The organism is Thiohalobacter thiocyanaticus, assembly GCF_003932505.1.
GTDB lineage: Bacteria > Pseudomonadota > Gammaproteobacteria > Thiohalobacterales > Thiohalobacteraceae > Thiohalobacter > Thiohalobacter thiocyanaticus.
In genome coordinates this window covers 169,892-631,264 of sequence record NZ_QZMU01000001.1, presented here as the reverse complement: position 1 = coordinate 631,264, position 461,373 = coordinate 169,892, and the positions used below count along the sequence as shown (strand labels likewise).

The window sequence follows — 461,373 nt, the reverse complement described above, 5'->3', positions numbered from 1 at the left end:
TCGCCGAAGTCGCGAAGATGCTCACCCTGCTGCTGGATCACGATTACGTCCAGATTGCCGAGATCGACGAGCGGCCGGTGGCCTTCATCGTGGCCCTGCCCAACATCAACGAGGCCATCCGCGACCTGAACGGGCGGGTCCTGCCCCTGGGCTGGGCCCGGCTGCTGTGGCGGCTCAAGGTCCGGCGGCCCCGCACCACCCGGGTGGCCCTGATGGGGGTGCGCCGGGAGCATCAGTTCTCGCGGCTGGGCCCGACCCTGGCCTTTCTGGTGATCGACGCGGTGCGCGAGGCCATGATCAAACGGGGGGTTCAGACAGTTGAGATGGGGTGGATCCTGGAGGATAATGCCGGTATGCGGCATATCATCGAAGCGATCGGCAGCCGGATCTACAAGCGTTACCGGGTCTATCAGAAGTCGTTGTGAGCCGGGCGTGGACAATCACCCCTCAGATCCCCTGAAGGCACAGGACCCAACGGCCGGACCGGCCGCCTCACCGCGTTTCACCTGTGTGATCCTGGCCGGCGAGCGTAGCCGGCGCGATGCCCTGCGCGAGCATTCCGGGGTGGCCTGCCGGGCCCTGCTGCGTATCAGCAGCGTGCCGATGATCCACCGGGTCATCAGCGCCCTGCGCGGTGCGGACAGTGTGGGCAGCATCCGCCTCAGCGGGCCGGATTCGGGCTGCGTGCAGAGCGACGCCGGGCTTGCCCGCGAGATCGACCAGCAGCGGCTGGCCTGGTCGCCGCCGGAGGCCTCGCCCAGCACCAGCGCCTACCGCATGCTCTCGGAGATGCCCGACGCGAATCCCGTACTGATCACCACGGCCGATCATCCCCTGCTGACCAGCGAGATCGTCGACCGCTTCTGTCGTGACAGCGTGGCTGCGCAGTGTGACGTGCTCGTCGGACTGGCGCCCTATGAACTGGTCAAATCACGCTATCCGGACCTGAAGAAGACCGTGCTGCGGTTCCGCGACGGCAACTATTGCGGCTGCAACCTGTTCGCCTTCATGACACCGGAGGGCCGCCGCGCTGCCGATTTCTGGCGCCGGATCGAGAACCAGCGCAAGAAGCCGCTGCTGGTGATCGGTCTGCTCGGCTGGTGGGCTGTGATCCGCTACCGGCTGGGCCTGCTGACCCTGGATGCGGCGTTGTCGCGCCTGTCCCGGCATCTGGGCCTGCGCCTCGGCGCGGTGATCCTGCCCTATGCCAACGCCGCCGTGGATGTGGACTCGGTGGCCGACTATGACCTGGTGCAGCGTTATGCCGGCACCGGAACCGAGATGGACCCCAACGGGGAACAGCGGCTGGCCAGCCAGCCCTGACTGCAGCGAGACAGCGATCATGACCGCGACCGACAGCCGACTCCTCAACTTCCAGGCGGTGGAAGACACCCCCCTGCAGACTGACCCCTTCAGTTTCATGGTCGCCGAGGACGTGATACCGGCGGGGGAACTGGAACGGGTCAATGCCGACTATCCGCGGATCGACATCCCGGCCAACTTCAATCCCGAGGACCTGGAGTTCGGCCCGGCCTTTGCCCAGGTGCTGCGTGAGCTGGACAGTCCCGAGTTCGAACAGCTGATCGAGCGCAAGTTCGGGGTGAATCTCGGCCGCACGGTCAAGACCATCACGGTGCGCAAGTATTCCGAAATGAGCGATGGCAACATCCACACCGATCACTGGAGCAAGGTGATCACGGTGCTGCTGTACTTCAACCCGGAATGGCATCAGGAGGGCGGCAAGCTGCGGCTGCTGCGCAGCAAGAGCGATATCGAGGATTACGCCGCTGAGGTCACGCCCATCGGCGGCACGCTGCTGGCCTTCAAGCGCAGCGGCAACAGCTATCATGGCTACAAGCGCTTCGACGGCGAGCGCCGCATGGTGCAGGTCAACTGGGTGCGTTCCGGTCCGGTGGCGCGTCAGGCCCAGCGCCTGGCCCGCATGGGGACGCACACCGGCAAGCGCATCCTGCGTCTGGCCCAGGGGCTGCGCGGGGCCGCCAAATAACAAAGGACTGCAGGCCGGAATAAGGGCCGGCAGGACCGTTTCCGGCAGCGGTCTGGCAGGATGCCGGGAACGCGCGCGCTTATCCCGGCCTACGCCCGCTTATAGCCGAACACCGGGTCCAGGTGCTGCTCCACCATCGCGTCGACCGCCAGGAGCTGTTCATCCGTGAAGTAGTCGCGATAACCGCCCACCTTGCCGCGCCGCACCTTGAAGGAATCCGGATTGTTCTCGTCACCCGGCTTCACCCGCTGGCCGCTGGCGCGCATCCCCTGTTTCTCCGCCTCGCGCTTTTTCATGTTGTCATAGGCGGCGTATTCCACCGCCGCCGTGACCTCGTCGGCGCTGCCGGGCGTGCCGGTGAAATCGAACACCCTGCGCATTACCGCGCCCGGGTCGCTGCGCATGTCCTCGTAACGGATCAGGAGCAGATCATCGCCCAGCATCGGCATGGCCGCGGCCCAGCCGTTGAAATAATCCACGATGCGTGGGATGCCGCATTTTTCATTGCTGACGAAGTCGAATACATCGATCTCGGCGCCGTGCGGGGGGTAGTCGTTGAGCAGCTTCTTGCGCGGCAGCATGCGGTAGCGCCACTGGAAGAACTGGGAGACGGCCACATCGCGCGGGTCGCGCACCAGCAGCACCACCTGTTTGCCGCGGAAATGCTCCAGGTTGTCCCAGTTGCGCAGGTAATCGCGCATGTAGTTGTTATGGCTGAACAGCACCTTCGGCGCGGCGTGGTTGAGCCGGTTGAAATTGTCGAATTCCAGCATGTGGTCCGTCGGCAGGTTGAAGCGCAGCTGGTAGAAACGCGACAGCATCACCCGGAACCAGGTGCGCCCGCTCTTGCCCCAGGACATCAGCACCCAGTCGGCCTCCTGCAGCTTGCGGTATTCCTCCCTGCCGCGCAGGCGCCGCTCGAGCGCGATGCGTTTTTCCAGCGGCAGGAAAAAGAGTGAGGCGAGGGCCAGGTGACGCGAGGCTACGGCCCCCATTTCTTTATAGGACATGTCGAACATAAAAAGGCGCGGTCTTGTATGCTGGGCGGGCGGTTTCACCCTGGTGACAGGGCGCGTATGATAGCACAGTTTCCCATACGGACCGATCCGGCTTGACGATGCAAACAGGTGTCTGGGTGCTGCTGGGCAGGAAGGCCGGCGACAACAATCAGGTGCTGGCACTGGCCGAGGCGCTGGGCTGGCCGTATCAGGAAAAGCACATCCAGGCACGCGGCTGGGAGTTGCTGCCGCATCTGCTCCTGGGTACGACCCTGGCCGGGATCGATCGCCGCCGCTCCAGTCCGCTGGCGCCGCCCTGGCCGGATCTGATCATCAGCGCCGGTCGGCGCAACGAGCCGGTTGCGCGCTGGATCCGCCGCCGGTCCGGCAACCGCAGCCGACTGGTCCATATCGGCCGGCCCTGGGCGCCGCCGGACTGCTACGATCTGATCGTCACCACCCCGCAGTACTTCCTCCCCGAGCAGGACAACATCCTGCACAACAACCTTCCGCTGCACCGCGTGCAGCGCGAGCGGGTCGCGGCCGCGGCGCAGCGGCTGGCACCCGAACTGGCCGACCTGCCGCGTCCCTTCACCACGGTGCTGATCGGCGGCGACAGCGGACCTTTCGTGTTCACCCGGGACAAGGGCCGGCGGCTGGCCGAGGGCGTGAACCGGCTGGTGGCGCAGACCGGCGGCACGGTGCTGGTCACCGACAGCCGGCGCACCCCGCCGGCGGCCGCACAGGCCTTCCGTGATGCGCTTGCAGTGCCATCAGCCGCCTGGTGGTGGGATGAGGACAACACAGGTCGGGACAATCCCTATCATGCCTACCTGGGCCTGGCTGAACGCTTCGTGGTGACCGGCGAGAGCATGTCCATGCTGGCCGAGGCCGCGGCCATGGGTCGACCGCTGTATCTGTTCGACCCGGCCGACCCGCCGGGTGCCTGGTGGCGCCATCCCCACAACCTCCGTTACAAACCGCTCAGCCATCGCCTGGCCATACGGCTGGCGCCGGTGCGTATGCGCCGTGACGTGGGGCGTATCCAACAGGCGCTGGTCGATGCCGGCCGGGCGCACTGGCTGGATGAAGCGCCGGCGCTGATTCAGCAGGGCGAGCAGTGGTATCAGACAGTGGAGGAGGATTCAGGCGCCGAGCTGGAACGCACGGCGCAGCGGGTTCGGGCGCTGCTGGAAGGTTTTTAGCGGCGTAGGTCGGATTAGCCCGCGAGGGCGTAATCCGACACTGACCGCGAGGACGTCGGGTTACGCTGCGCTAACCCGACCTACGAGGCTGCGCGGGTTTTGCTTGTACCTTGTCTCTCGTCTCTTGTATCTGCCCGTCACGCCGCCTGCTGCGCGCTCAACGGATGCGCCGGCGCCGGCGGCAGATCCTGGGTGTGCTCCAGTACCTCGAAGGCGTCGTGGCGCACATGGCTGCGTTCCATCTCTTCGCGCAGGAAGGCCTCGCTGATCCTGCCCTCGTTGATGCATTCCTTGAGCAGGCCGAAGAAGAAACGCTCCTGATTCTGGTCGGGATGGGCCTTGTACTTGCCCATGAGACCGTACTCGCCGAACAGGTGACGCCGGGCCCGCAGCAGCCAGGCGGCCGGCGGGAACAGGCGGAAGCGCTCCGACGGCCGCCAGTCCACCGGCAGGCCGGTCTTCCAGGGCTGGGTCTTGCGCCGGGTGGTGTGCAGCATCCTGGTCGCCGGCGAGAAGGTGTCGAAGTCGTTCCATTCCTTCTCGAAGAAGCCGATGCTCTCGGGGTCTTCGTTCTTCAGGCAGATCCAGGGCTGGTAGTCATAGCCGGCGTCGAACATGGCGTTGAACTGATCCTCCGGCTTCCAGTGCGTGAGGCGGCTGTTCTCGAGCAGCATCACGCTGCTGGCATAGCAGCGGTCGATGAAGCCCTTGGGGCCGGAGCGCATGCGGCACATGATGGCTTTGTCCTGCATGTCGCGGGTGAGCAGTTCCCAGATGTCGGTGCAGGCGAAGATGTCGGGATCGATGACCACGGCCCGGCCCTGGTAGCCCATCAGCTGCGGCGGCATGAAACGGGTGGGGGTGAAGGACTGCAGGTCGTCATTCAGCCACACCCGCTTGACCCCGTCGCGCATGTAGTACTGGCCTTCGCGCGCCCGGAAGAAGGGATAGTCACGGGTGTCCATGACGTGCACGTCGAATTCGTCATTGTGGGAGGAGTAACGGCGCAGCGCGTGTTCGGCGACAATGGCGCCGACGATCTGCTTGTGATTGGTCTGGATGAATACCCCGTAGTTCTTCATGATTCTCAATACCCTGCGTGTTACGTGGCGCAACTATACCCCATCCCACGGGGGCGAGTCATGGCGCAGATCAAATTTGTCATTGCGAACGCAGCGCGGCAATCTCCTAATGCAGAATCAGCCGGTTAGAGATTATTCGCTACGCTCACCCCTTCGGGGCCGCCCTGCGGGCGTTCTGCGCTCGCAAGCTCGCTTGTGCCGCGGCGCCAGGCGCCTCGCAATGACGGAAAACCCGAATCAGGTCGGACTTTCTTGACGAGGCTCAAGACCGTCAGCGAAAGACACCGCGCCGGTACAGCTGCCAGCCCCAGCTCCAGACATGGATCAGCGGCCGGCGGCGGACCCGCGCCGGAACCTCGACTGTCTGGCCCGAATGGCGGGAGAGCTTCCAGGCCAGGTAGTTCCAGTACGCCCTCGAACGCGTGACAGGCCCTGACCAGCCGGGTCCAGGGACAGCAGCTCTGCCCCTGCCAAAGGGCAGGCAGCAATTGCCAGCGGCCAGGCGACGGGCCGGGGCGTACGTGTGAGCTGTATTGTATGCCTCGGCGTCGTCTTGGTCGGCAGCAGGGTGAATGCAGTAGGAAAGACGACAGGAAGGGACAGAGTTATGACGGTATAGAAAGCCGGTAAATGCCGGGCCAGGGTTTCTCCGGCCCGGCCCCTGCGCTCCTCGCGCAGCTCGACCGTGGCATTAGCTAAGTGGCCACCGGGGCGCCTTTCCCCACAGGCTGGTCAGGATGCCTCGGCGGCAGGGCGGGAACCGGGAGCGGCGAGCAGGGTATCGGCGGCCCTGCAGGAAATCGCGTGCAGGCGGCGCGCGCACAACTGCGGTGTGCGGCTGTTTGAAAAGCTTTCCACCGGCTGGGCGACAGCGCCCCCCACATAACATAGGATTCGAATCGGGCGCGGCCGGTGCCGCGGTTCGAGCGCGGCCAGGGACTGAGCAGGCGTACTTGCAGCGCACCGTGCGGTCATCCACCGGGGCTTCGAGGTAATAGACATTGGGCGGCAGCAGCCGGATGCCGAGACGGCGCTGGAGGCGGGGTTCGGCCCGAGCATAGTCATCGACCAGGGCGTACAGGTCGACCACGCCTTCCAGCAGGTCGGCGCTGCGCAGGCAGGAACCGTACAGCACCACCGCCTGCAGCGCGTCGCCAAAGCGTGTCTGCAGAGCGTTCAGCAGTGCATGCAGCGGCGGCGAATCGGCCGCATCGGGGCCGGCGGGTTCGGGGTAGGCGGGCTGTGTTCTTATGGCGGTCATGCCGGGATTCATTATGCCCCAGAAAACTCTGATTATCCCCTTCCCGTCATTCCCGCGCAGGCGGGAATCCATAAACCACCGCGGTTATTGGATCCCCGCCTGCGCGGGGATGACGATGTGTTTCGGTGTCGTGGTCAATATTTCAGACTGTTGAGCCGCGTAGGTCGGATTAGCGCAGCGTAACCCGACACCGCGGCGGCAAACCACGTCGGGTTACGCCCTGCCGGGCTAACCCGACCTACGTGGTTCACGAAATACGCAGCGGTCAACAGGTGGGTCATGTCAGCCGCAGAAATCGGAACGGGCCCCGGGCAGTGACCGTGACCGGCCCGCATGACCGGCCGGCGGCAAGCAGCTCGCCGTCCAGATTGAGCTGACCGTCGAAATCGAGCTCGAAGTGCGCCGTGCGAAAGCTCTCATACCCATTGCCGGGGCTTGCATGCCGGTTCGGTCGGCCGCGCAGGATGGAGGCGAAGGTGCGCGGGAAGTGTGCCGCGCCGGCCCGGATGGTGGTCAGCCCCAGGGCGCCGTCGCCCTGGCCCCAGAAGGGCCGGATACCGAGAAACAGTCGCTCCAGGGTGCTGGCCGCCAGGATCAGCATGGGGGTTTCCTCGCGCGCGGCCGGCGCGGCGGTGTCGCTACCCGCCAGGCTCAGGCGCACCCGCGTCGGCTGATAGAAGCGCGGGTCGCGCCGCGCCAGCCCCCACAGGGTACGCGCCAGCGTCAGGCCCAGGCTGATCTCGCCGCCCAGGCCGCGCGCATGCACCCTGCTGTGGGCATATTGCGTGGCCTGCATGATGGCGCCGGTGCCGAGAAACATGCCGTAATGGATGTTGCCATCGGCCAGGCCCTCCACTTGCATGATATGGCGCTCTGCCGCCGGCGCATCCAGCGGGCAGCCGCGGTCCAGCCAGCGGAAGAAGCGCCGCCAGGCCCGGCGCGGGCTGCCGGCTGCCCCGATGTCGCCCGCGCTCATGTTGGCGGTACCGCCGGGCAGTACGATGAGCGCGGGCCAGCGCTCGGCCGGCCAGTGCTGCACGAGCAGGCCCAGCATACAGGCCAGGGTGCCGTCGCCGCCGTTGATGGCCAGTACCTGCGTGTCGGTGCCGGCCAGTCGCCGGATCAGCGCCCGGGCCTCGGCGGGCGAGCCGGTGACATGCTGTTCCAGCAGCGGATAGCGGGCGAGACGCTGCTGCAGTCGGTCGAAGGCCTTGCGGTTGTGGCCGCTGGCCGGGTTGCTGATCAGGACCGTCCGTGCCGGCTTCATTCGCTCAGCCGCGCCGCTTCCAGCCGGATCTCACCGGGACCGAGCCGCGGGGCGTCGCCGCGCAGGGCCAGCGGCAGCCGGGTGGCGGGATCGAGCAGCAGGGTCAGGGGCGGGCGCAGGCCCAGCAGTTCGAAACCGTTTTCGGGGTCGCCGATGGGCGTGGTCTCCAGGCGGATCACCAGGGCCTCGATCCGGTTCCGGATCTGTTGACTGCCTGTGTCCGTGTCCAGTCGGTACTCGGCAGCGACCGGTTCACGGCCGGTGACCGTCAGTGTGACCCGGAAGAAGTCGTGATCGGTGTGGACGAAGAAGGCCTTGCTGTCACCGCTCGCCTGCAGGGGTGCGGCACTGGCCAGGGGCAGCAGCAGCGTGGGCGAGATCAGTCCGGCGTTTTCCGGGATGGCGTCCGGCAGCCGCAGCCGCCCCGAACTGGATACGGGCCAGTCGCGGGCCAGGGCCAGGGCGCTGCGGGCGCCGTCGCGGGTCCAGTCCGGCTGCGACGCGATGTCGGCGGCAGTGAGATCGCTCTCCCGGCGTTCACGCAGGATGCCGCGATCTTCGTAGCGGTAGCACTTGGCCCGGCTGTCACTGCGGCCGAAGCCGACCCGGCAGCGCTGTACCAGGGTGCCGGCGGGATCGTACCAGGCGGACAGGCGCTCCAGGTTCTGCCGTCCCACCCGGTTGTCGGCCAGCAGCACCAGCAATGGGCCGCCGGCGTTCACCTGGCCGGCCGGTTCGCCGGCCGCCGCCTCATGCAGCCGGATGCGGGAGACGGCCGAGCCCAGAAGATTGGAGGCGCTCAGTGTCACCGCCTGCCAGCCCACGACCGGCAGCGCAGTCGCCGGCGAGTGCGCGACGGGCTCGCCGCCGGCCATGGCCGGCGCCTGGCTTGCCGCGGCCAGGAGTAGTGCGGCAAGCCATCCCAACGCACGGGGGTTTCGATATGTCGCAGAAGTGTTCAATTTCATGTTATGAAGCCGGGAGCAGTCCTTCGATACGTTCGAGGATACGCTGCAGATCCTGTTCTGTCTGTTGACCGGCGCGGTCATGGCTGCCGGCCGCGCCGGTTTCATTGTGGTTTTCCCCCGCCCAGCGGGCCAGTCCCTGGTCGACCAGCATCTGGTGAAAACGGGGAAAGTGCCGGGTCTGCTGCAGCAGCCGCAGGTGGTACAGGGCGCGGGCCGTCGCGATCCGGGCCTGCTCCCGGGGGTTGGCATCGCGCGGCGGCTGGAACAGCCAGGCGGCGAGCCGCCGGCGGGCATTGTCGATCCCGCCGAACCAGCCGGTGGGCAGGGGCAGGATCTCCAGGGGCAGGCCCAGTCGGGCCACCTCCACCTGCATGGAGATGCTGTCGCCGGTCACCACGAAGCGATCGCCCAGGGCCAGCAGACCGGCGTAGGGGTTATCGCCCTCGGGCCGGTTCCAGTCATAGACCCGCACCGTTGCGGGCAGACCCTGCCGCAGCCGCTGCATGAAGGGCTTCGGGGTGCGGCGCGAGCCGACCAGCCAGGGGGTGCCGCCGGCGGCCAGCACCTGATCGATGCGCGCGCGCAGGCGCCGCACCACGTCGGCGTTGTAGACGAAGGGATTGGTCGGCCCGCCGATCAGAAAGACCACCAGCGGCCGGGGCAGATCGACGAAGGCCGCCTGCCACTGGGCGCGGCCGGCCTCGAGCCGGTCCGGGTCGAGCTGCATCAGCGGCAGGCCGATGTGCAGCACATTGGGGAAGGGGGCGGGCAGGGTCTCGGCACTGGTGATGATCAGATCGAAGTGCGACATCCAGCCCGAGGGCTTGCCCACCAGCACGATGCGCGTGCGGCCGCCGGACTGCTTTTTGATCCAGAGGGCGGCATTCGCCGGGCGGCGGCCGCTGGTCAGGATGAGATCGGGCCAGGGTGGCTCCAGGGCGTCGGACCGTTCGGGGTCCAGGTGATACAGGGTGGGGCCGACGCGCGGCTTGCCGAACACGTATCTGGGCCGCATCTCCAGATGGCGGAGTTCGGATTCCCAGCCGTGCTGCCGGGCCAGGGCCTCGGCGATGACCTCGACCTGGCCGTTGTCCCCGCGCTTGTCGCCGAGGACCCGCCAGATGCGCGGCGCCTGCCGGGTCAAGGGTTGGCCGCGGCCGGTGCCGCCGGGGCGTCCTCCTGCGGCCGGTCCAGGCCGAACAGCGTCTGCAGCCGGGGCGAGAGTTCGCTGCGCACCAGCTGCTCCAGTTCCCGGGCCTGTGCCTCGGTGAAGTAGTCGCGGTAGCCGCCGACCTTGGCCCGGCGCACCTTGAAGCTCTCGGGGTCGGAAGCGTTGCGCAGGGTCAGACCGCCGGAGCGGAAGAAGCCCTCGCTCTCCAGCTTGCGCAGGTTGTCGAAAGAGGCGAATTCCACCGCCTCATTGAGCTCAGCGTCGCTGAAGCTATCGCCCATCAGCCCGGTGATCTGGCGCAGGACCTCGGCGGGCTCGCTGCGCAGGGCCTCGTAGGAGGTGAGCAGGGTGTGATCCAGGTTGTCCAGGGCCGCGTCCCAGTAATTGAGGAAGCGGATCAGCGAGGACAGGCCGATGTCGCTGTCGCGCACGAATTCCCACATCCCGATGTTGTGACGGTCCACCGGGTGTGCGAGCTCGGCGTTGATCAGTTCCTGCTTGTGCCCGGACTGGCGCTTGGTGAACTGGAAGTACCAGGATACGGCGATGTCCAGCGGATTGCGCGCCAGCAGCACCACCGGTTTGTGCCTGAGTTCGGAGTCCGCTGCGCCCGGCTGCAGTTTGTCGCCCACCGCACGTTCGTAGCTGTACCAGCCGTTGGTGGCGGCGAAGCGGGGGATGGCCGGGTTGGCGTCGGCCAGCGCGGGATAGCGGGCGAAATCCTCCTCGGGGATCCCGTGGCGCCGGCTGTAGAGGCGGGTGAGCATGACCTTCAGCCAGGTGTTGCCGCTCTTGGGGTGGGCGATGATGATCAGCGAGGAGCGCCGGGCGATGTCCACTTCCAGCGCCCCCAGCCGGGCCTTGCGCCGGGCCACCCGCAGGCGCCGGGGCAGCAGGGCCGTGGAGGTGATGATGGCGGCCTTGCGGAGATTGTCGCTGCCAATGCGGCGCAGGGGGTTGGTGAAGCTCATGCTGTTGTTCCGGATGAAAAAATGCTGGCCCCGGGTGGGGATGAAGGTGGTCGGGAATTATACGCGTTTTTGCCGCCCCCGGCCAAAAGCGCCACGCCCGCTTCCTCGTTATCCCCGCGCAGGCGGGGATCCAGCAGCCTCGGCGGTTCATGGATTCCCGCCTGCGCGGGAATGACGGTGTCTTCCCGGTGTTGTCGGCAATCCTTCGGCCGCGGGGCAGGTGCAGCTTGGTTTCGGGGGGGCGGACCGATAAAATGAGCGGATTATGACTGTCCCCAGCGAGGAACCCGGCATGGAGCATTGTGTATTCATCCAGGCCAACGACAAGCAGCAACTCGGCGCCCTGGTGGCGCAGTACGCCCTGCGGCGCAATTCGAAGCACAACGACCGCTTCGATATCCGCATCATGCACTACGACGACTTCCCCATCCTGCGCGAGCACGAGGGGCAGATGTACCTGCGCGACGGCGAGTGGCGGCGCTGGGTGCGGGACGATCTGCAGTCCTTCACCCCGACCCGCTTCCTGCCACCGCAGCTGATGAACTACCAGGGCCGCTCCATCGTCATCGATCCGGACATCTTCGCCCTGGCTGATATCTGGGAGCTGTTCTCCCGCGACATGCAGGGCAAGGCCGTCATGTGCCGGCCCAAGTCCGGCAACAAGGGCAAGCGCGGCTGTCTGGCCACCAGCGTCATGCTGATGGACAACGCCAAACTCACGCACTGGAAGTTCGAGGAGCAGTTTCACGCCATGTTCGAGGGCATCCGCGACTACATGCCCTGGGTGTGCCTGAAATACGAGGATGCCGAGACCATCGGGCTGTTCGAGCCGGAATGGAACGACTTCGACCACCTCGATGAGAACACCCGGATGCTGCACAACACCAAGCGCAAGACCCAGCCCTGGAAGACCGGTCTGCCGGTGGATTTCCGCGCCGCCGATTCCTTCCGCCTGTTCCCGCCCAAGCACTGGTTCCGCCGCGCGCGCCGGGCGCTGTTCGGCGACTACGGCCTGGCCGGACGCTACCGGGCGCACCCGGACCCGAACCAGGAGGCCTTCTTCTTCGGCCTGGTGCGCGAATGCCTCGACCAGGGCGTGATCACGGAAGACCTGCTGCGCGAGGAAATGGCGAAGAACCACCTGCGCCACGATGCGCTGGAACTGCTGGACCGGACCCCGCCGCTGGCCCGTGCGGGCAATCTCTGATCTGACCTGAAGGGTGGGGTACCCATAACGAGCCCGAAGGGGTTCTATGGGAGTAGCATGGCAATCTCATACCGGAGAATCAGCCGGTTGGAGATTATTCGCTACGCTCACCCCTTCGCACCCATAGGGCATAAAGGGCCGCCCTGCGCACCCAAAGGGCATAAAGGCGTTCTGCGCTCGCAAGCTCGCTTGTGCCGCGTCACTTCGTTCCTCGCAATGACGGCTAACTTAGGTGACATTCCCCTCTGAGTCTGCTTTCCCGACCCGGAATATGAAATCCCGCCCTGTGCTGCGTCGCGCCGGAAGCGGGCGATTGACAGCCAGTCACTGGCATGCGAATATTATTGATAATGATTTTTATTCAGTTAAAAGGGGTCGTACAATGAAGCGATTTGCATCCAGCCTGCTCGTGGCCACTCTCGGCCTGTCTCTGCCTGTTCTGGCCGACGACCGTCCAGGCCATTACGAGGGTGAGCCGGCGGAGACGCTGGAACAGGCCGTGGCGAATTTCTCCGAATACAACGCCCGTCTGGAAGCAATTCTGGCCAGGGGGGAACTGAGTTCCGGTGACCTGCACGAGGTGCACCGGATTACGTACACCCTGGAGAATGCCCTGCACAGACTCGAGGAAGAGCTGGAAGAACTGGCGGAGGTGCTGGAGGAGGTGCATGTGGCCTCGGAGAGCGCCGATGCCGCAACCGTCATGTCCCGCGGCAGGCAGTATCTGGAGACCTCGCGGCAGGTTATCGAGTGAGCGAACCGGCCTTCTCAGCCGACCGGCTCTGAGGCCCGATAGCCATAGACCGGGTCGAGCGTGCCTTCCATCAGGGCATCGATCTCCCGGATCTGGTCGTCCTCGAAGTAATCCCGGTAGCCGCCGACCTTGGCGCGGCGTACCTTGTAGCTGTCGGGATTGTTGCGGTCGCGCGGGACCATGCGCCCGCCGCTCAGACGGAAGCTGTGCGAGGACTCCATCTTCTTCATGTTCTCGTAGGAGGCGTAGTCCACAGCCTCCTGGATCTGCTCGGGACTGGCCGGAATCTCCAGGAACTGCGCCACCCGGCTGAGCGCCTGGTGCGGGTCGGCGCGCATGTCCTCGTAGCGGACCAGGCAGAACTCCCTGATCTTGTCCATCTCGCGCGCCCACAGATTCATGAAGTCCATCACCTTGGGCAGGCCGGCGCCTTTATGCAACACGAAGTCGTATACCGACATCTCGGCCCCGTGCGGGGGGTACTCGTTCAGCGCCTTCTTCTCCGGACGCATGCGGTGCTGCCATTGAAAGAACTGTGATACGGCTACATCGCGCGGATCACGCACCAGCAGCACCACCTTCTTGCCGTAGAAATCCACCTTGGAGTCGGTGTGACCGGTGAAGTCGCCGATGTAGTTGTCGTGGGTGAAGAAGATGCGCGGAATGGCCCGCTGCATGTTGTGGAAGTTGTCGAAACCGATCAGGGCGCTCTCGGGCAGCCCGTAGAGCTGCTGGTAAAGGCGCGAGACCATCACCCGCAGCCAGGTGCGGCCGCTCTTGCCGAAGGAGACCACCACCGCATCGGCCTGTTTGAGCTTGCGATACTGTTCCCGGCCGCGCAGCCGGCGCTCCGCCTGGATGCGTTGCTCGGCATCGGCCCCGGTCAGATCGAGGCGGAGCTTGAGCAGGCGCCGGCTGGTTTTCTTCCAGATGGTCTTGGTGGCCTGGGGCAGCGAGGCGCGCAGAGCTGCGAAGGTGCTGGTCATGGATTCCGGGAACACGTTGATCGAAGAATAGGCCATTTTACCCGAGCCGGCAGGGGATTGCATGGAGCAGGGAGGTCTCCCGGCATGGCGGAATCCGTGTGATGGATCCGGGCAAGTGGTCCGATCCGGTCGCCTCGGGTAGAATTCGCTCCCATTCAATCGCTCTGCCCGTTGCGATCGGGCGCTAATCCGGCGGGTGTCTGCTTGAGTTCGATTCTTCCTGTAAGTTCTTCCGCATCGGCCGATTGGACTGACCGGCTCGGGCTTGCGGGACTGGGCATGTTCGCCTTCGGCGGTTTCGTCAACCAGGGTCTGCTGTACTCCGGGCTGGTACTCATGCTGCTGACTCTGCTCGGCCGGGGCAGTGAGTTCCGGGCCCGTGCCAGGGGTCTGCCCTTCGTCTGGGTGTCACTGGTGCTGACCGCCTATATCCTTGTGAGCTGGTTGCGGGCGTACCTGTACAGCAGTGGTGAGTGGCGGCCCGAAGTCCTGGAATCTGGCGCCGATCTGCTGCTGACCGGTGGGGCATTTTCCCTGGTTGTGGCCTACTGGATCGGTGGCGATGAACGGCGCATCCGCGGGGTGCTGGGTCTGGGGCTGGCCGGCCTGGTGCTCGCTCTGGCCTTCGGCTTTGACTGGTCGCAACTGGATTCGGTCATGGACGGTCAGCGGCACTTGTTCGGGATGGGCAACGGTGCAGCTCTGTATGCCGCGACGGGGCTGACCGGCCTGCTGATCCTGTTGTTCACGGGTCGTCTCCGGCAGATGTGGCTGGTGCCGCGTGTTTGATTCTGCTGGTTTTCCTGGCGCTGGTTGTGCTCTGGACCCAGACCCGCGCTGTCTGGTTGGCGTGTGCATTGGTGCTGCCCGTGGTCCTGCTGGCGCTGGTTGTACACTCGCTGCAGCACCCGAGATCAGGGAAGGTGTTGATGATTATCCTGGCCGGGACAGCCGTGTTGGCTGCTGCTGTTCTTTTGAATGGTGGGATAATCGAAAAGCGGCTTATGACAGATGTGGAGAGAGTGGTATCTCTGCTGACGACGGAGAATGTCGAGGGACTGGATGCCACCGGCCTGCGTTCCCGGATGCCGCTGTGGGCGGAGGCGTGGGAACGCATCGAGGCTCGACCTCTGACCGGCTGGGGCGCCGGGACCAGCGAGATGTTGATCGTATCCTCGGGCGTGAAGCCCCCCCAATCGCACTTTCACAATTTGTATCTGCAGTTGCTGGCCGAGATCGGCGTAGTGGGTCTGTGCCTGTTTCTGCTGTGGGTCGGATTGGCCCTGAAAACTGCGTCGACCGCCTGCGGGCCGCGTACGCGGGATTTTTCCCTGCTGCTCTTCCTGCTCGCCGCCATTGCACTGTTCCTGCTGGCCGGCATGTTCCAGATCCGTCATGACGACGAACGCGGGCACTTCTTTCTGATTCTGTTCGGGGCGCTCGCCGTCAGCCGGGCCATGGTTGCAGGATCAGACCCTGACCGGGACGGGGAGCAGACTCAGTAGCCGTAGCCAGGGTTGAGGGTGGCGCCGACCAGTTCGTCGATCCGGCGGATTTCATCCTTGCTGAAATAGTCCCGGTAGCCGCCGACCTTGGCCCGCCGGGCCTTGAAGGAGTCCGGGTTATCGGGATCCGTGGCGCAGATGCGGCTGTCACCGGTCTCGCCCGAGAGTTCGCGCTGCTTCATTTTTTCGAACTCCGCATAAGCGACGATGTCCTCGATTTCCTCCTGCTGCGGGTCGGTGCCCAGTATCCGCAGGATCTTTTCGAGCTCCGATGCCGTATCCGCTCGCAGGTCCTCATATCGGAACAGGTGCAGGTTTTCCATCCGTCCGATGTACCCATGCCAGCGGTTCATGAAGGCAATGATGGCGGGCAGCCCGAACTCGCTCTGCATGATGAAGTTGTAGATGGAGATGTTATCGAGCGGCAGGAAGTAGAGCTTCCGGTTGTGATCGCTCATCCGGTATTTCCAGTCGAAATAGAAGGAGACGGCCACATCGCGCGGGTCGCGCACCAGCAGGATCACGGGGGCCGTGCGGTAGAGTTCCTCGTTGTTCCAGTTCCCTGTGTAATGGCCCAGTTGCCGGTCATGGGTGAAGAAAATCACGGGCACCCGGGGTTCCAGCCGGTGCAGGCGGTCGAAGTTGAGCAGTTTTCTCTCCGGCAGCCGGTAACGCTGCTGGTAGAACCGGCTCAGCATGACTCGCAGCCAGGTCCGTCCGCTCTTTTCGTGCGACACGATCACGGCATCGGACAGTAATAGCTTGCCGTAGTCTTCCTTGCCGCGCAGGCGACGTTCAGTTTCGAGTCTCTGTTTCGATGAGAGAGGAAAGCAGGGCAGCAGTTTCTTTCTGGTGAACTTGGTAAAGGTAAGAGAAGCCGGTTTCATTTTGTTTTTCAAGATACATCAATCCGTGTGTTAGTCAGGCCGGGTATGCAGACCTGAGCGACATCGGCAAATCGGACAGGCTCGCATGCAGCCGAAACCGTTATCGTCAAACCAGGCGTTCAGTGGTGTGGTAAACCGTCTTGCGGTTCTTTCCGAAACCGAATTTCTTGCGGCGACCGGTCTTTGCGGACATTACCAGGCGATACGCAATGTCGGTGTGGCGCATGGCGACCGCATGCACCAGCCCCGCCCACCATTCCGGGGGGTGAACCGTGCAGTGGACATTCTGCCCGTTGGGCAGGGATTTGACTGCCGGGTAACAGGCGACGTTGGCGTAGACGAATTTGCGTGCATAGGAAAACATTTCATCGATCACCCAGGGCACATCCGGCTCTGTGATATGTTCAAGCACATCGGTACATATCACGCCGTCATACGGCTGGTCGGGGAGTTGGCTGAAGGGTTCGTAGCCGGGATCATAACAGCGGATCTCGTCGACGCCCCAGTAATCCTGAATGCTGCCCACCTCCAGGGTCTTGTTCAATTTGATATTGCGCTGCTTGTAACCCAGGCCCTTGCCGGCACCATAGTCCAGTATGGACCTGGCACCTGTATGCTCGATCATCTCCTTGATGCCAGGAGCATGCTCGATCAGCATCTTGCCCGGGAAAGTGTCCTCGGCGGATTTGCCGGCCGATTGCTCACCCTGTTCGTGCAGGGTCTCGTACATCCTGACCATATCGAGGTATTCAGGACTGGGGTGGCTCCGGTTGTACATGGGGTTACCCCGCTGCAAGGATGAAATGACGATGGGGAGCCGATAACTGGCGGCCGGATGAGCTGACTGCCCTGATAACCGGTAAGGCCGGCTGCAGGTTGCTGATAGGCCGGAATTTCTGCCTCCGCGGCAACCGGCATGGGCTTCACGCTCAGCCGCCAAAGTATACTCAGCCCGCTTTGCCAGGGTCAACGCCGGGCCGGCTGGATCTGCCTTCAGACCCAGCCGGCCCGGTAGGGCCGGCCAGGGCTGCACTGCTGTCCTGAACCGGGATTTCGACCTCGCCCGTGACGGCATGAGCCGGTATCATGGGAACATAATCTGGTCGCAGCCGACGGGCCGGTTGCTCCGACGGCGCCAGAATAATAAGTGATGCGGCCTTGCATATTCCGATAATACGGGTGTTGGCGGCCCGGCAGATCAAAGCACGGACAAGATGGATTCACGCGAATACGGACTGGTCATGGCCCGGCACCTGTTGGCGGTCGATGATCTGCATTACGGATTGTGGGACGGTCTGGATGTCACGGTCGCCAATCTGCCGCTGGCACTGCAACGCTATACGGATCTGATCCTGGAGGCCCTGCCGCCCGCCGCCGTGGCGTCCCGGCTGCTGGACATCGGCTGCGGCACCGGCAACATGCTGGTCCAACTGCGCGGAAAGGGCTACCGGGCCGATGGTGTTATCCCCTCGGCCGCACTGGCCGCCATGGTGCGCCGGCGCCTGGAAGAGGCGGGGCAGAATAATGCCCGGGTCTATGAATCGAGCTTCGAGGCGCTGGATGTCGACTCCCAGTTCGGGGCCTATGACGTGGCTTTGTTCAGTGAGAGCTTTCAGTACATTAAGCTGGATGACGTGTTTCAACGCCTTGATCGGCTGCTGCCCCCGGGTGGTCGGGTCATTATCAGCGACTTCTTCAAGACTGCGGCCGCCGGGGACGGCACGCCGGCAAGCCGCAGCTTCGGCGGCGGACACACCCTGGCCGACTTTTACATCACCCTCGCGGCATCCCCTTTCGAAATCCTGCATGACGAGGACATCACAGCGCGCGTCAGCCCCACCATCGGCCTGCTCGACGAGGTGCTCACCCAGCGTATTATCCCGGCGGTGGAGACCACCGGGGTCTATCTGCACGGCCGCTATCCGTGGGGGACGCGGCTACTGGGCTGGCTGCTGCGCAAGCGCTGGGAGAAGCTGCGGTTCAAATATCTTTCCGGATACCGCACCCGCGAGGTATTCGAGCGCTACAAGAATTACCGTCTGCTGGTGCTGCAGAAACCTGCCTGACCCGCGTATCGCCGCCGGCTATTGGAGCGGATTGGGATGGGCCCGGCTGCCGAGTAGCTGCCCGTCCAGTTCGTCGCCGTAGTGACACTGGTGCGCGTGGTAGGCCGCGTCGGTCTCCTGCAGATCGCCTTCATGCCGGGGATCCTGCGGCCGCTCGCGGCTGTTGATGAAGGTGGCGACGTCCCAGGCCTGCTGCACACTGAGTGATTCCGGCCTGCCCAGCGGCATATTGGCATGGATGAAGGCGGCCGCGGTGTTGATCCGGTGCATGCCCGCGCCCCAGTTGTATGAGTCCCGGCCCCACAGCGGCGGGAATGCATAGGCGCCCTCGGCCTTGCGGCCCTGGCCGTCGTCGCCGTGACAGAAGGCGCACTGGGCCTCGAACACCTGCCGCCCGCGGCCGATGTCGGGGGCGCTGGGAGGCGTGTCGAGCTTTGGATAACCCCGGCCTGCGAGCGCCACGCCGACCGGTGCTCCCCTGGCCAGCCAGTAATGGTAGCTCAGGAGGGCGGACAGCTCGCGGCTGCCGGAGGGCGGCGGTGCACCGTTCATGCTGTAGCGGAAGCAGCCCTGGATGCGATCCGTCAGGGTGTTAACGCGGTCGTTCTTGCTGCGGTAGGCCGGATACATGGTGTAGGCGGCCCATAAGGGCGCGGAGTCGGCGCGGCGGCCGGCATCAATATGGCAGTTGACGCAGTTCAGGCCGTTGCCGACGAACCTGCCGCGCAGCTGCTGTGTGTTCACGAACAGGTCGCGGCCGTAGCGCACCATCTCGCCGAAGGGGCCGTCCGGCAGTTCGGATTCGGCCGGGGGGGTGAAGCCGGGTGCGCTGTTCGGAGTGTCCGGCAGCTCCTCCTGGTCGTCGTCCGCCTGTCCGGCCTGGAGCGCGGTGCTGCACAGCACCAGGGCAGCGATCAGGTGAAGGGGTCGATTCATTGCTCGGCTCCCGGCTCGGGTTTGACGGCAGGCTGGGCGGCGAAGTACTCCGATACCGCCTGAATCTGGGTCTGGGTCAGGCGTTCGGCCACGACGCGCATCAGGTCGTTGACGTCGTTGTGGCGGGTGCCCTTGCGCCAGGCCTCGAGCTGGGACTGGATGTAGCCGGCGTGCTGGCCGGCCAGGGCGGGGAAATAGGGATCCACGCCGCGGCCCCCCGGTCCGTGGCAGCTCACGCAGGCCGGGATGGTGTTGTCCCAGTCGCCGCGCAGGGCCAGCGTCCGGCCGGCGTCCGGCGGGGTGCCTTCCGCATTGGCCGAGGGGGCCTTGCCGGCGTAGTAGGCGGCGACGTCAAGCAGTTGCTGTTGCGCCAGCGCGGCGGCGATCGGCTGCATGATCGGGTTGCGCCGCGTGCCCCGGCGGTAGTCCTGCAGCTGCTTGATAAGGTACTTGTCACTCAGGCCGGTCAGGCGCGGGAAGCCCGCCGCGGGATTGCCTTTGCCGTCGGCGCCGTGACAGCTCACGCAGGCCGTGGCGCCCTGATCGTTGCCTTGCATGACGATGCGTTTGCCTGCCTCCGCATCGCCCAGTGCCAGCGCGGGCATCGGAATCAGACTGAGCAGGAGGAGGGTGGTGATGCGTCTGGACATGGCATGATGATTCCGTGCTGCTGCAGATCGATGATACCCGGCCCGGTTCGGGTTGAACGCATAGTATAGATGCTGAATACTGGTTGGGCGATGCAGTCACCCGAATTCCGGTTCATCCAATCCCGAAACCGGCAGACGCCTGAATGATGCGAATCTCCCTGCAACTTCACCGGCTGTGGCGCCGCCTGCCCGCGGTTGTCGCTGTGTGTGCCGGCCTGTCCGCATGGTGGCTGCCACCGGTCTCCGCCCGGGAGACGCCTGCGCATGCCGTGGCCCTCATGTATCACCGCTTCGGTGAAGCGGCCCATCCCGCCACCAGCATCACCCTGGCGCAGTTCGAGGCCCAGCTGGCGTATCTGGCGGATGAGGGATTTCGGGTCTGGCCGCTGACCCGTATCCTGCGCCGGCTCCGGGAGGGCGGGGAAATGCCCGACAGGGTGGTGGCGATCACCATTGACGATGCCTACCGCTCGGTCTACGAACAGGCCTTTCCACGGCTGCGCGAGCGCGGCTGGCCCTTCACCGTCTTCGTCAGTACCGACGCGGTGGATGAGAGGCTGCCCGATTACATGAGCTGGGAACAGCTGCGTGAAATGCAGCGAGCCGGCGTGGAATTCGCCAACCACAGTACCAGTCACGGCCATCTATGGCTGCGTGAGGCCGGCGAGGAGCGCAGTGCCTGGGCGCAACGGGTGCGCCGCGATATCGAGCGGGCCCAGACCCGGTTGCAGCAGGAACTGGGTACGGACACCAATACCGCTCCCGCCCTGTTCGCCTATCCCTATGGCGAGTTCGACGCGCGGCTGGCCGCGCTGGTGCGCGAGCTCGGCTATGTCGGCATCGGCCAGCACTCGGGGGCGGTTGGTGCGATGAGTGATTACACTGCCCTGCCGCGCTATCCTATGGCCGAGGCCTTTGCGGATAGGGAGGCCTTTGCGCGCAAGGCGCTGAGTCTGCCGCTGCCGGTCAGTGAGGCACAGCCCGGCGACCCCCTGGTCAGGGAACAGAATCCGCCGGTACTGGAACTGACCCTGGCGCCGGGTGGCTACGTGGCGGACGGGTTCGACTGCTACGCCTCCGGCCAGGGTCGGGCCGAGGTGCAGCGTCTGGAAGATCGGCCGCCGCGCTATCGAGTCAGGGCCCGCGAGCCCCTGCCCATGGGACGGGCGCGCTACAACTGCACCGCCCCGGCGGCCGGGAGCGGGCGCTGGTACTGGTACAGCCAGCCCTGGATCATTGCGCCAGGTGTAATTGACCCGGACGGTTGAGATCGTTACTGCGGATCATGCCACGGATCTCGGTAACATAATCGACACCGCGTTCCGAATAGCGCTCCAGTGCGCCGGCAAGGACCAGCGGATCAAGGGGCTCGCCCCGGGCGCGCATGGCCGCGCGCTGGCGGCGCAACGCCCCATAGGCATGGCCGATGTTCAGGTTGTGAAGATAATCGCGCACGGCGCGCTGCAGACTGGGGTAGGCGCGGACATAATGCCGGGCGTCCACGTTGCGCTCGCCCGGTGTGAGGCCGGCGGAGGCTTCATAGGTCCAGATGCCGAACAGATTGTTGGCCTCGACAGCAAAGCGCGACGTCCCCCAGCCGCTTTCATTGGCGGCCTGGGCCAGTACCAGTGCCGGCGGAATGATATCGACCCGGCGCAACAGGGTCGTCCGCGTGGCAGGCGCATCCAGGGCGCCCTCGGCCCCGTACTGTCGGGCGAGCCGCTGCAGCCGCCGGCCTTCGGAACCGGTCAGTGTCTCGAGCCGGTTCAATGCATCGTGGGCGAACCGCCGGCGTTCGCGCAGCCGCGCGTTTTCCGCCAGCACCAGCGGGAGCAGGGTACGGAAGAAGAGCGATTTTTTCTGATCCACGTCGAGCGTGTCGAGGTCAGGCGGCAGTGACAGGATGCCGAGCGGCGGCACTTTTCCCTGCGGCGGCCAGCGATAGTCGTGGTGGTCAAACAGACGCTGCAACTGCGCCGCCTGGTCCGCCCTGATCGGTCTGAGTTCGTGGGGTTTGCGCAGCAGTTCCACCAGTCCCTGAAGTGCCAGGATCAGTGCCATCAGTACGATCAATACCCGGACGGGAGGCGGTATGAGCGTTCGGGAAACGGAAGCCATGGCGGTCATGCTGAATACGTCGGGTGTTGCGGAAGCCGCCGGCGATTGTCCCTGAAGCGCGTGATTTCCACAATCGGCCGGGCAGGCGGTGCCGCCGTCCTGATGAAAAACCGGCTTTATCTGAAGGTTGAAGGGCCATTGACCGGCTGGTAGATTGCCAAGCCGTTTGTCTGCGTTCCAAGGGATCATCACCATGACCACGCCGATTGCCGAGGATATCATCCAGTCGCTGCGCGACGCCCTGGACCGGCACCCCGTCTATGCCGCCATACAGGGGGTGGAGGAGTTGCGCACCTTCATGGAACACCATGTCTATTCGGTCTGGGATTTCATGTCGGTGGCCAAGCATCTCCAGGCCGTGGTGGCGCCCGCCGGCTTTCCCTGGGTGCCGGTGGGCGACGGCGATGTCCGCCGCTTCATCAATGAGATGGTGCTCGGCGAGGAATGCGACGAAGCCATGCCCGGCACCGGCGCCGGCTATACCAGCCATTTCGAGCTTTATTGCCAGGCCATGGAGGAGATCGGCGCCGATACCGGGCCGGTGCTCGCCTTCGTGGACACCGTGCGCCGGCAGGGCGTGGATGCGGCCCTGGCGCTGTCCACGGTGCCTTCCCCCGCGCGTGCCTTCACCACCACCACCTTCGGATTCCTGACTTCCGGCAGGCCGCATGAGGCTGCAGCTGCCCTGGCCCTGGGTCGCGAGCACATCATCCCCGACATGTTCCGTGCCATTCTCGAGCGTTCCGGCATCGGTTGGCAGGACGCCCCCACCTTCCACTATTATCTGGAACGCCATATCCATCTGGACGAGGGTTCCCACGGCCCCCTGTCCCTGCGCCTGCTGAACGGCCTGTGCCGCAATGACAGGGAACGGGAGGAAGCGGTGGCCGCCGCACGGGAGGCCGTGCAGGCGCGGCTGATATTCTGGGACGGCGTGCTGGCCGCGCTGGGGCGCGACCCTGCCCGACTGCAGCGGGCCTGAACGTTCCGGCCGCGGGTTCACTGCGGTGGCTGTGCGGTCACCGGACGGCCTGATTCCTGAATGAATTACCTCAGTTGCAGGAGGGGGGGGGTACCCCGCGGATCGGCATGCCGTAATATATATGGTTGACAATATATATGTTAATCCATATATTCCCTCCCATGGAACTTGATCCCGATGCCTTCTTCGCCGCCCTGGCCCATCCGCTGCGCCTGCGCGCCCTGTTGCTGCTGCAGGGGGAGGGCGAATTGTGCGTGTGCGAGCTCACCCATGCGCTGGATGTCTCCCAGCCCATGATCTCCCGTCACCTGGCCCAGTTGCGTCAGGCCGGGGTGGTGAGCGACCGGCGCCAGGGGCAGTGGGTGTATTACCGGCTGCACGCGGCCCTGCCCGACTGGGCCCGGCAGGTGCTGGCGGCGACGCTGGCAGGCGTGGACAGGCAGGCTCCCTACGCCAACGACAGCGCGGCACTTACCAATATGCCCAACCGTCCGGGCGCCGCCTGCTGCGCCTGAATCCCTATTCCTGACTTTCCTTTTCTTACAGGAGTCTTTCATGAACCTGTTATTTCTCTGCACCGGCAATTCCTGTCGTTCCCAGATGGCGGAGGGCTGGGCCAGGCAGCTCGCGCCCGCGAGCTGGCATATCGGTTCGGCCGGCATCGAGGCTCATGGCAAGAACCCGCGTGCCATCGCGGTGATGGCCGAGGCGGGCGCGGATATCTCGGACCAGGAATCCACCCGCGTGACCGATGCCATGCTGGCGGCGGCCGATCTGGTGGTCACTGTCTGCGGCCATGCCGACGAACACTGCCCGGTACTGCCGCCGGGCACGCGCAAGGAACACTGGCCGCTGGAGGATCCGGCCAAGGCCACCGGCACGGAAGAGGAGATCCTCGCCGTGTTCAGCGCCACGCGGGATGACATCCGCCAGCGGGTAAGCGGGCTGCTGCAGCGGCTGCAGCAGGAACAGCAGCAACAGTGAGGGGGCGTGCATGAGCAGGGATGTAGGTCGGATTAGCGCAGCGTAATCCGACGGCCCGCGGCATATTGGGTTACGGCGCTGCGCGCCTGACCCAACCTGCATCCACTGTATCGCCACCTGTATATCCGTCATTCCGGCGCAGGCCGGAATCTATTAACCACCGCGGTTTCTGGATTCCGGCCTGCGCCGGAATGACGGGAAAATGGGTGGGTAACGTTATCCGAAGTGTTCGCGACGATACGTACGAACGAGGAGTTTTCCATGAGCACCCAGTGCGAGACCACCGCAAAACGCGCCGCCGGCGCCGCCATGGGCTTTTTCGAACGCTACCTGACCCTGTGGGTGTTCCTGTGCATCATCGCCGGCATCGGGCTGGGGCACTTCTTCCAGGGTACCTTCCAAACCATCGGCGGCATGGAGGTCGCGCAGGTCAATCTGCCGGTGGCGGTGCTGATCTGGCTGATGATCATTCCCATGCTGCTCAAGATCGACCTGCGCGCATTGAAGGACGTGCGCAAGCACGCGCGCGGCGTGGGCGTGACCCTGTTCGTGAACTGGGCCGTCAAGCCCTTCTCCATGGCGCTGCTGGGGTGGCTGTTCATCGGCTGGCTGTTCCGGCCCTGGCTGCCGGCGGAGCAGATCGACTCCTACATCGCCGGACTCATCATCCTGGCCGCCGCGCCCTGTACGGCCATGGTGTTCGTCTGGAGCCACCTGACCGAGGGCGAGCCGCACTTCACCCTGACCCAGGTGGCGCTGAACGACGTCATCATGATCTTCGCCTTCGCCCCCATCGTGGGTCTGCTGCTGGGCCTGTCGGCCATCACCGTGCCCTGGGCGACCCTGCTGCTGTCGGTGCTGCTCTACATCGTGGTGCCGCTGATCATTGCCAACCTGTGGCGGCGCTGGCTGCTCAATCACGAACAGGGCTACCTGCGGCTGCAGCGGGTACTGGACCGGATGCACCCGGTCTCGCTGGCCGCGCTGCTGGCCACCCTGGTGCTGCTGTTCGGGTTTCAGGGCGAGCAGATCATTGTCCAGCCCCTGATCATCGCCCTGCTGGCCGTGCCCATCCTGATCCAGGTGCTGTTCAACTCGGGGCTCGCCTATCTGCTCAACCGGGCGGTGAAGTCCCCGCACTGCGTGGCCGGCCCCTCGGCGCTGATCGGCGCCAGCAACTTCTTCGAGCTGGCCGTGGCCACCGCCATCGTGCTGTTCGGCTTCGAGTCGGGCGCGGCCCTGGCCACAGTGGTGGGCGTGCTGATCGAGGTGCCGGTGATGCTGCTGGCGGTGCACGTGGTCAACCGCAGCCGGGACTGGTACGAGCGCCGCGCCGGGGTGCCGGGCTATGCTGAATGCTGCCCCGAGGATCAGCATCTGCACGATGAGGGAAGGGCGCACTGATGTTCGATGCCCTGGCCGATCTGATCGTCTACCAGTGGCTCGGTCTTGCCGCCGACAGCCATGCCGGCGCGGCGCTGCATTTCTTCGTCATGGACACGGCGAAGATCTTCGTCATGCTGGTGTTCATCATCTATGTGATGGGCCTGCTGCGGGCACTGCTGTCCCCGGAGAAGGTGCGCGACTATGTGCGCGGCAAGCCCCGATGGCTGGCGCGCTCCTCGGCAGTGACGCTGGGCGCGGTCACACCCTTCTGCTCCTGCTCCTCGGTGCCCTTGTTCATCGGTTTCGTCGAGGCCGGCATCCCGCTGGGCGTGACCTTCTCCTTTCTCATCGCCAGCCCCATGATCAATGAGGTGGCGGTGGTGATCCTGCTCGGCATCCTCGGCTGGGAGCTGACGCTGATGTATGTCGCCGCCGGCCTCACCGTGGCCTATGTCGGCGGCGCGATCATGGAGCGCTTCAGACCCGAGCGCTGGGTGGCGGAATATGTCTGGAAGATCCAGATGGGGCAGATGGCGCAGGCCGAGCCCGACACCTCCCTGGCCGGCCGCCACCGCTATGCCTGGGGCGAGGTGAGGGAGATCGTGGGCCGGTTATGGAAGTGGGTGGTCGCCGGCATTGCCGTCGGAGCCTTGTTCCACGGCTATGTGCCCGAGGGCTGGGTGACCGAACACCTCGGCGGGCGGGACAACTGGCTGGCCGTGCCCGGCGCGGTGCTGCTGGGGATCCCGCTCTATTCCAACGCCACCGGCGTCATTCCCGTGGCCGAGGCCATGCTCGGCAAGGGTGTGGCCATTGGCACCACCCTGGCCTTCATGATGAGCATCGCCGCCCTGTCGCTGCCCGAGATGATCATCCTGCGCAAGGTCATCAAATGGCCGGCCCTGGCCCTGTATGCCGGCGTACTGGCCATCGCCTTCATGCTGGTGGGGTGGGGCTTCAACCTGTTCGGCTGACTTCAAGGAGTATCGACAATGACCGACCAACCGCAACTGCATCCTTCCATCGTCGCCATGGTCTCGCTGGCCTCCGGCATCGCCGCCGGGCACCCGGACATGGGTCAGTGTCAGCTGGAACGCCTGCGCAAGGCCGGGGTGCCGCAGCACCAGATCGACGCCGTGATCGAGATCGCCCGCCACATCCGCGATGAGGCCGCGCAGAAGCTCGACGCCGCCTTCGACGAAACGGCGGCTTCTGCCGCCAAGCCGAAGGTCGACAAGGGTCGGGCGGCGGCCGGGTCCGGCTGCTGCACGCCGACCGCCAGCGGCCAGTCCTGCTGCTGATAACTGTTCAAGAGGTAAAGGTGATGAAGAACATCAAGGTACTGGGCACTGGGTGCGCCAACTGCAAACGCACCCTGGCGCTGATCGAGGAGGCCGTCAGGGCCAGAGGCGTCGAGGTCGAACTGGAGAAGGTCGAGGATCTCGGCGCCATTATGAGCTATGGTGTCATGTCCACCCCCGGCGTGGTGGTCGACGGCCAGGTGGTGCATGCCGGCGGCGTGCCGGATCGCAGGAAAATCGAGGAATGGCTGGCGGCCGATTGATTCCGGCACCTATAGTTCTAATTGATGCAGTTTTACTGGTCTATAACCAGAGAGGGAGAGATTATGCCAGGTGCGGGTGAAGGTATGCCAACGGGCTTTTTCGTGTTCGGCCCCATCATGTGGATTATATTCGCGTTGATCATCATTGTCCCATTCTGGGCGATCTTCTCGAAGGCCGGGTATTCAAAGTGGCTGAGCCTTTTGATGGTGATCCCGATCGTGAATCTCATTGCGCTCTATTTTCTGGCGTTTTCCGCCTGGCCCAGCCTTCGCAAGCGTGACTGAATGAGCATGGCGCAAGGCGGGTTTGCCGCAGTGCGTCTCCTTCGGCACCGGCGTGAGGAACGTATGTGAATCTGATTTCAGCCAGCGGACTGGTCAAGACCTGTCGCGCGGGAGACGTCGATGTCCCGACGGTGCGCGGCTCACCTCTCAAGGGGGCCGCTCACTCATTGCATTCGCTGCGTGTTGTCTCGGCCGGCTGCGCCGGCCTCGGCTCGAACCTCCGACCTCCTGGTTCGTGGCCGATCAAAGTGAACCAAATAGTCTTATATCAATCGGTGATGGACCGGCTGTCTGCTACGCACAATATATAAGTAATAGAAATTGCGTATAAGCTCGTTTTCGCGTATCGCGCCTGATACACACTCCTCAAATCGTGTTTTACAGCCAAAGTTGATTTCAGCCATCCCGCTGCAACTCAAACTGACGCATCTCGCCGGGATTCAACTGATGTACGGCTGTCCGGATTCCGATGCTGATCGGCTGCTCGGCAGAGGGTTCAGTGCTGATGCGTAAGTGGGTCGGTGTCATGTGTAATGCCAGCTGATGGCCCCGGTAGCGGATTTTCAGGTTGAGGCTTTTCAATCCCTCCGGCAGGCTGGGGTTGAGCCAGAGCACGTTGCCCCGGGTCTCGATGCCGGTGAAGCAGCGCTGGACGAGGTCCACAGTGCCGGCCATGGCGCCGGTGTGGATGCCCTCCTGGGTGGTGCCGCCCTGGATGTCAGCGACATCGCTTTCCAGCGCCTCCATGAACAGCGGCCAGCAGCCAGGACGGTTGGACCGTGCCAGTACCCAGGAATGCACCACGCGGCTAAGGGTGGAACCGTGGGAGGTGCGCTGCATATAGTAATCGATGTTGCGGGGGATGGTCTCGTATTCGAAGGGGTAGTCCAGGCGCTCGAACAGTTCAGAGAGTTCTTCCGAGGAGAACAGGTAGAACAGCATCAGCACATCGGCCTGCTTGGAGACCTGGTAGCGGTTCGGTGTGTCCTCTTCCGCCTCGAGGATGCGATCCAGACGCTGAATGTCGCCGTAGCGTTTGCGGTAGCCTTCCCAGTCGAATTCCTCCAGTGTCTCGTAGCCGTCGAACTGGCTGATAATGCCCTTGCCGTGGAAGGGTATGTACATGCTGCGGCTGACCTCATCCCAGTGAGTCAGTTCCTCCCTTGATAGATCCAGGCTCTGGCACAGCTCGGTCAGACGCTGGCCCGGCAGGATGTCCCACAGTTCCAGCGCCCGGGACAGCACCCATACCGCCATGAGGTTGGTATAGGCGTTGTTGTCGAGGCCGGGCTGCTCGGCGCCCGGGTAGCTGTCGTGGTGTTCGTCCGGTCCCATTACCCCCAGGATCTCGTAGCGTTTTCGCTGGTTGTTGTAGGTGGCGACGCCAGCCCAGAAACGCGCTATCTCCAGGATCATTTCCGCGCCGTAGAAGGAAAGGAATTCCACGTCGCGGGTGGCCTGGTAGTACTGCCAGGTGTTATAGGCCACTGCGGCATTGATATGGCGCTGCAGGTGCGAGTTGTCCGGAATCCAGTTGCCCGACTCCGGGTTGAGATGCAGGCGCTGGCTCTCCTCGCGCCCGTTGCTGCCGCTCTGCCAGGGAAACATGGCGCCGCGACAGCCGGCGGCCCGGGCGGCACGGCGAGCCTCACCCAGGCGGCGATAGCGGTAGCGCAGCAGGGCGCGGGTGATTTCCGGCATACGCAGATTGAACAGTGGAAACACGAACAGCTCATCCCAGAAGATGTGGCCGCGGTAGGCCTCACCGTGCAGGCCGCGTGCCGGGACGCCGACATCGAGATCCATGACATGGGGCGAGGTCGTCTGCAGCAGGTGGAACAGGTGCAGCCGCAGTATCCGTTCTGTGCGCTCCCCGGTCCCGGCCGTCTCGTGCTCGAGGTCGAAGTCGAAGTGCTGCCAGAGCTGTTGCCACACCAGGGCATGCCGCTCTGCCAGCCGGGAAAAGGGGGCGGCATCGGCGACGGCCTTCCGTGCTTCCAGCCCGGGTGCGCTGATGGCACGGTCGCGCGAGGTGTAGAGGGCGCTGATCTTTTCGATCCGCAGTGGCTGCGCCGGCTCGATTTCGAGCCGGTAGTGATGGGCGACATAGCCGTCTTCCCGGCGGCAGTCGGGTTCGACTTCGACGAGGGAGCCATTGCGCCACAGCCGGGTGGTCGCTGCCAGCGCGATGCGGATGTGCGACTGGTTGGTTTCCATCTCCAGCAGCTGGCTGCCGTCGGCCCCGGTGTCGGCTGTGAGCGGCGCGAGGTGGTGGTGGTTGAGGTCCCGGTAGCGCGCCACCCCCGCATTGACCACGCAGCCGTTCAGGGCGCTGCAGACCTCGATCGCGCCCGACCAGTCCTCGGCCCGGATCAGCACCAGTTGTGCGCCCAGGTGCGGGGCGGCCATGGATGCCAGCCGATGCTGTTCGATGCGGGTATGCCGCCCCGATGGATCGCGAAAGCGCAGCGAGCGCAGCAGGATACCCTGTGCCAGGTCGAGTTCCTGATGGTAGGACAGGACTTCAACCGCGTCGATATCGAACCAGTCGCCTCCCTCGATGCGAAAGCCGAGAGTGAGCCAGTTGGGTGCATTGACCAGGCTCTCGTTTTCAATCGTCCTGCCGGAGATTTCGGTCTGCAACCGGTTATAACAGCCCGCGATATAGGTGCCGGGGTAGTGGGTGGCGTCGGCGCGCGACTCCGCGGCTGCGCCGCGGGTGGCGAAATAGCCGTTGCCGACCGTGCACAGGGCCTCGCGCAGGGGTTCGGCCTGCGGGTCCCAGGCGTCATAGACGAGTTTCCAACCGTTCATGATGCCGACCTCTCGAGCCGTTCGGCGATGTGGTTGAGCAGAGTTTCCACGGCAGCGGGGTCATCGAGCCGGTAGTCAGCGTGCGTGGACGGGTTGTCCTGTGTGACCAGGATGCCGATGCCGTCGTCTTTCAGCGCCCGGAAGGCATCCTCGTCGGTGACGTCGTCGCCGATGTAGAGCGGCAGGTATCCGTGTCGGTCCAGGCCCAGTGTGCGCATCATCCAGCGCAGGGCTCTGCCCTTGTCCCAGTCGATGTCCGGCTGCAGTTCGAAGATCTTCTTGCCCTGTGTCAGCCGCAGGCCGGGGTGGGCGTTGCGGATCGCTTCGACGGCCTGTCCGATTCTGGGCACAGCGTCCTCGGACACCCGGCGATAATGAGTGGCGATGGAGAAGCGCTTGCGTTCAATCTGGCAACCCGGGATATCGGCGAGTCCCGCCGTCAGCGCCCGTTCCGCGGCGTCGAGTATGGGGAGGTAATCGGTCCCCTTCTGGTACTGGAAGTGCTGGCCTGCCGGTCCGGCGATGTCGAAGCCGTGGCTGCCGGCATACCAGAGGGTATCGAGGCCGACGCGCTCACGCACGTCATCGAGGTCCCGGCCGCTGATCACGGCCAGCTTGCACAGGCCGGTCAGACGCTGCAGGGTCAGGCGCAGGGTCTCGCCCAGGTCGGCATCCTCGGGACGGGAGACGATCGGGGTCAGAGTGCCGTCATAGTCCAGGAACAGCGCCGGTTCCCGGTCGTTGCCGGGGAGGATTTCGTCCAGGCAATCGAGCGCGGATGGCAGCCGGCGTGCCGGCCGGGTGGCTTCGGCGCCGGTTGCGAGTCGCAGCTCGCCGAGATCGGCGATGACCAGATCCGCGCCGCCTTCCCGCAGGGCCTGGTGTTGATCGTCGCGGTTGACGCCGATCACCCGGCCGTAGCCGGCGGCGTGGGCCGCCTGGACGCCCGCCACTGCATCCTCGAAGCCGATTGCGCGCGCCGGGTCGCAGTCGAGCCGGCGGCAGGCTTGCAGAAACATGTCCGGTGCCGGTTTGCCCGCCAGATCGGAGTGCTGCAGGTCGGTTCCATCGATGCGGACATCGAACAGGTCGGCAATGCCGGCGGACTCCAGCACAGCCTGACAGTTGCGGCTGGAGGAGATCACGGCGGTGCGCAGGCCGGCGTCGCGCAGGGCGCGGATCAGCTCGATGCTGGTGTCGAATACCTCGACGCCCCCGGCTTCGAGTCGCTGCAGAAATAGCCGGTTCTTGCGATTGCCGAGGCCGCACACCGTCTCTGCGTCGGGCGCATCGTGGGGGCTGCCGTACGGCAACTCGATGCCGCGGGCTTCGAGGAAGCTGCGCACGCCCTCGTAGCGGGGCTTGCCATCCACGTACCTGCGGTAGTCGGACTCGATGTCGAAGGGCTGAAAGGTGTCATCCGCAGGTGTGTGCTGCTTGAGATATTCGTCGAACAGGGCTTTCCACGCCGCTGCATGCAGCCGGGCCGTACGTGTGATGACACCGTCGAGATCGAACACGGCGGCATCGAAATCCCCGGCTGACAGCGACTTGTCGGGAGCGGTGTGATTCATGTCATGTACTAGCCCTGGTTGCTGCCTGTCGTGATCGCTTCAAAGCCGGTCACCACATCCAGCAGCTCGGAGGTGATGGCATTCTGGCGGGCGCGGCGGAAGGACAGGGTCACCTCCTCCAGTCGCTCGTCCAGGTTACGCTCCGCTGATTGCATGGCGGCCAGCCGGCTCGCGTGCTCGCTTGCCTGGGATTCGGCGCAGGCACGGAAGATGGAAACGAACAGGTACTGATGCAGCAGTCGGCTGAGCAGAACCTCACGCTCCATGCTGAAGGCGGGCAGACTGCGCGAGGGCCAGGGCGCGGCGCGGAGGCGGTGGAAACGGCGCAGGTCAATGGGTAACAGCTCGATTTCGGTAGGCCGATATCCCCTGCCGCTGGAATGGCGGTTGTAGAACAGATGGACAGAGTGCACACCGGCCTGCTCGCGCCATGCGTCCACCTGCAGCAGGATCTCTTCCACGGCTGCCGTGATCCGGGCGGCCGAGCCGGGGGCCGGGAAGTCCGCCTCGATCTTCTGGCCCTGTTGTTCCAGACTCGCGACCACACGGGCGCCGACGGCGAGGATCAGCCGGTCTTCCCGTGGGGCGGGCTTCGTGTCCATGTGCTCCAGCGTACAGCTGGCGATGTCCTCGTTGAAACGACCGCAGAGACCATGATCGGAACCGAACACGATCGCAGCCGATCGCTGTGCCGATCGCTTCTGTCCAGCGGCGGGGGCGGGCGGCTCCATTTCCCTGAACACGGCCTGCAGACCCTGCTCGATGGTTCGGTAGTAGCCGGACAGGGCGGTGACCGCCTGTTCGTATTGCCGGATGCTCGCCGCAGAGAGCGCCTTCATGGTGCGCACCACGGTGCGCAGTTCGTCCAGGCTGTCCAGCTGCCGGTGCAGGCGTTCGAGGGATTCCATGGGACTTATGCCTCCTGCTTGTCGCGCATTTCGGCGAGCTGGTCGCGGGCCAGGTCCAGCACCTGCTGCCACTGGGAATCATCCAGCGCCTCGCCGGCGTCCAGGCGTTCGCACAGCTGCGGGAATTCCTGCACGATCCGACGCTGGATCGCCGCCTCGACCTCGTCGATCCGCTCCAGCGGCAGCTCGTCGAACAGACCGGCGTTGACGGCCTTGAGTACGGCCATCTGTTCGCTGGCGCGCAGCGGGTGGTGCTCGCGTTGTTTGAGAATCTCGCGCACGCGGCGACCGTGTTCGATGGTCGCGCGGGTGTCTTCGTCCAGGCGGGTGGCGAAGCGGGCGAAGGTTTCCAGTTCCTCGAACTGGGAGTACGACAGGCGCAGATCGCCGGCCACGCTGCGATAGGCCGGGTACTGGGTCTTGCCGCCGACCCTGGACACCGACTTGCCCACGTCGATGGCCGGCAGCACGCCCTTGTGGAACAGGACCGGCGACAGATAGATCTGGCCATCGGTGATGGAGATGAGGTTGGTCGGGATATAGGCCGAGATGTCCTGCGCCTGGGTCTCGACAATGGGCAGCGCCGTCAGCGAGCCGCCGCCGCGGTCGCCGTTGAGATGGGTCGCGCGCTCCAGCATGCGCGAGTGGATATAGAAGATATCGCCCGGGTAGGCCTCCCGGCCCGGCGGCCGGCGCAGCAGCAGGGACAGCTCTCGGTAGGCGCGGGCATGCCGGGTGAGGTCGTCGTAGACGATGAGGGTGTCCCGGCCCTGCTCCATGAAATATTCGGCCATGGTGGTGGCCGCGTAGGGCGTGATGAAGCGCAGCCCCGGCACATCCTCGTCCGAAGCCACGACCACGATGGTGTGTTGCAGGGCCTCGTTCCGGCGCAGCGTGTCCACCACCCGGGCGACCGCCGTGCCGCGCTGGCCGATGGCGCAGTAGATACAGATGACGTCCTTGTCACGTTGATTGATGATGGTGTCGACGGCCACCGAGGTCTTGCCGGTCTGGCGGTCGCCGACAATGAGTTCACGCTGGCCGCGGCCGATGGGGATGAGGGCGTCGATCGTCTTGATGCCGGTCTCCAGCGGCACGGTGACCGGCTCCCGATCGATGATGGCGGGGGCGGGACGCTCGATCGGGCGCCGCTCGCTGAAGCGCAGCGCCTTGCCGTGATCGAGCACCCGGCCGGTGGCGTCGAGCACCCGGCCCAGCAGGGCGTCGCCGACCGGCGTGTCCACCTCGCGGCCGGTGGCATAGACCTCGGTGCCCGCTGCCAGCCTGGCGTTGTCATCGAGCAGCATGATGCCGACTTCGTCCGGTTCCAGATTGATGGCAACCCCGAGCACACCGCCGGCGAACCGGACCAGTTCCTCCGAGGTCACGCCCGGCAGGCCCCTGATGCGGGCGATGCCGCCGCCCACCTGTGTCACCGTCCCGATCTCCCGCAGCCGGAGTTCCGGCCGGATGTCTGCATTCGCCGCGTCCACCCTGGCCACGATGTCCTCGAGCAGCGCCTGCAACATGCGCTCAGTCCTCTTCCCGGGTCGATTCGGCGGGACTGAAGGCGGTCTCGACCCGCTCCTCCAGTTCCTCCATGTAATCCGCCAGGTTCCAGCCCAGCCGCCGCCCGCCGCGGGCGAGCTGGATGCCGCCCAGCAGTTCCGGGGAACGGCGGTACTCGACCTCGACCTGCTCGGCGAGCTGTTCGTGGATGGCGCGGGTCAGCCGGCTGCGCAGGCCGGAGTCCAGCTCGAAGGCGCTGGCGATGCGCACCGGTTCGGCGGTCTGCGCCAGCGCCTTGCGGCTGTCCGCATCCAGCGATTTCAGCCGCTCGATGAAGGTGTGAACGATGCGCTCCTCCAGCTCGGCGTCCGCCAGATCGCGCAGGCCCTTCCGGGCGATGGCCTGGATCGCCTCTGCCGCTGCATGGCGCAGATTGGCCAGGAACTCCTCCTTCTCGGCATTGGCCTGCTGCTGCCAGTGCCGGCGGGTTCCGGCGACTTCCGCGCGTGCGTCTTCCAGCATCTGCTTTTTCTCCCGCGCGGCATCCTCCCGCGCCTGGTTCAGGATCTCGTCGCGGCGCCGGTCGAGGGACTCGCTCTTTTTCTCGAACTGTCTGGCCCTGTCCTCGGCGGCCTGTTCGCGTTCCTGTGCCTCGTTCAGCCGGTTGCTGACGCGCTGCTCGCGGCGATCCATGGCGCGAATGACCGGCTGGTACAGGAACCGCTTCAACAACCAGACCAGGATCAGGAAATTGACGATCTGCGCCGAGACCGTGACCCAGTCGATCGTCATCGAATCAGCCCCCCGCGGCCGCGGTGACATGTTCCCAGAACGGATTGGCGAAGATCAGGATCATGGCCACCACGAAACAGTAGATGGCGGTTGACTCGATCATGGCCAGGCCGACGAACAGGGTGCGGGTGATGGTGCCGGACTCGTCCGGCTGCTGGGCGATCGCACTCAGGGCCTGGGCCACGGCCCGGCCTTCGCCCAGCGCGGGGCCGATCGAGCCGATGGCGATGGTCAGGCCGGCGGTGATCACCGAGATCATGCCGATGACGGAGATGTTATCCATGTTGTTCTCCCTGTGGTTCCGATGCGGATTGCGGTGGATTGCCGCTGCCCCGGTTCCCTTGCCGGACCGAGGTGGCGGAGGCGATGTAGACCATGGCCAGGACGGCGAAGATGTAGGCCTGGATCATTCCGGTCAGCAGCCCCAGCAGCTGCATCACGACCGGAAAGAAGTAAGGGGTGAGACTGAGCAGAATGGCGACGATGACCGTGCCGCTCATGATGTTGCCGTACAGGCGTACCGCCAGGGCGATGGTGCGCGAGATCTCGCCGATGACATTGAAGGGCAGCATCAGCCAGGTCGGCCTGATGTAATGCCGCAGGTAGGTCAGCGGGCCCTCGTAGACGATGCCGTACAACGGGACCGCGACGAATACGCAGATGGCCAGTGCCGTGGTGGTGGACAGCGAGCCGGTCGGCGCCATATAGCCGGGCACCACGTTGAGCAGGTTGGCCATGGCGATGAGCAGGAACAGGCTGCCCACGAAGGGCAGGTACCGTCCCGGCTCCTGGTGGCTGATCTGCCGGATCTGGTCGCGCATGCCGGTGACCAGAACCTCCAGCAGGTTCTGCCAGCGCGAGAAGTTCGTGCCGGTGGACAGGCGCCGTGTCACCAGCCACGAGATCAGGGTCAGCAGCGCCATGACGCCCCAGGTGAAGACGATGGTGGCATTGAGGGAGAACCAACCCCACTGCCAGAAGACGACGCTGTCGGGGCTGATGGTCATGCATCCGACTCCCTGTTGAGGTGATGCAGCGCCAGACGCCGGACCAGCAGCAGTCGCGGCAGGGTGAAGCCGAGCGCGGCGGCCAATACCGGCTGCCAGTCGCCGTTGCGGGCGATGAAATAGAACCCCGCAAGCACCAGGCCCAGCCGGAGCAGCAGGCTGCCCAGCAGGCGCAGCCCCGGCCGTGGGGCCCGTGGCAGGCCGGCGATCGTGAGCCACAGGCCCCAGAAGAACACCAGGCCGAGAAGGATGCCGGCGGCAAACGCGAAGATCAGCTGCAGCAGTTCGCTCATTGTCCGGACCTCCCCTTGTGCGTGCTGGAGGACGGAATGTCCCCGGCCCGGATCAGGGTCCAGCGAGTGATGACCGGGCCGATGAGTTCGAAGATCACGGTGGAACCGAGGATCACCGGCAGGATCGTGTCGCGGATTTCGGGAAAGCGCTGACCGGCGAGCAGCGTCATCCCGATGGCCACACCGGCCTGCGGTAACAGGGCCAGCCCGATCCAGTTACGCACGCCGGGCTCTATCCCGATGAAACGTCCCCCCAGGCGTGCACCAATGACCAGACCGGCGGTGCGCAGCCCGATGTAGGCAGCCGCAAGTGCGCCGGCCTGAAGCAGGGCGTCGAGATGCAGGGCGGCGCCGGCAAGCAGAAAGAACAGGATCATGAACGGCCACTCGAAGCCCTTGATGGCGCGAAAGGGCCGGTCGTGATGGTGGGCCACGTTGGCGACCATCGCCCCCATGATCATGGCGGTCAGGATATAGGAGACATTCAGCCATTCGGCGAGGCCGGCGCCCAGCATGACCAGTCCGAGGGCCTCGGCCTGGGTCGGTTCGCCGGGACGGACGCGCCCCGTGATATAGGCCATGGGCAGACCCAGGGCCAACCCCAGGATCAGCGCACCGCCGATCTCCCAGCCTCCGTGCAGCACGCTGTCCACCGCACCCTGTTGACCTGTCTGGGCCTGGGCGATGGCCAGCAGCAGACTGAACAGCAGCAGGCCCCAGGCATCGTCGATGGCCACAATGCCCAGCAGGGTGTCAGTGAATCTGCCGCTGGCGCGGTACTCGTGCACGACATCCACGGTCGCGGCCGGCGCGCTGGCGGGGGCGATGCCCGCAAGCAGCAGCGCAATCTCTACAGAGACGCCGAACAGGAGCAACAGGCTGAATACCAGCAGCGCGGTGACGAGCACCTCCCCGAGGGACAGCGCAAGCACCGGGCGGCCGAGTTCGGCGAGACCCGCGCGGGTCATCTTCTGGCCGAGCAGAAAGCCGATCATGGCCAGGGCGATGTCGGTGAGCACCGGGAACCAGTCGTCGGTGAAATCGGGCAGCCAGTCGAGAAGGGAAGGCCCGATTGCGAATCCCGACAGCAACAGCAGGGTCACGCGCGGCAAGGGGGAGTGCCGGCCGATCAGATCGGCGACCAGTCCCAGCAGAAACAGCCCGCCGAAGGTGATGAGCACCTGTTCAACCAGACTGATCTCAGTCACGCTCACTCTCCTGCTTGATCCAGTACCAGGCGTTCAGACAGCCCAGAGCCACGCCGATGATGAGCAGGGTCAGAGTCCAGGAGGGCAGTCCCGGCCAGAGCGTGTCCAGCCACAGTCCCACGGCGATGCCGAGCAGGGTGGGGATGGCAACCGACCATCCCACCAGCCCGAACATGCCCAGCCCGAACCAGGCCGTGCGCCGGCTTTCCCGACGGGCGCGCAGCTTGCGTTCGGCGCGCCGGCCCACCTCGTCGCTGAGCGGTTCCCGGCGGTGGTCGCGTTGGTGTGGTGGCGGCGCGTCAGCCATGGAAGCGCTCCTGCAGCTCACGGAAACCGCGCAGGGTGCCGGCCTCCAGCCGGGCCAGGGCCGTGCGGGTTCGGCGCTCGTGTTCGTCGAGTTCGAGAAAACGCGCTTCGACCAGCGCCTGCAGCCGGCCCAGATCTGTCCCGCGCACGCCGTCGAAGGCCGAGACGAAGACATCTCGTCCGCACTTGACCAGTACCCCTTCATCCAGGGCAGCAAACCGCTCCTCCTCCGTCGGGGTGAAAAAGCTGAGTACACCCGGCACCAGGGCGGCGACGAAATCGACGTGCCGCGGCAGCAGGCAGAAGGCGCCGTTTTCAGCCTCGGCGATCACCTTGACCACCTTTGTATCCACCAGCACCTCGGTCGGCAGCAGCACCTGCAGGCGCAGATCCGACACGGTCGCCTGCTCACTCATTACGCTCTCCCTTGACTTCGATTTCGTCGATGGGGCCGATCATGTACAGGGCCTTCTCGTTCACCCCGGCGAATTCGCCGTCGAGGATGCGCTCGCAGCCCTCAAGGGTCTGCTCCAGGGCAACGAGCCTGCCCGGCTTGCCGGTGAACTGCTCGGTGGCGAAGAAGGGCTGGGTCAGAAAGCGCTCCAGTCGGCGCGCCTTGCTGACTGTGGCGCGGTCCTCGCGCGAAAGCTCCTCCATGCCCAGCATGGAGATGATGTCCTTGAGATCCTCGTATTCGGCCAGGGTGCTGCGTACCGCCTGGGCGGCGCGGTAATGACGCTGTCCCACCACGGTGGGCGTGAGCATCTTGGAGTCGGTCTGCAGGGGATCGACGGCCGGGTACAGGCCCTGGCTGGCGCGCTTGCGGGACAGCACGATGGAGGCGGACAGGTGGGCGAAGATATGGGTGGCCGAGGGATCGGTCAGGTCGTCGGCGGGGACATACACCGCCTGTACCGAGGTGATGCTGCCGCTGCGCGAGCTGCAGATGCGTTCCTCCAGCGCGGCAAGCTCCGTGGCCAGGGTGGGCTGATAGCCCACCCGCGAGGGGATGCGTCCCATGAGGCCCGAGACTTCGGTGCCGGACTGGACAAAGCGGAACACATTGTCGATGAGCAGCAGCACGTCGCGTTTGACCACGTCGCGGAAATATTCGGCGATGGTCAGGGCCGCGTGGCCCACGCGAAAGCGCGCCCCCGGCGGCTCGTTCATCTGCCCGTAGATCAGCACCGCCTTCTCCAGCACCCCGGAATCCTGCATGGCGCGGTACATCTCCTCGGCCTCGCGCATGCGCTCGCCGATGCCGCAGAACAGGCTGATGCCCTTGTACTGCTCGGCCATGTTGTTGATGAGTTCGTTGATCAGCACGGTCTTGCCCACGCCCGCGCCGCCGAACATGCCCGACTTGCCGCCGCGCTCCAGCGGCGCCAGCAGATCGATGGCCTTGATGCCGGTTTCGAACACCTCGTTGCCGGTGGCGCGGTCGGCCAGCGGCAGCAGCGGACGGTGGATGGGCCAGTGCTCGGAGGCTTCAATCGCCGCCCCGCCATCAACCGGCGCACCGAACACATCGAGCATGCGCCCCAGCAGGGCCTCGCCCACGGGCATCATCAGGGTGGCACCGGTATGCCTCACCGGCATCCCCCGGCCCAGGCGGCGGGTGGAGTTCAGGGCGATGCAGCGCACCGTGCCGGTGTCCAGGTGGCTCTGCACCTCCAGCACGACCCGCTCGTCAACGCCGGTGCGCAGCTCGTCCCGGCGTGGCGGCAGGGGCGGCGGGAAGCGGACATCGATCACGTTGCCGCGTACGGCAACGATGTTGCCTGACTGGCTGTTTCCGGTGTCGGAAGCCATCATCTCTGACCGCCATGTTTCGATCTGGCCCATGATATGAGCCGGGCAAAGATGCGTGACTGCAACCGGTCACCGGCATGGAATTGTCGCGTCTGTCCGTTTTGTTGCTGCCTGACTGAAAATAGCATTCTTTGCGCGGATCGGTTGCCGCAAGGGGAAGTGTCCGTCAATCCCGCACCCGGAATCTGTCGTCCAGTGTTTCCAGTTTTTTCATGATGCCGGTGTATTCCAGCTCGCTCATGGGCAGCATCGCCGCGCCGAAGAAGCCCTGGCGGCGCATGTCTATCGCCTTGTCGGCGACATGCCCGCGGACGGTATTCCAGAACGGGTTGGAAAAGACATCCACCGGCTCGGTGAGTTTGCCGTCATGCATGGCGAAAGCCGCGCAGCTGACCACGGGCGGACCGTCGAAATAGCTGATTCCGGAGTTCAGCTGCACCGGCATCAGCGGCATCTGGTGCGAGCCGCGCATGCAGCCGGCCACATAGGGGCCGATGGCATAGGGCTCGAGGATCTCGCCGGTGGCGGGGAAGTCCTTCTGGACCCGCACCAGCATCACGGGATCGTCCTTGCCGGTGTACTTGCCGGCGATGTTGTGCAGGCGCGAGGTGGAGACCGCCGCGGCCTGCTCGCCGCTGCCGCGCGACCACACCGATTCGACCACATAGCGTTCGGTATCGCGCAGCAGGGTGGCGATATCGTAGAGATCTTCCGGGGCGTTGAGTTCGATGACCCGGTCGGCCTCGGTGTAATTCACGTCCATGATCACGAATCTGAACCCTGCCGCCAGGCCGGGGGAGAGCATGAGCCCCGGCGTGTTCATGGGATCGGCAAAGGCGAGGTAGAGAGGCAGGTTATAGGCGCCGGGATCGGTCTTGTCCGCGGCGAAGAACAGAAACGGCTCGTTGGGGCGCTCGTCGAATTCCAGCTCGGCCACGGCCGGCCCCATGCCGCGCACATTGCCGGAAAAGGCCTCCTTGAGCAGATCCTGGCCGGCGCCGTACAGGCCCTCGGCCTTTGCCGCCTCGGTGCCGGCGAGGAAGGCGTCCCAGGCCAGCTTGTGGATCTTCTCGTCGCCCGGACCACGTTCATGGGTCATCAGGATGGCGATATCGTCGCCGGTATAGCTCAGGTAATAATCGAGCAGCAGGCCCTCACTCTGGTCGTTCACATGATTGTGGACGGAGTCCATCAGGCGCTCGGAGGGACAGATGTGTCCGCCGATCGAGCCGATGTCCGCCTTGATCACACTCAGTGTCAATTTCATAGCGCGGTCTCCTGCAGGGAGTAGCCAGTGGATCAGGTAATTCAAGCGTAGCACAAGATTTTTACCGTCCGGGCTGACGCGGAAGGGCGATTCAGAAGTGCTGTAATGCCGGAGATATCATCGGCATGACAATCCCTGTCGGCGATGTGCAGTAACAGCCGGATTCGATTCTGATACCTGGCGCAGGCCATGTCGGTCTGTTCTGTTCCGTAATGCCTGCTACGCTTCCGGATACGGGCAGGAGGGAGGAGGAGACGCCTGATCCACGGCACTGCAAACGAGGGGCAGCCATGATCGAGTTCGAACCCGGCCAACTCCAGGAAGGCGATGCCCTTGTGATTGTCGATGTGCAGAAGGACTTTCTTCCCGGCGGCAGTCTGGCGGTCAGCGAGGGCGACGCCGTTGTCCCGGTGCTGAACCGTTATATCGGGGAGTTTCACCAGCGGGGACTGCCGGTCTACGCGACCCGCGACTGGCATCCGCCGGATCATTGTTCGTTCCGGGAGCAGGGCGGCATCTGGCCGCCGCACTGCATCGCCGGCACCGAGGGCGCGGAATACGCCCCGGGGTTGCGGCTGCCCGCCACCGCCGTCACCATCTCCAAGGCGACGACTCCGGAGAAGGATGCCTATTCCGGGTTCGATGACACCGACCTGGCCGCGCGTCTGCACGCGGTCGGTGTGAAGCGGGTGTTCGTGGGCGGGCTGGCCACCGACTACTGCGTGCTCAATACTGTTCGGGACGCCCTGAATGAAGGGTTCGGCGTGATGCTGCTGCGCGATGCGGTCCGGGCGGTGGATGTGCAGCCCGGTGACGGCGATCGCGCTGAACGGGAAATGGAATCGCTTGGTGCCAGGCCGGTCAAGCTCGGTGCCCGATGACCATGATGCGAGGTGCAGCAATGATGGAACCCATGCGCGGCACATTGCTCACGGATCTCTATCAGCTGACCATGCTGCAGAGCTATGTCGATCACGGCATGACGGAGACCGCCGTGTTCGAACTGTTCGTCCGCAAGCTGCCCGGGCCGCGCGGTTTTCTGGTCGCGGCCGGCCTGGAGCAGGCGTTGCAGTTTCTGGAAGCCCTGCAGCTCAGTCCCGAGGAGCACGACTGGCTCGCGGCCAGCGGCAGGTTCAGCCGCGAACTGCTGGACTGTCTGGCGGGGCTGCGTTTCACCGGCGATGTGCATGCCATGCCGGAGGGGACGGTGTTCTTCGCTGATGAACCCATTCTGCGCGTCACCGCGCCCCTGCCCCAGGCGCAGCTGGTCGAAAGCCGGCTGATCAACCTGCTGCATTACCAGACCCTGATCGCGTCCAAGGCCGTGCGTTGTGTGCTGGTGGCGCCGGACAGGACACTGGTGGATTTCGGGCTGCGCCGTGCCCACGGTGCCGAGGCCGGCCTGCTGGCGGCCCGGGCCAGCTATCTTGCCGGTTTCGCGGGCACAGCGACAGTATTGGCCGACATGCAGTTCGGCATTCCCAGCTTCGGCACCATGGCTCACTCCTACATCGAGGCCCATGACGTCGAGGAGGCGGCATTTGCCCATTTCGCCCGCTCCTGTCCGGAGAATGTGGTCCTGCTGATCGACACCTATGATACAGAGGCGGCTGCCCACAAGGTGGTGGAACTGGCCCCCGGGCTGCGCGAGGAAGGCATCGGGATCCGGTCCGTGCGCATCGACAGCGGCGATCTGGTCGCGCATGCCAAACAGGTGCGCGCCATCCTCGACGCGGGCGGATTGCGGGAGGTGGGTATCTTCAGCAGCGGCAGTCTGGATGAATACGCGCTGCGGGAGCTGCTGGACGCCGGCGCCCCGATTGACGGTTTCGGCATCGGCACCCATCTGGATACCTCCAACGATGCCCCCTATCTGGACTGCGCCTACAAGCTGGAGGAATATGCCGGCCGGGCCCGGCGCAAGCGTTCCGAGAACAAGGCCACCTGGCCGGGGCGCAAGCAGGTCTATCGCCAGTATGACGCCGGGGGTCGGATGCAGCGGGATATCCTGACCCGGGAAGGGGACGTGCAAGAGGGGCAGCCGTTGCTGCAGCCGGTGATGCAGGACGGCCGGCGCCTGCATTCTCCCGAGTCGCTGAAGACGCTGCGCACGCGCAGCGCGAAGGAACTGGAACGCCTGCCGGCGCATCTGCGGCAGCTGCGGAGCGAACCCGCCTATCCGGTGATGATCGCGGATGCGCTCAAGGCCCTGGCCGGCGAGGTGGACGAACGGCTGGAGGTCATGAACTAGAAACACTGCCGAATGGGCGGCAACGCCGCGGCGGGGTATTACAGACCGTAGGTTGGGCTGAGCGCAGCGAAGCCCAACAATCCCGCGGCCTGCTGTTGGGCTTCACGTTGTTCAGCCCAACCTGCGCACTGAGAAAGCACTTTAGTATTAGGCAATATCATATTGAAGGACCATTAGTGATGAAACTGCCGATTGAAAACCGCCGGGTTGCAGGTGACCAGCTGGCCGAGGCATTGGCCGACTACCGGGGACGCAGCGATGTCATCGTACTGGCGCTGCCGCGCGGCGGGGTGCCGGTGGCCTACCAGATCGCCCGTACTCTCGGCGTGGCGTTGGATATCGTCCTGGTGCGCAAGCTGGGCACGCCGGGACAGCGCGAACTCGCCATGGGGGCGCTGGCCAGCGGTGGCGCACGGGTGCTCAACGAGGACATCGTGGCCGGCCTGGACATCAGCGACGAAGTGATCGAGCAGACTGTGGCCGAGGAACAGCGTGAGCTGGAGCGGCGGGAACAGGCCTATCGCGGCGACCGCCCGCGGCCGGATATCGCGGGCCGGGCCGTCATTCTGGTCGATGACGGCCTGGCGACGGGCGCGACCATGCGGGCGGCGGTGGCGGCGCTGCGCTCGCAGCAGCCGGCCCGCCTCGTGGCGGCGGTGCCGGTTGCACCGGCGCAGACCATTGCCGGCCTGCGCCGGGAGGTGGACGAGGTGATCTGCCTCGAAACCCCCGAGCCCTTCATGGCGATCGGCCAGTGGTACCGGGATTTCGGTCAGGTCAGCGACACGGAGGTCCGCACCCTGCTGCAGTCCGCCTGGCAGGCCCAGGCCCAGACCCAGGACCGCAGCGGCGCGGGGTGATGTCATGGAGGGTTTGAAACAGATTGAGGTACCCGTTGCGCAGTGGCCGGAATTCTGCGAGACATTCGACCGCGCGCATCACGGCTGGCTGGTCACGGTGACAGATATCGCCACGGCCCGACTGGATCCGCCGCCATCGCAGCCGGAGCGCGAAGGCAAGACGATCAGTCGGGAGCAGCCGCTGCGCCGGGTCACGCTCGCCCGACGCAGAGAGGCAATGGAGCTGGTGATCGAGGTCGGAGAAGGTGAGGAGGCAATCACCGTCCCGGCCGGTCCGGTCATGAAGCTGTTCCGCCTGCGGGTCAACGATCAGCATCAGGGGCTGCGTATCGATACGGCCAATGGCAGAAGCACCCTGATCTGGTTTCGCACCCCGGCGCTGCCGGAAGCGCTGGATGGACTCGCCCCAGAGGAGCTGTGAGGAAGGCGACATGGAAGAGGAAATTCAACCCGATGAAATCGAGATCCCGGTCGGCCGAGCGGTGCTGCAGGGGGACCTCGGCATTCCCGCCGCGGCAACCGGCATCGTGGTCTTCGCCCACGGCAGCGGCAGCAGCCGCTTCAGTCCGCGCAACCGCTGGATGGCGCAGCAGCTGAACGCGGCCGGGCTGGCGACCCTGCTGTTCGATCTGCTCACGGCCGAGGAACAGGTCATCGACGAGCAGACGCGTGAGTTGCGCTTCGATATCGGCCTGCTGAGTGACCGCCTCGCTGAGGTCGTGGACTGGGCAAGCGGCCAGGCCATCACTCGCGGTCTTGCGCTCGGCCTCTTCGGGGCCAGCACCGGCGCCGCCGCCGCCCTGAATGCGGCGGCCGACCGCCCGCAGGTGGTCCGGGCCGTGGTGTCACGCGGCGGCCGGCCGGATCTGGCGCTGGACAATCTGCCGCGGTTACAGGCCCCGACACTGCTGATCGTCGGCGGCCTGGATCATGCCGTGATCGAAATGAATCGCGAGGCCGCTGCCCGGCTGCACGGTGAATGCCGACTGGAGATCGTGCCGGGCGCGACCCATCTGTTCGAGGAGCCCGGTAAGCTGGAGGCGGTGGCCGGACTGGCGCGGGACTGGTTCGGCCGCCACCTCGGCGCGCACCGGGCCTGAATGTCGACCATGCCGGATCCCGCGTCGCTTGCCCTGTTCTCCCTCAATGCCGGCTGCGAGTTCGCCGGGCGGGTGGCGGCGGCGCTGGGGACATCTCTTGGCGCGCACGAGGAGCGGGAGTTCGAGGACGGCGAGCACAAGACCCGGCCGCTGGAGAGTGTGCGTGGGCGTGATGTCTATGTAATCCAGTCACTGTACGGCGATGCCGAACAGTCGGTCAACGACCGGCTGGTGCGCCTGCTGTTCTTCCTCGGTGCCCTGCGCGATGCCGCTGCGGCGCGGGTCACGGCCGTGGTCCCCTATTTATGTTATGCCCGCAAGGACCGCAAGACCAAGTCCAGGGACCCGGTTACCAGCCGCTACGTGGCGGCCCTGTTCGAGGCGGTCGGAGTGGACGGCGTCATGACCATGGACGTGCACAATCTGGCGGCCTTCCAGAACGCGTTCCGCATCCGCACCGACCATCTGGAGGCCCGGCCGCTGTTCCTGGATCACTTCTCCCGCCATCTGGAGGCCGATGCGCCGGTGGTGGTGATGTCGCCGGATGTGGGCGGCATCAAGCGGGCCGAGCTGTTCCGCCTGGCGTTGGAGCAGCGTCTGGAGCGCCCGGTGGAGGGGGCCTTCATGGAGAAGCGGCGCAGCGCCGGGGTGGTGAGCGGCCGGATGCTGGTGGGCGAGGTCGCCGACCGTCAGGTGATTCTGCTCGATGACCTGATCAGCAGCGGCGGGACCCTGGCGCGGGCGGCGCAGGCATGCATCGACCAGGGCGCGGCGCGGGTATGGGCGACGGCCACCCACGGCGTGTTCACCGGCGCCGCCGACCGCGTGCTGGCCACCCCTGCCATCGAAGATCTGGTCGTGACCGATACCCTGCCGCTGCTGCGACTGGAGTCGGCGGCCGTCCATGCCAGGCTGACCCGGCTCGACAGCGCACCCCTGTTCGCCGAGGCCATCCGGCGGATGCACAGCGGCGGGTCGCTGGTGCGGCTGCTCGCCGGGGAGTGAAAGCGGAACCGCCGGCGCACGGCTTCCCTGCGACGCAGTGCAGGTCCGGCTACCCCGAGCCGATGTCGGTCGGGCTCCCGCATCCCAACTTTAACTACACGGCCATTACGGGTGTGGCAGACAGCTGTTAACACGAACATGAATAACAACACGGACAGCGACCCGCATTTCGGATCGGACCAGCCGCCGGTTTACCGCCAGCACGCGCAGGAGGTGCTGGACCGCCTCGACGTCGAGCCGGGAAAGGGGCTCGGTGCGCAGGCAGCCTCCGAGCGGCTGGCCACATCGGGCCCGAACCGCCTGCGTGAGATGGAGCAGATCCCGGCGTGGCGGATCCTGCTCGACCAGTTCACCAGTCCGGTGGTCGTCCTGCTGCTGATCGCGGCGATCCTGGCGGCGCTGTTTGCCCGCCTGGTGGAGGCGGTGGCGATATCCGCCGCTCTGCTCATCAATGCCGTGATCGGCTTCGTTACCGAGTGGCGCGCCCGGGAGTCGATAGAATCCCTCAAGCGCATGGGTCGGATGCAGGCCCGGGTGCGGCGTGACGGCCGGATCGATGAGATTCCCGCGGATGAACTGGTGCCCGGCGACATCGTTCTGCTGCAGGAGGGGGAGATGGTGCCCGCGGACCTGCGGCTTATAGAGACGGAGAACCTGGAGTGCAACGAAGCCGCGCTCACCGGTGAGTCGGTCCCGGTGGCCAAGGCGACGGATCCGGTGGACGAGGTTCCCCTGGCCGAGCGCAGCAGCATGGTATACAGCGGCACGGCCGTCACCCGCGGCGAAGCGGAAGGGGTGACCGTCGCCACCGGCATGGACACCGAGATCGGCCGCATCTCGGCCCTGGTGGAGTCGGCACAGACAGGCGCAACGCCGCTGGAGCGCCGGCTCGAACGGCTGGCCAGGCGGCTGATCTACCTGGTCGTTGTCATCGGCGTGGCCGTAGCCGCTTCCGGCATCGTGGCCGGCAAGGAGCTGTTTCTCATGGTGGAGACGGCCATCGTCCTGGCCATCGCTGCGGTCCCCGAAGGTCTGCCCATCGTCTCGACCGTGGCGCTGGGACGCGGCATGTGGCGCATGGCGCGGCGCAATGCCCTGATCAAGCACCTGGCGGCGGTGGAAACCCTGGGCGCGACCACCGTGATCCTGTCCGACAAGACCGGGACCCTGACCGAGAACCGCATGGTCCTGCGCCGGCTTGCACTGCCCACGGGCGATGTGGAGCTGTCGCGCGCGGACGGGCGGGCGGAGTTCCGTGACGGGGAGACGGTGCTGGATCCGGCCCGGCGGGAGGATCTCATGGCGGTGCTCAAAGCCGGCATGCTGTGCTCGAACGCGGTGCAGGAGGAGGGGCAGGCGCGGGGCGATCCCACCGAAGTGGCGCTGCTCGATGCGGGGCTGGCCGCGGACCTTGAGCCGGACGCGCTGCGGGAGGATTTTCCGGAGCAGCGTGAAGAGAGCTTCGATCCCGAGACCCGGCAGATGGCGACCTACCACAGCGCCGATGAGGCCGTGCTGGTGCAGGTCAAGGGTGCCCCCGAGGCGGTGCTTGCTGCCTGCACCCGGGTGCGCAACGAAGGGGGTGAGCTCATGGCTCTGGACGAGACCGGCCGTGAGCGATGGCGCGAGCGCAACCAGCAGTTGGCCGCCGACGGCCTGCGGGTGCTGGCGCTGGCGGAGAAGCGCGTTGCCGACACCAATGCGCCGCCATACCGGGAACTGATCCTGCTGGGTCTGGTGGGACTGTACGATCCGCCGCGGCGGACGGTCGCGGCGGCCATTGCCCGCTGCCGCGAGGCCGGTATTCGCGTGATCATGGTCACCGGCGACCACCCGGCGACGGCGGGCAACATCGCGTACGCCGTGGGCATCGTCGACTCGCCGCGGCCCGAGGTGCTGATGGGCGAGGAGCTGTCGCCGGCGGAGAGGGCGGTGTCCGCCAGGGAGCGCATCGGTCGGACCAGCGTGTTCGCCCGCGTGGAGCCGGAACAGAAGCTGCGCCTGGTGGAGGGATTTCAGCAGCAGGGTGAGGTGGTGGCCATGACCGGCGACGGCGTCAACGATGCGCCAGCATTGACACAGGCCGATATCGGCATCGCGATGGGGCGGCGCGGCACCGAGGTGGCCCGGGAAACCAGCGACATCGTGCTGGTCGACGATGCCTTCGAAAGCATCGTCGCGGCGATCGAGCAGGGGCGGATAATCTTCGACAATATCCGCAAGTTCGTGGTCTATCTGCTGTCGGGCAACCTGGGTCAGATCCTCGGCGTCTCGGCGGCGGCGCTGGTCAACGCGCCGCTGCCCTTGCTGCCATTGCAGATCCTGTTTCTGAATCTGTTGCTGGATGTATTCCCCGCGCTGGCACTGGGCGTGGGGCGGGGCAGCCGCGCGGTCATGCGGCGCCCGCCGCGGGATCCACGCGAGCCGATCCTGACTTCAGGGCACTGGTGGGCGATCGCCGGCTTCGGCCTGTTGATGGCCGTCGCGCTGCTGACGGTGTTTGCCTATGCGCTGCAGGTGCTGGAGTTGGATGTGGAACAGGCCGTGACCCTGGCCTTTCTGACCTACGGTTTCGCCCGGCTGTGGCACAGCTTCAACATGCGTTCACTGGATATGGGAGTGTTCCGCAACGACATCACCGGCAATCCCTGGGTCTGGTGCGCCATCGCGCTGTGCGGTCTGCTGCTGGTCGGCGCCCTGTACACGCCCCGGGTTGCAGAAGTACTCAGGGTGGCGCCGCCTGCCCCCGGGCACTGGCCGGTTATTCTCGGCTCCAGTCTCATTCCCCTGGTTCTCGGTCAGACGGCCGCGAGCCTACTGCGCAGGCGTGACCCGGCAGCATGACCCCAATCATTGCAAAAACCCTGTCTGTAGGAGCGGCCTCGGCCGCGAACATTCGCGGGCAAAGCCCGCTCCTACACATGCCTGGCAGGAGTTCACCACCGGTGCAATCCAGCATTGTGGCTCAGATTCTCACCGGCTCCTGTCGGTATAAGGCCGGTTCTTTTGCCGGGAGAATTTTTTACAACTGTCAGGTAAAAAACAGTTCCCTCTCACCCGTTTGCGCGGGAGAGGGGATAATGGCTTGTTATAGGCAACGGCTGTATTGCTCGGCCAGATCCAGATAGCCCCGTGTCTTTTCGATCCAGCGGGGATGCTCCGAGTCGCCGTGATCCTGCAGGTGTGCGAATGCCAGCCGTGCCCTGAGCGTGGCGCGGCAGGACTTGTGGAAGGCGATCAGGGAGGCGGGCGGCGTATCGCCGGTGATGTCGTCATAGGTGGCGAAGAGGAGCGGGCCGATGAAGGCGGCGCCGGCGTATTCGCACTCCATGGCCAGGAAGGCGAGTTCATCGGCCGGGTCGAGCAGCCGGAAGGCGCGGTTGAACTCCAGACAATCAATGAACACAGGGGTGGGGGTGAGGCAGACATGCTCCGGACGCAGGTCGCCGTGGGCCTCGATGATGCGCCGTTCCCGGCAGCGGGCCTCGAGCAGTTCGGCTGCCTGATCCAGGAAGCCGAACTGGGCGTCCGTGAGCGCCTCGATCCGTGCCCGGGGCAGGTGGGCGTCACCTGTGAGGAGTTCGCGCCGGTTGATCTCGATGTCCCGGCGCAGGCGCTGCCGATAGTCCGCGAAGCGCATCGGCACCGGCGCGGCCCGACGGTAGAAATCCGCCAGCACCCGGGTGATGCGGTGGACATCATCGTCCTCGACCGTCCCCGCCCGGATGGCGTGATCGAGCATGCGCCCGGCCGGCAGGCGCCGCATCCGCACCAGCCATTCCACCGGTTCACCGTCGACGTCGAGCTGGAGTTGTCCGGCGCGATTCTGTCGCAGGGCCTGGACGCCCAGGTAGACGTCGGGTGCCAGCCGCCGGTTCAGCCGCACCTCCTCCAGGGAGTCCCGGTGGCGGGCTTCCAGGGTGCTGAAGTCGAGAAAGCTGAAGCGCACCGGCTTCTTGAGCTTGTAGACCTCACGGTCGGTCATGAATACCCAGGACATGTGGGTCTGAATGACCTCCACCCCACTCGGGCAGACGGGGTGGCAGTAATTGCGCGGCTGGCTCAGAAAGGCGACCTTGGCGTCGAGGTCGATATCGATAGTGTGCTCCCGCGGAGAGTGATCGGATGGCATGAATGGATGATTTTTCTCGACCGACAATCCCTTTATAGAAGATGCAGGCGCAGCTGTCAGGGCGGGCGTGGGCTAATAGCGGGGATTCATGAAGGGGCGCATGCACTGCGCCGGATTCCGGTCTATGCTGGGATTGCTCACGCCCGGGCCTTTACCGCATGGCCTGAGTGGTCGACAGACTGCCCGGCTATATGCAACGGAAAACACCGCTATGAATTCAAGAGATTATCGTGTCTGGCCAGGACTGCCCTATCCCCTCGGCGCCACCTGGGACGGGGCCGGCACTAACTTCGCCATATTCTCGTCGCATGCGGAGAAGGTGGAGCTGTGCCTGTTCGACGCCAGCGGGAAACAGGAACTGGCCCGGATCGCGCTGCCTGAATACACCCACGAGGTCTGGCATGGTTACCTGCCGGATGTGTGCGCGGGCCAGCGCTATGGCTATCGCGTCTACGGTCCGTACGATCCGGCCGCCGGACACCGATTCAACCATCACAAGCTGCTGCTGGATCCCTATGCCAGGGCATTGTCCGGAAACCTGCAATGGCATGCGGCCCTGTTCGGCTACGAACTCGGTCACAAGGAGGCCGATCTGTCCTTCGACAGCCGTGACAGCGCCGCCTTCATGCCGAAATGCGTGGTGATAGATCCGTCCTACACCTGGGGCGGGCAGCCGCCGCCGGTGACGCCCTGGCATGAACTCATGATCTATGAGATGCACGTGCGGGGCTTCACCATGCAGCATCCCGAGGTGATGGAGTCCGTTCGGGGTACCTTCGAGGGCCTGTGTTCGCCGGCGATCATAGACTATCTCACCCGGCTTGGCGTGACGGCCGTGGAGCTGCTGCCGGTACATGCCTTCGTTCACAACCATAATCTGGTCGAAGCGGGGTTGCGCAATTACTGGGGTTATAACTCGCTGTGCTTCTTTTCGCCCCATTCCGATTATCTCAGTCAGGGCAATATCGATGAGTTCAAGACCTTCGTGCAGCTGATGCACGATGCCGGCATCGAGGTGCTGCTGGATGTGGTGTACAACCACACGGCGGAAGGCAACCATCTCGGGCCGACCCTGTCGCTGCGCGGTATCGACAACCAGAGCTATTACTACCTGATGGAGGACGATCCGCGTTATTACAACGACTTTACCGGGACCGGCAATGCGCTGGAGCTGCGGCATGCCAATGTGCTGCGCATGGTGACCGATTCGCTGCGCTACTGGGTGGAGGAGATGGGCGTGGACGGTTTCCGCTTCGATCTGGCGACGACGCTGGCGAGAGTCAACGGTGAGTACAGCGAGCAGGCCAATTTTCTGGACGCCGTGGCCCAGGATCCGCTGCTGTCTACGGTCAAGCTCATCGCCGAACCCTGGGATACGGGCGAGGGCGGCTACCAGGTCGGGAACTTTCCACCGCCCTGGGCGGAGTGGAATGACCGTTACCGTGACTGCCTGCGCCGTTTCTGGCGCGGTGACCCGGGGCAGCTCCCGGAACTGGCCTCACGGTTGTCGGGTTCCAGTGATATCTACGAACGCCGCGGACGCCGGCCCTGGGCCAGTGTGAATTATGTGACCACGCACGACGGCTTCACGCTGCAGGATCTCGTCAGCTACGACCACAAGCACAATGAGGCGAACCTCGAGGACAACCGCGACGGCATGGATGAGAATCTGAGCTGGAACGGCGGCGTCGAGGGACCGACTGACGACGACGCGATCAACCGGCTGAGGCGGCGCCAGCGGCGGAATCTACTGGCGTCGCTGCTGATCTCCCAGGGCCTGCCCCTGATCTTGGCCGGCGATGAGATCGGAAATACCCAGCACGGCAACAACAACGCCTATTGCCAGGACAACGAGGTTGCCTGGCTCGACTGGGAGGGCCTGAGCGGGCCGGACCAGGATCTGCTCGAATTCGTCCGCCGCCTCATTCAACTGCGCCGGGACCATCTGGTATTTCATCGCTCACGCTTCTTTCACGGCCGGAGTGTGCCCGGGACCGAAACCCGGGATATCGCCTGGTTGCGTCCGGATGGTGAGTCGATGACGGACGCCGACTGGCAGGACGGCGAAAGGCGCACGCTGGCCTTCATGCTGAGCGGCGAGGCCGGACATTACCACCTCACCGAACGCGGTGCCCCCGAATATGACGATACCTTCTACGTCATACTCAATGCCTCGGACCAGGCGGTGGAGTGCAGGACGCCGTCGCCGCCGAAGGATTGCGCCGGATGGCGGGTGCTGGTGGATACCTCGCTGGAGAAGGCGACCCGGAATGTGCGCAGGCTGGACAGTGACGGCGGCTTTCGCATCAAGCCGAGGTCGCTGCTGCTGACGGTCGCCGTCTCCGGCAGCTGATCCGCCCCGGTGTCATGCGTTCGTAAGGAGGGCGACGGGTAAATGGGCGAACAGCTCGGCCACTTCCAGCCCGTGGTCCGATCCGTCATGTCCGGCCTTCAGGTTCTGCCCGGTGAGTCGGTCCTGGAAGCTGTCCGCGCCGATGTCGGGCAATGCCAGGCGGGTGTGTTCCCAGACGGCCTCGCCGACGGGTTGCGGCGAGTCTTCCCCGACCAGGTCGGCGAACCCGCGTGCCGCGGCGGCGATGACGATTCTGCCCTCAAGGCGGCGGGCGAATGCGACCAGGTTCTCGGCGTGCGGGCCTGATGGCGTCAGGGGCAGGTACTCGCCCTCGCTGAACAATGCCGGCTCGCTGCGTCTCAGGCCGAGTGCCTGCCAGATGACATAGAGCTTGAGCCGGCCTTCGTCATCCAGGGTCTCCAGCAGTTGCTGCGTCAGTCGCAGCTTCTGCTCTGCGCTGCGGCTGTCCCGTTCGAGCTGTTCCAGCAGGGTGCGCCGTTGCGTGTAATCGACCGGCCGGCGGTTGTCCGGGTCCACCAGATTGAATGCCCACAACTCGTTGCCCTGATAGATATCGGGGCAGCCGGGCATGGTGAATTTGAGCAGGACCTGCGACAGGCTGTTGTACAGCCCCAGGCGCGCGACGCGCTGCTGCAGGGGAAGAAAGTCGCGCAGAAAGGCATTGTGTTGCGGACGCCGCAGCAGCGCCCGGATGAATTCCGATACCGCAGTCTCGTATTCCAGATTCGGGTTGATCCAGGAGGTGTTTTCCTTGGCCTCGCGCATTGCCTTGAGCATATAGGCATCGATGCGTTCATGCAGCTGCGCCAGTTCCTCTGCATCCGGCGGATGGGGCGGCCACACACCGATCAGGGTCTGATAGAGCAGGTACTCATCGTTGCGGGAAGGGGCCGGGGTCCCGTTTGTCTGGCGTTTCCTGCGCCGGTTGATGCGCGACCAGCGGCCGAGGTGTCGGCGCCATTCGCCGGGCAGCTCGGACAGCACATTGATGCGGGCGCGGACATCCTCGCCCCGTTTGCTGTCATGCGTTGATGTCGCCGTCAGCGAGTGGGGCGTTTCGGCCTGCCGCCGCGCATTCTCGTGGTGGAATGCGGCCGGCGTCACGCCGAAGCCGCGGGGGTCGAACCCGACATCGTTCATGGATACCAGCCGGTTATAGACGTAGAAGGCCGTATCCTCCATGCCCTTGGCCATTACCGGTGCGCAATACTGCTGGAACCGCAGTACGAAGCTCACTATCAGATGCCGTACATGGGGGTTATCCTCTTCCGCCGGCGCCTGCAGCAGAATGTCGTGTATGAAGCCGAATACCTGGCTGTCACTGGCCTGGCTGCGTCGCCTGGCCTGGGCGACGGCCCAGTCGATATACCTGCGGTCCTGTTCGCTGATGCCGTCGGCAGTGATATAGGTCCGGTATACCGGGAAGCAGGCCAGGATTTCCGTCAGTGCGTCCCGCAGGCCATGATAGGTGAAGTCCCGGGTGTGCCTGTCGGCCTCGGCAATACGGCTGAGCCGGTTGGCCAGCACGGTGAGTTCGCTGGACAGCGTGGTGTTGAGGATGCGTTGCTTGCACTGGTACAGGATCTCATCGAAGTCTCCGGAACGGCCGCTGAAACGGCTATACAGGCGGGTCAGATCGCGCTCGGCATCGGGGCGGATGAAGAGCCCATTGAGCAGGTGCGCGGCCTCGTAGCCGGTGGTGCCGCTGACCGGCCAGTCGTCCGGCAGCGACTCATGCGGGGCCAGGATCTTTTCCACCAGCAGGGGATGGTCGGTGTTGTCCCAGCCGGTGCAGACCTGCGAGCGCAGCTGCCGGCAATAGGCGGCGGGCTCCGAGAGTCCATCCAGATGGTCAATCCGCAGACCGTCCACCCGGCCCTGCTCAATCAGCTTGCGGACCAGGCTGTGGGTGGCGGCGAAGGCCGCGGGGTTCTGCATGCACAGCCCGGCGAGATCATTGATATCGAAGAACCGACGATAGTTGATCTCGTCACTCGCCACCTGCCAGTAGGCGGGGCGGTAGGCCTGGGCATCGAGCAGGCGATGCAGGGCGTCGAAGCTGTCGGGCCGACCCGGCTGGCCGTTCATTTCGGCGACGCACTGGCGCAGGTGATCGGCGACGTCGGGGTGGTTGCTGCACAGCCCGGACAGACGCTGCCTGCAATCTCTGCCTCCATGCGCGCGTGAGCGGCGCGCCTCGGGCGCCAGGTCGCTGCGCATGGGCAGTGTCCGACATTTCTCAACCAGGTCCCGATAGGTCCGCAGTGATTCGGGCCGGTCCGCCAGTGCCTGTTCCAGCCGATCGGGGTGGAAATCGAGGATGTCCGGCCAGGTGCGCGGATCGACTGGCAGGCAGTGTTCATAATAATGAATGGTGAAGCCGTCCCCATCGGAATTCAGTTGCAGCTGCAATTCGCCGGCCTCCAGCACGCTGCCGTAGTGATCGCCCAGCAATGGCAGCAGCAGTCTGTTGTTCAGCTCCGGCTTGCTCGGGTGCCAGTCGATGTCGAAATACTCGGCATACTCCGACGCCTCCCCGTGTTCCAGCACATCCAGCCACCAGGCATTGTCACAGCCGCCGACCCCCATATGATTGGGCACGATATCCATGATCAGTCCCATTTGATGGCTGTGCAGCCGATCGACCAGCATTGCGAAATCCGTTGCATCGCCGATCTCGGGATTGAAGGCCTGGTGATCGACAATGTCGTAGCCATGCGGACTGCCGCTGCGCGCCTTGAGATAGGGCGAGGCATACAGATGGCTGATGCCCAATCGGTGCAGATAATCGACGCAGTCGCCGGCGGCGGCGAAGGTGAAGCCGCTGTTGAACTGCAGACGGTAGCTGGCGCTCAGGGGTGCCGGCCGGGTCATGCAGGCTCTCCCGGCCTGTCCAGGTAGGCCAACAGGGATGCCGCCGGCAGGGATGTCCCGGTGGCGGCTGTGGCTGCCTCGGGGTGCGTTGCGTACAGGAGGCGTCCGGGCGGCGGGGCGATTGCGCTGAGTGACTGACTGTCCAGATTGAACAGCAGGTTGAGCCGTGCATTCCGCAGTTGCCAGCCAACCGCCAGCGCGCAGGGGCCCAGGCGGGTGCAATCCGCCCGTTGGGGGGCGCGCTGATCCAGGCGGGGGATGATTGCGTCACGCCGCAGCGCCAGGAGCTGCCGGTGCCGTTCGTACCAGGCTCGGGCGCTGTCCGTCTGTGCCGCCTCCCAGTCGAGACGACTGTTGTTGAAGGTGTCATCGGCGAGCGGGTCGGGGATGCGCTCCCGTGCCGCCGGATCGCCAAAGCCCGGGAAATCGGCGAACTCCTCGCGCCGCCCCCTGACCACAGCCTCGGCCAGATCGGGGCCGAAGTCGCAGAAGAACTGAAACGGCCGGGGGCTGGCCCATTCCTGACCCATGAACAGCAGGGGCGGCGAGGGCTGCAACAGCAGCAGGGCGGTGGCGACATGCAGCTGCTCCGCGTCGGTCAGCTGACCGATGCGCTCGCCCAGGGCGCGATTGCCGATCTGGTCGTGATTCTGGAGAAAGGCGACGAAGGCGGTTGCCGGCAGCCCGCCGCTGGCCTCGCCGCGCGGCCGGTTGCCGCGATAGGGGGAGGGTTCCCCCTGGTAGGCAAAGCCTTCGGTCAGACAGCGCTGCAGATGGGAAAGCGGATCATCGGCATAATCCTTGTAATAACCGTGTACTTCCCGGGTGAGGAGCACATGCAGGACATGGTGAAAATCGTCATTCCACTGGGCCCGATAGAGGGGGGCTTCCGGACCGTTGTCCGGCCGCAGGTAGCGGGCGCTGTTGTTGTCGTTTTCCAGCACCAGATGGATGTGGCGCTCCCTGCCGGGGCCGGCCTGCACCCGCGCGGCGAGCTCGGTGAGGATGTCCGGGTCGGAATCGTCCAGGATGGCATGCACCGCGTCCAGGCGCAGCCCGTCGAAACGGTATTCCTCCAGCCAGTAGAGGGCGTTGTGGATGAAGAATTCCCTGATCCAGCGGGAGCCTGCGCCGTCGAAGTTGATCGCATCGCCCCAGGGGGTGTGGTGGCGATCGGTGAAAAAGGCCGGGGCATACTGAGACAGGTAATTGCCTTCCGGACCGAAATGGTTGTACACCACGTCCAGGAACACCATCAGTCCACGCGCATGGGCGGCCTGGACGAGGCCCCGGAGGTCGTCGGGCCGACCATAGGCGGCTTCCACGGCAAAGGGGTAGACTCCGTCATAGCCCCAGCCCCGACGGCCCGGGAATGCGGCCACGGGCATCAATTCAACGGCGGTGATGCCGAGTTCGGCCAGATAGTCGAGCTTCCCCCGCGCCGCGGCGAATGTCCCCTCCGGGGTGAAGGTGCCGGGATGAAGCTCGTATAACACCACTTCCTGCCACGGACGACCGCGCCAGTCGTCATCCCGCCAGTCCCAGTCCCGGGGATCGATCACTTCACTGGGACCGTGCACGCCTTCCGGTTGATGGCGGCTGGCGGGATCCGGCACGGGTTGCCCGCCATCGATGCGGTATTGATAACGCGATCCCGTGTGCGCCGCGTGGGTCGAGATGCTGAACCAGCCGTCCGCCCGGGGGTGCAGTTCAAATGGGTTATCCCCGGCAGCGTCATCAAGCAGCAGCTCCACCCGCTCCGCCGCCGGCGCCCACAGGGCGAAGCGGACACTGCCGTCGTCCCCGATCCCGGCACCGAACGGCATTTGGTGGCAATGCGGAGTTGGTCCGACCTCAGCCAAGTTCGATGCGATCGCCGGCGTTATTCATCAGCGCCACCATCAGGGTGAGGTATTCGCGCAGATGCCGGGTGATCAGAAAGTTCTCGAGCACCAGGGACCGCGCCTTTTCCCCCATTTCCTGCAGCTTTTCGGGCTGGTGCAGCAGATAGCGGATGCGCAGGGCAGCGCCCTCTGGCGTATTGACCAGAAAGCCGGTGTGATGATCAATCACCTGCAGCCGAATGCCCCCGACATCGCCCCCGATCACCGCCTTGCCTTTCCACATGCCTTCGGTGACGGTGAGACCGAAGCCTTCCCGGAGCGATTTCTGGATCACCAGGTCGGCGGCCCGCTGCAGGGCGTTGACGGTGCGATGGGCGTCGGCCGGCAGGAGCAGAATGTGGATGTTCGGATCGTCACTGGCGGCGGCGCGCACTTCTTCCAGCACGGTTGCGCCCTCGGGGTCGTCCGTGGCCCCGCCGCCGGCCAGTACCAACTGCAGGTGCGGGCTGAATTCCCTGGCCAGCTGGTAGGCGCGGATCACGCCCAACGGATCCTTGAACCGGTCGAAACGCGATATCTGCACCAGCATCGGTCGCTCCGGATCGAGCTGGTGTTCCTCGAGTACAGCATCGATCTCGGCCTGTTCGAGTTCCACGTTCTTGTCGGTGAGGGGATCGATACTGGGCGGAATCAGGTACTTCGGATGCGGCAGCTCCTGGGCGAAGGCCGCCAGGGAGAAGACGCTGGCGTCATACCCGGCGATCCGCTCGCGCAGGTATCTCCAGACCGGACGGTAGGGATGGCTGGCATCGATGTGGCAGCGCCAGATCCACTTTCCCCTGCGACCGGGGCAATGCTGCAGCAGCGCCGCCGGCTGGGGGTCATGGATGAACACGAAATCCGCCTGTTCCAGGGTGGGCCGCAGGGCCTCGGCGTTGTCCGCGTTGGTTTTTGCATAGACATCAAGCAATTGCTGGCTGATCGGAATCCGATGCCCCTGCAGGGCATTGTGCATGCCCTTGGTGCAGGTGTAGAAATCGCCTTCGCCGCTGATGATCTCCCAGTCGGTGTCGATGCCGAGTTCCCGCATCAGGGGCACCATCTTGGTGAGTATCTCGGCTACCCCGCCGCCGGAACGGGTCGAATTGACATGTACGACCTTCATGCCCTGCATCGGTTCGGCCAGCTGGTGCAACTGGGCGATGACATCGCTGCCGGTGACAGCGGCATAGTCGTCCAGCATGCTCATTGGCCGTTACCGCCGAAATAACCGGAAAACAGCTCGCCCAGCTCGTCCCGCAACTCGCTGAGGCTGCCGAAGTAGGGGTCCACGCCCGCCAGTTGTGACTGCAGCTCGCTGTAGGATTCGCCGTAGCCTGACAGCCAGTCACTGAAATCGTCACGTCGATCCGGGGTGCGCCGGCGGGCATCGATGAAATGATAGAAAACACTGCTGGGCGACAATTCCGGCATGACCTCGGCGAGCTCCTCCGGCCGCTCCAGTTCGCGATGGGTGTGGAAAACCACGATCTGGGAACAGACGAATTCGAACTGGACGGTCGCCCGGGACCAGCTCAGATGCTCGGCCTCATCCAGGCGGTTGTCGATCTGCTCGAGGATTTCCTGACGCAGGGCTTCCAGGTCGCTGAATCCGGTCGGATCCAGGACGGCCAGCCGCTCCGCCAGCACGGTATCGTGAATCCCGTGCCGGACCCAGGCGGCAAAGTCGTTATGGTATTCGCGCTCTTCGAAGCGGGATGCCAGCAATCCGCCCCAGAAGTGGTGATACAGGCTGGCGGTATCGATTTCCTCCAGCCGGTTGCGCAGTTCCTGCAACAGCCGCACCTTCCTGCCGGTGGCAAGTGTCACCAGGGCGCAGTCCTTGACAGTGAAAGTCGGTGCAGATGCGCGGTCGTCAGAATCGGTACTGCCCATCCAGGGTGACTCCTGTTAAAGGGTGTTTGAGGCCATGGGGCGACATGGCTGGCCTGCTGTTGAGTATAGCAACTGGCACGCAGATGCAATGCCGCTGTCGGAATGTCAATTCATTGTCATCCCGGGATGAGAGCTTCCCCTGTAGTGCGAACCCGGAAATTCATCGGTCTGATCAAACCGGACGCGATATAGTCGACGTGATTGACTTGAGTCAATAAAGGTCGGTCCTGGGTACCGGCTTGTTTACTACAATTCCGGGTTGCAACCGTGTCTTGATGGAGTGAAGACGATGGAGCACAGGTTTGGGACAAGAGAGGCTGTTCACCTCCATGCGCGTCCAATTCAGTGCATTTCCCCGGCTGGTTGTTACCTGCAATGTCTGTTGCCAGGGACTGAATCTCCCATTGACCCGCCCGAACTCCAGCCGATGCGCATTGAGTGCTACGCGCCTCGCAATGACGAATAAATCAGGGAACCTGTGGTTCATTCGTCATTGCGAGCCTGGGTGCTGGCGGTGTTGAGGTCGACGCCGGCGCCATGACGGCGCCGGCCGTCGACAACCGGAGTAAGAATGAACATTACGCGCCAATTGCGCCATCTCGGCCAGAGCCTGTGGCTCGACAACATCACCCGCGGCCTGTTGACTGACGGTACCCTCGAGCACTATATCCAGGAGTTTGACGTGACGGGCCTGACCTCCAACCCGACAATCTTCGACAAGGCTATTCAGAACAGCGATACCTATGACGGTGACATCCGTGGCAGGGCAGGTGCCGTCAGCTCGGATGAGGCCCTGTTCTTCGAACTGGCACTGGCGGACCTGACCCGCGCCGCCGACCTGTTCCGCCCAGTGCACGACACCAGCGGCGGGATCGATGGCTGGGTCTCGCTGGAGGTGTCGCCTTCGCTGGCAGATGACACCGCCGGCACCGTGCAGGCGGCCAGGGCACTTTACGGGCAGGCGGGGCGGACCAACCTGTTCATCAAGATCCCCGGTACCCGTGCCGGGATCCCTGCCGTCGAGGAGACGATCTTCGCCGGCGTGCCGGTCAATGTCACGCTGCTGTTCTCCCGCGAGCACTACCTCGCCGCCGCCGAGGCGTACCTGCGCGGGATAGAGCGGCGGCTGGCCGCAGGCCGCGACCCCGCGGTGGGGTGTGTGGCCTCACTGTTCGTCAGCCGCTGGGACGTCGCCGTCCAGGATAAAGTGCCGGCGGTGCTGAAGAACCGCCTCGGGATCGCCATCGCCCAACGCACCTACCAGGCCTATCGCGAGCTGCTGGCCTCAACCCGCTGGCAGACATTGAATGACGCCGGCGCCCGGCCGCAGCGTCTGTTGTGGGCCAGCACCGGCACCAAGGATCCCGAAGCGCCCGACACCCTGTACCTCGAGGCGCTGGCCGCGTCGCAAACCATCAACACTGTGCCCGAGCAGACCCTGCTCGCCTTCGCCGAGCACGGCCGGCTGAGCGGTGAGTTGCCGGTCGAGGGCGGCGACGCCAATGCGCTGCTCGCCGAGTTCGCGCAGACCGGCGTCGATATCGATATCCTGGCGGAGCGGCTGCAGCACGATGGTGTGCAGGCCTTCGCGGCATCATGGCAGGCCTTACTGCGACGCATCGCCTCGAAGCGCGGCGACGGCTGAAGGACATTGTCCATGATAGGCGTTGGTTAACTGCAGGAAATACAGACAAACATTTTGACGTTGATCAATCATGGCGCGGGCGAAAATTTCCTCGCTGAACTAGACTGGGATGGGAGATCGCTACAGTTCATTGTTGATGCCGTAGCCCTGTTCGATAAGCAATGTGTCTGAAGTCCGACGGATGATTCCTGAATCGCCGGATGTCATGCCAGCGCGTGTCAGTATGCAAAATATTGTTTATCAGGGAAGACCTTTATAGCTGGAGGAAGGTGCTCATGGAACATAGATCAGGCGTAAGACAGGATGTGAACCTCAACGTCAAGGTTTATCTCGAATCACTGCCTCCTCTGTTAGCCGTCAGCCGCGATATAAGCAAACGGGGCATGAATCTTCCCCTGACTCATCCCGCACTGGACCCGATGCGGGTTGTGAGTGTGTCGGTATGTGATGTCAATGGAGAACAATGTCTGGAGACAAAAGCAATGGTTATTCATGCCACGGAGAATGGGGGGACAGGGCTTTTGCTGGGAGACGACATGCCGACGAGGTTCCTGGATATGCGGGAATGCTTAGCAGAGCAGACGAGTAAGGCATATTAGATTCCGGAGTTCACGCGAAGGATTCATCCCGCAGGGTCGTGATTCATATCAGACTCTCTCCTGGCTGGTTTGAACCAGCCGGGGCTTCCATGAAAGGTGGCGGCCATGCCGGAGCTTCCCGATGTCGAAACTGAACGCCGCTATCTTGCGGCCACAGCCCTGCATCGGCGTATAACACGGGTGCACGCTGATCAGGATCTGCTCGAAGGAACCACGCCGGCCGCTATGGGGCGGGTGCTGCATGACCGCCGGTTTGAGACCACGCATCGCCACGGCAAGTTTCTCTTTGCCGCTTCCGACGGCCCCTGGTGGCTGGTGCTTCACTTCGGGATGACCGGCGGACTGGTCTTTTTCAAGGCTGGCGGCGCGGTTTCGCCGCCGCGTCATATCCGCCTGCTGTTCGAATTCGACAATGATTATCGCCTTGCCTATGACTGCCAGCGCAAACTGGGGCTTATTGCATTGTGCCGCGATCCGGCGACATTCGTCAGCGATCGCGGACTGGGGCCCGATGCCCTGGATTCGCGCCTGGACCTCGATGCCTTCGAGGAAGCAAGGGTGGGGCGGCGCTTGCCGGTCAAGGCATGGCTTATGGATCAGCAGGCCATCGCCGGCATCGGCAACGTCTACAGCGACGAAATCCTGTTCCATGCCCGTATTCATCCGGCATGCCGCATCAATGCGTTGGATCCTGAGACGGTGCAGCGCCTGTTTCAACTGATGAAGAAGATTCTGGAACAATGCGTGAAAGCACGGGCCGAGCCCGATCGCATGCCGGTATCCTTTCTTCTGCCCCACCGTACACCCGACGGATGCTGCCCTCGTTGTGGCGTGGCCCTGGCGAGGCAACGTATCAGCGGGCGTATGGCCTACTTCTGTCCCCAATGCCAGGCCGAATCCGGGGACTGAGCGGCAATGTGGTCCTGGCCTTGTTGCCTGCTACCTCTGCAGGACCGGTCGGATCCATGCCGGAGGGAACCATGAACGACGAGACATTGCTCAGCGATATCTCCCGCGACATCTGGGATACCAAGTACCGCTACCGGGAGGGAACGCAGATCCGTGACCACACCCTGGAGGATACCTGGCGACGCGTGGCCCGGGCCCTGGCGGCGGTGGAACCGCATGATCGCGCGACCTGGGAGGCGCGCTTTTTCGATCAGCTGCGGGATTTCCGCTTCCTGCCCGGCGGGCGCATTCTCGCCGGCGCCGGTACCGGCCGGCGTGTGACGCTGTACAACTGCTTTGTGATGGGGCGCATCGAGGATTCGATGGACGGCATCTTCGACGCGCTCAAGGAGGGCGCGCTCACCATGCAGCAGGGCGGCGGCGTGGGCTATGACTTCTCCACCCTGCGTCCGGCCGGTAACCGCGCCTGGCATGTCGGCGGAATTGCCTCGGGGCCGGTCTCCTTCATGCGTGTCTGGGACAGCGCCTGCGCGACCCTGTTGTCCACCGGCGCGCGTCGCGGCGCCATGATGGCGACCCTGCGCTGTGATCACCCCGATGTCGAAGCTTTCATTGATGCCAAGCAGGACCCGCGCGAACTGCGTCACTTCAACCTGTCGATCCAGATCACAGACGCCTTCATGGAAGCGGTAAGAAGTGATGCGGACTGGCCGCTGGTGTTCCCCGACCGGCACCTGGAGCGCGGAGACGGGCCGGTGGAGCTTCGGACCTGGCCGGGGGAGGACGGCCAGGTGCCGTGCCGGGTGCTGCGGGTGGTGCGGGCGCGCTCATTGTGGAACCAAATCCTGCGTGCCAGCTACGACTATGCCGAGCCCGGGGTGCTGTTCGTGGACCGGGTCAATGAACTCAACAACCTGTGGTACCGGGAGCATATCACCGCAACCAATCCCTGCGGCGAGATTCCGTTGCCGCCCTACGGGGCCTGCGACCTGGGTTCGCTCAACCTGACCCGCTTCGTACAGGCGCCATTCACCCCCCAGGCGCAACTGGACGAGGAGGCGCTCGAGGCGGCGGCGGGGCTTGCCGTGCGCATGCTTGACAATGTCACCGACGTGTCCGGATTCCCGCTGGAGCATCAGCGTGAGCAGGCGCAGGCCACGCGGCGCGTGGGCCTGGGCGTGACCGGCCTTGCCGATCTGCTCATCATGCTGGGCGTGCGCTACGGCAGTGAGGCGTCCTATCACCTCGCGGCTTCGGTCATGGAGCGGGTGTGCCATGCCGCCTACCGCGCCTCGGTTGAACTGGCCCGGGAAAAGGGGAGCTTCCCCGCCTTCGACCGCGATTGCCTCCTGGAAGGGAGGTTTGTCGCCTCGCTACCATCGACATTGCGTGATGCCATCGCGCGCCACGGGCTGCGCAACAGTCACCTCACCGCCATCGCGCCCACCGGCACCATCAGTCTGCTGGCCAACAACGTCTCCAGCGGTCTGGAGCCGGTATTCGAAGCGCATTTCACGCGTCGGGTGCATCAGGAGGAGGGTGATGACGTCGAGCGCGAGGTGGAGGACTATGCCTGCCGACTGTGGCGCGAACGGGGCAACGACGGTTTCCCGCCGGCGTTTGTCGACGCCCATGATCTGGACCCCGAGGCCCATCTGCGCATGCAGGCGGCGCTGCAGCCCTTTGTCGACAACGCCATTTCCAAGACCATCAACATCCCGGAGGACTTCGATTTCGCCTCCTACGGTTCTGTCTATGAACGAGCCTTTGATCTGGGGCTGAAAGGCTGCACCACCTTTCGCCCCAATCCGGTGACCGGTTCGGTGTTGGCCGAGATCCGGCCCCCGGCGGGCACGGTGCACTGCTGTGGTCTGGAGCGTGAACCGGATTAGCGAGTGATGAAGAAGCTTTGTGGGATACAGCGCCACATTGAAGTCACCGTGGACGGGAACGTATGCCGCGGCTGTATTGTCGCATTGTCTATACTCGGGTAAATCATTTATTGGAGTAATCCGACATGACCCTGTCCATCAAGGAGTTGTCCACCGCGAATGAGATGGTACGGGAACTGCTGGAGCAGCTTGAACTCGATGCCTACCTGTTCGAGGTGGAGCCGGCCAACGACCACTGGCAGGTGCGTGTGGAATGCCCCGTGGCGGAAGGCTGGCAGACAGTAACCCTGCATGTGGATAAAACGCGCCTCTCCGACTGCCGCCGGGATGTGGCCGTGCGGGAAGCGTTGCTGTGGAAATGGCGTACCGCGCTCGCCGCCTGTACACCGTCCCCGCCTTCCTCCTCAACCTGATACGGGAGTGGAAGCACTGTTTCCTCAGGCCTTGGTAATCAGGGCATCCTCAGGGTCGGGTCCGTAGCTGTTGCTCGTGACGCTGTTCCTGACGGATGATCCTGGACAGTGCGCCCAATTCCTCGGAAAGCAGTTCGATCAGGTCGTCTACACTGAGGATGCCGGCCAGCGTGCCCTGTGTATCCACCACCGGTACGCGACGCACACCGCGGGAACGCATGTAATTGCAGTGTATCCCAGAGACCGTCGGCTTCCCGCACGGTGATCAGCTCATAGCTCATGATGTCCGAGACGGCGACGGCGTTCATGTCCAGATTGGGAGCCACCACCTCCAGCACGAGATCGCGGTCCGTTATGATTCCCACCGGTTGGAGCTGTCCGTCCTTGTTTTCCACCACCACAACATCACCCACGTGATGTTGTCGCATGAGCTGTGCCGCTTCGATCACGGAACTTTCCTGAGTGGTGACGACTACCTCACGATTGCAGAAATCGCCGACTGCCATAATACCCCCCTTCGGATGGGTTTCCGGCGTTGTGTATACCATTGTGCTGATTCGATTTATGACAAGCCCGGATGGTTCTGCGACTATCATCTGCGCCACCAGCGTTTAAAACCTTTTCTACAGTATAGATAATCCGGCGTTTTTAGCGACGCCAAGTGACGGAGAGTCCAGCTTCCTGTTGCGTTTTCCTGGTCTGATATCAGGTTGACGGAAAGTCGGTGTCAGGAAAGTCAGGCTCTCACACGTTTCTATTACCAGCTAAATTTATGAATGCAGAACAAAACTTGTCTTGCTTGCATGACAAACTACCAGGTAAATGGCCAGATGGTCGGTTGAATGTCACGAGAACAATGAATCAACAAGTTGCGTAGGTAGCGAAGAGTACAGAAGGGAAGCGAGGGAAGAGCGAATTTCGTAACTTATTGATTATTAAAGATGGCGCGCCCGGAAGGATTCGAACCTCCGACCGCCTGGTTCGTAGCCAGGTACTCTATCCAGCTGAGCTACGGGCGCGTGGAAGCCGGGAATTATCCGGAAAAACGCGACCGAGTGCAAGCCGGGCGCAGGGGAAAATTCAGCCGGGGCGGGGTGCCCGAGAGGGAGGGGACTCCCGGCCCCGGCCGGCGGGCCTCAGTGGGCGCGGCTGAAGGTGTATTCGTCGCCGCTGCGCTTAACCTGGATACCGGCACGGTCGATCCGGACCTCTTCGCCGTCCTCGATGTCCTTGAGTTCGCCGGCACAGGCGACCACGCCCGGGCGGGTCACGCCGCAGTGGACGATGCCCAGTTTGTCGTGCTGGGCGGGTTTCAGGGTCAGGGTGTCTTGTTCGGACATGTGACGTACCTCCTTGCTCGTTGGTGCCTCGAAGCAGGCATGTCTTTACGGGGATCAATACTCTAAAATGCACGCACGCAGCTGGCCAGTTCCCCTGGGTGAAACGCGGTTTTGGCCATGGACCGGCAGGCGGGGCAGTCGAGGCCGTTATGCAACTCATTGATTTAAAAACAGCGAGAGACTGACCTCTTGAAAACCTTCACCTGCGCCTGCGGCAACCGTCTGCATTTCGAGAACAACCGCTGCCTGGTGTGCGAGCGTACCCTGGGATTTCTCCCCGGTCTTCAGGTCCTGAGTGCGCTGGAGCCGGCCGCGGAAGGCGGCTGGCGGGCGCTGGCCGATGGCGGCCATTACCACCAGTGCGTCAACTACAGCCGTTATAACGTCTGCAACTGGATGGTGCCGGCGCAAACGGGGAAAAAATTCTGCGTTTCCTGCCAGCTCAACCGCATCATCCCCAATCTCAGTGTCCGCAGGAACCTGACCCTGTGGGCACGCATCGAAACCGCCAAGCGGCGCCTGCTGTATACCCTGATCCAGCTTGGTCTGCCCATCGTGGATCGAGGAGCGGATCCGAAACGCGGACTGGCCTTCGAGTTCATGGAGGACCCACAGCAGGAGGATGAGTTCAGCAATGCCGTCACGCCTCAGCAGCAGGTCATCACCGGGCACAGGACGGGCATCATCACCATTAACATCATGGAAGCCAGCTCCAGCGAGCGGGAGCGCATGCGCGAGAAGATGAACGAGCGTTACCGCACCCTGCTGGGGCATTTCCGTCACGAAATCGGTCATTACTATTGGGAGCGGCTGGTCAGGCCCAGCGCCTGGTTGGAGGAGTTTCACGCCCTGTTCGGCGACGAGCAGCGCAAGTATCAGGCCGCGCTGCAACGCTATTACAACGCGGGTCCGCCGCCCGACTGGCAGAAGCACTATGTCAGTGCCTATGCCAGTGCCCACCCTTGGGAGGACTGGGCCGAGAGTTGGGCGCATTACCTGCACATGACCGATACCCTGGAGACGGCCGAGGACTACGGCTTTCGCATGAGTACCGGTCAGGGCGAGCGTTTCGAGAAATTGATGACGGACTGGTCGGAACTGAGCGTGGCGCTGAACGATCTCAACCGGAGCATGGGGCTGGGAGATGCCTATCCTTTCGTGCTGTCAGGCAGGGCGGTGGAGAAGCTGCATTTCATTCACCGGCTGATTCAGGAGAGGGGGCAGCCGTAGTGGCCGTATGGCAGTTTCGCCTCTAAGGAGCTCTGATTAATTACCTTGCCGTCATTCCCGCGAAAGCGGGAATCCAGATGTTCCAGAGGCATGGATGCCCGCCTGCGCGGGCATGACGAATGAATCAGAGGTTCCTTCTCAACCCTGCTTATTTGTTCTCTTCCCAGTCGAACCGCGGCAAGCGGTTGAAGGCGCGCTTGAGCCCTTCGTTCCAGCGTTTCTGCAGGGTCTTGTAGAAGGGGGAAGCGAGCTTGAGGCTCATGTGTCGTGGTTCCTCCAGGCTGTCGGCGGCGTAGATCGCCAGTTCCATCGGCGGGCCGACGGAGATGTTGCTGCGCATGGTCGAATCCAGCGAGACCAGCGCGCAGCGGGCTGCGTCCTCCGGGCTGGTGTCCTGGGTGATGATGCGGTCCAGGATGGGCTTGCCGTACTTGTTCTCGCCGATCTGCAGGTAGGGCGTCTCTGACGAGGCGCTGATGTAGTTGCCCTGCGGGTAGACCAGGTAGATTTCCGGTTCCCGCCCGGCGATCTGCCCGCCCACGATGAATCTCGCCTCGACGCTGATATTGGATTTCTCCACCGCCTTTTCGTGCAGCCGCTGCTCCCGCTGGACCAGCTTGCCCACATAGTGTGCGATTTCGTACAGATGCTTGGCCTGCCGCAGGTTGAATTCGGCGTCATCGCCTTCTTCAAGGTCCTTGTTGATCAGGTTGACCGCCGCCTGGGTGGTGGCGAGGCTGCCGGCACTGAGCAGGATGCACACGCGATCGCCCGGCCAGACGAAGCGGTGCATCTTGCCGTAGGTGGTGACATAGTCCACGCCTGCGTTGGTGCGCGAGTCGGAGGCGAAGACCAGTCCCTTGTTCACTTTTATCGCAAGGCAGTAAGTCACGTGTGCATTCCTGGTACAGGGTATGGAAGAGGGGCTTCAGCCGGATTATCAACCACAATCAGACAGGCTTGCAATCGCTGTCTCGAGCGGGTTAATGTGGATCGAAATTTCAGCCTGAACAGCAGGATACCATGGCGATACGCTGGGGAAGTTACAAGGTCAAGGGACTCTATGACGAGCTGATCCGGGCCAGTGGCCGGCCGCGCCCCGCCGCCCAGGCGCTGTGCCAGTATCTGCGCGACCTCAAGGACGAGGATATCGAGGAATACAAGGCCGCCGCCGAGCTCGCCATCCATGTCATGGGTATCACCTTTACCGTATACACGGAAGAGGAGGGTTCCATCGACCGGGCCTGGCCCTTCGACATCATCCCGCGGGTCATAGACAAGACAGAATGGCAACAGGTCGAGGCCGGGCTCAAGCAGCGGGTGCAGGCGCTGAACCTGTTCATCGACGATCTCTACCACAAGCAGCGCATTGTCAGGGACAAGGTCTTTCCCGGTGAGCTGCTGGACGATTCCAAGAATTTCCGCGAGCAGTGTATCGGCATCCAGCCGCCGCACGGCATCTGGGCGCACATCTGCGGCTCGGACCTGGTGCGCGACAAGGATGGCGCCTTTTACGTGCTGGAGGACAATCTGCGCGTGCCGTCGGGCGTGTCCTACATGCTGGAAAACCGGCTGGTGATGAAGCGGATCTTCCCCGAGCTGTTCGAGCAGTACAGCATCCTGCCGGTCGATGATTATCCCTCCCAGCTCTATGACACCCTGGCTTCGCTCTCGCCCCGGCCGGGCGATGCGCCGGAGATCGTGGTGCTCACGCCGGGGGTGTTCAACTCCGCCTATTTCGAACATGCCTACCTGGCCCAGCAGATGGGTGCCGAGCTGGTCGAGGGCCGCGACCTGGTGGTGGACAAGGACGACTGTGTCTATATGCGCACCATCGAGGGCCTCTCAAGGGTGGACGTGATCTACCGCCGCATCGATGACCTGTTTCTCGACCCCGAGGCCTTCGATCCCGATTCCATGCTGGGCGTGCCGGGCCTGATGCGGGCCTGGAAGGCGGGCAAGGTGGCCCTGGCCAATGCCCCCGGCGCAGGCGTGGCCGACGACAAGGTGGTCTATGCCTTCGTCCCGGAGATCATCCGCTACTACCTGGGCGAGGATCCGCTGCTGCCCAACGTGCCGACCTACAAGTGCATCAACAAGGACGAGCGCGACCATGTCATCGCCAACCTGGACAAGCTGGTGGTCAAGCCGGCGAACGAGTCCGGCGGCTATGGCATGCTGATCGGGCCCCAGGCCAGTAATGAGGAACGCGAGAAGTTCGCCCGCCTGATCCGGCGCGACCCGCGCAATTACATTGCCCAGCCCATGCTCACACTTTCCACCGCGCCGACCCTGGTCGGCAACCGGGTCGAGCCGCGCCACCTGGATCTGCGGCCCTTCATCCTCAGCGGCCAGGAGACCCATGTCACCACCGGTGGCCTGACCCGGGTCGCGTTGAAGAAGGGCTCCACCGTGGTCAACTCCTCCCAGGGCGGCGGCAGCAAGGACACCTGGATCGTCGACATGGAGGCGTCCTCATGACCATGCTCTCCCGCGTCGCCGAGAACATCTACTGGATGGCGCGTTACATCGAGCGGGCCGAGAACACCGCCCGCCTGATCAATGTCAACACCAATCTGCTGTTGGATCTTCCCAAACGGGTACGGCTTGGATGGGAGCCGATCATCGAGATCATGGGCACGCGCGAGCTGTTCTTCGCGCACTACCATGAGGCCGACGAGCGCAGTGTCATCCGCTTCCTCATCGCCAATACCAGCAATCCCAGTTCGATCCTGACGTCGCTCGGTCAGGCGCGGGAAAACGCCCGTACCATCCGCGACATCATCCCGCGCGAAGCCTGGGAGCAGGTCAATCAGCTCTATCTCGGTGCCCGGGCCGATGCCAATCAGTCGCTGGCTCAGCGCAATCGTTACGATTACCTGCGTCGTATCATTCTGGGCGCCCAGACCATCACCGGCCAGCTGGCCGGCACCATGACCCATGACGAGGGCTATGACTTTCTGCGCATGGGGCGCAACCTGGAACGCGCCGACATGACCACCCGCATCATTGACGTGCGCTCGGCCACCCTGCTGCCGGATCTGCACGAGGATCTGACACCGTTCGAGAACATCCAGTGGATGTCGGTGCTGAAATCGCTTACCGCCTACCAGATGTACCGGCGCACCATGCGCATCCGGGTGCGGCGTCCCGATGTGCTGCGTTTTCTGCTGCAGGAACGGCGTTTCCCGCGCGCCTTCTATCACACCACCTGCGAGGTGGAAAACTGCCTGATTGGCATGCCGCACAACGAAAAGCCGCTCAAGGCGCTCGGCACGCTGCAGCGCAAGGTGCTGCGGGTGAAACCCGAGAAGCTGGCGCAGGATGAACTGCATGGCCTGATCGACGAGCTGCAGCTGGGGCTGGCAAAGGTGCACCAGCGGATCGTCGAAGTGTATTTCTGAGTGAGGCAGGTCGGGTTAGCGCTGCGTAACCCGACATGAATTCTGATCCGGCCTGCAGGTGGTGTGGTGTCAGCCCACGTTCAGGATCCCCTCCGCCCATTCCAGCACCCGCAGTACCCGCGGGGTGAGCAGCCGCTGCGCCTGCCCGATCGTGACCCAGCGGTATTCGTGGTGCTCGGGCCGGCCAAGCTCGGGGTTGACGCCCAGGGCGATATGCCCGGTGTCGGTACGGGCGAGGTAATAGCGGGCAATCTTCAGCGGCCGGCTGTAGGGACGGGTCTCGATCCAGGCTTCGCCCCAATCGAAACACAGATCCCGGATCCCGCTTTCCTCCTCCACCTCGCGGATGGCCGCGGCCAGCGGGGTCTCCTCCGGCTCTAGCTTGCCCTTGGGGAAGTCCCAGTAGTTGTAGGCCCGCAGCAGCAGATAGAGCCGCTGTTCCCGGGCTTTGCGGACCACGACCACGCCGGCGGAGAGATAGGGCTTCATCGGGCATCCTTGCGGTGTTGACTCAAGAGCGCCACGGAATACACGGAAAATATGATTGTAAGAAACTGAAGAGGCTCCGCCTGACCTGAGGGTCGTCATTCCGGCGCAGGCCGGAATCCATTGACCTCGGCGGCTTCTGGATTCCGGCCTGCGCCGGAATGACGGGGAATCTCAAACAGTCCTCCGACTTGGCATCGATAGCGTCCGTGCTTTCCGTGTATTCCGTGGCGCTCTCCCAGTTTTACACCAGCAGCCGCCGTCGCACCAGCACCACGGCCAGGTAGTAGCTGATCAGGGTGTAGGCCACCAGCACCGACAGATGCAGGCCGACGTCGGTCACGGCCTGGCCGGCGACCAGCGGCCGGGTCAGGGCCACGGCATGGGTCAGGGGCAGGGCCTGCACGATGTACTGCATCAGCTCGGGCAGGCTGTCGATGGGGTAGAAGACGCCGCACAGCAGCATCATGGGCGTGACCACCAGCACGAAGTAGTAATTGAAGAAATCGTAGTTGGAGGCCAGGGCGCTCATGATGATGGCCGGCCCGGCGAAGCACAGGCCGGTGAGAAACACCACCGGCAGGGCCAGCAGGGCCTGCCAGCCGGCGACCACGCCTAGGGCGGTGGCCACGGCCAGGATGGCGATGCCGCTGAACAGAGCCTTGGTGCCGCACCAGAGCATCTCGCCGGCCAGGATGTCGTCGATCTCCAGCGGCGTGGCCAGCAGCGCCTCATAGGTTCGCTGCGGCACCATGCGGGTGAACACCGAGTACATGCCCTCGAAGCTGGCGGTGGTCATGGCCGAGGAGGCGATGATGCCGGAGGCGAGGAAGGTCAGGTAGGGCATGTCCGACATCTGGCCGATGAAGATGCCCAGCCCGTAGCCGAAGCCGAGCAGGTACAGCAGCGGTTCACCGAAGTTCATGGCCACGGCCGGACCGAGCAGTTTGCGCCAGACGCGCAGGTTGCGCCTGAGCACGGTCAGGGCATCGCGGCGCAGGCGAGGCAGGCGAAGATCGAGCATCAGTCCCGCAGCTCCCGGCCGGTGAGTTTGAGAAAGACGTCCTCCAGCCCCGCGGGCCGGTGCATGAAGGTCAGCTCAGGGTCCGACTGCAGTCGCTGCATCAGGCCACGCGAATCCCCGGTGTAGCAGTACAGACTGGTGCCCATCTGCTCGATGCGGCAATCCGGCGTGGGCTGCAGCCGCTCCAGCAGTTCGGCGCGGCCGCGGATCTCGATGACCTCGGGTTCGACATGGCGCTGTATCAGCTGCGCCGGCGTGCCCTGATCCAGAATGCGGCCCTGGTCCATGATCACCAGTTCGTCGCACAGACGCTCGGCCTCTTCCATGTAGTGGGTGGTGAGCACCAGGGTGGTGCCGCGCCGGCGCAGTTCCATCAGCCGGCCCCAGATGATGTGCCGGGCCTGGGGGTCGAGGCCGGTTGTCGGCTCGTCCAGGATCACCAGTTCGGGCTCATTGATGAGCGCGCGGGCAATGGTCAGGCGCCGCTTCATGCCACCGGACAGGGTTTCGGTTTTCGACCGGCGGCGGTCGGTCAGGGCGGCGAATTCCAGCAGCCGTTCGATACGCGTTTCCGTCTCGTTGCCGCGCAGACCGAAGTAGCTGGCGTAGACCTGCAGGTTTTCCTGCACACTGAAATCCGGGTCCAGGTTGTCGGCCTGGGGCACGATTCCGACCCGGCGTCGCACCTCGCGTGCCGCCGCGGGCAGGGGCAGATCGAAGACCGTCAGTTCGCCCGCGCTCATGGGGGTGAGGCCCATCAGCATGCGCAGGGTGGTGGTCTTGCCGGCGCCGTTGGGTCCGAGAAAGCCGAAGCACTTGCCGCGCGGGATGCTGAAGTCGATGCCGTCGACCGCGCGGTGCTGGTCATAGACCTTGCTCAGGCCGCGGGCGCGGACCAGCGGGGCGGCCGGCATGTCGGGCTGGGGACGGCTCATCCTGTGGGTTTCTCTGCCTGGAATGAAGCCCTGCGAGCATACAGAATCCACCGCAACGGTGAAAGCCGTGGCAGCACGGAGCGGCGGCGGCGTGATAACCTCATGCCTGTCCACTCTCCCTGCATTCGAGGTGTCCATGCCATCCACACTGCGCAAGGTGCTGCTCAGCCTGTGTATCCTGCTCCTGCTGGGGCTGGCGCACGGCGGCTGGCTGGATGCGGCCGGGCGCGAGTACACCGAGGCCGGGTTCAAGCGGGCGCTGGTGACCTTCGGCATTGCCCGCGGGCTCAACGGCGTGATCTCGGTCGCCCAGGGCACCGAGGTGGCCTTCCAGCCGGCCGGGGTCGGGGTGAACTTCGCGCCGGGGCAGATCCTCGACCCGGTCAATGATCTGATCGAGCGTTTCTCCTGGGTGATGCTGGTCAGCTCGACCTCGCTCGGCCTGCAGCGGGTGCTGCTGGACATGACCGCCTGGGACGGCTCTACCTGGCTGGTCACACTGCTGGGCGGACTGGCGCTGATCTTCCTGTGGTGGCGTCCGCGCCGGGCCGGCGACTGGCCGCGCCGGCTGCTGCAGCTTGCCCTGTTGCTGCTGGTGGTGCGCTTCACGATCCCGATGATCGCCCTGGCCGGCGAGGGGATGTACGGCCTGTTCCTGCAGCAGCGCTATGCCGTCTCCACGGCTGAACTCGAGCAGAGCACCGAACGCATCGGACGCATCAACGAGGCCACTCGCCAGCGGCTGGAGCAGGAAGGCTCCCCCGGTCTGCTGGATCAGGCCCGCCGGGCCTATGATTCGATGGTCGGCTCGCTGGATCTGGAGGCGCGGACGGCGGAGCTGCGTGCCACCGTCACCCGGGTCAGCGAGCACACCATCGACCTGATCGTGGTGTTCGTGCTGCAGACGGTCATTCTGCCGCTGCTGTTCCTGTGGCTGCTGGTGAAACTGGCCAGGGGAGTCGGCAACTGGCTGTGGCCGGCATGAATCTCATGTTTCCGTATAACGGACATCGGTGATGTAATAGCGCCGCGGTCCCTGCGGGGTTTGCACCTCCACCTCGTCGTCCAGGGTCTTTTTCAGCAGGGCCCGGGCCATGGGCGAGTCGATGCTGATCCAGCCCCGGGCCGGGTCGAACTCGTCGCCGCCGACGATGCGGTAGGTATGTTCGCTGCCGGCTTCGTCCTCCAGCCTGACCCAGGCACCGAAGAAGATGCGCGTCGGATCGCTCGGCACCTGCCCCGCCACCCGCAGCTCGGGCAGACGTTTCTGCAGGTAGCGTATGCGTCGGTCAATCCCGGCCAGTTCCTTCTTGCGATAGATGTACTCGGCGTTCTCCGAGCGGTCGCCCTCGGCCGCGGCGGCCGACAAGGCTTTCGTCACCTCGGCGCGCCGTTGCCACAGCCCCTTGAGTTCGTCCTGCAGGCGGGCGAAGCCGTCGGGGGTGATGTAGGGCGTGCCTTTGGGCTGGGGCGGGCGATAGCGGGGCATGTCGGGCAGTGAGGCGTGAAGGTGAGGCGATTGTAGCGGCTGTGGTCGGGGCTGTAACCCGGTCCGCTCTCCGGTACAATGACCAGACATGAACCAGCCTGAAGTTGCACAATCCCTGTCCCTGGACGGTTCCATCGGCGAGGGCGGCGGTCAGGTGCTGCGCACCGCACTGTCGCTGTCACTGTGCCTCCAGCGGCCGTTTCACATCGACAACATCCGCATCGGCCGTGATCGCCCCGGGCTGCAGCCGCAGCACCTGGCCGCGGTGCGGGCCGCCGCCGCGATCAGCGATGCCGAGGTCGAGGGCGCCGGCCCCGGCTCGACCTCGCTGAGCTTCGCCCCCGGGCCGGTGCGGGCGGGGGTATATCGTTTCGATATCGGCACGGCCGGCAGCACCGGCCTGCTGCTGCAGACCCTGCTACCGGCGCTGATGCTGGGCGAGGACGAATCCACCCTGACGCTCGACGGCGGCACCCACAACCCGCGCGCGCCCACCTTCGAATACCTCAACCAGGCCTTTCTGCCCATGATCAACCGCATGGGGCCACAGGTCCAGGCTGAGTTGATCCGTCCCGGCTTCCATCCCGAGGGCGGCGGCCGCATCCGGGTGCATATCCGCCCGGCCGTGCATCTGTGGCCCCTGCAGATCCCGCGCCGCGGCAAGGTGCTGACCCTGGATGCCCAGGCGCTGGTGGCCAAGCTGCCGCTGGAGATCGCCGAGCGGGAACTGGCGGTGATCCAGGCCGGCCTGGCGGTGCATGCGGGCGGGCTGCAGGCGCACCGGACGGAGGACTGTATCAGCACCGGCAATGCAGTCTGGGTGAGTGTCTACAGTGAACACATCACCGAGGTGTTCAGCGCGCTGGGCGAAAAAGGGGTACCGGCCGAGGAGGTCGCCCAGGGCCTGGTGGATGCGGTCCGGGCCTACCTGGACGAAGATGTGCCGGTCGGCCCCTGGCTGGCCGATCAGCTGTTGCTGCCCATGGCCCTGGCCGGGCAGGGCGGCTTCCGGACCATCCAGCCCGGCTCCCATACCCGTACCCAGATCGAGGTTATTGCCGCCTTCACCGGCCGGCGTTTCCAGGTCCGTACGGCGGACCATGGCCACGTCTTCATCACTCTGGAGTGACATCAGCGGCTGTGATATACATGCAGCTCACTGATGTTGGTCAATGACGTATGAACGAGGAGGTCATATGGCAGGTACCTACACACTCAAGGCGGATCCACTGCTGCATCGTAACGAAGACACCGGTTACTGTATCGGCTGGCGCTACAAGTACAAGTTCGAGAAAGGCGCGCTCGACGGTGAGATGACCTACGGCGAGGCCAAGAAGAAGGCGGCCGAACTGCAGGCCAAGGAGCCGGACAAGGTGTTCTTCCCCGAGATCATCCGGGAGTGAGCACGACTGAAACCGTACCGACGCCGCCTACGGGCGGCGTTTTTTTGTCGAACAGGCCGGGATAAAGGCAGTGTTCCCGGCATAGAGTGCAGTCGCTCCCGGGACTGCTTCGCGTTATCCTGTGGGGACAGGAGGTGCAAGATGTTCAATGCCAGTGCTATTGCTGTATTGAAGGCAGGCGATCCGGAAATTCCCCCCGGCTTTCCGCCGGAAGAACCGCCCGGTGAAGTCCCGCCCGGATTTCCCCCGGATCGGCCGCCGGAAGAGCCGCCGCCCGGCGAGGCCCCCGAGATTCCGCCCGACTCCCCGCCCGAGGTCCCGCCACCGCCACCGGCGGCCTGAGCCGCGCGGCGCAGTTCATGGATAGTTATGCCGAACGCTTTGACGGCGTACGCCGTCTGTATGGCGAGGCCGCCTTCGCCCGCATCCCCGAGCTGCATCTGTGCGTGGTGGGACTGGGCGGCGTCGGTTCCTGGGCCGTGGAGGCGCTGGCCCGCACCGGCGTGGGCCGGCTGACCCTGATCGATCACGACGACATCAGTCCTTCCAACGTCAACCGCCAGCTGCACAGTCTGAGCGACACCCTGGGCAGGTCCAAGGTGGAGGTGATGATCGAACGGGTGAAGCAGATCAACCCCTGGTGCGAAGTGGATGCGGTCGATGATTTTCTCACCAGCCGCAACCTGTGGGAGCTGCTGCCGCTGGGTTATGATCATGTCATCGATGCCATCGACAGTATCCGCTTCAAGGCGGATATGATCTACTTCTGTAAACGCAACCGGATCCCCATCATCACCACTGGCGGTGCCGGCGGGCTGACCGATCCCACCGCCATCAGGATCACCGATCTCACCCGGACCTGGAACGACGCGCTCGCTGCCAAGGTGCGTTCGCGGCTGCGCGCCAACTACAACTGGACCCGCAACCCGACGCGCCGCTTCGGTATCGAATGCGTCTTCTCCACCGAGCAGCCGGTTTATCCCAAACCGGACGGGAGCGTGTGCCCGGCCAAGCCGGGCATCCATGGCGTACACCTGGACTGCACATTCGGCTATGGTTCCTCCGTGGCCGTGACCGCCGGCTTCGGATTCACCGCCGCGGCGCGGGCGCTGGAGCGCGCATTGAAGAACGCCGGTGTGACCGGCGCGGTCGGAGCTGCGCCGGCTGCGGCCGGCGACTGATCCGGTGGCGGTGATCTGGCGAGCGCGGCGCGCCGGCGTCGACTACGAGGTGCGCAGCGCCGGGCGCACCCGTCGGCTCTACACCAACGGCGTGCTGCATACCCAGTACAACCCGCGCCAGCCGGTGACCGGCAGCGTGTGGGATCTGCTGGTGCTGCCCGCCCTGCTGCAGCCGCAGCGGCGGTTCGAACGGGTGCTGGTACTGGGCGTGGGCGGCGGTGCGGTGATCAATCTCCTGCGCCGCCATGCAGGCTTCGATGCCCTGGTGGGGGTGGAGCTCGAAAACCTGCACCTGCAGCTGGCGCGGCGCTTCTTCGACCTGCAGGGGCCGGGCATCGAACTGATCCGGGCCGATGCCCGCGACTGGCTGCTGGATTATGACGGCGAGGCCTTCGACCTGATCATCGACGACCTGTTCACCGAGGTCGACGGGGAACCGGCCCGGGCGATCACGGCCAGCCCGGCCTGGCTGCGGCTGCTGGATTCGCACCTGACGCGGCGTGGAATGCTGGTGATGAACTTTCCCGGACGGCGTGACCTGCATGAATGCGGTTTCAGTGCCGTGCCGGGGTTGCGGGCCCGCTATCGCGTCGCCTTCGAACTGACCCATCCGCGGCTGGAAAACCGCATCGGCGCCTGGCTGAAATTCCCCGCCGACAGCCGCGATCTCAGGCGCACGCTGAAAATCCTGCCCGAACTGGATCCGGCGCGCAGCCGGCTGGAGTACCGTATACGCCGGTTGTGAATGACGTCATTGCGAGCACCCAAAGGGCATAAACGCAGCGCGGCAATCTCCTGATGCCGAATCAACCGGACAGAGATTGCCGCGGCGCCACGCGCCTCGCAATGACGTGGGTAGCTCTGTTGTTCGGGCGTTCCCTAGTGATATTTCTCGGTGGTGATATGCCCGGGATCGCGCTTGCGGTGGCGCTTCAGGCCGCGGCCTTCCAGCAGCTGCTGGGTATCCTGGATCATGTCCGAGTTGCCGCACAGCATAACGTGGGCGTTGTCGGGTTTGAGTTCCAGCCCGATGCGCTGTTCCAGCTCGCCGGATTCCAGCGCGGCGGGGATGCGCACATTGAGCGCGCCCGGATGCATGGCCCGGGTGACGATCGGGATGAAGTCCAGCTGATTGCCGTGCTGCTCCAGCAGCCGGGTGATGGCGTCCTGGTAGGCCAGATCGTCGGGCGTGCGCACCGAGTGACACAGCACCACGCGTTCGAAGCGCGACCAGGGCTCGTCAGTCTTGAGAATGGACAGGAAGGGGCCCAGGGCGGTGCCGGTGGCCAGCAGCCACAGGTGACGGTGCTCGGGCAGCTGGTCCAGGGTCATCATGCCATTGACGGCGGAGTTAACCAGGAACTCGTCGCCCCTGTTCAGCTCGGCCAGGCGCGGCGACAGGGGGCCTTCCGGCACGATGTTGAAATAGATCTCGTGGGTCGATTCGTGCGGGGCGTTGACCAGCGAATAGGGCCGGCCTACGCGCTCGCCGTCGATGTCCAGTCCGACACGGACGAACTGTCCGGCCTTGAATTCCGGCAGGGGGGCGTCAAAGCGCAGCGAATAGAGTTCATCGCTCCACTGCACCTTTTCCCGTAATGTCGCCTTCAGCCAGTCGGCCATTGCTCACCTCGCGTTTGTTTCAATGCAACTTTATAGGGTCTGTCCGATGAAGACTCAACCCTGGAAAGACCGGGTATTTCCGGCCAATCACCCATTATACGGGACCGGCGGTCGCTCTGCAGGTTCAGGTCGGGTCAGCCCGCAAGGCGTAATTCCGCCTGCGTTACTGCAGGCGTGGCTCAGCGGCTTATTCCCTTGATCTCGTCCCAGCCGCCCAGGGCACGGGCGCGCGAGGCCTTGAGATCGACCACCGGTGCCGGGTAGTTGTCTCCGAGCCGTATGTCGGCCTCGGCCAGGACCTCGGTCGGCGCCTCCCAGGGTCGGGCCAGCCACTTGTCCGGGAGCCGCGCCAGTTCCGGCAGCCAGCGGCGCAGGTAGCGGCCGTGCGGGTCGAATTTCTGCGCCTGGGTCACGGGATTGAAGATGCGGAAGAAGGGCGCGGCGTCGGCGCCGCAGCCGGCGGTCCATTGCCAGCCCAGTGTATTGTTAGCGAGATCGGCGTCGACCAGGGTATCCCAGAACCAGCGCGCGCCCTCACGCCAGTGGATGCCCAGATTCTTGCTCAGGTAGGAGGCGGCCACCATGCGCACCCGGTTGTGCATCCAGCCGGTGTGCCAGAGTTCGCGCATTCCTGCGTCGACCAGCGGAATGCCGGTGCGGCCCCGTTGCCAGGCGCGCAGTGTCTCGGGAGCGTTACTCCAGGGAAAATGTTCGAAGCGGCGGTCCAGCGGCTTGTCGGTGGTCTCGGGAAAGTGATACAGCAGGTGATGGGCGAACTCACGCCAGGCCAGCTGGCGCAGAAACTGTTCACCGGCCCTGACCAGGCCGGCGCTGCGGTGTCCCGCCCTGTGCTGCATGAGCTGCGCCAGCACCTGGCGCGGTCCCAGTTCGCCGAAATGCAGGTGCGGCGACAGGCGTGAGGTACCCTCATCATCCGGTCGGTCACGCGCTTCGGGATATTGGATCAGACGGGTTTCCAGCAGGGATCTGAGCCGCTTGCCCGCCCCGGCCTCGCCCGGCTGCCATTCGTTGCGCAGACCCGCGTCCCAGTCGTATTCCGGCAGCAGTCCGAGTTCTTCGAGCGACAGGCCGTGCCCGTTCCCGCGGGGCACACCGGGCAGCGCCGACGGACGCCGCTGCGGTACGATCGCCTCCAGCCGCGGCTGCAGGCTGCGCCAGAAGGGAGTGAAGACGCGGTAGGGTTTGCCCTGTTGATTGAAGTGATCCCAGGGTTCGACCAGCAGCGCGGCGTTGGAACTGTGGCAGGTGATGCCACGCTGCTTAAGGCCGGCCTCGATGTCCCGGTCACGGGTGAGGGCTGCGGGCTCAAAGCGCCGGTTCCAGTAGACGGCCGTGGCACCGCTGGTTGCGGCCAGTGTTTCCAGACACTCGTCGGCCCTGCCCTGCAGCAGGTGCAGCCGGCTGCCGCGCTCGCGCAGAGCGGCGTCGAGCGCGGCCAGACTGTGATGCAGCCACCAGCGGCTGGCCGCGCCGGGTGTCCAGGGATCGGGGTCGGTTTCCAGGATGTAGACCGGCAACAGCTTGCCCGCATCACGGCAGGCGGCCTGCAGGGCCGGGTTGTCGGTCAGCCGCAGGTCCTGGCGAAACCAGAGGATAGCCGTGTCAGTGGAGGGTGATGCCGGCATCCCGCAGTTGCTCCAGGGCTTCCTCTGCCACTTCCACCACTCCCGGATCACTGTCCTGCAGCCTGGCCTCGAGATAGGGCACTGCCTCGGGGCTTGCGCTCATGCCCAGGTAATGACTCGCATCGTTGCGCACCAGCGCCTGTTCGTGCCGGGTGAGTTCTCCCAGATCGGCCACGCCGGCCTGCAGGGCCGGGCTTCCGGCCAGGTCCTCCATCACCGCGCCGATACCGAGCCGGATCTGCAGTTCGGCCTCGGGGTCGGCCAGCGGCACCAGCAGACCCTTGAACGCGGACGGGTCACGACGGATATGATCCACTACCTGCTGCAGTTTCCCCTCTTTCCACAATTCCTGGAAATACTCGGCCAGCCCCTCCGTGCTGCCAGCGCGCTCGGCCCACTGCTTCAATTCCGCCGGCGAACGCAGGCCTTCCAGCACGAACGGTCCGAGTCGCACCCAGGGCACGGCGCGGATGCCCAGTTCCCCGGCCAGGTCGGGGCGCTGTTCCAGGTTGATCACTTCCAGGCGGCCGATGCGGCCTTGCTTGATCAGATCACTCAGCCCCTGCAGCACGGTCGGGCAGTGCGGGCAGCGGCTGCCCAGCACCATCAGGGCATCGGGCGGTGTGGCGGTCTCGTTCATGGGTCTGTCCTTCTGGCTGAGTAAGGCCACATTACACCAGGGAAAATGGCGATGACAGCCGCGACCCCATGATTACCGTGTGGGAATGGTGGCCAGTGCCGGGTGTTTGCGGCAGACTCTGAATACCTGCAAGCGCAGGGGAGAGCGATCATGTCCTGGCTGAACCGAAAGACCGCATTGCCCACGCCGGAAGCGGCGCTGCCCGGGCGTGAGGAAAGCATGCCCGGTGCCCCGAAGCGACACCCATGTCCCCCAACTGTACCCACTGGTCCCCGCCCCCTTTTCCGGAGGGCATGGAGCAGCCCCCCTGTTCGGCCTGGCCCCTTTGTCCCTGGGGGGCCGAGAAGGCTTTCTGGAACTGGACGGGGGGATTCCACCGCCGTGGGGTGTTTATGCCGGTGGTACAACGGCCCAACCCCACCTAGCGAGGAAGTCTGCAACCGGCATGACCGGGCACAACGAAGGTGTGGCTGGTGGTGGTTCGATCACGCGCCGCATCGAGTACGGCGAGTTTGTTGCGCCGGTTCCTGGGCCAACGATCCGACCCCAGGGCATGGCGTCGGGCAACGATATCGGCCCACCCAGTACCGCCTCCCGGCATCTACACTTACGGCGAGGCGCCAGCAGCAACTGGCCGAAGGGCCGGTCCACGCCGAAGCCTAAATAGGGCGGCACTGCAGGCGCGCCCGTCACGAACGGGAAATTCACGACCCGAGATCCTGCCAGGCGCCCGACCTTTTAATTATGCTGAGGATTTTCATTCAGCAGTTTATCTGCCGAAGAACCCCGGTTTGGCTACTGCGGCCCACGGCCGGCACCGGCGTGGCCGGTCCCCGAAGTGTCGTCGGAAGGCAATCGGCCGCCTGACCCGCGCTGGCCCTGGCCCGGCCACGAGCAATTCGCGCCAGCGAACCAGGCTCGCCCCGCGAATCCCGCCCGGGCCGGTCCTATGACCGAACGCCCGAGTGTTGAAATTGGGGCTGGTGATGGCCGATTTCGTCGACATCGATCATGCCAGAAACTGAGGACCGTGGACAGCTTCACCGATCCCCTGCAGGCGCACTCGCCCACGTGGACGGCCTGGAGGCCGAGGGGTATCGCGGCCTACGTCATCCCAACGAGAAACATGTTCTGGGCCGCCTTGGTTTCTGTCCAATGCGCTGGGGCGGGGGGAGCTGGTCAGGTTTCGCGGAGCAGGACGCCGACCGGGCCCCCGGGAGATACCTGGCCACGCCGCATCGACGGGGGTGAGTACGAACAGGCCCTGGAACGGCCGCCGGGTGAATCCCGCGAAGCCGGCCTGCCCCCGCGGCCTGCGGGGGCCGCCAGGCTGCCGACCGGTGTTTTCCCGGCCAACCCCCTGCTGTTGATTGTCCTTCAAGTTCTGGGGCTCGTCGGCGTGAATCCTTCCCAGCCCGCGGCCGTTCGCTGTAGCCGGTGCCGGGAACGGCGCAGGCGCTGGCGGCATGACCGGGAAGCAGAGGGGGAAGTGAGCCCCTGCCCCGAGCCCGGTTGGGCGCCCGTACCGTTCAGGGGGGCGGGTGTCGGCAACGGCCGCCGCCCTGCCCGGGTCGCGGCCGCGCAGCAAGCCGCCAGTCAGCCCGTCGGGGCGGTCACCCGGCCGTGAGCAGTAGTTTTCGCACATTGTAGTTCTGCACACTCCCAATTTCACCAGCTGCACGCCCTGGCCTCGCTCACACCGGCACCAGCAAGCAGCTGGTGCCCGCCGCGTTTCGAGCCCTCGGAAATTCCCATCCTCCAGCAGCCAGGAAGGTAGCCCCGCCGCGCCCCTTGAGTCAGCAAGTACGACCAAGACCGCAAGCCCCGTTGTCGCAAGTCTGCGGGTCCACGCCCGTTGATACGACACAGCTCCGCCTGCCCTGCCGCGGCCCCAGCCAGGTCATCAGCGCAACCCGGCCCTGGTTTCCCGCATCGAGGTCAGGGCCCCAGGAGTTTTTCCGGCGCCCGGTCGTTGACGACAACCGGGAGACCCGCGAACAAACCAGCAGATTGGCCCCAGTTTCCCTCGTCCCTTTTCTTGCGGGCCGATTTCACTGAGAAAGTCCTGCAGCCAGCCGGGGTGACGAATCAGCGACAGAATGCCAGCCACGTACGCGGATGTGCTTTGGCTGCATGATGAAGTCCGCGCCGAGGGCCGCCGGGAGATGCGCACTAGAGCGGCGTTCGGTTCGGTGTCCGGCCACGGTGGGGAACAGCCGCTCGCCTGACGTCCCGTGGCGGTTTGGATCAGGGAGCGACAGATTGTTTGCTGTCGTCCATCGGTGGCAGCCCGATGATTGCCGCCCCGGCCCTCTCGATGCCGGCGGCAACCAGGGTCCCCGGCCTCCGGTGCCGCGGCCGATTGACACTGCCCCTCGGGCCGGCCTGGGTCGCCCGGGGGCGGGCCTCGACGAACGCGGGGTCTTCCAACGCCCCTCGACGTTGAGTTTCGCGGCCCGCAGTGCCCTTGCCGAAGCGGCCGTTAGCCGCACAGTAATCCATTTCCACCTGTGCGGAGTGATGGAAGATCCTTTGAGTGGCGCCATTGTGGATGCTGGTTGATTCCCAATTCGTAGATCAGATACAATGCTGGGTGGAGTGGAACAGCCAGCCGAACGGTTTCAGCGAAAGGTTTTCGGTAGGGATTGATGATTGAAATTCGGTGCCGAAGGAGGCCATGTTTTGTTTTTTCTCCATGGCCCCCGGGTCTGGGGGCGCGCAGAATGAACCGCTTGTCGGCGTGGCAGTTTTGCTGGTGATGGCCGATGCGCAATTGACCCGGTCGTTCCCCGGTGGACGGCCCCGATCACGCCCCGCGGGCAAGTCACGGGTTGGCGGCAAGTCCTGCTGCCCCGCCAGGGGTTTTCGATCGTGCATCACCGCGCAGGCCGGGGAACATAGAACCGCATATCCTGCAGCTGCCAGGCATCGATACGCCGGCTGTCGTGTCGAGTTAACGCACTGGCGCCGAAATGCCGGCGGGGCAGTCCAGTTCCCTGACCAGCAGGACTGCCGGTTGTCCGCATAAGCCGGCAGACCATGTAGAAGGGGCTTGCGCAGCCTGTCTGGACGCCTGTGTTTGAAACCCGCGAAATTCCAGCACCCGGCGGAAGCTGTGATTCCGTGATGATGGTGAGCCAGCGAACCGATGCCGTACAGCCAGCTGAAAGTCACGTTTTTGATAGTAGATGGTCAGGGTGGCCCAGGCGCGCTGTGCCGTGGTGAAGGGATAAGGGATTTCACCAAAGCCGATGGTCGAGCCCATGTAGCTGACGAAATAGAAGGCATGGAAGAAATCCATGTGCCAGACATTGCCCGCGTCGTCCCGGCCGGGAATCAGGGTGAAGCCGAGTACGGATACCGCATAGGCCGTGATGATGGCGATCAGCGGCCGGCGCATGCGCCGGAAGACGAGAAAGATGATCTCCTGCATGGCGCTGCCTTCAGCGGCGCAGCATGACGGTCTCGATGATCAGGATCACCACCGAGGCGAAGTTGGCCACCAGTGCGCCGCCGGACAGCCCCACGATATCGGCCATGATCTGAGGCGTCAGCCCGACCATGCTGACCTGCTCCGCATACCACCAGACCAGGGCGGCACCGATCAGCTGCAGGTCGGCCACCAGACTGGTGGCGAGCAGCACGGCGCCGATGTGAGTGCGGTCGCCGAATTTGAGGACGGTGGCGATCAGGCTGACGGTCAGGGCGCCGAACAGCTCGTATTTGTTGTGGTGCAGGGGATTGGATATCTCGCCCATGACGAAGCCGAAATTCAGGGTCAGGGCGAGCAGGATGAAGAAGGCGAATACGACTTTTTCGAGGTTCATCACGGTCTCCGGAAGGGGCGGTTAAATTGGTGTGATGGGTCCGGGCGTCAGGGTCGGAATCAAATGTATTTGTTTTGTCACGGATTATCAATTCGTTAGTTATCGCATTGCGAATGCGGACGGCCTTGGTTATTGTAGCTGGAAGAAAAATAACCAAGCCGGCGGAGGCGTGGCCTGACCGCCGGAGGAACAGCCCGGGAACAGTCTTATGACCATCCACTCCGTCCTCGTTGTCGACGACTCGCCCTCGGCCCGGCTGGTGCTCTCCAAGCAGCTGCGCAGCCTGGGCTATGCCGTGGACCAGGCGGAATCCGGCGAGCAGGCACTGGATCGGCTGGCCACACAGCGGCCGGATGCCGTTTTCATCGATCACGACCTGCGCGGGATCAGCGGTTTCGAAACCGCGCTGGAGATCGCCAGCATGCCGGCGACGGCCGGCATCCCGGTGGTGATGATGACCAGCAATGGGAACGGGGATTTCGAGGCCCGTGCCCGGGCCCACGGTGCCGTCGCCGTGATGGCCAAGGGACCGGACGCCGGCCGTCTGGCCCGGCTGCTGGATGAGCTGCAGCAGGGCGCGGCCGGGACCGCGGCAGCGCCGGCAGGGAGAGCCGCGGACACCCGCCCGGATGCCGCCACGGTCACGCGCATCGGCGAGGAACTCAGCCGTGACATCCGCGAGCATCTGCAACTGGCCGTGACCTCGGCCTGGATCGATGCCGAGCAGGGTGTGATCGAGGACATTCCCCGGCTGGTCCAGCGGCTGCGACCGGCGGTGGAGCAGGCACTGGAGGCGCTGATCGACGAGTTGGTGCAGGAGCGCCTGGAACTGCAGCTGCGCGGGGTGATGGAAGACTACACCCGCGAGCTCACCCGCAGTATGGATGGCGCCTTTGCCCGCCTGCGCCGTGGCGAGCGCGGCGTGCCACCGCCGTCCCCGTCACGGTTGGCCGGCACCGGCAAGGGGCCCTCACGCCCGGCCTGAGCCCGCCCCGGTCCGCGCCGATCCGGGTTACAATGGAGCCGATGCGGCATTCCCTGTATATCAGTGCGATAAATCGATCCGGCCACCACCGGCCGGCGCCTGCGTTGCCCGATCCGGGAGGCTGTTGAGCAATGGCGATCCGTTATGCCAGTCCCTTCAAAGGCCGGGGCGCCGGCAGCAATCCCGACAACCGCTTCGAACAGCACAGCCGGGAGCGGATCGATGACGGCTGGGACAGCCTGGCCGCGACCGGGACCGCGCCGCGGACCAGCCTGGCGGTCGATACCAGCCGCAGCGTGATCAGCTACAACCAGTCCCCCGATGTGCCCTTCGACCGATCCATCAACCCGTACCGGGGCTGCGAGCATGGCTGCGTCTATTGCTTCGCCCGGCCCACCCATGCCTGGCTGGGGCTGTCGCCGGGGCTGGATTTCGAGACCCGCCTGTATCACAAGCCCGATGCCCCCGAACTGCTGCGCCGGGAGCTGGGCCGGCGCGGCTATACGGCCGCCCCCATCGCCCTCGGGATCAACACCGATGCCTACCAGCCGGTCGAGCGCCGGCTGGGCCTGACCCGGCGCATCCTGGAGGTGCTGGCCGAGACCCGGCACCCGCTGACCATCGTCACCAAGTCCGCCCTGGTCGAGCGCGATCTGGATATCCTTGCCCCTCTGGCCGCCGACAACCTGTGCCGGGTCGCGATATCACTGACCACACTGGACAGCAACCTCAGCCGGCGGCTGGAGCCGCGTGCCGCCGCCCCGCACCGGCGGCTGGAAACGGTAAGTCGCCTGAGCGAGGCCGGGGTGCCGGTCAGTTTGCTGGTCGCGCCCCTTATCCCGGTGCTGACCGACGTCGAGCTGGAAAGCCTGCTGGAGGCGGCCCATGCGGCGGGAGCCCGGGATGCCGGCTATGTCCTGCTGCGCCTGCCGCACGAGGTCAAGGGCCTGTTCGCCGACTGGCTGCAGATGCACGAACCGCTCAAGGCCGAACACGTGCTGAACCGGGTGCGCGACTGCTGCGGCGGGCGCGACTATGACGCCACCTTCGGCCGGCGCATGCGCGGCACCGGGATCTTCGCCGACCTGCTTGCCCAGCGGTTCAAACAGGCTTATCGGCGGCTGGGCTTTCCCGGGACGCCACCGCTGGAGTGCAGCCTGTTCCGGCCGCCCCGGGAGGATACGCCGCAGCTGGGGCTGTTCGACTGAACAAAGGAGAAACGCATGTCCAACCGCATCAAGGTCATCCCCAATGGTCCGCTGATCCTGTACGGCGATATCGAGCTGCAGGACGCGCAGGGCGAGGTGCTGGAACGCAGTGCCGAGATCGGCCTGTGCCGCTGCGGGTTGTCCCAGCGCAAACCCTGGTGCGACGGCACCCACAAGCAGTCGGCGTTCAGTGACGATGCCTGCTTCGAGGACGACCGGGCGCAGGCTCTGGATGGAAAGGAAGGGCGGCTGACGGTCCAGGCCCGCACCAATGCGATGTATATCGCCGCCGGGCCCATGACCCTCGAGGGTGCGCAGGGCAGTGTCACCACCCGCACCCGGGCCGCGCTGTGCCGCTGCGGTCAGTCGGCGCGCAAGCCCTTCTGCGATGTCAGCCACAAGGCCTGCGGCTTCCGGGCCGACTGAGTCGAGATCATGTTGAAGGGGTACTAGTGTTTCCGCTCAAGGACGACAATCCGGCCGAGCTGCCGCCCATCATTACGGTGGCCCTGATCGCGGCCTGCGTGCTGGTGTTCTTCTGGCAGCTGTCGCTGGGCCAGGCCCAGCAGGCGGCCGTGTTCGCGTTCGGGACGGTGCCGGCGGTACTGTTCGGCCTGGCCGAACTGCCGCCGGAGCTTCAGTTGATTCCGGCCGAGCTGACCCTGTTCACCAGCATGTTCATGCACGGCGGCTGGATGCACATCATCGGCAACATGCTCTACCTGTGGATCTTCGGCAACAATGTCGAGGATGCCATGGGCCATGTGCGTTTCATTGTCTTCTATCTGGTCTGCGGGCTGGTCGCGGTACTGGCTCATGCGCTGCCCGGTCCGGAGTCCACCGTGCCCATGATCGGCGCCAGCGGCGCCATCTCCGGGGTGCTCGGAGCCTACCTGCTGTTATATCCGCACGCCCGGGTGCTGGTGGCAATCCCCTTCGGTTTCATCATCCAGACCTTCTACCTGCCGGCGGTCGCGGTGCTGGGTCTGTGGTTCGTCATCCAGCTGCTGAGTTCGGCCACCACGGCGGGCGAGGGCGGCGGGGTGGCCTGGGGTGCGCATATCGGCGGCTTCGTGGCCGGCATGCTGCTGGTGCCCCTGTTCAAGCAGCGTGGCGTCCCCCTGTGGCAGCGGCCCGGCCGGTGACTTATGCCTGACTCCCCTTTCAGCATCGATCCGGCACTGGAGGAGAAGCTGATTCACCGCCTCGGCCGCGCTCATGCCCGCCAGCGGCTGGGACTGGAGCAGGACTACGAGGCGCGGGTGTTCGGGCAGGGGAGGAATTTCTTCCATCTGGAAAACTGGTCCTCGGCGCCCGGTCTGATCCGCCAGTTGCTGCGGCTCAGCCTGTTGTACGGGCGTGGCCGCCGTAACGCACGCCGCATCCGGCTGCGCCACAACAGGATTCCGGTCACCGGGCTGCCCGCCGCCTGCGACGGGCTGCGCATCCTGCAGATTTCCGATCCGCATCTGGACATGGCCGAGGACATGCCCCCGGTGCTGATCGAGGCGGTGCGCGAGCTGGAATATGACCTGTGCGTACTGACGGGCGACTTCCGTGCCCGTACCCACGGCCCCTGCGAGGGCGCACTGGAGGGGCTGGCGCGGCTGCGGGCGCACCTGGCCTCGCCGGTCTACGCCATTCTCGGCAATCACGACAGTGTGCGCATGGTGCCGGGGATCGAGGCGCTCGACATCCGCCTGCTGCTCAACGAGTCGCTGCGGTTCGAACGCGGCAACGGCGGGATCCATCTGGTCGGGATCGACGATCCGCACTACTACCGGGCCGACAATCTGGAAAAAGCCGTGGCCGGGGTGCCGGAAGGGGCCGTTTCCATTCTGCTGGCGCATTCCCCCGAGATTTACCGCCACGCCAGTTACCTGGGTTTCGACCTGATGCTGTGCGGCCACACCCATGGCGGACAGATCTGTCTGCCCGGCGGCAGGCCGCTGTTGTGCAATGCCCGCGCACCGCGTGCCCTGTGCCGCGGTGCCTGGCGCTACAACGGCATGCAGGGTTATACCTCGGTGGGTTCCGGTGCCTGCGTGGTGGATGTTCGGCTGAACTGTCCGCCCGAGGTGACTGTCCACACCCTGACCCGGGCGTAGGTCGGATCATGTCGGGTTACGCTGCGCCAACCCGACCTGCCCACTCCTCACTCCTCACTCCTCACTCCTCACTAATACGGCCGCTTACGGATGCGCAGCCGGTAGAGCAGTTTCGACAACAGCAGTTCGAGTACGAGAAAGGCCACGACCAGCCCGATAAGGGTCAGCCCATCCAGTTCCCGCCAGTAACTCACCAGCAGCAGCGGCAGCAGGACCTCGGGGATCTGGTCCAGCCCCAGGGCCTGGCTGCTCGGCGGTCGCCCGAGCCGGCGCTTGAGAAAACTCGACAGGCTGTCGCCGGCCATGGCGCCGGCGGCGATCAGTCCGCCCAGCCAGGCGGTTTCCCCCAGCGCCAGGGCGGCGACGGGGGTCAGCAGCAAAGCGCTGAGGACGCCGCGCAGGGTCTTGGATTTGCCCAGCAGTCGCTGGCCGTCGGATAGCACCAGGCCGCCGTCGAGTGGCCAGCCAAGGCGCCGGTCCAGCAGTCGCTGGGCCAGGATTGGCGCGCCGTTGGCCACTATCAGCAGCAGCAGCAGGATAAGGGGGTGGGGAAGGATCAAGGCTTTTATAATTTAAGTTATTGTAAACACATTTAAATTCAAGTCCGCTAACAGATTGTCGCTAACGGAGTAGGGATATTTGCCGGCGCCGCCGCCTCGGGGTGGGCGGGAGCGCAGGTCTGGGCGATCTTAGCCAGACCGGGCCGGGGCGACAAGCCACGTCCGTTTCCAGACCGGGAGGTGGGCCGTCACCGGATAACCTGTAGTGAAGAGTAGGCAGCAGTTGAGGGTGAGGTTATGAGTGAGCGGCATTTCCGGATAGTACTGGGCCTGTGGCTGGTGGGTGCCCTGTACCTGAACTCGGTTCCGCTGGTGCAGGCGTTGCTGGTGCTGCTGCTGTTCGAGGGGATCACCAACCTGCGGATACCACGCCTGCTCACCCGACTGCGCCCCGTGGCCGCCGATGTCGAGATACAGCCGGCTGCGGCTCGGTTCAGTTTCGAGGCCGAGCGCATGCTGCGGCTGATTGTGGCCGCATTGGTGGCTTTGCCGATGCTGGAGTCGGCCCAAGCGCTCTGGTGGCTGCCCTGGGTGGTGGGCTTTGCCCTTATCGGCGCCGGTCTGAGCGGCATCTGTCCCATGGTCATGGCACTGCGCCGGGTCGGTCTCAGATGAACAGTCCGCAGAATCTGACCTCGCCGCTGTCCAGCAAGGTCACCGTCATCGTCTTCTGGGGACTGGTGGTGATCGGGCTGGTCTTCGCGGGTCTGTTTCTGCACGACAAGGAATCCGCCACCCGCGAATGGCGCGAACTGCTCAGCGACAGCCTGGCCCACCGGCTGGAAGCACTGCAGGTCGGGGAGGACGGCCTGAAGCCCGCCAAGTTGAATGCCCTGTTCAATCCGGGTCAGGGGATCTATCCGCCGCTGTATTTCGAGGCGGCTGAGGCGGGTGGACTGAATGTCTGGATCGATCAGGGAACCGGCAGCGGGGGCGAGCTCCAGGTCCATCGTCGCCGGCTGTATCTGCACAATGCCTCCGGTGGAGCCGACACGACGGAACTGCGCCTGCACTTTCCCGATCTGGCTGCGGTGGTGCACCAGGAGCGCAGCCGGCTGCTGCTGGGGCTGGGCGTGATACTGCTGCTGCTGGGGGTCGGTCTCAAGCTGGTCCTGGAACGCATGCTGACCCGGCCCATGACCCGGATGGCGGAGTCGGCCCGGGCCATCTCGGCCGGGGATACCAGTGTCAGCTTCGACGAGTCGCGTCATGACGAGCTGGGTTATCTCGGCGGCTTCGTCAACGAGGCCATCCGCCGGCTGATCGCCTCAGAAAACGAGGCCCGGCGTTCGCGTGAGCTGGCCGAGGTCACGCTGCATTCCATCGCCGACGCCGTGGTGACCACGGATGAGCAGGGGCGGATCACCTACATGAATCCCGCGGCGCGGAAGTTGACCGGCATTGCTCCCGGCTACGGCGAGCAGCAACCGATCGGTGAGGTGATGCGACTGGCGCACGAAGACGACGGCACCTTTATCGCGGATCCGGTCAGCCAGTGCATCGATACCAACCAGGTCGTCGACATGCAGCAGCACTGTGTGCTGATCCGGCGCGACGGCATGCCAGTGCCGGTCGACCCCGCCGTCGCGCCCATCCGCGACCACGACGGCCGGGTTCGCGGCGCGGTCATGATCATGCATGACATGAGCGAGGCGCGCGCCCTGCAGCACGAACTGAGCTATCAGGCCAGTCACGATCCCCTGACCGGTCTGTACAATCGGCGCGAACTGGATCATGAACTGCAACGGCTGCTGGAACGCTCGACCCGGGATGGTCATGAACATACCCTGTGTTATCTCGACCTGGATCAGTTCAAGGTCGTCAACGATACCTGCGGGCATGCCGCCGGCGACCTGCTGCTGCGTAATCTGACCGCGCGGCTGGAGGGGGCCATGCGCAAGTCAGACGTACTGGCCCGGCTGGGCGGGGACGAGTTCGGACTGCTGCTGTATCACTGCCCGCTGGAACTGGCGCTGCAGACGGCCGAGAAGGTCCGCACCCTGGTCAACGAATTCCGCTTTGTCTGGGAGGGGCGTTCCTTCCAGATCGGGGTGAGCATCGGTCTGGCCCCGGTGCAGGCAGGGGTCTCCAGTGCCGCCGAAGTACTGGCCGCGGCCGATATGGCCTGTTACGCCGCCAAGGAGGACGGGCGCAATCGCATCCATGTCTATCGCCCGGATGACGAGGAACTGCACCGGCGCAAGGAGGAAATGCACATGATCGCCGCCGTGCGCCGGGCCCTGGAGGAAGACGGGCTGGAACTGTTTGCCCAGCCCATCCTGCCGGTCGCCAGCGGCTCTGAGCTGAAGCGTTACGAAATCCTGGTGCGCATGCGCGACGGGCAGGGAGGACATATTCCACCGGGGGCCTTCCTGCCGGCGCTGGAACGGTACCAGCTCATGGCCGCGCTGGATCGCTGGGTGGTCCGTGAAGCGGTGGATGTCCTGCAGACGCAGTTGCAGGCAGGGCGGCGGCTGGCGCTGTCGATCAACCTGTCCGGCCAGTCCATCAATGAGGATGCCTTTCTCGATTTCCTCAGTGAGCAGGTCGCCCGCCTGGAGGGCGAGAGCTCGCTGTTGTGCTTCGAGATCACCGAGACCGCGGTGGTGAACAACCTGGATCGCGCGCTGCGGTTGATCGAGACGCTGCGGGCACAGGGCTGCAAGTTCGCATTGGATGATTTCGGTACCGGGGTGAGTACCTTCTCCTACCTGAAGAACCTGCCGGTGAATTATGTCAAGATAGACGGGGCCTTCATCAGCAATATCCTGTCGAGCGAGGTCGACCAGGCCATGGTCAGGGCCATTGTGGATGTGGCGCGAGTGATCGGCATGCGTACCATCGCCGAGTTCGTCGAAAGCGAGGCCGTGCATGAACGGCTGCGGGAACTGGGCGTGGATTACGGCCAGGGCTACTGGTACGGTCGACCCGGGCCTGTGCAGACGCTGTTTGCGCCGGCCGGCCGCGCGGGAGGGTTCGACCGATGACACAAAATTAGAATGTAACGGGCCGTGCGGCTGGATGTTTATTGAGGTTTCCTACGGGACAACATACTGAAACGCACGGAATGGGAAGCAGGGATGAACAGTGAGCCTGTGACGGCACTACAACTGGAACGGATCCGGCCTTCCGATCTGCCCGCCCCGCCGCGCGAGGCGCTGCAGGTGGTGCAGGCGTGCAGCGATCCGGCCATCGACAATCCGCAGCTGGCCGAGCTGATCGAGCGTCTGCCCAAGCTGAGCGCCGAGCTGCTGCGTCTGTCCAACTCCTCCTTCTTCGCCCTGCGCAGCCAGGTCAAGAGCATTGCCCATGCCGTCTCCCTCCTGGGGCATCGCAACCTGCGCAACCTGTCACTGTGCCTGGCCATGCGCGATGCGGTACGCGAGGACGCCATCCCGGGGCTGGACCTGGCGGCTTTCTGGGAGGATGCCCTGCGCCGCGGCGTCGCCGCCCGGCTGCTGGCCGCCGAGGTGGGCCTGGACGGCGACGAGGCCTTCACGGTCGGGTTGCTGCAGGACTTCGGTCTGCTCATCGGTTTCTATCTGCGTCCGGACCGCAGCCATGAATGGGCCTGTCTGCGTCCGCTCGATCCCGATGCAAGACTCCAGGCCGAACGCACCCTGTTCGGGATGACCCATGCCCAGATCGGCCAGGAACTTGCCCGGCAGTGGGCACTGCCCGATGACCTGGCCGAGGTCATCGGTCTGCATCATGCGCCGGTGATGACGGATCTGGAACCGCATGTGCAGTCGCTGTGCCGGCTGGCGCAGAGCGCCGACTGGCTGGCCGCGGTCTATACCGCCGATGACAGCCGTGGTGTCATCCGCCGCTGCCGCGAGCTGCTGCTGGCCGGCTGGGGGCTGGATACCGCCGCCACCGATGCCCTGCTCGAACGCATCAATCAGGTCATGGCCGAGGCCGCCCAGGCCATGAACCTGCCGATCGAACACCAGACCGGCCTGGGCGAAATCATGCGCGCGGCCAATCTGCGCCTGGCCGAGGACAATCTCAGCTTCCAGGAAATGACCCTGGAGCTGGAACGCGCCCTGGACGAGCGCAACCGCTTCGCCGTGGAGCTGGAGCGGGAACTGACCCTGGCCCGCGAGGTGCAGTGCAGCCTGATGCCCCGGCGCGAGGTGCCACGGGGTCAGGTTATCGGCGTCAATCACTCCGCCCGCCGGTTATCCGGCGATTTCTATGACTATTTCCCGACACGCAACGAGCAGGTGTACTTCGCCATTGCCGATGTTTCCGGCAAGGGGATGAACGCCGCCCTGCTGATGGCCAAGGCCAGCAGCCTGTTCCACTGCCTGGGCAAGGTGGTGCTGGACCCCTCCGTGCTGCTGGCCACGCTCAACCGGGAGATCGCCGAAAGCACCATCCGCGGCATGTTCGTGACCATGATCATCGGCATTTACGATGTTCACAGTGGGCAGGGAAAACTGGCCAATGCCGGGCATCTGCCGGCCCTGCAGGCCGGGCCCGACGGGGCGCTGCGCGAATTTCCGGCCCAGGCCCCGCCGCTGGGGGTGCTGCCGGAGGGAAGGTTTCCCGCGGTGGAATTCGATCTCACTGCCGGCGAGCTGTATCTGTTCACCGACGGCCTGATCGAGGCCGAGGTCCAGGGCGCGCCGCTGGAACTTGAGGGCCTGGCCGCGCTGATCCGGCGCGAGCGCCATCTGGAACTGGAACAGCGTTTGCATCGGATCATGGGCGCGGTCATCCCTGCCAGCGGCAGTCCGCGTGACGATCTGACCCTGCTGGCCGTGGATCTGACGACATCAGAATGAATGAAGCGACCCGATTGCTGCGGATCGAGTTCGACGCCCTGCCCGAGCGGCTGCAGCTGCTGCGCTGTCTGCTGCGGGACCTGGCCGCGGGCGCCGGCTTCGCCCCGGAGCAGCGCGATGCCGTGGTGCTGGCGGTCAATGAGGCCTGCGCCAATGTCATCCAGCATGCCTACGCCGGGCGCGAGCCGGGGCCGGTGGTGCTGGAGGCCTACGCGCTGGAGGCGGGACTGGCGTTCGAGCTGACCGACTGGGGGCAGGGCGTGGCAATCGAGCAATTGCAGCCGCGGCCGCTGGAACAGCTGCGCCCGGGCGGGCTCGGGATGCACTTCATGCAGTGCGTCCTGGACGGCATGGAATACCGGCCCTCACCCGAGGGCAACCGCATGTGTATGCGGGTATACAGGGAATGTGGACAGGAAAGATGACGCACGCCGAGGTGAATCTGGACAAGGGCTATGCCGTGGTTTCGCTGCAGGGCGAGATCGACCTGTACAGTTCGCCGCAGGCGCGCGAGCTGATCCTCGGTTGTCTGGAGGAGGGCAAGCCCACACTGGTGGATCTGTCCGCCGTAAGCTACATCGACAGCTCCGGCGTGGCCAGCCTGGTCGAGGGCCTGCAGAAGGCGCGTGCGAACGGCCTGGCCTTTGCCCTGATCGGTGTCAGCGAGGCGGCCATGAATGTGCTGCGGCTGGCGCGGCTGGATACGGTGTTCAGCATCTACTCCGGCATCGACGCCTGTCCGGCGGTGTAGTTGGGATGTTGGTGGAAAATGTCAGTCCTGTAGGTCGGATTAGCCCGAAGGGCGTAATCCGACGCCGGTCCGTGTCGGGTTACGCTGCGCTAACCCGACCTACGCTTTCTTCCGTCATTGCGAGCGAAGCGCGGCAATCTCGTAATGCGGAATCAGCCGGTAGGAGATTGCCGCGGCGCTGCGCGCCTCGCAATGACGTGTTCATGAGAGATCTGTTGTGTATGCCCTGACCGAAAACCTGGGCCGGCGCGTAGCGCGCGGCATCGACGAGTTCGGCTATGCCGCCCTGCTGCTGGCCGAGAGCCTGTACTGGCTGGTGGCGGGGGTGCTGCGCGGCCAGCCGGTGCGGCTGCGCGCCGTGGTCACCGAGATGATGCGGATCGGCGTGGCGGCCATTCCCATCGTCGCCATCCTGGCCTTTGCCAACGGGGTGATGATGGCCCTGCAGGGCGTCTACACCCTCAAGGACTTCGGCGCCGAGTCCCAGGTCATCCCGGGCCTGGCGCTGTCGATCACGCGCGAGTTCGGCGCCCTGATCGTTGGCATCGTGGTGGCGGGGCGCTCGGGTTCTGCCATCGCCGCGCGCATCGGTTCGATGCAGATGTCGCAGGAGATCGACGCCCTGCGGGTGCTGGGGGTGAACCCGGTGCGCTACCTGGTCGCGCCCATCCTGCTGGCGATGCTGGTGATGGTGCCGGCGCTGACCATCCTGGCCAACCTCATGGCCCTGACCGGCGGCGGGCTGCTGTGCGTGCTCAAGCTGCACTTCAGCCTGGCCAGTTACTGGGAGGCCGTGATCGCCTACCTGGAGGTGGCCGATGTCATGCAGGGCCTGGTCAAGAGCCTGGTGTTCGCCGTGCTGATCGCGCTGGTGGGCTGCACCAACGGCTTCATGGCACGGGGCGGGGCGGATGGCATCGGCCATTCGACCACCCGCTCGGTGGTTCTGTGCATCGCCGCCATCGTCATTGCCGACATGCTCTTCACCCTGTTTCTGAGCCGCTGACATGGGAGCGGCGGCGATGTCGGGCACACGCGAACGCATCGAACCGGGGCAGCCGGTGGTCGAGGTGGAGGGGCTCGGTGCCCGCTACGGTGAGCAGACCGTGCTGGAGGATATCGACCTGACCATCCGCGCCGGCGAGATTCACGTGATCATGGGCGGCAGTGGCTCGGGCAAATCCACCCTGCTGCGCCACCTGCTGGGTCTGAATCAACCGGTGGCCGGGCAGGTGCGCCTGTTCGGTCAGGACATCGCCCGGCTCGGCGAGCGCGAGATGCTGGCCCTGCGCCGTCGCATCGGCGTGTCCTTCCAGGGCGGGGCCCTGTTCAGTTCCATGACGGTAGAGGACAACGTCGCCTTTCCGCTGCGCGAACACACCCGGCTGGACGAGAACACCATCCGCATCATGACCCGCATGAAGCTGGAGGTGGTCAACCTGGCCGGCTTCGAGGATCTGCTGCCCAACCAGCTCTCAGGCGGCATGGTCAAGCGCGCGGCGCTGGCCCGGGCCATCGTCATGGACCCGGAGCTGCTGTTCTTCGACGAGCCCTCGGCCGGACTGGACCCGGTGGTCTCGGCCGAACTCGACGAGCTGATCATCCGCCTGCGCGACATCATGAAGATCACCGTCGTGGTGGTCACGCATGAGCTGGAGAGTGCGTTCAAGATCGCCGACCGCATCACGGTGCTGGATCGCGGCCGGATTCTCATGACCGATACCACCGGGGCGGTGCGTGCCACCGCCCACACCCGGGTCCAGGCCCTGCTGCAGCGCCGTCCCGAGGCGCTGCAGCTGGACGCCGAGGATTATCTGCAACGACTGACCAGATCTTAGGATGCCGGTTGATAAAGAATGCGTAGAGACAATATCAATTATTTCCTGGTGGGGTTGTTCACCCTGATCAGCCTGGCGGTGCTGCTGGCGGCGCTGTACAAGATCACCGGCCGGGTCGGCCAGGCCGAGCCCTATCATGTCCATTTCGACAACATCGCCGGGCTGGGCAAGGGCACCCATGTCACCTACGAGGGCTACCAGGTCGGTTATGTCGAGCGGCTGGTGCCGGAGCAGACCGGACAGGGTACCCGCTACCGGGTGGAGCTCCTGATCCGCCGCGACTGGCAGATCCCCGAAGACAGCCAGGCCCGGATCCATGCCACCGGCCTGCTGGGCGATACCGTGATCGAGATCGCGGAGGGAGCGAGCACCCGCTACCTGGAACCGGGCGCGGCCATCGCCGGCGCCCCGGCGGAGGATGTGTTCGCCGTGCTCAACCAGGTGGCCGCCGAGGTCGGCGGGCTGACCCGCGACAGCCTGCGGCCGCTGCTGGACAATCTGAACACCCAGGTCAGCGGCATCGGCGGCGAGGTGCAGGCCCGGCTGCCGGACATCCTCGGCGGGCTGGAGTCCATGGTCGGCCGGCTGGACAACAGCGCCGCGCGGCTGGAATCCATGCTGGATGAGGAGACCGAGACGCGGGTGGACAGCATCCTGGTCAACGTCGATGATATGAGCCGCGACCTGGCCGGACTGAGTCGCGGCCTGCAGGCCTCGCAGCAGGCGCTGGATGCGCTGCTCGATGATGCCCACGCGATGGTGCGCGACAACGATGCCGATGTGCGGCGCAGCGTGGTGGGCCTGCGCCGTTCGGTGGAGGCCTCGGCCCGCGCCATCGATGCCATCTTGCACGACCTGCGCCAGGCCAGCCGCAACATGAACGAGTTCAGCCGCCAGATCCGCGGCAATCCGGGCCTGCTGATCCGGGGTCGGCCGCAGACGGACGAGGAGTAGGGATGCGCAGCATAGTTACAGTGTTCAGTCTGGTTATGGCGCTGCTGGCCGGTGGCTGCGCCGGTCCCGCCGCCGTGCCCGAGGACAGTTACTACAGACTGGCCCGGGCCGAACCCGCATCCCGCCTGAACCGGCCGTTGCTGACCGGCGGCCTGGTGGTCGCCGTGGTGGAGACGCCGGCTCTGTACCAGGACCGTGCCATCGTCTATCGCACGGCTGAGCAGCCGCTGCAGCTGCGGCGCCATCACTATCATTACTGGAGCGAGAGCCCGCCGCGGTTGTTGCAGGCCTATCTGGTCGACTATCTCACGGCCACCGGCCTGGCTGACCGGGTGCTGGAGGAGGACTATGCCGGCGCGGCACGGTACCGGCTGCATACCCGGCTCGAGCGCTTCGACCAGATCCGGGGAGCGCAGGGCGCCGGCGTGGAGGTGGCACTGGCGTTCGAACTGCACGACCGCGACACGGGCGAGCGCCTGGCCGTGAGCGAGCTGAGCCGGACCCTGTCCGTCGATACGGGAGATGCTTCCATGCACACCACGGTGGAACTGTTTCACAGCGCATTGGAACAGATGAGTGCGGAGTGGCTGCAGCGGCTGGCCGACGCGCGCCCCTGAGCACGGCATGCCAGAAAACCACTGATTAACCTGGCAGTTGCATAAAAAATCACTTCCGATCACGCGAAGTTCTGTATTTTCAGGGTGAAGCTTGCGTGACAGTCCAGTGGCTGGAGTTCAGCAGACAGCCAGGGCTTGTTTTCCGTCATTCCGGCGAAGGCCGGAATCCAGATACCGCCGTGGTCCCTGGATCCCGGCCTTCGCCGGGATGACGATGGCGGCTATGACAACCGCAATATATGCACTGATTGGGTTACTAATGAGAACGTAAGTTAGATGACACTCAGGGCTTCAAGCCGCGTCTGCATCAAGGCGCGGTGCGCCGGGAATGGCCTGGCCCTTGCCAAGCGCCGCAACGCCGAGGCGGACGCGGCTTGAAGCCCCTAACGATCTGATTTTACGAAGGACAGGCCGTTGTGTGCTCACGTAGGCCTGTGTTATCGAAGCTTGCTGTAGGAGTGCTACAGCGGCGCTTCGCTGCCTTGGCCTACGTGAGCGCACAACGGCTGAGTGTCGTCTAACTTACGTTCTCATTAGTAATTCAAATAATCCTGCCATTCCCTCAATGACGAGTTAATCAGAGACGCCTCGGTCAATTATGCTGCAGACCATCCTGGAGATGTTCGTGATCGTCGCCCTGGGTGTGGTGGTGCGCCACATCGGGCTGGGCGGCCTGCCGCCGGAGCAACTGCGCCGCGGCATCACTGATGTGGTGTTCTACGTTCTGCTGCCGGCGCTGGTGCTGCTGACCCTGTGGCAGGCCGAGCTGGGCTGGTCCACCTTCAAGATCTCGGCCCTGGCGATCACCGGTGTGGTCTCGGCGCTGGCGCTGAGCCGCCTGTTGTGCCGGCTGTGCGGCCTGTCGCGCCGCAAGAGCGCGGCCCTGATGCTGGCTGCCGCCTTTCCCAATGTCACCTACCTCGGCCTGCCGGTGCTGGAAAACACCTTCGGTCCCCAGGCCCGCAGCATCGCCATCCAGTATGACCTGTTCGCCTGCACACCACTGCTGCTGACGCTCGGTATCCTGGTTGCCCAGCGCTACGGCGACCGCGGTCCCGACACCGGCATATTCACCCGCCTGCTGAAGGTGCCGCCCTTGTGGGCGGCGCTGATCGCGGTGGGGCTGAATCTCGCCGCCGTGCCGGTCCCGGCCATGCTCGACTCGGTGCTCGCCAGCCTGGCCAGCGCGGTGGTGCCGCTGATGCTGCTGGCCCTGGGCATGGGCCTGTTCTGGCCCGCCCGCGGCCAGTTGGAGGTCGTCGCCCTGGCCAATCCGGTGATCATCCAGCTGCTGCTGATGCCGCTGCTGGTCTGGGGTGGGGCGGGGCTGCTCGGTCTGGAGGGCTGGGTACGCACCGCCGTGGTGCTGGAGGCGGCCATGCCGAGCATGGTCATCGGCATCGTCCTGTGCGACCGCTACGGCCTGGACAGTGCCCTCTATGCCATGACTGTGACTGTTTCGACACTTTTGAGCCTGGTAACCCTGCCCCTGTGGTATCAGTGGGTGTCGTCCGGGTTCTGACGCCGCCGCCGCACCCCTCCTGCTTGACCGGGGAACGATTCTTTCCTTGAATAACTGTTAGAGCACCGGCATCTTGTCAGTATGAAAATGCGGGTCGTAGCATCTTTGGAGCCGTTTCAGCAGCCATGGTCAGCGTGAGTCAGTCGAGCATTCAGGCACCGCCGGGGCGGGAGGATCCCGACCTGGCGCAGTACCGTGCTGCCCTGGCGCAGGGTTTCGGCGAGGCCCAGCAGGCGCTGGTCGAACAGGCCGTGGATTTTGCCGCCCGCGCCCATGCCGGCCAGCGCCGGGCCTCGGGCGAGCCTTACCTGACCCATGTGCTGGCCGTGGCCGAGATCGTGCATCAGCTGGGACTGGACCATGAATCCGTCTGCGCGGCCATCCTGCACGACGCGGTCGAGGACACCCCGGTTACGCTGGTCGAGGTGCATAGCGGTTTCGGCCCGGACATCGCCCGCCTGGTCGACGGCGTGACCAAGATGGGGCAGATCAGCCGCTACCGCGATGCCGCGCAGAAGGCGCAGGAACATGCCGAAAGCCTGCGCAAGCTGCTGCTGGCCATGGCCGAGGATATCCGCGTCATCCTGATCAAGCTGGCTGACCGCCTGCACAACATGCGCACCCTGCGGCATCTGGATGCGCCGAGTCAGCGGCGCATCGCCCGCGAGACGCTGGAACTCTATGCGCCGCTGGCCAACCGCCTCGGCATCGGCCAGATCAAGTGGGAGCTGGAAGATCTTTCCCTGCGCTACCTGGAACCGGAAGTCTACAAGGATATCGCCACCTATCTGGACGAACGTCGCCTGGATCGGGAACGCTATATCGATCATGTGGTATCCAGCATCCGCAACGAGCTGCAGGCCGCCGGCGTCGCGGGCGATGTCAGCGGCCGGGTCAAGCACATCTACAGTATCTGGCGCAAAATGCAGCGCAAGAACGTCGGCTTCCACGAGATCTTCGATGTACGTGCCGTGCGTATCCTGGTCGAGCAGGTGGCGGACTGCTATGCCGCGCTCGGCGTGGTGCACAGTCTCTGGCACCATATCCCGCGCGAGTTCGACGACTACATCGCCAATCCCAAGGAGAACAATTACCGTTCCCTGCATACGGCGGTGGTCGGTCCCGGCGGGCGCACGCTCGAGATCCAGATCCGTACCCGCGAGATGCATGAGCATGCCGAACTCGGGGTGGCCGCGCACTGGCGCTACAAGGAAGGCGGGCGTTTCGACCAGAGCTTCGAGCAGAAGATCGCCTGGCTGCGTCAGCTCATCGAATGGCGCGACGAGGAATCCACCGCCAGCGACTTCGTCGACCGCTTCAAGTCCGAGACCGGCGACCGGGTCTATGTGCTCACCCCTCAGGGTCAGGTGGTCGACCTGCCGCAGGGGGCCACGCCGCTGGACTTCGCCTATCACATCCACACCGAGATCGGGCATCGCTGCCGCGGGGCTAAGATCGACGGCCAGATCGTGCCGCTGACCTACGAGCTGCACAACGGCGAGCAGGTTGAGATCCTCACCACCCGCAACGGCACCCCCAGCCGCGACTGGCTCAGCCCGCACCTGGGCTACCTCAAGTCCTCGCGGGCGCGGGCCAAGGTACGCCACTGGTTCCATCAGCAGGACCGGGACAAGAACCTCGCCGCCGGGCGCACGGCGCTGGAACGCGAGCTGGACCGACTGGGCCTGGACAACATGAACTGGGAGGAGCTGGCCAGGCGTTTGCGTTTCGACAATCTGCAGGACCTGCTGGTGGCCATCGGCAAGGGCGATGTGGGCAGCACCCAGATCGTCAGCGCGGCCAATGAGCTCTTTACCCGGGAGGAAGCCGCCATTCCGCTCAGTCGCCCCAGCAACCGCGGCGACGAAGGCGGCGACGTGCGCATCCTCGGCGTGGGCAATCTGCTCACCCACATGGCCCGTTGCTGCCACCCGGTGCCACAGGATCCGATCGTGGGCTACATCACCCGCGGCCGGGGTGTGACCATCCACCGTCGTGACTGCCCCAACGTGCTGCGCCTGTACCAGAAGGAGCATGAACGCCTGATCGAGGTCAGCTGGGGCGGCACCCAGCAGCGGGTCTATCCGGTCGATATCCAGATCCTGGCCTACGACCGGTCCGGGCTGCTGCGCGACATCACCTCGGTGCTGGCCACCGAGAAGATCAACGTGCTCGGGGTCAATACCGTCACCGACAAGCACGACCATGCCGCCAATATGAAATTAAGCATTGAAATCAGTGATCTGGAAGAGCTCAGCCGGGTTCTCACCCGGATCGGCCAGCTGCCCAACGTGATCGGGGCCCGCCGCCAGCTGCAGCACTGAATCGCCTGTCCCGAGGGTCAAGGCCTCTCCGCTCGCGCCGTTATAGAAACAAATGGCAGTCCCTGTCAGGGCTGTGAAACAAAGACGGCATACGAGCGAAATCATGAGTGAGCGAGCCTACCGATTCATCCTCGGTACGACACTGATCGTGCTGTTGTATCTGCAGGCACCCATTCCGATCTATATCTACATGGGTGTGCTGCTGTTCGAGGGTGTGACCAACTGGCGTATTCCCATCATCGTGTCCCGGCTGCGCTACGGTGCCGACTACCACGATCCGTTCATGGGTCATTGTCCGCGCTTCGGCTTCGATGCCGAGCGGATGCTGCGGCTGATCGTGTTCGTGCTGCTGCTGATCAGTTATATCGGCCTGCCCGAAGTCGCCTGGTTCTTTCCCTGGTTCATCGGTTTCATGCTGTTCATGGCCGGCATGACCAATATCTGTCCCATGGTGATGGGGCTGCGCTGGCTGGGGTTTCGTTAGTTGTATCAGGAGTGGATTCCGTTACCCGAAACGCCGGTTCGGGATGCGCTGCGAATACATCCATGTACGCTCGACGGCCGCGTCCATGCGGCCGACGATCCCGAACTGGCGTTTCGGGTAACCTGCAAACCTGCTGCTCAGGATGGAACGCCGGATGGTGAATGAAGTCATTGTCTCTGACGACTGGACCCGCAACTGGCAGGCCAGCATCGCGGTCAAGATCACCGCCCTGGTGATGTGGGTGATCATCGTGGCGGTGTTCATCGTCGCGACCTGGCTGCTGCGTGACATGGAATCCCGCCTGCAGGCGGACTTCGAGGCCGGGGCCGACCGCATCGCCTACCAGGTGGCCAGTCTGGTCGAGGCCGGCGCGGCCGGCGAGACTGCCGACCTGACCGCGCGCATGGCCGAATTGCAGCAGGGCAGCGGTTTCTCCGCCATCGGGCTGAGTCTCGGCCAGCAGGATTTCCTGGTCGGTGATGCCGACGGACAGGATGTGATCGAGCGCCACCTGCCCACGGCGCTGGCCCCGGGCCAGGACATCGACCTCGAGGTCTTCCACCCGAACCTCGACGAGCTGGTTGCGCAGCGTCGCAACCAGCTGGTGATCGGCATATTCGCCACCCTGCTGGTGTTCGGCCTGTTTCTGACCTGGTCCATCCGCACCATCGTGCACCGCCCCCTGCAGCAGCTGGTCAGTGCCACCCGCGCCGTCTCCGAGGGCCGCCGGGAGGTGCGCCTGGATATCTCGCGCGAGGACGAGTTCGGTTATCTGTCGAGGTTCTTCAACCAGATGCTGGACCGGTTGATGGCGCAGCAGCGCGAACTGGAGCAGGCCGCGGAAGAGGCGCGTTCGGTCAGCCGCGCCAAGAGTGCCTTTCTGGCCAACATGAGTCATGAACTGCGCACGCCGCTGAACGCCATCATCGGCTACAGCGAAATGCTGGAGGAGGAGGCCGGGGATATCGGGGCCAGGGAACTCACCCCCGATCTACACAAGATCAACTCCGCCGGCCGGCACCTGCTGTCCCTGATCAACGACGTGCTGGACCTGTCCAAGATCGAGGCGGGCAAGATCGAGATCAATCCGGTCATGTTCCAGCTCCGGGATCTGGTCAGCGACGTGGTTGACAACATCCAGCCGATGATGTTGCGCAACAACAACCATCTCCAGGTCGAGGTCCCCGACCCCCCCGGCCGGATGTTCTCGGACGAGACCAAGCTGCGCCAGGTGCTGATGAACCTGCTCAGCAACGCGGCCAAGTTCACCGAGGACGGCAAGGTCCGGCTGCAGCTCTCCCGGCGTCGGGAGAGGGGCGAGGACTGGGTACAGTTCGTAGTCGAGGATACCGGTATCGGCATCGCACCGGAGAAACTCGGCCGCCTGTTCCAGGAATTCTCGCAGGTCGACTCCTCCAGCACCCGCAAGTACGGGGGCACCGGCCTGGGCCTGGCGATCAGCCGCCGCTTCTGTGAAAAGCTGGGCGGACGCATCGAGGTCGACAGTGAACCGGGCAGCGGCAGCCGCTTCACCATCCACCTGCCGGCCGATTTCGGCCAGCTGCTTCCGGAGCCGGCCTCCCGGACGACGGTGCCGGCGACCCGTGACCGGGTTGGGGATACCGCTGGCCCGGGGAACGCGGGCAAGGCGCTCATTGTGGATGACAATGCCTCCAGCCGTGACCTGATCAGCCGGACCCTGCAAGCCGAAGGGATCGAGGTCATCGAGGCCCGTGACGGCCGGGAGGCGATCGCGCTGCTGGAGTCGCAGCGCCCGCACCTGATCTGCACCGATCTCATCCTCCCCAACATGAACGGCTTTGACTTCATCAAATGGTTGCGCGCCAATCCCCTGACCACGGAGCTGCCGCTGGTGGTCGTCTCGGCCATGGACATCAATCCGGCCGACCGCCGGGAGCTGGAACTGCAGCGTGCGCGGATCGTGCCCAAGGGGGTCAACCTCAGACAGCAGCTGGTGTCGCTGCTGCAGGAACTGGTCAATGGCGAGACTGCTGCTGGTTGAAGACAATGAGATGAACCGCGACATGCTCAGCCGCCGCCTGACCCGGCGCGGTCATGAGGTGCTGACGGCGGTCAGCGGTCATACCGGGGTGGCGCTGGCGGGAACGGAACAACCGGAACTGATCCTGATGGACCTGAGTCTGCCTGACCTCGATGGCTGGGAGGCGACCCGGGTCCTGAAAGGTGAGGACCGCACGGCCCATATCCCCATCGTGGTGCTGACCGCGCATGCCATGGCCGAGGATCGGGAGCGGGCCTTCGCCGCCGGCTGCGACGACTATGACACCAAGCCGGTGGATTTCGCCCGCCTGATGGAAAAGATCGAGCGGCTGCTGCAACCCGCCTGATCCCATCGCTCATGCCGCGTGTAGCAGCGGTGACCGTGCCCGGACTTCAGAGACGGTAGGTCTGCGCGATGCCCTCGGCGGTCAGTATCCCTTCCACCCGTTTCAGACCCGGTGCGGCATAACGCGTCACCAGCAGGGCCTCGGCTCCCGTCGCCTGCATTCTGGCATGGGCTTCCTGCAGGCTGGCCTGGCGGTCGACCCCGGTCGTCTGCAGACGGGTGCCCGGAATATCCATGAGGTCGAACTCCGTTGCTTCGGCGTCCCGGGCAACGGCCTGCACCAGATCCACGGCGGCCAGCAGCACATCGGCCTGTTCCGGCTCCCGGATCACGATCCACTGAAGATTGTCCTTGAGCTCCTCATCGAGCCGGGTGCGCTCGACCCGGCGTGGCAGTACGGTAAAGGCGGTCTGCATCGCGGCCGTCACCCCGACGCGTCGCAGCGACTGCTTGACCGGATCATTGCGGTAATCCATGCCCAGGTTGCGCAGCATGGTATGGAAGGCCGACTCACGCTGAGTGAACAGGCCGGCCGTGATGGTGGCGGAGACGACCGCGAGCATGCCGGGCAGGATGACGTCGGGTGATCGGGTCAGTTCCAGGATGGCGATCAGTCCCGCCAGCGGCGCCTGGAGGATCGCCGCCATCATCGCACCCATGCCGACCAGGACATAGAGGCCGAGGGAGTCCGGGGCACTGATTCCCGCATCCATGCCGAGCATGCCGAGCAGGCCGCCGCCCGCCGCACCGATCACCAGGGACGGACCGATCATGCCGCCGGGGATGCCGGCGCCGATGGTGAAGGTCGTGGCCAGCAGTTTCAGGATCAGGATCGATGTCAGTAACGTCAGGCCGTGGTGGCCATTGAAGGTGTCCGTGATGGTCTGGTCCCCGATGCCCATTACCTGGGGCACGACCATGCCCGCCAGACCGACGGCGCCGCCGGCGAGACTGAAGCGCAGCCAGACGGGCAGGGGGGCGTGCAGGCGGGTGAACAGTTGCAGCAGGACCAGGAAGGCCGCACCGATCATGCCGATCAGAATACCCACTATCATGATATACGGCAGCTCCGACAGGGAACCGAGGCTGATGGCCGGTACGCTGAAGGCGATCTGGTCTCCGAATACCAGGCGGCTGAGCATGGTGGCGCTGACGGTGGCGAGGATGACCGGGGTGAAGCCGGCAACGGTATATTCCAGCATCAGTACCTCCATGGCGAAGGCCACGCCGGCCAGCGGCGTGTTGAAGGAGGCCGCAATGCCGGCCGCGACCCCGCAGGCGGCGGTGACGCGCAGACTGTTGTTGGGCAGTTGCAGCCACTGGGCCGGCAGGTTGCTGCTGGCCGCGCCCAGGTGGGCACTGGGGCCCTCGCGCCCGATCGACTGACCGCTGATGATGGCGACCGCCCCGCCCAGAAACTGGGACAGGGCGTTGCGCCAGGGCATGCGCCCCTGGTGGTACTCGAGGCGTTCCAGCACGTGCAGGATGCCGACCCGGCGCGTGTCCTCGGACAGCCACTGAAACAGCAGGCCCAGACCGAGGCCGCCGAGCAGGGCGAGGTAGAGGCGGTGACTCGCAGCCAGCCCGGCGAAATGCCCGGCCCGGCCCGCGAGCAGTCCGGACTGAAGCCATTCGGCAAGCAGGCGGAAGGCGATGATGGTAAGACCTGCCAGCACCCCGGCGAGGATGCCGAGCAGCGCCAGCTGCGGAACGGCATCCGGACGCGCGACACTCAATCGGTAACGTTCAAGCTGTTTGCTGAGGATCGCTCGCATGCAGGCATTATGGCCGGGAAGTCCCGCAGGCGGAACCGGGCATGGAAGGGGTGGAATATGGCGTCCCCGGCAGGATTCGAACCTGCGACCTACGCCTTAGGAGGGCGTCGCTCTATCCAGCTGAGCTACGGAGACAGGGCCGCCATTGTAACGGGGATCAGACCCGGACCCAAGTCAGTCGCTGCCGCGGCTGCGGCGGCGGATCATTTCGCGTTCCAGCTGGGTGACGAACTTGCGCAGCCGGCTCCTGTCGCTGGAGGAGAGTTTGCAGAAGCGCCCCCCCATACGCAGGACCTGGTGCTGCTCGTCCGGCAGGGCGAAGCGTACCTCCAGATCGGCCTGCAGGGACTGGGGATCCTCCGGCAGCTGGATCCGGCAGTCGGGGATGATCAGGCCCTTGCGGATCTCCTGTCCCGTCTCCAGCCGCGCGCCCAGCCCCCCCATGGATACATCGCACAGCTGGCCGTCGAGGAGGGTTTCCTCGCCGAGCGGCAGCAGCACGCTGAGGCCCATGTCCATCGCCACGTGCACGCGGTAGTCGGCGCGGCGCTGCATGTAGTGGATGCAATCCGGTAGCCCGGCCTGGTAGAAGCCAACGCCCTGTCGGTTCCGGGCCGGACGGATGGACAGGTTGAAGTTCATCTCCACGCCGTCGTGCTGGCCGAAGACCCGCAGCCTGCCGGTTTCCAGTGCCTTGCGGTGGGCGTGCTCATCGTTGAGTTCGTCAAGGAGCAGGTAGCCGCGCTGGGGGTTGAGATTGAGCAGCAGGCTGTTGAAGGAACGTTCGACGCCGGGGATCCTTACCCGCAGCAGTATCCTGTTCTCATGCAACCGGCGCAGCAGCGCGATGACCTGCGGCGGATGGGTGATCTTTTCGCTTTGGGAACGGTAGTGTTCCTGTTGCTCGATTGCGTCCGCCATGGAGGGTGTCCGGCCCGTGTACTGGGTTCAGTTCATGATACGTCAGTGGACGGTCCAGTCAATTCAGGCCTTGGCCAGCGGGCGGGTGCCGGTGTCTCCGGTATCGGTGTGGCCGCTGGCGGCGTAGGTGGACGGGGCGGGTGACTGGCCGCGCAGCACGGCCAGCGCGGAGCGGGTGTGGCGGCGGTGGGTCTCGATGGCTGCGCCATTATGGCGGTTGCGTTCCTGGCACTGCTGCAGCGATTCCAGTAGCGTCTGCCAGCGTCCGGTCAGCACACCGGTGCTGTCGCACCAGGCGATGCAGGCCTCGATGCCGTCACGGTCGTGGCCATAGCCGGCGTGGCCGAGCAGTTCGGCCAGGCGTCGTTCCATGCCTTCGATATCCTGCATGCGTTCGGCCTTGGCGACGGCGGCCTGTTCCAGGGCGGCAGTGTCCTGCGTCTGCAGGGCCTGGAATTCGGCGTCCAGGATGGCGTTCAGCGCGGCGAGCGTGTGCTGCTCACGCTCGATCAGCGCTGTCAGGGTCGATCTGCACTCTGCTGCCTGCATGACCTAGAGCGCGCCCTCGAACTGCATCATCTTTTCGGCGATGCGGTTGGCGTCGATTTCGTAACTGCCGTTGGCGAGGGCGCTCTGATGGTGTTGACGCGGTTGCTGTCCACCTCGGGCAGATCGGCGATACGGCTCTCCAGATCCCGCAGCTGCTGGGCCTGGGGGGTGAGGCTGACGGTGTCGCGGCTGGACGCCGGATTGCCCTGGCTCTCGGCGGTCTTGTTCTCCGCCGTGGCCTGGCCGCCCTGGGATGCGTGGCCGGCCCCGACATTGCCGATCTGAGAACCGGATATATTGTTGATTTCAGTTGCCATTATGGCCTCCTGCGTGCTGTTTTCTCAGGTTGATTCGGGTCTGACTGAAAATCGTATCGTCAAAACATTCAATAACTTTAGCGTGATTTTTGGCCGCTGCCACTAAAGCGTCACTTTTACGACGCCGCGGGAGACCACCCAGCCCTCGATCACCCGTTTGCTGTTCAGGGCCTTGACGCGGATGCGCTCGCCCCTGGTGCCATCGCTCATGGCTTCACCGCGCATCCGCACCTGGAACCGGTCACTGCCGGTGAGCAGAGTGACCCGGTCGCCGCGATTGATCAGCCGCGGGGCGGTGAGCATGTTCGGAGTGATCACCGTGCCGGCCGGAATGGCGCGCCCGGCCAGCATGCCCTGCAGTTTGTCGGTGCCCTCGAAATAGCCGTAGCTCAGTCCGGACAGTTCCCGTTCGACCACCCTGAGCTGGGCCTCGCCGAGTGACTCGCCCCGCAGCACGGGCTCGGTGGCGACCACGACCTGACCGAAAACATCAATGCTGCCAGAGACATAGATTTTCCACTCGGCCGGGCCGGGGCAACGCACCCCGACACTGGTGTTGCCATTGAGCCGGGCGCCGGTGGGCATGAAGGCCTCCAGCGGCTGGTCACAGGGCTTGAGCCGCAGCCGCTGATCCAGGTTGCCGATGCTGACCTCGATCTTGCCGCTATGGGTGGCGGCAGCCTGGTCGGCGAGAAACCGCTGTGCGGTGTCCAGGATGCTCTGGTGGGACTGGAAGCCGGCCGCCACAGCGCCCGCTGCCTGGCCCAGTCCCAGTCCGATCAACAGTATCCGGCAAAGCCTTTTCACCCGTCTCTCTCCCACATGTTCGAAGTCGTTCGGCCAGAACGATGCAATTGCTGTGCCGGAAGCGGGACGGGTTCAAGAAAGGGTGCCAGCGGGCCGCTACAGGGCCAGAACAGGAAGCCGCCCCTATCGAAGGAGACCAAACAGATGAGCACCGTACTGGCCAGCGTTGACCAGCGCACCCAGCTTGCCGGACACAACCGCCTGGAAGTTCTGATGTTTACCCTCGATGGGCGGCAGCGCTTCGGGATCAATGTCTTCAAAATCCAGGAGGTCATCCAGTGCCCGCCGCTGACCCAGGTGCCGCAGTCCCACCGGGTGGTGCGGGGCGTGGCCCACCTGCGCGGCAAGACCATTCCGGTACTGGATCTGGGGATGGCCATCGGGCGGCCGCCGCTGCAGGATCCGCGCGAGGCCTTCGTCATCGTCACCGAATTCAATCGTTCCACCCAGGGCTTTCTGGTGCGGATGGTCGATCGCATCGTCAACATGAACTGGGAACAGATCCTGCCGCCGCCCAATGGAGCCGGCAAGGACAGCTATCTGACCGCCGTGACCCGGGTCGATGACGTGCTGGTCGAGATCATCGATGTGGAGAAGGTGCTCGCCGAGGTCATCGGCATGGACGACAGCATCTCCGAGGAGGTTCTGGCCGAGGCCGGCGCGGTCGAGCATGAGTGCCGGCCGCATATCCTGGTGGCGGACGATTCCATGGTCGCGCGCAACCAGATCAAGCGCACCCTGGATCAGCTCAATATTGACGCTACCCTGGTCAGCGACGGCAGGAAGGCGCTGGAGCAGCTGCAGCAGTGGGCCGAGCACGATCCGGACCGGCTGCGGGACCTGGCCATGGTCATCTCGGATGTGGAAATGCCCGAGATGGACGGCTATACCCTGACGACACGGATCCGTACCGCGCCGGAGCTGGCGGGCCTTTACGTACTGCTGCACACCTCGCTCAGCGGGGTGTTCAACCACGCCATGGTGGAGAAGGTGGGTGCCGATGAGTTCATCGCCAAGTTCAAGCCCGACCTGCTGGCCACCTCGGTGCTCAAGCAGGTCAACCAGACCCGGCAGGAAGTGGACGGGGCCGCCGTCGGCTGAACGGCCGGTCTGCCGAACTGACAACCTGCTGCGGGCGCTGCATGCAGCCGGACGCGGCAGCCGCCTGACAAGGAAATCCGCTTGAACACTGTCAAAATCCCCTCCCAGGATTTCGATGCCTTCCGCGCCTTTCTGGAGGAGAGCTCGGGCATCGTGCTCGGCGAGAACAAGCACTACCTGGTGCTGAGCCGTCTGGGCCGGCTCATGCGCGAGGCCAGGATCGACAGCCTCGGCGAGCTGGTCGAACAGATGCGCAAGCCCTTCAGCCGCGGGCTGAAGGAGCAGGTCATCGAGGCGATGACCACCAACGAGACCTTCTGGTTCCGCGACACCTTTCCCTTCGACATCCTCAGACAGACCATCCTGCCGGATATGGCCGCGCGTCGGGTGCGGGTGCCGCGGATCTGGTCGGCGGCCTGTTCCAGCGGGCAGGAGGCCTACTCGATCAGCATGACGGTCCAGGAGTTCATGGCCGAGAATCCCGGCAAGCTGGGCGAGGCCGAGATCCTGGGCACCGATATCGCCCCCACGGTGATCCGGGAGGCGCAGGCCGGGCGGTATGACGGCCTGGCGGTGGTCCGCGGCCTGTCCGAGGAACGCAAGCAGAAGTACTTCGCCCAGCAGGGTCTGCACTGGGTGGTGAAGGACGAGATCAAGCGCCGGGTGCGCTTCACCCTGGCCAACCTGCTGCAGAGCTATACCACGCTGGGCCGCTTCGACATCATTTTCTGCCGCAATGTGCTGATCTATTTCTCCACCGAGTCCAAGCGCGACATCATTGCCCGGATGGCGCGCAGCCTGAATCCCGGCGGCTATCTGTTTCTCGGCTCCTCCGAGTCCATTACCCAGCACTCGGACGCCTTCGAGCTGGTGCGCGCCCCGCGCGGCTCGGTCTACCGGCTCAAGGAAGGCCTGGACCAGGGGCGTCTGGCCGGGCGCTGAACCTTTCACGATCGGTGGGCGCGTTGCCTTGACTGAAAACCGGATTAACGCAGAGGCGCGAAGGCGCAGAGGCCGCAGAAATTAATGGTACTTACTACACCGTCATCCCCGCGTCGGCGGGGATCCAGGGCTTGACCGCGCTGCCGGATACTGGATTACTCGCTACGCTCGCCCTTCGGGCCGCCCTGCGGACGTTCAACGCGCTTCGCGCTTTTTTCCCGCCTTCGCGGGAATGACGGATTGACTGAAATCCGGCTAATGTTTTTCTCTGCCTCCTCTGCGCCTTCGCGCCTCTGCGTTGAAACTCACGCCCCCGAATTGCACCGCCCTTTGCCACCCGGCGGCGGAATCTTGCCGCCCGGCCTTGCCGCGGCCGCCCTTCCGAAAACGAAATCCCTGTAAAAACAAGCCTCCCGCCGATGCTGGCACAGGCATTGCTACGACATGGCCCGAACGAACTAAAGTTTGAGGTTGCCATGCCGATATCGCTCGATTCCCTGCTGGGGCCAATGCCGGAAGCGCTCAATCTGCGCGCCCGGCGCAACGAGCTGCTGGCCTCCAACATTGCCAACGCCGACACGCCCAATTACAAGGCGCGCGACATCGATTTCCGTGCCGTCATGCGCAATGCCGGCGATGAACAGCTCAAGCTCGCTTCCACCCGGCCCGGTCACATAGCCACCACAACCGACAACTACGGCGGCATACCCCTGAAATACCGGGTGCCGGCCCAGCCGTCCATGGACGGCAATACCGTGGACATGCAGGCGGAGCAGGCGGAATTCTCCAAGAACAGCGTCATGTATCAGACCACGCTGGAATTCCTCGGCCGCAAGTTCAGCGGCATCAAGTCCACGCTGAGAGGTGAATGATCATGTCCCTGTTCAAGGTCTTTGATATTGCCGGTTCGGGGATGAGCGCCCAGAACACCCGGCTCAACACCACCGCCAGCAATCTGGCCAATGCTGAAACCGTCAGCCCGACGGAAGAGGGTGCCTACCGTGCCCGTCAGCCGGTCTTCGCCGCCATGATGAAAAGCCTCTACAACGCCGGCCCCGAGTCGGTGGGCGTACAGGTGCGCGGCGTGGTGGAAAGCGATGCGCCGGTACAGATGCGCTACGCGCCCGACAATCCCATGGCCAACGAGGACGGCTATGTCTACCAGTCCAATGTCAACATGGTCGACGAGATGGTGAACATGATCTCCGCCTCGCGCAGTTACCAGAACAACGTGGAAGTGATCAATACCTCGAAACAGCTGTTGCTCGCCACCCTGAGAATGGGCGAGTAAGACTGCTACCCAGGGAGTCAACCGATGAATGATATATCCAGTCTGCAGGACATCTACGCCGGCGCCGGCCTGCGTACCAGCGAGGAGGCCAGCAGGGCCGAATCCAAGGTGAAGAACGAACTCGGCCAGGAGGACTTCCTGGACCTGATGGTCGCGCAGCTGCGTAACCAGGATCCAATGAAACCGATGGAGGACGGCGAGTTCCTGACCCAGATGGCCCAGTTCAGCACCTCCACCGGCATCCAGGAACTCAAGGATTCGTTCAAGAGTTTCAGTGAATCCATGCAATCCGGCCAGACGCTGCAGGCCGCCAGCCTGGTCGGCCGTTCGGTGCTGGCCCCGACCGGCGTTGGCCGCCTGGAGGAGGGCGGCAGCCTCAGCGGCAGTATCGATCTGCCCGAGAGCAGCAGCGATGTGGAGGTGCGCATCTTCAATCAGGCCGGTGAACTGGTACGCAGCATCGGGCTGGGTCAGCAGGCCGCCGGTACGGTGCCCTTCAAATGGGAGGGGATGGATGACCAGGGCCAGCCCCTGCCTGCGGGAGACTACCTGGTTGAGGCCTCGGCCAATACCGGAAATGGCGCCGAGGCCGTCGAGACCCTGATCGCCACCGAGGTGGAAAACGTCACGCTCAATCGCTCCGGCGGTCTGCTGCTCGGCCTGAACGGCGGCAGAACCCTGGAGTTATCCGAAGTCCGCCAGATTCAGTAAAGGAGAATCGGTCATGCCTTTCAGTATCGCGCTCAGTGGGTTGAATGCCGCGTCCAAGGACCTCGAGGTCACCGGCAACAATATCGCCAACTCCAGCACCAACGGTTTCAAGTCCTCCCGCACCGAATTCGCGGATGTCTTCGCGGTCAGTACGGGCGGCGTCAGCTCGACCGCCATCGGCAGCGGCGTGCGCCTGGCCAACGTGGCCCAGGAATTCGGTCAGGGCAACATCGATTTCACCAGCAGCAACCTGGATCTGGCCATCAACGGCGAGGGCTTTTTCGTGCTCTCCGACGGCGGCAGCCAGGTCTATTCGCGTGCCGGTGCCTACAACATCGACCGCAACGGCTATGTGGTGAATTCCACCGGTCAGCGGTTGCAGGTATTCGATCCCATCGGCAACTCGAGTGATACCTTCAATACGGGCTCGCTGAACGATCTGCAGGTTTCCCAGACCGAGGGCGCTCCGCGGGCGACCTCGAGCATCGGGCTGAACATGAACCTGGACTCCAGCGACCCGGCGATACCGTCCGGCGTGACACCCCTGGATCCCACGGATGCCACCACCTACAACTTCTCGACCTCCTTCTCGGTGTTCGACTCCCAGGGGGTGGAGCATTCGGCCACCACCTATTTCCAGAAGCAGGCGAACAACCAGTGGGATGCAAGACTCTACCTCAATGGCACCGACCCGGGAGATGTGGTTCAGGTCGGCGGTAGCGATACCTTCAGCTTCGAGTTCGATAACAACGGCCAGCTGATCTCCAATTCGGGCACGCCTGCCCTGAACGGTACCGAGGTGATTTTCGATGCCAAGAACCCCGGGACCGGTGCGGCAGACCTGAATATGACCATGGACCTGGCCGATCTGGTCCAGTTCGGCGGCGACTACACCGTGAACTCCCTCAGCCAGGACGGTTTCGCCAAGGGCAAGCTGAGTGGTTTGAGCATCAGTGACGAGGGCGTCATTTCGGCCCGCTTCACCAATGGCCAGTCCAACGCGCTGGGCAAGGTGGCGCTGGCGAGCTTTCCCAACCCGACCGAATTGCGTCAGGTCGGTGATACCAACTGGGCCGAGACCTTCTCCTCCGGCCAGCCGCTGGTCGGCGAGCCCGGCAGCGGCAGTCTGGGCGCGATCCAGTCCGGGGCGCTGGAGTCCTCGAACGTCGACATCGCCGCCGAGCTGATCAAGCTGATCACCGCTCAGCGCAACTTCCAGGCCAACTCCCAGGTGATCAGCACCGCCGACACCATCACCCAGACCATCATCAATATCCGTTAAAGGTAAACGACGATGGATAAGCTGCTCTATGTCGCCGCCAGCGGGGCCCGCCAGGTCATGGATGCCCAGGCGGTCAACGCCAACAATCTGGCCAACGCCACCACCACCGGTTTTCAGGCCGACCTGGCGGCGGCCCGCGCCCATGCGCTGGAGGGGCAGGTCTTTCCCAGCCGGGTCTATGCCGAATCCCAGCCGGGCGGAACGGATTTCGCCAAGGGCGCGATCCAACCGACCGGACGCGACCTGGATGTGGCGGTCGACGGTCAGGGCTGGATCGCGGTGCAGGCGCCGGATGGCGGTGAGGCCTACACCCGTGCCGGCAATCTGCGCATCTCCCCGACCGGCATGCTGGAGACCGGCGCCGGTCACCCGGTAATGGGCGAGGGCGGTCCGATGCTGCTGCCCGATGCACAGAAGGTGGAGATCGCCCCCGACGGCACCGTGTCCATGCTGCCGGTGGGGCAGGATGCCACAGTGCTGGCGGTGATCGGCCGCGTCAAGGTGGTCAACCCCGATCCCACCCAGCTGCAGAAGGACGAGAATGGTCTGCTGCGTATGCGTGACGGCGGCCAGGCCCCGGCCTCGAACGAGGTGAAGCTGGTCAGCGGTGCACTGGAGAACAGCAACGTGAACATGGTCGATGCCATGACCACCATGATCGGTCTGTCACGGCAGTTTGAGGCCAACATCAAGCTGATGGAAACCGCCCGGGAAAACGACTCGGCTTCCGCGCAGCTGATGCGGATCAGTTAAAGAGGATTCAGTTATGAACAAGGCAATGTGGGTTGCGATGACCGGGCTCGAGGCACAGCAGACCCGGATGAACAATATCTCGAACAACCTGGCCAATGTGAACACGACCGGTTTCAAGCGCGACCGCGCGGTGTTCGAGGACCTGCTGTACCAGAACATCCGCCAGGCCGGCGCCCAGTCCTCGCAGGACACCCAGCTGCCTTCGGGCCTGATGCTGGGTACCGGCGTGCGCACCGTTGCCACCCAGAAGCTGCACACCCAGGGCAATGTGGTGCAGACCAACAACTCCTTCGACGTGGCCGTTCAGGGCCGGGGCTATCTGCAGGTGCTGATGCCCGACGGCAGTCTGTCCTATACGCGTGACGGCTCGCTGATGAAGAACAGCGACGGCCAGCTGGTGACCTCCAGCGGCTATCCGATCCAGCCGGCGATCACCATCGATGAAGACGCCCAGAGCGTGACCATCAGCTCCGACGGCGTGGTCAGCGTACAGCTTGCGGGGCAGGCGCAGCCGACCCAGGCCGGAACCATCCAGCTGGCGGACTTCGTCAATGCCACCGGCCTGCAGCCGATCGGCCAGAACCTGTTCATCGAGACCGCCTCCAGCGGTGCCCCCACGATCAACAACCCCGGCACCAACGGCACCGGCACCCTGATCCAGGGCTCGCTCGAAACCTCGAACGTCAACATCGTCGAGGAACTGGTGAACATGATCGAGACCCAGCGTGCCTACGAGATGAACTCCAAGACCATCTCCTCGGTGGACCGCATGCTGCAGTACGTGAATCAGAACCTGTAAGGCCTGGAGACGGAGCCGCGTGATGAAAACCTTCTACAGAATCGCAGTGCTGGGCGGCCTGTTGCTGAGCCTGCTCGCCGGCGGCTGCGCTACCCACCCGGGACCGCGCGGCGACTACCGGCCGGTGGTGCCGCAGCCGCAGACACCGCCGCCGCAGACGCAGGGTACCATCTACCATTCCGGCACGGCCATGTACCTGTTCGAGGACATCAAGGCGCGGCGTGTCGGTGACATCATCACCATCGTGCTGGAGGAACGCACCCAGGCCAGCAAGAATGCCAAGACCGAGACCGACAAGGAAACCTCGCTGGAATCGCAGACGCCCACGGCGCTGGGGGACACCTTCGGCAGGCTCGGCGCCTCGGTTGACAACAGTACCGAGTTCGACGGCGAGGGCAAGAGCAGTCAGAGCAACAGCCTGACCGGCAACATCAGCGTCACCGTGATCGACGTGCACCCCAACGGCAATCTGGTTGTGCGCGGCGAGAAGTGGCTGACCCTGAACCAGGGTGATGAATATATCCAGATCTCCGGCATCGTGCGTCCAGTCGACGTGCGTCCGGACAATACGGTGCCCTCGACCCGGGTGGCGGATGCGCGCATCGCCTACAGCGGTCAGGGCTTTGTGGCGGATTCCAACACCATGGGCTGGTTCGCCCAGTTCTTCAACAGTGTCTTCTGGCCGTTCTAATCCAATAGTCGCTTTGCGACACGTTTGCCCCCTCTCCCGCGAGCGGGAGAGGGTTGGGGTGAGGGAATAAAGCTCATGATTCGATCCTTCGGAAAAGCCATGTTCAACGCCAATCGCCTGGGATTTGTCTTTACCCTGCTGATGAGCCTGCTCATTACCGTCCCCGCCGCCGCCGAGCGCGTCAAGGACATCGCCACCGTGGCCGGTGTACGCGACAACCAGCTGGTCGGCTATGGCATCGTGGTCGGGCTGGACGGCACCGGCGACAAGACCCCTTTCACCGTGCAGAGTGTGAAAAGCATGCTGGCGCAGTTCGGGGTCAAGGTTCCGGACGATCAACGCATCACGCTCAAGAACGCCGCTGCCGTGACCCTGAGCGCGGACCTGCCGCCCTTTTCCAAGAAGGGGCAGAAGATCGACATCACCGTTTCCTCCATCGGCGATGCCACCAGCCTGCGCGGCGGCACCCTGCTGATGTCGCCCATGCGCGGCGCCGACGGCCAGGTCTATGCCGTTGCCCAGGGCAACCTGGTGGTGGGCGGACTCAGCGCCGGCGGTGACGACGGCTCGCGCATCACGGTCAATGTGCCCAGCGTGGGCCGCATCCCCAACGGAGCCACGGTGGAGCGCGAGGTACTCAGCCCCTTCATGGAAGGCGACAGCCTCACGCTCAATCTGCACACGCCCGATTTCACCACGGCCAACCGTTTGGCGAAATCCATCAACGACCTGATCGGTCCACGCTCGGCCCAGCCGGTGGATGCCGGGGCAGTCAGCGTGAGTGCACCGCGCGACCGTTCCCAGCGGGTGGCATTCGTGTCCCTGCTGGAGAACCTGGAGGTCAGGCCGGGTGAGGCGCCGGCGCGGGTGATCGTCAACTCGCGCACCGGCACTGTGGTCATCGGTCAGCATGTGCGGGTGATGCCGGCGGCGGTGGCCCACGGCAATCTCACCGTGACCATTACCGAGGATCCGCAGGTCAGCCAGCCCGCACCGCTGTCGCAGGGCGAGACCGTGCTCACGCCATCCACCAGTGTCGCCGTGGAGGAGGAGGACAACCGCATGTTCCTGTTCGAGCCCGGCGTGACGCTGAACGACATCGTGGTGGCGGTCAACCGCGTGGGCGCCGCGCCCAGCGACCTGGTCGCCATCCTGGAAGCCCTGAAACAGGCCGGTGCCCTGCGCGCCGAGCTGGTGGTGCTGTAAAGGAAATACCATGGGTGATCATGACCACGTCGTAGGATGGGTGAAGCGAAGCGACACCATCGAAGCCGTTCCAACCCGATGGGTTACGGCGCCATGCGCCTTCACCCATCCTGCGGGGTGACGCGATGAACACGGTCTCCGATGCCAATGCCTTCATGGACCTGCAGGGCCTGGCTGCGCTGAAGAGCCGCGCCGCGCAGTCCGGTGGCCGTGACATCGACACCCTGCGCCAGGTGGCGGGACAGTTCGAGTCCCTGTTCGTGCAGATGCTGCTCAAGAACATGCGCGCCACCAGCTTCGACGAGGAAGGTCTGCTCAATAATGACCAGATCAAGTTCTATCAGCAGATGTTCGATCAGCAGATCGCGGTCGAAGCCACGAAGGGCAGGGGACTGGGCATCGCCGACATGCTGGTGCGCCAGTTGGGCGGCGCGCCTGACTCGGCCGGCGAGGCGGGACAGGCTGTCCCCCAGGTGCCGCCGGTGACGCGCGAGAGCCTGTTCGGTCCGCAGGCGGCGCGCCCGGCACAGACGCGGCCGGAAGCTGCGCCGGCCGTCGGATCGGCCGAGGCGGTTGCTGGCGGTACGGAACTGGGTGAACCCGGCAACCCGCGCGAATTCATCCAGGCAGCCTGGCCGCACGCCCAGCGCGCCGCTGCCGCCCTGGATGTGCCGGCGGAGGGGATCCTGGCGCAGGCCGCGCTGGAAACCGGCTGGGGCCGGCACGTCATGCAGCAGCCCGACGGGCGCAGCAGCCACAATCTGTTCGGCATCAAGGCCGATGCCCGTTGGTCGGGTGAGCAGGTGACCAGACCGACGCTGGAATTCCGCGACGGGGTCATGCAGCAGGAGCGGGCGGCCTTCCGGGCCTACGGCTCGCTGGCAGAGGGTTTTGACGATTATGCCCGCTTCCTGCAGCAACAGCCGCGTTATCGCGAGGCCCTGCAGGCCGATTCGGCCGAGGGCTTCGCGGCCGCCCTGCAGCAGGCGGGTTACGCCACCGATCCGGATTATGCCCGCAAGATCAGCGCAATCATGAACCGTTCCGATTTCCGCCAGCAGGTGACCGCGCTCAAGCAGACCGATACGGGGCCGTTAGTCTCTGCAGGGGAGCCGGCCGGCACAACATCCGCGCCCTCGCGCGCGCAGGAGGGTTAATCCATGGCCAGCGGGATTCTCGGTACGGCCTCGTCGGCGCTGCTTTCCTTTCAGCGGGCGCTGGCCACCACCGGCCATAACATCGCCAACGTCAACACCGACGGCTTCAGCCGCCAGCGGGTGGATCTCAGTACGCAGACGCCGAACAATTCAGGTGCCGGATTCATCGGTAACGGGGTGCAGGTCGACGGTGTGCAGCGCAGCTATGACGATTTCCTGGAACGCGAACTGCGCTCCAGTATCGGCGCGCGCGACAGTTCCAGAACCTACGCCGAGTTCGCCTCGGTGGTGGACAACCTGCTGGCGGATCCGAACTCCGGGCTGTCGCCCGCGCTGCAGAACTTCTTCGATTCCATCCAGCAGGTGGCCGACGACCCCACCGCCGTCCCGGCCCGTGAGCTGATGTTGAGCGAGGCCCAGTCGCTGGCGTCCAGCTTCCATCACATCGACGGCGAGCTGGACGGCCTGCGCGATCGCATCGGCATCGAATTCCGCAACCAGGTGGACGAGATCAACGACCTGGCCGGTTCCATCGCCAGTCTGAACGAGGACATTGCACTGGCCTTCGGGTCCGGTACGGGACAGCCTCCCAACGATCTGTTGGACCAGCGCGACCAGCTGGTCCTCACGCTTTCCGAGAAGGTCGGCGTGACCACCCTGGAGCAGTCCGATCACACCCTCAATGTCTATATCGGCAACGGCCAGCCGCTGGTGGTGGGGCAGAAGGCCGGCAGCCTGAGTGTGGAACGCAACAGCCTGGACAGCCAGCAGCTGGACATCGGCTTTTCCTTTGGCGGTTCCGGTTCCGGCTCCAGTCTGATCACGGACAAGATCAGCGGCGGCAGCGGGGCGGGATCATCGGGTTTCGCAACGAGGTGCTGGATCCGGCCCAGAACCGTCTGGGTCAGGTCGCCGTGTCCCTGGCCGAGACCTTCAATGCCCAGCATCGCAGCGGTCAGGATCTGGACGGGACGCCCGGCACCAGCCTGCCCGACTTCTTCGGCGTGACCGATCCGAACGACCAGGTGTTCTCCAGCCTGAGCAATGCCGGCTCGTCCAGCCTGAATGTTGCCTTCGACAGCGCCAATATCGACCAGCTCACCGCCGATGAATTCAGCCTGAGCTACGACGGCGCGAACTGGACCCTGCGCAACCTGACCAGTGGGGCGACGGACACGGTCACGCCGGGCACGACCTTTTCCAAATATGGCCTGGATATCGATCTCACGGTCAGCGGCACCGCAGTGGCCGGTGACAAATTCCTGCTGCGTCCGACCCGCCAGGGCGGCGACGATATCGCCGCGAATATCACCAATCCGCGCGAAATCGCCGCGGCCGCGCCTGTGCGCATCGACGGCCAGACCAGCGGTACCGGTATCCCGACCAACACGGGTAGCGGGAAATTCTCCTCCGGTACCGTGACGGGGTCACTGCCGTCACTGCCAATAACGCTGACCTATGACGACACGACCAACACCTTCAGCGACGGCGGTGCCATTTCCTTCGGTTATGATCCGACCACCCAGTCCGGGGCGACCTTCACCAGCGCCGACACCGGTATCAGCGGACTGGAATTCACCATCTCGGGCTCACCGGACAACAACGACCAGTTCGTGATCAGTGCCAACGGCGGAGGTGGGGGTGACAACCGCAACGCCCTGGCCCTGGCCGGTCTGCAGACAGACAAGACCATGAACAACGCCACGGCCAGCTTCCAGGACAGCTACGGCCAGATGATCGCCGACGTCGGGGTCAAGACCCGCCGGGCCCAGACCCTGGCCACCACCCAGGGTAATCTGGCCGACCAGGCCCAGGCCCGGCATGATGCCGTCTCCGCCGTCAACCTGGACGAAGAGGCCGCTGAAATGATGCGCTGGCAGCAGGCCTATCAGGCCGCGGCCCAGGTGGTCACCATCTCCGATACCATCTTCCAGACGCTGTTGCAGGCGACAGGCAGGTAAACACATGCGCATCTCGACTTCACAGCTTTATCAGCAGGGGCTCAATGCCATTCAGGACCAGCAGACCCAGCTGGCCCGGGTCAGCAACCAGCTGGGCACCGGCCGGCGCATCGTCTCGCCGGCCGACGACCCGGCGGCCAGTGCGGCCATCGTCGGGCTCAACGAGGATCTGCAGCGCCTGGAGCGCTTCCAGACCAATGCCGATCGGGCCGAATCGCGTCTCGGGCTGACCGAGACCACGCTCGATTCCGGCATCAGCGCCCTGCAGCGGCTGCGCGAACTGACCATTACCGGTCTCAACGGCAGCCAGAGTGCCCAGAGCCGGGCCGACATCGCCGCCGAGGGCCGTCAGCTGCTGGACCAGATGCTGGCACTGGCCAATACCCGGGACGCCAACGGCGAGTACATCTTCGGCGGTTTCCAGAGCCAGTCCGAGCCCTTCAGTCAGACCGCCGGCGTGGTCAGCTACAGCGGTGACCAGGGCCAGCGTTTCATCGCCGTGAGCGAGAACCGCCAGATCGCGGTGACCGACTCCGGTTCCGATATCTTCATGGCCGCACCGGCTGACAGCAATGAGAGTGTCTTCACGGTGATGTCCGATTTCATCACCGCCATGGAAAACAACCAGCCGCAGGATCTCGACTCGCCCCCCAGGACGGCGCATATCCTGGACGACATCGATGCGGTCATTGACAATATGAGCGCGGCCCGCAGCTCCATCGGTGCCCGCCAGCGGGCGCTGGACCTGCAACGCAATCAGAATGCCGACGCCATCCTGCGCATGGAACAGACCCGTTCCGGGCTGCAGGACCTGGACTATGCCGAGGCCGCCACCAATCTAAACCGCCACACCGCGGCACTTGAGGCCGCACAGCTGAGCTTCTCCCGCATCCAGAACCTGTCGCTGTTCAACTTCCTGCGGTAATTGAAGAGCGCCACGGAAAACACGGAAAACACGGACGAAAATAAAGAAACCTCCGATTGATTCGTCATTGCGAGGAGCGTAGCGACGTGGCAATCTCCAACCGATTGATACTACTGTACGAGATTGCCACGCTTCGTTTATGCCCTCTGGGTACTCGCAATGACAGCCGGCGTGGCGTCGGGTTACGCGATGCGGGTAATCCGAACTACAGGCTGAATCGCTTCATAAATCATCTTTCCGTGTTTTCCGTGTATTCCGTGGCGCTCTTGATCTGTTAAAGCCCGCCCAGCCGCCGACCGATAGCCATGCAGGCCCGTAAAAGGTCCCTCATGGCCCCGGAACCCAACAACACAGTCCTGCTGATCGAGGAGTCGCCCACCCTGCGTTATGCGCTGGAGCGGCTGCTGCGTGGTAGTGGCTTCGCCGTCAGCGCCGTGGAGTCCTTCACCGCCGGGCTGGAGCGATTGGCAACCGCGCCGGGCGGTGCTGGCATTGCGGTAGCGGTGATCGGCTGGCCGGTGCATACCCGGCCGGAGGCCGACGAACTCTTCACGCTGCTGGAAGAACCGGGGCTGGCGGCCCTGCCGGTCCTGATCATGGTCAATGACCCCGAACCCGCCACCCGGGCCTGGGTGGTGCGCCGCTCCCACACCGCCATGCTCGACTGGCGCCTGCACACCGAGGCGGTGGCGACCATCAACACACTCAGGTCCGCGCGCGAGGCGGGCGAGGGCGACCTGGAACCGCCGCTGGCCGACCAGGGCGGGACGCGGGTCCTGTTCGTGGACGACTCACCCAGCGTGCGCGCCTATTACCGGCGGCTGCTGAGCGGACAGAGGTATCGCCTGGAGATGGCCGCCAATGTCGACGAGGGCTTCGACAAGGCCCGCAGTCAGCCTTTCGACATCGCCATCATCGACTACTTCATGCCGGGGGAGAACGGCGACGTGCTGTGCCGCTGGCTGCGTGACGACCCGGCCACCCGCCATGTCACCACGGCCATTTTCACCAGCACCTACCTGGACCAGGTGATCCAGGACTCACTCAACGCCGGTGCGGCCGAATGCATGTTCAAGGACGAGCACGATGCCCTGTTCCTGGCCCGGGTGGCGGCGATGAGCCGCAGCGTGGCCGGGCGCAAGTCCATCGACGCCGAGCGCCAGCGATTGCAGAGTATCCTCAACTCGGTGGGCGAGGGCGTCTACGGGGTCGACGCCGAGGGCCGCATCACCTTCGTCAATCCGGCCGCGCGCCTGATCCTGGGTTATGACGAGAACCGCGAGCTGCTCGGCCAGTCCGCCCATGAACTGTTTCACTACGCCGATCAGGACGGCAAACCCATCGCGCCGCTGAGCGGCCTGCTGCAGTCGAGCTACGGTGGCCGCCAGATCCTGCGCAGCTGGGAGACCTGCTTCTGGACCCGCGAGGGCAGCTCGGTGCCGATCGAATGCACCGTTTATCCCCTGTATATGGGCCGCGAGCAGCAGGGCTCGGTGGTCGCCTTCCGCGACATCTCCGAGCGCAAGAGCCTGGAGGAACGACTGCTGTGGCAGGCCACCCACGACGCGCTAACCGAACTGTTCAACCGGCGCTATTTCGAGGAGCAACTGGAGGCGGAATGCCAGTGGCAGCAACGCCAGAAGACCACCAGCGCCCTGCTGTACCTGGATCTGGACCACTTCAAGTACATCAACGACACCGAGGGGCATGCGGCCGGGGACGCACTGCTCATCCAGGTGGGACAGCGTCTGCTCGAGCGCCTGCGCCGCACCGACACCCTGGCCCGGCTGGGTGGGGACGAGTTCGCCATCCTCCTGCGCAACATCGAACCGGCGGAGCTGCATGCGGCCAGCGAGGCCTTCCGCGGCGCGGTCTCGGAGCAGGATTTCAGTTACCACGGCAAGTCGTTCAAGGTGCGCGCCAGCATCGGTGCCGCCGTCATCGATGCCGCCACCCCCTCGCCGGGCGAGGCCCTGGCCGAGGCCGATATCGCCTGCCATGTGGCCAAGCAGCAGGGCGGCAACCGCAGTCATGTCTATGACCCGCATGACCGGCACAAGGATCTGATGGACCGCGAGCTGGGCTGGTCCAACCGGCTGCGCGAGGCCCTGCGCGGCGACGATTTCCTGCTCCACTACCAGCCCATCCTGCCGCTGGGCGGGTTCAGTGCGGCACGGTTCGACGAACTCCCGGACGGCAATCTGTGGAACTGGTTCGTCGGCCAGCCGGCCGCCTGCAGTGTCTGTTTCGAGGTACTGCTGCGGCTGCGCGGGCCGCACGGCGAGGCCATCGCGCCGGACAACTTCATCCCCACGGCGGAACGCTTCTACCTGATGCCCGAGATCGACGAATGGGTGCTGCGCCACGCCCTGCTCAAGCTGGCCGAGCTCAACCGGGTGTTCCGCAAGGCCTGTTTCTCCATCAATGTCTCCGGCCATACCCTGTGCAACCGCGACTGGCCGACCCGGGTCCAGCGGCTGATCGGCGAGCACGGCGTGGAGCCCGGCTGTGTCACCTTCGAGGTCACCGAGACCGCCGCCATCTGCGACATGGGCGCGGCCCGGCGTGCCATCGACCGTATCCGTGACCTGGGCTGTCGCTTCTCGCTGGATGATTTCGGCACCGGCTTCAGCTCCTTCTCCCAGATGAAGCAGCTGCCGGTGGACTACATCAAGATCGACGGCATGTTCGTCCAGGCCATGGCCACGGACCCCATCGACCAGGCCATGGTCACCTCCATGAACGACATCGCCCACTGCCTGGGTCGGGAGACCGTGGCCGAGTACGTCAACACCCGCGAGATCCTGCAGCTGCTCATCGCCTGCGGCGTCGACCACGCCCAGGGCCACTACATCGCCCGCCCGCTCGAGGACCCGGCGGCGGTGGGGGATGAGTAAGGATCAGGAGCGCCACGGAATACACGGAAAGCACGGAAATTCCCGATACCAATACTTCAATGCGTAGGTCGGGTTAGCCCGGCAGGGCGTAACCCGACGACAACCGGGGGCGATGTCGGGTTACGCTGCGCTAACCCGACCTACGGTCTTTGACCACATTATTCCTTTCCGTGCTTTCCGTGTATTCTGTGGCGCTTTTATAAGAAAAACAGTAGGTTTCGTGGATTTCCCGGCCATCCCCCCGCAGCGTCAAAAAACCCTAAAGATTCGTCTTCCCCGCCCGCTATGCCTGTTGGGAGCGGTGAATATTTCGAGGCTCGAAGTATATCCGCTAGTCAACAACCGAATCCCCGTGGCCACATTGATGCCACCCGGGACAAGGAGATCGAATCATGGCACTTATCGTCAATACCAACATCGCCTCGCTGAACGCCCAGCGTAATCTGACCAATTCCCAGAGCTCGCAGGCCAGCGCCCTGGAGCGCCTGTCCTCCGGCCTGCGCATCAACAGTGCCAAGGACGACGCGGCAGGGCTCGCCATCTCCGAGCGCTTTTCCACCCAGATCCGCGGCCTGACCCAGGCGGCGCGCAACGCCAATGACGGCATCTCCCTGGCCCAGACCGCCGAGGGTGCCCTGGGCGGCCTCACCGAGAGCCTGCAGCGTATCCGCGAGCTGGCCATTCAGTCCGCCAACGCCACCAACAGTGACTCCGACCGTGCCGCCCTGCAGGGCGAGGTCGCCGAACTGGTGGAGGAAATCAACCGCGTGGCCCAGACCACCACCTTCAACGGCGTGAACCTGCTCGACGGCAGCTTCTCCTCCCAGGTGTTCCAGGTCGGCGCCAACGCCAACCAGACCGTGTCGATCGACTCCATCGCCAATGCCAGCACTTCGGTCCTGGGCGAGACCGACATCAGCAGCTACGCCGAGGTGACCACCGGCAGCTCCACCGGTCCTGTCCTCGCCGGCCTGTCCGGGATGAGCATCAACGGCGTGGCCGTGGCCGATACCAGCCGCGATGCTGCCGCTGTTGCGGATTCCATCAACGCGGCCAGTATCGACGGAGTAACGGCAACCGCGACCAACAGCCAGGATATCGCGTTCGACGATCTCATTGCTGACGGCGATGCCGGCGACGGTTATTCGCTTTCGATCGACGGCAATGACCTGTACACCGATGAGCAGGGTGCTGTGACCGCGCAGAACGTCGCCGATGCCATCGATGCCCTGGAGGGGTATACCGCCACGAACAATGCCGGCACCCTCACCATCGCCAAGGCCGATGGCAGCAACTTCGATATCACCCAGACCATTACCGACGCTGACAACACTACCGCCCAGACGGGTACGGGTTTCGCCTCGACCGGCACCCAGTACGGCGGTGTCGAAATCGCCAGCACCAGTTCCGAGGGTATCCAGTTCACCGGCCAGGCCGCCTCGGATGTCCAGGCTGATTTCGCCGCTACCGGCGCCGGTGCCGCCACCACCAACACCTACGTGGTGTCGCAGATGGATATCTCCACCGCCGACGGGGCCCAGACCGCCATCCAGATCGCCGATACGGCACTGGACGAGATCAACAGTGCCCGCGCCGAACTGGGTGCCGTGCAGAACCGCTTCGAGGCAGTGGTCAGCAACATCTCGGTGACCAACGAGAACCTGACGGCATCCCGCTCGCGCATCCTGGATGCGGACTTCGCCGCCGAAACCGCCGAGCTGACCCGCAGCCAGATCCTGCAGCAGGCCGGTGTCTCGGCTCTGGCCCAGGCCAACAGCCTGCCGCAGCTGGCCCTGTCGCTGCTGCAGTAAGGGCAATGAACCCGCCCGGGGGCCGGGAACCCCCGGGCGGAGTTTTCAACCCGGCTTCAGAGGCATGCTGATATGAATACCGAATTGAGCATGGTGACGTCCCTGAACACCGCGCGCCCAGAGATCGCCACGGTGCGCAAGCCCGCTGTCGCCCAGGAACCGGGCGTGGCCTCCGGCCAGGCCTTGCCGCCGGCAGACAGCATGAGGCAAGGGGCCGCCGTCGCGGAGCAGGGGAACGAGCCCGAACGCGCCATGAAGGATACCGGCGATCTGCAACAGGCCGTGACCCGCATGAATGATTTTGTCCAGAACCTGCAGCGCGATCTGCGCTTCGAGGTTGATGACGAACTGGGACGGACAGTGATTTCCGTCGTGGATTCAGAAACAAAGGAAGTGATTCGCCAGATCCCACCGGAGACCGTGATCGAGCGCGCCCGGCGCCTGCAGGCGCAGGAGGACGCCGCCGAGGGTCTGTTGTTCCGGGAACAGGCCTGAAGCTGGCCTGTTTATTGCTAAATGGATATAGCCACGGAAAACACGGAAAGCACGGAAAGAAATAATGTGGCGTATATCGTAGGTCGGGTTAGCGCAGCGTAACCCGACATAGAGTCAGGCTGGCGTCGGGTTACGCCCTGCCGGGCTAACCCGACCTACTTCAAATGTCCGTGTTTTCCGTGGCCATGATCTAGGCAACTAACGAGACGGCAGATGGCAGGCAGCATCACATCAACCGGACTGGGCTCCGGCCTGGATATCGAAAACCTGGTCAGCCAGCTGGTTACCGCCGAGGGGCGGCCCACCCGCCAGCGGCTGGACCGCAACGAGGCCGAGCTTCAGGCCCGCATCAGTGCCTACGGTGCGCTCAAGGGCGCCTTCAGTTCCTTCCAGACCAGCCTGAACTCGCTGACCAGCGTGTCCGGCTTCCAGAGCAAGTCCGCAAGCTCCAGTGACAAGGAGGTGGCGACTGTCACCAGCAGCAATGCCGCAGCCGCCGGCAGTTATGACCTGGAGGTGTTCGAGCTGGCGAAGGCCCAGCGCCTGGTGAGCGATCCCGCCGCCGGCGCCGACTTCACCGCCCTGGACGAGGTGGTGGGTACCGGCAGCCTGTCCTTTTCCTTCGGCACGGTCGGTTATGACGACAATACCGACAGCGTGACCGGCTTCACCCAGGACCCCGACAAGGCCGTGCGCACGGTGGACATCACCGACGGCAGCCTGACCGGCATCCGTGATGCGGTCAATGCCGCCGATATCGGAGTCAAGGCCTCGATCGTCTTCGACGGGACGAATTATCGCCTGGGCTTTGCCGCCGAGGATACCGGTGCGGCTAATGCCATGCAGATCAGCGTCAGCGATGACGACGGCAACGCTACCGATGCCGCCGGTCTGTCGCGGCTGAACTTCAATGAAACGACGAATTTCATGGTCCAGAACCAGGCCGCCCAGGATGCCAGTGCCACGCTCAATGGCGTTGCCATCAGCAGCGCGAGCAATACTCTGGACGAGGCGGTCGAGGGCCTGAGTTTCAACCTCCTGGCCGCGGGCACGACCAGCGTGACGGTCGAGAGCGACCCCGGCGCCATCACCAAGAATGTCGAGGCCTTCGTCAAGGGCTATAACCAGCTTTCATCGACGATGAAACAGTTGAGCGCCTACGATCCCGAAACCGGCCGGGCCGGCATCCTCAATGGTGATGCCTCCCTGCGCGGGCTGGAATCCCGGCTCAATCGCGTTCTGGGCACGCCGCTGGAAGGCGCCGACAGCAACTACCAGATATTGGCGCAGATCGGGATCACCCGTAACGCACGGGACGGGAGCCTGGAGCTGGATAAAGGCGAACTCGAGGCCGCGATCCAGGACAACCCCGAGGCCGTGACCGGCCTGTTCGCCGCCTTCGGGCAGGCCGCCGATGCCCAGGTCGGCTACTTGGGCGCCAGCGAGGACACCCGGCCGGGCGACTATGCCGTGGACATCACCCAGCTGGCCACCCGGGGCCAGCTGAGCGGCGCCCAGGCCGCCAATCTGACCATTACCGCCGGCAGCAACGATACCCTCAACATGAAGGTCGACGGCATCAGTGCCAGCATCACGCTTGCCGCCGGTACCTATACAGCGGCGGAACTGGCCGCCCAGATCCAGTCCCGGCTCAACGGCAGCCAGGACTTCCAGGACAATGATGTGGCCGTGCAGGTCAGCGAGAGCGGCGGGGTGTTGAGCCTGACGTCCGAACGCTACGGCTCGGCCTCGAGGGTGGAAGTGACGGGCGGCAACGCCGCCACCGGCCTGTTCGGTGCCACGCCCGCAAGTACAGATGGCCTGGATGTAGCAGGCACCATCGGCGGTGTGGCGGCCACCGGTTCCGGCCGCACCCTGACCGGCAGCGGGGATGCCGCCGGGCTGAAGCTGGAGATCACCGGCGGGAGCACCGGGGATCGCGGCACGGTCAACTTCACCCGCGGTTTTGCCGATCAACTGAATACCCTGGTGACCGGGCTGCTGGATGACGACAACGGGATGTTCGACCCTCTGACCGAAAGCCTGCGGGAGCGGCTTTCCCGCATCGAGGATGAGCGTCAGGACCTGACTCGCCGGCTGGAAAACCTCGAGGAACGGTACCGGGCCGAATTCAATGCCATGGACCGCATTCTGGGGCAGCTGCAGGGCACCAGTGATTTTCTCACCCGACAGCTGGAAACCATCCCGGTGATCGGACAGAACAACCGCAACAGATAGTGCATGAACCCCCGGGACGGACAGCGGCCCGTCCCTTGTGACCACGCCTCGCCGGAGAGACAAACCGGCAGGCAAAACTGGTAAAAACGGAGTGACATCCATGAGCTACACCGGCACCCATGCAGGACTTCAGCAGTATCGCCAGGTCAACACCCAGGCCCGGATCGAGTCGGCCAGCCCTCATCGGCTGATCCAGATGCTGATGCAGGGTGCCCTGGACCGGATCGCTACCGCCCGCGGCGCGATGGAGCGCGGCGAGATCGCCGCCAAGGGCGAGCAGATCAGCTGGGCCATCTCCATCGTCGGCGGCCTGCGCAGCAGCCTCGATCTGGAAGCCGGCGGCGAGCTGGCCGGCAATCTGCATGATCTCTACGACTACATGGAGCGCCAGCTGCTGCAGGCCAATATCCGCAACGAAGTGGCCCTGCTCGACGAGGTCAGCGGGCTGATCCGGGAGATCAAATCCGCCTGGGACGCCGTCGGCGACCAGCCGCCGCAGGCAGTGGGCGGCTGAGAAGAGCAAGAGCGCCACGGACTACACGGAAAACACGGACATGATATTGGCATTGCCGTGGCGCAATGCGCCCGGCAATGAATCTACATCAGGGCATCCTGACGCTGGTCGATATGACCATGAGTTTCACCTGACTTAATTCTGTGTTTTCCGTGTATTCCGTGGCGCTCTTAAAGAGGTTTAAGCAATGGAACACGAACTGGAACAACTGCTGACGCTGACGGAAACGCTTCATGCCCGGGCCGAGGCCGGGGACTGGGAGGCGGTCGAGCAGAATGGTACCCGGCAGCGGCGGCGGCTGGAGGGCTGGTTCGCGGCCCATGCCGCCACCGGGCTGACGCAGCCGCAGCGGCAACTGCTGGAACAGATCCTCGATTTGAATCGCCGGGTGGGGGAACTGGCGCAGCGCAACCGGGACCGCCTCGGCGCCGACCTGCACGACCTCAGGCGCGGCCGCAGCGGTGCGGCTGCCTACGCCGCCAATTCTTAAAGAGCGCCACGGAATACACGGAAAACACGGAATGTTTGTATGTCATCGCCGTGGCGCTGCACATCAAGCGTACTTTGTCTTTACCCTCCAGCGCCGGGCGATGCAAAAGACTTTGTATTAATATTTTCCGTGTTTTCCGTGTATTCCGTGGCGCTCTTGATCTTTCTTCTCCCGTCGGAATTTTGACATTTCTCCCAAAGGGTGTTTTACTAGCCCGGAATTGCCGGAAAGGGGTCCGGTAAAGACTGACAAAGCCTGGTGCGTCGCTACGCCGTGAAACCACGCAACCAGGCGCAATAAGCGGTTCGGGAGGAATCATCTCATGTCTGCTGATGGCAAGGTCCTCGTTATAGAAGCCGATGCCGAGCGTCGCCAGGATCTCAAGGCGGTGCTCAAGTTCATTGAACACGAACCCGTCATGGTCGAGGATTGCGACCACTGGACGGAGGCCGTGGACGATGCCAGCGATCTGCTGGCGGTACTGGTAGGTAAATGCAAGTCGGACAATGTCTTGGAGAAACTCCTTAAGAGCATACATGACTTCGACGAGCACCTGCCGATCTTCCTGCTGGCAGAGAAGGGCAGGGAGCCGACCGTGGCCATCGACGCCGGCTCCTGCATCCTGGGCCGGATCGAGCTGCCCGCCCGCTACACCCAACTCACCAACGCCATGCACCAGGCCGAGATCTACCGCGAGTCGCGCACCGAGGCCGGGCGCCAGCGGCCGGTGGACCTGTTCCGCAGCCTGGTCGGCAGTAGCCGTGCCATTCAGCAGGTACGCAAGCACATCCAGCAGGTGGCCGACTCCGATGCCAATGTTCTGATCCTGGGCGAGTCCGGCACCGGCAAGGAGGTCGTGGCCCGCAACATCCATTACTATTCCGGCCGCCGCGACGAGGCCTTCGTGCCCATTAACTGCGGCGCCATCCCGCCCGACCTGCTGGAATCCGAGCTGTTCGGCCATGAGAAGGGCACCTTCACCGGTGCCATCAGCGCCCGCCAGGGCCGCTTCGAAATGGCCGAGGGCGGGACCCTGTTCCTGGACGAGATCGGCGACATGAGCCTGCCGATGCAGGTCAAGCTGCTGCGGGTGCTGCAGGAGCGCACCTTCGAGCGGGTCGGCAGCAACAAGCCGATCGATGCGAACGTGCGGGTGATCGCCGCCACTCACCGCAACCTGGAAGAGAACATCAAGGACGGCAGCTTCCGCGAGGATCTGTTCTACCGTCTCAACGTCTTCCCCATCGAGATGCCGCCCCTGCGCGAGCGGGTGGAGGACATCCCGCTGCTGGTCAACGAGCTGATCCGCCGCATCGAGCACGAAAAGCGCGGCTCGGTGCGCCTGACCTCCGGCGCCGTCATGGCCCTGTGCCAGTACAACTGGCTGGGCAATGTGCGCGAGCTGGCCAACCTGATCGAACGCATGGCCATCCTGCACCCCTTCGGCGTGGTGGACGTGGGCGATCTGCCCGAGAAGTTCCAGACCGAGGCCGCGTTGAGCAGCGTGCGCGAACAGCAGGAATCCGGCCAGCAGCCGGCCTTCAGCGACGAACTGGTGCTGACCCCGCCGCCGATCGAGTACCAGGAACCGCGCCTGCCGCGCAGCGGCATCGATCTGAAGGAACACCTGAGCAACCTGGAGCAGTCCTTCATCAAGCAGGCCCTGGACGATGCCGGCGGCGTGGTCGCCCACGCCGCCAAGCGCCTGGGCATGCGCCGCACCACCCTGGTCGAGAAGCTGCGCAAGTACGGCCTGCAGCGCGGCGAGGTGGCGTCCTGAATTTATAAAGATCAAGATCAGGAGCGCTACGGAATACACGGAAAGCACGGAAGTTATTCATTGAAATAATCCTTGGCAGCTCGGATTAATCCGTCATGCCGGCGAAGGCCGGCACCCATGTATCCGAATACCTCTGGATCCCGGCCTTCGCCGGGATGACGAAAGAGGTAACCAGGGCCTGCCCAGATCAATGCCAGGCGCGGAGCGCCACGGCGATGACATACAAATTTTCCGTGCTTTCCGTGTATTCCGTGGCGCTCTTTTCAATGGTTTTACCGCCGCTGTTTTGACGCCCTTCTTTTTCAGCCTTTCTAACTTACTGAATAAAAACAACTAGTCATTTCAGGCATGCATGTTGCAATCGCTTCGGCACAACGTCGAACGGACAGCACATGGCCGCAGCATCCACACAACCCGACCCGCAACAGCTCCAGGAGGCCTTCCAGGCCTTCAACCGCATGTCGTCGGCGCTGGAGCACAGCTACCGTGAGCTGGAACAGCAGGTGGCTGGACTGAACCGCGAACTGGCCGCCAGCCGCTCCGAGCGGCTGCAACTGGCCGACCGGCTGGAGACCCTGATCGATGCCCTGCCGGGCGGAGTGCTGGTGCTGGACGCCGACGGCCGCATCAGCGAATGCAATCCCATGGCGCAGGCACTGCTGGGCGATGACCTGGTGGGTACGGACTGGGACAGTGTTCGCCGGCGTTGCTTCGATACCGCCGGCAGCGACGGCCACGACATCCGCCTGCACGACGGGCGCTGGATCCGTATCTCCGACCGGCCGCTGGATGCCGCCGCCGGCCGTATCCTGCTGATCAACGAAATCACCGAGACCCGCCGCCTGACCGAGGCGCTCAATCGCCAGCAGCGGCTGTCGGCCATGGGCGAGATGCTGGCAGGGCTGGCGCACCAGCTGCGCACCCCGCTGTCTGCCGCCCTGCTGTATGCCTCGCAGCTGACCGGGATGGATGGCGCCGATACCCGGCCGCAACTGCTGGGTGGCCGGATTGTCGAGCGCCTGCGACACCTGGAACGCATGGTCAACGATATGCTGGTCTTCGCCCGCGGCGGCCAGGGCGGGGAGGCCGGGGCCATCCCGCTCGGACACCTGCTGGCCGCGTTGGAACAGACACTGGAGCCGCAGCTGGCCCCGGTCGACTGGCACTGCGACTGCGACGATCCCGAGGTGCCGGTCCAGGGCGACGAGACCGCACTGGTGGGGGCCCTGTCCAACCTGGTCATCAATGCCCTGCAGGCCGCGGTGCAGATACCTGTTATCCGGGTGAAGGCCGAAAGCCTGGCCGATGGCGCGGTGCTGATCCGCATCAGCGACAACGGCCCGGGCATTCCCGCCGAGCTGCGCGAACACATCTTCGAACCCTTCTTCACCACCCGCTCCGGCGGCACCGGACTGGGTCTGGCCGTGGTCAGGGCCACTGTCGAGGCCCACCGCGGCGAGATCAGCGTCCAGTCCGAAGCCGGTTCCGGTACCACCTTCAGCCTGCGTCTGCCGCCGGCGCCGCTGGCCGGCGCCCTGCCCAGCACCGCGGCCGGTGCGGACGACAACACCCAAGGAGTCCAAGCATGAATGAAGCCACGGTAATGATCGTCGAGGATGATCCCGCCCTGCGCGACGCCCTGTGCGACACCCTGGCGGTGGCCGGCTACCGGGCCGCGCCGGTCGGTGACGGCCGGGCGGCGCTGGAACTGCTGGAGCGCGAATCCGTGGGGATGGTCGTCAGCGACGTGAACATGCCGGAGCTGGACGGCCAGCAGCTGCTGGAGCGGATCCGCGGCAGCCAGCCGGCTCTGCCGGTGGTGCTGATGACGGCCTATGGCACGGTGCAGAAGGCGGTCGAGGCCATGCGCGCCGGTGCTGCGGATTATCTGCTCAAGCCCTTCGATGCCGCGGCCCTGGTGGAACTGGTGCGGCGCTATCTGCCCGAGGCTGCCCGGCCCGACGACGGCGTGGTGGCCCAGGAGGCACGCACCCGCGAACTGCTCGGCCTGGCCGAGCGGGTGGCCAATACCGACGCCACCGTGATGATCACCGGCGAGTCCGGCACCGGCAAGGAGGTCTTCGCCCGCTACGTGCACGAACAGTCACCGCGCCGTGACGGCCCCTTCGTCGCCATCAACTGCGCGGCCATCCCCGAGAACATGCTGGAAGCGGTGCTGTTCGGTTACGAGAAGGGCGCCTTTACCGGCGCCTACCAGGCCCGCCCGGGCAAGTTCGAACAGGCCCGCGGCGGCACCCTGCTGCTGGACGAGATCTCGGAGATGGACCTGGGCCTGCAGGCCAAGCTGCTGCGGGTGCTGCAGGAGCGCGAGGTCGAACGCCTCGGCGGCAAGCACCCCATCGAGCTCGACGTGCGGGTGCTGGCCACCTCCAACCGGGTCATGCGTGAGGAGGTCGCCGCCGGTCGCTTCCGCGAGGACCTGTTCTACCGGCTCAACGTCTTTCCCCTGCACCTGCTGCCGCTGCGCGAGCGGCCGCGCGACATCCTGCCCATCGCCCAGCGCCTGCTGGAGCGTCACACCCCGGCCGGCCGGAGTGTGCCGACACTGTGCCCGGACGCGGAGCAGCAGCTGCTGGCCTATCAGTGGCCGGGCAATGTGCGCGAGCTGGAAAACGTGCTGCAGCGCGCCATCATCCTGATGCGCGGCGACTGCATCGAGGCCGCAGAGCTGCACTTCGAGGCCGAGCAGATGACCGTCTCGGCCGGTATCCAGGCACCGCCGGGGACGGAGCGTCAGACCGCCGCCGCGGCCGCGCCGGTCGCTGCCGAGGAGGACCTGAAGGAGGAACTGCGCAACCGCGAGCACCGGCTGATCATCGAGGCGCTGGAGGCTGCCGGCAGCCGCAAGGCCGCCGCCGAGCAGTTGGGCATCAGTCCGCGCACCCTGCGCTACAAACTGGCCCGGATGCGGGATGCCGGCATCCCCATCCCGGGTTGAAGCTGGCCCGGTTTCTGCATCATTCCGGGCCCGATGCCGGGAAAATTGAACCTTGCGATCCGTTGCGGAGTAACAGGACATGAGTGAGATCGACGTCAACCAGCTGCTCAACCAGATGCGGGTCATGGCCCAGGCCAGCCAGGCCGGTGCGACCGGTGGCGCCGAGGCCGCGGCCGGGCCGGAGGCCGCCGAAGGCGGGCAGGGCGTGGACTTTTCCGCCATGCTCAAACAGTCCATCGACACCGTGAACCAGTATCAGCAGACCTCGGGCGACATGTCGAAGGCCTTCGTGACCGGCGACCCCAACACAAACCTGAGCGACGTCATGATCGCCATGCAGAAGGCCAGCGTGTCCTTCGAGGCCATGACGCAAGTGCGTAACAAGCTGGTCGAGGCCTACCAGCAGATCATGAACCTGAGTGGCTGATTTAAATTTGATTCGTTATTGCGAGGCGCGTAGCGCCGCGGCAATCTCCAACCGGCAGAGCCCGAATTACGAGATTGCCACGCTGCGCTCGCAATGACGGAACCCCGAACCTGACAACAGAGCGACGACGACAATGGCATTGGTACCCGCTGCATCGAATTCCGGCTTCGCCGGCCTGCCCGCCTGGCGCCAGATGGCCTTCATGGTGGTGCTGGCCGCGGGCGTGGCGGTCGGGGTCGCCGCCTTCTTCTGGTTGCGCACCCCGACCTATACCGTGCTCTACAGCAATCTGGCTGAGCGTGATGTCACCCAGGTGATGGATGCCCTGCAGCAGAACGGCATCCCGCACAAGCTCGACCAGGGCAGCGGCGCGCTGATGGTGCCCGCCGGCGAGGTGCACAATGCGCGCCTCAAGCTGGCCGCCGAAGGCCTGCCCGAATCCGGCGTGGCCGGTTTCGAGCTGCTCAAGGAGGATCAGGGTTTCGGTACCAGCCAGTTCATCGAGAACGCCCGCTACCAGCACGCCCTGGAAGGCGAGCTTTCCCGCACCGTGGCCGCGTTGCGCAACGTCAAGGAGGCACGGGTGCATCTGGCCCTGCCCAAGCGCAGCGTGTTCGTGCGCCGCCAGGAGCCGCCCACCGCTTCGGTGGTGGTGCACATGTATTCCGGCCGCAGCCTGAACGAGGGCCAGGTCGCTTCGGTGGTGCACCTGGTCGCTTCCAGTGTGCCGCACCTGAATCCCGACAATGTCACCGTGGTCGACCAGAACGGCAATCTGCTCAACTCCCAGCAGTCCTCGGAGTTCGGCATGACCAGTACCCAGTTCTCCTATAACCGGAAACTGGAGGAAACCTACACCAAGCGCATCCTCAGCCTGCTCGAACCGATGGTGGGCAACAACGGGGTGCGCGCCCAGGTGGCCGCGGAGCTGGACTTCAGCCAGACCGAGCGCACCGAGGAGACCTACAACCCGGACCTGCCGGCACTGCGCAGCGAGCAGGTCAGCGAGGAGCAGATGGGCGCGGGCGGGGCCGCTGCCGGCGTGCCCGGCACCCTGGCCAATACGCCGCCGGGGCCGCAGGCCGAGGGCGCGGGGCTGACTCAGTCCAACAGCAGCCGGCGCAGCACCCGCAATTACGAGCTGGACAAGACCATCAGTCACACCAGGCTGGCCACCGGCACCATCCGCCAGCTGTCCATTGCCGTGGTGATCGACGACAAGCGGGTGCCGGGTCCGGACGGCTCGGCCACAAGCGAGCCCTGGAGCCAGGAGGAACTGGACAAGTTCACCACCCTGGTGCGCGAGGCGGTGGGCTTCGATGCCCGCCGCGGCGACAGCGTGCAGGTGATCAACGCCGCCTTCCAGCAGGCGCCGGCGCCCGAGCCCCTGCCCGAGCCCTCGCTGTGGGAGCAGGCCTGGGTGTGGGATGCGCTCAAGCAGACCGCCGGCGTCCTGGTGGTGCTGATCTTCTTCTTCGGTGTGCTGCGCCCGATCATGCGCAGCCTGGCCGACCGCGGCCGCCATGATCAGCAGGGCATGGTGCCGGCGATGGAGGGCGCGGATATGAACAACCCCGAGGCCCTGGCGGCCGCGGCCGGGCAGGGCGCACTGCCGCGGCCGGCCCAGGCCTACGAGGAGCAGATGGGTAACGCCCGCAATCTGGTCTCGCAGGATCCCAAGCGGGTGGCACAGGTGGTCAAGAACTGGGTGAAGGACGATGGCTGACAATACACCGGCCAGGCTCAACGGCGCCGAGCGCGCCGCGATCTTTCTGATGTCGCTGGGCGAGGAGAACGCCTCGCAGGTGCTCAAGCACATGGGCCCCAAGGAGGTCCAGCGCGTCGGCGCGGCCATGGCGACCATGACCAATGTCTCGCGCGAGCAGGTCGAGCACGTGCTGGGCGATTTCATGGAGACCTACGACAACCAGACCAACCTGGGCGTGGGCTCGGAGGAGTACATCCGCAAGGTGCTGGTCGACGCCCTCGGCGAGGACAAGGCCGGGACCATGGTCGACCGCATCCTGCTCGGCCACAATACCAAGGGACTGGAGGCGCTGAAGTGGATGGATGCGCGTGCCGTGGCCGAACTGATCCGGCTGGAGCATCCGCAGATCATGGCCATCGTGCTGTCCTACCTGGATTCGGACCACGCCGCCGAGGTGGTGGGATTCCTGCCCGAGCGCATGCGGGTGGACGTGCTGCTGCGCATCGCCACCTTGGACGGCATTCAGCCGGCCGCGCTGCAGGAGCTGGACGAAATCATGGAGCGCCAGTTCAGCGGCAACCAGAACAGCATCCAGTCCTCCGGCGTCGGCGGCGTGAAGTCCACCGCCGATATCCTCAATTTCATCGACAGCTCGATGGAGGCCGAGATCATGGACATGATCAAGGACGCCGACGCCGAGTTGGGCCAGCAGATCCAGGACCTGATGTTCGTCTTCGACAACCTGGTCGATGTCGACGACATGGGCGTGCAGGCGCTGCTGCGCGAGGTCTCCTCCGAGACGCTGATCTCGCGCTCAAGGGTGCCGACGAAGGGGTCAAGGAGAAGATCTTCAAGAACATGTCCAAGCGCGCCTCCGAGATGCTGCGCGACGACCTGGAGGCCAAGGGCCCGGTGCGCGTCAGCGAAGTCGAGACCGCGCAGAAGGAAATCCTCGCCATCGCCCGGCGCATGGCCGAGGCCGGCGACATCACCCTCGGCGGCAAGGGGGCGGAGGAATATGTGTGATGAGCCTGACATCCCGGTTCAGGAATTTTACGTCATTGCGAGGCGCGCAGCGCCGCGGCAATCTCGTAATGCAGAGGCATCCGGTTACAGATTGCCGCGCTTCGCCCATAGAATCCCTACGGGCTTCATTATGGGTACCCCACCCTTCGGGTCTGGGCATCGCAATGACGAAGTGGATACTATGACAGGCGTCAGCTCATGAACACAAAGGTCATTCCCAGCGAACAACTCCACGGGATCGACGACTGGACCCTGCCGGATATCTCCGATCCGCAGGCCCGCGACGATGCCGCCAGCCACATGACCGCACGCCAGCTCGAGGAGCTGCAGCGCGAGGCGCGGGCCGAGGGCTTCGCGCAGGGCCGCAGGGAAGGCCTGGCCGCCGGGCAGAAGGAAATCCGCGCCCGGGTGCATGAACTCAATCACCTGATGCAGACCCTGGCCCGGCCCCTGGAGCAGCTGGACGAGACGGTGGAGCAGGAGTTGGTCGACCTGGTGGTGCTGATCGCCCGCCAGCTGATCCGGCGCGAACTCAGGACCGAGCCGGGCGAGATCCTGGCGGTGATCCGCGAGGCCATGGCGCTGCTGCCGCTGGCGGCGACCAACGTGCGCCTGCTGCTGCATCCCGAGGATGCCGAACTGGTGCGCACCAACCTGTCAATGAACAGCGAGGAACAGGCCTGGAAGGTGGTCGAGGACCCGGTGATCGCCCGCGGCGGCTGCAAGGTGATCTCGGATACCTCCCAGATCGACGCCACGGTGGAGAACCGGCTCAATGCCGTGATCTCCCGCCTGCTGGGCGGCGAACGCGCCGACGACGCGGAGCAGTGACATGAGCGTGGCCAGCCTCGATCCCAACCGCAACCCGCTGTGGCAGCAGCGCCTGGGCCGCTACGGCGAACGTCTGGCCGAACCGGTGCCGCTGGTGGTCGAGGGCCGGTTGACCCGCATGGTGGGGCTCACCCTTGAGGCGGTCGGCTGCCAGACCGCCATCGGCGGACGCTGTCTGATCGTCAACCCTGACGGCAGCGAGATCGAGGCCGAAGTGGTCGGCTTCGCCGGCGAGAAACTCTATCTCATGCCCATCGGTGACCTGCAGGGCCTGGCGCCCAATGCCCGGGTGATCCCGACCAACCGCGCCTGCGAGGCACCGGTGGGTCCGCATCTGCTCGGGCGGGTGCTGGACGGCGCCGGCCGGCCGCTGGACGGGCGGGGCCCGCTGCAGGCCGAGGAACGTACACCCATCACCGGGCGGCTGATCAACCCGCTGGGGGCGCGCGCCCATCCGCGAGCCGCTGGACGTGGGCGTGCGCTCCATCAACTCCCTGCTTACCGTCGGCCGCGGCCAGCGCATGGGCCTGTTCGCCGGTTCCGGAGTGGGCAAGAGCGTGCTGCTGAGCATGATGACGCGCTACACATGCCGATGTCATCGTGGTGGGGCTGATCGGCGAACGCGGTCGCGAGGTGGTGGAATTCGTGCAGAACAACCTGGGCGAGGAGGGCCTGGCCCGCTCGGTGGTGGTGGCCACGCCGGCCGACACCTCGCCGCTGATGCGCATGCACGGCGCCATGCTCGCCACCAGCATCGCCGAGTACTACCGTGATCAGGGCATGCAGGTACTGTTGCTGATGGACTCGCTGACCCGTTTCGCCCAGGCCCAGCGCGAGATCGCCCTGGCCATCGGCGAGCCGCCGGCCACCAAGGGTTATCCGCCCTCGGTGTTCGCCAAGCTGCCGCAGCTGGTCGAGCGCGCCGGCAACGGCAGGCCCGGCGGCGGCTCCATAACAGCGTTTTACACTGTGCTGGCCGAGGGCGATGACCAGAATGACCCCATCGCCGACGCCGCCCGCGCCATCCTCGACGGCCACATCGTGCTGTCGCGCGAGCTGGGCGAGTCAGGCCATTATCCGGCCATCGACATCGAGGCCTCGATCAGCCGCGCCATGACCGAGATCACCGACGATACCCACATGCAGACGGCGCGCCGCTTCAAGCAGCTCTATTCCACCTATCAGCGCAACCGCGATCTGATCAATGTCGGTGCCTACCAGAAGGGCTCCGATCCGCGGGTGGACGAGGCGATTCACTACCAGCCGCGGCTGATGCAGTTCCTGCGTCAGGGCATGAACGAGCGCGTCTCGCTGGTGGAGAGCCTGGATGATCTGGAGCAGCTGCTGGGCAAGGCCCTGGCCACGACCCAGTAGCTTCCTGGTGCAGGATGGGTAAAGCGTAGCGTAACCCATCGCCTGGCCGCGCAGCGATGGGTTACGCTACGCTTTACCCATCCTGCATGAATCACAAACAACGAATAAGATTCGATGACCCGCTCCAAACGCATCAAACCGGTCGTGGACGTGGCCGAACGCCGGGAACAGGAACAGGCCCGGCGGCTCGGTGCCGCCCAGCGCGAACTGGAACAGCAGCGCCAGCAGCTGGATCAGCTGATCCAGTACCGGGACGAATATGCCCGCCAGTTCGAGAATGCCGGCAACACCGGACTGTCGGTGGCACGCCTGCAGGATTATCGCGTCTTTCTCGCCCGCCTCAACCAGGCCATCGATCAGCAGCGTCAGCGCATCAGTCAGAGCGAGCAGGCCTGTGAACAGCAGCGCCAGCACTGGCTGGCCTCGCGCACCCGCGCCCAGGCCCTGGACAAGGTGGCCGACCGTTACCGCGAGGAAGAGAACCAGGCGCAGGAGCGCCGGGACCAGACCGAGAGCGACGAGTTCGCCCTGCAGCGGCATCAGCGCAACAAGGACAGGGACCGGTCCTGAAGTTCAAGAGCGCCACGGAATACACGGAAAGCACGGAAGTTTTGTTTGTCATCGCCAGGGCGCTGCGCGCCCGGCGATGAAACCAAAGCTTCTGGGTTGAAACCTTTCCGTGTATTCCGTGGCGCTCTTGATTCTTACCGGTTGGCACGCTGCTTGCTCCATGGAGGGTGCAAGGTTTGATTAACCAAGGAGACCGAACATGGCCGAACTGCCGGTAAGCCCCGTCAAGGTTCAGCCCGTCCCTGCCAAGGCCTCCGGCCAGGGCCCGGCGAGGCAGTCGGAAAGTGCTGATTCCGATAGCAAATCCCCGAGTTTTTCCAGCGAGCTGAACAAGCGTATGGACAGCGACAAGGCCGGCGGTGAAAGCCGCACAGCCGAGGCCCGGCAAGGCCGGGCGGCAAATGGGGGCCAGCCGGGGGAGGCCGGGACGGGCAAGACCTTGCCGGCCGAAGGCGGCGCCGATCAGGCCCGCGCCGAGGCCGCCGAGGCGCAGCAGGCCCGGGAGGAGGCCGGACTGGCGGCCCTGCTGAATACCGACGGCGCGGACGGCGATGCCGACAGTCTAGAGCAGACCGAGGTCTCACCGCTGGCGCTGGCCCAGATGCTGCTCGATGCCGCGCCCGGCAGATCAGGCGAGGCCGCCGCCTCGGGTCAGGCGCTGAAGGCCGATACAGCCCGGCAGCTGCCGGATACCGCCCGGATGCTGACCCAGGGCGGCAGCCAGCCTCCGCTCGCTCAGGCTGTCCAGGATAGCCTGCAGGATGGCGAGCTGTCGGCGGATCTGTTCCGCCAGTTCATGGCCCGCGGCGGTGAGCAGCGCGCCGAGACCGCTGCCGCCCAGCTGGCCCAGCTGGCCGCGCGCAATCCGGATGCCGCCGGCCTACAGCGGCTGGCCTCCACCGAGGCGATGTTCAGCCACGCCACGCCCGGACAGGGCATGGCGCAGACCGCCCAGCCCAATCCCGCCGGCAGCCAGCCGGCCCTGCCCACCACCCAGATCCCGCTGCCCATGCAGCATCCGCAGTGGGGTGATGCCCTGAGCGAGAAGGTGATGTGGATGACCAACCAGAAACTGCAGGGTGCGGAGATCAAACTCAATCCGCCGCAGCTCGGTCCGATCGAGGTGCGCGTATCACTGAACAATGATTCGGGCCAGTCGCAGGCGCAGGTCAACTTCACCGCTCAGCACGCACTGACACGCGATGCGCTGGAATCCGCGCTGCCGCGGCTGCGTGAGATGTTCAATGCCAATGGCGTCGATCTGGTCGATGTGAACGTCTCCGACCGTTCCTTCGCCGAACAGGACCGGGATACGGCCCAGGCGCAACAGCAGCAGTTCATGGCCGGTCTGGGTGAAACCGTCGATGGCGAGGAGGGGCTGCAGGGAGTGTCGGCAAAGATTACACAATTGCCTGATGGCATGCTTGATCTGTTCGCCTAACTTTTTGTTGCAGAATGCATTTGGTTGTCGGAAGGCCGACAGTGTGCACAATGGAATAAATGGCTAACTTACGCGTACTCATAATAAGAACAGCCTGGAAAGACAGGACGATGGCCGGAGGCAGAAGGCAGCGTAACAAAACCGCGAATACGCATACCATCCCGAATGAACAAGCCGGTACCCGGGAACGCGAACTTCGCAAGGACTTCTACTATGTGCTGCAGATGGACAGCGCAGAGTCGGAAGTGCTCGCCCGTTATCAGACCCTGCTGAGCCAGGGCGCGGCACAGTTCGCCGAATCCTACTACAACTATCTGTTCGACAATCCCAGCATCGCCGACGTTCTGTACAGCTATGAGAACGACGGCGGCGATGTCGGCGACCTGGTGCGCAGCCAGCTCAATCAGCTGCTGCGCATCATCGGGCCGCTGGAGGACGGGGATCTCATCCGCATCGGTCACCTGCACCAGCAGCGCGGCGTCAAGCCGGTCTGGCTGATCGGCGCCTACCGGCTCTATCTCAATCACCTGCTGAAACTGATCGGCGAGATGCCCGGCCTGAAACCGGACGAGCGCAGTGCCCTGGAGAACGCGTTGGTCAAACGCGTATTCCTGTTCATGGGCCTGATGATCGAAGGCCACCTCGACCGGCTGCAGCAGTCGCACGCGGTTGACCTGACCCAGCACAACGGCGAGCTCGAGCGCATGCAGCAGCTGCTGTCCAATATCCCGCAGCTGATCTGGTCCTATGACGTGCCCGGCGCCTGCCTGCAATACCTCAACCCGCCGGCCAGGGTCCTGTGCAACGGCAAGGGCGAGGGCCCGATCCCCTGCCTCATGGCCATCCACGAAGACGACCGCGCCAAGGCCGAGGCCGCCTGGCAGCAGGCCATGGACGGCCAGCCGGCCGAGGCCGAGGTGCGGCTGCAGGGGCGTGGCAACTCACAGGCCTGGCACCGGCTCAGCCTGTACCCCTTCCGCCAGCGCCGCCGGGTGGTGCGCATCGACGCCATCCTGGACGACATCACCCGTCAGCACGAAAACCTGGAGCGGCTGGAGCACCTGGCCACCACTGACGAGCTGACCGAGCTGGCCAACCGCACCCTGTGGCAGGATCGGGTCAATCAGGCCCTGGCGCAGGCGCGGCGCGATGAACGCCAGTCGGTGGTGCTGATGCTGCTGGATCTGGACCACTTCAAGGTGCTCAACGACACCCTGGGCCACCAGGCCGGCGATGACCTGCTGTGCCAGGTGGCTCAACGCCTGTGCGGCGTGCTGCGCGACTCCGATACCCTGGCCCGGCTGGGCGGGGACGAGTTCGGCGTGCTGATGCCGGCGGTCGAGGATCCGGTCCGGGCCGGCGAACAGGTGGCGGGCAAGATCCTGGAATGCTTCAGGGCGCCCTACAGCCACGGTGGCGAGCACCTGTACTTCAGCACCTCCATCGGCATCGCCCACGCCCCGCAGCACGGCAGTGATGCCGATACGCTGCTCAGTCATGCCGATATCGCCATGTATCAGGCCAAGCGCAACGAGCTGGGCTTTGCCTTCTACGAACCGGGTGTGGCGGCCGCCTCGACGGCGCAGCTGCAGTTCTCCACCCAGCTGCGTCATGCCCTGGAGCGCAACGAGTTCGAGCTGCATTACCAGCCCAAGGTCGACATCGCCTCGCATCAACTGTGCGGTGCCGAGGCCCTGCTGCGCTGGCGGCATCCGCAGCAGGGCCTGGTGCCGCCGGGCGGCTTCCTGGCGATGGCCGAGCAGATCGGCCTGATGGCACCCATCACCAACTGGGTGCTGGTCACCGCCCTGCGCCAGTGCAAGGCCTGGCAGGAGGCCGGCATCCACATCCCGGTCTCGGTCAACCTTTCCACCCGCACCTTCCAGACCCCGCGGCTGCTGGAGCGCATTGAATGGGCGCTGCAGGAGGCCGGCGTCCCCGGCGACTGCCTGGAAGTGGAAGTCACGGAACAGACCCTGATGAAGGACCTGGACCAGGGCGCCGAACTGCTGCGCAAGCTGCATGATCTCGGCGTGCACGTGGCCATCGACGATTTCGGCACCGGCTATTCCTCCCTCTCGCGGCTGCGCCACCTGCCGCTCAATACCCTCAAGATCGACCGCTCCTTCCTGAGCGAGCGCGCCTCGCGCGAAGACGACCCCGTCATCGTGCGCTCCATCATCGACCTCGGCCACAACCTGGGCCTGCAGGTACTGGGCGAAGGCGTGGAGAACGACACCGCCTGGAACCTGCTCGAATCCCTCGGCTGCGACGCCGTGCAGGGCTATCACGTCAGCCAGCCGCTGCCGGATCAGCGCTTCTCCAGCTGGATTCAGGATGGCGGCTGGTCCAATCGGGTTCAGTGACACCCACCACACGAAATTGTCCGGCTGCTTTCTGCCCATCAACAATGTGATTAAACGGAAATCCGGCCATTCAGCCGGAAACACATCAGTTATGAAATGGCGAGCGCTGGTATTCGGGAAGAGGAGAGTCAGTTATCGGCACATAGCGGCCTTTCGCGACCAGGCTATGGGAATCAGCCTATCATCAATGTGTCGCTGAATTAGCCGCTTGGAAGGTGGAATTGGCGGCTTATCACGATTCGGACGAAGTGAGCTAATCAATCGTATCCTATTGATATATATGTATGTTTATATGAATGTGCCCAGCAAGATGCACCAGAATACACGTCATCGTGAGTATTACATGATGGGCCGAATCCTCACTATTTAAAATAATACATTTTCCGTCTAACATAGAGTTATGGTGATAACTTGCATGCTGATTTCTACCAGGGTTTCAATCTGGAGGGCTAATAATCAACTCTGCCTATACTGTGGCGATCCGATTAAGTACCGTGATCTCGAAATTGACCACCTTATTCCTGATTCAACAAGTGAAATTGAGCTTGCTCGGTTAATTGGTGTCCTAGGGCTGCCCAAAGAATTCAGCTTGAATGGCGCAATTAATCTTGTTCCGTCTCATCATGACTGCAATAGAAAAAAGCGAGCCACTCAGTTCAATGAAGCAACGCTCCGGTACTACCTGGGGATTTGGGGCGAGAAACAAGTAAAGATTATAGAGGAAAAGAGCAAGTTCGAGCGCTCGGCTGAGCGAGACGATATTTTGGCCAAGCTTACGCGCCAAGTAGAAGCAGGCGCCATATCTCGAGAAGAGGTCGAAGGTTTGCTTAAGTCAATACGAACTCCCGATGAGCGTACTGCGCTATCACCACTGGTCCTTTCTTTTAGCAGGTTGTGCAACGATCTCAAAGTTGCTGAGATGGCTCAGAGTGAATTAATAGATAAGCTGCGCATCACCTTTCAGCGGCCATTGATTCTAGCAGAACCATACACTTTTACCGGGGAGTCTTTATCTGTTCGATTGGCCATCTGGAATTTTGATATCGACAGGCTTGATCCAGTAGATTTGAGCGATTGGGAGTTACTTGATGTTGAACCCGCGTATAAACTCTACGGCGATAATTCTGCTGAGGCTCTGGGAGACGCTATTAACGATACTTACAATATTTTTTATGCAGAAAAATATGGCTGTCCAAAATGCGGGGGAAAGGTTGTGATGTCTGGTAGTGCCAGTGAGTCAGGTGAGTTTGCGATAGGAGCCTGCCAACAATGTGGCTGGGAAGACTACGATTCTTGAGAAACGCCCTAACAAGGCGCCGCAGCCCGACTGATCCTGCCCCGAAATAATTGACACCTCTTTGAACTGAGCTATCAAAGAGGTGGAACATGAAAAGGAAAGAAAAGCACACATTCTATAATTTTCAATTCAAGCATACGGCGGTTACGATCACCAATCACCCAAATATACAGTCCATCGACGTTGCCGAGGCACTGAGCATCCACCCCATTATGCTCTACCGGTGGCGCCAGGAGATGCGGGAGGGGAAATTGGACAATAATGATCAGGAGGCGCGTTCTCGGGACAAACTTCTCCAAGCTGAGAAAAAGATCAAGAAGTTAGAGAAGGAATTGCGGCAGGTCAGGGATGAAAACGCAGTGCTAGAAGGCAGAGAGGGTATTCCCGGGAAAAAAGTAGATGCCTTCCGGTTCATCGAGCAGCATGTCAAACGAAGCTCCGTAGCTGCTCTGTGCCGGAAGTTGGGTGTTACCCGTGGCGGGTTCTATGCTTGGCGCAATCGAGGTCAATGCCAACGCCGTGTGGAAGACGAGGCACTGCTTGAACAGATCATCCAGGTGCACCGTAAGAGCCAGGGCCGCTACGGTTATCCCAGGGTGCACCAGGCGCTGCGCCAGAATGATATTTTATGTGGGCGTAACCGCGTCGCTCGGCTCATGCGCGAAAATGGTATTGCCGCCAAGATGGCGCGTCGCTTTCGGCGGCACCGTCACCGGCACCACCTGTTTCGGGATAGCACCAACTTGTTGCTGGACCGGGAACCGACAACGGGTGCGAACCAGGTCTGGGTAGGAGATATCACATTTATCAGCGTAGATGGGAAGTGGTCATATCTGAGCACGGTAATGGATCGGCATACGCGCCAGATTATCGGTTGGAGCTTTGCAAAGGACCGGTCTGCCGCCCTGGTTCGAGAGGCGCTCCTGATGGCAGTGCAAGCCCATGCACCGACAGCTGATACCATATTTCATTCGGATCAAGGCTGCGAGTACGCCTCAAAGGAATATCGTCGGGTGCTTGAATCATTTGGGTTGCGGGTGAGCATGAGCCGAAAAGGACACTGCTGGGACAACGCCTATATGGAATCATTTTTTCATACTCTGAAGACAGAGATGATCTACTTCCAGAAATTCAAAACCCTGGAAGAAGCGACGGCCTACATTATCGATTACGTTCGTTTTTATAATAGCGAGCGTTTACACTCTGGCCTGAACTACAGAACTCCCGACTGGGCAGCAAGCGAAGCAGCATGACGGGTGTCAATTATACTGGGGTAATATCAGACGCAGCTATGCTGCGCGGCTGTACTTAAACGTTGAGTGTCTAAAAATATAAGTCTACTAGCGCCCCAAAGCTGGCACTCAGAAACCATGGTTTATCTACACAATCCAGAAAAAATTGCCAATTCCGGGGGGGGGGGAGGTATATGAACATAATGTCAGTATTACCAATGCGCATTGCTATCATTTTACTTCTGGCGATGTTCTCTTTATCCGGTTGTTCTGGAAAATATGAAGCAGAACTCGATAAGCTGGTAGAAACGTACAATAAAGTCAAAAAACCCATCAATATTGATGAGCTGACGAGCAGATCACTCAGGCAGAACTATGTCAACATCAAAAACATGGATCAAGCCAATATCTGGCTAAGGCATGATGCCAGTCATTTTAACACAGCAATCGCACAATCCCTTGAAAAGGAAAAAAAGGAGAAAGAATCCCCGCTGAATTCGGTCAAATTGGAAGGCACTATTCTGAAACAGCAGGCCATTATGGTTAGCGTACTGTTGGAGGAATTTTACGATAAGAATGTGAAAGTAAAGGTGACGGGAAATCTGGATATTTATGCAGTACCGACCATCAAGAGTGGAAATGTTGTCTTTACAATCGTCGCTTCTGATTTGTCCCTTAAACGTCTACACCTCGTGGATAAGGACTTCACTGCTGAAAATGACCCACTCACTGTCGCATTGGTTGATGAAACCATTAACGCACTACTGCCATACCTCAGTAATCTGATACCCGAAGCTAATGTATTCGATAAATCATTCCGCCTGGCCGATATCAATCCCGCAGACTTATTTGAAGGTATAAGATGCATGAAGCCATCTGGCGAACCAAGACGGGTGGTTGCAGACGTAGTGCAAAGCGCCGTCGTCGTCAGCCCGTCTGGGATTGATGTTATTGCATTTGCCGCATCAAGATTGATACAGCCTGAAGACACTCAAGTGAATTTGATAAGTGCTCAACACAGCACACGTCCCATACCGACAGCGGTGCTTATTGCCGAAGAGGTGGCAGCATTAAAAGCGCGTTCCTTCGATGCAAATGATTCTAAGGTGCAAGACGCCTTCAAACAGCCCAACTATGCCATTGCTGGAGACTTCTTAATCGAATCTGCCTTTAATCTCCTCGGTGATAACCTCGATTACAGTGTTGCGGGCACACCCTGCGTTGAGCCCATACCGATCGATACAAAAATCGAAGCATCCAAGGTATCGGAAAACTGTAAGCGGATAGCCAACTGCCGTGATGCTAACAGCAATAGGTTAACATGCGACAGTGCTGACAACTGTAAAAATGGACTGCATTGCCCCACGGGATGTAAATGGCATCAGCTTGATTGTCATGCTAGAAAAGCGGCCTGCGAGACACAGAAGTCTGCCAGGATACTCGCATGCTATACAGTCAAAGGCGTGAGTAAAGGTGTATGCGAAACAATAAAAACCGTAGCTAACACTGCATGTGCGGCTGTGAATGCAGAAGAATTGCTTAATTACCCCGTAGATTGTGGAATAGGCGCCACACTCGGTGCAGACAATATGGGGCATCTAACCGGAACGCTTGAGGCTTCACCTAAGGAATCGATAATAACCATAGAACGAGTGGTAACGACATCCAGTCTGGATAACCTCCAAGCTGTAGTTAAGGCAAATTTAGCTACCCAGATAGCAGGCAATGTAAAATTAACCCCAACCGGCCCATTGGGCAGCATGCTCACGTGCACACTCCCCACAGTCATAAACGTGAAACATGACGCCACGTTCGATGGCTATGTAGTGTTAAATGCGTCCATGACAGGTATTGAAGTGAATGATGATAACGTCTCAACGCACCATTACAAGCTACATGAAGCCAAGCTTAAAGTAAAACTGGATAAATCCATACTGGAAGGGCTTTTGCTGCGTAATCCACACTTTATCGAGGCTTGTCCTGGTGCCACATTGATTGGCCTGATAGATTCTGCAACAGGCGGGGATAGTGGTAAAAACACGATGGAACTTAAGATCGACGCAACGATATTCGATGTCGAAGTACAGCCGATAATCTGGAAATACCGTGACATTGATTATCGTGTGCCAGTAGTGATTGGCCGTATGAAACCAAGCGAAAATTAGCAGCATATATCAAACTTTGCACGTGAGTATTACTTCCGCCATCAATTCTTCTAAAAGGATTGCATCGATTGAATATAGGCGCGCAGGTTATGGTATTCCTCATAGAATGGCCGGTATCATCTATTCAAAATATTATGCGTTATCATAGTCAGAACACAACAAGTAATTGAAGCGGACGTAATAAACACGCAGCTTAGCATGCGCGTTAATTTCGCTTCTGATCACGATGCCACCATCCTGTGAAAGGTGATGATGTCACCGGCGCAGGGTCAAGAGGCTGGGCTGGCCCGGGGCGGCATTCGGCACATAGCGGAATTCTGGCTAAAGGATTGGCTAAATGGTAAAAATACTCCTTATCAGTCATATTGAAAATCTATGATGTGGCTAGATTCTACTAAACCTAATATTTCAGAGTAAAACAATAAATTTACAATCACCTGCTTATGATAAAAATAACATACAAATCCATGCTACTCGTATTTTGTATTTCTACACTATTTTCTTCATGCGGGTGTCAGAGAGATGATCTGCGTACTATTTCTATATACGAAGACTTCAGAAAGAACGTGGTGCTAGATGAATTAGAAAGAAAAAATATACCGTTTGAACTAAATGACGAGCAAATATGGTTTTCCGAGAAAAATCGAAATCATGTTGAAGCCATATTTGATTATGCAATGTCTTTGAAGTCTTTCAGTTTTTCGAAACCAGATGACAAAGATGAGTTTATTAAGAAACTTCGAGACAATCAGATTCGATTTAATCAAGTTTTTAATGATTCGTTGTATAAGGTATTTGTAGAAAATAAAGACTTCGAAACAGCTAGTCGCATTTTCAAGCAATCATTTGAATAGCTGTTGCTATTTGTTGGTAGCGAAACGAGCACTGAAGAGTTGATCCATACTCCCGTTCCATCCATCTACATAGGAGGAACGGCTATGGAAATGCTCACTTACAGTCCGCAGCCAGCTCCCTGGAATAAGGGCAAACTCGTAGGTCAGAAGGCTCCTCTGAAAATCAGGGACATCTGGGCGATTCGCATCCGGCTGCAAATATCGCAGCGATACCGCGATCTGGCACTATTCAACTTGGCGATCGACAGTAAATTGCGGGGCTGTGATCTGGTTCGCCTGCGCGTCCGGGATGTCTCGCACGGTGGCCACATAGCCGCCCGAGCGATTATCATGCAGCAGAAGACCCAGCAGCCGGTCCGATTCGAGATTACCGAAGTCACGAGGGACGCCCTGAGCAGATGGATTGCCGTGCGAGGGCTGAGGACGGATGATTTCCTGTTTCCCAGCCGTCGCCGAGGCTCCCCGCACATTACGACGCGCCAATATGCTCGGATAGTCCACTCTTGGATCGCGGAGATCGGGCTGGACCCGACCGACTACGGGACTCACTCGCTGAGGCGGACCAAGGTCACACCGATTTACCGGCGGACCAGGAACCTCAGAGCGATACAGCTTCTGCTGGGGCACACTAAGCTGGAGAGCACGGTCCGATATCTCGGTATCGAGGTGGACGACGCGCTTGAGATGGCGGAGCAGACCGAGGTCTAGTGGGCCCTACCGCTGGAGACGACCGCCTCGTCGGCGGTCGTTTTCCGGCACAAAACGGACCTCTGCGGCCGACCCGATGCGTATTCCGCATATCATCATTACATCACTGAATTGTGTGGACTGCCTTCGGCAGCCTATTACGATACGAAACTACCCAAACCATGCTGCGCGATGCTACTGATCACCATGATTAATTAGTAGAATATTGCGGATTGGATGCGTTACGATATGCCAAATTGGGAATACTGAATGATAGGCAGAATCCGCACTATTACTAGTAATATGTTTTCCATATAAGAGAGTGTCAGGTTCTTATGGAATCAGATATGGGCCAATATTGGACCGTATTAATCAGCATAGCGACTGGAGCGGCGGGCTACTTGTTAGTCACGTTTTGGTTGCAGCCGATTTTGCGGTACCGATCTATTAAGTACCGAATAATTTCCGATTTGTTCTTTTATGCCAATGCGGTTAATGCTGATGGTCTGAATGAAGAAATGAGGGAGAGAATGAATCAGCGGATTCAGGCGGATCGAAGAAACTCATCGGATCTTGAAGCTTGTTATCCCATTTTGCCGTGCTGGTACAAATGGTATCTCAATAGGATGGGGGAGAATATAGAGAAAGCCGCTGAGGAACTTCTTCGGCTATCAAATACTTTCGACGATATGAAAGCTGGGGGCTCTGTAGATAGAATTAAGAAATATCTCCGAATCAATACTGAGCGAATATGAATCTATCAATAACATCAGAAAAACGTTCGCTATCGCTCACTGAGGGCCACCGTGTCATGGTCACCGTGTCAGGTCTTGCAATACGACAAACGAATGTTTGATTGCAAGACCTGACCCCGTTTACGGACCTGACCCGTTTACGCCGTTTACGCCGTTTACGTTTATGTATGTGTTTTCACTAGGCCCCACAAGTTTCACGATAGCCATATAGACTTACATCATGTCCATTACAAAAATACTGTTAATTTATTCGTTGTTGGTACTCGTATCAGGTTGCAACCCTAAGAGCGAGGAAAACAAACAATCTAATGACTCTAATTTGAGCCCTGAACAAATTGCATGTGTACAGAAGGTGTTTCAAATACAGGTTGAGCAAGAAGAGAAATTTGTATCGCTCAGTGTTCAAGCAATGCAAGAAAACAAATCTGACATTCCGTTACAAATCTTAGAGCGGCGGAGCAACGAAAAACTTTGCATGTTGGAGCTCCAATGTTACGGGACTCAAGAGCCTATGGTTCAGGGCTTAATATTCGGAGAGTGCTTAAAAAGAATGGAGCAAGAGAGTAATGGCTAATAAGCACATCAAGGCGCCCTTCGGGCTGGGGCGCTCCGCTTCGCTGCGCGCCCCTTATGTTTGCCGTTATGCGCTTTAAATGGATGCGCAGGGGAGATAGATAATTGAAGAAAATAATCATAACCGCACTTTTGTCAATATGTGTATTCCACGAACCTGTTTCAGCCGAGATGATTATTGATTTGTCCTGCGATGTTTCTGGCTTAAAGATAAATGGAGAAACATCAAAAAGCGGCTTTATCGAGAAAATATATGTAAATCATTCAGTAAGCGAAGATGGCTGGGGAATAAGCAAGAGTGAAATAACCTCAGATGGAAAAAAGATAGAATCAACATTAATTGATCTTAAAAAGGACTACGCAGTTTTATCCTATTCAGCAACAGTAGGTAGCGGCTTTAACAAAACTCTCTTAGTTTTCAACTATGTGTTGGATTTACAAGCTATGGAGCTGACGAGAACCATCACAAGCCTTCCTAAAGGCATGGAAGAACGAACAACTGGAAAATGTAAATAGAGTGCGCACGTATCTTTGTTGGTCATTCAGAGTTCGTAAGACGCATAACAAGTAAATTAATTACGCGCCTATCAGTGACGGGCACGCAAAAACCGTGAGCCGGTTATTGAGGCGTTACTTCCGCTTCTGGTCGAAATCTGGCGTCCTTCCCGCCAAGGTAAGTTAAACGGTTCACTGTGATTTGAGCCGGATTGCATTATGCAGCAGCTGCGAGCAGAGGCGTCCGGCTGGTACATTACATCGTGATACTCCCTCGTCCCGAAAGTCATGTCCTTGAACGTCCAGGTTGATCGGGGTTTTTCCACGATGGCCCGTAGGAGCGGAGGCCGGGTAAAGCTTGGCAGTCAATCCCTTTCTGTTCTATTTAAAGGCAGGGTCCCCATGCCTTGTTTCCGCCCGGCGGGCATTGAGACCTCGGAAATCTGTTCTAGACTCAGGGAAGGTTGATCTGACGGGAGCAGTGTTATGGAAAAAGGGATTGGTAACAACTGAGAATCCTTCTCGCTATCGCTATCAGTTGTCACCGACTCCTTTTCACTCCCTTTTTCACTCACGCCACCAGCTAAGCCACACAAAAGCGCCTTAGCTGTAATATGAAATGAGGAACCCTGAAATGATTGATAAAAAATCAAGCGATGATCAATATAGAGATTCTATAGAATCAATGGATGTCAGTGTTGATACTGATATTGGTAGCCAGAGTCGCACACAGCGGGAAGAGGAATTAAAACGCTGGGATGAAGACCAGGCGCGGCGCCTGGCCAGCGAGCAGGGTGTGGAGCTAGGCGAAGACCACTTTAAGGTCATTCATTTATTACGCGACTACTACCTGGAAAACGGTTTAGCTGAAAGCGGCCGTGAGCTCGAAGAAATGCTTGATAATGAATTTTCCAGCCAGGGCGGGGTTAAATATCTGCATAAGTTGTTCCCGGAAGGCCCGGTTACTCAGGGTATGCGTTTTGCCGGCCTGCCAGTTCCTGCGTATAGTGAGGATGAAGGATTCGGTACTGCCCGTTAGTCTTTTTCACCAGACCTGACTCCTTTCCACTGAGGGGGTGCAGGGAGAGATTTTCCCCTGCGTGCCCGTCCGGTAGGGCGGGTCGGCGCGAATTAGCCTCATTGAAATCTGCGTTGCTGGGCTTTGTATGTCTGCTTTATAAAGACTCGGCAAAATTGCCTCAGGTCTTCTGTAGGGCGGTGGCAGGGGATTTAGGTAACCGAATAAACTTTCGTCTCACTCCGCTTCTGGTCGAAAAGCCGCCAGTCATTTTTCTGAATCACAGCCTATAGTATTTGCACGGGGAATCCTGGCTTAATTATTTCGTGCCTGAATGCATGGATTCACACTTTCGTGAGAATGACGAGAGTGCATACTAATCAGTATTGGCCTGGGGTATAACCTTCTCTCAACCTACCCGTCACGCATGGCTGAAGGGATCGGTGCCAGGCGAGAATGATTGCGCTTTGTTGCCGACCAAATCTTCAGCTTTGATTTATTTTAATATTTATAATCAGTTGCATGAATTCTGTCCGTGAGTAGGACTATATCTTACAGGCAGTTACGCCTGATTTTCCGCCTTGAACAGTCGTTCCCCGGCATGAAAGTAATCCTGAAAGCAGTATGTTGACATGTGTCGCTGACAGCGGCGTTTGCCACGCCGGGTAGGAAGCCTCGCCTGAGGCAGTTTGGAAGCGCTTACAATGGGATGCTCGAGGACCGACAGCGACGCATCCGGGAGGGAACAGCCATGCATGTAAAAACGCGTCGAGTCCATATGGGTTGCGGTGAATCGCTGATATCGCGTCACATCTGTCTGTTGCGGCCGCGCACCCCACGCGCTCGCAAGGAGTCAGCAGGCCGTGCCGATAATCCGGTGCCCCTGTTTCTCACAAGTCCGCATCGAAAATAGACTGGTTGTCCCGCGAGGAAAAAGGGTTGGTGAGGAAGGGTACCAACTTAGCCGTCATTGCGAGCATAGCGTGGCAATCGCATACTGCAGGATCAACTGGTTTGGAGATTGCCGCGTCACTTTGTTCCTCGCAATGACGAGGCTTATTTGGCTTAAGGTAAGTGCCATTCGAGTCGGCGACAACTCAAAGAAGAAATGATTTTCTTTTGTCACCGGCTCCTTATTATTTGTCGCTTACTAAATCTGAGCTGACCTGAAGCGTCAGTGTGAGTTTGCCGGCGAAGTGCGCATCCACTTCAATTTTTCCGGCAGATTCCCTTATCCCCGCTCCCGCGATTTCACCGCGATTGATCAGGCTGACCGTTGCCCTGTCCGCGGGGTAATCCAGCCGGAAACTCATACGCATCGGGTAATAGCCATCCAGAAACCGCCGGTAGAAGGGGCCGTGTCTGAGGTGGTACTCGCCTTCGTGTGCGCCCTCGGTCATGCGTTTGCTCAGGCTCAGGCACAGCCGGGCACCGCGCTGGATGTCCTGTAGCTGGACCGAGTGGCCGTCCACCCGGGCCCGACCGATGTTGCTGTGGCTGCGGATGCGGATGCGGTCGATCCGGCCCGGTCGGTAGACGATTTCCAGGTTCGGCACCGGGTCGAGGTTCTCGTGACACTGTTCGACCCGGACCCGGCCGCTGGCAAGGGAGTCGGCGCTGATGCGCAGCCGGTTGACGAGGCGGTACAGATCCTTCGGGGGCGGAGTGTGGATCAGCGCCAGGGTGTCGTCGTAGGGGGTGACGGCGTCGGTTTCATCCTCCAGCAACCAGGCGTCGTCGTTGGGTGGGGCACCGGCCGGGGAGGGGAGCAGCAATAACAGTAATGCCGTCAGCTGGAACAGGCAGGACAGTGGTGTCAGCGGCTGGCTGAATTGCGGTAACACGTTCACAACCTCGCGGTGTCATGGGCTGGGCTGAACAACTTCAGGCTTGACAGGGATGCATCGGCAATTCCCGGGACAGAATACCCTTAATTCCTAGCACACCGAGACAATGCTTGTAGTATTAAAATACTGTCCCCGAATTTCCCTTGGTCTGGCCGGTGCGCAGACTGAACTGCACGACGGGACACCGCCGGGTTAGAATGGCCGCGATTGTAGGCATGACACGAATTTTGAAACACAGAGGCAGGACCGATGGGAAATTCTTTCGGCGATCAGTTTCTCAGGGCCGGGCTGGTAGACAAGTCCCGGCTCGAGAAGGCAAAAAAGTCCAAGCGCAAGCAGCAGAAGCTGAAACAGAAGCAAAAGGTCGAGGTGGTCGACGAGTCCGCCAAGGCCGCCGAGGCGGCACGCAAGGCCGCGGCGGAGGCGGCGGAGCGCGATCGTGAACTCAACCGCCAGCAGCAGGCGGCGGCCGAGGCTCGGGCGATCCAGGCCCAGGTCCGCCAGCTGGTGGAACAGAACCGGCTGACGGATGCCGGAGGCGATGTCGTCTACAACTTTCAGGACGGCACCGCGATCAGAAGTCTTCATGTCGCGGAGAGCATCCGCGACAGGCTGGCGCGCGGTCAGCTGGCCATCGTCCGGTTCGATGCAGGCTATGCAATGGTAACCGCGGAGGTGGCGGAGAAAATCGGACAGCGCGATGCGGCTTGTATCGTCAGTCAGGCTGACAGCCGGCCGGAAGCCGGAGAGGGTGAGGACGACCCCTACGCGGACTACAAGGTGCCAGATGACCTGATGTGGTAGCCGCGCAAGTCCACGCCCGCAACCGGCCACCTGCATACCTGTTCCTGATGTCCAAGGGAGCGCATGCGGAAAGGGCATACTGTCGTCGCAGACAGACAGTTGAACAGGCTTTTCGATCAGGCAGTTATCCATTCTGTGCCGGTGGGCTGTCGTCGCATGGCGATAATCTGCGGTAGCTGCAAATGGGTAGGCACTCTCCTGGGGTGGTGTAGTTGTTTGAGGTTACAGGATAAATACGAGTGGCGTACCGATCTGGTACAAGGCCTGCAATGAAGAGGATAAAACAGATTGCCAAGCGGCGATTCCTTGCCGACAAGCCGACGTCATCGGGATTGATAGCGGCAACGTCAAGCTGTTGATCATGGTCTGTCCCGCGGCTGGCATCGAGTACAGCTTCAAGCCGGGGGCCATTCAAGGTGGTGGGCCATGCGGGCTCCTGGTTATTCCTCCTATGGAAAACAAAGATGAACAAGGAATTACTGGTCCGGCACGGCACGGCATTCACGCTTAATCCGGACTCCGCTCCGATGTTTCCCAGCCATGCCCATCAGGCCGCCGTCGACCGCCTGATCGCCGGTTTGCGCCTGGGTAGTAGGTTGCAGTATCTCAGCGGTGCGCCCGGCAGCGGCAAGAGTACTGTATTGCTGCATTTCCTGAAGACAATGCAGTCACTGAGGGGCGTCTATATCGCGCTTGTCAGCGCCGGCGACATGGTCCGCCGCGTCCTCATGGAACTCGACCTGGTCGTGCCCAGGAACCTCGATCGGAGCCCCGACGCGCTGTTCCGGGAACTTCGGGTACAGATGGCCGCCAAAAGCAATCCAATCCTGCTGATCGATAAGGTGGAGAATCTTCCGATAGCGGATTTGAAGAGCCTCAATCTGCTTTCAGACAAGCTCTCACTTCCGGTGATACTGGCCGGCAACTGCGACTTTGCCCGTGTGGCGCAGGACTTCGACACCGACAAATCATTTGTGAGCGGGCGGATCCACCGGCTCGACGCCCTGGATGGCGAGGAGACTGCGCAATATATCCGCAGCCGGCTCGAGTATTCCGGGCTCGACGAGCCGTTTATACCGGAAGACGTACTACAGCGGATTTACCGGTACAGCAAAGGCAACCCGAGGCTCATCAATCTGATCTGCAACAAGGCCCTCATTCTTGTCGGCCTCAGGGATCTGCCCCGAGTGACGTCGGAAGTGGTGGACGAAGTCGTGCGCAATCGCCGTGCCGGCGGTACTTTTCCCCTGGCGGGCGATATCGAGGTGGACGGGGGGCGGATCGCCGCAGCCGAAGACAGCCATGACCGCGGCAACTTCCGGCCTTCCTGTTCCGGGCCTGTGATACCTGGCGTGCTCCCGGCCGGGGCGGATGATACGGCCAGCGAAGCCCCGCAGGTCCGGGCCGGCACTGGAAACGATCCAAATGCCGGTAGGGTTGTTCCGACGAAATCCACGGCAGTCTCTGGCAGTACAGGGCACTGGCGCCCTGGCTGGCTCGGCTTCGGGCTGGCAACCTGCGTTACGGTGATCGTTCTGCTCAATTCGCCTGACCTCGATCGGCCACGGAGCCTGGGGGGCGAATCCACGCAGACGGTTGCACAACCGGGAGAGACCGGTTGGAACGGCGCGGCGGTGGCTCTGGCGCTGGTGCAGCAGGAGACGCTGAACGATGCAATGGTCTTTGATGCCCGGGGCATCGGTACCGTTGTACTGACGGAACCGCCCGAGGCGAAAGGGGCAGCGGCGCCCGCGGTCACTACGGACCCGGCGGCAGGCGAGAGCCGGCAGGCGGAACCCGCCGCCACCCGAAAGCGTATCCAGGAAGATACCGATCGCCCGCAGTCGCCCACAACCGAGACCCCCGCTGTGAGCGAGGGGTTAAGCAAGCACAGGCAACCTCATGCGTCTGCACACCAGCATAGGGAGGAGGCCGGCGAAGCGACGGGGTCGCGGCCCGATACCGCGTCCGGTGGGGCGAGCCGTAAGTCACACGGGTCAGATGTGGCCGGCTCGCGGGATGAGGCCTACGCCGCCAGCGAGTCCGGCGGGGTGAGTCCTAAGCCGCAGGGCCCAGATGCTACCGACTCGCGGGCTGAGGTCTCCGCCACCGCTGGGACCGGGATGCCCGACGATGGCGAGGATCTGCCGCCGGTGATCGAGCGTGGCATTCAGGCCCGGCCCACTGATGTTCCTCCCCGGTTGTCGTCCAACTAGGGAACCTCTGATTAATTAAAACCCCGTCATTGCGAGCGAAGCGTGGCAATCTCGTAGTGTGAAATCAACCAGTTGGAGATTGCCGCGTCGCTTCGCTCCTCGCAATGACGTAATTAATCAGAGGTTACCTAGTATTTCCACGAACGGTATGCCGGTTCCCGGCACAGGCAGCATCCGGGAATCCAGGCTGCTGTTCCCGCCTGTTCCTTGCCGATCTTTTATCAATCCCCAGTTCCACACTTGACAACCCCTGGACTTGGCAAAGCCATACCCAGGCACGCATCCTGCGCCCACTGGCCCGGTGCCGGGAAACCGGCTGGCGGTTCGCCGGGAAAGCGTCAATCCGCTGTCGATGTGATTTTTAATCTTTCTATCCAGCTGAATATAAAGAATAAATAAATTCCCCTGCCCGTGGCACAGGACTTGCTTATGCCTGTGCAGACACTCACGGGCACAAGGTACGGGCATGGCTGAGGAAGATCTCGATCTGGATGTGGACACCACGGAGACGGCGTCGGGCGGGGGCCTGAAAATCGTCATCATCGCCGTTGTCGTGGTCCTGTTGCTCTCCAGCGCACTGCTGGCCGGGCTCTATTTCACCGGCGTGCTGGGGGGTGGTGCGGGGCAGGGCGGCGATCAGGCTGCCGGCGCGGACGGCGCGCCCTCCGCACAGGCCAGCGCCCCTGCCAGCGGCGGGCCGATCATCTACCAGCCGCTGGAGCCGCCGTTCGTGGTCAATTTCGGGCGTGAGGCCGATGTGCGCTTCATGCAGATCACCATCCAGGTCGCCGACCGCGACCCCCAGGTGATCGAGCGGATCAAGGAACACTCGCCGGCCATCCGTAACGGCCTGGTGATGCTGTTCAGCAGCCAGGACCCGGAACTGCTCAATACCCGTGAGGGCAAGGAGCAGCTGCGTCAGGACGCCTTGAACGAGGTGCGCAGCGTGCTCGAGCGGATGACCGGACAGGGACGGCTGGAAGATCTCTACTTCACCAGCTTTGTCATGCAATAGGGGTAGTGCGTGAACGATCTGCTCTCACAGGAAGAAATCGACGCGCTCCTGCACGGAGTCGGCAGCGGCGACATCGAGACCGAGGCCGATGACGGCGGCGGCGACGGGGAAGCGCAGAACTACGACTTCACCAGCCAGGACCGCATCGTCCGCGGGCGCATGCCCACGCTGGAGATGATCAACGAGCGTTTCGCCCGTTATTTCCGCATTTCGCTGTTCAACATGCTGCGCCGTCAGGGCGAGATCTCGGTCGGCGGCGTGCAGATGCTCAAGTTCGGCGAGTACATCCACAGCCTGTTCGTGCCGACCAGCCTGAACCTGGTCAAGATCAATCCGCTGCGCGGCACCGCCCTGTTCGTGTTCGACCCCAAGCTGGTGTTCAGCGCGGTGGACAACTACTTCGGCGGCGACGGCCGCTTTCACACCAAGATCGAGGGCCGCGAGTTCACGCCCACCGAGCAGCGTGTGATCCAGCGCATGCTGGACCGGGCCTTCGAGGATCTGTTTCAGGCCTGGCGGCCCGTGCTGCCGGTGGAGTTCGAATACCTCAACCACGAGGTCAATCCGCAGTTCGCCAACATCGTCAGCCCCACCGAGGTGGTGGTGGTCTCCACCTTCCACATCGAGCTGGAAGGCGGCGGCGGGGCCCTGCATATAACGCTGCCGTACTCCATGGTCGAGCCCATTCGCGACCTGCTCGACGCCGGCGTGCAGAGTGACCGCAGCGACGTGGACGAGCGCTGGCGCATCGCGATCAAGGAAGAGATGAAGGACGCCGAGGTGGAGCTGTCCTCGCAGCTGGCCGAGACCACCATCACCTTCCGCGAGCTGATGGAGATGCAGCCCGGGGACGTGATTCCCATCGACATGCCGGAAACCATTCTGCTGCGCTCGGAGGAGATCCCGCTGTTCCGCGGCCGCCTGGGCAGCACCAACGGCAACAAGGCCGTGAAGATACTCGACAAGGTGAACCAGACGGCGATGGTTCCCCTGAACAACGTGATAGACAAGAGCTGAGTGCGTGACGGGAGACAGCAATGAGTGACGATCAGGAAAACATCGACCAGGAAAACGTCGATCAGGGCGCGATGGCCGATGAATGGGCCGCCGCGCTGGCCGAGCAGGACGACGACGGCGGTCAGCCCCAGGAGCAGGTGAAGAAACCCGAGCTGGATCAGTTCGAGAGCGGCGCGGTGCCGGCCGGCAACGAGGACGCGAACCTGGACCTGATCCTGGACATCCCGGTGAACATCGCCATGGAGATCGGGCGGACCAAGATCAGCATCCGCAACCTGCTGCAGCTCAACCAGGGCTCGGTGGTGGAGCTGGACCGCCTGGCCGGCGAGCCCATGGATGTGCTGGTCAACGGCACCCTGGTGGCCCACGGCGAGGTGGTGGTGGTCAACGAGAAATTCGGTATCCGCCTGACCGACGTGGTCAGCCCGGCGGAACGGGTAAAGAAGCTCAAGTGAAAATGAATTCCGTGCGCGTGCTCTCATTCCTGTTGCTGTTGTGCCCGCCGGCGCTGTGGGCGGACGACAGCCAGAAGGCCGCCGAGGGGCTGAACGATCCCATGGCCTGGTCCAACCTTCTGCAGGTGCTGCTGGGGCTGATTGCCGTCATCGCCCTGATGCTGGTCTTCGCCTGGCTGATGCGGCGCATGTCCGGCGTGCAGGGCGGTACCGCCGGCGCCCTGCGGGTGCTCGGCGGCATGTCCATGGGCGCGCGCGAGAAGGTGGTGCTGATCCAGGTGGGCGAGACCCAGCTGGTGCTCGGGGTCGCCCCCGGCCGGGTGCAGACCCTGCACGTGCTGGAGAAGAACATCGAGCCTCCGACGGGGGAGGGCGCGGGCATGAACAGCTTCGCCCGTAACCTGCAGCAGGCACTCAGCCGGGGCCGTGTGTCATGAAACTGCGCGCTCTGATCAGCCTGCTCCTGTTGCTGCTGCCGGCGGTCTCGCTGGCCGAGCCGGGCATCGCCGCCTTCCAGATGGAGAGCAATCCGGACGGCAGTGAGACCTATTCCATCAGCATCCAGGTGCTCGCCATCATGACGGCGATCACCTTCCTGCCGGCGGCGCTGATGATGATGACCTCCTTCACCCGCATCCTGATCGTGCTGTCCATCCTGCGCCAGGCGCTGGGCACCATGCAGACGCCCTCGACCCAGATCCTGATCGGCCTGTCACTGTTCCTGACCTTCTTCATCATGGTGCCTGTGTTCGACGAGGTCTATGTCGAGGCGGTGCAGCCTTATCTCAATGAAGAGATGGCGCCGGGCGAGGCGCTGGAGCGGGCCGCGCAGCCCTTCCATGCCTTCATGCTGGCGCAGACGCGCGAGTCGGATCTGGAGACCTTCTCCGACATCGCCCGCGCCGAGCCGGTCGAGCGCGCCGAGGACGTGCCCTTCTCGCTGCTGCTGCCGTCGTTCGTCACCAGTGAGTTGAAAACGGCATTCCAGATCGGCTTTCTGATCATGATTCCCTTCCTGGTCATCGACTTGGTCATCGCCAGCCTGCTGATGTCCATGGGCATGATGATGCTCTCGCCCATGATCATCTCGCTGCCGTTCAAGATCATGCTGTTCGTACTGGTCGACGGCTGGTCGCTGATCATGGGCACGCTTGCCTCCAGTTTCTACATCGCCAGCTAGGAGTCGGACATGACGCCGGATACCGTAATCACCGTCGGGCAACAGGCCATGTACATCACCGTCCTGCTGGCCGGTCCGCTGCTGATCGCTTCCCTGATGGTGGGTCTGGTCATCGCCATGTTCCAGGCCGCCACCCAGATCAACGAAATGACCCTGACCTTCATCCCCAAGCTGGCCGCAATCGTGGTGGTGCTGCTGCTCGCCGGTCCCTGGCTGCTGCGCAGCCTGCTCGATTTCACCACCAACCTCTACCACAGCATCCCGGCGCTGATCGGCTGACATCCCGAGCCATGGCCACGCCCCTGCTCTTCACCACCAGTCAGATCGCCGGATGGATCGGCGAATTCGTCTGGCCCTTCATGCGCATCGGCGCGATGCTGATGGTGATGCCGGTGTTCGGCGGCCGGCTGGTGCCGGCGCGGGTGCGGGTGCTGATGGCGGTGGTACTGGCCGCGGTCATGCTGCCGGTGATCCCGCCGGTGCCGGCGGTCGACCCGCTCAGCGCCGAGGCGGTGGCCATCGCCGTGCAGCAGCTGCTGATCGGGCTGGTCATGGGCTTCATGCTGCAGCTGGTATTCAGCGCCCTGGTCATCGGGGGCCATGCCATCGCCATGAGCATGGGCCTGGGCTTCGCCTCCATGGTGGATCCCCAGAACGGGGTGAACGTGCCCGTCATCGGCCAGTATTACGTCACCCTGGCCACGCTGCTGTTCCTAGCCCTGGATGGGCACCTGGTCCTGATCAGCGTGCTGGCCGAGAGCTTTCACCAGCTGCCGATCGCCGCCCACGGCCTGTCGCGCGACGTCTTCTGGACCCTGGCCAACTGGGGCACCCGGATGTTCGCCGGCGGTATCCTGATCGCCGTGCCGGCGCTGATCGCACTGATGCTGACCAACATCGCCTTCGGCGTGGTCTCGCGCGCTGCGCCGCAGCTCAACGTCTTCGGTGTGGGTTTCCCCGTCACCCTGACCTTCGGCTTCGTGGTCATCTATCTGACCCTGTCCAATCTGCTGCCGCAGTTCCAGACACTGCTCACCGATGCCTTCACGCTGCTGTCGAGTCTGGAGGCGGGCTGATGGCCGAGAACGAGAATGGTCAGGAACGCACTGAAGAGCCCACCACCAAACGGCTTGACGATGCCCGCCGCAAGGGCCAGATCCCGCGGTCGCGGGAACTCAACACCCTGATCATGCTCACGCTCGGCGCGCTGACCTTTATGGTCATCGGCGAGACCATGATCAACCAGTTCTCCGAGCTGATGCATACGGGTCTGGCCTTCGAGCGGCGCGACGTGTTCAACACCGAGGCCATGTTCCAGGCCATGGATGTGGCGCTCGGGACCGGCCTGACCATCGTGCTGCCCTTCCTGGTGGTCACTGTGGTGGCGGCGATCGCCTCCTCCATCGCGCTGGGCGGGCTGTCCTTCAGCCTGCAGGCGATGGCGCCCAAGCCGGAGAAGCTCAACCCCATCAAGGGAATGGGACGCCTGCTCGGGGTCAAGGGCCTGGTCGAGCTGGGCAAGGCCCTGGGCAAGCTGATCCTGGTCACCATCGTGGCGCTTATCCTGTTCCACACCTTCTTCGACGACATGCTCTACCTGGGCCGGCAGACGCCCAAGCAGGCCATGACCAACGGCGGCGAGATACTGCTGTGGTGCTTCCTGTTCCTGAGCCTGGGGTTGATCTTCGTTGCCGCCATCGACGTGCCCTTCCAGCTGTGGGACCACAGGCGCCAGCTCAAGATGACCAAGCAGGAGGTCAAGGATGAGATGAAGGACACCGAGGGCAAGCCCGAGGTGAAGCGGCGCATCAAGCAGGCCCAGTACGAGATCGCTTCGCGGCGCATGATGGAGGCCGTGCCTGAGGCCGACGTGGTCATCACCAACCCGACCCATTTCGCCGTGGCGCTGAAATACGACGATGCGGCCATGCGCGCCCCGCGGGTGGTGGCCAAGGGCCGGGGCGTCATTGCTGCCGAGATCCGCAAGCGGGCGCTGGACAGCAACGTGGCCCTGTTCCAGGCGCCGCCGCTGGCGCGCGCGCTGTATTTCAGCACCGACCTGGATCAGGAGATCCCGGCCGGCCTCTATTACGCCGTGGCCCAGGTGCTGGCCTATGTGTTCCAGCTGCGCACCGCCACCAGCTATGGCGGTGCGACGCCACCCGATCCCGGCGACATCGAGGTGCCTGACGAGTATTACCACCCGCCGGCGGAGTGATCCGGTATTCCCCTCTCCCCGAGGGGAGAGGGGAATAAAAAGTGGTAAAGAAGGTTGCATAGCCTGATACCAGCGACTGAAAACAGACACAGCGAGACGATATGGAACAGGTACTCAATACCCTGAAGGAAATGGTCCGCAACGGCCTGGGGGCGCCCGTCCTGCTGGTGCTGATGCTGGCCATGGTGGTGGTGCCGCTGCCGCCGCTGGGGCTGGACATGCTGTTCACCTTCAACATCTCGCTGTCGCTGATCGTGCTGATGGTCACCGTCTATGCCATGCGGCCGCTGGATTTCGGCATCTTCCCGACCGTCCTTCTGATCGCCACCCTGATGCGGCTGGCGCTGAACATCGCCTCCACCCGGGTGGTGCTGCTGGAAGGGCATACCGGCACCGACGCCGCCGGCAAGGTCATCGAGGCCTTCGGCGAGTTCGTCATCGGCGGCAACTATGCCGTCGGCCTGGTGGTGTTCGCCATCCTGGTGATCATCAATTTCGTGGTGGTGACCAAGGGTGCCGGGCGCGTCTCCGAGGTCAGCGCCCGCTTCACCCTGGATGCCATGCCCGGCAAGCAGATGGCCATCGACGCCGATCTCAACGCCGGCCTGATCAGCCAGGACGAGGCCCGGCGCAAGCGCGAGGACATCACTTCCGAGGCCGATTTCTACGGCTCCATGGACGGTGCCAGCAAGTTCGTGCGCGGCGATGCCATTGCCGGCATCCTGATCCTGTTCATCAATATCCTGGGCGGGCTGGGCATCGGCATGCTGCAGCACGGCATGGCCTTCGGCGATGCCATGCGCAACTACACCCTGCTGACCATCGGCGACGGCCTGGTCGCGCAGATCCCCTCGCTGGTGCTCTCCACCGCCACCGCCATCATCGTCACCCGGGTCAACAGCTCCCAGAACATGAGCAACCAGGTGCTCAGCCAGCTGTTCGAGAACCCGGCCTCGCTGGGCGTGACCTCCGGCGTGATCGGACTGCTGGGCCTGGTGCCGGGCATGCCCAATTTCGCCTTCCTGACCCTGGCCGCCATCGGCGGCGCGGCCACCTGGTGGCTGAGCCAGCGCCGGCGTCAGCCGGTGGCCGAGGAGGCCCCGACCGAGGAACCGGAGACCCCGTCGGAGCAGCGCGACCTGAGCTGGGACGACGTCGCCCCGGTGGATATCATCGGCCTCGAGGTCGGCTATCGCCTGATCCCGCTGGTGGACCGCAATCAGGGCGGTCAGCTGATGGACCGCATCAAGGGCGTGCGCAAGAAGCTCTCGCAGGAACTGGGTTTCCTGATCCAGCCGGTGCACATCCGCGACAACCTGGATCTGGGCCCGGGCGCCTACCGCATCACGCTGAACGGGGTGCCGGTGGGCGAGGGCGATATCCAGCCCGAACGCGAACTGGCCATCAACCCGGGTCAGGTCTACGGCAGCGTACCCGGCACCGCCACCACCGAACCCGCCTTCGGCCTGGAGGCGGTCTGGATCGATCCCGATCAGCACGACAATGCCCAGACCCTGGGTTACACCGTGGTCGACGCCAGCACCGTGGTGGCCACCCATCTGAGCAGTCTGCTGCAGCAGCACGCCAGCGAACTGCTCGGCCACGAGGAGGTCCAGCAGCTGCTCGATACCCTGGCCCGCAACTCGCCCAAGCTGGTCGAGGACCTGGTGCCCAAGACCCTGCCGCTGGGCACGGTGGTGAAGGTGCTGCAGAACCTGCTCGAAGAACGCATCCCCATCCGCGACATGCGCAGCATCGCCGAGACACTGGCGGAGCATGCCGGCCGCACTCAGGATGCGCAAAATTTGACGGCGTCGGTACGGGTCGCCCTGGGCCGTTCCATTGTCCAGCATATCAATGGATTGCAGCATGAACTTCCAGTCATTGCTCTGGACCCGTCGCTGGAACAGATATTGCTACAGTCCCTTCAGGGCCCACCAGGAAGGGGGCGCCGGCTTCGAGCCGGGACTGGCGGAACACCTGCACCAGACCCTGGCCAACCGGACCCAGCAGCAGGAGATGAACGGTCAGCCGGCCGTCCTGCTGGTGGCCCCGCCGGTCCGCAACTGGCTGGCGCGGCTGTTCCGGCACAGCATCCCCGGCCTGCATGTACTGGCCTATGACGAGGTGCCGGACAACAAGCAGATCAAGGTGGTCGCCACCGTGGGCCAGGCCCCGGCGGGACTGCAGCAGCAGGCGGCGCCGGCCTGAACCGGGCCGGCCTGACGAACTAGAGCGGGCGTGAGGACACAGACATGAAGATAAAACGATTCTTCGCTCAGGACATGCGGCAGGCGATCCGCAAGGTGCGCGATGAGCTGGGCGCCGATGCCGTGATCCTGTCCAACCGCAAGCTGGAGCGGGGGATCGAGATCATCGCTGCCATCGACTATGACGAATCGCTGGTCGCGAACAGTGCCGGCCCGGCCGCTGCCGCCGAGGCGGACGCACCACGCGAGGCCGCCGCCGAGGGCGCCGGGACCTATGATGCCCGTGCCCGTTACAGCGAAGCCCAGGCCGGCGAGACACCGGCACCGGTGGCCGGACCGGCTCCGACCCGCCCGGCCGTGCAGGCGGGCGCCGAATCCCGCCCCCAGGCCCGCAACCCCCTGGCCGACATCGAATGGGACCACGATCCGGCCATCATCGAGATGCGGCGCGAGATCCAGGAGATGCGCGGCCTGCTGGAGAACCAGCTGGCCCATCTGGCCTGGGGCGAGCTCAACCGCCGGCGCCCGGCCGAGGCCGCCGTCCTGCGCCGGCTGAGCGCGCTGGGCCTGCCCTCGAATCTGTGCGCCGAGTTGGCCGAGGCTGCCGGCGAGAGCCGCGACCCGGAACAGGGCTGGCGCCGCGCGCTCGGTCTGCTGGCGCAGCGTCTGCCGGTGACCGACGATGACATCCTCAGCCAGGGCGGCATCGTCGCCCTGGTCGGCTCCACCGGCGTGGGCAAGACCACCACCGTGGCCAAGCTCGCCGCCCGCTATGCCCTGCGTCACGGGCCGCGCAGCGTGGCTTTGGTGACCACTGACAGCTACCGCATCGGCGCTCACGAGCAGCTGTTCACCTACGGCCGCATCCTCGGCGTGCCGGTACAGGTCGCCGCCGATCACAACGAGCTGCACACCACCCTGCAGAGCCTGCGTGACAAGCGCCTGGTGCTGATCGATACCGCCGGCATGAGCCAGCGTGACCTGCGCCTGAGTGAGCAGTTCACCACCCTGCGCGAGGCCGGCATGCCGATCCGCAGCTATCTGGTGATGTCGGCCACCACCCAGGCCGAGGTGCTGGAGGAAGCGGTCCGCGCCTTCAATCAGGGCCGGCTGGACGGCTGCATCCTGACCAAGGTCGATGAGGCCGCCGGCCTTGGCGGCGCGATATCTGTTATAGCCGGGCATCAGCTGCCGCTCGCCTACGTCGGCGACGGCCAGCGCGTGCCCGAGGATCTACACCCCGCACGGGCCCAGAACCTGGTCAACCGTGCCATCTCTCTCCAACAACAAGCCGGACAGGAAACCCATGACGATACCCTTGCAGAACGTTTCGGCGCACTGGCAGCCAACGGCCGTGTCTAGAATGGATCAGGCGGCAGGACTGCGCAGCATGGCCCAGCCCAAACCGGTTCGCGTCATTGCCGTCACCAGCGGCAAGGGCGGCGTGGGCAAGACCAATGTCTCGGTCAACCTGGCCGTGGCGCTGGCCGACAGCGGCCGCAATGTCATGCTTATGGACGCCGATCTGGGCCTGGCCAATGTCGATGTCATGCTCGGCCTGCACCCCGAATACGACCTCTCTCACGTCATCGACGGCAGCCGCACGCTGGAGGAGGTCATCGTGCCGGGGCCGGGCGGGCTGCAGATCGTGCCCGCCGCCAGCGGCACCCAGCAGATGGCCCAGCTCAGCCCGGCCGAGCACGCCGGCGTGATCCGTGCCTTCAGCGAACTGAGCCAGCCGCTGGATACCCTGATCGTGGATACCGCCGCCGGTATCGCCGACAGCGTGGTCAGCTTCGTGCGCGCCTCGCAGGAAGTGATCGTGGTGGTGTGCGACGAGCCGGCCTCCATCACCGACGCCTATGCCCTGATTAAGGTGCTCAACCGCGACCACGGTGCCCAGCGCTTCCGGGTGCTGGCCAACATGGCCCACAGTGCCCAGGAGGGCCGGGACCTGTTCAACAAGATCTCGCGCGTGACCGAGCGCTACCTCGATGTCACCCTCGATTTCATGGGCGCGGTGCCCTATGACGATTATCTGCGCAAGGCCATCAAGCGCCAGAAGCCGGTGGTGGACGCCTACCCGCGTTCGCGTGCCGCGATGGCCTTCAAGAATCTCGCCCAGAAGGCTGACAACTGGCCGATCCCGACCGGGGCGGCCGGCCATCTGGAGTTCTTTGTGGAACGATTGATCACCTCCAGCAGTGGACAGATGGAGGTCCTGCCATGAATGGAGCAGCCATGTACGCAACGACACAGGAACGTGGACAGGACGAGCTGGTCAACCAGCACGCGCCCCTGGTCAAACGGATCGCCTATCACCTCATGAGCCGGCTGCCGCCCAGCGTGCAGGCCGACGACCTGATCCAGGCCGGCATGATCGGCCTGCTGGAGGCGGCCAAGAACTACGACCCCTCCCAGGGTGCGAGCTTCGAGACCTATGCCGGCATCCGCATCCGCGGGGCCATGCTCGACGAGATCCGCCGCACCGACTGGACCCCGCGTTCGGTGCACCGCAAGGCGCGCCAGGTGGCCGAGGCGGTGCGCGAGATCGAGAACGCCGTGGGCCGGGATGCGCGCGACCACGAGGTGGCCGAGGCGCTGGGCATCGGCCTGGATGAATATCACCGCATCCTGCAGGACGCCACCGGCGCACGCATGTTCAGCTTCGAGGACCCGGGCGCGCTCGGTGACGAGCAGGAGGCCAGCAAACTGGAGCAGCCCAATGAGCCGCTGGATAACCTGCAGCACGAGGACTTTCAGGGCGCGCTGGCCGAGGCCATCGCCGGCCTGCCGGAGCGCGAGCGCCTGGTGATGTCGCTGTACTACGACGAGGAACTGAACCTGCGCGAGATCGGCGAGGTGCTCGGGGTATCGGAGTCGCGCGTGTGCCAGATCCACGGCCAGGCCCTGATCCGGCTGCGCGCGCGCATGGGTGAGTGGGTCGCGAGCTGACGGGCGCGGCGCGCCCGTCATTGCGAGCAAAGCGCGGCAATCCCTTAACGCAGCATGAGCCGTTTGGAGATTGCCGCGGCGCTTCGCGCCTCGCAATGACGAGAGTAACTAAGCAAATCGCCGTACCGGCCGCTATGGCCAGCAGGATGAAAACGGACTGAATGTCGCGGCGATTGCGGCCGCCGGCAGGCACTGGACGACTATCGGGAGGTCGTGTTGGACAAGAACATGAAGATCTTGATCGTGGACGATTTTTCCACGATGCGACGGATCATCAAGAACCTGCTTCGGGATCTTGGCTACAACAATACCCACGAAGCGGATGATGGCACCACCGGACTGCCCATGCTGCAGTCGGGCGATTACGAGTTCCTGATCACCGACTGGAACATGCCGGGCATGACCGGCATCGACCTGCTCAAGGCCGTGCGTGCCGACCCCAAGCTTGCCAGCCTCCCGGTGCTGATGGTCACGGCCGAGGCCAAGAAGGAGCAGATCGTCGAGGCCGCCCAGGCCGGCGTGAACGGCTATATCGTCAAGCCCTTCACCGCCGTGACTCTCAAGGAGAAGATCGAGAAGATCTTCGAGCGTCTCGGCACATCGGCCTGAGCAGAACCGGCGGGGGATATTAATGACAGAACAAAACATGATGGCCGACCCGGACACCATCGCCATGGCGCGCGAGCTGGTCAGCGAGCTGGAGGCCGGCAACGAGCTGGCGGTCAACGACCTGCTGGATACCCTGTCGCGCAAACGCGAGCAGGGCCTGTTCGTGGAACTGGGCAAGCTCACCCGCGAGCTGCACGAGGCGCTGAACAACTTTCACCTCGACTCGCGCATCGCCACCCTGACCGAATCCGACATTCCCGATGCCAAGGAGCGGCTCAACCATGTCATCAGCATGACCGAGGAGTCGGCGCACAAGACACTGAATGCCGTCGACCAGAGTCTGCCCATCGCCGGGGAACTGGAGCAGCGGGCCACCGAGCTGCACGACAAGTGGAGCCGGTTCCGGCAGAAGAACATGGAGCTGGAGGAGTTCCGCGCCCTGGTGCCGGAGATCGACAGCTTCCTGGAACTGACCACGCGCCACGCCGGCACGCTCAACACCAATCTCTCGGAAGTGATGATGGCGCAGGGTTTTCAGGATCTGACCGGGCAGATCATCCGCCGGGTGATCAACCTGGTCACGGAGGTGGAGGACAATCTGGTCCATCTGGTGCGCATCTCCGGACAGCATTTCAAGGACACCGTTGCCGAGGCGGAGTCCGCGGACAAGGACATGTCCAGGGGCTACGGTCCGCAGGTGCCCGGCGTGGACGCCGGCACGGAGGTGGTCAACAGCCAGGACGACGTGGATGAACTGCTCTCCAGTCTGGGCTTTTGAGCCGAGAGTGCAGGGACAGGAAGGCTGAAGGAATACTGCTATGAGTCTCGATCCCAACGACGACATACTCCAGGACTTCCTGGTCGAGGCCGGCGAACTGCTGGAGCAGCTCAACGAGCAGCTGGTCCAGCTCGAGCGCAGCCCGCAGGACAAGGATCTGCTCAACGCGGTGTTCCGCAGTTTCCACACCATCAAGGGCGGGGCCAGTTTCCTCGGCCTGGATAACCTGGTCACCATCTGTCACACCTCCGAGGATGTGTTCAACATCCTGCGCAACGGCGAGCGCGTCGCCGACGCCACCCTGATGGACGCTGTCCTCAGGGCCGTGGACGTGGTCAACGGCATGTTCGCCGAGATCCAGGGCGGCGAGGAGCCGGGTGCGGCCGACCCGGAACTGGTCACGCTGCTCAACTCCTATGCCAAGCCCCAGTCCGAGGACGCCGCGCCGTCAGCCGCGTCCGCGCCCCAGGCCCCTCCAGCCGCGGGCGGCGATGCCACGGACGACGAGTTCGAGAGCATGCTCAATGCAGCGCAGGGCGGCGGCAACGCCGATCAGGCCGCCGGGGCGCCGGCCGCCGGCGGCGACGAGATCACCGACGACGAATTCGAGGCCCTGCTGGATCAGCTCCACGGGGCCACGGGCGCCCCGGGCCGGGATGCCGCGGCGGCGGACACACCGCCGCCCGCCGACAACGCCGGCGCGGGCGGGCCCGCGGCCGGGGGTGGCGGCGAGCTGATCACCGACGACGAATTCGAGGCCCTGCTGGATCAGCTCCACGGCAAGGGCGCGGCGCCGGCCGGCGACGGCGACACCGCCGTGGCCAGCGCACCGGCCGCCGCCCGGGCGGCGGCGAAGCCGGAGGCAGCCGCGCCCGCGGCCGAGGCGAAGGCGGCACCGGCCAAGACCCCCGCGCCTCAGGCCGAGACCTCGGTGCGCGTGGACACCCGGCGTCTGGACGAGATCATGAACCTGGTCGGCGAACTGGTGCTGGTGCGCAACCGCCTGGCCACGCTCAAGCAGAACCTGGGTCAGGACAAGACCGCCAGCAACGAGGAGATCAGCAAGGCCGTGGCCAACCTGGACGTGGTCACCGCCGACCTGCAGACCTCGGTGATGAAGACCCGGATGCAGCCGATCAAGAAGGTGTTCGGCCGCTTCCCGCGCGTGGTGCGCGATCTGGCCCGGGCCATGGACAAGGAAATCAACCTGGAGATGCAGGGCGAGGAAACCGACCTGGACAAGAACCTGGTCGAGGCCCTGGCCGACCCGCTGGTGCACCTGGTACGCAACGCCGTCGACCACGGCATCGAATCGCCCGAGGAACGGGTGGCTGCCGGCAAGCCGCGCGCCGGCACCGTGATCCTGGCCGCCGAGCAGGAGGGCGATCACATCCTGCTGTCCATCGAGGACGACGGCAAGGGCATGGACCCGGACGCGCTGCGGCGCAAGGCGGTGGAGAAGGGGCTGATGGACGAGGAGGCCGCCGCCCGCCTGGACGATCACGATGCCTACAACCTGATCTTCGCCCCCGGCTTCTCCACCAAGACCGAGATCTCCGACATCTCCGGCCGCGGCGTGGGCATGGATGTGGTCAAGACCCGCATCGGCCAGCTCAACGGCAGCGTGGAGATCGACTCGCGCCTGGGTCGCGGCTCGCGTCTGAGTATCCGGGTGCCGCTTACGCTGGCCATCATGCCCACCCTGATGGTGGTGCTGGGCAACCAGCCCTTCGCCCTGCCGCTGGCCAGCGTGATCGAGATCTTCGACCTGGACATCAGGCAGACCAACGTGGTCGACGGTCAGCTGGTGGTGCGCATGCGCGAGAAGGCCATCCCGCTGTTCTATCTGCGCACCTGGCTGGTCAAGGACTGCTACAGCCTGAGCGATGAGGAAAAGACCCGGGGCCATGTGGTGCTGGTCAGTGTCGGCAGCCAGCGGGTCGGTTTCGTGGTCGATGAGCTGATCGGCCAGGAAGAGGTGGTGATCAAGCCGCTCACGGCCATGCTCAACGGCATGCCGGGTTTTGCCGGCGCCACCATTACCGGCGACGGCCGCATCGCCCTGATCCTGGATGTGCCCAGCCTGATGCGCAAGTACGCGCGCCATATCTGAGCCCGGCCGGGCAACCCGCACAAGGAACACACAACGTGTCTCTCGCCAACAAGGAAAATACGGCCTCCCGTCTCCGCGTCCTGGTGGTGGACGACTCGGGCTTTTTCCGCCGCCGCATTGTCGAGATCCTGGAGGGGGACGCCAAGCTCGAGGTCGTCGGCACCGCCGCCAACGGCCAGGAGGCCGTGCGCCAGGTGCTGGCGCTCAAGCCTGACGTGGTCACCATGGACATCGAGATGCCGGTCATGGACGGCATCACCGCGGTGCGCCGCATCATGGCGCTGCGTCCCACCGCCGTCCTGATGTTCTCCTCGCTGACCTACGAAGGCGCCCAGGCGACCCTGAATGCGCTGGAAGCCGGCGCGCTGGATTTCCTGCCCAAACGCTTCGACGAGTTCTCCCGGGACAAGGAAGAGGCCAAGCGCACCCTGCGCAACCGGGTGCGTGCCATCGGCCTGGAGGGCCTGCGTATGCAACAGGCCCCGGCCGCCCGGCCGGCGCCGGCGCCGGCGCCGGCGCCGGCGCGGATGCAGCCGCCGGTGCGGCGCGGCGACTTCCGTCTGGTGGCGATCGGCAGCTCCACCGGCGGACCGGTCGCGTTGCAGCAGGTGTTGAGCGGATTGCCGGCCGGCTTTGCCGTACCGATTCTGCTCATTCAGCACATGCCGGCCAGTTTCACCCCGGCCTTTGCCGAACGGCTCAACCAGCAGTGCCGGATCCAGGTCAAGGAGGCCGAGGACGGCGAGGCGCTGCAACCGGGTGTGGCCTATCTCGCGCCGGGCGGTCGCCAGCTGGCGGTGGAAAGCCAGGGTGCGCGCGTGATCCTGCGGGTGTATGACGATCCGGCCCAGCATTACCGGCCGTGCGTGGACCAGGCCTTCAGTTCCGTGGCCGCCGCCTTCCATGCCAGGGTGCTGGCCATCGTGCTTACCGGCATGGGCGCCGACGGGCGCGAAGGGGCGCGCAAGCTCAAGCAGGGCGGGGCGAGCGTCTGGGTGCAGGACGAAGCCAGCTGCGTCATCTACGGCATGCCGGGGGCGGTCGCCGAGGCCGGCCTGGCCGACGAGGTCCTGCCGCTGGGCCAGATCGGCGCGCATCTTGCAAGTTCCGTATAAGGCAGGGGGCGGCCCTGCACCATCGTCATCCCGGCGCAGGCCGGGATCCAGAAACCGCGGTGGTCAATGGATTCCGGCCTGCGCCGGAATGACGGAAGAATTCAAAGGTCGGATGACCGTCGGGGCGATATTGCCGAAATTCCTGTAACCAGAAACCTGAGCAATGAAAAAGATCTGGGCCGTCGCCAATCAGAAGGGCGGGGTGGGCAAGACCACCACCGCCGTCACCCTGGCCGGGCAACTGTCCGCCGAGGGCGAACGGGTATTGCTCATCGACCTGGATCCGCACGGCTCCCTGACCACCTATTTCGGGCATGACCCGGATGCCATCGAACTGTCGGTCTACACCCTGTTCAAGGACCGTGCCGATAAACGTGCGCAACCGCGCTACGACCAGGTGCTGGTCGCGACCGCCTTCGACAATCTCTCCCTGCTGCCGGCTTCCACCGCCCTGGCCACGCTCGACCGCCAGCTCGGGGCCGAGGAGGGCATGGGCCTGGTCATCGCCCGCACCCTGCAGGACCTGGCGGATCGCTTCGATTACGTGTTCATGGACTGCCCGCCCATGCTGGGCGTGCTGATGGTGAACGCCCTGGCCGCCTGCGACCAGCTGCTCATCCCGGTGCAGTGCGAGTTCCTGGCGCTGAAGGGTCTGGAACGGATGCTGCACACCCTGGAGATGATCGCCCGCGCCCGCGGCGACAGCCCGGCGCACCTGATCGTGCCGACCATGTACGACCGTCGCACGCGCGCCTCCGGCGAGGCGCTGGATGTGCTGCGCCAGCGTTATCCCGACCGCCTGTGGCAGGAGGTGATCCCGGTCGACACCCAGTTCCGCGAGGCCAGCAAGACCGGCAAGCCGTTGTCGCTGTCCCAGCGCAGCGCCCGCGGTGCCCGTGCCTATGCCCGGCTGCTCGATTTTCTGCTGCAGCGTGCGAGCGCGGATGAGGCGGCAGGCGAACCCACCCCAAGGCAGGACCAGGCATGGGCATGAAGGAATCCTCATCCACCCGGGTCCAGACCCGCAGTGTCGAAGACAACCTGGTCATGCTCGACCAGCAGCTCGCACTCGGCGCCTATCTGAACGCACTGCTCACCCCGGCGCCCGAGGCCGCACCGGTGTCCGAACCCGAGCCTCCGCCCGCGCCCGCGGAGACCGCGCCGGAACCGGTCCCGGTCGTCGCACCGGCACCGGCGCCGCCCGTGGTCGAGCCGACGCCTGCGCCTGCACCCGAACCCGAGCCCGTACCGGAGCTGGCCGGGGCGGTGCAGCCCGACTGGGCCGAGGGCGAGTTCCAGTGCCTGCTGTTCCAGGTCGCCGGTCTCACCCTGGCCGTGCCGCTGGCCCGGCTCAGCGGTGTGGCGCCCTGGGACGATGAGGCCGTGACCGAAATGCCCAATCACAGCACCTGGTTCCTGGGGCTGCGCGAGCACCAGGGGCTGCGCGCGCGGCTGGTCGATGTGGCCGCCGTGGTGCTGCCGGCGGACAAGTATGCCGGATTGGCGCCGGCCGACAGCCGCCGGCTGGGCAAGGTGGTGATGATCGACAACAACCGCTGGGGCCTGGCCTGCGACGAGGTCGGCGAGGTGATCACCCTGAGCCGGGACGATGTGAAGTGGCGTACCGAAATGGGCCGGCGGCCCTGGCTGGCCGGGACCGTGATCGAGCACATGTGCGCCCTGCTGGACACCGACGCCCTGGCCCGGATGCTGGCCGGGGCAGGGCCGGAAACGGGCGAGTGACGGGTGCTGGCACGATAAATGCAAATTCAAGTTATGGGTCAATCGTGACGACTGAAGATTGACAGCCCCGGTTCCGGCCGGGGGGAACCCGAATCAGAGGCGAACCATGAACCAGGCTGCACAGAGCGTTGACGAGAAGCATTTCCAGTGTGTGACCTTCCGCCTGGCGGACGAGGTCTACGGCATCAATGTGATGCTGGTTCAGGAGGTCCTGCGCTGGACCGAGATCGCACCGGTGCCCGGCGCCCCGGACTATGTGCTGGGCATCATCAACCTGCGCGGCAACGTGGTGACGGTGATCGACACCCGGCTGCGGCTGGGTCTGCCCCCGCGCGAGCCGGACGACTCCTCACGCATCGTGATCATCGAGGCCGAGCGCCAGGTGGTCGGCATCCTGGTCGATTCCGTCGCCGAGGTAATGGATCTGAACAGTTCCGAAATCGATTCCGCCCCCAACGTGGGCAATGACGAAAGCTCCAAGTACATCCAGGGCGTGGCCAGCCGTGACGGCAACCTGCTCATCCTGATCGATCTCAACAAGCTGCTGACCGATGAGGAATGGATGGAGCTGATGGCCTTGTAACTGAAACCTGCATATCTCACCGGGCGGCCAACGGCTGATGCGCGGTGTGGTGCAACCTGGGATGGAGTCAGGCGTGATGAGGCAAGGACAAGCGATAACAGGAGGAGGCCGCCGTTGGCCTATCGCGGTTCAGACTTGTCTTCGCGCCCGTGGACTTGCTCTTCAGTCAAGAGGTAGTGGTGACTACCTCTTTCCTTCCAGAGCTGCGTCTACGAACACGAATCCTGCGCCTGCTCCCGCGATCCCGGCAAGATATGCAGGTTAAGGTGATCACCGATGGCGGACATTGGAAAGGTTCCATCTCCGTCACCGTTCGACCGGGTGCAGCCCGGGGAGCGGATCAAGGACCGTGACGGTTCGGGCAAACGCCGCGACAAGGACGAAAACCGTTCACGGGACAAACAGGACAGGCGCCGCGACGGCGACGACGGACACCGGATAGACGAGTACGCATGAACATCGAAATCATCGGCATCGGCATCGGCATTCTGGCACTGCTCTGGGCGGTCTCCCTGATCGGACTGCTGCGTGCCCAGCGGCGTCAGCGCCGCGAGCTGCAGGCTCTGCAGGAGCGGCTGACCGGGCGCGAAGCCGACCTTGATGCCCTGCGCGGCGATCTGACCGCCCTGACCCGGGCCTCGGTGGGGGCGGGTGATCACCTGGTGCAGGTCGAACACCGGGTGCGCCGGCTCAGTGAGCGCCAGAATCAGACCGAGATGCGTGCCGTCGGCGACCGACCCTACCAGCAGGCCATACAGCTGGTCCAGGGCGGCGCCGACGCCGAGGAACTGGTCAGGCAGTGCGGCCTGACCCGCGGCGAGGCCGATCTCATCGTGATGATGCACGGTGCGGCCAGGGCGAGTTGATCTTGAGACGCAATCCAGCAGGATTCCCATGGCCGTCCTTCCGGGCGGCCTTTTTGATTCCGGGCAGTAAAAACCGCTCTGGTCGTGAGGCCTGGATTCCCTCAGCCGGCCCTTCTGTCACTGTAGTCCTGATTTCATTCCGCTGACTCTGGCATGCCTCCAATCCTTCACAAACTGATCTGGCCGGGGCGCAGTCCCGGCAGGATTGCCTTCTTCTACATCGCCGGCGTCAGTCTGTGGATATATCTTTCCACCTATCTGCTTCAGGTCAGCAGCGGCGAGAGCCTGTTGCGCGAGTTCGAGCTGACCAAGGGGCTGGGGTTCGCCGCGTTGACCGGGCTGTTGCTTTACGTGCTACTCCGAACCTGGGGTCAGCAGGACAGTGCCGGGACATGGGCCGAGGCGGGCGCGACCAGTGCCCGATTCCGGACCCGTCTGCACCGGATCTTTCTGGGGTTCACCGCCCTGGTGGTGCTGCTGACACTGCTGGGCTATTTCATATTCACGCATGAACGTCAGCATCTGGAACAGCAGACCTATAACAAGCTGCAGGCGATCGCCGAGCTGAAATCGGAGCAGGTCGGGAACTGGCTGGAAGAACGCTATAGCGATGCGCAGACCCTTGCCGGGGACGGCATTTTTGTGCGTCAGGCAGCGGCGCTTGCAGCCGGGGACGAGGCGGTACATGCGTCGCTGAGCGAGCGATTGAGCGCTTTCCGCGAGGCCTATGGCTACGAAGGCGTCATGATCATCGGTCCGGACGGCTCTGAGCTCCTGAGCCAGGGTATACGTCATGTCATGCCGGAACTCGACCCTGCAGCAGCGGGGGCGGCGGTCCCGGTGCGCGACAGCCGGGTCGGCCATACCCGGTTTTTCAGGGACGCGCACGGGCAGCTGCATATGGATCTCATCATGTCGCTCCCCGGTAGAGAGGGTATTGGTGCCCATGCCGGCTTCATCCTCATCCACAGCAGCCCGGAGGACTTCCTGTTCCCGTACATCCGGAGCTGGCCGTCGGAACGCAAGAGCGGTCGCAGTCTGCTGGTGCAGCAGGATGGCAGGCTGGTGCAGTCTCTCGGTAGCAAATATGCCGCAGACGAGAGTTATGAATCCATCGAGTATCCCCTGGAGCTGCCCGACCGGCCTGGCTCCATGGCAAGGGGCGACGAGGATTCCGGGACCTTCCAGGGCAGGGACTACCGCGGTATACAGGTTCTGGCGGCTTATGACCAGGTGCCCAATATAGACTGGAAGATCCTGGTCAAGATCGACCGGTGGGAAGTGCTCGCTCCCCTGTACTCGCTGATGCGCTGGGTGGGCCTGATCAGTCTGTTTGCCCTGTCGGTGCTGGCTTTCAGTCTGCTTGTCCTGTGGCGCCAGCAGGAACGCATGTATGTTCTTTCGATGCAGGCGGAGCAACACAAGAACGAGGCGGTTCGAGAGGCGGCCGAGAAGGCCCTGGAGCAAAGCGAGTCCCGCCTGCGCACGCTGGTGCGCACCATCCCGGATCTGGTCTGGCTCAAGGATACCGAAGGTGTCTATCTGTTGTGCAACTCCATGTTCGAGAAATTCTTCGGGGCCACGGAAAAGGCGATCCGGGGCCATACCGATTATGACTTCGTCAGTCAGTCCCAGGCGGATTTTTTCCAGGAGCAAGATCAAAGGGCAATGCACGCCGGCGAGCCACTCATGAACGAGGAGTGGCTGAGATTCAACTCAGGTGGGTACTACGGCTTGTTCGAAACCGTCAAGACCCCGATGCGTGATTCCCGGGGCAATCTGATCGGTGTTCTGGGTATCGCGCGTGATGTCACCCGGCGCAAGCAGGCCGAGGATGAGCTCAGGCTGGCCGCCATGGTGTTCGAGCAGAGCCGCGAGGGAATTATCATCACTGACGCGGAAGACAGGATCATCAAGATCAACAAGGCCTTTACCGAGATCACCGGTTACACCGAAACCGAGGCGCTGGGTCAGCATCCGAATATCCTGTCATCCGGTCGCCATGACAAGGCGTTTTACCGCAGGCTCTGGCAGGCGGTGGAAAATCAGGGCTACTGGCAGGGCGAAATATGGAATCGGCGCAAGGATGGGAAGATCTATCCCCAGTGGCTGAGCATCGTCAGAACCTATGACGCCAACCCTAAGGTCAGGGGCCATATTGCCATCTTCGAGGATATCACCCAGCGCAAGCAGGATGAAGAACGTATCAACTGGCTTGCGCACTTCGATGCTCTGACCGGGCTTCCGAACCGTACCCTGCTTCTGGACAGGGTACGGAGTGCCATCGCTCGGGCGCGTCGCTACAAACACGGAATCGCCGTGCTTTACTGCGATCTGGACCACTTCAAGAATGTGAATGATGCACTGGGGCACAGTGTCGGTGACGGGCTGCTGAAGGAGGTGGCGGCCCGGCTACCGCGCCTGGTGCGGGAGCAGGATACGGTCTCGCGGCAGGGGGGCGACGAATTCATCGTGCTGCTGCCGGATACCGACAGCAATGGTGCGGCCCATGTCTGCAGGAAGATCATGTCGGAGATCAGCGAGCCCTGCAGCATTTCCGGTTTCGAGCTGAATATTTCGTTCTCGATCGGGGTCAGCATTTATCCCGATGACGGCGATGACTTCGATACCCTGGCAAAGCATGCCGATATCGCCATGTACCAGGCCAAGCAGATGGGGCGCAACGGGTATTGCTTCTTCACGCCGGAGCTACAGGGAATGACGGCGCGCACGCTGAAACTCGAAACCGATATCCAGCGGGCTCTGGATCACGACGAATTCCTGCTCCACTACCAGCCGCAGGTGTGTATCGCCACCGGCCGTCTGTCCGGGTTCGAGGCCCTGCTGCGCTGGCAGCATCCCGAATTCGGCATGATTTCACCCGCCGAGTTCATACCCATTGCCGAACGCAGCGGTCAGATTGTGCGTATTGGCGAATGGGTGGCCCGCACTGCGGCAATCCGGCTCAGAGGCTGGCTGGATGCGGGGCTGGAGCCGGTGAAGATGGCGGTCAATCTCTCGGTTCCCCAGCTGCAGCAGGCACGGTTGTTCGAAACCATGGAAACCATCCTGGACGAGACCGGACTGGCGCCTGAGCTGCTCGAGCTGGAAGTGACTGAAAGCATGCTGATGGAAGACCCCGAGAAGAGCGTCGCTGCCCTGCGTCGGCTCAGCCAGTACGGGGTGAAGGTTGCCATCGATGATTTCGGAACGGGCTATTCGTCGCTGGCCTATCTGAAACGGCTGCCGGTGAATTATCTCAAGATCGACAGGGAATTCATCCGCGATATTCCCGCTGATCCCGATGATGCGACCATTGCGCGTTCCATCATCAGTCTCGGGCACAGCCTGGGCCTGCAGATCATCGCCGAGGGCGTCGAGACCCAGGCGCAGCTCGAATTTCTGCGCGTGGAAGGGTGTGATCACATGCAGGGGTTTCTGTTCAGCCGGCCGCTGCCAGAGGCAGAGATGTTCGACTTGCTGGTCGGCATGGGCTGTCTGAAACAGGATGACGCGGGTTAGACCGCCAGTGCGGTTCAGGTCGACGCGTCGTCGAGTTTGAACAGCTGCCAACCGGGATGCCGGCCGCGGTAAGTGCGTTTGAGGGCATAACCGCCGTGCAGCTTGCCGCCCTCCAGCCAGACCTTCACCAGGCCTTCCTGCACCGACTCGCGCATCGAGCGCCGTTCGTCGCCATCGGCGCGCAGGTTGCGGTAATGGCCGGTGTCCCACACCAGTACGGTACTGTCGCTGTCTTCGGGTTCCGGCAGCGGGCCGCGAAAGGCGCTCAGGTCCAGCGGACTGTTACCGGTCTCGATGGCCAGACGGCGGTCGTCCGGCTCGGTGGACATGCCCTTGGGCACTGCCCAGGAGACCATGACATCACCGATCTCCAGCCGCAGGTCGTAGTGCCAGGGGCTGCCGGGATGGCGCTGGACGATGAAGCGGTGCGGGGCGGAGATGTCCCGGCCGGGGTCGGTCTTGAGCGGCTTGTGCCTCATGCGGCGATCCCCGTCAGTGAGTCAAGCGGCTGCATGCCGGGGCATGCGCGAGAGGGCGGATTCTTTCATTCCCGCTCCGCCTTGTCCAGTGTCCTGCGCCGCCGGTGTGCGTCAGCCATGACCATGCTGCGTTTCGGTTCCGGCGTCGGGCAGGCGCTTGAGCAGCGCTGCACAGAAGGCGTCGAGATCATCCGGTTTGCGCGAGCTGATGAGGTTGCCGTCCTCGACCACGGCTTCATCCACCCAGCGGGCACCGGCATTGATCAGATCGGTTTTCACCGACGGCCAGGAGGTCAGGGTGAGGCCGCGCACGACATCGGCCTCGATCAGCAGCTGCGGCCCGTGACAGATGGCCGCGACGGGTCTGCCGCTGTTGAAGAAGTGCCTGACGAAATCGACGGCATGCCTGTCCATGCGCAGCCGGTCGGGGCCGAAACCGCCGGGGATGACCAGAGCGTCGTAGTTGTCCGGATCGGCCTCGGCGGTGCCGAGATCAGGTGTGGTTTCGGAACGGCCGCGCTTGCCCCTGACCGTCTGGCCGGCGCTGGAGCCAATGACATCGACCGTGTGGCCCGCCGTCTGCAGGCGTTCCATCGGTACGCTGAATTCGGAATCCTCGTAGCCGTCTCCGACGATGATCGCGATATGTGACATAGCAGTCTCCCGCAGCGATTGGTTCGAGTGAGGTGATGTTCCGACAACTATAGAAAAGCCGCAGGATTCTGCGTCCATGCCCCCTCGCCATTCCGGGTTTTGCCGTCTGGGAATACGGCATGGTCAGGCTGCGGACCTCGCCAGGCCGGGGTTGGTCTCCTATGCTCAAGCATGTTTACCCATGCAGCCGTGACGGGCTGCGGCATCAGGAGAGAGGCATTGACGACCTATATTCTCGGACTGGTCCTGTTCTTCGGCGTCCATTCGATCGCCATTGTCGCGCCCCGCTGGCGTGACCGCATGGCCGCGCGGCTGGGACGGCTGCCCTGGATGGCGGTGTATTCCCTGATCGCGATCGTCGGGCTGGTACTGATCATTCAGGGCTACGTGAGCGTGCGGCAGTATCCCACCATACTCTATACCCCGCCCGACTGGCTGCAGCCGGTGGCGCTGCTGCTGCTGGTGTTCGTGTTTCCGCTGCTGCTGGCGGCCTATCTGCCGGGACGAATACAGCAGACGCTCGGGCATCCCATGCTGGTGGCGACCAAGCTGTGGGCGCTGGCCCACCTGCTGGTCAACGGGACCCTGGCCGGCGTGATGCTGTTCGGGATCTTTCTGCTCTGGGCCGTGGCCGATCGCATTTCGCTCAAGTATCGACAGGGACCGCCGGTGCCGCGTCTGCCGGCATCACGCTGGAATGATGTCCTGGTGGTGATCGGCGGCCTGGGGCTGTATGCGCTGTTTGTGCTGTGGGCGCACCGCTGGCTATTCGGCGTCTCCCCCCTGGGCTGACCCGGGAGCGGAACACGCATCGGTCGGGGTCCGGCCGCTGATGTAATAGGCGAAGGCGATGATCTCGGCCACGGCCAGATACAGCGCCGGCGGGATCTCCTCGCCCAGTTCCAGCTTCGACAGCAGTTCCACCATGGGGGCGTTCTCCTGCAGCGGTACTTCGTGCTCGCGTGCCAGCGCAATGATCTGCTCGGCCAGCTCGCCGCTGCCCTTGGCAGTGACCCGCGGGGCCCGCTCGCCGTCGTATTGCAGTGCCACGGCGAGTTCCGGGGCGCGCCTGTTCTTGTCCGCGCTCATGCCCGGTCGTCCAGGATGGGGCCGGTCGGGGCGGATGCCGGCGGCTCGCGCAGCCGGCCGCGCTTCACGTCCAGTTCATTGACCACCAGCCCCGACTGTTCCAGCCGGGCGCGCAGCCGCGGCAGATGCTCGGTCAGCCGGCGCAGGGGCTCGCCCTGTTCGCTGAGAAAGCGGGTGCTGATGTCGCGCTCGCCGTTCAGGCTGACCCGCGCCTGCACCGGTCCCAGACCGGGCAGGTCGAAGGCCAGCAGGACGGTCCAGCCCGGGCGCCCGCCGGTTGCGTCCTCGCCGCCGCGGCCGCCCTCGCGGCGGATGCGCAGGCTCCAGACATCGATGGCGTCCTCGCCGCGGCGTACCGGCAGCTCCACCAGCCATTCCGGGAGCTGCTGGCGTTCCTGTGGCAGGGAGGCGAGCTGATTGAGCTTTACCCGGGACAGGGCGGATTCCACCTGCTGCAGCAGACCTCCGCGCTGCAGCAGTTGCGTCAGGTCCAGCTTCAGTCGGCCCTCAATGGCGGCCTGGGGGCGCGGCGGCATGCCGGGACGCAGGACCGCCAGGCTGTCCAGGGCGGGCAGCGGCAGCGTCCTGCCGGCTGCTGCCGCGGCGGCCGGCGGTGCTGTCTGCGGCAGCGGGGGCGCGGCCGTTGGCGTGGTGCCGGTTGCAGGTGCCCGGGTCGCGCCGGCCGGGCCGGCGGCCTGGCGCAGCTGGGCCGCCAGTTCAGCAGCCCCGCCTTGAAATCGCCCTGTACCGCTGTCTGGGCCGTTTGCGCCGATGACTGTGTGCCGCCAGTGGCGCCGGCGGCGGCCCGGGCCAGCTTGCCTTCCAGGAACAGACCGCTGTTGGTCAGCGACTGCTGCAGTCCCCGGGGTGTGCTCACCCGGCCGGGATCGGGAAGCTGCTGGACGAAGCTGCGCACCAGCTGCGTGAGCTGGGGAGTGCTTCGGCTGGCCTCGGGCAGGGCAGCGAGCTGATTCAGTACCGACAGGGGCTGGGGCAGGGGACGTTGGGCCGGCAGGATCTGACGCAGGGCCTGACTGACGGTGTCCTGGCGCAGGGTATTGAGCAGGCGCAGCACCGGCAGATCCCGGCTCAGGCTGACCACCTCCAGGCGCAGGGGCTGCCCCGGGGTGAGCTGCAGACTGCCGGTGCGGGCCTGGACCAGCTGCCGCCCGATCTGCAGCGGCGTCTGGCCCTGGCTGGATTCGCGCACCACCAGCCCCTGCAGCACCTGGCCCACGCGCCAGGTGGCGGTGGTGGCGCCGCCCTTCGCCCCGGTTGGGGACGGGGGCAGAGGCGGGATTCCGGGACCGGTGGGTTGCATAAGGTCGATTCCTTGAAGCCTGTCTCAATATATCGGCCGGCTGCCCGCTAAATTGGGGAGCAGGCCCTGGAACAGAGAGTAAGCCTCCCCACATGACAGCGTCCACCGACCAGTTCTGGTTCACCCGCCGCGCCGGACAGGTGCGGGGCCCCTATCCCGGCGCCGAAATCACCCGTTATATCCTGCTTGGCCGGCTGCAGGAGGCCGACGAAATCAGCCGCGATCGCCATGACTGGCGGCGCCTGGCGGATCACCCCGAACTGATTCCCGAGGGGATGCGGGAACCGGACAGCGAGACCGGGCGCCGTCGGCTGGCCGCCGCCCGGCGCCGGGCCGATGAGCGCCGCGGCATCGACCGCCGCCCCCGCCGCCTGGCCCCGCCCCGGATCGAGCGCCGCAACGGCCAACGCCGGCGCGTCATGCCGCTCACACATCCGCAGGCCGGGGCCGTGCGCCGGCCGCTGGCTACTGCGGCCCTGATGTTCGGTCTGACCGGGCTGGCGCTGCTGCTGGTTTGAGCCGCCGGCGGGCGGGTTGGTAAGATAGGATTACAAGAGCGCCACGGAAAACACGGAAAGCACGGACAAAACCCTGACTATGGGCATTGTCATTGCCAGGCGCGAAGCGCCATGGCAATGACAATAAAATTTCCGTGTTTTCCGTGTTTTCCGTGGCGCATTTGATTCTATTCACTAACCAACCCGACACTCATGGACAAGACCCCCAATCCCCAGGGCAAGGGCTTGGTGCCGGTGCTCGAGAGCCTGGCCGCGAGCCGGGCGTCGATCGCCGCGGTGCCGCCCAAGACCATCGATCAGATCTCCAGCGAGCTGTTCACTTCCCTGTTCGTGCTGCAGAGCGATTTCAAGTTCAGGCCCGTGGTCGGGCGCAGCTACTGGCTGTACCGCAAGGGCGAGCGCTTCTGGCTGTCCCTGCTGGCCCCGCACGAATGGTCGGCGGCCGCCCATGGCCAGGTGATCGGCGAATGCAGCCTGCATGAGGACATCACCTGGACCCTGACCCTGGACGCGGCCGCGGCCCGGGACACGGCGCTGCTGGAACTGATCGAAGCCAGAAAACAGGCCTTCGAGCGCCGGCTGGAGGCCGCGGCAGCGGTCGATGAGACCCTGCCGGTGTTCGACGAGTCGCTGCCTTTCTATCAGCGGGTGTTCGCGTCCGCGCTGGCGCATTCGCTGCGCGTGTCCATGCAGAAGAGCGGCATCGAGGGCCTGAGCTACGACGAGGCTCGCGGGCTGCTGGCCGCGCCGGAGACCGACGCCCCGGATTGACATTCCGGACTGGTCGGTCCAGTATCTAACCCATGCCTGCCGGAAGACCTCTCGAATTCGATCCCGATACCGCCCTGGAAGCGGCCATGCAGCTGTTCTGGCGCCAGGGCTACGAAGCCACCTCGCTGCAGGAACTGCTGGATGAGATGCGCTTGTCCAAAAGCAGTTTCTACCAGGCCTTCGGCAGCAAGCATGCGTTGTTCGGACGCTGCATCGATCGCTACCGTGACAGCCTGGCGAGCGGCATGCAGCAACAGCTGGAGGCCGCGCCGCGGGCCTGGGATTTCATTGCCGGCATACTCAACTCGGTGGCCGGGGAGACGCAGGGCGAGGATGCCCGCCGCGGCTGTCTGGTCATGAACACCGCCAGCGAGTTCGGCCAGAGCGATGCCGAGGTGGCCGCGCGGGTCAAGGCCGGCGCCGCGCGCTTTCGCAAGGTCTTCCTGCAGGCCGTCAAGCGGGCGCAGGCCGAGGGCGACATCCCCACCGAGCGGGATCCCGGCCTGCTGGCCGACTATCTGGTCACCAACATGAGCGGTCTGCGCACCCTGACCAAGGCCGGGGCCAGCGCGGCCGCGATCCGGCGTATCGCCGGCGTGACCCTGTCAGCCCTGCGCTGAAAAAAATTTTCACTAAATATGGACTGAAAGGTCCATATTAAATAGAGCCAATGAGGAGATCAGCCATGAGCTATGCCATCCACGACAAGCAGTCCGCCCCCGAAGCCTCCCGTGAGGTCCTGGAACAGGCCGAGCAGGCCTACGGCTTCGTGCCCAACCTGTTCGGGGTGCTGGCCGAATCGCCGGCCGCGCTGCGGGCCTATACGGCCGTCACCGATATCCTCCAGCACGCCGGTCTGAATCCGGTCGAACAGCAGGTGGTCATGCTCACGGTCAGCGCTGACAATGGCTGCACCTACTGCGTCGGTGCGCATTCGGGCCTGGCGCAGATGGTGAAAATGGATCCGGCGGTCCTGGAGGCCCTGCGCGAGCAGCGCGAGCTGCCGGATGCGAAGCTGGAGGTGCTGCGTCGCTTCACCCTGGCCGTCCTGTCACACCGCGGCTGGGTCCCGGAGGCGGAGCTGCAAACCTTCCATGAGGCCGGCTATGGTCAGCGTGAAGTCCTGGATGTGATTACCATCGTCGCGCTCAAGACCCTCAGCAACTACACCAACCACATCGCCGGCACGCCGCTGGATCAGGCCTTTGCCGGCCTGGAATGGGAGCCGGCCCGGGCCACCGGCTGAACCGGTTGCCCGGTAGCGGGTTCACTGGAAGGACTCGGTGGTGTAGCGGCTGATCCGGATCCGGTCCGACCAGTAATCGGCCGGCAGGCCGGCCTTGCGCTTGAGTTCGGCCAGGAAATCGGCCGGCTCCGGCAGAGATTCCCACACCGTCGGCAGGAAGGTGGCGCGCTGGCCCTTCTCCTCCAGGATCAGACCGTCCACGCCAGGGCGCACCTGGCGCAGCAGGTCGGCCTCGTCCCTGAACTGCAGGGCCTGCGCCGGTCCGATGATGGACAGCTCCAGGTCCAGTTCCGGGTATTCGCCCCGCATCAGCGGCGGGAAGCGCGGATCGTGGAAGGCCGCTGCAAAGGCATGGTGACTGACTTCCTCCACCAGCGGTCGCCGCGCCTCCAGGCTGCCGATGCAGCCGCGCAGCTGTCCCGCGCGATGCAGGGTGACGAAGGCCGCCCCCGGCTCGCGCAGAGCCGGGTCGAAGGTCTCCGGATCCACCGGCAGCGGCCGGCCATGATCCAGGCCGTGGCGGATGGAGGCCCGGGCCAGGTCCAGCAGGGCACGGCGCTGCTCCTGCGTGAAGCGCGAATCAGTCGATGGCATAGGCCCCGTATCCGACCACCCGGTCGCGGGGTCCGGCGGTGTCGCCGGAATTGCGCAGATCCAGGGTATGAGCGTGCAGCCCGCGCGCGCGGGCAGCCTGCAACAGGCCGCCGACCGGGGTGCGGCCGCAGGCGTGGTCGTAATCGATCCGCTCCGGGGCCAGCGCCTCGATGGCCACCGACGTGGCCCGGTCCAGGGCGCGGGCGGTGTCGTAGTCGTGGTAATGACTCAGATCCGAGCTGATCACGATCAGGGTTTCCTCCCCGCCCCAGAGATGATCCAGCACCTCGCGCACTTCGGCGTAGCTGGCATCCCCCACCACCAGCGGTATCAGCCGGAACTCGCCCAGCACCTCCTGCAGGAAGGGCAGTTGCACCTCCAGGCTGTGTTCCAGGGCGTGGGCGTCATCACGGACCTGCACCTGGGGGAAATCGCGCAGCCCGGCGATGGCCTCGGTGTCCACAGGGATGTCGCCCAGCGGCGTGCGGAAGGCCTCGCTGGACGGCGCGGCCAGGCCGTGGAAGGGGACCCGGTGGGAGGGGCCCAGCAGCACCACCCGGCGGATATGGTCGCGCGCCCTGCCCAGACGGCCATAGACGCTGGCCGCCACCGGTCCCGAATACACATAGCCGGCATGCGGGGCGATGATCGCCTTGGGGGGCGGCTCCGTCGGGCTTTCCGCCGCCGCCAGCAGGTCCCGGACCTGCCGGCGCAGCACAGCCGGGTCGTCGGGATAAAACATTCCCGCAACAGCGGGTTGGCGAATCTGGCTCATGACGTTCACCTCCCTGCACCGGACCGGCAACGGCTGCAGAGTTGCATTCTCTAGCTACGGGCACTATCTCTAGATAATAGTAGGAACGAACGGCAGTATGGCGCAAGGATTGACAATGATGGAGCAGGCCGGGGACGGAGTCGTGAAAACCCAGTACTGGCACCGACTGGAGGACGGCCGGGTGCAGTGCGACCTGTGCCCGCGCTACTGCAAGCTCAAGGAAGGCCAGCGCGGCCTGTGTTTCGTACGGGCCAACCAGGGCGGCGAGGTGGTGCTCACCACCTATGGCCGCTCCAGTGGCTACTGCATCGACCCGATCGAGAAGAAACCGCTGAACCATTTCCTGCCCGGCACCCCGGTGCTGTCCTTCGGCACCGCCGGCTGCAATCTGGCCTGCAAGTTCTGCCAGAACTGGGATATCAGCAAGTCGCGCGAGATCGACACCCTGGCCGACCAGGCCAGCCCCGAGACCATTGCCCGGGCGGCGGAGGAACTGGGCTGCCGCAGCGTGGCCTATACCTACAACGATCCGGTGATCTTCCATGAATACGCCATCGACGTGGCCCGGGCCTGCCATGAGCGCGGTATCAAATCGGTGGCCGTGACCGCCGGCTATGTCACCGCCGAGCCGCGCAAGGAATTCTATCGCTACATGGATGCCGCCAATGTGGACCTGAAGGGCTTCACCGAGGCGTTCTACTGGAAGATTACCGGCGGTCACCTGCAGCCGGTGCTGGATACCCTGCTGTATCTCAAGCAGGAGACGGATGTCTGGTTCGAACTGACCACCCTGCTGATCCCGGAGCACAACGACTCGGATCAGGAACTCGACGAGATGACCCGCTGGGTGGTGGAGAACCTGGGGCCTGAGGTGCCCATGCACTTCACCGCCTTCCACCCGGACTGGAAGATGCAGGATGTGCCGTCCACGCCGCAGGCGACATTGAGCCGGGCACGCCGGATCGCGATGAACAACGGCGTGCGGTACGCCTATACCGGCAATGTCCACGACAGGGAAGGCGAGAGCACCTACTGCCACAGCTGCAGCAACCGGCTGATCGGGCGCGACTGGTATGTGCTGAGCGACTGGAACATCACCCCCGAGGGCAAGTGCAACAAGTGCGGCACAAAGGTCGCGGGTGTGTTCGAGGCCGAGCCCGGCCACTGGGGCGCGCGGCGCCAGCCGGTGCGCCTGGCCGATTACGCCTGATTTCCGGTGGCGTAGGATGGGTGGAGGCGCATCGCGCCGTAACCCATCATCATGCCGGCCATGATGAGTTACGCTTCGCTTCACCCATCCTGCAGAGAGGCTGCAGTGTGTAGGCCGGGATAAGCGCAGCGTTCCCGGTAATGTGACAACACTTAGAGATGCCCGCGCAATCCCACCGATACCACGGCGTAGGTGACGATCGCCATCCCCGCCGTGGCCACCCAGGCCTGGCGGCGCCATCCGAACAGATACAGCATCGTGACGATGGTCCAACCGATCAACAGCGGCCAGTAGCGGACCTCACCCGTGAACATGCGCCGGTCCTTTCCGCTCGGTCTGGTGGAGTATCATCGGTTCTCTCCGCGTAACAGTTCGCACATCAGCCCTTCCCTTGGGATTTCCAGCGCCTGGCGGTAGATGCCGGTCAGCTCGCTGATCACCTTGCCGTATTTGACCCGGCTTTCCATCCGCACCGGCAGGTGCCGGTCGTCGTCGGTCAGCCAGAGGTGCATCTCGCCGCTGCGCTTGAAGATGCCATCGCTCTGCAGCCGGGGATGGATCTTCACCGTCGGTGTATCCTCGCCGAGCAGGGTATCCAGCCGTTCCCGTCCGAGTACCTCCACGCTCAGAATGTAATGCCTGTCCTTGTCGACCACCGGCAGGCGGTAGGTCTCGCCGGCTTCCAGCGGCAGGCTACGGGTGGTGAAAAAGGCCGAAACCATGTCCAGGGTGTCCGGCGCGACCGGGTAGGTGATGGTCTTCTGTTCCAGATGGTCGGTCATCCGCACCGTGCCCGGCCATGGGAAATCCAGCGTCAGGTCATTACGGTGGCGTCCCTCCTGCTGCCTGAAGCGATACCCCAGCGGCCGCAGGCCGCGGTCGGTACGCCGGGCCTCGGCCCGGATCAGATCCCGCACCTCGTAGACCAGGTCGACGGCGGCGTTGGAGCAGGCCTCGAGCCGGAACCGTGCCCGCCCCGGCGCGGGGCTGCGGGCCTCGAGGATGGCCATGCCGGCCGGCACGAACAGCCAGTGAATGCTGAAGTGCAGGCGTTCGTAGTCCCCGTCCCAGCCGCGGGCCTCTGCGCGGACGGTCATGGTGCCCAGGCAGCACAGCAGCAGACAGAGGAGCGCCGGTTTCATGCGATGATTCCGGGTTGAGTGAGTGAAATCAAAAGCGCCACGGAATACACGGAAAGCACGGAAAATAATATATGCCGTTAGATGGTGATAGACAGTTTATCCGTCATTCCGGCGCAGGCCGGAATCCATAAGCCGCTGTGATCTCTGGATTCCGGCCTGCGCCGGAATGACGGGAAAGAACGAGCTTAGTTCAACCTGGGTTTCATTGAATATAATTTGTCCGTGCTTTCCGTGTATTCCGTGGCGCTCTTCAATACCTACTCCCGCACCAGGATCAGCCCCGCCAGTGGCGGCAGGGTCAGTTCGATGGAATACGGATGTCCCATCCAGGGCGTGGGTTCGGCCGTCACTCCATCCTCACCGAGGTTGCTGCCACCGTAATAGGCAGAATCGGAGTTCATCCTCACCCGGTACCAGCCCGGCCCGGGCACGCCGAGGCGGTAGCGCTCGCGCACGATCGGAGTGAAGCTCAGCACCACGACGACGAAATCCTCGCCCGCGCGGCGCTGGTAGCTGATCACCGACTGGGCGGCGTCGTGGCAGTCGATCCAGTCGAAGCCATCGGCGCTGAACTCGTGCGCATGCAGCGCCGGCAGCTCGCGGTACAGATGGTTGAGGTCGCGCACCAGCGCCTGCACTCCGGCGTGCGGGGGATGCTCGAGGGCGACCCATTCCAGCTCGGCGTCGAAGTTCCATTCCGAGCGCTGGCCGAATTCCTGGCCCATGAACAGCAGCTTCTTGCCGGGATAGCTCCACATGTAGGTGTAGAGCAGGCGCAGGTTGGCGAACTGCTGCCACTCGTCGCCGGGCAGCTTGTGCAGCATGGAAGACTTGCCGTGGACGACCTCGTCGTGGGAGAAGGGCAGGACGAAGTTCTCGGTGAAGGCGTAGAGCAGGCCGAAGGTGAGCTGGTCGTGGTGGAAGTGGCGGTGGACGGGATCCTTGCTCATGTAGAGCAGGGTGTCGTGCATCCAGCCCATGTTCCATTTCATGGAGAAGCCCAGGCCGCCCACCCAGACCGGACGCGTTACCTGCGGCCAGGCGGTGGACTCCTCGGCGATCATCAGGGTGCCCGGATGCTGGCCGTGGGTGACCTGGTTGAGTTCGCGCAGAAATTCGATGGCCTCCAGGTTCTCGTTGCCGCCGTAGATGTTGGGCAGCCAGTCGCCTTCCTCGCGGGAATAGTTCAGGTACAGCATGGAGGCCACGGCGTCGACCCGCAGGCCGTCGATATGGAATTCCTCCAGCCAGTACACGGCATTGGCCAGCAGGAAGTTCTTCACCTCGTTGCGACCGTAGTTGAAGATGTAGGTGCCCCAGTCGCGGTGCTCGCCGCGGCGTGGGTCGGCGTGCTCATACAGCGGGCTGCCGTCGAAACGGGCCAGGGCGAAGGCGTCCCGGGGAAAGTGGCCGGGCGCCCAGTCCAGGAGCACCCCGATGCCGGCCTGATGGCAGCGGTCGACGAAGGCCCGGAAGCCGTCCGGGTCGCCGAAACGGCTGGTGGGCGCGAAATAGCCGGTGGTCTGGTAGCCCCAGGAGGCATCCAGCGGATGTTCGGTCACCGGCAGCAGCTCGATATGGGTGAAGCCCTGCCCGGCCACGTAGGGGATCAGGCGTTGGGCGAGCTCGGCGTAGCTGAGGAAGCCCCCGTCGGCGTCACGCTGCCAGGAGGCCAGGTGGACCTCGTAGATGGCCATGGGGGCGCGCTGCCAGTCGGTCTGCCGGCGGCGCTGCATCCAGTCCGCGTCGTCCCAGCTGTAACTGCTGTCGTCCAGGGCCCGGGTGGCGGTGCCGGGGCGCAGTTCGAAGGCCTGGCCATAGGGGTCGGTCTTGAGATGGATGCCGCCGTGTTCGCGGTTGCGGATTTCATATTTATAGAGTATTCCCGGCGTCAGGTCGGGGATGAACAGCTCCCAGACGCCGCTGCCGCCGCGTACCTGCATGGGATGGCGCCGGCCGTCCCAGCGGTTGAAGTCGCCCGCCACGCTGACCCGCTCGGCATTGGGCGCCCAGACGGCAAAGCGGATGCCCCGGATGCCGTCGACCTCGTGCGGGTGGGCGCCGAGGAATCGGTAGGCGTGCCAGTGCCGGCCCTCGCCGAACAGGTGCAGATCGAGATCCCCCAGCTGGGGGGCGAAGCAGTAAGGGTCGTAGGCCTGGTGCTCGCGGCCGTCCGCGTCCTGCCAGGCGAGGCGGTAATAGGCGGGCAGACTGTCGGCCGGGCCGCGCCAGAGGTAAAAGCCCTCCGGCGCCAGCGGCTGCATCGGGGCATCGGCCTCGACCAGGCGCACGGCCGTCGCACCGGGCAGCCAGGCCAGGACGCGGGTGTTACCGCCCTCGCCGTGACGGCCCAGCACGGCGAAGGGGTCGTGATGCCGGGCCTGGGCGATGCGGGTCAGCTCGGCGGCGGATGGAAGCCCTTCGGCGTTTGTGATATCGATGGTCTTCACCTGCGACTACACTTTGAGTCAGTGACGTGGGTCACGGGATGACGGATGCCATTATTCCCGTTTGCGTTCGATGTTAACATGGAACCGCACAAATCGGGGTATGCCGTAGCCGGGCGGACGGGACCGCCCGAGTGGCCGCACCGCCGGCCACAGCGGCACAGGATGAATAACAAGGAGAGACTATGTATACCGCGCCAACGCGTCGTTTTGTCAGCCGTCTGACGCGCAACACCCTGGCCCTGATCCTGGCCGGCGGTCGCGGATCGCGGCTGAAGCACCTCACCCTGTGGCGGGCCAAGCCCTCCGTGCCCTTCGGCGGCAAGTTCCGCATCATCGACTTTCCGCTGTCCAACTGCATGAACTCGGGCATCCGCAGTGTCGGGGTGCTGACCCAGTACAAGGCCCATTCCCTGATCCAGCACATCTACCGCGGCTGGAATTTCCTGCGCGGCGAGTTCGGGGAATTCGTCGAGCTGCTGCCGGCCCAGCAGCGCATCGAGACCTCCTGGTATCAGGGTACGGCGGATGCCGTCTACCAGAACCTCGATATCCTGCGCGCCCATTCCCCGGATTATGTCCTGACTCTGGCCGGGGATCATGTCTACAAGATGGACTATGGCCCCATGATCGCCGAGCACGTCGAGCGCAAGGCGGACATGACCGTGGGCTGCCTGGAGGTGAGCCTGGAGGAGGCCAGGGCCTTCGGTGTGATGTCCATCGACGAGGCCGGCTGGATCAAGAACTTCAGCGAGAAGCCGGAGCAGCCCGATGCCATCCCCGATCAGCCCGGCCGGGCCCTGGCCTCGATGGGCATCTATGTCTTCAATACCCAGTTCCTGTACGAACAGCTGATCCGGGATGCCGATGACGACGGCTCCGAGCACGATTTCGGCAAGAACATCATCCCCTACGTCATCGACAGGTACCGGGTGCTGGCCTATCCCTTCCGTGACCCCACCAGCGGCAAACAGGGCTACTGGCGCGATGTGGGTACGGTGGATGCCTTCTGGGAGTCCAATCTGGAGCTGTGCGGCGTCACCCCGGAGCTGAATCTCTATGACGAGGACTGGCCCATCTGGACCTATCAGGAACAGCTGCCGCCGGCCAAGTTCGTGTTCGACGACGAGGACCGGCGCGGCATGGCGGTCGATTCCATGGTCTCCGGCGGCTGCATCATCTCCGGCGCGAAGGTGCGTCACTCGCTGCTGTTCTCCAATGTCAAGGTTCACACCGGCGCGGTACTGCAGGATGCCGTGGTGCTGCCCGACGTGGATGTGGGCAAGGGGGCGCGTATCACGCGGGCGGTGGTGGACAAGGGCTGCGTCATTCCCCCGGGCATGGTCATCGGGGAAGATCCGACGGTCGATGCCGAACGTTTCTACGTCTCACCCAGGGGCGTGATCCTGGTTACTCCCGACATGCTCGGGCAGGAGCTGCATCATGTCAGATAAGACGCCGATCAATGTGGTCATCTGCTGGCACATGCACCAGCCCCAGTATCACGATCTCGGCAGCGGCCGCTATTTCCAGCCCTGGACCTATCTGCATGCCATCAAGGATTATGTCGATATGGTGGCGCACCTGGAGCAGGTGCCCGAGGCCCGTGCCGTGGTCAATTTCGCCCCCATTCTGCTGGAGCAGCTCGACGATTACCGCCGCCAGGTTGCTGAGTTCAACGCCGGTACGGCCATGACCATCAGTGATCCGCTGCTCGAGGCCCTGGGCAGCACTGTGCTGCCGGCCGACGAGGATGCCCGGATGCAGCTCATCCATTCCTGTCTGCGGGCCAACCAGGAGCGCCTGATCAACCGCTTTCCGGCCTACCAGTTGCTGGCGAGGGTGGCCCGCTGGATGCTCAAGCACCCGGCTGCGCTGTGTTATCTCGATGACCAGTTCCTGATCGATCTGCTGGTCTGGTATCACCTGGCCTGGACCGGGGAGACGATCCGGCGCGAGGATCCGCGTATCCAGCGACTGCAGGACAAGGCCCATCACTTCAGCCTGCAGGACCGGCGCGAGCTGATGCAGGTGATCGGCGAAATCCTCGACGGTCTGCTGCCGCGTTACCGCGCCCTGGCCGAGTCCGGGCGGCTGGAGCTGGCCTTCAGCCCCTACGCCCACCCCATCGTGCCTCTGCTGCTGGATATCGAATCCGCCCGCCAGGCCATGCCCGAGGCCCCGCTGCCCGACGGTCAGGGCTACCCCGGCGGCGAGGCGCGCGCCGTCTGGCACATCCGCAAGGGCAGGGCGGTGTTCGAGCGCTTCTTCGGCTTCACCCCGGCCGGCTGCTGGCCCTCGGAAGGCGGCGTGAGCGATGCCACCCTGCGGCTGCTGGAACAGGAGGGCATCCGCTGGACCGCGACCGGCGAGTCGGTGCTGCACAACAGCCTGCAGCAGGATGAGGCGCACCGCGATGACACTCGCGAAACCGCCCTGTTTCAGCCCTGGCACCTCCCCGGCAGCGAGCTGGCCTGTTTCTTCCGTGACGACGGCCTGTCGGACGCCGTCGGCTTCAACTATTCCGACTGGCATGCCGACGACGCCGTCGCCAACCTGATCCATCACCTCGAGAACATCGCCGCTGCCTCGCCGGAACCGCAGCGCCATGTGGTGAGCATCATCCTCGATGGCGAGAACGCCTGGGAATACTATCCAGAGAACGGCTATTACTTCCTGCAGGCCCTGTACCAGCAGCTCGCTGACCATCCCGCGATCAACCTGACGACCTTCTCCGACTGCCTCGACCATGACGTCGAGGTGAACGAACTGCAGTCACTGGTCGCCGGCAGCTGGGTCTATGGCAGCTTCTCCACCTGGATCGGCGACCCGGACAAGAACCGCGGCTGGAACATGCTGATCGAAGCCAAGGAGGCGGTCGACCAGGTACTGGCGGCCGGCGGCCTGAGCCCGGAACAGCAGGAACGGATCGAACTGCAGCTGGCCATCTGCGAGGGCTCGGACTGGTTCTGGTGGTTCGGAGATTACAACCCCTCCGATTCGGTGGAGGATTTCGACTCCCTGTTCCGGCTGCAGCTGGCCAATCTGTATCAGCTGCTGGGGCAGGCGCCGCCGGAGTACCTGGCCCATGCCTTCTCCTTCGGTGCCCGGGGCGAGGGTCCGGCACGCGGCGGTGTCATGCGCCAGGGCAGGAGCGGTCATGGCTGATCAGGCATGAGCCGGCCGCAGCATCCCATCGAGGTCCGCCGCCGGGCCGGCGTGCTGCTGCATCCGACCTCGCTGCCCGGCGGCAGCGGTGCGGGAAACCTGGGCCATGCGGCTTTTCATTTCATCGACTTCATGGCCGATTGCGGTCTGTCCGTGTGGCAGGTGCTGCCGCTGGGGCCGACACACGAGGATCGATCGCCCTACCAGACCACCTCGGTGCATGCCGGTTCGCCGGAGTTGATCAGCCTGGATCTGCTGCAGGAATGGGGCTGGCTGGAGATGCCGCCGGCGCCCGATCCCGCCGATCCGGATGCCTGGCACCTGGAGTGTCTGCGCCGGGCGCGGTCACGCTTCCAGCGCCATGCCAGCGCGGCCGACCAGGCCGCATTGCGCGAATTCATTGATTCGCACGCGGCCTGGCTGCCCGATTTCGCCTGCTATCAGGCAATTAAAGATACCCGGGACGGCGAGGCCTGGGTCGACTGGCCGGCGCCGCTGCGCGATCGCGAGCCGCAGGCGCTGGAGGCCTTCCGCGCCGGGCACGGGGAGGCCATCGAACAGGTCATGTTCGAGCAGTTCGTCTTCTTCCGCCAGTGGCATGACCTGCGCCGCTACGCCAACGAGCGGGACATCCTGCTGTTCGGTGACATCCCCATCTTCGTCGCCCACGACAGTGCCGATGTCTGGGCCAACCGCGAGGGTTTCCTGTTGCAGGAGGACGGTCATCCGCAGGTGGTGGCCGGGGTGCCGCCGGATTATTTCTCCGAGACCGGCCAGCGCTGGGGCAATCCGCTCTACGACTGGGAGCAGATGTCGCGCAGTGGCTACAGCTGGTGGTGGGAACGCATCCATACCCAGCGCGACCTGTTCGATCTGATCCGGATCGACCACTTCCGCGGTTTCGAGGCCTACTGGGAGATCCCGGCTGCGGCCGAAACCGCCATTGCGGGCCGCTGGGTGAAGGGACCGGGCGCGGCCTTCTTCGAGCAGATGCTGACGCGCTTCGGTGATCTGCCGCTGGTGGCCGAGGACCTGGGTACCATCGACGAAGCCGTGGAGCAGCTGCGCGATGCCTTTCATCTGCCGGGGATGAAGATACTGCAGTTCGCCTTCGGCAGCGGCGCGGACAATCCCTATCTGCCGCACAACCATGTACCGCTCAGCCTGGTCTATACCGGCACCCATGACAATGACACCACGCTGGGCTGGTACCAGTCCCTGGATGCGGCCGCGCGCGAGCACCTGGTGGCCTATCTGGGGCAGGAGGCCACGGACATGCCCCGGGCCCTGAACCGGACCGCGATGGCCTCGGTGGCCTGGTTGAGTGTTGTCCCCCTGCAGGACTGGCTGGGTCTGGATGGCAGCCATCGCATGAACCAGCCCGGCGTGCGCGGGGGCAACTGGCAGTGGCGGTTCGAATGGGACTGGATCGACGCGGATCTGCCGGGGCGCATCCGCGAACTGCTCGAGCTCTACGGGCGTGCCTAGCGAGAGATACAAGATGCAGGATACAAGATACAAGTAGAGCACTTCCGGCTTGTATCCTGCCACTTGTATCTTGTATCAGCTCCCGACAACCGCGTACTCAAATATTCCTTCACAGGCTCCGGTCGAGCCTGCCCCGAACGCTACAACCAGATCATCCTCCCCACCTCGAACGGATGGCTGAGCAGCCAGTGCGAGGGATAGAGCCGGATCTTGTAGAACTGCAGACCGGCCAGGGGCGGTTTGAAGTTCAGGCTGAACACGGATTCACCCTGCTGGTTGGTGCCGGCCGGTTCGAACTCGAAGCAGGCGTAGGAGCTGAACTCACCGTGCTCGTCCTCGGTACCCACTACGCATTCCACCTTGATGTCGATAGGTGCCAGGCCGTTGAGGTTGACCGCCACCTTGATGTCGCAGGCCTCGCCCGAGGGGACGGCCTCGGGCATGGCATCCACGCGGTGCGCAGTGACCTTGTCCCAGCGTTCCAGGATCTTCCGCTTCCAGGCGGCCAGGTCGCGGGCGCCCTTGAAGTCATCCTCTGACAGCTTGCGACAATGGCGCGCTGCCGGGGCGTAGAAATCGCGCACATAGTCCATCACCATGCGCTGGGAGCTGAACTGCGGCATGATGGACTTGATCGAGGCCTTGGACATGCGCACCCAGCCCTCGGAATAGCCGTGGCCGTTGCGTGCGTAGTACAGCGGAATCACCTGATGCTCGAGCAGATCGAGCAATTCGTTGCTCTCCTCCTGATCACGGTAGGCGGCATCGTATTGTGGGCCGTGCGGCATGATGGCCCAGCCGTTCTCGCCGTTGTAGCCTTCGCCCCACCAGCCGTCGAGCACACTGAGATTGATCACGCCGTTGATGCCCGCCTTCTGCCCCGAGGTGCCGCTGGCCTCCATCGGGTATTCGGGGGTGTTCAGCCACACGTCCACACCGGTGACCAGCTTGCGGGCCAGTGCCATGTCGTAACCCTCGACCATGACGATGCGTCCGGCGAACTCCGGCCGGCGCGAGAATTCGTTGATCACCTGGATCAGGTGCTGGCCCGGCTGGTCGTTGGGATGCGCCTTGCCGGCGAACAGCAGGATCACCGGGCGTTTGGGATCGTTGAGCAGACGCGCCAGCCGTTCGGGATCCGCGAACAGCAGGGTGGCGCGCTTGTAGGTGGCGAAGCGCCGGGCGAAGCCGATGGTCAGAAAGTCCGTCTCCTGCGGCAGCAGATGCTGGGTCAGGCGGTCGATCTGGGCGTCGGACAGGCCATTGCGCTTGTGCTGGATGGTCACCCGCCGGCGCACGTCGGTCATCAGGTCCGACTTCATGCTCTGGCGCAGGCTCCAGAAACTGTGGTCGGGGATGGCGTCGATCCGCTCCCAGTAGTCCTCGTTGAGCAGCTCGTTGCGCCAGCCGCGGCCGAAGCGCATGTCGTAGAGGTTGGCCCAGTCGCTGGCCAGGAAGGTGGGCACATGCACACCGTTGGTGACATAGCGTACCGGGCTTTCCGATGGCGGCACCTGGGGCCAGATGTAGCTCTCCATCTGCGAGGCCACGCCGCCGTGGATGCGGCTCACGCCGTTGTGAAAACGCGAGCCGCGCAGGGCCAGCGCCGTCTGGTTGAAGCCGTGGTGATTGTTGGGGCTGTCGCCGAGGGCGAGGAATTCGTCCATGCCCAGGCCCAGGTCCTTCACATAGTCGCCGAAATAGCTCTTCATCAACTGGTGATCGAAGATGTCGTGCCCGGCCGGTACCGGGGTGTGGGTTGTGAACACGGTGCCGGCGGCGACCTGCTCCAGCGCGCTGTGGAAGTCCATGCCTTTCTGGCGGATCATTTCGCGGCAGCGTTCCAGCACCTGGAAGGCGGCGTGGCCCTCGTTGATGTGCCATACCGTGGGGTGCAGCTCCAGGGCGCGCAGGGCGCGCACGCCGCCGATACCCAGCACAATCTCCTGCTGGATGCGGGTGGTGATGTCACCGCCGTAGAGCTGATAGGTGATGGCACGGTCTGCCTCCTGGTTCTCGGGCAGGTCGGAATCCAGCAGGTAGAGGGTGATGTGACCGGCCTTGGCCTCCCACACCTTGAGCATGACGCGTCGTCCGGGCAGGTCGACGAACACATGCAGTTCCTGGGCACTGACCAGGGCCGGACTCAGCGGCAGGTTATCGAACCGGGCGGGGGCATAGTGGGCAATCTGGTTGCCGTGGGCGTCGATGGTCTGGTTGAAGTAACCCTGGCGGTAGAGCATGCCCACGGCGACGAAGGGCACGCCCAGATCGCTGGCCGCCTTGCAGTGATCGCCGGCCAGGATGCCCAGGCCGCCGGAGTAGATGGGCATACTTTCGTGCAGCCCGAATTCGGCGCAGAAGTAGGCCACCAGTTCGTTCTGTTCGGGGTCCAGATGTTGGCGGATCTCCTTGCGCGGTGCCTCGCTGTTGTAACTGTCGTAGGCCGACAGGGTGCGGGCATAGTCCTCCATGTAGACCCGGTCCTCGGCGGCGGCGTCCAGGCGCTCCTGGGCTACCCGGCGCAGGAACAGTTTCGGATTGTGACCGCAGTCTTCCCACAGCTGCGGATCCAGCCGGTAGAACAGGCCGCGCACCGGCCGGTCCCAGCTGTAGAAGAGGTCGTCGGCCAGTTCCTGCAGACGTGCCAGGCGCTTGGGCAGGGTGGGTTGGACTTCGATCGAATAGCGTGTTCCGGCCATGGTTTGGTATCAGTTCCTGGGTGTCGGGATCAACAGGCCCTGAGTGGCGCGTGAGCGCGCCGCTCCGGTGACGATTATTGTGTAATTGCAGTAACTATGCCAGATCAGCATCGGGTCAGCCGTGGCATCGGGAAAGTGGTGCCGGGAGAGAGACTCGAACTCTCACAGTGTTGCCACCGGGGGATTTTGAGTCCCCTGCGTCTACCAATTCCGCCATCCCGGCAGGGCGTCCGGCGCGGGCCGGAGTGGCGTAGTATACGGTATACGGCGGTCGGGACAACCGGGGCGGGAACGCCGGGCTGTGATACCATGCCGCGCCATGCAACGCAGTGATTTTCACTACCTTCTTCCCGAGCACCTGATCGCCCAGATGCCGCTGGCCCGGCGCGACGCCAGCCGCATGCTCACGGTCGACGGCGCCAGCGGTGACTGGCGGGACGCGCGCTTTGCCGAACTGCCCGACTACCTGCGCCCCGGGGACCTGCTGGTGATCAATGACACCCGGGTGATCCCGGCCCGCCTGCACGGCCTCAAGGCCAGCGGCGGCCGGGTGGAGGTACTGATCGAGCGGGTGCTGGATGCACGCACCGCCCTGGCCCATGTGCGCGCCAGCAAATCGCCGAAGCCGGGGGCGCGGCTGTATCTGGAGGAGGTGCTGGAGGTCGAGGTGGCGGGACGCGAAGGTGAGCTGTTCCGGCTGTGCTTTCCACCTGAGCGCACGGTGACGGAATGGCTGGAAGCGCACGGTCATGTGCCGCTGCCGCCCTACATTCAGCGTCCCGACCAGGCCGAGGACCGCGAGCGTTACCAGACCCTGTTTGCGCGGGTGCCGGGGGCGGTGGCCGCGCCCACCGCCGGGCTGCACTTCGATGCAGCCATGCTGGAACGGCTGGCCGGGGCCGGGGTGGAGACGGCCCGGGTCACGCTGCATGTGGGCGCGGGCACCTTCCAGCCGGTGCGGGTGGATGACCTGAATGCCCACCGGATGCATGCCGAATACGTGGAAGTGGGTGAAGCGGCAGTGGCCCGGATCGAGGCCACGCGCGCGCGCGGCGGCCGGGTGCTGGCCGTGGGCACCACGGTGGTGCGCAGCCTGGAGGCTGCCGCCGCGGACGGCGCGCTGCGGCCCTTCGCCGGCGAGACAAGGCTGTTCATCACCCCGGGCTATGAATTCCGGGTGGTGGACCTGCTGCTGACCAACTTCCACCTGCCTGAGTCGACCCTGCTGATGCTGGTGTGCGCCTTCGCCGGCTGTGAACCCGTCATGCAGGCCTACCGCCATGCGGTGGAGGCGGAATACCGCTTCTTCAGCTACGGCGACGCCATGCTGCTCAGCCGCGCCGGGCTGGCGCTGGAGCATTTCAAAAGATGAACCACGAAGGACACAGAGAAGAACAACCCCGTCATTGCGAGCGGAAGCGAAGCAATCTCTTTCCGCAGCGAGGAACGCCGAACGAGATTGCCACGGCACTTCGTGTCTCGCAATGACGGATGAATCAGGAATCTTCTCTTCGTGCCTTCGTGCCTTCGTGCCCTTTGTGGTGAATATTTTCATGACCCGAATCAGGCAACCCGATGCAGTTTGAACTGATCGCAACCGACGGCCATGCCCGCCGCGGCCGGCTGAGCTTCGACCGTGGTACGGTGGAGACCCCGGCCTTCATGCCGGTGGGCACCTACGGTACGGTCAAGGCGATGACCCCGGAGGAAGTGCGCGACACCGGTGCCGGGATCATCCTCGGCAACACTTTTCACCTGATGCTGCGCCCGGGCACGGAGATCATCCGCAGCCACGGCGACCTGCACGATTTCATGCACTGGGACGGGCCGATCCTGACCGACTCGGGCGGCTTCCAGGTGTTCAGCCTGGGTGATATGCGCAGGATCACCGAGCAGGGCGTTCACTTCCAGTCGCCGGTCGACGGCAGCAGGGTGTTCCTGGGGCCCGAGGAATCCATGCGGGTGCAGCGCGAGCTGGGCGCCGACATCGTCATGATCTTCGATGAGTGCACGCCTTATCCGGCCGATGCGGACCAGGCACGGGCGTCGATGGAACTGTCCCTGCGCTGGGCCGAGCGTTCGCGCATTGCCCATGGTGACAACCCCGCGGCCCTGTTCGGCATCGTCCAGGGCGGCATGTACCCGGAACTGCGCGCGACCTCGCTCTCCGGGCTGGAGGCCATCGGGTTCGACGGCTATGCCATCGGCGGCCTGTCGGTGGGTGAGACCGAGGCCGAGCGCATCCGCATCCTGGACGCGCTGGCTCCGATCCTGCCAGGCGAGCGGCCACGTTACCTGATGGGGGTGGGCCGGCCGGAGGACATCGTCGAGGCGGTCCGGCGCGGGGTGGACATGTTCGACTGCGTGCTGCCCACTCGCAACGCCCGCAACGGCTACCTGTTCACCCACCGCGGCACGGTCAAGATCCGCAACAGCGCCAGCCGCCGCGACACCGGCCCGCTGGACCCGGACTGCGACTGCTACACCTGCCGCAACTACAGCCGCGCCTACCTGCACCATCTGGACCGGTGCAACGAGATCCTCGGCAGCCGCCTGAACACCATTCATAATCTGTATTATTATCAGACACTCATGCGCGGCCTGCGGGCGGCCGTCGCGGCCGGCGGGCTGGAGGCCTTCGTGGCCGATTTCTACGCCAGGCGCGACCAGGCCCCGCCATCTGTGGCATAATGCGCGCGGCCTTTATCACCCTCGGCCCCCCGCGGGGGTCAATTGCCGATTCACAACCGCAATAGGGATTTACAGATGGAAACTCTGCTCGATTTCTTCATCAGCCCGGCCTGGGCCCAGGATGCTCCGGCCGCGGGCCAGCCCGACCCCCTGATGAGCTTTCTGCCGCTTATCCTGATCTTCGTCGTGTTCTGGTTCCTGCTCATCCGTCCGCAGCAGAAGAAGGTCAAGGAGCACAAGGCCATGGTCGAGGCCCTGGGCAAGGGCGACGAAGTGGTCACCAACGGCGGCGTGCTGGGCAAGATCACCGAGGTGGGCGACAACTTCGTCACTGTGAAGATCGCCGACAATGTCGAGATCAAGATCCAGCGCCACGCCGTGGCCTCACTGATGCCCAAGGGCACCTTCAAGGACGCCTGAGCCCGGCCGTGCAGCGGCTGGAAACACCAATAATATAACTGCGTCGCAGTCCCGAGGATGGTCCCGTTCCATGATTAACCGCTATCCGTTCTGGAAGTATCTGCTGATACTGGTCATCGTTCTGGTGGGTGTGATCTACGCCCTGCCCAATCTCTATGGCGAGGACCCCGCCATCCAGGTTTCCGCCAGCCGGGGCGAGCAGGTGGACGCGGCCATCGCCGACCAGGTGCGCACCACGCTGAAAACCGAGGGGATCGAGCCCAAGGCCGTCGAACTGCAGGACGAGCGGTTGCTGGTGCGTTTCAATCGCACCGAGGAGCAGCTCGAAGGGGCCGATCTGGTGCAGGCGGCGCTGGGCGGCGATTTCGTGGTGGCGCTCAATCTGGCCAGTGCCGAACCCGACTGGCTGACGGCGCTGAACGCCAAACCCATGTACCTGGGCCTGGATCTGCGCGGCGGCGTGCACTTCCTGCTGGAAGTGGACATGGAGGCCGCCGTCGCCCAGGCCGAGCAGCGTTACGTGGACGACTTCCGCGGCTACCTGCGCCAGCTCGACGATCCCATCCGCTACATCACCATCGGCCGCAAGGACGGGGCCATCGTCGCCCAGTTCCGCTCGCCCGAGGATCAGCAGGCGGCGCTGAAGGCACTCGAGGACGAGTTCGGCGATCTGGAATTCAACGCCGAGGCGAGTGGCGACAATCACCATGTGGTCGCCCGCATCCCCGAGGCGGAACTGCGCCAGATCCGCAACTTCGCCCTGCAGCAGAACATCACCACCCTGCGCAACCGTGTCAACGAGCTGGGCGTGGCCGAACCGGTCATCCAGCAGCAGGGCGACCGGCGCATCGTGGTGCAGCTTCCGGGCGTGCAGGACACGGCGCGGGCCAAGGAGATCCTGGGTGCGACCGCCACCCTGGAATTCCGGCTGGTGGATGAGAAGAACGATCCCTACGAAGCCGCCGAAACCGGCCGCGCGCCCATCGGCACCGAGCTGCATCAGACCCGCGACGGCCAGCCGGTGCTGCTGGAGCGACGGGTGATCGTCACCGGCGACCGCATCACCAACGCCTCCTCCGGCTTCGATCAGGACACCGGAGGCTCGGCCGTGTTCATCAACCTGGACGGCGCCGGCGCCAGCCAGATGCAGGACGCAACCCGGGACAACATCGGCCGGCCGATGGCGGTGCTGTTCATCGAGAACAAGGTCGAGACCCGCGAGATCGACGGTGAACTGGTCAAGGAAAAGCGCACCATCAAGGAAGTGATCAACATCGCGACCATCCGCGACCAGCTCAGCCGGCGCTTCCAGATCACCGGCCTGGACAGCACCAACGAGGCCCGCGACCTGGCCCTGCTGCTGCGTGCCGGCGCCCTGGCCGCGCCCATCGAGATCATCGAGGAACGCACGGTCGGTCCCAGCATGGGCCGCGAGAACGTCGAGCAGGGCCAGCTGTCGGTGCTCATCGGCTTCATCGGCGTGCTGATCTTCATGGCGATCTACTACAAGGCCTTCGGCCTGGTGGCCAACCTGGCGCTCACCATGAATCTGGTGCTGATCGTCGCCGTGCTGTCCATGCTGCAGGCCACCCTGACCCTGCCGGGTATTGCCGGCATCGTGCTCACCGTGGGCATGGCGGTGGACGCCAATGTGCTCATCTTCGAGCGCATCCGCGAGGAGATCCGCAACGGCAACAGCCCGCAGGCCAGCATCCACTCCGGTTACGAGAAGGCCTTCTCCACCATCGCCGACGCCAACATCACCACCCTGATCGCGGCCATCGTGCTGTTCAGCTTCGGCACCGGCCCGGTCAAGGGCTTCGCCGTGACCCTGTCCATCGGCATCGTGACTTCCATGTTCACGGCCATCATGGGCACCCGGGCGCTGGTCAACCTGGTCTACGGCGGCCGCCGGCTGCAGAAACTCTCCATATAAGGCATTGCCATGCGACTGTTGAGCGGACAGACAAACATTGACTTCATGGGCAAGCGCAAGCTGGCCTTCGCCTTCTCGCTGCTGCTGATCCTGGTTGCCATCGGTTCGCTGGCCACCCGCGGGCTGAATTTCGGCATCGACTTCACCGGCGGCACCCTGATCGAGGTCGGTTATCCTCAGCCCCAGGAACTGGAGTCGATCCGTACCGCGCTGCAGGACGACGGATTCGAGGCCGCCCAGGTGCAGTACTTCGGCTCCTCGCGCGAGGTGCTGATCCGGCTCGCCCCGCGGGCCGAGAGTCAGGCCGAGCTGAGCAGCCGGCTGCTGACGCTGCTGCGCGAGCACAATGCGGGAGTGGAGATGCGCCGGGTGGAATTCGTCGGCGCCCAGGTCGGCGAGGAGCTGACCGAAAAGGGTGGGCTGGCCATGCTCTATGCCCTGATCGGCATCCTGGTCTATGTCACCCTGCGCTTCGAGTACCGCCTCTCGGTGGGCGCGGTGGCCGCATTGATCCATGACGTGACCATCACCCTCGGCTTGTTCTCGGTCACGCAGATGGAATTCGATCTGACCGTACTGGCCGCGCTGCTGGCCATTATCGGCTACTCGCTCAACGACACCATCGTGGTGTTCGACCGCATCCGCGAGAATTTCCGCAAGATCCGCAAGCAGAGCCCGGCCGGGGTGATGAACGCCTCCATCAACCAGACCCTGTCGCGCACCCTGATGACCTCCCTGACCACCCTGCTGGTGGTGGTCGCCCTGTTCGTGCTGGGCGGTGAGGTGATTCACTCCTTCGCCTTCGCCCTGCTGGTGGGCATCCTGGTCGGAACCTATTCCTCCATCTATGTCGCCAGCAATGTCGCCCTGCAGCTCGGGGTGAGCAAGCAGGACCTGATGCCGGTCAAGAAGGAAGGCCCCCAGGTTGACGACCAGCCGTAGGGCCTTGTGTTATAAAAAAGCATACAAGATAGCCACGGAATACACGGAAAGCACGGACAAAAAATTTTTTGTTTTCCGGCGCTGCGCGTAGCGCGTGCGCCGGCAAGCAATCGTCCGTGTTTTCCGTGTATTCCGTGGCTATTTTTTTCAGGCCGCGACGTGCAGTTCCCGCCTGGCCGAGGCGATCACACCGAAGCCCGAACGCAGCAGAAAGATCACCAGCACCAGCGCCACCAGGGTGTCCGGCCAGCCCGAGCCGGTCAGCCAGACCCCGCCCGCGGCGGCGAATACCGACAGGTTGGATACAATGTCGTTGCGCGAGCATTCCCACACCGAACTCATGTTCACGTCCTCGTGACGGTGCCGCCAGAGCAGATACAGGCACAGGCTGTTGGCCGCGAGTGCCAGCAGGCTGAAGATGCCCATGACCTCGAACAGGGGCAGACTTGGGACGAATGCGCGATAGATGACCTGGGCCAGAACCACGCCGGCCGCGAGCACGATCAGCCAGCCCTTGAACAGAGCCACTCGCGCCTTGGCCATCGCCCCGCGGCTGACGGCATACAGGCTCAGCCCGTAGGTGAGGGCATCACCCAGGTTGTCCAGACTGTCGGCCAGCAGCGCTGATGAGCCGCCATACAGGGCGGCGCCCGCAATCACCAGGAACAGGGTAGCATTGATGCCGAGCACGATCCGCAGCGTGCGGCGCTGCCGTGTCTGTCGGGCATCCAGGGAACAATCGTTGTCGCAGCAGCCACTCATCGTGCGGGACGGTCAGGGAAGCGGCAGGCGCGCCTGCCAGCCATCGCCGCAGGCTGACAGAAGAGCGGGGCTGTTGCAATCCGTCCCCGGGACGAAGCCGGCGACTCAGCGCGCCTTGCGTACTTCGTCCATGGGGTCGTGCTCGTCCAGACTGGGCAGTATCCTGCTGCACAGGGTGCTGCTGCGATTCTGGCACTTGTCGTCGTCGGCACCGCGGATGGTCAGCGCGGCCCAGACCGAGGCCAGTGTCCACAGACCCAGTCCGAGCAGGGCGGTCTGGCCGCCGGTGCCCTCGGCCGGGCCGCCCCAGATCAGGCCGTAGAGGATGCCGACGATACCGGCCAGCCAGAACACCCCGATGGGGGCGGCACAGCAGCCGGCGCAGCCGTAGCGGCAGGCGGCAAAGGGTGGGGTGAGCAGCACCAGCAGAGTCTTCTTCATTGTGTCCCCTCGCGTTGCGTGGATTTATTGTGTCGTTTCGCGACCGTGCCGCGGAAACTGCATCCACTTGCAACCTGTATAACACAAAAACCCCGCATGCGAAACGGGATTACAAATCAAGAGGTTATCGTAACGAGAAGGACGGCCCGGGTGCTTTGCGGTGGGTCAGGCGGTGCGGCGAAAGGGCAGAACGCGGGCCGGGGCCGCCTGCGGGGCCGGCGCGGGGATGTCAGTCACGGGCTGCCCGGGCGGCTCGATGGACAGGATTTCCATGCCGCAGTCGGCGAACGCCAGCGCCTCGGTACTGTAGATCTCCTCCATGCCGGCCAGCATGTCGCGCAGGGTCAGTTCCAGTTCCAGGCCGTCGGGATCGGTATGGTAGCGGGGTGAGACTTTCATCGCGGGCGGTTTCCGTTGTCTGCGGGGCTTGTCCCTCAGATCGGCCCGGGCGGGCGGAACTTGAATGTTTCAAGAGCGCCACGGAATACACGGAAAGCACGGACATTATTGTGTCCAAGGCTGAACCCTCTTAAATGCTTTTTCGTCATTCCGGCGAAGGCCGGAATCCAGAAACCGCCGTGGTCAATGGATTCCGGCCTTCGCCGGAATGACGGGCATCAAGTCAGGCGGAGCCGCTATTTGCTTCTGCCATAATATTTTTCCGTGCTTTCCGTGTATTCCGTGGCGCTCTTAAGCTCTTGTGCTCCCGGCCTCAGCCCATCTCCGGGGTCAGGTGGGGCCGGAGCTTCTTGACGATGGCGGCGAAGACCTTCGGATTGCCCGCGACCACATTACCGCTCTGCATGAATTTATGCCCGCCGGTGAAGTCGCCGACGATGCCGCCGGCTTCCTGGATCAGCAGCACGCCGGCGGCCATGTCCCAGGGGTTGAGCTTCAGCTCCCAGAAACCGTCCAGGCGTCCGGCGGCGACATAGGCCAGATCCAGCGCGGCCGAACCGGGACGGCGGATACCGGAGGTCTCCAGCAGCAGGTCGCGGAACATGCCCAGATAGGCCTCCAGGTGTTCGTGGGTCTTGAACGGGAAACCCGTGCCGAGCAGGGCGCCTTCCAGGCCCTTGCGCTGGGCCACGCGCAGGCGGCGGTTGTTGAGCTGCGCACCGTTGCCGCGGCTGGCGGTGAACAGCTCCTGGCGCAGAGGGTCGTAGACCACGCCCTGTTCCAGCCGGCCCTTGTGGGACAGGGCGATGGATACCGAAAACTGGGGAAAGCCGTGCAGGAAATTGGTGGTGCCGTCCAGCGGGTCGATGATCCACTGGTACTCATCGCTGCTGCCGGCCTGGATGCCGGACTCCTCGGCCAGGATGCCGTGGTCGGGATAGGCCTTGCGCAGGATGCGGATGATGGCGTCCTCGGCCCTGCGGTCGACCTCGGAGACATAGTCGTTGCGTTCCTTGCTGGCGACGTTGAGCTCATCCAGCCGATCGACGTAGCGAACAATAATGTCACCGGCGGCGCGCGCGGCGCGCGTCGCGATGTTGAGCATGGGATGCATAACGGCCGGGCCTGTTGCGTGCGGTTTCGATGTGGCGGCACAGGATACCAGATTTTTACCGCAACTGCCCGAGCGCCTCGCCCATGCGCAGGTGGCGGCCGGGCGGCAGCTCGGCGGTCCAGTCGATGCGCCCGGGCGGGAACAGCAGGATGACGGTCGAGCCCATGTTGAAGCGGCCCATCTCGGCCCCACGCGCCAGCTGCACCGGCGGGCTGTCGGGAGCGGGCTCGACCCGTATGCGATGGCCGTGCGGCGGGGTGACCACGCCGGCCCAGACGGTCTCGATGCAGGCCACGAACAGGGCGCCCACCAGGATCATGGCCATGGGCCCGGCCGGGGTGTCGAACAGGCAGACCAGGCGTTCGTTGCGGGCGAACAGGCGCGGCACGCTGCGCACCGTGTAGGGGGCGACGCTGAACAGCCGGCCCGGGACATAGATGGTCTTCTCCAGCCGGCCCGCCAGCGGCATGTGGATGCGGTGATAGTCGCGCGGCGACAGGTACAGGGTGGCGAAGTCGCCGTCGGCGAAGGTCCGGGCCAGTTCGACATCGCCGCCCAGCAGGGTCTCCAGGGTGAAGCGCCGGCCCTTGGCCTGCAGCAGCCGGTTGACCTCGATGTGTCCGGCCTGGCTGACGGTGCCGTCGACCGGCGAGACCAGGGTGGATTCACTGCCCGCCAGCGGCCGGGCGTCGGGACGCAGGGCCCGGGTGAAGAAGGCGTTGAAGCTGGGGTAGGCGTGCGGGTCGGGCTGGACCGCGTCACGGATGTCGATGCGGAAGTGATACCGCATGCGGTCGATGATCAGGTTCTTCACCCAGGGCGTGCGTACCCGCGTCAGACGCAGCATCAGCCGTGAGAGGGCGTGATGCGGCAGCAGATACTGGGGCAGTGCGCGCAGGTGGTCCCAGGCGCCGGCCCGGCGGTCGATGTTCCCGGCCATCAGTGGTGGTGGTGATGCGAGTGGCCGGCATCACCGTCCGTGGGCAGACGGACCGGGACACTGACCTGCAGGCGGTTGCCGGCGGCATCCTGCAGGGTCAGTTCCACCTTGTCGCCGGGCTGCAGGGGCGCGGCCGGGTTGAACAGCATCAGGTGATAGCCGCCCGGTGCCAGTTCGAGGCTGCCGTGAGCGGGTATGCGCAGCGCGTCCTGCGGAATCATGCGTGCCATGCCGTCCTCGACCCGGCTCAGGTGCAGCTCCACCCGCTCGAAGGCAGGGCTGGTCACCCGCACGATCTCACGGTCACTGGCGCCGGGGTTGTGCAGGGTCATGTAACCCGCCATGACCCGGGCGGTGGGCGGCCCGGCACGGACCCAGGGATCCTCCACCTGCAGGTCTGCGGCCAGGGCCGGGCCCGGCCCCAGCAGGCACAGCAGAAACAGGGATTGCAGCAGCGGCCTCATGAGCTTTCCTTGAAATGTCGGGCCAGCTCGCGGTAGTCGGCGGCCATGGTGTCGGGGTCATGCGGCGGGGTGAAAATGGCTTCCAGCCGTCCGTCGGGGTTCAGCAGCAGAATCGAGGCCGTGTGATCGACCAGGTAGTTGTCCGGATTGTCGGGGTTGGGCACCTTCATGGCCAGGCTGCTGAGCTGGCCGCTGAGCTGGTCGAGCTGGTCCTGGCTGCCGGTCACGCCGATGAAGTCCGGATTGAAGTAGGGCACGAAGCGGGCGAGCTGTTCGGGGGTGTCACGCTCGGGATCCACGCTGACGAATACCACCTGCGGCAGCATCACATCCGGCCCGTTGTCGGCAACGGCCGCCACGGTGCGCTTCAGATCCAGCATGGCGGTGGGGCAGACGTCCGGACAATGGGTATAGCCGAAGAAGACAAAGCTCCACTGGTCCCGGAAGCGGCCCAGGGTGAAGGGCTGCTCGTGATGATCGACCAGTTCGAAGTCGGTGATCGGCCGTGGCTGGGGCAGGCGCGTGACCTGGTCGCTGAGGCGGGGCGGGGCCGGCTGGTCGAACTGCTGCCAGCCCAGGTACAGGCCGCCGGCGAACAGCGCCAGCAGCAGCAGCCAGGTCAGCGGATGGCGATGCAGTGCGGGAGTCGAATCGGACATAGCAGGATTATCCCACAGCAATCCGAAAAGGGGAAAGCCAGCGATGAGAAATGGCCGCCGGCATACGGTATCATCGCCGCTCCGGATACTGGCAACGAGGCAAGGCATGGAAAACGCCGAATCCATCATCACCACCCTGACCCGGGTGCGCGACTATATCCGCTGGGCGGCCAGCCGCTTTGCAGAGCATGAGCTGTGCTTCGGTCATGGCACCGACAATGCCCTTGACGAGGCCGCCTACCTGGTGCTCAACGTCCTGCGCCTGCCGCCGGATCTGCCGCCGGAATATCTGGACGCGGTGCTGGCCGAGGACGAGCGCCGCCGGGTGCTGGAACTGCTGCGTAAGCGCTACCTGGAGCGTATCCCGGTGCCCTACCTGGTGGAGGAGGCCTGGTTCGCCGGGCTGTCCTTCCATGTCGACGAGCGGGTACTGATCCCGCGCTCACCCATTGCCGAGCTGATCGAGACCGGCTTCGAGCCCTGGATCCCGGCCGAGTCGGTCGGCCGGGTGCTGGATCTGTGCACCGGCAGCGGCTGCATTGCCATCGCCAGCGCCTTCTATCTCGAGCAGGTGCAGGTCGATGCCGCGGACCTGTCGAGTGAAGCCCTCGAGGTGGCGCGCATCAATGTCGGGCGTCATCACCTGCAGGATCGGGTGCGGGTGATCCAGTCCGACCTGTTTTCGGCCCTGGAGGGTGAGGTCTACGATGTCATCGTCAGCAATCCCCCCTACGTGGATGCCGAGGAAATGGCCGGCCTGCCGCTGGAGTACCGCCACGAACCGCCCCTTGGTCTGAGCGGCGGTGAGACCGGCCTGGATCTGGTGTTCCGGATTCTGAGCGGAGCGCGCCGACACCTGGCCGAGCAGGGCATCCTGATCGTGGAGGTCGGCAACAGCGAGCCGGCATTGATCGAGGCCCTGCCGCAGGTGCCCTTCACCTGGCTGGAGTTCGAGCGCGGCGGGCAGGGCGTGTTCCTGCTCGACGCCGCCCAGCTGGAGGCCCATCAGGCGGACTTCGACGCGTTGGTCTCCTGATCTTCGGCGCTGGGAACGCAGAGGACGCAGAGGCGCGGAGACGCAGAGAAAAATGAATAATGAATCAAGGAAACTCTGATTAATCCGTCATGCCGGCGAAAGCCGGCATCCATGTGTCTGATTCCTCTGGATCCCGGCCTTCGCCGGGATGACGAAAAAAACTAATCAGAGTTTTCTTGAAAACCTCTGCGTCTCCGCGCCTTTGCGTCCTCTGCGTTATTGCCGCCAGCGTTAGGTGCCCCCATTTGACCAAGGTCATCCCACGTCCCGGAGAATTTCGCTACACTCCCCGCCATGGAACAGACACTCGAATTCGACCGCGAACTGATCCGCCGCTACGACACCAGTGGGCCGCGTTATACCTCCTACCCGACGGCGGTGCAGTTCACCGAGGCCTTCACCGAGGCCGACTACAGACGCTGGGCCGCGGCGACCAATGCCGAGCGGCCGAAGCCGCCGCTGTCGCTGTATTTTCACATCCCCTTCTGCGACACGGTGTGTTTCTACTGCGCCTGCAACAAGATCATCACCAAAAACCGCAAGCACGCCGTGCCCTATCTGGAACACCTGTTCAAGGAGATCGCGCTGCAGGGCGCGCTGTTCGATGCCGACCGCCCGGTGCAGCAGCTGCACTGGGGCGGGGGTACGCCGACCTTCATCAGCCACGAGCAGATGCGGGATCTTATGCGCGCCACCGGCGAGCACTTCCGGCTGCTGAACGACGACAGCGGCGAGTACTCCATCGAGATCGACCCGCGCGAGGCCGACGCCGAGACCATCGGCGTGCTGCGCGAGCTGGGCTTCAACCGCATCAGCCTGGGGGTGCAGGACTTTGACCCGCAGGTCCAGAAGGCGGTCAACCGCATTCAGAGCGAGGAAGAGACCCGCACCGTGCTCGAGGCCGCCCGCGCCGAGGGCTTCCGCTCCACCAGCGTGGACCTGATCTATGGCCTGCCGCATCAGAGCGTGGCCAGTTTCGCCGCCACCCTGGACAAGGTCATCGATATGGACCCGGCCCGGCTGTCGGTGTTCAACTACGCCCACCTGCCGGAGATGTTCAAGACCCAGCGCCAGATCAATACCGGGGATCTGCCTTCGTCCGAGGAGAAGCTCGCCATCCTCGGCCACACCATTGAGCGGCTGGGACAGGCGGGCTATGTCTTCATCGGCATGGACCACTTCGCCAGGCCCGATGACGAACTGGCCGTGGCCCAGCGCAACGGCACGCTATATCGGAACTTCCAGGGCTATTCCACCCATGCCGAGTGCGACCTGGTGGCCATGGGGGCGACCTCCATCAGCATGATCGGGGACAGCTACAGCCAGAACCTGAAGAACCTGGAGGAGTACGCCGCGCGCATCGATGCCGGTCACCTGCCGGTGTTCCGCGGGGTGGAGCTGGATAGCGACGACAAGCTGCGCCGGGCCGTGATCACCCAGTTGATCTGTCACTTCGAGCTGGAGTTCGCCGCGGTGGAGCGTGACCACGGCATCGAGTTCCGCGATTATTTCGCGGCGGAGCTGAATGGAATGGAGGATTTTGTCCGCGACGGCCTGATCGAACTGGATGCGGCCGGTATCCGGGTACTGCCGCGCGGCCGGCTGCTCATCCGCAACATCTGCATGCAGTTCGACCGCTACCTGCGCGAAAGTCGCGGCGGGCGCTATTCCAAGGTGATCTGAACCGTCCCGTCTCGATGGGTTGCGCTGCGCTTCACCCATCCTTCGGCCCGGCCTGCATTTTCAGTCCGCCAGCCGGTACACCACCCCCGCCGGCGACATCACCTCGCCCCGCCCCAGCTGGTCCAGCGGATAGCCGTCATCGACATAGCGGGCCAGGCGATCGAATACGAAATGCCCTTCCGGCGCATCGATCGATGCAAAGATGGGCTCACCCATGTAGCTGCCGATCCGCTCACCGTAGTGTGCATGCTTGTAGGTCACTGTGTGCCTCCCTGAAATCGGTGGGTCATCTTGTTTTTGTTGCATAGGGGCTATCGACCCGGTTGCGGGAGGCTTTAGGGGGCGAGTGAGGGCGAGGAACGCCGGAGCAGGATTTTACTCCTAACCCCCCCTCACTCCTCACTTATCACTCAAAACCCGAGACGTCGCCGGCACTTGCCGCTACAATAGCCCCATGTCCGGAAATACCATTGGCAAACTCTTCACCGTCACCACCTTCGGCGAGAGCCACGGCCCCGCGCTGGGTGCGATCGTGGACGGCTGCCCACCGGGGCTGGAGCTGTCCGAGACCGACCTGCAGCGTGACCTGGACCGGCGCAAGCCGGGCACCTCGCGCCACACCACCCAGCGCCGCGAGGCCGATGCGGTGCGCATCCTCTCCGGGGTGTTCGAGGGCCGGACCACGGGCACGCCCATCGGCCTGCTGATCGAGAACACCGATCAGCGTTCCAAGGACTACAGCAACATCATGGACCGCTTCCGCCCGGGCCATGCCGACTACACCTACCAGCAGAAATACGGCATCCGCGACTACCGCGGCGGCGGCCGCTCCTCGGCCCGCGAGACCGCGATGCGCGTGGCCGCCGGCGGCATCGCCAAGCGCTACCTGCGCAGCCGCTACGGTATCGAGATCCGCGGCTACCTGAGCCAGCTGGGAGAGAATGTCCCGGCCGCCTTCGACTGGGCAGCGGTGGATGACAATCCCTTCTTCTGGCCCGATGCCGCCATGGTGCCTGAGCTGGAGGCCTACATGGACGCCCTGCGCAAATCGGGCGACTCGGTCGGCGCGAAGGTGACGGTGGTGGCCTCCAATGTCCCGCCCGGGCTGGGCGAGCCGGTGTTCGACCGGCTGGATGCCGACATCGCGCATGCGCTCATGAGCATCAATGCCGTCAAGGGCGTGGAGATCGGGGCGGGTTTTGCCAGCGTGGCTCAGAAGGGCACCGAGCACCGCGACGAGATCACACCCGAGGGCTTTCTCGGCAACAATGCCGGCGGCGTGCTGGGCGGGATATCATCCGGCCAGGACGTCGTGGCCAGTATCGCGCTCAAGCCGACCTCCAGCCTGCGGCTGCCGGGCCGCTCGGTGAATGTGCACGGCGAGCCCATCGAGGTGGTCACCACCGGCCGCCACGATCCCTGTGTCGGCATCCGTGCCACCCCCATCGCTGAGGCCATGCTGGCCATTGTGCTCATGGACCATGCACTGCGCCACCCGGGGCCAGAACCAGGATGTGGTATCCGCCACGCCCCGCATTCCGGCCGGCAGCGACTGAAGGTCCCTGGCCGACTCGCAATGGATCCGGGCAGCCTGCAGCGCATCCTGTACGTGGAGGACGAGCCGGATATCCAGGCGGTCGTGCGACTGTCCCTGGAGCAGCTGGGCGGCTTTGAGGTCGAGCTCTGCAACAGCGGCGGCGAGGCGCTGGAGCGGGCCGCGGCCTGGCAGCCGGATCTGATCCTGCTCGACGTGATGCTGCCGGAAATGGACGGGCCCGAGACCCTGCGCCGGTTGCGCGAACAGCCCGCCACCCGCGACATCCCGGTGGTGTTCATGACCGCGCGGGTGCAGTCCCGCGAGCTGGAACAGTTCCGCAGCCTGGGTGTGCTCAGCCTGATTCCCAAACCCTTCGATCCCATGACGCTGGCCGACCAGATCCCGGGCCATCTGGAACGAGGCCGACGCCTGAAGCCCGGGCCCGCGGCCGCGGGCGCCGATCGATTTGGGTATAATGCCGGCCCATGCCCCAATCCCGAGAGCCTTTCCCCCAGTGAGCCCACGGACCGGACACTACTGGCAGCTGTCTTCCTTCTATCTGTTCTACTTCGCCTCGCTGGGGGCGCTGGTGCCCTACTGGGGGCTGTATCTCAAGTCGCTCGGTTTCAGCGCCACCGAGATCGGCGAGTTGATGGCCATCCTCATGGCCACCAAGCTGATCGCGCCCAATATCTGGGGCTGGATCGCCGACCACACCGGCCAGCGGGTGGGCATCATTCGTATGGCCTCGCTGCTGTCCATCCTGTGTTTCGCCGGCGTGTTCCTGGGCTCGTCCTATGTCTGGCTGGCGCTGGTCATGAGTGCCTTCAGCTTCTTCTGGAACGCTTCCCTGCCGCAGTTCGAGGCCGTGACCCTGTCGCATCTGGGGGCGGCCTCGCACCGCTACAGCAGGATCAGGCTGTGGGGTTCGGTCGGATTCATCATCAGCGTCGCCCTGTTGGGCAGGCTGCTCGACAGCCAGGGCACCGAGGTCATGCCGCTGGTGGTCATGGGCCTGTTCGTGGCGATCTGGCTGTCGAGTCTGGCCACGCGCGAGGCCGAGGGATCCGCGCAGACAGACCAGACCCCCCGCCTGCGCCAGATCCTCAGGCGCGGTGACGTGCTGGCCCTGCTGGCGATCTGCTTCCTGATGCAGGCCAGCCATGGGCCCTATTACACCTTTTTCACCCTGTACATGGAGGATCATGGCTACAGCCGTGGCCTGATCGGCCAGCTCTGGGCCCTGGGCGTGATCGCCGAGATCGGGGTGTTCCTGGTGATCCACCGCTGGCTGCCGCGCATCGGTGCCTGGCGGCTGCTGTTCATCGGACTGCAGCTGACTACCCTGCGGTGGTTGCTGATCGCCTTCTTCCCCGACCGGCTCGGCATCATCCTGTTCGCCCAGACCCTGCATGCCGCCAGTTTCGGCCTGTATCACGCCGTGGCCATTCACCTGGTGCACCAGTATTTCACCGGCCGCAGTCAGGGGCGGGGGCAGGCGCTGTACAGCAGTCTGAGCTTCGGCGCCGGCGGCGCGGTGGGCAGCCTGGCCGCGGGCTACCTGTGGGACGGCGTCAGCGCCCAGGCCACCTACATCGCCGCCGCCGGTGTGAGTCTGCTGGCGGTGCTGATCAGCTACGCGGTACTGCGCACGACCTGGCGGGAGGCGGACGTTACCTGATCTGCGTGGTTGTTATGGCCACGGATGAAAGACATCAAAACCGCAAAGGCGAATAAGGCGCGCGAAGGAATATTGTTTCAGCATCCTGGAGGTTGGGCTTCGCTGTGCTCAGCCCAACCTTCGGCTCAGGATACACAAACCGGGTCGCCTTGATACTTTGCGCTCCTTTGGCGCCTTTGCGGTTCAAGGCTTTTTTACTTCCGTGTTAATCCGTGGCTATAAGACCACATCAGCCAGCTATCTTATGCAATCGTGACCTCATCCGACAGATAGACATCCTGAATGGCGTTGAGCAGCTTCACGCCCTCGGCTACCGGCTTCTGGAAGGCCTTGCGGCCGGAGATCAGGCCCATGCCGCCGGCGCGCTTGTTGATCACGGCGGTGCGCACGGCCTGGTGCAGGTCGTCCTTGCCGGAGGGTCCGCCGGAGTTGATCATGCCCACCCGGCCCATGTAGCAGTTGGCCACCTGGTAGCGGACCAGGTCGATGGGATGCTCGCTGGTCAGTTCGTCGTAGACCTTCGGGTGGGTCTTGCCGAAATCCAGCGCGGTGTAGCCGCCGTTGCCCAGCGCCTGCTTCTGCTTGATGATATCGGCCTCGATGGTCGCAGCCAGGTGATTGGCCTGTCCGGTCAGATCCGCGGCCGTGTGGTAATCGGTGCCTTCATGCTTGAAGGCACTGTTGCGCAGGTAGGCCCAGAGCACGCACACCAGTCCCAGTTCATGGGCGCGGGCGAAGGCCTCGCTGACCTCCATGATCTGGCGCCGCGATTCCTCCGAGCCGAAGTAGACGGTCGCGCCGACCGCGACCGCCCCCAGGTCGAAGGCCTGATCGACCTGGGCGAACAGGGTCTGGTCGTATTGATTCGGATAGCTGAGCAGTTCGTTGTGATTCAGTTTGACGATGAAGGGAATCCTGTGGGCGTATCTGCGTGCCACCGAGCCCAGCACACCCAGGGTGGAGGCCACCCCGTTGCAACCGCCCTCGATGGCCAGTTCGATGATGTGCTGCGGATCGAAGAAATCCGGATTCGGTGCGAAGGAGGCGCCGGCAGAATGCTCCACGCCCTGATCCACCGGCAGCAGTGACATGTAGCCTGTCCCGCCCAGGCGGCCGTGGCTGAACAGGCTTTGCAGGTTGCGCATCACCCGCGGGTTGCGGTCGCTCTGACTGACGATGCGGTCAACGAAATCCGGCCCGGGTACATGCAGGCGCTCACGCGGAATGCCGCTGCAACGGTACGAGAGCAGGGATTCGGCCTCATCGGCCAGGATGTCCTGGATGTTCGTGCTCATGTCTGTCCTCCTTGTCCGCTGCGTGGCTTGCCCGGAGTGTGGCACACGGCAGCACGGTTGTCGCTGACATGCGTCAATCATGGCCAGGCCCTAGGACCCCTTGACCGCGGTCTGCCGCGGTTTCAGCTGCTGCTCGAGTTCCTCCAGCGGAGCGGGGCGGGAGAAATGATAGCCCTGACCGTAATCGATCCCGATTTCCTGCAGCCGTGCGAGTATCTCGCTGTTTTCCACGAACTCGGCGATGGTCTGCTGACCCAGGAGGTGGCCGATGTCGTTGATGGAGCGGACCATGGCGTAATCGATGGGATCATTGGCGATGTTCTGGATGAAGATCCCGTCGATCTTGAGGAAGTCCACCGGCAGGGTCTTGAGATACCCGAAGGAGGACATGCCGGTGCCGAAGTCGTCCAGGGCGAAGCGGCAGCCGATCGCCTGCATTCGTGACATGAATTCCTGGGCGACGATGAGATTGCCGATGGCGGTGGTTTCTGTGATTTCGAAGCTGAACTTGTGCGCCGGCAACCGGCATTCCTCGAACAGTTTGAGCACGAAGCCGGCAAAGCTGCGATCATTCAGCGTTTCGCCGGAGATATTGACGGAGACCACGCCGATTCCGGCGAGTGCCTCAGGATGGTGCCTGAACCAGTTGCAGGTGTGCGTGATCACCCAGCGATCCACCGTAGGCATCAGGTTGTAGCGTTCAGCGGCGGGGATGAAGGCCGAGGGCGGGATCAGCCGGCCGCTTTCGTCCCGCAGGCGGACCAGGATTTCCAGGTGAAAATCATCGTCCTGCACGCGCAATGGCTCGATGGTCTGGAAGTACAGCACCAGCCGGTCATCGGCGATGGCCTGGTTGATGCGACTGATCCAGTTGACCTCGCCGTAGTGGTGGTTCAGCAGGCTGTCATTCTCATCGTAGCGGTAGACCTGGTTGCGGCCGTTGTGCTTGGCCGCATAACAGGCCGCGTCGGCCAGGCTCAGCAGCTTCTGCTGGTTCAGATTGTCCGCCGTGATCGGCGCCAGGCCGATACTGGTGGTGATGTTGAAGCGCTGGTTGTCCCAGATGAACATGAATACCTCCACCGCCTGGCGGATCTTCTCGGCGATGGGGGCGGCCTCGTCCAGGGTGCAGTCGGCCAGGATGATGGTGAATTCGTCTCCGCCGAGGCGGGCCAGGATGTCGTGGCGGCGGATCTCGCCGGAGAGGATGTGACCCACCCGGCGCAGCAGTTCGTCGCCGGCGGCATGACCACAGGTATCGTTGACCAGCTTGAACTGGTCCAGGTCCAGGAACAGCAGCGCGTGCTCCTTGTGCTCGAGCCGGGCGTTGTTGATGAACTCCTGCAGCTGGCGATTGAACTCGATCCGGTTGCGCAGCCCGGTCAGATCGTCATGACTGGCCTTGTAGAGCAGTTCCTGCTGCAGAATCTGCTCACGGGTCACGTCGTGGGCGACGATGATCAGGCCGTTGATTCGGCCGGAGGTGTCCCGGATCGGCGCGGCGGACTGTTCGATGAAGATGCGTTCGCCCTGGCGGTTGAGGATGGGCTGTTCGCTGCGCGGCATGGCGGTCCCGCCCTCGAGACACTGTGCCTCCAGCAGTTCCCACAGCTGGCCGCTGTCATGTTCGCCGTGATAGATCTCGCCGATATGCCGTCCCCTGGCCTCATCCTGGTTCCAGCCGAGCAGGGTCTCGCCGGCCGGATTGAGGTACTGCACATGGCCGCCGTTGTCGGTGGTGATTACCGCATCGCCGATGGAGTGCAGCATGGTCTCGAGGTGGGTCTTCTGGCGGTCGACCTCACCGAGGGCATCGCGCAGGCGGTCGTAGCTGTCCCTGAGATCGGTCTGCATGTCCCGGAAGGCCAGGGCCAGCTGGCCGATTTCGTTCTTCTGCGAGGCGATGCTGGAGGGGATTGGTTTGAGGTTGCTGAGCGAGCTGGAGGCGATGGTCCGGGTCAGGGCATGAATCGGTCCGGTGGTGCGTCGGGCGATGGCATACAGTGCGATGCCGAACAGCAGCAGGGACACGAACAGCAGTACCAGCAGGTTGCTGGCCACGCTCGGCAGCAGCGCCAGGGTGTCACCCTGGTAGTAGGCGACATGCGCCGTGCCCAGATAGCCCGCGCCGAGTTCGATGGGCTGGATGATTTCGGTTACGGGGCGCTGCTCATAGCGGGTCTGGCGCTGCAGCATCGCTTCGGGCCGCGCCAGTTCGATCTGCCTGCCGACAAAGCTGAAATTGGTGTGCGCCAGGATCAGACCGTCCTGATTGGCGAGGTAGGCATAGGCATAATCGTCGCTGGGAATGGCGGCATGCACCCAGTTCTCGAGCAGGGTGTAATCCCGGGTCAGGATGGCGTCCATGCTGCCGTGAGCTAGCGTGCTGGCATGGGATGCGGCCTGCAGGGCCTTGAAGGATTCGATGGCACGGTTGGATTCGGTGATCACGGCCGCGGCCAACCCGGCCGCGATCAGCACCAGCAGCAGGGCAATGGGGATGATCAGCCTGAGAAACAGGTTGTAGCGGTACTTACCGGTCACGGTGCGGGCGAATACTGCATGAGGTTGCGGGTCAGCGATTCGATGTCCGGGTCATAGGCGATGAAATCCCGGATCTTGATGTCCGCCAGCGGCTGCAGCGCGGTGCGACCGGCCTGACTCGCGGACAGTGCCACCAGCGCGCGGCGCCAGCGTTCGATGTGCTCCGGTCCGAGCCGGCTGGCGCCTGCGACCAGGGGTTCGGGAAAGGGACGGGTGCTGTCGATGATGAGCAGTTCCCTGAAGTTGAGCTTGTGCTCGAGGATCTTGTAATTCACGCCGCACATGGTCGCGGCGGCGGCATCGCCCAGCAGAACCGCATAGATGGATTTTTTCAGATCGCCGGTGAAGACCAGGTCCAGATCCCTGTGCATGTCCATCCCGACATCGTTCAGATAGGCGCGCGGGGCCAGGTAGGCGCCCGCCCCGAGCGGGCTTATCAGCGCCAGTTTGCGTCCGCGCAGGTCGTCCACACTGTCGATGCCGCTGTCGGCACGGACGATGAAACGGCCCTGGCTGGTGGTCTCGCCCTCGATGTTGCGCATCTGGGCCACCGCTGTGAGCTTGCCCTTTCCCTTGAGCAGGTAGAACAGGTAGGAGTTGAGATAGACGAAATCTATGTCACCCTGGCCCAGCAGTTCCTCGACCTTATCGATGCCCTTGGGAAAGACCAGCTCGATCTCGGCGTCGAGTTCATGCCCCAGGTGCTGACGCAGGGGTTCCCAGACCTCATGCAGGCGGGAGGGGGAGGCGGGGTTGACGATGGCGAAGTGGTAGGTGGGTGCTGCCAGCGCGGGCTGGTTTGCCAGCACTGTCAGGCCGAAAACCAAGAGCAGAAAACGCATGCCTGTGAACCTCGTCCGGGCTGCCAAACACAAAAGTACACATCCGAGTATCCCTTAGCGTAGCGCATCCGGCATCAGGAGTCGCGGTGCCGGGCGACCGTCTCCAGCATGGCCCGGGCGGCATTGGAGAGGGTGCGCTCCCGGTGATGTACGATGCCCAGCCGCCGGTGCGGCGCCAGGCCCGGGACCGTCAGGGCGCTGAGTTGCTCATCCAGCATGCTGTCGGGCAGCAGGCTCCAGCCCAGACCGACCGCGACCAGCATCTTGATGGTCTCCAGGTAATTAGTCGACAGTTCCGCCTCGATCCTGAGGCCTCGGCGGGCGAATTCGGACTCGATGATCTGGCGGGTGAAGGTCTCCGGCCCCGGCAGGATGGCCGGGGTGCCGGCCAGCCGGGTCATGTCCACCCGGCCCTGGCCGGCCAGGGGATGGTCGCGACCCACAACCACGGAGAGGGGATCATCCCAGACCGGTTCCGTCATCAGCGCCGGCGGCGGGTCGACCGGCAGGGTCACCACGCCCAGTTCCAGTTCGCCGGCCACCACGGCCGCGCACACCGCTTCCGAGTCGAGAAACCGCAGCTCCAGCCGCACTTCGGGATAACCGGCTACGAATTCACGCAGCACCGGCGGCAGGCGGTGCAGTCCGATGTGATGGCTGGTACCGAGATAGAGCCGGCCCTCGACCCGGCCGGAGAGGTTGGCGATGGCCCGCTGACTGTCCTCGATGTCGAGCAGGATACGCCGGGCACGCGGCAGCAGGGCCGCCCCGGCCTCGGTCAGCAGGACCCGGTGGCCGATGCGGTCGAACAGGCGTACCTTCATCGTCGCCTCCAGGGCGGCGACGCGCTTGCTGACCGCGGGCTGGCTGAGGTGCAGCTCGGCTGCCGCTGCGGAGAAGGATTCCTGTTCGGCCACGGCCAGGAAGGCGCGCAGACCGGCGATGTCCAGGGCCATATGATTATTCCAAATAAGAATAGTCTACATGAAAAATATGAATTTGTGTTATTAAATCTCCGGCCCTAGACTCTCCCGCATCAGAGGAGGCAAGTGATGACCGGCAAGACAGTCTACGACAAGCTCTGGGACGCGCATCGAGTGCGCGAGGACGCCGACGGGACCACACTTTTATACATCGACCGTCACCTGATCCACGAGGTGACCTCGCCGCAGGCCTTCGAAGGCCTGCGTCTGGCCGGCCGCCGGCCCTGGCGTACCGACTCGGTGCTGGCGGTGCCGGACCACAATGTGCCCACCACCAATCGCCGCGGCGGCATCAGCGATCCGGTCTCGCGCATCCAGGTCGAGACCCTGGACAGCAACTGCCGCGAGTACGGCATCGAGGAATTCACCATGAACGACCCCCGCCAGGGGATCGTGCACGTGATCGGCCCGGAGCAGGGCGCGACCCTGCCGGGCATGACCGTGGTCTGCGGTGATTCGCACACCTCCACCCACGGCGCCTTCGGCGCGCTGGCCTTCGGCATCGGTACCTCCGAGGTCGAGCATGTGCTCGCCACCCAGTGCCTGATCCAGAAAAAGGCGAAGAACCTGCTCATCCGTGCCGACGGTCAACTGCCACCGGGCGTGACCGCCAAGGACCTGGTGCTGGCCATCATCGGCCGCATCGGCACCGCCGGCGGCACCGGCCATACCATCGAATTCGGCGGCGAGGCCGTGCACAGCCTGTCGGTCGAGGGCCGCATGACCGTGTGCAACATGGCCATCGAGGCCGGCGCCCGCGCCGGGCTGGTCTCGGTCGATGACGCCACGATTGAATACATGCACGGGCGCACCTTTGCGCCGAAGGGTGAGATGTGGGAACGGGCCGTGGCGTCCTGGCGCGACCTGGTTTCGGATGATGACGCCGTGTTCGATCAGACCGTGGTGCTCGATGCCGCCGAACTGGTGCCGCAGGTCACCTGGGGCACCTCGCCCGAGATGGTGGTCGGCATCGACGCCGTGGTGCCCGATCCGGCCGCGGCCGAGAGCGCGGTCAAGCGCGGCGGCATGGAAAAGGCCCTGGCCTACATGGATCTCAAGCCCGGCACGCCGATCCAGGCGATCAAACTGGACCGGGTGTTCATCGGTTCCTGCACCAACCGGTATCGAGGATCTGCGCGAAGCCGCTGCCGCCATCCGCGGTGGCAAGGTCGCGTCCAACATCAAGCAGGCGCTGGTGGTGCCGGGCTCCGGCCTGGTCAAGCAGCAGGCCGAGGCCGAGGGTCTGGACAAGGTGTTCCTCGAGGCCGGATTCGAATGGCGCGAGCCGGGCTGCTCCATGTGTCTGGCCATGAACGCCGACCGGCTGGAGCCGGGCGAGCGCTGCGCCTCGACCTCGAACCGCAACTTCGAGGGACGCCAGGGCCAGGGCGGACGCACCCACCTGGTCAGCCCGGCCATGGCCGCGGCCGCGGCGGTGCACGGCCACTTCGTGGATATCCGAGCATGATCAAGAGCGCCACGGAATACACGGAAAACACAGAAAATGTTTTGTTCTCCGGCGCCGCGCGTAGCGCGTGCGCCGGCAGGCAACAGTCCGTGCTTTCCGTGTATTCCGTGGCGCTCTTATAACGAGGTTAGAATTCATGGAAAAATTCGAGACACTGACCGCGATCGCCGCACCACTGGACCGGTCCAACGTGGACACGGACGCGATCATTCCCAAGCAGTTTCTGAAGTCGATCAAGCGCACCGGCTTCGGGCCGAATCTGTTCGACGAGTGGCGCTACCTGGATCACGGCGAGCCGGGCAGGGACAACAGCAAGCGGCCGTTGAATCCGGACTTCGTGCTCAATCAGGACCGCTACCAGGGTGCGCGTATTCTGCTGGCGCGGGAGAACTTCGGCTGCGGCTCCTCGCGCGAGCATGCCGTCTGGGCTCTGCTGGACCATGGCTTTCGCGTGGTGATCGCGCCCAGCTTCGCCGACATCTTCTTCAACAACTGTTTCAAGAACGGCATCCTGCCCATCGTGCTGCCCGCGGAGACGGTGGACCAGCTGTTCAATGAAACCGAGGCGCAGCCGGGCTACGAACTGACCGTGGATCTGGCAGGGCAGAAGGTCATCACACCGAACGGGGTTGAATTCGGCTTTGAGATCGACCCTTTCCGCAAGCACTGCCTGCTGGAAGGCCTGGACGACATCGGCCTGACCCTGCAGCACGCCGACGAGATCCGCGCCTATGAGGAGCGGCGCAGGCAGGAGGCTCCCTGGTTGTTTCAATCATAAAGAGCGCCACGGAAAACACGGAAAGCACGGACATATTCTTTATCATCGCCATGGCGCTTCGCGCCCGGGAATAAATAGATTACGGAACCTTCGCTTTTCCCTTTTCGTCATTCCCGCGAAGGCGGGAATCCATTGACCACGACGGTTTCTGGATCCCCGCCTTCGCGGGGATGACGGGCTAAAGTAACATCAGACTCAGTTGCAAAAGGTCAGACAATGAAGAAACTGCTGGTACTTCCGGGCGACGGCATCGGCCCGGAAATCGTCGCCGAGGCGATGAAGGTCATCGACCATCTCAAAGCCGCGGGCGGTCTGGAACTCGAGATCGAACAGGGGCTGGTCGGCGGCTCGGCCTATGACGCCGCCGGCACGCCATTACCGGACGCGACCCTGGAGAAGGCCAGGGCGGCCGATGCCATCCTGCTGGGCGCGGTCGGCGGGCCCAAATGGGAGCCGCTGGAGATCGCCCTGCGTCCGGAGAAGGGCCTGCTGGGGCTGCGCTCGGGGCTGGGGCTGTTCGCCAACCTGCGTCCGGCCATCCTCTACCCGCAGCTGGCCGAGGCCTCCAGCCTCAAGCCCGAGGTGGTCGCCGGGCTGGACATCATGATCGTGCGCGAGCTGACCGGGGGCATCTATTTCGGCCAGCCGCGCGGGGTGCGCGAGCTCGACAATGGCGAGCGTGAGGGCTTCAATACCCTGGTCTACGCCGAGTCCGAGATCCGACGCATCGCCCGCGTCGCCTTCGACATCGCCGCCAAACGCGCCGGCCGGGTCTGTTCAGTGGATAAGGCCAATGTGCTCGAGTGCACAGAACTGTGGCGTGAGGTGGTGACCGCCGAGGCCGCGAGCCGGCCCGATATTGAACTCTCCCACATGTACGTCGACAATGCGGCCATGCAGCTGGTGCGCGCGCCCAAGCAGTTCGACGTCATTGTCACCACCAACATGTTCGGCGACATCCTCTCCGACGAGGCGGCCATGCTGACCGGTTCCATCGGCATGCTGCCCTCGGCCTCCCTGAATGAGCAGGGTCAGGGCATGTACGAGCCGATCCACGGCTCGGCGCCGGACATCGCCGGTCAGAATATCGCCAATCCGTTGGCGACCATCCTGTCCGTGGCCATGATGCTGCGCTTCAGTCTGGACCGGAGCGATCTGGCCGATACCATCGAGGCCGCCGTCGGCCGGGTGCTGGATCAGGGGCTGCGTACCGCGGACATCATGCAGGACGGCAAGCGCCGGGTGGGTACCGCCGAGATGGGCGACGCCGTGGTCGCGGCGTTGAATTGAATACAAACAATAGCCACGGAATACACGGAACATTTCATAATGGCCACGGAAAACACGGAAAACACGGAAAGCACGGAAAAATGTTTTTTGTCCCCCGGCGCCGCGCGCAGCGCGTGCGCCGGCAAGCAATTGTCCGTGCTTTCCGTGTATTCCGTGGCTATCAGATTTTTTTAGGAGTCAGAACATGAGCAAGACATTCGATGTCGCCGTCGTCGGCGCCACCGGCGCCGTGGGCGAGGTGATGCTGGAGATTCTGGCCGAGCGCAAGTTCCCGGTCGGCGAGGTATACGCCCTGGCCAGCAGCCGCAGCGCCGGTACCCGGGTCCGGTTCGGTGATAAACAGCTGACCGTGCAGGATCTGGCTGAGTTCGATTTCTCGAAGGTCCGGATCGGCCTGTTCTCACCCGGCGCCTCGGTTTCGAAGGAGTATGCGCCCAAGGCGGCGGCCGCCGGCTGCGTGGTGGTCGACAACACCTCCCAGTTCCGCTACGACGACGACATCCCGCTGGTCGTGCCCGAGGTGAACCCCGAGGCCGTGGCCGGCTACACCAATCGCGGCATCATCGCCAATCCCAACTGCTCCACCATACAGATGCTGGTCGCGCTCAAGCCCCTGCACGACGCCGCCGGAATCGAGCGAATCAATGTCGCCACCTATCAGGCCGTCTCCGGCACCGGTAAGGAGGCGATCGAGGAACTGGCCACCCAGACCGCGCATCTGCTCAATGGCAAGGACATCGAGGCGAAGGTCTATCCCAAGCAGATCGCCTTCAACTGCCTGCCGCACATCGACGCCTTCATGGACAACGGCTACACCAAGGAAGAGATGAAGATGGTCTGGGAGACCCGCAAGATCATGGGCGACGAAAGCATCCAGGTGAACCCGACCGCGGTGCGGGTGCCGGTCTTCTACGGCCACTCAGAGGCGGTACACATCGAGACCCGCGACAAGCTCACTGCAGCGCAGGCCCGCGAGCTGCTGGCCGCCGCGCCGGGCATTGTGGTGCTGGACGAGCATACCGACGGCGGCTACCCGACTGCGGTCACCGAGGGTGCCAATCACGACCCGGTTTATGTGGGCCGTATCCGCGAGGACATCTCGCATCCGCGCGGTTTAGATTTGTGGGTGGTCGCCGATAATGTGCGCAAGGGTGCCGCCCTGAACAGCATCCAGATCGCCGAGCTGTTGGTTAAAGATTACCTCTAGGCTATAGTGGGGACGGCATTCAAGAAATTCCGATAAAGAACGCTAAGTTGCAGGATACTTCTCCACAAAATCCAAAACGACGGGATCCAGGTCAGGAAGGGTCCTCGGGCATATGAAGAGGAAGCGAAATGGTTAGGAAAACGGCCTTAGTCACGGCCATGCTGGGAGCCTTTGCCAGTCATGCCTACGCCCTGGGACTGGGCGAAATCAAGCTCAATTCCGCCCTGCATCCGCCCTGGACGCCGAGATATCCCTGTTGTCGGCCAGCCCCGAGGAGGTTGACCAGCTCAGGGTGCAGCTGGCCTCGCCCCAGGCCTATCAACAGGCCGGGGTCGAACGCATCTATCTTCATACCCGGCTCAAGTTCGCCGTTGTCACCAAACCCGACGGCTCCGCCGTGATCCAGGTCACCAGCCAGGACCCGGTGCGCGAGCCCTATCTCGATTTCCTGGTGCAGGCCCGCTGGGCCAGCGGCCAGATGGTGCGCGAGTACACCATGCTGATCGATCCGCCTGCGCTGATGCCCGCCGAGGCCCCGGCGCCGGCGCCTGCCGCACCCACCACCTCAGGCCGTCAGGCCGCCGCGCCCGCGCCTTCCCGGCCCACCGCCAGCGCGCGTCAGCAGGCACGCTTCACCGGTTTCGAATACGGGCCGGTACAGCGCAACGACACCCTGTGGAACATCGCCGAGAAGGTCCGGCCCGATACCGGTGTGAGCATGCAGCAGACCATGCTCGGTCTGGTGCGCGCCAATCCCGAGGCCTTCCAGCACGGTAACGTGAACAACCTCAAGGCCGGCCATGTGCTGCGCGTGCCCTCGCGCGAGGAATTCACTGCCATCAGCCAGACCGAGGCCCGGGCCGAAGTCAGCCGGCATCATCGCCTGTGGCGCGAGGGCCGCAGCGAGCAGACCGCTGCCGCCCCGGCCACCGGCCAGGTCGAGCGGGAGAGCGCGCCCGAACCGGGTGGCGAATCGTCCCCGACCCGGACGGAAACCGCGGGCGAAGCATCCGCTGCCGATGCCCAGCTCAAGCTGGTCACCCCCGAGGCGGCTGATGCCACCACTGCCGCCGCCAGCGGCGAAGGCGGTCAGAGCAGCGAAGGCGGTGAGATCGAGCAGGTGCGCCAGGAACTGGTTCTTGCCGTCGAGGAACTGGAGGCCCAGCGCCAGCAGAACCAGGACCTGAACGACCGCCTGGCCGATCTTGAGGAGCAGATCGCCCAGCTCCACCGCCTGGTTCAGTTGAGCGATGACGAACTGGCCCGGATGCAGGGTGCCCTGGCAGAGGACACGTCGGCCCCGGCGGATGCCGCGGACATGGCCGGGGAAACGGCCCCGGGCGAACCGCCGGTTGAACCGCCGGTTGAACCGGAGGAAGAGGCCGCCGAACCCGCGCCGGCTGAAACCGAGCCGATGGCCCGGGCTGAACCCACGCCGCCCGGCATGCAGGAAGAGATCCGCCAGCCCGCGCCGGCCACTGCCGATGAAGGCCTGCTCAGCCGTTTCCTGACCAATCCGCTGTGGCAGGCCGGTGCCGGCGCCGTTGCATTGCTGCTGCTGATCCTGGCCTGGCTGGGCGTGCGCAAGCGCCGCATGGCCTCGACCGAGTTCAAGGAAAGCATCCTGGCCGAGCCCAGGGGCGGAAATGCCGCCGGCACGGCTGCCGCGCCGGCCGCGGCCGTGGCCGCCGGCGGTGCTGCGGCAGCTGCTGGTGCAGCGGAGGAGTCTTCGGCCCCGGCGAGCGCCGGCGGCACGCAGTCCGACTCCTCGCTGTTCACGGATTTCTCTGTCAGTGACATGGGTACCATCCAGAGCGAGGCCGAGGCCGATCCCATTGCCGAGGCCGATGTCTATCTCGCCTACGGTCGCTATCAGCAGGCTGAGGAACTCATCCGTGGCGCGATCGAGAGCGAGCCCGGCAACAATGACTACCGGCTCAAGCTGCTGGAGGTCTTCTTCGCCGCCAGGAACCAGACTGCCTTCGATGCCGAGGCCGAGGCGCTGCTGGCGCAGCTTGAGAACCAGGATGCCCCCGCCTGGCAGCGGGTAGTGGAGATGGGCCGTGAACTCAGCCCCGGCAACCGCCTGTACCAGGATGGGGCTGCCGCAGACCCCGCTCCGGCTGCGGCACCCGAACCCGAACCCGAACCCGAACCCGAGGCCGGACTGGCCGATCTGGAAGGCGCCGACCTCGGCGATACCGGAATGCCGGAAGCCGGTTCCCGGGACGAGCCCGGGGCCGGGACCGAAACCGCACCGACACTCGGGGAAGACAACTCCCTGGATTTCGATCTGGGCGAGCTGGAGAGCTTCAGCCCTGAGGAAACCGGGGCCGGTGAAGCCGGGGCGCCCGGGGAAAAAGCCGCTCCCGACCTGGCCGATGACGAGAATCTGCTCGAATTCGACCTGAGCGAGAGCGAGGAGGCCGCCGCGCCGACCGGAGAGGCGGAAGAGGAAGTCGACGTCGGCGAAGGCGAACTGCAGGCCGGTGACGAGGTCTCCACCAAGCTCGACCTGGCCCGCGCCTACATCGAGATGGGGGACCCGGAAGGGGCGCGCAGCATCCTGGAGGAAGTCATCGACGAAGGCAACGAGGCCCAGAAATCCGAGGCCGAGGCCCTGATGAAAGACGTCGGCTGACCAGGCTCCTTTCCCTGCCACCCGCCAGAGCCTGGCATCCGCCGGGCTCTGGCGTTTTTGTGAATTCCACGCTTGCTTTTCCGTGCCACAGCATCGACACTCGGCTGCGCTTCACCCTCAATCGCATAACTCAACAAGGAGAGTCGCCAATGAAGAGCAGAAACATCCTTAGCGCCCTGCTGATCGCCCTCGGCCTGACCCTGGCCGGCTGCGCCGAGGATCAGGGCCCGGCTGAAGAAGCCGGCGAAAACATTGATGAATCCATGGAACGGGCCGGTGATGAGATCGAAGGCGCCACCGACGAAATGGGTGATACCCTCGAGGAAGCCGGTGACAACATGGAACAGTCCACCGACAACTGATTCAAGCCGCAGGCTACGATCAGGCCCTGGCTCCGGCCAGGGCCTTTTTTTGTGCCGATTGTCCGGCTTCAGGCTCCGGACGTTTACTCAGGAATATGGCTGGGGTAACGCTGCGTCATCCCCACGCAGGCGGGAATGACAGCGTCCTCGGTGTTGCAGCCAATTTTCCTGACCGCTGTGTAATTCGTGCTCGATGACAATGACCCGGCCGCGTCAGCAGGGATGTGGAGCGTCCGGCAACGCCGGAAAGTTTCGCAACCGGGCTATGCGTCATTGTCGAGAACGTCTTTCATGTCTGTCTCGCTTACCGGCAGAGTCAGCACCGCATGCAACCGGAACAGTTCCGCCAGTCGCGGTACGTACTGTTCCTCCGGCTTTTCCACCAGCACGATCATCTTCGCTTCCGGGGCATATTTCTGCAGGCTGTACAGGAATACATCCAGGTTGCAGACATTCACGCCCGCATAGTTATTGCCGTAGCCATAGAAGAATTCCGCCACGACATAGTCGGGCGGATTGCCTTTCAGTTCGTTGATCGCCTTGCGCTGGGAGTTGAGTCTGATCTGCTCGAAGCCCAGTCGGCGGTAGAGGGCCGAGAAGTCGGGGTGGGCCGGCGACTCGATGATGGAGTAGAGGATCTTTCTGCCCGCGGCCATCGTTCTCAGGGCTTGCGGCGCAGCACCCAGATCTCCAGCAGCGACCATTCCTCGCCGGGATAATTCTCCTGTTCCAGCGGCGACATGCGGCGGTGACGGGTGGCCATGCTGCCGACGAACTCCAGACGCTCCAGCAGCAGGCGCTTGGTCAGGTCCGCCTTGTCCAGGCTGAAGGGGTTGAGGAAATTGACCAGCATGTAGCCCTCGCGCGGGGCACGGGCGAAGGCATCGATCAGGCCCGCGATCACCTCCGGCTCCAGATAGACCAGCGAGGCGGTGGAGATCACCACATCGGCGTTCTCCATTGCCGTGTCGACGGCCTGTCTGGCCTCCGGTGCGGGAGCGTTCAGGTCGGCCACGACGGTCTCGTCGAACAGGCCGCAGCCCTGGCCGTAGGCCATGGCGTTGGCGGAGATGTCGATGCCGGTGGTATGGGCCGGAAAGCGGCGTTCGGCTTCGATCTTCCAGCAGGCATCGACATCCCGCCAGTTGTGGCGGATGGCCTCGTAGTCCATGCCGTAGACAGTGGCCATGGTGGTGTTGCCGAAACAGGCGCACAGATCGACGTAGTTGACGGTCTCCCCGCGCTGGGCCTTGTCCCTGACCCAGGGCAGGATCAGGCGGTCGAACATCCGGCGGTTGAAATCATCGGAAATGTAATCCAGCGCATCCAGGATGCGTTCCTTGAAGGGCACGGGATTCTCGGCGACATAGATGTCGTCGAAATGCTGTTTCTTCTCGTCGGTCTTGATCTGCGACTGGCTCATGCGTGGTCTCTGTTGCTTCGGAATGCCGTGATCTTCCTGATCCTGTCGGTGGAAATCAAGCCGACGGAATTCCGGGTTTACTGTTTCTGTACCTGAAGAGGTCCGATCCTGCGTGGCCGTGCGTCTGCCCGGACGGTGTTGCCGGGCGGTGCGCTCATTCCATCATTTTCTCAGGAGAATAATGGCCTTGGCGCGATCAGAGCAGGTAGAATCCCGCCATGTCCCTTGCATCTCCGTCTCCCGCCATCCGTATCCTGGCCCTGCTGGTGTTTGCCGCCGGGCTGGCGCATGCCCGCGGGCCGGTACTGGGACTGGGGTTGGGCGGGCTGGCGGCCTTCGTGCTGTTCTCCTGGCCGGCACGCGGGTCACTGCGCATACCGGGAGCAGGGCAGGCGCTGCGGCGGCTGCGCTGGCTGCTGGTCGCACTGGTGTTCATCTACGGCTGGCTCACGCCGGGCACGCCACTGGCGCCGGCGCTTGGCAGTCTTTCACCGAGCTGGCAGGGCCTGGCCGCGGGCGGGGTGCGGGCCTTGATCCTGCTGGGGATGGTGCTGGCGGTCTATCTGCTGCTGACCACCACCTCGCGCGAGCAGCTGCTCGTCGGGCTGGCCTGGCTGACCCGGCCGTTGCAGCGCCTCGGGCTGGATGCCCGGCGCCTGAACGTGCGTATCGTGCTCACCCTGCAGCGGGTGCCGCAGGCGCAGGAACTTATCCGCCAGTGGCAGGCGGAGCTGCCGCCGCTGCGTCGGTGGCGCGCCTTTGCCGCCGCCCTGCCGGGGCTGTGGCAGCGGGTGCTGGCGGCGGCGGAGAATGACCCGCCGGTGGTATTGGAGATTCCGTTGCAGCCGCGCCCGGTCTGGTGGGAATGGACCTGGCCCGCGCTTATCGCGCTGGTATTCCTGCTGCCGTGGCTTGGCGGTCTGGGATGAGGCATGGATAAACCCGATCCCGAATTGAATGGCACTTACATAAGCGGGAATAACGTGGTTATGGTTACTACCGTTCTCATTAGTAAGTGCCATTCAATCCCGAATTCTGTCCCGGAAGAGTGGAGAAACATGGCAATGAGATTGCTTTGCGTCTCCGCGCTTTTGCGTTCTCTGCGTTCCTGCCGCCACCGCCCCGGGAGCCGCTGATGCGCATCGCCCTCGGGGTAGAGTACGACGGCAGTGCCTTCAACGGCTGGCAGCGCCAGAGCCACGCCCCCAGCGTGCAGACAGCTCTGGAACGGGCGTTGTCGAAGGTGGCGGATCATCCCGTGGACGTGGTCTGCGCCGGGCGCACCGATACCGGCGTGCATGCCACCGCCCAGGTGGTGCACTTCGATACCCATGCCGAGCGGCGTATGCGCTCCTGGATCCTGGGCGGCAATTCCAATTTGCCGCCGGAGGTCGCCATAACCTGGGCGCAGCCGGTGAGTGAGGATTTCCATGCCCGCTTCCGGGCAACCGCGCGTCAGTACCGCTATATCATCCTCAACCGCGGCCAGCGCCCGGCGCTGCTGCGCAACCGGGTGTGCTGGGAGCACCGGTCACTGGACGTTGAGGCCATGCAGGCCGCGGCCCGGCCTCTGCTCGGCGAGCATGACTTCTCCGCCTTCCGGGCACTGGCCTGCCAGGCCAGGCATCCTGTCCGGACCCTGCACCGGCTGGAGCTGCAGCGGCGTGGGGATCTGATCTGGCTCGACATCGAGGCCAATGCCTTCCTGCACCACATGGTGCGCAACCTCGCCGGCAGCCTGATGGCGGTGGGCAAGGGTGAGCAGCCGGTGGACTGGCTGGGTGAACTGCTGGCCGGACGCGACCGCTCGCGCAGTGGGATTACGGCCCCGGCCGGGGGGCTGTATTTCGTGAAAGTGGCGTATCCGCCGGAATTCGGCCTGCCCGCCGAAGCGGTGTTGCCGGGAATCGGCTGAACTGCCCCTCACTTCTCGCTCAAAAGCTGCAATTCCCATGCACTTGTGACAGGATTGCGGGTTTAATCCAGCGAGAATCCGGTAGCCTGTCCATGCGCGTGCGCGTTAAAATCTGCGGTATCACCCGACCGGAGGACGGCGCAGACGCGGCCGCCGCCGGGGCCGATGCCATCGGGCTGGTGTTCTACGAGCGCAGCCCGCGCGCGGTGAATATCGAACAGGCGCGGGCGGTGATTGCGGCCCTGCCGCCCTTTGTCAGCCGGGTGGGTCTGTTCGTGGATGCGACCGCCGGGACAGTGCGCGACCATCTGGCAGCGCTGCCGCTGGACCTGCTGCAGTTCCACGGCGATGAGTCGCCGGAATTCTGCGATGGCCTGGGCCATCCCTATATCAAGGCCCTGCGCATGCATCCGGACATGGACGTGGTCGCTGCCATGCAGACCTGGCGCGGGGCCGCCGGCATCCTGCTCGATGCCTGGCACCCGGCGGTGCCGGGCGGCAGCGGCGAGCGCTTCGACTGGGAACGCATTCCGGCCGAGCGGCCGCGGCCGCTGATCCTGGCCGGCGGCCTGGATGCCGGCAACATCGAACAGGCCGTGCGCAGCACCCGGCCCTATGCCGTGGATGTCAGCAGCGGCGTGGAGCAGGACAAGGGGATCAAAGACCCGGCGAAGATCGCCGCCTTCATCCAAGGAGTCAACCGTGTCAACACCGACTGAAGCCATGGCGCCGCCGCACTTCACCGACCTGCCCGATGCCAATGGGCACTTCGGGCCCTACGGCGGGCGCTTCGTTGCCGAGACCCTGATGGAACCCATCGAGGAGCTGCGCCAGGCCTACGAGAAGCTCAAGAATGATCCCGACTTCCAGGCCGAGCTGGACCGCGACCTGCATTATTATGTCGGCCGGCCCTCGCCGCTGTATCACGCCGAACGCTGGAGCAATCACCTGGGCGGCGCGCAGATCTATCTCAAGCGCGAGGACCTGAACCACACCGGCGCGCACAAGATCAACAATACCGTCGGCCAGGCCCTGCTGGCGCGGCACATGGGCAAGACCCGCATCATCGGCGAGACCGGGGCCGGCCAGCACGGCGTGGCCACCGCCACCGTGGCAGCGCGCCTGGGTCTGGAGTGCGTCATCTACATGGGCGCCGAGGACATGAAGCGCCAGTCCAGCAACGTCTACCGCATGCGCCTGCTGGGCGCCGAGGTGGTGAGCGTCGAGTCCGGCTCGAAGACGCTCAAGGATGCGCTCAACGAGGCCATGCGCGACTGGGTCACCAATGTCGACAACACCTTCTACATCATCGGCACCGTGGCCGGCCCGCATCCCTATCCGGCCATGGTGCGCGACTTCCAGGCCGTGATCGGCCGTGAGGCACGCCAGCAGATCCAGGCACAGGCCGGCCGGCTGCCCGATGCCCTGATCGCCTGTGTCGGCGGCGGCTCCAACGCCATCGGGCTGTTCCATCCCTTTCTCGATGACCGGGACGTGGCCCTCTATGGCGTCGAGGGCGGCGGCGACGGCATCGAAACCGGGCGCCATTCCGCACCCCTGTGCGCCGGCCGCCCCGGTGTGCTGCACGGCAACCGCACCTATCTGATGGAAGACGACGACGGCCTGATCACCGAGACCCATTCCATCTCCGCCGGACTGGACTATCCCGGCGTAGGCCCCGAGCACGCCTGGCTCAAGGACAGCGGCCGCGCCCGCTATGTGTCCGTGACCGATAACGAGGCGCTGCAGGGCTTTCACGATCTCACCCGCATGGAAGGCATCATCCCGGCGCTGGAGTCCAGCCATGCCCTGGCCTATGCCACTAAACTGGCCCCGACCATGCGCAGGGATCAGATCATCGTCGTCAACCTGTCCGGGCGCGGCGACAAGGACATCCACACCGTCGCGGCGCATGAGGGGATCGAGGTATGAGCCGCATTCAAGCCCGCTTCGAGGCGCTGCGCCGGGCCGGCAGGAAGGCGCTGATTCCCTATGTCACCGCCGGCGATCCGGATCCGCAGACCACCGTCCCGCTGATGCACGCCATGGTCGAGGCCGGCGCCGACATCATCGAACTGGGCGTGCCCTTCTCAGATCCCATGGCCGATGGCCCGGTCATCCAGGCCGCCTGCGAACGGGCGCTGAGGCACCACATGAGCCTGCGTCGGGTGCTGGAGATGGTGGCCGAGTTCCGCCGCGATAACGACGAGACGCCGGTGCTGCTGATGGGCTATCTCAATCCCATCGAGGCCATGGGCTGCGCCGAATTTTCCGCTGCTGCGCAGCAGGCGGGCGTGGACGGCGTGCTGACCGTCGACCTGCCGCCGGAAGAGGCGGGCGAGCTGGTTGCCGGACTCAGGACACACGAGATCGACCCTATTTTCCTGCTCTCGCCGACCACCACCGATGCGCGCGTGGCGCGCATCGTCGAGCAGGCCGGCGGTTTCCTCTATTATGTCTCCTTCAAGGGCGTGACCGGAGCCACCCGGCTGGACGTGGACGCGGTGGCGGAGAAGGTCGGCCACCTCAAGTCCATCGCCGCGCTGCCCATCGGCGTCGGTTTCGGTATCCGGGATGCCGAGTCCGCCGCGCGTATCAGCCAGGTCGCGGATGCCGTGATCGTCGGCAGTGCGTTGGTGCGTCACATCGCCGAGTCGACCGATCATCCCGAGACCATCAAGGACAAGGTGGCCGAGGAGCTGCGTGCCATGCGCGCTGCCATGGACGCAAAGCAGCCGGCAGCCGCCGTCTCGTGAAGCCGGGGACTGCGGGATCCGCCGGCCCCAGGCGCTGTCCGCACCCCAACAACTGATATCGAGAGTCATACATGAGCTGGTTCGAAAAACTGATGCCCACGCGCATCCGCACCGAAGGCGGTAACAAGCGCACCGTGCCGGAGGGTCTGTGGACCAAGTGCGACGCCTGTGCCTCGGTGATCTATCGCGCCGAGCTGGAGCGCAACCAGGAAGTCTGCCCCAAGTGCGGCCATCACATGCGCATCCGTGCCCGCCGCCGGCTGCAGGCCTTCCTGGACGAGGCTGGGCGCGAGGAGTTGTTCAGCCGGATCGAACCCGTGGACATGCTGCGTTTCCGCGACAGCAAGAAATATCGCGACCGCCTCAACCAGGCCCAGAAGGGCACCGGCGAGTCCGACGCCCTGATCGTGATGCAGGGACAGGTGCAGGGCATTCCGCTGGTCGCCAGCGCGTTCGACTTCGCCTTCATGGGCGGCTCCATGGGCTCGGTGGTGGGCGAGCGTTTCGTGCGCGCCGTGAACCACTGTCTGGAACGCGAGCTGCCGCTGGTATGTTTCTCCGCCAGCGGCGGGGCGCGCATGCAGGAGGCCCTGTTCTCGCTCATGCAGATGGCCAAGACCAGTGCCGCACTCGGCCGCATGAAACAGGCAGGCCTGCCTTACATCTCCGTGATGACAGATCCGACCATGGGTGGTGTCTCCGCCAGTCTGGCCATGCTGGGGGATGTGCATATCGCCGAGCCCAATGCCCTGATCGGTTTCGCCGGCCCGCGGGTGATCGAACAGACTGTGCGCGAGACCCTGCCGGAGGGCTTCCAGCGCAGCGAATTCCTGCTGGAGCACGGGGCGATCGACATGATCGTCGACCGCCGCGAGATGCGCGACAAGGTTGCCCGGCTGCTGGGGATCTTTATGCATCGCAGTGCATCCTAGAATTTTCTGCATTATCAGGTTCCACCCCTGAGTGATAAAAGTTTTACGTCATTGCGAGGAGCGTAGCGACGTGGCAATCTCGCAACAAATGAGGCGGCGTTACGAGATTGCCGCGCTGCGCTCGCAATGACGCGCTTCGACTCCCTGGCCGACTGGCTGCGCTGGCAGGAGACCCTGCATCCCCGCGAGATCGAGCTGGGCCTGGAGCGCGTACGCGCCGTGGCCGAACGCCTGGATCTGCTGCAGCCGACCTGTCCCGTCGTCACCGTGGGCGGAACCAACGGCAAGGGTTCCACGCTCGCGTACCTTGAGGCCATCTACAGTCAGGCCGGTTACCGCACCGGGCTCTATACCTCACCCCATCTGATCCGCTACAACGAACGCCTGCGTATCGGACGGCGCGAGGTGGATGATGCCGGCATCATGGCCGCCTTCGAGGCCATTGATGCCGCGCGCGGTGATATCAGTCTGACCTATTTCGAGTTCGGCACCCTGGCCGCGCTCTGGCTGTTCGAGCGCGCGCAGGTCGATGTCATGCTGCTGGAAGTCGGCCTGGGTGGGCGCCTGGATGCGGTCAATATCCTGGACGCCGATGTCGCGGTCGTGACTTCCATAGGTCTGGATCATATGGACTGGCTGGGCGGGACGCGCGAACTGATTGCCCGTGAGAAGGCCGGCATCTTTCGCCCGCAGCGTCCCGCCGTCTGCGGCGATCCCGACCCGCCCGCCGGGCTGGCCGCGGCTGCGGCCGAATGCGGCGCCCACTGGTATGGCCTGGATCAGGCTTTCGGCAGCCGCCGCTCCCACGACGGGTACTGGGACTGGTGGTCGTTACAGCGGGAATGGGAGGAGTTGCCGCTGCCGACACTGGGTGCCGGGGTGCAGCTCCACAATGCCGCCGCCGCCCTGATGGCCATCGAGTGCCTGCAGCCGCGACTGCCGGTGGCGCGGCCGGCCATCGTCGCAGGCCTGACCGCGGCCGGTCTGCCGGGGCGCTGCCAGCGGCTGGAGGCGGGCGGCGTCGAGCTGGTGCTGGATGTGGCGCATAATGCCCAGGCGGCGCTGGCGCTGGCGGACTGGCTGGCGACACACCCGGCGGCGGGCCGTACCCGGGCGGTCTATGCCGGTCTGACCGACAAGGATGTGCGCAGTGTGATCGCGCCTTTGTTGCCCGGGGTGGATTGCTGGTATGTTGGCAGCCTGAGCGGGACGCGGGCCCGGCATGCGGACAGCGTACTGCCGTTGCTGGCCGGGGCCGGCGCGCGGGCGACGGGCTTCGATGCTGTCACCCCGGCCTGGCAGGCGGCCCGGGCGGACAGCCGGCCGGGTGACAGGATTGTGGTGTTCGGTTCTTTCCTTACCGTGGGGGAAGTGCTGCAGTTGCTCGAACAGGCTTTTCAGCAAGAGGGGTAAGGCATGGACGATAAACTCAAGCAACGTCTGGTGGGTGCGGCGGTCATCGTGGCGCTGGCGGCCATCTTCATCCCGATGATCCTGGAAGGGCCGGACGACGGCATGGGCCCGGTCGGCAGCAACCTGCCGCCGGCACCCGAATACAAGATGAAGGACCGGGTGGAACCGCTGGTGCTGCCGCCGCCGCCCGAGACCGAGGCCGTGTCGGAACCGGCCAGGGTGCCGGATGCGCCCGAGGCCGCCTTGCCTGAAACCGGGACGGTCGCCGAGGCCGAGCCCGTGCCGGCCCCGGCCCCAGCCCCGAAGCCGGAGCCGGCACCCGCCCCGGAGCCAGCGCCCGCACCCACACCGGCTCCGGCGCCGTCTCAGCCGACCGCCACCGCTACGCCGGCACCGGCCAGCGGCTGGGTGGTGCAGGTGGCCAGCTTCAGCCAGCAGGCCAATGCCGAGCGGTTGCAGGACCGTCTGCAGGAACAGGGCTACAAGGCCTTTGTCGAGTCGGCCACCACCGGCTCGGGCTCAACCTGGCGGGTGCGCGTCGGGCCGGTGCCGGAGCGCCCCGAGGCGGAAAAACTCCAGGCCGAAATCGCCAAAGCCTTTGATCTCAAGGGACTCGTCACAGAGCATCCCTGATTTGCTAGAATGCGCGGATGCGAACAGGAGTTCTTGAGCGCCGGTGGCCCCGCCGCCTGGCACAAACCGGTATTTGCCTGAGGCGGGGGGTTAAGCGGTGCTGACCTGGGTCGATGTGGTCATGCTGCTGGTGGTCGGCCTGTCGGCGGGCATCAGCCTGTTGCGCGGCTTCGTCAAGGAGGCCATGTCACTGGGTATCTGGGTCGCCGCCATCTGGATCGCGTTGGCCTTCGCCCCCGAGTTCTCCGGCTGGCTGACACGCTGGGTGGATACGCCGTCCATCCGCCATGCCCTGGCCTTCATTGCCCTGCTGGTCATTGTGCTGATTCTCGGCGCGCTGGTCAGTTACCTGATCAGCCAGTTGGTGAAGAAGACCGGTCTGTCCGGCACCGACCGCATGCTGGGCGTTGTCTTCGGTGTGGTGCGCGGCGTGGTGATTGTCGCCGTGCTGGTCCTGCTGGGCGGGCTGACCCTGCTGCCGCAGGACCCCTGGTGGCAGGAGTCAGTGCTCATGCCCCATGCCGAGACCCTGGCCCTGTGGCTGCGTGAGTTCCTGCCGCCGGACATCGCCGACAACATTCAGTTTTAGTGTCCTGTCATGCGTCTAATGATACCTTCAGAGCCATCGAGCCGTGCCAGTGCACCAACAGTAGGCGCCTTGAGGCGAGGCGCAGCGCGCAGGCAATGGTCACTCCCTTGTCAAGTGCTGCAACGCGGCAATGGCGCGGCTCGATGGCTCCCTTCGGGCAAGGCGATAAGCGGCCATCTGCCGCGTTGCTTGCCCTTGAGGTAGAATGGCTACCCCGGCGGGCAAGCGCCTTGCATCTGGCCGCTTCTCGCCTTGCTGAAGGCGTCATTAGACGCATGACAGGACACTAGAGGTATAAAGCACGCATGTGTGGAATCATCGTATCGTTGCCCGGGAACGGGTCAATCAGGCCATCTATGACGGACTCACGGTGCTTCAGCACCGGGGCCAGGACGCGGCCGGCATCATGACCTGCGACGACCATCGGCTGTACCTGCGCAAGGACAACGGCCTGGTTCGGGATGTCTTCCACACCCGCCACATGCTGCGTCTGCTCGGCAACATGGGCATCGGCCATGTGCGCTATCCCACTGCCGGCTGCGAATCCAGCGCCGAGGCCCAGCCCTTCTACGTCAACTCGCCCTACGGTATCAGCCTGGCGCACAACGGCAATCTGACCAACGCCGAGCAGCTCAAGCGTTATCTGTTCGAGGACGATCTGCGTCACATCAACACGGACTCGGATTCCGAGATCCTGCTCAACGTCTTCGCCCATGAACTGCACAGCCAGGGGCGGCTGAAGATCGACGAGAACGACGTCTTCGAGGCCGTACGCGGCGTGCACCGGCGCTGCAATGGCGCCTATGCCGCCGTGGCCATGATCACCGGCTATGGCGTGGTTGCCTTCCGCGATCCTCACGGCATCCGCCCTCTGGTCTATGGCAAGCGCGAGACCGACAGCGGTGTGGAGTACATCGTCGCCTCGGAGAGCGTTGCCCTGGACGTGCTGGGCTTCGAGGTGATCGCCGACGTCGAGCCGGGCGAGGCCGTGTTCATCACCCTCGATGGTCGGCTTCACACCCGTCAGTGCGCCGAACGTACCGACTATGCGCCCTGCATCTTCGAATATGTCTACCTGGCGCGGCCCGATTCCATCCTCGACGATGTCTCGGTCTACAAGGCCCGCCTGCGCATGGGCGACAAGCTGGCGGCCAAGGTCCAGCGGGAATGGATCGACCACGACATCGACGTGATCATCCCCATCCCGGACACCAGCCGTACCTCGGCGCTGCGCATGGCCAATACCCTGGGCGTGAAATACCGCGAGGGCTTCATCAAGAACCGCTACATCGGCCGCACCTTCATCATGCCGGGCCAGCAGCAGCGCAAGAAGTCCGTGCGCCAGAAGCTCAATGCCATCGAGCTGGAGTTCAAGGGCAAGAACGTGCTGCTGGTGGATGATTCCATCGTGCGCGGCACCACCTCCAAGCAGATCATCCAGATGGCGCGCGAGGCCGGTGCCAATAAGGTCTATTTCGCCTCCGCCTCGCCGGCGGTGCGCTATCCCAACGTCTACGGCATCGACATGCCGACGGCTGACGAACTGGTCGCTCACGGCCGCAGCGACGAGGAGGTGGCCCGCGAGATCGGCGCGGACAAGCTGATCTTCCAGGACCTGGAGGATCTGATCCAGGCCGTGAACAAGACCAACCCCCGGTTGAAACGCTTCGACTGCTCGGTGTTCAACGGTGAATACGTTACCGGCGATGTCACGCCGGAATATCTGGAGAACCTGCAGTGCCGGCGCAACGACATGGCCAAGCAGGAACGGCGGGACGGTGATGACGCCGAGGTGATCGAGATGCGCAATACCAGCTGAGACATCGCATCACAGGTCACCGCAGCCACCGGCTCGGGATACGCTGTGAATACGTCCCTGTACGCTCGACGGCCGCGTCCATGCGGCCGACGATCCCGAACCGGCGGCTGCGGTGACCTGCCGGCGTCGTAGCGGGTAGGTCGGGTTAGCCCGATAGGATGTAACCCGACGTGGCCACGACATATTGTCGGGTTGCGCTGCGGCTGACCCGACCTACGGATACGACCTTCCAGGAAACGCCCATGAAGAATAAAGACAACGACAAGGAATACGGCCTCGCCACTCTGGCCGTGCGCGCCGGCCAGGTGCGCACGCCGGAAGGCGAGCACTCCGAAGCCATCTTTCCGACCTCCAGCTATGTCTTCGGCAGCGCCCGCGAGGCGGCGGCGCGCTTCGCCGGCGATGAGCCGGGCAACATCTATTCGCGCTTCACCAACCCGACGGTGCGTACCTTCCAGGACCGCCTGGCGGCGATGGAGGGCGGCGAGGCCTGTGTGGCGACGGCTTCGGGGATGGCGGCCATACTGGCCACCTGTCTGGGCCTGCTGCGTGCGGGCGACCACATCGTCTCCTCGCGCAGCATCTTCGGCACCACCACGGTGCTGTTCAACAATTACCTGGCCCGCTGCGGTATCGAGACGACCTATGTCGAGCTCTCGGACAACGCGGCCTGGGAGGCAGCCATCCGGCCCGAGACGCGGCTGCTGTTTCTGGAGACGCCCTCCAACCCGCTCACTGAGCTGGGTGATGTGCGTGCGCTGGCCGAAATCGCGCATGCCCGCGACTGTCTGCTGGTGGTGGACAACTGTTTTTGCACCCCCATCCTGCAGCGCCCGCTCGATCAGGGCGCGGACATCGTCATTCACTCGGCCACCAAGTACCTGGACGGTCAGGGCCGCTGCGTTGGCGGCGCGGTGGTCGGCGATGCCGAGCGGGTGGGGCAGGAGGTGTTCGGGTTTCTGCGCACCGCCGGGCCCACCATGAGCCCGTTCAATGCCTGGGTGTTTCTGAAGGGGCTGGAGACGCTCAAGGTCAGGATGCAGGCGCACTGTGTCAATGCCGCCGGGCTGGCGCGCTGGCTGGAGGTGCACCCGGCGGTCGAGCGGGTTTACTACCCGGGGCTGGAGTCCCATCCCCAGCATGCATTGGCGCGGGAGCAGCAGTCGGATTTCGGCGGGATTGTGAGTTTCGACGTCAAGGGTGGACGCGACGCGGCCTGGCAGGTGATCGATGCCACCGAGCTGCTGTCCATCACCGCCAACCTGGGCGATACCAAGTCCACCATCACCCATCCGGCGACCACCACCCACGGCCGGCTCACGCCCGAGGCGCGCGCCGACAGCGGCATCGGTGACGGCCTGATCCGGGTGGCGGTGGGGCTGGAGGATATCGATGACATTCGGGCCGATCTGGCCCGCGGGCTGGATGCGGTGGCGGACGGCAGCTAGCTCGTCGCGCGGTTGCCCCAACTGCGCGCATAAAACCGCAAAGGCGCATAAGGCGCGCAAAGGTACAGGTGTCAGAATGCGAAGATGCGCAAGACAGTGTCAGGATAGCAATGCGGGGCATATCCTTGTTTGATGCATAGTCTCTTCGCGCGCCTTATGCGCCTTTGCGGTTCAGGCTTTTTATCAGTGAGTTGTCAGAGACGGCGTTCAGCCCTTCCCGTTGCCGTTCCCGTTCCCGTTGGCCCGGGTGATCTTGCCCACGCCCCAATGCTTGATGTCGTTATAGGAGAAGGGGGTATCGGGTTCCAGCCGGGCGCCGGGGATGACATATTCGATGTTGACCGTGCAGCTGCCGTCCTCGATGTTGCACATGGGATCACCGGTATAGCGCGGCAGCACCAGCAGCTGGTTGATCCGTTCGCCGTTCAGCTCCAGTGGCCTGGCCGGTTCCACCAGGTAATAGAAGGCGCCGTTGCCGCCGCGCAGCGTGCCGACGCCGGACAGCGGCAGGGGATTGGTGCCGGTGTAATCGTAGGGTTCATAAACCTCGAGCCGATGTTCCTGCGCAGCCATGGCCCTGCCTCCCCGTGATCCTGGTTTTCTGGCAGATTGCCCCAGCCCGGTGCGGCTGTCAAAGCCTGGTAACAATGACCTGATACAGATCAAAGCCCCTTCCTGATAATGATTCTGGAAATATTATTCAATTAAATGAATTTAAATAATAAAACATCCAGGAATCTGATTCTTGAATGGTACCGTGCCGGCCTGGAGCGGGTGCGTGGTGAGGCCGTCACGCGGCGCTGGCTGGCGGCCCTGCCGGGGCAAACGCCGGTGCGGCTGGTCGCGATCGGCAAGGCGGCCGAGGGCATGCTGGATGGTGCCGTGAACGCCCTGGGCACACGTCTGGCCGCGGGCCTGTCGATCACCAAACAGGGTTACAGCCGCAGCGAACACTGTGCCGATCCACGCATCGAGTGCCGTGAGGCCGGCCACCCGCTGCCCGATGCCGCCAGCCTGGCGGCGGGCGAGCGGCTGCTGGCCTTCATTGGCGAAGCACCGGCCGGGCAGGAATGGGTGTTTCTGATTTCGGGCGGCAGCTCCAGCCTGGTCGAGGCGCCGGTCGCCGGCGTGAACCTGGATGATCTGGTCGCACTCAACGACTGGCTGCTCGGCAGCGGTCTGGACATCGTCGCCATGAACCGGGTGCGGGCGAGCGTCTCCCGCATCAAGGGCGGCCGGCTGGCCGATTATCTGCGCGGGCGCCGGGTCCGATGCGGGCTGATCAGTGATGTGCCGGGGGATGATCCGGCCAGTATCGGTTCGGGTCTGCTGGTGTCGCCCCCGGTTGCCGGGCTGGATGATATTGCGCTGCCTGAGGCTTTGCGTGTGCGCCTGCCGGTCGCCGTACCCGCCCGGCCCGACCCGAAGGATTTCGAACGTATTGACTGCCATGTTCTCGCCCGCCTGGACGATGCCCTGCAGGCCGTGGCCGGTGCCGTCGCAGCCCGGGGACTGCCAGTGCATCTGCACCCCGAACACTTGGCCGGTGATGCCGCCGACGCCGGTCGCCGCCTGGCGCGGGAGCTGCTGACAGGCGCGCCGGGGGTGCATGTCTGGGGCGGCGAGACCACGGTGCGGTTACCCGAGTCTCCGGGGCAGGGCGGGCGCAACCAGCACCTGGCTCTGGCGGCGGCGATCGAACTGGCCGGTCGCCACGACTGCCGGCTGCTGGCCGCCGGCACCGACGGCAGCGACGGTCCGACCGATGCGGCCGGGGCGCTGGTCGACGGCGGGACGCTTGAGCGGGGCGGGGTCGAGGGCCTGTCGGCCGCAGCGGCCCTGACGGCGGCCGACGCCGGCACCTTCCTGGAGGCCAGTGGCGACCTGATCGTCACCGGCCCGACCGGCACCAATGTGATGGACCTGGTGATCGGCTGGAAGGCAGATGCCCCGGACTGATCCGTCATTGCGAGCCCCATGTGGCGAAGCAATCTCTGTACGCGGCGGCAGATCTGAAAACTGCTTAGGTGCTGCCCCCGCAATGACGGATTGTCCCCTGGCTTGTTGATATAATCTCCTCCATGCCTGATTCCTGCCTGATCACCGCCGCCCGCGCCTGTCTGGCCGAATCCGATCCCGCCGCCAAGTGCCGTCTGAGTCGGGATGCCTTCGGCGCCCTGCAGGCCGGTCGTCTGGCGGTGGATCCGGCTGCCGCCGGTTCGGCATTCGATGCCCCCGGCCGGCCTGCGCGCCCGGAGCTGGTGCCGCCGCGCGACCTGCCGCGCCGCCGGCTGGGCAGCCCCGAAGGGCAGGCCGCGCTGGTGCATGCCATTGCCCACATCGAGTTCAACGCCATCAACCTGGCCTGGGACGCGGTGGCCCGCTTTGCCGGCATGCCGCCCGATTATTACCGCGACTGGGCCCGGGTCGCCGCCGAGGAGGCATATCACTTCGGCCTGCTGCGCGAGCGACTGCAGGAACTGGGGTATGACTATGGCGATTTTCCGGCCCACAACGGCCTCTGGTCGATGGCGCTGGAGACCGCGCATGACGTGCTGGTGCGCATGGCGCTGGTGCCCAGGGTGCTGGAGGCGCGCGGGCTGGATGTCACGCCCGGCATGATGCAGCGCCTGCGCGAGGCCGGCGACGAGCGCACCGTGGCCCTGCTGGAAATCATTTTGCACGACGAGATCGGGCATGTTGAAATCGGTACCCGCTGGTACCGTTACTGCTGCGCCCGACGCGGGGTCGAACCCGAGGCCCGGTTCCAGGCCCTGATCCGGGAATACATCCCCGGCGGGGTGCGCGGTCCCTTTCACATCGAGGCGCGCCGGCAGGCCGGTTTCAGCGACACGGAACTGGCCGGGCTGGAGGCGCTGGACGGAATCCCTACATGAAACGAAGCCTGTCAATCTGCGCAATGCTTGCCGGTATGCTGCTGCAGCTGCCCGCCGGCGCCGAATCCACCCGGGATGCCACTATCCTGCACTACCAGGAAAGCGAGCAGGGTATCGCGCCCTATCCCGTGCGTATCCTGGTCACACGAGCCTTCCTGCGCCTGGATGACGGCGCGGATGGGGGCAATTTCCTGCTGGTCGACCGCGACGCGGGCGTGCTCCACAACGTCAATCATCAGAGCCGGAACATCCTGACCATCGCCGACAGCGAGGTCACGGAGGTCGAAGGCTCGCCGCAGATCGAGGTGCGGGTCCGGAAGGATGCCGATGCGCCGCCCATCGGCGGAGAGTCGGTCAGCCGGGTCGATGTAATCGCCGACGGCGAGTTGTGCATGACTGCCCATGTGGTGCCGACCCTGCTGCCCGATGTCACCGCCGCGCTGCGCCAGTATCAGCAGATCCTGGCCGCGCGCCAGTTCCGTGACCTGGATCTGACCCCCGAGGCCATGCGCGGGCCCTGCTTCTATGCCAACTATGTTCAGGGCGCGACCCGCTATCTGGACGAGGGCCTGCCGGTGCAGTGGTCGCATGAGGGGGGGCGGGCCCAGGTGCTGGTCAACTACAGAGCAGGACCGGGCAGTTCCGGCCGCCCTGTTCACCCTGCCCGAGGACTACCAGCGCGTGGGGCTGGATCATCCGGGGACCTCTGATTAATTCAAACAGACTGTCATTGCGAGTACCCATAGGGCATAAACGTAGCGAAGCAATCTCGTACTGCAGAATCAGTCGGTTAGAGATCGCCGCGTCGCTGCGCTTCTCGCAATGACAAGAAGGGTAATAATCAGGGTTTCCTTAACTTTGTGATCCTGGTGTGCTTTGGTGTGATTACAGGCTAGGGCTGCAACCCATGCAGTTCCCAGCCCGCGGCGGAAACCTCCAGCACACTGCCCTGATCGTACCAGTCCCCCAGCACGATACGCCGGGCAGGGCGGCCGTCGAGGTCGAATTCGTGCACAGCGGGTCGGTGGGTGTGGCGTGAATTCAGGGTCTGCACGACGGCCTCGCGCCTTGCCTTTATGAACGGACTCCGGTTGACATCAATGCTCTTCTTTAGGACGCTTGGTTGCGTCCTGTTCGCGGCTGGTTCGCGCAGGCCGGGCCATCCGCCGACCGCTCGGCCAGGGGCCAGGGCCAGGAATTGTCGTGCCAGTCGGGATCGCGCACTCGCCGGCGAAGGCCTAGAGTATTCCAGGTTCATCGGTGCACAGGGGGTGTCGCCGTGCAATCAGCAGGGTCGGTTGTTGCCGTAGCGGTCGATGCGGGCGGGGGTCATCGGGAGCTGGTCGCCATGAGTTCGGCGAGCGGGCCCGAGCAGGAAGTCGCGGTTGCCGTGGAATGAGGTTGCTGATTATACGCTCGTGATGACAGGCGCGCAATTTCTCGCATTTCCTTGATAGGAAGGTTGTTCTCGTCATCCCCGATCCCGGCTTCGAAACAGGTTCGCCGGGATGTACAGACCTCGGTGCGGGTCGGGGCGGGATCGAGTGCATCACAGATAAAGCGGGTGAACAGCGCCCGGATCTGCGGACGCTGCGGGTACCAGATTGCCGGTCGGAGATTGAAACAGGGTGTGCATTTGCAGGGGGGGTGTGTGTTATCCAGGCTCTGAGGTACGGCCGCAGCACGGCGGCCTGTGTGTGAGTCTATTCCTCGACTTCCGTGACTCATTCATCGATCACGAGTCCTCCTGCGGACGTCCTGGTGGCCGCCCTCGCTGCATGGTGGCGACCTTCTCGATGGCGTGAACACGTCCAGATCCTCGGTGACTTGCCGAAGACGCCACAGTTTCAGTAGTACCCCAGCCCTGCGGGTGTGGTCGAGGTGAAGTGAGGGAAACTCCGTTGTCCTTCACATGCTGAAGAACTCTGGAGGAGGCCGAGTTCGGTGTCAGGTGGTGCGGCCATGGCGGGAGGCGCCTTCGACGTTCTTCAGGCCGTTGTCGGCTCGTTCTTCTTGATCGGGGGCTACGGGTATGCTTCTGCCTATGCCGGGCTCGAAACCAGCCGCCCTGGATCATTTGAAGCCGGGTTATGACACGAGGAAGCTGTTTGCAGTAGTAGGATCCGGAAACGTGCGTATTCCAGGAAGTTCTCACGGGTGACGGGGGCTTTTCGCGCGTTCGAGTTCGAGGACGAGTCGCCCATGTGGTCGCATGCGTACCGTCACGGATCGGCTCTTGGTCGTGCGGCGTGAATGTGAAGCGGCGAGCAGGATCAGGGCCGGCCAGATCTGGAATAATAATCGTTTTCAACATGATGGCGTGCTCGTTGCGGCGGTTCGGACGCGGCCATGTCAGATAACGGCTTTCCCGGCGGGGAGAAGGGAAAAACCCGCCGGTTCCCATTGCCGATAGCCTGGCACCCGGCGTCTGGCACTGGAACCTGATGATAAGGCTATGATTCCGCCCGAATGAGGCAGCCCTCGTCACAACCCGTTCGCACCAGTCCCACGGGGGAGATGCCACCCCGGCACCGCCCCCGCACCGCCTGTCAACGCCCTGCTGGCCGGCATCACGGCGGCGGTCTCCTGCTGCGCCATCGAGGGGACACGGATCGCGAGCGCCGCCGGGGGATAAGTACGGCGAGCAGCTGCAGCGCGATCTGCGCTGGCTGGGTCTGGAACTGTGCATGACGGGTCCGGGGTGGTGCAGCGGCGATGCGGGGCCCTATGCCCAGTCCGAACGGGGCCGGGATCTAGAACTTATTTCGAAGCGGTGATCGCGGCCCCCGCCCTGGCTACCCTGCTACAGCAGCGCCACAGGAGCTTCGCCATCGCGCGCAAGGCGCAGCAGGTGCCGGGCAGCCCCGCGTTCTCCCGGCACATGTGCCGGCTCAGTGCCCGATGAACGGCGCGCCCGCGCGCGGGGGGCCGCCGCGCCGACATGCGGCTTCCGGGTTGCCGCCGGGGGCGAGGAGAAGATCGAGTTTTCATGACAGGGTGCGGGGGGCGAGCGTTTTCGCAGCGAGGAGATCGTTGATTTTCATATCCGCCGCGGCGACGGCAGCCGCGGCCTCTTTTCAGCATGCCATCGACGATGCCCGATGGGGCGTGGACATGTGCTGCGTGGCGAGGATAACCTGCACAACACCCCGCGCCAGTCATGCTCCCGATGCGCTGGGAATCTCCCGGCACCGGCCTACGGCCCCATTACCATGATCGTGCTGTGAGGACGGCGCGCCCTGTCCAAGCGTTCACGCAGCCAGAGTCTGCGCGAACTGCGCGAGACCGGCTATCTGCCCGACGCCCTGTGCAATCACCTGGCCCGGCTGGGGCATACCTGTGAACAGGATGGCTATCGGGTTTTGGAAGAGCTTGCGCAGGGTTCTCACCGGGATCGTCTGGGCAGGGCGCCCCGGCCCGGCACGACCGCAGAGCTGGCAATGGTCAGCGGAGGCCATTCAGCATGCCACCGATGCGAGCATGTGGGAGTGGTTGCACAGGTCACAGATTCATCACGGCAGGACCGCTGGCCGATTCGTTCCACCGACCGGCTATCGCCTTCGTGCAGGCCAATCCGCCGACAATATCTAGATTGCCGGCGATGCCTTCGTCGGGCCACCAACCTGTTGCCGAGCGGACGACAACTACATCCCGACGCGAGGCAGGTGATCAGGGACGCCGGACGGTCCTTCTTCGAGACCGCCGACGCCGAGATCAATGCCGGCCACGCGGATTTCCGATCCTATGCCAAGGCCGTGGGCCAGGCTGCCGGCGTCAAGGGCAAACAGCTGTTCATGCCGCTGCGTGCGGCCCCTCAACCGGCGAGCTGTACGATCCCGAAAACACGGCGGCGTTGGCTGCACCGGCCTCGAACTCGGCCGCGCTGTGACCCTGCTGGGCAAGCCCCGCATCAGCGCCGCCCTGCGCCGGGCCGCGGCCCTGTGCAACAACTGAACGGATTTAAAAACCCCCCCAAGGGGGTGGGAAACAGCATGCTGCAGATCTACAACAGCCTGACCCCGCGAGAAGAGGTATTCCGCCACTAACCCGGCCGGGTGGGATGTATGTTCTGCGGCATGACGGTCTATGCACTACTGTCACCTGGGGCACGCCGGGTGCTGGTGGTGTTTCGAACGTGATCGCCACGTTATCGCGCGAGCTGGGCTTGAGCTGACCATGGCGCACATCAACCGACATTACGACAAAGATCATCCAGCGCGCCAACGAGAAGGGCGAGTCGATTTCCATGGACCTCCCGGATCCCCGCTTCATCGAAGCCATGCACTGAGGACAGCGCCGCGCTGGGTGTGCGCCCCCCTATCATGAGCGCGGGCTACCACGTCGATGCAGTGCATTCCTCGACATGATCGCCACCCCGGTGGACCGGGGCTACGGCCTATCAGGCGGGCAATGGTGAATGACGTCTTTATGCATGTGTCAGCCGGTTTTCGAGTCCATGGCCGCCTGTCCGGCGAGAAGCCGGATTCGGCTGCCGCGCCGGTTGCCCGCATCGATGTTGACGAGGCCAAGGCCGATCCGCTGGACTTCGTGCTGTGGAAGGCGGCCCAAGCCGGACGCGCCGAGCTGCGGATTCCCCCTGGGGGGACCGGGCCGAGCCGGGGGTGGCCACATCGAATGCTCGGCCATGTCAACGAATGCCTGAGTGCGCATTTCGACATCACGGCGGCCGCATGGACCTCAAGTTCCCCCTCATCACGAGAACGAGATCGCCCAGTCCGAGGCGGCCACCGGCTGCCACTTCGTCAACTACTGGATCCACAACGGCTTCGTTCAGGTCGACGAGGAGAAGATGTCCAAATCGCTGGGCAACTTCTTCACCGTGCGTGAAGTGCTGTCACAATTCCTGCCCGAGGTGGTGCGGTTCTTCATCCTCAGCAGCCACTATCGTAGTCCGCTGAACTACACCGAGGCAAATCTGCACAAGGCCCGCGGCGCGCTGGACCGGCTCTATACCGCGCTGCGCGGTGTCAGTCCCGCCGATGAGCCGGATGCGCAGGCGGTGGCGGATTTCCGGGCCCGCATGGACGACGACTTCAACACCCCCGAGGCCATCGCCCAGCTGTTCGAGCTGGCCCGCGAACTGAACCGTGCCAAGAGCGAGGATCCTGACCGCGCCGCCGTGCTGGCCGCCACCCTGCACCGCCTGGGCGGGGTCATCGGACTGCTGCAGGCCGATCCGGAAGACTACCTGCGCGGAGCCGGCGCCGGCGGGAGCGAACTGGATGGCGTTCAGATCGAGGCCCTGATCACCCGGCGCCGCCAGGCCCGGGCGGAGAAGAACTGGGCCGAGTCCGACCGCATCCGCGCGATGAGCTCAAGGCCCAGGGCATCCTGCTCGAGGACGGGCCCGAAGGCACCAGCTGGCGCCGGGCCTGAAGGCGCTGATCACGTTTTTCAGCCTCCGCCGGTGATCCTCTCCCCCGCCCCGGTTTAGACCGAATCCATCAAGATTTCCCGCCTGCCGCCGCTATAGGAAAATAGACGGTTTATCACTAAAAAACATAAAGTTGTATTCACATGACCCACTGCAATGACGGGTGGGCGTCAGGCAGGCGGAGACACATGACCGATCGAATCTATCGCGCGCTGCTGGGCACATTGTTGCTGGTGGCACTGTATTTCGAACTGCCCGGCCTGATCCTGGGTCTGATCGTGGTCATGCTGCTGGAGGGCGTGACCAACCTGCGCCTGCCGCTGGTGCTCGGGCGACTGTCCGGCGGCGAGAGTGGCTGCCTGGTCGATGGCGATGACTTCGCACCCGCCCGGCGCCGCCTGCAGCTGCCCTTCGATGCCGAACGGGCCTGGCGGATCATGGTCTCGCTGTTCCTGATCCTGTCCGTGTTCGTGTTCACCGAGATGCTCTGGTTCTTTCCTGGTTTCATGGGTTTCGCCATCCTGGGGGCAGGGATAAGCGGCGTATGTCCGGTACTGATCTCGCTCAAGTTCGCCGGCTTCCGGTGAGCCGGTGACCGCCGTCCCCCCGCCATGACGCTGTTCAGCCGGGTGCCGTTGCCGGCCGAGGCTGCATACCCGACCTGAGAGACCGCTTACAGACATGCAGGATTCGACCCAGCAACTGCGCGCACGGCTTCCCACCAAGATCACCGGCATCGTGTTCTGGGGAACTGTCTTCGTCGGCCTGATTCTGACCCTGTTCCAGATGCGGACCCTGGAAGAGGACATACGCGGCCGGCATGCCCTGCAGAGCAACCGCTTCAGCGAGGCGGTGGTCGAGCTGCTGGCCGGGCGCGAGGTTGCATCGATTGATGCACTCTCATCGGCTGTCGAAACAGTGGTCGAACAACATGGCCTGGAGGGTGCCGAAATCGTCCTGGCCGAACAGCGCCTGCGTTTCGGTCGCATCACCGGCGGGCAGGACCGTCACGAGCAGACGCTGCAGGCGAATGCCGGCCCGGCTGACACATCCGGCCTGCAGCGCGTGGTGATCTATCTCCCGGCGGTCGAGGCAGAGGTTGCGCGTATGCGCAAGGAGCTGCTCATCACCATGGGCGTGCTGTTCTCCGCTTTCGGCTTCATCCTGCAATGGATACTCCAGCGGCTGCTGACCCAGCCCTTCATCGGCATGGTCACCACGGCACAGCGTTTCACCGCCGGTGATGAACAGGCGCGATTCGACGAGACCCGTCAGGACGAGTTCGGTTTTCTCGGCAAATTCTTCAACAAGGCCCTGGACTACCTGCTGGTGCAGCAGGATGAGCTCAGGGACGCGCTGGCGCGGGTCCGCGAGTCGGAATCGGCTCTGTATCATGAAAAGGAAAGGGTCGAGGTCACGCTGCATTCCATCGGCGATGCGGTGATTACTACCGACGAGACCGGCTGCATCGAATACTTCAACCCCGTGGCCGAACGCCTGACCGGCTATCAGCTGCACGAGGTTCAGGGCCGGGTGCTGCGCGAGATCATGCAGTTGATCAATGAAAACACCCGCCAACCGGTGGAAAATCCTGTCGATCAGTGTCTCAAGTGCGGCGAGATTCTGGAGCTGGCCGATCATACTGTGCTGGTGCGCGCTGACGGCGAGGAGGTGGCGATCGCCGATTCGGCCGCGCCCATCCGCGAGCGCAGCGGCGGCATCATCGGCGCGGTCATGGTGTTCCACGACGTGGGGCATGCGCGCAAGCTCGCCCGCCAGCTCTCCTACCAGGCAACCCATGACGCCCTCACCGGCCTGTACAACCGCCGTGAGTTCGAGCAGCGCCTGAAGGAAGCCATCGAGGAGTCCCGCCTGCGCGGAGACGAGCATGCCCTGTGCTACCTGGACCTGGATCAGTTCAAGCTAGTCAACGACACCTGCGGCCACATCGCCGGCGATGAACTGCTGCGCCAGATTGCCGTGCTGCTGCAGGGCCGGATCCGGGATGCCGATATCCTCGCCCGCCTGGGCGGTGACGAGTTCGGCGTACTGCTCATGCACTGTTCGCTGGAGCAGGCCCGACGGGTGGCGGAGGATCTGCGCAAGACGGTACGCGATTTCCGCTTCGTGCACGAGGAACACAGCTTCGAGATCGGCGTGAGCATCGGCGTGGTCACGGTCAACGCCTCCATCCACAACATGACCGAGGTCTACAGTGCCGCCGATGTGGCCTGTTACGCGGCCAAGGACAGCGGCCGCAACCGCATCCATGTCTACAAGCCGGACGATCACGAACTCAAGCGCCGCCAGGGCGAAATGCGCTGGGTAGCGCGCATCCGCAAGGCCATCGAGGAGGACCGGTTCGTACTCTATTCGCAGGTCATCGAGCCGGTCAGCGATCCCGGCCTGCCGGTGCATTACGAGATCCTGCTGCGCATCTGCGACGAGAACGGCGAGGAGGTGCCGCCCATGGCCTTCATCCCCGCCGCCGAGCGTTACAACATGATGCCCGAGGTGGACCGCTGGGTGGTGGACCGGGTGCTGGATACCGCCGCCACCATCGAGCGGGGTCCGCTGCGCGAGGCGGTCTGGACCATCAACATCTCGGGTCGCTCTCTGGGCGAGGACGAGTTCCTGCGCTACCTGCTGCGCCGCATCGCCGACTCGCCGGTGCCCGCCGGGCGGTTCTGTTTCGAGATCACCGAAACCGCGGCGATCGCCAACCTGCGCCGGGCTGCGCGCTTCATCAAGCAGCTCAAGTCACTGGGCTGCCGCTTCGCGCTGGATGATTTCGGCAGCGGGCTGAGTTCGTTCGCCTACCTGAAAAACCTGGAAGTGGATTACCTGAAGATCGACGGCAGTTTCGTGCGCGACATGGTGGAGGATCCGATCGATCATGCCATGGTCGAGGCCATCAACAACGTCGGCCATGTGATGAACATCCAGACCATTGCCGAATTCGTCGAGAACGACGCCATCCGCGAGGCGTTACAGGACCTGGGTGTGAACTATGCCCAGGGCTACGGCATCGGCCGGCCGCTGCCCCTGACCGAGCTGCTGGCCACGCGCGGCCTGACCCGGGTGGTTGCCCGCGACTGCGGTTGAATCTGCACTGCCCAGGATGGGTGGAGGCGCCTGCCGCCGTAACCCATCGGCATGCCGGGAAACGATGGGTTGCGCTACGCTCCACCCAACCTGCAAGGGCCTTGATCAGGTGTCAGTCGGTGTCGTGAAAGCGCTCGGCGGCGAGCAGGGTGTTCTGCAGCAGTGTGGCGACGGTCATCGGGCCCACCCCGCCGGGCACCGGTGTGATCAAGGCGGCGCGTTCGCAGGCGGCTTCGAAGGTGACATCCCCGATCAGCTTGCCTTCCCCGGTGCGGTTGATGCCCACGTCGATCACGGTCGCCCCCGGTTTGACCCACTCGCCCTGTACGATGCCGGGCTTGCCCACGGCCACCACCAGGATGTCGGCCTGACCGACATGCCAGTCCAGGTTCTGCGTGAAACGGTGGCAGGTGGTGACGGTGCAGCCGGCCAGCAGCAGCTCCAGCCCCATCGGTCGGCCGACATGGTTGGAGGCGCCCACCACCACGGCCTGGCGGCCGTAGAAGCCTTCGTCGATCGCCCGCAGCAGGGTCATCACCCCGAAGGGGGTGCAGGGGCGCATGATGGGAATGCGCAGGGCCAGGCGGCCGAGATTGTAGGGATGAAAGCCATCGACGTCCTTGTCCGGACGGATGCGTTCGACCACGGTCTCGGTGTCGATGTGCGAGGGCAGGGGCAGCTGGACCAGGATGCCGTCGATCTCGGGATCGGCGTTCAGCCGGTCGATCAGCGCCAGAAGTTCGGCCTCGGTGGTGGTCTCCGGCAGGTCGTGGCCGAGCGAAAGGATGCCGGCTTCCTCGCAGGCGCGACGCTTGTTGCGCACATACACCTGGGAGGCCGGATCGCTGCCCACCAGCACCACGGCCAGGCCGGGGCGGCGCTTACCGGCGGCCAGCCGGGCATCGACCCGTGACTTGATTTCGCCACGGACACCCGCCGCAATCGCCTTGCCGTCGATCAACTGCGCAGCCATCGGATTGTCCTTATTCAACCTGCCGGGGAAGCGGGGCATTCTCGCACGCGCTCGCGCGCGCCATCAAGGCACAAGGGGTGCCTCCGGCAATGGCCGGTGAATTGACGCCAACGGGGGCGCGGCGTATTATCTGCGCCCTTGCCCCGGCCCGGTATCCACCCGGATCGGCGGTCCGGATCAGCGGGATCGTAACGGCCGTTCAGCGCCTGGTCGGGTTGAGGAACGACAGGCCAGGGACAGCTGGCATACCGGGGTATAGCGCAGTCTGGTAGCGCGCCTGCTTTGGGAGCAGGATGTCGGGGGTTCAAATCCCTCTACCCCGACCATAGGCGCCCGGTGGGGAACGAGGATTCAGCGCCCCGGTAGCTCAGGTGGATAGAGCAAGGGCCTTCTAAGCCCTAGGTCGGGGGTTCGAATCCCTCCCGGGGTACCATCTGCCACACCCGGTGTGGCGGTTCCGGGTCATCGGCCCGAGATCAATGGTGGGCGTAGCTCAGTTGGTAGAGCACAGGATTGTGACTCCTGCGGTCGTGGGTTCAACTCCCATCGTCCACCCCATATTGCGGTGTCCTGCTGCGGCAGGACCGGCAAACGTTCATTGAAAGGCTGGTCGGGGATGCAAGGCCCCGGTATAATTCCGACGGAATTTGGGCCGTTAGCTCAGTTGGTAGAGCAGGTGACTCTTAATCACTTGGTCGAAGGTTCGAGTCCTTCACGGCCCACCATTTTCTCTTCCCCAGGCACGGGCAATCTCGCCCCGCACGCCGATTTTCCGTATTCTCATCAATATTTATAGGGTTCGCGCGGCCTGCGCGGCACGCTATAATCCCCCGATTGAGTAGCAAGCGCGAAAGTGGCGGAACTGGTAGACGCGCTGGATTTAGGTTCCAGTGGGGCAACCCGTGAGAGTTCGAGTCTCTCCTTTCGCACCAATGCGCAGAGGTATCAAGCGGACACAGGCCACCGGCCGGCCGCCCTTACGGGCCGGGTCTGCCGGTGAAGTAGGGCGCGCCGCGCCGGTTTGAGGGAAACGCAAATATAATCGAGGTTAAAAATGCAGGTTTCGGTAGAGAATTCAGGGCCGCTCGAACGGCGGATGACGGTTGAGGTTCCGGCCGAGCGGCTGGACCAGGAGGTCGAGAACCGGCTCAAATCCATGGCCCGTACGGCCCGGATCGCCGGCTTCCGCCCCGGCAAGGTGCCGTTCAAGGTGGTCCGCCAGCGCTACGGCCGCCAGGTGCAGATGGAGGTGGCCAGTGAGCTGATGAACTCCAGCTTCCAGGAGGCGCTGAACCAGGAAGGTCTGCGTCCGGCCGGCGGGCCGCGCATCGAGCCCGGCGAGATCGAGCCGGGCCGGAACCTGGAATTCACCGCGGTGTTCGAGGTCTACCCCGAGTTTTCCCTGGCCCCGCTGGAAGACATCGAGATCGAGAAGCCGGTCACCGAAATCTCCGACGCCGACATCGACGCCATGCTGGACAAGCTGCGCCGCCAGCGCGCCACCTGGGAGCCGGTCGAGCGCGGCGCCGAGCAGGGCGACCAGGTTGTGGTCGACTTCAAGGGCACTCTCGACGGCGAGCCCTTCGAGGGCGGCGAGGGCAGCGACATGACGGTCGAGCTCGGCTCCGGGCGCATGATTGCCGGGTTCGAGGAAGGCCTGGTCGGCCTCAGCCCGGGCGACGAGAAGCAGCTGGATCTGACCTTCCCCGAGGATTATCACAGCGAGGCGCTGGCCGGCAAGGCAGTGAAATTCGACGTCAAGGTCAAGCAGGTCTCGGCCTCGAAACTGCCCGGGATCGACGAGGATTTCGCGGCCTCCCTGGGCGTGACCGAGGGCGGGATCGAGGCCCTGCGCGAGGAAGTGCGCAAGAACATGGAGCGGGAGCTGGAAAATGCCCGCAAGGCCGTGCTCAAGGACCGGGCCTTCGAGGCGCTGATCGAGAAGAATCCGATCGAGGTGCCCGCCGCCCTGGTCGAGGAGGAGGTCGACCGCCTGGCACAGGATATGCAAAACCAACTGGGCCAGAACCAGAACCTCAATCTGCCGCGCGAGCTGTTTCAGGACAAGGCCCGGCGTCGGGTGCTGCTGGGCCTGCTCATCGGCGAGGTGGTCAAGGCCAACAACATCCAGGTCGATCAGGACCGGATGCGCACCCTGGTCGAGAACATCGCCGCCGGCTACGAGGATCCGGAAGAGGTCCTGAAGTGGTACTACGGCAACCAGGAGGCCATGGCCAGCGTCCAGACCCTGGTGCTGGAGGAACAGGTTATGGACTGGATCCTGGACCAGGCGAAAATCACTGAAAAGCCATACACTTTCGAAGAGTTGATCGAACTCAGACAGGCTGCGAACAGCTAAAGGAAATCTTCTTCATGACCGATACGAATGGGAAAGGCGGCGCCCTGGACGCACAGGCGCTGAATCTGGTGCCGATGGTGATCGAGCAGACGGCGCGCGGCGAGCGGGCCTATGACATCTACTCGCGCCTACTCAAGGAACGGGTGGTGTTCGTGGTCGGCCCGGTCGAGGATTACATGGCCAACGTGGTGGTGGCGCAGTTGCTGTTTCTGGAATCGGAAAATCCCGACAAGGATGTGCATCTTTATATCAACTCGCCGGGCGGTTCGGTCTCTGCGGGCATGGCGATCTACGACACCATGCAGTTCATCAAGAACGATGTCAGCACCATGTGCATCGGCCAGGCCGCCAGCATGGGCGCGGTCCTGCTCGCCGGCGGGGCCAGGGAGAAACGCTACTGCCTGCCGCATTCCCGGGTCATGATCCATCAGCCGCTGGGCGGCTTCCAGGGCCAGGCCAGCGACATCGACATCCACGCCCGCGAGATCCTGCTGGTGCGCGAGCGCCTGAACCACATCCTGGCCCAGCACACCGGCCAGCCGATCGAACAGATCCAGCAGGACACGGACCGCGACCGCTTCATGAGCGCGGAACAGGCACGGGATTACGGACTCATTGACTCGGTGCTCGAGCGCCGGGCCGCCGAGGACTAGGGCCTGTTAACACTGCCCTGGCGGCGGGAAATACCCTGAATTGGCGCAGGGATTGCTTGTCATACCGGGCAAGAAGGTGTTGAATGGTCCCTGTGAGATGTACTAAAGGACGCCAAGGGCGTATAGAGGGTTGACTATGAGCAACGATCGAACCGGCAAGGGGGATGATGGCAAGCTGCTGTACTGTTCCTTCTGCGGGAAGAGTCAGCATGAAGTGCGCAAGCTGATTGCCGGGCCGTCCGTCTTCATCTGCGACGAATGTGTCGAGCTGTGCAATGACATCATTCGCGAGGAGATGCAGGAGAAATCCACTACGGGTGGCAGCAAACTGCCCAAGCCCAAGGAGATCGACGAGGTACTCGACGAGTACGTCATCGGTCAGACCCGGGCCAAGAAGGTGCTGTCGGTCGCCGTCTACAACCACTACAAGCGCATGGATGCTCGTCAGCGCAAAGACGAGGTGGAGCTGTCCAAGAGCAATATCCTGCTCATCGGCCCCACCGGCTCGGGCAAGACTCTGCTTGCCGAGACCCTGGCGCGCCTGCTCAACGTCCCCTTCACCATCGCCGACGCCACGACGCTGACGGAGGCGGGCTATGTCGGCGAGGACGTCGAGAACATCATTCAGAAGCTGCTGCAGAAGTGCGACTATGACGTCGACAAGGCCCAGACCGGCATTGTCTACATCGATGAGATCGACAAGATCTCGCGCAAGTCGGACAATCCCTCCATCACCCGCGATGTGTCGGGCGAGGGTGTGCAGCAGGCATTGCTCAAGCTGATCGAGGGCACCATCGCCTCGGTGCCGCCCCAGGGCGGGCGCAAGCATCCGCAGCAGGAATTCCTGCAGGTGGACACCGGCAACATCCTGTTCATCTGCGGCGGTGCCTTCGCCGGCCTGGACAAGGTGATCCGCGATCGTTCCGAGAAGGGCGGCATCGGCTTCTCCGCCACGGTCAAGAGCAAGGAGACCAAGCGCAATGTCGGCGAGATCCTCTCCGACGTGGAGCCGGAGGACCTGATCCACTACGGACTGATCCCTGAGTTCGTCGGCCGTCTGCCGGTGGTGGCAACCCTGGAGGAACTCGACGAGGATGCCCTGATCCGCATTCTGACCGAGCCCAAGAACGCCATCACCAAGCAGTACCACAAGCTGTTCGACATGGAAGGCGTGGAAATCGAGTTCCGTGAGGACGCCCTGCGGGCCGTGGCGCGCAAGGCGATGGAGCGCAAGACCGGCGCCCGCGGTCTGCGTACCATCCTGGAGAGCGTGCTGCTCGACATCATGTACGACCTGCCGTCGATGGAGAACGTCAGCAAGGTGGTCATCGACGAGAGCGTGATCACCGGCGATTCCGAGCCCTACATCGTCTACGATTCCTCCGAGCAGCGCGCGGTATCCGACTGAAGCTGTCCAGTCCCCGGCGCCTCGCGCCGGGCTTCCGGCACTGCGCCGGGATTCCGCGGCGGCCCCCTGATGCTTCTGAAAGTAGCTCAAAAGGCAAATATTTCTGGCTCTGCCGCCGCTCCTTCCGCGGCCATCCATCCGTTCCCCTGTCTGGCGCGAATATTGCGTAATTCCTGACACGCCCCGGGATTGAATCCGTCCCCCGGCGGCCGCATATTGATTCAGACGGCCAGGAAGGCCACCCGGGCACAGGGATTTGACGACACACTCCGATGAGAGGTACTCCAGCATGGAGCAAGACGACAAGACAACCGAGATGAGCGAATCCACCACTACCGCGATTCCCGTGCTGCCCCTGCGCGATGTCGTGGTCTATCCTCACATGGTGATTCCGCTGTTCGTGGGCCGTGAGAAATCGATCAAGGCGCTGGACCTGGCCATGCAGAGCGACAAGAAGATTCTGCTGGTCGCTCAGAAGAGCGCCGAGGTCGACGATCCCCAGGTCGATGACATCCACGAGATCGGTACCCTGTCGAGCATCCTGCAGCTGCTCAAGCTGCCCGACGGCACCGTCAAGGTGCTGGTCGAGGGCGCCGAGCGCGCACGCGTGAAATCCTTCGTGGAGACGGATGAATACTTCTCCGCCGAAATTGATCATGTCGGCGACACCGTCAAGGACGAGGAGCGCGAGGTGGAAGTCCTCATGCGATCGCTCATGACCCTGTTCGATCAGTACGTGAAACTGAACAAGAAGGTGCCGCCGGAGATCCTCAGCTCCCTGTCCGGGATCGAGGACGCCAGCCGCCTGGCCGACACCATCGCCGCCCACATGTCGCTCAAACTCGAGGAGAAGCAGAACATCCTCGAGATCGAGTCCGTGCGTCAGCGCCTGGAACATCTGTGTGGGCTGATCGAGGGCGAGATCGACATCATGCAGATCGAGAAGCGCATCCGCGGCCGCGTCAAGCAGCAGATGGAGAAGAGTCAGCGAGAGTACTACCTCAATGAACAGATGAAGGCCATCCAGAAGGAACTGGGTGAACTCGAGGATGCGCCCAACGAGATCGAGGATCTGCAGCGCAAGATCGAGAAGGCCGGCATGAGCAAGGATGCGAAGGAAAAGGCCGAGGCCGAGCTGAACAAGCTCAAGCTGATGTCGCCGATGTCAGCCGAAGCCACCGTCGTGCGCAACTACATCGAATGGCTGGTCTCGGTACCCTGGAAGAAGCGAACCAAGATCCGCCATGATCTCGCCAATGCCGAGAAGATCCTGGACGAGGACCACTATGGTCTGGAGAAGGTCAAGGAACGCATCCTGGAATATCTCGCCGTGCAACAGCGCGTGCGTAAGCTGAAAGGTCCGATCCTGTGCCTGGTCGGACCGCCGGGCGTGGGCAAGACCTCGCTGGGCCGTTCCATCGCCCGCGCGACCAACCGCAAATTCATTCGCACCTCGCTGGGCGGCGTGCGCGACGAGGCCGAGATCCGCGGCCACCGCCGCACCTACATCGGTTCGCTGCCGGGCAAGGTGGTCCAGAACATGGCCAAGGTGGGCGTGCGCAATCCGCTGTACCTGCTGGACGAGATCGACAAGATGTCGATGGATTTCCGCGGCGATCCCAGCTCCGCGCTGCTGGAGGTGCTGGATCCCGAGCAGAACAACACCTTCGCTGACCACTACCTGGAGGTCGACTTCGATCTGTCGGATGTGATGTTCGTGGCCACGGCCAACTCGCTGAACATTCCGGGCCCACTGCTCGACCGCATGGAAGTGATCCGCATTCCCGGTTACACCGAGGACGAGAAGATCAACATCGCCAAGCGCTATCTGCTGCCCAAGCAGATCAAGGCCAACGGTCTCAAGGAAAACGAGATCAAGGTCAGTGAGACGGCGCTGCGTGACGCGGTGCGTTACTACACCCGCGAGGCCGGGGTGCGTAATCTGGAGCGCGAAGTGGCCAAGATCTGCCGCAAGGTGGTCAAGGAGCTGCTGCTCAAGGGCGAGGGCGACAAGATCATCAGCGTCACACCGAAGAACCTGGACAAGTACCTGGGCGTGCGCCGGTTCCGCTATGGACGGGCCGAGGAGAACGACCAGGTCGGGCAGGTCACGGGCCTGGCCTGGACCGAGGTCGGCGGCGAGTTGCTGACCATCGAGGCCGCCGTGGTGCCCGGCAAGGGCCGCTGGACCCATACCGGCCAGCTCGGCGACGTGATGAAGGAATCCATCCAGGCCGCCACCACCGTGGTACGCAGCCGCTGTGACACGCTGGATATCGATCCCGAGTTCTACCACAAGTTCGATATCCACGTGCACGTGCCGGAGGGTGCCACGCCCAAGGACGGTCCCAGTGCCGGCATCGGCATGTGCACCGCGCTGGTCTCGGCACTGACCGATATCCCGGTGCGGGCCGATGTCGCCATGACCGGCGAGATCACCCTGCGCGGCGAGGTGCTGCCCATCGGCGGCCTCAAGGAGAAACTCCTGGCCGCGCATCGCGGTGGCATCACCACTGTCCTGATCCCCGAGGAAAACAAGAAGGACCTTGCGGAGATTCCCAAGAACGTCAAGGACAAGCTGGAGATCATTCCGGTCAAGTGGATCGACGAGGTACTCGAGGTGGCGCTGCACCACATGCCCACGCCGCGTACCTCCGAGACGGAAGCCGAACAGGAATCGCTGCCGGAGAAGAAAAAGTCCAAGAGCAAGCCCAAGGGCTCGCGTGTCAGGGCACATTAACATCAGTATATAAGTTAATGTAAAAACGAAGCGCGTTGTCTTTTTGACGACGCGCTTTTCTTTTGTGCATACGCAACATACCGAACGGAATGGTATGAAAACGGTGTGGCTTTATTGACAGTTACGGGGCGGGCTTGTATAAAAGCCGCGTGCCACGATATTTGTAATCTCGTATCGACTATATCCGACTCCGCCTCATCCGTTTCCGGATTGCGAGTCCCAGAACTGGCCGCTCTCGATTTTCTTTCTCATCACATCCCAAATCCAAGGGGGAATGGTAGATTATGAACAAAGCTGAACTGATTGACGCTGTTGCCGATTCCGCGAACCTGTCCAAGGCCGATGCCACCCGTGCCGTTGACGCCGTACTGGATGCCGTCACCGGCGCTCTGAAAAAGGGTGAACAGGTAAGCCTGGTCGGCTTCGGCACCTTCGAGGTTCGCGAGCGCGCCGCCCGCCAGGGCCGCAATCCGCAGACCGGTGCCACCATCCAGATCGCCGCCTCCAAGGCACCTGCATTCAAGGCTGGAAAAGCGCTGAAGGATGCCGTAAACTAGCGCACCTGCTTTTGAGGGTGCTTAGCTCAGCCGGGAGAGCATCGCCCTTACAAGGCGAGGGTCGGGGGTTCGATCCCCTCAGCACCCACCAAAATGCGGACCGGTAGTTCAGCTGGTTAGAATGCCGGCCTGTCACGCCGGAGGTCGCGGGTTCGAGTCCCGTCCGGTCCGCCACTACATCGAAGGGCGCCTTGCGAGGCGCCCTTTTTGTTTGTACAGTTGCCCACTTCGTGCGCCGCTTTATAAGCCTGAAAATCATTAATGGCCACGGAATACACGGAAAGCACGGAAATATAAGGGCAGAAATTTATAGCGGCTCTGTTTGGCTCGCTGCCCGTCATTCCGGCGCAGGCCGGACTGCAGCGATAAATACTGTCCTTTGAGAAAAACACTGTGATTTCACCGCTATGCCAGCTTCTACGGTATGAGCGCGGCGGGTTGCTCACAGCCCTGTTGTGTAATCTTTTCAGTGTTTTCCGTGTATTCCGTGGCTATTATGTTTTTTGGATAATCAATCCGGGAATTCATCATGCTGCAAGCCATTCGCGACCGCGTCACCGGCATCATTGCCTGGGTCATCGTGGGTCTGATCTCTGTCACCTTCGCCCTGTGGGGGGTGGACTCCTACCTGGGCGGCAGCGCCTCCAACTACGCCGCCAAAGTCAACGATACCGAGATCAGTACCGATCAGTACCGTCTGGGGCTGCGCCAGCAGGCCAACCGCATGCAGGCCATGCTGGGCGAGCGGTTCGATCGCTCCATGTTGACCACGACCGAATTCAAACGTGCCGTGCTCAACCGTCTGGTCGAGGAGGAACTGCTGCTGCAGGCCGCCGATGATTATGGCCTGAGTATCAGCGACAGCTATCTCGCCGCCCGGATCCATGCCGACAGCGCCTTCCAGACCGATGGCGAATTCGATCCCGAACGCTACAGGAACCTGCTGGCCCAGCAGGGCATGTCTCCTTCACTGTATGAACACCAGTTGCGCCGCTCGCTGTTGATCAACCAGCTGATCAGCAGCATTTCCACCTCCGGGATCGTGACGGAGGCCGCCGTAAGCCAGGGCCTGCAGCTGCAGAATCAGGGCCGGGAGATCGCCTTCCTGCAGCTGCCGTTGGACCCCTGGCTGGAGCGGGTCGAAGTCAGCGAGGACGAGATCGCTGCCTACTACGAGGCCAACAGCGGGCAGTTCGTGGAACCGCAGCAGGTGCAGCTGAAATACCTTGAGCTGAGTCTGGATGATCTGCGCCAGGAGATCAGCATCGACGAGGCCCGGCTGCGCCAGCTCTATGAGGACGAGAAGGCACGCCTTGCCGGCGAGGAGCAGCGTCGGGCCCGGCATATCCTGATCGAGCTCTCCGAGGGCGCCGGGGCGGCCGAGGAGGCCGCGGCCCGCGAGCGGGCCCGTGCAATCCATCAGCAGCTGCAGGATGGCGCCGATTTCGCCGAACTGGCCGAGGCCGAGTCCGACGACCCCGGCTCTGCTGCCCAGGGTGGAGATCTGGGCTTTTTCAGCCGCGGCTTCATGGTGCCCGAATTCGAGCAGACCGCCTTCTCGCTTGAGCCGGGCCGGATCAGCGAGCCCGTACGCAGCCCGTTCGGCTTTCATATCATCGAAGTGACCGATATCCGGGCCAAGGACGTGCCGGGTTTCGAGGAGATGCGTGACGAACTCCACCGCCGTGCCACCCAGGACGAGGCCGAGCAGCGCTTCTATGACATCGCCGACCGGCTGTCGCAGCTGACCTTCGAGATCCCGGATTCCCTGCAGCCGGCCGCGGACGAGCTGGACCTGGAGATCCAGACCAGTGACTGGATCTCGGAGTCCGGCGGCCCGGGTATCGGGCAGTATGACCAGGTGCTGAATGCGGCTTTCAGCGAGGACGTGCTGGACCAGCGTAACAACAGTCAGCCGCTGGAGGTCGAGCCGAACCATGTGCTGGTGTTGCGGGTGGCCGAGCATCAGCCGACCCGGCCGTTGCCGCTGGAGGCAGTCAGCGACCGGATCCGCGAACGCGTGGCGCGGGAAAAGGCCGCCGGACAGCTGCGTGAGCACGGCCAGGCCCTGCTGGCACGGCTCGAGGCGGGCGAGACCACACTGGAGGCCCTGGCAGAAGAGGCCTCGGACGCGTCACTGGAAACCCCCGGCGCGATCAAACGCGGCGATCCGGGTGTTGATCCGGTGATCGCCGCCCGCGCCTTCAAACTGCCGCGTCACAGTGACGGCAGTGTCACCCGCGACGCCTTCGTCGACAGCCGGGGTGACTACATCCTCCTGGAGCTGCGGGGCGTGCAGGAGCCCGACCTGCAGGCGGTCGGCGAGAACCAGCGCCAGGCCTTCCGGCGCAATCTGTTGCAGCTGTACGGCTCGGTCGAAGCGCAGGCGCTGGTCGAACAGCTCCGGGCCGGGGCGGAGATCGAAATCAACGAGCAGCTGATCGAAGACTGATTGCCTGAATGTTGACCCGCCTCGCGCTGCACTGGCAGATCCTCATTGCCCTGATTCTGGCGGTGATCGCGGGGCAGCTCAGCGGCACCGAGGCCGGCATCGCCGGCGTCAGCTTCTACGCCGTCTACGACTTCCTGGGCACACTGTTTCTCAATGCCCTGAAGATGCTGATCGTGCCGCTGATCATGGCCTCGATCATCTCCGGCATCGCCGGGGTGGGGCAGGGCGGCAGCCTGGGCCGGCTCGGCGGCCGCACCCTCCTGTACTACCTCCTCTCCAGCCTGATCGCCATCCTCATCGGCCTGACCCTGGTCAATCTCATCAGTCCCGGTATCGTCGACGGCGAACCGGCGCGCGACATCATCGGCCTGCAGGCGCCGGCTGCCGAACTCGAGCAGGTGGCCGGCAAGGGCGCCGGCGACATCGCCGAGGTGTTCCTGCGCATGGTCCCGCCCAATGTCATCGAAGCCGCCACCAACAACGGTCAGATGCTGGGCGTGATCTTCTTCAGCCTGCTGTTCGGTTATTTCATGGCCCGTATCGAGGAGCCCTACGCCGAGAGCCTGTACACCTTCTGGCAGGGTGTGTATGAAGTCATGATGCGCATCACCGACCTGGTGATGCGCTTCGCCCCGATCGGCGTGTTCGCCCTGGTCGCCCGGGTCATGGCCGATACCGGCCTGGGCGCCTTCGTGCCGCTGCTCAGCTTCGCCCTGACCGTGCTGGCGGCCCTTGCCCTGCATGCCTTCGTGGCCCTGCCGCTGATCCTGGTCCTGGTCGCCCGGGTGCGACCCGGTCGGCACTACCGGGCGGTGGCGCCGGCCATGCTGACCGCCTTCTCCACCGCCTCATCCTCCGCCACCCTGCCGATCACCATGGAATGTGTACAGGACAACGCGAAGGTTTCGCGCCGCACCAGCAGTTTCGTACTGCCGCTGGGCGCGACCGTGAACATGGACGGCACGGCCCTGTACGAATGCGTAGCGGCGATCTTCATCGCCCAGGCCTACGGGTTGGATCTGAGCCTGGCCCAGCAGTTCTCCATCGTGGTGATCGCCCTGCTGACCTCGGTGGGTGTGGCCGGCATCCCCGCCGCCAGCCTGGTAGCCATCACCATCATCCTCGCCGCCATCGGCCTGCCGGCCGAGGCCATCGGCCTGATTCTGGCCGTGGACCGCATTCTGGACATGTGCCGCACCAGCGTGAATGTCTTCAGCGACTCCTGCGCCGCAGTGGTCATCGGCAAGCTGGAAGGGGAGGAGGGGATTCTTGCGGATGAGGGAATGACAAGGCACAAAGCCTTAAACCGTTAAGGCGTCGAAGGCGCGCAAAATCAATATATGCAAGTCGTAGGTTGGGCTGAGTAACACGAAGCCGAACAACAGGCTGCAACATTACAGTTCAGCTTTCGTGATATGGTTTGAATTATTCTTAACTTCGCGCCCCTTCAACGCCTTTGCGTTTTGAAGCGTTTATCCGTGGCTATAAGACCGCAAGCGTTTCTATCCTGACTTCACTCCATCTCCGGCGCACCGACGATGTTGTAGCCGCCGTCGACATAGGTGATCTCGCCGGTGATGCCGGAGGCCAGGTCCGAGCACAGGAAGGCGGCGGCATTGCCGACCTCATCGATGCTGACGTTGCGCCGCAGCGGGGCGTTTTTTTCGCCGTACTCCAGCAGCTTGCGGAAGTTACCGATGCCGGAGGCGGCCAGGGTGCGGATCGGGCCGGCGGAGATGGCGTTCACCCGGGTGCCCTCCGGGCCCAGGCTGTAGGCCAGGAAGCGCACGTTGGCCTCGAGGCTCGCCTTGGCCAGGCCCATGACGTTGTAGCTGGGCATGGCGCGCACCGCGCCCAGATAGGTCAGGGTGAGCAGAGCGCCGTTGCGGCCGGCCATCAGCGGCCGGGCCGCCTTGGCCAGGGCAGCGAAACTGTAGGAACTGATGTCGTGCGCGGCGGCGAAGTTCTCGCGGGTGACACTGTCCACATAGGAGCCTTCCAGCGCCTCCCTGGGGGCGAAGGCCACGGAATGGACCAGGATGTCCAGCCCGTCCCAGTGCCTGCCCAGTTCGGTGAAGACATTGTCGATCTGTTCATCCGAGCTCACGTCCAGGGGCAGGGTGATGCTTGTGCCCAGTTCGCCGGCCATCTTCTCGACCCGGCCCTGGAGCTTGTCGTTCTGGTAAGTGAGCGCCAGCTCGGCGCCCTCGCGCTGCATGGCCTGGGCGATGCCCCAGGCAATGGAACGGTTGCTGGCCAGGCCGACGATGAGTGCGCGTTTTCCAGCGAGAAATCCCATAACCCTGTCCTTTATCTGTATCCGTAGTGGGGAAATCCGGTAAGGTACCGAAAAACGCCGGTCGCGGAAAGGGCGGCAGGAAGGGCCCGTAAATCGCTTGCTGCAACCCTGCGGCACATCGCTATAATGCAAGTCCATGACAATTCCAACAAAACAGCTCGGCGGCCTGCTCGGCCTGTGCTGGCTGCTGCTGGCCGGCTGCGGTGACCAGCCCTGGAACAGTCCCTATCCGGCCAGCGATCAGGACGCGAACATTCACTATTCCTCGTTCGAGGAGCGTCCCAAGCACCTGGACCCGGCCCGTTCCTACAGCTCCAACGAGGTGGTGTTTCTGGGTCAGATCTACGAGCCGCCGCTGCAGTACCACTATCTCAAACGGCCCTACGAACTGATCCCCCGCTCGGCCGAAGCGGTACCCGAGCCGGTCTACCTCGACGCGGAGGGCAAGGCACTGCCCGCCGATGCACCGGCCGACGCCGTGGCCTACAGCGAATACCGCATCCGCATCAAGCCGGGCATCCGCTATGAGCCGCATCCGGCCTTTGCCCGGGATGCGGCGGGTGACCATGTCTACCACGATCTGGACGCGCGCGCGCTGGAGGGTCGGCACAGCCTGCAGGATTTTTCCCGTACCGGCACCCGTGAATTGGTGGCGGCTGATTTCGTCTACCAGATCAAGCGTCTGGCCCACCCGGGCCTGCATTCGCCGATCCTCGGGCTGATGAGCGAGTACATCGTCGGACTGGCGGATTATGCTGCCACCCTGGGCCGGGCCTGGAATGAACTCAAGCAGGAGGCCGGGGACAGCGACGGCCTGTACCTGGACCTGCGTGACCACCCCCTGGCCGGCGCTGAGGTGATTGACCGCTATACCTATCGCATCCGCATCCAGGGCCGCTACCCACAGCTGGTGTACTGGCTGGCCATGCCCTTCTTCGCACCCGTGCCCTGGGAGGTGGATTACTTCTTCTCCCAGCCCGGCATGAAAGCCCGCAACCTGACCCTGGACTGGTATCCGGTGGGCACCGGACCCTACCGCCTCACCGTGAACAACCCGAACCTGGAAATGGTGCTGGAGCGCAATCCCCATTTCCGCGGCGAGACCTATCCCACCGAAGGCGAGCCCGGCGACCGGGAAGCGGGCCTGCTGGATGACGCGGGCAGATCCATTCCCTTCATCAACAAGGCCGTGTTCAAGCTGGAAAAGGAACAGATTCCCTACTGGAACAAGTTCCTGCAGGGCTACTATGACAGTTCCGGCATCAGCTCCGACAGCTACGATCAGGCCATCAAGGTGGGCGAGGGCGGCGAGGTCGGACTGACCGAACAGATGCGGGACAAGGGCATCAGTCTGCAGACGGCGGTGGCCACTTCCATCTTCTACATGGGCTTCAACATGCTCGACCCGGTGGTGGGCGGTGACAGCGAATCTGCCCGCAAGCTGCGCCGGGCCATCGCCATCGCCATGGACTATGAGGAATTCGTTGCCATCTTTCTCAACGGCCGCGGGGTACCGGCGCAGGGTCCGATTCCGCCGGGCATCTTCGGTCATCGCGACGGCGAGGCCGGGATCAATCCCCATGTCTACGACTGGGTCGACGGCCGGCCGCAGCGCAAATCCATCGAGGAGGCCAGGCGCCTGCTCGCCGAGGCCGGCTATCCCGGCGGCCGAGATGCCGAGACCGGCAGCCCGCTGGTGCTCAACTTCGATACCACCGGCGGCGGGCCGGATGACAAGGCGCGCATGGACTGGCTGCGCAAGCAGTTCGACAAGCTGGATATCCAGCTGGTGATCCGTGCCACCGACTACAACCGCTTCCAGGACAAGATGCGCAACGGCACGGCGCAGATCTTCCAGTGGGGCTGGAACGCCGACTATCCCGATCCGGAGAACTTCCTGTTCCTGCTCTATGGCGAGAACAGCAAGGCGGAGAAGAACGGCGAGAACGCGGCCAACTACCGCAGCGCGGAATTCGACCGGCTGTTCGAGCGGATGAAGAACATGGACAACGGCCCGCGGCGCCAGGCGATCATCGACGAGATGCTCGCCATCGCCCGCCGCGACGGCCCCTGGCTGTGGGGCTTCTACCCCAAGAGCTTCGGCCTGCACCATGCCTGGCTGAAGAACAACAAGCCCAACCTGATGGCGCGCAACACCCTCAAGTACAAACGCATCGACACCGATCTGCGCAAACGCCTGCGCCGGGAGTGGAATGCGCCCGTGGTCTGGCCGCTGGCCCTGGTCGCAGGCGTGCTGGTTGTCGCGGTGGTGCCGGCCTGGATCGGCTATCGCCGGCGCATGCACATGCGCGGGAGACGGGACTGATGCTGGCCTACATCCTGCGCCGCGTGCTCTATGCCCTGCCGATCCTGATCGGGGTGAATCTCATCACCTTCGCCCTGTTTTTCGTGGTCAACACCCCGGACGACATGGCGCGCATGCACCTGGGCATGAAGCGCGTGACGCCCGAGGCGATAGAGCGCTGGAAGGACGAACACGGCTACAACATGCCGCTGCTCTACAATGCCGAGTCCGGCGGACTCGACAGCCTGACCGAGACCATCTTCTTCGAGAAATCGGTCAAGCTCTTCGCCTTCCAGTTCGGTCAGTCCGACAGCGGTCGGGACATCGGCCATGACATACGCCAGCGCATGTGGCCGAGTCTGCTGATCGCCCTGCCCACGCTTCTCCTGGGACTGGTGGTGTATCTCAGCTTCGCCCTGCTGCTGGCCTTCTTCCGGGGCAGCTATATCGACATCGGCGGGGTGGTGCTGTGCATCATACTGATGTCGATCTCTGCCCTGTTCTATATCATCGGCGGCCAGTACCTGGTGGGCAAGATGCTGCACCTGGTACCGATCTCGGGCTTCGACACCGGCTGGCAGGCGCTGAAATTCACCATCCTGCCGGTGCTGATCGGCGTGGTTGCCGCCATCGGCAGCAATGGCCGCTTCTACCGTGCCATCTTCCTGGAGGAACTGGGCCGGGATTACGTGCGCACGGCGCGGGCCAAGGGCACCAGCGAGCCGCGCCTGATGTTCCGCCACGTGCTCAAGAATGCCATGATCCCGGTGCTGACCAACATCGTGGTGATTCTGCCGTTGCTGTTCATGGGCAGCCTGATCATGGAATCCTTCTTCGGTATCCCGGGCCTGGGCAGCTACACCATCGATGCCATCCAGAACCAGGACTTCGCCATAGTGCGTTCCATGGTCTTTCTCGGCTCGGTGCTCTACATCCTCGGCCTGCTGCTGACCGATATCTCCTATACCCTGGTTGACCCGAGGATCCGCCTGTCATGATGCCCGTGATCCTCTGGACCGATGCGCTGGTGTGGCTGCTGGTCGCGGTCATCGTGTTGTCGGGTTTCTATATGCGCAGCAAGCCGCATCTGCGCGAGCCCTGGCAGCGGGTGATCCGCAGCCGCACGGGTATGTCCGCGCTGGTGGTGCTGCTGGCGTTCGTGCTGATCGGCCTGCTGGATTCATTGCATTTCCGCGAGGCCCTGCCCGATCAGACGCAAGGCGGGGAGGTGCATTATTCCGGCGAGGTCATGAGCGTGTTCGACAAGCTCGTCGGTCCGCTGCGCACCCGCGTGGAGAAGACCTATTCCGCACCCTTCTCGGCCTGGCTGTACATGAAGGAGATGGTGGAACGGCCCGACGGCAGCCAGGTACTGGACTATCCGCGGCTGGAGCACGGCGCGGCGCACCTGGCCGATCCGGTCACTGAGCGCGACGCCGATATCGCCCGGCGGCTGGGGCTGGCCACGCTGCAGACACTGCTCTGCATGGCCCTGCTCGGCCTGGCCACCGCTGCCCTGGTCGCGAGACGTTACCGCCTGGATCTGCGCGCGGCGCTGGGCCTGAGCCTGCGCGGCGGCACGGCCCTGCCCCTGCCGGCGCTGCTGCTTACCCTCACGGTATTGATATGGCTGCTGTTCGCCGCTGTCAACCTGGCCGGCGCCTATCACGTGTTCGGCACCGACAAGGTGGGGCAGGACGTATTCTATCAGGCGCTGAAGAGCATCCGCACCGGGCTCATCATCGGTACCCTGACCACGCTGATCATGCTGCCCTTTGCCGTGCTGCTTGGCATCATGGCGGGTTATTTCCGCGGCTGGGTGGATGATGTCATCCAGTATCTCTATACCACCCTGAACTCCATCCCCGGCGTGCTGCTGATCGCCGCCGCCGTGCTGATGATGCAGGTCTACGTGGATACCCATCCGGAGCTGTTCGAGACCATGGCCGAGCGCGCCGACCTGCGGCTGCTGTTCCTGTGCATCATCCTCGGTGTGACCAGCTGGACCGGTCTGTGCCGCATGCTGCGTGGCGAGACCCTCAAGCTGCGCGAAATGGACTACATCCAGGCCGCCACCGCCTTCGGGGTGCCGAATTTCGTGGTGATCCTGCGTCACATCCTGCCCAATGTGATGCATATTGTGCTGATCGCCGTGGTGCTGGATTTCAGCGGTCTGGTGCTGGCCGAGGCGGTGCTGTCCTATGTCGGCGTCGGCGTGGATCCGACCATGAACAGCTGGGGCAACATGATCAACCGCGCCCGTCTGGAGATGGCGCGCGAGCCCATGGTCTGGTGGTCGCTGCTCGCCGCCTTCATCTTCATGTTCACCCTGGTGCTGGCGGCGAACCTGTTCTCCGACGTGGTCAGGGATGCGTTCGATCCACGGCTGCGGGAGCAGCGTGGGTGATATCAGGGTCTGGTGACAGGAACGCAAAGGACGCAGAGGCGCAAAGGCGCGGAGAGACAGAATGAAAAATCACATGACTATTCACGAATGTCCGAGTGCAACCATGGCTCGAACAACTCTCGACGCATGACTGACAAGTTGCTCACAGTCCGGGATCTGCAGGTGCGCTTCGGCGAGGGCGAGGGTGCGGTACGCGCGGTCGATGGGGTGAGTTTCGCCATCGACCGCGGTGAGACCCTGGCGCTGCTGGGGGAGTCGGGCTGCGGCAAGTCCATGACCGCGCTGGCGCTGCTGCGGCTGCTGCCGCAGCCGGTCGGGCACATCGCCGGCGGGCAGGTGCTGCTGGAGGGGCAGGATCTGCTGGCACTGCCGGAGATGCGCATGCGGCAGGTCCGTGGCGGGCGCATCGCCATGATCTTTCAGGAACCCATGACCTCGCTCAACCCGGTGATGACAGTGGGACGGCAGATCGGCGAGGTGCTGGCCGCGCACAAGGGGCTGAAGGGCAGGGCGGCGCGGGCACGCAGCGTGGAACTGCTCGGCCTGGTCGGCATCCCCGATGCCGGACGCAGGGTGGATGAGTATCCGCATCAGCTCTCCGGCGGGATGAAGCAGCGGGTGATGATCGCCATGGCGCTGGCCGGCGAGCCGGATCTGCTGATCGCCGACGAGCCGACCACGGCGCTGGATGTCACCATCCAGGCGCAGGTGCTTGAGCTGATGCGCGACATCCAGCGCGAGACCGGCATGGCCATGCTGTTGATCACCCATGACCTGGGTGTGGTGGCGGGCATGGCCGACCGGGTGGCGGTGATGTATGCCGGTCAACTGGTCGAACAGGCGTCCCGGGCGGATTTCTTCACTGAACCCAGGCATCCCTACAGTCGCAAACTGTTTGCGGCCCTGCCGGACATGGACAAGCGTGACCGGCCCCTGACCGTCATCCCGGGTACCGTGCCCACTCTGGACCAGAGTTTTCATGCCTGTCGCTTCGCCGACCGCTGTGCCTCGGCCTGGCGGACCTGCCATGAGGTGGAACCCGCCTGGCTGGAAGAGGCCGATGGAAGGGGCGTGCGTTGTCACCTGTACGATCCGGCTCATCCGAACCCGCCTGCCGCCGGCAGCGAGGCCGAACCGGACCGGCTGGCCGCCCGTAGCGCCGCGCCGCGCGACCTGCTCGAGGTGAGCCGTCTCAAGGTGCACTTCCCCATCCACAAGGGACTGTTCAAGCGCACGGTGGGGCATGTCTATGCCGTGGACGACGTCGATATCCACATCCCCACCGGCCGCACCCTGGCACTGGTGGGCGAGTCGGGCTGCGGCAAGACCACGGTGGGCAAGGCCATCCTGCAGCTGCTGCGGCCCACCGCCGGCAGTGTGCGTTTCGACGGCGACGAGCTGACCCGGCTGCGGGGAGAAGCGTTGCGCCGCCGGCGCCGGGAATTTCAGATCATTTTCCAGGATCCCTTCTCCTCCATGAACCCGCGCATGCAGGTCGGGGATATCATCGAGGAGGGCATGGTCGCCCAGGGTCTGGTCCCGGATGCCGGCGCGCGCCGGCAGCGGGTGGAGGAACTGCTGGAGCAGGTCGGTCTGCGCCCCGAGCATGCCCGGCGCTACCCGCATGAATTCTCGGGCGGCCAGCGCCAGCGCATCTGCGTGGCCCGGGCGCTGGCGGTGGAACCGCGGCTGATCATCTGCGACGAGCCCACCAGCGCGCTGGATGTCTCGGTGCAGGCGCAGATCCTGAATCTCCTGAAGCGGCTGCAGCTGGAACTGGACCTGGCCTACCTGTTCATCACCCATAACATTTCAGTGGTGGCCTATCTGGCCGACCGGGTGGCGGTGATGTACCTGGGCCGCATCGTCGAGGAAGGGCCGGTCGATCGGGTGCTGACCGATCCGCAGCATCCCTACACCCGGGCCCTGCTCTCGGCCGTGCCGCGGATCGACACCGACACCGGCCGCGAGGTGATCCGGCTGGAAGGCGACATTCCCTCGCCCTCGAATCCGCCGACCGGCTGTCATTTCCACCCCCGCTGTCCTCAGGCCATGGAGCGCTGCCGCCAGGCCTATCCCGACCGATTCGAGCGCGGATCGGAGCACTGGGCCCGCTGCTGGCTGCTAGAATAGTATTCGAGTGCAGGTGGCATATGAGCCACGGATGAACACGGATCAACAGGGATATTGAAATTGGCAGGTCATGCTGCGCAGTACGCAATAGGGGAACGTGAATGATTGATGTCTGCAGGCGTTTTCTATTGCTCTGCCTCTTCGCCGGCTTCAGCCTGTCTGTGATGGCGGAGGAAGTCCAGACACGCCTGCTGCTGCGGCTCGAGACGGGTGTGGATGAGGCGGTTTTTCTGCGCGGACTCGATAGCCGCTTCGGGCCGGAATTCAACCTGGAACGCCGGCTGGGTCACACCCTGATTCTCAGTTTTGCACCGCCGCTGCCGGGCTCCGAGGCCGAAGCCCTGGCGGCGCGCATCGCGGATCTTCCGGACGTGATGTATGCCGAGCCGCCCGGTCCGCGTATGCAGCCGCAGTTCGTGCCCAATGACTTCTTCTATCCAGATCAGTGGAACCTGTTCGAGACCTACGGCATCGACGCCCAGAATGCCTGGGACCGGACGCGCGGCAACAGCAGTGTGGTAATCGCCCAGATCGATACCGGCATCCTCGACCATGAGGATCTGGACAACGCTCGTATCCTGCCGGGCTATGATTTTGTCTCCGACCCGGCTGCAGCCAATGATGGTGACGGCATCGACCCGGATCCCACCGATCCGGGCGATGCCGTGGTTGCCGATGAATGCGGCGCCGGCAGCCCGGCCGATGACAGTTCCTGGCATGGCCTGCTGGTGGCCGGCGTCATGGTGGCGACCGCGGACAATACCCTGGGCGTGGCCGGGGTGGATCATCGTGCCCGGCTGCTGCCGGTGCGCGCCTTCGGCAAGTGCGGCGGGGATTTCGCCGATATCCTCACCGGCATGAGCTGGGCGGCGGGCCTGCCGGTGACTGGTGTCCCTGACAATCCGAACCCGGCCGATGTGATTAACCTCAGCTTTGCCGGCAGCGACCCCTGCAGTCCCGCTATCCAGGACATCATCGACCAGATCCGTGCCCGAGGCGTGGTACTGGTGGCCGCGGCCGGTAATGACGGTATGACGGACATGAGCACTGTGCTGCCGGCCAACTGCGAGGGGGTGATCGCGGTGGCCGCCACCAACCGAGTCGGTGACCGTGCCGCCTACTCCAATCATGGTACGAGGGTCGACATTTCCGCGCCCGGGGGGGAAACAGGAAACTTCGGGAGAGACGCTATTTCCACTACTCACAACGACGGTCCGGTAACGGCCGGAAACGACATCTACGTCTCCGCCTCCGGTACCAGTCTCGCCGCGGCCCAGGTCAGCGCCGGCGTGGCCCTGATGCGCGCACTGGATCCGGATATCACACCCGACACCGTCGCCAGCCTGTTGATCAATTCGGCCCAACCCTTCCCGGGGGGCAGCAGCTGCACCACCAGCCTGTGCGGGGCCGGCATACTGGACCTGGACGCGGCCCTGCAGCTGGTCAGCCAGTCGGGTTCGGCCGTTGCCGATGATGGCGGGGGCGGTGGCTGTGTGCTGGCCGCGGATCGGCGCCCGGATATCGGGCTGGTATTGCTGCTGATGGCGATTCTGGGTATTCGCCTTGTTCGCAGGTCGTCTCTGTAACCGTCGGTCGGGTCAGCGCAGCGTAACCCGACCTACGACTGATTATCCTCAGTATCGGTACCTGTTCTACCCCTGCCCGGAGTGCTAGAATCCCGAGCCTTTGAGTCAATTATTCACGCAGTCGAGGTCATTCATGACGCAGTCCTTTCATCCCCCCGTTCGTACCCTGATGGGCCCTGGTCCGTCCGATGTGAATCCACGCATCCTGGAGGCCATGAGCCGGCCCACCATCGGCCACCTGGATCCGATGTTCGTGCAGATGATGGACGAGATGAAGGGCCTGCTGCGCTATGCCTTCCAGACCGACTATGATCTGGCCATGCCGGTCTCCGCACCCGGTTCGGCCGGCATGGAGACCTGCTTCGTCAACCTGGTCGAGCCTGGCGACAAGGTCGTCGTGTGCCAGAACGGCGTGTTCGGCGGCCGCATGAAGGAAAACGTCGAACGTTGCGGTGCGACCGCCGTGATGGTCGAGGACGAATGGGGCAGGGCGGTGGACGTGAACAAGGTCGAGGAGGCGCTGAAGGCCAATCCGGATGCAAAGATTCTGGCCTTCGTTCATGCCGAGACCTCCACCGGCGCCATGTCTGATGCGAAGGCCCTGGCCGGGCTGGCGCGTCAGCACGACTGCCTGACCATCGCCGACACCGTGACCTCGCTGGGTGGCTGCGAACTCAAGGTCGGCGAGTGGGGCCTGGACGCCGTCTATTCCGGCACCCAGAAATGCCTGTCCTGTGTGCCGGGCCTGTCGCCGGTGACCTTCAGCGAACGTGCCCTCGACGTGGTGAAGAACCGCAGGCACCGGGTGCAGAGCTGGTTTCTGGATCTCAACCTGGTACTGGGTTACTGGGGCTCGGGCGGCAAGCGCGCCTACCACCATACCGCCCCGGTCAACACCCTCTACGCCCTGCACGAGGCCCTGGTGCTGCTGCAGGAGGAGGGTGTCGAGAATGCCTGGACCCGCCACCGCAATCACCACGAGGCGCTCAAGGCCGGCTTCGAGGCCATGGGGCTGAACTTCGTGGTCCCGGAAGGCGAGCGCCTGCCGCAACTCAACGCCATCACCATCCCCGAGGGCGTCGACGATGCCGCGGTACGCACGCGCCTGCTGGAGGAATACAACCTGGAGATCGGCGCCGGCCTGGGTGCGCTGGCCGGCAGGGTCTGGCGCGTGGGGCTGATGGGCTTCGCCTGCAACCGGACCAATGTGCTGAACTGCCTCGGGGCGCTGGATGCCGTGCTCAGCGACATGGGTGCGAAGATCGACGCCGGCAGGGCGGTCGAGGCGGCGATGGCCTGTTACCGGGAGCAGGCCTGACGCCGGGCAGGGGTTCGGCCTACAGCCGCCGGTGTCGGCTGCCGACGGCAGGATCCGGGGGATCAGGTAATCTTGTGACCCCTTCATTTGACAAGCCGGTCGGGACGGCTGTTACAGTGGCACGGCGGATTTTCCCGCACAGTCAGAAGATTACGAGGTAGAACATGAGAGTTTTCAATTCCGATTTCAATCGCCTGCTGCGCAAACTGCTGCCGGCCGTTGCAGTGGGTGTGGCCGTCACCGGCACGCTGGGTGCGGCCGGCGCGCGCGCAGAGTCGCCGGCGCCGCAGTCGCAGCAACAGCAGCTCAGCCCCGAACAGACCCAGCAGGTGCAGCGCTTCCAGGAGCTGCAGGCCGAACTGCAGGGATTGCAGCAGCAGCTCGGCGCCATCCAGGAGAAGACCCTGGAAGCGCGTCCCGAGCTGGCGCAGCAGCAGGAGGATTTCGAGCAGCTGGTGATGGAGCAGATGCGCGCCAACGGCCACCAGCCCGAGCAGGAATTCGAGCAGATCCAGGCCCTGCAGGAGAAGATCCAGGACCAGAGCCTGTCGGAAGACGAGCGCCGCGGCCACTATGACGAATACCGTCAGGCAGTGATGGAATTCCAGCAGGCCCAGCAGCAGGTCATGCAGAAGGAAGACGTGCAGTCGGCCCGTGAGGAACTGAACCAGGCCATGCTCACCGCCATGAAGTCCGAGGATCCGAAGACCGAGGCCCTGCTCAGCGACATGAAACAGAAGCAGGAGCAGATGATGGAGATACGCCGCTCGGTGATGCCGGGGCAGTAAGGGCGCGCAAGCGTCCGTACCGACATGGAGCGGTCGGCTGACGCCGTGGCGCAGCCGGACGAGGCCGACTTCCGGCCGGCCTGGTGGCTGCCTTCGCCGCATCTGCAGACCCTCTGGCCGGTGCTGATGCGCCGACCCCGCAGGCTGGCGCTGAGACGCGAACGGGTCGAGCTGGCCGACGGGGACTTCATCGATCTGGCCGGCTGCGGCCCGGCGGCCGGGCCCGGGGTGCTGGTCATCCACGGCCTGGAAGGCTCGCTGGCATCGCACTACGCCACCCCTCTCCTGACGGCCCTGTCCGGGGCCGGTTACCAGGCCCTGTTCATGCATCTGCGCGGCAGCGGCGAGGAGCCGAACCGGCTGGCGCGCAGCTACCATTCCGGTGCCAGCGATGACCTGCGCGAAGTGCTGGCGTACCTGCGTACCCGGGGCCGGGCGCCGCGTGCGGCAATCGGCTTCTCGCTGGGCGGGAACCTGCTGCTCAAGCACCTGGGCGAGACCGGCGCGGACAGCGGCCTTGACTGCGCGGTGGCGGTATCGGTGCCATTCCGGCTGCAGGATGCGGTTCGGCGGATGGAACAGGGCTTTTCCCGGCTTTATGGCCGTTATCTGCTGGGCCGTCTCAAGCGCTCCTACCGCCGGCGTTTCCGCCGCCGGTCTTCACCGCTGGATGTGGACATCGATCGGGTGCGCAGCATCCACGAGTTCGACGATCGCATTACTGCTCCGCTGAATGGTTTTGCCGGCGCCGAGGACTACTACCGGCGCTGCAGCGCCGCCGCCTTTGTCGGGGATATCATCACGCCCACCCTGATCCTGCATGCCCGGGACGATCCCTTCATGTACCCGGACAATGTGCCCGCGTCCGCTGAACTCGGGCCGGGTGTGAGGCTGCAGCTCAGTGAACACGGAGGGCATGTGGGTTTCGTCGCCGGTCGTCTGCCCTGGCGGCCGGTGTACTGGGCCGAGCAGCGCATCCTCGCCTGGCTGGAACAGAGGCTGGCGCCGTCGCGTTGAGCTATTTCTTCTCCAGCCGCTCGAGCAGGTGCTCGAGCTTCTGCGCCACCACGTCCCACACGCCCATGGGCCCGGCCTGACGAATCTCGTCCTCCTCCCAGTGCTCGCGCGATTTCTGCTTGAGCGTCTCCACCTGTCCCGCGAGTTCCTCGCGCCGGCCCTGGATTTCGGCCAGCTCCGCATGGGTATCGGGCGAGGCTCCCTGGCGTTGGGCCCGGGGCCATCAGCTCGTCGATGTGTCTGAGCCGCGCTTCGTATTCCCGGATATGCTGTTCGATCAACTGGTCGATGTGGGTCATGGCCTGCACCTCGGGGGACGGACGCTTGTGTTCTGTCTGAAAGTATTGGTTCAACGGGCTGAATTTCAAGCCCCGTCCAGCCTGGGGTTGAATCCCGTCCTGTCCGGCGCAATCCACGAAACTGAACTACTATCCTTGCCCTATATTTCATTTCCGGAGGTGATGATGATGGATACGGCCCAATGGGAAACCGCCAGACTCGATCCCACGGCGGTTTTCCGCACGCCGGGGGAACTGATGGCCCGGATCGACCTGAGTGATGCGCAGAAGATCGAACTGCTGCGGCGCTGGGAATACGATGCCCGCGAACTGGAGGTTGCCGAAGAGGAGAACATGGCCGGCAGCGGGGACGATACCGACCTGCTGGACGAGATTCTGAACTGTCTGCGCCAACTGGAGGGAGGACAGAAATAGGAGGATTTTCCCGGGCGGCCGGATCAGGCACAATGCAGTGACATGAATCCGGTCGGCGGGGGAGTATGAACAGGACAGTCCTGGCAGGTGTTGTGGTGCTGGCGGCCGCGGCCGGTGGTCTGTACGTCTGGCTGCAGCCGCTACCGCCGCCGCAGACCTCAGTGCCGGAAAGCGCTCCGGGTGAAACATTCCGGGAAGCCGCCCCGCCGTCCCCGCAGTACCCGGTACCCGAGCCGCCGGCCGATGCGGATGCCGCCGTCCCCGATGCGCAGGAGACGGAACCTGCGCCGCCCGCGGCGGAACCGGCGCCACCACCTCTGCCCGAGCTGGGCGAGAGCGACAGGCTCGCCAGCCAGGCGGTGCAGGAAATCTTCACCGTGCCCGAGCCGCTGGCGCTGTTCAGTCTGGACGGACTGATCCGGCGCCTGGTCGTGACCGTCGACAACCTCCCGCGCACCAAGCTGCCGGCCAGGCGGCTGGCAGTGGCGACAGCGCCGGGACGTTTCCAGGTCAGTGGCGGGGAGGATGAATTCGTCATCAAGCCGGAAAACCATCGTCGTTACCGGCCCCATGTCAGTCTGCTGGAATCACTCGATATCGAGACCTTCTCCCGGCTGTATATCCGTTATTACCCGCTGTTCCAGGCCGCCTACGTCGAACTCGGCTATCCCGATGCCTATTTCAACGACCGTCTGGTGGCAGTGATCGATCACCTGCTGGCCACCCCCGAGGTGCGTGAACCGATCCGGCTGATCCGGCCGCATGTCCTGTACCAGTACGCCGACCCTGAACTGGAGGCCCTGTCGGCCGGACAGAAGGCACTGATACGGATGGGGCCCGACAATGCCGCACGGGTCAAGGCGAAGCTGCGCGAGATCCGCGCGCGTCTGGTCCGTCTCGAGCTCGAGTGAATCAGCGCATGTAGGCGTAGCCTTCCTCCCGCTGCAGTCTCACGATCTCTGCATCTGCCATCGGCACCATCTGCACGAATCCGTGAATATCCTTCGGTGCATAGCCATGGCCGCGGGCCGCGATCCGGCACATGCGGACCTGGATGATCCCACCCACCGTCAGGCTCTGGGCTCGACGCATCAGCTCATGGTACTGGGTCCGGTTCTCAAGGGCGAAAAAGGGGATCTCGTCGCCGTGCAGCACGAGAATGATGGAGGCATCGAAGGGATCGGCGCCGTAGAGGTTGTTCAGGTAACTGACCCGGTCGAGCACGCGTTCGAAGCGGCCGCGGCTGTCGACGCTGACATCATAGACCACCTTGTGCGGCGCATACTCGATGTCGAGCTGGTTGTCCGCGGCTGTGCCCCAGGGGGCATTGTTCTCGGCCTGCAGGGCCAGGCTCCAGATCAGAAGGAAAGGAAAGAGGATCAGGGTGCGCATGCGAACTCCTTTGCCGGCAAGGATTTATCAGATTCTGATCTTAACGCCGCCCGGAAATTTCTGCATGCCCTCACTTACACCTCACACTCCTCACCCCCCTCACTCCTGACTCCAAAAAACAAACCCCGCGGCCGGGCGCGGGGTCTGTCGGGGTGCCGTGTTAATGCAGTGGGCCTCAGCTCTGTGGCACCACGTTCGCCGCCTGCGGACCCTTGGGTCCCTGCTCGACATCATAGGTGACGGCCTGACCCTCGAGCAGGGTTTTGAAGCCCTGGCCCTGTATGGCCGAGAAGTGAACGAACACATCCGAACCGCCGTCCTCGGGAGTGATGAAACCGAAGCCCTTGGATTCGTTGAACCACTTGACAGTACCTGTAGCCATGAAACTTACCTCTAACACTTGAGCAGACGATGTGATGGACTGCATGTGAGTAAACGGCGCAGGGAGGGTTCAGCCGAATACCCTGGATTCATGCAATCAGCTTCAGTGTAACCCAGCACCGGCATAAGTACAGTAGAAAAACGCCTGTCCCGGCATCCCGCTGTCACACGGGTGCGATCAGTTGATCAGGGCAGCTGGAAGCCGCCCCCCGGCATGCCGCCACCGGGCCCTCCCATGCCTTCGGTGCCGCCCTTGGGGATCACGATGGATGAGGCGGCGTCGCGGCGCATCTCCTCAAGCTCCTGCATGGTGCGTTCCACGGCCTGCTCCGTGGCTTGCGCGAAATTGGCCACGGCCTCGGCCAGCGAGCCGGCGGGGATTTCGAAGCTCAGCGGCAGCGCGCCGGCCGGCGTCATCAGCTGCGCCTGGCCGACGTAGACCACGGCGCGGGCCGGATCGGCCGCGCCCTCGGCGGTGACGGGGGTGAGTACCCGGATGCTGCCCACGCGGCGGTCGGTGAACACCTCTTCACGATACAGATCGGAGGCGTCCATCCGCGGGGTATCGAGGCTTTCATCCTGTTGCATGGTCGCTTATCCTCACGGGTGGTGACTGATGGGGCAAGCCTATCAGATTTGGCGCCCCATGGCTGTAACGCCGGGCTCACAGACCCTGGGAGGAAGGAGCATGGTCAACGAACCCGAAGACACCGACCGCGACGGGCTGCTGCAGCGCCGGGACGCCCTGCGCGAGCGGCTCGCTGCGATCAGGCAGGATTATGCCGCCGGTCTGGACCCCGATTCCGAGGAGCGCGCCCAGCAGTTGGAGAACGCCGAGGTGCTGGCCGCCATCGCCCGCACCACGGCCGAGGAACTGGAGGAGGTCGAACGCCTGCTTCAGGGCCTGCCGCCGGCGGAGGACGAGCGCAAGGACTGAGTCCGGCCGCAGCCGTAGTATGGATTTGCAGATCACACCTGAGCTGACTCTGCCAGACGAGGAAATCGAGCTCAGCGCGGTACGCGCCCAGGGCGCCGGCGGTCAGAACGTCAACAAGCTGGCAACGGCGATTCACCTGCGTTTCGACATCCATGCCTCCTCGCTGCCCGAGCCCTGCAAGCAACGGCTGCTGGCGCGGCGTGACAGCCGCATCACCCGCGACGGGGTGGTGATCATCAAGGCCCAGTCCGCGCGCACCCAGGAGCGCAACCGGGCCCAGGCGCTGGAACGTCTGGCGGAACTGATCCGCGGTGCCCTGCAGGCGCCGAAACGGCGCATTCCCACCCGGCCCTCACGCAGCGCCCGCCAGCGCCGGCTGGAGGCCAAGAAGCGCCGGGGCAGCAACAAGGCGCTGCGCCGCAAACCGGAAATCTAGTTTGATAAAAAACCCTGTCTTTTCTGCGACTGCCTCGATTGCAGTTGTTATGCCGTCATGGCAATCTCCGAAGCAGGACAGCGTCGCGAACCGCGTGCGGCGCGCACAGGAAGCGACAAAGGAAACGGGCATGAGCCAGACGTTGACGCAGGATCGCGACACTGTCAGCGATATCTCCGTGCTGGACAGGGAGCAGGCACAGCGTAACTACACGGCGGTGCGGGCGGTGACCGAGGCACTGTGCCGGCCATTGTCGGCCGAGGACTGTCTGCTGCAGGGCATTACCGAAACCAGCCCGCCCAAGTGGCACCTGGCGCATGTGAGCTGGTTCTTCGAAACCTTTCTGTTGCACGAATACCTGCCGGGCTATCGGCCCTTCAATCCGCGCTTCCGCTATCTGTTCAACTCCTACTACGAACAGCTCGACGGTTTTCATCCGCGGGCCCGGCGTGGCCTGCTGTCACGGCCGTCGCTGGAGGAGGTCTATCGCTACCGGGGCTGGGTGGATGAGCACATGCAGACCCTGATGGCGGACGCAGCGCCGGAACAGTGGCCGCAGATCGCCCTGCGGCTCGCGATCGGACTCAATCACGAACAGCAGCATCAGGAACTGATCCTCACCGACCTCAAGCACAACTTCTGGGTCAACCCGCTGCTGCCGGTCTACCGCGAGGAACTGCCAGTGCCGCAGGGACGCGCCGCACCGCTGCACTGGCAGGAATACCCGGGCGGCGTGCAGGAGATCGGCTATGGCGGCAGCGGCTATGCCTTCGACAACGAACGGCCGCGCCACCGGGCGTATAACGGGCCCTGGCGCCTGGCCAGCCGCCTGCTGACCAATGGCGAGTATCTCGCCTTCATGGATGGCGGCGGCTATACAAGGCCCGAGCTGTGGCTGTCCGACGGCTGGGCCACGGTGCAGCGGCTGGGGTGGAAGGCGCCGCTGTACTGGCTGCGGCAGGACGGCGACTGGTGGCAGTACACGCTCGGGGGGCTGCGTCCGCTCAATCCCGACGAGCCGGTCTGCCATGTGAGCTACTACGAAGCCGACGCCTGTGCCCGCTGGGCCGGCAGGCGCCTGCCCACCGAACAGGAGTGGGAGGTGGCTGCCGCGGACCGGCCGGTGGCGGGGAATCTGCGCGATACCGGCCTGCTGCATCCGGGCGTGGCCGACGGCAGCGGGCTGCAGCAGCTCTACGGCGACGTCTGGGAATGGACCGCCAGCCCCTACACGGCCTATCCCGGCTACCGGCCGCCGGCCGGCGCGCTGGGCGAATACAATGGCAAGTTCATGTGCAATCAGCAGGTTCTGCGCGGTGGTTCCTGTGTCACGCCCGCGGACCACATCCGGGCCAGCTACCGCAATTTCTTCTACCCTCATGACCGCTGGCAGTTCATGGGGCTGCGACTGGCGGAGGATGCGGAATGAACCCGCCGCATGAATCCGCCGTTCAATTCCATGATATGCATCCGCCGGTCGAGGACCTGCGCGCGGAGGTGCTGCACGGGCTGGCACGGCGCCCGCGACGCATCCCGCCCAAGTTCTTCTACGACCGGCGCGGCTCGGAGCTTTTCGAGGCCATTACCGAAACCCCGGAGTACTACCCCACACGCACCGAGCTGGGCCTGCTGGAGACGCATGGCGAAGCGATGGCCGGGCTGCTCGGTCGCGGCGGGGTGCTGGTGGAGCTGGGCTCGGGCAGCAGCCGCAAGATCCGGCTGCTGCTCGATGCCCTGCGTCCGGCCCTCTACATGCCGCTGGATATCTCGCGCGACTTCCTGCTGGATGCGGCCGGCGAGCTGGCCCGGGAATATCCCGGTATCCGCGTGCATGCCGCCTGCGTGGACTATTCCCGCGGTCTGGCGCTGCCCGGGCTGCCGGAGGGCCTGCCGCGCGCGGCCTTCTTCCCCGGTTCCAGCATCGGCAACTTCGAGCCCGGTCAGGCCCGGCAGCTGCTCACGCATGTCGCTCGTGCCCTGGGTCCGGGCGGGCGGCTGGTGATCGGGGTGGACCTGCAGAAGGATCCGGCCATTCTGAACGCGGCCTACAACGATGCCGCCGGGGTGACCGCCGCCTTCAACCGCAATCTGCTGGTGCGCATCAACCGGGAGCTGGGCGCGGATTTCGATCTGGCGCATTTCCATCACCGGGCCTTCTACGCCCCGGGGCCGGGCCGGGTGGAAATGCATCTGGTCAGCGACTGCCTGCAGCAGGTGCGCGTCGCGGGACACAGTTTCCACTTCGAGGCCGGCGAGAGCATCCACACCGAAAGCTCCTACAAGTACAGCGTGGCCGGATTCCAGGTCCTGGCGGGGGAGGCCGGCTTCGCGCCGCTGGCAGTCTGGACCGATCGCGACGATTTGTTCAGCGTGCACTGTCTGGAAGTCACCGGCTGAAGCCGCGCAGCCCGCCGGGCGTTCGGGTAGAATGACGCGGATGGACCCGCAGCCTCACTCCAGCGACACGCCGGGCACCGCTGCCCGCCGCATCCTGCGCAGCACCTTCGGTTACGCTGATTTCCGGCCTTACCAGCAGACGATTATCGAGCAGCTCGCCGCCGGCGAGGATGTCTTCGTGCTCATGCCCACCGGTGGCGGCAAATCCCTGTGCTACCAGATCCCGGCCCTGCTGCGCCCCGGCACCGCCCTGGTGGTCTCGCCCCTGATCTCGCTGATGCAGGATCAGGTCGCCGCCCTGCAGGCCAACGGCGTGGCGGCGGCCTGCTACAACTCGAGCCTGGATGGGGACGCCGCGCGCCAGGTGCTGGCCCGGCTGCATGCCGGGGAGCTGGATCTGCTCTATGTCAGCCCCGAGCGGCTGCTGAGCGACGGCTTCCTGGGACGCCTGCAGGACATCTCCATTGCGCTGATCGCCATCGACGAGGCCCACTGCGTGTCCCAGTGGGGGCACGATTTCCGGCCAGAATATGCCCGCCTGGGTGGGCTGGGCGAACATTTCCCCGGTGTGCCCCGGATCGCGCTCACCGCCACCGCCGACGCCCAGACCCGCACCGACATCCTGAGGGTGCTGGGGCTGGAGGCGGCGCAGCAGCATGTCACCGGCTTCGACCGGCCCAACATCCGCTACAGCGTGCTGGAAAAGCACAAGCCCTTCGATCAGCTGCTGGCCTTCCTGGAGGCGCGCCCGGAGCAGGCCGGGATCGTCTATGCGCTCAGCCGCAAACGGGTCGACGAGGTGGCCGGGCGGCTGGCCGAACGCGGCCTGCGCGCCGCCGCCTATCACGCCGGCCTGCCGGCCGGACAGCGCCGGCAGGTGCAGGAGGATTTCCTGCGTGACCGGCTCGACCTGGTGGTGGCCACGGTGGCCTTCGGCATGGGCATCGACAAACCCAACGTGCGCTTCGTGATTCACTATGATCTGCCGCGCAACATCGAAGGCTACTACCAGGAGACCGGCCGGGCGGGCCGCGACGGCCTGCCGGCCGAGGCGCTGCTGCTGCACGGTCAGCAGGACATCGTCACCGCCCGTCGGCTGGTGGACAATACCGAGGACGCGGATCAGCGCCGCATCGAGCTGCATAAGCTCAACGCCATGGTGGACTTCGCCGAGAGCCGGGTCTGCCGCCGCCGCATCCTGCTCAATTATTTCGGCCAGAGCCTGGAGCAGGACTGCGGCAACTGCGATATCTGTCTGGACCCGCCCGAGCGGTTCGACGCCACGGTCCAGGCGCAGATGGCCCTGTCCTGCGTCTACCGGGTCGGCCAGCGCTTCGGCGTCAAGCATGTGGTGGATGTGCTGCGCGGGCTGGACAACGAACGCATCCGCCGGCTCGGCCACGACCGACTCTCAACTTATGGCATCGGCAGCGAACTCAGCGAGCAGGAATGGGTTTCCATCGTGCGCCAGCTCATCCATCTGGGCTACCTGACCCAGGACGTGGCCAACTACTCGGTGCTCAAGCTGACCGAACGCGCCCGCCCGCTGCTGCGCGGCGAGCAGGACCTGGAACTGGCCCGGCCGCGGGTACGTGAGCGCAGTCGTGGCAAGCGGCCGCGCGCGGCGGCCGACGGCGGGCCCTACGACGAGGCCCTGTTCGAGCAGCTGCGCGGCCTGCGCAGACGCCTGGCCGATACCCAGGGGGTGCCGCCCTATATCATCTTCGGCGATGCCAGCCTGATCCAGATGGCGCGCGCCAAACCGCGCGACCCCGAGGCCCTGCTGGCCATCAGCGGTGTCGGTCAGACCAAGTTCGAGCGTTACGGCAGTGATTTCCTGCAGCTGATCACCGCCTGGTGTGAAACGCAGACATCATAAAAAAATATAATGGCTAGCCATTCAATCAATCATCAGCCGGGCATTGTCAGGCGTCTGATCTGGACTAGGCTTGGGGTAACGGGAGTATCAATCTGTCCGCACACATAACAGGAGGTGGACGATGAGACGGCTCTATTTTCTCCTGCCGGACCTGGAAGTTACCCATAAGGCGGTCGAAGAGCTGCTGCTGCAGCGTATCGATGATCGCCACATTCACGTCATGGCCCGTGACGACATCGACCTGGGCGATCTGCCCCGCGCCTCGCTGGCCCAGCGCAGCGACTTCATTCCCGGGATGGAACGCGGTATCGCCTTCGGCGGGGCGACCGGCATCGTGGCCGGTCTGGTGGCCCTGCTGATGCCGGATGTCGTGATCACCGGCGGAGCAATCCTTGCCATGGGTCTGGTCGGCGCCGGCATGGGCGCCTGGGCCGGCGGCATGATCGGCCTGGATGTGCGCAACAGCCAGATGCGGCGCTTCGAGCAGCCGCTGTCACAGGGGCAGATTCTGCTGATTGTGGATGTCCCCAAGGACCGGGTGCGCGAGATCGAGGCTTCGGTGCGCAAGCATCATCCCGAGGCCGGCTACGGCGGGACCGAGCCGACCATCCCGGCCTTCCCCTGAGCAACGCAGCCGGCACAAAAAAAGGCCCCGCAGGGGCGGGGCCTGTGCGTGCGCCGTGCCGGATCAGCGCTCCAGCATGCGCGGGGCCCGTGGCTCGGTGAGCCCGCTGCGGGAGCCATACCAGGCCGCAACAGCCTCGATATCCGCTTCGGACAGTCCGGCGGCCATGGGCGCCATGATGGCGTTGCTGCGTTCCCCGTTCTTGTACTGGGACAGGGAGTGGGCCAGGTAGTTGGCGTGCTGACCGGCCAGGCGCGGGTACATGGGGTTGTCGCCGTTGCCGTCCACGCCGTGACAGGCCTGGCACTGCTGTTCAGCGATCTGCCGGCCGCGTTCCAGATCGCCGCCGGCCTGCGCGGCGCCGGCCGCGGCCAGCAGGCAGGCGGATGCAATATAAGACAGGGCTTTCATCGGTTCACTCCTCGGTGCAGTCGGTGTCAGTTCCCAAGCTGGGAGAAATAGGCCGCGATGTCCTGCATGTCCTGCTCGCTCAGCGAAGCGGCCTGGGCATGCATGGTGCCATGCGGACGCTGTCCGTCCTGATAGGCCTTTAGCGCGGCAACGATGTACTGCGCATGCTGGCCACCGAGCTTGGGCACGTGGAAGGTGGGGTAGGCATTGGTGTAACTGGGGACACCGTGACAGCCCATGCAGGTGAAGGCCTTGTCCTTGCCGGCGACCGGATCGCCTTCAGCGGCCGCACCGAGGGGCAGACAGCCGGCGGCAGCCAGCATCAGCAGCCCGGATAGATGCTTTGTCTTCATAGTCCTCGCTCTCGTGGTTACAGGTTGGTGGTTTTGTTGTTGTGAGGCCCGGGCCGGGCGCGCCAGCGGCGTCTTGTTGTCAGCCGGTCCCGTTATTGCCCGGATTATAATTGAACTGGCCCGGATATCACGCTTTTGCATGCCCGTGATAACCGGATTTTGTAACCCCATAATAAGGTTTTGGGCCGGATCAATCGGCGCCTGCCGCGCTGAGCACCCCCTGCACGACGAACCATATCGTGAGGATGAACACGATGGTGGCAACCAGGCCCACCCCGATATAGACCAGCGGGCGGCCGCGGGTGAAATCCTCCTCGTGCCGGCGGCTGCCCTGCACGCCGAAGAAGCTCGCCAGCACGCTGACAACCACCCGGCGCAGGGGCGGCGAGGACGATGTGGAATCGGATGAATCCGGCATACAGTTTTCCCCCCTCAGGATCGAATGCCGCAGTAGTCCTTCAACATGATATTGATGGGTTCAGAGCCCCCGAGCGGCGTCAGGGCGAGGCGCAGCGCGCAGGTAAGGGTCATTCCCTTGTCAAGCGTTGCAACGCGGCACTGGCGTCGCTCGGGGGCTCCCTCCGGGCGAGACGATAAGCGGCCATCTGCGGCGTTGCTTGCCCTTGAGGTAGAATGGCTACCCCGGCGGGCAAGCGCCTTGCACCTGGCCGCTTCTCGTTTCGCTGAACCCATCAATATCATGTTGAAGGACTACTAGTCTATCGGGTTTGACCCGCGCATGTAAGGCCGGCCGCCCGTGCCTGCCCGCAGCCGGGGCAGGGCCTGTATACTGTAGGCTTTGCAGCCCGGACCGATCCAGACCGTGAATCCTTCCCAGCCCGCCAGCCCGCCCCGGCCCAACCTGTTCCTGATCGGGGCGATGAAATCCGGTACCACCACCCTGCACGCCCTGCTGGCGGCCCATCCGCAGATATTCATGTGCGAGCCCAAGGAGCCCTGTTATTTCCTGGCGCCGGACCTGCTCAGACGTTACTGGCCCGAGATGTGGGAGCGGCGTTACTGGGAGGACGAGTCACGTTACCTGGAACTGTTCGCCGGTGCCGGGGCGGCGGATGTGATCGGCGAATCGAGCACCGACTACAGCAAGCTGCCGCGCTTCGATGGGGTGGTGGAGCGGATCCGGGCCTTCAATCCGGGAGCGCGTTTCATCTACATCATGCGCGACCCGGTCGAGCGCACGCTCAGTCACTACTGGCACATGGTCAGCCACCGCGGCGAGCGCCGCGGGCTGCTGGAAGCGCTGCGGGCGGATCCGCACTATACCGAGGTCAGCGATTATGCCATGCAGCTGCGCCCCTATCTGGAGGCCTTCGGTCCGGAGCGGGTGCTGACCCTGACCTTCGAGGAACTGAAGGCCGAACCGCTGACCACCGTGCAGCGGGTCTTCGCCTGGCTGGGGGTGGACGCGGCTTTCGTGCCGCCCAATCTGGGTGAACGCGAGAATGTCACCGCCGCCCGGGTCGAACAGGTCAGCGGTCTCGGCCTGCTGCACCGGCTGCGGCATTCCCGGCTGTGGGAGCGCATCGGCCCGCGAGTGCCGCCGGGTATCCGCGCCCTGGGCGTGAAGCTGTCGGTGAAGCAGGTCGACCGTTCCACGGTGGATCGCAATGCAGCCATCGAGTACCTGCGCCCGCTCCAGCAGGCCCGGACGGCGGAACTCGAGTCCCTGCTGGGCCGCTCCTTTCCGCAGTGGACCACCCTGTACGGCGGCACCGGGGGTCGCTCGTGACCATCGCCGCACCGCGCTTTTCCGTTATCATCCCGGCTTACAACAGCGCGGACACCATCAGTGCCGCGATCGATTCGGTGCTCTCGCAAACCTGGCCGGCGCACGAAATCATCGTAGTCGACGATGGTTCCACCGATGACACGGCCGAACGGGTGCGTGCCTGCGGCGAACCTGTGCACTATCTTCATCAGCCCAATGCCGGGGTGTCTGCTGCCCGTAATTGTGGTATCCGGGCCGCGACCGGTGACTGGATCGCCTTTCTCGATGCCGACGATCTTTATCTGCCCGACCGTCTGAAGTGGCACGCAGAATGGATACAGCGCGAACCGGGACTGATTTTCTACGTCGGCAACTTCGAACACCGCGATGAGGCCGGCAACCCGCTCGGCACCGGCATGGAGGGCACACCGGTGGGCCGCCGCCTGCTGGAACGGGCCGGCGGGGCGCGGGAGGCGGTAATGGAAGGAGACGATATCCTCGCCTTCATCGTGCATCAGTTTTCGGATGTCCGCTGCCTGAGTGTGCCGAAGTCGCTGCTCGAGCAGGTGGGCGGATTTCCCGCAGGGATCGCCGTGGGTGAAGATGTCTATTGCATCGTCAAGCTGTGCGCGCGTGCCCGTGCCATCGGTGTTGTCTGCGAACCCCTGGCGGTCTACACCGTGCACGACACCGGCGCGATTCGTTCCGATACCCTGCGCGCCCAGACTGAGTCCGTCGTCACCTTCAAACGGCTGCATTCCGAGCTGCGGGATGCAGGTCCGGACGTGCGGCGTGCCCTGAAGGGACTGGTGCGCCGGGTGCGCCGTGACTGGGCCACGGCGCTGCTGCGCCAGGGGCGGCGGCGGGAGGCGTTGAAGGCGATTGCGCCGGGACTGGTGGAGAATCCAGGTTGGAGCGCATTACGCGATCTGCTGTCCGTGCTGCGGGGAGTCAAACGCCAGGCGTAGGATGGGTGAAGCGAAGCGCAACCCATCGCAACCGGTATGATGGGTTACGCTACGCTCCATCCATCCTACACTCAGGCCTTATTTCACACAGGCCTCGTAGATCATCGCTGCATACAGGCGTGCGGCCTGGCGCACTTCCTCCAGTGCCACATGCTCGCCTCGGGTGTGGGCCACCTCCAGTCGGCCCGGGCCGCAGATCACCGGCACCGCACCGCTCTGGTGGAACAGGCTGCCGTCGGAGTGCGAGCGGAAGGCCACCGGTGCCCAGTCCAGTCCGCAATCGTCATAGGCCGCGCTCAGCGGCGCCAGCAGCGGGTGATCGGCGGGATTGGCGTAGCCGGGACCCCAGAAGATGTTCTCATATTCCAGCCGGCAGCTCGGATGCGTCTCGCGGGCACGTAGCATGGCGGTCTCGATCAGACCGTCGACCTGCGTTTTGTCCACCCCGGGCGGGACATGGATGTCGATGGCGGCCTCGCAGTCCTCGGCCACCACGAACTGGTCGGCACCGCCGCGGATCTCACGCGGATTGATGGTGAGCTGACGGGCGAACTCGGCCTCGCGGCCAACCTGCAGCAGCTGCTGCATCCATTCCAGCATGGCGTGGATGGCGCTGGCGCCGACCTCGGGCAGGGCGGCATGAGCCCGGGTACCGCGCGCACCCAGACGGCATTCGTAGTAGCTGAAATGATCGATGCAGGGCGTGAGTCCGGTGGGCTCGCCGATCACCACCAGCGGTGCGGTGTGCGCCTGCAGCAGGGTCTCGGAGCCGTCGCCGTATTCCTCCTCGCCCACCACCAGGGCGATGCACAGCCCCTGCTTGAACGCTGCGCCGGCCTCGTGCAGTGCGGTGACGGCCTCGATGATGGCCGCGCAGCCGGATTTCATGTCGGCCGTGCCCAGGCCATGCAGGATATCGTCTTCCCGGCGCAGGGCCTGTTCCTCCTCGTCGATCATGGGCACGGTATCGACATGACCCACCCACATGAAGGCCGGCGGCGCGGGGCCGAGCTGGACGATCAGGTTGGCGCGGGCATCGCCCATGGTGCCGCCGGGCGTTTCCACCGGCTGGCGCAGATAGCTGATGCCGGCCTGGGCCAGACGCGCGGCGAACACCTCCATGGCCGGTTCCTCGGCGAAGGAGGGGCTGTACTGGGCCACAGCCTCGGTGAGCAGTTCGACCAGGCGCTCGTCGTCGACGTGCTCCAGTATGCTTTCCAGTGACTGCGTCATGCGCAGGTTTCCTCAGTCCGGGCCTTCGTCGCGCAGGCGTTGATAGTCGGGGTGGCTGGTCAGGTTCTTGCTGAGATAGACGTGCTTGTCCTCGTTGCCGAAGCCGTGGTTGTGAAAGAAGCCGATGGCCGCCTCGTTGGCCGCGTCGGTGTCAACGATCATCATGCGCGCGCCGGCGCGGATGAAGGTCGCAGTCAGGGCCTCGACCAGCTGCGAGGCGATGCCGCTGCGCTTGAGGTCGGGATCCACCGCCAGCCACATCAGGTAGCCGTAGGTCCAGGCGCTCTTGCGCTTGTTGATCAGGGTGCCCAGCGCGAAGCCGACCACGCGCTCGTCGCGTTCGGCGACCAGGCAGAACTCACCGTCGGAAGAGAACAGGCCGACCGCTTCGTATTCGTCCCAGGTGCGGTACAGGCTGGGCCACTTGTCGGCGGTGAACACGCGTTCGCCCAGGGCGTAGATGGTGGATAGATCCTCCAGCTCCATTTCCCGGATGTGAAGGGAGGGTGCGGGATCGCTGCTCATGGTGTTGCTGCCTTTGATGGGGTGAGTGACAGCATGTCAGCCTACCTGAGCGCAATGGTTCTGTCAGCAGGAGAACCAGGCGAACCGCGCCGCACTTGCGGCATATTCAGGATCCTTCAGGTTCCCTCCTGCCAGGAGGCCAGATAGTCGCGCTGCTCCCCGGTCAGGCTGTCGATGGCGATGCCCATGGCCGCCAGCTTGAGCCGGGCGACCTCGCGGTCGATGTCCGCCGGCACCGGATGCACCTGGGCTGCCAGTCCGCGGCCGTGGCGCGCCAGGTGCACCACCGAGAGCAACTGGTTGGCGAAGCTCATGTCCATGACGGCCGAGGGATGGCCCTCGGCGGCGGCCAGATTGACCAGCCGGCCCTCGGCCAGCAGGCACAGGCGGCGGCCGTCGGCCAGGATGAATTCCTCGACCGATGCCCGCGGCCGGTGATGTTCCACGGCCAGGGCTTCCAGTGCCGGGATGTTGATCTCCACGTTGAAATGCCCCGAGTTGGCCAGCACGCAGCCGTCCTTCATGCGCTCGAAGTGGGGGCTGTCGATCACGTGCTTGTCGCCGGTGGCGGTGACGATGAAATCGGCGATGGCGGCCGCCTCGGTTAGCGGCAGGACGCGAAAGCCGTCCATGGCCGCCTCCAGCGCGCGCAGCGGCTCGACCTCGGTGACAACCACAAGTGCGCCATGCCCCTTTGCCCGCATGGCGATGCCGCGGCCGCACCAGCCGTAGCCGCACACCACGAAGGTCTTGCCGGCGAGCAGGATGTTGGTGGCTCGGATCAGTCCATCCAGGGTGCTCTGGCCGGTGCCGTAGCGGTTGTCGAACAGGTGCTTGGTCAGGGCATCGTTGACGGCGATGACAGGGTAGGCGAGCGCGCCCCCGGCAGCCATGGCCCGCAGCCGGATTACCCCGGTGGTGGTCTCCTCGGTGCCGCCCAGCATGGCATCGATCAGGCCCCGGCGGGTCTTGTGGATCTCACTGACCAGGTCGGCGCCGTCATCCAGAGTGATGACTGGATGGTGATCGAGGGCGGCATTGATATGACTGTAATAGGTTTCGGTGGACTCGCCGCGGATGGCGAACACCGGGATGCCGTGATCCTCGACCAGGGCGGCGGCGACGTCGTCCTGGGTGCTGAGCGGATTGCTGGCGCACAGCACCACCTCGGCCCCGCTGGCCTGCAGGGCCAGTGCCAGGTTGGCGGTCTCGGTGGTGATGTGCAGGCAGCCGCTGACATGCAGCCCCTGCAGCGGGCGTTCCCGCGCCAGATCCTCGCTGAGCCGTCGCAGCACCGGCATTTCGCGGGCGGCCCAGGCGATGCGTTCGCGGCCGGTGGCAGCCAGGGCAGGTTTTTTGATATCAGGCATGTATGACACCATGGTTGTTTGAGCATGATGACGGATTGTCCATTTTTTCCTATGGTTAATATAGTATGTATCATGTCAGGCGCACATCCGGCTGCGACGGGGTGCGGCTGACAGGTCCAGGCAGCAGAAGGGGATGACATTGGACATCGAGGCGATACGAAAAAGTTACAAGCGTTACGCCGCCGGCTACGACCTGCTGTTCGGGGGGGTGTTTCACGCCGGACGCACGACCCTGGTTCAGCGCATGGACCTGCAGCCCGGCGACCAGGTGCTGGAGGTGGGCGTGGGTACCGGCCTGTCACTGCCGTTGTATCCCGCCGATGTCGAGATCACCGGCATCGATCTGTCGCCCGAGATGCTGGAGCGGGCCCAGCGTCGCTGCCAGCGCCTGGGTATGCAGTCGCGGGTCAGGCTGGAGCTTATGGATGCCGAGAACATGAGCTTCGATGAAGCAACCTTCGACAAGGTGGCGGCCATGTACGTTGCCACCGTCTCGCCCCAGCCGGCGCGCCTGATCGAGGAAATGAGCCGGGTCTGCAGACCGGGCGGAGACCTGTTCATCCTGAACCACTTCTCCAGTTCCAACCCGGTGCTCGGTGGTATCGAGCGCATGCTCGCGCCCCTGTCCCGGCGCCTGGGCTGGCGCCCGGATTTCTCCCTGGAGGAATTCCTGTGGGAGACCCGCCTGGATCTGGTGGAACGCATCCCGGTCAACCTGTTCGGCTACTGGATGCTGCTGCATGCGCGCAACCGGATGGACATGCCGGTGCCGCCGGCCGCGCCGATGACGCAGGCCGCTGCCCGGGTCGAGTAGGGACGGGCTTCGGTCGCTGTGACTTGCATTGCTCCGGGATTTTGGGTAAACCCGGTGAGTAAAGATCAGGGCAAGGAGTCGGTTATGCTGAACAAACCGGAACGCAACCTGGAAGAGCAGTCCTCTGATGCAGGGCCGGGGGGGCAGCCGCGCATGAGCCAGGTGACCAACTCCGGCGATCCCGCCCCCCCTCAGTCCGGCAACTGGCTGGTGCAGCGCCTGTTCGACCTGGCCGGACATCCGCCCGTGGCCGTTCGGCTGTGGGACGGCAGCGAGTATGCCTCCACTCAGCGCGAACCGGTCGCCCGTCTGCATATCCATGACCGTCGTGCTCTGCAGAAGCTGCTCGGTAATCCCTATTACGAGTTCGGCGAACTCTACAGCGCCGGGCGCATCGAGGTCGAGGGCAACCTGGCCGAGTTCCTGGACGTTGTGTACCGCCATCTGGAGCGGGTCCGGCGCGACGGCCTGCGTGGCCGGCTGGTGCGTCTGCTGGCCCGGCGCCAGGGCAACACCGAGGACCGCGCCCGCCAGAACATCACCCATCACTACGACATCGGCAACGACTTCTACCGGCTCTGGCTGGACGAGGGCATGGTCTACACCTGCGCCTATTTTCCCCATCCCGAGGCCAGCCTGGAGACGGCACAGACCGCCAAGCTGGATCATGTCTGCCGCAAGCTGCGACTGGAGCCGGGTCAGCGGGTGGCCGAGGCCGGCTGTGGTTGGGGCGCGCTGTGCGCTGCATATGGCGCGCCACTATGGGGTCAGCGTCAAGGCCTACAATATCTCACGCGAGCAGCTGGCCTTCGCGCGTGAACGCGCCAAAGTCGAGGGCCTGGACGACCGGGTCGAGTTCATCGAGGACGATTACCGGGCCATGAGCGGCGAGTTCGATGCCTTTGTCTCGGTGGGCATGCTGGAACACGTGGGCGTGGACAACTACGGCGCCCTGGGCGAGACCATCGATCGGGTGTTGGCGCCCCACGGCCGCGGCCTGATCCACACCATCGGCCGCGATGCACCCGGTCCCATGAACGAATGGATCGAGCGGCGCATCTTTCCCGGCGCCTACCCGCCGAGTCTGAGCGAGATCACCGAGATCCTGGAGCCCGCCGGTCTGTCGGTGCTGGATGTCGAGAATATCCGTCTGCACTACGCCCGCACCCTGGAGCACTGGTGGGAGCGCTACGAAACCAATGCCGACAAGGTGCGCGGGATGTTCGACGAGACCTTTTTCCGTGCCTGGCGGCTGTATCTGGCCGGTTCCATCGCCGCTTTCACCAGCGGCGGGCTGCAGTTGTTCCAGGTGGTGTTCAACCGCCACGGCAGCAACGACCTGCCCTGGACGCGCGACTATCTCTACGGAAACCGGACATGAGCGACGAACGCTGTGATGTCCTGATCGTCGGTGGCGGGCCGGCCGGCGCGACCTGCGCCCGCGAGCTGCGCCGCGCCGGGTTGGATGTGGCGATCCTGGACAAGAAGACCTTCCCCCGCGACAAGGTCTGCGCCGGCTGGGTCACGCCGCTGGTGCTGAATACACTGGAGATCGACACCGCCGACTATGTCCGCGATCGCGTGCTGCAGCCCATCAGCGGTTTCCGCAGCGGCATGATCGGCGACGGGGCGGTGGAGGTCGACTACCCGCAAGTGGTCAGCTACGGCATCCGCCGCTGCGAGTTCGACGATTATCTGCTCCGGCGCAGCGATGCCCGTCTGCTGCTGGGTGAGCCTCTGAAGACAATGGAACGCCGCAACGGTGAATGGCTCATCAATGATCATCTGCGCACGCCGCTGGTGATCGGCGCCGGCGGTCACTTCTGTCCCGTGGCCAAACAGCTCGGCGCCCGCGTCGGCAGCGGCGAACCGGTGGTCGCCGCCAAGGAGATCGAGTTCGAGATGACACCCACCCAGCGCGAGGCCTGCCGGGTCGATGCGCGCCGGCCGGAGCTGTACTTCTGCAACGATCTCAAGGGCTACGGCTGGATCTTCCGCAAGGGTGATTACCTCAACATCGGCCTGGGCCGGGAGGACAACCACAGACTCGGCGATCATATCGACGCCTTCATGGACTGGCTCAAGCGCTCGGGCCGCATCCCCGCGGATATCGATCACCGATTCAAGGGCCACGCCTATCTGCTTTATGCCCACGGTGACCGGCCGCTCATTCGCGACGGCGTGCTGCTGATCGGCGACGCCGCGGGACTTGCCTATCCGCAGAGCGGGGAGGGCATTCGCCCGGCCATCGAATCGGCAGTAATGGCCCCTCAGCCCCTGCGTGTTCGACCCTGCTCGAGGCCGGGGCGATTATCAGCCGGCGCCGCGCCTTGCGCCTTATCGCCAGCGGCTGGAAGCGCGCTTCGGTCCGCTGGAGACCAGCGACCACAGCCTGATACCGGACGCATTGCGCCAGCGCCTGGCCGCGCCGCTGCTGAAGAATCGCTGGTTTACCCGCCACGTGGTGCTGGACCGTTGGTTTCTGCACGTGCATCAGCCGCCGTTGCGCACCGCGGCCTAGGAGCCCGTCCGGCCTGAAAAGATCTCAACGCAAAGGCGCAGTGGCGCAAAGAACACAGGGTAGAACAAGCCATAACGGACTCTTTGCGTCCTCAGCGCCTTTGCGACTCTGCATTGAATAGTTTGCAGTCTTCAGGATGGGCTGCATTCACCCATCCAGCGAATGCCTTGACTGCGGTCCCCAGGGCCGTCCCATCGGCTGCTTGCGCAGCGCCCACACCAGCAACCCGATCATCACCAGCGTAAGGACCAGGGGCACACTGTAGATCCTCCCGTCTGCATAACCCTGGAAATCCATGACCCGTTGTGTAACTACCAGCCAGGCATGGACGGCCACCAGCACCAGCGCCGGCAGACTCAGGGCCATGCCCTGCAGGAAGGGCAGGGTGAAGGCATGGATCACGTAGGGCAACAGCCCGGCCAGCAGCACGCTGACGGCCAGTTCGAAGCCCATGGCCGGCTGTGGCACCAGCGCGGAAACAAAGCTCAACAACACACCCAGGGCATAGATGAGGGATATCCCCTTACGGTGTAGGGAATCATACATAGCGTATCTCCTCTGGCAGTGTTCAGAGTGTAGAGAAAAATGGATGGTCCGCCTGCGCCCTTCAACCCGTGATTATGTAAGGAAGGAGGTGCGTCCCGGCAAGGCCGCGCATAGCACGAACTGCAGGGCGGGCTGAGCAGAGCGAAGCCCGATATGAAACCTGGACGGTGCCGTTGGGCCTTACTTCGTTCTGTCCAACCTACAAGGCGGGGCGACGAACGGGTAGAATCGGACTTTCTATACCCACTTCACCAACCGGATACCGACGTGGCAAAACCCGCCATCCGCGTGCGCGGCGCGCGCCAGAACAACCTCAAGCACCTCGATCTGGACCTGCCTCTGAATGAGTTCATCGTCGTCACCGGCGTGAGCGGTTCGGGTAAGTCCTCGCTCGCCTTCGACACCGTCTATGCCGAGGGCCAGCGCCGCTACGTGGAGACCTTCTCGCCCTACGCCCGTCAGTTCCTGGACCGCATGGACAAGCCCGGCGCCGACCGTATCGACGGCATCCCGCCGGCGATCGCCATCGACCAGACCAACCCGGTGCGCACCTCGCGCTCCACGGCCGGCACCATGACCGAGCTGAACGATCACCTGAAACTGCTGTTCGCCCGTGCCGCGCAGCTGTACTGCCGCGGCTGCGGCGCCGGGGTGCGCCGCGACACGCCGCAGAGCATTGCCGACCGCTGATGCAGCGCGCCGGGGACGCGGCCCCGCGCGCCGTGGTCAGCTTCACCCTGCAGGTGCCGGACAACTTCAGTCTGGACGAGGTCGAGGGTCTGCTCGGCCAGCAGGGCTATACCCGCATCACCCGGCTCGAGGACCGACGCCTGGAGGTGGTGCAGGACCGGCTGCGGCTGGAGCCCTCCCGCCGCGAGCGCCTGAGCGAGGCGCTGGAGACCGCGCTCAGGCACGGTCACGGCCATGTGAATATCCAGCCGCTGGACGATCAAGGCAATCCGCAGGCCGCCTGGCGCTATTCCAGCGAACTGCACTGTGCCGACTGCGACATCCAGTACGCGCCGGTCATTCCCAACAGCTTCTCCTTCAACTCCCCGGTCGGCGCCTGCGGAACCTGCCGCGGCTTCGGCCGCACCCAGGGCATCGACTACAACCTGGTCATCCCCGATCCCGCGCGCAGCCTGGCCGAGGGCGCGATCAAGCCCTGGCAGACCGACAGCTACATCGAATCCCAGGGCGATCTGATGCGCTTCGCCCGCAAGCGCGGCATCCCCACGGACATCCCCTGGCGTGATCTCACCGATGAGCAGCAGCGCTGGGTGATCGAGGGTGAGGGCGACTGGGACGCAGGCGTGTGGTACGGCGTGCAGCGCTTCTTCGACTGGCTGGAGACCAGGAGCTACAAGATGCACATCCGGGTGCTGCTGTCGCGCTACCGGGCCTACAACGAGTGCCCCACCTGCCGCGGCGCCCGCCTGAAGCCCGAACCGCTGCTGTGGCGGCTGGGCACGCAGGAGAATGCCGACAACGTGCTCGAACCCGCACAGCGGTTTTACCCGTCAGGAATGCAGGTTCCCAGAGACGCTCAAATTACGCCGTCATCCCGGCGCAGGCCGGGATCCACACTTCCGCGGATGCTGGATCCCGGCCTGCGCCGGTATGACGAAACAGGAATTGAACGAGGGGTTTCCGAAGTAACATTCGAGCAGCTCCCCGGCCTGACCATCCACGATTTGATGCTGCTGCCGCTGGACCGCTGCCTGCGCTTCTTCGAGCAGCTGGAACTGCCCAGGCCGCTGGACGAGGCCACCGAACTGCTGCTGGCCGAGATCCGGGCGCGCCTGGGCTATCTGGTGGAGGTGGGCCTCGGCTATCTCGCGCTGGACCGCCAGTCGCGCACCCTGAGCGGCGGCGAGGTGCAGCGCATCAACCTCACCACTGCGCTCGGCACCTCGCTGGTCAACACCCTGTTCGTGCTGGACGAGCCCAGCATCGGCCTGCACCCGCGCGACATCGGCCGCATCAACGGCGTGCTCAGACGGCTGCGCGACGCCGGCAACAGCCTGCTGGTGGTCGAGCACGACCCGCAGATCATGCTGGCCGCCGACCGCATTCTGGACCTGGGACCGGGGCCCGGCGAGCGCGGTGGCGAGGCGGTCTTCTTCGGTACGCCGAAGCAGCTGCTCAAGGCGAAGCGCTCGCTGACCGCGCAGTATCTGCGCGGCGAGAAGTCGGTGGTGGATGAGAATGAAACGTCATCGCCGCCGGATATAAACGGTCCCTGCATCGAAGTGAAGGGCGCCGCCGCCCACAACCTCAAGCACATCGACGTACGCCTGCCGCTCAACCGGCTGGTGTGCGTGACCGGGGTATCCGGCTCGGGTAAGTCCACCCTGATGCAGACCGTGCTCTACAACGGTCTGCGCCAGCTCAAGGGCAGCCCGGTGGACCCGCCCGGCGAACACCAGACCATCACCGGCCACGAGCAGATCGACGAGGTGGTGCTGGTGGACCAGTCCGCCATCGGCAGGACCACCCGCTCCAATCCGGCCAGCTATGTCGGCGCCTGGAACGCCATCCGCGAACGTTTCGCCGCCCACCCCGAGGCGCGCGAGCGCGGCTACAGGCCCGGCACCTTCAGCTTCAACTCCGGCGACGGCCGCTGCCCCACCTGCGGCGGCAACGGTTTCGAGCATGTGGAGATGCAGTTCCTGAGCGATGTCTATATCCGCTGCCCGGACTGCGACGGCAGCCGCTACCGCCCCGAGGTGCTGGAAATCCGGCTGCCGCCGCCGGCCGGCAGCCGGACGGGCGCGGTGTCCGTGGCCGATGTGCTGGCCATGACCGTGACCGAGGCGCTGACCTTCTTCGCCGAAGACGCCGCCGTGCAGCAGGCCCTGGAGCCGCTGGCCGCCGTGGGGCTGGACTACCTCACCCTGGGCCAGCCGGTGCCGACGCTGTCCGGCGGCGAGGCCCAGCGGTTGAAACTCGCCGGCCATCTGGCGATGACCGGCGCGAAGAAGAAGCGCGCGCAGAAGACGCTGTTCCTGTTCGACGAGCCCACCACCGGCCTTCACTTCGACGACATCCACAAACTGCTGCGCGCCTTCCGCCGCCTGATCACTGAGGGTCACTCGCTGGTGGTGATTGAGCACAACCTGGACGTCATCGGTGCTTCCGACTGGATCATCGACATCGGCCCCGAGGGCGGGGAGGGCGGCGGCGAGCTGGTGTACGCCGGCACACCGCAGGAATTAATGCAGGGATCCGAACTCAATACTCCGTCGTCCCGGCGAATGCCGGGACCCAGGGACCGCGGACGCCTGGACCCCCGCCTGCGCGGGGATGACGGGAAAGATGCTCTGGTCAGCTATACCGGCCAGGCCTTACTGGACTACGCCGCCAGCCTGAACAACATCACTGAAATCCCGGCGGAGTCGCAACCGGTACAAACGAAAACAGCCCCGTCCCGCCACATCGAAGTCCGCCACGCTCGCGAACACAACCTGAAGAATGTCACCGTCGACATCCCGCGCGAGAAGTTCACCGTCATCACCGGTGTGTCCGGTTCGGGCAAGTCCACGCTCGCCTTCGACATCCTGTTCAACGAGGGCCAGCGCCGCTATCTGGAATCGCTCAACGCCTATGCCCGGCAGTTCGTGCAGCCGGCCGCACGTGCCGACGTGGATGCCATTATCGGCATCCCGCCCACCGTGGCCATCGAGCAGCGCACCAGCCGCGGCGGGCGCAAGTCCACCGTGGCCACGCTCACCGAGATCCATCACTTCCTGCGCCTGCTGTTCGTCAAGCTCGGTACCCAGTACTGCCCCGACTGCATGATACCGGTGGAGCCGCAGACCCCGGCTTCCATCCTGGCCCGGGTCATGCGCGACTACCGCGGCAAGATCATCACCGTACTCGCACCGCTGGTGACGGCGCGCAAGGGCTATTACACCGATCTGGCCAGGTGGGCGCTGGCGCGCGGCTATGATTACCTGCGCGTTGACGGCGAACTCATCTCCACCGAGGTCTGGCCGCGCCTGGACCGTTACCGCGAACACGACATCGAACTGCCGGTCGGCGAGGTGAAGGTCGGCCCCAGGCAGGAAGGCCGGCTGCGCGAGCTGATCCAGCTCGGTCTGGACCTCGGCAAGGGCGTGATCCAGCTGCTGCCGGACAGCGGCCCGGGTAGCAGCAGGGGCGTGACCTTCTCCATCCACCGCGCCTGCCCCGGCTGCGGCCGCAGCTTCGACGAACTGGACCCGCGGCTGTTCTCCTACAACTCCAAACACGGCTGGTGCCGGGCCTGCTACGGCACCGGTCTGCGCCTGCAGGGCTTCGACGCGGAGCAGACCGGCGAAGAGATCGGATGGAACGACTGGTGGGAGGGCGGGGAGACCGTCTGTCCCGCCTGCGAGGGCCAGCGGCTCAACCCCGTGGCGCTGGCAGTCTACTACCGCGACAGCTCCATCGCCGAACTGGCCGGTCTGACCGTCGCCGACGCCGGCAGACATTTCGAGCGACTGCGCCCGAAGGGCCGGGAGGCCGAGATCGCCCGCGACATTCTGCCCGAACTGCGCACCCGCCTGGGCTTCCTGCAGGACGTGGGCCTGGGCTATCTGACCCTGGACCGCGCCGCGCCCACGCTTTCCGGCGGCGAGGCCCAGCGCATCCGCCTGGCCGCCCAGCTCGGCTCCAACCTGCGCGGCGTGTGCTACATCCTGGATGAGCCCACCATCGGCCTGCACCCGCGTGATAACCGGATGCTGCTGGACACCCTCGGCCGTCTGGAAGGCAAGGGCAACACCATCGTGGTGGTGGAGCACGACGAGGACACCATCCGCCGTGCCGAGCACGTCATCGACCTCGGCCCCGGCGCCGGCGTGCAGGGCGGCGAGGTGGTCGCTGCCGGCACCGTCGCCCAGCTGATGAAATCGCCCGCCTCACTCACCGGCAGGTTCCTCGCCCATCCGCTCAAGCATCCGCTGAGCGCACGCCGCCCGGTGCGCATCAAGGGCAGAGGCGCCGACCCCTTCATCGAGATCCAGGGCGCGCGCCTGCACAACCTCAAGAACCTCAAGCTGCGCTTCCCCGTGGGGCGACTCATCGGCGTCTCGGGTGTGTCCGGCTCCGGCAAGTCCACCCTGGTGCGCGAGGTGCTGCAGACCAACCTGCATCAACTATTGCAGCGCGGCAGGTCCAAACGCAGGAAAGCGGAAGCGCTGATCGGCTGTAAGGCCATCGAGGGCATCGAGCACCTCAAGCGCGTGCTGGAGGTGGACCAGACTCCCATCGGCAAGACCCCGCGTTCCTGCCCGGCGACCTACATCGGCTTCTGGGACGACATCCGCAGGCTGTTCGCCGGCACGCCCGAGGCGCGCCTGCGCGGCTACGGCCCGGGCCGTTTCTCTTTCAATGTGAAGGGCGGGCGCTGCGAGGCCTGCGAGGGGCAGGGCTACAGGAAGGTGGAGATGAGTTTCCTGCCCGACGTGAAGGTGCCCTGCGAGGTGTGTAACGGCGTCCGCTTCAACCGTGAAACGCTGGACGTTTTGTACAAAGACAGGAACATCGGCGAGGTCATGGCCATGGACGTGCGCGAGGCGGTGGACTTCTTCCGGGCCCACCCGAAGATCCACCGCGCCCTGCAGCTGCTGGACGATGTCGGCCTGGGCTATCTCACCCTGGGCCAGCAGAGCCCGACGCTGTCCGGCGGCGAGGCCCAGCGCATCAAGCTGGTCAGCGAACTGGCCAAAGTACGGACGGACGAAGCCGGGCAGGGCACCCGCCCCGGCACCCTTTACATCCTGGACGAACCGACCGTCGGCCTGCACATGGCCGACGTGGAAAAGCTCATCCAGGTCCTGCACCGCCTGGTCGGCGTCGGCCACACCGTGGTGGTGATCGAACACAATCTCGATGTCCTCGCCGAGGCCGACTGGCTCACCGACCTGGGCCCCGAAGGCGGCGATGCCGGCGGCCGCGTCGTCGCCCAGGGCGTCCCCGAGACCCTCAGCACCAACAGGAAATCCCACACCGCCCGCTTCCTCAAACCCTACCTCAATACCTGATGTGGATATCCTATGTAGGTTGGGCTGAGCAAAGCGAAGCCCAACAGAGACCGCCACAACCACCCCCCAATGAAAACCACCCCCAAAACCTGCGCCCTATGCGGCCGCGCGGCCCCCCTGACCTTCCATCACCTCATCCCCCGCAAGGTCCGCCGCCGCAACCACTTCGCCAAGAACTATACGAAGGAACAGCTCGCCGCAGGCATCCACGTCTGTCGTCTCTGCCACAACGGCATTCACAATGCCCGCGACGAGATGACACTGGCGAAATAACTGAACACGCCAGATAAACTCAAGGCCGACCCGTATATCCGCCGGCACATTGAATGGGTGCGAAAGCAGAAAGAATAACTGGTGCGTGAATGTTTTCGACATTGTGAAGTTTGATGCAGTATGTCAATCTGGGTGTGTGTTCCTGATGAGTGAATTTTTCTGATTTTTGGAGTCAGTTTTTCAATTAGAAAATAGGCCTATTCTATCTATGAATAATTCAATCAAACGCAGAAGATTCGGAATTCTCTTTAGACACCCTGTTTTCTATACCGTTTTTCTGTTGGGGCTGTGTTTGATTGTCTTTGGGGTTGGGCGGCAGTTCTTTAGTTCTATGGTCGGCCTAAGTCATTCGATTCAGCCAAAAGGTCCATCTCCAGATGTGTCGCAGTTAGATCTGATCACAGTTTTTGAATCGGCAAAAATTGTGCTGAGGTATATTGTTCAGGGTGGATCCCTCTTCGATCCTGGTTTCGTATCGCAACAACACTGGTCGTCATCATTTATTAAATGGGGCCTGATTCTTCTTGTTAGTGGTGTGTGTTTACTCGTCGTCATATTAGCTCGTGAACGGATTGCTGCTTTGGCTACATTCGTCGGGAGTTTGGTGATAACAGGTATGGCACTGGTTACGGCAATTTCTGCGCTCATTGTCCCTCATGGTGGGGCAGAATTCTTGCGTATGATATTTATGATTGCGGTTGGATATATCGTTGTTGGTGCATACGGCTTGATCGTTGCAACAAAAGAGCTCGGGAAATAAGAGGTGAGCACCCTCGAGTTTAAGTAATCCTCCGGATCCCGGCTATCGGGCCCCAGTTCCGGATAATGCCGGAATATCCCATCCTCATTGAAATCCAGTTGTCGCTCCGTGGCGAGATAGGCCGCCAGATTTTTCCGCTTCGCTACCCCGTAAAAGGGGTTAGTGACAATACGTAATCATTCTCAATTGTCACCGACCCCTTTTACGTTCCCGACCCCTTTTACGTTCTCAAGGATTACCTCTGAGCCAGAACCGTCACCTATACTTCCAAGGAATCGCCGATAGCGGAAAAGCCCGCAATGTCCAATCCCACTCCCAAAACCTGCGCCCTCTGCGACCGCGCCGTCCCCCTGACCTTTCACCACCTCATCCCCCGCAAGGTCCACCGTCGAAACCACTTCGCCAAGCGTTACACAAAGGAAAAACTTGCCCAAGGTATCAATATTTGCCGCCGTTGCCACAACGGAATCCACAATGCCCACGACGAGATGACACTGGCGAAGACGCTGAACACGCTGGAGAAGCTGAGGCGGGACGCAAAGGTCCGGCGGCACGTGGAGTGGGTGAGAACGCAGAAGAAATAACCGGCCGAATTCACATTGTCATTGCGGGGAACGCAGAGGCGTGGCAATCTCGTTGCGCAGATTGGCTCTCACTGACACCGTTAAACCACGCATTCAGCTAAAGTATCACACCACCATGATCATGAAGCTTATACAAAAACGCTTTCTTAAAGGCATCAGGGAATTTGAAATCGTTGATGATGCCATTAATGTCCGGATAAGAACGCTGTTCAATAAGGAAAAGTCGACAGTGTCTCTGACAACATTGAATCCCGAGCCTGTTGTCAACAGGCAATACCTGGAGTTTCATGGCCGCGGTAAAAACGAACCGCTGGTATCGCTGTTCCTGGATAACCCAAGTCCTGAAGAATTCAATGCCTTTGTCGAGACGCTGAAGCAGCGGGTGCTGGAGGAATATGGTGCTTCCGGGGGCATTGATGGCTCTCATCCTGCGGGGCTCGGTGGCAACGTTCACCATGAGCCACCGGAAGGCGATACGTCCGTTCAGATCCGGTTGCGGGGGAACGCAGAGTTTGTCAATGTCGCGAGGATCGAGGACGCGATCCGGATGCTGGAAACCTATCTTGCTGCCGAGGATATCAAGCCTTTTCTCTCGGCCCTGGAGGCACTGAAGGCGGAACCGGAGAATGAAGCGCGTCTGGCGCAAGTGGTGAGTGCATTCAATGACCTGGGCCCCCTGCAGGGCGCTGTATTAACGTACGCGCCCTATATCAGCATCCTGCTTTCAGATGATCCTTTCCAATAAAGAAACAAGGGGGCGCCTCGGGTCCACGATATATGGCTCGATTTTCATCATTCAAAGGTGAACAGGAATAATGATTGAGTATCTGCGTAAATTCGAACGCGTCGTGGTCGCCACGTTGATCCTGATGCTGGCGCTGGTGATCTTGCTTTCGGTCGTGGAGCTGGGCTGGGTATTGGTAAAAGACATTCGTAAGCCGCCGATCTTCATTCTTGAAATCCATGAATTACTGGAGCTGTTTGGATTGTTCCTGTTGGTATTGATCGGTATCGAGCTATTGGAAACCATGAAGAAATACTATAACGAAGGGCGTGTTGATCTCGATGTCATCATTTCCGTTTCCCTGATAGCCATCGGCCGCAAGATCATCACTATGGATCCCAAAGAATATGACCCCTTAACCTTGATTGGCGTCGCTGCCATTATTTTTGCATTGATCGCCGGATACTGGGTCATTAAAAGAACATCGCATTCTGTTCCTCGATTTTCTCATACCAACCAGGACGGTGGGCAGTAGTCCGGCGGGGTTTGATTTTTCCATCATGCGCCATCCAGCTCGGGATAATGCCGGAATATCCCCTCTTCACTAAACGGCAGCCGCCGCTCCGAGGCCAGATAGGCCGCCAGGTTCGGGCGTTTGGCCGCGCGGTCATGGAGGGCGATCAGGCCGGGGATGTCCGGCTCAAGGCGTGACATCAGCTTCGGGAAGGCGTAGCGCAGCCCGGTGACGATCTGGAACATCGACAGATCCACATAGCTGAGGCTGCGGCCGACCATGTGGCCGCCTACACCGCTGTTGCGCTGCAGCACAAGCTCGAAATAATTCAGCAGTTCCGGGGCGCGCTCCTCCCGGAAGAATTCCGCCCGGCGTCGGGCCTCGGGCCTCTGGTCCTCGTAATACAGGTTGCTGCCGACGGGGTGATGGGTGTCGTGAATATCGACCACGAAATCCTCCACGGTCAGTTGCAGCTGATGCGCCCAGATCCGATTGGTCTCGGAGTCGGGCGCCAGACCCAGCCGTGGGCCGAGGTAATGGAGGATATTGGCGGTCTGGGCGATGATCTGTCTGCCGGCCCGGAGGAAGGGCGGGGCGAAGGGCGGGCGCTTCAGCGCCGGGTTCTCCATCAGGTCCAGCATCGTCTGCATACCGCCTTCGCCCTCGCGCGCCACATCCACATAGTCGGCGCCGGCTTCCTCCAGCGCCAGCCGCACGAATTCGCCGCGTCCCTGGATGGAGGGCCAGTAGAAGAGTTCGTGGCGCATACGGCACCTCCTGAATCCCATGACGGACTGCGGTTGGCGACATGATTCTGACGCAGTTTCGCGAAAGCCGATCAGCAGCTATTCTCTGGCAACGCCGTTATCAAAAGAATAGCAGTGAAAACCGGGACCCCTGTACCCCGGGTTTCTGGTTAACAATGATGCGTCGGGAGGTCCGCTGTGTTCGGCCTGCCCACGGATACTGAAGCTATACCTTAACGAGGGAGGAGGAAACATGCGGATTGCACGCGAAGATATACCTGTCCGGATCGACGTCCCGGGCGCTACGGCACGCCAGCAGATGGATTTCGGGGATGTTTCCGGCTACGGCAGGATGGGGGCGGAGTATTTCTCCTTTGGTGCCGGCACCGATATCACGGAGCTGCTGCACGGTCTGGAAGGGGATGCCTGCCAGTCTCCGCACTGGGGTTATGTGGTGGGCGGCCGGATCACGGCGATATACAGGGATGGTGAGGAAGAAACCTCCGTGACCGGGGATCTGTTCTACTGGCCGCCCGGTCACAGTGTCCGCGCCGAGGAGGATACCGACATCGTCATGTTCAGCCCCCAGGAGGAGCACGGTCGGGTCCTCGATCATGTGCTGAACAAGCTCGGCGGCTGACGCGCTGTAATCGGTTTCCGGCCAGGGCGGGCCGGCCCCGGGTGCGCCCCGGCGCTAGTCCTTGCCCGCCGATGCAATCCAGGTGCTCCCGGACATGCGCAGGCTGTCGCTCTGTCTCAGCGTATCGGCGGTCCGGATGACCTCCTCGATGTAGGCGGTGCGGCTGGCGGCGTCGAGTTGATTGACCAGGGCCATCACCGGTGCGGCCAGGTCCGAGATCACGTCCCAGTAGGCTTCCCCGTCGGCCACCTCGAATACCTCGATGTGCTGTTCCTCCAGCGCGATATCCGCAAAACCCGCCGCTGCCAGGGCGCCGTGCAGCCGGCCGGGATCGGCGAAGGCGAAGATGCCGGGACTGCCGGGCGGGGGCGCGGGGATCTCCATGTAGTTCGCCAGCGTTTTCATCAGTAAGGCCACGAAGGGATTGTTCTCCGGGGCGGTCCAGCAGGCGAGACTGATCCGGCCGCCCGGTTTCAGCGCCCGGTGGGCGGCTTCCAGGCAGCGGTGCGGCTCCGGCATGAACATCAACCCCCAGCGGATGGTCACGGCATCGAATGCCTGTTCGCTAAGATCGAGTGCCTCCGCGTCGCAGCAATGGAATTCGAGGTTGTCCAGTCCCGCCGCGGCGGCCAGGTCGCGGGCGACGGCCACCATTTCCTCGACCAGATCGGTGCCGATGACGCGGCCGGTGTCGCCCACCCACCGGGCGGCCGTCAGTGCCGGCTCGCCCGTGCCGGAGGCAATGTCCAGGACGTGGCAGCCCGGCTCGACGCGCGCCAGGGCCAGCATACGCTCGGAGACGGGCGCGGCCCCCTTGTTCAACAATGCGTGTCGCCGGCGCCAGCCCTCGGCGGCGGACGACCAGTTGTCGCGTTCGCGTTGCTTGAGTTTGAGTGTGTCCGGGTCAGTCATAATGTCGATCCTGGAAATTGCTGTAGCAAAAGGTTAAAACATCATGCGGCGTGGTGACAATGAGACGAGTCGCCTGCAGCGGTTGGACCCCCGTGTTCCTGTCGGGTCTTCAGGGAGCAATAGCATGAAAAAAAGAATCGTCATCTGCGCGGATGGTACCTGGAACCGTCCGGAAAAGGATCTCACACAGGATTTTTGCACCAATGTGCTGAAACTGGCCCGGGCGATTTCGCCCATCGGTGCCGACGGCGTGCCGCAGCAGGTGTTCTATGACTGGGGCGTGGGCTCCTATTACGATCCGGTTGTGGGCGGTGCCACCGGCAAGGGCCTGCACAAGAACATCATGGACGATTACCGCTATATCGTGCAGAACTACAAACCGGGCGACGAACTGTATCTGTTCGGTTTCAGCCGCGGCGCCTACACGGTGCGGTGCCTGTGCGGCCTGATCAACAATGTCGGCATCGTCACGCGGCCGGTGGCGCACATGATCCAGCAGGCCTTCGATCACTACAAGAACCCGGGCCGGGCCTACAAGCCCGACGGGAAAAAATCGATCGAGTTCCGTGAGGCACATTCCCACCCATCCCGGAGTGTCGATTTCGTCGGTGTGTGGGACACGGTCGGAGCGATGGGCATCCCCATCTCCTTCCTGGGCCTGTTCGACGACAAGGACGAGTTCTACGACACCAAGCTCGGCCGCAATGTTCGCATGGCCCGCCACGCCATGGCCATCGATGAACGCCGCATCGATTTCACACCCACGGTCTGGCAGCCGCGGGAGAATATGGATATCCGGCAGGTCTGGTTTGCCGGTGCACACAGCAATGTCGGCGGCAGCTACAAGCCGGATACGGACGGCAGGATCCTGTCCGACATCCCCCTGGTGTGGATGGTGAACGAGGCCACCCGGACAGGCCTGAGCTTCGAGTCCCATCTGGGACAGCAGATCAGCGGCAGTCCCTTCGCCACCCTGCACAACTCAAGGCGGCATTTCTACCGGCTGCGGCAGGAACATCTGCGGAATCTCGATCATGACAAGGGCGAGGTGTTGTTCCATGCCTCGGTCAGGCAACGCTTCGAGGGTGATCCGAACTACCGGCCACAGAACCTGGTGGATTATCTGGATGAATACGGGTGGCCGGACGAGCTGGTTGAATGAGTCTGCGCTGTTGCGCCACCCGATCGGTACGACACGCCTGATCGCATCTGTATCCTTCCGTCGTCGGCAGTTGATGAGTCCTCGATAATGCCTGGCGAACCGGCGGGCAACGACTAGAGTTATCTGCAGTGGGTTTATTCACCCGTCGCCATGCATGGGAGCATTCACAATGCCTGAAACCAACCCGATTATCGCTATCAACATGAGCAAGGTTTCGAACACGCCCGAAAGCTTCGAAACCATGAACAGGGTCGGGCCCAAGGTCTGTATCACCACGGCCTCGCACCCCGGATTCCTCGGCTTTGAGCAGCTGATCCAGACCGGCATCCATCCCATGGCGGGCCGCTATGGCGGCGGCGCGGTCGATATGCGCGAGACCCTGAATCCGGTCGCCATGTACCAGTACACGGTCTGGAAGGATGTGCATTCGCACGAGGAAATGCATCATGACAACTTCGACGAGATTTTCGAGCTGTGCGGCTCCTGCCTGGACATGGTCATCGAGGGCCCCTGGGAACCCTACTACGAGATTGTCAGCTCCGACCTGCCACAGATCCTGGGCATGACGGATGTGCCACACATGCTGGGCGCGTCGTTCGCGAAGCAGGAGCCGGTTCCCAAGGTGGCGCTGGCCTCCCGGCGCGCCATTGTCGTGGGCGACCACTGGGTCATGGATGGGCATGAGACGGAGTTCGAGCAGGGTGCGGCCGCGAGCCTGGACTGGATGAAGCAGAACGTGCCGGGCATGATCGGCTGGATGCTGCTGAAGCAGTTCGGCGTCTCGGCCATCGGCTCGTTCCAGCTCGATCCCGAGGGTATGCTCAAGGCCACGCTGGGCGCGAATCCGCCTGCCTACAACACCAACTACGGCGACCAGGTCCGGGACACCCCGCCGATCCCGGCGCAGACACCGGCGCAGTATTTCGTGCACATGGAGTGGGAGTCCCCGGAGCATGCGCACATGGGGCTGGGGCATGCCATGGTGGATTATGAGCTGCGCCAGATCCACAACCGGGGCGTGCTCGCCCATCTGGACCGGGGGCCCTATTACATGTTCTTCGCGCCCATGATGGAACAGGGACTGTGGCGGCGGCATCTGAAGCGCTGAAACGGGTGCCGGGAACCGGCGAGCGGAACCGAAGCCGGGAGCAGATCCGCCGCGAAGGACTGCGCAGACGGTTACATGGCGCTTTGCAAGGACAGGGCAACTGCCGGGTCTCCCGTTGTGAACTTGAAGGCAGTTCCGCAGTCGTACCCTGAAACATCAGAAGGAGTCCGACCATGTCAAAATCCCTGTTTGCCGCCCTGTCCCTTTCCGTCCTGCTGCCTCTGCAGCCGGTGTTGGCAGAACCCGGCTCCGACAGCCTGCATGAGCGCATCGAGGCCTATAAGGCCGGCCAGGACCCCGACCGTATGCCCGCCGCCGACCGGGCTGTCATGAAACAGGCTCAGGAGGAACTGGCCGAACGCCTGCCGGATCCCGGCCTGGATGTCGGTGAGCGCGCCCCGGATTTCAGTCTGCCCAATGCCATGGGCGAGGAGGTGCGACTGTACGATCTGCTGGAACAGGGTCCGGTTGTGCTGACCTTCTACCGCGGGGCCTGGTGTCCCTACTGCAATCTGGAACTCAAGGCGCTGACCGAGGCCCGGCCCGACATCAGGGCGCAGGGCGCGCAGCTTATCGCCGTGACCCCGCAGCAGCCGGACCAGTCCCTGAAACAGGTCAGGGAGGACGGCTATCCGTTCGAGATCCTGAGTGATCTGGATGATGCCGTGATGAAGGACTACAACCTGTATTTCGAGGTCGCCGAGGAGCTGGATGCGGTGTACCGGAAGATGGGACTGAACCTGGAGGCCTTCAACGGCGAAGGCCGGCGTGGCCTGCCGGTGCCGGGTACCTTTGTCATTGACCGCGACGGGGTGATCCGCGCCGCTTTCGCGGATGTGGACTACACCAAACGCATGGAGCCGGCCGCGGTGGTGGAGGCGCTGAAAACACTGGAATGATCGTGAAGCCGGCGGCCGCTGAGTGACCGACTCAGGCCGCCGTCACTGTTGCGGCCGACTGCAGGACATCTCCCATGGACATCGAGCTGGTTGCAGGCAGGATACTGTTTCTGGCCCTGATGGCGCTGACCGGGCTGGCCCTGAGCCGGCTGCTGCGGCTGGATCTCACGCTCGGCGCGCTGATTGCCGGCGTTGTGTTCGGCCTCATCGTCACACAAACAGGCTTCGATACCGGGATCCGGGCACACAACTTCAAGCCGCTGGTGTTCTACATCATCCTCCCGGTGCTCATCTTCCAGGCGGCCTGGCACATCCGGCCCCGGGTGTTGCAGCGGGTGCTGGTGCCGGCCGTGATTCTCGCTGTCCCCGGTGTGCTGATCAGCTGTTTCGTGATGGCGGGCCTGAGCTATCTCGGCATTGCGCATCCGGTGGGCTTTCCCTGGATCGCCGCGCTGCTGACCGGCGCCATCCTTGCCGCCACCGACCCGGTATCCGTGGTCGCCAAACTGCGGAGCCTGAATGCGCCCGATGAGCTGGAAGCCCTGATCGAGACGGAAAGCCTGCTCAACGATGCCGCCGCGGTGGTGCTGTTCGGCATTGTGCTGGCCTTTGCGCTGGGCGAGATCCAGGGGGCGGGCGCAGGTCTTGCCGCCGACTTCGGTCGGGTGTTCTTCGGTGGACTTGTCACCGGGCTGGTGCTCGGTCTGACCGCTGCCGGCTTTGCCCGCTGGCTGGCCTCGGCCCCCGTCATCAGTATCGTCACCGTCATCACCGCTCTGGGCAGCTTCTATCTGGCCGAACACATTCTGCACGTCTCGGGTATCCTGGCGGTGATGTCGGCGGCGCTGACGTCCAGGATCCTGCTGCGGGATTCCGCGCACCTGGACAGTGCCGCCAGTACCTGGGAATGGCTGGGCCTGTTGTTCAATGCACTGGTGTTTGCCCTGCTGGGTCTGGTGATCACCTATGACATGTTCACCGATCAGTGGCTGGCGATGCTGATCGCAATTGCGGCCATGCTGTTCGCGCGCGCCCTCTCGGTGGGCCTGTCCGCGTTCGGCTCCAGGCTGCTGGGGCAGCCGGTCTCATGGGCCTGGCAGGGGGTGCTGTTCTGGGGCGGCCTGCGGGGGGCGATCGCGATCGCCCTGGTGCTGTCGCTGCCGGTGGAACTGCCCTACTGGTGGACGATCCAGTCCATGGTGTTCGGAGCGGTCCTGTTCAGCATCCTGGTGCAGGGCACGACAGTGGGCTTCGTGGCCGGGAAGCTGGATATCCGGACCGGAGCCGGTAACGTGCGGGAGTGATGACGATTTGTCACCGGGCCCATCCGGTCTTTCAATACTGCTGTTCCGGCGAATCGATCCGGGCATAGACCCGGGTGACACCATCTTTCTGCAGCAGCAGCACTTCATAAGGCATGAATCTGTCGCCGACCTCCATGCCGGGACTGCCCACCGGCATGGCCGGGACGGTCAGGCCTTTGGCGTCTGCCGGCGGATCGGCGAGGAAGCGGGCGACGATCCTGGCCGGGACATGGCCCTCGAAGATGTAGCCGGTCTGCTCGCCCACGGCGGTGTGGCAGGAGCGGTAGGCAGGCCAGATGTCGTGCTCGCGCTTGACCTGGCCGAGATCGGCCACATCGACCGGGGTGACGGCGAAGCCGTTCTCTTCTATGTGATCGATCCATTTGCCGCAGCAGCCGCAGGTTGGGCTCTTGTGGACGACGAGGCGGTCCAGTTCCTGTGCCGTGGCCGGCTGATGAGCGAGGACCGCGGTCAGGGCCAGGGCGGCGAGGGTTCGGATGGAGGTCGGCATGGTCGGGTTCCTATCGTTTTTCAATCATGATGCGATGGATGGAACCGGATGTCACTCCGGTTCAGTTTGCTGGCCACGGCGTTGTCTATGACGCGGCTTCACGCATGGCCAGGCGTTCATCGAGCCCGGCGCGGATGCGCTGCTTGAGCGCGGCCAGGTCCCGGCAGTCGCCGATGGCCTGCCGGTCCAGCAACAGTTCGGGGCCGTCGCCGCTGTCCAGGAGCACGGCCGGCGGTTCCACCCCGGTTCCGCCGTGGCGGGCCTGGTACTCGTCCCGGTGCAGGAACTCGGTCTGTACCGGCAGCGATTCCAGGAAGGCCACCCATTCCCGGCGGATCCTGAAATGCCCGTGGGTCAGGGCGCACAGGTCACAGGTATAGGTCTGTGGCGACAGGATCTTGTGGGCGATGTCCGTAGCGGTGTTGAACAGGCCGCTGTCGGCATTGTAGACAAAGATGAGTCTTGCGTTCGCTGTGCTCATGGTGCCTCCCGGTGCGCTGGTGGGTCTACCGGGTTGGACCGCGAAATCAGTGTCGGGTTTCCTCCACCGGCAGGCCGGCGCTGCGCCACTCCGGATAACCTTCCTCCAGCCGCCGGGCCCGATAGCCGCGCCGGCGCAGTTCGGCCACGGCGTCGAAGGAGAGCACGCAGTAGGGACCGCGGCAGTAGGCGATGACCTCGCGTTCGGGGGGCAGGGCGGCGAGCCGTTCCTCCAGTTCGGCGAGCGGGATGTTGACCGCGCCAGGCAGATGCCCGGCGGTGTATTCCTCCTCGGGGCGCACGTCCAGCACGGTGACCTCACCGCGTTTCAGGCGCTGGACCAGTTCCGCCGCCGGCACCGGCTCCATGTTGTCCTTCGTGTTCAGGTAGGTGTCGACCAGCTGGTCGATCTCGGCCAGGTGGCGGGTGGCGACGTTGCGGATGGCGTCCAGCAATACGACCACGTCCTCGCCGGACAGTCTGTAGTGGATGCGCTGGCCCTCGCGGCGGGTCTCTACCAGCCCGGCCTGGCGCAGCTGCTGCAGGTGCTGCGAGGTGTTGGCGACACTCAGGCCGGAGACCTTTGCCAGTGCCTCCACGCTGCGCTCGCCCTGGGCCAGGTACTCGATCAGCGCCAGCCGGTGGGCGTTGCCCAGCACCTTGCCGATGCGGGCGAACTGGGTGAACAGGGCATGCTTGATATCCAGGGTCATTGACGCGGTCCGGTTTGCCGTATATTGTATTCAATAATTCAATTGAATAATATGCTCAGGATAACGCCGGTTCCGGCCGGATGCAATAGCGAGAGGATAAGACCATGGCGGGCGAGAGCTGGATTCTGGCTCATGAGGCGCAGATACGTCTCGGGTTCTTCGTCGGTGTGTTCGTGCTGATGGCGGTCTGGGAGATCCTGGCCCCGCGGCGCGGTCTGCTGCACCGCAAATCGGTGCGCTGGTCCAACAACCTGGGGCTGGTGGTGCTCAACACGGTGCTGCTGCGGCTGGTGTTCCCGGCCGCGGCCGTGGGCATGGCGGCCTTCGCCCAGTCGCAGGACTGGGGCATCTTCAATTATCTGGACGTTCCCTTCTGGCTGGCGGTACTGGTCTCGGTGATTGCGCTGGATTTCTTCATCTGGCTGCAGCACGTGATGGTGCACGCCATTCCGGCACTGTGGCGGCTGCACCGGGTGCATCATGCCGATCTGGACTACGACGTGACCACCGGCCTGCGTTTCCATCCGCTGGAGATCCTGCTGTCCATGGTGATCAAGTTCGCCGTGATCGTCGTGCTCGGGCCGCCGATCCTGGGCGTGATCCTGTTCGAGGTGCTGCTCAACGCCACCTCCATGTTCAACCACGGCAATGTGCGCATACCGTCGGGGCTGGACCGGGTGCTGCGCTGGTTCGTGGTCACGCCGGACATGCACCGGGTACATCACTCGGTCGAGGACGACGAGACCAACAGCAACTTCGGCTTCAACCTGCCCTGGTGGGACCGGCTGCTGGGCACCTACCGCGACCAGCCGCGCGCCGGCCACGAGGGCATGACCATCGGCATCCGCACCTTCCGTGAGGAGAGCTGGTGCAGCTGGCTGCCGGGGCTGCTGAGCATCCCCTTCAGCCGCGGTACCGCCGGTTACGCCATCAACCGGCGCAAGTGGGGTGAGTCCGAATGAACAAGACCCTCGGTCGTATTCTGCTGCTGACCCTGCTGGCCGCGGGCATCGCCCTGGCGGTGATCTACCGCGACCGCTTCGACGTGGCCGCGCTGGATGCCTGGCTCAGCGAGGCCGGGCCGGTCGCGCCGCTGCTGTTCATGGCCTTGTATGCCGTGGCGGCGGTGCTGTTCCTGCCCGGTTCGGTGATGACGCTCGCCGGCGGCGCCCTGTTCGGACCGGTGCTGGGTACCTTCTACAATCTCACCGGCGCGACCCTGGGCGCGCTGCTGGCCTTCCTGGTGGCGCGCTATCTGGCCGCGGACTGGGTGGCCCAGCGCACCGGCGGCCGACTCAAGCAGCTGATCCAGGGCGTGGAGACCGAGGGCTGGCGCTTCGTCGCCTTCACCCGGCTGGTGCCGCTGTTCCCCTTCAACCTGCTCAACTACGCTCTGGGCCTGACCCGCATCCCGCTGCTGCACTACCTGCTCGCCACCTATATATGCATGCTGCCCGGTGCGCTGGCCTACACCTATCTCGGCTACGCCGGGCGCGAGGCGGTGGCCGGCGGCGAGGGCCTGATCCAGAAGGGGCTGCTGGCGCTGGCGCTGCTGGCGGTGGTGGCCTTCCTGCCGCGGCTGATCGCCATTGTCCGCAAGGGCAGACTGCTGCAGACCCATGAGCTCAAGCGCCGGCTGGATGCCGGAGAGGATCTGCTGCTGCTGGACGTGCGCAAGCCGGAGGACTACCACGGCGAGCTGGGCCACATCCCGGGGGCGGTGAACATTCCGCTCGAGGAACTGGAGCAGCGGCTGGGCGAACTCGGCGATTATCAGGAACGCCCAGTGGCGACCGTGTGCCGCACCGACCGCATGTCGGCCGCCGCAGCCCGGCTGCTCGCGCAGCAGGGATTTGCCGATGTGCATGTGGTGCGCAAGGGCATGGTGGGCTGGAACGAGCAGGGCTATCCTGTGGAGCAGTGAAGGGTGGGCACTTTCCTGGCCACTCTCTGTCCAACGCGAAAGCCACACATAACCCCCAGGGAGCCTGACGGCATGCACGCCACTCTGCCATTGTTGCGCGAAACCGATTTTCCGACCATCCGCCGCGGCCAACTGCATACTTTGCAGGTCAACCTCGGCTACAAGTGCAATCAGAGCTGCCTGCATTGCCACGTCAATGCCGGGCCCACGCGCAAGGAGATGATGGACGGCGCCACTCTGCAGACCGTCGTGGCCTTCCTGCAGGCGAGCGGCGTGCGGCAGCTGGATCTGACCGGCGGCGCGCCCGAACTGCATCCCCGTTTCCGCGAACTGGTCAGCGCGGCACGCGCACTGGGTGTGGAGGTCGTCGACCGCTGCAACCTCACCATCCTGGAGGAACCCGGGCAGGAGGGCCTGGCCGAATTCCTCGCCGAGCACAGGGTCGGGATCATCGCCTCGCTGCCCTGCTATCTGGAGGAGAATGTCGAAAGCCAGCGCGGCACAGGCGTGTACGCGGCCAGCATCCGCGGTCTGCAACGGCTGAATGCCCTGGGCTACGGCCAGCCGGACAGCGGCCTGGAACTCCACCTGATGTACAACCCGCTGGGGCCTTATCTGCCGCCGCCTCAGGACCGGCTCGAAGCCGACTACCGGCGCGAGCTGGGCAGCCGCGAGGGTGTGGTATTCAACCGGCTGTATGCCCTGACCAACATGCCCATCGCCCGCTTCGGCAGCACCCTGGTCTCGCACGGCGGCTTCGACGACTACATGGACCTGCTCAAGTCGGCCCACTGTCCGGACAACCTGGAGACGGTCATGTGCCGCAGCCTGATCAGCGTCGACTGGCAGGGCCATATCCATGACTGCGACTTCAATCAGATGTTGGGTATCCCTCTGGGCGGAAGCCCGGCGCGTGCTGTTCACCTGTCCGAGCTGATCGATCAGGACCTGGAAGGCCGCCCCATCGCCGTGGCCGATCACTGCTACGGCTGCACGGCGGGGCAGGGCAGCAGCTGCGGCGGAGCGCTGGGTGGCTGACCGGCTGTCCATCATCATTCCGGCGCTGAATGAGGCGGCGGGGATCGGCGCGCTGCTGGCGGCGCTGCAGCCGCTGCGCACGCAGGGTCATGAACTGATCCTGGTCGATGGCGGCAGCCGCGATGCCACGGTCGAACTGGCCCGTCCGCAGGTCGACGTGCTGCTACAGAGCGCCCCGGGCCGGGCACGGCAGATGAATGCCGGCGCGCGGGCGGCGCGAGGCGATATTCTCTGGTTCGTGCACGCGGACACCGGGCTCGACGCCGGGCATGCCGGGGTGCTGCTGCGGTCACTGGAAGACAATCCGGGGCGGGCCTGGGGCCGTTTTGACGTGCGCATCACCGGCAATTCGCCCCTGCTGGGCATGGTGGCCCGACTGATGAACCTGCGTTCGCGGCTGAGCGGCATCGCCACCGGCGATCAGGGCATCTTTGTGCGGCGCGCGGCGTTCATGGAAATCGGCGGTTACCCCGATCAGCCACTGATGGAGGATATTGAGTTCAGCAAATCCCTGAAGCACCTCTCCCCGCCGCTGTGCCTGCGCCAGTGCATCGAGACCTCCGGCCGGCGCTGGGAGCAGGGCGGGGTGGTCCGCACCGTTGTGCTGATGTGGGGCCTGCGCCTGGGTTATTTCCTGGGCCTGGCGCCCGAGCGCCTGGCCCGGCTTTATAATTGAATGCAGGTAATAGTCCTTTAGTGGATTTCGTGGGTTTCGTGGCCAATCAGACAAGTCGTCCGTAATGAGTCGTACAGCCAAATATCCAGGTGCCCGCCTGCTCCTGTTCGCGCGCAGCCCGGTGCGGGGCCAGGTTAAGCGCCGCCTGGCGGCCGGAGTGGGCGAACAGGCGGCCTATGACATTCATTGTGCCATGACTGCGTACATGGCCCGCATGGTGGGCGAGGCGGCGCTGATGCCGGCCCGCCTGTATGCCTGGCCCGATGCCGGCTCACCCTGGCTGCGGGATCTGGCGCAGCACCATGCCCTGCGGTTGGAAGCCCAGCAGGGCGTGGATCTGGGTGAACGCATGTTCAACGCCCTGGTCGAACAACTGCGTGACAGCGACTTCGCCATCCTGATCGGCAGTGACTGCCCGAGCATCGAACCGGCGTATATGGAGGCCGCTGCCGCGCGTCTGCAGGCCGGCGTACCCTGGGTGTTCGGGCCGGCCGAGGACGGCGGCTATGTCCTGGTCGGCACGCGGCTGGCCACGCCAGAGCCTTTCCAGGCAATCGACTGGGGCACGGCGGCGGTGATGGAACAGACCCGTGAGCGCTGCCGGGCTGCCGGGCTGGCATGGGAAGAACTGGATACATTGTATGATGTCGATACCCGTGAGGATTGGGTACGGTTTCAGAATGATTATCCCGGTATCAGCGGCCAATTGATGCAATATGTATCAAGCCGTCATTCCGGCGCAGGCCGGAATCCAGAAACCACTGAGGTCAATGGATTCCGGCCTGCGCCGGAATGACGGGAAAACCTTCAGATACCCCATGAGATTCGAGTTACCGAACAGGAGCAGTGGCCATGAGCGAACAGCGATCCGATGATATCCGCAGCACCGTGCGCAGCAGTTATGCCGCTGTGGCCGAGGCCAGCGAGGCCGGCGGCTGCTGCGGGGTGGAGGCGAGTTGCTGCGGCGTGTCCGACGATGCCGCCATCAACACCCTGATCTCGACCCGGCTGGGCTACAGCGAGGCCGACCTGGACAGCGTGCCGGAAGGCGCGGACATGGGGCTGGGCTGCGGCAATCCGCGCGCCATCGCCGGCCTGCAGCCGGGCGAGACGGTGCTGGACCTGGGCAGCGGCGGCGGTTTCGACGCCTTCCTCGCCGCGGCCGAGGTCGGTGCCTCCGGCCGGGTGATCGGCGTGGACATGACGCCCGAGATGCTGGCCAAGGCGCGCGCCAATGCCCGCAAGGGCAACTACACCCAGGTCGAATTCCGGTTGGGCGAGATCGAACACCTGCCGGTGAGTGATGCCAGTGTGGATGTGATCATCTCCAACTGTGTGATCAACCTCTCACCGGACAAGACGCAGGTCTTTCGCGAGGCCTTCCGGGTACTGAAGCCGGGCGGCCGCCTGGCCATCTCCGATGTGGTGGCCAGTGTCGAGCTGCCGGAGGCGATGCGGCAGAATCTGCAGCTGCATTCGGCCTGCGTCTCCGGCGCCTCCACCGTTGCCGAGCTGACCGGGGTACTGGAGGCGGCGGGCTTTGCCGACATCCGCATCGAGCCGAAGGACGAATCCCGCGAGTTCATCCGCGACTGGGTGCCGGAGAGCAGTGTCGAGGATTATGTGCTGTCCGCGACCATTGAGGCCGTCAAGCCGATCTGAAATTTCTGCCTGATTCGTTGTTGTGATGCCCGGCGACTTGAATATCCGGCAGTGATCCCCATCTGAAGGGCATGGATCAACCATTACCGGGATATCCTCATGCCTGAATCCCTGCATATCGTCTGTCCGAACTGCCAGGCTGTGAACCGCATTCCCGCCGCCCGCCTGGGCGAGGGACCCAGATGCGGCAAGTGTCACCAATTCCTGTTCACCGGCACGCCGGTCGAACTGGACGCAGCCGGATTCGACAAACATGTCTCCCGCAGCGATATCCCGCTGCTGGTCGATTTCTGGGCACCCTGGTGCGGCCCCTGCAAGATGATGGCGCCGCAGTTCGCTCAGGCCGCGCGTCAGCTTGAACCCCGGGTGCGTCTGGCCAAGGTCGATACCGAAGCCGAGCAGTCACTGGGCGCGCGCTTCGGCATCCGTAGCATTCCCACCCTGGCCCTGTTCGCCCATGGTCGTGAGCTGGCCCGCCAGCCCGGCGCCATGGGGGCGAACGACATTCTCCGCTGGGTCAGGCAGCAACTGCCCCTTTAGTAGCAGCCTTGCGTCCGGCCAGCGTTGTGTTTCAATAGGGAACAGGGGTCAACCTCCTGATCTGCCGGCCGTTACAGGGAAAGACGAGCCCTTGCCCGAAGACTGATATCGGGGTTGCAATTCAGGCTTTTTTTATTGAATTTCAACACTGTTACTGCTCAGGACGGGCGGCTCGCCGGATCCCGGGCCCAGCGATCGGCAGCGCATGCAGACACCGCTCACAGACCAGCGACGATTCAGCCGCAGCCGCAGCGCCCTGCGGGTGACCTTCTATTATGCCCTGTTCGGCATCGCCTGGATCCTGTTCAGCGACTGGGCCGTCCGGCTGATGGCGGTGAATGCGGACATGCTGCACAGCCTGCAGAACGCCAAGGGACTGGCCTATGTCGGGCTGTCCGCGCTGCTGATCCTTGCCTTGATTCGACATGAGAATCGCAACACTGTCCGCGCCACGCAGGCCCTGGCGGAGGAGCGCGAGCGTCTCGCCGGCATCCTTGAGGGGATCCGGGTCGGGACCTGGGAATGGCACATCCCGAGCGGCAGGACCGTGTTCAACGAACGCTGGGCCGAGATGATCGGTTATGACCTGGCCGAGCTTACTCCCACCACCATCCAGACCTGGGAACGGCTGGTCCATCCCGAGGATCTGCCCAAGGCGCTGTCGGTCCTGCAGCAACATCTGAATGGCGAGCAGGATTTCTATGATGTCGAGTTCCGCATGCGCCATCGGGACGGCCATTGGATCTGGGTGCACGACCGGGGCCGGGTACTGGAGTGGACCGGGACCGGGGAACCGGTGCGCATGCTGGGGACGCATACGGACATCAGCCAGCGCAAGCGCAACGAGGCCGAGATCGCTCATACCAACCGCCTGTACGCCACCCTGAGCGAGACCAACCAGGCGATCGTGCGTTTCACCGATCAGGACGCGCTGCTTCAACATGTGTGCGAGATTGCGGTGAAGTACGGCGGCTTCCGGCTGGCCTGGATCGGCCTGCCCGATGCCGACGGCTGGCTGCAGGTGGCCGCCGCCAGCGGAAAAACGGACTATCTCGGTGATCTGCTGGTGTCGATCGACCCGACCAGGCCCGAGGGCGGCGGTCCCAGCGGCCGCGCTTTCCGCGAAGGCCGGCGCCGGATCAATAATGACTTCAGTCACAACGAAGACGCCCGGCCCTGGCACAAGCGGGCCGCGCAGGTGGGGTTCGGGGCCTCGGCGGCTTTCCCGCTGGTCAGCGAGGGCAAGGTTTTCGGCGTGTTCAACATCTACGCCGACACCCCGGGCTATTTCCAGGAACGTGAGATCACGCTGCTCGAAGAGATGGCCGCCGATATCGGCTTCGGGGTCGAGAATCACCGTCGCAGGTACCGCCAGATCCGCAGTGAGGCGCGTTTCCATGCCATCGCCAACGGCTTCCCCGATGCCATTGTGCTGGCGGATGTCGAACGGCGGATCGAGTGGATCAACCCGGGTTTCGAACAGACCTTCGGCTACCGGCTGGAAGAGATTAAGGGCGAGAGCACCCGTATCCTGTATGCCGGTGAGGCCGATTTCAGCGAGCAGGGCCGGCTTCATTACAGCCGCTACGCCACACCGGCGAACAGCCCCTACGAGGTCATCTACCGCAGGCGCGACGGTGGGGAATTCGTCGGCGAGACCATCGGTACGCCGCTGAAGGACGAGAATGGTGAGCTGCTCGGTTACGTCGCCGTGATCCGCGATATCACCGAGCGGCGCCGTACCGAGGAGCAACTGCGCATTGCCGCCGCCGCCTTCGAGGTCGAGAACGGCATCATGATCACGGATCACACGCTGCGTATCGAGAAGGTCAATCGTGCCTTCAGCCGCATTACCGGCTATGACGCCGTAGAGGTGGTGGGACACACCCCGGATATCCTCAGGTCGGATCGCCACAGTGCGCGTTTCTACGAACGGATGTGGCAGGAGATCCGGGATAACGGCTACTGGCAGGGCGAGATCTGGAACCGCAAGAAGGACGGCGAAATCTATCCCGAATGGCTCAGCATCAGTGTGATACGCGACACGGCGGGCGAGGTGACGCACTATATCGGGTCCTTTACCGATATTTCCGATCGCAAGGCGGCCGAGCAGCGCATTCATCAGCTCGCCTTCTACGATCCACTGACCCAGCTCGCCAACCGGCGCCTGTTCATTGACCGGCTCGAACACGCCCGGGTGACCAGCGAACGCGCGCATCAGCATGGTGCGATCCTGATGCTGGACCTGGATCACTTCAAGCTGCTCAACGACACCCAGGGCCACCATGCCGGCGACGAGCTGCTGATCGAGGTCGGCCGGCGGATCCGGCGCCAGGTGCGGGATTCCGATACCGTGGCCCGCCTGGGCGGCGACGAGTTCGTGGTGCTGCTGGAGGCGCTGTCCCAGGACAGGGACCAGGCGGCCGGTTATGTCAACGAGATCGCGGTCAAGATCCACGAAAGCCTGATCCAGCCCTACAGCCTGAGCGGCAGCAATGACTACCGCATCACCCCGAGCCTCGGGGTGACCCTGTTCCAGGGACGGACGACGAGCATGGAGGAACTGCTCAAGCAGGCCGACGTGGCCCTGTATGAAGGTAAGTCGGCCGGGCGCAACACCATCCGCTTCTTCAACCCCGACATGCAGCGCAAGGTCGATCAGCGCGCCAGCATGGAGACGGCGCTGGCCCGCGCTCTGGATCAGGGTGAGTTCCAGCTCCACTATCAGCCACAGATCAATCGTGACGGCGAACTGCTGGGCGCCGAGGTGCTGCTGCGCTGGATTCCGGAAGAAGGTGGGCCGGTCTCGCCGGCCGAGTTCATTCCGCTGGCCGAGGATACCGGACTGATCGTGCCCATCGGCTACTGGGTGCTGGAAACCGCCTGCCAGCAGCTGTCCCTGTGGCAGCGGCAGCATCCGGACCGGGATTTAAGCATGGCGGTCAATATCAGCGCCCGGCAGTTCCACCAGCATGATTTCATCCGCCGCCTGCAGGACATCATCGAACGCAGCGGCGCGGACCCGCGGGGACTCAAGCTGGAACTCACCGAATCGGTGGTGCTGGATGACATCGCCGGCGTGATCGAGAAGATCGAGGGCCTGCGCCAGCTCGGCCTGGGCTTCTCGATGGACGATTTCGGCACCGGCTATTCCTCCCTGTCCTACCTCAAGCGGCTGCCGCTGGACCAGCTCAAGATCGACACCTCCTTCGTGCGCGACCTGGCGCATTCGGCCAACGATCTGGCCATCGTGCGCGCCATTATCGCCATGGGGCATTCGCTCAACCTGCACGTCATCGCCGAGGGCGTGGAGACCGCCGAGCAGAAGGTTTATCTGGAACGTTATGGTTGTGATGCCTACCAGGGCTACCTGTTCGGCCGGCCGATGCCCGCGCCCGAGTTCGAGGCGGGATTCATCACGGCGCCGGCCGCGCAAACGCCGTTCCGCCAGCGCTGACGCCGGACGGGATTCGCTATCTTTAAGGCGCGGGCTCGTTTATAATCCTGCCATCTCGCGCCATCCGGTCGGCGCAGCGTCTCGCGGCCGTCTCCCTCCCTGAAAGACTCATCCCCGAACACTCGATACATCAATCTCCGCCTTGACCGGCCCCATGCACGCCACGGGGAGGGCTGGACCAGGAGTCTCTATGTCTTTTGAAAACCTCGGTCTCAGGGCCGAACTCATGCGTGCGGTCAGTGCCGAGGGCTATACCTGCCCGACGCCGATCCAGAATCAGGCGGTTCCGGTCATCCTCGCCGGCCGGGATGTGCTGGCCGGTGCCCAGACCGGCACCGGCAAGACCGCCGCCTTTACCCTGCCCATGCTGCAGCTGCTCAGCGACCGTCCCCGCCGGGGCCGGGCGCCGCGGGCGCTGGTGCTGACGCCGACCCGCGAGCTGGCCGCCCAGGTGGGGGAAAGCGTGGCGACCTACGGCAGCCATCTGCCGCTGCGTTCGACCATCGTCTTCGGCGGCGTGGGTATCAACCCGCAGAAGGACGCGCTGCGCAGCGGCGTGGACATTCTCATCGCCACCCCCGGCCGGTTGCTGGACCATGCCGGACAGGGCACAGTGGATCTGTCCGCCGTCGAGATCCTGGTGCTGGACGAGGCCGACCGCATGCTGGACATGGGCTTCATCCACGACATCCGCAAGGTGCTGAAGCTTCTGCCCGCCAGGCGCCAGAACCTGCTGTTCTCGGCGACCTACTCCAACGACATCAAGTCCCTGGCCGACAAGCTTCTGCACGAGCCGGCCCTGATCGAGGTGGCGCGCCGCAACACCGCCGCGGAGAACGTCAGTCAGCATGTGTACCGGGTGGAGAAAGAAGCCAAGCGCGATCTGCTGATCCATCTGATCGACGCCGGCCAGTGGTACCAGGTGCTGGTGTTCAACCGCACCAAGCACGGTTCCAACCGCCTGGCCGAGCAGCTCAACCGGGCGGGCATCGAGGCTGCCGCCATCCACGGGAACAAGAGTCAGGGGGCCCGCACCCGGGCGCTGGCCGGCTTCAAGGATGGCAGTGTACGGGTACTGGTGGCGACCGATATCGCCGCCCGCGGTCTGGATATCGACCGGCTGCCGCACGTGGTCAACTATGAACTGCCGAATGTGCCCGAGGATTATGTGCACCGCATCGGCCGTACCGGGCGGGCCGGTGAGGCGGGCGCGGCCCTGTCGCTGGTCAGTGATGACGAACTCAAGCTGCTCAAGGATATCCAGCGCGTACTGAAGAAGGATATCCCGGTCATGCCGGTACCGGCCTTTGAACCCAGGCTGCTCAAATCCGCTCCTGAATCGAAGCCCAATCCCAAACCGAAGGCCGGCCGCGGCAGGCAACCGGCGCCCGGCAACAAGCCGCGTGCGGCCCGGACCGGCAAGACGGGCGGGGGCGAAGCGCCGGCCGGCCAGCGTCGGCAGCGTTCACGCGGCCGTTCCTCCCGTCCTGCCGGCAGTGCCCGCTGACGGCAGCCAAGGCCGCTGCGCGGCCGGCTGAGGTCCCGTTTTCCTTTCCGCACGTATCAGGCCGGGCAGGGCGGCCTCGGGTGTGTTCAGTGTCAGATTTCTGTAATATTCGGGCCTGTCCCGGATGACGGAGGTGACATGAAAGCAGCAACCAAGGTCGCGGCCATCCGCAGTCCCGAATACTTCCGGCTGACAGCCGGTCTGATCTTCATGATCGGCGTGTTCGCCTTCGGTGTCTGGCACGCCGGATACATTCCGGATCTGGGCGGCCAGGGCCTGCTGCTGCTGGTATCCTCGGCCATCGTCGGTGCCTACATGGCCATGAACATCGGCGCCAACGACGTGGCCAACAACATGGGCCCGGCGGTGGGTTCGAAGGCCGTGACCCTGGGCTGGGCGATCGTGATCGCGGCCGTGTTCGAGGCCCTGGGCGCGATCATCGCCGGCGGCGAGGTGGTCAGTACCATCAAGGGCGGCATCATCGACCCGGCCCAGATCGCCCAGGTGTCCGATTTCGCCTGGCTGATGCTCGCCGCCCTGCTGGGCGCGGCCCTGTGGCTGAACCTGGCCACCGCCCTGGGCGCGCCCGTCTCCACCACCCATTCCATCATCGGCGCGGTCATGGGCGCCGGCGTGGCGGCCGGCGGCTGGGACCTGGTCAACTGGGCGACCATCGGCAAGATCGTGGCCAGCTGGGTCGTCTCGCCGCTGATGGGCGGGGTGATCGCCGCGGCCCTCCTGTATTTCATCAAACGCAGCATCACCTACCGGCGTGAAATGAGTCTGGCCGCAGGGCGCATCATGCCCTGGCTGGTGGCCCTCATGGCCTGGGCCTTCACCACCTTCATGCTGATCAAGGGGCTGGGTGCGATCCTGCGCCTGCCCATCGGACAGGCCATGGGCGTCGGGCTGGGCGTGGCCGTCGTGGTGTTCGCCCTGATCCGCGCGCCGCTGCGCCGGGCGGCCTCGGCCGGCAGCAATGACAAGAAGGCCGTCAACCTGCTGTTCACCTGGCCGCTGGTGTTTGCCGCCGCCCTGCTGAGCTTCGCCCACGGGGCGAACGACGTGGCCAACGCCATCGGCCCGCTGGCGGCCATCTATGAAACCATCCGCACCGGCGAGGTGGCGGGCAAGGCGCCGGCGCCGCTGTGGATCCTGGTGCTGGGCGCGCTGGGCCTGGCCACGGGACTGGCGCTGTACGGCTCCAAACTGATCCGCACAGTGGGCAAGGAGATCACCGAACTGGACCGCATGCGCGCCTTTGCCATCGCACTGTCCGCGACCCTGACCGTCATTGTCGCCGCCCAGCTCGGCATGCCGGTCTCCACCACCCATGTCACCATCGGCGCCCTGTTCGGGGTGGGCTTCCTGCGCGAGTACCTCAAGACCAACTACGCCAAGATGGAGAAGATCATCCATGCCGGCCACAAGGGCAGTGATCTGGCCGCGGTCGAGGCCTACATGAAGGCTTTCGAGATGGCGCCGGTGACGGAGAAGCGGGTGATGCTGGCGGAGATGAAACGCCGTGCCAAGGCCCATGATCCCGACGCCCTGGTGTTCGCCAAGAAGGAACGCAAAGCGATGAAGAAGGCCTACAAGAGCGAGCTGGTGAAGCGCTCCATGGTGCTGCGCATCGTCGCCGCCTGGGTCATCACCGTGCCGGCCACCGCAGTGCTGGCCGGCCTGCTGTTCAAGCTCACCACCTGGTGGAATCCGGGGCTCTAGCCGGGCCGCCCCGATGCTTCAGCCCGGCAAAGGCATCAGTCCCGCAGCCGGCTGAACACATAGTCGTGCTCGCGCTGCGAGGTATGGCACTGGAAGCAGGCCTTGTTGGCCTCCTTGCCGACCACCGGCCGCGTGCGATCGCCTTCGGCGAATCCCTCGAAACCCCAGCCGCCGGTGTCGGCGTAGCGCTCGCTGTCCTTGTGCATCACCCCCAGTACCTTGCGTGACCCTTCGGTGACCGCGTTGCCGCCATGCTCGGCCTCGAGCAGGTCGAACACGATGACCGCCCCGTCCGGGAAGCTGCCGGCCCGATACCCCTCCAACGCCGCGTCATTGGCGTACAGGTGATGGATGCCGCCGAAGGCCTCGTACAGGTCATGGCCTTCCTCGATCACCATGCTCTTGACGTGGCGCCAGTCGCGATAGTCCTCCGGGTAGGGCACGCCATCATCCCCGGCCAGGGCGGGGCCTGAACTCATTCCTGCCAGGATGGCCACAGAAAATGCGGTACGGATCATAACGAATCCTCCTTTCTATATCGATAAAACAATTGGATATATTACTTTCTTAATCTTGACTATATGAATCGAGTCGATACAAACAGGAGTATTGACTCGCTGCACCTGCTTGTCAAGAAATGCTTTGAGGCGATACATTATGCCCATGAATCCTTCCGCCTTACTGCTCGAGCGCCTGGGGACACTGATCCACCAGTCGGTCCGCGACGACGCCGCCCGCCACGGGCTGCTGCCGATCCATGTCCAGGTGCTGGGCTACCTGGCCCAGGCCAACCGCTACAGCAATCTGCCCATCGCCATCGCCGAATACTTCGGTATCACCCGCGGCACCGTCTCCCAGACCCTGGCAGTGCTTGAGCGCAAGGGGCTGGTGGTCAAACGGCCGGACCCGAAACACGGCCGGCGCATCCATCTGGAACTGACCCGGGCGGGCCGTGCGGTACTCGAGGACAGCTGGGCGCAGCGGCTGGATGCGGCGCTGGCCGCAGCCGATGGTGGAGGCGAGGGGCTTGAGGCCGGGCTGCGGGGGCTGCTGACCGAATTACAGCGCCTCAACGGCCAGCGCGCCTTCGGTATCTGCCGTCAGTGTGTGCATTTCCAGGGCACGCCGGTGAATGCCACCTGTGGCCTGACCGGCGAGCCGCTGGCCGAGGAGCAGACCAGCCGCCTGTGTCGCGAGTGGTCGGCGCCGGCCGAAGCGGGCAGCTGAGGGCGGCACCCGGGCAGGGGAGTCAGGACAGCCAGTCTTCCAGCCAGGGGGTCGGATCCGCCCGGCCTTCGGCATAGGCCTGGTGCCAGCCGGCCGGCACCGGGAACCGGGCATAGAGTCGGGCCCGTTCCGCTTCCAGGAGCTGTCGCGGCCGCTGCATGTAATCCGCCGCACACCAGACCTGCCTGCCGGCAGCTCTGGACAGCGCCTTCAGCCAGTCGGCGCCGGCCCGGCTGCGCGTCAGATGATGGTCGAGGATCAGGCACCCAATACTGCGGGCCAGGCGCAGGGCATTGTTCCAGGCGGTCTCGAGCGCGGCCTGGTCAAGCCGGCGCAGATACAGCGGAGGTCCGGCGGCGAGCACGATGTCCGGCTGCCAGTCGAGAATCCGCTGTACCGTGTCGTCGTCCAGCAGCTGGATATCGGAGGCGTGCACAAATACGCCGCCGGGCAGTTCCACGCGTGTCATCATCAGGCTGCCCATGCCGCTGTCCGCCGCGCCGTGAGGAACGGGATCGGAGAAGCTCAGCAGACCTTCGGTCCGGCCCTCGGCGATCTGCAGATTCCCCCCCAGCAGCGCCTTGAGATCTTTGTAGCGTCTGGCAAAGGGCCCGGGGAGGCCTTCGGTTGACTTGCTCCAGCAACGCAGTGCGGGAAACTTCGCAGGCAGATCCCGGAGGGACAGTTGATAGGGATTTGCGTCTGCCAGCGGGATGTGATCGCCATGGAAGTGGCTGATCACCACATCGGTGGCGGTTTCCAGCGCCTGCACGATCTGTTCGCGTACCTGACGGCCGATGGCCACCTGAACGGGATGCGGCAGCAGACCGCTGCGTCGATAGCCGAGGGAGACCCCCGGATCGATCACAATGCGGCTGCCAGGCAGATCCAGGGCGGTACACAGGCCGCGCACACCGAGGGATTCCGCGCCGATGACCTTCACCAGTGGGGCACTACCTGTCCGCATCGGCATACCGGGCTATAATCCTTGTTGCATTGTGTACCGATCATGATGCTGTTGCCGTCATGTCTGGTCAGGTTCGGACACGAACAGCCTGCAGCTCCAGGAGCTGATAATGCATGAAGCCCGTTACTACAGTCAGCTGTCGGATGGCCGGGTGCTCTGCACCCTTTGCCCGCATGACTGCCATATCCCTGACGGCGGGCGTGGGGCCTGCGCGGTGCGTTACAACCGCGGCGGTCGGCTCTATACCCTGGTCTATGACAAGGTGGTCTCGCGCGCGGTCGAGGCAGTGGAAAAGAAGCCACTGTTCAATTTCCACCCGGGCTCCACCGCCTATTCCATCGGTACGGTGGGCTGCAACATGCGCTGCTCATTCTGTCAGAACTGGCAGATCTCCCAGTGGCCGAAGGCGCGCCTGCCGAAGACCCTGGTCTGCAAGGTCGAAGGCGAGACGCTCTGTCCCCTGCTGGAGGAACTCGAGGACGAGGTGCCGGGCGAGCCGGTAACCCCGCAGGGCATCGTCGCGGCGGCCATGGCCGCGGGGGCGACATCCATTGCCTATACCTATACCGAACCGACGATCTTCTACGAACTTGCCTATGACACGGCGGTGCTGGCCCGGGAGAGGGGCCTCAAGAACATCTTCGTCTCCAACGGTTTCATCTCCGAGGCGCCGCTCCGGGAGCTGGCCGGCGTCCTGGACGCCGCCAATATCGATCTGAAGTTCTCGCGCGAGGAAAGCTATCGCCACATCAGCCGCGCTCGGCTGGAGCCGATCCTGCAGGCCATCCGGCTCTATCACGAACTCGGTGTGTGGGTGGAGGTGACCACCCTGGTGATCCCCGACGTGAACGACTCCGACGAGGAACTGGCCGAGATTGCCCGTTTCATCCATTCGGTGGGCGCGGACGTGCCCTGGCATGTCTCCCAGTTCTATCCCGCCTGGCGGATGCAGGATGTGGCCGTCACGCCTGTTGAGACCCTGCGTCGGGCTGCCCGCATCGGCCGGGAGGCGGGGCTGCATTATGTCTACGAAGGCAATGTCCCGGGCGAGCAGGGGGAGAACACGAACTGCCATCATTGCGGCGCCCTGTTGATAGAGCGTTATGGTTTCCATCTGCGCCGTAACCGTGTCCGCCAGGGTGCCTGTCCCGACTGCGGCACCCCGGTTGCCGGGGTGGGACTGGGGTGATGAACATTCATGCCTTGGATGCAACGATGATCAGCGCAACGCATACGCCACCGGCCAGGGCAACCAGACTGTATCGCCTGTGTTCCTGTTCCGCCCTGGGCAGCAGGTGTGTGGCGCCGACGTAGACCAGGGCGCCGGCGGACAGTGACAGCAGGGCGCCCAGCATATCCCGGTCGATCGCACTGATGAAAGGGTAGGAGAGCAGCATGCCCAGGGGCGTGGTTGCCGCTGCCGCCAGGAAGGCCAGGAACATGGCCCTGCGCTCGGCGATGCCCCCGCGCACGAGCAGGAGGTAGGTGATGATGCCTTCCGGGAATTCGTGCAGCACCATCCCCAGGGTCGCCAGGTAGCCCGTGAGTATGCTGACAGTGAAGGTGATGGAGTAGATGAAGCCGTCGATGAAGGAATGAAGGCCGATGCCGAGCATGGGTACGATACCGATGGCATAGTCCTTCCGCTCAGGATCACGCTCACACACGAAGGCTGTGATGAAGCGGTTGAACAGGTGCAGCCCCAGGAAGCCGGTCAGCAGCCAGAAGGGTGCGGCCGGGTTCATGGCAAAGGACTTGGGAATGATGTGCAGAAAGGAGGCCGAGATGAGCACGCCCGCGGCGAAGCATATGAAATAGGTCGTATTCCGGTGACCCCACGCGGCGTATCTGCGTATCGTGTAGATACCCAGCGACGTGACCAGGGCGGCAAGCGTGCTGGTGGTCAGGGCCGTCCAGAAGGTACTGTCCATGGTTCATCTCCCCTGTAGACAACCCCGTGACTCAGTCCATGCTGCCGGCGGCCTGCTTGTCGCTGTGGGCGCAGACCACGACAAAGGCACACTGCCCGCGGCCCGGACGCAGGGCCTCGATGTCCCGGGTCTCGGGCAGCGGGTGGGCCAGGGTCTGAGCCCAGGCCTGGATGCTGAAGCCCGTTGTCGTCAGCAGGTCGGCCACTTCGTCGGCCGAGAAAAAGCTGGCCTCGCGATAGAACACGCTCTCCGCCTGGTGCGCCAGGTAGTGCCGGCCCAGAGCGCTTTCCCGGTCAATGAAACCGATCACCAGCCGGCCGCCCGGTTTCAGCACCCGATATGCCTCTGCGAGCATCGCGGTCGCGGAGTCCACGAAACAGATGGTGGTAACGACCAGGGCATGGTCGAAACGGCTGTCCGCAAACGGCAGTGATTCGGCGGTGCCCTGTACTGTCGCGATGCCCCGGCTGACGGCATACGCGAGCATCGCCGGCGAGGGATCGATGCCGACCTGCAGTCCCAGAGGCGCGGCAAAGCGGCCGCTGCCGACGCCGATTTCCAGCCCCTGGCCTTCCCAGGGGACGAACGCCCGCAGGGCGAGCAATTCGGAAAAATAGGCTGCTTCATGGCGGTCGAACCACGTCTCGTAACGTGCATGGTGGGCTTCGAAAGGTGCAACTCTGGGCATCGGTCCTCAGTCCTGCAGCACTTCGATCATGGCACCACAGCCGCCTTCGACGGAATCCTCGCCTCCATGGCCTCGCCGGTATCCGTGGTTCCTCCGCGATGAAAAAAGCCGCCCCGGATCGGGGCGGCTGGGTTGCAGACTCAGATCGCCTTCTTGCAGAAGTACCAGTCGGTGCATTCGTAGCCTTCGTTCATGCGCTTCTCGGCATCATCGGCCGTGCCCGGAGGCGGGACGATGACCTTGTCACCGGGCTGCCAGCCTTCCGGCGTGGCGACCTTGTTCTGATCCGAGGTCTGCAGGGCCGAGACCAGGCGTACGAACTCAGGAATCGAACGGCCGTTGGTCATCGGGTAATAGACCATGGCGCGCAGGATGCCCTTGTCGTCGATGATGAAGGTCGCCCGCACCGCGGAGGTGTCGGCCGCGCCCGGGTGGATCATGCCGTAGGCCTTCGCCACCTTCATGCTCAGGTCCTCGATGATCGGGAACGGGATCTCGACCCCGAACTTCTCCTTGATGTTGCGCACCCAGGCGACGTGCGAGTAGTAGCTGTCAATGGACAGGCCGAGCAGGTCGCAATTGAGCTTCTGGAACTCCGGGTAGGCCTGGGCGAAGGCCATGAACTCGGTGGTGCACACCGGGGTGAAGTCGGCCGGATGCGAGAACAGCACCAGCCACTTGCCCTTGTAGTCGGACAGCTTTTTCACGCCGTGCGTGGTCTTGGCCTCGAAGTCCGGGGCCGGTTCGTTGATATGGGGCATGCCATAGGACTGGGTTTCGGTGTCATTGCTCATGATGGATCTCCTTATCAGGATTGCTGAATGACCTGTTGAACACGGTTATTACTGTAGGGCGGTTGTCGGCTTCTGTTAAATCGATTATTACTCTTCATTTGATAGTCTATACCTATCATTATTGCGTTATCGGCATTCCCGGCGGCCGTGTCCTCTGCCCTGACCGCGTCCGTGGCCGCGACCGCCTTCAGCGCAGCGCCGGAAGGCCGGCAGGTGACGCTGCTGCGAGGCCTCCTGCAGGTTGTGCAGTACCCCGAGAATGTCCTCGCGGCGGGTCGTCTGCAGCAGGCGCTCGTACAAGTCGCCATTGGCGATCTCGGCGGTCACGCCCGCGGCGCAGGCCGCTTGCAGACTGGCGTAATGCTCTATCCGACCGGGCCAGGGGTTTCCCGGGATCGGCAGGCCGTAGCGGGTGAACAGCGAACGGACAGCCTCGATGTGCCGAGCCTCGGCCTCGCGGATGCTGCTGAATGGCCGGACCTCGCCGAAGTCCCGGATCACCTGGTCGTAGGTGGCCCAGGCACGATACTCATCGTCGAGCGCCTCGTGGAGGGTGCGGACTTCGGCTTCGGTCAGGTCATCCATGAGAACAGGATAGGCGATACAGCCCGCATAGGCGCTGACCTGCGTCAGTTGAACGCCTGCCGAGACGGATTACTGGAAGGCCTGACCGGGTTTTGCCCCCAGTGCCTTGACGATGCGCGCCAGCGGACAGAAGCCGGTGAAGGCGGACTGCAGCAGATTGGCGCCGACGAAGGCGGTCAGCCAGAGCCAGTACGGACTGTGCAGCTGGGCCAGGGCGAGGCTGAGCAGTACCATGGCACCGGCGAAGGCAAGGACGATACGGTCGATTGACATGCTGTTCCCCCCCTGATTCAGACAGGCATCCGGATCCGCCATGCCGGTCCGGTAGGCTGACATATAGTCCAAATCAGGGAGGTTGTCAGGGGGGCGGTGCCGGCTGGCACGGATGCCGCTTTCTGTGGGTGGTTGTTCAGCCGCCCGCGATGACGATCGCCAGCGCCGCAGCGTAAATGGTCAGGATCAGCGCACTCTCGAAGCCGATCCGGCCGATGCCGTAGGTCTCGCGGCGCACCATGCCCAGCAACAGGATGCCAGTCATCAGAATGCTGATCAGGCCCCAGGTCATCTGCACCGGTGCCATGTCGTGATAGATGGAGCCGTCGGGATAGCCTGCGTCGGCGGCGGCCACCACCAGCATGTTGAAGCAGTTGGTGCCGAAGATGTTGCTTACCGCCAGCGTGAGCGCGCCGGCCCGGATGGCCGCGATGGTAGTGACCAGTTCGGGCGAGGAGGTGGCCACCGCGGTGAACAGACCGCCGACCAGGGTTTCGGACAGCCCGGTCTGATCGCTGATGACCTTGGCGGCCTCCATCAGCACCCAGCCGGCCATGCCGGTCACCGCGGCCAGGACGATAAAGCTGAACCAGGCCAGGGTCAGGCCGCCGCGGCGGTGGTGCGCCGGCTTGTCCGGCACGGTCTCGCGGGTGTGCCGCGGGAACCACATGGGCCGTGCCTCGGAACGCAGAACCAGGTGCAGTCCGAACAGGTAGGCGGCCACGATCAGGGGCGTGACCGGATGCACGCCGCCCAGGGCCACCGGCGGGGTGGCGATCGCGAGCAGCGGCAGGGTCAACAGCACGATCAGCAGCGACGCCAGCATCAGGGTGGTGGGGGAGGCGGCCGCGTGTTCCAGGTTGGCCTTGCGGTAGACCACGTCCGCGATGCCGAGAAACACGAGGTTCACGGCCATGCTGCCCATGACGTTGCTCATGGCCAGGTCGGGCCGGGCGTCCAGCGCCGCGCTCAGGGTCGCGGCGAAGTCCGGCAGCGAGGTCACACCCGCGAGCAGGAAGATCCCGAACAGGGCCTCGCCCAGGCCGGTGCGGTCGGCCAGTTCATCGGCAACCCGTGCCAGCCGGCTGCCGACGGTGACGATGATCAGGGCGGCGGCGGTGAAGGCGATGATGCTGGCGGTCAGGGATTCGAGCATCCTGGGCCTCGGATTATTATGGCTTGATAAAAGCGTTGCTCTCACAGAGTGGCGCAGGTCGGGTTACGCCTTGCACGCTGCCCCGACCTGCCAGGCTACAGCAGACTGTACGCCAGCCAGCCGGTATAGCCAAAATAACAGCCCAGCAGCGCACCACCTTCGAGGCGATTGATCCGTCCCGGGCCCCGGAAACCGTAGCCGAATACGAACAGCGACAGCGTCAATGCGCCCATTACGAGCATGTCGCGGGAAAACACCTCCGGCCCCACCGCCAGCGGGGTGATGCCGCCGGCAATGCCGACCACGGCAAGGGTGTTGAACAGGTTCGAGCCGATGATGTTACCCAGGGCGATGTCATGCTCGCCCTTGCGTGCCGCGATGATGGAGGAGGCCAGCTCCGGCAGCGAGGTGCCGATGGCAACCACGGTCAGGCCGATGATCAGGTCGCTCACGCCGAGCTGTTGCGCGATGGTGACCGCGCCCCAGACCAGCAGGCGGGAGCTTGCGATCAGCACCAGCAGGCCGATACCCAGCCACAGCAGCGCACGCGACAGGGGCATGGGGTGGGATGCCAGCTCCTGATCGATTTCATCGCCCAGCGGATCGCCGCGTCCACGCAGCCCCTGGAAGATGCTCCAGCCCATGATGAGGGCGAACACCCCCAGTAGTACCAGGGCATCCGTCTGGCTCACGGTACCGTCATGCAGCTGCCAGGCGGCGAGGACAGTGACGGCGGCGAGCAGCGGCAGTTCCTTGCGCAGCACCTGCGAATGCACGGCGATGGGACTGATCAGGGCCGTAATGCCGAGGATCAGCGCGATATTGGCGATGTTGGAGCCATAGGCATTGCCGAGCGCGATGCCCGGGTTGCCCTGAGCCGCGGCCAGGCCGGAGACGACCATCTCCGGGGCCGAGGTGCCGAAGCCGACCACCACCATGCCGATCAGCAGTGCCGGCATGCCGAAATGCCGGGCCAGGGCCGCGGCGCCGGCGACGAAGCGATCGGCGCTCCAGATCAGCAGGGCGAAGCCGGCGATGACGGCGAGCAGGGGGATGATCATCAAGGATCACTCAGGAGTCAGAATGTGTGGATACTGATACAAGACGTCATCCCCGCGTAGGCGGGGATCCAGCAACCACGGTGGCCAATGGATTCCCGCCTACGCGGGAATGACGACGTCTGCAGTCCAGGCTGCATCATAACAGCCCTGGGGCCCGGGCTACGACACCATTCGGGCTAGTGTGTCCACAGATGCTGAAATATAATGCGCGCTGCACCGGGCCCGCCCCACCATTCACCCGCAATCAGGAATTCCCTCAATGTCCGACCCCAGCATCATCTATACCGAGACCGACGAAGCGCCGGCCCTGGCGACCTGGTCCTTTCTGCCCATGGTGCAGGCCTTCACCGCCGCGGCCGGCATCCGGGTGGAAACCCGCGACATCTCGCTGGCCGGCCGCATCATCGCCGCCTTCCCCGAGCGGCTGACCGAGGCCCAGCGACAGCCCGATGCCCTGGCCGAACTGGGTGAACTGGCAAAAACGCCGGAGGCCAGCATCATCAAGCTGCCGAACATCAGCGCCTCCATCCCCCAGCTCGATGCCGCCATCCGCGAGCTGCAGGCGCAGGGCTTTGAGCTGCCGGACTATCCCCACGAGCCGGCCAATGCCGAGGAGGAACAGATCAAGGCCCGCTATGCGAAGGTGCTTGGCAGCGCGGTCAACCCGGTGCTGCGCGAGGGTAATTCGGACCGGCGCGTGGCTGCGGCGGTGAAGGAATACGCCCGCCGGCATCCGCACCGCATGGGCGAGTGGTCCAGGGACTCGAAGACCCGCGTGGCTTCAATGGACGCCGGTGATTTCCATGGCAGCGAGCAGTCCGCGGTGATCGAGGCCGCCGGCGATGTGAAGATCGAGCTGGTGGAGGATGATGGCCGGACCCGGGTGCTGAAGGAGCAGCTCGCGGTCGGCGAGGGCGAGGTGATCGACGCCTCGGTCATGAACTGCAATGCCCTGCGCGGCTTCTTCGAACAGGCCGCGGAACAGGCGAAACGGGACGGCGTGCTGCTGTCGCTGCATCTCAAGGCCACCATGATGAAGGTCTCCGACCCCATCATCTTCGGTCATGCCGTCAGCGTGTATTTCAAGGAGGTGTTCGACAAGCATGCCCACACCTTCAAACAGCTTGGCGTGGATCCGCGCTACGGCATGGCCGATCTCTACGCCCGGCTGGAGGAACTGCCCGGTGAGCAGCGCCAGGCCATCGAGGCTGATATCCAGACGGTTTACCAGCAGCGGCCCGAACTGGCCATGGTCGATTCCGATCGTGGCATCACCAACCTGCACGTGCCCAGCGACGTCATCATCGATGCCTCCATGCCCGCCGCCATCCGCGCCGGCGGCAGGATGTGGGGCCCGGACGGCGGCCAGCATGACACCCTGGCCATGATCCCGGACCGCAACTATGCCGGCGTCTACCAGGCCACCATTGATTTCTGCCGGCAGCACGGCGCCTTCGATCCCGCCACCATGGGCAGTGTCAGCAACGTGGGCCTGATGGCGCAGAAGGCCGAGGAGTACGGCTCGCACGACAAGACCTTCGAGATCCCGGCAAAGGGCAGGGTGCGCGTCACCGATGCCGCCGGCAACTGCCTGCTGGAGCATGCGGTGGAGGCTGGCGATATCTGGCGCATGTGCCAGACGAAGGACCTGCCCATCCGTGACTGGGTGCAGTTGGCCGTGACCCGCGCCCGGCTCACCGGGCAGCCGGCGGTGTTCTGGCTGGACCCCGAACGCGCCCATGACGCCAACCTGATCAATAAGGTCGAGGCCTGTCTCAAGGAGCACGATACCGACGGGCTGGATATCCGCATCATGGCCCCGGCCGAGGCCACGCTTTACACCCTGGAGCGGATGCGACGCAGCGAGGACACCATCTCGGTCACCGGCAACGTGCTGCGTGACTACCTCACCGACCTGTTTCCCATCCTGGAGCTGGGCACCAGTGCCAAGATGCTCTCCATCGTGCCGCTGCTGGCCGGCGGCGGTCTGTACGAGACCGGTGCCGGCGGCTCCGCACCCAAGCATGTGCAGCAGCTGCTGGAGGAGAATCACCTGCGCTGGGATTCGCTGGGCGAGTTCCTGGCCCTGGCCGTGGCGCTGGAGGAGTACGGCCGCAAGCATGACAATGCCCGTGTCGGCGCCATCGCCCGCGCCCTGCATCAGGCCAACAGCGACTATCTCAACAATAATAAATCGCCCTCGCGCAAGGTTGGTGAACCGGATACCCGCGCCAGCCATTTCTATCTTGCTCTGTACTGGGCGCAGGCCCTGGCCGCTCAGGACGAGGATGCGGGACTGAAGGAAATCTTCACCCCCGTCGCGCAACGTCTGGAAGAAGCCGAGCAGACGATTCTCGATGAGCTGAATGGCGTGCAGGGCAGCTCGGCCGATCTGGGGGGCTATTACCATCCCGACCAGTCGAAGACCGCGGCAGTGATGCGGCCGAGCGCGACGTTGAATGCCATCATCGACGGGCTGGTCGGGACATAAGACAGCTAGACCCGGATCCGCCACAGAGTTCACAGGGAGGTGAACCATGACAAAACGACCAGCCGAACCATTTCCCTCTCCCGCTTGCGGGAGCACCCGATGAGCATAAAAGGTGGCAGGGATGAGGGTACAACTGGCACCCGCCTCAACCATGCTCGTCAGCTGCGCAGTGAACAGATACCGGCTGAACAGCGTCTGTGGTACCACCTCCGCGACCGTAGATTTCCGGGCTTTAAATTCAGGCGACAGAAACCAATTGGCTCATATATTGTTGACTTTGTGTGTATGCCGCTACGGCTGGTAGTGGAGATCGATGGAAGCCAGCGTACTGAGCAGAAAACTTACGATGACCGCCGGGATGCATGGCTGCGCAGCCAGGGCTTTGTCGTACTGCGGTTCTGGAACAATGAGGTGTTGCATGATACTGCGGCGGTACTGGAGCGGATCAGGCAGGTGATCAATGCCCTCACCCCCGACCCCTCTCCCGGAAGCGGGAGAGGGGAGTAATTCCGCCCGGGGTGAATATGGCTTTCCCCTCTCCCCGGTGGGGAGAGGGCAGGGGTGAGGTGCAAGGGTCTTCTACCCGACCACCACCCGATCCCGCCCCTCTTCCTTGGCCCGGTACAGCGCCTCGTCGGCGCGCTTGACCAGGCTGTCGAGGGTGTCGCCGGACTGGTACTGGGTGACTCCGAGGCTGATGGTGACGCGGCCGGCGCCGGTGAACAGCGTCTCGGCGATGCGCCGGCGCAGCCGCCCCTCGGCGGCCTGGCGGGCGCCCTCGGTCCCGGTTTCGGGCAGCAGGACGATGAACTCCTCGCCGCCCCAGCGTGCCGGGATGTCGCTGTCCCGGACCTGCTCCCCGACGATGGTGGCCAGTTCGTTCAGCACGGCGTCGCCGATGTCATGGCCGTGACGATCGTTGATACGCTTGAAGTGGTCGATATCGAACATGATCACGGCAAAGGGCCGCTGGTAGCGGCTCGTGCGCTCGATTTCCTGGAGCAGCAGTTCCTCGAACTTGCGCCGGTTGTTCAGGCCGGTCAGGACGTCGTGACTGGCCTGGTGTTCCAGTTCCCCGGCCAGGCGCTTGCGCGCCAGTGCCGCGCCGATGAGATCCGCGGTCACCTGCAGCGGCCTGATCTCGGCGGGCCACTGCAGCTCCGGCTGCGAGGTGGGGAATGACAGAATCAGGACGCCTTCCAGCGAACCGTCGCGCAGTATGGGCAGACACAGCACCGAATGGGCGCCGCCGGCCTCCAGCAGTGAATATTCAATATTGTCCCTGTCGGTCCGATCGCGGCTGACAATCACGGCCTCGCCGCGAAGCAGCCGGGTGTGATAGGGCGCGACCACCACGGCGGGGATATGGAAGTCGGCTTCCAATGGGGCGGTCCCGGGGGCGCACCACTGCTGGAACAGATCGAAGCCGCGGTTCTCGTCGTTGTAATCCAGCAGGCTGCAGCGGCTGGCCGCCATGTTCTCGCCCAGGCGGGCGATGGCGTTGGTTATGCCGTCGCCGTTGCCTCCCATGCCGCAGTTGAGCAGGATGAGCGAGATTTCGCGCACCTGTCCCTCCATTTCCAGCTGCCGCAGAGCGCCCGGCTTCGGCCCGCTTGCGGGCGGTGATGTCGACCGCGGTGGAGACAATCCGTTGCCGGCCGCCCACCGGTACCGGCTGCAGGAAGACGTCCTCCCAGATCTCGCTGCCGTCGAGGCGCCGGGTGCGCCATTCGAAGCGTTGTGGGCCTTCGTCCCGAGCGCGTCGGAACAGTTCCCTTGCTTCCTGCAGTGAATAGGGCGGTTCCGACCAGATGGCGCGGCACTCGAAGGCCGCGTGGTTCAGTGCCTCGACACTGTCAACACCATAGCTGGCCAGGGCCTTTTCACTGGCCTGCAGGACTTCCATGCTGTCCGGATCATGGACCATGACCGATACGGCGGCACTGTCGAACAGGGCCTGATACTGTCGACCACGTTCCTCCAGGTCCCGGGTACGGGCCTTGAGTTGGGCCGCAAGCAGGGTGCGTTCGCTGCGCAGGGCACGCAGATACACGGTCAGGAAGATCGCTGCCAGCAGCAGCCCCAGCGCGAACTGCATGGGTGCCACCCAGCGCGGCGTGACCTCGACGGTTTCGATCAGCGGGGCTGAGGCTTGTGATGATTCGGCGGTGCGCGGGAATGCCGTGGCCTGCGGCCACAAGGAGGAGCAGTGACACGCACAGTGTCATGGGTCTTGCAATCATGTTATCCATTCTAACCGGCGTGCCGGTGGCGGGCCAGAAACCGGACTGTAACACATACTGTTTTTATGGATAATGGGCCGATACAGCCATTCCTTGCGGACTGGTTGCCCACTCAGACGCCGTGCTAAGGTTGCGCCGGTTCTTATTAACCCGGCAACCAACAATGTCGTGTTCAGGGCTTCAAGGCGGCCCCGGAACAAGGCGCGGCGCGCCGGGAAGGGTCGCCCCCTTGGCAAGCGTCGCAACGTCGGGCGGGGTCGCCTTGAAGCCCCTGGCATTCTGATCGTATTAAAGACAGGTCGCTGTGTGTCTGCCTGCGTCTGCGTTATCAAAACTTGCTGTAGGAGTGCTACAGCGGCGTTTTGATGCCTTGCTGCAGGCAGACACACAGCGGCTGAACACGATATTGTTGGTTGTCGGGTTAATATTATCAAGGCAGGTCCATGACACAGAACACGCTTTACTGGCACGATTACGAAACCTTCGGCCTGGATCCCATGCGCGACCGCCCGGTGCAGTTCGCCGGTATCCGCACCGACGAGGATCTGAACATCATCGGCGAGCCGCTGAACATCCTGGCCCGGCCGACGCCGGACAGTCTGCCGCATCCGATCTCCTCGCTCATTACCGGCATCACCCCGCAGCAGGCGTGGAGCCAGGGACCGCCCGGAGGCCGAGTTATCGCCCGATCTGGGCGAAACCTCGCAGCCCGGTACCTGCGCGCGTGGGTAAAGCTGCATGGCGCTTCGACGACGAGGTCAAACGCGCAATCCCCTTACGCATCTCTCCGATCCCTTGCCGCGAATGGCAGAACGGCAACGCGCTGGGATCTGAATCGACGTGGTCGGGCCGTCACGACCTGCGGCCGAGGGTTTTCTGGCCGCAGGCGCGAGGACGGAGGCGCGGCCCGGCCAAGCTTCAAGCTGGCGGGAATTCACGGTCGCCAACGGGCTTGCCAACGAGCCGGCGCACGACGCCGTGGCCGATGCCCATTGCCCCCTGGCCAGGGCGGAAAACTGCTCAGGGAAAAGAAGCCGCAGCTCTACGATTTTCTCTATCACAGTTCGGCGCCAACAGGAGGTTCCGTGCTCAAGTAACATCGACCTGCAAGGAATGACGCCCATTCTGCATACCTCAGGCATGTATGGCAGTGATCACGGCAACACCCGCATGGTGGTCCCCGTCGCCGCCCATCCGGTGAACAAGAACAGCATCATCGTGTTCGATCTGTCGCAGGATCCGGCCCTGTTGCTGGATCACAGCGCGAAGACCCTGGCCGAGCGGCTCTATACCGCCAGCGAGGATCTGCCCGAGGGCGTGGAGCGACCCGCGCTCAAGCAACTGCTGGTCAACAAGTGTCCGGTGATCGCTCCCACATCCACCCTGACCGGGGAGGCCGCCAGGCGGCTCAATATCGATTTCATGGCCTGCCGTCAGAACCGCCAGCGCCTGCTCGATGCCCGCAAGGAGATCCAGAAGAAACTCGGCAAGATATTCGAGCCGCGCGAGTTCGAGCCTGTCACCGATCCCGATCTGATGATCTATGCCGGCGGTTTCTTCGACGACAAGGACAAGGCCCTGATGGAACGGGTCCACCAGGTCCCGCCCGATCAGCTGAACGGCCAGGGCTGGAACTTCAACGATGGGCGCCTGCCCGAGATGCTGTTCCGTTATCGCGCCCGCAACTACCCTGAAACGCTCGATCCCGAGGAGCAGGCCCGCTGGCTGCAGCATTGCCGCGCCCGTCTGCTGGAGGGGGAGTCGGGCCATCTGAGTTTCACCGGCTTCCGCGAGGAACTGGAGCAACTGCGCACGCAGGCCGGCGACGATGTCTCACGGCTGTCCCTGCTCAACGAGGTTGAGGCCTTCGGCCACGAACTCGGGCGTTTCGTCCAGGGGAGTGCCTAACCCACCGGCCCTGGGGCAGGCTGCCCATAATCGATTTCATGGGAGGGCAAAGGAAATTATAATGCTCTTTTTAATCGATTTTGCCCGTAGTCAACCGGCGACATCGCTGTTAAAATACGCGGGTTCGTGTACGTCCTCGCGCTGATCTCAAGTGACAGCAAGCATGCAATCTGCGGATTCGGACTTTCTGTCCGGGCGCGCCTGTGCTGTACTAGGCGGATTGGCCGATCGACAAATGAAAACGGTTATCATTATTTTTTTGGGGCGCTCGCTGACCGTCGCGATGGCTTCCCCTGGACGCATGTAGTGTCGCTGCATCGTCGTGCGGTTGATCCCCGGGTTACGACTGTCTGCACCCTATAAAATCGCGGGCATCGCAATCAGAAATACTTATGGTCCTAAAAATCACAACTGGTTGTAATGGCATTTAAATCCATTCACACTCCCGTCCACAGAAATTTTAGCTGAGGAGACTCGAGTCCATGATCGCGAACAACCCCTTCGCCGCACTTGCCGAACAGTCGGCTCTCATCTCACCATCCGTCATGCAGGGGTACGTCATCCTGATGGTCATATTGGTTGTTGTCGGCACCATTCTTGACATGATGCACAAGAAGAGTGCCCAGTACTTTTTCGAAAATGCAAAAAAGTCAGAGAAAAATGCCAAGCGCACCCTGGGCGGCGGCGAAAAGGCCTCCCTGGCGGTGCAGACTGTTGCAAGCGAAGTGCTGACCTCCTCGGAGTTCAAGAATCCCCGCCGCCGTGCCTCCCATCTGCTCACGATGTGGGGCTTTGTCGTCTTCGTTGTCAGCACCGCAGTGCTGATCTTCGGTTACGCAACGCAGGCTGATGCAGGCATCTGGCCGCTCCTGTGGCATCTGGGCGCACTGTCCCTCGCCGTCGGCGGCTACTGGTTCTGGTTCGCCATCCGCGTCGACCTCTTCTCCGAAGGCGTGAAGTGGTACAACTTCAACGGCCGCGGCGACATTTTCATCGTCGGCCTGCTCGCCACATCCACCTTCGCCCTGCTCTGGTCGCTGACCATGGGCGCCGGTGCGCTGAACACCCTGTTCTTCGTGCTGTTCATCCTGAGCGCCACCGTGCTCTTCGGCTCTGTCTACTGGTCCAAGTTCGCGCACATGTTCTTCAAGCCTGCAGCGGCTTACCAGAAGAAGGTCATCTATGCGGATGGTTCGCGCGAGAATCTGCCCGATGATTACGATCTGACGGATCCTGCCGTACAGAAGCGGTATCCTGATATCCCGGAATACATGGGCGCGAACCCGCCTTATATGGGGCTCGGTATCAACCGTGAACCCCCTCGTCACTACTAATTGATTTTTCAAAAGTAAGGAGCCTTTCATGCCAACTTTTGTATATATGACTCGTTGTGACGGTTGCGGTCATTGTGTCGATATCTGCCCGTCAGACATCATGCACATCGACAAGGTCACCCGTCGCGCCTACAACATCGAACCCAACATGTGCTGGGAGTGCTACTCCTGCGTCAAGGCCTGCCCGCATCAGGCGATCGACGTTCGCGGCTATGCCGACTTCGCCCCGCTGGGCCACTCGGTACGCGTGAAGCGTGATGAGGAAAAGGGTGTCATCGCCTGGCGCATCAAGTTCCGCAATGGCCAGAAGGACATGGATCTGCTGGCGCCGATCACGACCAAGCCCTGGGGTACCTGCATCCCTCAGCTGCGTGACGTACCGGCCCCCTCAAAGGAGGAGCGCGACAGCGAGTTGCTGTTCAACGAACCCAAATACCTGCGACTCGATGATGGTGGTCTGAACACCCTCAAGTCCAATGGTCTGAAGCTGAAAGAAGGGGTGTACTACTGATGGCTTACGAAACTATCGTAGAAGACAATATCGATATCCTGGTCTGCGGTGCGGGCCTCGGTGGTACCGGTGCGGCCTGGGAAGCCAGGTACTGGGGCCAGGATAAGAAGATCGTCATCGCCGAGAAGGCGAACATCGATCGTTCCGGTGCTGTGGCACAGGGGCTGTATGCCATCAACTGCTACATGGGCACCCGTTTCGGTGAAAACAACCCGGAAGACCACGTTCGCTACGCGCGTATCGATCTGATGGGCATGGTGCGTGAAGATCTGGCGTTCGACATGGCGCGTCACGTCGACTCTGCCGTGCACCAGTTCGAAGAATGGGGTCTGCCGCTGATGCGCGATCCCAAGACCGGCGCCTACCAGCGTGAAGGCCGCTGGCAGATCATGATCCACGGTGAATCCTACAAGCCGATCGTCGCGGAAGCCGCGAAGAAGTCCGCTGACAAGGTATTCAACCGTATCTGTGTGACCCATCTGCTGATGGACGAATCCAAGGAAAACCGCATCGCCGGTGCAGTCGGGTTCAATGTGCGTACCGGTAACTACCACGTGTTCAAGTCCAAGACCGTCATCGTGGCCGCCGGCGGCGCCTCCAACATCTACAAGCCGCGTTCGGTCGGTGAAGGTGCGCGGTCGCGTGTGGTATGCGCCCTGGTCATCCGGCTCGGCCTACGGGTTGCTGATCAGCGCCGGCGCCAAGATGACCCAGATGGAGAACCGCATCGTACTGGCCCGGTTCAAGGACGGTTACGGTCCGGTGGGTGCATACTTCCTGCACCTCAAGACCTACACCCAGAACTGCCTGGGCGAAGAGTATGAATCCAAGTGGTGGCCGCAGCTTCAGGAGATGGTGGGCAAGGAATACCTGGATCCGGAAGCTTCGCACCGGACTCATCGGCCCATCCCGACCTGCCTGCGCAACCATGCACTGATCAGTGAGGTCAACGCCGGCCGCGGTCCGATCCACATGGTGACCATGGAAGCCTTCCAGGACCCGCACCTCGAAGAGATCGGCTGGCACAACTTCCTGGGCATGACCGTCGGTCAGGCGGTTCTCTGGGCGGCCACCGATGTCGACCCGAAGAACGAGAACCCGGAACTGACCACTTCCGAGCCGTATGTCATGGGATCGCACGCGACCGGTTGTGGCGCCTGGTGCTCGGGTCCCGAGGATGTGTCTCCGCCGGAGTACTTCTGGGGCTACAACCGGATGACCACGGTCGAAGGTCTGTTCGGTGCCGGTGACGCCGTCGGCGGCACCCCGCACGCATTCTCCTCGGGTTCCTTCACCGAGGGACGTCTGGCCGCCAAGGCCGCCTGCAAGTACATCGACGACGGCAAGGCCGAAGGCATCGTGGTCTCCCAGAAGCAGATCGAAGATCGCCGGAAGGAGATCTACAAGCCTCTGGAACACTACCGCATCTACCGCAACGAGATCACTGCGGGTTCGGTCAATCCCAACTACATCAACCCGCGCCAGGGTCTTGATCGGCTGCAGAAGCTGATGGACGAGTACGCCGGTGGTGCCTCGGTCAACTATATGACCAACGAGAAGCTGCTGCATATCGGCCTCAAGAAGCTCAAGCTTCTGGAGGAAGACTTCGAGAAGATCGCGGCAGAGGACATCCATGAGCTTCTGCGTGCCTGGGAGCTGAAGCACCGTATCCTCAGTTCCGAGGCGGTCATGCAGCACACCCTGTTCCGCAAGGAGACCCGTTGGCCCGGGTACTACTACCGTGGTGACTTCCTCAAGGTGGACGACGAGAACTGGCATGTACTGACCGTTTCCCGTCGTGATCCGAAAACCGGTGAATACACCATGGAGAAAGCGCCATGTTATCACCTGGTTGAGGACACCGAGTAAGCGGGAACTCAACAGGAAGGCCCGACGAGGGATCTCTACAGAGTGTAGGGATCCCTCGGGTCTCTGAACGGAATTGAAAAGATCAACAGTTGTTGGTCTTTTCGCTTTTTACGATAGATATATTGACTCGGTAGGCAGATGAGTATCATGACTGAAGCGCATGAAGCACCCAACGAAGCACAAGAGTTCAAGAGCATCCTGGACCATACCGATGAAGAACTTGCGGAGATTGCTCATCCCATGTGGGAAGAGCTGATCAAGTACTCCAATAAGGGGCAGTACGGCAAATTCATCAAAAGGTTCTCCTATAACCTGCTGTTCGGACTCAACGAGGTGGAGGTGGGTAAGCAGTTCGCCAAGAGCGAATTGACGCGCAGCCTGGACCATATACGACTTTCTGGGTTTTATCCGGCGCGGCGAGCATGTCACATGCCTGTACCGTGTCAGGAGTACCAAGAAGGAAGGTGAGTGGCTGGGTCGTATGGTGCTCGGCTATGAGGACGGGGAAGTCAGGATCTTCGGTGCCTCCATCTTCTAGAACACCAGCCCCCCATCGAGAGAGCTATGACTGAGATCATCAAGGACATCATCACGGACGGCAAGTACGTCGAAGTGAAATACAAGGTCATCGACGTCAAGACCGACAGTGTCTTGACCGAGATCGAGTACCCTCTGGGCTACGTACAGGGTGTCAACGAGGTGCTGGCCCCTGCGGTCATGCGGGAGCTTGAAGGCAAGGCGGCAGGCGACACGATCGATGTGCCGATCGACTGCAACGAGCTCTACGGCCCCAGAGACGAATCCCTGGTCATTACCGATAGAATCGAGAACGTTCCGGAGGAATACCGCGAGGTCGGTACGGCCATCCTGATGGAGAACGACCAGGGGCAGACCAAGACCTTCATGGTGACGCGTATCGCCGGCGACTATATCACCATCGATGGCAATAATCCCCTCAGCGGACGGGAAGTGATATTCAAGCTCGAGATACTGCTGGTTCGTGATGCCACTGAGGAAGAAATCGAGTTCGGTGGCAAGGTCGAGAAAGGACCGGATCTCCCCGAGGGCAGACAGGTCCCGATCTGACGGCCTGCTGGCTGCTACGGTAGCCGGAAGCGTGTTAAGAAGGGCGTGAAGGCTTGCTGGATGAGTAGGGGCCGCGCGCCCCATGCCGGGTCACGCGGCCGCCTGGACTCAGGGACGCTTCGGGGTGGTGTAGGGCTGCTCTTTCTGGAACGACTCCCAGATGGTGTCGTAGCCCACGTAACCCTTTTCATTCGGCTCTTTCTGACGGGTGGTCAGATAACGCGATTTGCCTTCGGGAACCTTGGGTCTGGTCTTGGGTGCATCGCTCATAATTCATCTCCTCTGGGCAGTAGAAACGGCAGTTGAATAAATCACTTATCTCAAACCCCCGATTCTACCGCAGCGTGTATCGTTTGCCAATGTCTACAGGCCGTCTGAGGCGCCTTTCCGCGGCGTGTGCTCTGGCGTGCAGACGCTGCCTCGGCAGTTGTCCACCTGTCGGACCCGCGCTGCGAGTTCCGGACTTCCAGGCCATTAACCCATAATGCCACCCGTCGAGGCGGGCTGCGGCCGCGGTTTTAGCGCTGTTTCATCGCCTGCAAACTAGCATAGCTGTTCATCAGGTTCCGGTAGTCGGGAATGTGATTGGCGAACAGCGTGCCAAGACCCTCGATATCGTTGCGCCAGTCGCGATGCAGTTCGCAGGCCACCCCAAACCAGGTCATCAACTGCGCGCCGGCGGCGGTCATGCGCTGCCAGGCCGAGTCGCGGGTGTACTCGTTGAAGGTGCCGGATGCATCGGTAACGATGAAAACCTCGTAACCGGCTTCCAGTGCCGACAGGGCGGGGAAGGCAACGCAGACCTCGGTGACGATGCCGGCTATGATCAACTGCTGCTTGCCGGTTGCCTTGACCGCCTGCAGGAACTCCTCGTTATCCCAGGCATTGATCTGCCCCGGCCGGGCGATATAGGGCGCGTCGGGCAAGATCTCCTTGAGTTCGCTCATCAGGGGGCCGTTCGGGCCGGTCTCGAAACTGGTGGTGAGCACAGTCGGCAGATCGAAGTACCTGGCCAGATCGGCCAGCGCCAGGACGTTGTTCCGGAAGCTGTCCGGGTTCATATCCCGTACCAGCGAGAGCAGTCCGGCCTGGTGGTCGACCAGTAGGACGGCGGCGTTGTCTTTATCGAGACGGACATAGGGTTGAGTCATCAGGGCTTTCCTCGGGTTGCGTTATCCCGCCAGGGGGACGAAAGCCGGCACGGCTTTGCTGCGGCAGCCGTGCCGGGGTCGATATCAGGCCGATGCGGGCATACGTCCGAACAGGCCATTGTTGAAATCATCGATCGCCTGCTCGATCTCCTCGCGGGTGTTCATGACGAAGGGGCCGTGACCGACGATGGATTCGTTCAGCGGCTCGCCACTGAGCAGAAGCACGACGCTGTCCTCGAGTGCCTCCACCACCAGGCTTGAGCCGGCGCGTTCCATGACGGCCAGTTCGGCGCTGCGGACCAACTGGTCATCGAGGCGGATCGCGCCGTGTAGCACGAACAGCGCGATGGTGTGGCCGGTCGGTAGATCGAACGCCGTTGATCCGCCGGCAGCGAGGCGCAGGTCCCAGACATTCATCGGGCTGAAGGTCCGGGCGGCACCAGTTGTCTCGCCATAGCGGCCGGCGATGAGGCGCAGGTGCCCGGCGCTGTCCGGCAGGGCGATGTGCGGGATATCCGCGCCGGTTATGCCCTGATAGCCCGGCACGGTCAGCTTGTCCCTGGCCGGCAGGTTCACCCACAGCTGGATCATCTCGAACGGGCCGCCGGTCCGGGCGTAGTCCGGGCTGTGATACTCCTCGTGCAATACCCCGGCGCCCGCGGTCATCCACTGCACGTCGCCGGGGCCGATGGTGCCGCCGGCGCCGGTGGTGTCTCGGTGCGCGACCTCGCCCGCGTAGACAATGGTGACGGTCTCGAACCCCCGGTGGGGGTGGGCGCCCACGCCGCGTCGCTGGCTAGTGGGCGCAAAGTCTTTCGGCCCGGCATAGTCCAGCAGCAGGAAGGGTGACAGTTCCTCGGCCAGATCGTGGTAGGAAAAGAGGGTGCGGACCGGAAAGCCGTCGCCGACCCAGTGGCCGCCATTGCTGCGTTTGATATATGAGAGCTTTTTCATGGTCGCCTCCTGTGTGATGACGACAACTCTAGCGGCAGGCAGGGGAGGTGTGTAGGTGGTAAAATGCCAAAACACTTTTCATTTGATTGAATAATCCATATGGACCTGAACGAGGCCGCCGTATTCGTCCGGGTGGTGCAGGCCGGGAGCTTCAGCGCCGCCGCACGTCAACTGGGCCTGCCGACCTCTACGGTCAGCACCCGTATCTCGCGCCTGGAACAGCGGCTGGGGGTGACGCTGTTGCAGCGTACGACCCGGCGGCTGAGCCTGACCGAATCCGGTGAACTTTATTACCGCCACGCGGCCACGGGGCTGGGGCACCTGCTCGAGGCGGAGGCGGCCGTCACGGCCTATGCGGGCGAGCCCCGGGGCCGGCTGCGGGTGACCGCACCGGCGGACTTCGGCGACAGCATTCTGGTCTGCCTGCTTGAGCGGTTGCGCGCGGCCTATCCACAGATCAACGTCGATCTGCTACTCACAGACAGCTATCTGGATCTGGTGGCCGAAGGGGTGGATGTCGCCATTCGCGCCGGGGCGCTGGACGACTCGACCTTGATCGCCAAGCGGGTCGGCATCGCCTGCTGGGCCCTGTTCGCCAGCCCGGAGTATCTCGATGACGCCCCGCCGCTGGCGTCACCACGCGGCCTGGGCCGGCATCGCTGCCTCCAGTTCACCACGTTCGGCAAGGAACAATGGCACCTGTCGAGCCGCAAAAGTCGTCTGACCTTACCGATGGCGGGCAACCTGATTGTCAATGACCTGGGAGTAATCCGCCTGATGACGCTGGATGGACAGGGCATCGGCCTGTTGCCCACCTATATATGCCGCGAGGATGTGCAGGCGGGCAGACTGATCCGGGTATTACCCAAATGGCAGGCCAGGGCTGACCCCGTCCATCTGGTTTACCCACGCCAGCGTTTTGTACCGCCCAAGCTGCGCGCGTTTGTGGATATTGCCGCGCAAGTGCTGAATGAGTTGCTTGCGGATGAATAACATCAGAAAAAAAGCAGAGACCGGGCTACGCGGATGCTGATGACCGTGCCTGCGGACAAACAGAAACGGGGTGCCCCACAAGGGGCACCCCGTTTCTGCTTGTATGGTGGGGCGGCGACTACCGAAAAATACCTGCAGCCTGTTGATAAAATATAAATATTCGATTTATAAAAAGCTATGTTGCCCCCATAGTTGCCCCCGCGCTTGCCGCGTCTCTCTAGAATTTCATGCCAAACCGTTGAGCTATTCCTGCAAGCGAAATTTGCACGAAGGCATCGTGTTCAGCGGTCAACCGCTCGAAGGTGTTCCAGTGCATCCCCTTGGGCTTCCAGCCGTTACCGTTGAGGATGCCAGGCTCCCATCCCAGCTTGTCGCGGATTCGGTCAGCTTTCCTTGCTGCCCGGTCATCCCAGGTTTCCCGCTGACTGGGGTAGGCCAACTGGTAGCAGTGGCGACAGGCGAAGATGCCGCCGCCATACAGGATTGCCACGCGGCGACCGCACCCGCGAGCAGGGCAGAGGAACCAGGGTCGCTGCCCGCCAAGGTGGCAGGTGGTCCAGTCGAGATAGACGGGATAGCTTTCATCCTTCCAGTCCTCGCCGCCGCTTCGGTGGCGGTAGGTGAGAATCACCCGGCTTAGTTCGGTTCGCACGCGAATGGAGGCGACTACTTCACCATGGCGTGACCATTGCCATCCGAAGGCCTGATCGGGGATGAGCAGGCCATCCCGTTTCCAGCGCCGCACGTCGATGGAGCGGTAATCGTCGGTGGTGTCTTTCGCGCCCCAATACCAGTGTCTTCCGCTACCTATGCCGCCCATGCCTACCTCCGATCTGACGTTTGAAAACAATCAAAGTTTTAACCGAAATCATTTGGGAAATTCATCTCTTAATCTTGGATTATTCAGGTCTTGGATGGTTGTTATGGGTTCGCTGTGGCCTTGGTAAAAAGTGTTCGCAATATCGCCGGTCCGTGTCCCACAAGCCGGCAATCGCCTCCGGTTCGTTTTTGGCGCAGTGACCAAGGTGTGGGTGGTCGATGCGCTCGAAGTGGATGCAGTCACCGCAGTGGATAGCGCAGGGTCGCGTGATCGGCTTATCCGCTATACGGTTCCAGCACCAGGGACAACCCAGCACCTGGCCGGATAACCACAACCAGATCGGCCCGCAGTGCTTGCAGGTGGCCTGCTCGGTGTAGTGCTCGGGGCGTTTGCCCTGGCCCATCTCCCGCCGCTGCACCAGCGAGCGGGCGAACGCGGCCAGGGTATCAGCGCTGATCGCACCTTTGCGCCAGTCCTCGATGTCCTCCGCTGCCAGTGCTTCCTTTACTTCGGCCTGAGAGATGTCGAGTCCCTTGCAGGTATCTGCCAGAGCCTCCAGCAGCTTGGAGCTTTCCTGTTCTGAATCCCTATACGCAGAATCCGCAATATCCGCACAATTACCCGTTTCGACAGGTTTCCGCGCATTCTGCGTATTGTGCGCATAGGGTGTTTCAGTCGAAGGAGTCACCCCGAGGGTTTCGCGCCAGCTCATCGCCACCCCCTCGCAATCTCCGGCCGTACCCGAACCACGGGCGAGGGCGGACGACCGGGACCATCACGGGGTGGTTCGATTACCTCCAGGTACCCCCGCTCTTCCAGCGCCTCCAGGGCATCGCGCAGCATGGCGACGCGGGGAAAGGTGCCACGCAGAGCGTTGAAGGCTTCGCGCACGGTGAAGCGATCCAACCGGCCCCGTTCGATCCAGTCCCATACCAGGCGCGCGGCGGCGATGGTGGGATCGGCGCCCATCATGTCCAGCGCCGCCAGGCTGTGGCGGGTGATGACGGCCATGATTTCCAGGGCGGCGGTCATGGTTTCGGCTGTGATGGCCGCCTCCCAGGGTGTGCCGTGGGCGTGCTTGATTCCGTGGAGTACCCCGGCCAGGCGGGTCGCCGCCCCCGGAGCTTTGCCTGCCCAGTCGGTGAAGTGCTCCAGTCCTCGGCCCGGCTGCATCTGTACCTCGATGGCTTGGGCGAAGGCGTACCACTCCGCATGTGCTTCATCACTCAGGCGCAGCAGGTGGGGGCGTTCCTCGCCATGTTCGTCGGTGGCAGGTTGCCAATCGAGCATGGCGCGGAGGCCGGCTCCATAGGCGTCGCGAACGCCTTCCGGAACGGGTTTGGACTGTAAGGCGCGATAGCCCAGCGGGGACGGCGGCAACAGATACAGAAAGCGGCCCAACAGTCCTCGGCCACGGAATCCAGGCTTGGCCGCCAGTCCCCGCAATACGTCCGGCTGCGGGCTCAGGCCGATACTGAGGCGCGGGCTTTTCAAAAAGACCGGAGGACGGCTGCCCCGGTCCACTCGCTCCGCATCGCCGCTGTGGGCCTTCAACACCAGGTCCAGGTTGGGGATGCCGTTGGAGTAGCGGCCTTGCAGCAGGTCGAAGACACCGCCCTCCGACGACAACCAGGCCATGCACTCCCCATGCTCCGCCAGCAGTGCGCCCAGCCGCTCCGGGGTGGCGTCGGATGTCCATATCTGCGGCTGCACGGGGATGTCGGGAAGTTCGGCCTCGATGTCGGCGGCCTCCCGCGCCAGCTCCGCCGCCTTGCTGTTGTCCTTTTCCTTGGCGGCCTTGCTGCGCTTTTCTTTGGCGCGGGCCTCCAGCGTCTTGCGCTCGCTGGTAATGCGCTTGATCTCCGGTTCCAGGATGGCAGTCTGATCCCGTTCCCAGGCGACCAGCGGGGCGGTGGCGGCGGACTGCACCGCGCTCTTGCGGTTGCCGGGGGGCAGGGCTACCACGGCCCACAAGTTGCACGGCTCGAAGTAACCTGGCTTCACCATCACTCGCAAACGGCGGGTGGCAGCGGTGGCGCAGGCGACTAGGATCATCCCGGCGGCCAGCTCGGGCGGCGTCTCGGTGTCGGCTGCAATGGCGCGGGCATAGTCGCCGGCCCAGCCGGGCAGGTGCGCGAGATCGAGGCGGGGCAGGTTGGGCGCATCCAGCGGCACCAGCTCCGGCCAATCCTCCGGCGGTGGCGCGGCGGACTTCAGCAGATCGGCGCTCATGCCTCACCTCCTGCCAGCCACACGGCCAGATCGTTGAAGTCCGTCAGGTGCTCGGGTGCGTCTTTCGGCCACTGGGGCAGGGCCAGCAGCGCATCCGATGCAATAGCGGCACCCTTGGCCTTGGTGGCGCCGGGATTTCCCGCCGTCAGCCGGTCGTCGTCTCCCGCAATCACCAGCTCGGCGGTCGGCCAACGGCGGCGCGCAGCCAAGACAACGGGCTCCAGGTTGCCCGCGTCGATAACCGCCAGTACCAGCGCGGTGGGTTCGTCCTCGGCCAGGGTGCAGCCGGTGGCCCAGCCCTCGCAGATGATTACGCGGGCGGGGTTTTTCATCTCACCTGTCACGGGAATGAAGCAGCCCCGTTTCCGCCCCCCGGAGAGCAGCAGCTTGCTGCCATCGGCGGCGATAAATTGCAGGCTGGTCAGCTTCCCTGCGAAATCCATTACCGGCAGCGTCAGCAAGCCGTTGTGAATCTTCGCGCCGTGCGGCCGGATACACTTGCGGGCAAGATAGGGGTGCGTCTTTGGGGTGGGGGTTGCCGCGTTCCAGATTGCAGCGGCACGTTTCGCCGCCTCGGTCTGCCGGGCGCGCTGCTCAGCCTCGGCCTGTTGTTTCGCGGCTTCCACCCGGTGCGCGAATGCGGTCCGTTCGGCCCGTGAAAAGGGTTTGTTGCGCTTCGCCTGCCAGGTCTCCGAGAGACCGGAGGACCAGTCGCCGAAGCAACCACCCAGCCCGTCATCGAACAACAGGCACCAGCCCGCCCGGTTGGCCGGGCGTTTACCGGCGCCGGGGAAGCGTTGCAGCTTGCCCGGTTTGATCACGTCCGGCGGCTCCAGCCCGGCGGCTCGCATAACGTCGCGGAATTGGGAGATCGCATTATTCATCACGCGGCCCTCCCATGCGGTTGATCCGCTGCGCCAGTCCGATAGGGAACCAGCCCCACACGGCCAGGGTGACGATTGCCGCTTTTACGCGGGAACCGATGCCGGTAGAATTACGGGTGTGCTTAGAAGTCTTCTGGGTCGCCTGGTGCCCGCCAGTGCGGCCCTTCTTGTTTGTGGTCATCGTTCTGGCCTCCCCTTACCGTGCAGCCTTGCGGCTGGCCTCGATCCGCCGGTTCAGCCAGTCATTCACCTCCGCCTCGATCCAACCCACGGCACGGCCGCCGAGGGAGACGGGCTTGGGGAAGCTGCCTTCCGAAATACGCAGATAGATGGTGGAACGGGAGAGCCCGGTGCGGGCCTTCACGGCGGGAAGTCTGAGGATTGCGGTAGCCATATTTGCGCCTCCTGAGGCGTTGTTGAACATGGCTTCCGATTGTTATGTCACACTTTTATCCGGTCACCGGGGAAATCATTGGTTAATTTCCCCGGTTGTGATCACGCCTTCGTTTCAATGCGCGTTCATACATGCGCCGGATTGTGTCGGGCGACTTGTGGTGTTTGGTCGCAATTGCTTCGTAGGCTTCGGTCTTTGATAGACCGGTTTTTAGTAATTGCTGAACCGCGAACAAAACTTGTGCTCTGAAATGCGTGTCTTCCTTTCGGCCTGGTGGTGGGGGCGTAATATGCAGGCACTCTATAACAACCTTCTTGTTCTCGATTTCTGTAATCGTTTCGGCGGTGAGAACAGCAAATGCCTTTCGGGCAGACGGTGGCAATAGGTCATCCATGAGCAACAGAGATGCAAGGATGATTTCGAAGGTCGTTTTGAATTTGACCTCATTTTGGCTTTGCGAGGTCCAAGTCGCGACTAGATCTGCTGCATAAGGGAGCCAGTCATCTAACTCGTCTCCTGCATATGCGAATTTCCATATTTCGTGGTCGGGAGTAAACATGGCAATTCGGACGGCCGCGAAGCTTAGGTTGCCGAACACCCCCGCCCCTGAAAGTAACGGGCGAGCAGGGCGTTAGGTATCTGCCGGAAGAAATCCTTGGTGGAATAGTGCTGGGTCATGTGGTCCCTCCTGGTGGGCTGTTGGATTCCCATTGGATTATGCCGGACTTTACTGTACATTGCAGTACATTCCCAGCATGTCTCACTGAGAGGGGAGCAATGGCCACCGGCAAGACCACGACGCTGACCTTCCGCATCGAGCCCGGCCTGAAAGAGGCGCTGCGTGAGGCTGCAAACCGTGAGCATCGCTCCATCGCCAACATGGTGGAGGTGCTGATTCGGGATTATTGCGGGCGCAATGGCATTGAGATCGAAGAGATAGATGCAGCCAGCTCATCCCGACCGGGAGGAAAAACAAAGTAGTAATCGGGGTAAGAGGGAAGGAATAACAACATGGCAGCCAAAGAGGCCAAAGCCCGAATCAAGATCAACAAGCTCCTGGAGGAGTCCGGTTGGCGTTTCTTCGACGAGAAAGGCGGCAAGGCCAACGTGGTGCTGGAACCCAACGTCAAACTGACCAGGGAACGGGTTGATGGCCTGGGCGAGAATTTCGAAACCACTGCTAACGGCTTCATCGACTTTTTGCTGCTCGATGAGCAGGGCTACCCGCTGGTGGTGCTGGAGGCCAAGGCGGAAGACAAGAATCCGCTGATCGGCAAGGAACAGGCCCGCAAGTACGCCAAGTCCCAGAACTGCCGTTTCATCATTCTTTCCAACGGCAATCTGCACTATTTCTGGGATCTGGAACAGGGCAGCCCGCACATCATCACCCGGTTTCCCACCCCGGATTCCATCGAGGGCTATCTCCACTTCCAGCCCAATCCAGACCGCCTCATCAAGGAGATGGTGGCCAAGGACTACATCGTCCTTACCCAGCTTCCCGGCTACGCGGATGAGGCGGGGTGGAAGAATCGAGACGAACGCCCGGGCTTTATCGAAAAGAACCGTCTGCGCTTCCTGCGCGACTATCAGAAGCGCGCCGTTCAGGCGATCCAGGATGCCGTGGCCGATGGCAAGAGCCGCTTCCTGTTCGAGATGGCCACCGGCACCGGCAAGACCCTCACCTCCGCCGCCGTCATCAAGCTCTTTCTGCGCACCGGCAATGCCCGCCGGGTGCTGTTCCTGGTGGATCGGTTGGAGCTGGAAGACCAGGCCAACAAGGCCTTCACCTTCCTGTTGAAGAACGACTTCACCTCGGTCATCTACAAGGAGCGCCGCGACGACTGGCGCAAGGCGGAGATCGTCGTCACCACGGTTCAATCGCTGCTGTTCAATGACAAGTACAAACGCCTCTTCTCGCCCACTGACTTCGATCTGGTGATCTCGGACGAATCCCACCGCTCCATCGGCGGCAACGCCCGCGCCGTGTTCGAGTATTTCGTCGGCTACAAGCTGGGCCTGACGGCAACCCCGAAGGATTACCTGAAGAAATTCGACACCGCCAGCCCCACCACCCGAGACCCTCGGGAACTGGAACGGCGCATGCTGCTGGACACCTACCGCACCTTCGGCTGCGAATCCGGCGAGCCCACCTTCCGCTATTCGCTGCTGGATGGCGTCAAGGATGGTTTCCTGATCAACCCCGTGGTGGTAGATGCCCGCACGGACATCACCACCCAACTGCTGTCGGATGAAGGCTATGCCGTGCTCGCGGTCAATGAGGACGAAGAAGACGCCGAGCAGACCTTCTACCACAAGGATTTCGAGAAGAAGTTCTTCTCCGAGTCCACCAACCGGCTCTTCTGCGAGACCCTGCTCAAGAACGCCCTGAGCGACCCCATCAGTGGGGAGATCGGCAAGATGATCGTCTTCGGCGTCAGCCAGAACCACGCCGCCAAGTTGACCCAGATCCTCAACGAACTGGCCGACGTGCTGTTCCCTGGCAAGTACCAATCCGACTTCGCCGTGCAGGTCACCTCGCTGATCCCCGAAGCGCAGCAGTACACCATCAACTTCACCAACAACAACCTGCTGGGCTCAGCCAACTTCATGGAGAGCTACCGCACCAGCAAGGCCCGGGTCTGCGTTACCGTCGGCATGATGACTACCGGCTACGACTGCCCGGACCTGCTCAACCTGGCCCTGATGCGCCCGGTCTTCTCACCCCAGGATTTCGTGCAGATCAAGGGGCGGGGCACCCGCAAGCACAACTTCATCGAACAGCTCTTCGACCCGGCGTTGAAAGAACAGATCGGCAGCCAGGAAAAGACCCGCTACAAGCTCTTCGACTTCTTCGCCAACTGCGAATACTTTGAGGAGACGTTCGATTACGACGAGGTAATTAAGCTGCCACGACCCAGACAGGGAGCCGGGGAAGGGGGCGATGGCCCGGAGCCGCCACCGCCCCCGCCACCGGGTGGAACCTACGAATATGGCGGCACCGATCACATCAGCCGCTTCGGCGAGCATCATGTCGGTGAACAGGGCATGAAGATCGACCGCATGTTCTTCAACAGGTTTGAAGACACGGCCAGGGAAGATGACAGCCTCAAGGCGCTGATCGACTCCGAACGCTGGGACCAGGCCATCGAGTACGTCCACACCCACCTGTTCGACAAGCCCGAGGAATACTTCAACCTCGACAAACTGCGCCGCGCCGCCGGGGTGGATCGCCGTCTCTCTCTGCGCGAGATCCTGGAAAAGGTCTTCGGCCTCATCGCCGGCTTCAAGTCCAAGGACGAGCTGCTGGAGGACGAGTTCGACAAGCTCCTGCTCGACCTCTCGCCTGAGGAGCTGGAGCAGCACGCTGACGCCATCGTCGCCCTCAAGAACTACTTCAAGGCCTACGCCACCGACAGCCGCTTGCGTGACATCATCGAGCACAAGCGTTTCACCGAGCTGAACGTCAACCCGAGCTTCAGCATGGCCGACTTCAAGGCGGTGCCCCAGGAGTGGCGCGGCCGCATCCCCCATTACATCAAGGACTACCTGTCCCTGAACCAATTCATGTAGAGAACAGAATCGAATGCTGGATTCCGAAACCAAACGCCGCATCGACACCTGCCGCGACATCCTGGTCGGCAAGGTGCCCGACCCCAAGTCCCAGGTCGAGCAGATCACCATCGCCCTGATCTACAAGTTCATGGACGACATGGATGCCGAGGCCGAAGAGCTGGGTGGCAGCCGCAGCTTCTTCACCGGCGAGTTCGCCCGCTACGGTTGGTCGAAGTTGATGGCCCCGGGCCTGGGCGGCCACGAGATGCTGAGCCTCTACGCCGAGGCGATCCAGCGCATGAACGAAAACCCCGGCATCCCGGCCCTGTTCCGCGACATTTTCAAGAACGCGTTCCTGCCCTACCGCGACCCGGAGACCCTGCGCAGCTTCCTGAAAGAGATCAATAGCTTCACCTACGACCACTCCGAGCGCCTGGGCGACGCCTTCGAGTACCTGCTCTCGGTGCTCGGCAGCCAGGGCGAGGCGGGGCAGTTCCGCACCCCGCGCCACATCATCGATTTCATGGTGGAGATCGTCGATCCGAAGAAGGATGAGACCATCCTCGACCCCGCCTGCGGCACGGCGGGCTTTCTCATCTCCTCCTACAAGCACATCCTCAAGCACAACAGCAGAGGGTATCGCGAACACCAGGATCGCGAGGCCTACGACGAGAAAGGCGTCCCCATCGAGGAGCTGCCCATCGACAATCCCCTGCGCTACAGCGGCGACCTGCTCACCCCGGACGACCGCAAGCGCCTCGCCGCCAACATCGGCGGCTACGACATCTCGCCCGATATGATGCGCCTGTCGCTGGTCAACATGTACCTGCACGGCTTCATCGACCCGCACATCGAGGAATACGACACCCTCACCTCGGACGAGAAGTGGAGCGAACTGGCCGACGTGATCCTCGCCAATCCTCCCTTCATGTCGCCGAAGGGGGGCATCCGGCCCCACAACCGTTTCGCCGTGCAGTCCAAACGCTCCGAGGTGCTGTTTGTCGATTACATCGCCGAACACCTCACCCCCACCGGCCGCGCCGCCGTAGTCGTGCCCGAGGGCATCATCTTCCAGAGCCAGACCGCCTACAGACAACTGCGCGAGATGCTGGTGAAGGGCTACCTGGTGGCGGTCATCTCCCTGCCCGCAGGGGTCTTCAACCCCTACAGCGGCGTTAAGACCTCGATTCTGGTGATGGACAAGCGGCTGGCCAAGCAGCGCGACGAGGTGCTGTTCGTAAAGCTCGACAATGACGGCTTCAACCTGGGGGCACAGCGGCGGCCTATCGACAAGAACGACCTGCCCGGGGCGGTGCGAATCATGAAGGCATACCTGCAAAAGGGTGAAGTGGCGGAGCGCAAGAATGTTCTGGCGGTCAGCCGGGAAAGGATTGGGGAGAATGGCGAGTGGAACCTTAGTGCGGACGCATACGTAGATATTGTTGGGCCAGATGCCCAGTATGAACTCAGACCGCTCGGAGAGTTGCTGCAAATTCAATCAGGGTTTGCCTTCAAGTCAAAACAATTTTCAGAGGATGAGGGTGTTCCGATTATTCGTATTCGGGACATCAAGACTAACTCAACAAAGACGAAGTACGTCGGTGAATACGATCCTGCTTACCTTGTTGAAAATGGTGATCTGCTAATTGGGATGGATGGCGAATTCAATTCAGTGATTTGGGGTGGTGGTCAAGCTTTGCTCAATCAGCGGGTTTGTAAGTTGCATTCTTTCGAGGGGTGTCTCAAAGAATATGTGGCGGCGATGATCCCTAAGAAGCTGAAGGAGATCGAGGATGCAACATATGCGGTGACGGTTAAACATATCTCCGCAAAGCAGATTAAGCAGATTGAAATCCCTCTGCCGCCAGTAGAGGTGCAAAAGGAGATTATGGGAGAGATCGAGAGGCATCGAGAAAACATCGAAGATTACAAGCGAAGGATTCAGGACGAACAAGAGGAGATAGAAAAGACCATCAGCAATATCTGGGGTGAAACGGAGTAGGTCACCATGGAGGAGGCACGGCGAATTCACGACTACCTGCCCATCTCCTACGCCAACCGCGAGGAGGAGAGCTATATCCGCTTCCTCTGGGACGCCTTCGAGACCAACTACAACACCGAGAAGTACGAGTTCGCCAATCTGGCCTTCCATTTGCTCTATATGAGCTTCGTCTGCTTCTCCGTCTGGCAGATCCGCGCCGTCCGCCGGGCCGACTTCGACAAGGCGATGGTGGGGTTCCAGAGTGACGTGGAGAACAAGCTGGCCAGTGCCGACACGCCTTTCAAGTTCTTCGAGAATCTGAAGGAGTCGGCCATCTTCCGCTTTATCAAGCTGGTGGGCTGCGACAACCAGCAGGTGGGTGAGTTCTCCAAGTTCGTCAAACAGCGCAACCGCATCGCCCACCCCAGCGGCACGGTGTTTTTTAACAGCAAGGAGAACATCGACGAGCAGATCGAAAAGATCATGGGCGAGATCGACAACATCCAGGGTCACATGACCCCGGTGCTGCACGATTGCCTGAGCACTTTCCTGGAGCAGAACGCCGACCCGGAAGAGTGGGAATACTCACTCCCCAAAGACCAGATCGATGCCGCCCTGGTCCACGCCCACTACTTCTCCCGCAAGGACATCGACGCCTGCCTCGGATTCGACATCAGTACCTTCGACGGTCGCGCTGATTCCGCTTCCATCCGTGAGTTGTTCGACGCCTTCCAAGAGGCCTATCGAACTGATGCGGAGGATTAGCCGTATGGCCTATTCCAAGCCCTGGCAAAGCTACGAAGAGCAACTCGATTTGTTGATCTCCCGTGGCCTGGCGGTGACTGATCGCCCCAAGGCGCTGGAGTATTTGCAGCGCATCGGCTACTACCGCCTGAGCGGTTACTGGTTCCCCTTCAGGGAACGGTCCGGGCTGCTGATCCTGCTCGACGAACACGGCCAGAGACCGGCCAAGAAGCAACGAAAGGAGACGAGGGTCGCCCTCGACGATTTCCGGCCGGGAGCGACCTTCGAGAACGCGGTCAGGCTCTATGTTTTCGACAAGAAGCTGCGCCTGCTGGTGATGGATGCGCTGGAGCGCATCGAGATCGCGCTGCGGGTGGATGTCTCACACACCCTGGGCAAGCTCGACCGCTTCGCTTACCTCGATCCCGCATTTTTCCATTCGGAATTCAGCGAAAAACTGCACAATGATAAGGGCGTAACCAAGCACCATGAATGGTTGGGAAAGCACGCCCAGCTGATCGGTCGCTCCAAGGAGGAGTTCGTTCTTCACAACAAAACCAAGTACGGTCAACCCTTGGCGATCTGGGTCGCTTGCGAGGTGTGGGACTTCGGAACGATGTCTCGACTCTTCGACGGAATGAAAGAGGTGGATCAGGACGCCATCTCGACCAGGTACGGCATCCGCAATGGCCGCATCTTCGCCACCTGGCTGCGCAGTCTGAACTACTTGCGCAACGTCTGCGCCCACCACAGCCGCCTGTGGAACCGGAACATCGTCGATCAACCCAGGCTGCCGCCGGCGACCGAGGTGCCTTGGGTTGCGCCTTTCGACGGTGATGTTCACCTGCGGGCGCGCTGTTTCCTGCTGCTGCGCATTGCCCGGCATCTGCTCCAGGTGGTGAACCCCAATTCGAGCTGGCCGGAGCGCATTAAGGCGCACTTGCTGGAGGACTTCCCTGATCTGGGTCACCTTGACCTGAGCCTTGCAGGGATGGGCGCGCCCGACGGCTGGGAAGCGGAGTGGTGAGAAACGCCGGACAATAAAAAACCCCTTAGCGATCTCCCCGCGAAGCGGTTCAACCGAAAGGGGCCGTGTTGCAAAGAACAATAGACCCATTGGGCCTGGAAATCAAGCCTGGGATGGCTTGCCTCTGGACCGCCTGAGACTCCCTGGTAGCGTCGCTCAGGCGCTTTGGTGAATCGGGATGACTTCGGCCCCGGCCTTCAGTTTGTCGAGATAATCCGCCCACTGCTGCATCATCTTCCGCCGCTCCGGCAGGTGGGCCGTGCGGTTGTACGCGCGCCCGTTGGGGTCGCGCACGGCGTGGGCGAGCTGGTGCTCGATGAAGTCGGGTCGGAAGCCCAGCACTTCATCCAGGATGGTGCGCGCCATGGCCCGGAAGCCGTGGCCGCTCATTTCTTCCTTGCTGATGCCCATGCGCCGCATGGCGGCGAGGATGGCGTTGTCGCTCATGGGCTTGTCGCCCCTTGGATTCCTGGCGCTGGGGAAAACATACCGGCAATTACCCGTGAGGGGATGCAACTCGCGGAGGATCTCCACCGCTTGGCTGGAGAGGGGGACAATATGCGGGGTGTTAGTCTTCTTGACCGTATAGCGCCATTCCGCCGCATCCAGATCAATGTCGGCCCATTCGGCGTGGCGCAGTTCACCGGGGCGGACGAACACCAGCGGCGCAAGGCGCAGGGCGCAGCGCACGGGGAGGGTGCCTTCATACCCATCCAGAGCGCGTAATACCTCGGCTACTTTCTTTGGCTCGGTGACGGAGGCGAAATGCGTTCCCTTGACCGGCGGCAACGCGCCGCGCAGATCGCCGGAGGGGTCTCGTTCGGCCCGGCCGGTCGCCACGGCATAGCGGAACACCTGGCCGCAATTGCCCAGGGCACGATGCGCCGTCTCCAGGGCGCCGCGCTGCTCAATGCGGCGGATCACTTCCAGCAGTTGCGGGGCAGTGATGTCGGCAATGGGCTTGCCACCGAGCCAGGGGAAGATGTCGCGCTCCAGGCGACGGATGATCCGGTCGCCATGATTGGCCGACCAGTTGGGGGAGTGCTTGGCGTACCATTCGCGGGCCACCGCCTCGAAGCTGTTGGACGCCCGCTCCACCTTCGCGGCCTTGGTGGCCTTGCGGTTCTCGCTGGGGTCGATGTCATTGGCCAGCAGCTTGCGCGCCTCGTCCCGCCGATCACGGGCATCCTTCAGGGAAACATCGGGATAGACACCGAGCGAAAGCCGCTTCTCCTTGCCCCCGTAACGGTACTTCAGCCGCCACCACTTGCCCCCACTGGGGGCAACTTCCAGATATAGCCCTCCACCATCGAAGAGCTTGCGGGCCTTGTCGCCTGGCTTGGCGTTGCGGATGGCGGTATCGGTGATGGGCATGGGGGCAACTCCTTGTGCTTATTGTGCCGTTGCCCCTAATCCTGCCCCCAGTTGCCCCCGGCTGTCAACGAATCGTCCTGGCTCTCACTGGACGAAAAATTCCGCTAACTTACCGAAAATAGGCAATAAAAAAGCCGTCCTGAGACGGCTTTGGATGTTGAATTGGTGGAGGCGGCGAGAATCGAACTCGCGTCCGCAGGTCCTCCGCCATCGGCTCTACATGCTTATCCGCGTCTTTGCATTTAACTGCCGGCTACCCGACGGGCAGGGAAGACCAACAGCGATTCCGGTTGGAGTTTAACGAATCCGCCCCGGACGAGCTTCATCGCGATCCTGTGAGAATCGACGCCTGAATGTCCCGTCTACCCGAAGGTATAAAGGACTCTGGACGCACAGGCACGGCTCCAGTCAGACGGCATTCTACCGGTTTTTAAGCGGCGAGTGCGTAGTTGTCGTCGTTGGCAACTATGATTGTACAGATGGATTTACGAGGGAATCTGTATCCTCGGCATGCACCTCAGGTTTTGTAACCCACGTCGAAACCAGGTCGCCCCCGATTTCATGTGTGGTAATAATATGCGGCCAATCAGCGGGTTTTTCAAGGCCGGATTTGCCGCATTCGGGATATAAGACCGCGATTTCAGGGGGAAGTTCCCTTATCTGGAGCCGGATTTCATGATCCGCTGTCGCTCCCGGGCCCAGTCGCGCTCCTTGATGGCAGCGCGCTTGTCGTGGGCCTTCTTGCCCTTGGCCAGGCCGATCTCGAGCTTGGCGCGGCCGCGCTTCCAGTACATGGCCAGCGGCACCAGGGCGTAGCCCTTGCGCTCCACGGCGCCGATCAGCTTGTCCAGTTCCTCGCGGTGCAGCAGCAGCTTGCGGGTGCGGGTGGGATCGGGATGGATGTGGGTGGAGCCGTGGGAGCGGTCTGTGATCAGGCGCCGAAACAGGGAAGGGCCTCGCCGTCCCTTGACGATGACATAATCTCGGTTCGTGTACCTTTACCGGCGAGCAGGCTTCTTCCACCTCCCAGCCTTCCCGCGTCCGACTGCCTCGAAGCGCTCCTCGATGTGGAAGTCTCTGGCGCGCCCTTCTTGTAGGGCAATGGTGCTGCTCGCCGCTACCCGTTTGTTGGATTTGCTCTGGTCATGGTGCGCATATACGGGCCGGAGCGGGCGTCGCCATGAGAATCATGGTCCCGCTATTGGTAAGCAGCGTTTTTCCGGACAAATTGCCGGGACACAACATATCCAATGGGGGGGCAGTCCATGCCGCACGCCGTTACGTCGATCACGGGGAATGGTCATCGCGCCTGGCCTTCATCCTGGCCGCGACCGGCTCGGCGGTGGGTCTGGGCAACATTGGCCGCTTCCCCTATGTGACTGGCGAGAGCGGTGGCGGGGCCTTCGTTATCCTTTATTGCGTGTGCGTGGCGCCATCGCCTGCCGGTGATGATCGCCGAGATATGTGTGGCCGGAGCGGACGCAAGAGGCCGATCAACACCATGGCGGTACCCTGGCCCAAGGAGTAGGGCCGCAGTCCGGCCTGGCAATACGTGGGCTGGCTGGGCATGGCCGCGGGTTTCCTGATCCTGTCCTTCTTACAGCGTGATCGCGGGACGGACACTGGCTATGCCCGCGCCGGCAAGCGGGTGTTCCCCGGGGCCACGGCCGAGTTTGTCCAGACATTTTCGGGGAGTCATCAGTTTGATCCATAAACGGCTTCTGGCCTGGCACACCCTCTTATGGTGATGAACACCATCGTGGTTTCTGCGAGGGGTCAGGGGGCGGGCTGGAGCAGGCCGTGCGCCACCTGAGCCTGCCTTTCGTGCTGCTGTTGGCGCTGGCGGCTTATGCCATGCACACGGGCCGTTCGAGCAGTCGGGTGACCTACCTGTCCACGCCCGATTCAGGCAAGATCACCAGCGGTGTGGGCTGAGCTCCATGGGCCAGGCCCTTCTTCAGTTCAGCATGGGATTGGGGGCGATCAGTGAATTAGGCTCCTACCTGTCGCACAACGCCTCCATCCCGAGTTACGTCGGCCCTCATAGAAATGATGGGACCCCCTGGTGGCGATCCGGCGGGGCTCGGCCATCTTTTCCGCTGGTTGTTTGCGTACGGGCTGGGCCCTCGTCCGGACCAGGGCTTGATCTTCCAGACCCTGCCCATCGCCTTCGGCCAGATGCCCGGCGGGACACTGGTCGGCTTCCTGTTCTTTATCCTGCTGGTGTTCGCGGCCTGGACCTCGGCCATCTCCCTGGTCGAGCCGTTGGTGGCCTGGCTGGTGGAGAACCGCGGCTATGCAGCGGGTTCAAGGGCCGCCGGCCTGACTGCACTGGCTGGCCGGATCTTCGGCAATCTGGCACTGCTGTCGCTCAACCTGTGGCAGGGCGATGCGCGTTTCACCTTCTTCGGCAAGGGTTTCCTGGACCTGTTCGACTGGATCACTTCCAACGTCATGCTGCCGCTGGGCGGGCTGCTGATCTCGGTGTTCGCGGCCTGGATCATGACGCGCGAGTCCAGCCGCGGTGAGCTGGGCCTGCCCAACGGCATGCGCATTTCCCCTGTGGCGGGTTGCTGGTCCGCTATGTTCACCCCCCTGTGGCGAATCGGCCTGATCTGCTGAACAAACCAGGTATACTTACGCCCGCGCCTAAGCAGATTCAACCCAGTCGTATGACAAACCTCCATCCAACGCAGGCCCTGGTGCCCTACGCCCGGCCGAGATGTTAGCCTGGTAGTGATGTCGAACTATGCCGACTTCCTGCCCTGCGTGCAGCGGCTCCGAGGTGCTGGACACGTTCCCGACGCGACGAGTCAAGGCCCGTGTCAGATCAGCAAGGGCGGACTGCACAAAGACCTTCACCAGATAACGGCCCCCGCGGCGAAAGTGCATCGAAATGCGCCTGGTGGAGGGACCCCTTCAATGCGTCGGCGGGGTGGTGGGTTCTGGCGGTTTCGATCCCATCGGGCGAGACGGCCTGCAAGGTGTGCTGTTGGACCGGGTTCGAGTTGCCAATCCGCATGCTGCGATGATGTGGCCGGTGTTCAACCACGAACTCGCCAATACCCTCGGTCGACCCTTTTACACGGGCACGGCAGGTCTCTGGAAAGCGCTGATCCGAATCCGGGTCGAGGTGCCTATGCCCGCCCCGATTACCCAGCTCATCCTGGCCGCTGGCAGGTTGCGCGGGGCGACCACCCTGCGCCAGGCCGTCGAGCAGTCCGGCATCCTGGAACAGTTCCCCGAGATCGACCTGGAACAGCAGCAGCTGGGCATCTTCGGCAAGCTCAACAAGCCGGATACCGAGCTGCTCGAGGGTGACCGGGTGGAGATTTACCGGCCGCTGATCGCCGATCCCAAGGAAGTGCGCAAGCAGCGCGCGGCGGCGGGCAAGAAATGAAGAGAGAAGGGTGGCGGGGATATCGTTAAAGGTCCAGGGGGACCATGGTTGTTAATTTCGTCATTGCGACCAAGCGTGGCAATCTCTTACAGTAGAATCAATCAGCTGGAGATTGCCGCGCTTCGCTCGCAATGACGGGAATAAAACGCAATGGCCAGAGTTTTCCCAACCCGCGGTTTTCTGATTCCGTGTTCTGTGTGATTCCGCGGCAACTGGTTGTCAGCGCGGCAGTTCGTCGTCCTTGCTGAAGGTGATCCACTGCCAGAAGCGTGAGAGCAGCCCGCGCGGTTTGCGCTGCTGCGGAGGGACCGTCACTGTGGTGCTCTGGCGCGGTTCGGCATCGGCGGCATCGGGATCGGGCCGCTTGTCGCCGGTGGATCTCGCTAAGACGGTCAGCCTCGACCGCAGCGTTCACCCGATTAGTTCTCGCGCTCGCCGCGGGCCGGGATCATCAAGGAGATTATAATCCCAAGCGATCGGCATGGAAGGGTCGGCGATCAGGGGTTGCCCAGGATTCAGCTGCACCTTGGCGCTTGTGTCCAGCCCGGTTCGAGCCGGTCAGGTCCGCTGTTCCACCACGTTGCCCTGCGGACGTTTCGACACGGTGGGCAAGAAGGGCAGGCGCTCGACGCCAGCGCAGCCGATGGTCAGAAAACTTGCCAGGACGGTCGAAGAAATGAGAAGCTTTTGCATATGTATTCGAATCAGCGACGCCGGAATATGCGCGGCATGATAACCCAATTGCGGCGTCGATTCACGAACGGGAGGGGGCAGGCAGGTGGAATCACAGGATCTGAGAAAAGTCGGCTTGAGGTCCCCCCTGCCCAGGATGAAGATCCTCGAAATCCTGGAGCAGAACGAACAGCGCCACCTCAGTGCCGAGGACGTGTACAAGGCCCTGCTGGAAGCCGGCGAAGACATCGGCCTGGCCACGGTCTACCGGGTGCTGACCCGTTCGAGACCGAGGGTTCTGGTCCCGCCGGCCCCATTTCGAGGGCGGGCATTCGGTTTTCGGTGTCGACGCTCTCACAGGGCGATCACCAACACATCCGTGCGTCAAATGCGGCCCGGGGTGGGACGAGTTGTAGACGAGGGATCGAGGAAAACGCCAAACAGAAGCAGGCTCGCCGACAAGGCGGGCTACGAGATGACCGATCAAGCTGTATATTCTATCGGGGTGTGCGGGGAGGAAGTTGTCGCAAGGAAGGTTGATTCTTCGGCATCACAAAGAATTTTGCTGGGGGGAACGCTGTGCTTATCCCGGCCTACCACGTTGTGCTGCATCGTCACCGGCGTAGGCCGGGATCCAGGATTCCATGAACCCGCCAGACAGTGTCACTGGATTCCGGCCTGCGCCGGAATGACGGGATATGCCAAAAGACCGGTTGAACGACCCACCATTGCACATACTCATTCTTCCGATGTGAGTTTTTATTTCTTCACCTTCTTTTCTTCACCTTCGCCATGGGGCGCTTGCTGAATCATCTCTCCGGAGGCCCTGCGCGTGGAATCGGTGAATCTCCACGCCGGCCCAGAATTGCTGGCGAGGAGACCTCGTCAGTGCGTTCCTGCTCGTTGAGGCGCACGGGATAAGCTGCGGGCGGTTTTGTGCTTGTCCTCGCCGGTGAGCTGTTAACCTGGTGTGTGATGGGCATGGCGCGGCGGCGACCTGCGGCACAGGTGGGGTCACGAAAAGGCCAAGCACCTGGCTGCGGCTGCCCAGACGCGTAACTGGCGGCCCACCACCTCGGCGATGGCGCCGCCGATGCCGCTGTCGACCTCGTCGAATACCAGGGTCGGGGTGGTGCCGGCATCCCTGGCCACGACCTGGATGGCCAGGCTGATGCGTGACAGCTCGCCGCCCGAGGCGACCTTCGTGAGCGCCTGCGGCGGCTGGCCCGGGTTGGCGCCGACCCGGAACTCGATCCGGTCCAGGCCGTGGCGGGTCGGGGTCTCGTCCTCGAGCGCTGCCACCTGCACCTCGAAGCGCCCGCCGGGCATGCCCAGTTCCTGCATGGCGTCTGTGATGGCCCGGCCCAGATCGGCCGCCGCCTGGCGGCGGCGCTTGCGTACGGCCAGGGCCTGCCCGCGCCAGGCCTGCTCCAGCTCCGTGATTTCCCGGTTCAGCGCCTCGCGATTCTGATCGGCCTGTTCCAGCCGGGCGAGCTCGGCGCGGGTGTCTTCCAGCAGCTGCGGCAGCTCGGCCGGGCCGACCCGGTGCTTGCGCGCCAGCTGCTGCACCGCAGCGATGCGGCCTTCCAGGAATTGCAGGCGTTCGGGGTCCAGTTCCAGCCGGTCCAGATAACGGCGCAGCTCGTCGGCGGCCTCGCGCGTCTGAACCTGGGCGGTGCCCAGCAGTTCCAGGACGCCTTTCAGGCTGGCATCGATATCGCCGAAGCGTTCCAGGGCATCCAGGCCCTGGCTGAGCAGGCCGTCGGCGCTGACTTCGTCATCGTAGAGCCAGCCCAGGGTCTGGTTGCAGCGCTCGATCAGGTCGCCGGCATGGGCCAGGCGCCGGTGTTCTGCCTCGATCCCGTCCCATTCACCGGGTGCCAGGTCCAGCTGTTCCAGTTCCTCGAGATGGAATCGCAGCAGGTCCAGGCGGTCGTCGCGCTGACGGGCCGCCTCGGTCAGTTCATCCAGGGCCTGCCTGCGCTCGCGCCACTGGCGGTAGGCGGCGGCCAGTTGCGTGACCGCATCGGTGTGTCCGGCGTAGCTGTCCAGCAGCGCGCGCTGGGTGTCGCGCTGCATCAACGACTGGTGCTCGTGCTGGCCGTGGATGTCGACCAGGCGGTCGCCGATCTGCTTCAGCTGCTGCACCGGCACCGGACTGCCGTTGATGTAGGCGCGTGAACGGCCCTCGCGCAGGATCACCCGGCGCAGTTGGCATTCGCCGCCGGCGGCGAGATCCATTGCCCCCAGTACCTGTTCGAGCTCGGGCAGGCCGCCGAGGTCAAACAGCACCGCGACCTCGGCCCGATCGCAGCCATGGCGGATCACGCCGGTGTCGGCGCGGTCGCCCAGCGCCAGGCCGAGGGCATCGACCAGGATGGACTTGCCGGCGCCGGTCTCGCCGGTCAGGGCGGTCATCCCGGCCCGGAAGTCCAGTTCCAGTTCGTCGACGATGACGAAGTCACGGATGTGGATGTGGGTGAGCATGAGCGGCAGAAGGTAGCGATCAGCCCACGTCATTGCGAGCGCAGCGCGGCAACCTCGCAGGGCTGGCTACGTCGTTTGGAGATTGCTTCGTCACTTCGTTCCTCGCAATGACGTAATCTCTGGAATATATGGTTGTACGCACAGTCACGAATGCACCCCCCAGCCGAATTTGCGCTGCAGGATGCCGAAGTAATCATACTCCGGCGGATGGATCAGGCGCAGCCGGTGTTCATGCCGGCATACCCGAACCCGGTCGCCGGGCATCAGGGTGAAGTTGACCTGGCCGTCACTGGTCACCTGGGCCTTGGTGGCGGCGTCCCGCAGGGCGATGTCGATGACCGCGGCGTCGTCGATCACGATGGGGCGGTTGTTGAGACTGTGCGGGCAGATCGGCACCAGGCCGATGGCGTCCAGCCGGGGATGCAGGATGGGACCGCCACCGGACAGGGCGTAGGCGGTCGAACCGGTCGGGGTGCAGACGATCAGGCCGTCGGCGCGCTGGGTGCTGAGCAGGTTGCCGTCGATGTGGACCTCCAGCTCGATCATCCGGGCGATGTCCCACTTGTGCACGACCACATCATTGAGTGCGTTGCTCTCGTCCACCACCCGGCCGTCGCGCAGTACGCTGGCATGCAGCAGGGTGCGCGATTCCTCCCGGTAGTCGCCTCCAAGTATCCGGTCCAGCTGATCGGTCATGCCCTCGGGCAGCACGTCGGTGAGAAACCCCAGCCGGCCCAGATTGATGCCGATCAGAGCGACACCGGCCGGCGCCAGCACCCGGGCGGCGTTGAGCAGGGTGCCGTCGCCGCCGACCACGATGGCCAGGTCACAGGCCTCGGCCAGCGCCTGGCGCTCCAGCAGGGGCAGGCCGGCGGTGTCGATGCGACTGCGCATGTCCGCTTCCAGCAGGATCTCCACCTCGCGTCCACGCAGATAGTCGATCAGCCGGTGCAGGGTGTCGCGCACCCGCGGGTCGCCGGTTTTGCTGATCAGACCGATACGGGTGAATTCGTTATGCATTTCTTCTCCCCTGAATGCAGGCGACAGTAGCACGAGGGTGCTGCCAGCGGCAATGGCAGCCTGCGCCAACACACTAATCATATTGAAATTTTCTTCGCTGCTTCCGCTTGACCGCCGGGTGGGCGGGTTGCTAGCCTGTCAATGCCTTAGCACTCCATTTGATTGAGTGCTAAGATCGAATCCAATCGCAACCATGCCGTAGTCACACATGAGCAGGCAACCTCCCTCCCCACTGATGAATGAACGGGCCCAGCACCTGCTGCGGGTGCTGATCGACCGTTATATCCGCGAGGGCGAACCGGTCGGTTCGCGCACCCTGGCGCGCGATTCGCGCCTGGACCTGAGCCCGGCCACGGTGCGCAACGTCATGTCCGACCTGGAGGAGATGGGTTTCGTCGCCGCACCCCACACCTCCGCCGGCCGCATCCCGACCGCCCAGGGCTACCGGCTGTTCGTCGACAGCCTGCTCCAGATCCAGCCCCTGGATACCCTGCAGGTCGAGCAACTGCGGCAGGAACTGTTGGCCGAGGAGGCCGATTCCAGCCGCCTGATCGAGTCCGCCTCCAACCTGCTTTCGGACATCACCCGCATGGCCGGGGTGGTCACCCTGCCGCGGCATGAGCATGTCGCACTGCGCCGGATCGATTTCCTGCCGTTGTCGCAGAACCGCATCCTGGTGATCCTGGTGATCAATGAGAAAGAGGTTCAGAACCGCATCATCCAGACCGACCGCACCTTCAGCGCCTCGGAGCTGGAGACCATCGCCAATTTCCTCAATGCCCATTTCGCCGGCAGGGACATCCACGCGGTGCGCTCTCATCTGATCGAGGAGATGCAGCAGACCCGTCAGGATATGAACGAGCTCATGCTCTCCGTGGTGTCGGTGGCCGAGAAGGTCTTCACCGAGGAGGAGGGCGATGACGAGGACTATGTGCTGGCCGGCCAGACCAACCTGATGCAGTTCCGCGAACTGTCCGACGTGGAGAAGCTGCGCGAGCTGTTCGAGGCCTTCAACCGCAAGCGCGATATCCTGCACCTGCTCGACCAGTGCATCTGCGCCAACGGGGTGCAGCTGTTCATCGGCGAGGAATCCGGCTACCAGGTGCTGGACGAGTGCAGCCTGGTCACCGCCCCCTATTCGGTCGAGGGTGAGGTCATCGGCGTGCTGGGGGTGATCGGCCCCACCCGCATGGCCTACGACCGCATCATCCCCATCGTCGATGCCACCGCCCGGCTGCTCGGGGCGGCCTTGAATTCCAAGAACTGATCCCCATATCTGCGACAGTTTCGGGACGGCCCGGGCGGCTGTCGGCCGGCTTTCAGTTAAAGTAAAATGGCTTAAATATATTGCAACCATCTGACATATGGAGAAGATTCATGTCCGATAAGGAGAAGGTGACGACCTCGCCCGACACCGGAGATGCCCCCGAGCACACCGAGGACGCCGCCCCCGAGGCGCAGGCCGGTTCCGAGACCGGCCCGGACGAAATCCAGGCCCTGCTGGAGGATGCCCGCAGCAAGGCCGACGAGCACTGGAATCAGTGCGTGCGCCTGCAGGCCGAACTGGACAACCTGCGCAAGCGCGCCGAGCGCGACGTGGCCAACGCCCACAAGTTCGCCCTGGAGAAGTTCGCCAACGACCTGCTGCCGGTGAAGGACAGCCTGGAAATGGGCATTGCCGCGGCCGGCGAGGACACGGAGATCGACCCGGTCAAGCTCAGGGAAGGCTCCGAGCTGACCCTGAAGATGCTGGCCGATGCCATGGCCCGATTCGGCATCCAGGAGGTCAATCCCGAGGGCGAGAAGTTCAATCCCGAGTACCACGAGGCCATGTCCATGCAGGAGCGCAGCGACGTCGAGCCCAACACCGTGGTCACCGTCATCCAGAAGGGCTACACCCTCAACGACCGGTTGATCCGCCCGGCCATGGTGATGGTATCCCGGGCACCGGCCTCGGATTCGCCCCAAATCGATGAACATGCTTGAAAAGGCGACAAACGCCCACATCTAGTGGGGCAGACACAGATACTGAGCAATCAGGGAACACTGACAGATCCATTTGGAGAACAGCTATGGGAAAAATCATCGGAATCGATCTGGGCACCACCAACTCCTGCGTCGCGGTGATGGAGGGTGGCAAGGCCCGCGTCATCGAGAACAGCGAGGGTGACCGCACCACGCCGTCCATCGTCGCCTATGCCGAGGACGGCGAGGTCCTGGTCGGCCAGGCGGCCAAACGCCAGGCCGTGACCAATCCGGCCAACACCCTGTTCGCCATCAAGCGCCTGATCGGTCGCCGTTTCGAGGACGACGAGGTGCAGAAGGACATCGACCTGGTCTCCTACAAGATCCTCAAGGCCGACAACGGCGACGCCTGGGTCGAGGCCAAGGGCAGGAAGATGGCCCCGCCGGAGGTCTCCGCGCGCGTGCTGCAGAAGATGAAGAAGACTGCCGAGGACTACCTGGGCGAAGAGGTCACCGAGGCCGTCATCACCGTGCCGGCCTATTTCAATGACTCCCAGCGCCAGGCGACCAAGGACGCCGGCAAGATCGCGGGCCTTGAGGTCAAGCGCATCATCAACGAGCCGACCGCGGCCGCGCTGGCCTACGGCATGGACAAGTCGCAGGGCGATCGCAAGATCGCGGTCTACGACCTGGGCGGCGGTACCTTCGACATCTCCATCATCGAGATTGCCGATGTCGACGGCGAGCACCAGTTCGAGGTGCTGTCCACCAATGGTGATACCTTCCTCGGCGGCGAGGACTTCGACAAGCGCCTGATCGACTACCTGGCCGAGCAGTTCAAGAAGGACAGCGGCATCGACCTGCGTGGCGACGCCCTGGCCATGCAGCGCCTGAGGGAGGCCGCCGAGAAGGCCAAGATCGAACTGTCTTCCGCACAGCAGACCGACATCAACCTGCCCTACATCACGGCAGACGCCTCCGGGCCGAAGCATCTGAACGTCAAGCTGACCCGGGCCAAGTTCGAGTCGCTGGTCGAGGACCTGATCGCCCGCACCATCGAGCCGTGCAAGAAGGCGCTCCAGGATGCCGGCGAGTCTGTCGGTGACATCAACGACGTCATCCTGGTCGGCGGCATGACCCGCATGCCCAAGGTGCAGGAGGCGGTGAAGGAGTTCTTCGGCAAGGATCCGCGCAAGGACGTCAACCCGGACGAGGCCGTGGCCGTCGGTGCCGCCATCCAGGGCGGTGTGCTGGGCGGCGATGTCAAGGACGTGCTGCTGCTCGACGTCACCCCGCTGTCGCTGGGCATCGAGACCCTGGGCGGTGTGATGACCAAGCTGATCGAGCGCAATACCACCATCCCGACCAAGGCGCAGCAGGTGTTCTCCACCGCCGACGACAACCAGACGGCCGTGACCGTGCATGTGCTGCAGGGTGAGCGCGACCGGGCCGCGGACAACAAGTCGCTGGGCCGCTTCGACCTGAGTGATATCCCGCCCGCACCGCGCGGCGTGCCGCAGATCGAGGTCTCCTTCGACATCGATGCCAACGGCATCCTGAATGTCTCGGCCAAGGACAAGGGCACCGGCAAGGAACAGAATATCGTCATCAAGGCCTCCAGCGGTCTGAACGAGGATGAGATCGAACGCATGGTCAAGGACGCCGAGGCGCACAAGGAGGACGACCGCAAGTTCCACGAACTGGTCGATGTCCGCAACCAGGCCGACAACATGATCCACGCGACCCGCAAGTCGCTCAAGGATCTCGGCGACAAGGTCAGCGACGACGAGAAGACCGAGGTCGAGAACGCGATCAAGGCGCTCGAGGAGGTTATGAACGGCGACGACAAGGAAGCCATCGAGCAGAAGACCGCCGCATTGGCCGAGGTCTCTGGTAAACTGGCCCAGCGCGTCTACCAGGAACAGGGCGGTGAAGCCGGCGCGGCCGGCGCCGAGCAGGCCGCCGGCGAGCAGGCCCAGGGCGGCGGCGAGTCCGGCGACGACGTGGTGGACGCCGAGTTCGAAGAGGTCAAGGAAGACAACAAGTAATTCCCCAGTGATCAGGGGTCAGGTGTCAGGGGCCAGGGATGAACATCTCTGGCCCTTGGCGCGTGTATCGTACCTGGCCCTGAATGCTGACCCCTGAAACCTGAACCCTGATATACCCGACTCATGGCAAAACAAGATTTCTACGAAATTCTGGGCGTGCAGAAGAACGCCAGCGAGGCCGATATCAAGAAGGCCTACCGGCGCATGGCTCAGAAGTATCATCCCGACCGCAATCCCGATGACGAGGAGGCGCTGAACCGCTTCAAGGAGGTCAAGGAGGCCTACGAGGTTCTGAGCGATGCGCGCAAGCGGGCCGCCTATGACCAGTTCGGCCATGCCGGCGTCGATCCCAGCATGGGTGGCGGCCCGGGCGGCGGCTTCGGCGGGGGCGGTGCCTCCTTCTCCGACATCTTCGGCGACGTGTTCGGCGATATCTTCGGCGCCGGGGCCGGCCGCGGTCCGGGCGGGCAGCGCGTCTACCGCGGTGCCGACCTGCGCTACAATCTGGATCTCAGCCTGGAGGAGGCCGTGGCCGGCACCACGGTCAAGATCCGGGTCCCGACCATGGTCAGCTGCACGGTCTGCGGCGGCAACGGCGCCAAGCCGGGCAGCAAACCCGAGACCTGCACCACCTGCGGCGGCGTCGGCCAGGTGCGTATGCAGCAGGGCTTTTTCTCGGTGCAGCAGACCTGTCCGCGCTGCCATGGCAGCGGTTCCATCGTCTCCGATCCCTGTGCCGCCTGCCAGGGGCACGGCCGGGTGCAGGAGAACAAGACCCTGTCGGTCAAGGTGCCGCCGGGCGTGGACACCGGCGACCGCATCCGGCTTGCCGGGGAGGGTGAGGCCGGCGAGAACGGCGGCCCGCCCGGGGATCTGTACGTGCAGATCCGGGTCAAGGAACACCCCATCTTCACTCGTGACGACAACAACCTGTTCTGCGAGGTGCCCATTCCCTTCGTGGCCGCCGCCCTGGGCGGCGAGCTGGAAGTGCCGACCCTGGAAGGGAAGGTCAAGCTCAAGATTCCGGCCGAGACCCAGTCCGGCAAGCTGTTCCGGCTGCGCGGCAAGGGTGTGAAGCCGGTGCGCGGCGGCCCTGTCGGCGATCTGCTGTGCCGGGTGATGGTCGAGACGCCGGTCAATCTCAACGAGAAGCAGAAGCAGATGCTGCGCGATTTCGAGTCCACCATGGACGAGAAGGGCGGCAGTCACCACAACCCCCAGTCGCATTCCTGGCTGGACGGGGTCAAGAAATTTTTCGAAGGGATAAAATTGTAAGCCTCAGAAAGCCCATCCTCGTCATTGCGAGGAACGCAGTGACGAAGCAATCTCCGCAATCAACCGCCGCGGAAAGTTCACGAGATTGCTTCGCCTCTCCCAAAGAAACCCTTCGGGTCTGGGCATCGCAATAACGGACAGATTCAGGTGGTTCAATGACAACAAGAATCGCAATTGCCGGCGCCGCCGGCCGCATGGGCCGGCACCTGATCGAGGCCGCGCACAAGGCCGAGGGCACCCGGCCCACCGTCGCTCTGGAGGCCCCGGGCCATCCCAGTCTGGGCAATGACGCCGGAGTGCTGGCCGGGGTCGGTGAACTCGGCGTTCCCGTGGCCGACGACCTGGCCGCCCAGGCGGATGATTTCGATGTCCTGATTGATTTCACCCTTCCCGAGGTCACCCTGGCCCATGTGCGTGCCTGCCACGCAATCGGCCGGGCAATCGTCATCGGCACCACCGGCCTGACCGACGAACAGAAACAGGAACTGGCCGAGGTGGCCCGGGACATTCCCGTGGTGTTCGCCCCTAACATGAGTGTGGGGGTCAATCTCTGTCTCAAGCTGCTGGACATGGCCGCCCGGGTGCTGGGCGACGAGGTCGACATCGAGGTCATCGAGGCCCATCACCGGCACAAGATCGATGCCCCCTCCGGCACCGCCCTGCGCATGGGCGAGGTGGTGGCCGAGGCCCTGGGACGGGACCTGAAGGAATGCGCCGTCTACGGCCGTGAGGGCCGCACCGGCGAGCGCGACCGCCGCACCATCGGCTTCGAGACCATCCGCGCCGGCGATATCGTCGGTGAGCACACCGTCATGTTCGCGGGCGAGGGCGAGCGGGTGGAGATCACCCACAAGGCCTCCAGCCGCATGACCTTCGCCGGCGGGGCGGTGCGTGCCGCGGCCTGGCTGGCCGGGCGCCCGGCCGGGCTCTACGACATGCAGGATGTCCTGGGCTTGAAGGAATGAGCTCCGTTCAGTGACGGAAACGCAGAGTGTTTTTGATTTCAATGCCTTTGCGTCTCTGCGCCTCTGCGTTCTTTGCGTTGATCCCGCCACTGTCCTGGCGCCAAACCGGGGGCGGGAAATAACCTTACTCGATTAGACAGTTGAGAGGGCATCGGCTAAAATGTTGTCTCAATTCCAGCCGGCTGTTCTGGTCCGGTGACTGCAAGACGAAATGATTGCCAGCGGGAGGCTCTGGGAGTGCTCCCGCTTTCCATATCCAAGCCACAGGAACGGAGGCTTCCTTGAGGAAACCCGCCATACTGGTTCTCGAAGACGGCAGTGTCTTCCGGGGCGAATCCATTGGCGCCGACGGCCAGACCGTGGGCGAGGTGGTTTTCAACACCGCCATGACCGGCTATCAGGAAATCCTGACCGATCCCTCCTATTCCCGCCAGATCGTCACCCTGACCTATCCCCATATCGGCAACACCGGGATCAACGACGAAGACGAGGAATCCGCCCGTATCCAGAGTGCCGGCCTGGTGGTGCGCGACCTGCCCACCCGCTATAGCAACTGGCGCGCCCAGCGCTCGCTCGGCGACTATCTGCTTGAGAGCGGCGTGGTCGGCATCGCCGACATCGACACCCGCCGACTGACCCGTATCCTGCGCGAGAAGGGCGCCCAGAACGGCTGCATCATGGCCGGGGATCAGCTCGACGAGGCTGCTGCCCTGGAGGCCGCGAAGGGCTTTCCGGGTCTCAAGGGCATGGACCTGGCCCGCGAGGTCACCACCGCCGATCGTTACGAATGGGCCCAGGGCACCTGGAGCCTGGAGGACGGTCTGCCGGCGCCGGCCGCGGATCTGCCGCATCACGTGGTGGCCTACGATTTCGGGGTCAAGCGCAACATCCTGCGCATGCTGGCCGACCGCGGCTGCCGCCTGACGGTGGTGCCGGCGCAGACCCCGGCGTCCGAAGTGATGGCGCTCAACCCCGACGGGGTGTTCCTGTCCAACGGCCCCGGTGATCCCGAGCCCTGTGATTACGCCATTGACGCCATCCGCGAACTGCTCGACGCCAAGGTGCCTCTGTTCGGCATCTGCCTCGGCCACCAGCTGCTGGCACTGGCCAGCGGGGCGAAGACCACCAAGATGAAATTCGGCCATCACGGCGCCAACCACCCGGTGCAGGATCTGGAATCAGGTGTCGTCATGATCAGCAGCCAGAACCACGGCTTCGCGGTCGACGACCAGAATCTGCCGGATACGCTCAAGGCGACCCACCGGTCGCTGTTCGACGGCAGCCTGCAGGGGATCGAACGTACCGACAAGCCGGCCTTCAGCTTCCAGGGGCATCCGGAGGCCAGTCCGGGGCCGCACGACGTCGCGCCGCTGTTTGACCGTTTCATCGATCTGATTGAAGCGGGTAAGTCCTGAAACCCCATAATGGCCACGAAATCCACGAAATCCGCGAAAATGTATGTGTGCAGAATATGAAAAACATTTTCACCGGCTCTGATCTGGCACCAGATGATCATTGATTTTTGTGGGTTTCGTGGATTTCGTGGCTGAAATTATTTAAGAGTCCCAATGCCTAAACGTACTGACATCCAGAGCATCCTCATTCTCGGCGCCGGTCCCATCGTAATCGGCCAGGCCTGCGAGTTCGACTACTCCGGCGCCCAGGCCTGCAAGGCCCTGCGCGAGGAGGGTTACCGGGTCATCCTGGTTAATTCCAACCCGGCCACCATCATGACCGATCCGGAGATGTCGGATGCCACCTATATCGAGGCGGTGGACTGGCGCACGGTGGAGAAGATCATCGACAAGGAGCGCCCCGACGCCCTGCTGCCCACCATGGGCGGCCAGACTGCGCTCAACTGTGCCCTGGATCTGGACCGCGAGGGCATCCTGGAGAAGTACGGCGTGGAGATGATCGGCGCCAGCAAGGACGCCATCGACAAGGCCGAGGACCGCGACCGCTTCCGCCAGGCCATGCGCAGGATCGGCCTGGACTTCCCGACCTCGGAAATGGCCCACAGCATGGAAGAGGCCATGCAGGTGCAGCAGAAGATCGGCTTCCCCACCATCATCCGGCCCTCCTTCACCCTGGGCGGCAGCGGCGGCGGGATCGCCTACAACAAGGAAGAGTTCATCGAGATCTGCGAACGCGGCCTGGATCTGTCCCCGACCAACGAGCTGCTGATCGAGGAATCCGCGCTCGGCTGGAAGGAATACGAGATGGAGGTGGTGCGCGACAAGAAGGACAACTGCATCATCGTCTGCTCCATCGAGAACCTGGATCCCATGGGTATCCATACCGGTGACTCCATCACCGTTGCCCCGGCGCAGACGCTCACCGACAAGGAATACCAGATCATGCGTGACGCCTCCCTGGCGGTGTTGCGCGAGATCGGGGTGGAGACCGGCGGCTCCAACGTGCAGTTCGCCATCAACCCCGACAACGGCCGCATGATCATCATTGAGATGAATCCGCGCGTGTCGCGCTCCTCGGCGCTGGCCTCCAAGGCCACCGGCTTCCCCATCGCCAAGGTCGCCGCCAAGCTGGCCGTGGGCTACACGCTGGATGAACTGCAGAACGAGATCACCGGCGGCGCCACGCCGGCCTCGTTCGAACCGTCCATCGACTATGTGGTGACCAAGATCCCGCGCTTCACCTTCGAGAAGTTCCCCCAGGCCCAGGCCTATCTCACCACCCAGATGAAGTCGGTGGGCGAGGTCATGGCCATCGGCCGCAATTTCCAGGAGTCCTTCCAGAAGGCCCTGCGCGGCCTGGAGACCGGCATCGACGGGCTGAGCGAGAAGCTCGATCTGGCACACGAGGACACCAAGGACAAACTGCGCAGCGAGCTCAAGCAGCCGGGGCCGGAGCGCATCCTGTACCTGGGCGACGCCTTCCGCTTCGGCATGTCGCTGGACGAGGTGCATGAGTACACCGCCATCGATCCCTGGTTCCTGGAGCAGATCGAGGAGATCATCCAACTGGAAGGTCTGGTGAAGGACAAGGGCATCGACGCCCTCGACCGCGACACCCTGTGGCGGCTCAAGCGCAGGGGCTTCGCCGACAGCCGGCTGGCCCATCTGGCCGGCGTGAAGGAATCCGCGGTACGCGAGCTGCGCCACAAGCATAATCTGCGCCCGGTGTTCAAGCGGGTGGACACCTGTGCCGCCGAGTTTGCCACCAGCACCGCCTACATGTACTCCACCTATGAGGAGGAGTGCGAGGCCGAGCCGACCGACCGCAGGAAGATCATGGTGCTCGGCGGCGGGCCCAACCGTATCGGCCAGGGCATAGAGTTCGACTACTGCTGCGTGCACGCCGCCTTCGCCATGCGGGAGGATGGCTATGAGACCATCATGGTCAACTGCAATCCGGAGACGGTCTCCACTGACTACGATACCTCCGACCGGTTGTACTTCGAGCCGCTTACCCTTGAGGACGTGCTGGAGATCATCGAGAAGGAGAAGCCCGAGGGCGTGATCGTCCAGTACGGTGGCCAGACGCCACTCAAACTCGCCCGTGACCTGGAAGCGGCCGGTGCGCCCATCATCGGCACCTCGCCGGATTCCATCGATCTGGCCGAGGACCGCGAGCGCTTCCAGGACATGATCAACCGGCTCGGCCTCAAGCAGCCGCCCAACCGTACCGCACGCACCGAGGAAGAGGCGCTCCGGCTGGCCGCCGAGATCGGTTATCCGCTGGTGGTGCGGCCGTCCTACGTACTGGGCGGCCGGGCCATGGAGATCGTCTACCAGGAGGAGGACCTGGCCCGCTACATGAACGACGCGGTCAAGGTCTCCAACGACTCGCCGGTGCTGCTGGACCGGTTCCTGGACGATGCCGTGGAGGTGGATGTGGACGCCATCTGCGACGGCAAGGACGTGCTGATCGGCGGCATTATGGAGCACATCGAGCAGGCCGGCGTGCACTCCGGCGACTCGGCCTGTTCGCTGCCGCCCTATACCCTGAGCCTCGAAGCCCAGGACCGCATGCGCGAGCAGGTCGCAGCGATGGCGCGCGAGCTGAAGGTGGTCGGCCTGATGAACACCCAGTTCGCCATCAAGGGCGAGGAGATCTACATCATCGAGGTCAACCCGCGCGCCTCGCGCACCGTGCCCTATGTCTCCAAGGTTACGGGCCGGCCGCTGGCCAAGATCGCCGCCCGCTGCATGGCCGGCCGCAGTCTGGCCGATCAGGATGCGCTGGTGGAGACCGTGCCGACCTATTTTTCGGTCAAGGAGGCGGTGTTCCCCTTCATCAAGTTCCCGGGCGTGGATCCGATCCTCGGGCCGGAGATGAAGTCCACCGGCGAGGTGATGGGCGTGGGCCGCACCTTCGGCGCGGCCTTCGGTCGGGCCCAGCTCGGCGCCGGCGTGGTACTGCCGCGCAGCGGCAAGATCTTCATCAGCGTGCGCGATGCCGACAAGCCCGACGTGGTGGCGCTCGCCAAGGGGTTCGTGGACAAGGGCTTCACGCTCGTCGCCACCCGCGGCACGGCGCGCGAGATCACCGCCGCCGGGATCAACTGCGAGATCGTCAACAAGGTGATCGAGGGCCGACCGCATATCGTGGACATGATCAAGAACGACCAGATCAGCTACGTGGTCAACACCACCGAGGGCAAGCAGGCCATCGCCGACTCCTTTACCATCCGCCGCACGGCGTTGCACCATAAGGTCCATGTCAGTACGACCATGGCCCATGCCGAGGCCATCGTCATGGCGCTGGACGCCATCGACAACGCCGAGGTCAACCGTTTGCAGGATCTGCACAGGGAACTGGGGATGACGCAATGAGCAGCAAGGTGCCACTGACCAAGCGCGGTGCGGAACAGCTGCGCGCGGAACTCAAGCAGCTCAAGAATGTGGAACGCCCGCGGGTGATCGAGGCGATCGCCGAGGCGCGTGCCCACGGCGATCTCAAGGAGAACGCCGAGTACCATGCCGCGCGCGAACAGCAGGGCTTCATCGAGGGCCGGATCAAGGAGATCGAGGGCAAGCTCAGCCACGCCCAGGTGATCGATGTCACCACCATGGAGAACACCGGCAAGGTGATCTTCGGTACCACCGTGGATCTTGCCGACGAGGACAGCGGCGAGGAGTTCTCCTACCGGATTGTCGGTGAGGACGAAGCCGACATCAAGTCAGGCCTGATCTCGGTGAACTCGCCCATCGCCCGGGCGCTGATCGGCAAGCAGGAGGGCGACGTGGTTACCGTCGTCACCCCCGGCGGCGAGCGCAACTACGAAATCCTCGAAGTGCGGTATGTGTGAGGTTCAGAAGGCCTGAACCGCCAAGAGTGCGAAATCACGCTTCGTCCCCTCACCGGCTCAAACACCCATGCATACCAGGACCGCCATTGCCGAACGCATTATTCTGACCCTGTGGGTGGGAGGGCTGTGGATGATCGGCTATCTGGCCGTGCCGATCCTGTTTCATCAGCTCGAAGACACGCAGCTGGCCGGACGGCTGGCCGGGGAGATGTTCCGGGCGCTGAACTGGTTCGGGCTGGTTGCGGGTGCGCTATTGCTGGTGAGCAACCGGCTGCATGCCAGACCGGGGCTGGACTGGCGGGCGGTGACACTGGTGCTGATGCTGGTACTGATCCTGGCCAATGCCTTCGGCATCAGTCCGCTGATGCAGGAACTCAAGGCCGTCGGACTGCCCGAGGGCAGCGAGGCGGCCGCCCGCTTCGCCCGCCTGCACGGCCTGTCGTCCTTCCTGTACCTGGTCCAGTCCCTGCTCGGGCTGGGGCTGGTCATCTTCGGGGTGCGGCGCGGGTGATGAAAGTGCTGAACCGCAAAGGCGACGAAGGCGCGCAAAGGCCAATGCTGCATGCAGGTTGGGTTAGTCGCGATAGCGGCGTAACCCAACCTGCGGGTCCGGAGTGAAATTCATATTCCTTCGCGCGCCTTCTTCGCCTTGGCGGTTTGAAGCTCTACTGCAATGCTACCCGCGGTCGATCGGGATTGCGCCGGAACACCAGCGCGGTATTGCCGACCCGTTGAATCAGCCGCAGCTCCAGGCGCTGACAGAGTTCCTCCAGCAACTGGTCGCGCACATCGCGGTCGCCGACATTGAGCTTGATCTTCATCAGCTCGTGGTGGTTGACCGAGGAGTCGATTTCCTCGATGACGCTTTCGGTCAGCCCCTTGCCGCCGACCGTGACCACCGGCTTGAGCTTGTGACCGAGGCCGCGCAGGTGGCGCAGCTGGGCCTGGGTGAGATTCATGGAATACCTGCCTGGGTTGGATTCGTTGCCTGGGGCGGCATTATAGCCGCGGATGAACATGGATTGCATCGGGGCCGGAGTGGTGGTGATGGAACGATTCGCATGAGATCCGCCTTCTGCGTGCGGGAGGCCGGGCTGGACCTGTGAACCCCTCCAACGGAGGCCAATGTCGGGTTTCACAGGTCCAGCCCGGCCTCGAATCGCCGCTGAGAAATTTTCCGGGTTCGTTTACTGGCATCCAGCTCGTGCTCGCGCATGTCGCCCGCTATCGGGGGAAGCCATGAATCCGGCCTGCTGGTGGGGTGTCGCCCCGGGCCTGCAACCCCCTCCACGGGGGCCAATGTCGGGGGTTCCAGGCCCGGGCCGACTTCAGACTGTGGCTGGAGATTTATACTCAGTTTTCCGCAACAGTTCTATTCATCTTCATCCATGGCTGAGTGCCCTTTTGAGTAGCTGGATCTGCCAATGCCTCGCACCAAGAGCAGCCGTCGCTGGCTGAAGGAACATTTCGACGACGAGTACGTGCTGCGCGCCCAGCGCGAGGGCTGGCGTTCGCGCGCGGTCTACAAGCTGCAGGAACTGGATGAGAAGTATCGGTTGCTCAAACCCGGCATGACGGTGGTCGACCTGGGCGCGGCGCCGGGGGCCTGGTCCCAGTATGCCCTGCACAAGGTGGGGAAAAAGGGCAGGGTGGTGGCCATGGACATCCTGCCCATCGAACCCATCCCGGGCGTGGATTTTCTGGAGGGCGATTTCCGTGACGAGGCGGTCTATGCGCGCTTCCTGGAACTGGTCGGCGCGGCGCCGGTGGATCTTGTAATGTCGGACATCGCCCCCAATATTTCAGGGGTGGAGGCAGTGGATCAGCCGCGTGCAATGTATCTGGTTGAACTCGCGGTCGATTTCGCCGACCAGGCGTTGCGCGGGGGCGGGACATTTCTGGCCAAGGTGTTCCAGGGCGAGGGGTTCGATGAACTTTTACGCTCGCTGCGGGGTCGGTATGAAAAGGTGATCGTGCGCAAGCCGAAGGCCTCGCGGCCGCGCTCGCGCGAGGTCTATCTGCTGGCCGTGGGCCGGAAACTGTAGTAAGGTCAAACCCATTGTTTTACGGTCCGATTAACCCGGGTGGCTGCCGGGGTTTTGCGTGGGCCCAACTGACTTGAACCGAGGTAATCCGCATTGAACGACATGGCCAAGAATCTTCTTCTGTGGGTCGTCATCGCCGTGGTCCTGATGGCGGTGTTCAACAATTTCGGCCCGCCGACCCAGCAGACCAACACCGTCGGCTACTCGGAATTCATCTCCCAGGTGAAGTCTGGCCAGGTCGAGAGCGTGGTTATCCAGAACCATACGGTCAAGGGCAAGCTTTCCGGTGGCGAGAGCTTCACCACCTATGCGCCCGATGATCCCAAGCTCATCGACGACCTGCTGGCCAACAACGTCACTGTCGAGGCCAAACCGCCGGAACAGCAGGGCGTGCTGACCCAGATCTTCATCTCCTGGTTCCCCATGCTGCTGCTGATCGCGGTGTGGATCTTCTTCATGCGCCAGATGCAGGGCGGGGCCGGCGGCCGCGGGGCCATGTCGTTCGGCAAGAGTCGGGCGCGCATGCTGGGCGAGGACCAGATCAAGGTCACCTTCGGCGATGTGGCCGGTGTGGAGGAGGCCAAGGAGGAGGTCGAGGAGCTGGTCGATTTCCTGCGCGACCCGGGCAAGTTCCAGAAGCTCGGCGGCAAGATCCCCAAGGGCGTGCTCATGGTGGGCTCGCCCGGCACCGGCAAGACCCTGCTGGCCAAGGCCATCGCGGGTGAGGCCAAGGTGCCGTTCTTCACCATCTCCGGCTCCGACTTCGTCGAGATGTTCGTCGGCGTGGGCGCCTCGCGCGTCCGTGACATGTTCGAGCAGGCCAAGAAGCACGCCCCCTGCATCATCTTCATCGACGAGATCGATGCCGTGGGCCGGCACCGCGGCGCCGGTCTGGGCGGCGGTCACGACGAGCGCGAACAGACCCTGAACCAGCTGCTGGTCGAGATGGACGGCTTCGAGGGCAACGAGGGCGTGATCGTCATCGCCGCCACCAACCGCCCCGACGTGCTCGATCCGGCGCTGCTGCGCCCCGGCCGCTTCGACCGCCAGGTGGTGGTGCCGCTGCCGGATGTGCGCGGCCGCGCCCAGATCATGCAGGTGCACATGCGCAAGGTGCCGACCGCCGATGATGTGGATCCCATGATCATTGCCCGCGGCACACCGGGCTTCTCCGGCGCCGATCTGGCCAACCTGGTCAACGAGGCCTCGCTGTTCGCCGCCCGCGCCAACAAGCGCGTGGTGGACATGGAGGATTTCGAAAAGGCCAAGGACAAGATCATGATGGGCGCCGAGCGCCGCTCCATGGTGATGAGCGAGGAGGAGAAGCGCCTGACCGCCTATCACGAGGCCGGCCATGCCATCGTCGGCCGGCTGGTGCCGGAACACGACCCGGTGCACAAGGTCTCCATCATCCCGCGTGGCCGTGCCCTGGGCGTGACCCTGTTCCTGCCCGAGGACGACCGCCACAGCTTCACCCGCCAGCGTCTGGAGAGCCAGATCTCCAGCCTGTTCGGCGGCCGGCTGGCGGAACTGCTGACCTTCGGTCCGGAGAAGGTCACCACCGGTGCCTCCAACGACATCCAGCGGGCCACCGAGCTGGCGCGCAACATGGTCACCCGCTGGGGGTTGTCCGACCGGCTGGGCCCGCTGACCTACGGCGAAGAGGAAAACGAGGTCTTCCTGGGTCACTCGGTGACCCAGCACAAGAACATCTCCGACGACACGGCGCATGCCATCGACATGGAGATCCGCTCCATTATCGACAACAACTACAAGCGGGCCGAGACCCTTCTGACCGACAACATGGATATCCTGCATGCCATGGCACAGGCGCTGATCAAATACGAGACCATCGACGCCAGTCAGATCGACGACCTGATGGCCCGGCGCGAGGTGCGTCCGCCGCGCGAGTGGTCGGATAACCCGCCGCCTTCGGCGGGTACCGGCGCGGCCACCGGGGACGAGCCGGAGACGGGCCGCAAGGACAGCGGCGGCCCGATCGGCGATCCCGCCGGCCAGCACTGAGGTCTTTGCCCTCCAGTTCACGCCCCGCTTCGGCGGGGCTTTTACATTTGTGTATATGAACATAAAAGCCTGAACCGCAAAGGCGAAGAAGGCGTGCAAAGAGAGTATGATTGTCCTTTGTTTCAGATCCTCCAGATCTGAATCTAACTCGAACGGAAAACAATGACGTGGGCTTACAGCCCCTGAACCTTCGCGCGCCTTCTTCGCCTTTGCGGTTTGGGCGCTGAACGGTACGGAGAGCGAAACATCTTTGGTAACTTCCATGCAGCTTGAGTGCGGAAACCGCCGGCTGGACCTGTCCCGGCCGCGGGTGATGGGGGTCCTGAACGTCACACCCGACTCCTTTTCCGACGGCGGCGCCTTCCTGGGCGCGGAACAGGCCGTGGCCCGGGCCAGCGAGATGGCGGCCGAGGGCGCGGACATCATCGACATCGGCGGCGAGTCCACCCGCCCGGGGGCCGCGCCGGTCAGTGTCGAGGCTGAACTGGCGCGGGTGATTCCTGTGATCGAGGCCCTGCACGGGCAGGTCGATGCGCTGCTGTCGGTCGATACCAGCAAGCCGGAGGTGATGCGCGCCGCGGTGGCGGCGGGGGCGGATATCATCAACGATGTCTGCGCCCTGCAGGCCCCGGGTGCCCTGGAAGCGGCCGCACAGGGCAGGGCGGCGGTGTGCCTGATGCACATGCAGGGCGAGCCGCGCACCATGCAGGCAGATCCCAGCTATGAGAACGTGATCACAGATGTGACCGGCTTTCTGCGCCAACGTGTGGCGGCCGCCGAGGTGGCAGGCATCGCCCGCACGCGGTTGCTGGTCGATCCGGGTTTCGGCTTCGGCAAGACCCTGGCGCATAATCTGAGCCTGTTAAAGCACCTGAGGGAACTGGCCGATTCAGGTGTGCCGGTGCTGGTCGGCCTGTCGCGCAAGTCCATGATCGGCAAGCTGCTCGACCTGCCGGTGGAGCAGCGCCTGCACCCGAGCGTGGCGCTGGCCGTGATTGCCGTGATGCGTGGGGCGAGCATCGTGCGGGTGCACGATGTGGCAGCCACGGCCCAGGCGCTGGCGATGTGCGCCGCCGTCGAACAGGCCGAATAACAAGGAGCAGGGGATGTCGCAGAAATATTTTGGTACCGATGGAATCCGGGGACGCGTCGGCGAGGCGCCGATCACTGCCGAGTTCATGCTCAAGCTGGGCTGGGCCGTCGGCCGGGTGCTGGGCCGGGACAGTTGCGACAGCGTGCTGATCGGCAAGGACACACGTATCTCCGGCTACATGTTCGAATCGGCCCTGGAGGCAGGTCTGTCGGCCGCCGGCATGAACATCCGCCTGCTCGGGCCCATGCCCACCCCGGCCATTGCCTATCTGACCCGGACCCTGCACTGCTGCGCGGGTATTGTCATCAGCGCCTCCCACAACCCCTATTACGACAACGGCGTGAAGTTCTTCTCCGCCGAGGGCACCAAGCTGCCGGACGCGATCGAACTGGAGATCGAGGCCCAGCTCGACAAGCCCATGTCCACGGTCAGCTCCGATCGTCTGGGCAAGGCCGAGCGGGTCAGCGACGCCGAAGGCCGCTACATCGAATTCTGCAAGAGCACCGTGCCGATGAGTATGAGCCTGCGCGGGCTGAAAGTCGTGGTTGACTGCGCCAACGGGGCGACCTACCAGGTCGCGCCGGCAGTGTTCGACGAACTGGGCGCCGAGGTCATCGCCATCGGCGACGAGCCGAACGGCCTCAACATCAACCAGGACTGCGGTTCCACCCGGCCCGAGCAGCTGATCCGCGCCGTACGCGAGACGGGCGCGGACCTCGGCATCGCCTTCGACGGTGACGGCGATCGGGTGATCATGATCGATCACGCCGGCACCGAGGTCGATGGCGACGAGCTGCTCTACATCATCGCCCGTTCCCGTCACGAGACCGGCAATCTCAACGGCGGCGTGGTCGGCACCCTGATGACCAACCTGGGCATGGAGCATGCCCTGCAGGCCATCGGGATCCCGCTGCGGCGCGCCCGGGTGGGCGATCGCTATGTGCTGGAACTGCTGCAGAGCCAGGGCTGGGTCGTGGGCGGGGAGTCCTCCGGCCACATCATCTGCCTGGATCGCACCAGTACCGGCGATGGTATCGTCTCGGCCCTGCAGGTGCTCTACGAAATGGTGCGCAGCGGCCGTCCCCTGGCCGAACTGCGCGGTGATCTGACCAAGTATCCGCAGCACATGATCAATGTGCCCATTGCCCATAAGGCCGATCCCGATCATTCGGAGGCGGTGCAGACGGCGGTGCGTGCGGCCGAGGCCCGCCTGGCCGAGCGCGGCCGGGTGCTGCTGCGGCCCTCCGGCACCGAGCCGGTCATCCGGGTGATGGTCGAGGGCGAGGACCCGGAACTGGTCGCGCGCGAGGCCCAGGCCCTGGCCGAGGTGGTGGCCGGCGCCCTGGGCAAGGCCCGGGCGGGTTGACCTGTCTGCTCCTGCCACTGACAACGGCATTTTCCCCCTTAAAAGATTGATTTTCAGCCCCTCTGTCGCTAAGCTAGCGGCCCGTTTTGTCAGGTATCAGGTATCGGAGGCAGCATGCGGCAACCGCTGGTGGCAGGGAATTGGAAGATGAATGGCAGCCTCGACAGCATCAACACGCTGCTCGAGGGCATCAAGGCCGGTCTGGGCGAGGTCAAGACCGCCGAGGTCGCCGTCTGCCCGCCCTTTGTCTACATCCCGCAGGTTGTCCAGATGCTGTCCGACACAGCGGTGTCCGTGGGATCCCAGGACGTCAGTGACGAGGAATCCGGCGCCTTCACCGGCGAGGTGGCCGGCACCATGCTGCGCGATGTCGGCTGCACCTATGCCATTGTGGGTCACTCCGAGCGGCGCAGCATCTACGGCGAGAGCGACGAGTTCACCGCCCGCAAGTTCGCCGCCGCCCGCAGGTTCGGGCTGACCCCGATCCTGTGCGTCGGCGAACTGCTCGAAGAGCGCGAAGCCGGCACCACCGAGGCTGTGGTCGGACGCCAGCTGGACGCCGTGATCGAACTCGAGGGCATTGCCGCCCTGGGCGAGGCCGTGATCGCCTACGAACCCGTCTGGGCCATCGGTACCGGCCGTACCGCCAGTCCGGAGCAGGCGCAGGAAGTGCACGCCTTCATCCGGAACAAGCTGGCCGGGCTGGATGCCGGCGTTGCGGACAAGGTCCGGATTCTCTACGGTGGCAGCGTGAAGGCAGCCAATGCCGCTGAGCTGTTCGCCATGGCGGATATCGACGGCGGACTGATCGGCGGTGCCTCGCTGCAGGCCGGGGAGTTTCTCGGCATCTGCACGGCGCCCGACAAGGCCTGATCCAGGAATATTGATGTATACGATTCTGATAATCGTCCAGGTGTTGATCGCCATTGGACTGGTCGTTCTGATCCTTCTGCAGCATGGCAAGGGCGCCGATGCCGGTGCGGCCTTCGGCAGCGGGGCGTCTTCCACGGTGTTCGGCTCGCAGGGCTCTGCCTCCTTTCTGACCCGGATCACCGCCGTGCTGGCAGCCCTGTTCTTTCTCAACAGCCTGGCGCTGTCGACCGGTTTTGTGATGGGCGAGCGCGAACCCTCCAGCGTGGCGGAACAGGCCCGGCCTGTACCGGCACCCGGGGAGACGGCACCGGAGGATCTGCCGCCGCTTGAGCAGTCGCAGCCGCAGGAGGACGTCCCGTCCGATATCCCGGCAATGGACCTGCCGGCGGACGGAGAGCCACCGGCCGACGATCTGCCGCAATAAGGGCCGCGTCACCGCGCAACACGTTTTATTGCCGAAGTGGTGGAATTGGTAGACACGCTATCTTGAGGGGGTAGTGGCGCAAGCCGTGCCGGTTCGAGTCCGGCCTTCGGCACCAATATGGATCCGGGTGTTCCGGTATCCACCCGAAAGCCCGCAACCGATTATGGATTGCGGGCTTTTTTGTGCGCGACTTTCATCATTTCCGGTCGTGATCCTGGTTGACGTAGCTCTTGAGCGAACCCGCCAGGCGCATGCTGGCGAAATTGAGCACGGTCAGCGCCAGGGCGATCTCGATCCTGTACCAGGCTACCGCGGCACCCACGGCGCCTGTGATCCAGATCGCGGCAGCGGTGGAGGTGCCCCTGACAGTGGCGCCATCCTTCAGAATGGCGCCACCACCGATGAAGCCGATACCGGTCATCAACCCGTAAAGAATGCGGGCATGGGACTCGGAACCCTCCAGAACCTGCAGGCCGATGAGCTGCCCACAGCCACGAGCGGGAAGGTTCTCAAGCCCGCGCTCCTGTCCTCCCGTTCCCGGTCCCAGCCGATGGGAAAGGCCAGGAGGTAGGCGACGGAAAGCTGTACCAGGTTCTCCAGAACCTGCATCCAATCGAAGTTGAACTCCAGCATTGAAGCCTCAGGTCGGTGGCGGGCGTCTTCCCATGGCCAGGAAGATCACGAACAGGACGAGGAACAGGACAAACAGCACCTGCGCAATCGAGGCGGCGGTGCCCGCGATGCCGGTAAAGCCAAGCAGACCCGCAATGATGGCTATGATCAAAAATGTAACCGCCCAACTCAACATGATAATCCCTCCTGGATGTGTGTGATGGGACTGTTCTGACTGCAGCCTGTTTTTTCCTCCAACAGGAAAAATGGTGATTACGAGCAGAACCGTCTCCAGCTGGAGACATCTTCCTGCCCGCATGTTCAAAGTAGCACTGAGCGGGGTTGGTCAGATGCGAACAAGGCCAAGAATTCCGATAATGATCAGGTAGAGAGCGACGATATAGTTGAGCAGCCGGGGAACGAATAGAATCAGAATGCCGGCGATAAGGGCAATCAGGGGCTGAAGCGTCAGGGTGTGCATGAATGAACTCCTGGCAGGCCTTGTCGGCCACTGTTGATCGGGATATGCCGGAAGTATAGGAGGCCTGGATGGTCCTGCCACCGCCTGGCTGTTCTCCCTCATGATGCGACAACTGGCGCTGGGCTGTGGAGACAGTCCGGCAGCCGTTTCGTGGCGCCGACTCGACCCCCTCTGTCGGGCGCAGGTTCATCAATGTCAAAGTTATTGCTTCCTTACCGTTCCTTATGCCAGCCAAAAATTATTTTTTTAGTATAAGTTGATAATTATAATAATTTTTTCGGGGCTCATGCTGCTTGACACCCCAGGCCAATCTGCCTAGACTGCCTAGCCACTTGATAATTGTAACGACGCAGATAGTCGCCAGCGGCAGCGCATGGAGTCATGTGTGCAGCCAGGCCGGATATCGGTAAAACAGTAAAAACGCGTCGGCAATGCACAAATTGAAAGGCGGAGGCGGACGATGCTGGAAAACTATTTGCCGATACTGGTGTTTATCGGTATCGGCGTCGTGATCGGTGCCATCGCCATCGCGGTCGGTTTTCTGCTCGGCCCTCACAAGCCCGACAGCGAGAAGAACTCCCCCTACGAATGCGGCTTCGAGGCCTTCGAAGATTCGCGTATGAAATTCGATGTCCGCTATTATCTGGTCGCCATCCTGTTCATCATTTTTGACCTGGAAATCGCTTTTCTGTTTCCCTGGGCCATCGTCCTGGAGGATATCGGCCTGTTCGGCTTCCTCGCCATGGTGTTGTTTCTGGGCATCCTGGTCATCGGCTTCATCTATGAGTGGAAGAAGGGGGCTCTCGAGTGGGAGTAGGCATAAATAACGATGGCGGGATTGATTCCATGAGGTCGCTTCGCGCATGAGCATCGAGGGCATTCTGAAGGAAGGCGTGGTCACCACCACGGCGGACGCACTGATCAACTGGGCCCGTACCGGCTCGCTCTGGCCCATGACCTTCGGGCTGGCCTGCTGTGCGGTCGAGATGATGCAGGCCGGTGCCGCCCGCTACGATCTGGACCGTTTCGGGGTTGTCTTCCGCCCCAGTCCGCGCCAGTCCGATGTCATGATCGTCGCCGGCACCCTGGTCAACAAGATGGCGCCGGCTCTGCGCAAGGTGTATGACCAGATGTCGGAGCCGCGCTGGGTGATCTCCATGGGCTCGTGTGCCAATGGCGGCGGCTATTACCACTATTCCTATTCCGTCACCCGCGGTTGCGACCGGATTGTACCGGTCGACATCTACGTGCCGGGTTGTCCGCCTACGGCCGAGGCGCTGCTCTACGGCATCATCCAGCTGCAGAACAAGATCAAACGGACCAATACGATCGCGCGCTGAGCGCGGTCCGGACGAGTGCAGGTCATGGCCAGACGCATCGACACATTGAAACAGCAGATCGACGAGCGCTTCGGCGGTCTGCTGGAATCGGCCACCCTGGATCTGGGGGAGCTGACGCTGGTAGTCGCACCCGACCATCTCATCGAGGTCTGCACCGCCCTGCGTGACGAGGAGGCCTTTCGCTTCGAGCAACTGATCGATGTCTGCGGCGTGGATTACCTGGGCCATGGTGATGCCGAGTGGGAAACCCGCGAGGCCTCGGGCCACGGTTTCAGCCGCGGCGTGAATGCCTCCACGGCGGGCCGGCTGGACTTCCTGCATCAGGATCTGTCGGTATCGACGGTCGAGGCCGCCGGCGGCCGCCGCTTTGCCGCGGTTTATCACCTGCTGTCGGTCAGCAGCAACCAGCGCCTGCGCATCCGCTGCTTCGCCCCTGACGACGGGCTGCCGGTCATTCCCTCGGTGATCGACGTCTGGAACAGCGCCAACTGGTTCGAGCGCGAGGCCTTTGATCTGTACGGCATCATCTTCGAGGGCCACCCGGACCTGCGCCGGATACTTACAGACTACGGCTTCATCGGTCATCCCTTCCGCAAGGATTTCCCGCTCAGCGGCAATGTGGAGGTGCGCTACGACGCCGAAAAGCAGCGTGTGGTCTACGAACCCGTCAGCATCGAGCCGCGGGTGCTGGTGCCGAAAGTGATCCGCTCCGAGGTGCGGCGGCATGGTGAGGAAGAGGCCGAGCCGCCTCAGGATGCGGAGCAGGCATGAACATTGTTATGAACCGCCAAGACGCCAAGGGCGCCATGTACTGCGAACCGCCAAGGCGCCAAGAACGCCAAGAAGATATTGGCTTGTACAGCGTTCAGGTATTTACATGCGGTGAGGCTGCTGATTGCGGGGGGTCGGTGTTTACTTCTTACCGGGGGTTCTTGGCGTCCTTGGCGCCTTGGCGGTTAAACGGATTTCTTGGCGCGCTTGGCGTCTTGGCGGTTCAAAAAGACTATGCCTGAGATCAGAAACTACACCCTGAACTTCGGTCCCCAGCATCCGGCGGCGCACGGCGTGCTGCGGCTGGTGCTGGAAATGGACGGCGAGGTCATCGAGCGGGCCGACCCCCACATCGGCCTGCTGCACCGCGCCACCGAGAAGCTGGCCGAGAGCAAGCCCTATAACCAGAGCATCGGTTACATGGACCGTCTGGATTACGTGTCCATGATGTGCAACGAACACGGTTATGTGCTGGCCATCGAGAAGCTGCTCGGCATCGAGGCGCCGGAACGGGCCCAGTACATCCGGGTGATGTTCGACGAGGTCACCCGCATCCTCAACCACCTGCTGTGGATCGGAGCGCACGCGCTGGATATCGGTGCCATGACCATGTTCCTCTACGCCTTCCGCGAGCGCGAGGACCTGATGGACTGCTACGAGGCCGTCTCCGGCACGCGCATGCATGCGACCTACTATCGTCCGGGCGGGGTATACCGCGACCTGCCGGATCGCATGCCGCAGTACCAGGCCTCCAAGTGGCACAGTGAGTCCGAAGTCAAAAAGATGAACGAGAACCGCCAGGGCTCGCTGCTGGACTTCCTCGAGGACTTTACCGTCCGTTTCCCGAAGTGCGTGGACGAGTACGAGACCCTGCTGACCGACAACCGCATCTGGAAGCAGCGTACGGTCGGAATCGGCGTGGTCTCGCCCGAGCGTGCCCTGCAGCTCGGCTTCACCGGTCCTATGCTGCGCGGCTCGGGTGTCGAGTGGGACCTGCGCAAGAAGCAGCCCTACGAGGTCTACGACCGGATGGATTTCGACATCCCCGTGGGCGTGAGCGGCGATTCCTACGATCGCTACCTGGTACGGATCGAGGAGATGCGCCAGTCCAACCGCATCATCCGCCAGTGCATCAGGTGGCTGCGCGAAAATCCCGGACCGGTCATTATCGATGACCACAAGATCATCCCGCCCGAGCGCGAGGAGATGAAGGCGGACATGGAGGCCCTGATCCATCACTTCAAGCTGTTTACCGAGGGCTTCTGCGTGCCGGCCGGCGAAGCCTACGCCGCCATCGAGCACCCCAAGGGTGAGTTCGGGGTATATATGGTATCGGATGGAGCCAACAAGCCGTTTCGGGTCAAGATCCGCGCCCCGGGTTTCGCCCACCTGGCCGGACTGGACGAAATGGCGCGGGGCCATATGCTGGCCGACGTGGTGGCTATCATCGGCACCCAGGATATCGTGTTCGGCGAGATTGACCGGTGAATGATTTGATGACTGCGACGACTGAAAAGAAGGATGAATATCAGATCCCCGCTGATGTGAAGGCGGAGATCGACCACTGGCTGGCCAAGTATCCGCCGGAGCAGAAGCGTTCGGCGGTGCTCTCGGCCCTGCATGCCATTCAGGAACACGAGGGATGGATCAGGGCCTGAGCACATGGATGCGGTCGCGGCGTATCTGGAGATGGCGCCGGTGTCGGTCTACGAGGTTGCCAGCTTCTACTCCATGATCGAGACCGGGCCGGTAGGGCGCAACACGGTGGCGATGTGCGCGAACATCTCCTGCATGCTGTGTGGTGCTGACGATCTGATCGCGCATGTTGAGAAGAAACTCGGCATCAGGCGTGGCGAATCCACTCCCGATGGCCGGATCTATCTCAAGCTGGAGGAGGAGTGTCTGGCTGCCTGCGCCGGCGCGCCGATGATGGCGGTCAATGGGCACTATTGCGAGAATCTGACGCCGGAGAAGTTGGATCGGATTCTGGATGAACTCAAATGATTAATGGCCACGGAATACACGGAAAGCATGGACAAGTAGCACAAATGCGAAAAGCATGATTGCAATGGCAGGTCCGTGTTTTTCGCGGCGATAGAGATCTGAATATGGTCAATCAAGTCTGTTTCACGACGCTGCAGTACGACGAGCCCTGGACACTGGAGAATTATCTCAAGGTCGGGGGCTACGAGGCGTTGCAGAAAATCCTGCGGGAAAAGACCCCGCCGGAAGAGGTCATCGAGCAGATCAAGGCCTCGGCGCTGCGTGGCCGCGGCGGCGCGGGATTTCCCACGGGGCTGAAGTGGAGCTTCATGCCGCGGAACGCGCCGGTGCAGAAATACATCGTCTGCAACTCGGACGAATCCGAGCCCGGAACCTGCAAGGATCGCGATATTCTGCGCTACAACCCGCATGTGCGCTGATCGAGGGCATGGCCATCGCCGGCTACTGCATTGGTGCCAGCAAGGGCTACAACTACATGCGCGGCGAGTTTCATCATGAGCCGTACGGGCGCTTCGAGACAGCCTTGAAGGAGGCCTGTGAGGCCGGCTACCTTGGTAGCAATATCCTGGGCTCGGGGTTTGATTTCGATCTTTATTCCCACATCGGCGCCGGTGCCTACATCTGCGGTGAGGAGACCGCGCTGCTGGAATCGCTGGAAGGCAAGAGGGCAGCCGCGCTTCAAGCCGCCGTTTCCGGCCAACTTCGGCCTCTACGGCCGGCCGACCACCATCAACAATACCGAGAGCCTGGCTTCGGTGCCGGCCATCGTGCGCAACGGCGCCGACTGGTTTCTGGGGCTGGCAAGCCCAACAATGGCGGCGAGAAGATCTTCAGTGTCTCCGGTCATGTGAACAGGCCGGGCAATTTCGAGGTACGGTTGGGCATCCCCTTCAACGACCTGCTGGAGATGGCAGGCGGCGTGCGCAGCGGCCACCAGCTGAAGGCCGTGATCCCGGGCGGTTCCTCCATGCCCGTGCTGCCGGCGGAGATCATCAGCGAATGCACCATGGATTATGACGCGCTGTCGCAGGCGGGTTCGGGCCTGGGCTCGGGCGGAGTGATCGTGATGGACGATTCCACCTGCATGGTCAAGGCGCTGCTGCGCATTGCGCGTTTCTACTATGCCGAGTCCTGCGGTCAGTGCACGCCGTGTCGCGAAGGTACCGGCTGGATGCACCGGGTGATCAAGCGCATCCATGAGGGCAAGGGTCGACCCGAGGACCTGGAACTGCTCGACGCTGCTGCCGGCCAGATCGAGGGCCGCACAATCTGTGCCTTCGGCGATGCCGCGGCCTGGCCGGTACAGAGCTTCCTCAGGCATTACCGCCATGAATTCGCTTACATGATCGAACACAAGCGGTCCATGGTGAACGATACCACGGGGGCGGCGGCATGAGCGCGACACCCGAGATTCCGCCCGAGGACGCCATCAGCATCGAGATCAATGGCCGGACCTACCCGGCCCGCAAGGGCCAGATGCTCATCGAGATCACCGACGAGCACGGCATCACGGTGCCGCGTTTCTGCTACCACAAGAAGCTGCCGATCGCGGCCAACTGCCGCATGTGCCTGGTGCAGGTGGATAAGGCGCCCAAGCCGTTGCCGGCCTGCGCCACGCCGGTCGCCGACGGCATGAAGATCTGGACCGATTCCGACTATGCCCGCGAGGCGCAGAAGTCGGTGATGGAGTTCCTGCTCATCAATCATCCCCTGGACTGTCCGATCTGCGACCAGGGCGGGGAGTGCGAGTTGCAGGACGGTCGCCCTGGGGTATGGCCGCAGCGTCTCACGATTCACCGAGAAGAAGCGCGTGGTCAAGGACGAGGACCTGGGTTCACTGATCTCCACCGATATGACCCGCTGCATCCACTGTACCCGGTGCGTGCGATTCCTGGATGTCATCGCCGGGTTCAAGGAGCTGGGCGGCGTGGGCCGCGGCGAGAACATGGCCATCCGTGCCTGCGTGGGCCAGGGTGTGAGTTCGGAGATGTCGGGCAATGTCATCGACATCTGCCCGGTGGGTGCGCTCACCTCCAAACCCTTCCGCTTCCGCGCCCGGGCCTGGGAACTGACTCAGCATGCCAGCGTGGCGCTGCACGACTGTGTCGGCTCGAACCTTTACCTGCATGCCCGGCGCGGCGAAGTGCTGCGGGTGGTACCGCGCGAGAACGAGGAGATCAACGAGGTCTGGCTGTCGGACCGCGACCGTTTCAGTTACGAAGGGCTCCACCCCGGGAGCGGCTTGGACAGCCGCATGTCAACGTTGACGGCCAGTCAGGAAACCTACTGGGAAACCGCGGCTGCAGAGCGGTCGCCGATTTCTTTACGGCGCGAGAACGTGCGCCGAACCAGCCGGCATGCTGTCTCGCCCACGGCTAGGTGGAAAGAGATGTACCTGCTCAGGTCGCTGGCCGAGCCCAGCCTGGACTGCCACAACATCGTCACCGTCTGCGCCCGAGCGGATTTCCGTTGACCCGGACCGCCTGCCCCCTGTTCCCTGGCTGGCGAAAGCTGCTGGCGGTATTGGAGCAGCAGAGCGCGGTTGCTTTGGTCGGTCCCAATCCGCAAGGAGCAGCCCATCATCGGGCACCGGCTGCGCAAGGCCTGTCTCACGGCCGCCAGAGTCATGGCAATAACCCGGTTCGACTAGATTTCAATTTCGATCTGAGGAAGGAAAAACTGATTCGTGCACCGGCGGCATGTTGGCCGAGCTGGCCCCCCCCCGGGCGTGTCTGCAGCCGCTACGCTCAAGCAGGAAGTCCGCACCTCGGAACTGACACGTGATTCGTCAGGCCAGCCACGGGGACGCCATCAGGCATGCGGTGCAGTTGATCGAGGCGCAGTCGGCCCACGGTTCATGGCGGTCTCAGTGCCGCGGCGCATCCGTCTGCCAATGCCCTGCGGGCCCTGGCCGGTTTCATCTGTGAAAATGAGCGGGCGCGACCCTGAGTTGCTCCCAGCATGGTGGAAACGGTTGCCGGGGCGGATGGCCGAGGGGCTGCCGATCGCGGCGCTTCACGGCAGCCGACGTGAATCCATAGGGTCGATGTCCGGCCACATGGAATCGCCGCGTCGGCCTTATGTGCTGTATGGTTGCGCTGCGGACTCGATTTCCGCCGAACGCATCCTGACCCGGCAGGCGCGTGGCCAGCCAGACGGTGGTGGCCTTCACGTCACATTTTCGGAGAGCCCTGCGCGAGTGCGCACGGTTCTGCTTCCCAGTCAGTCTTTCAGCGAGACCTCGGCACCTGGTGCATGTTGGAAGGCCGATGGCAGTAGCTTGCCGGCGCGGTGGCGCCGCGCGGACTTTGCCCGCCCGGGCTGGAAGATCGTCCGGGTGTCGGGCCAACCGCTGGGGCTGAGGACTTTCGATACATGTCCTCCGAGGAGGTGCGTGACGAGCTGCGCAGCCAGGCGGCGGACCGGCGTCCGCGCAATGACCGGACCCCGGGCGAGGTCGTGCTGGCGCCGGCAACGGAATGCCTGCAGCGTATCGGCGATGTGCCCATCTATGCCGTCGACGGCCGTGGGTGCGGCTGCGGCGCCCTTCCCTGCAGGCTGCAGCAGTACTGCGGGTGATGCCCGGTTACGCCTGCATCGGCCGCGGGGCGCGACTGGCTGCAACCTGCGGAATCGGCCCGTCAGGTTGCGGGTTGGGCCGGGTGCGGGCAGAGGCCGTGCTTGGCTGGTGCTGGATGCACGCGTGTGCCGGAGGGCGCGGCCTGGATCCCGGACGGCGCCCTGCGCCGCGGGATCTCGGCGCGAATTTTCCGGTACCGTTAAATTAAACTGACCTGGGTTAGATCGGGCCATGCTGGAAGCACCAAGGAAGTCAGCGGACTCCTGTTCTCATCGGCGGGGGGATCGTACGCCGCTGATGCTGTGTCGTGGGCCTACCTGACCTTCGTCCGAACGCCGGATTCACGGTGCATCCAGGTCCGCATTTCGGTCCCAACCGGGTCGGGCCGGGCGGCTGGCTGCGCCCATCGCCCGCTGGGTGAAGCTGTCTTTTCAAGGAGATCATCCTCCCCCCCCCGCCAAACCGCTCCGCTTTCCTGTTTTGTGATCGCGCCTATCTGTCCATCGGTCCGGCGCTGTCCGGCGGGGCTGGCCGCCGTGCGGTGATCCCTTCGATGACGGCATGGTGTGGCCGACGTGGATGCCGGGCTGCTCTACGTGCTGGCCCTGACCTCGGTGGGGGTCTATGGCGTGATCATCGCCGGCTGGGCATCGAACTCCCAGTACGCTTCCTCGGCGCGAGCGTTCGGCGGCCCAGAATGTGGGTCACGAGATCGCCATGGGCTTCGCCTGGTTCGGGGTGCTGATGGCCGGTGGCACGTCTCAACCTCAACGATATCGTGCTGGCCCAGAGCGGCAGCATTCATGCACTGGGTCTGGCTGACCTGCTGCCGATGTGTTCTGAATTATTTCACTCCGGCGTGGCCGAGACCACCCGGGCGCCTTCGACGTGGCCGAGGGCGAATCCGAGATCGTGGCGGGTTTCCACGTGGAATACTCCGGCATGGCCTTCGCCGTCTTCTTCCTGGCCGAATACGCCAACATGATCCTGATCTCGGCGCTGGCCGCGCTGCTGTTCATGGGCGGCTGGCTGTCACCCTTCCAGCCGCTGCCGGTGATCGGCGAACCGAGCATCATCTGGTTCCTGGCCAAGACGGCCGTGTTCCTGTTCTTCTTCCTGTGGTTCCGCGCCACCTTCCCCCGCTACCGCTATGATCAGATCATGCGTCTGGGCTGGAAGGTGTTCATCCCCCTGACCATCGTCTGGCTGCTGGTCGAGGGGGCGGCGATCATCGCCGGTGTCGGGCCCTGGTTCGACTGATATTATGGTGATCCTGATATGCAAGCCCTGAAACAGTACGTCAAGAGTCTGTTCCTGTGGGAGCTCCTCATGGGCCTGCGGCTGACCGGGCGCTACCTGTTCGCGCGCAAGATCACGGTCCAGTACCCGGAGGAGAAGACCCCGCAGTCACCGCGTTTCCGCGGCCTGCACGCCCTGCGCCGCTATCCCAACGGCGAGGAGCGTTGCATCGCCTGCAAGCTGTGCGAGGCGGTGTGCCCGGCCCTGGCCATCACCATCGAGGCCGCCCCGCGTGAGGACGGCACCCGCCGGACCACGCGCTATGACATCGATCTGTTCAAATGCATCTTCTGCGGCTTCTGCGAGGAGTCCTGCCCGGTGGATTCCATCGTCGAGACGCGGATCTTCGAATACCACTTCGAGAACCGCGGCGAACAGATCATGACCAAGGAGAAGTTGCTGGCCATCGGCGACAAGTACGAGGACCAGATCGCCGCTGACCGGACGGCGGATGCGATGTACCGGTAAAACGCCTGAAACCGCAAAGGCGAATAAGGCGCGCGAAGGAAACAATAAGGCAATAAATCAAATATGACATTCGAGAAGTTCATTTTTTACGTTTTCGCCGCGATTCTGGTGTTCGCGGCGGTGCGGGTGATCACGGTACGCAACCCGGTACACGCCGCGTTGCACCTGGTGCTGGCCTTCTTCACCACCGCCGGCCTGTGGCTGCTGCTGGAGGCGGAATTCCTTGCCATCACCCTGGTGCTGGTCTACGTGGGTGCCGTGATGGTGCTGTTCCTGTTCGTAATCATGATGCTGGACGTCAATGTCGCACCGCTCAAGGAGGGCTTCGCCCGCTATCTGCCCGTGGCGCTGCCGGTGGCGATCCTGATGCTGGTCGAGATGGTGTTGGTGGTCGGTTCGCATTACTTCAGCGACGAACGCATGCCGGCGCCGGAACGCCACGGAGCGGACTACAGCAATACCCGTGAGTTGGGCAGTGTGCTCTATACCGATTACGTGTATCCCTTCGAGATCGCCGCGGTGATTCTGCTGGTCGCCATCGTTGCCGCCATTTCCCTGACCCTGCGCCGGCGGCCGGATACCAAGTACCTGAACCCGGCCGATCAGGTCAAGGTGCGGCGCGAAGACCGGGTGCGGGTGATCAAGATGGATTCGGAATCCAGGGAATGACGATCGCAATAAGTACTGTGTTCAAGAACAAAACGACTTCATGCCTGTGCGGTTAAACGGTCTGGAATAAAATGATTGAACTGTCGGATTATCTGATACTCGGGGCAATTCTGTTCAGCCTGAGCGTGGCGGGGATCTTCCTGAACCGGAAGAACGTCATCATCCTGCTCATGGCCATCGAGCTGATGCTGCTGGCGGTGAACATGAATTTCGTCGCCTTCTCGCATTTCCTGGGCGATACGGCCGGGCAGGTGTTCGTGTTCTTCATTCTCACCGTGGCAGCCGCGGAGGCGGCCATCGGCCTGGCCATTCTGGTGGTACTGTTCCGCAACCGCCAGACCATCAATGTCGACGACCTCGACAGCATGAAGGGGTAGGGCATGGAACTCGTTTATCTCGCCATACCGCTCGCACCGCTCATCGGGGCCATCCTGGCCGGGCTGTTCGGCGGCCGGCTGGGCCGCGCCGGCGCCCACAGCGTGACCATCGCGGGCGTGGGAATCGCCTTCCTGCTCTCGCTGTTCGTGTTCAAGCATCATGTCATCGATGGCGCGGCCGTCTTCAACGGCAGCGTCTATACCTGGATGGTCTCCGACGGCATCCGTTTCGAGATCGGTTTCCTGGTCGATAATCTGACCGTGCTGATGATCAATGTTGTCACCTTTGTCTCGCTGATGGTGCACATCTATACCATCGGCTACATGGCCGACGATGCGCATAACTGGCCGCAGGAAAGCCTGGCCGGACGCAACAGCTACCAGCGTTTCTTCAGCTACATCGCCCTGTTCACCTTCGCCATGCTGATGCTGGTGATGTCCAACAACTTCCTGCAGTTGTTCTTCGGCTGGGAAGCGGTGGGCCTGGTCTCCTACCTGCTGATCGGCTTCTGGTCCACACGGCCGACGGCGATCTTCGCCAATCTCAAGGCCTTCCTGGTCAACCGGGTGGGGGATTTCGGCTTCCTGCTCGGCATCGCCGCTGTGCTCATGTACTTCAACAGCCTGGATTACTGGGACGTGTTCGCGGCCGCCCCGGCCATGGCGGATGTCAGTATCGAGATCTTCGACGGCCATGCCTGGTCCCTGATGTCGGTCATCTGCATCCTGCTGTTCATCGGCGCCATGGGCAAATCGGCCCAGGTACCGCTGCATGTGTGGCTGCCGGATTCGATGGAAGGCCCGACGCCCATTTCGGCCCTGATCCATGCGGCCACCATGGTCACGGCCGGTATCTTCATGGTCGCGCGCATGTCGCCGCTGTTCGAGCTGTCCGAAACCGCGCTCAGTTTCGTCCTGGTAATCGGCGCCATCACCGCCTTTTTCATGGGGCTACTGGGCCTGGTGCAGAACGACATCAAGCGGGTGGTAGCCTATTCCACCCTGTCTCAGCTGGGTTACATGACGGTCGCCCTAGGTGCCTCTGCCTACGCGGCCAGCATCTTCCACCTCATGACTCACGCCTTTTTCAAGGCCCTGCTGTTCCTGGCGGCCGGTTCGGTCATCATCGCCATGCATCATGACCAGGACATGCGCAACATGGGTGGACTGCGCAAGTACATGCCCATTACCTGGATTACCTCGCTGATCGGGTCGCTGGCGCTGATCGGCACGCCGTTCTTCTCCGGCTATTTCTCCAAGGACAGCATTATCGAGGCAGTGCACCTGTCGCAGATTCCCGGCTCGGGCTTCGCCTATGCCGCGGTGCTGGCCGGTGTGTTCATCACTGCCCTGTACAGCTTCCGCATGTACTTCCTGGTCTTCCACGGCAAACCGCGCATGGACGAGCATACCCGGGAGCATCTGCACGAGACGCCCTGGGTGGTGACCCTGCCGCTGGTACTGCTGGCCATTCCCTCGATATTCGCCGGCTACTGGATGGAGCCGATCCTGTTCGGTGAGTACTTCGACGGCGTGATCCAGGTGGCGCCCGCGCATGACGGCCTGGCGCAACTGGGTGGGCATTTCCACGGCACGGTGGCCTTTGCCCTGCATGCCTTTGTCAATCCGGCCTTCTATCTGGCCGTAGCCGGTGTGCTGACGGCCTGGTACATCTATATGGTGAACCCCGGACTTGCCGATCGGGCGCAACGCAGTTTTTCCGGAGTCCACCGGCTGCTGGTCAACAAATATTACGCCGATGATTTCAATCAGGCCGTGTTCGCTGGCGGGGCGCGCGGAATCGGTTATGCGCTGTGGAACCTGGGCGACCGTGTCATCATAGACGGGCTGATAGTCAATGGCAGCGCCCGGGTGGTGAGCTGGGTTGCCGCCTTCACGCGTCATGTCCAGACCGGTTACCTCTATCACTATGCCTTTGCCATGATCCTGGGTCTGCTTGCCCTGATCAGCTGGACGGTATTCATGCGCTGAGTGCCGGCCGCCGGCAGAAGAAGAATCAAGGAACCCTGAATGTTGTCAGAACTGCCACTACTGAGCCTGTTGATCTGGGTGCCCATCCTGGGCGGCATCGCCGTGCTCGCGGCCGGCGACCGCGAGCCCTGGGGCGCGCGCAGCCTGGCGCTGATCACCTCGCTGCTGACCTTTCTGCTCAGCATCCCGCTGTTCACCGGCTTTGACACCGGTACCGCGGCCATGCAGTTCGAGGAACTGACACCCTGGGTGGCAGCCTTTGATATCAATTATCACCTGGGCGTGGACGGCATCTCGGTGCCGCTGATCATTCTTACCACCTTCACCACCGTGCTGGTGGTGCTGGCCGGCTGGGAGGTCATCCGGAAACGGGTGGCCCAGTACATGGCCGCCTTCCTGATCATGGAAGGACTGATGATTGGTGTGTTCGCTGCCCTGGACGCGGTGCTGTTCTATGTGTTCTGGGAGGGCATGCTGATACCGATGTTCCTGATCATCGGCATCTGGGGCGGGCCGCGCCGGGTCTATGCCACCATCAAGTTCTTCCTCTACACCTTTTTCGGCTCGGTGTTCATGCTGGTCGCGTTGATCTACATGTACATCCAGTCCGGCAGCTTCGGCATCCTGGACTTCCATCTGCTTCCGCTTGGTATGACCGAGCAGATCCTGATCTTCATCGCCTTCCTGCTGGCCTTCGCAGTCAAGGTACCCATGTGGCCGGTGCACACCTGGCTGCCGGATGCGCATGTGGAAGCCCCGACCGGCGGCTCGGTGATCCTGGCGGCCATTATGCTCAAGATCGGCGGCTACGGCTTCCTGCGCTTCAGTCTGCCGATTACACCCGATGCCAGCCAGGAGTTGGACTGGCTGATCATTTCCCTGTCGCTGATTGCGGTGGTCTACATCGGCTTCGTCGCCATCGTGCAGCAGGACATGAAAAAGCTCATCGCCTATTCATCCATTGCGCATATGGGTTTCGCCACCCTGGGCTTTTTCCTGATTTTCGCCATTATCGAAAACACCGGCACGGCACAGGGTGCGCTGCTGGGCCTGGAGGGCGGCATGGTGCAGATGATTTCGCACGGCTTCATCTCCGGCGCCCTGTTTCTGTGTGTCGGAGTGTTGTATGACCGCATGCATTCACGCGAGATTTCCGACTATGGCGGCGTGGTCAATACCATGCCGATATTCGGCGCCTTCATGGTGCTCTTCGCCATGGCCAATTCCGGCCTGCCCGGCACCTCAGGCTTCATCGGCGAATTCATGGTGATACTGGCAAGCTTCAAGGCAAATTTCTGGTATGCCTTCCTGGCGGCGACCACCCTGATGCTGGGCGCCGCCTACAGTCTGTGGCTGGTCAAGCGGGTGGTGTTCGGCGAGGTGGGTAATAAGCAGGTCGCACAGTTGCAGGACGTGAATCGGCGTGAGTTTCTGATCCTGGGCGTGCTGGCCGCCGCGGTGCTGCTGCTGGGTCTGTGGCCGGCGCCGCTGGTGGATCTGATGCATGCCACGCTGGAGAATCTTCTGGCGCACGTGTTGGTATCCAAACTTTGAAAATGCCAATCGCGAGACACACTACGCACACAAGTGCGATGAGTTTTCCGCCTTGTGGCCTTCGTGTCGCAGGCGGTGGATCGGGTATTCAAAATGAATGTTGAAATGATGGGTTTGCAACTGCTGTTGCCGGAGATCTTCGTCCTGACGATGGCCTGCATCGTTCTGGTGCTGGATCTCTTTCTCCACGACCGCAACCGGGTGGTGACCTACGGTCTGTCGCAGCTGACCCTGTTCGGCGCACTGGCGCTGGTGATTGCGCTGGCGGACGGGGACTCGCACACCGCCATGTTCGGGACCTATGTCGCCGATCCCATGGCGTCGCTGGCCAAGGCCTTCGTCATGCTGGTGGTGTTCGCCGTGTTCCTGTATTCCAAGGACTATCTGCGTCAGAGGGATCTGTTCAAGGGCGAGTATTACGTCCTCGGGCTGTTCGGCGTGCTTGGCATGATGGTAATGATCTCGGCCCACAGTTACCTCACCCTGTACCTCGGTCTGGAACTGCTGTCGCTGTCGCTCTACGCCATGGTCGCCTTCCACCGGGATTCCGGTGTGGCCTCCGAGGCGGCCATGAAATATTTCGTCCTCGGGGCGCTGGCTTCGGGCATGCTGCTCTACGGCATGTCGTTGATCTACGGTATTACCGGCAGCCTGAACATCGCCGAGGTGGCGGCCAGCATCGGCGCCATGGCCGAACTGGAGCTGGCGCTGATCTTCGCGCTTTCCTTCGTGGTGCTGGGGCTGGCCTTCAAGCTGGGCGCGGTACCTTTCCACATGTGGATCCCGGATGTCTATCACGGTGCGCCGACCTGTGTGACCCTGTTCATCGGCAGTGCACCCAAGATCGCCGCCTTCGCCATGGCGATGCGGCTGCTGGCCGAATCGCTGGGCGGGGTACAGGCCGACTGGGGCGGGATGCTGGCCATCCTGGCTGTGCTGTCGCTGGCCGTGGGTAATGTCATCGCCATTGCCCAGGCCAATCTCAAGCGCATGCTGGCCTACTCGACCATCTCGCATGTCGGTTTCCTGCTTCTGGGTATTCTCTCCGGTACGGTGGAGGGCTATGCCTCGGCGCTGTTCTATGCCATCACCTACGCCATCATGGCGGCGGCAGCCTTCGGCATGATAATCCTGCTCAGCCGTACCGGCTTCGAGGCCGATACCCTGGAGGATTTCAAGGGCCTGAACGCCCGCAGCCCCTGGCACGCCTTCCTGATGCTGCTGGTGATGTTCTCCATGGCCGGGGTGCCGCCGACCGTGGGCTTCTATGCCAAGCTGGCCGTGATCCAGGCCGTGGTCGGCGTCGACCTTCTGTGGCTGGCACTGGTTGCGGTGTTTTTCTCCATCATCGGGGCCTTCTATTACCTGCGGGTTGTCAAACTGATGTATTTCGACGAACCCCTGGACAGCCAGCCACTGGAGTACGGGACGGACATGCATGTGGCCATCAGCGTCAACGGGCTGGCCATACTCCTGCTGGGGTTGTTCCCCGGTGCCCTGATGAGCGCCTGCATGGCCGCGATGGGGCTGTGAGCGGCGGGGTCTGCCGCAGGGGGGCTTTTTCCAGTAGAATGAGGCCCGCGTTGAACCCCATTGCCGAGTTCCCATGTCTGATATCCATTTTTCCTGGCTTCTTGTCCTGGTCGCCTTCCTGGCGGCGAACCTGCCCTGGCTGACAGAACGCCGTTTTTTTCTGCTGCCGGCCGGTGAGCAGGGCAAGCCGGCGTGGTTCTGCCTGCTGGAATGGCTGGTACTGTATTTCGTGGCCGGGGGGATCGCTCTGGGACTGGAGCAGAAGAGTACCGGCGGTATCCATGCCCAGGACTGGGAGTTCTATGTGGTGACCCTGTGCCTGTTTATGGTGTTTGCCCTGCCGGGCTTTATCTACCGCTATGATCTGAAGGCCCATCTGGAAAAGGCCAGGCGCAGGCGCCGCTAGCCGCTGGATCGAACGGGCTTGCAAAAGCCTGAACAGCTCTTTAGAATGCGTGCTCTCAGTTGCGGGGTGGAGCAGTCTGGCAGCTCGTCGGGCTCATAACCCGAAGGTCGCAGGTTCAAATCCTGCCCCCGCTACCAAACGTATAAGCGATCCCGTCTCGACCTCGGCATAAAAGCCGTCCCCGTCGGCCACGATCCTGACCTCTCCCAGCATGTCAGCCACGGCCTGGCGGGCCTCAGGCGGGGCGTCCTTCATTTCTTCCGGCAGTAGATCCAGGGCCTCCCTATAGCGGTCGATCAGACCGGGGATGATATCAGGCAGGCGCTCCTGGTCGGGCAGCTGGTCCAGCTCACGGCGCACCTGGTCTCTTTCTGCCTCAGCCGTCTGCAGCCGCGCCAGCAGGGCCTGAGAGCCGCCGCTGGCCGCCACGGCATCCACCAGCCGGGCAATCTCCTGGTCCAGCCCCTCAAGCCGCTCACGCAGGGGCAGGCTGGGGTCTGTGGCGTTCATTTCCCGCACCACGGCCCGGACCTCAGTCTGCAGGGCCTTGATGGCGTCCGGGGATAGCAGCTGCTCCCTGATGATCCCCAGCAGGGTCTGGTCGGTGTCCTTCCTCGGCACAGCCAGGCTGGAGTCGCATACTGCGGGCCCGCGATACAGGTGGTGGGAACAGGCGTAACGGTAGTGATCCCGGGCGACCATGGGGGCGCCGCACTGGCCGCAGCGAATCAGACCGGAAAGCAGGGAGCGGGGCGGTCGTTGGCCCTTGCGGGTGGATGCCTGGCGGGCATGGGCGGCATGCCACAGATCGTCCGTGATGATCCGCAGTTCGGGCAGCTCCTGAGCCTGCCATTCCTCCCTCGGGCGATCGATGCGCTTGCGCGGCCCGCCGCCAGGCGGTCGGACCCAGCGTGTGCGGTTCCACAGGTACCGCCCCAAGTACATCTCATTGTTCAGGATGCCGGTTCCTTTCTTCGGGTGACCGTAGATGGCGCTGGCTGCCCAGGTGGATCCGCGAGGGGAGGGCAGCCCTTCTTCGTTGAACAGGGCGGCAATCCGCCGCGGCGACCAGCCAGCGGCTCGCAACTCGAAGATCCGGCGCACAACATCGGCCCGCTGCTCGTCGATCACCAGCAGCTTGCCGCCTTCAACCGCCTCGGTGCGGTACCCGTAGGGCACGCCGCCGGCACAGAGCCCGCGGGCGACGCGCCCGGACAGTCCACGGTGAGTGCGCCAGGCGGTCTCCTTGCGGGCCCGGGCGTTCATGGCGCCCTGGACAGCCAGGAGAAGATCGAAGCCGTCCCGGCTGGTGTCGATACCGTCCCGGACACCGATCACGCGAATGCCGGCGAACTCAAGTTCCTCGACGCAGCGCCACTGTTCGGACTGCGAGCGCCAGAGCCGGGAGACCTCCTCAACCAGGATGACCTGCACATGGCCGTCCCGGGCGGCGGTAAGCAGCTGCTGATAACCAGCCCTGTCCACGACAGCCCCGGAAATTGCCCTGTCATCATAGGTGGCCGCCACAGTCAGGCCCTCGGCTGCAGCCCGCTCGTGGCATACGCGGATCTGATCCTCGATGCTGCTGGCCTGCTGGCGATCGGTGGAGTACCTGGCGTAAATGGCGGCCGTCAACGTCTGTGCTCCTCTTTCTTCTTCTCCTGACCCTGGCGCTCATTCTGCCGCTCCCGGGCGTACTGGTCCACCAGACGACGCGCGAGCAGTCGAATCAGCGGGTTAGGGGTTGCTGTCGTCATGAGTATCAGAATCGTTCACGCTATGGCCAGTGGCCTATAAATGAAAACGCCGCCCAGCGGGCGGCGAGTTTGCATCATTTCCTGTGCTGATCAGATCGAGTTGCAGCTGCTCATCTCGGAGACCGAATCGGTCCCGACCCCGAGATCAGAAAACCATCCTGTGAAATAAAAAAGCCGCCCAGTGGGCGGCGGAATACGTGAGGTGTCTCAGTTACCAGGGCGAATCATCATCGCTGATGGCTGTCCAGATAGAGCGGCTCATGGAAGAGCGCGCCGGCAACAAACATTTCGGCCAGACGCAACCGATCGCGAAAGGCTCTCTCACTACACTTGAGATTCTGCGCGGCAATCGTGGTTGGTGATTGATTGAAATATATCTCCACGATAAACGGATAAAGATCGGGATAACGGCGGCGAAGATTGCAGATGATTTCTTCAACGGATTCAGCCTGCTCGTTGACCCCTTCATCGTGCAGGGCGTTTCTGGCTTCCCCTCCGGCATCCGCCATGAACGACGCATGCCGGGAGTAGCCCAAGCCGACCCCTTTCAGGTTCCGCTGCCACTCGCCCCATTCCATCAGGCGTTGCCGCACAGTCTCGTTCGAGTCCTTATCCGCGTTGTTTTTTTCCGCTGGCATAGAAACAACCCTTACTGGCGAATCTCAGTAACTGATGACCCTTCAGACGCCTCAAGTGTTCGAGCTTCAGAAATTCTCGCCACAGCCCTTACCGCGCCTTTCATCTCGTTTAACTCCGAACGCTGCAGGATGTCTCTAGTGTCGACCTCGAGCAGGTATGCGGCATTAACAAGATCTCCGAGGGTAGACACAAGCCAGGTTACATTGATCGCCTCACTCTGCTCGAGGTTATTGATGGAGGAGCGCGCCATCAATGCTCCAACGCCTTTCAGGCTGCCGATCAATCCCTCCATGGCATTACTGGCGCAGTTATTCAGTTTTTCCGCCCGCTCTCGCTGCTCCTGGGTCAGTGTGCCACCATCCTCGAGATGGAGCATCGTGTCTGCTGTAAGGAGAGAACCTCTGCAGTCAGAAATAATGGCAGTAAACTCGCGGTCTGTGATGTTGTCGGTCATGACGATCTCCCATTGGATAGACGGTAGGGTGCCGGGCGCTGGTAACTGGCAACAAGACCAGCCCGCCTATTCCCCATAGGGTCTTGTATTCGGCGGGCGCCCGGCATAAACCGTTTCGGCCTGCCGGAAGATCATAGAGTGGAGGTTGCCGCCATTATCGGAAACGACCACCGCTTGTTGAGGGGTTACCAGCCCCGAATCAAAACTCTACCTCCGCAGGGAAAATCATGCAAGCGGAATTCATCGACTTGTTTCTCGGGAAATTTTCGCAATTCACAACTCAGCCTTGATTTACCTCCCCTGATCCATTTTCCCGGGAAACATACTCAATCCGGTAGCGACAGCTGATGCCAGCCATTCTTGATGGGCTTTTCGGATGTCAGCACCTCGACCAGGGCGCAGGGCCATGGAATGACAAAGAACCCGCCGTCATCGGCTCTGAGTCGAATCCCGTCGGCCTCCATGACCTCGGCGATGATTTCCTCCGGCGTGGCCTCATCGCACTGCCGAGCCACACAGAGCGAATACATCCGGCCACCTCGAGCGATGGACGCCGACCAGAATAGTACGTACTGGGTCGGCCGCCGACTGTTGAGATCGACAATATCCGCCATAGGTCAGCTCCTGCGCCGGCCGCGCTTCAGTGCCTCGCGGCCGAATGTGCGCTGTATCGACGTTGCGACATCCTCGCTGGCCTGCGTGACGAACTCCTGGCCATCAAGGTGGATATGAACGGGCGTCCCGCCTCGATCCCCCCCGACCTGGTCAAGCGCGCCGGTCGGACCGCCGCCAGGCGCGGGGATGCTGTAGCCCAGCTGCTGGATCCCTCGGGCGGGCGAGTGAATGTCGGTATCCGTCATGGCCATCCCGCCATCTGCGAATCGGGGGAGCTTCATCCTGTTGATGGCATCAATGAAGGGGTGGCCGTAGAAGCTGACCGCATCCCGCCGGACGACATACTCGCCATCGGAGAGCCTGGCGAGGATGGAGTCTGATGTCCCGGTGCCGGGGCCCTCGATGGGGCCGCCGCCGGCAAAGCCGGGCACGTCTCGCAGCAGCTCATCGGCTCGCTTGTCAGCCTTCGTTTCGCCGGCAGGCTGAACCACAACCGGTGCGATGATCGGATTTCGGTCCAGTAGCGCCTGGATCCGCTGACGCAGAACCTCGGCACTCTGTTCGGCCGACTCGGCATCGAAGCCGATCTCAATCTTGCGCAGGAACTGAGCACGGGCGACCAGGCCATCGATCATCTGTTGGGCCTCCTGCTGATCGCGCTCAGCCGCGCCGCGCTGGGTGTCCACCGCCTCGAGGGCGATCCGGCGCAGTTGCTCCAAAAAGCCCAGCGACTGCTGGCGGCCCAACTCGCCCTCGAACTCGCCCGCCTTGCGCAGCTGGTGCAGGGCCTCGGTCGCTTCTTTGGTCAGATCGATCGCCCGGTCGAACTCACCGCCAGCCAGGGCCTGCCGGGCGCTGGCCATAATTGACACCATGTCCAGCAGGCCGCCGGGTTCCTCGGACTCTGCCGGGGCCTCCAGTGTCGCCCGCTGGGAACTGAAAAATTCCTCGATGTCCTGGCGCTGCTTCAGCAGCGATTCGATCCGCGAATTCGCGTCGTCATATGCCTGGATCTGATCCGCGAGCTGGGCTTTGATCGATTTCGTTTCGTCGGCCTTGATGACCTGGATTTTCCGCCTGAACTCCTCTTCGTCGGTCAGGCGTTTCTCACGACCCTTTTCCAGGTCCTCGTCAGGCTGACCCATCATGAACCCGGCGGCTTCGAGAAGCGCCTGGCGCTGCTGCTCCAGCCGGTGAAGCTCGTTGTCGATATCCGCATCCGAGAAGAACTCAAGGCCGCCGACAAATAGATTAGGCGAGAAGATAAGGGCGTCGGAACGAAGACGGAATCGGGTAAAGAAGCCGCCCATCATCGACTGCAACTGATCGATGCGGGCCTCGATCTCGGTCAGCTCATCCAGGTCGCCGAATTCGAGCGCGGCAACCCGGCCCAGGTCCTGAATGGAATTGACGATATCGCTGGTGAGTCGGGCCAGAGCCCCTGCGCCTCGCGCTGTTTGGGAAATAATATTGTTGACGCCCTGGGCGATGGCGGGATCCTGGAGCAGATCAGTCAGCGCCTCGATGCTCTGTCGGGCATCCTCGAGGCCGCCCTTGCTTTCGAGCAGGTCGCCGAAGGCATTGCCCAGCGACTGAAGCGCACCGCCAAAAGTATCGCGGGCGGCTCGCGCGGCACCGCCGAACTCAACCTCAAGCTCATCCAGAATGACAGCCTGAGCGCCGGCCAGATCACCGGTCTCCACCAGCTGTCTGACCAGCGCCTTCTGACTGTCGGTGAGGATGATGCCCATGCGCGACAGCTCACCGAGACGGGATACAGGATCGGAGAGCACCTTGCCCAGCTGTAGTGCCGAGCTGCGTAAATCCTGGCCGAGCGCCGTGGATAGGTTGAGGGCCGCCTCAGTAGTTCGCTCGAATATATCGCCCTGGATCGGCGTAAAGGTCAGCAAAACGGACTGCAGCTCGAGGATGGCCTCATCCCCGAATGTCGTTATTTTCTGCAGTTCAGCGGCTACGTCTGACAGCTGCTGAGTTGTGAAGCCGGCCGCACTACCGGTGCTTTTGATCCGGGCCTCTACCTGCGCCAGGGCCTGCTCCTGGCGGATTGTGTTGCGGATCGCCGACCGGAACAGGGCCACCGCGCCAAGCGCCGCGAGCGCACCGCGGAGTGTGACCGCTGAGCGCTTGACGTTATCGAGGCCAGTGCCGAACCCCCGTATATCGCGGCCCGCCCGCTTGCCGGACTTGCCGGCGGCTCGCAACTCCTTTTGAATTTTGCGGATGTCTCCCTGGGCCTTCTTTGTGTCGGCTTGGATCCGCATCAGTAGAGACAAACTGCGTTGAGCCATAAGGTATCTCCTCTCAGTGCTTGTTACCGCGCATGCGGCGCAGCACTCGGTCAATGTTCCTTCCGCGCGATCCGACCGCCATGGCCTCAATCATGTCCGCAAGGCGGTCAACGTGCCGTTGCTGTTCAATGTCGTGAAATCGTCGGATCTGACGCCATGTCAGGCGCTGACCGATGTCGCTGGGGTCGGTACCAAATCCGGCCCGCACAAGATCGGCCAGAACTCGGCTCAGTCGGAGGTTGCGGCCGGCTCCTGGCGGGCGCTTGCCGCCAGCACCAGCCGCCGTGTAAAAAAAGGGCCGTTGACTCTCCAGAACGCGAGTGAAAGCGCTACGCCATCCTTATCGGAAAGGCTGGTAATACGTTCCTCGGTGAGATTTGTGCTCATGCTGATGAGCTGCGTCCAGACATCAACATGATCAGCGATGATCGAGTCGAGCGCCTCCGTGGTGATCTTATCCTGATCGATGAGCGATCTCAGCGCGCCCAGGATGGGCTGAGCGATCTGCGCAGCGCGTATACCCTCGGTGAATCGAAACTCCCGAACGGTCACCTGCTCGCCGGAAAGTTCCAGTGTCTCGTCGGGAAAAAGAACTGATACATCATCTTCGCTGGTTTCTGTGGTGGTGGTCATGATGCTCTCCTGTGGTTGTAACGGTTCGGCTCAGCGCCGACGGTGGTATTGCTTATTGCGGCGCCAGCGGCGATGGCAGACACCACGTTCAGCTGCTGGGTGTTGTCCATGGATCAGCGCCAGGTTGTGGGGCCGCTCGGGTCGGTCGGCTGGGTTTCCACCAGGGTGAACTTCACCCGGCCGGTGCCGGTGGGTAGGGCCTCCACGATGTCGAACGCCTTGCCGCGGATGGTCAGGGTGTCACCCCGCACCAGGCCGGCGGCGTCGGTCTCGGTGAGGCTGACCACGGGATCCCGCGCCGGGGCGCGGATGCTGCCGGCTTGGCCACGGCGGATCTCCATCTCCGTGGTCGGGTAGCTGAACACGCCCTGGACCTGCACACCGCTGGGCAGGGTGACGTCCTCGCCCAGGTGGGCGTGGGCGTCCTCGGTGGCCTGGAGCACGGCGTCCCGGAAGCTCATGGGCGATCTCCTTTGGTGGTATTGCTGCTCATGGCGGCACCAGCGGCGATGGCGGACACCAGACTCCGCTGCCGCTCGGGATCGGTCATCTCTGCTTCCGCAGAATCCGGACCGATGTTTGGTTGAGGAATGTTGGCCATGGCGGCATCGAGACGCCCCAAGGGTCGAATCGAAGCCTGCGGCGCGGAAGTCAGCAGGCGCAGTGATTCCTCGACGGTCATGCACGCTTCAAAGGCGCAATGCCGGGCAAGGGGCTCCCGGCCGCGAGCGGCATCGGACTGCAGGATCCCGCGCAGGCGCTCCCGCTCAGCCATGCGGCCAGCTGCCAGGCCGCCAGCGTATGCTTTGTCCGTGATTTGCTTGAGGCTGTCTGTTGAGGCCGCCGCCTGTGCGGCAGGGCTGCTGGTACGGCTTGCTGCAGGTGTAGCCGATGCAGCGGTGTGTGTGGCTGCCGATCCACGCTGCCGGCCCGAGATTCTGGCCAGCATCTCGTCGGCGGTCTCGACTCGGTCGGCCAGGCCCATGGCAACGGCATCGCGACCCATGTAGACGCGGGCCTCGGTGTCGCGCAGGCGCTGCGCCCGGACACCTCGATACGCGGCAACGGCGTCGACAAACATGCTGTACAGGGTATCGATATCGGCCTGGAACTCGGCACGCACATCGTCGGGCAGCGGCTCGAACGGGTTGCCTGCGGTTTTTCGCTTGCCGGCGTAGAGTTGGGTGACGCCGATGCCGTCCTGCTCCATGGCTCGGCTGAAGTCGACGTGCCGCCAGACCACGCCGATCGATCCAGCGTAGCCCGTGCGGGTGACGCTGAACTCGCGCGCGGCCGATCCGACCAGGTAAGCCGCCGACGCGGCAAGGGAGTCAGCCACGGCGTACACGGGCTTGCGTGGATCGGCGGCACGGATCTGCTCGGCCAACTCGAACGCACCCGCCACCTCTCCGCCAGGCGAATCGATATCGAGCATAATGCGGTCGACCTGACGATCAGCCAGCGCCGCCTCCAGCCGGGTTGCGATCTGTTGATAGCCCAGAATGTAACTGGAGTCGGCCGCAATGCCGCCGCGATGGGCCAGCACGCCGAACACATCGATCACGGCCACGCCGTCGACGACACGGTAGCCGGGCTCGCGCAGGGTGCCCTGGCGCGTGGTGTACGCGCCTGTGCCACCATCGGCCTGGACACCCCAGCGCCGCAGAAGGGCACCCGTGATGGCATCCAGCTTGCTTGGCTGGATCAGCAGCGGCGTGTTGAATGCCCGCGCCGCCAGCAGAGGATGAAATGAAGCCACTCGGACCTCCGGAATAAAAAAGCCTGGGGGGAGAAACCCGCGGAACGTCCCGCCAGGCAAAGGGGATCAGATCACGGTCGCGCTCATGAACGCGCCGACCTGTGTCGGGATGACCAGCGGCGCAGACTGGACCATGAGCCACCGCACGCTGGGATCGGACTCGATCCAGCTCTTCGGGAAATACTGCGCCTCGGCCAGCCCGGACATGGCCGCCTGCACGTCCTGAATGGCCCCATAGGCCCGGACGGTCTGCGCGCGGGTGCTGCCCAGAATCACGCCGTCGACCGGCACCATGGGCTGTTCCACGTCGTTGGCGTCGAGGTACCATTCGTCGTAGGTGAACAGATCGATGCCGGGAACGCGCAGGTAGCCCAGATAGGTCACGCCGTCGGCCAGCTCGCGAGGGCGGATATTGCCCAGGTCGATGCGGCGTTGGTCGAGTTTATCCTCGAGGCGGGCAAGCAGCGGATCGACCACGTTGCTGCCGATGATGGCCCGATCCGGGGATGCTCCCGAGGCCCTGGACCGTTCCTGCTTCCAGGTACGCAGATCCTTGATCGGGTCGCTGCTGGCGTCGGTCCACAGATTGGCACCGGTCAGGGTGACGACCTGAGAGGCATCAAACTGGAAATCCACAACGGCATCAATCCCTTCGCCGACGACATGCACCTGGCCAGTGGTCAGCGCTTGAGCGGCCATCCACTCCTCGCGGCGGACAATGCTCTTGGTCAGATCCATGATATCCGCGTCCCGTTTTGCAGCGGCTCGCTGCTGCTGAGTGATACTGCCGGTGTAGGCGCTTTCGCTCGGTATTCGGTTAAGATAATCCTGCGCGCGCGTTGGGCGCTTGGGCTTCACGTATGGCGGCTTGAAGGTTTCGATGGTGTAGCCTTCGCGCTTGACCACCTTGCCCTCGTGCAGGGGCGAGACGAAGGGCGCGAGCTTGCGCTTGCCCTTCACGATGTCCATGTCCACCGCCTCGGTGCCAAAGGTCTGCACGTCTCGGAAGAAGGAGTCCAGCAGGAACGTCCGAGGAGGCTTCATCTCCCTCAGAGCCTGCAGCATGGTGCGTGTCTCAAACATATCGATGGGCATGTGAATCAACCTCCAGGTTGTGATGGGCGGCCTGTCTGCAGGCCGCATGCAGTGAATTCAATGGATGGTCGGCCCAAACGCCCGCGGCGCGGTGCGCAGCAGGGCCAGTGCCTCCCTGACCGTCATATCGGTGTGAAGCGCGACATGCACGGCCAGCTCGTGGCGGCCGACAGCCTCCCGCGACTCGATGATGGCGATCATCCGGGCACGCTCAGACCTCCTCGCTGTTTCACGTGGATCCGTTTTCATGTGTTTCCCGGGGAACGATCGACCAAGATAAACAAGCCTGGCGTCGAGCCGGCAGGAGAACCGGCGCCCTGAGCCAGGGCCGCCTGCATCAGCAGGCCAGGTGCGGCGGCATAGACAAAGCGCACCGCCCATGCCGCCGCTAGGCAGCGGTGCGCACCATGAAGAACTAGTCGGGTGATGCCTCCTGAGCGAGGACAGCCGCCGTCTCGGACTCAAGGAGATAGAGAGTGCGGATCAAACCCGAGAGTATCGCGACAAGCGAGACACAATCGGCGTAGTCCTGCTGGGTCGGACCGTACTCACTGCCTGGAGAAGCATGGCACAGCATCGCTGCAAGGCCATTCAACCCCTGCAGCAAACTCTCGATCGACTCGGCAGAGTAACGATTGAGAGTCCTGACCCGCTCGCGCTGCTCGTGGCTGAGCTGTGCCCTTCCGTCGGCGATATCGCGGAGTAGGGCGGGCTGGATGGTGTCGCCGCGAGCCAGGTCGATCAGATCTGAAAGGGAGCGCAGCTCAGACATGAGACTGCTCTTGCGTCGTGTGGGCTCTGACTACCTCGAAGATGTACTTGATGACACTGTCATTGACCCCCGGCGGTTGACTCTGCATGGATGAGTGCCACTGCCGGGCAATCGGCAGTTCAAGTAGCTTCGAGATCAGTTGCTCGCTGCCACCAGCGCGCAGCCCCACCAATCGCGCCAATCCCGCCCACTCATCGAACGTCTTGCCCTTGGCCGCCAAGCCTGCGTGACCGAACAAGGTCGTACTGATCGGGAGATCTCGCAGGCGCTCTCGGGCACCCAGCTCTCGGGCGCCCATGTACGCAATAGCTCCCTTGGTGAATCGGCGCCCCGCAAGCCAGCACAGGCAGACCTCGACATCGAATATCGCCATTCGGCTGCGCTTTTTCGGCATGCCCTGACGGTGCCAACGATCGACCTGGAAGCGAGAGACCCCGAGCATCTCGGCCAACCTCGCGGCCGTGACGTCGAGGACCAACCCGTGGTCACGAAAATCAACTGGTAGCAGTGCTGTCACTACTGACCTCCGTATCGGTGAAATCATAAAATTGAGGGTAGTCGGCAATAGCAGAAAAAGCGGCCTCGAAAATGTCATCCACGTCGGCACGATCGACCGTGATCTCATGCTGCCGCTCAATCAGGTCGACCGCCTTGTCCAGTGCGACCTCCATCTCGCGTCGGCCTGAGCTGGCCCACCCAGACATCAATGCCTCTGCGTCGGTTGAGGGAACAAGCTCGCCTGCCTGCTTGGACAGCTCGAGCTCCTTCAGTTGGGCGTCGGCGAGCTCCCGCCGCGCCCGCACCTGGGTGAGATTATGCTGATCCTCTCCGCCGCGTCCGGCCGCGATCGTGCGCAGCTGCTCGATGTAATCCAGCCGCGCCTGGTCGAGGATGCGGTCTTGGGGGTGGTTGCCGTGGCGCATGTGACAAGCATGCATCATCTGTCTGTTTTGCCCAGCAACTTCTGCAGCTCGAAATTCAGTTCCTGAGCCATGATGCGCTGATACCTCCTTTGTGTTTCACGTGAAATTCTGGGCACGTTGGCTCGGACCACTTCTTGGAACGGTATGTCGAGGCGGTCAATCGGCTCGCGCACCTCGCCCCCGTGGGATCCCCTGGTCATAATGCGGGGCGACTCCCCTGTCCGGATAAAGATCGGCCCCTCTGGTGCGCGGTGCGCGAAGCTGCCCGGAAAGGTCCGCCGGCCGGCGCGTGCGCCTGTCATGCGCCGATTCCATCGGACCGTGCCGAGACGATGTGCGGGAAACGGATCCTCCCCAACCCAGACGGTGGCCTCCCACAGTTCTTTCTCGGTGATACGGATCCGGATCCGGTGAGTGATGAACGTCGATTGAGGGACGCCGATAGCCGAAGCGGCGACCCTGGCCAACTGTCGCCGCGCGTACCTGGCCGCCTTTGTTGCCGCTCGTTTCTGCGCGCGCCTCACCACGATCGCGCGCCGCGGGCCGAGCGCCCCCAGGCCCTCGAACAGTGTGCGCGTGCGCTGATCCCAGTTCATTCCGTCGATCGATATGCTCGCCATAGATTATGCCTCCGCCAGGTCAGTGGACTTGAGGGACTGGGCTAAGCCTTGGTGCGGCCTTCAGTGCCTTCAGCGCCTGCTTGTTTTCCCGGGAAACGCGCCTGGACTTCGATGGCCGTGCGCCCTTCGCCTGTTCGCTCGCGCTCATTCCGTCGCCTCCTCGAGCGGACCAATCTGCATCCCCTCCGGATCGGGAAGCTCGCCCTGCTGCCAGTAGGTGGTCACAAACTCTTCCGGCTCCATGTACATAAAGCGAGGCATCAGGCCGGCGAACAACAGCGCTCCAGGGTCGTCTGGCGCGCGGGTGTGCCCCAGGGCAACGCCGGTCGCATCGCGCCATATCGCATCGAGCGAGTCACCTTCGAAGCATGCGCTGTATCGATCCTCCATGATCCAGGTGCCCGCCAGCCCCAGGACGGGCTCCACGGCCACCTGCAGCAACCGCACGGCCTGTACCCTGTCGCCGGTCTCCTCGTGCAGGTGCCTGAGGATCAGGCAGGGGTAGGTGGTCGCCCAGTAGTGCAGGAAATCGCGCAGCCCATCCTCAACAAAGAACCGGATCGGGTTGCGAAGGTCGGGACGGTTGCCCAGAAGTACCGCAAGCGACGGCCGCTCGGTCGCGTTCGGTGTCTTGATGTGGCCGCCGCGCCACTCTTGTTCAGACTGCTTGGCCATCGTCTCTCTCCAGCGCGCCACCTCGGGGAGGGAAAACTGCCAGGCTTTACCGTTCGTGCCGCGCTGGCGAAATGGGCAGCCCTTGCGGACCCATGAATCAATTGTGGGCAGGCTCACGTCGAACGCTTGTGCAAGGTCGGCGCGATTTAGGAGGTTTTCGGCATCAGTGCCAGTGGTCATGGTATCTATCCCCCTGATAAATCAACAACATAAACCCTATAGGGCCAGACCTTTGCACAAAAAGCGCGCCCTTCCCGGACCGTATTGTCGGAAAGGCCAGGAAGGACCCACGCCCAGGGCTGGGACAGGGCACCCCAGCAGGGTGCCCGCCTTGATCAATCAACCCTGGCATATTGAGAGTGCGGCGGTAGCGTTGGCACCTTGTCGTCGAAAGTGACAGAGTCGGCATCGAACTTGGTAATCCCTACCTCCCCGAGCAACCCTCCACCCGATCCTCCGCCCTCGAGGTACTGATCCAGCGGAACCGCGCTCCGCACACTGGCGTAGACCTGGGCGCGATAGGCCCGCAGGAATGGTGCAGCAGCGGCTTTGCATTTCTCTCGCTCCTCCGCCTCAACCGCCAACCAGTACAAGCGGTGTTGATTGTGTGCCTCGCGCAAGGCACTCGCTACAGCCTCCCTCTCTCTGCCGATCACGCGATCGATGCTGGAAATCTGCTCGGCGCAGCTCTCTTGCTTGCGATTGGCCTCCGCGACCGCATCGAAGGCCGCGTCAATACCAGCCCGATCTCCGGCAGCCGTAGCTTCATCAAGGGCGGCGCGAGCGCGCTCGGTGGCATTGGCAGCATTATCCTGCTCCTGACGTAGATCAGACTGACGAGACTCTAGGTTGCGGATCCCGGTTTCGGCATCCCGCAGGGCTTTGAGGGCCTCAAGATATTTTTGCTTTGCTGTAGTGGTGCTGGTGGACATCGGTTATCTCCTTGTGTTGAAGCGATCCATGCCCTTCTACTGGGCATGGGAGGGTAGATCACGATCTTGTGTTGTCTTCGCTGAGGCGAGATCGGAGCCAACTATCGACGGAATCCGTGGGCCATCCGACGCAGCGTCGTGCCAGTCGCACAGGCGCAGGAAACTCTCCGGACTGAATGAGTCGATACAGTGTTGAGCGTGACAGGCCGGTGCGCTCAATCACGGCAGGTAGTCGCATGATTTGCGTTTCGGCAGGCATGTGCTCTCCAATAAAAAACCCCGGCCGGTTTCCCGGTCGGGGCGCTGGAACGAATAAGCCCGACGTATCAGTCGGGCTCATGACGCAGTAATGTCAGGTTGCCTAAGTTGTACCGAATAACCGGCGCCGGGTCAATCCCAAGTCGTTGCACAAGATTCCACTAAGTCATTATTGGGGGTGATGGGGTGATAAGGGGAGATTGTTCCGATCAATATATTTATTTGTCATCTCTCTGACAGTTTTTCACGTTGAGTAGTATTATCACCCCAATAACCCCCCATCACCCCCTGTTATTCACAGATAACACGCCAGGCAGCGACTTTGCTCGGCCCGTATCGACTGATCCCGTCTAGTTGCATGCCCTCAACAATCCGACTACGGTATCGCCGCAGCGCATAGCCCAGACGGCGTGCATCGACCTGCTTGCCACACACCTGGTGCACCGCGTCATGCAGCGCCGGGTGTTCGTAATCGAAGCCACCTGATCCGTATCGCGGTATGCTCTTCGTTGCATCGTTAATTATCTCTGCGGCGGTCACGACTCGGTCGCCATACGCTTGGCGCATTGCCTCCAGCAGTGCGACCAATGCTGCGCGGTCGGGGTCATCATCGCGGACGCTGGCAGCAGCCATGAGAGGATCGGAGAGTCCAGCCCACACGAGCGGTCTCCGGACCAATCTATCCCAGGCCGCAAACCCTCCAAGCGGTGTTGTGCCCACATCTGGGCATCCAGCCGCATGATATGCGGTCGTTATAGTGATTGCTGCCGCGATCAGTTCACTACGTCTGGCCGCCAAATCGGCAAGGATATCGCCATCGAAGCTGCGCTGTTCGGGATGCTCCATCCCAGCATTGATCTGTATCAGCATGACTCTCCGTGTCAGATCACCGCGGATGACCAGATTGTTTCCCGTTGCGCAGAGACATACGCGCGCAGGGGCCCGGATCTGGACCGAACTTCCCAGAGGTCGTACTGCCACGTAGGGCTGTGTAACGGCCTGGCATAACAGGTCGCCTCCCAGCACAGTCTCGACGTTATCGATTGCCAGCGGCGAGTCACCAGCCAGCAGGCCGGAGGCAAGTCGTTTTGCTGCTTCATTCGTGTCTTTCCCTAGGGTCATAACAGCTGGACGCCGTCCCGTTGCGATAACTGCGCCAGCATCTATCAGGAGCGATTTTCCTGACCCGGGAGTAGGAGACGTAACGCACGGCATCGGGACCGCATCGACTGAGCGAGCGTAGAGCATGGTCGGGATCGTGGCCACAGCGGCCGCATGATCTCCGGTTCCCACGTATGGCCAGCTGCCGACAGCCTCGCACAGAGTCCGTGATGCATCGACTGCGTCCTCATAGCTGGGCTCTTTTGTGAGTGTGATTTGTGGCGCGCCGGGGAGAAGGTAGAGGCCCGATTGCTCATCGTACCCTGGCACGGTCAGGGGTGTGCCATCTTCGCGCACCGTTGGGGCTTCGACGTAGGCTACCAGTTCCCGTAGCTTCCACCGGCCTCGATCGACAAGCGCGGTCGCCACGGCCATTGGGCAGTCGATATCGCGCACGCCCTGCGCACGTGCATCATATCGCTGCCAGATCGCGGATCGCGTCAGCTGCTCACGCAGGTGGACCGGTGTGACAGGTATCAGGCGAGGGGCAGCCTCCGGACGCTGGATGCCTTTGTGATTATGCTTCTGATCTTCATGCCCAATCGCGACGAGACGGCCGCCTGACTGATAGATTTCTGCGCCAGCTTCGAGCAGTGCCGCTTCCCCGGCATCTACGGTGGCAGGCAGCAGGCCAGGAACCACGTCGATCACCGGCAAGTCTTTATTGTCATGGCGAGCTGTGGGCAGCGTGATTATCCGGTCACCGGGTTCTTTCCCAGTTTTTGCGCCGCTCATGCAGCAACCTCCTGATCAGGGAGATAGCGGACCATGCGACCATCTGGCCATGTCACTATTACCCGTGCCGCGCCTGCCAGCATCAGTTCAGCGGCCAGGGCATCCAAGGCGGAGGCCTCCAGTTCTCCAGCCACATGTATTAGCGCCGGGTTTCTCCGATCTTCAGGGACGGCCATACCCCAGCACAAGGTACAGGGGTCAGCGTCGGTCGGTGCCACAACCGCCAAATGGCACGGGTGCGTAGCAGCCCACTGCCAGGCCCCGCTCCCCGCTGTGACCCACACTGATCGCCCCTGATCACCACCGGCCGCTGCCATACGCTCCATAACCTGCCTACCGTAGGGCGGGAGGCGTCTGTGTATGCGGGATCGCTGCATCGTTGGCCTCACTAATTTCCGCCATTGTTGGCACAGCGATCAGTCCCGCTGATTCGTTGCTCGATCCACTCATCGACTGCTTCCGCGGACCAGCCAACACAGCGCGGGCCCAGCTTGACCGGTTCCGGAAAGCCCCCAACCTTGATCAGGTGGTAGATGGTCGGCTTGGTCAGGCCGGTGCGCTCCATAACTGCTGGCATCCTCAGTATCCGGGCCTCGGACATTTTTGATCCCTCCGACGAAAAAAACCCCGGCCGGTCTCCCGGTCGGGGTTTGGATTCACTCAATAAAAAAACCCGGCCGGTGTAGCCGGTCGGGTTCTATCCAGTCGCACTGCTGCGACGTTGCCTAATATTTACAGAATAACCGGCGCCGGGTCAAGATAAAATTAGACGAATACAGACCTAATTATACTTACTGGTACTGCTTGGAATCATTTCCCGGGAAACATTCCGCGGACCGTTCGTGCCCAATCTTCCTCCGCAACAATCAGCAGCGAGCTGCCTTTGTTTTTATTCTCGATCGCTTTCTCGATCTTGCGGCCATGGCTGGTATGCAGCCAGTCCCTGCTCGCCAACGTCCCGATCACCAGGTAGTCCAGCTGTTTTGTGATATTGCTCACAGAGATTGCGCCCAGTGACTCCACGGCCTGTTCGCATTTTTTCCGGCTGCCGTACACAAATTTTCCCGTGAAACAATAGCGCCGGCCATCGAAGTGCACCTGATCAACTTCGTCGACCGGTAGCTGCGTTGCCATTCCACTAGCGGTGCCTGTCTCCTCGAGGGTGCCGCCGATCAGCTTCGATAGCGTCTCCTTCAGGTCCTCCGCCTCGTCGGTCGTCACGACGCCATCGGCCAGGATCTGCTGCACGCGCGCCACAATCATCTCGCCTGCGCCATGCTGTTGCGACCTCCTGATTATCCTTCAGCCAGGTATCCAGGAATACGATTTCCTCCGGCGACAGAACGCCATCGGCGAGTAACCCCTTGCAGATCCCCAATAGGGACTCGACAGAGCGCAGCAGAGTGCGCTGCTGATTGAAGCCCTTAATGATGGGCTGACCGTCGTCATCAAGCATGGCTGTTGATCTCCTCTTATCCTGTTATACAAGCCCGATTCTATCGGTTATAGCCAATATGAATGTAAGCATAAGCTTACATATTACCGGTCGCGCTCGAGGAGGAAGGGGCGGGAGAGGGGTGCGAGACGCAGATTCGACAGAGGCTTTGTGGGGTGGAAGGGGTCAGTTTGAGCTGTCCCTGTGGCTGCCTGCCTGGATTGTCCTGCCAGACGGCGGGCGTGGGGCGCATTGTACGCGCAAGGAACCAGCGGGGGCTGGGCAGCGAGGGAAATCAGAAGGGGGCTGGGCCGGCGGTGGCCGCAGTTGCATCGGGGAAGGGGCGGCGGCCCAGAATTGCGAGGGATGTTTATATTCCAGTCATTTAGCCTATCGATTGCGTGTCCGCTGCCGGCATATCAGGTACCGCTTCACGGTTGCTGTAGAGATCGGGTAGCAGGCCCCCGCTACCACTTTCCCTTTCGTGCCGTACCCGGTATCCCGTACACCCCGTCCGGGAACTTCAACCGTTCTTGAAATCAATCAGGATCGCCGGGCTCGGGCTTATGACCCGTACCCCCGCACCGGCCTCGCGCAGAGGGACGACCAGGTCTGCCAGCGCCGCCAGCGCACTGATCTGCGCTATCTGTTCCAGCAGTTCGGGTCCTCCCTCGATTTCGACAGACTCGGGCTGGTTGCGCTCCTCGGCGCACAGCCGGCTGAACAGGGCGAAATGCAGATCCGGCGGCAGTTGCAGTTCCAGCGGCGTACGCTGATCGATCAGCCGTTTCGCTTCGGCGATGGTTTCGTTGCCTTCCCAGTTCAGGATTGCGGGATGAGCAGGCATGTCCGCCTCCTTCCGTTATCTGTTATTCCTTCAGCCTTGCGATCAGTGCATCCAGTCCGCCACGGGCGATCTGGGCCGAGAACTCCTTGCGATAGGTCAGGGCCAGGCTGATCCCGTCAATGGCCAGATCGGCGATCTTCCATTCGGAATCGGTCCTGACCATGGTGTAATCGACCTGTGCCGTCCCGCCCTTGGGCAGGGAAATGCGGCTGCGGACCGTGACCTGGTCGCTGTCATCCGGATTGCGCAGGGGAGGATAGTCGACCTGATCGGCATGCGCGAGAATCTCGTCGGTATAGGCGGTCATCGAACTGACGTAGGTGCGCATCAGATGCTGCCTGAAGCCTTCGATGAAGGCTGCGCGCTGCTCTTCGCTGGCACGACGCCAGTGTTTTCCCAGTACCCAGCGCGAGATCCGTTCGAAGTCGATATAAGGCACCACGATCCGGTCTGCCAGCCGGTGCGCGATGGCCTCGTCCTGTTGAATGGCCTCGCGCTGTTCGCGCAGGGCCTCGACCAGCTCGTTGGAGACGCGCATGACCAGCTCGCGCGGATCGGCAGGCTGAGAGGTTGGCGGCGCTTCGGCGATCGCGGCCGGGCACAGCAGCAGGCCGGCGAGCAGAAGGATGAGACTGCCCGGATACCGTATGGCGGCAGTGAGCCCTGTCATGTGGCTGTCATACCCTCAAGGTTGCGTTTCTGCCTTGCCAGTGTACCTGTCACGGGCCCGGCTGGATAGCGCCCGGGGCTGACGACCCGGGGCCGCTTGCAATCACCTGAGCAGCGTTTATCTTTCTGGTAGTCCCTGCAGGAGCCGACATGTCCATTCCCGCGTACGCCACCATTGAAGCCAGCCCGCTGGGCACCGCCGAACTGGGCCGCCTGGATGCCTACTGGCGGGCCGCGAACTATCTGTCCGTCGGCCAGATCTATCTGCTCGACAATCCCCTGCTGACCCGCAGCCTGGAGCTGAAGGATGTCAAACCGCGCCTGCTCGGCCACTGGGGGACCACACCCGGCTTGAATTTCATCTACCTGCACTGCAACCGGATCATCCGGCGCGGAGATCTGGACATGATCTTCATCACCGGTCCCGGGCACGGCGGCCCGGCGCTGGTGGCCAATACCTGGATGGAAGGTAGCTACAGCGAGTTCTATCCCGACGTCAGCCCTGACGCAGACGGCATGCACAAGCTGTTCCGGCAGTTCTCCTTTCCAGGTGGTATTCCCAGTCACGTCGCGCCCGAGATACCCGGCTCGATCCACGAGGGCGGCGAGCTGGGCTATTCCCTGGCCCATGCCTTCGGTGCGGTGTTCGACAATCCGGAGCTCATCGCCTGTTGCGTGGTGGGCGATGGCGAGGCCGAGACCGGCCCGCTGGCCGCGGCCTGGCACTCGACCAAGTTCCTCAATCCCGCCCGGGACGGCGCCGTGCTGCCGGTGCTGCATCTGAATGGCTACAAGATCGCCAGTCCCAGCCTGTTTGCCCGCATGGGGCGCGAGGAGCTTGCCAGCCTGTTCACCGGCTATGGCTATGAGCCCCTGTTTGTCGAAGGCTGTGAGCCCGAACCGATGCATCAGGCCATGGCCGCCGCCATGGACACGGCCGTGGAACGGATCCGGGAGATCCAGCAGCAGGCCCGCGGTAGCGGCGAACACGGGCGTCCACGCTGGCCCCTGATCATTCTGCGCAGTCCCAAGGGCTGGACCGGGCCGAAGGAAGTCGAGGGCAAGAAGGTCGAGGACTTCTGGCGCGCCCACCAGGTGCCCATCACCGGTCTGGACCAGCACCCCGAACGGTTGCAACTGCTCGAGGACTGGATGCTGAGCTACCGGCCGCGGGAGCTGTTCACGGAGCAGGGCGAACTGCTGCCCGAGCTGGCCGAACTGGCGCCGGCCGGCGTGCGGCGCATGGGCTCCAACCCCCATGCCAACGGCGGCAGCCTGCTGCGGGATCTGAGCCTGCCGGATTACCGGGATTACGCCGTCGCGGTCAACGAACCCGGCCGTACGCAGGCCGAGGCCACCCGGGTGATGGGCCAACTGCTGCGGGACGTGATGCGCGCCAACCGCAAACGGGCCAATTTCCGCGTCTTCGGCCCCGACGAGACCAGCTCCAACCGGCTGGACGCCCTGTTCGAGGAAACCGCCCGCACCTGGATGGAACCGCGCCTGCCCGAGGACGAGCACCTTTCACCAGACGGCCGGGTGATGGAGATCCTGAGCGAGCACACCTGCCAGGGCTGGCTGGAAGGCTATCTGCTGACCGGCCGCCACGGCCTGTTCTCCTGCTACGAGGCCTTCATCCATATCATTGATTCGATGTTCAACCAGCATGCCAAGTGGCTCAAGGTCGCCGGCGGTGAGGTCCCCTGGCGCCGGCCCGTTGCCTCGCTGAACTATCTGCTCACCTCCCATGTCTGGCGCCAGGATCACAATGGTTTCTCGCACCAGGACCCCGGCTTCATCGACCATGTGGTCAACAAGAAGGCCGATGTCATCCGGGTGTATCTGCCGCCGGATGCCAACACGCTGCTTTATGTCACCGACAAGTGCCTGCGCTCACGTAATTTCATCAACGTGATCGTCGCCGGCAAGCAGCCGCAGCCGCAGTGGCTGGATATGGACGCCGCCATCAAGCACTGCAGCGCCGGCGTTGGCATCTGGCAGTGGGCCAGCAACGACCAGGGCGCCGAGCCGGACGTGGTCATGGCCTGCGCCGGTGACGTGCCAACCCTGGAGACCCTGGCGGCGGTGGCTTACCTGCGCGAGCTGGTGCCGGACCTGAAGATCCGGGTGATCAATGTGGTGGACCTGATGACGCTGCAGCACCACACCGAGCATCCCCACGGTCTGAATGAACTGGATTTCGATACCCTGTTCACCACCGACAAGCCGGTCATCTTTGCCTATCACGGCTATCCCTGGCTGATCCACCGGCTGACCTACCGCCGTACCAACCATGCCAACCTGCACGTGCGCGGCTACAAGGAGGAGGGTACCACCACCACGCCTTTCGACATGGCGGTGCGCAACGACATCGACCGGTTTCATCTGGCCAGTGACGTGATCGACCGGGTGCCGCGGCTGGGGTATCTGGCCGCCCATGCCAAGCAGGCGATTCGCGACAAGCTGATCGAGCACCGGGAAACAATCCGCCGTTACGGCCAGGACCTGCCCGAGGTGCTGGAGTGGGAGTGGCCGTATTGACGGCAGATACAGGAGACAGGTTGAAGGATGCGGGTGTTGCAGGTTGAGTCAGCAGTAGTAGGTTGGGTTAGGTGAATGGCACCGTAACCCAGCATGCCGCGGGTTGTCGGGTTACGCTACGCTAACCCGACCTACGTGCTGCATTCATTGATTTGGTGTATTTGCGTTCATTCACGGCTCATATCCCCTGATCCAGCAGGTCCGCCGCCTGCCGCGCCATCAACGCCCCCTCGTCGACGGGCATGACCCATACCCCGACCCGGCTGTCGCCGGCGCTGATACGCCGGCGTTCACCCTGTGTGGATGAATTGAGGTCCGGATCCAGCCGGATGCCCAGGTACTCCAGCCCTTCCAGGATGGCGGCGCGCACCGGCGCGGCGTTCTCGCCCACACCGCCGCCGAACAGGATGGCATCCACACCGCTCAGCACGCCGGTGTAGGCGGCGAGATACTTGCGGGCGCGGTAACAGAACAACTCCACCGCCAGGCGGGACGGGTCGTCGTCCGCCTCCAGCAGGGTCTTCATGTCGCCGCTGCGGCCCGAGACGCCGAGCAGACCGCTGTCGTGATTGAGCAGGGATTCCAGTCCGGCGTCCGACAGGTCCAGGCTGCGCTTTAGATGGAACAGCAGACCGGGGTCGATATCGCCGCAGCGTGTGCGCATCATCAAGCCTTCCAGCGGGGTGAAGCCCATGGAGGTGTCGAGTGCCCGGCCGTCCAGCGTGGCGGTGACGGAACAGCCGCCGCCGAGCTGCAGCGAAATGACCCGTCGCGGCATGGATGCAGCGCTGTGGCATGCAGACAGTCCGGCCAGCATGGACTGGTGGGCCAGCCCGTGAAAGCCGTAGCGGCGCAGACCCTGATCCGTGCTGATCCCATGCGGCAGCGGATAGGTGGCGGCCACGGCCGGCAGGTCGTGATAGAAGCCGGTGTCGAAGCAGGCGATGTGCGGCAGTTCCGGGTCGAGCTGCGCGCGGACCTGACGCAGCAGGTTCAGTGCGTGCGGGTTGTGCAGCGGGGCCAGTTCGCCGGCCTGTTCGATGGCCCGTTCGACCTGCGCCGAGATGCGGGCGGGCCGCCACAGCTGCGGACCGCCATGCACCACCCGGTGGGCGGCCGCGTCCACCGGCAGGGGGATTGCCGCCAGCATGCTGTCCAGCTGTTGCCCCAGTTGTTCGGGTGGCTGCTCCCGGTGATCCTGCCACAGGCAGTCCGCGGTTCCGGCGTTGACCCGGTACAGGGCGCTGCGCAGCGAGGAGCTGCCGGCATTGAAGGTCAGTATCCGCGTCATGATGCCGCGACACGCCGCTGTCGCCGCCTCAGGTAGCGGCGGATGATCCATTTCTCCAGTTCCACGATCACCACCACGCTGAGGGCTGTGAGCAGGATCCTGCCCCAGGCATCCAGACCGATGGGTGCGGTGTCGAAGAGATACTGCATCGGAGGCAGATAGGTGAAGGCAAGCTGCAGCAGGATCAGCACGCCCACGGCGATCAGCACATAGCGGTTGCCCGTCAGACCCTCCCAGTTCAGCGAGGGCGCCAGCAGATAACGGGCGCAGAACAGATAGAAGATCTCGAAACTGACCAGGGTGTTGACCGCGATGGTGCGGGCGATTTCGATCGGGACGCCGGCATTGCGTTCCATGATGAACAGGCCGAAGCTGCCGCTGACCAGGATCAGCGAGACCAGCAGAATGCGCCAGATCAGAAATCCGGACAGCAGCGGTTCGCGGGCATCCCGCGGCGGCCTCTGCATGACGTCCTTCTCCGCCGGTTCAAAGGCCAGTGCCAGTGCCAGGGTTACAGCCGTGACCATGTTCACCCACAGGATCTGCACCGGCGTGATGGGCAGCATGTAGCCGCTGAGGATGGCGGCAATGATGGCCAGGGCCTGGCCGCCATTGGTCGGCAGGATGAACAGGATGGACTTCTTCAGATTGTCATAGACGGTGCGTCCTTCCTCCACGGCATGGGCGATGGAGGCGAAATTGTCGTCGGCCAGGACCATCTCGGAGGCCTCCTTGGAGACTTCCGTGCCCTTCATCCCCATGGCGATGCCGACATCGGCCCGCTTCAGAGCCGGGGCGTCGTTGACGCCGTCGCCGGTCATGGCCACCACCGCACCGCCGGCCTGCAGCGTGGAGACCAGGCGCAGCTTGTGCTCCGGACTGGTACGGGCGAACACGCTGGATCCGCCTGCTGCCCGCTGCAGCTGCGCGTCGTCGTACTGATCCAGATCCGTGCCGCTGACCGTCTGGATATCCTCGCCGATACCCATCTGCTCACCGATGCTTTTCGCCGTGACGGCATGATCGCCGGTGATCATCTTCACTGTGATGCCCGCGTTGCGGCAGGTCCGGATGGCCTGGATGGCGTCCTCGCGCGGCGGATCGATCAGGCCGACCACCCCGAGCAGGGTGAGTCCGCCGTTGACGTCCTCGAAGCGCAACTCGCGCTGTTCCGGCGCGGCACCGCGGTAGGCCAGCGCCAGCAGCCGCTGCCCGCGTGCGGCCATGGTGTGCATGCGTCGGCTCCATTCCTCATGGTCCAGGGGGACGTCCTCGCCCTGTATGCGCTGGCAGGTACACATCTCCAGTACCCGCTCGGGCGCCCCCTTGAGATAGATGAAGGCGTGGCCGGCGTGGTCATGATGCAGGGTCGCCATGAACTTGTGCATGGATTCGAAGGGAATCACATCCGTGCGCGGCCACTGTTCATGCTGATACGCCAGGTCCAGACCGCCCTTGCGGCCGAGGGTGAGCAGGGCGCCCTCGGTCGGATCCCCGTGGATATGCCAGCCCTGTTCGTCCCGGGTCAGGCTGCTGTCATTGCACAGGATGCCCGCCCGGATGAGTTCCTTCAGAACCGCTTCGGTATCGGAATCGACCGGTTTTCCGTCCAGCGTGAATTCCCCGTGCGGGTCGTAGCCCGAGCCGCTGACCTCGAAGTGTTTGCCGTCGCACAGGATCTCCTGGACCATCATTTCGTTATGGGTCAGGGTGCCGGTTTTGTCGGAACAGATCACTGTGACCGAGCCCAGGGTCTCGACCGCCGGCAACCGGCGGATGATGGCATTGCGCCGGGCCATGCGCTGCACGCCGATGGCCAGGGTGATGGTCATGATGGCCGGCAGGCCCTCCGGGATGGCGGCCACGGCCAGGCCGACCGCGGCCAGGAACATGTCGGCGGCGGAATAGGCCTGGAAGCCCACGCCGTAGACGAAGGTGGCCGTGGCCAGTACCAGGATGGCACCGGTCAGCCAGCGTGCGAACTGCGCCATCTGCCGCAGCAGGGGGGTGGTCAGGGATTCGACCTGTCCGAGCATGCCGCTGATACGGCCGATCTCGGTCTGTTCGCCGGTGGCGACCACCACACCCTGGCCATGGCCGTAGGTGACCAGGGTGCCGGAATAGGCCATGCAGCTGCGATCGCCCAGCACGGCTGTCTCCGCCACCGCCCGGGTGTCCTTTTCCACCGCCTCCGACTCGCCGGTGAGAATCGCCTCGTCGATGCGCAGATCCTTGACCTTGAACAGGCGCACATCGGCCGGGACCTTGTCGCCGGACTGGAGGCTGAGGATGTCGCCGGGTACGACCTCGGTGGCGGGCAGGGTGATGAAGGCATTGTCGCGCCGGACCATGGCCTGCTGCGAGAGCATGCGGCGGATGGCATCCAGCGCCTTTTCCGCCTTGCCTTCCTGAATGTGGCCGATCAGGGCGTTGATGATCACCACGCCCAGGATCACGCCGCTGTCCACCCAGTGCTGCAGCAGCAGGGTGACCAGGGCTGCGCCCAGCAGCACGTAGATCAGCAGATTGTGGAACTGCAGCAGAAAGCGCTTCAGGCCACTCTGTTTCTCGGGCGGGCGCAGCTCGTTACGGCCGTATTCTTCCAGCCGTGCCTCCGCCGTCTGTGCATCCAGTCCCTGAGGGTCGGTCCGGAGGTGGTCGAAGGCGGCCTGCGGTTCGCTGGCATGCCAGTTGGCGGGGGCGGTCGGAGCGGGATCGGCCATGATCGGATGATTTTCCTGCTGGCGGGATGGGGGCTACTGAGCCCAGTCTAACCAATCCACCGGGGACGGTGAACCGGGGTTCTGAAAGCGCTGGCGCAGGTCAGGCGCCGCCCTTCCGGCGCCGATGCGCCCAGCGCGAAAGCAGCAGGGCGGCCACGGCCAGTACGGCCACCACGGCGACAAACACGACCAGGGCCCGCGGTGTGGGATTGCGGACGATGGCCAGGATGCGGTCGATCAACAGGGCAATGGCGATCATTCCCGGTGCCATGCCGAGCAGTGTGCCGATGAGATAATCCCGGAAGCTGACATGGGAGGCGCCGGCCACCAGATTGATGATGCTGAAGGGGGCCACCGGAATCACCCGCAGCAGGAACACGGTCAGAATCCCGCGCTGGCCGAGCCGGCTGCTCACCGCATTGATGCGTTCGCCCACCAGCTGGCGGATCCCGCGTCGACCGAAATGGGCACCGACGGCATAGACGGCAACGGCGTTGGCAATCACGCCCAGCAGGGCATAGAAAAATCCTGTCAGGGCGCCGTAGGTGAGGATGGTCGCCACGATCAGGGCCGTGACCGGCATGATCAGCAGGCCGCCGATCACGAACAGGCCGATGACAATCAGCGGGCCGTAGCCGAACGTGCGCACCGCCTCCAGCGCCCCGAGCAGACGCTGAGGCTCGACCCACTCCGACAGGGGCGACCAGCGCCAGGTCAGGACCAGTGCCAGGAGCACCAGCCCCAGGCCCAGCCAGCGATGGGAATGTCGTATCGGCATGTGGTCCCGCAGGCGTTTTCAGGCGGCTCAGTATACAGGCCGAGGCCATCAATATCTTCTATGTCTGCTAAAGAAATGCTCATGGATTGAACCTGCCGGGCGAGTCGCGCACAATTGCCGCCCACACCGGGCGCCTGCCCGGGCATACGATTCGACAGGATGAAGGAGGAATTCCGTGAAGCTGATTCTTTTGGGTGCGCCCGGTGCGGGCAAGGGTACGGTCGCCAAGATGCTGACCGACGTCGATGGGTCGGTGCAGATCTCCACCGGTGACATCCTGCGTGCCGCCGTCAAGGACGGCACCGAACTGGGCAAGCAGGCCGAGGCCTACATGAAGGCCGGCGACCTGGTGCCCGACGAACTGATCATGGGCATCATGGGAGAGCGGCTGCAGGAGCCGGACTGCGCCAACGGTTTCCTGCTCGACGGCTTTCCCCGCACCATTCCCCAGGCCGAGCAGCTCAAGACGCTGCTGGACAAACTGGGCATCAAGCTCGACATGGCCGTCAATCTGGAAGTGCCGCGCGAGGTCATCCTCGACCGCCTGACCACCCGCCGTACCTGCACCGGCTGTGGGGCCATCTACAACGTCAAGAGCGCCCCGCCAAAGGTCGAGGGCGTATGCGACAAGTGCGGCGGCACCGTGGTGCAGCGTGACGACGAGACCGAGGAGGCCATCTCCAACCGGCTCGACGTCTACAACGAAAAGACCGCGCCCCTGGTCGAGTTCTACCGCAACGAGGGTCTGCTGGTGGATGTCAACGCCACCTCCAGCGACGAGGTGGTCAGGACCATCAAGGAGAAACTGGCCGGCTGATTCCGCCCGGTCCGCTGTCCCGAAACCCCCGCCGCCGTGCGGGGGTTTTTCGTTGCAGGCATGTCGGTTTTCCCGGATTCAGTATAATCCGTCCCATGTCCCTGCGCCGGTTCCTGCCCTTTCTGTTCCTTGCCCTGTGTCCGCCACTGGTGCCGGCCGCTGACATCGATGTCCGCATCGAGGGACTGGAGGAGGACAGGCTGCGTGACAATGTCCGCACCCTGCTGTCCCTGACCACCCTCAAGCAACGCGAAGCGCCGTCCGAGGTACGGGTGCGACGTTATTTCAGTCTGGCGGAACGGGAGATCCATGCCGCCCTCGAGCCCTTCGGTTACTACCGCCCGCAGATCGAGTCCCGGCTGGAGCGTACCGAGGAAGGCTGGCGGGCGCAGTTTCACATCGATGCGGGGGAACCGGTCCGGGTGCGTGAACTGGCACTGGAGCTGTCAGGGCCGGGGCAGGACATCCCCGAGTTGCAGGCCCTGCTGGACGATCCGGTACTCGGCCTCGGCGACATTGCCGTGCACGCGCGTTACGAGACATTGAAGAAATCCCTGCTCAGCAGGGCCCTGGAGCTGGGCTATCTGGATGCCGCCTACACCCGGCACGAGCTGCGCATCGATCCGGATGTCGGCAGCGCGGCGGTGATGCTGCACCTGGACACCGGCCGGCGTTACAGCTTCGGCGAGGTCGGCTTCGATGACGACAGCCTGCGCGAACCGCTGCTGCGCAAGTACCTGACCTTCGCCCCCGGCGAGCCCTATTCCAACCGCAAGCTGCTGGAACTGCAGCGGGCCCTGCTGGATAGTGACTACTTCGAATCGGTCAGCGTGGTCGGCGAGCGCGCGGCCGCGCAGGACCATGCCATCCCGATCGAGGTGCGGCTTACGCCGCGCAAGCGGCATCGTTATACCGCCGGCCTGGGCTTCGGCACCGACAGCGGCGTGCGCGGCCGGTTGGGGTGGGAGGTGCGCCGCCTCAACCGGCGCGGGCATACCCTGACCACCGAGCTCAAGGCCTCGGAGATCCGCCAGGGCGCGACCCTGGAATACGGCATACCGGTACGCAACCCCCGCACTGACCGCCTCAGCTTCACCGGCGCCGTGGAACAGGAGGACAGCGCCACAGTGGACAGCGATTCCCGCAGCCTGGCGGCGAACCTGAGCCGGGCCCGCGGCCGGTTGCGCGAGAACCTGTCCCTGACCTTCCTGGACGAGGACTTCCGCCTCGGCAATCAGCGCGGCAGCACCATGCTGCTCATGCCGGGTGTCGCCTGGACCTACATCAAGGCCGACGACCCCCTGATCACCCGCCATGGCTGGCGGGCGCAGCTGGAACTGCGCGGGGCGACCAGGGAACTGCTGTCGGAGACCCGCTTTGCCCAGCTCATCGCCGGGGCCAAGTACATCCTCCCGCTCGGTTCGCGCGGACGCATCCTCACCCGCGGGCAGATCGGCACCACCTGGATGTCGGACTTCGACCAGTTGCCGGCCTCGGTACGTTTCTTCGCCGGCGGCGATCGCAGCGTGCGCGGTTTCGACTACCAGAAACTCGGCCCGACGGATGCCAGCGGCGAGGTGATCGGTGGCCGCCACCTGATGACGGGCAGTCTGGAATATGAGCACCGCATCAGGGGCAAGTGGCGCGCCGCGGTGTTTGTCGATACCGGCAATGCCCTGGACGATTTCGGCGACGAGCTGGAGACCGGCGCCGGCATCGGTGTCCGCTGGGAGTCACCCATCGGGCTGCTGCGGGTCGATATCGCCTCGGCAGTCAGCCGGCCGGACAACCCGCTGCGCCTGCACATCACCCTGGGGCCCGACTTGTGAGGGCGCTGCGTCTGGTTGGCCTCGTCAGCGCCGGCCTGCTGGCTGTGCTGATACTGGTGCTGCTGTGGCTCACCCTGACCGCCAGCGGCCTGCGCACCGGCCTGGCCCTGACGGCCCGGCTGGTGCCGGGTGAATTGCGCTGGGACGGCGTCGACGGCCGCCTGGCCGGCCCGCTGGCGATCCGTGGTCTGCGCTTCACCGGGGAGGCCGGCGACTACCGCCTGGAGCGACTGGACTTCGACTGGTCACCCGCGGCGCTCAGCCGCGGGGCCCTGATCGTGGAACGGCTGCATCTGGAGGGCGTGCGGCTGGCACCGGCGCCCGCGCCAGCCGCACCTGCGGATGCGGCAACGGAATTCCAGCCCCCCGATATCCGGCTGCCGCTGCGAATCGTTCTGCGCGATATCCGAGTGGAGAGCCTCGAGTTCATTCCGCCTGAAGGGCAACCACTGACCCTGGAACATCTTTATCTCGACGCCGGGACCGAGACACATCAGCTGCAGTTGCAGCAGCTGGATCTGGCCCTGCCCGGGATCGGCCTGCAGGCCAGTGGCGATATCGCGCTGGCCGCAGCGGGCGAGACGCAACTGGCATTTCACTGGCAGGCCGAACTGCCCGACCTGCCGCCCTATGCCGGCGCCGGGGAGCTGAGCGGCAACTGGAATGCGCTGCTCCTGACACACCGGCTGGAACGCCCCGCGGCGGCAGCGCTGGAACTGCGGCTGCAACAGCCCCTTGCCGCGCTGCAATGGTCACTGGATCTCAGTCTGCCCGAGACCGCCCTGAATACCTTTGCCCCCGCACTGCCCCCGGACAGCCTCGCACTGGTGCTGCAGGCCGAAGGGGATCTGAACCAGGCCCGCTTCGAGGCCCGCCTGAATTCGGATCATCCGCAGCTGCAGGATCAGCCGCTCGAACTCCAGGGCCGGGCGAGCCACGACGGCTGGACCGACTACCGGCTGGAAGACGCCGAACTGCGCCTGGCCGACAGCCGGCTGCAGCTGGCCGGCCACTGGTCGCTGGATGCCGCCCGCGGCCGGCTGGAACTGGACTGGCCGGCGCTGCACTGGCCGCCGGCCAACCCGGCCTTCAGCGCCCGGGCCGGAAGCCTGGTGTGGGAAGGCGGAGTGGAGGCTTTCAGCCTGAACCTGCAGAGCGCGCTGGCGGGTGAGGCCCTGCCGGAGACGCAACTGGAGTTGCAGGGCAGGGGCGATGCAGCCGGCTTCGATCTGACCCGGTTGCAGGCCGGTCTGCTCGGCGGCGAACTCCAGGCCGATGGCAGAATCGGGTGGAGCGATGGCCTGGACTGGCAGCTGCAGCTTGCCGCTCAGGGGATCGATCCGGGCCGGCACTGGCCGGACTGGCCGGGCGAACTGGCCGCCCGGATCGAATCCAGTGGCGACATGCGCAACGAGGCCCTGACCGCACAGGTGACATTGCAGACGCTGGACGGCCGGCTGCGTGGCCTGCCGATCAGCGGCGGCGGCAGCTTCGATACCGCTCCCGGGGGCTGGCGATTCGCCAATCTGGAACTGCGCACCGGCGACAACCGGCTCGCCCTGCACGGCGGGCCGGGCATGCCGGAGGGGCTGGACTGGCAACTGGACTTTCCCGACCTGGCCGCGAGTCTGCCGGGGATGAACGGTGCCCTGCAGGGGCAGGGCCGGCTCCGCGGCGACTGGCCGCAGCTCCGGGCGACGGGCGCAATCGAAGTGCAGGAACTCGGCCTGGCACAGCTGACCCTGGCGCGGGCCATGCTTGACTTCGATGCCGGACTGGATGGCGTGACCGGCCCGCTAACATAAATTTGAGCGGCAATGACTGGGCCTGGCAGGGACGCGAGCTGAAGACGGTCACCGCCAGCCTGGACGGCACCCTGGCCGAACACCGGCTGCGACTCGAGGCCAGCGGTCCCGGTCATGGCCTCAGCCTGGCGCTCACTGGCGGCTGGAGCGATCCCGACTGGCGCGGCCGTCTCGCCACCCTGGACTGGGAACTGCCGGAGACCGGCGCCTGGACGCTGTCCGTACCGGTGGAGGTGACGGCGGGGCGCGAGATGGCCCGGCTCGCGCCGGCCTGCTGGACCCAGGCCACGGCCGAACTCTGCCTCGAGGGCCAGGCCGAACAGGCCTATGCCGCCTGGCAGGCCGAGGCCAGCCTGAACGGTCTGCCGTTGAACCGGCTCCAGCCCTGGCTGCCGGTCGATGTGGAATTCGACTCGAGCCTGTCGGCGACGGCCACGGCGGCACAGCAGGCGGCCGCTGAGCAGCGAGGGAGAGATCAGGATCCCGGCCGGCACGGTGGCCTGGGGCGAGGGCGAGGGGCAACAGCGTCTGCCGCGCGGCGAGGGCGAGGTGGACTGGCGACTGGACGCGACCGGCCTGCAGGCCCGCGCACGCTTCGGTCTGCTTGAACAGGACCGCCTCACGGCGCAGCTGGAGCTGCCCGGTTTCGTACCCGGAGTGGCGCCGGAAACGCAACCGATCGAAGGCGGCCTGCAGGGCGACATCCGTCAGCTGGAAGTGATTGAACTGTTCGTGCCCGCGATTACCGGGGTGGAGGGACTGCTGCAGCTCGACACCCGTATCCGGGGCAGCCTGGCGGCCCCGGAATTCAGCGTCGGTACGCGTCTGAGTGAAGCCGCCCTGTGGGTGCCCGCGGCAGGGATCCGGTTGGAGGACGTCGCCCTCAGCCTGGATTCCGCGCCCGGCGGACGGCTGCAGCTGCAGGGGGGGGCGCGTTCCGGCGCGGGCCGGATCGACCTGAACGGAGAGCTGGGATTCAGGAATCTCCGGGACTGGACCGCACGGCTGGCGCTGCAGGGCGAGGATTTCCTGGTGCTGGACCTGCCCGAGGCGCACCTGCCCGTTACTCCGGATCTGCAGTTGCAGGTACAGCCGCCGCGTATCGATCTGACCGGCAGTGTGCATATTCCGCAGGCCCGGCTCGAGCCGCGCGATTTCAGCGGGGCGGTGGGACCGTCGCGCGACGTGGTCGTGGTCACGGACAGCCCCGACGAGTCGCCTCGCTGGCAGGTCCACACCCGGCTGCAGTTGAGTCTGGGCGATGCGGTCATGTTCGAGGGCTATGGCCTGAGCGGCCGGCTGGCCGGCCAGCTCGAGCTGATCGACGAACCGGGCCAGCTCACCCGAGCCAGCGGTGAACTGCAGGTGGTCGATGGCAGTTACACGGCTTATGGGCAGGCACTGGAAATCAGCCGGGGCCGGGTGATCTACAGCGGCGGTCCGGTGGACGATCCCGCCATCGATGCCACCGCTGTGCGCCGGGTCGACGAAGTCACCGCCGGCATCCGCCTCGGCGGGTATCTGCAACAGCCGGAACTGGAGCTGTTCTCACGCCCCTCCATGGCCGAGGCCGACGTGCTGTCCTATCTGATGCTGGGACGGCCGATGGCCGGAGCCTCCGGCGCCGAAGGCCAGCTGCTGCTGCGCGCCGCCACGGCCATGGGGGTGAAGGGCGGCGATGCCCTGGCCGGCCGGATCGGAGAGAGCCTGGGGCTGGACGAGGTCAGTGTCAGCGGCGGCGAGACCGCGCAGGACGCAGCCCTGGTGCTGGGCAAGTATCTCTCGCCGCGTCTGTACGTCAATTACAGCGTCGGGCTGTTCGACAGCCTCAGCACCCTGAACCTGCGCTATGAGCTGTCCAGACGCTGGAGCCTGGAGAGCGAGGTCGGCGTGGAGACCGGCGCCGATCTGCTGTTCAATATCGAAAGATGAAAAAAAGGTTCCAGGTGCTGGGCACCTGGCACCTTACTTAGAACACCACATTCAGCATGGTCAGCGACACGATCAGGAACAGGATGGTCATGATGCCGCCGGCGCGCATGAAGTCCGGCACCCGGTAGCCGCCCGGGCCCATGATCAGGGCGTTGACCTGGTGGGTCGGGATCAGGAAGGAATTGGAGGTGGCGATGGCCACGGTCAGGGCGTAGATGGCCGGGTCGGCGCCGACCTGCACGGCGATGTTGATGGCCAGCGGCACCAGCAGCACGGTCGCCCCCACGTTGGACATCACCAGGGTGAAGAAGGTCGCCAGGACCGCGATGGCCGCCTGAATGACCCAGGGGGCGGCATCGCCGACCCGGGCCACCACCTCTTCGGCGATGTACCTGGCCGTACCGGTGGTCTCCACAGCCAGCCCCAGCGGAATCAGCGAGGCGAGCAGGAACACCGTCTTCCAGCTCACCGCCCGGTAGGCCTCCTCGATGGACAGCACCCCGGACAGCACCATGCCGACGGCGCCGGTCAGCAACGCCACCGACAGACGCAGATCGGTGAACAGCACCAGCGCCAGGGTGATGGCGAAGAACACCAGCGCGTGCGGCACCTTGTGCGGGCGTTCCTCCTCATGTGGATACTCGGTGGTGACGATGACGAAATCGCGGTTTCTCTCCAGCCGGGCGAGATCCACCCAGGTGGTGTGCACCACCAGGGTGTCGCCGGACTCCAGCGGGATGTCGCGTACCCCTTCGCCCTCGCGGCTGACGGTCTTGCCGCCGCGGTGAATGGCCAGCAGCGACAGGCCATAGGTCTTGCGCAGCCACAGGTCGCGGGCGGTTTTGCCGATCAGCCGGGAACCGGGCGGGATCACGATCTCGGCGATACCGGCCTTGGTCGGGATCAGCACCTCGCTGAAGCGATCCAGGTCCGGATGCAGCCGTAGCTGCTGTGCCCCGACGAAGCCATCCAGGGCATCACGCGTGCCGAGCAGGGCCAGCCGGGCGCCGGCCTCGATTCCCAGGCTGCGGTCCACGCCGGCGGTCCCGACACGGATGCCGTCGCCCTTGTCCACGGCGATGACGCGCACCTTGAAGTCGTGCTCGACCCGGTCCAGGTCCGCGCCCACCAGCGGGCTGCTGTCGGGGACCTCGACCTCGATGACGTCGTAGCCCACGCCGTAGACCTCCTGGAAATACTGCTTGGTGTCCTCGCCACGGCTACGGCCTTCCTCGCCGGCGGTTGTCTGAGTGGGCAGTACGAAGCGTCCGGCCAGAATGAAATAGATCACGCCGGTGCTCACCAGGGCGATACCGATGGGCGTGATGGCGAACAGACCGAAGGTGTCCATCTGCTGGTCGGGCGGCAGGGTCTTGTTGGAAGTGAGCAGCAGGTCGTTGAGCAGGATCACCGGACTGGAGCCGACCATGGTCATGGTGCCGCCGAGGATGGCGCAGAAGCCCATGGGCATGAGCAGGCGCGACATGGGCAGGCCGGTGCGGGCGGAGATACGCGAGACCACCGGCAGGAACAGGGCGGCCGCGCCCACGTTCTGCATGAAGCTCGAGATCACCCCCACCGTGCCCGAGATCAGCGGGATCACACGGGCCTCGGTGGAGCCGCCGACGCGCAGGATGAAGCCGGCGACCTGGGTCATGATGCCGGTGCGGTCCAGGCCCGCGCCGATGATCATGACCGCGATGATGGAGATCACCGCGTTACTGGCAAAGCCGTTGAACAGGTTGTTGGGATCCACCAGGCCCTGCTCCAGACCCATCAGGGGCGCGAACAGCGCGCTCAGTCCGAGCAGCACCATGACGGTGACGGCGGCGACATCGACCTCGACCACCTCGAAGGCGAACAGGAAAATGGTGAACAGCAGGAAGGCGCTGACCCAGGCGATCTCCACCGTGGGCACGACGCCGGCGATATAGACACCCGCCGCCAGGAACAGGATGGCTGCCACGATCTGTTTCTTGTTCAGGCTCAGGGTTTCAGTCACGCTCACACCTTGGGATTCGGCTGGCACAAAGACGCGTAATTCTACCAGCCGGGCGGCGGATTGACAGGGATGGCATGCAGCGCGTGGCGCTAGTGGGCCATGTGGGAAGTTCGGTAATGCTCAGAGTCTCGCAAATGGGCCAGGACAAGGCGCACTTCGCAGGGAATGGCGCGCCCTTTCCAAGAAGTGCAACGCTGGATTGGCCCATTTGCGAGGCTCCCTTCGGGCCGGCCCACAAGCCGGTTTGACTGTGTTGCGCTCACTTGAATTGGCTACGGCCAGTCCTGCGTTCGCGCGCCTTGCCAAACTGGCTTGTGGGCCGGCTGAGCGTTACCGAACTTCCCGCATGGACCACTGGATCAGCGCTGCGTTCTGTGCAGCGCCAGGAAGCACTGGACCGTGTGCCGCACCACCTTGTCGATCTCGACCTGCGGGACCGGTTCATCTAGGACCAGGGCGCGGGTGCGCAGTGAGCCGAGCAGGGCGCCGGTGAACTGCTGCGCGGCCAGTTCCGGGTCGTCTATGGTCAGTACACCGCGCTCGCACTGGGCCTGGAGATACCGGGCCAGACGCTGGTTGCCCCGTTGCGGGCCGGATTCGTAATAGAGCCGGCCGACGCGTGGCAGGCGCCGGCTCTCGGCCACGATCAGCCGGTGCAGGGCCAGCGCCGAGGGTTCCAGCAGGATATCCAGCAGGGCGGTGGCAAAGCGCGTCAGGATCTGCTCGATTCCGTTCTCATCCGGCGCCGAGCCCAGCAGCGTATCCAGCAGCTCGCTGCAGCGCTGGGTGACGATGGCGCGGAACAGGGCCTCCTTGTTGCCGAACTGGTTGTAGATGGTCTGCTTGGCCACCCCGGCGGCGCGGGCGATCTGTTCCATGCTGGCCTGGTCATAGCCCTGTTCCAGGAATATGGCAGTGGCGGCCTGGATGATGGCCTGCTGTTTTTCGTTCGGGGCCGGCGGGCAGCGGGAGGCGTGGTCGGTGGACATGCGGGCCAGATCATCAGGGTCAGGGAAGATGACAGGAATTTTTACAGATCTGGACTGGACCGTCCAGTCCAATTCAGCCAGAATAGCTGCCTTCATGCGTGTCCGCTGCATGCGGCCGCGCCGGTTCCGGAAATGAGGTGATGCCGTGATCAAGCGACTGATCATTGTCCTGCTGCTGCTGGCCGTGCTGTTCGGCGGCATCTTCGGCTGGAAATACCTGCAGATGCAGAAGATGGCCGAGCAGGCCTCCCAGCCCCAGCCGCCGGCGACGGTGGCCGCGGCGCAGGTCGAGCGCGCGCAGTGGCAGCCGAAGCTCAGCGCCGTGGGCAGCCTGACCGCCTCCCAGGGCATCGATATGACCATCGAGGTCGCCGGCGTGGTGGAATCGCTGGGGTTCGAATCGGGTGAAGCGGCCGAGGCCGGGCAGGTACTCCTGCAACTCGATGCCAGCGTGGACCGCGCCATGCTCGAGGGGCTGGTGGCGCAGCGCAAGCTGGCGCAACTGCAGTTCGAGCGCAACCAGCGGCTGCGGCGCGAGAACAGTGTCTCCCAGTCCGATCTGGACGCGGCCCGCGCCGGTCTGGACGAGGCCACCGCCGCCGTGGCCGCGCAACGGGCACGGCTGCAGAAGATGAGCCTGCGCGCGCCCTTTGCCGGCCGCCTGGGTATCCGCCGGGTGGACGTGGGCCAGTACCTCACTCCGGGCGATCCGGTCGTGACCCTGCAGGCGCTGGATCCGGTCTATGCCGATTTCAGTCTCCCGGAACGCTATCTGGACCAGCTCGAGCCGGGCCAGACCGTGACGCTCGGGGTGCAGGCCTATCCCGACGAGATCTTCGAAGGCACACTCAGCGCGCTTGAGTCGCGTATCGACCAGGGCTCGCGCCAGATCCGGGTGCGCGCGACCCTGCCCAATCCCGACCTGCGCCTGCGCCCGGGTATGTTCGCCGAGGTCGAGGTCTGGCTGCCCGAGATAGAGAAGGTCCTGACCCTGCCGCGTCAGGCCGTCATCTACAACCCCTATGGCAGCAGCGTGTACCTGATCCAGGAGCAGGATGACGGCAGCCTGGTGGTCCAGACCCGTCAGGTGCAGACCGGCGAGGTGCGCGACGGTCGCATCAGTATCACCCGCGGCCTGGAGGCCGGCGACCGGGTGGTCAGCGCCGGCCAGGTCAAGCTGCGCAACGGTCAGGCCGTGACCATCGACAACTCGGCCGAGATGACCGGCGAGATGGGTAAATGAAGCGCTTTACCGATATCTTCATCCACCGTCCGGTGCTGGCCAGCGTGGTCAGCCTGCTGATCCTGGTCATCGGCCTGCGTTCCCTGGCCCTGCTGGAGGTGCGCCAGTATCCGGAGACGCAGAACACCGTGGTCACCGTGACCACCACCTATCCGGGCGCCAGTTCCGAGCTGGTCAAGGGCTTCATCACCACCCCGCTGCAGCAGGCGATCGCCGAGGCCAACGGCATCGATTACCTGTCCGCGCGCAGCACCCAGGGGGTATCGGTGATCGAGGCCCACATGGAGCTCAATTACGACGCCAACGCCGCCGTGGCCGAGATCCAGGCCAAGGTGGCCAGTCAGCGCAATGTGCTCCCGGCTGAGGCCGAGGATCCGGTGATCGATTCCACCACCGGGGATACCACCGCGCTGATGTACATGGCCTTCTACAGCGAGGAGATGGCCCCCTCGCAGATCACCGACTATCTGCTCCGGGTGGTGCAGCCCAAGCTGCAGGCCCTGCCGGGCGTGGCCAAGGCGGAGCTGCTCGGGAACAAGATCTTCGCCATGCGTATCTGGCTGAATCCGCAGCGCATGGCCGCGCTGGGCGTCTCGGCCCAGGCGGTGGCCGAGGTACTGCGCGAGAACAATTATCTCGCGGCGGTCGGCCAGTCCAAGGGCGCCTATGTCGCCATCGACCTGGGTGCCAATACCGATATCAGCCAGGTGCAGGATTTCCGTGATCTGGTGGTGCGTTCCGAGGATGGCGAGCTGGTGCGGCTGGGCGACATCGCCGTCCCCGAACTGGGCGCCGAGGATTACAATTCCACCAACTGGTACAAGGGCAAGCCGGCCATCTTCATCGGCATCGAGCAGGCGCCGGGGGCCAATCCCCTGGATGTGGCGAAGCGGGTGCGTGACGCCATGCCGGAGATCCGCAGCCAGATGCCCGAGGGCCTGCAGGCGCACATTCCCTACGACGCCAGTGTGTTCATCGAGGATTCCATCAACGAGGTGTTCAAGACCATCGGCGAGGCGGTGATCATCGTGCTGGTGATCATCTTCCTCACCCTGGGCTCGATCCGGGCGGCGATCGTGCCGGCCGTGGCCGTGCCGCTGTCATTGATCGGGGCCGGCATCATCATGCTGATGCTGGGCTTTTCCGTGAACCTGCTGACGCTGCTGGCACTGGTGCTGGCCATCGGCCTGGTGGTCGACGACGCCATCATCGTGGTGGAGAACGTGCACCGTCACATCGAGGAGGGCGAGAGCCGCGTCCAGGCCGCACTCAAGGGCGCGCGCGAACTGGCCCTGCCCATCATCGCCATGACCACCACCCTGGTGGCCGTCTATGCCCCGATCGGTTTCATGGGCGGCCTGGTGGGCACCCTTGTTCACCGAGTTCGCCTTCGCCCTGGCCGGTGCCGTGCTTATCTCCGGCGTGGTGGCACTGACGCTTTCGCCCATGATCTCCTCGCGCGTGCTCAAGCCGCATGGCCAGGCCCGGACGCTTCGAGCAGCGGGTGGAGCGCTTCTTCAACTGGCTGGCCGATGCCTACCAGCGCCGCCTGCACGGGGCGCTCAGCTATCTGCCGGTGGTGCTGACCTTCGCCGGGGTGATCCTGGTGAGTATCTATTTCATGTTCGTCACCACCCCGAACGAGCTGGCCCCGACCGAGGATCAGAGCATCCTGTTCTTCCAGGCGCGCGCGCCCCAGACCGCCACGCTGGAGTACAACGAGATCTATACCCGCCAGATCGTGGAGGCTTTCGAAGCCATTCCGGAGTATCACGAGAGCTTTCTGATCCTCGGCTTCGGCCGGGATACCAGCACCGTGTTCGGCGGTTTCAAGATGGAGCCGCCGACACAGCGCGGGCGCTCGCAGATGCAGGTCCAGCCGGAGGTCCAGGGCAAACTGGCGGGCATTGCCGGGTTCCAGACCGCGGTGTTCCCGCGCCCCAGTCTGCCCGGTTCGGGCGGTGGGCTGCCGGTGCAGTTCGTGATCACCACCGACGCCGGCTACGAGCAGCTGGACCAGGTGGCCGACACCCTGATCGGGCAGGCCATGCAGTCGGGTGATTTCGTCTTCCTGCAGAAGACGGTCGAGTTCACCCGGCCGCGGGTCAATCTGGTCATCGACCGCGACCGGGCGGCGGACCTGGGTATCCGCATGCAGGATATCGCCGCCAATCTCGGTACCCTGCTCGGCGGCGGCTATGTCAACCGCTTCAACCTGGAGGGGCGCAGCTACAAGGTCATCCCGCAGGTGGCGCGCGAGTTCCGGCTCGAGCCGGGGGACCTGAAGCAGTACTACATCCCGGCCGCGTCCGGGGAGATGGTGCCGCTGGCCTCCTTCGTCAGCCTGGAGGAGCGGGTCCAGCCCAGCCAGCGTACCCAGCATCAGCAGCTCAATGCCGTGACCGTGCAGGGCGTGATGGCCCCGGGCGTGACCCTCGGAGGCGCACTCAACCGGCTGGAGAGCATCGCTGCCGAGGAGTTCCCGCGCAACTTCGGCTGGGACTACACCGGCATGTCGCGCCAGTTCACCCAGCAGGGCAGCGCACTGATACTCACCTTCTTCATGTCCATCCTGGTGATCTATCTGGTGCTGGCGGCCCAGTTCGAGAGCTGGCGCGACCCGGTGATCATCCTGGTCTCGGTGCCGATGTCGATCGCCGGGGCGCTGATCTTCATGACCCTGGGGATCGGCGGGGCGACGGTCAACATCTATACCCAGGTCGGTCTGATCACCCTGATCGGCCTGATTGCCAAGAACGGCATCCTGATCGTGGAATTCGCCAACCAGTTGCAGATACGGGACAAACTCTCGCGGCGCGAGGCGGTGGAGCAGGCCGCCGCCATCCGCCTGCGGCCGATCATCATGACCACGCTGGCCATGGTCATGGCCATGCTGCCGCTGCTGCTCGCCGCCGGCCCCGGTGCGGTCAGCCGCCTGCATATCGGCATGGTGATCGCCACCGGTCTGGGCATCGGTACCCTGTTCACCCTGTTCGTGGTGCCGGCGGTCTATCTGCTGCTGGCGCGCGATCACCAGGCCGCGGCGCAGAAGGAGGCGGCCGAGGCGCTGCCGGACGAACGCCCGCAGGAATCGTAGGGTAGAGGTGGAGCCTGTAAACCCGGATGTGCCGGGAAAGCTGCACTTATCCAGGCCTGCGTACTAAAGACGCCGTCATTCCCGCGAAGGCGGGAATCCAGTGACCGCAGCTGTGTCTGGATCCCGGCCTTCGCCGGGATGACGAAGAGGAGTCAGAACATCCCTAACATAAAAAACGGCCTGTAGAATGACAGGCCGTTTCTGTTTGGGGCGTTTCAGGTCGGGGTCAACGCCCGTCCCACCACTGATCCCACTTCGGGCTGATCAAGCTGCGCCACTGTGGGCCCAGACGTTCCCTGAGGTGGGCCGCCATGGCCTTGCGGTCGGGGGCGCCGGGCAGGCGCTTGACGTCCTGGCCGGTTTCCTCGTAGCGCTTTTTGACCAGGGTACGGAAGGCCGTCTTGTAGCCGTGTTTGGCGATCGACAGGCTGCGGGTCTTGAGGCCGGTGTCCTTGCGATACCACTGGGCCTTCCAGGTGGCATGATAATAGCCGTCCTTCTCGTGCAGCTGGAGGCCGACGCCGACCACGCCGGTGAAGTTGCGCGGATCGGCCTCGCGGTAGTTGGCGTAGGGGCCGGCGGCGCGCAGCTTGCGGGGGATGACGTTGTACTTGCGCACCAGCTGATTGCGATAGCGGATCGCGGCCTTCTTGGCCTTGTCGAAGGACCCGTACTGGGCCAGGGAAAAGAATGCCGGTTCGAGCAGTTCACCATTCTTGACGATACGTACCCAGACCCCCTTGGAGTTGTGGTAATCGGCGATGGTGAGATAGGTGTCTCCAAGTTGCTTGATGACGGTGTTGATTGAAGGCATGGATTTGTCGGCCTCTTAAATTGAATTGACAACAGCAAAAATATCTTCCGGCTCCGCCTCTGTGCCCTGTATGCAAATGTATACACCTGGGACCTTGTTATTGTTCGGGTGAAAATACGAAATTATAACAGGATATGGGTAATGATGTAACGCGCACGGGCGTCGTCGGGCGGTGATGCGTGACACATTTCTCGTCGGCGTGGCAGGCCGGCGAGGCACCTTCGGCGGCTCCCGGCCGGAGGAGGCCGGGATCATCTGACCCGGGAGCCGCGCCGGCACGGCTGACGTAGCGGGCGGCAATCGTGATGGACTGGCTCCGTCAGTCTGAAATAAATTCGTAATACACTGATTGTAAAATGATATTTTTCTTTCATGCCGCCTCCCGCAGGGGGCCGGAACAAGGCCGTCCTGACACCGGCTTCCGGGCCGGGTTCTAAGCTGTTGTCTTGCAAGTCATTGCAGAGACTTTTATAATTCCCGTCGGTTGTCGAGCCTGACAGCCGGGATTGAGGTTGAAAGGTGGCCCCGTTCTCGGGGTCTTTTCATATCCGCTCCTGCTATCTTTAATTCAGGATCAGGGCGGAACCTGCAGTGGGCCGTCGGCCCATTTTTTGTTTGCGACAGAGGCTCGCCGGCACGACCGGCGCTGACAGGGCGAAACGGCCCACGACACAAGATGCGCAAGGATCCGTTCAAACTGCGGGAACTGCTGGAACCCGCGGTACGCGCGCTGGGTTACGAGCTGGTGGGGATCGAATATCACCCCAGCGGAAAACACAGTGTTTTGCGTATATATATAGATCAGGAAGAGGGTATCACCCTCGACGACTGTACCGCGGTCAGCCACCAGGTCAGCGGCATCCTGGATGTCGAGGATCCGGTGCCGGGCCAGTACACTCTGGAGATATCCTCTCCCGGTCTGGACCGGCCGCTGTTCCAGGCCGCGGACTATGAACGCTTCCGCGGTCAGCAGGTGAAGCTGCGGTTGCGACTGCCGGTAAACGGCCGGCGCAAGTTCAAGGGCCTGTTGCAGGGGTTGCGGCAGGATGAGGTCGTCATCGTCGACGACGAGGGCAATGAAGTGTGTCTGCCGCTGGAACAGATTGAGCAGGCGCGTTTGGTCCCTGAGTTTCAGGGTTAATTTTTTTCGACTTGGGTAGCCAGTCGGAGACAGGCAGTCATGAGCAAAGATATCCTAATGGTGGTCGATGCCGTCTCGAACGAGAAGGGCGTCGATAAAGAAATCATCTTCCAGGCCATCGAGGCGGCGCTGGCGTCCGCCACGAAGAAGCGCCACGGCGGCGGCATCGATGCGCGTGTGTCGATCGACCGCAAGACGGGAGACTATGAGACCTACCGCCGCTGGCTGGTTGTCGATGACGAGGACGAGGAATTCGAATCGCCCGAGCATCAGGTCCTCTATACCCGTGCCCAGCAGCTCCAGCCCGGCATCGAGGTGGGCGACTATATCGAAGAGCACATCGAGTCCGAGGAATTCGGCCGCATCGCCGCCCAGACCGCCAAGCAGGTCATCGTACAGAAGGTGCGCGAGGCCGAGCGGGCACAGGTGGTCGAGGCCTATCAGGATCGCAAGGGCACGCTGGTCAACGGCACCGTCAAGCGGGTGGAGCGGGGCAACGTCTTCCTGGATCTGGGCGAGGGCGTTGAGGCCTTCATCCCGCGCGAGAATATGATCCCGCGCGAATCCGTCCGTCCGGGCGACCGTCTGCGCGGGTATCTGGTCGATGTGCGCTCCGAGCCGCGCGGCCCGCAGCTGTTCGTCAGCCGCGTCGCCCCGCAGTTTCTGATCGAGCTGTTCACCATCGAGGTGCCGGAGATCGGCCAGGAACTGATCGAGATCCTCGGCGCGGCGCGCGATCCGGGGCTGCGGGCCAAGATCGCCGTGCGCTCGCTGGATCCGCGCATCGATCCGGTCGGCGCCTGCGTGGGCATGCGCGGCTCGCGCGTGCAGGCCGTGTCCAACGAGCTGGCCGGCGAGCGCGTGGACATCATTCTCTGGGACGAAAACCCGGCCCAGTTCGTGATCAACGCCATGTCACCGGCCGAGGTGGTTTCCATCGTGGTCGACGAGGACACCCACAGCATGGACATCGCGGTGGCCGAGGAGCAGCTCTCGCAGGCCATCGGCCGCGGCGGGCAGAACGTGCGTCTGGCCAGTCAGCTCAGTAGCTGGGAGCTGAACGTGATGACGGTCGAGGATGCCGAGCAGAAAAACGAGCAGGAAGCACAGCAGCTGCAGCAGATGTTCATGGAACAGCTGGATGTCGACGAGGAGATCGCCGCCATCCTGGTGCAGGAAGGCTTTTCCAGCGTCGACGAGATCGCCTATGTGCCGGCCTCCGAACTGGTCCAGGTCGAGGAATTCGACGAGGCCATCGTCGAGGAGCTGCGCGGACGCGCCCGTGACGTGCTCCTGACCAAGGCCATCCAGAGCGAGGAACAGATGCCGGACACCGAACCGGCCCAGGATCTGCTCGAGCTCGAAGGCATGGATCAGGACCTGGCCTACAAGCTGGCCGCCAAGGGCATCTGCACCCAGGAGGACCTGGCCGAGCTGGCCGTTGATGAATTGCAGGAAATCGCAGAGGAAATGGACGAAGATCGCGCCGGTGCCCTGATCATGGCCGCGCGCGCCCCCTGGTTCGCGGAAGAGCAGCAGGGATAACGTCTTCGGGAGAAGAGAGAAATTATGTCGGAAGTCACAGTCAAACAATTCGCTGAAGTCGTCGGGATTCCGGTCGACCGTCTGCTCACCCAGCTCGACAATGCCGGGATCAGTGTGGGCGGCGCGGAGGACACCATCTCCGATGACGAGAAGATGGAATTGTTGGCCTATCTGCGCAAAAGCCACGGCAAGCTCGGCAAGCAGGACGAGTCGGGGCCCAAGAAGATCACGCTCAAGCGCAAGACCCACAGCGAGCTGAAGGTGCCCTCGGCGCAGGGCCGCACCACCACGACCAAGACGGTCACGGTCGAGGTGCGCAAGAAGCGCACCTACGTCAAACGCAGCGACATCATGGAAGAGGAAGAGAAGCGGCTCCAGGCCGAGGCGGAGGAGCGCGCGCGCCAGGAGGCGGAAGCCGAGGCCGCACGCAAGGCCGAGGAGGAGCGCAAGGCGAAGGAAGAGGCCGAGCGCCAGGCCCGTGAGGAAGCCGAACGCAAACAGGCCGAAGAGGCCGCCGCCAACGAGGCCGAGGCCCAGCGCATCGCCGAGGAGCAGGCCCGCCAGCAGGCCGCCGAGGCCCAGCCGGGTGCCGCACCGGAGGCCGACAAGGGCAAGGGCAAGAAGCAGCCCAAGCACAAGCGCCACGCCGAGCCGGCCACCGACGAGGAGCGCAAGCAGAGCCGCAAGTACGGTCGCGAGGAGCTGCACGTCTCCGCCGACAAGAGCGGCAAGCGCCGCAAGAAGTCGCGGCAGAGATCGGTTTCGCTCAGCAGTTCGGAGAAGCACGGCTTCGCCAAGCCGACCGCGCCCATCGTGCGTGAGGTCGGTATTCCCGAGAGCATCACCGTTGCCGAGCTGGCGCAGAAGATGTCGGTCAAGGCCGCCGAGCTGATCAAGGTACTGATGAAGATGGGCGTGATGGCGACCATCAACGAGGTGCTCGACCAGGAGACCGCACAGCTGATCGTCGAGGAGATGGGCCACAGGCCCAAGCTGCTCAGCGAGAACGAGATCGAGGAGGAACTGGTCCAGACCGAGGTCGAGGGCGAGCAGGTTGCCCGCGCCCCGGTGGTGACCATCATGGGCCACGTCGACCACGGCAAGACCTCGTTGCTGGACTACATCCGCCGCACCAAGGTGGCCGCTGGCGAGGCCGGTGGCATCACCCAGCATATCGGCGCCTATCACGTCGATACCGACCGGGGCAGCATTTCCTTCCTGGATACACCCGGCCATGCAGCCTTCACCGCCATGCGTGCCCGCGGCGCTCAGATCACGGATATCGTCATCCTGGTGGTGGCCGCCGATGACGGCGTCATGCCGCAGACCGAAGAGGCCATTCAGCATGCCAAGGCCGCGGGTGTGCCGATGGTGGTGGCCGTGAACAAGATCGATAAGCCGGAGGCCGATCCCGACCGGGTCAAGAACGAGCTGGCCCAGCGCGAGGTCATCCCGGAGGACTGGGGCGGCGACACCCAGTTCGTGCATGTCTCGGCCCTGACCGGCGAGGGTGTGGATCAGCTGCTGGAGGCGGTATCGCTGCAGGCCGAGCTGATGGAGCTCAAGGCGGTCATCGACTGCCCGGCCAATGGTGTGATCATCGAATCCAGTCTCGACCGCGGCCGTGGACCGGTCGCCACCGTGCTGGTGCGCAACGGCGTGCTGCACAAGGGCGACGTGATCCTGAGCGGCAGCGAGTATGGCCGCGTGCGCGCCATGTTCGACGAGAAGGGCGAGCCGATCGAGGAGGCCGGCCCCACGATTCCGGCACTGGTGCTGGGTCTGTCCGGCACCCCCAATGCCGGTGACGACGTCATGGTGGTCAAGGACGAACGCAAGGCCCGCGAAGTCGCCAGTTTCCGTCAGGACAAGACCCGCGACTCCCGCCTGGCCCGCCAGAAACAGGCGCGCCTGGACGAGGTCTTCAATCAGATGAGCGAGGGCGAGGTCAGCGACGTCAACCTGGTGCTCAAGGCCGATGTCCAGGGCAGCCTGGAGGCGCTGCGCGACGCCCTGACCAAGCTGTCCCACGACGAGGTCCGGGTCAAGGTGGTCTCCGGCGGCGTGGGCGGGATCAACGAGTCCGACGTCAATCTGGCCGCCGCTTCCGGTGCGATCATGATCGGCTTCAATGTGCGCGCCGATGCCACCGCCCGGCGCCTGGTCGAGGAACAGGGCGTCGACCTGCACTATTACAGTGTCATCTACGATGCCATCGACGAGGTCAAGAAGGCCATCAACGGCCTGCTCACGCCGGAGATCCGCGAGGAGATCATCGGCCTGGCCGAGGTCAAGGACGTGTTCCGTTCCTCCAAGTTCGGCGCCGTTGCCGGCTCCATGGTGGTCGAGGGCGTGGTGCGTCGCAGTGCCCCCATCCGCGTGCTGCGCGACAATGTGGTCATCTACGAGGGCGAACTGGAATCCCTGCGCCGCCACAAGGACGACGTCAGTGAAGTCCGCGCCGGCACCGAGTGCGGTATCGGCGTGAAGGATTACAATGACGTCAAGCCTGGCGACCAGATCGAGGTCTTCGAACGCACCGAGGTCAGCCGCACGGTCTGAGCCCCTGCGGCCATGCCCGGGCCTGATTGCCCCTTATGCCCAGAGATTATCCGCGAACCCGCCGTGTCGGCGAACAGATCCAGCGAGAGCTGGCCATGCTGGTGCGCGAGCAGATCAAGGATCCGCGCCTTGGCATGACCACCGTCTCGGCGGTGCAGGTCTCGCGTGATTTCAGCCATGCCAAGGTCTATGTCACGGTGCTCGGCGAGCCCGAGGTGCAGCGCCAGTCACTGCAGGTGCTGCGCCGCGCCGCCGGTTTTCTGCGCCATGAGCTAGGCCGGCGCATGCTGATCCGCACCGTCCCCGAACTGCATTTCGTCTATGACGAATCCATCGAGCGCGGCAGTCGTCTCAGCGACCTGATCGAGCAGGCGGTGACCGAGGACAAGGCACGGCACCGGGATTAGTGGTCCATGTGGGAAGTTCGGTAACGCTCAGAGTCTCGCAAATAGGCCAAGACAAGGCGCACTTCGCAGGGAATGGCGTGCCCTTTCCAAGAAGTGCAACGCTGGATTGGCCTATTTGCGAGGCTCCCTGCGGGCCGGCCCACAAGCCGGTTTGGCTGTGTTGCGCTCACTTGAATTGGCTATACGGCCAGTCCTGCGTTCGCGCGCCTTGCCAAACCGGCTTGTGGGCCGGCTGAGCATTACCGAACTTCCCACATGGACCACTAGGGCCTGGAAAATCGCCACGAAACCCACGAAATACGCGAAAAGGATGTATTGAAAATCAAAACCCGCCTCAGGGGCTTTTGTGGGTTTCGTGGCCAAGAGATTGAGCCTGTTAAGTAAGTAGCATTTCATTTCATGAATCATTCACATTCGAGGTAAAGACAACGATGGCGCGTCATCGTCCCAAGGGCAGAAACGTCAACGGCATCCTGTTGCTGGACAAACCGACCGGTATCACATCCAACGAGGCGCTGCAGATCGTCAAGCGCCTGTTCAAGGCCCGCAAGGCCGGGCACACCGGCAGCCTGGATCCGCTGGCCAGTGGCCTGCTGCCCATCTGTCTGGGTGAGGCCACCAAGGCCTCCGGTTTCCTGCTGGACGCGGACAAGCACTATCAGGTGCGCTGCAAACTGGGTGAGAAGACCGCCACCGGCGATGCCGAGGGCGAGGTGACCGAGACCCGCCCGATCGAAGGCATCGACGCGGCCCGGATTGAATCCGTCCTGGCCGGTTTCCGCGGCGAGATCGTGCAGATCCCGCCGATGTACTCGGCCGTCAAGCACCAGGGGCAGCGGCTGTACAAGCTGGCCCGCCAGGGGGTGGAAGTCGAACGCGAGCCCCGCCACGTCACCATTCACAAGCTGATCCTCGAGGCGGTTGAACTGCCCTTTTTCGACCTGGACGTGCACTGCACCAAGGGCACCTATGTCCGCACCCTGGCCGAGGACATCGGCGAAGCGCTGGGCTGCGGTGCCCATGTGGCTGAACTGAGGCGCCTGGGCGTGGGACCTTACGACAGTGAAAAAATGGTTTCCATGGAAAGGCTTAAAGAGCTTTCCGAAGGTAGTTTCGAGAATCTGGATGCGTTTCTGCTGCCGATCGAGAGCGCCCTGGTGCAATGGCCGGACGTCCGGCTCAATGATGACGCCGCCTATTATGTGCGCCAGGGCCAGCCGGTACAGGTACCGCACGCCCCCACCAGCGGCTGGGTGCGCATGTACCAGGGCGGCGGCCGCTTCCTGGGTATGGGCCAGATCCTGGACGACGGCCGGGTCGCCCCGCGCCGGCTGATGGCGGCAGGCCAGGCCCGCTAAGTTTCTGCCGCGATTGGAACTTGTGGCCCTCAGGGCGGAAAGTTACAATACGCGGCTTCGATACATCCGTATTTTGGGAGAGAGTAAACAGATGTCATTGTCGGCCGAACAGAAGAGCGAGATCCTCAAGGATTACCAGCAGGCGCCGGGGGATACCGGCTCGCCCGAGGTGCAGGTGGCGCTGCTGAGCGCGCGCATCACGCACCTGATGGATCACTTCAACGCTCACAAGCAGGATCACCATTCCCGCCGTGGTCTGCTGCGCATGGTCAACCAGCGTCGCAAACTGCTGGACTATCTCAAGCGCAAGGACGTCAAGCGCTACCAGGACCTGATCAGCCGCCTGGGTCTGCGTCGCTGATTGTCCGCAGGAGAGCGCAGCGCATCACCAGCAAATAACCGCCACAACAGGATCTGCCCGTGAGTTTAGTGAAAAAGAGCTTTCAGTTCGGTGAGCACACCGTAACCCTGGAAACCGGAGAAATCGCCCGCCAGGCCACCGGTGCCGTCATGGTCAACATGGATGATACGGTCGTACTGGTGACAGTGGTCGGATCCAGGAAGGCCATGGAAGGACGCGATTTCTTCCCGCTTACTGTGGATTACCAGGAGCGCACCTACTCGGCGGGCAAGATTCCGGGCGGCTTTTTCCGACGCGAGGGCAGGCCCAGCGAGAACGAGACCCTGGTCTCCCGCCTGATCGACCGCCCCATCCGCCCGCTCTTTCCCAAAGGTTTCACCAACGAAGTCCAGGTCGTCGCCACCGTTCTCTCCCTGAATCCCGAAGTCGACCCGGACATTCCCTCCCTGATCGGCACTTCCGCAGCACTCAGCATTTCCGGCATGCCCTTCAGCGGCCCCATCGGCGCGGCCCGGGTCGGCTACATCGACGGCAATTATGTCCTCAACCCGACCCACACCCAGCTGGAGGAGTCCAGGCTCGACCTGGTGGTGGCCGGTACGGCCAATGCCGTGCTGATGGTCGAGTCCGAGGCCGAGGAGCTGTCCGAGGAGACCATGCTGGGCGCCGTGATGTACGGCCACGAGCAGTTCCAGGTGGCCATCAACGCCATCAACGAGCTCAAGGCCGAGGTCGGCAAGCCGGCCTGGGAACTGCCGGCCCCCGCTGCCGATACCGGTGTCGCCGAGGCCGTGGCCGCGGCCGGCACTCAGGCACTGACCGAGGCCTACCAGATCGCCGACAAGATGGAGCGTTACGGCCGCCTGGACGCCGTGCGCGAGGAGATCATCCGGAAGCTGTGCGGCGAGAATGCCGAGCCGGCCTATGACGAGGCCGAGGTGAACAGCGCCATCGAGAAGCTGGAAAAGCGCATCGTCCGCGACCGTATCCTGGCCGGCGAGAACCGTATCGACGGCCGCGACACCAGCACCGTGCGTCCCATCACCATCCGCACCGGGGTGCTGCCCCGGGTGCACGGCTCGGCCCTGTTCACCCGCGGCGAGACCCAGGCCCTGGTGGTCACCACCCTGGGTACGGCGCGCGACGCCCAGATCATCGACGCCATCCAGGGTGAGCGCCGCGAACACTTCATGCTGCACTACAACTTCCCGCCCTACTGCGTGGGTGAGACCGGCCGCGTGGGTACGCCCAAGCGCCGCGAGATCGGCCATGGTCGACTGGCCAAGCGCGGCGTGGCTGCAGTAATGCCCTCACAGGAGGGCTTCCCCTACAGCATCCGCGTGGTCTCCGAGATCACCGAATCCAACGGCTCCAGTTCCATGGCCAGCGTGTGCGGCAGCAGCCTGGCGATGATGGATGCCGGCGTGCCCATCAAGGCACCGGTGGCCGGTGTGGCCATGGGCCTGATCAAGGAAGGTGATAAGTATGCCGTGCTGACCGACATCATGGGCGACGAGGATCACCTGGGTGACATGGACTTCAAGGTGGCCGGCACCAGCGACGGCGTGACCGCGCTGCAGATGGACATCAAGATCGACGGCATTACCCGCGAGATCATGGAAACGGCGCTGGCACAGGCCCACCAGGGTCGGTTGCACATCCTGGGCGAGATGAACAAGGTCATCTCCGCGCCGCGGGAGGATATGTCCAAGTTCGCACCGCGCTACATCACCATGAAGATCAATCCCGACAAGATCCGGGATGTGATCGGCAAGGGCGGCGCCACCATCCGCGCCATCACCGAGGAGACCGGGACCAGCGTCGATATCGATGACAACGGCAACGTGAAGATCGCCTCCATCGACGCCACCGCCGGCGAGGAGGCCCGCAAGCGCATCGAGCAGCTGACCGCCGATGTGGAGGTGGGCAAGGTCTACCAGGGCAAGGTGGTCAAGCTGATGGACTTCGGCGCCTTCGTCACCATCCTGCCCGGCAAGGACGGCCTGGTGCACATCTCCCAGATCTGCGACGAACGGGTGCAGAACGTCAGCGACAAGCTGAGCGAGGGTGATGTGGTCAAGGTCAAGGTGCTGGAAGTGGACAAGCAGGGGCGTATCCGTCTCAGCATGAAGGCCGTCAACGAGTAAGTCCCGTTTTATTCAGGGCTCAGAATACATGGCTACAGTTCCACGCCGTCATTCCCGCGCAGGCGGGAATCCATGAATCGCCACGGCCGCTGGATCCCCGGCTGCGCGGGGATGACGGTGTATTCGGTATTGTAATCAATATTCAGCCCCCTGTGTAACCAAGGAAAACAGCAGTCTCAGGGAAGGGGCCTTCGGGCCCCTTTTTTTGTGTACGGACAAATTGACGATGCATCCTACCCTGCATGTCTTTGTGATCGGCATCCTGTGTGCCCTTATCTTTCTTGGGTTCTCCTGGCTGCTGAACCGGTGGCTGATGCGCGGTGCCTTCCGCGTCGAGCCGCTCGAGATTGCCCTGTATGCCGCGGCCGTGTTTCTGGTCGCGGTGATTTCCGAGATCCTGGTGAACTCGGCCTACGAGACGCTGTTCGGACGCAAGCTGTGGGAGTACCGCGTCCTGCCCCTGTACGGCGGCGATATCTCCCTGCTGTCCTTCATCATCTGGCCGGTGTATGGCGTGCACCTGTATTTTTTCCGCCAGGTTCTGGCCAGTCGGCTGCCGGCGCGTCACAACCGCACCCGGGTGCACGCAGCCATCATCGGGCTGGATGCGCCCCTGTTCTATGAGGTGTGCGGCAACCTGCTGTTCATCCTGCTGCTGGGCGAATACTACGCCTACTATCTGCCCGGGGAGCTGTTCCATCTGACCTCGGTGCAGGTGATCCCGGTTTATATGCTGTTCATTTACGCCGGGCTGAAGCTGCTGGGCTGGCTGCTGCAGGGCAGGGTGGGGCACAGGCCCTGGCTGGTCTATCTGCTGGGCCTGGTGATCGTCTCCAGTGCCTATGCCTTCTGATGCGGCCTGTGGTAGCCAGGCGGGATCAACGCTGAGAACGCAAAGACGTTTATGCCCTATGGGTGCAGAGACGCTGAGGAATAATAATATTAAGGAACCTCTGATTTATTCGTCATTGCGAGGCGCGTAGCACCGTGGCAATCCACAACCGATTGATTCTGCTGTACGAGATTGCTTCGCTTTGCTCGCAATGACGAGGATCATTGAATTAATCAGAGATCCCTTAACATTGTGCCTCCTCCTTTGCGTTTTCATCGGGACATAAAAAATGCGGCTGATTGCTCAGCCGCATTCCGGGTACCAACCGGTTCGCAGTGATCAGTTGATCATGCTGCCTGCCGCGGAAATGTAGGAGTACAGCGGCTGTGCCGGGGCATCGTACCGGACCTTGATCAGGTTTTTGTCCAGGTCGTGACGCTTGTAGCCCACATTGCGCTGTTCCCACACCAGGTTACCGGAGCTGGCGTCAAAGACCTTGATCAGTCCGCCGGCACAGGCCACGGCGACCCGGCGGCTGTCCGGCGAGATGTCGGTGGAGCAGCGTTTGCCCTCGGTGCGTGCATCGGTCACCTTCAGCTCCCGCTCTTCTCCGGTCTGGACGTTCACTACGAAGACCTTGTCGGCCTTGCCGTAGGAGCGGGGCAGCCCCTTGTCATCGAAGGTGATGAAGGAGCGCTTGGGCTTGACCAGTACGAAGTAGCTCAGGTCG

The 461,373-nt window shown here is 63.7% G+C and carries 416 protein-coding genes, 12 tRNA genes, 1 other RNA gene and 22 pseudogenes (2 of these 451 only partly in view); 290 read left to right on the top strand and 161 right to left on the bottom strand.

All coding sequences use genetic code 11. From position 1 onward, the window contains the following. The 3 genes in view from D6C00_RS03020 to D6C00_RS03010 are tightly spaced (at most 19 nt apart) and all read left to right on the top strand, a layout consistent with a single transcriptional unit that may run on beyond the window. Positions 1-425, top strand: the 3' portion of a protein-coding gene (locus tag D6C00_RS03020; protein WP_177433195.1) for a GNAT family N-acetyltransferase. 724 nt of this gene lie to the left of the window's left edge; the window shows 425 of its 1,149 coding nt (coding positions 725-1,149); its start codon lies off the left edge, out of view; its stop codon occupies positions 423-425. A 7-nt stretch (positions 426-432) separates the two neighbouring features. Further along, positions 433-1,323: a nucleotidyltransferase family protein gene (locus D6C00_RS03015; protein ID WP_206609495.1), complete on the top strand. Its 891-nt coding sequence runs from the start codon at positions 433-435 to the stop codon at positions 1,321-1,323. Between the two features lie 19 nt (positions 1,324-1,342). Further along, on the top strand, positions 1,343-2,008 hold the full coding sequence (locus D6C00_RS03010) for a 2OG-Fe(II) oxygenase (RefSeq protein ID WP_158675267.1): 666 nt from the start codon (positions 1,343-1,345) through the stop codon (positions 2,006-2,008). A gap of 89 nt (positions 2,009-2,097) precedes the next feature. Here the strand turns inward: D6C00_RS03010 and D6C00_RS03005 are convergent, their stop codons facing one another. Beyond that, positions 2,098-3,018 (bottom strand): sulfotransferase domain-containing protein, encoded by a 921-nt coding sequence (locus D6C00_RS03005; protein WP_206609494.1) that lies wholly within the window; start codon positions 3,016-3,018, stop codon positions 2,098-2,100. A 107-nt stretch (positions 3,019-3,125) separates the two neighbouring features. On the opposite strand from D6C00_RS03005, the gene D6C00_RS03000 reads away from it, so the two are divergent. Then, on the top strand, positions 3,126-4,211 hold the full coding sequence (locus tag D6C00_RS03000) for a mitochondrial fission ELM1 family protein (protein ID WP_125182337.1): 1,086 nt from the start codon (positions 3,126-3,128) through the stop codon (positions 4,209-4,211). Positions 4,212-4,348: 137 nt separating this feature from the next. Here the strand turns inward: D6C00_RS03000 and D6C00_RS02995 are convergent, their stop codons facing one another. From D6C00_RS02995 to D6C00_RS02970, 6 genes are all read right to left on the bottom strand, one after another. Next, the gene (locus D6C00_RS02995; RefSeq protein ID WP_125180246.1) at positions 4,349-5,293 is read right to left on the bottom strand and encodes a hypothetical protein; all 945 of its coding nucleotides are present in this window, start codon (positions 5,291-5,293) and stop codon (positions 4,349-4,351) included. 691 nt (positions 5,294-5,984) lie between these two features. Next, positions 5,985-6,554, bottom strand: coding sequence for a hypothetical protein (locus tag D6C00_RS02990; RefSeq protein WP_125180245.1), 570 nt, complete (start codon positions 6,552-6,554; stop codon positions 5,985-5,987). Between the two features lie 277 nt (positions 6,555-6,831). After that, positions 6,832-7,821 carry a diacylglycerol/lipid kinase family protein gene (locus D6C00_RS02985; RefSeq protein WP_206609492.1) on the bottom strand — a complete coding sequence of 330 codons (990 nt, stop codon included), beginning with the start codon at positions 7,819-7,821 and terminating at the stop codon, positions 6,832-6,834. Continuing rightward, positions 7,818-8,696 carry a hypothetical protein gene (locus D6C00_RS02980; RefSeq protein ID WP_125180244.1) on the bottom strand — a complete coding sequence of 293 codons (879 nt, stop codon included), beginning with the start codon at positions 8,694-8,696 and terminating at the stop codon, positions 7,818-7,820. Before D6C00_RS02980 ends, D6C00_RS02985 begins: the two co-directional genes overlap by 4 nt. A gap of 94 nt (positions 8,697-8,790) precedes the next feature. Continuing rightward, a complete protein-coding gene (locus D6C00_RS02975; RefSeq protein WP_125180243.1) occupies positions 8,791-9,933 on the bottom strand; it encodes a mitochondrial fission ELM1 family protein in 1,143 nt (380 codons plus the stop codon). Next, complete coding sequence (locus tag D6C00_RS02970) at positions 9,930-10,931, bottom strand: sulfotransferase domain-containing protein (RefSeq protein ID WP_125180242.1); 1,002 nt, start codon at positions 10,929-10,931, stop codon at positions 9,930-9,932. The genes D6C00_RS02975 and D6C00_RS02970 overlap by 4 nt, the downstream gene beginning before the upstream one ends. Before the next feature lie 265 nt (positions 10,932-11,196). On the opposite strand from D6C00_RS02970, the gene D6C00_RS02965 reads away from it, so the two are divergent. Together D6C00_RS02965 and D6C00_RS02960 are read left to right on the top strand one after the other, a co-directional pair. Beyond that, the gene (locus D6C00_RS02965) at positions 11,197-12,138 is read left to right on the top strand and encodes a glycosyltransferase family protein (RefSeq protein WP_206609491.1); all 942 of its coding nucleotides are present in this window, start codon (positions 11,197-11,199) and stop codon (positions 12,136-12,138) included. A 382-nt stretch (positions 12,139-12,520) separates the two neighbouring features. Next, positions 12,521-12,892: a DUF6746 family protein gene (locus D6C00_RS02960; RefSeq protein WP_125180241.1), complete on the top strand. Its 372-nt coding sequence runs from the start codon at positions 12,521-12,523 to the stop codon at positions 12,890-12,892. A gap of 14 nt (positions 12,893-12,906) precedes the next feature. Here the strand turns inward: D6C00_RS02960 and D6C00_RS02955 are convergent, their stop codons facing one another. Continuing rightward, a complete protein-coding gene (locus D6C00_RS02955) occupies positions 12,907-13,941 on the bottom strand; it encodes a sulfotransferase domain-containing protein (protein ID WP_206609490.1) in 1,035 nt (344 codons plus the stop codon). Positions 13,942-14,157: 216 nt separating this feature from the next. Between D6C00_RS02955 and D6C00_RS15405 the strand changes: the two genes are divergently transcribed. After that, complete coding sequence (locus tag D6C00_RS15405) at positions 14,158-14,667, top strand: hypothetical protein (protein WP_158675266.1); 510 nt, start codon at positions 14,158-14,160, stop codon at positions 14,665-14,667. Continuing rightward, complete coding sequence (locus D6C00_RS02950; RefSeq protein WP_158675265.1) at positions 14,664-15,383, top strand: O-antigen ligase family protein; 720 nt, start codon at positions 14,664-14,666, stop codon at positions 15,381-15,383. Before D6C00_RS15405 ends, D6C00_RS02950 begins: the two co-directional genes overlap by 4 nt. Here D6C00_RS02950 and D6C00_RS02945 read toward each other — a convergent pair. Both D6C00_RS02945 and D6C00_RS02940 read right to left on the bottom strand, forming a co-directional pair. Then, entirely contained in the window at positions 15,377-16,282 is a 906-nt protein-coding gene (locus D6C00_RS02945) for a sulfotransferase domain-containing protein (protein ID WP_125180239.1), read from the bottom strand. The two genes, D6C00_RS02950 and D6C00_RS02945, sit on opposite strands and share 7 nt — an antisense overlap. A gap of 94 nt (positions 16,283-16,376) precedes the next feature. Next, the gene (locus D6C00_RS02940; RefSeq protein WP_206609489.1) at positions 16,377-17,000 is read right to left on the bottom strand and encodes a methyltransferase domain-containing protein; all 624 of its coding nucleotides are present in this window, start codon (positions 16,998-17,000) and stop codon (positions 16,377-16,379) included. A gap of 484 nt (positions 17,001-17,484) precedes the next feature. Here D6C00_RS02940 and D6C00_RS02935 point away from each other — a divergent pair, with 484 nt between their 5' ends. Next, positions 17,485-18,336, top strand: a complete 852-nt coding sequence (locus D6C00_RS02935; RefSeq protein WP_125180238.1) for an SAM-dependent methyltransferase — start codon at positions 17,485-17,487, stop codon at positions 18,334-18,336. 18 nt (positions 18,337-18,354) lie between these two features. On the opposite strand, the gene D6C00_RS02930 is transcribed toward D6C00_RS02935, so the two are convergent. Together D6C00_RS02930 and D6C00_RS02925 are read right to left on the bottom strand one after the other, a co-directional pair. Continuing rightward, entirely contained in the window at positions 18,355-19,272 is a 918-nt protein-coding gene (locus D6C00_RS02930; protein ID WP_125180237.1) for a c-type cytochrome, read from the bottom strand. Beyond that, entirely contained in the window at positions 19,269-19,922 is a 654-nt protein-coding gene (locus tag D6C00_RS02925) for a c-type cytochrome (protein ID WP_241546778.1), read from the bottom strand. The genes D6C00_RS02930 and D6C00_RS02925 overlap by 4 nt, the downstream gene beginning before the upstream one ends. A 143-nt stretch (positions 19,923-20,065) precedes the next feature. Between D6C00_RS02925 and D6C00_RS02920 the strand changes: the two genes are divergently transcribed. Further along, the gene (locus D6C00_RS02920; RefSeq protein WP_125180236.1) at positions 20,066-21,190 is read left to right on the top strand and encodes a polysaccharide deacetylase family protein; all 1,125 of its coding nucleotides are present in this window, start codon (positions 20,066-20,068) and stop codon (positions 21,188-21,190) included. Here the strand turns inward: D6C00_RS02920 and D6C00_RS02915 are convergent. Next, the gene (locus D6C00_RS02915; protein ID WP_241546900.1) at positions 21,156-22,235 is read right to left on the bottom strand and encodes a glucosaminidase domain-containing protein; all 1,080 of its coding nucleotides are present in this window, start codon (positions 22,233-22,235) and stop codon (positions 21,156-21,158) included. The two genes, D6C00_RS02920 and D6C00_RS02915, sit on opposite strands and share 35 nt — an antisense overlap. On the opposite strand from D6C00_RS02915, the gene D6C00_RS02910 reads away from it, so the two are divergent. From D6C00_RS02910 to D6C00_RS02875, 8 genes are all read left to right on the top strand, one after another. Continuing rightward, the gene (locus D6C00_RS02910; protein ID WP_125180234.1) at positions 22,234-23,022 is read left to right on the top strand and encodes a DUF3050 domain-containing protein; all 789 of its coding nucleotides are present in this window, start codon (positions 22,234-22,236) and stop codon (positions 23,020-23,022) included. The two genes, D6C00_RS02915 and D6C00_RS02910, sit on opposite strands and share 2 nt — an antisense overlap. A 161-nt stretch (positions 23,023-23,183) precedes the next feature. Next, a complete protein-coding gene (locus D6C00_RS02905; RefSeq protein ID WP_125180233.1) occupies positions 23,184-23,537 on the top strand; it encodes a metalloregulator ArsR/SmtB family transcription factor in 354 nt (117 codons plus the stop codon). A gap of 40 nt (positions 23,538-23,577) precedes the next feature. Continuing rightward, positions 23,578-24,006, top strand: a complete 429-nt coding sequence (arsC, locus tag D6C00_RS02900) for an arsenate reductase (thioredoxin) (RefSeq protein WP_125180232.1) — start codon at positions 23,578-23,580, stop codon at positions 24,004-24,006. Between the two features lie 309 nt (positions 24,007-24,315). Then, positions 24,316-25,410, top strand: a complete 1,095-nt coding sequence (arsB, locus tag D6C00_RS02895; RefSeq protein ID WP_125182331.1) for an ACR3 family arsenite efflux transporter — start codon at positions 24,316-24,318, stop codon at positions 25,408-25,410. Next, positions 25,410-26,366 (top strand): permease, encoded by a 957-nt coding sequence (locus D6C00_RS02890; RefSeq protein WP_125180231.1) that lies wholly within the window; start codon positions 25,410-25,412, stop codon positions 26,364-26,366. The genes arsB and D6C00_RS02890 overlap by 1 nt, the downstream gene beginning before the upstream one ends. Before the next feature lie 18 nt (positions 26,367-26,384). Next, positions 26,385-26,693, top strand: coding sequence for a hypothetical protein (locus D6C00_RS02885; protein ID WP_125180230.1), 309 nt, complete (start codon positions 26,385-26,387; stop codon positions 26,691-26,693). A 23-nt stretch (positions 26,694-26,716) separates the two neighbouring features. Further along, positions 26,717-26,956, top strand: coding sequence for a thioredoxin family protein (locus tag D6C00_RS02880; RefSeq protein ID WP_125180229.1), 240 nt, complete (start codon positions 26,717-26,719; stop codon positions 26,954-26,956). Positions 26,957-27,019: 63 nt separating this feature from the next. Further along, entirely contained in the window at positions 27,020-27,241 is a 222-nt protein-coding gene (locus D6C00_RS02875) for a hypothetical protein (protein WP_206609487.1), read from the top strand. Between the two features lie 396 nt (positions 27,242-27,637). Here the strand turns inward: D6C00_RS02875 and D6C00_RS02870 are convergent, their stop codons facing one another. The 13 genes from D6C00_RS02870 to fbp form a co-directional block, all read right to left on the bottom strand. Further along, on the bottom strand, positions 27,638-30,055 hold the full coding sequence (locus tag D6C00_RS02870) for a glycoside hydrolase family 65 protein (RefSeq protein ID WP_125180228.1): 2,418 nt from the start codon (positions 30,053-30,055) through the stop codon (positions 27,638-27,640). Next, complete coding sequence (gene otsB, locus D6C00_RS02865) at positions 30,052-31,629, bottom strand: trehalose-phosphatase (protein ID WP_125180227.1); 1,578 nt, start codon at positions 31,627-31,629, stop codon at positions 30,052-30,054. Before otsB ends, D6C00_RS02870 begins: the two co-directional genes overlap by 4 nt. 8 nt (positions 31,630-31,637) lie before the next feature. Then, positions 31,638-32,537 (bottom strand): F0F1 ATP synthase subunit gamma, encoded by a 900-nt coding sequence (locus tag D6C00_RS02860; protein WP_125180226.1) that lies wholly within the window; start codon positions 32,535-32,537, stop codon positions 31,638-31,640. 5 nt (positions 32,538-32,542) lie between these two features. After that, complete coding sequence (locus D6C00_RS02855; protein ID WP_125180225.1) at positions 32,543-34,066, bottom strand: alternate F1F0 ATPase, F1 subunit alpha; 1,524 nt, start codon at positions 34,064-34,066, stop codon at positions 32,543-32,545. Positions 34,067-34,070: 4 nt separating this feature from the next. Further along, entirely contained in the window at positions 34,071-34,838 is a 768-nt protein-coding gene (locus D6C00_RS02850; protein WP_158675263.1) for a F0F1 ATP synthase subunit delta, read from the bottom strand. A gap of 4 nt (positions 34,839-34,842) precedes the next feature. Then, a complete protein-coding gene (locus tag D6C00_RS02845) occupies positions 34,843-35,121 on the bottom strand; it encodes a F0F1 ATP synthase subunit C (RefSeq protein WP_125180223.1) in 279 nt (92 codons plus the stop codon). Further along, on the bottom strand, positions 35,114-35,845 hold the full coding sequence (locus tag D6C00_RS02840; RefSeq protein WP_125180222.1) for a F0F1 ATP synthase subunit A: 732 nt from the start codon (positions 35,843-35,845) through the stop codon (positions 35,114-35,116). Before D6C00_RS02840 ends, D6C00_RS02845 begins: the two co-directional genes overlap by 8 nt. Beyond that, a complete protein-coding gene (locus D6C00_RS02835) occupies positions 35,842-36,138 on the bottom strand; it encodes an ATP synthase subunit I (protein ID WP_125180221.1) in 297 nt (98 codons plus the stop codon). Before D6C00_RS02835 ends, D6C00_RS02840 begins: the two co-directional genes overlap by 4 nt. Then, positions 36,135-37,346, bottom strand: coding sequence for a cation:proton antiporter (locus D6C00_RS02830; RefSeq protein ID WP_206609486.1), 1,212 nt, complete (start codon positions 37,344-37,346; stop codon positions 36,135-36,137). The genes D6C00_RS02835 and D6C00_RS02830 overlap by 4 nt, the downstream gene beginning before the upstream one ends. Beyond that, positions 37,339-37,653, bottom strand: coding sequence for an AtpZ/AtpI family protein (locus tag D6C00_RS02825; protein ID WP_125180220.1), 315 nt, complete (start codon positions 37,651-37,653; stop codon positions 37,339-37,341). Before D6C00_RS02825 ends, D6C00_RS02830 begins: the two co-directional genes overlap by 8 nt. Further along, the gene (locus D6C00_RS02820; RefSeq protein ID WP_206609485.1) at positions 37,646-38,068 is read right to left on the bottom strand and encodes a F0F1 ATP synthase subunit epsilon; all 423 of its coding nucleotides are present in this window, start codon (positions 38,066-38,068) and stop codon (positions 37,646-37,648) included. Before D6C00_RS02820 ends, D6C00_RS02825 begins: the two co-directional genes overlap by 8 nt. Beyond that, on the bottom strand, positions 38,061-39,464 hold the full coding sequence (atpD, locus tag D6C00_RS02815; protein ID WP_125182327.1) for a F0F1 ATP synthase subunit beta: 1,404 nt from the start codon (positions 39,462-39,464) through the stop codon (positions 38,061-38,063). The genes D6C00_RS02820 and atpD overlap by 8 nt, the downstream gene beginning before the upstream one ends. A gap of 166 nt (positions 39,465-39,630) precedes the next feature. Continuing rightward, entirely contained in the window at positions 39,631-40,731 is a 1,101-nt protein-coding gene (gene fbp / locus D6C00_RS02810; RefSeq protein ID WP_125180219.1) for a fructose-1,6-bisphosphate aldolase/phosphatase, read from the bottom strand. A gap of 290 nt (positions 40,732-41,021) precedes the next feature. Between fbp and D6C00_RS02805 the strand changes: the two genes are divergently transcribed. The 7 genes from D6C00_RS02805 to D6C00_RS02775 all read left to right on the top strand — a co-directional run bounded on the left by D6C00_RS02805 (position 41,022) and on the right by D6C00_RS02775 (position 48,791). Then, on the top strand, positions 41,022-41,612 hold the full coding sequence (locus tag D6C00_RS02805) for a nicotinamidase (RefSeq protein WP_125180218.1): 591 nt from the start codon (positions 41,022-41,024) through the stop codon (positions 41,610-41,612). 20 nt (positions 41,613-41,632) lie between these two features. Then, complete coding sequence (locus D6C00_RS02800) at positions 41,633-42,982, top strand: nicotinate phosphoribosyltransferase (protein ID WP_125180217.1); 1,350 nt, start codon at positions 41,633-41,635, stop codon at positions 42,980-42,982. Between the two features lie 179 nt (positions 42,983-43,161). Then, positions 43,162-43,842 (top strand): phosphoribosyltransferase, encoded by a 681-nt coding sequence (locus tag D6C00_RS02795; protein ID WP_125180216.1) that lies wholly within the window; start codon positions 43,162-43,164, stop codon positions 43,840-43,842. Between the two features lie 4 nt (positions 43,843-43,846). Further along, on the top strand, positions 43,847-44,263 hold the full coding sequence (locus D6C00_RS02790; RefSeq protein WP_125180215.1) for a hypothetical protein: 417 nt from the start codon (positions 43,847-43,849) through the stop codon (positions 44,261-44,263). A gap of 10 nt (positions 44,264-44,273) precedes the next feature. Beyond that, positions 44,274-44,942 carry a dienelactone hydrolase family protein gene (locus D6C00_RS02785; RefSeq protein ID WP_125180214.1) on the top strand — a complete coding sequence of 223 codons (669 nt, stop codon included), beginning with the start codon at positions 44,274-44,276 and terminating at the stop codon, positions 44,940-44,942. Positions 44,943-44,951: 9 nt separating this feature from the next. Next, entirely contained in the window at positions 44,952-45,947 is a 996-nt protein-coding gene (locus D6C00_RS02780; protein ID WP_125180213.1) for a ribose-phosphate diphosphokinase, read from the top strand. Positions 45,948-46,085: 138 nt separating this feature from the next. Next, positions 46,086-48,791: a cation-translocating P-type ATPase gene (locus tag D6C00_RS02775; protein ID WP_125180212.1), complete on the top strand. Its 2,706-nt coding sequence runs from the start codon at positions 46,086-46,088 to the stop codon at positions 48,789-48,791. A 244-nt stretch (positions 48,792-49,035) separates the two neighbouring features. Here the strand turns inward: D6C00_RS02775 and D6C00_RS02770 are convergent, their stop codons facing one another. After that, positions 49,036-50,079 (bottom strand): hypothetical protein, encoded by a 1,044-nt coding sequence (locus D6C00_RS02770; RefSeq protein ID WP_241546777.1) that lies wholly within the window; start codon positions 50,077-50,079, stop codon positions 49,036-49,038. Positions 50,080-50,290: 211 nt separating this feature from the next. Between D6C00_RS02770 and glgX the strand changes: the two genes are divergently transcribed. Continuing rightward, positions 50,291-52,432 carry a glycogen debranching protein GlgX gene (glgX, locus tag D6C00_RS02765; protein WP_125180211.1) on the top strand — a complete coding sequence of 714 codons (2,142 nt, stop codon included), beginning with the start codon at positions 50,291-50,293 and terminating at the stop codon, positions 52,430-52,432. A gap of 12 nt (positions 52,433-52,444) precedes the next feature. Here the strand turns inward: glgX and treY are convergent, their stop codons facing one another. The 4 genes from treY to D6C00_RS02745 are packed head-to-tail and all read right to left on the bottom strand — an operon-like array spanning position 52,445 to position 59,106. After that, positions 52,445-55,327 carry a malto-oligosyltrehalose synthase gene (treY, locus tag D6C00_RS02760; protein WP_125180210.1) on the bottom strand — a complete coding sequence of 961 codons (2,883 nt, stop codon included), beginning with the start codon at positions 55,325-55,327 and terminating at the stop codon, positions 52,445-52,447. After that, positions 55,324-57,153, bottom strand: a complete 1,830-nt coding sequence (gene treZ / locus D6C00_RS02755) for a malto-oligosyltrehalose trehalohydrolase (RefSeq protein WP_125180209.1) — start codon at positions 57,151-57,153, stop codon at positions 55,324-55,326. Before treZ ends, treY begins: the two co-directional genes overlap by 4 nt. Positions 57,154-57,181: 28 nt before the next feature. Further along, positions 57,182-58,420, bottom strand: a complete 1,239-nt coding sequence (locus D6C00_RS02750; RefSeq protein ID WP_125180208.1) for a glycosyltransferase — start codon at positions 58,418-58,420, stop codon at positions 57,182-57,184. Beyond that, entirely contained in the window at positions 58,417-59,106 is a 690-nt protein-coding gene (locus tag D6C00_RS02745) for a DUF5752 family protein (protein ID WP_125180207.1), read from the bottom strand. Before D6C00_RS02745 ends, D6C00_RS02750 begins: the two co-directional genes overlap by 4 nt. Before the next feature lie 571 nt (positions 59,107-59,677). On the opposite strand from D6C00_RS02745, the gene tal reads away from it, so the two are divergent. From tal to D6C00_RS02725, 4 genes are all read left to right on the top strand, one after another. Further along, a complete protein-coding gene (tal, locus tag D6C00_RS02740) occupies positions 59,678-60,751 on the top strand; it encodes a transaldolase (protein ID WP_125180206.1) in 1,074 nt (357 codons plus the stop codon). A 704-nt stretch (positions 60,752-61,455) separates the two neighbouring features. Further along, on the top strand, positions 61,456-62,259 hold the full coding sequence (locus tag D6C00_RS02735; protein ID WP_125180205.1) for an Fpg/Nei family DNA glycosylase: 804 nt from the start codon (positions 61,456-61,458) through the stop codon (positions 62,257-62,259). Between the two features lie 71 nt (positions 62,260-62,330). Further along, positions 62,331-64,151, top strand: coding sequence for an adenosylcobalamin-dependent ribonucleoside-diphosphate reductase (locus D6C00_RS02730; protein ID WP_125180204.1), 1,821 nt, complete (start codon positions 62,331-62,333; stop codon positions 64,149-64,151). Positions 64,152-64,276: 125 nt separating this feature from the next. Further along, entirely contained in the window at positions 64,277-64,564 is a 288-nt protein-coding gene (locus D6C00_RS02725; protein ID WP_125180203.1) for a hypothetical protein, read from the top strand. A gap of 49 nt (positions 64,565-64,613) precedes the next feature. Here D6C00_RS02725 and D6C00_RS16525 read toward each other — a convergent pair whose 3' ends face one another. The 4 genes and pseudogenes from D6C00_RS16525 to D6C00_RS02710 all read right to left on the bottom strand — a co-directional run bounded on the left by D6C00_RS16525 (position 64,614) and on the right by D6C00_RS02710 (position 65,904). Beyond that, entirely contained in the window at positions 64,614-64,784 is a 171-nt protein-coding gene (locus D6C00_RS16525; protein WP_317623004.1) for a CBS domain-containing protein, read from the bottom strand. A 169-nt stretch (positions 64,785-64,953) separates the two neighbouring features. After that, positions 64,954-65,070, bottom strand: a pseudogene (locus D6C00_RS16520) (CBS domain-containing protein); the annotation flags it as partial. 436 nt (positions 65,071-65,506) lie between these two features. Further along, positions 65,507-65,583, bottom strand: a tRNA-Arg gene (locus D6C00_RS02715). A gap of 117 nt (positions 65,584-65,700) precedes the next feature. After that, complete coding sequence (locus tag D6C00_RS02710) at positions 65,701-65,904, bottom strand: hypothetical protein (RefSeq protein WP_125180202.1); 204 nt, start codon at positions 65,902-65,904, stop codon at positions 65,701-65,703. A gap of 189 nt (positions 65,905-66,093) precedes the next feature. Here D6C00_RS02710 and D6C00_RS02705 point away from each other — a divergent pair, with 189 nt between their 5' ends. Further along, positions 66,094-67,134, top strand: a complete 1,041-nt coding sequence (locus tag D6C00_RS02705; RefSeq protein ID WP_125180201.1) for a zinc-binding metallopeptidase family protein — start codon at positions 66,094-66,096, stop codon at positions 67,132-67,134. A gap of 148 nt (positions 67,135-67,282) precedes the next feature. On the opposite strand, the gene D6C00_RS02700 is transcribed toward D6C00_RS02705, so the two are convergent. Then, positions 67,283-68,026: a peptidase gene (locus D6C00_RS02700; protein WP_125180200.1), complete on the bottom strand. Its 744-nt coding sequence runs from the start codon at positions 68,024-68,026 to the stop codon at positions 67,283-67,285. Between the two features lie 131 nt (positions 68,027-68,157). Here D6C00_RS02700 and D6C00_RS02695 point away from each other — a divergent pair, with 131 nt between their 5' ends. Together D6C00_RS02695 and D6C00_RS02690 are read left to right on the top strand one after the other, a co-directional pair. Continuing rightward, positions 68,158-69,615, top strand: coding sequence for a circularly permuted type 2 ATP-grasp protein (locus tag D6C00_RS02695; protein WP_125180199.1), 1,458 nt, complete (start codon positions 68,158-68,160; stop codon positions 69,613-69,615). After that, a complete protein-coding gene (locus D6C00_RS02690; protein WP_241546775.1) occupies positions 69,612-70,538 on the top strand; it encodes an alpha-E domain-containing protein in 927 nt (308 codons plus the stop codon). The genes D6C00_RS02695 and D6C00_RS02690 overlap by 4 nt, the downstream gene beginning before the upstream one ends. A gap of 69 nt (positions 70,539-70,607) precedes the next feature. Here the strand turns inward: D6C00_RS02690 and D6C00_RS02685 are convergent, their stop codons facing one another. From D6C00_RS02685 to D6C00_RS02675, 3 genes are all read right to left on the bottom strand, one after another. Next, positions 70,608-71,027, bottom strand: a complete 420-nt coding sequence (locus D6C00_RS02685) for an NUDIX domain-containing protein (RefSeq protein WP_125180198.1) — start codon at positions 71,025-71,027, stop codon at positions 70,608-70,610. A 241-nt stretch (positions 71,028-71,268) separates the two neighbouring features. Further along, positions 71,269-72,048: an ABC transporter permease gene (locus tag D6C00_RS02680; RefSeq protein WP_125180197.1), complete on the bottom strand. Its 780-nt coding sequence runs from the start codon at positions 72,046-72,048 to the stop codon at positions 71,269-71,271. Further along, complete coding sequence (locus D6C00_RS02675; protein ID WP_125180196.1) at positions 72,048-72,983, bottom strand: ATP-binding cassette domain-containing protein; 936 nt, start codon at positions 72,981-72,983, stop codon at positions 72,048-72,050. Before D6C00_RS02675 ends, D6C00_RS02680 begins: the two co-directional genes overlap by 1 nt. Before the next feature lie 136 nt (positions 72,984-73,119). Here D6C00_RS02675 and D6C00_RS02670 point away from each other — a divergent pair, with 136 nt between their 5' ends. After that, positions 73,120-73,968 carry a hypothetical protein gene (locus D6C00_RS02670; RefSeq protein ID WP_125180195.1) on the top strand — a complete coding sequence of 283 codons (849 nt, stop codon included), beginning with the start codon at positions 73,120-73,122 and terminating at the stop codon, positions 73,966-73,968. Between the two features lie 3 nt (positions 73,969-73,971). Here D6C00_RS02670 and greB read toward each other — a convergent pair whose 3' ends face one another. Further along, the gene (gene greB / locus D6C00_RS02665) at positions 73,972-74,472 is read right to left on the bottom strand and encodes a transcription elongation factor GreB (protein ID WP_125180194.1); all 501 of its coding nucleotides are present in this window, start codon (positions 74,470-74,472) and stop codon (positions 73,972-73,974) included. 88 nt (positions 74,473-74,560) lie between these two features. Between greB and rtcA the strand changes: the two genes are divergently transcribed. The 4 genes from rtcA (at position 74,561) to D6C00_RS02645 (ending at position 77,801) form a co-directional block, all read left to right on the top strand. Further along, complete coding sequence (gene rtcA, locus D6C00_RS02660; protein ID WP_125180193.1) at positions 74,561-75,601, top strand: RNA 3'-terminal phosphate cyclase; 1,041 nt, start codon at positions 74,561-74,563, stop codon at positions 75,599-75,601. 67 nt (positions 75,602-75,668) lie between these two features. Further along, a complete protein-coding gene (locus D6C00_RS02655; RefSeq protein ID WP_125180192.1) occupies positions 75,669-75,875 on the top strand; it encodes a hypothetical protein in 207 nt (68 codons plus the stop codon). A 359-nt stretch (positions 75,876-76,234) separates the two neighbouring features. Then, a complete protein-coding gene (gene tcdA / locus D6C00_RS02650; protein WP_125180191.1) occupies positions 76,235-77,056 on the top strand; it encodes a tRNA cyclic N6-threonylcarbamoyladenosine(37) synthase TcdA in 822 nt (273 codons plus the stop codon). Positions 77,057-77,060: 4 nt separating this feature from the next. Continuing rightward, the gene (locus D6C00_RS02645; protein WP_158675262.1) at positions 77,061-77,801 is read left to right on the top strand and encodes a spermidine synthase; all 741 of its coding nucleotides are present in this window, start codon (positions 77,061-77,063) and stop codon (positions 77,799-77,801) included. Between the two features lie 134 nt (positions 77,802-77,935). Here D6C00_RS02645 and D6C00_RS02640 read toward each other — a convergent pair whose 3' ends face one another. From D6C00_RS02640 to D6C00_RS02620, 5 genes are all read right to left on the bottom strand, one after another. Next, the gene (locus D6C00_RS02640) at positions 77,936-78,679 is read right to left on the bottom strand and encodes a ferredoxin--NADP reductase (protein WP_125180189.1); all 744 of its coding nucleotides are present in this window, start codon (positions 78,677-78,679) and stop codon (positions 77,936-77,938) included. Between the two features lie 179 nt (positions 78,680-78,858). After that, positions 78,859-80,325 (bottom strand): cryptochrome/photolyase family protein, encoded by a 1,467-nt coding sequence (locus tag D6C00_RS02635; RefSeq protein WP_125180188.1) that lies wholly within the window; start codon positions 80,323-80,325, stop codon positions 78,859-78,861. Continuing rightward, complete coding sequence (locus D6C00_RS02630) at positions 80,303-80,965, bottom strand: HEAT repeat domain-containing protein (RefSeq protein WP_125180187.1); 663 nt, start codon at positions 80,963-80,965, stop codon at positions 80,303-80,305. Before D6C00_RS02630 ends, D6C00_RS02635 begins: the two co-directional genes overlap by 23 nt. A gap of 2,953 nt (positions 80,966-83,918) precedes the next feature. Further along, complete coding sequence (locus tag D6C00_RS16685) at positions 83,919-84,398, bottom strand: ion channel (protein WP_125180186.1); 480 nt, start codon at positions 84,396-84,398, stop codon at positions 83,919-83,921. A 10-nt stretch (positions 84,399-84,408) separates the two neighbouring features. Further along, complete coding sequence (locus tag D6C00_RS02620) at positions 84,409-84,792, bottom strand: DUF6394 family protein (RefSeq protein ID WP_125180185.1); 384 nt, start codon at positions 84,790-84,792, stop codon at positions 84,409-84,411. Positions 84,793-85,000: 208 nt separating this feature from the next. On the opposite strand from D6C00_RS02620, the gene D6C00_RS02615 reads away from it, so the two are divergent. The 5 genes from D6C00_RS02615 to D6C00_RS02595 all read left to right on the top strand — a co-directional run bounded on the left by D6C00_RS02615 (position 85,001) and on the right by D6C00_RS02595 (position 89,093). Further along, positions 85,001-85,777: a response regulator gene (locus D6C00_RS02615; protein WP_125180184.1), complete on the top strand. Its 777-nt coding sequence runs from the start codon at positions 85,001-85,003 to the stop codon at positions 85,775-85,777. A gap of 131 nt (positions 85,778-85,908) precedes the next feature. After that, a complete protein-coding gene (locus tag D6C00_RS02610; RefSeq protein ID WP_125180183.1) occupies positions 85,909-86,985 on the top strand; it encodes a PA0069 family radical SAM protein in 1,077 nt (358 codons plus the stop codon). A gap of 15 nt (positions 86,986-87,000) precedes the next feature. Next, positions 87,001-87,411 (top strand): CDGSH iron-sulfur domain-containing protein, encoded by a 411-nt coding sequence (locus D6C00_RS02605; RefSeq protein WP_125180182.1) that lies wholly within the window; start codon positions 87,001-87,003, stop codon positions 87,409-87,411. Positions 87,412-87,437: 26 nt separating this feature from the next. Continuing rightward, positions 87,438-88,130, top strand: a complete 693-nt coding sequence (locus tag D6C00_RS02600) for a rhomboid family intramembrane serine protease (RefSeq protein WP_125180181.1) — start codon at positions 87,438-87,440, stop codon at positions 88,128-88,130. 3 nt (positions 88,131-88,133) lie between these two features. Next, positions 88,134-89,093, top strand: a complete 960-nt coding sequence (locus D6C00_RS02595; RefSeq protein WP_125180180.1) for a metallophosphoesterase — start codon at positions 88,134-88,136, stop codon at positions 89,091-89,093. Between the two features lie 71 nt (positions 89,094-89,164). On the opposite strand, the gene D6C00_RS02590 is transcribed toward D6C00_RS02595, so the two are convergent. Next, positions 89,165-89,653, bottom strand: coding sequence for a CDP-archaeol synthase (locus D6C00_RS02590; protein WP_241546774.1), 489 nt, complete (start codon positions 89,651-89,653; stop codon positions 89,165-89,167). A gap of 237 nt (positions 89,654-89,890) precedes the next feature. Between D6C00_RS02590 and D6C00_RS02585 the strand changes: the two genes are divergently transcribed. The 14 genes from D6C00_RS02585 to D6C00_RS02520 all read left to right on the top strand — a co-directional run bounded on the left by D6C00_RS02585 (position 89,891) and on the right by D6C00_RS02520 (position 105,302). Next, entirely contained in the window at positions 89,891-90,268 is a 378-nt protein-coding gene (locus tag D6C00_RS02585) for a DUF2892 domain-containing protein (RefSeq protein ID WP_125180179.1), read from the top strand. Further along, positions 90,265-92,640: an EAL domain-containing protein gene (locus D6C00_RS02580; protein ID WP_125180178.1), complete on the top strand. Its 2,376-nt coding sequence runs from the start codon at positions 90,265-90,267 to the stop codon at positions 92,638-92,640. The genes D6C00_RS02585 and D6C00_RS02580 overlap by 4 nt, the downstream gene beginning before the upstream one ends. A 93-nt stretch (positions 92,641-92,733) precedes the next feature. Continuing rightward, positions 92,734-94,443 carry an HDOD domain-containing protein gene (locus D6C00_RS02575; protein WP_125180177.1) on the top strand — a complete coding sequence of 570 codons (1,710 nt, stop codon included), beginning with the start codon at positions 92,734-92,736 and terminating at the stop codon, positions 94,441-94,443. Further along, the gene (locus D6C00_RS02570) at positions 94,440-94,868 is read left to right on the top strand and encodes an ATP-binding protein (RefSeq protein WP_125180176.1); all 429 of its coding nucleotides are present in this window, start codon (positions 94,440-94,442) and stop codon (positions 94,866-94,868) included. Before D6C00_RS02575 ends, D6C00_RS02570 begins: the two co-directional genes overlap by 4 nt. Beyond that, positions 94,865-95,194, top strand: coding sequence for an STAS domain-containing protein (locus tag D6C00_RS02565; protein ID WP_125180175.1), 330 nt, complete (start codon positions 94,865-94,867; stop codon positions 95,192-95,194). Before D6C00_RS02570 ends, D6C00_RS02565 begins: the two co-directional genes overlap by 4 nt. Before the next feature lie 217 nt (positions 95,195-95,411). Then, a complete protein-coding gene (locus D6C00_RS02560; RefSeq protein ID WP_125180174.1) occupies positions 95,412-96,200 on the top strand; it encodes an MlaE family ABC transporter permease in 789 nt (262 codons plus the stop codon). A gap of 16 nt (positions 96,201-96,216) precedes the next feature. Continuing rightward, on the top strand, positions 96,217-97,032 hold the full coding sequence (locus D6C00_RS02555) for an ABC transporter ATP-binding protein (protein WP_206609484.1): 816 nt from the start codon (positions 96,217-96,219) through the stop codon (positions 97,030-97,032). Between the two features lie 18 nt (positions 97,033-97,050). Then, entirely contained in the window at positions 97,051-97,986 is a 936-nt protein-coding gene (locus tag D6C00_RS02550) for an MlaD family protein (protein WP_125180172.1), read from the top strand. Between the two features lie 2 nt (positions 97,987-97,988). Continuing rightward, the gene (locus tag D6C00_RS02545; protein WP_125180171.1) at positions 97,989-98,603 is read left to right on the top strand and encodes an ABC-type transport auxiliary lipoprotein family protein; all 615 of its coding nucleotides are present in this window, start codon (positions 97,989-97,991) and stop codon (positions 98,601-98,603) included. A gap of 598 nt (positions 98,604-99,201) precedes the next feature. Continuing rightward, entirely contained in the window at positions 99,202-100,125 is a 924-nt protein-coding gene (locus D6C00_RS02540; protein WP_125180170.1) for an AEC family transporter, read from the top strand. 125 nt (positions 100,126-100,250) lie between these two features. Continuing rightward, positions 100,251-102,449 (top strand): GTP diphosphokinase, encoded by a 2,199-nt coding sequence (gene relA, locus D6C00_RS02535; RefSeq protein ID WP_125180169.1) that lies wholly within the window; start codon positions 100,251-100,253, stop codon positions 102,447-102,449. Between the two features lie 103 nt (positions 102,450-102,552). Next, positions 102,553-102,933: a YgaP family membrane protein gene (locus D6C00_RS02530; RefSeq protein ID WP_158675261.1), complete on the top strand. Its 381-nt coding sequence runs from the start codon at positions 102,553-102,555 to the stop codon at positions 102,931-102,933. Positions 102,934-103,087: 154 nt separating this feature from the next. Continuing rightward, the gene (locus D6C00_RS02525; RefSeq protein WP_158675260.1) at positions 103,088-104,956 is read left to right on the top strand and encodes an ATP-binding response regulator; all 1,869 of its coding nucleotides are present in this window, start codon (positions 103,088-103,090) and stop codon (positions 104,954-104,956) included. Next, positions 104,934-105,302: a response regulator gene (locus tag D6C00_RS02520; protein ID WP_125180166.1), complete on the top strand. Its 369-nt coding sequence runs from the start codon at positions 104,934-104,936 to the stop codon at positions 105,300-105,302. Before D6C00_RS02525 ends, D6C00_RS02520 begins: the two co-directional genes overlap by 23 nt. Before the next feature lie 46 nt (positions 105,303-105,348). On the opposite strand, the gene D6C00_RS02515 is transcribed toward D6C00_RS02520, so the two are convergent. The 6 genes and pseudogenes from D6C00_RS02515 to flgA all read right to left on the bottom strand — a co-directional run bounded on the left by D6C00_RS02515 (position 105,349) and on the right by flgA (position 109,670). Then, positions 105,349-107,076 (bottom strand): chloride channel protein, encoded by a 1,728-nt coding sequence (locus D6C00_RS02515; RefSeq protein ID WP_125180165.1) that lies wholly within the window; start codon positions 107,074-107,076, stop codon positions 105,349-105,351. A 58-nt stretch (positions 107,077-107,134) separates the two neighbouring features. Further along, positions 107,135-107,211: transfer RNA gene (locus tag D6C00_RS02510), tRNA-Arg, on the bottom strand. A 39-nt stretch (positions 107,212-107,250) separates the two neighbouring features. After that, complete coding sequence (locus D6C00_RS02505; RefSeq protein WP_125180164.1) at positions 107,251-107,997, bottom strand: flagellar brake protein; 747 nt, start codon at positions 107,995-107,997, stop codon at positions 107,251-107,253. Positions 107,998-108,060: 63 nt separating this feature from the next. Continuing rightward, positions 108,061-108,546 (bottom strand): flagella synthesis protein FlgN, encoded by a 486-nt coding sequence (locus D6C00_RS02500; protein WP_125180163.1) that lies wholly within the window; start codon positions 108,544-108,546, stop codon positions 108,061-108,063. 3 nt (positions 108,547-108,549) lie between these two features. Beyond that, positions 108,550-108,863, bottom strand: a pseudogene (gene flgM, locus D6C00_RS02495) (flagellar biosynthesis anti-sigma factor FlgM). Positions 108,864-108,965: 102 nt separating this feature from the next. Further along, positions 108,966-109,670, bottom strand: a complete 705-nt coding sequence (gene flgA / locus D6C00_RS02490; protein WP_158675259.1) for a flagellar basal body P-ring formation chaperone FlgA — start codon at positions 109,668-109,670, stop codon at positions 108,966-108,968. A gap of 144 nt (positions 109,671-109,814) precedes the next feature. On the opposite strand from flgA, the gene D6C00_RS02485 reads away from it, so the two are divergent. The 39 genes and pseudogenes from D6C00_RS02485 (at position 109,815) to D6C00_RS02295 (ending at position 154,513) form a co-directional block, all read left to right on the top strand. Further along, a complete protein-coding gene (locus D6C00_RS02485; RefSeq protein ID WP_125180160.1) occupies positions 109,815-110,771 on the top strand; it encodes a chemotaxis protein CheV in 957 nt (318 codons plus the stop codon). An 81-nt stretch (positions 110,772-110,852) separates the two neighbouring features. Continuing rightward, on the top strand, positions 110,853-111,713 hold the full coding sequence (locus D6C00_RS02480) for a CheR family methyltransferase (protein WP_125180159.1): 861 nt from the start codon (positions 110,853-110,855) through the stop codon (positions 111,711-111,713). Positions 111,714-112,189: 476 nt separating this feature from the next. Further along, on the top strand, positions 112,190-112,585 hold the full coding sequence (gene flgB / locus D6C00_RS02475) for a flagellar basal body rod protein FlgB (RefSeq protein WP_125180158.1): 396 nt from the start codon (positions 112,190-112,192) through the stop codon (positions 112,583-112,585). Between the two features lie 2 nt (positions 112,586-112,587). Then, entirely contained in the window at positions 112,588-113,004 is a 417-nt protein-coding gene (flgC, locus tag D6C00_RS02470) for a flagellar basal body rod protein FlgC (protein WP_125180157.1), read from the top strand. A 24-nt stretch (positions 113,005-113,028) separates the two neighbouring features. Beyond that, positions 113,029-113,715 carry a flagellar hook assembly protein FlgD gene (locus tag D6C00_RS02465; protein WP_125180156.1) on the top strand — a complete coding sequence of 229 codons (687 nt, stop codon included), beginning with the start codon at positions 113,029-113,031 and terminating at the stop codon, positions 113,713-113,715. 13 nt (positions 113,716-113,728) lie between these two features. Then, complete coding sequence (flgE, locus tag D6C00_RS02460; protein WP_125180155.1) at positions 113,729-114,997, top strand: flagellar hook protein FlgE; 1,269 nt, start codon at positions 113,729-113,731, stop codon at positions 114,995-114,997. A gap of 12 nt (positions 114,998-115,009) precedes the next feature. Further along, positions 115,010-115,750 (top strand): flagellar basal-body rod protein FlgF, encoded by a 741-nt coding sequence (gene flgF, locus D6C00_RS02455; RefSeq protein ID WP_125180154.1) that lies wholly within the window; start codon positions 115,010-115,012, stop codon positions 115,748-115,750. 13 nt (positions 115,751-115,763) lie between these two features. After that, positions 115,764-116,549 carry a flagellar basal-body rod protein FlgG gene (gene flgG / locus D6C00_RS02450; RefSeq protein ID WP_125180153.1) on the top strand — a complete coding sequence of 262 codons (786 nt, stop codon included), beginning with the start codon at positions 115,764-115,766 and terminating at the stop codon, positions 116,547-116,549. 22 nt (positions 116,550-116,571) lie between these two features. Further along, on the top strand, positions 116,572-117,240 hold the full coding sequence (gene flgH / locus D6C00_RS02445) for a flagellar basal body L-ring protein FlgH (RefSeq protein WP_125180152.1): 669 nt from the start codon (positions 116,572-116,574) through the stop codon (positions 117,238-117,240). A gap of 99 nt (positions 117,241-117,339) precedes the next feature. After that, the gene (locus D6C00_RS02440; protein ID WP_305000410.1) at positions 117,340-118,446 is read left to right on the top strand and encodes a flagellar basal body P-ring protein FlgI; all 1,107 of its coding nucleotides are present in this window, start codon (positions 117,340-117,342) and stop codon (positions 118,444-118,446) included. A gap of 125 nt (positions 118,447-118,571) precedes the next feature. After that, the gene (gene flgJ, locus D6C00_RS02435; RefSeq protein ID WP_125180150.1) at positions 118,572-119,603 is read left to right on the top strand and encodes a flagellar assembly peptidoglycan hydrolase FlgJ; all 1,032 of its coding nucleotides are present in this window, start codon (positions 118,572-118,574) and stop codon (positions 119,601-119,603) included. Positions 119,604-119,606: 3 nt separating this feature from the next. Next, a pseudogene (gene flgK, locus D6C00_RS15940) lies at positions 119,607-120,865 on the top strand (flagellar hook-associated protein FlgK); the annotation flags it as partial. 429 nt (positions 120,866-121,294) lie between these two features. Next, complete coding sequence (locus tag D6C00_RS16285; RefSeq protein WP_317623018.1) at positions 121,295-121,564, top strand: flagellar basal body rod C-terminal domain-containing protein; 270 nt, start codon at positions 121,295-121,297, stop codon at positions 121,562-121,564. A gap of 4 nt (positions 121,565-121,568) precedes the next feature. After that, complete coding sequence (gene flgL / locus D6C00_RS02420) at positions 121,569-122,489, top strand: flagellar hook-associated protein FlgL (RefSeq protein WP_125180147.1); 921 nt, start codon at positions 121,569-121,571, stop codon at positions 122,487-122,489. 329 nt (positions 122,490-122,818) lie between these two features. Further along, entirely contained in the window at positions 122,819-125,386 is a 2,568-nt protein-coding gene (locus D6C00_RS16445; RefSeq protein ID WP_158675257.1) for an EAL domain-containing protein, read from the top strand. Positions 125,387-125,778: 392 nt separating this feature from the next. Continuing rightward, on the top strand, positions 125,779-127,197 hold the full coding sequence (locus D6C00_RS16440) for a flagellin N-terminal helical domain-containing protein (RefSeq protein ID WP_125180145.1): 1,419 nt from the start codon (positions 125,779-125,781) through the stop codon (positions 127,195-127,197). A 72-nt stretch (positions 127,198-127,269) separates the two neighbouring features. After that, positions 127,270-127,692, top strand: a complete 423-nt coding sequence (locus D6C00_RS02405; RefSeq protein WP_125180144.1) for a flagellar protein FlaG — start codon at positions 127,270-127,272, stop codon at positions 127,690-127,692. A 213-nt stretch (positions 127,693-127,905) separates the two neighbouring features. After that, the gene (gene fliD, locus D6C00_RS02400) at positions 127,906-129,930 is read left to right on the top strand and encodes a flagellar filament capping protein FliD (protein ID WP_125180143.1); all 2,025 of its coding nucleotides are present in this window, start codon (positions 127,906-127,908) and stop codon (positions 129,928-129,930) included. A gap of 100 nt (positions 129,931-130,030) precedes the next feature. After that, positions 130,031-130,444 carry a flagellar export chaperone FliS gene (gene fliS / locus D6C00_RS02395; protein ID WP_125180142.1) on the top strand — a complete coding sequence of 138 codons (414 nt, stop codon included), beginning with the start codon at positions 130,031-130,033 and terminating at the stop codon, positions 130,442-130,444. Positions 130,445-130,631: 187 nt separating this feature from the next. Then, a complete protein-coding gene (locus D6C00_RS02390) occupies positions 130,632-130,934 on the top strand; it encodes a flagellar protein FliT (RefSeq protein ID WP_125180141.1) in 303 nt (100 codons plus the stop codon). Between the two features lie 322 nt (positions 130,935-131,256). Continuing rightward, entirely contained in the window at positions 131,257-132,714 is a 1,458-nt protein-coding gene (locus tag D6C00_RS02385; RefSeq protein WP_125180140.1) for a sigma-54 dependent transcriptional regulator, read from the top strand. 95 nt (positions 132,715-132,809) lie between these two features. Further along, a complete protein-coding gene (locus D6C00_RS02380; RefSeq protein WP_125180139.1) occupies positions 132,810-133,004 on the top strand; it encodes a hypothetical protein in 195 nt (64 codons plus the stop codon). A 102-nt stretch (positions 133,005-133,106) separates the two neighbouring features. Beyond that, positions 133,107-134,303, top strand: coding sequence for a sensor histidine kinase (locus D6C00_RS02375; protein ID WP_125180138.1), 1,197 nt, complete (start codon positions 133,107-133,109; stop codon positions 134,301-134,303). Beyond that, positions 134,300-135,673: a sigma-54-dependent transcriptional regulator gene (locus D6C00_RS02370; RefSeq protein WP_125180137.1), complete on the top strand. Its 1,374-nt coding sequence runs from the start codon at positions 134,300-134,302 to the stop codon at positions 135,671-135,673. The genes D6C00_RS02375 and D6C00_RS02370 overlap by 4 nt, the downstream gene beginning before the upstream one ends. Positions 135,674-135,752: 79 nt before the next feature. Continuing rightward, on the top strand, positions 135,753-136,100 hold the full coding sequence (fliE, locus tag D6C00_RS02365) for a flagellar hook-basal body complex protein FliE (protein ID WP_125180136.1): 348 nt from the start codon (positions 135,753-135,755) through the stop codon (positions 136,098-136,100). A gap of 133 nt (positions 136,101-136,233) precedes the next feature. Then, a complete protein-coding gene (gene fliF, locus D6C00_RS02360; RefSeq protein WP_125180135.1) occupies positions 136,234-137,826 on the top strand; it encodes a flagellar basal-body MS-ring/collar protein FliF in 1,593 nt (530 codons plus the stop codon). Beyond that, positions 137,819-138,834 (top strand): annotated as a pseudogene (fliG, locus tag D6C00_RS02355) (flagellar motor switch protein FliG). Before fliF ends, fliG begins: the two are co-directional and overlap by 8 nt. 198 nt (positions 138,835-139,032) lie before the next feature. Then, the gene (locus D6C00_RS02350; RefSeq protein WP_125180134.1) at positions 139,033-139,665 is read left to right on the top strand and encodes a flagellar assembly protein FliH; all 633 of its coding nucleotides are present in this window, start codon (positions 139,033-139,035) and stop codon (positions 139,663-139,665) included. A gap of 1 nt (position 139,666) precedes the next feature. Beyond that, positions 139,667-141,039: pseudogene (gene fliI / locus D6C00_RS02345) on the top strand (flagellar protein export ATPase FliI). Between the two features lie 114 nt (positions 141,040-141,153). Continuing rightward, a complete protein-coding gene (fliJ, locus tag D6C00_RS02340; protein ID WP_125180133.1) occupies positions 141,154-141,609 on the top strand; it encodes a flagellar export protein FliJ in 456 nt (151 codons plus the stop codon). A 199-nt stretch (positions 141,610-141,808) separates the two neighbouring features. Continuing rightward, positions 141,809-143,050 (top strand): flagellar hook-length control protein FliK, encoded by a 1,242-nt coding sequence (locus tag D6C00_RS02335; RefSeq protein ID WP_125180132.1) that lies wholly within the window; start codon positions 141,809-141,811, stop codon positions 143,048-143,050. Positions 143,051-143,160: 110 nt separating this feature from the next. After that, the gene (locus D6C00_RS02330) at positions 143,161-145,416 is read left to right on the top strand and encodes a putative bifunctional diguanylate cyclase/phosphodiesterase (RefSeq protein ID WP_158675256.1); all 2,256 of its coding nucleotides are present in this window, start codon (positions 143,161-143,163) and stop codon (positions 145,414-145,416) included. A 415-nt stretch (positions 145,417-145,831) separates the two neighbouring features. Beyond that, positions 145,832-146,713 carry an HNH endonuclease gene (locus D6C00_RS02325; RefSeq protein WP_158675255.1) on the top strand — a complete coding sequence of 294 codons (882 nt, stop codon included), beginning with the start codon at positions 145,832-145,834 and terminating at the stop codon, positions 146,711-146,713. An 89-nt stretch (positions 146,714-146,802) separates the two neighbouring features. After that, the gene (locus D6C00_RS02320) at positions 146,803-147,966 is read left to right on the top strand and encodes an IS3 family transposase (protein WP_125180129.1); all 1,164 of its coding nucleotides are present in this window, start codon (positions 146,803-146,805) and stop codon (positions 147,964-147,966) included. A gap of 197 nt (positions 147,967-148,163) precedes the next feature. Beyond that, on the top strand, positions 148,164-150,110 hold the full coding sequence (locus tag D6C00_RS02315) for a hypothetical protein (protein WP_125180128.1): 1,947 nt from the start codon (positions 148,164-148,166) through the stop codon (positions 150,108-150,110). Between the two features lie 938 nt (positions 150,111-151,048). After that, positions 151,049-151,672, top strand: a complete 624-nt coding sequence (locus D6C00_RS02310) for a tyrosine-type recombinase/integrase (RefSeq protein ID WP_125180127.1) — start codon at positions 151,049-151,051, stop codon at positions 151,670-151,672. Positions 151,673-152,626: 954 nt separating this feature from the next. Continuing rightward, positions 152,627-152,980, top strand: coding sequence for a hypothetical protein (locus D6C00_RS02305; protein WP_125180126.1), 354 nt, complete (start codon positions 152,627-152,629; stop codon positions 152,978-152,980). A gap of 104 nt (positions 152,981-153,084) precedes the next feature. After that, positions 153,085-153,495, top strand: a complete 411-nt coding sequence (locus tag D6C00_RS02300) for a hypothetical protein (protein WP_125180125.1) — start codon at positions 153,085-153,087, stop codon at positions 153,493-153,495. A gap of 613 nt (positions 153,496-154,108) precedes the next feature. Then, entirely contained in the window at positions 154,109-154,513 is a 405-nt protein-coding gene (locus tag D6C00_RS02295) for a TusE/DsrC/DsvC family sulfur relay protein (protein ID WP_158675254.1), read from the top strand. Positions 154,514-155,628: 1,115 nt separating this feature from the next. Here the strand turns inward: D6C00_RS02295 and D6C00_RS02290 are convergent. Beyond that, positions 155,629-156,336, bottom strand: a complete 708-nt coding sequence (locus D6C00_RS02290; RefSeq protein WP_125180123.1) for a hypothetical protein — start codon at positions 156,334-156,336, stop codon at positions 155,629-155,631. 252 nt (positions 156,337-156,588) lie between these two features. Between D6C00_RS02290 and D6C00_RS02285 the strand changes: the two genes are divergently transcribed. From D6C00_RS02285 to D6C00_RS02170, 24 genes and pseudogenes are all read left to right on the top strand, one after another. After that, positions 156,589-157,143: a DUF2058 domain-containing protein gene (locus D6C00_RS02285; protein WP_125180122.1), complete on the top strand. Its 555-nt coding sequence runs from the start codon at positions 156,589-156,591 to the stop codon at positions 157,141-157,143. A gap of 464 nt (positions 157,144-157,607) precedes the next feature. Continuing rightward, the gene (locus tag D6C00_RS02280; RefSeq protein WP_125180121.1) at positions 157,608-159,359 is read left to right on the top strand and encodes an AAA family ATPase; all 1,752 of its coding nucleotides are present in this window, start codon (positions 157,608-157,610) and stop codon (positions 159,357-159,359) included. Positions 159,360-159,825: 466 nt separating this feature from the next. Continuing rightward, entirely contained in the window at positions 159,826-160,374 is a 549-nt protein-coding gene (locus D6C00_RS02275; RefSeq protein WP_125180120.1) for a flagellar basal body-associated FliL family protein, read from the top strand. A 9-nt stretch (positions 160,375-160,383) separates the two neighbouring features. Continuing rightward, on the top strand, positions 160,384-161,391 hold the full coding sequence (fliM, locus tag D6C00_RS02270) for a flagellar motor switch protein FliM (RefSeq protein ID WP_125180119.1): 1,008 nt from the start codon (positions 160,384-160,386) through the stop codon (positions 161,389-161,391). Between the two features lie 20 nt (positions 161,392-161,411). Further along, positions 161,412-161,846 carry a flagellar motor switch protein FliN gene (gene fliN / locus D6C00_RS02265; protein WP_125180118.1) on the top strand — a complete coding sequence of 145 codons (435 nt, stop codon included), beginning with the start codon at positions 161,412-161,414 and terminating at the stop codon, positions 161,844-161,846. A 2-nt stretch (positions 161,847-161,848) separates the two neighbouring features. Further along, on the top strand, positions 161,849-162,283 hold the full coding sequence (fliO, locus tag D6C00_RS02260; RefSeq protein ID WP_241546896.1) for a flagellar biosynthetic protein FliO: 435 nt from the start codon (positions 161,849-161,851) through the stop codon (positions 162,281-162,283). After that, the gene (fliP, locus tag D6C00_RS02255) at positions 162,280-163,026 is read left to right on the top strand and encodes a flagellar type III secretion system pore protein FliP (RefSeq protein ID WP_125180116.1); all 747 of its coding nucleotides are present in this window, start codon (positions 162,280-162,282) and stop codon (positions 163,024-163,026) included. Before fliO ends, fliP begins: the two co-directional genes overlap by 4 nt. Positions 163,027-163,035: 9 nt before the next feature. Continuing rightward, positions 163,036-163,305: a flagellar biosynthesis protein FliQ gene (fliQ, locus tag D6C00_RS02250; protein WP_125180115.1), complete on the top strand. Its 270-nt coding sequence runs from the start codon at positions 163,036-163,038 to the stop codon at positions 163,303-163,305. Positions 163,306-163,316: 11 nt separating this feature from the next. Beyond that, complete coding sequence (gene fliR, locus D6C00_RS02245; protein WP_241546773.1) at positions 163,317-164,102, top strand: flagellar biosynthetic protein FliR; 786 nt, start codon at positions 163,317-163,319, stop codon at positions 164,100-164,102. Beyond that, positions 164,102-165,244 (top strand): flagellar biosynthesis protein FlhB, encoded by a 1,143-nt coding sequence (gene flhB / locus D6C00_RS02240; RefSeq protein ID WP_125180114.1) that lies wholly within the window; start codon positions 164,102-164,104, stop codon positions 165,242-165,244. The genes fliR and flhB overlap by 1 nt, the downstream gene beginning before the upstream one ends. 101 nt (positions 165,245-165,345) lie before the next feature. Beyond that, a pseudogene (gene flhA, locus D6C00_RS02235) lies at positions 165,346-167,455 on the top strand (flagellar biosynthesis protein FlhA). Between the two features lie 44 nt (positions 167,456-167,499). Continuing rightward, positions 167,500-168,816 (top strand): flagellar biosynthesis protein FlhF, encoded by a 1,317-nt coding sequence (flhF, locus tag D6C00_RS02230; protein WP_125180113.1) that lies wholly within the window; start codon positions 167,500-167,502, stop codon positions 168,814-168,816. Positions 168,817-168,844: 28 nt separating this feature from the next. After that, entirely contained in the window at positions 168,845-169,684 is an 840-nt protein-coding gene (locus tag D6C00_RS02225) for a MinD/ParA family protein (RefSeq protein ID WP_194073931.1), read from the top strand. Then, positions 169,681-170,409, top strand: coding sequence for an RNA polymerase sigma factor FliA (locus D6C00_RS02220; RefSeq protein WP_125180111.1), 729 nt, complete (start codon positions 169,681-169,683; stop codon positions 170,407-170,409). The genes D6C00_RS02225 and D6C00_RS02220 overlap by 4 nt, the downstream gene beginning before the upstream one ends. Before the next feature lie 216 nt (positions 170,410-170,625). Continuing rightward, positions 170,626-171,018, top strand: coding sequence for a chemotaxis response regulator CheY (cheY, locus tag D6C00_RS02215; protein ID WP_096366045.1), 393 nt, complete (start codon positions 170,626-170,628; stop codon positions 171,016-171,018). 22 nt (positions 171,019-171,040) lie between these two features. After that, on the top strand, positions 171,041-171,796 hold the full coding sequence (locus D6C00_RS02210; protein WP_125180110.1) for a protein phosphatase CheZ: 756 nt from the start codon (positions 171,041-171,043) through the stop codon (positions 171,794-171,796). 40 nt (positions 171,797-171,836) lie between these two features. Next, positions 171,837-173,909 carry a chemotaxis protein CheA gene (locus tag D6C00_RS02205; protein ID WP_125180109.1) on the top strand — a complete coding sequence of 691 codons (2,073 nt, stop codon included), beginning with the start codon at positions 171,837-171,839 and terminating at the stop codon, positions 173,907-173,909. 35 nt (positions 173,910-173,944) lie between these two features. Then, positions 173,945-175,024 carry a protein-glutamate methylesterase/protein-glutamine glutaminase gene (locus D6C00_RS02200; RefSeq protein WP_125180108.1) on the top strand — a complete coding sequence of 360 codons (1,080 nt, stop codon included), beginning with the start codon at positions 173,945-173,947 and terminating at the stop codon, positions 175,022-175,024. Between the two features lie 163 nt (positions 175,025-175,187). After that, positions 175,188-176,018: a ParA family protein gene (locus D6C00_RS02195; RefSeq protein WP_125180107.1), complete on the top strand. Its 831-nt coding sequence runs from the start codon at positions 175,188-175,190 to the stop codon at positions 176,016-176,018. Beyond that, the gene (locus D6C00_RS02190) at positions 176,015-176,767 is read left to right on the top strand and encodes a chemotaxis protein CheW (protein WP_125180106.1); all 753 of its coding nucleotides are present in this window, start codon (positions 176,015-176,017) and stop codon (positions 176,765-176,767) included. Before D6C00_RS02195 ends, D6C00_RS02190 begins: the two co-directional genes overlap by 4 nt. A gap of 106 nt (positions 176,768-176,873) precedes the next feature. After that, positions 176,874-177,350 carry a chemotaxis protein CheW gene (locus D6C00_RS02185; protein WP_125180105.1) on the top strand — a complete coding sequence of 159 codons (477 nt, stop codon included), beginning with the start codon at positions 176,874-176,876 and terminating at the stop codon, positions 177,348-177,350. 276 nt (positions 177,351-177,626) lie between these two features. After that, the gene (locus D6C00_RS02180) at positions 177,627-177,806 is read left to right on the top strand and encodes a hypothetical protein (protein ID WP_125180104.1); all 180 of its coding nucleotides are present in this window, start codon (positions 177,627-177,629) and stop codon (positions 177,804-177,806) included. Continuing rightward, a complete protein-coding gene (locus D6C00_RS02175; RefSeq protein WP_125180103.1) occupies positions 177,803-178,216 on the top strand; it encodes a DUF2802 domain-containing protein in 414 nt (137 codons plus the stop codon). Before D6C00_RS02180 ends, D6C00_RS02175 begins: the two co-directional genes overlap by 4 nt. 153 nt (positions 178,217-178,369) lie before the next feature. Further along, positions 178,370-181,738 carry a bifunctional diguanylate cyclase/phosphodiesterase gene (locus D6C00_RS02170; protein ID WP_125180102.1) on the top strand — a complete coding sequence of 1,123 codons (3,369 nt, stop codon included), beginning with the start codon at positions 178,370-178,372 and terminating at the stop codon, positions 181,736-181,738. A gap of 14 nt (positions 181,739-181,752) precedes the next feature. Here D6C00_RS02170 and D6C00_RS02165 read toward each other — a convergent pair whose 3' ends face one another. Both D6C00_RS02165 and D6C00_RS02160 read right to left on the bottom strand, forming a co-directional pair. Then, positions 181,753-182,217 (bottom strand): DNA polymerase ligase N-terminal domain-containing protein, encoded by a 465-nt coding sequence (locus D6C00_RS02165; protein ID WP_125180101.1) that lies wholly within the window; start codon positions 182,215-182,217, stop codon positions 181,753-181,755. 111 nt (positions 182,218-182,328) lie between these two features. Next, on the bottom strand, positions 182,329-182,871 hold the full coding sequence (locus tag D6C00_RS02160; protein WP_125180100.1) for a type 1 glutamine amidotransferase domain-containing protein: 543 nt from the start codon (positions 182,869-182,871) through the stop codon (positions 182,329-182,331). A 219-nt stretch (positions 182,872-183,090) separates the two neighbouring features. Between D6C00_RS02160 and D6C00_RS02155 the strand changes: the two genes are divergently transcribed. Beyond that, positions 183,091-183,663 carry an NnrU family protein gene (locus D6C00_RS02155; RefSeq protein WP_125180099.1) on the top strand — a complete coding sequence of 191 codons (573 nt, stop codon included), beginning with the start codon at positions 183,091-183,093 and terminating at the stop codon, positions 183,661-183,663. Here D6C00_RS02155 and D6C00_RS02150 read toward each other — a convergent pair. Genes D6C00_RS02150 through D6C00_RS15395 form a run of 3 tightly spaced genes read right to left on the bottom strand, consistent with a single transcriptional unit; the run spans position 183,637 to position 185,281 of the window. Next, on the bottom strand, positions 183,637-183,960 hold the full coding sequence (locus D6C00_RS02150) for an EscU/YscU/HrcU family type III secretion system export apparatus switch protein (RefSeq protein WP_125180098.1): 324 nt from the start codon (positions 183,958-183,960) through the stop codon (positions 183,637-183,639). The genes D6C00_RS02155 and D6C00_RS02150 overlap by 27 nt on opposite strands. Next, a complete protein-coding gene (gene fliK, locus D6C00_RS15400; protein WP_158675253.1) occupies positions 183,957-184,496 on the bottom strand; it encodes a flagellar hook-length control protein FliK in 540 nt (179 codons plus the stop codon). The genes D6C00_RS02150 and fliK overlap by 4 nt, the downstream gene beginning before the upstream one ends. Next, entirely contained in the window at positions 184,457-185,281 is an 825-nt protein-coding gene (locus tag D6C00_RS15395) for a hypothetical protein (protein WP_158675252.1), read from the bottom strand. The genes fliK and D6C00_RS15395 overlap by 40 nt, the downstream gene beginning before the upstream one ends. 92 nt (positions 185,282-185,373) lie before the next feature. Here D6C00_RS15395 and D6C00_RS02140 point away from each other — a divergent pair, with 92 nt between their 5' ends. From D6C00_RS02140 to D6C00_RS02125, 4 genes are all read left to right on the top strand, one after another. Next, positions 185,374-185,799, top strand: coding sequence for a hypothetical protein (locus tag D6C00_RS02140; RefSeq protein ID WP_125180096.1), 426 nt, complete (start codon positions 185,374-185,376; stop codon positions 185,797-185,799). Between the two features lie 192 nt (positions 185,800-185,991). Next, a complete protein-coding gene (locus tag D6C00_RS02135) occupies positions 185,992-186,570 on the top strand; it encodes a DUF2452 domain-containing protein (RefSeq protein ID WP_125180095.1) in 579 nt (192 codons plus the stop codon). A gap of 32 nt (positions 186,571-186,602) precedes the next feature. Beyond that, positions 186,603-187,190 carry a TetR/AcrR family transcriptional regulator gene (locus tag D6C00_RS02130; protein WP_125180094.1) on the top strand — a complete coding sequence of 196 codons (588 nt, stop codon included), beginning with the start codon at positions 186,603-186,605 and terminating at the stop codon, positions 187,188-187,190. 65 nt (positions 187,191-187,255) lie between these two features. Beyond that, positions 187,256-187,816 carry a carboxymuconolactone decarboxylase family protein gene (locus D6C00_RS02125; RefSeq protein WP_158675251.1) on the top strand — a complete coding sequence of 187 codons (561 nt, stop codon included), beginning with the start codon at positions 187,256-187,258 and terminating at the stop codon, positions 187,814-187,816. Positions 187,817-187,837: 21 nt separating this feature from the next. Here D6C00_RS02125 and amrA read toward each other — a convergent pair whose 3' ends face one another. Both amrA and amrB read right to left on the bottom strand, forming a co-directional pair. Continuing rightward, positions 187,838-188,410, bottom strand: a complete 573-nt coding sequence (gene amrA, locus D6C00_RS02120; RefSeq protein ID WP_125180092.1) for an AmmeMemoRadiSam system protein A — start codon at positions 188,408-188,410, stop codon at positions 187,838-187,840. Continuing rightward, on the bottom strand, positions 188,397-189,185 hold the full coding sequence (amrB, locus tag D6C00_RS02115) for an AmmeMemoRadiSam system protein B (RefSeq protein ID WP_125180091.1): 789 nt from the start codon (positions 189,183-189,185) through the stop codon (positions 188,397-188,399). Before amrB ends, amrA begins: the two co-directional genes overlap by 14 nt. A gap of 115 nt (positions 189,186-189,300) precedes the next feature. Between amrB and amrS (D6C00_RS02110) the strand changes: the two genes are divergently transcribed. Beyond that, a complete protein-coding gene (amrS, locus tag D6C00_RS02110) occupies positions 189,301-190,395 on the top strand; it encodes an AmmeMemoRadiSam system radical SAM enzyme (protein ID WP_125180090.1) in 1,095 nt (364 codons plus the stop codon). Positions 190,396-190,547: 152 nt separating this feature from the next. Here the strand turns inward: amrS (D6C00_RS02110) and D6C00_RS15390 are convergent, their stop codons facing one another. From D6C00_RS15390 to glgB, 3 genes are all read right to left on the bottom strand, one after another. Next, complete coding sequence (locus tag D6C00_RS15390) at positions 190,548-190,709, bottom strand: hypothetical protein (RefSeq protein WP_158675250.1); 162 nt, start codon at positions 190,707-190,709, stop codon at positions 190,548-190,550. 33 nt (positions 190,710-190,742) lie between these two features. Next, a complete protein-coding gene (locus D6C00_RS02105) occupies positions 190,743-191,537 on the bottom strand; it encodes a DUF3108 domain-containing protein (RefSeq protein ID WP_125180089.1) in 795 nt (264 codons plus the stop codon). A 257-nt stretch (positions 191,538-191,794) separates the two neighbouring features. Further along, complete coding sequence (gene glgB / locus D6C00_RS02100) at positions 191,795-193,987, bottom strand: 1,4-alpha-glucan branching protein GlgB (RefSeq protein ID WP_241546772.1); 2,193 nt, start codon at positions 193,985-193,987, stop codon at positions 191,795-191,797. A gap of 182 nt (positions 193,988-194,169) precedes the next feature. Here glgB and glgC point away from each other — a divergent pair, with 182 nt between their 5' ends. Genes glgC through malQ form a run of 3 tightly spaced genes read left to right on the top strand, consistent with a single transcriptional unit; the run spans position 194,170 to position 198,640 of the window. Continuing rightward, positions 194,170-195,438, top strand: coding sequence for a glucose-1-phosphate adenylyltransferase (gene glgC, locus D6C00_RS02095; RefSeq protein WP_125180088.1), 1,269 nt, complete (start codon positions 194,170-194,172; stop codon positions 195,436-195,438). Beyond that, complete coding sequence (locus tag D6C00_RS02090; RefSeq protein ID WP_125180087.1) at positions 195,428-197,152, top strand: glycoside hydrolase family 57 protein; 1,725 nt, start codon at positions 195,428-195,430, stop codon at positions 197,150-197,152. Before glgC ends, D6C00_RS02090 begins: the two co-directional genes overlap by 11 nt. Before the next feature lie 6 nt (positions 197,153-197,158). Further along, positions 197,159-198,640: a 4-alpha-glucanotransferase gene (gene malQ / locus D6C00_RS02085; RefSeq protein ID WP_125180086.1), complete on the top strand. Its 1,482-nt coding sequence runs from the start codon at positions 197,159-197,161 to the stop codon at positions 198,638-198,640. Between the two features lie 140 nt (positions 198,641-198,780). Here the strand turns inward: malQ and glgP are convergent, their stop codons facing one another. Both glgP and D6C00_RS02075 read right to left on the bottom strand, forming a co-directional pair. Beyond that, on the bottom strand, positions 198,781-201,342 hold the full coding sequence (gene glgP / locus D6C00_RS02080) for an alpha-glucan family phosphorylase (protein WP_125180085.1): 2,562 nt from the start codon (positions 201,340-201,342) through the stop codon (positions 198,781-198,783). 136 nt (positions 201,343-201,478) lie between these two features. Continuing rightward, positions 201,479-201,565: transfer RNA gene (locus D6C00_RS02075), tRNA-Leu, on the bottom strand. A 96-nt stretch (positions 201,566-201,661) separates the two neighbouring features. Between D6C00_RS02075 and queA the strand changes: the two genes are divergently transcribed. The 5 genes from queA (at position 201,662) to secF (ending at position 207,331) form a co-directional block, all read left to right on the top strand. Beyond that, the gene (gene queA, locus D6C00_RS02070) at positions 201,662-202,714 is read left to right on the top strand and encodes a tRNA preQ1(34) S-adenosylmethionine ribosyltransferase-isomerase QueA (RefSeq protein WP_125180084.1); all 1,053 of its coding nucleotides are present in this window, start codon (positions 201,662-201,664) and stop codon (positions 202,712-202,714) included. A gap of 203 nt (positions 202,715-202,917) precedes the next feature. Continuing rightward, positions 202,918-204,033 (top strand): tRNA guanosine(34) transglycosylase Tgt, encoded by a 1,116-nt coding sequence (gene tgt, locus D6C00_RS02065; protein WP_125180083.1) that lies wholly within the window; start codon positions 202,918-202,920, stop codon positions 204,031-204,033. Positions 204,034-204,108: 75 nt separating this feature from the next. After that, entirely contained in the window at positions 204,109-204,453 is a 345-nt protein-coding gene (gene yajC / locus D6C00_RS02060) for a preprotein translocase subunit YajC (RefSeq protein ID WP_125180082.1), read from the top strand. Between the two features lie 70 nt (positions 204,454-204,523). After that, complete coding sequence (secD, locus tag D6C00_RS02055) at positions 204,524-206,389, top strand: protein translocase subunit SecD (RefSeq protein ID WP_177433194.1); 1,866 nt, start codon at positions 204,524-204,526, stop codon at positions 206,387-206,389. Positions 206,390-206,398: 9 nt separating this feature from the next. Next, on the top strand, positions 206,399-207,331 hold the full coding sequence (gene secF, locus D6C00_RS02050) for a protein translocase subunit SecF (protein ID WP_125180081.1): 933 nt from the start codon (positions 206,399-206,401) through the stop codon (positions 207,329-207,331). Positions 207,332-207,478: 147 nt separating this feature from the next. Here secF and D6C00_RS02045 read toward each other — a convergent pair whose 3' ends face one another. The 7 genes from D6C00_RS02045 to D6C00_RS02015 form a co-directional block, all read right to left on the bottom strand. Then, positions 207,479-208,093 (bottom strand): cation transporter, encoded by a 615-nt coding sequence (locus D6C00_RS02045; protein WP_125180080.1) that lies wholly within the window; start codon positions 208,091-208,093, stop codon positions 207,479-207,481. Between the two features lie 105 nt (positions 208,094-208,198). Then, a complete protein-coding gene (locus D6C00_RS02040) occupies positions 208,199-208,534 on the bottom strand; it encodes a hypothetical protein (protein ID WP_125180079.1) in 336 nt (111 codons plus the stop codon). Positions 208,535-208,699: 165 nt separating this feature from the next. Further along, complete coding sequence (locus tag D6C00_RS02035) at positions 208,700-208,933, bottom strand: hypothetical protein (protein ID WP_125180078.1); 234 nt, start codon at positions 208,931-208,933, stop codon at positions 208,700-208,702. A gap of 313 nt (positions 208,934-209,246) precedes the next feature. Continuing rightward, complete coding sequence (gene suhB, locus D6C00_RS02030; protein WP_125180077.1) at positions 209,247-210,047, bottom strand: inositol-1-monophosphatase; 801 nt, start codon at positions 210,045-210,047, stop codon at positions 209,247-209,249. A gap of 55 nt (positions 210,048-210,102) precedes the next feature. Beyond that, positions 210,103-210,987, bottom strand: coding sequence for an archaetidylserine decarboxylase (gene asd, locus D6C00_RS02025; RefSeq protein WP_125180076.1), 885 nt, complete (start codon positions 210,985-210,987; stop codon positions 210,103-210,105). After that, positions 210,987-211,451 (bottom strand): copper chaperone PCu(A)C, encoded by a 465-nt coding sequence (locus D6C00_RS02020; protein ID WP_125180075.1) that lies wholly within the window; start codon positions 211,449-211,451, stop codon positions 210,987-210,989. Before D6C00_RS02020 ends, asd begins: the two co-directional genes overlap by 1 nt. Further along, a complete protein-coding gene (locus tag D6C00_RS02015) occupies positions 211,448-212,110 on the bottom strand; it encodes an SCO family protein (RefSeq protein ID WP_158675249.1) in 663 nt (220 codons plus the stop codon). The genes D6C00_RS02020 and D6C00_RS02015 overlap by 4 nt, the downstream gene beginning before the upstream one ends. A 106-nt stretch (positions 212,111-212,216) precedes the next feature. Between D6C00_RS02015 and prmB the strand changes: the two genes are divergently transcribed. Beyond that, positions 212,217-213,146 carry a 50S ribosomal protein L3 N(5)-glutamine methyltransferase gene (gene prmB, locus D6C00_RS02010; RefSeq protein WP_125180073.1) on the top strand — a complete coding sequence of 310 codons (930 nt, stop codon included), beginning with the start codon at positions 212,217-212,219 and terminating at the stop codon, positions 213,144-213,146. 294 nt (positions 213,147-213,440) lie between these two features. Further along, positions 213,441-214,829: an oxygen-independent coproporphyrinogen III oxidase gene (gene hemN / locus D6C00_RS02005; protein ID WP_125180072.1), complete on the top strand. Its 1,389-nt coding sequence runs from the start codon at positions 213,441-213,443 to the stop codon at positions 214,827-214,829. Between the two features lie 60 nt (positions 214,830-214,889). Here hemN and D6C00_RS02000 read toward each other — a convergent pair whose 3' ends face one another. Next, positions 214,890-215,090, bottom strand: coding sequence for a hypothetical protein (locus D6C00_RS02000; protein WP_125180071.1), 201 nt, complete (start codon positions 215,088-215,090; stop codon positions 214,890-214,892). Between the two features lie 193 nt (positions 215,091-215,283). Between D6C00_RS02000 and aroC the strand changes: the two are divergent. From aroC to D6C00_RS01990, 3 genes and pseudogenes are all read left to right on the top strand, one after another. After that, a pseudogene (gene aroC / locus D6C00_RS15570) lies at positions 215,284-216,385 on the top strand (chorismate synthase). A gap of 20 nt (positions 216,386-216,405) precedes the next feature. Further along, positions 216,406-216,753, top strand: a pseudogene (locus D6C00_RS15690) (response regulator); the annotation flags it as partial. Between the two features lie 88 nt (positions 216,754-216,841). Beyond that, positions 216,842-218,047, top strand: coding sequence for an MFS transporter (locus D6C00_RS01990; protein ID WP_125180069.1), 1,206 nt, complete (start codon positions 216,842-216,844; stop codon positions 218,045-218,047). Between the two features lie 242 nt (positions 218,048-218,289). Here D6C00_RS01990 and D6C00_RS01985 read toward each other — a convergent pair whose 3' ends face one another. The 4 genes from D6C00_RS01985 to D6C00_RS01970 form a co-directional block, all read right to left on the bottom strand. Beyond that, positions 218,290-219,342, bottom strand: a complete 1,053-nt coding sequence (locus tag D6C00_RS01985; protein WP_125180068.1) for a class I fructose-bisphosphate aldolase — start codon at positions 219,340-219,342, stop codon at positions 218,290-218,292. 90 nt (positions 219,343-219,432) lie between these two features. Then, on the bottom strand, positions 219,433-221,886 hold the full coding sequence (locus tag D6C00_RS01980) for an EAL domain-containing protein (RefSeq protein ID WP_125180067.1): 2,454 nt from the start codon (positions 221,884-221,886) through the stop codon (positions 219,433-219,435). Beyond that, entirely contained in the window at positions 221,883-222,728 is an 846-nt protein-coding gene (locus D6C00_RS01975; RefSeq protein ID WP_125180066.1) for a phosphate/phosphite/phosphonate ABC transporter substrate-binding protein, read from the bottom strand. The genes D6C00_RS01980 and D6C00_RS01975 overlap by 4 nt, the downstream gene beginning before the upstream one ends. Positions 222,729-222,802: 74 nt before the next feature. Continuing rightward, complete coding sequence (locus tag D6C00_RS01970; protein ID WP_125182320.1) at positions 222,803-223,678, bottom strand: LysR family transcriptional regulator; 876 nt, start codon at positions 223,676-223,678, stop codon at positions 222,803-222,805. A gap of 102 nt (positions 223,679-223,780) precedes the next feature. Between D6C00_RS01970 and leuC the strand changes: the two are divergent. The 6 genes and pseudogenes from leuC to D6C00_RS01940 all read left to right on the top strand — a co-directional run bounded on the left by leuC (position 223,781) and on the right by D6C00_RS01940 (position 231,457). Continuing rightward, positions 223,781-225,179, top strand: a pseudogene (gene leuC / locus D6C00_RS01965) (3-isopropylmalate dehydratase large subunit). A 136-nt stretch (positions 225,180-225,315) separates the two neighbouring features. After that, positions 225,316-225,957 (top strand): 3-isopropylmalate dehydratase small subunit, encoded by a 642-nt coding sequence (gene leuD, locus D6C00_RS01960; protein WP_125180065.1) that lies wholly within the window; start codon positions 225,316-225,318, stop codon positions 225,955-225,957. Between the two features lie 216 nt (positions 225,958-226,173). Continuing rightward, on the top strand, positions 226,174-227,247 hold the full coding sequence (leuB, locus tag D6C00_RS01955; protein WP_125180064.1) for a 3-isopropylmalate dehydrogenase: 1,074 nt from the start codon (positions 226,174-226,176) through the stop codon (positions 227,245-227,247). Between the two features lie 184 nt (positions 227,248-227,431). Further along, positions 227,432-228,454, top strand: coding sequence for an aspartate-semialdehyde dehydrogenase (locus tag D6C00_RS01950; RefSeq protein ID WP_125180063.1), 1,023 nt, complete (start codon positions 227,432-227,434; stop codon positions 228,452-228,454). 235 nt (positions 228,455-228,689) lie between these two features. Further along, the gene (locus tag D6C00_RS01945; RefSeq protein ID WP_449649475.1) at positions 228,690-231,095 is read left to right on the top strand and encodes a FimV/HubP family polar landmark protein; all 2,406 of its coding nucleotides are present in this window, start codon (positions 228,690-228,692) and stop codon (positions 231,093-231,095) included. 149 nt (positions 231,096-231,244) lie between these two features. Beyond that, the gene (locus D6C00_RS01940; RefSeq protein ID WP_125180061.1) at positions 231,245-231,457 is read left to right on the top strand and encodes a hypothetical protein; all 213 of its coding nucleotides are present in this window, start codon (positions 231,245-231,247) and stop codon (positions 231,455-231,457) included. Positions 231,458-231,720: 263 nt separating this feature from the next. On the opposite strand, the gene D6C00_RS01935 is transcribed toward D6C00_RS01940, so the two are convergent. Further along, complete coding sequence (locus tag D6C00_RS01935; RefSeq protein ID WP_125180060.1) at positions 231,721-232,113, bottom strand: hypothetical protein; 393 nt, start codon at positions 232,111-232,113, stop codon at positions 231,721-231,723. A 5-nt stretch (positions 232,114-232,118) separates the two neighbouring features. Beyond that, positions 232,119-232,880 (bottom strand): class I SAM-dependent methyltransferase, encoded by a 762-nt coding sequence (locus D6C00_RS01930; protein WP_125180059.1) that lies wholly within the window; start codon positions 232,878-232,880, stop codon positions 232,119-232,121. A 218-nt stretch (positions 232,881-233,098) separates the two neighbouring features. Between D6C00_RS01930 and D6C00_RS01925 the strand changes: the two genes are divergently transcribed. The 11 genes and pseudogenes from D6C00_RS01925 (at position 233,099) to D6C00_RS01875 (ending at position 244,385) form a co-directional block, all read left to right on the top strand. After that, a complete protein-coding gene (locus D6C00_RS01925; protein ID WP_125180058.1) occupies positions 233,099-233,809 on the top strand; it encodes a hypothetical protein in 711 nt (236 codons plus the stop codon). A 206-nt stretch (positions 233,810-234,015) separates the two neighbouring features. Continuing rightward, a complete protein-coding gene (gene truA / locus D6C00_RS01920; RefSeq protein WP_177433193.1) occupies positions 234,016-234,795 on the top strand; it encodes a tRNA pseudouridine(38-40) synthase TruA in 780 nt (259 codons plus the stop codon). A gap of 92 nt (positions 234,796-234,887) precedes the next feature. Continuing rightward, entirely contained in the window at positions 234,888-235,514 is a 627-nt protein-coding gene (locus D6C00_RS01915) for a phosphoribosylanthranilate isomerase (RefSeq protein WP_125180057.1), read from the top strand. 4 nt (positions 235,515-235,518) lie between these two features. Then, positions 235,519-236,727, top strand: a complete 1,209-nt coding sequence (gene trpB, locus D6C00_RS01910; RefSeq protein WP_125182318.1) for a tryptophan synthase subunit beta — start codon at positions 235,519-235,521, stop codon at positions 236,725-236,727. Then, positions 236,724-237,551, top strand: a complete 828-nt coding sequence (gene trpA / locus D6C00_RS01905) for a tryptophan synthase subunit alpha (protein ID WP_125180056.1) — start codon at positions 236,724-236,726, stop codon at positions 237,549-237,551. The genes trpB and trpA overlap by 4 nt, the downstream gene beginning before the upstream one ends. A gap of 71 nt (positions 237,552-237,622) precedes the next feature. Then, positions 237,623-238,483, top strand: a complete 861-nt coding sequence (accD, locus tag D6C00_RS01900; RefSeq protein WP_125180055.1) for an acetyl-CoA carboxylase, carboxyltransferase subunit beta — start codon at positions 237,623-237,625, stop codon at positions 238,481-238,483. A gap of 126 nt (positions 238,484-238,609) precedes the next feature. After that, entirely contained in the window at positions 238,610-239,896 is a 1,287-nt protein-coding gene (folC, locus tag D6C00_RS01895; protein ID WP_125180054.1) for a bifunctional tetrahydrofolate synthase/dihydrofolate synthase, read from the top strand. A gap of 3 nt (positions 239,897-239,899) precedes the next feature. Next, positions 239,900-240,529 (top strand): SPOR domain-containing protein, encoded by a 630-nt coding sequence (locus D6C00_RS01890; protein WP_125180053.1) that lies wholly within the window; start codon positions 239,900-239,902, stop codon positions 240,527-240,529. Between the two features lie 97 nt (positions 240,530-240,626). After that, entirely contained in the window at positions 240,627-241,118 is a 492-nt protein-coding gene (locus D6C00_RS01885) for a CvpA family protein (RefSeq protein WP_317623003.1), read from the top strand. A gap of 305 nt (positions 241,119-241,423) precedes the next feature. Next, positions 241,424-242,937, top strand: a pseudogene (gene purF / locus D6C00_RS01880) (amidophosphoribosyltransferase). 242 nt (positions 242,938-243,179) lie between these two features. Beyond that, positions 243,180-244,385, top strand: coding sequence for an O-succinylhomoserine sulfhydrylase (locus tag D6C00_RS01875; RefSeq protein ID WP_125180052.1), 1,206 nt, complete (start codon positions 243,180-243,182; stop codon positions 244,383-244,385). A gap of 207 nt (positions 244,386-244,592) precedes the next feature. On the opposite strand, the gene D6C00_RS01870 is transcribed toward D6C00_RS01875, so the two are convergent. Beyond that, positions 244,593-244,958, bottom strand: a complete 366-nt coding sequence (locus D6C00_RS01870) for a hypothetical protein (protein ID WP_125180051.1) — start codon at positions 244,956-244,958, stop codon at positions 244,593-244,595. A 135-nt stretch (positions 244,959-245,093) separates the two neighbouring features. Between D6C00_RS01870 and D6C00_RS01865 the strand changes: the two genes are divergently transcribed. The 3 genes from D6C00_RS01865 (at position 245,094) to D6C00_RS01855 (ending at position 247,992) form a co-directional block, all read left to right on the top strand. Continuing rightward, positions 245,094-246,344 (top strand): glycerate kinase type-2 family protein, encoded by a 1,251-nt coding sequence (locus D6C00_RS01865; protein WP_125180050.1) that lies wholly within the window; start codon positions 245,094-245,096, stop codon positions 246,342-246,344. A gap of 122 nt (positions 246,345-246,466) precedes the next feature. Then, entirely contained in the window at positions 246,467-247,282 is an 816-nt protein-coding gene (locus D6C00_RS01860) for a ferritin-like domain-containing protein (protein WP_125180049.1), read from the top strand. Then, entirely contained in the window at positions 247,279-247,992 is a 714-nt protein-coding gene (locus tag D6C00_RS01855) for a hypothetical protein (protein ID WP_125180048.1), read from the top strand. Before D6C00_RS01860 ends, D6C00_RS01855 begins: the two co-directional genes overlap by 4 nt. Positions 247,993-248,174: 182 nt before the next feature. Here D6C00_RS01855 and D6C00_RS01850 read toward each other — a convergent pair whose 3' ends face one another. Continuing rightward, positions 248,175-248,336 (bottom strand): hypothetical protein, encoded by a 162-nt coding sequence (locus tag D6C00_RS01850; RefSeq protein ID WP_241546770.1) that lies wholly within the window; start codon positions 248,334-248,336, stop codon positions 248,175-248,177. Between the two features lie 2,938 nt (positions 248,337-251,274). Here D6C00_RS01850 and cysS point away from each other — a divergent pair. The 3 genes and pseudogenes from cysS (at position 251,275) to D6C00_RS01835 (ending at position 255,782) form a co-directional block, all read left to right on the top strand. Further along, positions 251,275-252,679, top strand: a pseudogene (cysS, locus tag D6C00_RS01845) (cysteine--tRNA ligase). 186 nt (positions 252,680-252,865) lie between these two features. Continuing rightward, positions 252,866-253,264: a DUF2892 domain-containing protein gene (locus D6C00_RS01840; protein ID WP_158675248.1), complete on the top strand. Its 399-nt coding sequence runs from the start codon at positions 252,866-252,868 to the stop codon at positions 253,262-253,264. A 94-nt stretch (positions 253,265-253,358) separates the two neighbouring features. After that, positions 253,359-255,782, top strand: a complete 2,424-nt coding sequence (locus tag D6C00_RS01835) for an EAL domain-containing protein (protein WP_241546769.1) — start codon at positions 253,359-253,361, stop codon at positions 255,780-255,782. 112 nt (positions 255,783-255,894) lie between these two features. Here D6C00_RS01835 and folD read toward each other — a convergent pair whose 3' ends face one another. Next, the gene (gene folD / locus D6C00_RS01830; protein WP_125180046.1) at positions 255,895-256,755 is read right to left on the bottom strand and encodes a bifunctional methylenetetrahydrofolate dehydrogenase/methenyltetrahydrofolate cyclohydrolase FolD; all 861 of its coding nucleotides are present in this window, start codon (positions 256,753-256,755) and stop codon (positions 255,895-255,897) included. 249 nt (positions 256,756-257,004) lie between these two features. Between folD and D6C00_RS01825 the strand changes: the two genes are divergently transcribed. From D6C00_RS01825 to D6C00_RS01760, 14 genes are all read left to right on the top strand, one after another. Next, positions 257,005-257,081 (top strand) — tRNA-Pro (locus D6C00_RS01825). A 30-nt stretch (positions 257,082-257,111) separates the two neighbouring features. After that, positions 257,112-257,188, top strand: a tRNA-Arg gene (locus tag D6C00_RS01820). 49 nt (positions 257,189-257,237) lie between these two features. Beyond that, positions 257,238-257,313 (top strand) — tRNA-His (locus D6C00_RS01815). 91 nt (positions 257,314-257,404) lie between these two features. Continuing rightward, a tRNA-Lys gene (locus D6C00_RS01810) sits at positions 257,405-257,480 on the top strand. Positions 257,481-257,602: 122 nt separating this feature from the next. Further along, positions 257,603-257,687: transfer RNA gene (locus D6C00_RS01805), tRNA-Leu, on the top strand. 122 nt (positions 257,688-257,809) lie between these two features. Continuing rightward, positions 257,810-259,114: a trigger factor gene (gene tig / locus D6C00_RS01800; RefSeq protein ID WP_125180045.1), complete on the top strand. Its 1,305-nt coding sequence runs from the start codon at positions 257,810-257,812 to the stop codon at positions 259,112-259,114. Between the two features lie 14 nt (positions 259,115-259,128). Beyond that, positions 259,129-259,767, top strand: coding sequence for an ATP-dependent Clp endopeptidase proteolytic subunit ClpP (gene clpP, locus D6C00_RS01795; RefSeq protein ID WP_125180044.1), 639 nt, complete (start codon positions 259,129-259,131; stop codon positions 259,765-259,767). 136 nt (positions 259,768-259,903) lie between these two features. Then, a complete protein-coding gene (gene clpX, locus D6C00_RS01790) occupies positions 259,904-261,175 on the top strand; it encodes an ATP-dependent Clp protease ATP-binding subunit ClpX (RefSeq protein ID WP_125180043.1) in 1,272 nt (423 codons plus the stop codon). Positions 261,176-261,464: 289 nt separating this feature from the next. Next, entirely contained in the window at positions 261,465-263,915 is a 2,451-nt protein-coding gene (gene lon, locus D6C00_RS01785; protein ID WP_125180042.1) for an endopeptidase La, read from the top strand. 284 nt (positions 263,916-264,199) lie between these two features. Further along, positions 264,200-264,472 carry an HU family DNA-binding protein gene (locus D6C00_RS01780; RefSeq protein ID WP_125180041.1) on the top strand — a complete coding sequence of 91 codons (273 nt, stop codon included), beginning with the start codon at positions 264,200-264,202 and terminating at the stop codon, positions 264,470-264,472. 15 nt (positions 264,473-264,487) lie between these two features. Beyond that, positions 264,488-264,563 (top strand) — tRNA-Val (locus D6C00_RS01775). A gap of 6 nt (positions 264,564-264,569) precedes the next feature. Continuing rightward, positions 264,570-264,646 (top strand) — tRNA-Asp (locus D6C00_RS01770). Positions 264,647-265,001: 355 nt separating this feature from the next. Then, positions 265,002-266,924, top strand: coding sequence for a SurA N-terminal domain-containing protein (locus D6C00_RS01765; protein ID WP_125180040.1), 1,923 nt, complete (start codon positions 265,002-265,004; stop codon positions 266,922-266,924). 8 nt (positions 266,925-266,932) lie between these two features. Next, on the top strand, positions 266,933-268,237 hold the full coding sequence (locus tag D6C00_RS01760) for a dicarboxylate/amino acid:cation symporter (RefSeq protein WP_125180039.1): 1,305 nt from the start codon (positions 266,933-266,935) through the stop codon (positions 268,235-268,237). 200 nt (positions 268,238-268,437) lie between these two features. Here D6C00_RS01760 and D6C00_RS01755 read toward each other — a convergent pair whose 3' ends face one another. After that, on the bottom strand, positions 268,438-269,223 hold the full coding sequence (locus D6C00_RS01755; protein ID WP_125180038.1) for an enoyl-ACP reductase FabI: 786 nt from the start codon (positions 269,221-269,223) through the stop codon (positions 268,438-268,440). A gap of 136 nt (positions 269,224-269,359) precedes the next feature. Here D6C00_RS01755 and D6C00_RS01750 point away from each other — a divergent pair, with 136 nt between their 5' ends. The 8 genes from D6C00_RS01750 (at position 269,360) to D6C00_RS01715 (ending at position 280,777) form a co-directional block, all read left to right on the top strand. Continuing rightward, positions 269,360-271,549: an ABC transporter substrate-binding protein gene (locus D6C00_RS01750; RefSeq protein ID WP_125180037.1), complete on the top strand. Its 2,190-nt coding sequence runs from the start codon at positions 269,360-269,362 to the stop codon at positions 271,547-271,549. Next, complete coding sequence (locus D6C00_RS01745; RefSeq protein ID WP_125180036.1) at positions 271,549-272,526, top strand: ABC transporter permease; 978 nt, start codon at positions 271,549-271,551, stop codon at positions 272,524-272,526. The genes D6C00_RS01750 and D6C00_RS01745 overlap by 1 nt, the downstream gene beginning before the upstream one ends. Beyond that, complete coding sequence (locus D6C00_RS01740; RefSeq protein ID WP_125180035.1) at positions 272,523-273,935, top strand: ABC transporter permease; 1,413 nt, start codon at positions 272,523-272,525, stop codon at positions 273,933-273,935. The genes D6C00_RS01745 and D6C00_RS01740 overlap by 4 nt, the downstream gene beginning before the upstream one ends. A gap of 126 nt (positions 273,936-274,061) precedes the next feature. Next, entirely contained in the window at positions 274,062-276,068 is a 2,007-nt protein-coding gene (locus D6C00_RS01735) for an ABC transporter ATP-binding protein (RefSeq protein WP_125180034.1), read from the top strand. 164 nt (positions 276,069-276,232) lie between these two features. Further along, positions 276,233-277,654, top strand: coding sequence for a S8 family peptidase (locus D6C00_RS01730; RefSeq protein WP_158675247.1), 1,422 nt, complete (start codon positions 276,233-276,235; stop codon positions 277,652-277,654). A 133-nt stretch (positions 277,655-277,787) separates the two neighbouring features. Further along, the gene (locus tag D6C00_RS01725) at positions 277,788-278,972 is read left to right on the top strand and encodes a pyridoxal-phosphate-dependent aminotransferase family protein (RefSeq protein WP_206609481.1); all 1,185 of its coding nucleotides are present in this window, start codon (positions 277,788-277,790) and stop codon (positions 278,970-278,972) included. A 164-nt stretch (positions 278,973-279,136) separates the two neighbouring features. Further along, complete coding sequence (locus D6C00_RS01720; RefSeq protein ID WP_125180032.1) at positions 279,137-279,760, top strand: hypothetical protein; 624 nt, start codon at positions 279,137-279,139, stop codon at positions 279,758-279,760. A 24-nt stretch (positions 279,761-279,784) separates the two neighbouring features. Continuing rightward, positions 279,785-280,777: a hydrolase gene (locus tag D6C00_RS01715; protein WP_125180031.1), complete on the top strand. Its 993-nt coding sequence runs from the start codon at positions 279,785-279,787 to the stop codon at positions 280,775-280,777. Between the two features lies 1 nt (position 280,778). On the opposite strand, the gene D6C00_RS16280 is transcribed toward D6C00_RS01715, so the two are convergent. Continuing rightward, the gene (locus tag D6C00_RS16280; RefSeq protein WP_255416746.1) at positions 280,779-280,910 is read right to left on the bottom strand and encodes a hypothetical protein; all 132 of its coding nucleotides are present in this window, start codon (positions 280,908-280,910) and stop codon (positions 280,779-280,781) included. 133 nt (positions 280,911-281,043) lie between these two features. Here D6C00_RS16280 and D6C00_RS15685 point away from each other — a divergent pair, with 133 nt between their 5' ends. Together D6C00_RS15685 and D6C00_RS01705 are read left to right on the top strand one after the other, a co-directional pair. Next, positions 281,044-281,490, top strand: coding sequence for a hypothetical protein (locus D6C00_RS15685; RefSeq protein WP_206609480.1), 447 nt, complete (start codon positions 281,044-281,046; stop codon positions 281,488-281,490). Between the two features lie 65 nt (positions 281,491-281,555). Continuing rightward, positions 281,556-282,401: a DUF3014 domain-containing protein gene (locus D6C00_RS01705; protein ID WP_125180030.1), complete on the top strand. Its 846-nt coding sequence runs from the start codon at positions 281,556-281,558 to the stop codon at positions 282,399-282,401. A gap of 1 nt (position 282,402) precedes the next feature. Here D6C00_RS01705 and D6C00_RS01700 read toward each other — a convergent pair whose 3' ends face one another. From D6C00_RS01700 to D6C00_RS01690, 3 genes are all read right to left on the bottom strand, one after another. After that, positions 282,403-282,882, bottom strand: a complete 480-nt coding sequence (locus D6C00_RS01700) for a DsrE family protein (protein ID WP_125180029.1) — start codon at positions 282,880-282,882, stop codon at positions 282,403-282,405. 175 nt (positions 282,883-283,057) lie between these two features. After that, positions 283,058-283,264 carry a transcription antiterminator/RNA stability regulator CspE gene (cspE, locus tag D6C00_RS01695; protein WP_125180028.1) on the bottom strand — a complete coding sequence of 69 codons (207 nt, stop codon included), beginning with the start codon at positions 283,262-283,264 and terminating at the stop codon, positions 283,058-283,060. A 185-nt stretch (positions 283,265-283,449) separates the two neighbouring features. Then, positions 283,450-283,851 carry a hypothetical protein gene (locus D6C00_RS01690; protein ID WP_125180027.1) on the bottom strand — a complete coding sequence of 134 codons (402 nt, stop codon included), beginning with the start codon at positions 283,849-283,851 and terminating at the stop codon, positions 283,450-283,452. A gap of 100 nt (positions 283,852-283,951) precedes the next feature. Between D6C00_RS01690 and D6C00_RS01685 the strand changes: the two genes are divergently transcribed. The 6 genes from D6C00_RS01685 to D6C00_RS01660 all read left to right on the top strand — a co-directional run bounded on the left by D6C00_RS01685 (position 283,952) and on the right by D6C00_RS01660 (position 289,537). Then, on the top strand, positions 283,952-284,200 hold the full coding sequence (locus tag D6C00_RS01685) for a hypothetical protein (protein ID WP_125180026.1): 249 nt from the start codon (positions 283,952-283,954) through the stop codon (positions 284,198-284,200). 19 nt (positions 284,201-284,219) lie between these two features. Next, the gene (gene arfB / locus D6C00_RS01680; protein ID WP_125180025.1) at positions 284,220-284,636 is read left to right on the top strand and encodes an alternative ribosome rescue aminoacyl-tRNA hydrolase ArfB; all 417 of its coding nucleotides are present in this window, start codon (positions 284,220-284,222) and stop codon (positions 284,634-284,636) included. A gap of 130 nt (positions 284,637-284,766) precedes the next feature. After that, positions 284,767-286,065: an ergothioneine biosynthesis protein EgtB gene (gene egtB, locus D6C00_RS01675; protein ID WP_125180024.1), complete on the top strand. Its 1,299-nt coding sequence runs from the start codon at positions 284,767-284,769 to the stop codon at positions 286,063-286,065. Beyond that, positions 286,062-287,033 (top strand): L-histidine N(alpha)-methyltransferase, encoded by a 972-nt coding sequence (gene egtD, locus D6C00_RS01670; RefSeq protein ID WP_125180023.1) that lies wholly within the window; start codon positions 286,062-286,064, stop codon positions 287,031-287,033. Before egtB ends, egtD begins: the two co-directional genes overlap by 4 nt. A gap of 40 nt (positions 287,034-287,073) precedes the next feature. Then, positions 287,074-288,912 carry a DNA helicase RecQ gene (gene recQ, locus D6C00_RS01665; RefSeq protein WP_125180022.1) on the top strand — a complete coding sequence of 613 codons (1,839 nt, stop codon included), beginning with the start codon at positions 287,074-287,076 and terminating at the stop codon, positions 288,910-288,912. A 121-nt stretch (positions 288,913-289,033) separates the two neighbouring features. After that, positions 289,034-289,537 (top strand): DUF1269 domain-containing protein, encoded by a 504-nt coding sequence (locus D6C00_RS01660; RefSeq protein ID WP_125180021.1) that lies wholly within the window; start codon positions 289,034-289,036, stop codon positions 289,535-289,537. A 63-nt stretch (positions 289,538-289,600) separates the two neighbouring features. On the opposite strand, the gene D6C00_RS01655 is transcribed toward D6C00_RS01660, so the two are convergent. From D6C00_RS01655 to D6C00_RS01645, 3 genes are all read right to left on the bottom strand, one after another. After that, positions 289,601-289,948 (bottom strand): c-type cytochrome, encoded by a 348-nt coding sequence (locus D6C00_RS01655; RefSeq protein ID WP_125180020.1) that lies wholly within the window; start codon positions 289,946-289,948, stop codon positions 289,601-289,603. 26 nt (positions 289,949-289,974) lie between these two features. Then, positions 289,975-290,301 (bottom strand): c-type cytochrome, encoded by a 327-nt coding sequence (locus tag D6C00_RS01650; protein WP_125180019.1) that lies wholly within the window; start codon positions 290,299-290,301, stop codon positions 289,975-289,977. A gap of 190 nt (positions 290,302-290,491) precedes the next feature. Then, positions 290,492-290,719: a DUF2970 domain-containing protein gene (locus D6C00_RS01645; RefSeq protein ID WP_125180018.1), complete on the bottom strand. Its 228-nt coding sequence runs from the start codon at positions 290,717-290,719 to the stop codon at positions 290,492-290,494. Positions 290,720-291,124: 405 nt separating this feature from the next. On the opposite strand from D6C00_RS01645, the gene D6C00_RS01640 reads away from it, so the two are divergent. After that, positions 291,125-292,051, top strand: a complete 927-nt coding sequence (locus D6C00_RS01640; protein WP_206609479.1) for a sulfotransferase family protein — start codon at positions 291,125-291,127, stop codon at positions 292,049-292,051. Further along, the gene (locus D6C00_RS01635) at positions 292,048-292,998 is read left to right on the top strand and encodes a glycosyltransferase family A protein (RefSeq protein WP_158675246.1); all 951 of its coding nucleotides are present in this window, start codon (positions 292,048-292,050) and stop codon (positions 292,996-292,998) included. The genes D6C00_RS01640 and D6C00_RS01635 overlap by 4 nt, the downstream gene beginning before the upstream one ends. 78 nt (positions 292,999-293,076) lie before the next feature. On the opposite strand, the gene D6C00_RS01630 is transcribed toward D6C00_RS01635, so the two are convergent. From D6C00_RS01630 to ahcY, 3 genes are all read right to left on the bottom strand, one after another. Continuing rightward, on the bottom strand, positions 293,077-294,231 hold the full coding sequence (locus tag D6C00_RS01630; protein ID WP_125180016.1) for a M20 family metallopeptidase: 1,155 nt from the start codon (positions 294,229-294,231) through the stop codon (positions 293,077-293,079). Positions 294,232-294,243: 12 nt separating this feature from the next. After that, positions 294,244-294,756, bottom strand: coding sequence for a GNAT family N-acetyltransferase (locus tag D6C00_RS01625; RefSeq protein ID WP_125180015.1), 513 nt, complete (start codon positions 294,754-294,756; stop codon positions 294,244-294,246). A 116-nt stretch (positions 294,757-294,872) separates the two neighbouring features. Then, on the bottom strand, positions 294,873-296,126 hold the full coding sequence (gene ahcY / locus D6C00_RS01620; protein WP_241546767.1) for an adenosylhomocysteinase: 1,254 nt from the start codon (positions 296,124-296,126) through the stop codon (positions 294,873-294,875). A gap of 133 nt (positions 296,127-296,259) precedes the next feature. Here ahcY and D6C00_RS01615 point away from each other — a divergent pair, with 133 nt between their 5' ends. The 4 genes from D6C00_RS01615 to D6C00_RS01605 all read left to right on the top strand — a co-directional run bounded on the left by D6C00_RS01615 (position 296,260) and on the right by D6C00_RS01605 (position 299,478). Then, positions 296,260-296,940 carry a class I SAM-dependent methyltransferase gene (locus tag D6C00_RS01615; RefSeq protein WP_241546766.1) on the top strand — a complete coding sequence of 227 codons (681 nt, stop codon included), beginning with the start codon at positions 296,260-296,262 and terminating at the stop codon, positions 296,938-296,940. Between the two features lie 84 nt (positions 296,941-297,024). Beyond that, positions 297,025-297,759, top strand: coding sequence for a class I SAM-dependent methyltransferase (locus tag D6C00_RS15385; protein ID WP_158675245.1), 735 nt, complete (start codon positions 297,025-297,027; stop codon positions 297,757-297,759). Beyond that, entirely contained in the window at positions 297,689-298,321 is a 633-nt protein-coding gene (locus D6C00_RS15380; protein WP_158675244.1) for an SAM-dependent methyltransferase, read from the top strand. The genes D6C00_RS15385 and D6C00_RS15380 overlap by 71 nt, the downstream gene beginning before the upstream one ends. Next, complete coding sequence (locus tag D6C00_RS01605; protein ID WP_206609478.1) at positions 298,318-299,478, top strand: NAD(P)/FAD-dependent oxidoreductase; 1,161 nt, start codon at positions 298,318-298,320, stop codon at positions 299,476-299,478. The genes D6C00_RS15380 and D6C00_RS01605 overlap by 4 nt, the downstream gene beginning before the upstream one ends. Positions 299,479-299,608: 130 nt before the next feature. Here the strand turns inward: D6C00_RS01605 and D6C00_RS01600 are convergent, their stop codons facing one another. Next, a complete protein-coding gene (locus D6C00_RS01600; protein WP_125180012.1) occupies positions 299,609-300,007 on the bottom strand; it encodes a hypothetical protein in 399 nt (132 codons plus the stop codon). 267 nt (positions 300,008-300,274) lie between these two features. Between D6C00_RS01600 and D6C00_RS15905 the strand changes: the two genes are divergently transcribed. Beyond that, positions 300,275-300,697, top strand: coding sequence for a hypothetical protein (locus D6C00_RS15905; RefSeq protein WP_125180011.1), 423 nt, complete (start codon positions 300,275-300,277; stop codon positions 300,695-300,697). Beyond that, on the top strand, positions 300,697-306,036 hold the full coding sequence (gene uvrA / locus D6C00_RS01590) for an excinuclease ABC subunit UvrA (protein WP_125180010.1): 5,340 nt from the start codon (positions 300,697-300,699) through the stop codon (positions 306,034-306,036). Before D6C00_RS15905 ends, uvrA begins: the two co-directional genes overlap by 1 nt. 96 nt (positions 306,037-306,132) lie before the next feature. Here the strand turns inward: uvrA and D6C00_RS15375 are convergent, their stop codons facing one another. After that, positions 306,133-306,411, bottom strand: coding sequence for a hypothetical protein (locus D6C00_RS15375; protein WP_158675243.1), 279 nt, complete (start codon positions 306,409-306,411; stop codon positions 306,133-306,135). Between the two features lie 106 nt (positions 306,412-306,517). Between D6C00_RS15375 and D6C00_RS01580 the strand changes: the two genes are divergently transcribed. Continuing rightward, the gene (locus tag D6C00_RS01580) at positions 306,518-307,069 is read left to right on the top strand and encodes a hypothetical protein (RefSeq protein WP_125180009.1); all 552 of its coding nucleotides are present in this window, start codon (positions 306,518-306,520) and stop codon (positions 307,067-307,069) included. 53 nt (positions 307,070-307,122) lie between these two features. Here D6C00_RS01580 and D6C00_RS16515 read toward each other — a convergent pair. Beyond that, a pseudogene (locus tag D6C00_RS16515) lies at positions 307,123-307,215 on the bottom strand (glutathione S-transferase); the annotation flags it as partial. 153 nt (positions 307,216-307,368) lie between these two features. On the opposite strand from D6C00_RS16515, the gene D6C00_RS01570 reads away from it, so the two are divergent. The 3 genes from D6C00_RS01570 (at position 307,369) to D6C00_RS01560 (ending at position 308,912) form a co-directional block, all read left to right on the top strand. Beyond that, positions 307,369-307,653 (top strand): hypothetical protein, encoded by a 285-nt coding sequence (locus D6C00_RS01570; RefSeq protein WP_125180008.1) that lies wholly within the window; start codon positions 307,369-307,371, stop codon positions 307,651-307,653. Positions 307,654-307,768: 115 nt separating this feature from the next. Further along, positions 307,769-308,398, top strand: coding sequence for a hypothetical protein (locus D6C00_RS01565; RefSeq protein ID WP_241546765.1), 630 nt, complete (start codon positions 307,769-307,771; stop codon positions 308,396-308,398). A gap of 70 nt (positions 308,399-308,468) precedes the next feature. After that, positions 308,469-308,912, top strand: a complete 444-nt coding sequence (locus tag D6C00_RS01560) for a phosphate-starvation-inducible PsiE family protein (RefSeq protein WP_125180007.1) — start codon at positions 308,469-308,471, stop codon at positions 308,910-308,912. A 23-nt stretch (positions 308,913-308,935) separates the two neighbouring features. On the opposite strand, the gene D6C00_RS01555 is transcribed toward D6C00_RS01560, so the two are convergent. Continuing rightward, positions 308,936-309,658: a glutathione S-transferase gene (locus D6C00_RS01555; RefSeq protein WP_125180006.1), complete on the bottom strand. Its 723-nt coding sequence runs from the start codon at positions 309,656-309,658 to the stop codon at positions 308,936-308,938. A 232-nt stretch (positions 309,659-309,890) separates the two neighbouring features. On the opposite strand from D6C00_RS01555, the gene D6C00_RS01550 reads away from it, so the two are divergent. Beyond that, entirely contained in the window at positions 309,891-310,277 is a 387-nt protein-coding gene (locus tag D6C00_RS01550) for a cupin domain-containing protein (protein WP_125180005.1), read from the top strand. 54 nt (positions 310,278-310,331) lie between these two features. Here D6C00_RS01550 and D6C00_RS01545 read toward each other — a convergent pair whose 3' ends face one another. Beyond that, on the bottom strand, positions 310,332-311,189 hold the full coding sequence (locus tag D6C00_RS01545) for a class I SAM-dependent methyltransferase (protein ID WP_125180004.1): 858 nt from the start codon (positions 311,187-311,189) through the stop codon (positions 310,332-310,334). A 124-nt stretch (positions 311,190-311,313) separates the two neighbouring features. On the opposite strand from D6C00_RS01545, the gene D6C00_RS01540 reads away from it, so the two are divergent. From D6C00_RS01540 to D6C00_RS01525, 4 genes are all read left to right on the top strand, one after another. Continuing rightward, positions 311,314-312,351 carry a DUF2235 domain-containing protein gene (locus D6C00_RS01540; RefSeq protein WP_125180003.1) on the top strand — a complete coding sequence of 346 codons (1,038 nt, stop codon included), beginning with the start codon at positions 311,314-311,316 and terminating at the stop codon, positions 312,349-312,351. Between the two features lie 169 nt (positions 312,352-312,520). Continuing rightward, positions 312,521-313,459, top strand: a complete 939-nt coding sequence (locus D6C00_RS01535) for a sulfur oxygenase reductase family protein (RefSeq protein WP_125180002.1) — start codon at positions 312,521-312,523, stop codon at positions 313,457-313,459. Positions 313,460-313,632: 173 nt separating this feature from the next. Beyond that, on the top strand, positions 313,633-314,358 hold the full coding sequence (locus D6C00_RS01530) for a peroxiredoxin-like family protein (RefSeq protein WP_125180001.1): 726 nt from the start codon (positions 313,633-313,635) through the stop codon (positions 314,356-314,358). Positions 314,359-314,432: 74 nt separating this feature from the next. Then, positions 314,433-315,662, top strand: a complete 1,230-nt coding sequence (locus D6C00_RS01525) for a cation:proton antiporter (protein WP_125180000.1) — start codon at positions 314,433-314,435, stop codon at positions 315,660-315,662. Positions 315,663-315,693: 31 nt separating this feature from the next. On the opposite strand, the gene D6C00_RS01520 is transcribed toward D6C00_RS01525, so the two are convergent. The 3 genes from D6C00_RS01520 to D6C00_RS01510 form a co-directional block, all read right to left on the bottom strand. Further along, on the bottom strand, positions 315,694-316,173 hold the full coding sequence (locus D6C00_RS01520) for a DUF411 domain-containing protein (protein ID WP_125179999.1): 480 nt from the start codon (positions 316,171-316,173) through the stop codon (positions 315,694-315,696). An 85-nt stretch (positions 316,174-316,258) separates the two neighbouring features. Then, on the bottom strand, positions 316,259-316,654 hold the full coding sequence (locus D6C00_RS01515) for a hypothetical protein (RefSeq protein ID WP_125179998.1): 396 nt from the start codon (positions 316,652-316,654) through the stop codon (positions 316,259-316,261). Between the two features lie 46 nt (positions 316,655-316,700). After that, complete coding sequence (locus D6C00_RS01510; RefSeq protein WP_125179997.1) at positions 316,701-317,366, bottom strand: ArsR/SmtB family transcription factor; 666 nt, start codon at positions 317,364-317,366, stop codon at positions 316,701-316,703. Positions 317,367-317,470: 104 nt separating this feature from the next. On the opposite strand from D6C00_RS01510, the gene D6C00_RS01505 reads away from it, so the two are divergent. From D6C00_RS01505 to D6C00_RS01460, 10 genes are all read left to right on the top strand, one after another. Continuing rightward, a complete protein-coding gene (locus tag D6C00_RS01505) occupies positions 317,471-318,328 on the top strand; it encodes a sterol desaturase family protein (RefSeq protein ID WP_125179996.1) in 858 nt (285 codons plus the stop codon). Beyond that, the gene (locus D6C00_RS01500) at positions 318,325-319,290 is read left to right on the top strand and encodes a VTT domain-containing protein (protein ID WP_125179995.1); all 966 of its coding nucleotides are present in this window, start codon (positions 318,325-318,327) and stop codon (positions 319,288-319,290) included. Before D6C00_RS01505 ends, D6C00_RS01500 begins: the two co-directional genes overlap by 4 nt. Positions 319,291-319,362: 72 nt before the next feature. Then, positions 319,363-320,328, top strand: a complete 966-nt coding sequence (gene arsS / locus D6C00_RS01495) for an arsenosugar biosynthesis radical SAM (seleno)protein ArsS (RefSeq protein ID WP_125179994.1) — start codon at positions 319,363-319,365, stop codon at positions 320,326-320,328. Then, positions 320,321-321,004 carry a TIGR04283 family arsenosugar biosynthesis glycosyltransferase gene (locus D6C00_RS01490; protein ID WP_125179993.1) on the top strand — a complete coding sequence of 228 codons (684 nt, stop codon included), beginning with the start codon at positions 320,321-320,323 and terminating at the stop codon, positions 321,002-321,004. The genes arsS and D6C00_RS01490 overlap by 8 nt, the downstream gene beginning before the upstream one ends. Before the next feature lie 64 nt (positions 321,005-321,068). Beyond that, positions 321,069-321,800, top strand: coding sequence for a TIGR04282 family arsenosugar biosynthesis glycosyltransferase (locus D6C00_RS01485; protein ID WP_125179992.1), 732 nt, complete (start codon positions 321,069-321,071; stop codon positions 321,798-321,800). 56 nt (positions 321,801-321,856) lie between these two features. After that, entirely contained in the window at positions 321,857-322,666 is an 810-nt protein-coding gene (locus tag D6C00_RS01480) for an arsenite methyltransferase (protein ID WP_125179991.1), read from the top strand. A gap of 99 nt (positions 322,667-322,765) precedes the next feature. Continuing rightward, positions 322,766-323,206, top strand: coding sequence for a thioredoxin TrxC (gene trxC, locus D6C00_RS01475; RefSeq protein ID WP_125179990.1), 441 nt, complete (start codon positions 322,766-322,768; stop codon positions 323,204-323,206). 205 nt (positions 323,207-323,411) lie between these two features. Further along, complete coding sequence (locus D6C00_RS01470) at positions 323,412-326,663, top strand: EAL domain-containing protein (protein ID WP_125179989.1); 3,252 nt, start codon at positions 323,412-323,414, stop codon at positions 326,661-326,663. Positions 326,664-326,853: 190 nt separating this feature from the next. Further along, positions 326,854-328,170 carry a DEAD/DEAH box helicase gene (locus tag D6C00_RS01465; RefSeq protein ID WP_125179988.1) on the top strand — a complete coding sequence of 439 codons (1,317 nt, stop codon included), beginning with the start codon at positions 326,854-326,856 and terminating at the stop codon, positions 328,168-328,170. A gap of 138 nt (positions 328,171-328,308) precedes the next feature. Continuing rightward, positions 328,309-329,895, top strand: coding sequence for an inorganic phosphate transporter (locus D6C00_RS01460; protein ID WP_125179987.1), 1,587 nt, complete (start codon positions 328,309-328,311; stop codon positions 329,893-329,895). Positions 329,896-329,930: 35 nt separating this feature from the next. Here the strand turns inward: D6C00_RS01460 and D6C00_RS01455 are convergent, their stop codons facing one another. Continuing rightward, positions 329,931-330,413 (bottom strand): cytochrome P460 family protein, encoded by a 483-nt coding sequence (locus tag D6C00_RS01455; protein ID WP_125179986.1) that lies wholly within the window; start codon positions 330,411-330,413, stop codon positions 329,931-329,933. Between the two features lie 139 nt (positions 330,414-330,552). Here D6C00_RS01455 and D6C00_RS01450 point away from each other — a divergent pair, with 139 nt between their 5' ends. Beyond that, on the top strand, positions 330,553-331,122 hold the full coding sequence (locus tag D6C00_RS01450; protein WP_241546764.1) for a MarR family winged helix-turn-helix transcriptional regulator: 570 nt from the start codon (positions 330,553-330,555) through the stop codon (positions 331,120-331,122). 22 nt (positions 331,123-331,144) lie between these two features. Here the strand turns inward: D6C00_RS01450 and D6C00_RS01445 are convergent, their stop codons facing one another. Continuing rightward, positions 331,145-332,095 (bottom strand): MBL fold metallo-hydrolase, encoded by a 951-nt coding sequence (locus tag D6C00_RS01445; protein ID WP_125179985.1) that lies wholly within the window; start codon positions 332,093-332,095, stop codon positions 331,145-331,147. Between the two features lie 103 nt (positions 332,096-332,198). Between D6C00_RS01445 and amrS (D6C00_RS01440) the strand changes: the two genes are divergently transcribed. Beyond that, a complete protein-coding gene (amrS, locus tag D6C00_RS01440) occupies positions 332,199-333,278 on the top strand; it encodes an AmmeMemoRadiSam system radical SAM enzyme (RefSeq protein ID WP_125179984.1) in 1,080 nt (359 codons plus the stop codon). A gap of 7 nt (positions 333,279-333,285) precedes the next feature. Here amrS (D6C00_RS01440) and D6C00_RS01435 read toward each other — a convergent pair whose 3' ends face one another. The 7 genes from D6C00_RS01435 to D6C00_RS01405 form a co-directional block, all read right to left on the bottom strand. Beyond that, on the bottom strand, positions 333,286-334,020 hold the full coding sequence (locus D6C00_RS01435; protein ID WP_125179983.1) for a ZIP family metal transporter: 735 nt from the start codon (positions 334,018-334,020) through the stop codon (positions 333,286-333,288). A gap of 31 nt (positions 334,021-334,051) precedes the next feature. Beyond that, entirely contained in the window at positions 334,052-334,708 is a 657-nt protein-coding gene (locus D6C00_RS01430; RefSeq protein ID WP_125179982.1) for a class I SAM-dependent methyltransferase, read from the bottom strand. Between the two features lie 140 nt (positions 334,709-334,848). Next, positions 334,849-335,502 carry a peroxiredoxin gene (locus tag D6C00_RS01425; RefSeq protein WP_096366173.1) on the bottom strand — a complete coding sequence of 218 codons (654 nt, stop codon included), beginning with the start codon at positions 335,500-335,502 and terminating at the stop codon, positions 334,849-334,851. Positions 335,503-335,628: 126 nt separating this feature from the next. Next, positions 335,629-336,087 carry a ferritin-like domain-containing protein gene (locus tag D6C00_RS01420; RefSeq protein WP_125179981.1) on the bottom strand — a complete coding sequence of 153 codons (459 nt, stop codon included), beginning with the start codon at positions 336,085-336,087 and terminating at the stop codon, positions 335,629-335,631. A 69-nt stretch (positions 336,088-336,156) separates the two neighbouring features. Then, entirely contained in the window at positions 336,157-336,360 is a 204-nt protein-coding gene (locus tag D6C00_RS01415; RefSeq protein WP_125179980.1) for a YgaP family membrane protein, read from the bottom strand. Positions 336,361-336,496: 136 nt separating this feature from the next. Then, positions 336,497-337,516, bottom strand: coding sequence for a sodium:calcium antiporter (locus tag D6C00_RS01410; protein ID WP_125179979.1), 1,020 nt, complete (start codon positions 337,514-337,516; stop codon positions 336,497-336,499). A 95-nt stretch (positions 337,517-337,611) separates the two neighbouring features. Next, entirely contained in the window at positions 337,612-338,577 is a 966-nt protein-coding gene (locus tag D6C00_RS01405; protein WP_125182309.1) for a calcium/sodium antiporter, read from the bottom strand. Between the two features lie 259 nt (positions 338,578-338,836). Here D6C00_RS01405 and D6C00_RS01400 point away from each other — a divergent pair, with 259 nt between their 5' ends. After that, on the top strand, positions 338,837-341,068 hold the full coding sequence (locus D6C00_RS01400) for an NADP-dependent isocitrate dehydrogenase (RefSeq protein WP_125179978.1): 2,232 nt from the start codon (positions 338,837-338,839) through the stop codon (positions 341,066-341,068). A 99-nt stretch (positions 341,069-341,167) separates the two neighbouring features. After that, positions 341,168-341,575 carry an endonuclease domain-containing protein gene (locus D6C00_RS01395; RefSeq protein WP_125179977.1) on the top strand — a complete coding sequence of 136 codons (408 nt, stop codon included), beginning with the start codon at positions 341,168-341,170 and terminating at the stop codon, positions 341,573-341,575. A gap of 72 nt (positions 341,576-341,647) precedes the next feature. Here D6C00_RS01395 and D6C00_RS15900 read toward each other — a convergent pair whose 3' ends face one another. Both D6C00_RS15900 and D6C00_RS16680 read right to left on the bottom strand, forming a co-directional pair. Beyond that, positions 341,648-342,634, bottom strand: a complete 987-nt coding sequence (locus D6C00_RS15900) for a GGDEF domain-containing protein (protein ID WP_241546763.1) — start codon at positions 342,632-342,634, stop codon at positions 341,648-341,650. A 46-nt stretch (positions 342,635-342,680) separates the two neighbouring features. Next, positions 342,681-343,166, bottom strand: a pseudogene (locus tag D6C00_RS16680) (PAS domain S-box protein); the annotation flags it as partial. Between the two features lie 588 nt (positions 343,167-343,754). Between D6C00_RS16680 and D6C00_RS01380 the strand changes: the two are divergent. The 7 genes and pseudogenes from D6C00_RS01380 to D6C00_RS01350 all read left to right on the top strand — a co-directional run bounded on the left by D6C00_RS01380 (position 343,755) and on the right by D6C00_RS01350 (position 350,019). After that, positions 343,755-344,408 carry an exonuclease domain-containing protein gene (locus tag D6C00_RS01380; RefSeq protein WP_125179974.1) on the top strand — a complete coding sequence of 218 codons (654 nt, stop codon included), beginning with the start codon at positions 343,755-343,757 and terminating at the stop codon, positions 344,406-344,408. Beyond that, positions 344,290-345,219, top strand: coding sequence for a hypothetical protein (locus tag D6C00_RS01375; protein ID WP_241546762.1), 930 nt, complete (start codon positions 344,290-344,292; stop codon positions 345,217-345,219). Before D6C00_RS01380 ends, D6C00_RS01375 begins: the two co-directional genes overlap by 119 nt. A gap of 545 nt (positions 345,220-345,764) precedes the next feature. Then, a complete protein-coding gene (locus tag D6C00_RS01370; protein ID WP_125182308.1) occupies positions 345,765-346,553 on the top strand; it encodes an adenylyl-sulfate reductase in 789 nt (262 codons plus the stop codon). 28 nt (positions 346,554-346,581) lie between these two features. Further along, positions 346,582-347,064 (top strand): adenylyl-sulfate reductase subunit beta, encoded by a 483-nt coding sequence (gene aprB, locus D6C00_RS01365; protein ID WP_125179972.1) that lies wholly within the window; start codon positions 346,582-346,584, stop codon positions 347,062-347,064. Then, a pseudogene (aprA, locus tag D6C00_RS01360) lies at positions 347,064-348,933 on the top strand (adenylyl-sulfate reductase subunit alpha). The gene aprB and the pseudogene aprA overlap by 1 nt, the downstream one beginning before the upstream one ends. Positions 348,934-349,080: 147 nt before the next feature. Then, positions 349,081-349,471: pseudogene (locus D6C00_RS01355) on the top strand (hypothetical protein). A 38-nt stretch (positions 349,472-349,509) separates the two neighbouring features. After that, entirely contained in the window at positions 349,510-350,019 is a 510-nt protein-coding gene (locus D6C00_RS01350) for an FKBP-type peptidyl-prolyl cis-trans isomerase (protein WP_125182307.1), read from the top strand. Positions 350,020-350,127: 108 nt separating this feature from the next. Here D6C00_RS01350 and D6C00_RS15560 read toward each other — a convergent pair whose 3' ends face one another. The 3 genes from D6C00_RS15560 to D6C00_RS01340 form a co-directional block, all read right to left on the bottom strand. Next, the gene (locus tag D6C00_RS15560; protein WP_170165438.1) at positions 350,128-350,289 is read right to left on the bottom strand and encodes a hypothetical protein; all 162 of its coding nucleotides are present in this window, start codon (positions 350,287-350,289) and stop codon (positions 350,128-350,130) included. A 248-nt stretch (positions 350,290-350,537) separates the two neighbouring features. After that, positions 350,538-351,170, bottom strand: a complete 633-nt coding sequence (gene ycaC / locus D6C00_RS01345) for an isochorismate family cysteine hydrolase YcaC (protein WP_125179971.1) — start codon at positions 351,168-351,170, stop codon at positions 350,538-350,540. Between the two features lie 84 nt (positions 351,171-351,254). Beyond that, positions 351,255-352,124, bottom strand: coding sequence for a pirin family protein (locus tag D6C00_RS01340; RefSeq protein WP_125179970.1), 870 nt, complete (start codon positions 352,122-352,124; stop codon positions 351,255-351,257). A 99-nt stretch (positions 352,125-352,223) separates the two neighbouring features. On the opposite strand from D6C00_RS01340, the gene D6C00_RS01335 reads away from it, so the two are divergent. Beyond that, the gene (locus tag D6C00_RS01335) at positions 352,224-353,117 is read left to right on the top strand and encodes a LysR family transcriptional regulator (protein WP_125179969.1); all 894 of its coding nucleotides are present in this window, start codon (positions 352,224-352,226) and stop codon (positions 353,115-353,117) included. Positions 353,118-353,334: 217 nt separating this feature from the next. Here the strand turns inward: D6C00_RS01335 and D6C00_RS01330 are convergent, their stop codons facing one another. From D6C00_RS01330 to D6C00_RS15365, 7 genes are all read right to left on the bottom strand, one after another. After that, positions 353,335-353,937 (bottom strand): hypothetical protein, encoded by a 603-nt coding sequence (locus tag D6C00_RS01330; RefSeq protein ID WP_125179968.1) that lies wholly within the window; start codon positions 353,935-353,937, stop codon positions 353,335-353,337. 79 nt (positions 353,938-354,016) lie between these two features. After that, the gene (locus tag D6C00_RS01325) at positions 354,017-354,649 is read right to left on the bottom strand and encodes a hypothetical protein (protein WP_125179967.1); all 633 of its coding nucleotides are present in this window, start codon (positions 354,647-354,649) and stop codon (positions 354,017-354,019) included. Next, positions 354,646-356,169, bottom strand: coding sequence for a YfjI family protein (locus D6C00_RS01320; RefSeq protein WP_125179966.1), 1,524 nt, complete (start codon positions 356,167-356,169; stop codon positions 354,646-354,648). The genes D6C00_RS01325 and D6C00_RS01320 overlap by 4 nt, the downstream gene beginning before the upstream one ends. Beyond that, positions 356,166-357,053, bottom strand: coding sequence for a toprim domain-containing protein (locus tag D6C00_RS01315; RefSeq protein WP_125179965.1), 888 nt, complete (start codon positions 357,051-357,053; stop codon positions 356,166-356,168). Before D6C00_RS01315 ends, D6C00_RS01320 begins: the two co-directional genes overlap by 4 nt. Further along, positions 357,046-357,234, bottom strand: a complete 189-nt coding sequence (locus D6C00_RS01310) for a hypothetical protein (RefSeq protein WP_125179964.1) — start codon at positions 357,232-357,234, stop codon at positions 357,046-357,048. Before D6C00_RS01310 ends, D6C00_RS01315 begins: the two co-directional genes overlap by 8 nt. A gap of 15 nt (positions 357,235-357,249) precedes the next feature. Beyond that, positions 357,250-357,447 carry a helix-turn-helix transcriptional regulator gene (locus D6C00_RS01305; RefSeq protein WP_125179963.1) on the bottom strand — a complete coding sequence of 66 codons (198 nt, stop codon included), beginning with the start codon at positions 357,445-357,447 and terminating at the stop codon, positions 357,250-357,252. An 82-nt stretch (positions 357,448-357,529) separates the two neighbouring features. After that, positions 357,530-358,006 carry a hypothetical protein gene (locus D6C00_RS15365; RefSeq protein ID WP_158675241.1) on the bottom strand — a complete coding sequence of 159 codons (477 nt, stop codon included), beginning with the start codon at positions 358,004-358,006 and terminating at the stop codon, positions 357,530-357,532. Positions 358,007-358,224: 218 nt separating this feature from the next. Here D6C00_RS15365 and D6C00_RS01300 point away from each other — a divergent pair, with 218 nt between their 5' ends. From D6C00_RS01300 to D6C00_RS01280, 5 genes are read left to right on the top strand one after another with little or no spacing between them, the layout of a single operon-like run. Next, positions 358,225-358,428 (top strand): ribbon-helix-helix protein, CopG family, encoded by a 204-nt coding sequence (locus D6C00_RS01300; RefSeq protein ID WP_125179962.1) that lies wholly within the window; start codon positions 358,225-358,227, stop codon positions 358,426-358,428. Between the two features lie 30 nt (positions 358,429-358,458). Further along, positions 358,459-361,017 (top strand): DEAD/DEAH box helicase family protein, encoded by a 2,559-nt coding sequence (locus D6C00_RS01295; RefSeq protein ID WP_125179961.1) that lies wholly within the window; start codon positions 358,459-358,461, stop codon positions 361,015-361,017. Positions 361,018-361,030: 13 nt separating this feature from the next. Next, on the top strand, positions 361,031-363,001 hold the full coding sequence (locus D6C00_RS01290) for an N-6 DNA methylase (protein WP_125179960.1): 1,971 nt from the start codon (positions 361,031-361,033) through the stop codon (positions 362,999-363,001). A gap of 6 nt (positions 363,002-363,007) precedes the next feature. Next, positions 363,008-363,745 (top strand): hypothetical protein, encoded by a 738-nt coding sequence (locus tag D6C00_RS01285; RefSeq protein WP_125179959.1) that lies wholly within the window; start codon positions 363,008-363,010, stop codon positions 363,743-363,745. 4 nt (positions 363,746-363,749) lie between these two features. After that, the gene (locus D6C00_RS01280; protein WP_125179958.1) at positions 363,750-364,751 is read left to right on the top strand and encodes an Abi family protein; all 1,002 of its coding nucleotides are present in this window, start codon (positions 363,750-363,752) and stop codon (positions 364,749-364,751) included. A gap of 156 nt (positions 364,752-364,907) precedes the next feature. Here the strand turns inward: D6C00_RS01280 and D6C00_RS01275 are convergent, their stop codons facing one another. The 3 genes and pseudogenes from D6C00_RS01275 to smpB form a co-directional block, all read right to left on the bottom strand. After that, positions 364,908-366,125: a tyrosine-type recombinase/integrase gene (locus tag D6C00_RS01275; protein WP_125179957.1), complete on the bottom strand. Its 1,218-nt coding sequence runs from the start codon at positions 366,123-366,125 to the stop codon at positions 364,908-364,910. A gap of 163 nt (positions 366,126-366,288) precedes the next feature. Continuing rightward, positions 366,289-366,680, bottom strand: a transfer-messenger RNA (tmRNA) gene (ssrA, locus tag D6C00_RS01270). Positions 366,681-366,781: 101 nt separating this feature from the next. Then, a pseudogene (gene smpB / locus D6C00_RS01265) lies at positions 366,782-367,228 on the bottom strand (SsrA-binding protein SmpB). A 77-nt stretch (positions 367,229-367,305) separates the two neighbouring features. On the opposite strand from smpB, the gene D6C00_RS01260 reads away from it, so the two are divergent. From D6C00_RS01260 to D6C00_RS01250, 4 genes are all read left to right on the top strand, one after another. Beyond that, the gene (locus tag D6C00_RS01260; RefSeq protein WP_125179956.1) at positions 367,306-367,653 is read left to right on the top strand and encodes a hypothetical protein; all 348 of its coding nucleotides are present in this window, start codon (positions 367,306-367,308) and stop codon (positions 367,651-367,653) included. A 272-nt stretch (positions 367,654-367,925) separates the two neighbouring features. After that, positions 367,926-368,060, top strand: a complete 135-nt coding sequence (locus D6C00_RS16275) for a hypothetical protein (protein ID WP_255416745.1) — start codon at positions 367,926-367,928, stop codon at positions 368,058-368,060. A 207-nt stretch (positions 368,061-368,267) separates the two neighbouring features. Continuing rightward, entirely contained in the window at positions 368,268-368,747 is a 480-nt protein-coding gene (locus tag D6C00_RS01255; RefSeq protein ID WP_158675240.1) for an SLC5/6 family protein, read from the top strand. Positions 368,748-369,030: 283 nt separating this feature from the next. Then, positions 369,031-369,525 carry an RnfH family protein gene (locus tag D6C00_RS01250; RefSeq protein WP_399359961.1) on the top strand — a complete coding sequence of 165 codons (495 nt, stop codon included), beginning with the start codon at positions 369,031-369,033 and terminating at the stop codon, positions 369,523-369,525. 558 nt (positions 369,526-370,083) lie between these two features. Here the strand turns inward: D6C00_RS01250 and D6C00_RS16270 are convergent. Further along, positions 370,084-370,218, bottom strand: coding sequence for a hypothetical protein (locus D6C00_RS16270; protein WP_255416744.1), 135 nt, complete (start codon positions 370,216-370,218; stop codon positions 370,084-370,086). An 85-nt stretch (positions 370,219-370,303) separates the two neighbouring features. Here D6C00_RS16270 and D6C00_RS16265 point away from each other — a divergent pair, with 85 nt between their 5' ends. Next, positions 370,304-371,005 carry a transcriptional repressor gene (locus D6C00_RS16265; RefSeq protein WP_125179954.1) on the top strand — a complete coding sequence of 234 codons (702 nt, stop codon included), beginning with the start codon at positions 370,304-370,306 and terminating at the stop codon, positions 371,003-371,005. A 206-nt stretch (positions 371,006-371,211) separates the two neighbouring features. Here D6C00_RS16265 and recN read toward each other — a convergent pair whose 3' ends face one another. Together recN and D6C00_RS01235 are read right to left on the bottom strand one after the other, a co-directional pair. Further along, positions 371,212-372,717, bottom strand: a complete 1,506-nt coding sequence (gene recN, locus D6C00_RS01240) for a DNA repair protein RecN (RefSeq protein ID WP_125179953.1) — start codon at positions 372,715-372,717, stop codon at positions 371,212-371,214. A gap of 111 nt (positions 372,718-372,828) precedes the next feature. Further along, positions 372,829-373,704, bottom strand: coding sequence for an NAD(+) kinase (locus D6C00_RS01235; protein WP_125179952.1), 876 nt, complete (start codon positions 373,702-373,704; stop codon positions 372,829-372,831). Positions 373,705-373,912: 208 nt separating this feature from the next. Between D6C00_RS01235 and hrcA the strand changes: the two genes are divergently transcribed. The 9 genes from hrcA (at position 373,913) to D6C00_RS01190 (ending at position 385,740) form a co-directional block, all read left to right on the top strand. After that, positions 373,913-374,971, top strand: coding sequence for a heat-inducible transcriptional repressor HrcA (gene hrcA / locus D6C00_RS01230; RefSeq protein ID WP_125179951.1), 1,059 nt, complete (start codon positions 373,913-373,915; stop codon positions 374,969-374,971). 110 nt (positions 374,972-375,081) lie between these two features. Then, on the top strand, positions 375,082-375,690 hold the full coding sequence (gene grpE, locus D6C00_RS01225; RefSeq protein ID WP_125179950.1) for a nucleotide exchange factor GrpE: 609 nt from the start codon (positions 375,082-375,084) through the stop codon (positions 375,688-375,690). Between the two features lie 86 nt (positions 375,691-375,776). Next, a complete protein-coding gene (gene dnaK, locus D6C00_RS01220) occupies positions 375,777-377,717 on the top strand; it encodes a molecular chaperone DnaK (RefSeq protein ID WP_125179949.1) in 1,941 nt (646 codons plus the stop codon). Between the two features lie 123 nt (positions 377,718-377,840). Beyond that, positions 377,841-378,992, top strand: a complete 1,152-nt coding sequence (dnaJ, locus tag D6C00_RS01215; protein WP_125179948.1) for a molecular chaperone DnaJ — start codon at positions 377,841-377,843, stop codon at positions 378,990-378,992. Between the two features lie 155 nt (positions 378,993-379,147). Next, the gene (dapB, locus tag D6C00_RS01210) at positions 379,148-379,957 is read left to right on the top strand and encodes a 4-hydroxy-tetrahydrodipicolinate reductase (RefSeq protein ID WP_125179947.1); all 810 of its coding nucleotides are present in this window, start codon (positions 379,148-379,150) and stop codon (positions 379,955-379,957) included. A gap of 281 nt (positions 379,958-380,238) precedes the next feature. Further along, positions 380,239-381,372 (top strand): glutamine-hydrolyzing carbamoyl-phosphate synthase small subunit, encoded by a 1,134-nt coding sequence (gene carA / locus D6C00_RS01205; RefSeq protein ID WP_125179946.1) that lies wholly within the window; start codon positions 380,239-380,241, stop codon positions 381,370-381,372. A 153-nt stretch (positions 381,373-381,525) separates the two neighbouring features. Beyond that, positions 381,526-384,753, top strand: coding sequence for a carbamoyl-phosphate synthase large subunit (carB, locus tag D6C00_RS01200; protein WP_125179945.1), 3,228 nt, complete (start codon positions 381,526-381,528; stop codon positions 384,751-384,753). Continuing rightward, positions 384,750-385,229, top strand: coding sequence for a transcription elongation factor GreA (gene greA, locus D6C00_RS01195; RefSeq protein ID WP_125179944.1), 480 nt, complete (start codon positions 384,750-384,752; stop codon positions 385,227-385,229). Before carB ends, greA begins: the two co-directional genes overlap by 4 nt. Before the next feature lie 67 nt (positions 385,230-385,296). Then, the gene (locus D6C00_RS01190) at positions 385,297-385,740 is read left to right on the top strand and encodes a DUF4149 domain-containing protein (protein ID WP_125179943.1); all 444 of its coding nucleotides are present in this window, start codon (positions 385,297-385,299) and stop codon (positions 385,738-385,740) included. Between the two features lie 154 nt (positions 385,741-385,894). Here the strand turns inward: D6C00_RS01190 and D6C00_RS01185 are convergent, their stop codons facing one another. Further along, positions 385,895-386,188, bottom strand: a complete 294-nt coding sequence (locus D6C00_RS01185) for a YhbY family RNA-binding protein (RefSeq protein WP_125179942.1) — start codon at positions 386,186-386,188, stop codon at positions 385,895-385,897. A 465-nt stretch (positions 386,189-386,653) separates the two neighbouring features. On the opposite strand from D6C00_RS01185, the gene rlmE reads away from it, so the two are divergent. The 7 genes from rlmE to D6C00_RS01150 all read left to right on the top strand — a co-directional run bounded on the left by rlmE (position 386,654) and on the right by D6C00_RS01150 (position 393,170). Then, on the top strand, positions 386,654-387,274 hold the full coding sequence (rlmE, locus tag D6C00_RS01180; protein ID WP_125179941.1) for a 23S rRNA (uridine(2552)-2'-O)-methyltransferase RlmE: 621 nt from the start codon (positions 386,654-386,656) through the stop codon (positions 387,272-387,274). Positions 387,275-387,376: 102 nt separating this feature from the next. Further along, positions 387,377-389,299, top strand: coding sequence for an ATP-dependent zinc metalloprotease FtsH (ftsH, locus tag D6C00_RS01175; protein WP_177433192.1), 1,923 nt, complete (start codon positions 387,377-387,379; stop codon positions 389,297-389,299). A gap of 262 nt (positions 389,300-389,561) precedes the next feature. Next, positions 389,562-390,392: a dihydropteroate synthase gene (folP, locus tag D6C00_RS01170; protein ID WP_125179939.1), complete on the top strand. Its 831-nt coding sequence runs from the start codon at positions 389,562-389,564 to the stop codon at positions 390,390-390,392. Positions 390,393-390,405: 13 nt separating this feature from the next. Continuing rightward, positions 390,406-391,758: a phosphoglucosamine mutase gene (glmM, locus tag D6C00_RS01165; protein WP_125179938.1), complete on the top strand. Its 1,353-nt coding sequence runs from the start codon at positions 390,406-390,408 to the stop codon at positions 391,756-391,758. A gap of 114 nt (positions 391,759-391,872) precedes the next feature. Further along, positions 391,873-392,631, top strand: a complete 759-nt coding sequence (tpiA, locus tag D6C00_RS01160; RefSeq protein WP_125179937.1) for a triose-phosphate isomerase — start codon at positions 391,873-391,875, stop codon at positions 392,629-392,631. A 10-nt stretch (positions 392,632-392,641) separates the two neighbouring features. Further along, positions 392,642-393,055, top strand: a complete 414-nt coding sequence (gene secG / locus D6C00_RS01155; protein WP_125179936.1) for a preprotein translocase subunit SecG — start codon at positions 392,642-392,644, stop codon at positions 393,053-393,055. A gap of 30 nt (positions 393,056-393,085) precedes the next feature. Then, positions 393,086-393,170: transfer RNA gene (locus D6C00_RS01150), tRNA-Leu, on the top strand. Positions 393,171-393,251: 81 nt separating this feature from the next. Here D6C00_RS01150 and D6C00_RS16510 read toward each other — a convergent pair. From D6C00_RS16510 to D6C00_RS01135, 3 genes and pseudogenes are all read right to left on the bottom strand, one after another. Further along, positions 393,252-393,688: pseudogene (locus tag D6C00_RS16510) on the bottom strand (MgtC/SapB family protein). 7 nt (positions 393,689-393,695) lie between these two features. Further along, a complete protein-coding gene (locus D6C00_RS01140) occupies positions 393,696-393,863 on the bottom strand; it encodes a DUF1328 domain-containing protein (RefSeq protein WP_125179935.1) in 168 nt (55 codons plus the stop codon). A gap of 150 nt (positions 393,864-394,013) precedes the next feature. After that, on the bottom strand, positions 394,014-394,148 hold the full coding sequence (locus D6C00_RS01135) for a DUF3096 domain-containing protein (RefSeq protein WP_125179934.1): 135 nt from the start codon (positions 394,146-394,148) through the stop codon (positions 394,014-394,016). A gap of 460 nt (positions 394,149-394,608) precedes the next feature. On the opposite strand from D6C00_RS01135, the gene D6C00_RS01130 reads away from it, so the two are divergent. The 17 genes and pseudogenes from D6C00_RS01130 to D6C00_RS01050 all read left to right on the top strand — a co-directional run bounded on the left by D6C00_RS01130 (position 394,609) and on the right by D6C00_RS01050 (position 410,278). Next, positions 394,609-394,965, top strand: coding sequence for an NADH-quinone oxidoreductase subunit A (locus D6C00_RS01130; protein ID WP_125179933.1), 357 nt, complete (start codon positions 394,609-394,611; stop codon positions 394,963-394,965). Positions 394,966-395,011: 46 nt separating this feature from the next. After that, a complete protein-coding gene (locus D6C00_RS01125; protein ID WP_125179932.1) occupies positions 395,012-395,488 on the top strand; it encodes a NuoB/complex I 20 kDa subunit family protein in 477 nt (158 codons plus the stop codon). 24 nt (positions 395,489-395,512) lie between these two features. Next, positions 395,513-396,259: an NADH-quinone oxidoreductase subunit C gene (locus D6C00_RS01120; RefSeq protein WP_125179931.1), complete on the top strand. Its 747-nt coding sequence runs from the start codon at positions 395,513-395,515 to the stop codon at positions 396,257-396,259. A 234-nt stretch (positions 396,260-396,493) separates the two neighbouring features. Continuing rightward, the gene (locus D6C00_RS01115) at positions 396,494-397,747 is read left to right on the top strand and encodes an NADH-quinone oxidoreductase subunit D (protein WP_125179930.1); all 1,254 of its coding nucleotides are present in this window, start codon (positions 396,494-396,496) and stop codon (positions 397,745-397,747) included. Between the two features lie 8 nt (positions 397,748-397,755). Continuing rightward, positions 397,756-398,263, top strand: a pseudogene (nuoE, locus tag D6C00_RS01110) (NADH-quinone oxidoreductase subunit NuoE). 104 nt (positions 398,264-398,367) lie between these two features. Further along, a pseudogene (gene nuoF, locus D6C00_RS01105) lies at positions 398,368-399,659 on the top strand (NADH-quinone oxidoreductase subunit NuoF). After that, positions 399,656-400,898, top strand: a pseudogene (nuoG, locus tag D6C00_RS16830) (NADH-quinone oxidoreductase subunit NuoG); the annotation flags it as partial. The pseudogenes nuoF and nuoG, both read left to right, overlap by 4 nt. A 740-nt stretch (positions 400,899-401,638) precedes the next feature. Further along, positions 401,639-401,842: a hypothetical protein gene (locus D6C00_RS01095; protein WP_125179928.1), complete on the top strand. Its 204-nt coding sequence runs from the start codon at positions 401,639-401,641 to the stop codon at positions 401,840-401,842. Between the two features lie 368 nt (positions 401,843-402,210). Further along, positions 402,211-403,103, top strand: a pseudogene (locus tag D6C00_RS01090) (complex I subunit 1/NuoH family protein); the annotation flags it as partial. 18 nt (positions 403,104-403,121) lie between these two features. Further along, positions 403,122-403,610, top strand: coding sequence for an NADH-quinone oxidoreductase subunit NuoI (nuoI, locus tag D6C00_RS01085; RefSeq protein ID WP_125179927.1), 489 nt, complete (start codon positions 403,122-403,124; stop codon positions 403,608-403,610). A gap of 63 nt (positions 403,611-403,673) precedes the next feature. Continuing rightward, a complete protein-coding gene (locus tag D6C00_RS01080; RefSeq protein WP_125179926.1) occupies positions 403,674-404,279 on the top strand; it encodes an NADH-quinone oxidoreductase subunit J in 606 nt (201 codons plus the stop codon). A 71-nt stretch (positions 404,280-404,350) separates the two neighbouring features. Then, the gene (nuoK, locus tag D6C00_RS01075) at positions 404,351-404,656 is read left to right on the top strand and encodes an NADH-quinone oxidoreductase subunit NuoK (protein ID WP_125179925.1); all 306 of its coding nucleotides are present in this window, start codon (positions 404,351-404,353) and stop codon (positions 404,654-404,656) included. Positions 404,657-404,659: 3 nt separating this feature from the next. Further along, positions 404,660-406,648: an NADH-quinone oxidoreductase subunit L gene (gene nuoL, locus D6C00_RS01070; RefSeq protein ID WP_125179924.1), complete on the top strand. Its 1,989-nt coding sequence runs from the start codon at positions 404,660-404,662 to the stop codon at positions 406,646-406,648. A 39-nt stretch (positions 406,649-406,687) separates the two neighbouring features. Further along, positions 406,688-408,202, top strand: a complete 1,515-nt coding sequence (locus D6C00_RS01065) for an NADH-quinone oxidoreductase subunit M (RefSeq protein ID WP_125179923.1) — start codon at positions 406,688-406,690, stop codon at positions 408,200-408,202. Positions 408,203-408,295: 93 nt separating this feature from the next. Beyond that, the gene (gene nuoN / locus D6C00_RS01060) at positions 408,296-409,735 is read left to right on the top strand and encodes an NADH-quinone oxidoreductase subunit NuoN (protein WP_125179922.1); all 1,440 of its coding nucleotides are present in this window, start codon (positions 408,296-408,298) and stop codon (positions 409,733-409,735) included. Positions 409,736-409,808: 73 nt separating this feature from the next. Then, entirely contained in the window at positions 409,809-410,141 is a 333-nt protein-coding gene (locus D6C00_RS01055) for a DUF2818 family protein (RefSeq protein ID WP_125179921.1), read from the top strand. 60 nt (positions 410,142-410,201) lie between these two features. Continuing rightward, positions 410,202-410,278: transfer RNA gene (locus D6C00_RS01050), tRNA-Met, on the top strand. Here the strand turns inward: D6C00_RS01050 and D6C00_RS16670 are convergent. The 22 genes from D6C00_RS16670 to D6C00_RS00935 all read right to left on the bottom strand — a co-directional run bounded on the left by D6C00_RS16670 (position 410,235) and on the right by D6C00_RS00935 (position 428,430). Beyond that, entirely contained in the window at positions 410,235-411,776 is a 1,542-nt protein-coding gene (locus D6C00_RS16670; RefSeq protein ID WP_399361188.1) for a recombinase family protein, read from the bottom strand. The genes D6C00_RS01050 and D6C00_RS16670 overlap by 44 nt on opposite strands. Positions 411,777-412,125: 349 nt before the next feature. After that, positions 412,126-412,536, bottom strand: coding sequence for an antiterminator Q family protein (locus tag D6C00_RS01035; protein WP_125179920.1), 411 nt, complete (start codon positions 412,534-412,536; stop codon positions 412,126-412,128). 11 nt (positions 412,537-412,547) lie between these two features. Beyond that, on the bottom strand, positions 412,548-412,991 hold the full coding sequence (locus D6C00_RS01030) for a hypothetical protein (protein WP_125179919.1): 444 nt from the start codon (positions 412,989-412,991) through the stop codon (positions 412,548-412,550). Between the two features lie 326 nt (positions 412,992-413,317). Continuing rightward, the gene (locus D6C00_RS01025; RefSeq protein WP_125179918.1) at positions 413,318-413,605 is read right to left on the bottom strand and encodes a hypothetical protein; all 288 of its coding nucleotides are present in this window, start codon (positions 413,603-413,605) and stop codon (positions 413,318-413,320) included. A gap of 3 nt (positions 413,606-413,608) precedes the next feature. Next, the gene (locus D6C00_RS01020; RefSeq protein WP_125179917.1) at positions 413,609-415,915 is read right to left on the bottom strand and encodes a phage tail length tape measure family protein; all 2,307 of its coding nucleotides are present in this window, start codon (positions 415,913-415,915) and stop codon (positions 413,609-413,611) included. 228 nt (positions 415,916-416,143) lie between these two features. Further along, positions 416,144-416,548, bottom strand: coding sequence for a DUF6631 family protein (locus tag D6C00_RS01015; RefSeq protein ID WP_125179916.1), 405 nt, complete (start codon positions 416,546-416,548; stop codon positions 416,144-416,146). A 113-nt stretch (positions 416,549-416,661) separates the two neighbouring features. Next, entirely contained in the window at positions 416,662-417,009 is a 348-nt protein-coding gene (locus D6C00_RS01010) for a head-tail joining protein (RefSeq protein ID WP_125179915.1), read from the bottom strand. Beyond that, complete coding sequence (locus D6C00_RS01005) at positions 417,006-418,307, bottom strand: S49 family peptidase (protein WP_125179914.1); 1,302 nt, start codon at positions 418,305-418,307, stop codon at positions 417,006-417,008. Before D6C00_RS01005 ends, D6C00_RS01010 begins: the two co-directional genes overlap by 4 nt. Before the next feature lie 66 nt (positions 418,308-418,373). Next, positions 418,374-419,402, bottom strand: a complete 1,029-nt coding sequence (locus D6C00_RS01000; protein WP_125179913.1) for a major capsid protein — start codon at positions 419,400-419,402, stop codon at positions 418,374-418,376. Positions 419,403-419,459: 57 nt separating this feature from the next. Beyond that, positions 419,460-419,651 carry a hypothetical protein gene (locus tag D6C00_RS00995; RefSeq protein WP_125179912.1) on the bottom strand — a complete coding sequence of 64 codons (192 nt, stop codon included), beginning with the start codon at positions 419,649-419,651 and terminating at the stop codon, positions 419,460-419,462. A gap of 166 nt (positions 419,652-419,817) precedes the next feature. Continuing rightward, the gene (locus tag D6C00_RS00990; RefSeq protein WP_125179911.1) at positions 419,818-420,174 is read right to left on the bottom strand and encodes a hypothetical protein; all 357 of its coding nucleotides are present in this window, start codon (positions 420,172-420,174) and stop codon (positions 419,818-419,820) included. Continuing rightward, positions 420,167-420,691 (bottom strand): hypothetical protein, encoded by a 525-nt coding sequence (locus tag D6C00_RS00985; RefSeq protein WP_125179910.1) that lies wholly within the window; start codon positions 420,689-420,691, stop codon positions 420,167-420,169. Before D6C00_RS00985 ends, D6C00_RS00990 begins: the two co-directional genes overlap by 8 nt. Continuing rightward, positions 420,669-421,097, bottom strand: a complete 429-nt coding sequence (locus D6C00_RS00980; protein ID WP_125179909.1) for a hypothetical protein — start codon at positions 421,095-421,097, stop codon at positions 420,669-420,671. The genes D6C00_RS00985 and D6C00_RS00980 overlap by 23 nt, the downstream gene beginning before the upstream one ends. A 14-nt stretch (positions 421,098-421,111) precedes the next feature. Next, complete coding sequence (locus D6C00_RS00975; RefSeq protein WP_125179908.1) at positions 421,112-421,717, bottom strand: phage tail protein; 606 nt, start codon at positions 421,715-421,717, stop codon at positions 421,112-421,114. A 144-nt stretch (positions 421,718-421,861) separates the two neighbouring features. Beyond that, the gene (locus D6C00_RS00970) at positions 421,862-422,572 is read right to left on the bottom strand and encodes a terminase small subunit (RefSeq protein ID WP_125179907.1); all 711 of its coding nucleotides are present in this window, start codon (positions 422,570-422,572) and stop codon (positions 421,862-421,864) included. Positions 422,573-422,727: 155 nt separating this feature from the next. After that, complete coding sequence (locus D6C00_RS00965) at positions 422,728-423,324, bottom strand: hypothetical protein (protein WP_125179906.1); 597 nt, start codon at positions 423,322-423,324, stop codon at positions 422,728-422,730. 58 nt (positions 423,325-423,382) lie between these two features. Then, a complete protein-coding gene (locus tag D6C00_RS00960) occupies positions 423,383-423,562 on the bottom strand; it encodes a helix-turn-helix transcriptional regulator (protein ID WP_241546894.1) in 180 nt (59 codons plus the stop codon). Positions 423,563-423,873: 311 nt separating this feature from the next. After that, entirely contained in the window at positions 423,874-425,478 is a 1,605-nt protein-coding gene (locus D6C00_RS00955) for a hypothetical protein (RefSeq protein WP_125179904.1), read from the bottom strand. 388 nt (positions 425,479-425,866) lie between these two features. Next, a complete protein-coding gene (locus D6C00_RS00950; RefSeq protein WP_255416738.1) occupies positions 425,867-426,055 on the bottom strand; it encodes a helix-turn-helix transcriptional regulator in 189 nt (62 codons plus the stop codon). 233 nt (positions 426,056-426,288) lie between these two features. Next, the gene (locus tag D6C00_RS00945; protein WP_125179902.1) at positions 426,289-426,726 is read right to left on the bottom strand and encodes a BRCT domain-containing protein; all 438 of its coding nucleotides are present in this window, start codon (positions 426,724-426,726) and stop codon (positions 426,289-426,291) included. A 710-nt stretch (positions 426,727-427,436) separates the two neighbouring features. Continuing rightward, positions 427,437-427,760 (bottom strand): hypothetical protein, encoded by a 324-nt coding sequence (locus D6C00_RS00940; RefSeq protein WP_125179901.1) that lies wholly within the window; start codon positions 427,758-427,760, stop codon positions 427,437-427,439. A 22-nt stretch (positions 427,761-427,782) separates the two neighbouring features. Next, a complete protein-coding gene (locus D6C00_RS00935) occupies positions 427,783-428,430 on the bottom strand; it encodes an MlaC/ttg2D family ABC transporter substrate-binding protein (RefSeq protein WP_125179900.1) in 648 nt (215 codons plus the stop codon). A gap of 149 nt (positions 428,431-428,579) precedes the next feature. Between D6C00_RS00935 and D6C00_RS00930 the strand changes: the two genes are divergently transcribed. Further along, positions 428,580-430,970: a phosphoketolase family protein gene (locus tag D6C00_RS00930; RefSeq protein ID WP_125179899.1), complete on the top strand. Its 2,391-nt coding sequence runs from the start codon at positions 428,580-428,582 to the stop codon at positions 430,968-430,970. 178 nt (positions 430,971-431,148) lie between these two features. Here the strand turns inward: D6C00_RS00930 and D6C00_RS00925 are convergent, their stop codons facing one another. The 3 genes from D6C00_RS00925 to D6C00_RS00915 form a co-directional block, all read right to left on the bottom strand. Continuing rightward, positions 431,149-432,261 carry an acetate/propionate family kinase gene (locus tag D6C00_RS00925; RefSeq protein WP_158675239.1) on the bottom strand — a complete coding sequence of 371 codons (1,113 nt, stop codon included), beginning with the start codon at positions 432,259-432,261 and terminating at the stop codon, positions 431,149-431,151. Continuing rightward, a complete protein-coding gene (locus D6C00_RS00920; RefSeq protein ID WP_125179897.1) occupies positions 432,258-434,984 on the bottom strand; it encodes a cation-transporting P-type ATPase in 2,727 nt (908 codons plus the stop codon). The genes D6C00_RS00925 and D6C00_RS00920 overlap by 4 nt, the downstream gene beginning before the upstream one ends. A 100-nt stretch (positions 434,985-435,084) precedes the next feature. Beyond that, positions 435,085-435,762, bottom strand: a complete 678-nt coding sequence (locus tag D6C00_RS00915; RefSeq protein WP_125179896.1) for a TVP38/TMEM64 family protein — start codon at positions 435,760-435,762, stop codon at positions 435,085-435,087. 175 nt (positions 435,763-435,937) lie between these two features. Here D6C00_RS00915 and D6C00_RS00910 point away from each other — a divergent pair, with 175 nt between their 5' ends. From D6C00_RS00910 to D6C00_RS00895, 5 genes are all read left to right on the top strand, one after another. Beyond that, positions 435,938-436,579 carry an adenylate kinase gene (locus D6C00_RS00910; RefSeq protein WP_125179895.1) on the top strand — a complete coding sequence of 214 codons (642 nt, stop codon included), beginning with the start codon at positions 435,938-435,940 and terminating at the stop codon, positions 436,577-436,579. Between the two features lie 95 nt (positions 436,580-436,674). Further along, a complete protein-coding gene (locus D6C00_RS00905) occupies positions 436,675-438,408 on the top strand; it encodes an autotransporter assembly complex protein TamA (RefSeq protein WP_125179894.1) in 1,734 nt (577 codons plus the stop codon). Beyond that, positions 438,405-440,213, top strand: a complete 1,809-nt coding sequence (locus tag D6C00_RS00900) for a translocation/assembly module TamB domain-containing protein (protein WP_125179893.1) — start codon at positions 438,405-438,407, stop codon at positions 440,211-440,213. The genes D6C00_RS00905 and D6C00_RS00900 overlap by 4 nt, the downstream gene beginning before the upstream one ends. 2 nt (positions 440,214-440,215) lie before the next feature. Then, a complete protein-coding gene (locus D6C00_RS15360) occupies positions 440,216-440,821 on the top strand; it encodes a hypothetical protein (protein ID WP_158675238.1) in 606 nt (201 codons plus the stop codon). Continuing rightward, positions 440,709-442,145: a translocation/assembly module TamB domain-containing protein gene (locus tag D6C00_RS00895; protein WP_158675237.1), complete on the top strand. Its 1,437-nt coding sequence runs from the start codon at positions 440,709-440,711 to the stop codon at positions 442,143-442,145. The genes D6C00_RS15360 and D6C00_RS00895 overlap by 113 nt, the downstream gene beginning before the upstream one ends. A 37-nt stretch (positions 442,146-442,182) precedes the next feature. On the opposite strand, the gene D6C00_RS00890 is transcribed toward D6C00_RS00895, so the two are convergent. Both D6C00_RS00890 and D6C00_RS00885 read right to left on the bottom strand, forming a co-directional pair. Then, the gene (locus D6C00_RS00890) at positions 442,183-444,147 is read right to left on the bottom strand and encodes an SLC13 family permease (protein ID WP_177433191.1); all 1,965 of its coding nucleotides are present in this window, start codon (positions 444,145-444,147) and stop codon (positions 442,183-442,185) included. Positions 444,148-444,506: 359 nt separating this feature from the next. Beyond that, positions 444,507-445,136 (bottom strand): TetR/AcrR family transcriptional regulator, encoded by a 630-nt coding sequence (locus D6C00_RS00885; protein WP_158675236.1) that lies wholly within the window; start codon positions 445,134-445,136, stop codon positions 444,507-444,509. A 145-nt stretch (positions 445,137-445,281) separates the two neighbouring features. Between D6C00_RS00885 and D6C00_RS00880 the strand changes: the two genes are divergently transcribed. Both D6C00_RS00880 and D6C00_RS00875 read left to right on the top strand, forming a co-directional pair. Further along, positions 445,282-446,379 (top strand): efflux RND transporter periplasmic adaptor subunit, encoded by a 1,098-nt coding sequence (locus tag D6C00_RS00880; RefSeq protein ID WP_125179889.1) that lies wholly within the window; start codon positions 445,282-445,284, stop codon positions 446,377-446,379. Beyond that, positions 446,376-449,476: pseudogene (locus tag D6C00_RS00875) on the top strand (efflux RND transporter permease subunit). The gene D6C00_RS00880 and the pseudogene D6C00_RS00875 overlap by 4 nt, the downstream one beginning before the upstream one ends. 226 nt (positions 449,477-449,702) lie before the next feature. Here the strand turns inward: D6C00_RS00875 and D6C00_RS00870 are convergent. Next, positions 449,703-450,290: an AP2 domain-containing protein gene (locus D6C00_RS00870; RefSeq protein WP_125179888.1), complete on the bottom strand. Its 588-nt coding sequence runs from the start codon at positions 450,288-450,290 to the stop codon at positions 449,703-449,705. A gap of 676 nt (positions 450,291-450,966) precedes the next feature. Here D6C00_RS00870 and rimP point away from each other — a divergent pair. From rimP to D6C00_RS00830, 8 genes are all read left to right on the top strand, one after another. Beyond that, positions 450,967-451,431, top strand: coding sequence for a ribosome maturation factor RimP (rimP, locus tag D6C00_RS00865; RefSeq protein ID WP_125179887.1), 465 nt, complete (start codon positions 450,967-450,969; stop codon positions 451,429-451,431). A 39-nt stretch (positions 451,432-451,470) separates the two neighbouring features. Continuing rightward, on the top strand, positions 451,471-452,976 hold the full coding sequence (gene nusA, locus D6C00_RS00860; protein ID WP_125179886.1) for a transcription termination factor NusA: 1,506 nt from the start codon (positions 451,471-451,473) through the stop codon (positions 452,974-452,976). A 24-nt stretch (positions 452,977-453,000) separates the two neighbouring features. Further along, complete coding sequence (gene infB / locus D6C00_RS00855; protein WP_125179885.1) at positions 453,001-455,538, top strand: translation initiation factor IF-2; 2,538 nt, start codon at positions 453,001-453,003, stop codon at positions 455,536-455,538. A gap of 35 nt (positions 455,539-455,573) precedes the next feature. Further along, positions 455,574-455,945, top strand: coding sequence for a 30S ribosome-binding factor RbfA (rbfA, locus tag D6C00_RS00850; protein WP_125179884.1), 372 nt, complete (start codon positions 455,574-455,576; stop codon positions 455,943-455,945). A gap of 431 nt (positions 455,946-456,376) precedes the next feature. Further along, the gene (gene truB / locus D6C00_RS00845; RefSeq protein WP_125179883.1) at positions 456,377-457,303 is read left to right on the top strand and encodes a tRNA pseudouridine(55) synthase TruB; all 927 of its coding nucleotides are present in this window, start codon (positions 456,377-456,379) and stop codon (positions 457,301-457,303) included. A gap of 91 nt (positions 457,304-457,394) precedes the next feature. Next, entirely contained in the window at positions 457,395-457,664 is a 270-nt protein-coding gene (gene rpsO, locus D6C00_RS00840) for a 30S ribosomal protein S15 (RefSeq protein ID WP_125179882.1), read from the top strand. A 59-nt stretch (positions 457,665-457,723) separates the two neighbouring features. Next, positions 457,724-459,811 (top strand): polyribonucleotide nucleotidyltransferase, encoded by a 2,088-nt coding sequence (gene pnp / locus D6C00_RS00835; RefSeq protein ID WP_125179881.1) that lies wholly within the window; start codon positions 457,724-457,726, stop codon positions 459,809-459,811. A gap of 226 nt (positions 459,812-460,037) precedes the next feature. Further along, positions 460,038-460,664, top strand: coding sequence for a putative ABC transporter permease (locus D6C00_RS00830; protein ID WP_125179880.1), 627 nt, complete (start codon positions 460,038-460,040; stop codon positions 460,662-460,664). A gap of 318 nt (positions 460,665-460,982) precedes the next feature. On the opposite strand, the gene D6C00_RS00825 is transcribed toward D6C00_RS00830, so the two are convergent. After that, positions 460,983-461,373, bottom strand: the final stretch of a protein-coding gene (locus D6C00_RS00825; RefSeq protein WP_125179879.1) for a WD40 repeat domain-containing protein. It continues 977 nt past the right edge of the window; the window shows 391 of its 1,368 coding nt (coding positions 978-1,368); its start codon lies off the right edge, out of view; its stop codon occupies positions 460,983-460,985.

Coding starts and splice junctions, on each gene's coding strand:
- D6C00_RS03010 (WP_158675267.1), top strand. CDS start 1,343: ATGACCGCGACCGACAGCCGACTCCTCAACTTCCAGGCGGTGGAAGAC.
- D6C00_RS03005 (WP_206609494.1), bottom strand. CDS start 3,018: ATGTCCTATAAAGAAATGGGGGCCGTAGCCTCGCGTCACCTGGCCCTC.
- D6C00_RS03000 (WP_125182337.1), top strand. CDS start 3,126: ATGCAAACAGGTGTCTGGGTGCTGCTGGGCAGGAAGGCCGGCGACAAC.
- D6C00_RS02995 (WP_125180246.1), bottom strand. CDS start 5,293: ATGAAGAACTACGGGGTATTCATCCAGACCAATCACAAGCAGATCGTC.
- D6C00_RS02990 (WP_125180245.1), bottom strand. CDS start 6,554: ATGACCGCCATAAGAACACAGCCCGCCTACCCCGAACCCGCCGGCCCC.
- D6C00_RS02985 (WP_206609492.1), bottom strand. CDS start 7,821: ATGAAGCCGGCACGGACGGTCCTGATCAGCAACCCGGCCAGCGGCCAC.
- D6C00_RS02980 (WP_125180244.1), bottom strand. CDS start 8,696: ATGGCCGGCGGCGAGCCCGTCGCGCACTCGCCGGCGACTGCGCTGCCG.
- D6C00_RS02970 (WP_125180242.1), bottom strand. CDS start 10,931: ATGAGCTTCACCAACCCCCTGCGCCGCATTGGCAGCGACAATCTCCGC.
- D6C00_RS02965 (WP_206609491.1), top strand. CDS start 11,197: ATGACTGTCCCCAGCGAGGAACCCGGCATGGAGCATTGTGTATTCATC.
- D6C00_RS02960 (WP_125180241.1), top strand. CDS start 12,521: ATGAAGCGATTTGCATCCAGCCTGCTCGTGGCCACTCTCGGCCTGTCT.
- D6C00_RS02955 (WP_206609490.1), bottom strand. CDS start 13,941: ATGCAATCCCCTGCCGGCTCGGGTAAAATGGCCTATTCTTCGATCAAC.
- D6C00_RS15405 (WP_158675266.1), top strand. CDS start 14,158: ATGTTCGCCTTCGGCGGTTTCGTCAACCAGGGTCTGCTGTACTCCGGG.
- D6C00_RS02940 (WP_206609489.1), bottom strand. CDS start 17,000: ATGTACGAGACCCTGCACGAACAGGGTGAGCAATCGGCCGGCAAATCC.
- D6C00_RS02935 (WP_125180238.1), top strand. CDS start 17,485: ATGGATTCACGCGAATACGGACTGGTCATGGCCCGGCACCTGTTGGCG.
- D6C00_RS02930 (WP_125180237.1), bottom strand. CDS start 19,272: ATGAATCGACCCCTTCACCTGATCGCTGCCCTGGTGCTGTGCAGCACC.
- D6C00_RS02925 (WP_241546778.1), bottom strand. CDS start 19,922: ATGTCCAGACGCATCACCACCCTCCTCCTGCTCAGTCTGATTCCGATG.
- D6C00_RS02920 (WP_125180236.1), top strand. CDS start 20,066: ATGATGCGAATCTCCCTGCAACTTCACCGGCTGTGGCGCCGCCTGCCC.
- D6C00_RS02910 (WP_125180234.1), top strand. CDS start 22,234: ATGACCACGCCGATTGCCGAGGATATCATCCAGTCGCTGCGCGACGCC.
- D6C00_RS02915 (WP_241546900.1), bottom strand. CDS start 22,235: ATGGTGATGATCCCTTGGAACGCAGACAAACGGCTTGGCAATCTACCA.
- D6C00_RS02905 (WP_125180233.1), top strand. CDS start 23,184: ATGGAACTTGATCCCGATGCCTTCTTCGCCGCCCTGGCCCATCCGCTG.
- arsC (WP_125180232.1), top strand. CDS start 23,578: ATGAACCTGTTATTTCTCTGCACCGGCAATTCCTGTCGTTCCCAGATG.
- arsB (WP_125182331.1), top strand. CDS start 24,316: ATGGGCTTTTTCGAACGCTACCTGACCCTGTGGGTGTTCCTGTGCATC.
- D6C00_RS02890 (WP_125180231.1), top strand. CDS start 25,410: ATGTTCGATGCCCTGGCCGATCTGATCGTCTACCAGTGGCTCGGTCTT.
- D6C00_RS02885 (WP_125180230.1), top strand. CDS start 26,385: ATGACCGACCAACCGCAACTGCATCCTTCCATCGTCGCCATGGTCTCG.
- D6C00_RS02880 (WP_125180229.1), top strand. CDS start 26,717: ATGAAGAACATCAAGGTACTGGGCACTGGGTGCGCCAACTGCAAACGC.
- D6C00_RS02875 (WP_206609487.1), top strand. CDS start 27,020: ATGCCAGGTGCGGGTGAAGGTATGCCAACGGGCTTTTTCGTGTTCGGC.
- D6C00_RS02870 (WP_125180228.1), bottom strand. CDS start 30,055: ATGAACGGTTGGAAACTCGTCTATGACGCCTGGGACCCGCAGGCCGAA.
- otsB (WP_125180227.1), bottom strand. CDS start 31,629: ATGAATCACACCGCTCCCGACAAGTCGCTGTCAGCCGGGGATTTCGAT.
- D6C00_RS02860 (WP_125180226.1), bottom strand. CDS start 32,537: ATGGAATCCCTCGAACGCCTGCACCGGCAGCTGGACAGCCTGGACGAA.
- D6C00_RS02855 (WP_125180225.1), bottom strand. CDS start 34,066: ATGTTGCAGGCGCTGCTCGAGGACATCGTGGCCAGGGTGGACGCGGCG.
- D6C00_RS02850 (WP_158675263.1), bottom strand. CDS start 34,838: ATGACGATCGACTGGGTCACGGTCTCGGCGCAGATCGTCAATTTCCTG.
- D6C00_RS02845 (WP_125180223.1), bottom strand. CDS start 35,121: ATGGATAACATCTCCGTCATCGGCATGATCTCGGTGATCACCGCCGGC.
- D6C00_RS02840 (WP_125180222.1), bottom strand. CDS start 35,845: ATGACCATCAGCCCCGACAGCGTCGTCTTCTGGCAGTGGGGTTGGTTC.
- D6C00_RS02835 (WP_125180221.1), bottom strand. CDS start 36,138: ATGAGCGAACTGCTGCAGCTGATCTTCGCGTTTGCCGCCGGCATCCTT.
- D6C00_RS02825 (WP_125180220.1), bottom strand. CDS start 37,653: ATGGCTGACGCGCCGCCACCACACCAACGCGACCACCGCCGGGAACCG.
- D6C00_RS02820 (WP_206609485.1), bottom strand. CDS start 38,068: ATGAGTGAGCAGGCGACCGTGTCGGATCTGCGCCTGCAGGTGCTGCTG.
- atpD (WP_125182327.1), bottom strand. CDS start 39,464: ATGGCTTCCGACACCGGAAACAGCCAGTCAGGCAACATCGTTGCCGTA.
- fbp (WP_125180219.1), bottom strand. CDS start 40,731: ATGAAATTGACACTGAGTGTGATCAAGGCGGACATCGGCTCGATCGGC.
- D6C00_RS02805 (WP_125180218.1), top strand. CDS start 41,022: ATGATCGAGTTCGAACCCGGCCAACTCCAGGAAGGCGATGCCCTTGTG.
- D6C00_RS02800 (WP_125180217.1), top strand. CDS start 41,633: ATGATGGAACCCATGCGCGGCACATTGCTCACGGATCTCTATCAGCTG.
- D6C00_RS02795 (WP_125180216.1), top strand. CDS start 43,162: ATGAAACTGCCGATTGAAAACCGCCGGGTTGCAGGTGACCAGCTGGCC.
- D6C00_RS02790 (WP_125180215.1), top strand. CDS start 43,847: ATGGAGGGTTTGAAACAGATTGAGGTACCCGTTGCGCAGTGGCCGGAA.
- D6C00_RS02785 (WP_125180214.1), top strand. CDS start 44,274: ATGGAAGAGGAAATTCAACCCGATGAAATCGAGATCCCGGTCGGCCGA.
- D6C00_RS02780 (WP_125180213.1), top strand. CDS start 44,952: ATGCCGGATCCCGCGTCGCTTGCCCTGTTCTCCCTCAATGCCGGCTGC.
- D6C00_RS02775 (WP_125180212.1), top strand. CDS start 46,086: ATGAATAACAACACGGACAGCGACCCGCATTTCGGATCGGACCAGCCG.
- D6C00_RS02770 (WP_241546777.1), bottom strand. CDS start 50,079: ATGCCATCCGATCACTCTCCGCGGGAGCACACTATCGATATCGACCTC.
- glgX (WP_125180211.1), top strand. CDS start 50,291: ATGAATTCAAGAGATTATCGTGTCTGGCCAGGACTGCCCTATCCCCTC.
- treY (WP_125180210.1), bottom strand. CDS start 55,327: ATGACCCGGCCGGCACCCCTGAGCGCCAGCTACCGTCTGCAGTTCAAC.
- treZ (WP_125180209.1), bottom strand. CDS start 57,153: ATGCCGTTCGGTGCCGGGATCGGGGACGACGGCAGTGTCCGCTTCGCC.
- D6C00_RS02750 (WP_125180208.1), bottom strand. CDS start 58,420: ATGAGCATGCTGGACGACTATGCCGCTGTCACCGGCAGCGATGTCATC.
- D6C00_RS02745 (WP_125180207.1), bottom strand. CDS start 59,106: ATGGGCAGTACCGATTCTGACGACCGCGCATCTGCACCGACTTTCACT.
- tal (WP_125180206.1), top strand. CDS start 59,678: ATGAACATTACGCGCCAATTGCGCCATCTCGGCCAGAGCCTGTGGCTC.
- D6C00_RS02735 (WP_125180205.1), top strand. CDS start 61,456: ATGCCGGAGCTTCCCGATGTCGAAACTGAACGCCGCTATCTTGCGGCC.
- D6C00_RS02730 (WP_125180204.1), top strand. CDS start 62,331: ATGAACGACGAGACATTGCTCAGCGATATCTCCCGCGACATCTGGGAT.
- D6C00_RS02725 (WP_125180203.1), top strand. CDS start 64,277: ATGACCCTGTCCATCAAGGAGTTGTCCACCGCGAATGAGATGGTACGG.
- D6C00_RS16525 (WP_317623004.1), bottom strand. CDS start 64,784: ATGCGTTCCCGCGGTGTGCGTCGCGTACCGGTGGTGGATACACAGGGC.
- D6C00_RS02710 (WP_125180202.1), bottom strand. CDS start 65,904: ATGTCCGAACAAGACACCCTGACCCTGAAACCCGCCCAGCACGACAAA.
- D6C00_RS02695 (WP_125180199.1), top strand. CDS start 68,158: ATGGCGATACGCTGGGGAAGTTACAAGGTCAAGGGACTCTATGACGAG.
- D6C00_RS02690 (WP_241546775.1), top strand. CDS start 69,612: ATGACCATGCTCTCCCGCGTCGCCGAGAACATCTACTGGATGGCGCGT.
- D6C00_RS02685 (WP_125180198.1), bottom strand. CDS start 71,027: ATGAAGCCCTATCTCTCCGCCGGCGTGGTCGTGGTCCGCAAAGCCCGG.
- D6C00_RS02680 (WP_125180197.1), bottom strand. CDS start 72,048: ATGCTCGATCTTCGCCTGCCTCGCCTGCGCCGCGATGCCCTGACCGTG.
- D6C00_RS02675 (WP_125180196.1), bottom strand. CDS start 72,983: ATGAGCCGTCCCCAGCCCGACATGCCGGCCGCCCCGCTGGTCCGCGCC.
- D6C00_RS02670 (WP_125180195.1), top strand. CDS start 73,120: ATGCCATCCACACTGCGCAAGGTGCTGCTCAGCCTGTGTATCCTGCTC.
- greB (WP_125180194.1), bottom strand. CDS start 74,472: ATGCCCCGCTATCGCCCGCCCCAGCCCAAAGGCACGCCCTACATCACC.
- rtcA (WP_125180193.1), top strand. CDS start 74,561: ATGAACCAGCCTGAAGTTGCACAATCCCTGTCCCTGGACGGTTCCATC.
- D6C00_RS02655 (WP_125180192.1), top strand. CDS start 75,669: ATGGCAGGTACCTACACACTCAAGGCGGATCCACTGCTGCATCGTAAC.
- tcdA (WP_125180191.1), top strand. CDS start 76,235: ATGGATAGTTATGCCGAACGCTTTGACGGCGTACGCCGTCTGTATGGC.
- D6C00_RS02640 (WP_125180189.1), bottom strand. CDS start 78,679: ATGGCCGACTGGCTGAAGGCGACATTACGGGAAAAGGTGCAGTGGAGC.
- D6C00_RS02635 (WP_125180188.1), bottom strand. CDS start 80,325: ATGCCGGCATCACCCTCCACTGACACGGCTATCCTCTGGTTTCGCCAG.
- D6C00_RS02630 (WP_125180187.1), bottom strand. CDS start 80,965: ATGAACGAGACCGCCACACCGCCCGATGCCCTGATGGTGCTGGGCAGC.
- D6C00_RS16685 (WP_125180186.1), bottom strand. CDS start 84,398: ATGCAGGAGATCATCTTTCTCGTCTTCCGGCGCATGCGCCGGCCGCTG.
- D6C00_RS02620 (WP_125180185.1), bottom strand. CDS start 84,792: ATGAACCTCGAAAAAGTCGTATTCGCCTTCTTCATCCTGCTCGCCCTG.
- D6C00_RS02615 (WP_125180184.1), top strand. CDS start 85,001: ATGACCATCCACTCCGTCCTCGTTGTCGACGACTCGCCCTCGGCCCGG.
- D6C00_RS02610 (WP_125180183.1), top strand. CDS start 85,909: ATGGCGATCCGTTATGCCAGTCCCTTCAAAGGCCGGGGCGCCGGCAGC.
- D6C00_RS02605 (WP_125180182.1), top strand. CDS start 87,001: ATGTCCAACCGCATCAAGGTCATCCCCAATGGTCCGCTGATCCTGTAC.
- D6C00_RS02595 (WP_125180180.1), top strand. CDS start 88,134: ATGCCTGACTCCCCTTTCAGCATCGATCCGGCACTGGAGGAGAAGCTG.
- D6C00_RS02585 (WP_125180179.1), top strand. CDS start 89,891: ATGAGTGAGCGGCATTTCCGGATAGTACTGGGCCTGTGGCTGGTGGGT.
- D6C00_RS02580 (WP_125180178.1), top strand. CDS start 90,265: ATGAACAGTCCGCAGAATCTGACCTCGCCGCTGTCCAGCAAGGTCACC.
- D6C00_RS02575 (WP_125180177.1), top strand. CDS start 92,734: ATGAACAGTGAGCCTGTGACGGCACTACAACTGGAACGGATCCGGCCT.
- D6C00_RS02570 (WP_125180176.1), top strand. CDS start 94,440: ATGAATGAAGCGACCCGATTGCTGCGGATCGAGTTCGACGCCCTGCCC.
- D6C00_RS02565 (WP_125180175.1), top strand. CDS start 94,865: ATGACGCACGCCGAGGTGAATCTGGACAAGGGCTATGCCGTGGTTTCG.
- D6C00_RS02555 (WP_206609484.1), top strand. CDS start 96,217: ATGTCGGGCACACGCGAACGCATCGAACCGGGGCAGCCGGTGGTCGAG.
- D6C00_RS02550 (WP_125180172.1), top strand. CDS start 97,051: ATGCGTAGAGACAATATCAATTATTTCCTGGTGGGGTTGTTCACCCTG.
- D6C00_RS02545 (WP_125180171.1), top strand. CDS start 97,989: ATGCGCAGCATAGTTACAGTGTTCAGTCTGGTTATGGCGCTGCTGGCC.
- D6C00_RS02540 (WP_125180170.1), top strand. CDS start 99,202: ATGCTGCAGACCATCCTGGAGATGTTCGTGATCGTCGCCCTGGGTGTG.
- relA (WP_125180169.1), top strand. CDS start 100,251: ATGGTCAGCGTGAGTCAGTCGAGCATTCAGGCACCGCCGGGGCGGGAG.
- D6C00_RS02530 (WP_158675261.1), top strand. CDS start 102,553: ATGAGTGAGCGAGCCTACCGATTCATCCTCGGTACGACACTGATCGTG.
- D6C00_RS02525 (WP_158675260.1), top strand. CDS start 103,088: ATGGTGAATGAAGTCATTGTCTCTGACGACTGGACCCGCAACTGGCAG.
- D6C00_RS02520 (WP_125180166.1), top strand. CDS start 104,934: ATGGCGAGACTGCTGCTGGTTGAAGACAATGAGATGAACCGCGACATG.
- D6C00_RS02515 (WP_125180165.1), bottom strand. CDS start 107,076: ATGCGAGCGATCCTCAGCAAACAGCTTGAACGTTACCGATTGAGTGTC.
- D6C00_RS02505 (WP_125180164.1), bottom strand. CDS start 107,997: ATGGCGGACGCAATCGAGCAACAGGAACACTACCGTTCCCAAAGCGAA.
- D6C00_RS02500 (WP_125180163.1), bottom strand. CDS start 108,546: ATGCAGGCAGCAGAGTGCAGATCGACCCTGACAGCGCTGATCGAGCGT.
- D6C00_RS02485 (WP_125180160.1), top strand. CDS start 109,815: ATGAGCACCGTACTGGCCAGCGTTGACCAGCGCACCCAGCTTGCCGGA.
- flgB (WP_125180158.1), top strand. CDS start 112,190: ATGCCGATATCGCTCGATTCCCTGCTGGGGCCAATGCCGGAAGCGCTC.
- flgC (WP_125180157.1), top strand. CDS start 112,588: ATGTCCCTGTTCAAGGTCTTTGATATTGCCGGTTCGGGGATGAGCGCC.
- D6C00_RS02465 (WP_125180156.1), top strand. CDS start 113,029: ATGAATGATATATCCAGTCTGCAGGACATCTACGCCGGCGCCGGCCTG.
- flgE (WP_125180155.1), top strand. CDS start 113,729: ATGCCTTTCAGTATCGCGCTCAGTGGGTTGAATGCCGCGTCCAAGGAC.
- flgF (WP_125180154.1), top strand. CDS start 115,010: ATGGATAAGCTGCTCTATGTCGCCGCCAGCGGGGCCCGCCAGGTCATG.
- flgG (WP_125180153.1), top strand. CDS start 115,764: ATGAACAAGGCAATGTGGGTTGCGATGACCGGGCTCGAGGCACAGCAG.
- flgH (WP_125180152.1), top strand. CDS start 116,572: ATGAAAACCTTCTACAGAATCGCAGTGCTGGGCGGCCTGTTGCTGAGC.
- D6C00_RS02440 (WP_305000410.1), top strand. CDS start 117,340: ATGTTCAACGCCAATCGCCTGGGATTTGTCTTTACCCTGCTGATGAGC.
- flgJ (WP_125180150.1), top strand. CDS start 118,572: ATGAACACGGTCTCCGATGCCAATGCCTTCATGGACCTGCAGGGCCTG.
- D6C00_RS16285 (WP_317623018.1), top strand. CDS start 121,295: ATGAACAACGCCACGGCCAGCTTCCAGGACAGCTACGGCCAGATGATC.
- flgL (WP_125180147.1), top strand. CDS start 121,569: ATGCGCATCTCGACTTCACAGCTTTATCAGCAGGGGCTCAATGCCATT.
- D6C00_RS16445 (WP_158675257.1), top strand. CDS start 122,819: ATGGCCCCGGAACCCAACAACACAGTCCTGCTGATCGAGGAGTCGCCC.
- D6C00_RS16440 (WP_125180145.1), top strand. CDS start 125,779: ATGGCACTTATCGTCAATACCAACATCGCCTCGCTGAACGCCCAGCGT.
- D6C00_RS02405 (WP_125180144.1), top strand. CDS start 127,270: ATGAATACCGAATTGAGCATGGTGACGTCCCTGAACACCGCGCGCCCA.
- fliD (WP_125180143.1), top strand. CDS start 127,906: ATGGCAGGCAGCATCACATCAACCGGACTGGGCTCCGGCCTGGATATC.
- fliS (WP_125180142.1), top strand. CDS start 130,031: ATGAGCTACACCGGCACCCATGCAGGACTTCAGCAGTATCGCCAGGTC.
- D6C00_RS02390 (WP_125180141.1), top strand. CDS start 130,632: ATGGAACACGAACTGGAACAACTGCTGACGCTGACGGAAACGCTTCAT.
- D6C00_RS02385 (WP_125180140.1), top strand. CDS start 131,257: ATGTCTGCTGATGGCAAGGTCCTCGTTATAGAAGCCGATGCCGAGCGT.
- D6C00_RS02380 (WP_125180139.1), top strand. CDS start 132,810: ATGCCGGCGAAGGCCGGCACCCATGTATCCGAATACCTCTGGATCCCG.
- D6C00_RS02375 (WP_125180138.1), top strand. CDS start 133,107: ATGGCCGCAGCATCCACACAACCCGACCCGCAACAGCTCCAGGAGGCC.
- D6C00_RS02370 (WP_125180137.1), top strand. CDS start 134,300: ATGAATGAAGCCACGGTAATGATCGTCGAGGATGATCCCGCCCTGCGC.
- fliE (WP_125180136.1), top strand. CDS start 135,753: ATGAGTGAGATCGACGTCAACCAGCTGCTCAACCAGATGCGGGTCATG.
- fliF (WP_125180135.1), top strand. CDS start 136,234: ATGGCATTGGTACCCGCTGCATCGAATTCCGGCTTCGCCGGCCTGCCC.
- D6C00_RS02350 (WP_125180134.1), top strand. CDS start 139,033: ATGAACACAAAGGTCATTCCCAGCGAACAACTCCACGGGATCGACGAC.
- fliJ (WP_125180133.1), top strand. CDS start 141,154: ATGACCCGCTCCAAACGCATCAAACCGGTCGTGGACGTGGCCGAACGC.
- D6C00_RS02335 (WP_125180132.1), top strand. CDS start 141,809: ATGGCCGAACTGCCGGTAAGCCCCGTCAAGGTTCAGCCCGTCCCTGCC.
- D6C00_RS02330 (WP_158675256.1), top strand. CDS start 143,161: ATGGCCGGAGGCAGAAGGCAGCGTAACAAAACCGCGAATACGCATACC.
- D6C00_RS02325 (WP_158675255.1), top strand. CDS start 145,832: ATGCTGATTTCTACCAGGGTTTCAATCTGGAGGGCTAATAATCAACTC.
- D6C00_RS02320 (WP_125180129.1), top strand. CDS start 146,803: ATGAAAAGGAAAGAAAAGCACACATTCTATAATTTTCAATTCAAGCAT.
- D6C00_RS02315 (WP_125180128.1), top strand. CDS start 148,164: ATGCGCATTGCTATCATTTTACTTCTGGCGATGTTCTCTTTATCCGGT.
- D6C00_RS02310 (WP_125180127.1), top strand. CDS start 151,049: ATGGAAATGCTCACTTACAGTCCGCAGCCAGCTCCCTGGAATAAGGGC.
- D6C00_RS02305 (WP_125180126.1), top strand. CDS start 152,627: ATGTCCATTACAAAAATACTGTTAATTTATTCGTTGTTGGTACTCGTA.
- D6C00_RS02295 (WP_158675254.1), top strand. CDS start 154,109: ATGATTGATAAAAAATCAAGCGATGATCAATATAGAGATTCTATAGAA.
- D6C00_RS02285 (WP_125180122.1), top strand. CDS start 156,589: ATGGGAAATTCTTTCGGCGATCAGTTTCTCAGGGCCGGGCTGGTAGAC.
- D6C00_RS02280 (WP_125180121.1), top strand. CDS start 157,608: ATGAACAAGGAATTACTGGTCCGGCACGGCACGGCATTCACGCTTAAT.
- D6C00_RS02275 (WP_125180120.1), top strand. CDS start 159,826: ATGGCTGAGGAAGATCTCGATCTGGATGTGGACACCACGGAGACGGCG.
- fliN (WP_125180118.1), top strand. CDS start 161,412: ATGAGTGACGATCAGGAAAACATCGACCAGGAAAACGTCGATCAGGGC.
- fliO (WP_241546896.1), top strand. CDS start 161,849: ATGAATTCCGTGCGCGTGCTCTCATTCCTGTTGCTGTTGTGCCCGCCG.
- fliP (WP_125180116.1), top strand. CDS start 162,280: ATGAAACTGCGCGCTCTGATCAGCCTGCTCCTGTTGCTGCTGCCGGCG.
- fliQ (WP_125180115.1), top strand. CDS start 163,036: ATGACGCCGGATACCGTAATCACCGTCGGGCAACAGGCCATGTACATC.
- fliR (WP_241546773.1), top strand. CDS start 163,317: ATGGCCACGCCCCTGCTCTTCACCACCAGTCAGATCGCCGGATGGATC.
- flhB (WP_125180114.1), top strand. CDS start 164,102: ATGGCCGAGAACGAGAATGGTCAGGAACGCACTGAAGAGCCCACCACC.
- flhF (WP_125180113.1), top strand. CDS start 167,500: ATGAAGATAAAACGATTCTTCGCTCAGGACATGCGGCAGGCGATCCGC.
- D6C00_RS02225 (WP_194073931.1), top strand. CDS start 168,845: ATGGCCCAGCCCAAACCGGTTCGCGTCATTGCCGTCACCAGCGGCAAG.
- D6C00_RS02220 (WP_125180111.1), top strand. CDS start 169,681: ATGAATGGAGCAGCCATGTACGCAACGACACAGGAACGTGGACAGGAC.
- D6C00_RS02210 (WP_125180110.1), top strand. CDS start 171,041: ATGACAGAACAAAACATGATGGCCGACCCGGACACCATCGCCATGGCG.
- D6C00_RS02205 (WP_125180109.1), top strand. CDS start 171,837: ATGAGTCTCGATCCCAACGACGACATACTCCAGGACTTCCTGGTCGAG.
- D6C00_RS02195 (WP_125180107.1), top strand. CDS start 175,188: ATGAAAAAGATCTGGGCCGTCGCCAATCAGAAGGGCGGGGTGGGCAAG.
- D6C00_RS02190 (WP_125180106.1), top strand. CDS start 176,015: ATGAAGGAATCCTCATCCACCCGGGTCCAGACCCGCAGTGTCGAAGAC.
- D6C00_RS02185 (WP_125180105.1), top strand. CDS start 176,874: ATGAACCAGGCTGCACAGAGCGTTGACGAGAAGCATTTCCAGTGTGTG.
- D6C00_RS02180 (WP_125180104.1), top strand. CDS start 177,627: ATGGCGGACATTGGAAAGGTTCCATCTCCGTCACCGTTCGACCGGGTG.
- D6C00_RS02175 (WP_125180103.1), top strand. CDS start 177,803: ATGAACATCGAAATCATCGGCATCGGCATCGGCATTCTGGCACTGCTC.
- D6C00_RS02170 (WP_125180102.1), top strand. CDS start 178,370: ATGCCTCCAATCCTTCACAAACTGATCTGGCCGGGGCGCAGTCCCGGC.
- D6C00_RS02165 (WP_125180101.1), bottom strand. CDS start 182,217: ATGAGGCACAAGCCGCTCAAGACCGACCCCGGCCGGGACATCTCCGCC.
- D6C00_RS02160 (WP_125180100.1), bottom strand. CDS start 182,871: ATGTCACATATCGCGATCATCGTCGGAGACGGCTACGAGGATTCCGAA.
- D6C00_RS02150 (WP_125180098.1), bottom strand. CDS start 183,960: ATGAGCGCGGACAAGAACAGGCGCGCCCCGGAACTCGCCGTGGCACTG.
- fliK (WP_158675253.1), bottom strand. CDS start 184,496: ATGCCGCCGCGCCCCCAGGCCGCCATTGAGGGCCGACTGAAGCTGGAC.
- D6C00_RS15395 (WP_158675252.1), bottom strand. CDS start 185,281: ATGCAACCCACCGGTCCCGGAATCCCGCCTCTGCCCCCGTCCCCAACC.
- D6C00_RS02140 (WP_125180096.1), top strand. CDS start 185,374: ATGACAGCGTCCACCGACCAGTTCTGGTTCACCCGCCGCGCCGGACAG.
- D6C00_RS02135 (WP_125180095.1), top strand. CDS start 185,992: ATGGACAAGACCCCCAATCCCCAGGGCAAGGGCTTGGTGCCGGTGCTC.
- D6C00_RS02130 (WP_125180094.1), top strand. CDS start 186,603: ATGCCTGCCGGAAGACCTCTCGAATTCGATCCCGATACCGCCCTGGAA.
- D6C00_RS02125 (WP_158675251.1), top strand. CDS start 187,256: ATGAGCTATGCCATCCACGACAAGCAGTCCGCCCCCGAAGCCTCCCGT.
- amrA (WP_125180092.1), bottom strand. CDS start 188,410: ATGCCATCGACTGATTCGCGCTTCACGCAGGAGCAGCGCCGTGCCCTG.
- amrB (WP_125180091.1), bottom strand. CDS start 189,185: ATGAGCCAGATTCGCCAACCCGCTGTTGCGGGAATGTTTTATCCCGAC.
- amrS (WP_125180090.1), top strand. CDS start 189,301: ATGATGGAGCAGGCCGGGGACGGAGTCGTGAAAACCCAGTACTGGCAC.
- D6C00_RS15390 (WP_158675250.1), bottom strand. CDS start 190,709: ATGTTCACGGGTGAGGTCCGCTACTGGCCGCTGTTGATCGGTTGGACC.
- D6C00_RS02105 (WP_125180089.1), bottom strand. CDS start 191,537: ATGAAACCGGCGCTCCTCTGTCTGCTGCTGTGCTGCCTGGGCACCATG.
- glgC (WP_125180088.1), top strand. CDS start 194,170: ATGTATACCGCGCCAACGCGTCGTTTTGTCAGCCGTCTGACGCGCAAC.
- D6C00_RS02090 (WP_125180087.1), top strand. CDS start 195,428: ATGTCAGATAAGACGCCGATCAATGTGGTCATCTGCTGGCACATGCAC.
- malQ (WP_125180086.1), top strand. CDS start 197,159: ATGAGCCGGCCGCAGCATCCCATCGAGGTCCGCCGCCGGGCCGGCGTG.
- glgP (WP_125180085.1), bottom strand. CDS start 201,342: ATGGCCGGAACACGCTATTCGATCGAAGTCCAACCCACCCTGCCCAAG.
- queA (WP_125180084.1), top strand. CDS start 201,662: ATGCAACGCAGTGATTTTCACTACCTTCTTCCCGAGCACCTGATCGCC.
- tgt (WP_125180083.1), top strand. CDS start 202,918: ATGCAGTTTGAACTGATCGCAACCGACGGCCATGCCCGCCGCGGCCGG.
- yajC (WP_125180082.1), top strand. CDS start 204,109: ATGGAAACTCTGCTCGATTTCTTCATCAGCCCGGCCTGGGCCCAGGAT.
- secD (WP_177433194.1), top strand. CDS start 204,524: ATGATTAACCGCTATCCGTTCTGGAAGTATCTGCTGATACTGGTCATC.
- secF (WP_125180081.1), top strand. CDS start 206,399: ATGCGACTGTTGAGCGGACAGACAAACATTGACTTCATGGGCAAGCGC.
- D6C00_RS02045 (WP_125180080.1), bottom strand. CDS start 208,093: ATGAGTGGCTGCTGCGACAACGATTGTTCCCTGGATGCCCGACAGACA.
- D6C00_RS02040 (WP_125180079.1), bottom strand. CDS start 208,534: ATGAAGAAGACTCTGCTGGTGCTGCTCACCCCACCCTTTGCCGCCTGC.
- D6C00_RS02035 (WP_125180078.1), bottom strand. CDS start 208,933: ATGAAAGTCTCACCCCGCTACCATACCGATCCCGACGGCCTGGAACTG.
- suhB (WP_125180077.1), bottom strand. CDS start 210,047: ATGCATCCCATGCTCAACATCGCGACGCGCGCCGCGCGCGCCGCCGGT.
- asd (WP_125180076.1), bottom strand. CDS start 210,987: ATGGCCGGGAACATCGACCGCCGGGCCGGCGCCTGGGACCACCTGCGC.
- D6C00_RS02020 (WP_125180075.1), bottom strand. CDS start 211,451: ATGAGGCCGCTGCTGCAATCCCTGTTTCTGCTGTGCCTGCTGGGGCCG.
- D6C00_RS02015 (WP_158675249.1), bottom strand. CDS start 212,110: ATGTCCGATTCGACTCCCGCACTGCATCGCCATCCGCTGACCTGGCTG.
- prmB (WP_125180073.1), top strand. CDS start 212,217: ATGGAAAACGCCGAATCCATCATCACCACCCTGACCCGGGTGCGCGAC.
- hemN (WP_125180072.1), top strand. CDS start 213,441: ATGGAACAGACACTCGAATTCGACCGCGAACTGATCCGCCGCTACGAC.
- D6C00_RS01990 (WP_125180069.1), top strand. CDS start 216,842: ATGCCGGCCCATGCCCCAATCCCGAGAGCCTTTCCCCCAGTGAGCCCA.
- D6C00_RS01985 (WP_125180068.1), bottom strand. CDS start 219,342: ATGAGCACGAACATCCAGGACATCCTGGCCGATGAGGCCGAATCCCTG.
- D6C00_RS01975 (WP_125180066.1), bottom strand. CDS start 222,728: ATGCGTTTTCTGCTCTTGGTTTTCGGCCTGACAGTGCTGGCAAACCAG.
- leuD (WP_125180065.1), top strand. CDS start 225,316: ATGGAAAAATTCGAGACACTGACCGCGATCGCCGCACCACTGGACCGG.
- leuB (WP_125180064.1), top strand. CDS start 226,174: ATGAAGAAACTGCTGGTACTTCCGGGCGACGGCATCGGCCCGGAAATC.
- D6C00_RS01950 (WP_125180063.1), top strand. CDS start 227,432: ATGAGCAAGACATTCGATGTCGCCGTCGTCGGCGCCACCGGCGCCGTG.
- D6C00_RS01940 (WP_125180061.1), top strand. CDS start 231,245: ATGAAGAGCAGAAACATCCTTAGCGCCCTGCTGATCGCCCTCGGCCTG.
- D6C00_RS01935 (WP_125180060.1), bottom strand. CDS start 232,113: ATGGCCGCGGGCAGAAAGATCCTCTACTCCATCATCGAGTCGCCGGCC.
- D6C00_RS01930 (WP_125180059.1), bottom strand. CDS start 232,880: ATGAGCCAGTCGCAGATCAAGACCGACGAGAAGAAACAGCATTTCGAC.
- D6C00_RS01925 (WP_125180058.1), top strand. CDS start 233,099: ATGTCCCTTGCATCTCCGTCTCCCGCCATCCGTATCCTGGCCCTGCTG.
- truA (WP_177433193.1), top strand. CDS start 234,016: ATGCGCATCGCCCTCGGGGTAGAGTACGACGGCAGTGCCTTCAACGGC.
- D6C00_RS01915 (WP_125180057.1), top strand. CDS start 234,888: ATGCGCGTGCGCGTTAAAATCTGCGGTATCACCCGACCGGAGGACGGC.
- trpB (WP_125182318.1), top strand. CDS start 235,519: ATGGCGCCGCCGCACTTCACCGACCTGCCCGATGCCAATGGGCACTTC.
- trpA (WP_125180056.1), top strand. CDS start 236,724: ATGAGCCGCATTCAAGCCCGCTTCGAGGCGCTGCGCCGGGCCGGCAGG.
- accD (WP_125180055.1), top strand. CDS start 237,623: ATGAGCTGGTTCGAAAAACTGATGCCCACGCGCATCCGCACCGAAGGC.
- folC (WP_125180054.1), top strand. CDS start 238,610: ATGACGCGCTTCGACTCCCTGGCCGACTGGCTGCGCTGGCAGGAGACC.
- D6C00_RS01890 (WP_125180053.1), top strand. CDS start 239,900: ATGGACGATAAACTCAAGCAACGTCTGGTGGGTGCGGCGGTCATCGTG.
- D6C00_RS01875 (WP_125180052.1), top strand. CDS start 243,180: ATGAAGAATAAAGACAACGACAAGGAATACGGCCTCGCCACTCTGGCC.
- D6C00_RS01870 (WP_125180051.1), bottom strand. CDS start 244,958: ATGGCTGCGCAGGAACATCGGCTCGAGGTTTATGAACCCTACGATTAC.
- D6C00_RS01865 (WP_125180050.1), top strand. CDS start 245,094: ATGAATTTAAATAATAAAACATCCAGGAATCTGATTCTTGAATGGTAC.
- D6C00_RS01860 (WP_125180049.1), top strand. CDS start 246,467: ATGCCTGATTCCTGCCTGATCACCGCCGCCCGCGCCTGTCTGGCCGAA.
- D6C00_RS01855 (WP_125180048.1), top strand. CDS start 247,279: ATGAAACGAAGCCTGTCAATCTGCGCAATGCTTGCCGGTATGCTGCTG.
- D6C00_RS01840 (WP_158675248.1), top strand. CDS start 252,866: ATGACCGATCGAATCTATCGCGCGCTGCTGGGCACATTGTTGCTGGTG.
- D6C00_RS01835 (WP_241546769.1), top strand. CDS start 253,359: ATGCAGGATTCGACCCAGCAACTGCGCGCACGGCTTCCCACCAAGATC.
- folD (WP_125180046.1), bottom strand. CDS start 256,755: ATGGCTGCGCAGTTGATCGACGGCAAGGCGATTGCGGCGGGTGTCCGT.
- tig (WP_125180045.1), top strand. CDS start 257,810: ATGCAGGTTTCGGTAGAGAATTCAGGGCCGCTCGAACGGCGGATGACG.
- clpP (WP_125180044.1), top strand. CDS start 259,129: ATGACCGATACGAATGGGAAAGGCGGCGCCCTGGACGCACAGGCGCTG.
- clpX (WP_125180043.1), top strand. CDS start 259,904: ATGAGCAACGATCGAACCGGCAAGGGGGATGATGGCAAGCTGCTGTAC.
- lon (WP_125180042.1), top strand. CDS start 261,465: ATGGAGCAAGACGACAAGACAACCGAGATGAGCGAATCCACCACTACC.
- D6C00_RS01780 (WP_125180041.1), top strand. CDS start 264,200: ATGAACAAAGCTGAACTGATTGACGCTGTTGCCGATTCCGCGAACCTG.
- D6C00_RS01765 (WP_125180040.1), top strand. CDS start 265,002: ATGCTGCAAGCCATTCGCGACCGCGTCACCGGCATCATTGCCTGGGTC.
- D6C00_RS01760 (WP_125180039.1), top strand. CDS start 266,933: ATGTTGACCCGCCTCGCGCTGCACTGGCAGATCCTCATTGCCCTGATT.
- D6C00_RS01755 (WP_125180038.1), bottom strand. CDS start 269,223: ATGGGATTTCTCGCTGGAAAACGCGCACTCATCGTCGGCCTGGCCAGC.
- D6C00_RS01750 (WP_125180037.1), top strand. CDS start 269,360: ATGACAATTCCAACAAAACAGCTCGGCGGCCTGCTCGGCCTGTGCTGG.
- D6C00_RS01745 (WP_125180036.1), top strand. CDS start 271,549: ATGCTGGCCTACATCCTGCGCCGCGTGCTCTATGCCCTGCCGATCCTG.
- D6C00_RS01740 (WP_125180035.1), top strand. CDS start 272,523: ATGATGCCCGTGATCCTCTGGACCGATGCGCTGGTGTGGCTGCTGGTC.
- D6C00_RS01735 (WP_125180034.1), top strand. CDS start 274,062: ATGACTGACAAGTTGCTCACAGTCCGGGATCTGCAGGTGCGCTTCGGC.
- D6C00_RS01730 (WP_158675247.1), top strand. CDS start 276,233: ATGGCGGAGGAAGTCCAGACACGCCTGCTGCTGCGGCTCGAGACGGGT.
- D6C00_RS01725 (WP_206609481.1), top strand. CDS start 277,788: ATGACGCAGTCCTTTCATCCCCCCGTTCGTACCCTGATGGGCCCTGGT.
- D6C00_RS01720 (WP_125180032.1), top strand. CDS start 279,137: ATGAGAGTTTTCAATTCCGATTTCAATCGCCTGCTGCGCAAACTGCTG.
- D6C00_RS01715 (WP_125180031.1), top strand. CDS start 279,785: ATGGAGCGGTCGGCTGACGCCGTGGCGCAGCCGGACGAGGCCGACTTC.
- D6C00_RS15685 (WP_206609480.1), top strand. CDS start 281,044: ATGCTGTTCGATCAACTGGTCGATGTGGGTCATGGCCTGCACCTCGGG.
- D6C00_RS01705 (WP_125180030.1), top strand. CDS start 281,556: ATGAACAGGACAGTCCTGGCAGGTGTTGTGGTGCTGGCGGCCGCGGCC.
- D6C00_RS01700 (WP_125180029.1), bottom strand. CDS start 282,882: ATGCGCACCCTGATCCTCTTTCCTTTCCTTCTGATCTGGAGCCTGGCC.
- cspE (WP_125180028.1), bottom strand. CDS start 283,264: ATGGCTACAGGTACTGTCAAGTGGTTCAACGAATCCAAGGGCTTCGGT.
- D6C00_RS01690 (WP_125180027.1), bottom strand. CDS start 283,851: ATGCAACAGGATGAAAGCCTCGATACCCCGCGGATGGACGCCTCCGAT.
- D6C00_RS01685 (WP_125180026.1), top strand. CDS start 283,952: ATGGTCAACGAACCCGAAGACACCGACCGCGACGGGCTGCTGCAGCGC.
- arfB (WP_125180025.1), top strand. CDS start 284,220: ATGGATTTGCAGATCACACCTGAGCTGACTCTGCCAGACGAGGAAATC.
- egtB (WP_125180024.1), top strand. CDS start 284,767: ATGAGCCAGACGTTGACGCAGGATCGCGACACTGTCAGCGATATCTCC.
- egtD (WP_125180023.1), top strand. CDS start 286,062: ATGAACCCGCCGCATGAATCCGCCGTTCAATTCCATGATATGCATCCG.
- recQ (WP_125180022.1), top strand. CDS start 287,074: ATGGACCCGCAGCCTCACTCCAGCGACACGCCGGGCACCGCTGCCCGC.
- D6C00_RS01660 (WP_125180021.1), top strand. CDS start 289,034: ATGAGACGGCTCTATTTTCTCCTGCCGGACCTGGAAGTTACCCATAAG.
- D6C00_RS01655 (WP_125180020.1), bottom strand. CDS start 289,948: ATGAAAGCCCTGTCTTATATTGCATCCGCCTGCCTGCTGGCCGCGGCC.
- D6C00_RS01650 (WP_125180019.1), bottom strand. CDS start 290,301: ATGAAGACAAAGCATCTATCCGGGCTGCTGATGCTGGCTGCCGCCGGC.
- D6C00_RS01645 (WP_125180018.1), bottom strand. CDS start 290,719: ATGCCGGATTCATCCGATTCCACATCGTCCTCGCCGCCCCTGCGCCGG.
- D6C00_RS01630 (WP_125180016.1), bottom strand. CDS start 294,231: ATGACGCAGTCACTGGAAAGCATACTGGAGCACGTCGACGACGAGCGC.
- D6C00_RS01625 (WP_125180015.1), bottom strand. CDS start 294,756: ATGAGCAGCGATCCCGCACCCTCCCTTCACATCCGGGAAATGGAGCTG.
- ahcY (WP_241546767.1), bottom strand. CDS start 296,126: ATGCCTGATATCAAAAAACCTGCCCTGGCTGCCACCGGCCGCGAACGC.
- D6C00_RS01615 (WP_241546766.1), top strand. CDS start 296,260: ATGACATTGGACATCGAGGCGATACGAAAAAGTTACAAGCGTTACGCC.
- D6C00_RS15385 (WP_158675245.1), top strand. CDS start 297,025: ATGCTGAACAAACCGGAACGCAACCTGGAAGAGCAGTCCTCTGATGCA.
- D6C00_RS15380 (WP_158675244.1), top strand. CDS start 297,689: ATGGCGCGCCACTATGGGGTCAGCGTCAAGGCCTACAATATCTCACGC.
- D6C00_RS01605 (WP_206609478.1), top strand. CDS start 298,318: ATGAGCGACGAACGCTGTGATGTCCTGATCGTCGGTGGCGGGCCGGCC.
- D6C00_RS01600 (WP_125180012.1), bottom strand. CDS start 300,007: ATGTATGATTCCCTACACCGTAAGGGGATATCCCTCATCTATGCCCTG.
- uvrA (WP_125180010.1), top strand. CDS start 300,697: ATGCAGCGCGCCGGGGACGCGGCCCCGCGCGCCGTGGTCAGCTTCACC.
- D6C00_RS15375 (WP_158675243.1), bottom strand. CDS start 306,411: ATGTCGAAAACATTCACGCACCAGTTATTCTTTCTGCTTTCGCACCCA.
- D6C00_RS01580 (WP_125180009.1), top strand. CDS start 306,518: ATGAATAATTCAATCAAACGCAGAAGATTCGGAATTCTCTTTAGACAC.
- D6C00_RS01570 (WP_125180008.1), top strand. CDS start 307,369: ATGTCCAATCCCACTCCCAAAACCTGCGCCCTCTGCGACCGCGCCGTC.
- D6C00_RS01565 (WP_241546765.1), top strand. CDS start 307,769: ATGATCATGAAGCTTATACAAAAACGCTTTCTTAAAGGCATCAGGGAA.
- D6C00_RS01560 (WP_125180007.1), top strand. CDS start 308,469: ATGATTGAGTATCTGCGTAAATTCGAACGCGTCGTGGTCGCCACGTTG.
- D6C00_RS01555 (WP_125180006.1), bottom strand. CDS start 309,658: ATGCGCCACGAACTCTTCTACTGGCCCTCCATCCAGGGACGCGGCGAA.
- D6C00_RS01550 (WP_125180005.1), top strand. CDS start 309,891: ATGCGGATTGCACGCGAAGATATACCTGTCCGGATCGACGTCCCGGGC.
- D6C00_RS01545 (WP_125180004.1), bottom strand. CDS start 311,189: ATGACTGACCCGGACACACTCAAACTCAAGCAACGCGAACGCGACAAC.
- D6C00_RS01540 (WP_125180003.1), top strand. CDS start 311,314: ATGAAAAAAAGAATCGTCATCTGCGCGGATGGTACCTGGAACCGTCCG.
- D6C00_RS01535 (WP_125180002.1), top strand. CDS start 312,521: ATGCCTGAAACCAACCCGATTATCGCTATCAACATGAGCAAGGTTTCG.
- D6C00_RS01530 (WP_125180001.1), top strand. CDS start 313,633: ATGTCAAAATCCCTGTTTGCCGCCCTGTCCCTTTCCGTCCTGCTGCCT.
- D6C00_RS01525 (WP_125180000.1), top strand. CDS start 314,433: ATGGACATCGAGCTGGTTGCAGGCAGGATACTGTTTCTGGCCCTGATG.
- D6C00_RS01520 (WP_125179999.1), bottom strand. CDS start 316,173: ATGCCGACCTCCATCCGAACCCTCGCCGCCCTGGCCCTGACCGCGGTC.
- D6C00_RS01515 (WP_125179998.1), bottom strand. CDS start 316,654: ATGAGCACAGCGAACGCAAGACTCATCTTTGTCTACAATGCCGACAGC.
- D6C00_RS01510 (WP_125179997.1), bottom strand. CDS start 317,366: ATGACCCTGGATATCAAGCATGCCCTGTTCACCCAGTTCGCCCGCATC.
- D6C00_RS01505 (WP_125179996.1), top strand. CDS start 317,471: ATGGCGGGCGAGAGCTGGATTCTGGCTCATGAGGCGCAGATACGTCTC.
- D6C00_RS01500 (WP_125179995.1), top strand. CDS start 318,325: ATGAACAAGACCCTCGGTCGTATTCTGCTGCTGACCCTGCTGGCCGCG.
- arsS (WP_125179994.1), top strand. CDS start 319,363: ATGCACGCCACTCTGCCATTGTTGCGCGAAACCGATTTTCCGACCATC.
- D6C00_RS01485 (WP_125179992.1), top strand. CDS start 321,069: ATGAGTCGTACAGCCAAATATCCAGGTGCCCGCCTGCTCCTGTTCGCG.
- D6C00_RS01480 (WP_125179991.1), top strand. CDS start 321,857: ATGAGCGAACAGCGATCCGATGATATCCGCAGCACCGTGCGCAGCAGT.
- trxC (WP_125179990.1), top strand. CDS start 322,766: ATGCCTGAATCCCTGCATATCGTCTGTCCGAACTGCCAGGCTGTGAAC.
- D6C00_RS01470 (WP_125179989.1), top strand. CDS start 323,412: ATGCAGACACCGCTCACAGACCAGCGACGATTCAGCCGCAGCCGCAGC.
- D6C00_RS01465 (WP_125179988.1), top strand. CDS start 326,854: ATGTCTTTTGAAAACCTCGGTCTCAGGGCCGAACTCATGCGTGCGGTC.
- D6C00_RS01460 (WP_125179987.1), top strand. CDS start 328,309: ATGAAAGCAGCAACCAAGGTCGCGGCCATCCGCAGTCCCGAATACTTC.
- D6C00_RS01455 (WP_125179986.1), bottom strand. CDS start 330,413: ATGATCCGTACCGCATTTTCTGTGGCCATCCTGGCAGGAATGAGTTCA.
- D6C00_RS01450 (WP_241546764.1), top strand. CDS start 330,553: ATGCCCATGAATCCTTCCGCCTTACTGCTCGAGCGCCTGGGGACACTG.
- D6C00_RS01445 (WP_125179985.1), bottom strand. CDS start 332,095: ATGCCGATGCGGACAGGTAGTGCCCCACTGGTGAAGGTCATCGGCGCG.
- amrS (WP_125179984.1), top strand. CDS start 332,199: ATGCATGAAGCCCGTTACTACAGTCAGCTGTCGGATGGCCGGGTGCTC.
- D6C00_RS01435 (WP_125179983.1), bottom strand. CDS start 334,020: ATGGACAGTACCTTCTGGACGGCCCTGACCACCAGCACGCTTGCCGCC.
- D6C00_RS01430 (WP_125179982.1), bottom strand. CDS start 334,708: ATGCCCAGAGTTGCACCTTTCGAAGCCCACCATGCACGTTACGAGACG.
- D6C00_RS01425 (WP_096366173.1), bottom strand. CDS start 335,502: ATGAGCAATGACACCGAAACCCAGTCCTATGGCATGCCCCATATCAAC.
- D6C00_RS01420 (WP_125179981.1), bottom strand. CDS start 336,087: ATGGATGACCTGACCGAAGCCGAAGTCCGCACCCTCCACGAGGCGCTC.
- D6C00_RS01415 (WP_125179980.1), bottom strand. CDS start 336,360: ATGTCAATCGACCGTATCGTCCTTGCCTTCGCCGGTGCCATGGTACTG.
- D6C00_RS01410 (WP_125179979.1), bottom strand. CDS start 337,516: ATGCTCGAATCCCTGACCGCCAGCATCATCGCCTTCACCGCCGCCGCC.
- D6C00_RS01405 (WP_125182309.1), bottom strand. CDS start 338,577: ATGATCATCCCCCTGCTCGCCGTCATCGCCGGCTTCGCCCTGCTGATC.
- D6C00_RS01400 (WP_125179978.1), top strand. CDS start 338,837: ATGTCCGACCCCAGCATCATCTATACCGAGACCGACGAAGCGCCGGCC.
- D6C00_RS01395 (WP_125179977.1), top strand. CDS start 341,168: ATGAGCATAAAAGGTGGCAGGGATGAGGGTACAACTGGCACCCGCCTC.
- D6C00_RS01380 (WP_125179974.1), top strand. CDS start 343,755: ATGACACAGAACACGCTTTACTGGCACGATTACGAAACCTTCGGCCTG.
- D6C00_RS01370 (WP_125182308.1), top strand. CDS start 345,765: ATGCAGGGGTACGTCATCCTGATGGTCATATTGGTTGTTGTCGGCACC.
- aprB (WP_125179972.1), top strand. CDS start 346,582: ATGCCAACTTTTGTATATATGACTCGTTGTGACGGTTGCGGTCATTGT.
- D6C00_RS15560 (WP_170165438.1), bottom strand. CDS start 350,289: ATGAGCGATGCACCCAAGACCAGACCCAAGGTTCCCGAAGGCAAATCG.
- ycaC (WP_125179971.1), bottom strand. CDS start 351,170: ATGACTCAACCCTATGTCCGTCTCGATAAAGACAACGCCGCCGTCCTA.
- D6C00_RS01340 (WP_125179970.1), bottom strand. CDS start 352,124: ATGAAAAAGCTCTCATATATCAAACGCAGCAATGGCGGCCACTGGGTC.
- D6C00_RS01335 (WP_125179969.1), top strand. CDS start 352,224: ATGGACCTGAACGAGGCCGCCGTATTCGTCCGGGTGGTGCAGGCCGGG.
- D6C00_RS01330 (WP_125179968.1), bottom strand. CDS start 353,937: ATGGGCGGCATAGGTAGCGGAAGACACTGGTATTGGGGCGCGAAAGAC.
- D6C00_RS01325 (WP_125179967.1), bottom strand. CDS start 354,649: ATGAGCTGGCGCGAAACCCTCGGGGTGACTCCTTCGACTGAAACACCC.
- D6C00_RS01320 (WP_125179966.1), bottom strand. CDS start 356,169: ATGAGCGCCGATCTGCTGAAGTCCGCCGCGCCACCGCCGGAGGATTGG.
- D6C00_RS01315 (WP_125179965.1), bottom strand. CDS start 357,053: ATGAATAATGCGATCTCCCAATTCCGCGACGTTATGCGAGCCGCCGGG.
- D6C00_RS01310 (WP_125179964.1), bottom strand. CDS start 357,234: ATGACCACAAACAAGAAGGGCCGCACTGGCGGGCACCAGGCGACCCAG.
- D6C00_RS01305 (WP_125179963.1), bottom strand. CDS start 357,447: ATGGCTACCGCAATCCTCAGACTTCCCGCCGTGAAGGCCCGCACCGGG.
- D6C00_RS15365 (WP_158675241.1), bottom strand. CDS start 358,006: ATGTTTACTCCCGACCACGAAATATGGAAATTCGCATATGCAGGAGAC.
- D6C00_RS01300 (WP_125179962.1), top strand. CDS start 358,225: ATGGCCACCGGCAAGACCACGACGCTGACCTTCCGCATCGAGCCCGGC.
- D6C00_RS01295 (WP_125179961.1), top strand. CDS start 358,459: ATGGCAGCCAAAGAGGCCAAAGCCCGAATCAAGATCAACAAGCTCCTG.
- D6C00_RS01290 (WP_125179960.1), top strand. CDS start 361,031: ATGCTGGATTCCGAAACCAAACGCCGCATCGACACCTGCCGCGACATC.
- D6C00_RS01285 (WP_125179959.1), top strand. CDS start 363,008: ATGGAGGAGGCACGGCGAATTCACGACTACCTGCCCATCTCCTACGCC.
- D6C00_RS01280 (WP_125179958.1), top strand. CDS start 363,750: ATGGCCTATTCCAAGCCCTGGCAAAGCTACGAAGAGCAACTCGATTTG.
- D6C00_RS01275 (WP_125179957.1), bottom strand. CDS start 366,125: ATGCCCATCACCGATACCGCCATCCGCAACGCCAAGCCAGGCGACAAG.
- D6C00_RS01260 (WP_125179956.1), top strand. CDS start 367,306: ATGAGAATCATGGTCCCGCTATTGGTAAGCAGCGTTTTTCCGGACAAA.
- D6C00_RS16270 (WP_255416744.1), bottom strand. CDS start 370,218: ATGCAAAAGCTTCTCATTTCTTCGACCGTCCTGGCAAGTTTTCTGACC.
- recN (WP_125179953.1), bottom strand. CDS start 372,717: ATGACGTGGGCTGATCGCTACCTTCTGCCGCTCATGCTCACCCACATC.
- D6C00_RS01235 (WP_125179952.1), bottom strand. CDS start 373,704: ATGCATAACGAATTCACCCGTATCGGTCTGATCAGCAAAACCGGCGAC.
- hrcA (WP_125179951.1), top strand. CDS start 373,913: ATGAGCAGGCAACCTCCCTCCCCACTGATGAATGAACGGGCCCAGCAC.
- grpE (WP_125179950.1), top strand. CDS start 375,082: ATGTCCGATAAGGAGAAGGTGACGACCTCGCCCGACACCGGAGATGCC.
- dnaK (WP_125179949.1), top strand. CDS start 375,777: ATGGGAAAAATCATCGGAATCGATCTGGGCACCACCAACTCCTGCGTC.
- dnaJ (WP_125179948.1), top strand. CDS start 377,841: ATGGCAAAACAAGATTTCTACGAAATTCTGGGCGTGCAGAAGAACGCC.
- dapB (WP_125179947.1), top strand. CDS start 379,148: ATGACAACAAGAATCGCAATTGCCGGCGCCGCCGGCCGCATGGGCCGG.
- carB (WP_125179945.1), top strand. CDS start 381,526: ATGCCTAAACGTACTGACATCCAGAGCATCCTCATTCTCGGCGCCGGT.
- greA (WP_125179944.1), top strand. CDS start 384,750: ATGAGCAGCAAGGTGCCACTGACCAAGCGCGGTGCGGAACAGCTGCGC.
- D6C00_RS01190 (WP_125179943.1), top strand. CDS start 385,297: ATGCATACCAGGACCGCCATTGCCGAACGCATTATTCTGACCCTGTGG.
- D6C00_RS01185 (WP_125179942.1), bottom strand. CDS start 386,188: ATGAATCTCACCCAGGCCCAGCTGCGCCACCTGCGCGGCCTCGGTCAC.
- rlmE (WP_125179941.1), top strand. CDS start 386,654: ATGCCTCGCACCAAGAGCAGCCGTCGCTGGCTGAAGGAACATTTCGAC.
- ftsH (WP_177433192.1), top strand. CDS start 387,377: ATGGCCAAGAATCTTCTTCTGTGGGTCGTCATCGCCGTGGTCCTGATG.
- folP (WP_125179939.1), top strand. CDS start 389,562: ATGCAGCTTGAGTGCGGAAACCGCCGGCTGGACCTGTCCCGGCCGCGG.
- glmM (WP_125179938.1), top strand. CDS start 390,406: ATGTCGCAGAAATATTTTGGTACCGATGGAATCCGGGGACGCGTCGGC.
- tpiA (WP_125179937.1), top strand. CDS start 391,873: ATGCGGCAACCGCTGGTGGCAGGGAATTGGAAGATGAATGGCAGCCTC.
- D6C00_RS01140 (WP_125179935.1), bottom strand. CDS start 393,863: ATGTTGAGTTGGGCGGTTACATTTTTGATCATAGCCATCATTGCGGGT.
- D6C00_RS01135 (WP_125179934.1), bottom strand. CDS start 394,148: ATGCACACCCTGACGCTTCAGCCCCTGATTGCCCTTATCGCCGGCATT.
- D6C00_RS01130 (WP_125179933.1), top strand. CDS start 394,609: ATGCTGGAAAACTATTTGCCGATACTGGTGTTTATCGGTATCGGCGTC.
- D6C00_RS01125 (WP_125179932.1), top strand. CDS start 395,012: ATGAGCATCGAGGGCATTCTGAAGGAAGGCGTGGTCACCACCACGGCG.
- D6C00_RS01120 (WP_125179931.1), top strand. CDS start 395,513: ATGGCCAGACGCATCGACACATTGAAACAGCAGATCGACGAGCGCTTC.
- D6C00_RS01115 (WP_125179930.1), top strand. CDS start 396,494: ATGCCTGAGATCAGAAACTACACCCTGAACTTCGGTCCCCAGCATCCG.
- D6C00_RS01095 (WP_125179928.1), top strand. CDS start 401,639: ATGTCCTCCGAGGAGGTGCGTGACGAGCTGCGCAGCCAGGCGGCGGAC.
- nuoI (WP_125179927.1), top strand. CDS start 403,122: ATGCAAGCCCTGAAACAGTACGTCAAGAGTCTGTTCCTGTGGGAGCTC.
- D6C00_RS01080 (WP_125179926.1), top strand. CDS start 403,674: ATGACATTCGAGAAGTTCATTTTTTACGTTTTCGCCGCGATTCTGGTG.
- nuoK (WP_125179925.1), top strand. CDS start 404,351: ATGATTGAACTGTCGGATTATCTGATACTCGGGGCAATTCTGTTCAGC.
- nuoL (WP_125179924.1), top strand. CDS start 404,660: ATGGAACTCGTTTATCTCGCCATACCGCTCGCACCGCTCATCGGGGCC.
- D6C00_RS01065 (WP_125179923.1), top strand. CDS start 406,688: ATGTTGTCAGAACTGCCACTACTGAGCCTGTTGATCTGGGTGCCCATC.
- nuoN (WP_125179922.1), top strand. CDS start 408,296: ATGAATGTTGAAATGATGGGTTTGCAACTGCTGTTGCCGGAGATCTTC.
- D6C00_RS01055 (WP_125179921.1), top strand. CDS start 409,809: ATGTCTGATATCCATTTTTCCTGGCTTCTTGTCCTGGTCGCCTTCCTG.
- D6C00_RS01035 (WP_125179920.1), bottom strand. CDS start 412,536: ATGCCAGCGGAAAAAAACAACGCGGATAAGGACTCGAACGAGACTGTG.
- D6C00_RS01030 (WP_125179919.1), bottom strand. CDS start 412,991: ATGACCGACAACATCACAGACCGCGAGTTTACTGCCATTATTTCTGAC.
- D6C00_RS01025 (WP_125179918.1), bottom strand. CDS start 413,605: ATGGCGGATATTGTCGATCTCAACAGTCGGCGGCCGACCCAGTACGTA.
- D6C00_RS01020 (WP_125179917.1), bottom strand. CDS start 415,915: ATGGCTCAACGCAGTTTGTCTCTACTGATGCGGATCCAAGCCGACACA.
- D6C00_RS01015 (WP_125179916.1), bottom strand. CDS start 416,548: ATGACCACCACCACAGAAACCAGCGAAGATGATGTATCAGTTCTTTTT.
- D6C00_RS01010 (WP_125179915.1), bottom strand. CDS start 417,009: ATGAGCTTCCGGGACGCCGTGCTCCAGGCCACCGAGGACGCCCACGCC.
- D6C00_RS01000 (WP_125179913.1), bottom strand. CDS start 419,402: ATGCCCATCGATATGTTTGAGACACGCACCATGCTGCAGGCTCTGAGG.
- D6C00_RS00995 (WP_125179912.1), bottom strand. CDS start 419,651: ATGAAAACGGATCCACGTGAAACAGCGAGGAGGTCTGAGCGTGCCCGG.
- D6C00_RS00990 (WP_125179911.1), bottom strand. CDS start 420,174: ATGTCTGAGCTGCGCTCCCTTTCAGATCTGATCGACCTGGCTCGCGGC.
- D6C00_RS00980 (WP_125179909.1), bottom strand. CDS start 421,097: ATGCGCCACGGCAACCACCCCCAAGACCGCATCCTCGACCAGGCGCGG.
- D6C00_RS00975 (WP_125179908.1), bottom strand. CDS start 421,717: ATGGCGAGCATATCGATCGACGGAATGAACTGGGATCAGCGCACGCGC.
- D6C00_RS00970 (WP_125179907.1), bottom strand. CDS start 422,572: ATGACCACTGGCACTGATGCCGAAAACCTCCTAAATCGCGCCGACCTT.
- D6C00_RS00965 (WP_125179906.1), bottom strand. CDS start 423,324: ATGTCCACCAGCACCACTACAGCAAAGCAAAAATATCTTGAGGCCCTC.
- D6C00_RS00960 (WP_241546894.1), bottom strand. CDS start 423,562: ATGCGACTACCTGCCGTGATTGAGCGCACCGGCCTGTCACGCTCAACA.
- D6C00_RS00955 (WP_125179904.1), bottom strand. CDS start 425,478: ATGAGCGGCGCAAAAACTGGGAAAGAACCCGGTGACCGGATAATCACG.
- D6C00_RS00950 (WP_255416738.1), bottom strand. CDS start 426,055: ATGCCAGCAGTTATGGAGCGCACCGGCCTGACCAAGCCGACCATCTAC.
- D6C00_RS00940 (WP_125179901.1), bottom strand. CDS start 427,760: ATGCCTGCTCATCCCGCAATCCTGAACTGGGAAGGCAACGAAACCATC.
- D6C00_RS00935 (WP_125179900.1), bottom strand. CDS start 428,430: ATGACAGGGCTCACTGCCGCCATACGGTATCCGGGCAGTCTCATCCTT.
- D6C00_RS00930 (WP_125179899.1), top strand. CDS start 428,580: ATGTCCATTCCCGCGTACGCCACCATTGAAGCCAGCCCGCTGGGCACC.
- D6C00_RS00925 (WP_158675239.1), bottom strand. CDS start 432,261: ATGACGCGGATACTGACCTTCAATGCCGGCAGCTCCTCGCTGCGCAGC.
- D6C00_RS00920 (WP_125179897.1), bottom strand. CDS start 434,984: ATGGCCGATCCCGCTCCGACCGCCCCCGCCAACTGGCATGCCAGCGAA.
- D6C00_RS00915 (WP_125179896.1), bottom strand. CDS start 435,762: ATGCCGATACGACATTCCCATCGCTGGCTGGGCCTGGGGCTGGTGCTC.
- D6C00_RS00905 (WP_125179894.1), top strand. CDS start 436,675: ATGTCCCTGCGCCGGTTCCTGCCCTTTCTGTTCCTTGCCCTGTGTCCG.
- D6C00_RS00885 (WP_158675236.1), bottom strand. CDS start 445,136: ATGTCCACCGACCACGCCTCCCGCTGCCCGCCGGCCCCGAACGAAAAA.
- D6C00_RS00870 (WP_125179888.1), bottom strand. CDS start 450,290: ATGCCTTCAATCAACACCGTCATCAAGCAACTTGGAGACACCTATCTC.
- rimP (WP_125179887.1), top strand. CDS start 450,967: ATGCGCAAGGATCCGTTCAAACTGCGGGAACTGCTGGAACCCGCGGTA.
- nusA (WP_125179886.1), top strand. CDS start 451,471: ATGAGCAAAGATATCCTAATGGTGGTCGATGCCGTCTCGAACGAGAAG.
- infB (WP_125179885.1), top strand. CDS start 453,001: ATGTCGGAAGTCACAGTCAAACAATTCGCTGAAGTCGTCGGGATTCCG.
- rbfA (WP_125179884.1), top strand. CDS start 455,574: ATGCCCAGAGATTATCCGCGAACCCGCCGTGTCGGCGAACAGATCCAG.
- truB (WP_125179883.1), top strand. CDS start 456,377: ATGGCGCGTCATCGTCCCAAGGGCAGAAACGTCAACGGCATCCTGTTG.
- rpsO (WP_125179882.1), top strand. CDS start 457,395: ATGTCATTGTCGGCCGAACAGAAGAGCGAGATCCTCAAGGATTACCAG.
- D6C00_RS00830 (WP_125179880.1), top strand. CDS start 460,038: ATGCATCCTACCCTGCATGTCTTTGTGATCGGCATCCTGTGTGCCCTT.